Origin of the sequence: Faecalibacterium prausnitzii (assembly GCF_019967995.1) — a bacterium.
Taxonomy (GTDB): domain Bacteria; phylum Bacillota; class Clostridia; order Oscillospirales; family Ruminococcaceae; genus Faecalibacterium; species Faecalibacterium prausnitzii_E.
Window position 1 is genome coordinate 1,313,464 of sequence record NZ_CP065377.1, and the last position, 455,176, is coordinate 1,768,639.

The 455,176-nt window shown below is 58.4% G+C and carries 451 protein-coding genes, 12 tRNA genes, 2 other RNA genes, 2 pseudogenes and 2 other annotated features (2 of these 469 running past the window's edge); of the genes and pseudogenes, 273 read left to right on the plus strand and 194 right to left on the minus strand.

Annotated elements, in window-relative coordinates:
* From I5P96_RS06530 to I5P96_RS06540, 3 genes are all read right to left on the minus strand, one after another.
* Window positions 1-696, minus strand: partial view of an ATP-dependent DNA helicase gene (locus I5P96_RS06530; protein ID WP_223383615.1) — the start only. Its footprint begins 1,812 nt before the window's first position; 696 of the gene's 2,508 nt are visible here — the first part of the coding sequence; the start codon lies at window positions 694-696; its stop codon lies off the left edge, out of view.
* A 16-nt stretch (window positions 697-712) separates the two neighbouring features.
* Complete coding sequence (locus I5P96_RS06535; RefSeq protein WP_223383616.1) at window positions 713-1,798, minus strand: hypothetical protein; 1,086 nt, start codon at window positions 1,796-1,798, stop codon at window positions 713-715.
* A 65-nt stretch (window positions 1,799-1,863) separates the two neighbouring features.
* Window positions 1,864-2,430 carry a uracil-DNA glycosylase family protein gene (locus I5P96_RS06540; RefSeq protein ID WP_223383617.1) on the minus strand — a complete coding sequence of 189 codons (567 nt, stop codon included), beginning with the start codon at window positions 2,428-2,430 and terminating at the stop codon, window positions 1,864-1,866.
* A gap of 188 nt (window positions 2,431-2,618) precedes the next feature.
* Between I5P96_RS06540 and pta the strand changes: the two genes are divergently transcribed.
* The 8 genes from pta (at window position 2,619) to I5P96_RS06580 (ending at window position 9,384) form a co-directional block, all read left to right on the plus strand.
* Window positions 2,619-3,644, plus strand: coding sequence for a phosphate acetyltransferase (gene pta, locus I5P96_RS06545; RefSeq protein ID WP_223383618.1), 1,026 nt, complete (start codon window positions 2,619-2,621; stop codon window positions 3,642-3,644).
* Between the two features lie 189 nt (window positions 3,645-3,833).
* Window positions 3,834-3,933: signal recognition particle sRNA small type (ffs, locus tag I5P96_RS06550), an RNA gene on the plus strand.
* 76 nt (window positions 3,934-4,009) lie between these two features.
* Complete coding sequence (dnaX, locus tag I5P96_RS06555; RefSeq protein ID WP_223383619.1) at window positions 4,010-5,881, plus strand: DNA polymerase III subunit gamma/tau; 1,872 nt, start codon at window positions 4,010-4,012, stop codon at window positions 5,879-5,881.
* A 149-nt stretch (window positions 5,882-6,030) separates the two neighbouring features.
* The gene (locus I5P96_RS06560; RefSeq protein ID WP_055191133.1) at window positions 6,031-6,369 is read left to right on the plus strand and encodes a YbaB/EbfC family nucleoid-associated protein; all 339 of its coding nucleotides are present in this window, start codon (window positions 6,031-6,033) and stop codon (window positions 6,367-6,369) included.
* A gap of 19 nt (window positions 6,370-6,388) precedes the next feature.
* Entirely contained in the window at window positions 6,389-6,988 is a 600-nt protein-coding gene (recR, locus tag I5P96_RS06565; RefSeq protein WP_097792404.1) for a recombination mediator RecR, read from the plus strand.
* Between the two features lie 102 nt (window positions 6,989-7,090).
* Complete coding sequence (gene smpB, locus I5P96_RS06570) at window positions 7,091-7,573, plus strand: SsrA-binding protein SmpB (RefSeq protein WP_118552805.1); 483 nt, start codon at window positions 7,091-7,093, stop codon at window positions 7,571-7,573.
* Window positions 7,574-7,641: 68 nt separating this feature from the next.
* Window positions 7,642-7,990: a transfer-messenger RNA gene (gene ssrA / locus I5P96_RS06575) on the plus strand.
* Between the two features lie 212 nt (window positions 7,991-8,202).
* Window positions 8,203-9,384: an FprA family A-type flavoprotein gene (locus I5P96_RS06580; protein WP_223383620.1), complete on the plus strand. Its 1,182-nt coding sequence runs from the start codon at window positions 8,203-8,205 to the stop codon at window positions 9,382-9,384.
* 67 nt (window positions 9,385-9,451) lie between these two features.
* On the opposite strand, the gene I5P96_RS06585 is transcribed toward I5P96_RS06580, so the two are convergent.
* Window positions 9,452-10,663: an MFS transporter gene (locus tag I5P96_RS06585; protein ID WP_223383621.1), complete on the minus strand. Its 1,212-nt coding sequence runs from the start codon at window positions 10,661-10,663 to the stop codon at window positions 9,452-9,454.
* A gap of 415 nt (window positions 10,664-11,078) precedes the next feature.
* Window positions 11,079-11,323 (plus strand) — a binding site (T-box leader).
* 75 nt (window positions 11,324-11,398) lie between these two features.
* Here I5P96_RS06585 and pheS point away from each other — a divergent pair.
* Window positions 11,399-12,421 carry a phenylalanine--tRNA ligase subunit alpha gene (pheS, locus tag I5P96_RS06590; RefSeq protein ID WP_097792400.1) on the plus strand — a complete coding sequence of 341 codons (1,023 nt, stop codon included), beginning with the start codon at window positions 11,399-11,401 and terminating at the stop codon, window positions 12,419-12,421.
* A gap of 18 nt (window positions 12,422-12,439) precedes the next feature.
* Window positions 12,440-14,851, plus strand: a complete 2,412-nt coding sequence (gene pheT, locus I5P96_RS06595; RefSeq protein WP_223383622.1) for a phenylalanine--tRNA ligase subunit beta — start codon at window positions 12,440-12,442, stop codon at window positions 14,849-14,851.
* Between the two features lie 68 nt (window positions 14,852-14,919).
* Here the strand turns inward: pheT and I5P96_RS06600 are convergent, their stop codons facing one another.
* The 3 genes from I5P96_RS06600 to I5P96_RS06610 all read right to left on the minus strand — a co-directional run bounded on the left by I5P96_RS06600 (window position 14,920) and on the right by I5P96_RS06610 (window position 18,211).
* Window positions 14,920-15,480 (minus strand): transporter, encoded by a 561-nt coding sequence (locus I5P96_RS06600; protein WP_223383623.1) that lies wholly within the window; start codon window positions 15,478-15,480, stop codon window positions 14,920-14,922.
* 119 nt (window positions 15,481-15,599) lie between these two features.
* Window positions 15,600-16,577: a substrate-binding domain-containing protein gene (locus tag I5P96_RS06605; protein WP_223383624.1), complete on the minus strand. Its 978-nt coding sequence runs from the start codon at window positions 16,575-16,577 to the stop codon at window positions 15,600-15,602.
* A 14-nt stretch (window positions 16,578-16,591) separates the two neighbouring features.
* Window positions 16,592-18,211 carry a DUF5046 domain-containing protein gene (locus tag I5P96_RS06610; protein ID WP_223383625.1) on the minus strand — a complete coding sequence of 540 codons (1,620 nt, stop codon included), beginning with the start codon at window positions 18,209-18,211 and terminating at the stop codon, window positions 16,592-16,594.
* 290 nt (window positions 18,212-18,501) lie between these two features.
* On the opposite strand from I5P96_RS06610, the gene I5P96_RS06615 reads away from it, so the two are divergent.
* Window positions 18,502-19,305, plus strand: coding sequence for an RICIN domain-containing protein (locus I5P96_RS06615; protein ID WP_223383626.1), 804 nt, complete (start codon window positions 18,502-18,504; stop codon window positions 19,303-19,305).
* 303 nt (window positions 19,306-19,608) lie between these two features.
* Here the strand turns inward: I5P96_RS06615 and I5P96_RS06620 are convergent, their stop codons facing one another.
* The 5 genes from I5P96_RS06620 to I5P96_RS06640 form a co-directional block, all read right to left on the minus strand.
* A complete protein-coding gene (locus tag I5P96_RS06620; RefSeq protein ID WP_118552813.1) occupies window positions 19,609-21,240 on the minus strand; it encodes a CTP synthase in 1,632 nt (543 codons plus the stop codon).
* 149 nt (window positions 21,241-21,389) lie between these two features.
* On the minus strand, window positions 21,390-21,959 hold the full coding sequence (locus I5P96_RS06625; protein WP_118552814.1) for an ANTAR domain-containing response regulator: 570 nt from the start codon (window positions 21,957-21,959) through the stop codon (window positions 21,390-21,392).
* A gap of 49 nt (window positions 21,960-22,008) precedes the next feature.
* Window positions 22,009-23,328 carry a glutamine synthetase family protein gene (locus I5P96_RS06630; RefSeq protein ID WP_223383627.1) on the minus strand — a complete coding sequence of 440 codons (1,320 nt, stop codon included), beginning with the start codon at window positions 23,326-23,328 and terminating at the stop codon, window positions 22,009-22,011.
* 143 nt (window positions 23,329-23,471) lie between these two features.
* On the minus strand, window positions 23,472-25,559 hold the full coding sequence (locus I5P96_RS06635; protein ID WP_223383628.1) for a glutamine synthetase III: 2,088 nt from the start codon (window positions 25,557-25,559) through the stop codon (window positions 23,472-23,474).
* A 246-nt stretch (window positions 25,560-25,805) separates the two neighbouring features.
* The gene (locus I5P96_RS06640; protein ID WP_223383629.1) at window positions 25,806-27,035 is read right to left on the minus strand and encodes a class I SAM-dependent rRNA methyltransferase; all 1,230 of its coding nucleotides are present in this window, start codon (window positions 27,033-27,035) and stop codon (window positions 25,806-25,808) included.
* Window positions 27,036-27,234: 199 nt separating this feature from the next.
* On the opposite strand from I5P96_RS06640, the gene I5P96_RS06645 reads away from it, so the two are divergent.
* Complete coding sequence (locus I5P96_RS06645; RefSeq protein ID WP_223383630.1) at window positions 27,235-27,738, plus strand: CYTH domain-containing protein; 504 nt, start codon at window positions 27,235-27,237, stop codon at window positions 27,736-27,738.
* Window positions 27,739-27,782: 44 nt separating this feature from the next.
* On the opposite strand, the gene I5P96_RS06650 is transcribed toward I5P96_RS06645, so the two are convergent.
* The gene (locus I5P96_RS06650; protein ID WP_223383631.1) at window positions 27,783-29,273 is read right to left on the minus strand and encodes a DUF1846 domain-containing protein; all 1,491 of its coding nucleotides are present in this window, start codon (window positions 29,271-29,273) and stop codon (window positions 27,783-27,785) included.
* Window positions 29,274-29,496: 223 nt separating this feature from the next.
* Complete coding sequence (locus I5P96_RS06655; protein ID WP_223383738.1) at window positions 29,497-30,183, minus strand: YoaK family protein; 687 nt, start codon at window positions 30,181-30,183, stop codon at window positions 29,497-29,499.
* A gap of 219 nt (window positions 30,184-30,402) precedes the next feature.
* On the opposite strand from I5P96_RS06655, the gene I5P96_RS06660 reads away from it, so the two are divergent.
* On the plus strand, window positions 30,403-31,227 hold the full coding sequence (locus tag I5P96_RS06660; protein ID WP_223383632.1) for a TrmH family RNA methyltransferase: 825 nt from the start codon (window positions 30,403-30,405) through the stop codon (window positions 31,225-31,227).
* Between the two features lie 39 nt (window positions 31,228-31,266).
* Here the strand turns inward: I5P96_RS06660 and I5P96_RS06665 are convergent, their stop codons facing one another.
* The 3 genes from I5P96_RS06665 to I5P96_RS06675 all read right to left on the minus strand — a co-directional run bounded on the left by I5P96_RS06665 (window position 31,267) and on the right by I5P96_RS06675 (window position 36,177).
* Window positions 31,267-34,290 carry a bifunctional diguanylate cyclase/phosphodiesterase gene (locus I5P96_RS06665; RefSeq protein ID WP_223383633.1) on the minus strand — a complete coding sequence of 1,008 codons (3,024 nt, stop codon included), beginning with the start codon at window positions 34,288-34,290 and terminating at the stop codon, window positions 31,267-31,269.
* Window positions 34,291-34,331: 41 nt separating this feature from the next.
* Entirely contained in the window at window positions 34,332-35,759 is a 1,428-nt protein-coding gene (locus tag I5P96_RS06670; RefSeq protein ID WP_223383634.1) for an extracellular solute-binding protein, read from the minus strand.
* A 70-nt stretch (window positions 35,760-35,829) separates the two neighbouring features.
* Window positions 35,830-36,177, minus strand: coding sequence for an Hpt domain-containing protein (locus tag I5P96_RS06675; RefSeq protein WP_223383635.1), 348 nt, complete (start codon window positions 36,175-36,177; stop codon window positions 35,830-35,832).
* A 252-nt stretch (window positions 36,178-36,429) separates the two neighbouring features.
* Between I5P96_RS06675 and I5P96_RS06680 the strand changes: the two genes are divergently transcribed.
* The 4 genes from I5P96_RS06680 to bilS all read left to right on the plus strand — a co-directional run bounded on the left by I5P96_RS06680 (window position 36,430) and on the right by bilS (window position 40,533).
* Window positions 36,430-38,367: a diguanylate cyclase gene (locus I5P96_RS06680; RefSeq protein ID WP_223383636.1), complete on the plus strand. Its 1,938-nt coding sequence runs from the start codon at window positions 36,430-36,432 to the stop codon at window positions 38,365-38,367.
* Between the two features lie 117 nt (window positions 38,368-38,484).
* Complete coding sequence (gene bilQ / locus I5P96_RS06685) at window positions 38,485-38,895, plus strand: bilirubin utilization transcriptional regulator BilQ (protein ID WP_223383637.1); 411 nt, start codon at window positions 38,485-38,487, stop codon at window positions 38,893-38,895.
* A gap of 2 nt (window positions 38,896-38,897) precedes the next feature.
* Window positions 38,898-40,013: a bilirubin reductase gene (gene bilR, locus I5P96_RS06690; RefSeq protein ID WP_223383638.1), complete on the plus strand. Its 1,116-nt coding sequence runs from the start codon at window positions 38,898-38,900 to the stop codon at window positions 40,011-40,013.
* A gap of 28 nt (window positions 40,014-40,041) precedes the next feature.
* Entirely contained in the window at window positions 40,042-40,533 is a 492-nt protein-coding gene (gene bilS / locus I5P96_RS06695) for a flavodoxin family protein BilS (RefSeq protein ID WP_223383639.1), read from the plus strand.
* Window positions 40,534-40,610: 77 nt separating this feature from the next.
* Here bilS and I5P96_RS06700 read toward each other — a convergent pair whose 3' ends face one another.
* Genes I5P96_RS06700 through I5P96_RS06710 form a run of 3 tightly spaced genes read right to left on the minus strand, consistent with a single transcriptional unit; the run spans window position 40,611 to window position 44,222 of the window.
* Complete coding sequence (locus tag I5P96_RS06700) at window positions 40,611-42,527, minus strand: fructose-specific PTS transporter subunit EIIC (protein WP_223383640.1); 1,917 nt, start codon at window positions 42,525-42,527, stop codon at window positions 40,611-40,613.
* Window positions 42,528-42,564: 37 nt separating this feature from the next.
* On the minus strand, window positions 42,565-43,470 hold the full coding sequence (gene pfkB, locus I5P96_RS06705) for a 1-phosphofructokinase (RefSeq protein ID WP_223383641.1): 906 nt from the start codon (window positions 43,468-43,470) through the stop codon (window positions 42,565-42,567).
* Window positions 43,467-44,222, minus strand: coding sequence for a DeoR/GlpR family DNA-binding transcription regulator (locus tag I5P96_RS06710; protein WP_223383642.1), 756 nt, complete (start codon window positions 44,220-44,222; stop codon window positions 43,467-43,469). Before I5P96_RS06710 ends, pfkB begins: the two co-directional genes overlap by 4 nt.
* A gap of 365 nt (window positions 44,223-44,587) precedes the next feature.
* Between I5P96_RS06710 and I5P96_RS06715 the strand changes: the two genes are divergently transcribed.
* Window positions 44,588-45,358 (plus strand): Cof-type HAD-IIB family hydrolase, encoded by a 771-nt coding sequence (locus tag I5P96_RS06715; RefSeq protein ID WP_223383643.1) that lies wholly within the window; start codon window positions 44,588-44,590, stop codon window positions 45,356-45,358.
* Window positions 45,359-45,478: 120 nt separating this feature from the next.
* On the opposite strand, the gene gltA is transcribed toward I5P96_RS06715, so the two are convergent.
* Entirely contained in the window at window positions 45,479-46,873 is a 1,395-nt protein-coding gene (gene gltA, locus I5P96_RS06720) for an NADPH-dependent glutamate synthase (protein WP_118552830.1), read from the minus strand.
* A gap of 1 nt (window position 46,874) precedes the next feature.
* The gene (locus I5P96_RS06725) at window positions 46,875-47,720 is read right to left on the minus strand and encodes a sulfide/dihydroorotate dehydrogenase-like FAD/NAD-binding protein (protein ID WP_097792369.1); all 846 of its coding nucleotides are present in this window, start codon (window positions 47,718-47,720) and stop codon (window positions 46,875-46,877) included.
* A gap of 338 nt (window positions 47,721-48,058) precedes the next feature.
* Here I5P96_RS06725 and I5P96_RS06730 point away from each other — a divergent pair.
* The 7 genes from I5P96_RS06730 (at window position 48,059) to I5P96_RS06760 (ending at window position 52,237) form a co-directional block, all read left to right on the plus strand.
* Window positions 48,059-48,134 (plus strand) — tRNA-Gly (locus I5P96_RS06730).
* Between the two features lie 7 nt (window positions 48,135-48,141).
* A tRNA-Val gene (locus tag I5P96_RS06735) sits at window positions 48,142-48,217 on the plus strand.
* Between the two features lie 3 nt (window positions 48,218-48,220).
* Window positions 48,221-48,294: transfer RNA gene (locus I5P96_RS06740), tRNA-Asp, on the plus strand.
* A gap of 7 nt (window positions 48,295-48,301) precedes the next feature.
* Window positions 48,302-48,377, plus strand: a tRNA-Phe gene (locus I5P96_RS06745).
* Between the two features lie 30 nt (window positions 48,378-48,407).
* Window positions 48,408-48,483: transfer RNA gene (locus I5P96_RS06750), tRNA-Gly, on the plus strand.
* A gap of 95 nt (window positions 48,484-48,578) precedes the next feature.
* Window positions 48,579-50,360 (plus strand): ABC transporter ATP-binding protein, encoded by a 1,782-nt coding sequence (locus I5P96_RS06755; protein WP_223383644.1) that lies wholly within the window; start codon window positions 48,579-48,581, stop codon window positions 50,358-50,360.
* Window positions 50,357-52,237: an ABC transporter ATP-binding protein gene (locus tag I5P96_RS06760; protein ID WP_223383645.1), complete on the plus strand. Its 1,881-nt coding sequence runs from the start codon at window positions 50,357-50,359 to the stop codon at window positions 52,235-52,237. The genes I5P96_RS06755 and I5P96_RS06760 overlap by 4 nt, the downstream gene beginning before the upstream one ends.
* An 80-nt stretch (window positions 52,238-52,317) precedes the next feature.
* On the opposite strand, the gene I5P96_RS06765 is transcribed toward I5P96_RS06760, so the two are convergent.
* Genes I5P96_RS06765 through I5P96_RS06775 form a run of 3 tightly spaced genes read right to left on the minus strand, consistent with a single transcriptional unit; the run spans window position 52,318 to window position 56,630 of the window.
* Entirely contained in the window at window positions 52,318-53,451 is a 1,134-nt protein-coding gene (locus I5P96_RS06765; RefSeq protein ID WP_223383646.1) for an HD-GYP domain-containing protein, read from the minus strand.
* An 18-nt stretch (window positions 53,452-53,469) separates the two neighbouring features.
* A complete protein-coding gene (locus I5P96_RS06770) occupies window positions 53,470-54,654 on the minus strand; it encodes an HD-GYP domain-containing protein (protein WP_223383647.1) in 1,185 nt (394 codons plus the stop codon).
* Between the two features lie 23 nt (window positions 54,655-54,677).
* Complete coding sequence (locus I5P96_RS06775; protein ID WP_223383648.1) at window positions 54,678-56,630, minus strand: glycerophosphoryl diester phosphodiesterase membrane domain-containing protein; 1,953 nt, start codon at window positions 56,628-56,630, stop codon at window positions 54,678-54,680.
* 195 nt (window positions 56,631-56,825) lie between these two features.
* On the opposite strand from I5P96_RS06775, the gene I5P96_RS06780 reads away from it, so the two are divergent.
* From I5P96_RS06780 to I5P96_RS06850, 15 genes are all read left to right on the plus strand, one after another.
* The gene (locus I5P96_RS06780) at window positions 56,826-57,050 is read left to right on the plus strand and encodes a DUF1653 domain-containing protein (protein WP_097792363.1); all 225 of its coding nucleotides are present in this window, start codon (window positions 56,826-56,828) and stop codon (window positions 57,048-57,050) included.
* Between the two features lie 4 nt (window positions 57,051-57,054).
* Window positions 57,055-57,813, plus strand: a complete 759-nt coding sequence (locus I5P96_RS06785) for a formate dehydrogenase accessory sulfurtransferase FdhD (protein ID WP_223383649.1) — start codon at window positions 57,055-57,057, stop codon at window positions 57,811-57,813.
* A 170-nt stretch (window positions 57,814-57,983) separates the two neighbouring features.
* Window positions 57,984-58,892, plus strand: a complete 909-nt coding sequence (locus I5P96_RS06790) for an FMN-binding protein (protein ID WP_223383650.1) — start codon at window positions 57,984-57,986, stop codon at window positions 58,890-58,892.
* Between the two features lie 21 nt (window positions 58,893-58,913).
* Window positions 58,914-59,558 (plus strand): ferredoxin-like protein, encoded by a 645-nt coding sequence (locus I5P96_RS06795; RefSeq protein ID WP_223383651.1) that lies wholly within the window; start codon window positions 58,914-58,916, stop codon window positions 59,556-59,558.
* Window positions 59,559-59,570: 12 nt separating this feature from the next.
* Window positions 59,571-61,727, plus strand: coding sequence for an aldehyde ferredoxin oxidoreductase N-terminal domain-containing protein (locus I5P96_RS06800; RefSeq protein ID WP_223383652.1), 2,157 nt, complete (start codon window positions 59,571-59,573; stop codon window positions 61,725-61,727).
* A gap of 27 nt (window positions 61,728-61,754) precedes the next feature.
* On the plus strand, window positions 61,755-62,693 hold the full coding sequence (locus I5P96_RS06805; protein WP_223383653.1) for a hypothetical protein: 939 nt from the start codon (window positions 61,755-61,757) through the stop codon (window positions 62,691-62,693).
* Between the two features lie 448 nt (window positions 62,694-63,141).
* Window positions 63,142-64,380, plus strand: coding sequence for a gephyrin-like molybdotransferase Glp (gene glp / locus I5P96_RS06810; protein ID WP_223383654.1), 1,239 nt, complete (start codon window positions 63,142-63,144; stop codon window positions 64,378-64,380).
* Entirely contained in the window at window positions 64,370-64,888 is a 519-nt protein-coding gene (gene mobB / locus I5P96_RS06815; protein WP_097792356.1) for a molybdopterin-guanine dinucleotide biosynthesis protein B, read from the plus strand. Before glp ends, mobB begins: the two co-directional genes overlap by 11 nt.
* Window positions 64,889-64,907: 19 nt before the next feature.
* Entirely contained in the window at window positions 64,908-65,927 is a 1,020-nt protein-coding gene (locus I5P96_RS06820; RefSeq protein WP_223383655.1) for a molybdopterin-binding protein, read from the plus strand.
* A 45-nt stretch (window positions 65,928-65,972) separates the two neighbouring features.
* A complete protein-coding gene (gene moaC, locus I5P96_RS06825; RefSeq protein ID WP_097792354.1) occupies window positions 65,973-66,476 on the plus strand; it encodes a cyclic pyranopterin monophosphate synthase MoaC in 504 nt (167 codons plus the stop codon).
* A complete protein-coding gene (moaA, locus tag I5P96_RS06830; RefSeq protein WP_223383656.1) occupies window positions 66,469-67,449 on the plus strand; it encodes a GTP 3',8-cyclase MoaA in 981 nt (326 codons plus the stop codon). Before moaC ends, moaA begins: the two co-directional genes overlap by 8 nt.
* Before the next feature lies 1 nt (window position 67,450).
* Entirely contained in the window at window positions 67,451-68,383 is a 933-nt protein-coding gene (locus I5P96_RS06835) for an MOSC domain-containing protein (protein WP_223383657.1), read from the plus strand.
* A gap of 77 nt (window positions 68,384-68,460) precedes the next feature.
* Window positions 68,461-69,345, plus strand: coding sequence for a molybdate ABC transporter substrate-binding protein (gene modA, locus I5P96_RS06840; RefSeq protein WP_223383658.1), 885 nt, complete (start codon window positions 68,461-68,463; stop codon window positions 69,343-69,345).
* A 144-nt stretch (window positions 69,346-69,489) separates the two neighbouring features.
* Window positions 69,490-70,164 (plus strand): molybdate ABC transporter permease subunit, encoded by a 675-nt coding sequence (gene modB, locus I5P96_RS06845; protein WP_223383659.1) that lies wholly within the window; start codon window positions 69,490-69,492, stop codon window positions 70,162-70,164.
* Window positions 70,161-71,207, plus strand: coding sequence for a sulfate/molybdate ABC transporter ATP-binding protein (locus tag I5P96_RS06850; RefSeq protein WP_223383660.1), 1,047 nt, complete (start codon window positions 70,161-70,163; stop codon window positions 71,205-71,207). Before modB ends, I5P96_RS06850 begins: the two co-directional genes overlap by 4 nt.
* 62 nt (window positions 71,208-71,269) lie before the next feature.
* On the opposite strand, the gene I5P96_RS06855 is transcribed toward I5P96_RS06850, so the two are convergent.
* Complete coding sequence (locus tag I5P96_RS06855; RefSeq protein ID WP_223383661.1) at window positions 71,270-72,202, minus strand: AEC family transporter; 933 nt, start codon at window positions 72,200-72,202, stop codon at window positions 71,270-71,272.
* 170 nt (window positions 72,203-72,372) lie between these two features.
* Window positions 72,373-73,362: a nucleoid-associated protein gene (locus tag I5P96_RS06860; protein WP_223383662.1), complete on the minus strand. Its 990-nt coding sequence runs from the start codon at window positions 73,360-73,362 to the stop codon at window positions 72,373-72,375.
* Between the two features lie 149 nt (window positions 73,363-73,511).
* Here I5P96_RS06860 and I5P96_RS06865 point away from each other — a divergent pair.
* Window positions 73,512-73,616, plus strand: a pseudogene (locus tag I5P96_RS06865) (low molecular weight phosphotyrosine protein phosphatase); the annotation flags it as partial.
* 9 nt (window positions 73,617-73,625) lie between these two features.
* Window positions 73,626-74,213: a pentapeptide repeat-containing protein gene (locus tag I5P96_RS06870; RefSeq protein ID WP_223383663.1), complete on the plus strand. Its 588-nt coding sequence runs from the start codon at window positions 73,626-73,628 to the stop codon at window positions 74,211-74,213.
* Window positions 74,214-74,355: 142 nt separating this feature from the next.
* On the opposite strand, the gene I5P96_RS06875 is transcribed toward I5P96_RS06870, so the two are convergent.
* A tRNA-Gln gene (locus I5P96_RS06875) sits at window positions 74,356-74,429 on the minus strand.
* Between the two features lie 276 nt (window positions 74,430-74,705).
* On the opposite strand from I5P96_RS06875, the gene I5P96_RS06880 reads away from it, so the two are divergent.
* A complete protein-coding gene (locus tag I5P96_RS06880) occupies window positions 74,706-74,990 on the plus strand; it encodes a DUF2508 family protein (protein WP_118552849.1) in 285 nt (94 codons plus the stop codon).
* 118 nt (window positions 74,991-75,108) lie between these two features.
* Here I5P96_RS06880 and I5P96_RS06885 read toward each other — a convergent pair whose 3' ends face one another.
* The 10 genes from I5P96_RS06885 to I5P96_RS06930 form a co-directional block, all read right to left on the minus strand.
* Window positions 75,109-75,957, minus strand: a complete 849-nt coding sequence (locus I5P96_RS06885; protein ID WP_223383664.1) for an SDR family oxidoreductase — start codon at window positions 75,955-75,957, stop codon at window positions 75,109-75,111.
* Between the two features lie 5 nt (window positions 75,958-75,962).
* Window positions 75,963-76,274: an AzlD domain-containing protein gene (locus tag I5P96_RS06890; RefSeq protein ID WP_118552850.1), complete on the minus strand. Its 312-nt coding sequence runs from the start codon at window positions 76,272-76,274 to the stop codon at window positions 75,963-75,965.
* A complete protein-coding gene (locus tag I5P96_RS06895) occupies window positions 76,271-77,014 on the minus strand; it encodes an AzlC family ABC transporter permease (RefSeq protein WP_223383665.1) in 744 nt (247 codons plus the stop codon). Before I5P96_RS06895 ends, I5P96_RS06890 begins: the two co-directional genes overlap by 4 nt.
* 132 nt (window positions 77,015-77,146) lie before the next feature.
* On the minus strand, window positions 77,147-78,958 hold the full coding sequence (locus tag I5P96_RS06900) for an ABC transporter ATP-binding protein (protein ID WP_223383666.1): 1,812 nt from the start codon (window positions 78,956-78,958) through the stop codon (window positions 77,147-77,149).
* A gap of 1 nt (window position 78,959) precedes the next feature.
* Window positions 78,960-81,293 carry an ABC transporter ATP-binding protein gene (locus tag I5P96_RS06905; RefSeq protein ID WP_223383667.1) on the minus strand — a complete coding sequence of 778 codons (2,334 nt, stop codon included), beginning with the start codon at window positions 81,291-81,293 and terminating at the stop codon, window positions 78,960-78,962.
* Entirely contained in the window at window positions 81,286-81,783 is a 498-nt protein-coding gene (locus tag I5P96_RS06910; protein ID WP_223383668.1) for a MarR family winged helix-turn-helix transcriptional regulator, read from the minus strand. Before I5P96_RS06910 ends, I5P96_RS06905 begins: the two co-directional genes overlap by 8 nt.
* Window positions 81,784-81,934: 151 nt before the next feature.
* On the minus strand, window positions 81,935-82,441 hold the full coding sequence (locus I5P96_RS06915; protein ID WP_223383669.1) for a DUF2812 domain-containing protein: 507 nt from the start codon (window positions 82,439-82,441) through the stop codon (window positions 81,935-81,937).
* Window positions 82,442-82,443: 2 nt separating this feature from the next.
* Window positions 82,444-82,755, minus strand: coding sequence for a PadR family transcriptional regulator (locus tag I5P96_RS06920; protein WP_223383670.1), 312 nt, complete (start codon window positions 82,753-82,755; stop codon window positions 82,444-82,446).
* Between the two features lie 128 nt (window positions 82,756-82,883).
* Entirely contained in the window at window positions 82,884-83,213 is a 330-nt protein-coding gene (locus I5P96_RS06925) for a GlsB/YeaQ/YmgE family stress response membrane protein (protein ID WP_097792338.1), read from the minus strand.
* A gap of 11 nt (window positions 83,214-83,224) precedes the next feature.
* On the minus strand, window positions 83,225-83,908 hold the full coding sequence (locus I5P96_RS06930) for an endonuclease III domain-containing protein (RefSeq protein ID WP_223383671.1): 684 nt from the start codon (window positions 83,906-83,908) through the stop codon (window positions 83,225-83,227).
* A 180-nt stretch (window positions 83,909-84,088) separates the two neighbouring features.
* Here I5P96_RS06930 and I5P96_RS06935 point away from each other — a divergent pair, with 180 nt between their 5' ends.
* The 34 genes and pseudogenes from I5P96_RS06935 (at window position 84,089) to nrdR (ending at window position 122,388) form a co-directional block, all read left to right on the plus strand.
* Complete coding sequence (locus I5P96_RS06935; RefSeq protein ID WP_223383672.1) at window positions 84,089-85,363, plus strand: replication-associated recombination protein A; 1,275 nt, start codon at window positions 84,089-84,091, stop codon at window positions 85,361-85,363.
* Between the two features lie 21 nt (window positions 85,364-85,384).
* A complete protein-coding gene (locus I5P96_RS06940; RefSeq protein ID WP_223383673.1) occupies window positions 85,385-85,774 on the plus strand; it encodes a transcriptional repressor in 390 nt (129 codons plus the stop codon).
* A gap of 97 nt (window positions 85,775-85,871) precedes the next feature.
* Window positions 85,872-87,254 carry a tRNA (N6-isopentenyl adenosine(37)-C2)-methylthiotransferase MiaB gene (gene miaB, locus I5P96_RS06945; RefSeq protein WP_223383674.1) on the plus strand — a complete coding sequence of 461 codons (1,383 nt, stop codon included), beginning with the start codon at window positions 85,872-85,874 and terminating at the stop codon, window positions 87,252-87,254.
* A gap of 63 nt (window positions 87,255-87,317) precedes the next feature.
* Window positions 87,318-87,725 (plus strand): YlbF family regulator, encoded by a 408-nt coding sequence (locus I5P96_RS06950; RefSeq protein ID WP_097792333.1) that lies wholly within the window; start codon window positions 87,318-87,320, stop codon window positions 87,723-87,725.
* Window positions 87,726-87,898: 173 nt separating this feature from the next.
* Window positions 87,899-90,514, plus strand: coding sequence for a DNA mismatch repair protein MutS (gene mutS / locus I5P96_RS06955; RefSeq protein WP_223383675.1), 2,616 nt, complete (start codon window positions 87,899-87,901; stop codon window positions 90,512-90,514).
* Between the two features lie 36 nt (window positions 90,515-90,550).
* Window positions 90,551-92,740, plus strand: coding sequence for a DNA mismatch repair endonuclease MutL (gene mutL / locus I5P96_RS06960; protein ID WP_223383676.1), 2,190 nt, complete (start codon window positions 90,551-90,553; stop codon window positions 92,738-92,740).
* A complete protein-coding gene (gene miaA, locus I5P96_RS06965; RefSeq protein WP_223383677.1) occupies window positions 92,724-93,674 on the plus strand; it encodes a tRNA (adenosine(37)-N6)-dimethylallyltransferase MiaA in 951 nt (316 codons plus the stop codon). Before mutL ends, miaA begins: the two co-directional genes overlap by 17 nt.
* Window positions 93,675-93,679: 5 nt before the next feature.
* A complete protein-coding gene (locus I5P96_RS06970; RefSeq protein WP_223383678.1) occupies window positions 93,680-94,990 on the plus strand; it encodes an HlyD family efflux transporter periplasmic adaptor subunit in 1,311 nt (436 codons plus the stop codon).
* 106 nt (window positions 94,991-95,096) lie between these two features.
* The gene (locus tag I5P96_RS06975) at window positions 95,097-95,561 is read left to right on the plus strand and encodes a cell division protein SepF (RefSeq protein ID WP_097792329.1); all 465 of its coding nucleotides are present in this window, start codon (window positions 95,097-95,099) and stop codon (window positions 95,559-95,561) included.
* On the plus strand, window positions 95,545-96,366 hold the full coding sequence (locus I5P96_RS06980) for an RNA-binding protein (protein WP_223383679.1): 822 nt from the start codon (window positions 95,545-95,547) through the stop codon (window positions 96,364-96,366). Before I5P96_RS06975 ends, I5P96_RS06980 begins: the two co-directional genes overlap by 17 nt.
* A gap of 22 nt (window positions 96,367-96,388) precedes the next feature.
* Window positions 96,389-97,195 carry a DivIVA domain-containing protein gene (locus I5P96_RS06985; protein WP_118552864.1) on the plus strand — a complete coding sequence of 269 codons (807 nt, stop codon included), beginning with the start codon at window positions 96,389-96,391 and terminating at the stop codon, window positions 97,193-97,195.
* 37 nt (window positions 97,196-97,232) lie between these two features.
* On the plus strand, window positions 97,233-100,028 hold the full coding sequence (gene ileS, locus I5P96_RS06990) for an isoleucine--tRNA ligase (RefSeq protein ID WP_118552865.1): 2,796 nt from the start codon (window positions 97,233-97,235) through the stop codon (window positions 100,026-100,028).
* Window positions 100,029-100,133: 105 nt separating this feature from the next.
* Entirely contained in the window at window positions 100,134-100,610 is a 477-nt protein-coding gene (gene lspA, locus I5P96_RS06995; RefSeq protein ID WP_207685724.1) for a signal peptidase II, read from the plus strand.
* 3 nt (window positions 100,611-100,613) lie between these two features.
* The gene (locus tag I5P96_RS07000; protein ID WP_097792324.1) at window positions 100,614-101,558 is read left to right on the plus strand and encodes an RluA family pseudouridine synthase; all 945 of its coding nucleotides are present in this window, start codon (window positions 100,614-100,616) and stop codon (window positions 101,556-101,558) included.
* Window positions 101,555-102,388 carry an HAD hydrolase family protein gene (locus I5P96_RS07005; RefSeq protein WP_223383680.1) on the plus strand — a complete coding sequence of 278 codons (834 nt, stop codon included), beginning with the start codon at window positions 101,555-101,557 and terminating at the stop codon, window positions 102,386-102,388. Before I5P96_RS07000 ends, I5P96_RS07005 begins: the two co-directional genes overlap by 4 nt.
* A gap of 66 nt (window positions 102,389-102,454) precedes the next feature.
* Window positions 102,455-102,808, plus strand: a complete 354-nt coding sequence (locus I5P96_RS07010; protein ID WP_223383681.1) for a ComEA family DNA-binding protein — start codon at window positions 102,455-102,457, stop codon at window positions 102,806-102,808.
* 19 nt (window positions 102,809-102,827) lie between these two features.
* Window positions 102,828-105,197: pseudogene (gene ppk1, locus I5P96_RS07015) on the plus strand (polyphosphate kinase 1); the annotation flags it as partial.
* 95 nt (window positions 105,198-105,292) lie between these two features.
* On the plus strand, window positions 105,293-105,868 hold the full coding sequence (locus tag I5P96_RS07020; protein ID WP_223383683.1) for a M23 family metallopeptidase: 576 nt from the start codon (window positions 105,293-105,295) through the stop codon (window positions 105,866-105,868).
* Window positions 105,865-106,392, plus strand: coding sequence for a metalloprotease (locus tag I5P96_RS07025; RefSeq protein WP_223383684.1), 528 nt, complete (start codon window positions 105,865-105,867; stop codon window positions 106,390-106,392). Before I5P96_RS07020 ends, I5P96_RS07025 begins: the two co-directional genes overlap by 4 nt.
* The gene (locus I5P96_RS07030; protein WP_097792320.1) at window positions 106,392-108,257 is read left to right on the plus strand and encodes a TIGR03960 family B12-binding radical SAM protein; all 1,866 of its coding nucleotides are present in this window, start codon (window positions 106,392-106,394) and stop codon (window positions 108,255-108,257) included. Before I5P96_RS07025 ends, I5P96_RS07030 begins: the two co-directional genes overlap by 1 nt.
* Window positions 108,232-108,876, plus strand: coding sequence for a TIGR03936 family radical SAM-associated protein (locus tag I5P96_RS07035; protein WP_097792319.1), 645 nt, complete (start codon window positions 108,232-108,234; stop codon window positions 108,874-108,876). Before I5P96_RS07030 ends, I5P96_RS07035 begins: the two co-directional genes overlap by 26 nt.
* A gap of 207 nt (window positions 108,877-109,083) precedes the next feature.
* Window positions 109,084-109,425 (plus strand): 50S ribosomal protein L19, encoded by a 342-nt coding sequence (gene rplS / locus I5P96_RS07040; protein WP_055188169.1) that lies wholly within the window; start codon window positions 109,084-109,086, stop codon window positions 109,423-109,425.
* A gap of 102 nt (window positions 109,426-109,527) precedes the next feature.
* The gene (lepB, locus tag I5P96_RS07045; RefSeq protein WP_223383685.1) at window positions 109,528-110,082 is read left to right on the plus strand and encodes a signal peptidase I; all 555 of its coding nucleotides are present in this window, start codon (window positions 109,528-109,530) and stop codon (window positions 110,080-110,082) included.
* On the plus strand, window positions 110,079-111,002 hold the full coding sequence (gene ylqF / locus I5P96_RS07050; protein WP_223383686.1) for a ribosome biogenesis GTPase YlqF: 924 nt from the start codon (window positions 110,079-110,081) through the stop codon (window positions 111,000-111,002). The genes lepB and ylqF overlap by 4 nt, the downstream gene beginning before the upstream one ends.
* Window positions 110,999-111,643 (plus strand): ribonuclease HII, encoded by a 645-nt coding sequence (locus I5P96_RS07055; RefSeq protein ID WP_223383687.1) that lies wholly within the window; start codon window positions 110,999-111,001, stop codon window positions 111,641-111,643. Before ylqF ends, I5P96_RS07055 begins: the two co-directional genes overlap by 4 nt.
* Window positions 111,643-112,005 (plus strand): YraN family protein, encoded by a 363-nt coding sequence (locus I5P96_RS07060; protein WP_223383688.1) that lies wholly within the window; start codon window positions 111,643-111,645, stop codon window positions 112,003-112,005. Before I5P96_RS07055 ends, I5P96_RS07060 begins: the two co-directional genes overlap by 1 nt.
* Before the next feature lie 97 nt (window positions 112,006-112,102).
* Window positions 112,103-113,563, plus strand: a complete 1,461-nt coding sequence (gene thrC, locus I5P96_RS07065) for a threonine synthase (RefSeq protein ID WP_223383689.1) — start codon at window positions 112,103-112,105, stop codon at window positions 113,561-113,563.
* A gap of 25 nt (window positions 113,564-113,588) precedes the next feature.
* On the plus strand, window positions 113,589-114,272 hold the full coding sequence (locus I5P96_RS07070; protein ID WP_097792313.1) for a metallophosphoesterase: 684 nt from the start codon (window positions 113,589-113,591) through the stop codon (window positions 114,270-114,272).
* A 215-nt stretch (window positions 114,273-114,487) separates the two neighbouring features.
* The gene (gene tig, locus I5P96_RS07075; RefSeq protein ID WP_118552877.1) at window positions 114,488-115,804 is read left to right on the plus strand and encodes a trigger factor; all 1,317 of its coding nucleotides are present in this window, start codon (window positions 114,488-114,490) and stop codon (window positions 115,802-115,804) included.
* Window positions 115,805-115,954: 150 nt separating this feature from the next.
* Entirely contained in the window at window positions 115,955-116,554 is a 600-nt protein-coding gene (locus tag I5P96_RS07080) for an ATP-dependent Clp protease proteolytic subunit (RefSeq protein ID WP_097792311.1), read from the plus strand.
* Between the two features lie 76 nt (window positions 116,555-116,630).
* Window positions 116,631-117,956, plus strand: a complete 1,326-nt coding sequence (clpX, locus tag I5P96_RS07085; RefSeq protein ID WP_097792310.1) for an ATP-dependent Clp protease ATP-binding subunit ClpX — start codon at window positions 116,631-116,633, stop codon at window positions 117,954-117,956.
* Window positions 117,957-118,174: 218 nt separating this feature from the next.
* Window positions 118,175-119,458, plus strand: coding sequence for a PLP-dependent aminotransferase family protein (locus tag I5P96_RS07090; RefSeq protein WP_223383690.1), 1,284 nt, complete (start codon window positions 118,175-118,177; stop codon window positions 119,456-119,458).
* Window positions 119,459-119,545: 87 nt separating this feature from the next.
* Window positions 119,546-121,882: a protein translocase subunit SecF gene (gene secF / locus I5P96_RS07095; protein ID WP_118552880.1), complete on the plus strand. Its 2,337-nt coding sequence runs from the start codon at window positions 119,546-119,548 to the stop codon at window positions 121,880-121,882.
* A gap of 44 nt (window positions 121,883-121,926) precedes the next feature.
* Window positions 121,927-122,388, plus strand: a complete 462-nt coding sequence (nrdR, locus tag I5P96_RS07100) for a transcriptional regulator NrdR (RefSeq protein WP_097792307.1) — start codon at window positions 121,927-121,929, stop codon at window positions 122,386-122,388.
* Between the two features lie 116 nt (window positions 122,389-122,504).
* Here the strand turns inward: nrdR and I5P96_RS07105 are convergent, their stop codons facing one another.
* Both I5P96_RS07105 and I5P96_RS07110 read right to left on the minus strand, forming a co-directional pair.
* Window positions 122,505-122,873: a DUF4363 family protein gene (locus tag I5P96_RS07105; protein WP_223383691.1), complete on the minus strand. Its 369-nt coding sequence runs from the start codon at window positions 122,871-122,873 to the stop codon at window positions 122,505-122,507.
* Window positions 122,870-123,577 (minus strand): DUF421 domain-containing protein, encoded by a 708-nt coding sequence (locus tag I5P96_RS07110; protein WP_223383692.1) that lies wholly within the window; start codon window positions 123,575-123,577, stop codon window positions 122,870-122,872. The genes I5P96_RS07105 and I5P96_RS07110 overlap by 4 nt, the downstream gene beginning before the upstream one ends.
* 69 nt (window positions 123,578-123,646) lie before the next feature.
* Between I5P96_RS07110 and I5P96_RS07115 the strand changes: the two genes are divergently transcribed.
* The 3 genes from I5P96_RS07115 to I5P96_RS07125 are packed head-to-tail and all read left to right on the plus strand — an operon-like array spanning window position 123,647 to window position 126,940.
* Complete coding sequence (locus I5P96_RS07115) at window positions 123,647-125,098, plus strand: spore germination protein (protein WP_223383693.1); 1,452 nt, start codon at window positions 123,647-123,649, stop codon at window positions 125,096-125,098.
* 4 nt (window positions 125,099-125,102) lie between these two features.
* Entirely contained in the window at window positions 125,103-125,927 is an 825-nt protein-coding gene (locus I5P96_RS07120; RefSeq protein ID WP_223383694.1) for a hypothetical protein, read from the plus strand.
* A complete protein-coding gene (locus I5P96_RS07125) occupies window positions 125,924-126,940 on the plus strand; it encodes a hypothetical protein (protein WP_223383695.1) in 1,017 nt (338 codons plus the stop codon). Before I5P96_RS07120 ends, I5P96_RS07125 begins: the two co-directional genes overlap by 4 nt.
* Here I5P96_RS07125 and I5P96_RS07130 read toward each other — a convergent pair.
* From I5P96_RS07130 to I5P96_RS07145, 4 genes are all read right to left on the minus strand, one after another.
* Window positions 126,937-128,286 (minus strand): sensor histidine kinase, encoded by a 1,350-nt coding sequence (locus tag I5P96_RS07130; RefSeq protein ID WP_223383696.1) that lies wholly within the window; start codon window positions 128,284-128,286, stop codon window positions 126,937-126,939. The genes I5P96_RS07125 and I5P96_RS07130 overlap by 4 nt on opposite strands.
* On the minus strand, window positions 128,283-128,972 hold the full coding sequence (locus I5P96_RS07135; RefSeq protein ID WP_223383697.1) for a response regulator: 690 nt from the start codon (window positions 128,970-128,972) through the stop codon (window positions 128,283-128,285). Before I5P96_RS07135 ends, I5P96_RS07130 begins: the two co-directional genes overlap by 4 nt.
* Window positions 128,969-130,771 (minus strand): Na/Pi cotransporter family protein, encoded by a 1,803-nt coding sequence (locus tag I5P96_RS07140; protein ID WP_223383698.1) that lies wholly within the window; start codon window positions 130,769-130,771, stop codon window positions 128,969-128,971. The genes I5P96_RS07135 and I5P96_RS07140 overlap by 4 nt, the downstream gene beginning before the upstream one ends.
* A gap of 231 nt (window positions 130,772-131,002) precedes the next feature.
* Complete coding sequence (locus I5P96_RS07145) at window positions 131,003-131,224, minus strand: helix-turn-helix domain-containing protein (RefSeq protein WP_223383699.1); 222 nt, start codon at window positions 131,222-131,224, stop codon at window positions 131,003-131,005.
* Between the two features lie 481 nt (window positions 131,225-131,705).
* On the opposite strand from I5P96_RS07145, the gene hprK reads away from it, so the two are divergent.
* From hprK to pfkA, 6 genes are all read left to right on the plus strand, one after another.
* On the plus strand, window positions 131,706-132,641 hold the full coding sequence (gene hprK / locus I5P96_RS07150; protein WP_223383700.1) for an HPr(Ser) kinase/phosphatase: 936 nt from the start codon (window positions 131,706-131,708) through the stop codon (window positions 132,639-132,641).
* 30 nt (window positions 132,642-132,671) lie between these two features.
* Window positions 132,672-133,610, plus strand: coding sequence for a UDP-N-acetylmuramate dehydrogenase (gene murB, locus I5P96_RS07155; RefSeq protein WP_223383701.1), 939 nt, complete (start codon window positions 132,672-132,674; stop codon window positions 133,608-133,610).
* Window positions 133,611-133,622: 12 nt separating this feature from the next.
* On the plus strand, window positions 133,623-134,486 hold the full coding sequence (rapZ, locus tag I5P96_RS07160) for an RNase adapter RapZ (RefSeq protein ID WP_223383702.1): 864 nt from the start codon (window positions 133,623-133,625) through the stop codon (window positions 134,484-134,486).
* A 28-nt stretch (window positions 134,487-134,514) separates the two neighbouring features.
* Window positions 134,515-135,447: a DNA-binding protein WhiA gene (gene whiA, locus I5P96_RS07165; RefSeq protein ID WP_223383703.1), complete on the plus strand. Its 933-nt coding sequence runs from the start codon at window positions 134,515-134,517 to the stop codon at window positions 135,445-135,447.
* The gene (locus tag I5P96_RS07170) at window positions 135,444-138,959 is read left to right on the plus strand and encodes a DNA polymerase III subunit alpha (protein ID WP_223383704.1); all 3,516 of its coding nucleotides are present in this window, start codon (window positions 135,444-135,446) and stop codon (window positions 138,957-138,959) included. Before whiA ends, I5P96_RS07170 begins: the two co-directional genes overlap by 4 nt.
* 239 nt (window positions 138,960-139,198) lie before the next feature.
* Window positions 139,199-140,173, plus strand: a complete 975-nt coding sequence (gene pfkA / locus I5P96_RS07175; RefSeq protein WP_118552891.1) for a 6-phosphofructokinase — start codon at window positions 139,199-139,201, stop codon at window positions 140,171-140,173.
* A 175-nt stretch (window positions 140,174-140,348) separates the two neighbouring features.
* Here the strand turns inward: pfkA and I5P96_RS07180 are convergent, their stop codons facing one another.
* Both I5P96_RS07180 and I5P96_RS07185 read right to left on the minus strand, forming a co-directional pair.
* The gene (locus I5P96_RS07180; protein ID WP_223383705.1) at window positions 140,349-141,218 is read right to left on the minus strand and encodes a tRNA 2-thiocytidine biosynthesis TtcA family protein; all 870 of its coding nucleotides are present in this window, start codon (window positions 141,216-141,218) and stop codon (window positions 140,349-140,351) included.
* 9 nt (window positions 141,219-141,227) lie between these two features.
* Window positions 141,228-142,364 carry a cysteine desulfurase family protein gene (locus I5P96_RS07185; protein ID WP_223383706.1) on the minus strand — a complete coding sequence of 379 codons (1,137 nt, stop codon included), beginning with the start codon at window positions 142,362-142,364 and terminating at the stop codon, window positions 141,228-141,230.
* Between the two features lie 352 nt (window positions 142,365-142,716).
* On the opposite strand from I5P96_RS07185, the gene I5P96_RS07190 reads away from it, so the two are divergent.
* From I5P96_RS07190 to I5P96_RS07215, 6 genes are all read left to right on the plus strand, one after another.
* The gene (locus tag I5P96_RS07190; protein ID WP_207685748.1) at window positions 142,717-144,078 is read left to right on the plus strand and encodes a uracil-xanthine permease family protein; all 1,362 of its coding nucleotides are present in this window, start codon (window positions 142,717-142,719) and stop codon (window positions 144,076-144,078) included.
* A gap of 140 nt (window positions 144,079-144,218) precedes the next feature.
* Window positions 144,219-144,770 (plus strand): ferritin family protein, encoded by a 552-nt coding sequence (locus tag I5P96_RS07195; protein ID WP_097792290.1) that lies wholly within the window; start codon window positions 144,219-144,221, stop codon window positions 144,768-144,770.
* A gap of 113 nt (window positions 144,771-144,883) precedes the next feature.
* Complete coding sequence (locus I5P96_RS07200; protein WP_223383707.1) at window positions 144,884-145,636, plus strand: heparan-alpha-glucosaminide N-acetyltransferase; 753 nt, start codon at window positions 144,884-144,886, stop codon at window positions 145,634-145,636.
* 174 nt (window positions 145,637-145,810) lie between these two features.
* On the plus strand, window positions 145,811-146,233 hold the full coding sequence (locus tag I5P96_RS07205; protein WP_097792288.1) for a flavodoxin: 423 nt from the start codon (window positions 145,811-145,813) through the stop codon (window positions 146,231-146,233).
* 102 nt (window positions 146,234-146,335) lie between these two features.
* The gene (locus I5P96_RS07210) at window positions 146,336-146,695 is read left to right on the plus strand and encodes a nitrous oxide-stimulated promoter family protein (protein WP_223383708.1); all 360 of its coding nucleotides are present in this window, start codon (window positions 146,336-146,338) and stop codon (window positions 146,693-146,695) included.
* A 67-nt stretch (window positions 146,696-146,762) separates the two neighbouring features.
* Window positions 146,763-146,921: a DUF1540 domain-containing protein gene (locus tag I5P96_RS07215; RefSeq protein WP_097792286.1), complete on the plus strand. Its 159-nt coding sequence runs from the start codon at window positions 146,763-146,765 to the stop codon at window positions 146,919-146,921.
* An 83-nt stretch (window positions 146,922-147,004) separates the two neighbouring features.
* On the opposite strand, the gene I5P96_RS07220 is transcribed toward I5P96_RS07215, so the two are convergent.
* Window positions 147,005-147,619, minus strand: coding sequence for an HAD family hydrolase (locus I5P96_RS07220; RefSeq protein ID WP_097792285.1), 615 nt, complete (start codon window positions 147,617-147,619; stop codon window positions 147,005-147,007).
* Window positions 147,620-147,754: 135 nt separating this feature from the next.
* Between I5P96_RS07220 and I5P96_RS07225 the strand changes: the two genes are divergently transcribed.
* From I5P96_RS07225 to I5P96_RS07250, 6 genes are all read left to right on the plus strand, one after another.
* Entirely contained in the window at window positions 147,755-148,048 is a 294-nt protein-coding gene (locus tag I5P96_RS07225) for a PRC-barrel domain-containing protein (protein ID WP_097792284.1), read from the plus strand.
* Window positions 148,049-148,196: 148 nt separating this feature from the next.
* The gene (locus I5P96_RS07230) at window positions 148,197-150,149 is read left to right on the plus strand and encodes an LTA synthase family protein (protein WP_223383709.1); all 1,953 of its coding nucleotides are present in this window, start codon (window positions 148,197-148,199) and stop codon (window positions 150,147-150,149) included.
* Window positions 150,150-150,349: 200 nt separating this feature from the next.
* Complete coding sequence (gene rpsB / locus I5P96_RS07235; RefSeq protein WP_097792282.1) at window positions 150,350-151,066, plus strand: 30S ribosomal protein S2; 717 nt, start codon at window positions 150,350-150,352, stop codon at window positions 151,064-151,066.
* A 51-nt stretch (window positions 151,067-151,117) separates the two neighbouring features.
* On the plus strand, window positions 151,118-152,041 hold the full coding sequence (gene tsf / locus I5P96_RS07240; protein ID WP_223383710.1) for a translation elongation factor Ts: 924 nt from the start codon (window positions 151,118-151,120) through the stop codon (window positions 152,039-152,041).
* Window positions 152,042-152,178: 137 nt separating this feature from the next.
* Window positions 152,179-152,724, plus strand: coding sequence for a GNAT family N-acetyltransferase (locus I5P96_RS07245; protein ID WP_223383711.1), 546 nt, complete (start codon window positions 152,179-152,181; stop codon window positions 152,722-152,724).
* The gene (locus tag I5P96_RS07250; protein ID WP_223383712.1) at window positions 152,721-153,413 is read left to right on the plus strand and encodes an alpha/beta hydrolase; all 693 of its coding nucleotides are present in this window, start codon (window positions 152,721-152,723) and stop codon (window positions 153,411-153,413) included. Before I5P96_RS07245 ends, I5P96_RS07250 begins: the two co-directional genes overlap by 4 nt.
* Before the next feature lie 96 nt (window positions 153,414-153,509).
* On the opposite strand, the gene I5P96_RS07255 is transcribed toward I5P96_RS07250, so the two are convergent.
* On the minus strand, window positions 153,510-155,237 hold the full coding sequence (locus I5P96_RS07255) for a carbon starvation protein A (protein ID WP_223383713.1): 1,728 nt from the start codon (window positions 155,235-155,237) through the stop codon (window positions 153,510-153,512).
* Window positions 155,238-155,927: 690 nt separating this feature from the next.
* Here I5P96_RS07255 and I5P96_RS07260 point away from each other — a divergent pair.
* From I5P96_RS07260 to hslO, 12 genes are all read left to right on the plus strand, one after another.
* Window positions 155,928-156,245 (plus strand): YerC/YecD family TrpR-related protein, encoded by a 318-nt coding sequence (locus I5P96_RS07260; protein WP_097792279.1) that lies wholly within the window; start codon window positions 155,928-155,930, stop codon window positions 156,243-156,245.
* Between the two features lie 62 nt (window positions 156,246-156,307).
* Window positions 156,308-156,634: a hypothetical protein gene (locus tag I5P96_RS07265; protein WP_097792278.1), complete on the plus strand. Its 327-nt coding sequence runs from the start codon at window positions 156,308-156,310 to the stop codon at window positions 156,632-156,634.
* A gap of 171 nt (window positions 156,635-156,805) precedes the next feature.
* Window positions 156,806-157,465 (plus strand): HAD-IA family hydrolase, encoded by a 660-nt coding sequence (locus I5P96_RS07270; protein ID WP_223381320.1) that lies wholly within the window; start codon window positions 156,806-156,808, stop codon window positions 157,463-157,465.
* Between the two features lie 58 nt (window positions 157,466-157,523).
* A complete protein-coding gene (locus I5P96_RS07275) occupies window positions 157,524-159,392 on the plus strand; it encodes an SGNH/GDSL hydrolase family protein (protein ID WP_223381322.1) in 1,869 nt (622 codons plus the stop codon).
* A 48-nt stretch (window positions 159,393-159,440) separates the two neighbouring features.
* Window positions 159,441-159,662 (plus strand): hypothetical protein, encoded by a 222-nt coding sequence (locus I5P96_RS07280; protein ID WP_223381323.1) that lies wholly within the window; start codon window positions 159,441-159,443, stop codon window positions 159,660-159,662.
* Window positions 159,663-159,802: 140 nt separating this feature from the next.
* Window positions 159,803-160,543, plus strand: a complete 741-nt coding sequence (locus I5P96_RS07285; protein WP_223381325.1) for a YjjG family noncanonical pyrimidine nucleotidase — start codon at window positions 159,803-159,805, stop codon at window positions 160,541-160,543.
* Window positions 160,544-160,592: 49 nt separating this feature from the next.
* Window positions 160,593-162,488, plus strand: a complete 1,896-nt coding sequence (locus I5P96_RS07290) for an ABC-F family ATP-binding cassette domain-containing protein (protein ID WP_223381327.1) — start codon at window positions 160,593-160,595, stop codon at window positions 162,486-162,488.
* A 21-nt stretch (window positions 162,489-162,509) separates the two neighbouring features.
* A complete protein-coding gene (locus I5P96_RS07295) occupies window positions 162,510-163,046 on the plus strand; it encodes a Gx transporter family protein (protein WP_097792272.1) in 537 nt (178 codons plus the stop codon).
* Between the two features lie 12 nt (window positions 163,047-163,058).
* The gene (gene lon / locus I5P96_RS07300; protein WP_097792271.1) at window positions 163,059-165,515 is read left to right on the plus strand and encodes an endopeptidase La; all 2,457 of its coding nucleotides are present in this window, start codon (window positions 163,059-163,061) and stop codon (window positions 165,513-165,515) included.
* A 15-nt stretch (window positions 165,516-165,530) separates the two neighbouring features.
* A complete protein-coding gene (gene yihA / locus I5P96_RS07305) occupies window positions 165,531-166,127 on the plus strand; it encodes a ribosome biogenesis GTP-binding protein YihA/YsxC (RefSeq protein WP_097792270.1) in 597 nt (198 codons plus the stop codon).
* A 4-nt stretch (window positions 166,128-166,131) separates the two neighbouring features.
* Window positions 166,132-166,884, plus strand: a complete 753-nt coding sequence (locus tag I5P96_RS07310) for a class I SAM-dependent DNA methyltransferase (protein ID WP_207685764.1) — start codon at window positions 166,132-166,134, stop codon at window positions 166,882-166,884.
* Between the two features lie 2 nt (window positions 166,885-166,886).
* A complete protein-coding gene (hslO, locus tag I5P96_RS07315) occupies window positions 166,887-167,789 on the plus strand; it encodes an Hsp33 family molecular chaperone HslO (protein ID WP_223381328.1) in 903 nt (300 codons plus the stop codon).
* Between the two features lie 46 nt (window positions 167,790-167,835).
* On the opposite strand, the gene I5P96_RS07320 is transcribed toward hslO, so the two are convergent.
* Window positions 167,836-168,984 (minus strand): sporulation protein YqfD, encoded by a 1,149-nt coding sequence (locus I5P96_RS07320; protein WP_223381331.1) that lies wholly within the window; start codon window positions 168,982-168,984, stop codon window positions 167,836-167,838.
* Window positions 168,985-168,996: 12 nt separating this feature from the next.
* A complete protein-coding gene (locus I5P96_RS07325; protein ID WP_223381333.1) occupies window positions 168,997-169,293 on the minus strand; it encodes a YabP/YqfC family sporulation protein in 297 nt (98 codons plus the stop codon).
* Between the two features lie 75 nt (window positions 169,294-169,368).
* Between I5P96_RS07325 and I5P96_RS07330 the strand changes: the two genes are divergently transcribed.
* The 14 genes from I5P96_RS07330 (at window position 169,369) to tyrS (ending at window position 182,495) form a co-directional block, all read left to right on the plus strand.
* Window positions 169,369-170,442, plus strand: coding sequence for a hypothetical protein (locus tag I5P96_RS07330; protein ID WP_223381334.1), 1,074 nt, complete (start codon window positions 169,369-169,371; stop codon window positions 170,440-170,442).
* Window positions 170,443-170,539: 97 nt separating this feature from the next.
* Window positions 170,540-170,905, plus strand: a complete 366-nt coding sequence (locus I5P96_RS07335; RefSeq protein ID WP_411703114.1) for an Asp23/Gls24 family envelope stress response protein — start codon at window positions 170,540-170,542, stop codon at window positions 170,903-170,905.
* Between the two features lie 15 nt (window positions 170,906-170,920).
* A complete protein-coding gene (nusB, locus tag I5P96_RS07340) occupies window positions 170,921-171,364 on the plus strand; it encodes a transcription antitermination factor NusB (protein WP_223381336.1) in 444 nt (147 codons plus the stop codon).
* Window positions 171,361-172,302, plus strand: a complete 942-nt coding sequence (locus tag I5P96_RS07345; RefSeq protein WP_223381337.1) for a glycoprotease — start codon at window positions 171,361-171,363, stop codon at window positions 172,300-172,302. Before nusB ends, I5P96_RS07345 begins: the two co-directional genes overlap by 4 nt.
* A complete protein-coding gene (gene xseA, locus I5P96_RS07350; protein ID WP_223381339.1) occupies window positions 172,290-173,513 on the plus strand; it encodes an exodeoxyribonuclease VII large subunit in 1,224 nt (407 codons plus the stop codon). Before I5P96_RS07345 ends, xseA begins: the two co-directional genes overlap by 13 nt.
* Window positions 173,491-173,712, plus strand: a complete 222-nt coding sequence (xseB, locus tag I5P96_RS07355) for an exodeoxyribonuclease VII small subunit (protein WP_223381341.1) — start codon at window positions 173,491-173,493, stop codon at window positions 173,710-173,712. Before xseA ends, xseB begins: the two co-directional genes overlap by 23 nt.
* Window positions 173,713-173,725: 13 nt before the next feature.
* Window positions 173,726-174,607: a polyprenyl synthetase family protein gene (locus I5P96_RS07360; protein WP_223381343.1), complete on the plus strand. Its 882-nt coding sequence runs from the start codon at window positions 173,726-173,728 to the stop codon at window positions 174,605-174,607.
* 26 nt (window positions 174,608-174,633) lie between these two features.
* Window positions 174,634-175,104 carry a divergent PAP2 family protein gene (locus tag I5P96_RS07365; RefSeq protein WP_118552913.1) on the plus strand — a complete coding sequence of 157 codons (471 nt, stop codon included), beginning with the start codon at window positions 174,634-174,636 and terminating at the stop codon, window positions 175,102-175,104.
* A gap of 56 nt (window positions 175,105-175,160) precedes the next feature.
* Window positions 175,161-177,044: a 1-deoxy-D-xylulose-5-phosphate synthase gene (gene dxs, locus I5P96_RS07370; protein WP_223381345.1), complete on the plus strand. Its 1,884-nt coding sequence runs from the start codon at window positions 175,161-175,163 to the stop codon at window positions 177,042-177,044.
* Complete coding sequence (locus I5P96_RS07375) at window positions 177,041-177,844, plus strand: TlyA family RNA methyltransferase (RefSeq protein ID WP_097792259.1); 804 nt, start codon at window positions 177,041-177,043, stop codon at window positions 177,842-177,844. The genes dxs and I5P96_RS07375 overlap by 4 nt, the downstream gene beginning before the upstream one ends.
* Before the next feature lie 22 nt (window positions 177,845-177,866).
* Window positions 177,867-178,718: an NAD(+)/NADH kinase gene (locus tag I5P96_RS07380; protein WP_223381347.1), complete on the plus strand. Its 852-nt coding sequence runs from the start codon at window positions 177,867-177,869 to the stop codon at window positions 178,716-178,718.
* A gap of 24 nt (window positions 178,719-178,742) precedes the next feature.
* A complete protein-coding gene (locus I5P96_RS07385) occupies window positions 178,743-179,228 on the plus strand; it encodes an arginine repressor (protein ID WP_223381349.1) in 486 nt (161 codons plus the stop codon).
* Between the two features lie 16 nt (window positions 179,229-179,244).
* Window positions 179,245-180,921 carry a DNA repair protein RecN gene (recN, locus tag I5P96_RS07390; protein WP_223381350.1) on the plus strand — a complete coding sequence of 559 codons (1,677 nt, stop codon included), beginning with the start codon at window positions 179,245-179,247 and terminating at the stop codon, window positions 180,919-180,921.
* 34 nt (window positions 180,922-180,955) lie between these two features.
* Window positions 180,956-181,214, plus strand: a binding site (T-box leader).
* 63 nt (window positions 181,215-181,277) lie between these two features.
* Window positions 181,278-182,495, plus strand: coding sequence for a tyrosine--tRNA ligase (gene tyrS, locus I5P96_RS07395; RefSeq protein WP_118552919.1), 1,218 nt, complete (start codon window positions 181,278-181,280; stop codon window positions 182,493-182,495).
* Window positions 182,496-182,612: 117 nt separating this feature from the next.
* Here the strand turns inward: tyrS and I5P96_RS07400 are convergent, their stop codons facing one another.
* From I5P96_RS07400 to asd, 4 genes are all read right to left on the minus strand, one after another.
* Window positions 182,613-183,080 (minus strand): ACT domain-containing protein, encoded by a 468-nt coding sequence (locus tag I5P96_RS07400; protein ID WP_223381352.1) that lies wholly within the window; start codon window positions 183,078-183,080, stop codon window positions 182,613-182,615.
* 46 nt (window positions 183,081-183,126) lie between these two features.
* Window positions 183,127-183,885, minus strand: a complete 759-nt coding sequence (gene dapB, locus I5P96_RS07405; protein WP_223381354.1) for a 4-hydroxy-tetrahydrodipicolinate reductase — start codon at window positions 183,883-183,885, stop codon at window positions 183,127-183,129.
* A gap of 85 nt (window positions 183,886-183,970) precedes the next feature.
* On the minus strand, window positions 183,971-184,861 hold the full coding sequence (gene dapA, locus I5P96_RS07410; protein ID WP_223381355.1) for a 4-hydroxy-tetrahydrodipicolinate synthase: 891 nt from the start codon (window positions 184,859-184,861) through the stop codon (window positions 183,971-183,973).
* Between the two features lie 38 nt (window positions 184,862-184,899).
* Window positions 184,900-185,982, minus strand: a complete 1,083-nt coding sequence (asd, locus tag I5P96_RS07415; RefSeq protein WP_223381356.1) for an aspartate-semialdehyde dehydrogenase — start codon at window positions 185,980-185,982, stop codon at window positions 184,900-184,902.
* Between the two features lie 154 nt (window positions 185,983-186,136).
* Between asd and queA the strand changes: the two genes are divergently transcribed.
* The 10 genes from queA (at window position 186,137) to recO (ending at window position 193,998) form a co-directional block, all read left to right on the plus strand.
* Window positions 186,137-187,165, plus strand: coding sequence for a tRNA preQ1(34) S-adenosylmethionine ribosyltransferase-isomerase QueA (gene queA, locus I5P96_RS07420; protein ID WP_223381357.1), 1,029 nt, complete (start codon window positions 186,137-186,139; stop codon window positions 187,163-187,165).
* Between the two features lie 185 nt (window positions 187,166-187,350).
* Window positions 187,351-188,496: a tRNA guanosine(34) transglycosylase Tgt gene (gene tgt / locus I5P96_RS07425; protein ID WP_223381358.1), complete on the plus strand. Its 1,146-nt coding sequence runs from the start codon at window positions 187,351-187,353 to the stop codon at window positions 188,494-188,496.
* Between the two features lie 81 nt (window positions 188,497-188,577).
* Window positions 188,578-188,892 (plus strand): preprotein translocase subunit YajC, encoded by a 315-nt coding sequence (gene yajC, locus I5P96_RS07430; protein WP_097792249.1) that lies wholly within the window; start codon window positions 188,578-188,580, stop codon window positions 188,890-188,892.
* Between the two features lie 64 nt (window positions 188,893-188,956).
* Window positions 188,957-189,343, plus strand: coding sequence for a TIGR04086 family membrane protein (locus I5P96_RS07435; RefSeq protein WP_097792248.1), 387 nt, complete (start codon window positions 188,957-188,959; stop codon window positions 189,341-189,343).
* A gap of 36 nt (window positions 189,344-189,379) precedes the next feature.
* Window positions 189,380-190,150: a hypothetical protein gene (locus I5P96_RS07440; protein WP_223381359.1), complete on the plus strand. Its 771-nt coding sequence runs from the start codon at window positions 189,380-189,382 to the stop codon at window positions 190,148-190,150.
* An 83-nt stretch (window positions 190,151-190,233) separates the two neighbouring features.
* A tRNA-Thr gene (locus I5P96_RS07445) sits at window positions 190,234-190,309 on the plus strand.
* Between the two features lie 251 nt (window positions 190,310-190,560).
* A complete protein-coding gene (locus tag I5P96_RS07450; protein ID WP_223381360.1) occupies window positions 190,561-191,523 on the plus strand; it encodes a PhoH family protein in 963 nt (320 codons plus the stop codon).
* A gap of 51 nt (window positions 191,524-191,574) precedes the next feature.
* Entirely contained in the window at window positions 191,575-192,066 is a 492-nt protein-coding gene (gene ybeY / locus I5P96_RS07455; protein WP_097792245.1) for an rRNA maturation RNase YbeY, read from the plus strand.
* 51 nt (window positions 192,067-192,117) lie between these two features.
* Window positions 192,118-193,038, plus strand: coding sequence for a GTPase Era (era, locus tag I5P96_RS07460; protein ID WP_097792244.1), 921 nt, complete (start codon window positions 192,118-192,120; stop codon window positions 193,036-193,038).
* Between the two features lie 213 nt (window positions 193,039-193,251).
* Window positions 193,252-193,998, plus strand: a complete 747-nt coding sequence (gene recO / locus I5P96_RS07465; protein WP_097792243.1) for a DNA repair protein RecO — start codon at window positions 193,252-193,254, stop codon at window positions 193,996-193,998.
* A gap of 182 nt (window positions 193,999-194,180) precedes the next feature.
* Here recO and I5P96_RS07470 read toward each other — a convergent pair whose 3' ends face one another.
* Complete coding sequence (locus tag I5P96_RS07470; RefSeq protein ID WP_118552928.1) at window positions 194,181-195,398, minus strand: tyrosine-type recombinase/integrase; 1,218 nt, start codon at window positions 195,396-195,398, stop codon at window positions 194,181-194,183.
* Between the two features lie 482 nt (window positions 195,399-195,880).
* Between I5P96_RS07470 and I5P96_RS07480 the strand changes: the two genes are divergently transcribed.
* From I5P96_RS07480 to I5P96_RS07745, 54 genes are all read left to right on the plus strand, one after another.
* The gene (locus I5P96_RS07480) at window positions 195,881-196,294 is read left to right on the plus strand and encodes a hypothetical protein (protein WP_118552930.1); all 414 of its coding nucleotides are present in this window, start codon (window positions 195,881-195,883) and stop codon (window positions 196,292-196,294) included.
* 68 nt (window positions 196,295-196,362) lie between these two features.
* Complete coding sequence (locus I5P96_RS07485) at window positions 196,363-196,659, plus strand: hypothetical protein (RefSeq protein WP_223381361.1); 297 nt, start codon at window positions 196,363-196,365, stop codon at window positions 196,657-196,659.
* A 306-nt stretch (window positions 196,660-196,965) separates the two neighbouring features.
* The gene (locus tag I5P96_RS07490) at window positions 196,966-197,235 is read left to right on the plus strand and encodes a hypothetical protein (RefSeq protein WP_223381362.1); all 270 of its coding nucleotides are present in this window, start codon (window positions 196,966-196,968) and stop codon (window positions 197,233-197,235) included.
* Window positions 197,236-197,331: 96 nt separating this feature from the next.
* Entirely contained in the window at window positions 197,332-197,478 is a 147-nt protein-coding gene (locus I5P96_RS07495) for a hypothetical protein (RefSeq protein WP_158577531.1), read from the plus strand.
* 156 nt (window positions 197,479-197,634) lie between these two features.
* Complete coding sequence (locus tag I5P96_RS07500; protein WP_223381364.1) at window positions 197,635-197,865, plus strand: hypothetical protein; 231 nt, start codon at window positions 197,635-197,637, stop codon at window positions 197,863-197,865.
* A gap of 96 nt (window positions 197,866-197,961) precedes the next feature.
* Window positions 197,962-198,213 (plus strand): hypothetical protein, encoded by a 252-nt coding sequence (locus tag I5P96_RS07505; RefSeq protein ID WP_223381366.1) that lies wholly within the window; start codon window positions 197,962-197,964, stop codon window positions 198,211-198,213.
* 41 nt (window positions 198,214-198,254) lie between these two features.
* Window positions 198,255-198,659, plus strand: a complete 405-nt coding sequence (locus I5P96_RS07510; protein WP_118552934.1) for a hypothetical protein — start codon at window positions 198,255-198,257, stop codon at window positions 198,657-198,659.
* Between the two features lie 173 nt (window positions 198,660-198,832).
* Window positions 198,833-199,075, plus strand: a complete 243-nt coding sequence (locus I5P96_RS07515) for a hypothetical protein (protein WP_317850500.1) — start codon at window positions 198,833-198,835, stop codon at window positions 199,073-199,075.
* The gene (locus tag I5P96_RS07520; protein ID WP_223381370.1) at window positions 199,072-199,374 is read left to right on the plus strand and encodes a helix-turn-helix domain-containing protein; all 303 of its coding nucleotides are present in this window, start codon (window positions 199,072-199,074) and stop codon (window positions 199,372-199,374) included. The genes I5P96_RS07515 and I5P96_RS07520 overlap by 4 nt, the downstream gene beginning before the upstream one ends.
* Before the next feature lie 55 nt (window positions 199,375-199,429).
* Window positions 199,430-199,567 carry a hypothetical protein gene (locus tag I5P96_RS07525; protein ID WP_223381372.1) on the plus strand — a complete coding sequence of 46 codons (138 nt, stop codon included), beginning with the start codon at window positions 199,430-199,432 and terminating at the stop codon, window positions 199,565-199,567.
* Window positions 199,568-199,719: 152 nt separating this feature from the next.
* Window positions 199,720-199,905 carry a hypothetical protein gene (locus I5P96_RS07530; RefSeq protein ID WP_223381374.1) on the plus strand — a complete coding sequence of 62 codons (186 nt, stop codon included), beginning with the start codon at window positions 199,720-199,722 and terminating at the stop codon, window positions 199,903-199,905.
* Between the two features lie 53 nt (window positions 199,906-199,958).
* Window positions 199,959-200,028: transfer RNA gene (locus tag I5P96_RS07535), tRNA-OTHER, on the plus strand.
* Between the two features lie 34 nt (window positions 200,029-200,062).
* Window positions 200,063-200,290 carry a CTP synthase gene (locus I5P96_RS07540; protein ID WP_223381376.1) on the plus strand — a complete coding sequence of 76 codons (228 nt, stop codon included), beginning with the start codon at window positions 200,063-200,065 and terminating at the stop codon, window positions 200,288-200,290.
* Between the two features lie 66 nt (window positions 200,291-200,356).
* A complete protein-coding gene (locus I5P96_RS07545; protein ID WP_223381377.1) occupies window positions 200,357-200,584 on the plus strand; it encodes a hypothetical protein in 228 nt (75 codons plus the stop codon).
* Window positions 200,585-200,653: 69 nt separating this feature from the next.
* Window positions 200,654-201,472: a DUF6353 family protein gene (locus tag I5P96_RS07550; protein WP_223381379.1), complete on the plus strand. Its 819-nt coding sequence runs from the start codon at window positions 200,654-200,656 to the stop codon at window positions 201,470-201,472.
* 2 nt (window positions 201,473-201,474) lie between these two features.
* Window positions 201,475-201,639 carry a hypothetical protein gene (locus I5P96_RS07555; RefSeq protein WP_223381381.1) on the plus strand — a complete coding sequence of 55 codons (165 nt, stop codon included), beginning with the start codon at window positions 201,475-201,477 and terminating at the stop codon, window positions 201,637-201,639.
* Window positions 201,640-201,705: 66 nt separating this feature from the next.
* Window positions 201,706-201,930 carry a hypothetical protein gene (locus I5P96_RS07560; protein ID WP_223381383.1) on the plus strand — a complete coding sequence of 75 codons (225 nt, stop codon included), beginning with the start codon at window positions 201,706-201,708 and terminating at the stop codon, window positions 201,928-201,930.
* Window positions 201,931-201,992: 62 nt separating this feature from the next.
* Window positions 201,993-202,775 (plus strand): DUF6353 family protein, encoded by a 783-nt coding sequence (locus I5P96_RS07565; RefSeq protein WP_223381385.1) that lies wholly within the window; start codon window positions 201,993-201,995, stop codon window positions 202,773-202,775.
* Window positions 202,776-202,873: 98 nt separating this feature from the next.
* On the plus strand, window positions 202,874-203,206 hold the full coding sequence (locus I5P96_RS07570) for a hypothetical protein (protein WP_223381387.1): 333 nt from the start codon (window positions 202,874-202,876) through the stop codon (window positions 203,204-203,206).
* A 70-nt stretch (window positions 203,207-203,276) separates the two neighbouring features.
* Window positions 203,277-203,891, plus strand: a complete 615-nt coding sequence (locus I5P96_RS07575) for a hypothetical protein (protein WP_223381389.1) — start codon at window positions 203,277-203,279, stop codon at window positions 203,889-203,891.
* A gap of 18 nt (window positions 203,892-203,909) precedes the next feature.
* The gene (locus I5P96_RS07580) at window positions 203,910-204,896 is read left to right on the plus strand and encodes a DUF6353 family protein (RefSeq protein WP_223381391.1); all 987 of its coding nucleotides are present in this window, start codon (window positions 203,910-203,912) and stop codon (window positions 204,894-204,896) included.
* A gap of 122 nt (window positions 204,897-205,018) precedes the next feature.
* Entirely contained in the window at window positions 205,019-205,186 is a 168-nt protein-coding gene (locus I5P96_RS07585; protein ID WP_118552946.1) for a histidine kinase, read from the plus strand.
* A complete protein-coding gene (locus tag I5P96_RS07590) occupies window positions 205,167-205,700 on the plus strand; it encodes a hypothetical protein (RefSeq protein WP_223381393.1) in 534 nt (177 codons plus the stop codon). The genes I5P96_RS07585 and I5P96_RS07590 overlap by 20 nt, the downstream gene beginning before the upstream one ends.
* A complete protein-coding gene (locus I5P96_RS07595; RefSeq protein WP_118552948.1) occupies window positions 205,697-206,248 on the plus strand; it encodes a hypothetical protein in 552 nt (183 codons plus the stop codon). The genes I5P96_RS07590 and I5P96_RS07595 overlap by 4 nt, the downstream gene beginning before the upstream one ends.
* A gap of 156 nt (window positions 206,249-206,404) precedes the next feature.
* Entirely contained in the window at window positions 206,405-206,692 is a 288-nt protein-coding gene (locus I5P96_RS07600) for a hypothetical protein (protein WP_223381395.1), read from the plus strand.
* A 35-nt stretch (window positions 206,693-206,727) separates the two neighbouring features.
* Window positions 206,728-210,711, plus strand: coding sequence for a DUF5906 domain-containing protein (locus tag I5P96_RS07605; protein ID WP_223383741.1), 3,984 nt, complete (start codon window positions 206,728-206,730; stop codon window positions 210,709-210,711).
* A gap of 6 nt (window positions 210,712-210,717) precedes the next feature.
* Complete coding sequence (locus I5P96_RS07610) at window positions 210,718-211,386, plus strand: hypothetical protein (protein WP_223381397.1); 669 nt, start codon at window positions 210,718-210,720, stop codon at window positions 211,384-211,386.
* A 19-nt stretch (window positions 211,387-211,405) separates the two neighbouring features.
* Window positions 211,406-211,945 carry a hypothetical protein gene (locus I5P96_RS07615; protein ID WP_223381399.1) on the plus strand — a complete coding sequence of 180 codons (540 nt, stop codon included), beginning with the start codon at window positions 211,406-211,408 and terminating at the stop codon, window positions 211,943-211,945.
* 10 nt (window positions 211,946-211,955) lie between these two features.
* Window positions 211,956-212,339, plus strand: coding sequence for a hypothetical protein (locus tag I5P96_RS14200; protein WP_263286841.1), 384 nt, complete (start codon window positions 211,956-211,958; stop codon window positions 212,337-212,339).
* A gap of 124 nt (window positions 212,340-212,463) precedes the next feature.
* Entirely contained in the window at window positions 212,464-212,838 is a 375-nt protein-coding gene (locus I5P96_RS07625) for a DUF3846 domain-containing protein (protein WP_223381400.1), read from the plus strand.
* Between the two features lie 311 nt (window positions 212,839-213,149).
* Window positions 213,150-213,341 carry a hypothetical protein gene (locus I5P96_RS07630; RefSeq protein WP_223381402.1) on the plus strand — a complete coding sequence of 64 codons (192 nt, stop codon included), beginning with the start codon at window positions 213,150-213,152 and terminating at the stop codon, window positions 213,339-213,341.
* Window positions 213,342-213,349: 8 nt separating this feature from the next.
* Window positions 213,350-214,573 (plus strand): hypothetical protein, encoded by a 1,224-nt coding sequence (locus I5P96_RS07635; RefSeq protein ID WP_223381403.1) that lies wholly within the window; start codon window positions 213,350-213,352, stop codon window positions 214,571-214,573.
* On the plus strand, window positions 214,570-214,797 hold the full coding sequence (locus I5P96_RS07640; RefSeq protein WP_223381405.1) for a hypothetical protein: 228 nt from the start codon (window positions 214,570-214,572) through the stop codon (window positions 214,795-214,797). The genes I5P96_RS07635 and I5P96_RS07640 overlap by 4 nt, the downstream gene beginning before the upstream one ends.
* Entirely contained in the window at window positions 214,797-215,084 is a 288-nt protein-coding gene (locus I5P96_RS07645) for a hypothetical protein (RefSeq protein WP_223381408.1), read from the plus strand. Before I5P96_RS07640 ends, I5P96_RS07645 begins: the two co-directional genes overlap by 1 nt.
* Complete coding sequence (locus I5P96_RS07650; protein ID WP_223381410.1) at window positions 215,084-215,440, plus strand: hypothetical protein; 357 nt, start codon at window positions 215,084-215,086, stop codon at window positions 215,438-215,440. The genes I5P96_RS07645 and I5P96_RS07650 overlap by 1 nt, the downstream gene beginning before the upstream one ends.
* Window positions 215,437-215,982, plus strand: coding sequence for a dATP/dGTP diphosphohydrolase domain-containing protein (locus I5P96_RS07655; protein ID WP_223381412.1), 546 nt, complete (start codon window positions 215,437-215,439; stop codon window positions 215,980-215,982). Before I5P96_RS07650 ends, I5P96_RS07655 begins: the two co-directional genes overlap by 4 nt.
* Window positions 215,975-216,136 (plus strand): hypothetical protein, encoded by a 162-nt coding sequence (locus I5P96_RS07660; RefSeq protein WP_223381414.1) that lies wholly within the window; start codon window positions 215,975-215,977, stop codon window positions 216,134-216,136. Before I5P96_RS07655 ends, I5P96_RS07660 begins: the two co-directional genes overlap by 8 nt.
* 54 nt (window positions 216,137-216,190) lie before the next feature.
* Window positions 216,191-216,457, plus strand: coding sequence for a hypothetical protein (locus tag I5P96_RS07665; protein WP_223381416.1), 267 nt, complete (start codon window positions 216,191-216,193; stop codon window positions 216,455-216,457).
* A gap of 66 nt (window positions 216,458-216,523) precedes the next feature.
* Window positions 216,524-216,751 carry a hypothetical protein gene (locus I5P96_RS07670; RefSeq protein ID WP_223381418.1) on the plus strand — a complete coding sequence of 76 codons (228 nt, stop codon included), beginning with the start codon at window positions 216,524-216,526 and terminating at the stop codon, window positions 216,749-216,751.
* Between the two features lie 155 nt (window positions 216,752-216,906).
* Window positions 216,907-217,284 carry a hypothetical protein gene (locus tag I5P96_RS07675; protein ID WP_223381420.1) on the plus strand — a complete coding sequence of 126 codons (378 nt, stop codon included), beginning with the start codon at window positions 216,907-216,909 and terminating at the stop codon, window positions 217,282-217,284.
* Window positions 217,265-217,474 carry a hypothetical protein gene (locus I5P96_RS07680; protein ID WP_223381422.1) on the plus strand — a complete coding sequence of 70 codons (210 nt, stop codon included), beginning with the start codon at window positions 217,265-217,267 and terminating at the stop codon, window positions 217,472-217,474. Before I5P96_RS07675 ends, I5P96_RS07680 begins: the two co-directional genes overlap by 20 nt.
* Window positions 217,471-217,671 carry a hypothetical protein gene (locus I5P96_RS07685; RefSeq protein ID WP_223381424.1) on the plus strand — a complete coding sequence of 67 codons (201 nt, stop codon included), beginning with the start codon at window positions 217,471-217,473 and terminating at the stop codon, window positions 217,669-217,671. The genes I5P96_RS07680 and I5P96_RS07685 overlap by 4 nt, the downstream gene beginning before the upstream one ends.
* A gap of 138 nt (window positions 217,672-217,809) precedes the next feature.
* The gene (locus tag I5P96_RS07690) at window positions 217,810-218,250 is read left to right on the plus strand and encodes a hypothetical protein (protein ID WP_223381426.1); all 441 of its coding nucleotides are present in this window, start codon (window positions 217,810-217,812) and stop codon (window positions 218,248-218,250) included.
* A complete protein-coding gene (locus I5P96_RS07695) occupies window positions 218,247-218,429 on the plus strand; it encodes a hypothetical protein (protein ID WP_223381428.1) in 183 nt (60 codons plus the stop codon). Before I5P96_RS07690 ends, I5P96_RS07695 begins: the two co-directional genes overlap by 4 nt.
* Window positions 218,426-218,620, plus strand: a complete 195-nt coding sequence (locus I5P96_RS07700; RefSeq protein ID WP_223381430.1) for a hypothetical protein — start codon at window positions 218,426-218,428, stop codon at window positions 218,618-218,620. The genes I5P96_RS07695 and I5P96_RS07700 overlap by 4 nt, the downstream gene beginning before the upstream one ends.
* Entirely contained in the window at window positions 218,607-219,314 is a 708-nt protein-coding gene (gene thyX, locus I5P96_RS07705) for an FAD-dependent thymidylate synthase (protein ID WP_223381432.1), read from the plus strand. The genes I5P96_RS07700 and thyX overlap by 14 nt, the downstream gene beginning before the upstream one ends.
* 2 nt (window positions 219,315-219,316) lie before the next feature.
* Window positions 219,317-219,571 (plus strand): hypothetical protein, encoded by a 255-nt coding sequence (locus tag I5P96_RS07710; protein ID WP_223381434.1) that lies wholly within the window; start codon window positions 219,317-219,319, stop codon window positions 219,569-219,571.
* A gap of 25 nt (window positions 219,572-219,596) precedes the next feature.
* On the plus strand, window positions 219,597-219,938 hold the full coding sequence (locus I5P96_RS07715) for a hypothetical protein (RefSeq protein ID WP_223381436.1): 342 nt from the start codon (window positions 219,597-219,599) through the stop codon (window positions 219,936-219,938).
* Window positions 219,939-220,320: 382 nt separating this feature from the next.
* Window positions 220,321-220,620 carry a TFIIB-type zinc ribbon-containing protein gene (locus tag I5P96_RS07720; protein ID WP_223381438.1) on the plus strand — a complete coding sequence of 100 codons (300 nt, stop codon included), beginning with the start codon at window positions 220,321-220,323 and terminating at the stop codon, window positions 220,618-220,620.
* A gap of 353 nt (window positions 220,621-220,973) precedes the next feature.
* Window positions 220,974-221,288, plus strand: coding sequence for a hypothetical protein (locus I5P96_RS07725; protein WP_223381440.1), 315 nt, complete (start codon window positions 220,974-220,976; stop codon window positions 221,286-221,288).
* 171 nt (window positions 221,289-221,459) lie between these two features.
* On the plus strand, window positions 221,460-221,780 hold the full coding sequence (locus I5P96_RS07730) for a hypothetical protein (RefSeq protein WP_223381442.1): 321 nt from the start codon (window positions 221,460-221,462) through the stop codon (window positions 221,778-221,780).
* A complete protein-coding gene (locus I5P96_RS07735) occupies window positions 221,722-222,282 on the plus strand; it encodes a DUF2800 domain-containing protein (protein ID WP_223381444.1) in 561 nt (186 codons plus the stop codon). Before I5P96_RS07730 ends, I5P96_RS07735 begins: the two co-directional genes overlap by 59 nt.
* Window positions 222,279-225,044: a helix-turn-helix domain-containing protein gene (locus I5P96_RS07740; protein ID WP_223381445.1), complete on the plus strand. Its 2,766-nt coding sequence runs from the start codon at window positions 222,279-222,281 to the stop codon at window positions 225,042-225,044. The genes I5P96_RS07735 and I5P96_RS07740 overlap by 4 nt, the downstream gene beginning before the upstream one ends.
* Window positions 225,045-225,083: 39 nt before the next feature.
* Complete coding sequence (locus I5P96_RS07745) at window positions 225,084-225,338, plus strand: hypothetical protein (protein WP_223381446.1); 255 nt, start codon at window positions 225,084-225,086, stop codon at window positions 225,336-225,338.
* A gap of 154 nt (window positions 225,339-225,492) precedes the next feature.
* On the opposite strand, the gene I5P96_RS07750 is transcribed toward I5P96_RS07745, so the two are convergent.
* Window positions 225,493-225,645, minus strand: coding sequence for a hypothetical protein (locus tag I5P96_RS07750; protein WP_158577536.1), 153 nt, complete (start codon window positions 225,643-225,645; stop codon window positions 225,493-225,495).
* A gap of 384 nt (window positions 225,646-226,029) precedes the next feature.
* On the opposite strand from I5P96_RS07750, the gene I5P96_RS07755 reads away from it, so the two are divergent.
* Genes I5P96_RS07755 through I5P96_RS07810 form a run of 12 tightly spaced genes read left to right on the plus strand, consistent with a single transcriptional unit; the run spans window position 226,030 to window position 233,248 of the window.
* Entirely contained in the window at window positions 226,030-226,377 is a 348-nt protein-coding gene (locus I5P96_RS07755) for a hypothetical protein (protein WP_223381447.1), read from the plus strand.
* Window positions 226,364-226,546, plus strand: coding sequence for a hypothetical protein (locus I5P96_RS07760; RefSeq protein ID WP_223381448.1), 183 nt, complete (start codon window positions 226,364-226,366; stop codon window positions 226,544-226,546). The genes I5P96_RS07755 and I5P96_RS07760 overlap by 14 nt, the downstream gene beginning before the upstream one ends.
* 26 nt (window positions 226,547-226,572) lie before the next feature.
* On the plus strand, window positions 226,573-226,740 hold the full coding sequence (locus I5P96_RS07765) for a hypothetical protein (RefSeq protein WP_223381449.1): 168 nt from the start codon (window positions 226,573-226,575) through the stop codon (window positions 226,738-226,740).
* Window positions 226,737-227,204, plus strand: a complete 468-nt coding sequence (locus I5P96_RS07770; protein WP_223381450.1) for a hypothetical protein — start codon at window positions 226,737-226,739, stop codon at window positions 227,202-227,204. Before I5P96_RS07765 ends, I5P96_RS07770 begins: the two co-directional genes overlap by 4 nt.
* On the plus strand, window positions 227,182-227,382 hold the full coding sequence (locus I5P96_RS07775) for a hypothetical protein (RefSeq protein ID WP_223381451.1): 201 nt from the start codon (window positions 227,182-227,184) through the stop codon (window positions 227,380-227,382). Before I5P96_RS07770 ends, I5P96_RS07775 begins: the two co-directional genes overlap by 23 nt.
* A gap of 13 nt (window positions 227,383-227,395) precedes the next feature.
* Window positions 227,396-227,659 carry a DUF6275 family protein gene (locus I5P96_RS07780; protein WP_223381452.1) on the plus strand — a complete coding sequence of 88 codons (264 nt, stop codon included), beginning with the start codon at window positions 227,396-227,398 and terminating at the stop codon, window positions 227,657-227,659.
* Window positions 227,660-227,686: 27 nt separating this feature from the next.
* Window positions 227,687-228,031, plus strand: coding sequence for a hypothetical protein (locus I5P96_RS07785; RefSeq protein ID WP_118552978.1), 345 nt, complete (start codon window positions 227,687-227,689; stop codon window positions 228,029-228,031).
* Window positions 228,028-228,333 (plus strand): hypothetical protein, encoded by a 306-nt coding sequence (locus I5P96_RS07790; protein ID WP_118552979.1) that lies wholly within the window; start codon window positions 228,028-228,030, stop codon window positions 228,331-228,333. The genes I5P96_RS07785 and I5P96_RS07790 overlap by 4 nt, the downstream gene beginning before the upstream one ends.
* Window positions 228,330-228,845 carry a hypothetical protein gene (locus I5P96_RS07795; RefSeq protein WP_223381454.1) on the plus strand — a complete coding sequence of 172 codons (516 nt, stop codon included), beginning with the start codon at window positions 228,330-228,332 and terminating at the stop codon, window positions 228,843-228,845. The genes I5P96_RS07790 and I5P96_RS07795 overlap by 4 nt, the downstream gene beginning before the upstream one ends.
* Window positions 228,846-228,866: 21 nt before the next feature.
* Window positions 228,867-230,429 carry a LamG domain-containing protein gene (locus I5P96_RS07800; RefSeq protein ID WP_223381456.1) on the plus strand — a complete coding sequence of 521 codons (1,563 nt, stop codon included), beginning with the start codon at window positions 228,867-228,869 and terminating at the stop codon, window positions 230,427-230,429.
* Between the two features lies 1 nt (window position 230,430).
* Window positions 230,431-231,486, plus strand: a complete 1,056-nt coding sequence (locus I5P96_RS07805) for a glycoside hydrolase family 55 protein (RefSeq protein ID WP_223381458.1) — start codon at window positions 230,431-230,433, stop codon at window positions 231,484-231,486.
* Between the two features lie 16 nt (window positions 231,487-231,502).
* Entirely contained in the window at window positions 231,503-233,248 is a 1,746-nt protein-coding gene (locus I5P96_RS07810) for a terminase TerL endonuclease subunit (RefSeq protein ID WP_223381459.1), read from the plus strand.
* Here I5P96_RS07810 and I5P96_RS07815 read toward each other — a convergent pair whose 3' ends face one another.
* Window positions 233,249-233,767 (minus strand): hypothetical protein, encoded by a 519-nt coding sequence (locus I5P96_RS07815; RefSeq protein WP_223381460.1) that lies wholly within the window; start codon window positions 233,765-233,767, stop codon window positions 233,249-233,251.
* Between the two features lie 91 nt (window positions 233,768-233,858).
* Between I5P96_RS07815 and I5P96_RS07820 the strand changes: the two genes are divergently transcribed.
* From I5P96_RS07820 to I5P96_RS07930, 23 genes are all read left to right on the plus strand, one after another.
* On the plus strand, window positions 233,859-234,470 hold the full coding sequence (locus I5P96_RS07820) for a hypothetical protein (protein ID WP_223381461.1): 612 nt from the start codon (window positions 233,859-233,861) through the stop codon (window positions 234,468-234,470).
* A gap of 15 nt (window positions 234,471-234,485) precedes the next feature.
* On the plus strand, window positions 234,486-235,061 hold the full coding sequence (locus I5P96_RS07825; RefSeq protein WP_223381462.1) for a hypothetical protein: 576 nt from the start codon (window positions 234,486-234,488) through the stop codon (window positions 235,059-235,061).
* Between the two features lie 17 nt (window positions 235,062-235,078).
* Window positions 235,079-236,323, plus strand: coding sequence for a phage portal protein (locus I5P96_RS07830; RefSeq protein WP_223381463.1), 1,245 nt, complete (start codon window positions 235,079-235,081; stop codon window positions 236,321-236,323).
* Between the two features lie 21 nt (window positions 236,324-236,344).
* Complete coding sequence (locus I5P96_RS07835) at window positions 236,345-238,099, plus strand: phage major capsid protein (RefSeq protein ID WP_223381464.1); 1,755 nt, start codon at window positions 236,345-236,347, stop codon at window positions 238,097-238,099.
* 69 nt (window positions 238,100-238,168) lie between these two features.
* Window positions 238,169-238,438, plus strand: a complete 270-nt coding sequence (locus I5P96_RS07840; RefSeq protein WP_223381465.1) for a hypothetical protein — start codon at window positions 238,169-238,171, stop codon at window positions 238,436-238,438.
* A 76-nt stretch (window positions 238,439-238,514) separates the two neighbouring features.
* Window positions 238,515-238,829 (plus strand): hypothetical protein, encoded by a 315-nt coding sequence (locus I5P96_RS07845; RefSeq protein WP_223381466.1) that lies wholly within the window; start codon window positions 238,515-238,517, stop codon window positions 238,827-238,829.
* Window positions 238,822-239,154, plus strand: coding sequence for a hypothetical protein (locus I5P96_RS07850; protein WP_223381467.1), 333 nt, complete (start codon window positions 238,822-238,824; stop codon window positions 239,152-239,154). The genes I5P96_RS07845 and I5P96_RS07850 overlap by 8 nt, the downstream gene beginning before the upstream one ends.
* 13 nt (window positions 239,155-239,167) lie before the next feature.
* A complete protein-coding gene (locus tag I5P96_RS07855; protein WP_118552993.1) occupies window positions 239,168-239,830 on the plus strand; it encodes a hypothetical protein in 663 nt (220 codons plus the stop codon).
* 149 nt (window positions 239,831-239,979) lie between these two features.
* Window positions 239,980-240,420 (plus strand): hypothetical protein, encoded by a 441-nt coding sequence (locus I5P96_RS07860; protein ID WP_187116969.1) that lies wholly within the window; start codon window positions 239,980-239,982, stop codon window positions 240,418-240,420.
* A gap of 32 nt (window positions 240,421-240,452) precedes the next feature.
* The gene (locus I5P96_RS07865) at window positions 240,453-241,049 is read left to right on the plus strand and encodes a hypothetical protein (RefSeq protein ID WP_118552994.1); all 597 of its coding nucleotides are present in this window, start codon (window positions 240,453-240,455) and stop codon (window positions 241,047-241,049) included.
* A 3-nt stretch (window positions 241,050-241,052) separates the two neighbouring features.
* Entirely contained in the window at window positions 241,053-241,439 is a 387-nt protein-coding gene (locus I5P96_RS07870; RefSeq protein ID WP_263291094.1) for an HK97 gp10 family phage protein, read from the plus strand.
* The gene (locus tag I5P96_RS07875) at window positions 241,436-248,740 is read left to right on the plus strand and encodes a hypothetical protein (RefSeq protein ID WP_223381468.1); all 7,305 of its coding nucleotides are present in this window, start codon (window positions 241,436-241,438) and stop codon (window positions 248,738-248,740) included. Before I5P96_RS07870 ends, I5P96_RS07875 begins: the two co-directional genes overlap by 4 nt.
* Complete coding sequence (locus tag I5P96_RS07880) at window positions 248,737-249,366, plus strand: hypothetical protein (protein ID WP_118552996.1); 630 nt, start codon at window positions 248,737-248,739, stop codon at window positions 249,364-249,366. The genes I5P96_RS07875 and I5P96_RS07880 overlap by 4 nt, the downstream gene beginning before the upstream one ends.
* A gap of 27 nt (window positions 249,367-249,393) precedes the next feature.
* Entirely contained in the window at window positions 249,394-250,221 is an 828-nt protein-coding gene (locus I5P96_RS07885; protein ID WP_118552997.1) for a hypothetical protein, read from the plus strand.
* A gap of 13 nt (window positions 250,222-250,234) precedes the next feature.
* The gene (locus tag I5P96_RS07890) at window positions 250,235-251,539 is read left to right on the plus strand and encodes a hypothetical protein (protein ID WP_223381469.1); all 1,305 of its coding nucleotides are present in this window, start codon (window positions 250,235-250,237) and stop codon (window positions 251,537-251,539) included.
* Window positions 251,540-251,558: 19 nt separating this feature from the next.
* Complete coding sequence (locus tag I5P96_RS07895; RefSeq protein WP_223381470.1) at window positions 251,559-252,689, plus strand: hypothetical protein; 1,131 nt, start codon at window positions 251,559-251,561, stop codon at window positions 252,687-252,689.
* The gene (locus I5P96_RS07900; RefSeq protein WP_223381471.1) at window positions 252,677-253,969 is read left to right on the plus strand and encodes a hypothetical protein; all 1,293 of its coding nucleotides are present in this window, start codon (window positions 252,677-252,679) and stop codon (window positions 253,967-253,969) included. Before I5P96_RS07895 ends, I5P96_RS07900 begins: the two co-directional genes overlap by 13 nt.
* Window positions 253,970-253,984: 15 nt before the next feature.
* The gene (locus I5P96_RS07905) at window positions 253,985-254,740 is read left to right on the plus strand and encodes a hypothetical protein (protein ID WP_223381472.1); all 756 of its coding nucleotides are present in this window, start codon (window positions 253,985-253,987) and stop codon (window positions 254,738-254,740) included.
* Window positions 254,741-254,757: 17 nt separating this feature from the next.
* Window positions 254,758-255,387, plus strand: a complete 630-nt coding sequence (locus I5P96_RS07910) for a GH25 family lysozyme (protein ID WP_223381474.1) — start codon at window positions 254,758-254,760, stop codon at window positions 255,385-255,387.
* Window positions 255,388-255,392: 5 nt separating this feature from the next.
* Window positions 255,393-255,680 (plus strand): hypothetical protein, encoded by a 288-nt coding sequence (locus I5P96_RS07915; protein ID WP_223381475.1) that lies wholly within the window; start codon window positions 255,393-255,395, stop codon window positions 255,678-255,680.
* Window positions 255,681-255,694: 14 nt separating this feature from the next.
* Entirely contained in the window at window positions 255,695-255,946 is a 252-nt protein-coding gene (locus tag I5P96_RS07920; RefSeq protein WP_223381476.1) for a phage holin, read from the plus strand.
* A gap of 260 nt (window positions 255,947-256,206) precedes the next feature.
* A complete protein-coding gene (locus I5P96_RS07925) occupies window positions 256,207-258,618 on the plus strand; it encodes an endonuclease MutS2 (protein WP_118553005.1) in 2,412 nt (803 codons plus the stop codon).
* A gap of 84 nt (window positions 258,619-258,702) precedes the next feature.
* Window positions 258,703-259,530, plus strand: a complete 828-nt coding sequence (locus I5P96_RS07930) for an N-acetylmuramoyl-L-alanine amidase (RefSeq protein WP_223381477.1) — start codon at window positions 258,703-258,705, stop codon at window positions 259,528-259,530.
* Between the two features lie 300 nt (window positions 259,531-259,830).
* On the opposite strand, the gene I5P96_RS07935 is transcribed toward I5P96_RS07930, so the two are convergent.
* The 34 genes from I5P96_RS07935 to I5P96_RS08100 all read right to left on the minus strand — a co-directional run bounded on the left by I5P96_RS07935 (window position 259,831) and on the right by I5P96_RS08100 (window position 292,688).
* Window positions 259,831-260,349 (minus strand): GNAT family N-acetyltransferase, encoded by a 519-nt coding sequence (locus tag I5P96_RS07935; protein ID WP_223381478.1) that lies wholly within the window; start codon window positions 260,347-260,349, stop codon window positions 259,831-259,833.
* A 1-nt stretch (window position 260,350) separates the two neighbouring features.
* Window positions 260,351-261,580 (minus strand): tyrosine-type recombinase/integrase, encoded by a 1,230-nt coding sequence (locus tag I5P96_RS07940; protein WP_223381479.1) that lies wholly within the window; start codon window positions 261,578-261,580, stop codon window positions 260,351-260,353.
* 21 nt (window positions 261,581-261,601) lie between these two features.
* Window positions 261,602-263,014: a DNA repair protein RadA gene (radA, locus tag I5P96_RS07945; RefSeq protein WP_223381480.1), complete on the minus strand. Its 1,413-nt coding sequence runs from the start codon at window positions 263,012-263,014 to the stop codon at window positions 261,602-261,604.
* A gap of 91 nt (window positions 263,015-263,105) precedes the next feature.
* Window positions 263,106-263,726, minus strand: a complete 621-nt coding sequence (locus I5P96_RS07950) for a SpoIIIAH-like family protein (RefSeq protein WP_118553009.1) — start codon at window positions 263,724-263,726, stop codon at window positions 263,106-263,108.
* A 49-nt stretch (window positions 263,727-263,775) separates the two neighbouring features.
* The gene (locus I5P96_RS07955) at window positions 263,776-264,288 is read right to left on the minus strand and encodes a stage III sporulation protein AG (protein ID WP_223381482.1); all 513 of its coding nucleotides are present in this window, start codon (window positions 264,286-264,288) and stop codon (window positions 263,776-263,778) included.
* Entirely contained in the window at window positions 264,285-264,758 is a 474-nt protein-coding gene (locus I5P96_RS07960) for a hypothetical protein (RefSeq protein WP_223381484.1), read from the minus strand. Before I5P96_RS07960 ends, I5P96_RS07955 begins: the two co-directional genes overlap by 4 nt.
* A gap of 1 nt (window position 264,759) precedes the next feature.
* Window positions 264,760-265,764 carry a stage III sporulation protein AE gene (locus I5P96_RS07965; RefSeq protein ID WP_223381485.1) on the minus strand — a complete coding sequence of 335 codons (1,005 nt, stop codon included), beginning with the start codon at window positions 265,762-265,764 and terminating at the stop codon, window positions 264,760-264,762.
* On the minus strand, window positions 265,761-266,108 hold the full coding sequence (locus tag I5P96_RS07970; protein ID WP_223381487.1) for a SpoIIIAC/SpoIIIAD family protein: 348 nt from the start codon (window positions 266,106-266,108) through the stop codon (window positions 265,761-265,763). Before I5P96_RS07970 ends, I5P96_RS07965 begins: the two co-directional genes overlap by 4 nt.
* 32 nt (window positions 266,109-266,140) lie before the next feature.
* The gene (spoIIIAC, locus tag I5P96_RS07975) at window positions 266,141-266,335 is read right to left on the minus strand and encodes a stage III sporulation protein AC (RefSeq protein WP_022257164.1); all 195 of its coding nucleotides are present in this window, start codon (window positions 266,333-266,335) and stop codon (window positions 266,141-266,143) included.
* 18 nt (window positions 266,336-266,353) lie between these two features.
* The gene (locus I5P96_RS07980; protein ID WP_223381489.1) at window positions 266,354-266,818 is read right to left on the minus strand and encodes a hypothetical protein; all 465 of its coding nucleotides are present in this window, start codon (window positions 266,816-266,818) and stop codon (window positions 266,354-266,356) included.
* Window positions 266,815-267,717, minus strand: coding sequence for an ATPase, T2SS/T4P/T4SS family (locus tag I5P96_RS07985; RefSeq protein ID WP_223381491.1), 903 nt, complete (start codon window positions 267,715-267,717; stop codon window positions 266,815-266,817). Before I5P96_RS07985 ends, I5P96_RS07980 begins: the two co-directional genes overlap by 4 nt.
* Window positions 267,718-267,861: 144 nt before the next feature.
* Window positions 267,862-269,871 (minus strand): NAD-dependent DNA ligase LigA, encoded by a 2,010-nt coding sequence (gene ligA, locus I5P96_RS07990; protein WP_223381493.1) that lies wholly within the window; start codon window positions 269,869-269,871, stop codon window positions 267,862-267,864.
* A 231-nt stretch (window positions 269,872-270,102) separates the two neighbouring features.
* Window positions 270,103-270,636 carry a TIGR00730 family Rossman fold protein gene (locus I5P96_RS07995; RefSeq protein WP_223381495.1) on the minus strand — a complete coding sequence of 178 codons (534 nt, stop codon included), beginning with the start codon at window positions 270,634-270,636 and terminating at the stop codon, window positions 270,103-270,105.
* A 24-nt stretch (window positions 270,637-270,660) separates the two neighbouring features.
* Window positions 270,661-271,518 (minus strand): YitT family protein, encoded by an 858-nt coding sequence (locus I5P96_RS08000; protein ID WP_223381497.1) that lies wholly within the window; start codon window positions 271,516-271,518, stop codon window positions 270,661-270,663.
* Between the two features lie 16 nt (window positions 271,519-271,534).
* Window positions 271,535-271,810, minus strand: a complete 276-nt coding sequence (locus I5P96_RS14240) for a hypothetical protein (RefSeq protein ID WP_317850501.1) — start codon at window positions 271,808-271,810, stop codon at window positions 271,535-271,537.
* Between the two features lie 799 nt (window positions 271,811-272,609).
* Complete coding sequence (locus I5P96_RS08010) at window positions 272,610-272,984, minus strand: DUF5945 family protein (protein WP_411703153.1); 375 nt, start codon at window positions 272,982-272,984, stop codon at window positions 272,610-272,612.
* Window positions 272,985-273,007: 23 nt separating this feature from the next.
* Complete coding sequence (locus I5P96_RS08015; RefSeq protein WP_223381500.1) at window positions 273,008-273,757, minus strand: phospholipase D-like domain-containing protein; 750 nt, start codon at window positions 273,755-273,757, stop codon at window positions 273,008-273,010.
* A 71-nt stretch (window positions 273,758-273,828) separates the two neighbouring features.
* Window positions 273,829-275,235, minus strand: coding sequence for an RES family NAD+ phosphorylase (locus I5P96_RS08020; protein ID WP_223381502.1), 1,407 nt, complete (start codon window positions 275,233-275,235; stop codon window positions 273,829-273,831).
* 157 nt (window positions 275,236-275,392) lie between these two features.
* Window positions 275,393-276,295 carry a sugar phosphate nucleotidyltransferase gene (locus I5P96_RS08025; protein ID WP_223381504.1) on the minus strand — a complete coding sequence of 301 codons (903 nt, stop codon included), beginning with the start codon at window positions 276,293-276,295 and terminating at the stop codon, window positions 275,393-275,395.
* A gap of 42 nt (window positions 276,296-276,337) precedes the next feature.
* Entirely contained in the window at window positions 276,338-277,870 is a 1,533-nt protein-coding gene (locus I5P96_RS08030; RefSeq protein WP_223381506.1) for a BCCT family transporter, read from the minus strand.
* Window positions 277,871-278,590 (minus strand): NTP transferase domain-containing protein, encoded by a 720-nt coding sequence (locus I5P96_RS08035; protein ID WP_223381507.1) that lies wholly within the window; start codon window positions 278,588-278,590, stop codon window positions 277,871-277,873.
* Window positions 278,591-280,360 carry an NTP transferase domain-containing protein gene (locus I5P96_RS08040; RefSeq protein ID WP_223381509.1) on the minus strand — a complete coding sequence of 590 codons (1,770 nt, stop codon included), beginning with the start codon at window positions 280,358-280,360 and terminating at the stop codon, window positions 278,591-278,593.
* 73 nt (window positions 280,361-280,433) lie between these two features.
* On the minus strand, window positions 280,434-281,270 hold the full coding sequence (locus I5P96_RS08045; protein WP_223381511.1) for a phosphorylcholine transferase LicD: 837 nt from the start codon (window positions 281,268-281,270) through the stop codon (window positions 280,434-280,436).
* Window positions 281,271-281,272: 2 nt separating this feature from the next.
* On the minus strand, window positions 281,273-282,727 hold the full coding sequence (locus I5P96_RS08050; RefSeq protein WP_223381513.1) for a flippase: 1,455 nt from the start codon (window positions 282,725-282,727) through the stop codon (window positions 281,273-281,275).
* Window positions 282,728-282,734: 7 nt separating this feature from the next.
* On the minus strand, window positions 282,735-283,670 hold the full coding sequence (locus I5P96_RS08055; protein WP_223381515.1) for a capsular polysaccharide synthesis protein: 936 nt from the start codon (window positions 283,668-283,670) through the stop codon (window positions 282,735-282,737).
* A gap of 3 nt (window positions 283,671-283,673) precedes the next feature.
* A complete protein-coding gene (locus I5P96_RS08060; protein WP_223381517.1) occupies window positions 283,674-284,939 on the minus strand; it encodes a hypothetical protein in 1,266 nt (421 codons plus the stop codon).
* Window positions 284,940-284,970: 31 nt separating this feature from the next.
* Window positions 284,971-285,876 (minus strand): glycosyltransferase family 2 protein, encoded by a 906-nt coding sequence (locus I5P96_RS08065; RefSeq protein WP_223381519.1) that lies wholly within the window; start codon window positions 285,874-285,876, stop codon window positions 284,971-284,973.
* Window positions 285,877-285,912: 36 nt separating this feature from the next.
* Complete coding sequence (locus tag I5P96_RS08070) at window positions 285,913-286,884, minus strand: hypothetical protein (protein ID WP_223381521.1); 972 nt, start codon at window positions 286,882-286,884, stop codon at window positions 285,913-285,915.
* A 40-nt stretch (window positions 286,885-286,924) separates the two neighbouring features.
* Complete coding sequence (locus I5P96_RS08075) at window positions 286,925-288,046, minus strand: glycosyltransferase (RefSeq protein ID WP_223381523.1); 1,122 nt, start codon at window positions 288,044-288,046, stop codon at window positions 286,925-286,927.
* A complete protein-coding gene (locus I5P96_RS08080; protein WP_223381525.1) occupies window positions 288,043-288,552 on the minus strand; it encodes a glycosyltransferase in 510 nt (169 codons plus the stop codon). The genes I5P96_RS08075 and I5P96_RS08080 overlap by 4 nt, the downstream gene beginning before the upstream one ends.
* 16 nt (window positions 288,553-288,568) lie before the next feature.
* Window positions 288,569-289,048 carry a PssD/Cps14F family polysaccharide biosynthesis glycosyltransferase gene (pssD, locus tag I5P96_RS08085; RefSeq protein ID WP_347475394.1) on the minus strand — a complete coding sequence of 160 codons (480 nt, stop codon included), beginning with the start codon at window positions 289,046-289,048 and terminating at the stop codon, window positions 288,569-288,571.
* 230 nt (window positions 289,049-289,278) lie between these two features.
* Window positions 289,279-289,704, minus strand: coding sequence for a hypothetical protein (locus tag I5P96_RS08090; protein WP_223381527.1), 426 nt, complete (start codon window positions 289,702-289,704; stop codon window positions 289,279-289,281).
* Window positions 289,705-289,813: 109 nt separating this feature from the next.
* Window positions 289,814-290,488: a sugar transferase gene (locus I5P96_RS08095; RefSeq protein WP_223381529.1), complete on the minus strand. Its 675-nt coding sequence runs from the start codon at window positions 290,486-290,488 to the stop codon at window positions 289,814-289,816.
* 43 nt (window positions 290,489-290,531) lie between these two features.
* On the minus strand, window positions 290,532-292,688 hold the full coding sequence (locus I5P96_RS08100; RefSeq protein WP_223381531.1) for a Helicase associated domain protein: 2,157 nt from the start codon (window positions 292,686-292,688) through the stop codon (window positions 290,532-290,534).
* A gap of 492 nt (window positions 292,689-293,180) precedes the next feature.
* Here I5P96_RS08100 and I5P96_RS08105 point away from each other — a divergent pair, with 492 nt between their 5' ends.
* Genes I5P96_RS08105 through I5P96_RS14210 form a run of 4 tightly spaced genes read left to right on the plus strand, consistent with a single transcriptional unit; the run spans window position 293,181 to window position 294,056 of the window.
* Entirely contained in the window at window positions 293,181-293,270 is a 90-nt protein-coding gene (locus I5P96_RS08105) for a hypothetical protein (RefSeq protein WP_263286934.1), read from the plus strand.
* Window positions 293,271-293,317: 47 nt separating this feature from the next.
* On the plus strand, window positions 293,318-293,572 hold the full coding sequence (locus I5P96_RS08110; protein ID WP_223381534.1) for a hypothetical protein: 255 nt from the start codon (window positions 293,318-293,320) through the stop codon (window positions 293,570-293,572).
* Window positions 293,557-293,769 (plus strand): hypothetical protein, encoded by a 213-nt coding sequence (locus I5P96_RS14205; protein ID WP_263286935.1) that lies wholly within the window; start codon window positions 293,557-293,559, stop codon window positions 293,767-293,769. Before I5P96_RS08110 ends, I5P96_RS14205 begins: the two co-directional genes overlap by 16 nt.
* Window positions 293,769-294,056 carry a tyrosine-type recombinase/integrase gene (locus tag I5P96_RS14210; RefSeq protein ID WP_263286936.1) on the plus strand — a complete coding sequence of 96 codons (288 nt, stop codon included), beginning with the start codon at window positions 293,769-293,771 and terminating at the stop codon, window positions 294,054-294,056. Before I5P96_RS14205 ends, I5P96_RS14210 begins: the two co-directional genes overlap by 1 nt.
* Before the next feature lie 228 nt (window positions 294,057-294,284).
* Here the strand turns inward: I5P96_RS14210 and I5P96_RS08120 are convergent, their stop codons facing one another.
* Window positions 294,285-294,590, minus strand: coding sequence for a hypothetical protein (locus I5P96_RS08120; protein WP_223381535.1), 306 nt, complete (start codon window positions 294,588-294,590; stop codon window positions 294,285-294,287).
* A gap of 162 nt (window positions 294,591-294,752) precedes the next feature.
* On the opposite strand from I5P96_RS08120, the gene I5P96_RS08125 reads away from it, so the two are divergent.
* The 6 genes from I5P96_RS08125 (at window position 294,753) to I5P96_RS08150 (ending at window position 297,849) form a co-directional block, all read left to right on the plus strand.
* On the plus strand, window positions 294,753-295,028 hold the full coding sequence (locus I5P96_RS08125; protein ID WP_223381536.1) for a hypothetical protein: 276 nt from the start codon (window positions 294,753-294,755) through the stop codon (window positions 295,026-295,028).
* Window positions 295,029-295,160: 132 nt separating this feature from the next.
* Window positions 295,161-295,823, plus strand: a complete 663-nt coding sequence (locus tag I5P96_RS08130; RefSeq protein WP_223381537.1) for a SprT-like domain-containing protein — start codon at window positions 295,161-295,163, stop codon at window positions 295,821-295,823.
* Window positions 295,824-295,944: 121 nt separating this feature from the next.
* Window positions 295,945-296,145, plus strand: a complete 201-nt coding sequence (locus tag I5P96_RS08135; protein ID WP_223381538.1) for a helix-turn-helix domain-containing protein — start codon at window positions 295,945-295,947, stop codon at window positions 296,143-296,145.
* A 213-nt stretch (window positions 296,146-296,358) separates the two neighbouring features.
* Window positions 296,359-296,526: a hypothetical protein gene (locus tag I5P96_RS08140; RefSeq protein WP_223381539.1), complete on the plus strand. Its 168-nt coding sequence runs from the start codon at window positions 296,359-296,361 to the stop codon at window positions 296,524-296,526.
* 14 nt (window positions 296,527-296,540) lie between these two features.
* On the plus strand, window positions 296,541-296,726 hold the full coding sequence (locus tag I5P96_RS08145) for a hypothetical protein (RefSeq protein ID WP_223381540.1): 186 nt from the start codon (window positions 296,541-296,543) through the stop codon (window positions 296,724-296,726).
* Window positions 296,727-297,489: 763 nt separating this feature from the next.
* Window positions 297,490-297,849, plus strand: coding sequence for a sporulation initiation factor Spo0A C-terminal domain-containing protein (locus I5P96_RS08150; RefSeq protein WP_223381542.1), 360 nt, complete (start codon window positions 297,490-297,492; stop codon window positions 297,847-297,849).
* Window positions 297,850-298,972: 1,123 nt separating this feature from the next.
* Here the strand turns inward: I5P96_RS08150 and I5P96_RS08155 are convergent.
* From I5P96_RS08155 to spoIVB, 20 genes are all read right to left on the minus strand, one after another.
* A complete protein-coding gene (locus I5P96_RS08155) occupies window positions 298,973-300,772 on the minus strand; it encodes a DEAD/DEAH box helicase family protein (protein WP_223381543.1) in 1,800 nt (599 codons plus the stop codon).
* A 206-nt stretch (window positions 300,773-300,978) separates the two neighbouring features.
* Entirely contained in the window at window positions 300,979-301,332 is a 354-nt protein-coding gene (locus I5P96_RS08160; protein ID WP_223381544.1) for a hypothetical protein, read from the minus strand.
* 1 nt (window position 301,333) lies between these two features.
* A complete protein-coding gene (locus I5P96_RS08165; RefSeq protein ID WP_223381546.1) occupies window positions 301,334-301,576 on the minus strand; it encodes a helix-turn-helix domain-containing protein in 243 nt (80 codons plus the stop codon).
* Window positions 301,577-302,106: 530 nt separating this feature from the next.
* Entirely contained in the window at window positions 302,107-303,249 is a 1,143-nt protein-coding gene (locus tag I5P96_RS08170; protein WP_317850502.1) for an AAA family ATPase, read from the minus strand.
* 562 nt (window positions 303,250-303,811) lie between these two features.
* Window positions 303,812-304,864, minus strand: coding sequence for a tyrosine-type recombinase/integrase (locus I5P96_RS08175; protein ID WP_223383743.1), 1,053 nt, complete (start codon window positions 304,862-304,864; stop codon window positions 303,812-303,814).
* A 31-nt stretch (window positions 304,865-304,895) separates the two neighbouring features.
* Window positions 304,896-304,979: transfer RNA gene (locus tag I5P96_RS08180), tRNA-Leu, on the minus strand.
* 74 nt (window positions 304,980-305,053) lie between these two features.
* Complete coding sequence (locus I5P96_RS08185) at window positions 305,054-306,571, minus strand: nicotinate phosphoribosyltransferase (protein ID WP_223381549.1); 1,518 nt, start codon at window positions 306,569-306,571, stop codon at window positions 305,054-305,056.
* A 262-nt stretch (window positions 306,572-306,833) separates the two neighbouring features.
* Window positions 306,834-308,348 (minus strand): IMP dehydrogenase, encoded by a 1,515-nt coding sequence (locus tag I5P96_RS08190; protein ID WP_097792164.1) that lies wholly within the window; start codon window positions 308,346-308,348, stop codon window positions 306,834-306,836.
* 509 nt (window positions 308,349-308,857) lie between these two features.
* A complete protein-coding gene (locus I5P96_RS08195; protein WP_223381550.1) occupies window positions 308,858-309,601 on the minus strand; it encodes an acyl-[acyl-carrier-protein] thioesterase in 744 nt (247 codons plus the stop codon).
* A gap of 60 nt (window positions 309,602-309,661) precedes the next feature.
* On the minus strand, window positions 309,662-310,894 hold the full coding sequence (locus tag I5P96_RS08200; RefSeq protein ID WP_411703516.1) for an ABC transporter substrate-binding protein: 1,233 nt from the start codon (window positions 310,892-310,894) through the stop codon (window positions 309,662-309,664).
* 5 nt (window positions 310,895-310,899) lie between these two features.
* Window positions 310,900-311,748 (minus strand): ABC transporter permease, encoded by an 849-nt coding sequence (locus I5P96_RS08205; protein WP_118554173.1) that lies wholly within the window; start codon window positions 311,746-311,748, stop codon window positions 310,900-310,902.
* Window positions 311,748-312,563, minus strand: coding sequence for an ABC transporter permease (locus tag I5P96_RS08210; RefSeq protein ID WP_223383744.1), 816 nt, complete (start codon window positions 312,561-312,563; stop codon window positions 311,748-311,750). Before I5P96_RS08210 ends, I5P96_RS08205 begins: the two co-directional genes overlap by 1 nt.
* Window positions 312,564-312,579: 16 nt before the next feature.
* Window positions 312,580-313,620 carry a spermidine/putrescine ABC transporter ATP-binding protein gene (gene potA, locus I5P96_RS08215; protein ID WP_118554174.1) on the minus strand — a complete coding sequence of 347 codons (1,041 nt, stop codon included), beginning with the start codon at window positions 313,618-313,620 and terminating at the stop codon, window positions 312,580-312,582.
* 293 nt (window positions 313,621-313,913) lie between these two features.
* A complete protein-coding gene (locus I5P96_RS08220) occupies window positions 313,914-314,894 on the minus strand; it encodes a DUF4340 domain-containing protein (protein WP_223381553.1) in 981 nt (326 codons plus the stop codon).
* 7 nt (window positions 314,895-314,901) lie between these two features.
* Window positions 314,902-316,347: a Gldg family protein gene (locus I5P96_RS08225; protein WP_223381554.1), complete on the minus strand. Its 1,446-nt coding sequence runs from the start codon at window positions 316,345-316,347 to the stop codon at window positions 314,902-314,904.
* Window positions 316,348-316,362: 15 nt separating this feature from the next.
* On the minus strand, window positions 316,363-317,235 hold the full coding sequence (locus I5P96_RS08230; protein WP_223381555.1) for an ABC transporter permease: 873 nt from the start codon (window positions 317,233-317,235) through the stop codon (window positions 316,363-316,365).
* Window positions 317,232-317,972: an ABC transporter ATP-binding protein gene (locus tag I5P96_RS08235; protein ID WP_411703165.1), complete on the minus strand. Its 741-nt coding sequence runs from the start codon at window positions 317,970-317,972 to the stop codon at window positions 317,232-317,234. The genes I5P96_RS08230 and I5P96_RS08235 overlap by 4 nt, the downstream gene beginning before the upstream one ends.
* A 196-nt stretch (window positions 317,973-318,168) precedes the next feature.
* On the minus strand, window positions 318,169-318,369 hold the full coding sequence (gene rpmE, locus I5P96_RS08240; protein ID WP_223381556.1) for a 50S ribosomal protein L31: 201 nt from the start codon (window positions 318,367-318,369) through the stop codon (window positions 318,169-318,171).
* A 370-nt stretch (window positions 318,370-318,739) separates the two neighbouring features.
* Window positions 318,740-319,498 carry a sporulation transcription factor Spo0A gene (gene spo0A, locus I5P96_RS08245; RefSeq protein WP_097792156.1) on the minus strand — a complete coding sequence of 253 codons (759 nt, stop codon included), beginning with the start codon at window positions 319,496-319,498 and terminating at the stop codon, window positions 318,740-318,742.
* Window positions 319,499-319,615: 117 nt separating this feature from the next.
* Window positions 319,616-320,869 (minus strand): SpoIVB peptidase, encoded by a 1,254-nt coding sequence (spoIVB, locus tag I5P96_RS08250; protein ID WP_223381557.1) that lies wholly within the window; start codon window positions 320,867-320,869, stop codon window positions 319,616-319,618.
* Between the two features lie 116 nt (window positions 320,870-320,985).
* On the opposite strand from spoIVB, the gene I5P96_RS08255 reads away from it, so the two are divergent.
* Window positions 320,986-321,065 (plus strand) — tRNA-Leu (locus I5P96_RS08255).
* A gap of 216 nt (window positions 321,066-321,281) precedes the next feature.
* On the opposite strand, the gene I5P96_RS08260 is transcribed toward I5P96_RS08255, so the two are convergent.
* Window positions 321,282-321,365 (minus strand) — tRNA-Leu (locus tag I5P96_RS08260).
* Between the two features lie 174 nt (window positions 321,366-321,539).
* Here I5P96_RS08260 and I5P96_RS08265 point away from each other — a divergent pair.
* The gene (locus tag I5P96_RS08265; RefSeq protein ID WP_223381558.1) at window positions 321,540-322,379 is read left to right on the plus strand and encodes a polysaccharide deacetylase family protein; all 840 of its coding nucleotides are present in this window, start codon (window positions 321,540-321,542) and stop codon (window positions 322,377-322,379) included.
* Here the strand turns inward: I5P96_RS08265 and I5P96_RS08270 are convergent.
* The 7 genes from I5P96_RS08270 to I5P96_RS08300 form a co-directional block, all read right to left on the minus strand.
* Window positions 322,339-323,109: a MerR family transcriptional regulator gene (locus I5P96_RS08270; protein ID WP_223381560.1), complete on the minus strand. Its 771-nt coding sequence runs from the start codon at window positions 323,107-323,109 to the stop codon at window positions 322,339-322,341. The two genes, I5P96_RS08265 and I5P96_RS08270, sit on opposite strands and share 41 nt — an antisense overlap.
* Window positions 323,110-323,234: 125 nt before the next feature.
* Window positions 323,235-324,635, minus strand: coding sequence for an aminopeptidase (locus I5P96_RS08275; protein WP_223381562.1), 1,401 nt, complete (start codon window positions 324,633-324,635; stop codon window positions 323,235-323,237).
* 69 nt (window positions 324,636-324,704) lie between these two features.
* Complete coding sequence (locus I5P96_RS08280) at window positions 324,705-325,256, minus strand: lytic transglycosylase domain-containing protein (protein WP_223381564.1); 552 nt, start codon at window positions 325,254-325,256, stop codon at window positions 324,705-324,707.
* Window positions 325,257-325,270: 14 nt separating this feature from the next.
* Window positions 325,271-325,900, minus strand: coding sequence for a dephospho-CoA kinase (gene coaE, locus I5P96_RS08285; RefSeq protein WP_118553066.1), 630 nt, complete (start codon window positions 325,898-325,900; stop codon window positions 325,271-325,273).
* Window positions 325,897-326,922, minus strand: coding sequence for an L-threonylcarbamoyladenylate synthase (locus I5P96_RS08290; protein ID WP_223381566.1), 1,026 nt, complete (start codon window positions 326,920-326,922; stop codon window positions 325,897-325,899). Before I5P96_RS08290 ends, coaE begins: the two co-directional genes overlap by 4 nt.
* A gap of 58 nt (window positions 326,923-326,980) precedes the next feature.
* Window positions 326,981-328,075, minus strand: coding sequence for a peptide chain release factor 1 (gene prfA / locus I5P96_RS08295; RefSeq protein ID WP_223381568.1), 1,095 nt, complete (start codon window positions 328,073-328,075; stop codon window positions 326,981-326,983).
* Between the two features lie 45 nt (window positions 328,076-328,120).
* Window positions 328,121-328,312, minus strand: coding sequence for a DUF951 domain-containing protein (locus I5P96_RS08300; protein WP_223381570.1), 192 nt, complete (start codon window positions 328,310-328,312; stop codon window positions 328,121-328,123).
* A gap of 199 nt (window positions 328,313-328,511) precedes the next feature.
* On the opposite strand from I5P96_RS08300, the gene I5P96_RS08305 reads away from it, so the two are divergent.
* Complete coding sequence (locus I5P96_RS08305) at window positions 328,512-329,447, plus strand: S1 RNA-binding domain-containing protein (protein WP_223381571.1); 936 nt, start codon at window positions 328,512-328,514, stop codon at window positions 329,445-329,447.
* A 67-nt stretch (window positions 329,448-329,514) separates the two neighbouring features.
* Window positions 329,515-330,066: a DUF4364 family protein gene (locus tag I5P96_RS08310; RefSeq protein WP_207685287.1), complete on the plus strand. Its 552-nt coding sequence runs from the start codon at window positions 329,515-329,517 to the stop codon at window positions 330,064-330,066.
* Between the two features lie 73 nt (window positions 330,067-330,139).
* Here I5P96_RS08310 and yqeB read toward each other — a convergent pair whose 3' ends face one another.
* From yqeB to I5P96_RS08360, 10 genes are read right to left on the minus strand one after another with little or no spacing between them, the layout of a single operon-like run.
* Window positions 330,140-330,955, minus strand: coding sequence for a selenium-dependent molybdenum cofactor biosynthesis protein YqeB (gene yqeB, locus I5P96_RS08315; protein ID WP_223381573.1), 816 nt, complete (start codon window positions 330,953-330,955; stop codon window positions 330,140-330,142).
* 3 nt (window positions 330,956-330,958) lie between these two features.
* Entirely contained in the window at window positions 330,959-331,990 is a 1,032-nt protein-coding gene (locus I5P96_RS08320; RefSeq protein WP_223381574.1) for an XdhC/CoxI family protein, read from the minus strand.
* Between the two features lie 22 nt (window positions 331,991-332,012).
* On the minus strand, window positions 332,013-332,243 hold the full coding sequence (locus tag I5P96_RS08325) for a DUF3343 domain-containing protein (RefSeq protein WP_207685290.1): 231 nt from the start codon (window positions 332,241-332,243) through the stop codon (window positions 332,013-332,015).
* Window position 332,244: 1 nt separating this feature from the next.
* The gene (locus tag I5P96_RS08330) at window positions 332,245-333,381 is read right to left on the minus strand and encodes an aminotransferase class V-fold PLP-dependent enzyme (protein WP_223381575.1); all 1,137 of its coding nucleotides are present in this window, start codon (window positions 333,379-333,381) and stop codon (window positions 332,245-332,247) included.
* Entirely contained in the window at window positions 333,378-333,980 is a 603-nt protein-coding gene (gene yedF, locus I5P96_RS08335) for a sulfurtransferase-like selenium metabolism protein YedF (protein ID WP_223383745.1), read from the minus strand. The genes I5P96_RS08330 and yedF overlap by 4 nt, the downstream gene beginning before the upstream one ends.
* A gap of 15 nt (window positions 333,981-333,995) precedes the next feature.
* Window positions 333,996-335,027, minus strand: coding sequence for a selenide, water dikinase SelD (selD, locus tag I5P96_RS08340; RefSeq protein ID WP_223381576.1), 1,032 nt, complete (start codon window positions 335,025-335,027; stop codon window positions 333,996-333,998).
* A complete protein-coding gene (gene yqeC, locus I5P96_RS08345) occupies window positions 335,024-335,731 on the minus strand; it encodes a selenium cofactor biosynthesis protein YqeC (RefSeq protein ID WP_223381577.1) in 708 nt (235 codons plus the stop codon). Before yqeC ends, selD begins: the two co-directional genes overlap by 4 nt.
* A complete protein-coding gene (locus I5P96_RS08350) occupies window positions 335,732-338,020 on the minus strand; it encodes a xanthine dehydrogenase family protein molybdopterin-binding subunit (RefSeq protein ID WP_223381578.1) in 2,289 nt (762 codons plus the stop codon). It lies immediately after the preceding gene.
* Window positions 338,017-338,487: a (2Fe-2S)-binding protein gene (locus I5P96_RS08355; protein WP_097792138.1), complete on the minus strand. Its 471-nt coding sequence runs from the start codon at window positions 338,485-338,487 to the stop codon at window positions 338,017-338,019. The genes I5P96_RS08350 and I5P96_RS08355 overlap by 4 nt, the downstream gene beginning before the upstream one ends.
* A gap of 16 nt (window positions 338,488-338,503) precedes the next feature.
* On the minus strand, window positions 338,504-339,283 hold the full coding sequence (locus tag I5P96_RS08360) for an FAD binding domain-containing protein (protein ID WP_223381580.1): 780 nt from the start codon (window positions 339,281-339,283) through the stop codon (window positions 338,504-338,506).
* A 144-nt stretch (window positions 339,284-339,427) separates the two neighbouring features.
* Between I5P96_RS08360 and I5P96_RS08365 the strand changes: the two genes are divergently transcribed.
* The gene (locus I5P96_RS08365; RefSeq protein ID WP_223381582.1) at window positions 339,428-340,069 is read left to right on the plus strand and encodes an NTP transferase domain-containing protein; all 642 of its coding nucleotides are present in this window, start codon (window positions 339,428-339,430) and stop codon (window positions 340,067-340,069) included.
* A 9-nt stretch (window positions 340,070-340,078) separates the two neighbouring features.
* On the opposite strand, the gene I5P96_RS08370 is transcribed toward I5P96_RS08365, so the two are convergent.
* From I5P96_RS08370 to coaD, 9 genes are all read right to left on the minus strand, one after another.
* Window positions 340,079-341,479, minus strand: a complete 1,401-nt coding sequence (locus tag I5P96_RS08370; protein WP_223381584.1) for a uracil-xanthine permease family protein — start codon at window positions 341,477-341,479, stop codon at window positions 340,079-340,081.
* A gap of 169 nt (window positions 341,480-341,648) precedes the next feature.
* Entirely contained in the window at window positions 341,649-343,169 is a 1,521-nt protein-coding gene (locus I5P96_RS08375; RefSeq protein WP_223381585.1) for an SPOCS domain-containing protein, read from the minus strand.
* 144 nt (window positions 343,170-343,313) lie between these two features.
* Window positions 343,314-344,408, minus strand: coding sequence for an acryloyl-CoA reductase electron transfer subunit beta (gene acrA, locus I5P96_RS08380; RefSeq protein ID WP_097792134.1), 1,095 nt, complete (start codon window positions 344,406-344,408; stop codon window positions 343,314-343,316).
* Between the two features lie 21 nt (window positions 344,409-344,429).
* On the minus strand, window positions 344,430-345,224 hold the full coding sequence (gene acrB, locus I5P96_RS08385) for an acryloyl-CoA reductase electron transfer subunit gamma (protein WP_097792133.1): 795 nt from the start codon (window positions 345,222-345,224) through the stop codon (window positions 344,430-344,432).
* A 17-nt stretch (window positions 345,225-345,241) separates the two neighbouring features.
* Window positions 345,242-346,411, minus strand: a complete 1,170-nt coding sequence (locus I5P96_RS08390; RefSeq protein WP_097792132.1) for an acyl-CoA dehydrogenase — start codon at window positions 346,409-346,411, stop codon at window positions 345,242-345,244.
* A 121-nt stretch (window positions 346,412-346,532) separates the two neighbouring features.
* Complete coding sequence (locus I5P96_RS08395) at window positions 346,533-347,405, minus strand: 3-hydroxyacyl-CoA dehydrogenase family protein (protein WP_118553082.1); 873 nt, start codon at window positions 347,403-347,405, stop codon at window positions 346,533-346,535.
* A 100-nt stretch (window positions 347,406-347,505) separates the two neighbouring features.
* Entirely contained in the window at window positions 347,506-348,291 is a 786-nt protein-coding gene (locus I5P96_RS08400) for an enoyl-CoA hydratase-related protein (protein WP_223381587.1), read from the minus strand.
* Window positions 348,292-348,395: 104 nt separating this feature from the next.
* Window positions 348,396-349,613, minus strand: coding sequence for an acetyl-CoA C-acetyltransferase (locus I5P96_RS08405; RefSeq protein ID WP_223381589.1), 1,218 nt, complete (start codon window positions 349,611-349,613; stop codon window positions 348,396-348,398).
* A 91-nt stretch (window positions 349,614-349,704) separates the two neighbouring features.
* Complete coding sequence (coaD, locus tag I5P96_RS08410; RefSeq protein ID WP_223381591.1) at window positions 349,705-350,208, minus strand: pantetheine-phosphate adenylyltransferase; 504 nt, start codon at window positions 350,206-350,208, stop codon at window positions 349,705-349,707.
* A 396-nt stretch (window positions 350,209-350,604) separates the two neighbouring features.
* Here coaD and I5P96_RS08415 point away from each other — a divergent pair, with 396 nt between their 5' ends.
* Together I5P96_RS08415 and I5P96_RS08420 are read left to right on the plus strand one after the other, a co-directional pair.
* The gene (locus tag I5P96_RS08415; RefSeq protein ID WP_223381593.1) at window positions 350,605-351,951 is read left to right on the plus strand and encodes a butyryl-CoA:acetate CoA-transferase; all 1,347 of its coding nucleotides are present in this window, start codon (window positions 350,605-350,607) and stop codon (window positions 351,949-351,951) included.
* Between the two features lie 53 nt (window positions 351,952-352,004).
* Entirely contained in the window at window positions 352,005-353,216 is a 1,212-nt protein-coding gene (locus I5P96_RS08420; RefSeq protein WP_223381595.1) for an AI-2E family transporter, read from the plus strand.
* A gap of 167 nt (window positions 353,217-353,383) precedes the next feature.
* On the opposite strand, the gene I5P96_RS08425 is transcribed toward I5P96_RS08420, so the two are convergent.
* The 3 genes from I5P96_RS08425 to I5P96_RS08435 form a co-directional block, all read right to left on the minus strand.
* Window positions 353,384-354,808 (minus strand): radical SAM protein, encoded by a 1,425-nt coding sequence (locus I5P96_RS08425; protein WP_223381597.1) that lies wholly within the window; start codon window positions 354,806-354,808, stop codon window positions 353,384-353,386.
* A gap of 68 nt (window positions 354,809-354,876) precedes the next feature.
* Window positions 354,877-356,652: an oleate hydratase gene (locus tag I5P96_RS08430; RefSeq protein WP_223381599.1), complete on the minus strand. Its 1,776-nt coding sequence runs from the start codon at window positions 356,650-356,652 to the stop codon at window positions 354,877-354,879.
* 144 nt (window positions 356,653-356,796) lie between these two features.
* Window positions 356,797-357,378 (minus strand): TetR/AcrR family transcriptional regulator, encoded by a 582-nt coding sequence (locus I5P96_RS08435; RefSeq protein WP_223381601.1) that lies wholly within the window; start codon window positions 357,376-357,378, stop codon window positions 356,797-356,799.
* A gap of 355 nt (window positions 357,379-357,733) precedes the next feature.
* Between I5P96_RS08435 and proC the strand changes: the two genes are divergently transcribed.
* The 4 genes from proC to I5P96_RS08455 all read left to right on the plus strand — a co-directional run bounded on the left by proC (window position 357,734) and on the right by I5P96_RS08455 (window position 361,394).
* Window positions 357,734-358,540 carry a pyrroline-5-carboxylate reductase gene (gene proC, locus I5P96_RS08440; RefSeq protein WP_223381603.1) on the plus strand — a complete coding sequence of 269 codons (807 nt, stop codon included), beginning with the start codon at window positions 357,734-357,736 and terminating at the stop codon, window positions 358,538-358,540.
* 4 nt (window positions 358,541-358,544) lie between these two features.
* Entirely contained in the window at window positions 358,545-359,321 is a 777-nt protein-coding gene (proB, locus tag I5P96_RS08445; protein ID WP_223381605.1) for a glutamate 5-kinase, read from the plus strand.
* A 3-nt stretch (window positions 359,322-359,324) separates the two neighbouring features.
* Complete coding sequence (locus tag I5P96_RS08450) at window positions 359,325-360,587, plus strand: glutamate-5-semialdehyde dehydrogenase (protein WP_223381607.1); 1,263 nt, start codon at window positions 359,325-359,327, stop codon at window positions 360,585-360,587.
* Window positions 360,588-360,953: 366 nt separating this feature from the next.
* Window positions 360,954-361,394 (plus strand): methylglyoxal synthase, encoded by a 441-nt coding sequence (locus I5P96_RS08455; protein WP_097792120.1) that lies wholly within the window; start codon window positions 360,954-360,956, stop codon window positions 361,392-361,394.
* 109 nt (window positions 361,395-361,503) lie between these two features.
* Here the strand turns inward: I5P96_RS08455 and I5P96_RS08460 are convergent, their stop codons facing one another.
* Together I5P96_RS08460 and I5P96_RS08465 are read right to left on the minus strand one after the other, a co-directional pair.
* Entirely contained in the window at window positions 361,504-363,534 is a 2,031-nt protein-coding gene (locus I5P96_RS08460) for an FAD-binding protein (protein ID WP_097792119.1), read from the minus strand.
* Window positions 363,535-363,829: 295 nt separating this feature from the next.
* A complete protein-coding gene (locus I5P96_RS08465; protein ID WP_097792118.1) occupies window positions 363,830-364,531 on the minus strand; it encodes a response regulator transcription factor in 702 nt (233 codons plus the stop codon).
* 117 nt (window positions 364,532-364,648) lie between these two features.
* Here I5P96_RS08465 and I5P96_RS08470 point away from each other — a divergent pair, with 117 nt between their 5' ends.
* Complete coding sequence (locus I5P96_RS08470) at window positions 364,649-366,190, plus strand: sensor histidine kinase (RefSeq protein WP_223381609.1); 1,542 nt, start codon at window positions 364,649-364,651, stop codon at window positions 366,188-366,190.
* A 54-nt stretch (window positions 366,191-366,244) separates the two neighbouring features.
* Here the strand turns inward: I5P96_RS08470 and I5P96_RS08475 are convergent, their stop codons facing one another.
* From I5P96_RS08475 to murD, 4 genes are all read right to left on the minus strand, one after another.
* Window positions 366,245-367,561, minus strand: a complete 1,317-nt coding sequence (locus I5P96_RS08475) for an aminopeptidase C (RefSeq protein WP_223381611.1) — start codon at window positions 367,559-367,561, stop codon at window positions 366,245-366,247.
* Between the two features lie 72 nt (window positions 367,562-367,633).
* Complete coding sequence (locus tag I5P96_RS08480; protein WP_223381613.1) at window positions 367,634-368,899, minus strand: aminotransferase class I/II-fold pyridoxal phosphate-dependent enzyme; 1,266 nt, start codon at window positions 368,897-368,899, stop codon at window positions 367,634-367,636.
* 60 nt (window positions 368,900-368,959) lie between these two features.
* Entirely contained in the window at window positions 368,960-369,724 is a 765-nt protein-coding gene (locus I5P96_RS08485; RefSeq protein ID WP_223381615.1) for a GNAT family N-acetyltransferase, read from the minus strand.
* The gene (gene murD, locus I5P96_RS08490) at window positions 369,721-371,118 is read right to left on the minus strand and encodes a UDP-N-acetylmuramoyl-L-alanine--D-glutamate ligase (RefSeq protein ID WP_223381617.1); all 1,398 of its coding nucleotides are present in this window, start codon (window positions 371,116-371,118) and stop codon (window positions 369,721-369,723) included. The genes I5P96_RS08485 and murD overlap by 4 nt, the downstream gene beginning before the upstream one ends.
* Window positions 371,119-371,328: 210 nt before the next feature.
* On the opposite strand from murD, the gene I5P96_RS08495 reads away from it, so the two are divergent.
* Complete coding sequence (locus I5P96_RS08495; RefSeq protein WP_223381619.1) at window positions 371,329-372,888, plus strand: peptide ABC transporter substrate-binding protein; 1,560 nt, start codon at window positions 371,329-371,331, stop codon at window positions 372,886-372,888.
* A 188-nt stretch (window positions 372,889-373,076) separates the two neighbouring features.
* On the opposite strand, the gene I5P96_RS08500 is transcribed toward I5P96_RS08495, so the two are convergent.
* From I5P96_RS08500 to I5P96_RS08600, 21 genes are all read right to left on the minus strand, one after another.
* A complete protein-coding gene (locus I5P96_RS08500) occupies window positions 373,077-373,724 on the minus strand; it encodes a thiamine diphosphokinase (RefSeq protein WP_223381621.1) in 648 nt (215 codons plus the stop codon).
* A gap of 70 nt (window positions 373,725-373,794) precedes the next feature.
* Window positions 373,795-374,673: a ribosome small subunit-dependent GTPase A gene (gene rsgA / locus I5P96_RS08505; RefSeq protein WP_223381624.1), complete on the minus strand. Its 879-nt coding sequence runs from the start codon at window positions 374,671-374,673 to the stop codon at window positions 373,795-373,797.
* A gap of 10 nt (window positions 374,674-374,683) precedes the next feature.
* Entirely contained in the window at window positions 374,684-376,570 is a 1,887-nt protein-coding gene (gene pknB, locus I5P96_RS08510) for a Stk1 family PASTA domain-containing Ser/Thr kinase (RefSeq protein ID WP_223381626.1), read from the minus strand.
* On the minus strand, window positions 376,563-377,312 hold the full coding sequence (locus I5P96_RS08515; protein ID WP_223381627.1) for a Stp1/IreP family PP2C-type Ser/Thr phosphatase: 750 nt from the start codon (window positions 377,310-377,312) through the stop codon (window positions 376,563-376,565). Before I5P96_RS08515 ends, pknB begins: the two co-directional genes overlap by 8 nt.
* 15 nt (window positions 377,313-377,327) lie before the next feature.
* On the minus strand, window positions 377,328-378,368 hold the full coding sequence (rlmN, locus tag I5P96_RS08520; protein WP_118553102.1) for a 23S rRNA (adenine(2503)-C(2))-methyltransferase RlmN: 1,041 nt from the start codon (window positions 378,366-378,368) through the stop codon (window positions 377,328-377,330).
* A 35-nt stretch (window positions 378,369-378,403) separates the two neighbouring features.
* Window positions 378,404-379,726 (minus strand): 16S rRNA (cytosine(967)-C(5))-methyltransferase RsmB, encoded by a 1,323-nt coding sequence (rsmB, locus tag I5P96_RS08525; protein WP_207685314.1) that lies wholly within the window; start codon window positions 379,724-379,726, stop codon window positions 378,404-378,406.
* Window positions 379,723-380,643 carry a methionyl-tRNA formyltransferase gene (fmt, locus tag I5P96_RS08530; protein WP_223381629.1) on the minus strand — a complete coding sequence of 307 codons (921 nt, stop codon included), beginning with the start codon at window positions 380,641-380,643 and terminating at the stop codon, window positions 379,723-379,725. Before fmt ends, rsmB begins: the two co-directional genes overlap by 4 nt.
* A complete protein-coding gene (gene def / locus I5P96_RS08535; RefSeq protein WP_097792104.1) occupies window positions 380,643-381,179 on the minus strand; it encodes a peptide deformylase in 537 nt (178 codons plus the stop codon). Before def ends, fmt begins: the two co-directional genes overlap by 1 nt.
* A gap of 29 nt (window positions 381,180-381,208) precedes the next feature.
* Window positions 381,209-383,470, minus strand: a complete 2,262-nt coding sequence (priA, locus tag I5P96_RS08540) for a primosomal protein N' (RefSeq protein WP_118553105.1) — start codon at window positions 383,468-383,470, stop codon at window positions 381,209-381,211.
* Between the two features lie 22 nt (window positions 383,471-383,492).
* Window positions 383,493-384,065 carry a guanylate kinase gene (gene gmk, locus I5P96_RS08545; RefSeq protein ID WP_097792102.1) on the minus strand — a complete coding sequence of 191 codons (573 nt, stop codon included), beginning with the start codon at window positions 384,063-384,065 and terminating at the stop codon, window positions 383,493-383,495.
* 2 nt (window positions 384,066-384,067) lie between these two features.
* Window positions 384,068-384,337 (minus strand): DUF370 domain-containing protein, encoded by a 270-nt coding sequence (locus tag I5P96_RS08550; protein WP_223381631.1) that lies wholly within the window; start codon window positions 384,335-384,337, stop codon window positions 384,068-384,070.
* A 30-nt stretch (window positions 384,338-384,367) separates the two neighbouring features.
* The gene (locus tag I5P96_RS08555; RefSeq protein WP_097792101.1) at window positions 384,368-385,246 is read right to left on the minus strand and encodes a YicC/YloC family endoribonuclease; all 879 of its coding nucleotides are present in this window, start codon (window positions 385,244-385,246) and stop codon (window positions 384,368-384,370) included.
* Window positions 385,247-385,487: 241 nt separating this feature from the next.
* Entirely contained in the window at window positions 385,488-386,891 is a 1,404-nt protein-coding gene (locus tag I5P96_RS08560; RefSeq protein WP_223381633.1) for an oxaloacetate decarboxylase subunit alpha, read from the minus strand.
* Window positions 386,892-386,914: 23 nt separating this feature from the next.
* A complete protein-coding gene (locus tag I5P96_RS08565) occupies window positions 386,915-387,292 on the minus strand; it encodes a biotin/lipoyl-containing protein (RefSeq protein ID WP_118553108.1) in 378 nt (125 codons plus the stop codon).
* Window positions 387,293-387,348: 56 nt separating this feature from the next.
* Window positions 387,349-388,668 carry a carboxyl transferase domain-containing protein gene (locus tag I5P96_RS08570; protein ID WP_223381635.1) on the minus strand — a complete coding sequence of 440 codons (1,320 nt, stop codon included), beginning with the start codon at window positions 388,666-388,668 and terminating at the stop codon, window positions 387,349-387,351.
* A gap of 172 nt (window positions 388,669-388,840) precedes the next feature.
* Window positions 388,841-389,692 carry a pseudouridine synthase gene (locus tag I5P96_RS08575; RefSeq protein ID WP_097792097.1) on the minus strand — a complete coding sequence of 284 codons (852 nt, stop codon included), beginning with the start codon at window positions 389,690-389,692 and terminating at the stop codon, window positions 388,841-388,843.
* Window positions 389,693-389,869: 177 nt separating this feature from the next.
* Window positions 389,870-390,289, minus strand: coding sequence for a GerW family sporulation protein (gene ytfJ / locus I5P96_RS08580; protein ID WP_207685319.1), 420 nt, complete (start codon window positions 390,287-390,289; stop codon window positions 389,870-389,872).
* A gap of 112 nt (window positions 390,290-390,401) precedes the next feature.
* Complete coding sequence (locus tag I5P96_RS08585; RefSeq protein WP_223381636.1) at window positions 390,402-391,061, minus strand: DUF2953 domain-containing protein; 660 nt, start codon at window positions 391,059-391,061, stop codon at window positions 390,402-390,404.
* Complete coding sequence (gene scpB, locus I5P96_RS08590; protein ID WP_118553283.1) at window positions 391,058-391,591, minus strand: SMC-Scp complex subunit ScpB; 534 nt, start codon at window positions 391,589-391,591, stop codon at window positions 391,058-391,060. Before scpB ends, I5P96_RS08585 begins: the two co-directional genes overlap by 4 nt.
* Window positions 391,588-392,316, minus strand: a complete 729-nt coding sequence (locus tag I5P96_RS08595) for a segregation and condensation protein A (RefSeq protein WP_223381637.1) — start codon at window positions 392,314-392,316, stop codon at window positions 391,588-391,590. The genes scpB and I5P96_RS08595 overlap by 4 nt, the downstream gene beginning before the upstream one ends.
* Complete coding sequence (locus tag I5P96_RS08600; protein WP_118553285.1) at window positions 392,317-392,991, minus strand: site-2 protease family protein; 675 nt, start codon at window positions 392,989-392,991, stop codon at window positions 392,317-392,319.
* A 192-nt stretch (window positions 392,992-393,183) separates the two neighbouring features.
* Between I5P96_RS08600 and rpmB the strand changes: the two genes are divergently transcribed.
* The 6 genes from rpmB to I5P96_RS08630 all read left to right on the plus strand — a co-directional run bounded on the left by rpmB (window position 393,184) and on the right by I5P96_RS08630 (window position 398,547).
* Window positions 393,184-393,372, plus strand: coding sequence for a 50S ribosomal protein L28 (rpmB, locus tag I5P96_RS08605; RefSeq protein ID WP_005932647.1), 189 nt, complete (start codon window positions 393,184-393,186; stop codon window positions 393,370-393,372).
* A 68-nt stretch (window positions 393,373-393,440) separates the two neighbouring features.
* Window positions 393,441-393,617 (plus strand): DUF4250 domain-containing protein, encoded by a 177-nt coding sequence (locus I5P96_RS08610; protein WP_097792091.1) that lies wholly within the window; start codon window positions 393,441-393,443, stop codon window positions 393,615-393,617.
* An 18-nt stretch (window positions 393,618-393,635) separates the two neighbouring features.
* On the plus strand, window positions 393,636-394,406 hold the full coding sequence (locus tag I5P96_RS08615) for an esterase family protein (protein ID WP_223381638.1): 771 nt from the start codon (window positions 393,636-393,638) through the stop codon (window positions 394,404-394,406).
* Window positions 394,399-395,235, plus strand: a complete 837-nt coding sequence (locus tag I5P96_RS08620) for a sugar phosphate isomerase/epimerase family protein (RefSeq protein ID WP_118553287.1) — start codon at window positions 394,399-394,401, stop codon at window positions 395,233-395,235. Before I5P96_RS08615 ends, I5P96_RS08620 begins: the two co-directional genes overlap by 8 nt.
* Window positions 395,236-395,529: 294 nt before the next feature.
* Window positions 395,530-395,931, plus strand: coding sequence for a metal-sensing transcriptional repressor (locus I5P96_RS08625; protein ID WP_097792088.1), 402 nt, complete (start codon window positions 395,530-395,532; stop codon window positions 395,929-395,931).
* A gap of 42 nt (window positions 395,932-395,973) precedes the next feature.
* The gene (locus I5P96_RS08630) at window positions 395,974-398,547 is read left to right on the plus strand and encodes a heavy metal translocating P-type ATPase (RefSeq protein ID WP_223381639.1); all 2,574 of its coding nucleotides are present in this window, start codon (window positions 395,974-395,976) and stop codon (window positions 398,545-398,547) included.
* A 70-nt stretch (window positions 398,548-398,617) separates the two neighbouring features.
* Here the strand turns inward: I5P96_RS08630 and I5P96_RS08635 are convergent, their stop codons facing one another.
* From I5P96_RS08635 to I5P96_RS08665, 7 genes are all read right to left on the minus strand, one after another.
* A complete protein-coding gene (locus I5P96_RS08635) occupies window positions 398,618-400,222 on the minus strand; it encodes a hypothetical protein (RefSeq protein ID WP_223381640.1) in 1,605 nt (534 codons plus the stop codon).
* Window positions 400,212-400,931 carry an ABC transporter ATP-binding protein gene (locus I5P96_RS08640; protein ID WP_223381641.1) on the minus strand — a complete coding sequence of 240 codons (720 nt, stop codon included), beginning with the start codon at window positions 400,929-400,931 and terminating at the stop codon, window positions 400,212-400,214. The genes I5P96_RS08635 and I5P96_RS08640 overlap by 11 nt, the downstream gene beginning before the upstream one ends.
* Before the next feature lie 156 nt (window positions 400,932-401,087).
* Complete coding sequence (locus I5P96_RS08645) at window positions 401,088-402,506, minus strand: amino acid decarboxylase (RefSeq protein ID WP_223381642.1); 1,419 nt, start codon at window positions 402,504-402,506, stop codon at window positions 401,088-401,090.
* On the minus strand, window positions 402,503-403,954 hold the full coding sequence (gene scfB / locus I5P96_RS08650; RefSeq protein WP_097792083.1) for a thioether cross-link-forming SCIFF peptide maturase: 1,452 nt from the start codon (window positions 403,952-403,954) through the stop codon (window positions 402,503-402,505). The genes I5P96_RS08645 and scfB overlap by 4 nt, the downstream gene beginning before the upstream one ends.
* Before the next feature lie 68 nt (window positions 403,955-404,022).
* Window positions 404,023-404,169 (minus strand): six-cysteine ranthipeptide SCIFF, encoded by a 147-nt coding sequence (scfA, locus tag I5P96_RS08655; RefSeq protein WP_015563834.1) that lies wholly within the window; start codon window positions 404,167-404,169, stop codon window positions 404,023-404,025.
* A 132-nt stretch (window positions 404,170-404,301) separates the two neighbouring features.
* A complete protein-coding gene (gene spoIVA / locus I5P96_RS08660) occupies window positions 404,302-405,798 on the minus strand; it encodes a stage IV sporulation protein A (protein ID WP_097792082.1) in 1,497 nt (498 codons plus the stop codon).
* A gap of 112 nt (window positions 405,799-405,910) precedes the next feature.
* Window positions 405,911-406,756: a MurR/RpiR family transcriptional regulator gene (locus I5P96_RS08665; protein ID WP_223381643.1), complete on the minus strand. Its 846-nt coding sequence runs from the start codon at window positions 406,754-406,756 to the stop codon at window positions 405,911-405,913.
* Between the two features lie 497 nt (window positions 406,757-407,253).
* On the opposite strand from I5P96_RS08665, the gene I5P96_RS08670 reads away from it, so the two are divergent.
* The 8 genes from I5P96_RS08670 (at window position 407,254) to I5P96_RS08705 (ending at window position 414,650) form a co-directional block, all read left to right on the plus strand.
* Window positions 407,254-408,612 (plus strand): ABC transporter substrate-binding protein, encoded by a 1,359-nt coding sequence (locus I5P96_RS08670; protein WP_223381644.1) that lies wholly within the window; start codon window positions 407,254-407,256, stop codon window positions 408,610-408,612.
* A gap of 126 nt (window positions 408,613-408,738) precedes the next feature.
* Entirely contained in the window at window positions 408,739-409,665 is a 927-nt protein-coding gene (locus I5P96_RS08675) for a carbohydrate ABC transporter permease (protein ID WP_179859492.1), read from the plus strand.
* A gap of 15 nt (window positions 409,666-409,680) precedes the next feature.
* On the plus strand, window positions 409,681-410,649 hold the full coding sequence (locus I5P96_RS08680) for a carbohydrate ABC transporter permease (RefSeq protein WP_223381646.1): 969 nt from the start codon (window positions 409,681-409,683) through the stop codon (window positions 410,647-410,649).
* Window positions 410,650-410,867: 218 nt separating this feature from the next.
* Window positions 410,868-411,797 (plus strand): dihydrodipicolinate synthase family protein, encoded by a 930-nt coding sequence (locus tag I5P96_RS08685; RefSeq protein WP_223381648.1) that lies wholly within the window; start codon window positions 410,868-410,870, stop codon window positions 411,795-411,797.
* 82 nt (window positions 411,798-411,879) lie between these two features.
* Window positions 411,880-412,341: a YhcH/YjgK/YiaL family protein gene (locus I5P96_RS08690; RefSeq protein WP_223381650.1), complete on the plus strand. Its 462-nt coding sequence runs from the start codon at window positions 411,880-411,882 to the stop codon at window positions 412,339-412,341.
* Window positions 412,334-413,038, plus strand: coding sequence for an N-acetylmannosamine-6-phosphate 2-epimerase (locus tag I5P96_RS08695; protein ID WP_223381652.1), 705 nt, complete (start codon window positions 412,334-412,336; stop codon window positions 413,036-413,038). Before I5P96_RS08690 ends, I5P96_RS08695 begins: the two co-directional genes overlap by 8 nt.
* Before the next feature lie 15 nt (window positions 413,039-413,053).
* A complete protein-coding gene (locus I5P96_RS08700; RefSeq protein ID WP_223381654.1) occupies window positions 413,054-413,989 on the plus strand; it encodes an ROK family protein in 936 nt (311 codons plus the stop codon).
* A gap of 22 nt (window positions 413,990-414,011) precedes the next feature.
* Window positions 414,012-414,650: a GDSL-type esterase/lipase family protein gene (locus tag I5P96_RS08705; protein WP_223381656.1), complete on the plus strand. Its 639-nt coding sequence runs from the start codon at window positions 414,012-414,014 to the stop codon at window positions 414,648-414,650.
* 147 nt (window positions 414,651-414,797) lie between these two features.
* Here the strand turns inward: I5P96_RS08705 and eis are convergent, their stop codons facing one another.
* The 3 genes from eis to I5P96_RS08720 all read right to left on the minus strand — a co-directional run bounded on the left by eis (window position 414,798) and on the right by I5P96_RS08720 (window position 418,103).
* The gene (eis, locus tag I5P96_RS08710) at window positions 414,798-416,006 is read right to left on the minus strand and encodes an enhanced intracellular survival protein Eis (protein ID WP_097792073.1); all 1,209 of its coding nucleotides are present in this window, start codon (window positions 416,004-416,006) and stop codon (window positions 414,798-414,800) included.
* A 15-nt stretch (window positions 416,007-416,021) separates the two neighbouring features.
* A complete protein-coding gene (gene aspS, locus I5P96_RS08715) occupies window positions 416,022-417,356 on the minus strand; it encodes an aspartate--tRNA(Asn) ligase (RefSeq protein WP_097792072.1) in 1,335 nt (444 codons plus the stop codon).
* A 132-nt stretch (window positions 417,357-417,488) separates the two neighbouring features.
* Window positions 417,489-418,103 carry a sugar transferase gene (locus I5P96_RS08720; protein ID WP_118553301.1) on the minus strand — a complete coding sequence of 205 codons (615 nt, stop codon included), beginning with the start codon at window positions 418,101-418,103 and terminating at the stop codon, window positions 417,489-417,491.
* Between the two features lie 252 nt (window positions 418,104-418,355).
* On the opposite strand from I5P96_RS08720, the gene I5P96_RS08725 reads away from it, so the two are divergent.
* Complete coding sequence (locus I5P96_RS08725; RefSeq protein ID WP_223381658.1) at window positions 418,356-420,362, plus strand: TIM-barrel domain-containing protein; 2,007 nt, start codon at window positions 418,356-418,358, stop codon at window positions 420,360-420,362.
* Window positions 420,363-420,538: 176 nt separating this feature from the next.
* Window positions 420,539-421,909 carry an MATE family efflux transporter gene (locus I5P96_RS08730; protein ID WP_223381659.1) on the plus strand — a complete coding sequence of 457 codons (1,371 nt, stop codon included), beginning with the start codon at window positions 420,539-420,541 and terminating at the stop codon, window positions 421,907-421,909.
* 151 nt (window positions 421,910-422,060) lie between these two features.
* Here I5P96_RS08730 and I5P96_RS08735 read toward each other — a convergent pair whose 3' ends face one another.
* On the minus strand, window positions 422,061-422,603 hold the full coding sequence (locus I5P96_RS08735) for a GNAT family N-acetyltransferase (RefSeq protein WP_223381661.1): 543 nt from the start codon (window positions 422,601-422,603) through the stop codon (window positions 422,061-422,063).
* 187 nt (window positions 422,604-422,790) lie between these two features.
* Here I5P96_RS08735 and I5P96_RS08740 point away from each other — a divergent pair, with 187 nt between their 5' ends.
* Genes I5P96_RS08740 through I5P96_RS08750 form a run of 3 tightly spaced genes read left to right on the plus strand, consistent with a single transcriptional unit; the run spans window position 422,791 to window position 424,936 of the window.
* Window positions 422,791-423,543: a GntR family transcriptional regulator gene (locus I5P96_RS08740; protein ID WP_223381663.1), complete on the plus strand. Its 753-nt coding sequence runs from the start codon at window positions 422,791-422,793 to the stop codon at window positions 423,541-423,543.
* A gap of 15 nt (window positions 423,544-423,558) precedes the next feature.
* Window positions 423,559-424,497: an aspartate carbamoyltransferase gene (gene pyrB / locus I5P96_RS08745; RefSeq protein ID WP_118553306.1), complete on the plus strand. Its 939-nt coding sequence runs from the start codon at window positions 423,559-423,561 to the stop codon at window positions 424,495-424,497.
* A 1-nt stretch (window position 424,498) separates the two neighbouring features.
* Window positions 424,499-424,936, plus strand: coding sequence for an aspartate carbamoyltransferase regulatory subunit (locus tag I5P96_RS08750; RefSeq protein ID WP_097792065.1), 438 nt, complete (start codon window positions 424,499-424,501; stop codon window positions 424,934-424,936).
* Between the two features lie 205 nt (window positions 424,937-425,141).
* On the opposite strand, the gene I5P96_RS08755 is transcribed toward I5P96_RS08750, so the two are convergent.
* The 8 genes from I5P96_RS08755 to pyrH form a co-directional block, all read right to left on the minus strand.
* Window positions 425,142-429,431, minus strand: coding sequence for a PolC-type DNA polymerase III (locus I5P96_RS08755; RefSeq protein ID WP_223381665.1), 4,290 nt, complete (start codon window positions 429,429-429,431; stop codon window positions 425,142-425,144).
* Between the two features lie 89 nt (window positions 429,432-429,520).
* On the minus strand, window positions 429,521-430,618 hold the full coding sequence (ispG, locus tag I5P96_RS08760; RefSeq protein WP_118553307.1) for a flavodoxin-dependent (E)-4-hydroxy-3-methylbut-2-enyl-diphosphate synthase: 1,098 nt from the start codon (window positions 430,616-430,618) through the stop codon (window positions 429,521-429,523).
* Complete coding sequence (locus I5P96_RS08765; protein ID WP_223381667.1) at window positions 430,584-431,744, minus strand: M50 family metallopeptidase; 1,161 nt, start codon at window positions 431,742-431,744, stop codon at window positions 430,584-430,586. Before I5P96_RS08765 ends, ispG begins: the two co-directional genes overlap by 35 nt.
* A gap of 36 nt (window positions 431,745-431,780) precedes the next feature.
* On the minus strand, window positions 431,781-432,932 hold the full coding sequence (gene dxr / locus I5P96_RS08770; RefSeq protein ID WP_097792062.1) for a 1-deoxy-D-xylulose-5-phosphate reductoisomerase: 1,152 nt from the start codon (window positions 432,930-432,932) through the stop codon (window positions 431,781-431,783).
* Window positions 432,933-432,957: 25 nt separating this feature from the next.
* Entirely contained in the window at window positions 432,958-433,818 is an 861-nt protein-coding gene (locus tag I5P96_RS08775; RefSeq protein ID WP_223381669.1) for a phosphatidate cytidylyltransferase, read from the minus strand.
* Window positions 433,819-433,855: 37 nt separating this feature from the next.
* Window positions 433,856-434,569, minus strand: coding sequence for a polyprenyl diphosphate synthase (gene uppS, locus I5P96_RS08780; RefSeq protein WP_118553310.1), 714 nt, complete (start codon window positions 434,567-434,569; stop codon window positions 433,856-433,858).
* 110 nt (window positions 434,570-434,679) lie between these two features.
* A complete protein-coding gene (gene frr, locus I5P96_RS08785; RefSeq protein WP_118553311.1) occupies window positions 434,680-435,234 on the minus strand; it encodes a ribosome recycling factor in 555 nt (184 codons plus the stop codon).
* A gap of 84 nt (window positions 435,235-435,318) precedes the next feature.
* The gene (gene pyrH, locus I5P96_RS08790; RefSeq protein WP_223381670.1) at window positions 435,319-436,029 is read right to left on the minus strand and encodes a UMP kinase; all 711 of its coding nucleotides are present in this window, start codon (window positions 436,027-436,029) and stop codon (window positions 435,319-435,321) included.
* 181 nt (window positions 436,030-436,210) lie between these two features.
* Between pyrH and I5P96_RS08795 the strand changes: the two genes are divergently transcribed.
* The 3 genes from I5P96_RS08795 (at window position 436,211) to I5P96_RS08805 (ending at window position 437,048) form a co-directional block, all read left to right on the plus strand.
* Window positions 436,211-436,285 (plus strand) — tRNA-Gly (locus I5P96_RS08795).
* Between the two features lie 194 nt (window positions 436,286-436,479).
* The gene (locus I5P96_RS08800; protein WP_118553313.1) at window positions 436,480-436,656 is read left to right on the plus strand and encodes a type II toxin-antitoxin system HicA family toxin; all 177 of its coding nucleotides are present in this window, start codon (window positions 436,480-436,482) and stop codon (window positions 436,654-436,656) included.
* Between the two features lie 14 nt (window positions 436,657-436,670).
* Complete coding sequence (locus tag I5P96_RS08805; RefSeq protein ID WP_223381672.1) at window positions 436,671-437,048, plus strand: type II toxin-antitoxin system HicB family antitoxin; 378 nt, start codon at window positions 436,671-436,673, stop codon at window positions 437,046-437,048.
* A 136-nt stretch (window positions 437,049-437,184) separates the two neighbouring features.
* Here the strand turns inward: I5P96_RS08805 and I5P96_RS08810 are convergent, their stop codons facing one another.
* The 5 genes from I5P96_RS08810 to I5P96_RS08830 all read right to left on the minus strand — a co-directional run bounded on the left by I5P96_RS08810 (window position 437,185) and on the right by I5P96_RS08830 (window position 443,168).
* Window positions 437,185-437,610 carry a hypothetical protein gene (locus tag I5P96_RS08810; RefSeq protein ID WP_223381674.1) on the minus strand — a complete coding sequence of 142 codons (426 nt, stop codon included), beginning with the start codon at window positions 437,608-437,610 and terminating at the stop codon, window positions 437,185-437,187.
* Between the two features lie 179 nt (window positions 437,611-437,789).
* A complete protein-coding gene (locus I5P96_RS08815) occupies window positions 437,790-438,185 on the minus strand; it encodes a hypothetical protein (protein WP_223381676.1) in 396 nt (131 codons plus the stop codon).
* Window positions 438,186-438,203: 18 nt separating this feature from the next.
* A complete protein-coding gene (locus tag I5P96_RS08820; protein WP_097792055.1) occupies window positions 438,204-439,499 on the minus strand; it encodes a diaminopimelate decarboxylase in 1,296 nt (431 codons plus the stop codon).
* Window positions 439,500-439,548: 49 nt separating this feature from the next.
* Window positions 439,549-441,447, minus strand: a complete 1,899-nt coding sequence (locus I5P96_RS08825) for a polysaccharide biosynthesis protein (protein ID WP_223381678.1) — start codon at window positions 441,445-441,447, stop codon at window positions 439,549-439,551.
* 146 nt (window positions 441,448-441,593) lie between these two features.
* Window positions 441,594-443,168, minus strand: coding sequence for an oligosaccharide flippase family protein (locus I5P96_RS08830; RefSeq protein WP_223381680.1), 1,575 nt, complete (start codon window positions 443,166-443,168; stop codon window positions 441,594-441,596).
* A gap of 176 nt (window positions 443,169-443,344) precedes the next feature.
* On the opposite strand from I5P96_RS08830, the gene I5P96_RS08835 reads away from it, so the two are divergent.
* The 5 genes from I5P96_RS08835 to I5P96_RS08855 all read left to right on the plus strand — a co-directional run bounded on the left by I5P96_RS08835 (window position 443,345) and on the right by I5P96_RS08855 (window position 453,881).
* The gene (locus I5P96_RS08835; RefSeq protein ID WP_179859487.1) at window positions 443,345-444,178 is read left to right on the plus strand and encodes an Mrp/NBP35 family ATP-binding protein; all 834 of its coding nucleotides are present in this window, start codon (window positions 443,345-443,347) and stop codon (window positions 444,176-444,178) included.
* Window positions 444,179-444,453: 275 nt separating this feature from the next.
* On the plus strand, window positions 444,454-445,806 hold the full coding sequence (gene gdhA / locus I5P96_RS08840; RefSeq protein WP_223381682.1) for an NADP-specific glutamate dehydrogenase: 1,353 nt from the start codon (window positions 444,454-444,456) through the stop codon (window positions 445,804-445,806).
* A 233-nt stretch (window positions 445,807-446,039) separates the two neighbouring features.
* Window positions 446,040-447,611 (plus strand): hydroxylamine reductase, encoded by a 1,572-nt coding sequence (gene hcp / locus I5P96_RS08845; RefSeq protein ID WP_223381683.1) that lies wholly within the window; start codon window positions 446,040-446,042, stop codon window positions 447,609-447,611.
* Window positions 447,612-447,851: 240 nt separating this feature from the next.
* Complete coding sequence (gltB, locus tag I5P96_RS08850; protein WP_223381685.1) at window positions 447,852-452,387, plus strand: glutamate synthase large subunit; 4,536 nt, start codon at window positions 447,852-447,854, stop codon at window positions 452,385-452,387.
* A 15-nt stretch (window positions 452,388-452,402) separates the two neighbouring features.
* Window positions 452,403-453,881: a glutamate synthase subunit beta gene (locus I5P96_RS08855; protein WP_223381687.1), complete on the plus strand. Its 1,479-nt coding sequence runs from the start codon at window positions 452,403-452,405 to the stop codon at window positions 453,879-453,881.
* A gap of 98 nt (window positions 453,882-453,979) precedes the next feature.
* On the opposite strand, the gene I5P96_RS08860 is transcribed toward I5P96_RS08855, so the two are convergent.
* Window positions 453,980-455,176, minus strand: partial view of a PASTA domain-containing protein gene (locus I5P96_RS08860; protein WP_223381689.1) — the 3' portion only. Its footprint extends 501 nt past the window's final position; 1,197 of the gene's 1,698 nt are visible here — the last part of the coding sequence; the start codon falls outside the window, past its right edge; its stop codon occupies window positions 453,980-453,982.

Below are 455,176 nucleotides of genomic sequence, written 5' to 3' on the forward strand. Positions count from 1 at the left end.
CTTGCCGATGCCGGTGGGGGCCTGACAGAACAGCCGGGTGCCGTTTTTCTGCCCGCTCCGGCCCGCGATGCAGGCGCGGTAGATCTCGCCCGCCAGTGCCCGCTGGCCGGGGCGGTAGGACGGGAAGGGGAATGTCAGAGCCGTCAGACTGGCGGTGCGGGCCTCGGCCCAGGTCATCTGCCGCCGTGCCCAGGGGGCGTACTGCCGCAGCAGGCCGGTGAGGAAGGCGTCCAGCTCCCCGGCGGTGAAGTGCCGGGTGTAGCGGGTGATCTCGTCGGTGTCGATCTGGTAATAGGTCAGCCGGACGCTGAGCCGCTCCAGCTGGTTCTGCGCAGCGTAGATGGCTCCATACACCATGCCCTGCGCCCAGTGGCAGGGGTTCCGGTCTTCGGTCAGCTCCTCGGTGGGGAGGGCCGTGGTCTTGATCTCGTCGATGACGACGGTGCCGTCTTCGTTCTGGAAAATGCCGTCGGCGCGGCCTTCCAGCACAAACAAAAGGCCCTCCACCTCGCGCTGCGTCGTCAGATAGACCTCGGCAGCGTAGCCGTCGCCTGCCGCTTTTTGCAGCCTGCGGTGGATGCGTGCACCCTCGTTGGCGCGGTCGAAGCCGGTGAAGCGGCTGTCGATGCTGCCGGTGCGGAGCAGAAATTCCACCAGCTGCCGGATGGGCAGACGGATCGGTTGAGGGGAGGGCATGAACATTACCTCGCTTTTACAACATTGCTTTGATCGTTTCCTCCGTCACCTTCTCGACTTCGGCGAAATCGACGGCGGCGCGGTAGTAGGTCTCCAGCTCGTCGTGGCAGCTCTTGGCCTGCGCCATGAGGGCGACGGCCTGGTCCAGCAGCTCGGTGGCGGCCCGCTCGTTGAAGCGCAGGCGGGCGCGGAACCCGGCCATGTGCTCGCGGTCAAGGAAGCGGGTGCAGCGCACGGCCTGCACACCGGAGATGTGCACCGGGTGCCAGGGGTTATCCGTTAAAAAGGCCAGCCGCAGCGATGGGATGAAGAGATGGTCGATCTGGTCTTCGGGGTGCATGGCGCAAGGGCAGGTGATGATCTGGTAGCCACGCGCCAGCGCCTCGGCACGGATGAGCTCCAGCAGCAGGCGGGAGATGGCTCCGTAGTCGTCGCGGAAGACGATATACCGGTCGGCCAGTGCCTGCACGGTGCCGTGATAGAAGACCGGCCCCTTGGGCGTGATGGCCGACAGCAGCCGCAGCTCCTCGCCGGGGCGGGCCGTGTCGGGCAGGCGGGGGAGCATCCGGGTGCAGAGGCGTTTGGCATAGCGGCGCACCTTTTCAAAGTTGGCGCAGCAGGCTTCGGCGCGGCGGCTGTCCAGCAGGAGGCTCCCGGCTGAGGCGATATACCGCGCCGCCCGGCTGCGCAGGGAAGCGTTCCGGGCAAAGAGCGCCTTGACTTCCTCACGGTGGAGGGAGAGCTTCCCAGCGTCGATGGTGTGGTACAGGCTCACCACGACCTCGTCGGCACCGGGGGCGTCCGGCTCCATCGTGTGGGGCGCGGTGGCGTCCAGAATGGCCTGCCGCTTTTCCGGGAAGATGACGCCGTCGAGGCTGTCGGGGTCACTGGCGCAGTGGATCTTCTCGATGCGTTCACCCTTCTGTTCGGCAGCCTGTGCGATGTGCTTCATCAAGGTGGATTTGCCGCAGCCCGGCCCGCTTTTGATGAGATAGAGCTGCATCCCCGGTTCGTGCCGCAGCGGCTCAAAATAGCCCTTGAACCCGGCGGGCGTGGTGGCTCCGAGGAAAAAATCAACCGAATCGGTCCGGATGTTTGTCATAAGGAACACCTCACTTTTGTTCTAGAATATGCAAAACAAAAGGAAAGTGTCACGGAGAGGGCCGCTCAGTAGGTGTGCTCGCAGACCTCCTGGATCTTCTCCCGCAGGGCCAGAAAGTCGGCGAAGGCGTCCGGCTTGCTGCGGGGCTGGCGGAGAAGAGCGGCGGGGTGGTAGGTGGCCATGAAGAGGATGCCGTTCTTATTGTAGAACTCGCCGTGCTCCCGGACCACCGAAAAGTCCTCCCGGATCATCCGCTGGGCCGCCACACGCCCAAGACAGACCACGATCTTCGGCTTGAGCAGACGGAACTGCTCCCGCAGCCAGGGCATACAGGCTTCGCTCTCGGCGGGCAGGGGGTCGCGGTTCTGCGGCGGGCGGCACTTGACGATGTTGGCAATATAGCAGTTCTTTTTGCGGTCCAGGTCGATGGCGAAGAGGTATTTGTCCAGCAGCTGGCCGCTGCGGCCCACAAAGGGCAGGCCCTGCTCATCCTCGCTCTGGCCGGGGCCTTCGCCCACAAACAGCACCTCGGCGTCCTCGGCACCCTGACCGAACACCACGTTCGTCCGCGTTTCGCACAGCCCACAGCTGCGGCAGGCAAGGCACTGAGCCTTGAGTGTTTCCCATTCCATATTTCGTTAAACCTCTCACAAACTAAATGACATTTTCTTAACGATTGAGCGTCTTATCTTCTGCTACAAAATATACCACAAAATTGCGGTTTTGTCTTGAAGTTTCCAGAGGTTGTGCTAAAATAAAAAAGAAGGGCAGGTCTGTGCTGCCCATGAATAATTGCAAAGTAATTTCGGAGGTAATCACAATGGCTGATATGTTTGCACCGCTGGTGGCCCAGCTGAAGGCAAACCCCAAGACGATCGTTTTTACCGAGGGCAATGACCCCCGCATCCTGGAGGCCGCAAGCAAGCTGCTGGCTGAGGGCGTGCTGAAGGTCGTGATGGTCGGCAACGAGGCTGAGTGCAAGGCTGCTGCCGCTGCCGGTGGTTTCGATATTTCTGCTGCTGAGATCATTGACCCGGAGAACTACGCCGGTTTTGATGAGATGGTCCATACCATGGTCGAGCTGCGCAAGGGCAAGCAGACCGCTGAGGAGTGCACCGCACTGCTGAAGAAGTCCAACTACTTCGGCACCATGCTGGTCAAGATGGGCAAGGCCGACTGCCTGCTGGGCGGTGCCACCTACTCCACCGCCGATACCATCCGCCCCGCTCTGCAGCTGGTCAAGACCAAGAAGGGTGCCCATCTGGTGAGCTCCTGCTTCATTCTGGACCGCGACTGCGGCGAAGAAGGCCTGAAGCGCATCGCCATGGGCGACTGTGCTGTCAATATCGACTACACCGATACCATCGACAAGGCAACCGGCGAGGTCAAGGTCTCTGCTGCTTCCAAGCTGGCTGAGGTCGCTGTCGAGACTGCCAAGACCGCAAAGCTGTTCGGCATCGACCCGAAGGTCGCTGTCCTGAGCTTCTCCACCAAGGGCTCCGGCAAGGGCGGCACCGTCGCTCTGAGCCACGACGCCGTCATCAAGGCCCAGGAGATGGACCCCGAACTGGCTGTCGATGGCGAGCTGCAGTTTGACGCAGCCGTTGCTCCGGAAGTCGCACAGGTCAAGTGCAAGGGCAGCAAGGTCGCTGGCCAGGCCAACACCTTCGTCTTCCCCTGCATCGAGGCCGGCAACATCGGCTATAAGATCGCACAGCGTCTGGGCGGCTATGCTGCTTACGGCCCCATCCTGCAGGGCCTGAACGCTCCCATCAACGACCTGTCCCGCGGCTGCAACGCCGACGAGGTCTACAAGATGAGCCTCATCACTGCCTGCCAGTCCTGAGCTTCTCTGAAGTAAGCATCCCAAGCCTCCGCCGGCCCGCCCGGCGGGGGCTTTTGCGTTTGGCAGCGGCATACCAACCCCAGCGTTCACAACAGAGAAGGGCTTGCAATCTCCCTCCCGATATGTTATAATAATCAAGCACAAATTGTGCCTTGTCGGACAGCGCCTGCTGCGCGGTTCGACATACGGATGCGGGCCCTGTACGATGGGGCCGCTGTGAACCAGGTCAGGTGGGGAACCAAGCAGCCTTAAGCGGTGTGCCCTGTGCGTTTCAGTCAGCCTGCATTCGTATGTCGAGCTACGCAAGGCGGGGGTCAAACCCCGTCAGCGCTGTCCGTTTTTTATTGCAGAAAGGGGAGAAGCGGATGTATCGCGCGTTATACCGCAAGTGGAGGCCCCAGCGCTTTGAGGACGTGGTGGCGCAGCGCGGCATCGTGACGGCACTGCGCAACCAGATCGCCGCCGGCCGCGTTGGCCACGCCTACCTGTTCACGGGGGTGCGCGGTACGGGCAAGACCACCTGCGCCAAGATCTTCGCCAAGGCGGTCAACTGCCTGCACCCAAACAACGGTGACCCCTGCGGTACGTGCGAGATCTGCCGCGGCATCGACAACGGCAGCATTCTGGACGTGGTGGAGATGGACGCGGCCTCCAACAACGGCGTGGACGATATCCGCGACCTGCGCGACGAGACCGCCTACACCCCCAGCGCCTGCCATTATAAGGTCTATATCATCGACGAGGTGCACATGCTCTCAACAGCGGCGTTCAACGCGCTGCTGAAAACGCTGGAAGAGCCGCCCGCCCATGTCATCTTCATCCTGGCGACGACCGAGATCCAGAAAGTCCCGGCCACCATCCTGTCCCGCTGCCAGCGGTACGACTTTACCCGCATCGGGCCGGAGGATATCGCCCAGAGGGTGGAATATATCGCCGGGCAGGAGGGACTGGAGCTGACCACCGAGGGCGCGGAGCTGATCGCCCGGTTGGCCGATGGTGCCATGCGCGATGCGCTGTCCATTCTGGACACCTGTGCAGGCGTGACCGCTAAAGTGGACGCCGACGTGGTCCGCCGGATGGCGGGCGTCACCGACCGGAGCTACCTGTTCCGCATCTCGGACGCCATCGCGGCGCAGGACGCTCCCACCGCGCTGGCTCAGCTGGCCCAATTGCGGCAGCAGTCGGTGGATGTGAAGCGCCTGACCGAAGAACTCATCGCCCATTACCGCGCCCTCATGCTGGCGGCACTGCCCGGCGGGCAGACACTGCTCTCCGGTGTGTCGCCGGAGGAAGAGACCTGCTACCTCGAAAAAGGGCCGCAGCTGGGCCAGAAGGAGGCCATCCGGGCCATCCGCACCTTGGGCAACGCCCTCGAACACATGACCCGCGGCAGCGACCAGCGCATTGAGCTGGAGCTTGCCCTCTTCAGCCTGTCCGAGCCGCCCCAGATGATGCAGCGGGCAGCGGTGGAAGCCGCACCCCGCCCGGCGGCCCCGCAGGAAACGTCCCGCCCCTTTGCAGCAGCGGCCCCGCCGCAGCCCTTTGTGAGCGTTCCGGTGGCCCCGGCGGCACCCGCTGTGGAGCCTTCCGCACCGGTAACACAGACCGCGCCGGAGACGGCCGCGCCTGCCTCCATGGCAGACCCGGAACCGCAGCCGGAACCTCTGGTCAAAGCGGCTCCCACCGAGGACGACCTGCCGCCGCTTCCGGAGGAACCACCGGTGCAGGACGCTGCCCCGCTGCCCTGGGATGAACCGGCCCGGCCTGCACCTCCGGCCCAGCCCGAAGCAGCCTCGTCCATGTCGGCAGAAAAACCGGCTCCGGCCCCGGTGCAGCCCAGCGCCGAGAATCCGGCAGACCCCGCCCTCAACAAGCCCCGCAGGGTGGCGGCAGAGGGGATCAACCCCTTCCCCCAGTGGGATGAGGTGGTCCGGCTGCTGCAGGAAAAAGACCCCATGCTCTACACCTACCTCAAAAAGTCGAAGGGCTACTTCGACGGGACCCGCGTCCTCATCGACGGCGGAAAGACCTTCCGGGACTTCATCCGCGCCAATAAGGACAGCCAGCGCCTCATCAAGAAGCTCATCGCGCAGGTGTCCGGCGTAGCCGTGCCCATCGGCCCCTACGAGCCGAAAGCTGTCCACCGCTCTGCCACCAACGCCGAGGAATCCCTCCGCCGTCTGGAACAGCTGGGCGTGGACGTGAGCATTGAGGAGAGTGCGAAAAAGAAAAGGTAAGATGACCCTCTCCGTCAGCGCTGGCGCGAAGCGCCTGAGAGGTTGTACTGAGGGAAAGCGTATTCTTTCAGAACAGGCTGTTATAGTAAGCCCAACTAAGAGATTCCAATATCCAAAAAATTCTAGATAATAAAGGAGAACCACGAACGATGAAAGCAAGAATGCCCGCAGGTTTTGGCCGCCCCGATATGAACGCCCTGATGCGTCAGGCACAGAAGATGCAGGATGACATGAAGGCCAAGCAGGCCGAGCTGGAAGCCGCCGAGTACACCGGCAGCGCCTCCGGCGAGATGGTCACCGTGAAGATGAACGGCAAGCACGAGGTGCTCAGCATTTCCATCAAGCCCGAAGCCGTGGACCCCGACGACATCGAGATGCTGGAAGATCTGGTGGCTGCGGCCATCAACGCCACCGTCAAGCAGGTGGATGAGACCGCCGAGGCCGAGATGGGCAAGCTGACCGGCGGCCTGAATATCCCCGGCCTCTGAGCCGAGGGGAGGCGTCGCCATGAGTTATAATGCAGCCCCGCTGGACAAGCTGATCGAGGAGTTCAGCAAGTTTCCGGGCATTGGCACCAAAGGCGCGACCCGGATGGCCTATCAGGTGCTGAGCATGTCGGATGACGAGGCCGCCGCGCTGGCGGGTGCCATCCAGGCGGCCCACACCCGGCTCCACCGCTGCCGCGTCTGCCAGAACTATACCGAAGCCGAGCTGTGCCCCATCTGCGCCAGCGCCAAGCGGGACCGCTCGGTCATCTGCGTGGTGGAAAAGCCCCGCGACGTGCAGGCGTTTGAGCGCACCCGCGAATACCGGGGCCTGTACCATGTGCTCCACGGCCTGATGAACCCGCTGGACGGCATCACGGCCGAGCAGCTCACTGTCAAGGAACTACTGGCCCGCCTGAGCACCGACGAGGTGAAAGAGGTCATCATGGCCATGAACCCCACCGTGGAGGGCGAGGCCACCGCGATGTATCTGGCCAAGCTCATCAAGCCGCTGGGCATCAAAGTCACCCGCCTGGCCTACGGCCTGCCCGTGGGCGGCAATCTGGAGTACACCGACGAGAACACCCTGTACAAGGCACTGGAAGGCCGCGGGGAACTGTAAACCCGGCAAAAGTTTACAATTCCTTCAAAAACGGGCCTTGCAAAACCGCAAAAATGTGATATACTAACAAAACGAGACCAGAACAGAAAGGAGGCGTGCCCCATGGCACCTGCAAAAGAGCGTCCGGCCACAAAGACCATCGCCACCAACCGGGAAGCACGCCACGAATACTTCGTTCTGGAAGCGCTGGAAACAGGTCTGGAGCTGAAAGGCACCGAGGTGAAGAGCCTGCGGGCCGGCGGCGTCAACCTGAAAGACAGCTGGGTCGATATCGAGGACGGCGAACTTCTGGTCAAGGGGATGCACATCACCCCCTACGACCACGGCAACATCTTCAACCAGGACCCCATGCGGGTGCGGCGTCTGCTGGCCCACAAGAACGAGATCCGGCGGCTGCACCAGCAGTGCAAACTGCAAGGGTATACGCTGGTTCCGCTCTCACTCTATTTCAAGCATGGCCGCGTGAAGATGGAGCTGGGCCTGTGCAAGGGCAAAAAGCTCTACGACAAGCGCGCCGATGCCGCCAAGCGCGACGCAAAGCGCTCCATCGACCGGGCCGTCAAGTCCAACGGCACGTATTACTAAGATCTCCGGGCTGTTCCAGCCGGACGAAACTCTGCTTCACCGCACACCCTCACCGGTGTGCGTTTCATGGGGGCGTAAAGGTTTCGACGGGGGGAGCGAGGCCTGGGCAGCGGGTAGCAGTGGGGGACCTGCTTTAAACTCCTCCAAAAAATTAACTGACAACAATAATTATCAGTTGCTCGCAGCCTGAGTGCTGCGCGTTCCGCCCACTCTTGTGTCGTGTGGGGCCGGGGCGTCCTTTAGACACAGCACCTGAACGGACCTAAGCTTTGCGGACCGGCAGGAACTCATGAAGCTACCAATGCGTTAGCCTGGCGACCGGCGTGACGCGGAGGGAATGTTGTTGATCGCCTGCACCCGGAGACACCTACGCTGAACTCTTTTCGGACATGGGTTCGACTCCCATCGCCTCCACCACTAAAAGCACCTGGATTCGTTAAAATCCAGGTGCTTTTTCTTTGCTTATACCACACTGTTTCACGCGCTTTGCAATGACAGAGCCTCCCGCGCTGACGGAGAGAGATAAGCGGCTTGCAAAATGAGAACCCTTGTGCTACAATAGGAAAGGTTCCTAGTAGATATTTCCGGTTCGCCGGAACAGCGATACAACAGAAAAGAGGATGTCTGTTATGAGCGTGAAAAAGATCAGCGAGGCCATTCTGGGCGTAGGTGTGGATGATACTACCATCGACCTGTTCGAGAGCCAGTACCCGGTGCCCACCGGTGTGAGCTACAATTCCTATGTCATCCGGGATGAGAAGACCGCCATTCTGGATACGGTGGACGCCCGCGCCACCGACCCGTGGCTGGAAAATCTGGCCGAGGCCCTGAACGGCACCCAGCCCGACTACCTCATCGTCTCCCACATGGAGCCGGACCACGGTGCCAACATCGCAAAGCTGGCCGCACGTTACCCGGCCATGCAGGTGGTGGGCAACGCCAAGACCTTCCAGTATATGGAGCAGTTCTTCGGTGCGGACGCCGTCGCAAAGGAACGCCGCGTGGTGGTCAAGGACGGCGAGAGCCTGAGCCTGGGCAGCCACACGCTGACCTTCGTTTTTGCGCCCATGGTGCACTGGCCGGAAGTCATGGTGAGCTATGAGTCCACCGAGAAGGTGCTCTTCTCCGCCGACGGCTTTGGCCGTTTTGGCGCAGTGGCAAAGTTTGACGAACATGCCGACTGGGCCAGCGAAGCCCGCCGCTACTTCCTGAACATCGTGGGCAAGTATGGCCCGCAGGTGCAGGCTCTGCTGAAGAAGGCGGCTGCACTGGACATCCAGACCATCTGCCCGCTGCACGGCCCCGTGCTGACCGGCGACCTGAGCAAGTACCTGGCCTACTATGACACCTGGTCCAGCTACAAGCCCGAAGAGCCGGAGAAGATCCTGGTCGCCAGTGCGTCCATCCACGGCCATACCCGCGCAGCAGCACACCAGATGGCCGAAAAGCTCCGCGCCAGAGGAGCCAAAGTCGTGGAGATGGACCTGACCCGCACCGATGTCTCCTACGCCGTGACCGAAGCCTTCCGCTGCGGAAAGATCGTGCTGGCCTGCGCCACTTACGACGGCTTCCTCTTCCCGCCGATGGAAAACCTGCTGGCCCATCTGAAGACCAAGAACTTTCAGAGCCGCACCATCGGCCTGATGGAGAACGGCACCTGGGCCCCCATGGCCGCCAAGCTCATGCGCACCGAACTGGAGGGCATGAAGAACATCACCGTCTGTGAGAACGTTGTCACCATTCGTTCGGCAGTCAGTGCCGCATCGGAGGCACAGATGGAGCAGCTGGCGGAAGAGCTGATCGCAAAATAAGAACTACACAGCAAAAACAAGGGCCCGGCACCGGAAGTGTCGGGTCCTTGTTCTTTCTCTCATTCTCTTATTGCTTCTTCGGCCCCAGAAGCACCAGTCCGCTCACGGCGACAAGGCCGCCGAGAAGGGCGAGACCGGCACCGGCCTGACCGAAGGCGTCGCCGACCGCACCGACGAGGGGGCTGGCGGGGATCATGAGCAGACTGTAGGCCATGCTGTCCACGCTGATGAGGGTGGCGCGCTGGTCGCTGGGGATGGCGTCGTTGAGCTGTTGGATCTCATGCAGGAGGTAGACCTGCAAAACGCCTTGCACCAGCATCATGCCGAAGATGCCGCCCCAGGCAGGCGCGGTGCCCACCAGAAGGGTGCCCGCACCGCAGAGCAGAGCACAGACGGCGTAGAACCGCCGCATGGAGCGGAACCGGACCCGGCGTCCGGCCTCGGTGCCGAGGACACAGGCGATGCCGCCCAGCAGCAGGGGAAGGAACAGCGCTTCGGTGGGCCAGCCCAGCTCAATGAGACGCTGCTGCAAAAACATCTTGGTCAGGTAGCAGGGCACCGAGATGATCGCACTGGATACGATGAGCTTCGCGGCCAGCGGGCAGGTGCGCAGAACATGCAGACTGTCCTGCACGAGCTGGATGAATTGACCGGGCAGGTCGTGCAGGGACTGCCGGGCCCGGTTGGCCTGCGCTGCCGTGACGATGGGTTCGTTCATCCATCGGCAGGCGAGGGTGGAGACGCCCTCGAACAGGGCGCTGAGCAGATAAAAGCCTGCAAAGCCGAGGAACCGCTGGACCGTGCTGGCCAGCGAACCCAGCGCACTGGCCAGCATGGAGATCTGGGAACTGTTGGCGGAGATCTGAAGGTATTCGTTCTCGCGGTCTTCCGTCTTGAGGCTGTCGTAGACAAGGGCCGTGAAGGTGCCGGAGAATAGGGTACTGTACAGCGCGTTCAGCGCCATTGCGAAGCAGATGGCAAACAGATTCGGTGCAAACGCCATCAGCAGGTTGGAGGTGACGGCCAGCACACCGCCGGACACAAGGGCTTTTTTGCGGCCCAGAAGATCTGCCACCATGCCGCTGGGCACTTCGCACAGCAGGTTGACGATATGGAAAACACTTTCGGCCAAGCCGATCTCCCACAGGGAGAACCCCCGTGCGGCCAGCAGCGCGACCCACACGGCGTCGGTGATCCGCAGGCCGGAGAAGAAGTCGGCCGTATAAACACAGCCAAGCTGCCGCTTGATGTTGAGCGTTGATTGTTTATTTGATTTCATGGAAAGCACCTTTTCATTTTTACAAGATGAAACAGTGCCCATCCTTAGAGTCTCTTTGTACAACCTCTCCGTCACCTTCGGTGACACCTCTCCTGGTAGGAGAGGCCTTGGCATTGCGCAAACTCCATCTTTTCCCCCTTCGGGGGAGCTAGCTGCGCAGCAGACTGAGAGGGCGATTCCTAAAAATGGGCGCACTTCGAGCCGGAAATGCTTAAGGGTTTCCTTTTTTGAAGAAAACGCAGCCGTTCCAACCCATGTGGGTGCACCCTCCTTCCAGTAAAACGTTGTGCTCAGCATACCATATCCCGGCGGAAAACACAAGCGAAAACGGAAAATTGCCACAAAATCCGCTTCTGCGCTTGCAAACCGCGCCGAAATGTGGTAATATGATTTATGGTTATGAAAACCTGATATGCAAAACGCAGCGACGGAGAAAGTACGTGCAGTGTGTCCGGCAAAGAGAGAAGCTTCACCGGCTGAAAGGGCTTCCGAGAGAGACGTGCACCGAAGTTCGCTCCTGAGCGGCCCGCGTGAACGGCTGAAGACAGCCTGCTAGTGCGGGACGGTGCGCCCCGTTACGGCGTTTGAGCGCCGCTCCTTATAAAAAAGAGCGGAAACCGGGTGGTACCGCGGAGTAAAGTTTACAGCTTCGTCCCCTTTGCCGAAAGGCAGAGCGGGGCGGAGCTTTTTTGTTACCCGCTGAACAAGAAGAAAACCGAGAAGGAGAGAATTTCCATGCAAGCAATGATCGACGAGCTGGCCAAACAGGCCGAAGAAAGCCTCGGTCAGGTCTCTTCCAAGGAGACGCTGGCCACGTTCTGGCAGGAATATCTGAGCAAAAACGGCAAGATCCCCGCGCTGATGAAGAATCTGCGCTCCGTCGCGCCGGAAGAGCGCCCCGCTATGGGCAAGATCATCAACGAACTGAAGACCAAGGTGCAGGCAGACTACGATGCTGCCGCCGCCAAGGTGAAGGAAGCTGAGCTGGCCGCCCGCAACGCCGCCGAGACCGTGGACATCACCCTGCCCGCCAAGACCCGCGCGGTCGGCGGCCTGCATCCGCTGACGCTGGTCACCAACCAGATCATCGACGTCTTCTCTGGCATGGGCTTTGCTGTGGCGGACGCCCCGGAGATCGAGGACGACGACCACAACTTCACCCGCCTGAACGTCCCGAAGGACCACCCCGCCCGCGATATGCAGGATACCTTCTACCTGTCCGATGAGTTCCTGCTCCGCACCCAGACTTCCGGCGGCCAGATCCGCACCATGGATTCCCAGAAGCCGCCCATCAAGGTGCTCATCCCCGGCCGCGTCTTCCGTTCCGACTCCGACGCGACCCATAGCCCCATGTTCCACCAGATGGAAGGTCTGGTCGTGGATAAGGGCATCACCCTGGGCGATTTGCAGGGTGCCCTGAACACCTTCGTGCAGAAGCTGTTCGGTGCCGACACCCGCACCCGCCTGCGCCCGTCCTACTTCCCGTTCACCGAGCCCAGCGTCGAGGTCGATGTCAGCTGCTTCGAGTGCCATGGCAAGGGCTGCCCCCTGTGCAAGCACACCGGCTGGATCGAAGTTCTGGGTGGCGGCGTCGTCAACCGCAAGGTTTTGGAGAACTGCAACATCGACCCGGATGAGTACTCCGGCTTCGCCTTTGGCATCGGCATCGAGCGCATCGCCATGCTGAAATACGGCATCAACAACATCGGCCTGATGTTCGAGAACAACCTGGAGTTCCTCAAGCAGTTCCATGAATAAGAGGGGAGAGAGCAAACAATGAAAGTACCTTTCAGTTGGTTAAAAGAACTTGTCGATATCGACGTCACGGCTCAGGAATTGGAGGAGAAACTCTTCTCCTGCGGGTTTGAGGTCGAAGAGCTGATCCCGCTGGATGCAGGCATCAGCAAGGTGGTCGTCGGTAAGATCGTGGAGATGGAAAAGCAGGAGGGCACCCACCTGACCAAGTGTGTGGTGGACTGCGGCGACTACGGCCACGACATCCGCATCAGCACCGGTGCCTCCAACATGAAGCTGGGCGACTGTGTGCCCGCCGCTCTGGATGGCTCCACCCTGCCCGGCGGTATCAAGATCAAGGCCCGCAAGATGCAGGGCGTCGAGTCCAACGGTATGCTCTGCTCCGGCGAGGAGCTGGGCCTGAACGATGATCTGTTCCCCGGTTCGGAAGTCTACGGCCTGCTCATCCTGCCCGAAGACAGCGTCCCCGGCACCGACATCGCACCGGTGGTCGGTCTGGATGACTACATCTTCGATATCTCTATCACCGCCAACCGCCCGGACTGCCAGTCTGTTCTGGGCATCGCGCGGGAGGTCTCTGCCATCCTCGGCAAGCCCCTGCACATGCCCGCCATGGATTACCAGACCGTCTGCGACGCCGATGCCCCCATCACCGTGCAGGTGGAGGCCCCCGACCTGTGCCCCCGCTACATGGCACACTACGTCCGCAACATCCGGATGGGCGAGTCTCCCCGCTGGATGAAGCGCCATCTGGCCCTGTGCGGCCTGCGCTCCATCAGCAACGTGGTCGATATCACCAACCACACCCTGCTGGAGATGGGCCAGCCCATGCACGCCTTTGACCTGAACAAGGTCGCGGGCCGCACCATCGACGTCCGCCGCGCCCACGAGGGCGAGAAGATCGTGACCCTCGATGAGAAGGAGTTCACCCTGAACCCCAACAACCTCGTCATCTGCGATGCCGAAAAGCCGGTGGCACTGGCCGGCATCATGGGCGGTGCCAACTCCGGCATGGATGAGAACACCACCAGCCTGCTCTTTGAGTGCGCCACCTTCGCCCGCGACTCCGTCCGCAAGACCAGCCGCGCGCTGGGCCAGAACAGCGACTCCTCCGCCCGCTACGAGAAGGGCGTGGACCGCCACTCGCCCGAACTGGGCCTCGCCCGTGCCCTGCACCTGATCCAGGAGCTGGACTGCGGCGACATCACCACGCTGGAATACGACCTGACCGATGGCCGCCCGCTGGAGCGCAGGCACATCGTGACCACCCCCGCCAAGATCTGCGGTGTGCTGGGCATCACGGTGCCTGACCAGACCATGATCGACATCCTGCAGCGTCTGGAGTTCACCGTGGACGTGCAGGCCGACGGCAGCTGGGATGTTTCCGCCCCGCTGTACCGCGAGGACGTGGAGAGCTTCCCCGACCTGGCCGAGGAGGTCATCCGTGAGTACGGCTACGACCACATCGTGCCCACCTTCCTGAACACCGCTGCCGTCACCAACGGCGGTCTGAACTACGACCAGAAGCAGCAGCTCAAGACCAAGCGTCTGCTGGCGGCGCAGGGCTTCTATGAGGCATCCACGCTGGCCTTCTACTCCAACGCCGAGCTGGACATGCTACACATCCCCGCCGATGATGCTGCCCGCAAGGCCATCCGCATCCTGAACCCCATCAGCGAGAACCTCTCCATCATGCGCACCCTGCTCACCCCGTCCATGCTGAACGTCATCGTGGACAACCTGAAGAAGGGCAACGCCGAGGGCCGTCTGTTCGAGATGGCACCGGTCTATCTGGCCAAGGAACTGCCCATCTGCGAGCATCCGCACGAGCGCCAGACCCTCTGCATCGGTGCTTTCGGCCCGGAAGAGGACTTCTTCACCGTCAAGGGCGCCATGGAGGCACTGGCAGCCGGTTTCGGCCTGCACTTCACCTACGAGCGCGAGACTGCGCCCTGGCTGCACCCCGGCATCAGCGCCGCTGTCTACTGCGGCGGCAAGCGTCTGGGCGTCTTCGGCAAGCTCTCCAATGAGATCAACGGCGAGCTGGAGATCGCAAAGGAACAGAAGGACAGCCAGAACATCTACCTCGGTGAGCTGGACTACGAGGCCCTGATGAGCTGCGTGGACGGCGAGCTGCGCTATCAGCCGCTCAGCCCCTATGCTGCCGTCAAGCGCGACCTGGCCCTCGTCTGCGAGGAACAGGTCACCTGCGGCGAGATCGAGGAGACCATCAAAAAGGCAAGCCCGCTCATCACCGACGTGAAGCTGTTCGATATCTATCGCGGCGCAAACCTCGGCGCGGGCAAGAAGAGCATGGCGTTCTCCCTGACGCTGTCCGACCCCAGCGCAGAAGTCTCTGCCGAACAGGTCGAGCGCACCGTCAAAAAAGTGCTGGGCAACCTGAAGTTCAAGCTCGGCATCGAGATCCGCTGATTCAAAACAAGAAAAACAACAGCCCCCGTGCCAAAGCACGGGGGCTGTGTGCGTTCCGGGGAGAGGAATCACTTGGCATCCTCATATTCCGGGGCGTTCTCTTCTTCGTCGAGGTCCTCGGCATGGATGCGGTCATGCAGACGCTGGCGGAACTCCTGGGCAGGGATGCCGCTCTGGTTCGGGGTCAGGTCGGGGGCAGGGTTGCCGTCCGGTAGGTGGGCACCGAACGCGGGCACGAAGAAGAACTTGCGCACAACGAAGATGAGCGCGATGGCACCCACGCTGAGCAGGTTCTCAACGGCGGATTCGTGGCCGACCACCATGTGGCGGGCGATGGCGTAGAGCAGCACTTCCAGGCTGCTGCCGGGGCTGTGCTTGGCCAGCATCTTGATGAACTCGATGCCGATGACGATGTCCAGCGCACGTTCCAGAAATGTGCGGATCTCTGCATCGTTGCCGTCGAACAGCAGGCCGGGCATCCATTTCAGCAGCGGCACGATGCTGAACAGCAGGCCGATGAGGACCAGCCCGGAGAGAGTGATCTCCAGCAGGGTGGATGCCTGGATGATGTAGTTGCGCAGCGCGGTGCGGCTGTGGCTTTCCACAGGGTGGTTGTGGGGTTTGAGCATGGTTCGTTCTCCTTCGCATCTTCACGTCTTGCGGCAGATCTGGCCGAGACCGCCAGACTTTTCTTCATTGTAGCAAAGAATGGAAACGAAGTCAAACGAATGGAACACGCGAGTAAAAATTATTGGGCGGCCACATAGCCGGACTTCTGGATGCAGGCGCGGCCTGCATCGGTGGAGAGCCAGTCGTAGACCTTGCGCTCCGGGGTGTCGGGGCCGGAATCCTGCCGGACTGCGGCATAAAACTCGTTGCACAGGGGGTAGCTCTCGTCCGCGATGGTGTCGGCCGAGGGGGTCACGCCGTCCACGGCCAGCAGCCGCAGGCCGGGCTTGGAATACATCTCCGAGATGTAGTAGTAGACCGAGAAGCCGATGGCGTTGGCCGCGTTATTGTACTCGGCGATGTCGTCTACCAGTTCGCCCATCAAGGCAGGAGCCAGCTCGGTGGGGGCGTCCATCAGCTCGCCGCCCTGAATGAGCAGCTTCTGGAACAGGGTCTGGCTGCCGGAGTCCTCCCGGCGCTGAAAGGCCACGATGTCGGCATCCTCGCCGCCCACGTCCTTCCAGTTGGTGATCTTCCCGGCGTAGATGTCCCGGAGCTGCTGCCGGGTCAGGCTCTGGACGGGGTTGTCCTCGTTCACGATGAAGACCAGCGCGTCCCGGCCAATGGCTTTCTGGTCCAGCGGGGCACCATCGGCCTTCAGCTCTTCCTTGACGGACTCCGGGGCCTCGTAGGCGATGATGAGCCGGGTGCCGTTCTCGGTGTCACCGTAAAGGCCCAGGTTCCGCCAGGCCCAGGCGGTGGTGTTGGTGGTCACGGCGCTCTGGGCGGCTTCCAGCTCCATGCCGGTGGTGTCGGCCATGATCTGCGCAATGAGCGGGATGCAGGCCGTGGAGCCGTCGGTGACGGGAAACTCGTCCTCGGTGAGGATGGGCACTGTGGGCACTTCGCTGGCGGAAGAGGCGGGTGCTTCGGACGAAGCGGCACTCGATGCCGGTGCGCTGGAAGCAGCCTCTCCGCAGGCGGCCAGCAGCGCCGCCGTGGAGACGGCCCCCAGCCCCAGCAGGAAGGAACGGCGGGAAATTTTAGACTGTTTCATGGTGAAACCCTCCCTCAATAGAAGTAGTTGTCGGTCTCGTCGCTGGTGGAAGTGAAGATGCTCTGGCAGTAGATCCAGTTGCCCTCCACGTCCATCCAGCCGTAATCGAAGCCCTTGCGCGCCACGAAGACGCCCGCAGGCAGGGGCGCACTGCGGTTGTAGCGGGAATACTCGCCGCAGCTGCCCAGCCCGGCCAGGACGACCGCGCCGTCGCTGTCCAGCAGGTCGTACAGCCAGGTGCTGCCGGGGCCGCGGTAGCTGATGGAGAAATAGAAGTCGTCCTCCGTGGCAGCCACGGGCCAGAGATAGCCGTCAAAGTCGTCGCCGTAGCGGGCGGTGAGGTCAGCCATCGAAAGGGTCTTGCTCAGCGTCGGCCCGGCGAGGGTCAGGGTGGTCACATCGTAGTTGTCGTTGTCGTACTGGCGCAGGTTGACCCAGCCGCTGCCCTGGTCGTAGAGGCGGGTGCGGTGCAGCGCTTCCAGCGGCGCAACCGTCGTGTCGGTCCGGATGGCACCGGTGTCCATGTCGTAGACGCGGAGAGTGCCGTCCCTGGCGTAGATGTCCAGCGTGTTGGTGCCCAGGGCCATGTTGTAGAGGTCGAGGGTGTCGCCGGTGGTCAGGTCGTAGAGGAGGTAGCCGTCCTCCCGGTAGAGCACGGTCACGCCGGGCGCGTACCCGCTGATGGAGTCGTTAAACTCGCACAGCACGGTGCTGGTCATGTCGCTGACCAGATCCACGAGCTGATACTTGCCCTCGTCGGTCCGGAAGCTGGCAATGCCCGCGTGGAGATAGGTGACAAAGCCGCTCCGCTCCTCGCCGGTGGCCGCGTTCAGCAGGGAAGTGGACTCCAGGCTCGTGCCGTCCGCGTTGTAGGTGTCGATCTCCACCCAGTCGGCGGGGGCCAGCGGGTCGTCGATCCCGGCGGAAAGGCTGTACAGCAGGCTGTGGAAGTTCTGGTAGACCACGGTGCCGTCCTTTTCCTGGATCTGAACGGCAGCATACTGGTAGAGGTCGTCGTTCTCTTCATCGGGCGCAGCATCGCCGGGGGCATAGAGGCCAAAGGCCAGCCGGTCGCCCGCCACAAGGCAGGTGTAGGCGTTTTCGGGCACGGGGTACTCGGTGCCCGAAGCAAAGTCCAGCACCCGCACGTCGCCCGCTGCATGGTCGTGCAGGGGTGAATAGGCGAAGCTGTTGGGGGTGGTCAGAACGAGCACGCCGCCGGAAAGGCGGATATCGTATTCGCGGTCAAAGGTGTAGAGCGCCTCACCCGTCCGGTCGAAGATGCCGCTGCGCCGCCCGGCGGCGGTGTCCGGGTCAGACCAGGTGCAGACGAACCAGTTCGTCTCGCCGGTCTGGCTGTCGGTCAGCAGATAGGACGTCTCGCTGGCAGGGGACTGGTGCACCACCTTGTCGCCGCAGAGGATGGTGTTCCCGCCGAGGGAGTCATAGCTGGAGAAGAGCCGCAGCCTGCCGTCCCGCAGGGAGGAGGCGTCGTATTTAGGCGGTTCCTCCTCCTGCTGGGGGTGGGACACGGGCCGGGACGGCGTGGGCAGCAGCGAACAGGAGGTGAACACCCCCGCCGCCAGTGCCAGGCCCGCTGCCGCGCAGCCGATGCGGAGTAGATTCTGTTTCATAATGCAGTACCTCACAGGTCACAGGGACGAAATGCGGATGGGCTTTCCCATTTGATTATAATACGAAACACCCGGACATTCCATTGCATTGGAACATTTTGGTGTGGTTACAATTTGGTTACGACCGAAAGTTCAGTCGAAGTTTGCAAAAGCAGATGAAAAGCGGACGCTTTTTGGTCAAAGTGCTAAAGGAATGTCGAAATCCTTGTAAAAAATTACGACAAGTGGTATAATTTAACAAGACAAAAAGATCGATTTGTTTGTGAGAAAAACGTTTGGAGGGAATTATCATGAAAACTGTTGCACAGACTGTGATCGAAGCAGATCGTTTTTACACCATCGCTGCCCGCACCGGCAGCGTCATCGAGGCGGCTGCTTCCACGAAGAACGAGGAGACCGTTCGTCTGGGCAAATACGACCACAAGCCCGAACAGGAGTGGGCGTTCATCCGCGTGGGGGACGGTGTCTACCGCATCCGCAACCGCGCTTCCGGCAAGCTCCTCGACCTGATGATGACCGGCACCGCCAACGGCACCTGGCTGCATCTGTGGGAGGATGTGGGCGGCACGTCCCAGATGTGGACCGTGGAGCCTACCCCCGCTGGCACCGTCCGCCTGCGCTCTTCCTGGGCCAGCGGCAAGTGCATCGACACCGTGGGCATGGGCGTCTCCGATGGCGCACAGCTGCAGATCTGGCAGGAGACCGCCGGGGAAGATCAGCTCTGGACCATCTCCGAGGTGAAGGACCGCGCCAGCGCAAAGCGCGCTGCCAAGAAGGACGAGCCCGCTGCTGCTCCCGTTGAGGAGAAGGCCGAAGTCAAGGCAGAGGAGAAGCCCGTAGAAGCCGCTCCTGTTGTCGAGGCCCCCAAGGCGGAAGAAGTCAAGGCAGAGCCGGTCAAGGCGGAAGAGAAGCCCGCAGAGGCTGCTCCTGCTGTTGAGGCACCCAAGGCCGAGGAAGTCAAGGCCGAACCGGCGAAGGTAGAGGCAAAGCCCGCAGAAAAGGCTGCCCCCGCAGCAGTCAAGGCTCCGGTCAAGAAGCCTGCTGGCCGGAAGACCAGCCGCGCCGCCCGCAAGAAGGCTGCTGCAAAGAAGTGACCCTCTCAGGCATCGCGCAGCGATGCCAGCTCCCCCAAAGGGGGAGCCACTGGCGCGCCGGTTTTGGCTGTGCCGGGATGAACAAAGCGTAATAAAACCATAAACGAAAGTGCTCCGCTGTTTTGATCCACAGCATCGCTCCCATCGCTCTTTGTCAGAGCATGGGACAGATGCCGCTGGTCTTGACAGCGGAGCACTTTTGTTTACGATATCAGAATACCTTCAGCAGTCAGCAGGGGTTGCCCGACCTGCCAAAGGCTCCCCCCTTTAGGGGAGCTGTCTGCGCAGCAGACTGAGAGGGTATCACACATTCAACATGCTGCGCTGCGCGGCGGCACGGAACTGGAGAGCCGCTGCGATGAAGCCCTTGAACAGGGGATGCGCACGGTTGGGGCGGCTCTTGAACTCCGGGTGGAACTGGGCACCCAGATGGAAGGCGCGGCCCGGCAGCTCCACGGTCTCGACCAGACGGCCGTCGGGGCTGGTGCCGGAAATGACCAGACCCTTTTCCTCCATCTCGCTGCGGAAGTCGTTGTTGAACTCGTAGCGGTGGCGGTGGCGCTCCCAGATCTCCGGTTCGCCGTAGCACTCGGCCATCTTGGTGCCGGGCTTGACGGTGCAGGGGTATTTGCCCAGGCGCATGGTGCCGCCCTTGGGGATGTTGCCCTGCTGGTCGGCCATCAGCGCGATGACATTGTGCTGGCCGTCCGGGGTGAACTCGCTGGAGTTCGCATCGGCGTAGCCCAGCACATTGCGGGCAAACTCCATGACCATGATCTGCATGCCCAGGCAGATGCCGAAGTAGGGCACATGGTTCTCGCGAGCGTACTGTGCGGCCTGGATCATTCCCTCGATGCCGCGGTCACCGAAGCCGCCGGGCACGATGATGCCGTCCACATCGGTAAAGGCTTCCTTGCAGGCGGCCTGGTCGGTCAGGTCTTCGCTTTCGACCCAGCGGATCTCCACCTGGCTGTCGTTCTCAAAACCGGCGTGGTAGAGGCTCTCCATGACGGAGAGGTAGGCATCGTGCAGCTTGACATACTTGCCCACCAGTGCGATGGTGCAGGTCTTGCTGCGGGTGGCGATGCGGGAGACCACCTGCTTCCACTCGGTCAGGTCGGCAGGGGGGACGTCCAGCTTCAGCTTTTTGACCACCACATCGTCCAGACCGTTGGTGTGGAGCATCAGCGGGCACTGGTAGAGGCTGGGCATGGTCAGGTTCTCGATGACGCACTCCGGCTGCACGTTGCAGAAGGTGCTGATCTTGCGGCGGATGTCGCCGCCCACGCTGCCGTCGGCACGCAGGATGATGATGTCGGGGTTGATGCCCATGCCCTGCAGCTCCTTGACGGAGTGCTGTGCAGGCTTCGATTTGTACTCGTCCGAGCCGGAAATGTAGGGCACCAGCACGACGTGGATGTAGCAGCAGTTGTCGCGGCCCTGCTCCAGGCCCACCTGACGGATGGCCTCCAGGAAGGGCTGGCTCTCGATGTCGCCGGTGGTGCCGCCGATCTCGGTGATGACCACATCGGCCTCGGTGGAGGAGGCCAGGTTGTAGATGTAGCTCTTGATCTCGTTGGTGATGTGGGGGATGATCTGGACGGTCTGGCCCAGGTATGCGCCCTGGCGCTCCTTGTTCAGCACGTTCCAGTAGACCTTGCCGGTGGTCAGATTGGAGTATTTGTTCAGGTTCTCGTCGATGAAGCGCTCGTAGTGGCCCAAGTCGAGGTCCGTCTCGGTGCCGTCGTCGGTCACGAAGACCTCGCCGTGCTGCAGCGGGCTCATGGTGCCGGGGTCCACGTTCACATAGGGGTCGAGCTTCTGGCTGGCGACCTTCAGGCCGCGGCACTTGAGCAGACGGCCCAGCGAAGCGGCCGTGATGCCTTTGCCCAGACCGGAGACGACGCCGCCGGTGACGAAGATGAATTTTGCCATAAAAATGGTCCTCCTCTATCTCGTTTGATTCTGATACTTTTCCCAGAAGCTCCCTTCGGCACCGCGCAGGCGATGCCACCGCCCTCCCAGAGAGGGCTGTCTGCGAAGCAGACTGTGGGGAGCTCGTTTTCCGACATAAAATTATAATCCTAATCCTCGTAAGAATCAAGGATTTCTTGTGCGATCTCGGCACGGTCGCGCCGGGTGTCCATGGCCCGCTTTTCGATCAGGCGGTGGGCGTCGGCCTCGGTCATGCCTTCCCGCTCGATGAGGCAGCATTTGGCGCGGCTGACCAGACGCACCTGCGCGATCTTTTCCTGCATCCTGGCGTTTTCCTGCCGCAGGCGCAGCAGGCGGTGGTTGCTGGCTGCTGCCATGTGGATGGCCTGCAAAAACAGCGTGTTCGAGAACGGCTTGCTCAAAAGCAGCACGCCCTCGTCGCTCATGGAACCCAGCAGCTGCTCGGCCGCAGCGGCCTTGGCCAGAAGCACCACGCCCGCGTCGGTCTTTTCCACGGCGGCAGCGCACAGCTCATGGCCAAACTCATCGGGCAGCGGCGCGTTGACCACGATGAGCTCAAAATCCGATTCTAACATCCTGCGCCGGGCCTCGGCTCCGCTTGGCACGATCAGAGGCCGGGGGTATCCCAGCTCCGCCAGCCGTGCCGAGATATACTCGTTTGAGCTGGCTCCGGCGCTGACGATCAGAGCACGTCCCATTCGGAATCGCTCCTTTCCTTTTCCCTCTCTTTTTCCGGTAGCTTACCGCTCAGATGGCGTTGAAGTAGTGGATGCGCTCGTACTCTGCCGGGTCGGCGGCATTCTTCAGGGCAGCGCAGCGCTTCAGTTCCTCCTCGTAGTAGCGGTGAGAGAGCTCCTCCGGCAGCACGGCGCGCAGGAATTCGCTCTCCTGCGCGGCCTGCACGGCCTCTTCCAGCGTGGAAGGCAGCTTTTCCAGCCCAAGGCCGGCGGCCACGGCGGGGTCGAACAGATTCTTGTTGATGGGGGCCTGCAGCTCCAACCGGCGTTCGATGCCGTCCAGACCGGCGGCCAGGATGAGGCCGATGGCCAGATACGGGTTGCAGGCGGGGTCCGGGCTGCGCAGCTCCATGCGGCAGTTGTCGCCCTGCACCTGCGGGATGCGCACGAGCTGGCTGCGGTTCTGGCGGCTCCAGCTCACGTATTTGGGGGCCTCGTCGCTGCCAAAGCGGAGGTAGCTGTTGGGCAGGGGATTGGTGAAGACGGTCAGCGCGCGGCTGTGTGCCAGCACACCCGCCATAAAGCTGCCCGCGATGCTGTCGGGCGCGATGTCGCCCTCAAACAGGTTCCGTCCGTCCATGTAGAGCGAAAGGTTGATGTGCAGCCCGCTGCCGGCCTGGTCGGCCAGAGGTTTGGGAAGGAAGCTGGCATGGATGCCGCTGCGCATGGCCACGGCCCGCACGATCTGCTTGAACATCATCACGTTGTCGGCGGTCTTGAGTGGGCCTGCATAGTGGCAGTCGATCTCGTTCTGGCCGTTGCCGCTCTCGTGGTGGCTGTGCTGGGGGCTCATGCCCATCTGCTCCATGGTCAGGCAGATGTCGCGGCGCAGGTTCTCGCCTGCGTCCAGCGGGGCCACGTCGAAGTAACCGCCGAAGTCGATGGGGACGCGGGTGGGGCGGCCATGGTCATCGTTCTCGAACAGATAGAACTCGCACTCGGCCCCCACGTTGCAGGTCAGCCCCAGCTTGCGGAAGCGGCGGCTCATCTGGCGCAGGAACCCCCGGCAGTTGCCGCCAAAGGGGTCGCCGTCCGGCCGTTCCACGTCGCAGAAGAACTGCATCACCCGGCCTTCGGTGGGGCGCCAGGGCAGGATGGTCACGGTGGAGAGGTCGGGCCGGAGCACCAGGTCGCTCTCTTCCACCTTCATGAACCCGGCAATGGAGCTGCCGTCGAAGCAGACGCCGTCCTCCAGCGCCTTGGGCAGGTCCCCGGCCAGCACGGCGATGTTCTTCTGTGTGCCGAAGATGTCGCAGAAGGCGAACCGCACGAATTTGACGTTGTTGTCCTCCACAAAATCCAGGATATCCTGTTGGGTCGTATAGCTCATAGGGATGATCTCCTCTCAAGAAAAACGCCTAAAGGCCTGCCCTCGCAAAAGAGCAGGTCTTTAGGTTGGTGTAAGAAATAGGAAAAGGAGAATGGCGAATGAAGTTCGACAGCCTAAGATGCTTTATGAAATGCGCTGGTAGATCAGACGTAGTAGAGCATCTTGCTGTAGCTGGGCAGCGGCCAGTAGTCCTCGCCGCAGATGGTCTCGGCATCGTCAGCTGCGGCACGCAGAGCGTCCATTGCCGGGATCACGTTGTCGTGGAAGGCCACAGCCTTCTCGCTCTCGCTGGTCAGAGCCTCGGCAGCGTCCACCACATCCTGCAGCACGTCGATGGCGTCGCTCATAGCGTCGGCATCGGCGCTCAGCTTGGTCAGGGTCTTGGTCTCGCTGCGGACGCTGAGCGCCTCGCTGACGGCCAGCTTGGTGGCAGCGGTGTTGGCGACCTCGCTCATGTAGGAGTTGACGGCCGGCAGCAGCTGCTTGCGGGCCATTTCGAGCATGGTCAGCGCCTCGATGTTGATGATCTTGGCGTAGTGCTCCATCTCGACTTCGTAACGGCTCTCCATCTCCACCTTGGTCAGGACGCCGAAGTCCTCCATCAGCTGGATGTTCTTCGGGTCAACGAGGGCGGGCAGAGCAGCCGGGGTGTTCTTCTTGTTGGGCAGGCCGCGGCGGGCAGCTTCTTCTTCCCACTCGGCGGTGTAGCCGTTGCCGTTGAAGATGACGCGGCGGTGGTCGCGGATGGTCCGCTTGACCAGAGCGATGGCGGCAGAGGTGAAGTCCTCAGCACCCTCCAGTTCGTCAGCGTAGCCCTTCAGCTCCTTGGCGACGGCGGTGTTCAGGATGGTGTTGCAGTCGCTCAGGTTCTCGGCAGAACCGGGCATACGGAACTCGAACTTGTTGCCGGTGAAGGCGAAGGGAGAAGTGCGGTTGCGGTCGGTGGTGTCCTTGCTGAACTTGGGCAGGACATCCACACCCAGATCCATCTTCATCTTGGTGGGGCCGGCGTAGGGAGAATCGGATGCGATGGCGTCGATGACGGCTTCCAGCTCCTCGCCCACGAAGATGGAGATGATGGCCGGAGGTGCCTCGTTGGCACCCAGACGGTGATCGTTGCCGGGGGTGGCGACGGAGGTGCGCAGCAGGTCTGCGTACTCATCGACTGCCTTGATGACAGCTGCCAGGAAGACCAGGAACTGCAGGTTCTCCATGGGAGTGTCGCCGGGGTCCAGCAGGTTCTCGTGGGTGGTGCTCATAGACCAGTTGTTGTGCTTGCCGCTGCCGTTCACGCCCTCAAAAGGCTTCTCGTGCTGCAGGCAGACCAGACCGTACTTGGGTGCGATCTTCTTCATCAGCTCCATGGTCAGCAGGTTGTGGTCGATGGCAACGTTGGTGGTGTCGAAGATGGGGGCCAGCTCATGCTGGCAGGGGGCCACTTCGTTGTGCTTGGTCTTGGCGGGGACGCCCAGCTTCCACAGCTCGACGTCCAGTTCCTTCATGAAAGCGGAGACTTCGGGGCGGATGACGCCGAAGTAATGCTCTTCGAGCTCCTGGCCCTTGGCAGAGGGAGCACCGAACAGGGTGCGGCCGGTCAGGATCAGGTCCTGACGTGCCTCGTAGTCTTCCTTCTTGACGAGGAAGTACTCCTGCTCCGGGCCGACCGTGGTGGACACGTAGTCCACATCCTTGCCGAACAGCTTCAGGATACGGACGGCCTGATTGGACAGCGCGTTCATGGAACGCAGCAGAGGAGTCTTTTTATCCAGCGCCTCGCCGGTGTAGCTGACGAAGGCAGTGGGGATGCAGAGCACATCATCCTTGACGAAGGCGTAGCTGGTGGGGTCCCATGCGGTGTAGCCGCGGGCCTCGCAGGTAGCGCGCAGGCCGCCGGAGGGGAAGGAGGAAGCATCGGGTTCGCCGCGCACCAGCTCCTTGCCGGAGAACTCCATGATGGCGGTGCCGTCGCCCACGGGGGAGACGAAGCCATCGTGCTTCTCGCTGGTGATGCCGGTCAGCGGCTGGAACCAGTGGGTGTAGTGGGTAGCGCCCAGCTCCATGGCCCAGCGCTTCATCACGCTGGCCACAACGTTGGCCACCTCGATGTCCAGCGGAGCACCCTTGTGCAGGGTGCGTTCCAGGCTCTTGTAAGTCGCGCTCGGCAGGCGCTCCTTCATCACATGTTCGTTGAAGACCTTGCTGCCGTAGATTTCCATAACATTTGCTGCCATAAATCCTACTCCTTACTTGATCTTGTTTCTTTCCACACATCGCAAAAACCCATCCACGCCGATGCGTTTTCACGCGAAAGCTTGCTTAAACAAAACGACGCTGCGAGTCAGGAGGTGACCCACAGCGCCGTTGCTGTCTATGGCATGATTATAGCTTACAGGGCAAAAAAAGGCAATAGACAAAACTGACGATTCTGCACAAACACGCTCTCGTTTTTTTGGAGATTTGCGCGCTTGGTATGACTTTTAGATGACCTGGAACAGGAAAAACTTCAGGTAGTTCGTTTCCGGGACGCCCCAGAGGATGGGGTGGTCGGGGGCCTGCTGGCGGACTTCGATCTGCCGCAGCTGGCGGTGGGCGTCTTTTGCTGCCGCCTTGAGCATTTTGATGAACAGCTCCTCGGTGGCAAAATGTGAGCAGCTGGCCGTGGCCAGATAGCCGCCGCGGGGCAGCAGCTTCATGGCGCGGTAGTTGATCTCCTTGTAGCCGCGCATGGCGTTCTCGACGGTGCGGCGCGCCTTGGTGAAGGCGGGCGGGTCGAGAATGATGAAGTCGTAGGGGTGGCCCTCCTTTTCCAGCCGGGGCAGCAGCGCGAAGGTGTCCTCGCAGAGGAAGTCCATGTTGTCGAGGCCGTTGCGTTCGGCGTTCCGCTGGGCCATGGCGATGGCATCGGCGCTGATGTCGGCGGCGGTGACGCGGGCGGCCCCGCCCCTGGCCGCGTTCAGCGCAAAGCTGCCGGTGTGGGTGAAGCAGTCCAGCACCGTGTGCCCGGCGGCGATGCGGGCCACGGCACGGCGGTTGTATTTCTGGTCGAGGAAGAAGCCGGTCTTCTGGCCGTTCTCGAAATCAACGTGGTAAAAAACGCCGTTTTCGCAGATCTCGGTCTGGGTGGAAGCGGGGTGGGTCTCGCCGGGCAGCTCGAACCAGCCCTTGTTCTGCGCCAGCCCTTCCTTGGCGCGCAGAGCCTCATCGTTCCGCTCGTAGATGCCGTCGATGGTCTGGCCGTTGGCCCGAAGCACTTCTGCCAGAAGGGGGAAGAGGAGGGGTTTGAGCTTTTCCATGCCGACGCTGAGGGTCTGGGTGACGAGGATATTCTGGAACCGGTCCACCGTCAGGCCGGGGAACTGGTCGGCCTCGCCGAAGATGACCCGGCAGGCCGAGAGGTCGTCCGGTTCCAGAACGGTCTTGCGGTAGTTCCAGGCATACTCCACCCGGCGGCGCCAGAAGTCAGCGTCGAAGGTATCGTTGGCGTTGCGGGAGATGAGCCGCACCCGGATCTTGCTCTGGAGCGAGAGAAAGCCGGTGCCGAGGTAGGCCCCCTTGGGGCTTACCACATCGGCCAGCGTGCCGTTCTCCGGCGTGGTCTCCGGTGCTTCGAGGATGTCGTTCTCGTATACCCACGGGTGGCCGCCCACCAGCAGCCCCTCAGCGTGTTTGTTGACTTTGTAGATGGGATAGTTGCGGGTCGATTTCATAGAAACTCCTTGTGTTTGAGATACGACAGGCTGAGCGGGGCGGCTGTATTGCAGAGGTGCGCTCTCCGCCGCACGAGGAAAATGCTCCCGGCGATGCGGCCCGCTTTCAGCGCTGTATTTTTTGATTCAGATCCTCTTTATAATATCATAAAACCGTGTTAGAATAAATACAAAATCCAACAGAAATGAGGGCAAGGCAATGGAGATCGAACGCAAATGGATGGTGAACGGCTGGCCGGAGGGAGCGGGTTTCCCGGAGATGCCGCTGCAGGAGGAATTCGCGATGCGGCAGGGGTATATCAGCGTCCGTCCAACGGTCCGCATCCGGGAGGAGGCCCGGACGGGCGGCAGCACCGCCTATATTCTCTGTTTCAAATCCGGCGGCGGGCTGGCGCGGGAGGAAATCGAACGCCCCATCGACAAAGCGTTGTTTGACGATTTAGAGACGAAGATCATCGGCAGGCCGCTCATCCCGAAACTTCGCCGCAGCTATCTGCTGCCGGACGGGCTGGTGCTGGAAGTGAACCATGTGGACGAAGGCCAGCCCACCGAGTTCTGGTACGCCGAGGTGGAGTACGATTCGGTCGAACAGGCGCGCGGATGGGACCCGGCGTCCTGCGGTCTGGCGGACTACCTGAACGACGATGTCACCGACCAGCCCGGCCAGAGCATGGGCGAATACTGGGTGCAGACCCGCCTGTGAATGCAAAAAGAGAACCGCCGCGGCGATTCTCTTTTTTGCTGCGCTTATTTCTTGTGGTACTTGCGGCCCTCTTCCTCGTAGGCGGGTTCGCAGGTCAGGTAGATGCCCAGCTTCTTCACGGTGTCGTCGTCCACGCTGGACAGGATGACCGTGGAGTGCATGTCGCAGCCCTTCAGCTTGGAGAGCTGGTGCAGGGCCATTGCAGCGGTGGGGTTGGTGGCAGCGGAGCTTGACAGCGCGATGAGGATCTCATCGGTGTGCAGGCGGGGGTTCTTGCTGCCCAGATAATTGGTCTTGAGGGTCTGGATCGGCTCGATGGCAGCCGCAGAGACAAGATCCATTTCCTGGTCGATGCCGGCCAGCTTCTTCAGCGCGTTGAGCAGCGCCGAAGAAGCTGCACCCAGCAGCGGGCCGGTCTTGCCGGTGATGACGGTGCCGTCCGGCAGCTCGATGGCGGCGGCTGGTGCCCCGCCGGTCTTCTCCGAGACGGCGTGAGCGGCCTGCTCCACGGGGCGGCTGCCCAGCGTAAGGCCTGCCTGGTTCATCAGAAGTTCCAGCTTGTAGACCTCGCTCTGGACCTGTGCACCGTTTTTGAGCGCACACAGAGACTTGAAGTACCGGCGGACGATCTCGTTGCAGGAGGCCTCGCAGCAGGCGGCATCGTCCACGATGCAGTTGCCCGCCATGTTCACGCCCATGTCGGTGGGGGAGTGGTAGGGGCTCTGGCCTGCGATCAGCTCGAACATCGCGTTGACCACCGGGAAGATCTCAATGTCGCGGTTGTAGTTGACGGCAGTCTTGCCGTAGGCTTCCAGATGGAACGGGTCGATCATGTTCACATCGTTCAGGTCGGCGGTAGCGGCCTCGTAGGCCAGGTTCACCGGGTGCTTGAGCGGGATGTTCCAGATGGGGAAGGTCTCAAACTTGGCATAACCGGCCTTGACGCCCCGCTTGTGCTCGTGGTACAGCTGGGACAGGCAGGTGGCCATCTTGCCGCTGCCGGGGCCGGGGGCCGTGATGACCACCAGCGGGCGCTCGGTCTCGATGTACTCGTTGCGGCCATAGCCCTCGTCGCTCACGATGCGGGCCACGTCGTTGGGGTAGCCGGGGATCTTATAATGACGGAAGGTCCGGATGCCCAGATCGTTCAGCCGCTTTTCAAAGGCTTCCACTTCGGGTGCGGCCGTGTACATGGTCACGCAGACGCTGCCCACGAACAGCCCCCGCTCCTGGAAGGCGTCGATGAGGCGCAGCACGTCCAGGTCGTAGGTGATGCCGTAGTCGCCGCGCACCTTGCTGCTCACGATATCTTCGGCGCTGATGACGATGACGATCTCGGCCTGGTCCTTCAGCTGCAGCAGCATCTGCAGCTTGGAGTCCGGCTGGAAACCGGGCAGCACACGGGAGGCGTGGTAGTCATCGAACAGCTTGCCGCCGAATTCCAGATACAGCTTGTTGTCGAACTGTGCGATCCGCTCGCGGATGTGCTCGGACTGCATCTGCAGGTATTTGTCGTTGTCAAATCCTTTTTTCATTCGTTGCTCCTATTCCTCAAAGAAAACCCGCAGCGGCAGCCAACACCGTTCCGGCCGCCGGGGCGTTTTTAACACATGGAATCAGTATACCATATCAAGCCCGGCAGCGCAATGAAAAAATCCCTGTCAAACCGCGTTTCGCTGCAAAAATTCCCGCACTGCCTGCCCGGAGGGAAGGGCAGCAGTGTGGGAATGTGCTGCATGATCGCGTTGCCGGGCCGGTTCAGTGCTTAGCCTCGCGCTTTTCAATGTCCTCTTCCAGCTCCTCGATGTCTTCCTTGAGGAACATCAGGCAGAAGCTCACGGCCAGCAGCAGGCAGGAGAACCAGATCGCCTTTGCGCCGCAGAACCCCAGCGCCACGCTGCCCAGGCCTGCGCCCAGCGCGAACAGGAGGATGATGGCGAAATAGTGGAAGGCTTTGCTCCGGGCGGCGCGGTTGCCCGCCACGAGCCAGCTGCACAGCGAATCCATGCCGCTGCGCAGGTTGCCGATGCACATGGTGCTGGCAAAGGCGTAGCCGTTCACCTTGCGGAAGGCCTGCACCTGCATCGCGCAGGCAAACGAGACCAGCGCGTTGGCCACCAGATTCCACTCCTGCGGGAAGAAGCCGACCACGAACAGCATCACGATCTCACACAGCACCACCAGCTGCCGCCAGTGGAGCCGCTGCATCTGCTGGAATTTCTGGCGCAGCAGTTCCGCCGTGAACACGCCCAGCGCAAAGAAGCACAGCGGCACCAGATAGTGCAGCACCGCACTCCAGTCGCCCTCGACCAGCTTCACGCTGCACAGCACGATGTTGCCGGTCTGTGCATTGGCAAACACCTTGCCGCGATACAAATAGGTATAAACATCCTGCAGGCCGCCGGAGACCGACAGGAACATGGCGGTGCAGAATGCTTCGGACATCTGCCCATTGCGGGACAGTTTTCGACTGATGGACACGGAATGGTTCCCCCTCTTCACAAGTTCCCGTCTATGATAGCGCATTTTGGAGGATTTGTCAAAATTTTGGCGGCATTTTTGGCGGATTCGACCATGTAAAACGAACATGGCCACCATGTTTTGCAAAGGGACGCCGGTTGTGCTACAATAAGACTGATTCTGGAACCAAAAGGAGAAATTCTCATGCCGAACATCGTCGAGATCACCGATTTCCATGCGCCGGAGCTGGACCCCTACGCCCGCCTGACGCAGAACCAGCTGCGCTGCCGGCTGGAACCCGAAAAAGGCATCTTTATCGCCGAGAGCCCCAAGGTGATCTCCCGTGCGCTGGACGCCGGGTATGAGCCGGTCTCGCTGCTGATGGAGCGCAGACAGATCACCGGCCCGGCGGCGGAGATCCTGACCCGCTGCGGCGATGCCCCGGTCTACACGGCGGACCGGGAGCTGCTGGCCGGGCTCACCGGGTTTGAGCTGACGCGGGGCGTGCTCTGCGCCTTCCGCCGCCCGGCCCCCCGCAGCGCCGAGGAGCTGTGCAAAGCGGCCCGCCGCGTCGCGGTGCTGGAAGGCATCGTGGACTCCACCAACGTGGGCGCCATCTTCCGCAGTGCGGCAGCGCTGAACATGGACGCCGTCCTTATCAACCCCTCCTGCTGCGACCCGCTGTGCCGCCGCGCGGTGCGGGTGAGCATGGGCACGGTGTTTCAGGTGCCCTGGGCCCAGCTGGGCGAGACGACCGCCGACTGGCCCGGACAGGGGCTGGCCCGCCTCCGAGCCATGGGCTTCAAAACGGCAGCCATGGCTCTGAGCGACCGCTCGGTCCCCATCGACGACGAAGCGCTGGCCGCAGAGCCGAAACTTGCCATCGTGCTGGGCACCGAGGGCGACGGTCTGGCCCATGCCACCATCGCCGCCTGCGATTACACGGTCAAGATCCCCATGTCCCACGGCGTCGATTCGCTCAATGTCGCCGCCGCCAGCGCCGTCGCATTCTGGCAGCTGGGTCGATAACAAAAAAGAAACGGCCGAAAGGCCGTTCCTTTTTTGCGCTTAGCCGGCATCCGAATGCGCGGCGCTGGCAGCGCGGATGACATCCAGCGCTTCGGATGCGATGGGGGAGGGCACGGCTGCCGGGCGGCTGAGGTAGTAGCCCTGCAGCAGGTCCACGCCCAGGTCGATGACCTTGCGCAGCTGGATCTCATCCTCGATGCCCTCGGCGAGGATCTGCATACTGCGGGCGTGGGCGTAGGCCACGATGTTCGAGACGATCTGCTGCTTGTCGAGATCCTTCTCGATGCCGCGGATGATGGAGAGGTCGATCTTGATGTACTGGGGCGACAGTTCCAGCAGATTGAGCTCGTTGCTGTAGCCGGTGCCGTAGTCATCCAGCGCGAAGGTACCGGAGAAGCCCGGCATGTTCCGCTTCCGCTCCAGACATGCGCGGTCCAGGTCTTCCTGTTCGGTAATCTCCACGACGAGCTGTTTGAGCAGGTCGGGGTAGCGGCGGTGATATTCCTGGCGGTCTTCATCGTTCAGGTCCACATTGGCGATGGAGTTGACGAAGAGCAGGGCGTCCTTCCGGATGAGGCCCCGGTTCTGCAGCTTCTCGAATGCCTCGCTGGAATGGAACATGGTGATCCGCTCGATGTCGTACAGGCGGTCCAGTTCGTGGGCCAGCGTCATCACCTGCGAAGGCGAGGTGAGGGTGGGCGTGTTCACCCGCATCAGCGCCTCGTAGGCCACCACCCGCCCGGTCTGTGCGCTGAAGATGGGCTGGAAGTAGTAGTGCACCTGCTCTTCCCGCAGCAATTGCAGGAACTCGCGCTGGGTCTGGGCGGCATACTCCTCGCGGTGGTAGACGCCGATGTCAAAATCGCCCACCTGCCCCTTGCGGGACTGCTTGACCTGATACATGGCGAAGTCGGCGTATTTTTTCAGGGTCTTCAGGTCTTTGCCGTCCTCCGGGTACCAGGCCACGCCGCCGGAGATGCTGATGTTCAGTGTTTTGCCGTTGGGCAGGGTGGAGCAGCTGGCCCGCAGGGCGGCGCTCAGCTTATCCAGCTCGGCGCGGATGGCGTCCTGTGTGTCGTACCCGTAGAACAGCAGCAGGAACTCGTCGCCGGACAGGCGGGAGCAGACGGTGTTCTTTGGGATGTTGGCGGCGAAGCACTGGCCGGTTTGGCGGATGTACTGGTCGCCCCAGTCGTGGCCGTAGGTGTCGTTGATCTGCTTGAGGTTGTCCAGATCCATCATCAGCAGAGCCGAGCAGTGCAGCTGGGCCGGGTGGGCAAAGAGGTCGGCGCAGACCCGGTCGAACGCCTGACGGTTGTACAGCCCGGTGAGGATATCGTAGTCGCGCTCCCGCTCGATGCGCTGCTGCTCCAGTATGGGGCTGGTCACATCTTCGAGCAGGCCCACCTCCGAGGCGGTCTCGCCGCAGATGCGGGTCACACGGAGGATCACATACCGCACCTCGTCCTCTTTCCGGACGAGGAAGACGGAGTTGCCTGCATCCGTGGTGCGGTAGAGGCTGGAATGCGCGATCCGGGAGAGGGCGTTGCGGAAGCTGCGGGGCGTGAGAGGCTCCGGGGTGGCCAGCCCCAGCATCTGGAAGAAGTTGTCGGTGGCAAAGACACTGTCGCTGCGCAGCTCGTAGCCGCCCAGCTCCACCGTGGCCATCTCCATGATCCGCAGAAAGCGGGTGGAAGAGGCCAGCACATCCTCCGAAAGGTGGGTGATGGCCGAGGCAAACTGGTCTACTTCCAGGATGCCGGTAGTGGGCAGCTGCGGCATGGCCACGGCGTTTTCCTGCGCTTTGGCCACGGCAGCGGAGAGCTGATGGACGGGCTTGGACATCCGCTCACTGACCAGAAAGCTCGCCAGAAAGCCTGCGATGAGGGTGAGCAGCACGGTGAGGAAGAGCATCTGCTGCACCCGGTTGGAGAAGGCCGAGAGGTTGGCCGTGGGCACCATGCCCACCAGATACCAGCGATCCCCGGAGAAGGGGGCGTTCCGGTTGTAGAGATTCAGCGACATCACGGAGGCTGTGTAGGGCACATGGTCCTGCACCAGACGGAAGCAGCCGGTGCCGCGCCGGGATGCCGCAGCGGTGGTGCCGCTGGCAAACGCCGAACTGCCGCTGCACAGGACCGGTGCAAGATCCAGCGAGAGGGTGTCCAGGTTCAACATCATATTGGAGCAGGCCAGCAGATAGAGGCCGGAGCCGTCGCCCTGCAGTTCGGCGCAGGGCAGCTTCTCGGCAAGGTAGCTGGTCAGAAGCTCCACGCCGATGACGCCGTAGATGGTGCCGTCCGGCAGGATGAGGGGCTGGCTGTAATAGATGGCCTGCCGGTCGTCATCTTTCAGAGCATAGGGGGCGATGGTCCAGTGGCCGTAATCCGCCGGGCTCAGCTGGGCACCATCGTCATAGGCCGCCTGGAACGGCGCATAGAGAAAGCCTCTGGCTTTTGCCTGATAGGCAAGAGCGGGGGACCAGCTCTTGTCAGTGGCGATGCTCTGCTCCTGCACCAGCCGGGCCGGTGCCCGCTCGAACAGCAGGTCGGAATTGTTTTCGGAGGGCGAGGCGTCGGGGTCCAGATCCCGCAGATAGATGGAGGGCAGGTGATTGCCAGCGGAGCGACTGTTCAGGTCGTGGGTGTTCAGCACCAGAAAGATGCCGGTCACCGGCCTGCTGCGCAGAGCGGCGATGAGCTTTGGGGTGGCGGCTTCCAGCAGGGGGTAGGCGGTGATGCTGCTGCTGTCCAGCGTGGCAAGGTCGATGCTGCCGCTGGCCAGCAGCTCCTGCGTCAGGGTGTTGATCTCACTTTCCAGAGTGGAAAGCTCCTGCGCATCGTTCAGGGTGGTCCGGATGTATCGGCTGCGGTTCTCCACCTGCATGGCGAGGATGTCCTCCGCGTTCTGGTCCAGCTGGGGGCCGACCCGCATCGCATAGATGGACGCGACGAGCAGCGCGACCTCCACCAGCAGCACACCGACCATCGCTTTGAAGATGGTGCCGAAAATGGAGCGCTCTGCGCGGGCCCCGGACAGTTTGTGTCGGGTGAAGTGTTTCATGGGCCGGTGCTCCTTTCAAAAAGGGTTGGGGCGGCAGGTGGTCAGCCGGCGTAGGCTTCCAGCGCGGCCTTCGTGGATTCGTACCACTGGTCAAAGTATTCGTCGGTCAAAAACTCGGCTTCGGCTTCTTCGGCCGTCTGCCCGGCGGCGAGCCGCTCTTTCACGATGGCCCGGTCGGCCTCCGCCGCATCGGTCATGGCATTTTGCAGGGTGGTGCGGGCCGTGGAACCCTCCAGGAAGGCGTGGGTCGTGTACAGGGCGTCATGCTCCACGGCATCCAGCGAGAGGTCCAGCACCTGGGTGACGATGTCGGTCAGCTCCAAACCACTGGCCTGAATGGCGTTCAGGTTTGCGGCGGCGCGGGTCACGGGCAGATAGCCGGAGTTCACGGAGAACGCGATGTTGTTTTCCGGCTGGGTAAACCACTTCAGAAATTCAACGCAGGCCCGGATCTGGGCGTCGGTGCCTTTGGTCACGATCATACCGGCACCCTGCTGGGCGGCGACCGGGCTGCAGCCCGCAAAGGATGGGCAGGGCAGGATGGCCGGTTCGATGGCGTGGCTCTCGGCGTCGTTGGTCATCACCTGGGCGGGGAAGAAGGGGCTGCTGGCCGACGAGCCGACGTAGGCCAGCAGATTGCCGGTCTTCACGTCGTCGCTGCGGAACCTGCCGCTGGCACCGAACCAGCCCTTGATGTAGGGCACATAGAAGTTATCCCACAGTTTGCGGATGACGTCTTTGTCAAAATGCAGGGTCATGACGCCGTTCTTGGTATCAAAGATGGTCAGGCCCATCTCCTGAGCACCGCACAGCAGGTAGTTGGCCAGCGCATCACGGCCGAAGAAGGCCTTGCCGTCGTTGGGGGTGCTGGTCATGGCATCCGTCCAGTCGTAGTATTGGCGGGCCACCTCCACGACGCCTTCCAAAGTGGCCAGGTCGTCGTAGGTCACACCGGTGGCCGCAGCAAAGGGGGCCCAGTCGGTGGCGTTCAGGTAGAGCAGCTCGGTGGATTTTGCCACCGGGAAGATCTTCAGTTCCCCGTTGTTCATCAGGTCGCCCTCGGCCAGAAAACCGTCCACATAGGCGGCCTTCTCCTTTGCGGTCAGATAGGGGGCCAGGTCTACGACCTTGCCCATCAGGTCGAGGTCATAGGCCATGTCGGCATAGCCGGAGTAGAGGTTGGGCAGGGCCGCAGCGCCCACCTTGCCCTGCGCAGCGGCCAGAACGTTCGCTTCCAGGTCGGTCACGTTGCCCTGATTGAAGCTCTCGACCACGATGTTCTTCTCTTTGCCGACGGTGGCGTTGAACTGGTCCACCAGAGCGTTGAAGCTGCTCAGAAGGTCGCCGCTGTAATAGTTCCACACCGTGATGGTGGTGGGTGCCTTGGCACTGCCGCCGCAGCCCACACAGCCCAGCAGCAGCGCAGCGCTCAGCACCAGACTGACGAGCGGACGAAAACGAGATCGCATGATGTCTCCTTCCCCAAAACGAGCCGGTCCGAAAAATGGAGCCCCGGCTCTCCGCGGCTCCATCCGGAACTCAATCGAGGGCGTTGATGGCCTCGATGGTCTTGTGATATTCCTTCTCTACAAGGGCATACTGCTCGGCGGCACCGTCAAAGCTCCCCGCGCGGAGGATCTCCGTCAGGGCCACTGCAGAGGGCGTGAGGTTGCTGAAGCCGAGGTTGAGGCAGACCCCTTTCAGGGTGTGCGCCGCAAGAAACGCATCCTTGACGTCCTGCCGGGCCATGGCATCGGTCAGCTGCTGAAAACTGGTGTCCTGCAAGAACATCCGGGCAAAGCGCCGGATCATATCGGGTTTATAAAAGCGCCGGAGCACGTCCTGATAATTCGCGCCCATGGCCGTGTAGCATTCTTCGATCGTCATGTGGGGGACCCCTTCCTGTCAAATGGCTTGTGATAGATAAAATTATTATAACACCTTTTGTTTCACAGGGCTACCATTTATGCCGAAAAAGTTCAGATTTTGGCAAAACGGCGGGGCAGCATTCTGTTTTGCAGAAAAGTTTTGGAAAATCCCTTCCCTTTGGGCTGAATACCGTCTATAATAGAAAAGAAAAGCGCCTTTTTTGTTCCAATATTCTGAGAGGCGCGCAGAAAGGCGTAGGAAACGGCGAAGATGAAAACAATGCAGGAAGTTCAGACGCTCATCAGCGATCTGCAGCAGTTCTATACGGATGTGCGTCTGCTGGATGCAGCCACCATTGAGCGGATCGAAGAGGGTGTGCGCTCCAACCCCAACGCGGAAGAGCTGTGCTATGCCTGCCGCCACAGGAACCGCCGCTGCCACCACTGCGCGGTGAAGAATGCGTTCGAGAACCATGACCAGCGCACCAAGCTGGAATATTTCTCGCCGGACATCGTGCAGGTGTCGGCCAAATATATGGAGGTGGACGGAGCTCCCTATGTGCTGGAACTGCTGCAGCGGATGCACAGTGATACCATCGTCGAACCCGATGACACCGAGGCACTGTTCAGCGCGCTCTCCGGCTACAACACCAAGCTGTACCACGACCCTCTGACCGACATGTACAACCGCCGCTATTACGAGGAGATCGTCCGCGGCATGAAAGGCCCCATCGGCGTGGCGCTGATGGACCTGGACGATTTTAAGGTCTACAACGATACCTACGGCCACCACGCGGGCGATATGGCCCTGAAGACCGCCGCCACCATCGTGCGCGGCTGCATCCGCCAGACCGATGCGCTGGTGCGCTTCGGCGGCGACGAGTTTCTGCTCATCCTGCCCGGCATCCCGGAGGACTACTTCAAAATCAAACTGGAGCAGATCCGGGAAAAGCTCCATGACGCCATCGTGCCCGGCTACAGCCACATGCGGCTTTCGACCAGCATCGGCGGGCTGATCCAGATGCCAAGCGACAGCATGGATGCCGTGGTCCGGCAGGCCGACCGGCTGATGTATCAGGCCAAGGTCCGGAAGAACTGCGTCGTCGTCTCCGGCGAGGTGCTCCAGGAGGATGCGCCGGGCCGCCGGGAGGAAAAGCCGCAGATCCTCATCGTGGACGATTCCGCGATGAACCGCGCCATCCTGTCGGAGATCCTGTGCGGGGATTACCGCATCCTCGAAGCGGCGGACGGCGAGGAGTGCCTGAAAAAGATGCAGCAGCACATGGGCGATATCGCGCTGGTGCTGCTGGACCTTATGATGCCCAAGATGAACGGGTTTGAGGTGCTGGACTTCATGAACCGCAACCACGCCATCGAGGATCTGCCGGTCATCATGATCTCCGGTGAGGACAGCGAGGAATCCGTCCGCCGCGCCTATGAGATGGGCGTTTCGGATTACGTAGCCCGCCCGTTCGACGCCCGCGTCGTCTACCGCCGGGTGTTCAATACCATCAAGCTCTATGCCAAGCAGCGGCGGCTGGTCAGCCTGCTGTCCGAACAGATCCGCGCGCGGGAGAGGAACACCTCCATGCTGGTGGGGGTGCTGAGCCAGCTGGTGGAGTTCCGCAACGGCGAGAGCGGGCTGCACGTTCAGCACATCCACCGCCTCACCGAGCGGGTGCTCGAAAAACTGCTCGAACGCCCCAACATCTACCACATCACCTCCGAGATGCAGGAGAATATCCCGCTGGCCTCGGCCCTGCACGACATCGGCAAGATCGCCATCGACGAAAAGATCCTGAACAAGCCCGGCCGGCTGACCCCGGAGGAGATCGAGGTCATCAAGACCCATACCACCATCGGCGCGGACATGCTGAGCAAGCTGGACAACTTCTGCGAGGAGCCGCTGCTCCAGACGGCCTACAGCATCGCCCGCTGGCACCACGAGCGGTGGGACGGCCGCGGCTACCCGGACGGCCTGAAAGGGAACGAGATCCCCATCGAGGCGCAGGTGGTGGCGCTGGCCGACGTCTACGATGCTCTGACCAGTGACCGCTGCTACAAAAAAGCCTGCCCGCACGAACAGGCAGTGAAGATGATCCTGAACGGCGAATGCGGCGCGTTCAACCCCATGCTTCTGGAATGCTTCGTCGAGATCGAAGACGACCTCAAGCGGGATCTGGAAGAAGAGCACCGTAACAAAGCCTGACAATCGCCCGAAAAAAACTTCGCGTACAGATGCGGAGTTTTTTCTTTGCGAAAATACTTGACTTTGTCAAGTGAACGTGCTATACTCAGGCCGTTGAGAACGAAAGGAGCGGATCATATGGAACCGGCTACGGTATCCTCCTGCATTCTGACACTGCACAGGAGATTTGCCGCCTACACCACCCAGCGGCTGCAGGAGCTGGGCCTGAGCTTCGGGATGATGTACTTTGTCATCTATGTGGGCAAGCATCCCGGCTGCACCCCCTCGGAGCTGACGCAGAGACTGCATCTGGACTGGGGCCACTCCCAGCGCAGCCTCACCAAGCTGGCCGAGGATGGATTTCTCACCAAAGAAAAGAGCGGCCGCAGCTACCATCTGGAACTGACCGAAAAGGGCCGGACGGCCTTTGCGGTCTGCCACCGGATGTTTTATGACTGGGACGCCCGGAACCTGACCGGCCTGACCGCCGACGAGCAGCGCCAGCTGCTGGAACTGCTGCACAAAGCAGCACAGAAAGGAAGCATGTGATCATGTATGAGACCATCCTGAGCCCTGTGAACTATGGGGGCCTGCAGCTGAAGAACCGCATCATTTTTGCGCCTACCACCTTCGGCCTGCCGGACGAAGAGTACCTTGCCGAGATCCGGCGGCTGGCCGAGGGCGGCTGCGCGATGCTCATCATCGGGGATGTGCCGGTGGGGAAGAGCAGGTTCGAAAAATCCCTCTTCGATGCAAAGGGGTTCGCGTTTTATCAGCAGATCGTGGAGATCGCCCACAAGGCGGATTGCAAGGTCTGCGCCCAGCTGCACCAGAGCGATTCCAACATGCTGGCGATGCTCAAATACATCCCCGCCGTGCTGGCCAAAAAGCTCACCCCGGACCAGCTGCGCGAAAAGCTGAACGCCGAAGTGGAGCCTTACATCACCAAAATGCCGAAGCGGAAGATCGAGGCCATCCTCGCAGGCTTCGGCAAGGCGGCGGTGCTGGCAAAACAGGCCGGGTTCGACATGGTGCAGGTGCACGGCGACCGGATGTGCGGCAGCTTCAGCTCGTCCATCTTCAATCACCGCACCGATGAATACGGCGGCAGCGCCGAGAACCGCGCCCGCTTTGCTGTGGAAGCGGTCAGGGCCGTCCATACCGCCGTGCCGGAATTTCCCATTGACTACAAGCTGGCCGTCCGGCAGGAAGATCCCCATTACGGCAACGCAGGCGTTCTGGTGGAAGAACTGCCCGTCTTTGTGCCGCTGCTGGAACAGGCAGGCGTGACCAGCTTCCATGTCACGCTGGCCAACCACTCGGCACTGGAAAACACCATCCCGCCCGCCAGCCACCCTGCCTTCGGCCAGCCGGGCTGCTTCCTCAAGTTCTGCGATGCCGTGCGGCAGTACACCCGCCTGCCCCTCTGCGGCGTGGGCGGCCTGAACGACCCCGATTTCGTGGAGCAGCAGCTTGCCTCTGGGCGCATCCAGTGCGCCGCCATGAGCCGCCAGCTTCTGGCCGACCCGGAGTGGGTGAACAAACTGCAAAAGGGGCAGGCAAAAACGATCCATCGCTGCGTCCGCTGCAACAAAAAGTGCCTCGGCGGCCTGATGGCGCACCAGGGCACCCGCTGCATCTACGACGCACGGCGAGAAGAAAAATAAACACACACCGATGAAAAAGGAGAATCGTATGAGCTACTCGATCGTATACAGCAGCCAGACCGGCAACACAAAGCAGCTGGCAGAGACCCTTCGGGAAACGCTGCCGCAGGAAGGCTGCCGCTACTTCGGCACACCGGCACAAGCCGCAGCGGAGGCCGACACCCTGTATGTGGGCTTCTGGACCGACCGGGGCCATGCAGATGCAGACTGCAACGCCTTCTTGAAAACGCTGCGCGGCAAAAAGGTCTTTCTGTTCGGCACCGCAGGCTTCGGCGGCAGCGCGGAGTATTTTGCAAAGATCCTGAGCGCCGTGCAGGCGGAGCTGGACCCCAGCAATACCGTTGTGGGGACCTATATGTGTCAGGGCCGGATGCCCCAGTCGGTGCGGCAGCGGTACGAAGCGATGAAGCAGCAGCCGAACCCGGCCTCCAATCTGGACATGCTGATCGAAAACTTTGACCGTGCATTGGCCCATCCGGATGCCGGAGACCTCGAACGCCTGAAACAGGCAGTGCAATAAAACGCAAAAACGGCTGGCCCTCCTGGAGTACGGAGGGCCAGCCGTTTTGCTGTGGATTCAATAAAACCGGAAGGGAGTTACTCGGTGCGGGTCTTCTTGAGCAGGCTCAGGATGACGGCACCCACGATGCTGCCAGCGGCCAGTGCCACCACATACATCAGGGCGTGGTCCACGACGGGGAAGACGAAGATGCCGCCATGGGGTGCGCGCAGGGCACAGCCAAAGGTCATGGAGAGCGCACCGGCCAGCGCTGCGCCGGCGACGCAGCTGGGCAGGATGCGGAGCGGGTCGGCGGCAGCGTAGGGGATGGCACCCTCGGTGACGAAGCACAGGCCCATGACGTAGTTCACGATGCCGTTGCGGCGCTCGTCGGGGGTCCACTTTTTGGGGCAGAAGGTGGTGGAGAGGGCGATGGCGAGGGGAGGCACCATGCCGCCCACCATGACGGCGGCCATGACCTCATAGTTGCCGGAGGCCAGCGCGGCCGTGCCGAAGACATAGGCTGCCTTGTTGCAGGGGCCGCCCATGTCCACGCTCATCATACCGGCCACGATGGCACCCAGCAGGACCTTGGAGGTGCCGCCCAAGGCGTTGAGCCAGTCGGTCATGGCGGTGTTGATCATGCCCATCACCGGGTTGATGCCGCACATCACAGCGCCCACGATGAGGATGCCGCCCAGCGGGTAGATGAGCATGGGGCGGATGCCGTTCAGGCTGGCGGGGAGCTTTTCGGTGATCTTCTTCAGGAACTCGACCACATAACCGGCCACGAAACCGGCCAGCAGAGCCGCCAGGAAGCCGCCGGAGATGCCGGTGGTCTCACCGGAGGCAAGGCCCGCGAAGTTGGTGCCGTTCATGGCCAGAACGCCGCCTGCAAAGCCGACGGCCAGACCCGGACGGTCTGCGATGGACATGGCAATGAAACCGGCCAGGATGGGGAGCATGTAGCTGAAGGCGGCGCTGCCCACCGTCTTGAAGAAGGCTGCGATGGGGGTGTTCATGCCGAAGTTGGAGGGGTCGATGGTGTAATCGTCCAGCAGGAAGGCCAGCGCAATCATGATGCCGCCGCCCACGACGAAGGGCAGCATGTGGGAAACACCGTTCATCAGGTGCTTGTACACGGTGTGGGCCGCGCTGTCGGAGGCACCGGGCGCATCGCCCGCGGCCTTGTCTTTGCTGTGGTAGATGGGCACCTCGCCCCGCACGATCTTCAGGATCAGCTCTTCGGGCTTGTGGATGCCGTCGTCCACGCGGGTGAAGAGCACAGGCTTGCCGTCAAAGCGGGCAGTCTCCACGTTCTTGTCCGCCGCCACGATGATGCCGTCGCAGGCTGCGATCTCCTCGCGGGTCAGGATGTTCTTGGCACCGTCGGAACCGTTGGTCTCGACCTTCACAGGCAGCTCCAGTTTGGTGCCTGCCTTGGTCAGTGCCTCGGCGGCCATGTAGGTGTGGGCGATGCCGTTGGGGCAGGCCGTCACAGCCAGCACCCGGAAGCCGTCCTGCGGGATGGACTGGTCGGTGAAGCTCTCGCTGCCGAACTGTGCTTCCTCCTGCTTGTCGATGGCGTCCAAAAATGCCTGCGGCGTTTTGGCAGTGCGCAGCTGCTCCACGAACTCCTCGTTCATCAGCATCTGCATCATCCGGGCCAGCATATCCACATGCAGGCTGCCATTCTGCGGGGCCGCGATGGCGAAGAGCAGGTCGGTCTTGCCGTCGTCGTCGGGGTTGTACTGCACCGGGCTGCTCAGCCGCAGTGCGGCCAGACTGGGCCGGGTGACGACGTCGCTCTTGGCATGGGGCACCGTGATGCCGTTGTCCACGTAGGTGGAGCCTTCTTCTTCGCGGGCGTAGAGTGCCTTTTTATAGGCCTCTTTATCCAGAATGTTGTTGTGGGTGGATTGCAGCTCCACGACCTTGTCGATGATCTCTTCCTGATTGGATGCTGCAACATCCAGCGCAATGGCATTCAGGGAGAAAAGCGAGGTGATACGCATAGGGGATTCTCCTTTCCTTCGTTCAAAGCGTCACAGCTCAGAGCGCTGCGAGCAGTGCGTCGATCTCCGATTTTTTGGCCAGCCCCAGGCTGAACGCCGTGGCGCTGCCGCAGGCGGTGCCCAGGCGGAGGGCGTCGTCATAGCGGCCGGTCTGCAAATATCCGGCCACGAAGCCGGCTACCATGCTGTCGCCTGCGCCCACGCTGTTGATGACCCTGCCCTTGGGGCAGCCGATGCGGTGCACGGCACCGGTCTCGTCCACCAGCAAAGCACCATCGCCCGCCATACTCACCAGAACGTTCCGGGCACCCTGCGTTTGCAGGGCGCGGGCAGCGGCGGTGATCTCCTCGTCGCCGGTCAGGACTCTGCCCACTAGCTCGCCCAGCTCGTGGTTGTTCGGCTTGATGAGGAAGGGGTGGTAGGGCAGAACGTTTGCCAGCAGGGCGCGGGTGGCGTCCACGACACAGCGCACACCCTTGCCGTCCAGCCGGGCCAGCAGCCGCTCGTAGGTGTCCTGCGGCATACTGGACGGGATGCTGCCTGCGAGGATGAGCACATCGCTTTCGGTCAGCGCATCGAGCTTTTCTTCCAGCGCGTGCAGGGCCGAAGCCGGGATGGCGGGGCCTGCGCCGTTCAGCTCGGTCTCCTCCCCGGCTTTGATCTTCACGTTGATGCGGGTCATGCCGTGGTCCAGATGAATGAAGTCGGTGCGCAGGCCCTGCGCGGCCAGACCGCGTTCCAGCCAGGCACCGGTCTCACCGGCCACGAAGCCCAGAGCCACGCTCTCGCAGCCCAGCTCGTGCAGCACACCGGACACATTGATGCCCTTGCCGCCCAGCACACAGTCCTCCCCGGCGGCGCGGTTCACCTCGCCGACTTCCAGAGCCTTGTCCAGGCGGACGACGTAGTCGATAGCAGGATTGAACGTAACGGTATAGATCATGATTCCGTCTCCTTTATCAAAGTGAATTGCCGGTATTTGGGGTTGGGGCAGCGGTTGGTCAGGATGGCACCGCTGTGCAGGTCGGTGATGACGGCGGGGTAGACTTTGGCGAACTTCGAGTCATCCACGAGGAACCAGGTCTCCCGCGCCCGGTGGACGGCAGCCGCCTTCACAGCGGCTTCCTCCGGGTCCGGTGTGGTGAACCCGGCCTCCAGCGCCACGCCGTTGGCCCCCATGAACGCTTTGGTGAAGTTGTACTGCTGGATGGCGCTGAGCGCCGTCGCCCCGATGATGGCTTCGGTCTGGGGTCGCAGCATTCCGCCGGGCAGGAACACCCGGCAGCCCTTCTGGGCCAGCAGCCGGGCATGGGCTACGCCGTTGGTCACATAGCAGGCATGCAGGGCCGGGCCGGTCAGCGCCCGCGCCACCGCCAGTGTGGTGGAACCGGCGTCCAGAAAGATGAAATCCTCCGGCTCGATCAGGGCCGCTGCGGCCCGCGCGATGCTGTGTTTCTGGTCCACAGCCAGCTCTTCTTTGGCGGCCATGGTGGGTTCGTCGGTGCGGAAAGGGCTGTCCGGCAGGGTGGCACCGCCGTGGACTTTGTTCAGCTTGCCCAGTTTGTCCAGCTCGTTCAGGTCGCGCCGGATGGTGGATTCGCTTGCGCTCAGGGCCTCGCACAACTCCTGTACCGTAGCCGTCCGCTGGCGGGCCAGCAGATCCAGGATGAGGGCGAAGCGTTCTTCTGCCAACATGAAAATCTTCACTCCTTTTGGTGGATTGTGATTTTATTTGGAGCTTTCTGCGTCTCTCTGCCCCTATTATAGCAAAGAATACGTCAAAATCAATCACGAAATGCCAAAAAGAATCAACAAAAATAAACTGCAAAATTTGAGCATCTCGCACAAGAAGTGGGATACATGAAACGATTTTGCAGAAAAATGGAGCCGATTCTCACGCAAAACGCGGAAAATAGCTGCTTTGTCTGCTTCTTTGTGGCGGATTTTGACGGAATTGCGATTTCTGAATCTGAAGGAAAAAGAATCTTTGGCAGCTGGGTTGCGTGTGCTATAATAAAGGTGTTCTATCTCTACATCTGCGCAAAAAGAGGAGCGATACGATGAAGCCAAGGATCATCTTTTTTGACATTGACGGCACACTGGTGCCCCTGAAAGAGGGCATCCGCCCCAGAACGGTGGAAGCTCTGCAAAAACTGCGGCAGAACGGCATCAGGCTCTGCATTGCCACAGGCCGTACCCCCATGGAGATGCCGAAGTTCGAGGGGGTGACGTTTGATGCGCTCCTGACCTACAACGGCTCGTACTGTTTTACGCCGGAGCGCGATATTTTCAAGAACCTCATCCCAAAAGAGGACATTGTGACCCTCCGCCGGAATGCGGCTGCACTGGGGCGGCCCCTTGCACTGGCCACGGACAGCCGTCTGGTGGCCAACGGCACCGAACCAGACCTCGAAGAATATTTTGCCATCGGCGGGGTGAAGCTGGTCGTGGCCGACGACTTTGACGAGGTGGCGCAGGGCGAAGTCTTTCAGGTGCTGATGGGCGGCCGGGAGGAAGAGTATCCCGCCATCCTGAACGATGTCACCCATGCCAAGATCGCCGCCTGGTGGGACCGCGCAGTGGACATCATCCCGGCCAACGGCGGCAAGGGGGTCGCGGTGGAAAAGGTGCTGGAGTTTTACGGCATCGACAAGGCCGACAGCATGGCGTTTGGCGACGGCAACAACGACATCGAGATGTTCGGGGCCGTCGGCACCGGCGTTGCCATGGCCAATGCCTCTGACCGGCTGAAAGCCGTTGCCGCAGATACCTGCCGTGACGTAAAAGAGGACGGCGTTTACTGGTACTGTCTGGAACATGAACTGCTCTGAAAAGGCTTGCAAGATCGTTTGTTTATGGTACGATGAAAAAGAGGGGAGGACCATAAGGAACGTGGAATAAAAAAGCGGAGGTGCTGCATCGCAGCACCTCCGCTTTTTTATAGGACCGGTTTACTTATTCTGAATGTATTCATCGATGGCCTTGGCGGCAGCTTTGCCGGCACCCATGGCCTTGATGACGGTGGCGGCACCGGTCACGGCGTCGCCGCCGGCATACACGCCCTCACGGCTGGTCTTGCCCTCATCGCCTTCGGTGACGATGCAGCCGTGCTTGTTGGTCTCCAGACCGGGGGTGGTGGAGCGGATGAGCGGGTTGGGGCTGGTGCCCAGGCTCATGATGACGGTGTCCACATCCATGGTGAACTCGCTGCCCTTCTTCTCGATGGGGCGGCGGCGGCCGGACGCATCGGGCTCGCCCAGCTCCATCTCCACGCAGGTGATGGCCTTGACGAAGCCCTCGTCGTCGGAGAGGATTTCCACGGGGTTGCACAGGGTCTTGAAGATGATGCCCTCTTCCTCGGCGTGTTCGACCTCCTCCTTCCGGGCAGGCAGCTCAGCCATGCCGCGGCGGTAGACGATGTAGACGGTGTCGGCACCCAGGCGCAGGGCGCTGCGGGCGGCGTCCATGGCAACGTTGCCGCCGCCGACGACGGCGACCTTCTTGCCGGCGCGGATGGGGGTCTTGCTGGTGGGCAGATATGCCTTCATCAGGTTGGAGCGGGTCAGGAACTCGTTGGCGGAGTACACACCCTTCAGGCTCTCGCCGGGGATGCCCATGAAGCGGGGCAGACCGGCACCGGAACCCACGAAGACAGCCTCATAGCCGTACTCGCCCATCAGCTCGTCGATGGTCAGGACTTTGCCGATGACCATGTTGCACTCGAAGTCCACGCCCATCTTCTTCAGGCCGTCGATCTCCTGCTGGACGATGGCCTTGGGCAGACGGAACTCAGGGATGCCGTACATCAGCACACCGCCTGCCACATGCAGGGCCTCGTACACAGTGACCTTATAGCCCAGCTTTGCCAGGTCGCCTGCGGCGGTCAGACCGGCAGGGCCTGCGCCGATGATGGCGACCTTGTGACCGTTGGATTCGGGCACGATGGGAGCAGTGTGGACGTTCTCACGGTGCCAGTCGGCCACGAAGCGCTCCAGGCGGCCGATGCCCACCGGCTCGTTCTTGATGCCGCGGGTGCACTTGCCCTCACACTGGCTCTCCTGCGGGCAGACACGGCCGCAGACGGCGGGCAGGGAAGAAGAGCGGTTGATGACCTGATACGCGGCCTCAAAGTCGCCCTCGGCCACATGGCCGATGAATTCCGGAATGTCGATGCCGACCGGGCAGCCGGTCTGGCAGGGCTTGTTCTTGCAGTGCACACAGCGCTTTGCCTCGTTCACAGCCATCTCGGCGGTGTAGCCCAGCGCAACTTCCTCAAAGTTCTTGTTGCGGACGTTGGGGTCCTGGGTGGGCATGGGGCACTTTTTCGGGTCCATATTGAAAGCCATCTTACTTTGCCTCCTCAGTCTTGAACAGATTGCAGGCCTTTTCGCGGGCCTTGGCCTCAAAGGGGCGGTACATGGTGCCGCGGGCCATGGCCTCGTCGAAATCCACCAGGTCGCCGTCAAAGTCGGGGCCGTCCACGCAGGCAAACTTGGTCTCGCCGCCCACGGTCAGGCGGCAGCCGCCGCACATGCCGGTGCCGTCGATCATGATGGGGTTCATGGAAACGATGCTCTTCAGGCCGTGCTTCTGGCAGGTCTTGACCACGAATTTCATCATAATGAGCGGGCCGATGGTGATGACCAGGTCGTACTGGTTCCCGGCGGCCACCAGCTCGTCCAGCGCAGCGGTCACGACACCCTTGGTGCCGTAGCTGCCGTCGTCGGTCATGATGCGCAGCTCATCGCTGCAGGCCCGGAACTCGTCTTCGAGGATGAGCAGGTCCTTGCTGCGGAAGCCAACGACGCTGTGGACCACACAGCCCTGCTCGTGCAGCTCGCGGGCAATGGGCAGAGCGATGGCGCAGCCGACGCCGCCGCCCACGACACAGACCTTCTTCAGGCCCTCGGTCTCGGTGGCGCGGCCCAGCGGGCCGACGAAGTCGTGGACGCTGTCGCCTGCGTTCAGGCTGTTCAACTCCATGGTGGTGCCGCCGACGATCTGGAAGATGATGTCCACGGTGCCCTTTTCGCGGTCGTAACCGGCCACGGTCAGGGGGATGCGCTCGCTGTCCTCGAACGGGCGCACAATGATGAACTGGCCCGGCTTTGCCTTTTTGGCAATGAGCGGGGCTTCAATGACCATCTTCGTCACGGTGGGGTTCAGCGCGACTTTTTCTGTGATCTTGTACATTGCGTTAGCTCCTTTTTCTGGCAGAATCTCGGCATGAAAATACGCCTGCCCACCCGCACGGCGGTGCAGACGCAGAAACATGCAGCATTTGACAACTCTATTATAACCTCATTGATAAGGGAATGCAATTGAATTTTGCTTGTGTCTGCCCCGGCACAGGTGAAGAATGGGCAAAGCCCCGGCCCCCGCGCAGCCATTGTGAAAAAACTTTTCGCGCTGATGGGCTGTTTTTGCAAAAATTGAGCTTTTTTGAAAATTTATGGTTGACAAAGCCCCCGCCGTGCGGTATAATAACCAACGTCGCCGGGAACAAAACCCCGGCACGACACATGAAATGTGCGGCCGTAGCTCATCTGGTAGAGCGCCACCTTGCCAAGGTGGAGGTAGCGAGTTCGAGCCTCGTCGGCCGCTCCATTTATGTGGAAGTTTAGCTCAGCTGGGAGAGCATCTGCCTTACAAGCAGAGGGTCAGCGGTTCGAGCCCGTTAACTTCCACCATGTGGCCCGGTAGCTCAGTTGGTTAGAGCACCAGCCTGTCACGCTGGGGGTCGTCGGTTCGAGCCCGATCCGGGTCGCTTTTATGCCTCTGTAGCTCAGTCGGTAGAGCAGGGGACTGAAAATCCCCGTGTCATTGGTTCGATTCCGATCGGAGGCACCAAAAACCGGCACACGCGAGTGTGCCGCATCTGCGGCCGTAGCTCATCTGGTAGAGCGCCACCTTGCCAAGGTGGAGGTAGCGAGTTCGAGCCTCGTCGGCCGCTCCAGACGAAAAGCCACTGCATCAAATGTGATGCGGTGGCTTTTTTCGCACAGTCGTCCAAATTGGTTCGGAATCGGAAAAGGAGGGGAAACTGCACCTATGATCTTTGGCAAGTATATCAACCGCTACTATCTCAGGCACGCCCCGGCGCTGCTGCTGGGGCTTGCAGCGCTGCTGACGGTGGACTACATCCAGCTGCTCATCCCGCAGCTGTACCGCCTGGTCATCAACGGCATGAACCTGGGGCAGGTGGTGGTGGGTGGCGAGACGCTGGCCTTCACCAAAGAGGTGCTGCTGCAGCACATCTGCCGGCCCATGATCTGGATCGTGGTCCTGATGGTCATCGGGCGCTTTTTGTGGCGCGTCTGCTTCTTCGGCTCGGCCGTGCGGGTCACGGCAGACCTGCGCGAGCGGATGTTCGACCACAGCCGCAAGCTCTCGCAGCAGTATTATCAGGTGAACAAGGTCGGCAACCTGATGAGCCTTTATACCAACGACCTCGACACCATCCAGGAGTGCTTCGGCGACGGTGTGCTGATGTTCTTTGACGCGCTGACGCTGGGCCTGCTGGCTCTGTATAAGATGTGGCGGATGGACGTCCGGCTGACGATGCTCGCCCTCATCCCGGCCCTTATCATGTTCGTCATCGGTACGCTGATGAGCCAGGTGATGACCCGGCGCTGGGAGGAACGCCAGCAGGCCTTCTCGGATCTCTCCGACTTTGCACAGGAGAACTTCTCCGGCATCGCAGTCATCAAGGCTTTCGTCAAGGAGCTGAAAGAGCTGCTGGCCTTCCGGAAGCTAAACAAGGAGAACGAGGAGATCAACGTCACTTACACCAAGATCGCCACCCTGCTGGAAGTCCTCGTGACCCTCTTCGTCGAGTCGGTCATCTGCATCATCCTGGGCTACGGCGGCTATCTGGTCTACTGCGGCCGGTTCAATGCAGGCCAGCTCGTGGAGTACATCGGCTACTTCGAAGCCATCGTCTGGCCCATCATGGCCGTGTCCATGCTCATCGAGAAGACCTCCCGCGGTAAGGCGTCCCTCAACCGGATCACCGAGCTGCTGGATGCTCCCATCGACGTGGCCGACCGCCCCGGTGTGTCCGACCTGAAGGACCCGAAGGGCGCCATCGAGTTCCGGGACCTGACCTTCCGCTACCCAGACGGCGAGTTCGACGTGCTCAAGAACATTTCCTTCAAAATTGAACCCGGCGAGAGCGTGGGCATCGTGGGCAAGACCGGTGCGGGCAAGACCGCGCTGGTGGACTTGCTGCTCCGCACCTACAATGTGCCGGACGGCACCCTCTTCGTGGATGGGCAGGATGTGAACCGCGTGTCTATCCACTCGATGCGCAATGCCTGCGCCTATGTGCCGCAGGAGAACTTCCTCTTCTCAGACACCATCGCCCACAACATCGCATTCGGCGTGGATGACGCCACCCAGGAGGACATCGAGCGGGCCGCCAGCCTGGCCGATGTGCGGGACAACATCGTGGACTTCAAGGACGGCTACGAGACCGTCCTCGGCGAACGCGGCGTCACCGTTTCCGGCGGGCAGAAGCAGCGCATCTCCATTGCGCGCGCCCTGCTGAAGGATGCGCCCATCCTCATTCTGGACGACTCCGTCTCGGCGGTGGATACCCGGACGGAGAAGATCATTCTGGACAACCTGAAGGCCAGCCGGGCAGGGAAGACCACCCTGCTCATTGCCCACCGCATTTCCACGGTGGAGCGGCTGGATAAGATCATCTTCCTCGAAGACGGCTGCGTCGAGGCCGTTGGCCCCCACGACGCACTCTATGCCTCCTGCGGGGAATACCGCCGCATGGTCGATCTGCAGCGGCTGGAAGACGAAACGGGAGGTGACGAGGCATGAGCTGGAATCCGCTTTTGCTGGTGGGCGCGGTCATCGGCGTCATCACCGCGCTGCTCATCGCTGCCTATGTCGGCGTGAAGGATAAGAAGACCTCCATGGGCTTCGAGCGCAACATGGACGACGGTGAGATCCTGCGCCGCCTGGCCGGGTATGCCCGGCCCTATCTGGGCCGGTTCGTCCTCGTGGGCTTTCTGATGCTCTTCTCCATCGCCTACGACATCGTTTCGCCCCTTATCGTCGGCTCCATCGAAGAACTGGTCGTCGGCGAGTTTGAGCTGAACGCCCTCTTTGCGGGAGTGGCCGTGTATGCGGGCGTGCTGGTCTTTTCCATGGCCAGCACCTATTTGCAGGCCGTGATCTTGCAGCGGGTGGGCCAGCGCATCATTTCCGACCTGCGCGAGGACCTCTTCACCCACATCGAGTCCCTCTCCCATGAGCAGCTGAACGAGATCCCCGTGGGCAAGCTGGTCACTCGTGTGACCAACGACACCAACGCCATCTCCATGATGTTCACCAACCTGCTGGTGCAGCTGACCAAGAACTGCTTCGTCATCCTGGGCATCCTCACCGCGATGATCTGCCTGAACTACGAGCTGACCCTGATGGTACTCTGCTTTGTGCCTTTCATCGTCATCTTCACGGTCATCTTCCGCAAATTCTCCCGCCGGGCCAACCGCAAGCTCAAGGACGCCACCACCGACATCAACACCTATCTGTCCGAGAACCTGTCCGGCATCAAGGTGACGCAGATCTTTGGCCGGGAGGACGAGAAGATGGAGACCTTCCGGAAAAAGAGCGAGACTCTTGCCAGAGCCAATCAGGAGCAGATCTTTGTCTTCAGCGTGTTCCGCCCGCTGGTCTACATGCTCTACATCGGCTCCATCCTCTGCCTGTTCTATCTGGGCGGCATGGGCCACCTGAACAATGTCAGCTTTCTGGGGCAGACCCTTTCCGGCGGAACGGTCGTTGCCTTTTATATGTACATCTCCAAGTTCTTCACCCCCATCCAGAATCTGGCCGAGCAGTTCAACTGGCTGCAGTCGGCGCTGGCCTCGTCGGAGAAGGTCTTCTCCATCATGGACTTGCAGCCGAAGATGGTGGATGCCCCCGATGCCATCGAGCTGGACGAGGTGAAGGGCGAGATCGAGTTCCGCGACGTCTGGTTCAGATATGTCCCCGGCGAGTGGGTGCTGCAGGGCGTCTCCTTTCACGTTGACCCCCGCGAGACGGTGGCTTTTGTTGGCTCTACCGGCTCCGGAAAAAGCACGATCCTGTCCCTCATCTGCCGCAACTACGAGTTCCAGAAGGGTGAGATCTTGATCGACGGCATCGACATCCGCAAGATCAAAATTTCCTCGCTGCGCCGCCACTTCGGCCAGATGCTGCAAGATGTGTTCCTCTTCTCCGGCACCATCCGCAGCAACATCGTCCTGCGGGAAGAGGGCATTTCGGACGACGAGATCCTGGAGGTCTGCCGCTACGTCAACGCCGACAAGTTCATCGCAAAGCTCGACCACGGCCTGGACGAGGAAGTCCGCGAGCGCGGCAACAACTTCTCGGCCGGTCAGCGCCAGCTGCTCAGCTTTGCCCGCACCATCATCCACAAGCCCAGCGTGATGATCCTGGACGAGGCCACCGCCAACATCGACACCGAGACCGAGCTGCTCATCCAGGACTCGCTGGAAAAGATGCGCACCGTCGGCACCATGCTCATCGTGGCGCACCGCCTGTCCACCATCCAGCATGCGGACAACATCATCGTCCTCTCCCACGGCAAGATTCTGGAGCAGGGCACCCATCAGCAGCTTCTGGCCAACCACGGTCGGTACTATCAGCTCTATACGCTGCAGTACCACAAAGAGCAGCTGAGCCAGTGACCACCGCCCCTGCCCGGCAGAGGCTCTGAACAAAACAGGAACCCCCTCTTCTGCGTTTTCGGCAGAAGAGGGGGTTCGTTTCATTGCAGCAGAGTTTTCATTGCTTCGACACACACCGGGTCGAACTCCGTCCCGGCGCGGGCGGTGAGTGTCGCGGCGATCTCGGCGTCCGTCTCGTCCCAGCGGCGGTGGCGGTCGGTGAAGTCCGCCACGGCAAGGATGCGGGCCAGCAGGGGAATCTCCTCGCCCCGCAGGCCGGTGCAGTAGCCGGTGCCGTCGTACCACTCCCGGTGGAAGCGTACCGTCTCGGCCACCCGGTCTACGATCTGAAGCTGCAAAATGATGGCATAGCCCCGCTCTACATAGGTCTGGTAAAGCTGGAACTGCTCCTCGGTCAGCTGCCGGTTCTGCAGCACAGCGTCCGGCAGGCCGACGGCCCCCACCTCATGCAGCAGGCCCGCATAGTAGCCGTCCCGGCAGGCCGTTTCGTCCAGACCCATCCGACGGGCAAGCTCCTGCGTCAGCGCGGCCACCTGTTCGCAGTGCAGGTCCACTTCCGGCACTTTGGAGCTGAGGGCGCTGTACATGGCCGTGATGACCTTGAGCGACATCTCCGAGAGCCTGGCCCGCTCGGCATCCATGCGCGCCTGCAGAATGACATGCTGCTGCAGCTTTTCCACCCAGTAGCGCTGGATGAAGAAGGTGATGATGTAGGCGATGCCCAGAATGCAGAGGAACAGGAAGGGCAGGCGGGGCACAAAATCCGCCCCATAGCGGGCGGCGGGGTCTGCCACAAGGACACCCCGCAGGCAGAGCATGACGCCCGTCAGCCCCAGCAGACTGAAGGGAGCACTGCCCGCGATGCCCAGGATGAACACGTTGCAGAACAGGTAGATGAGCAGGAAAAAGACGCTGAAATACCCGATGGAAGCCTTCCAGAATAGCACAAAACAGCAGACGAGCATCACGGCAGAGGTGACGTAATCGTCCGCGCGGCTGTGTTGGCGGGGGAAAGGGACCAGATCGACGCCGATGGCCAACAGCATGGCTCCAAGCAGGGCGTAGACCTGGGCCGGAGCTCCATACCACAGCGCCACCGGCAGCTGCACCAGCCAGAGCAGCCCCAAGACCCCTTTGGTATAGAGTGCCAGCTCCGGGTCCTGGTAGTGGATGCGGATGGTCTGGAGAAAAAAGGGAAAAAACGAGCGTTTCATAGGCAGTTCCTCCGGGGGTCAGGCCAGCGGGATGCCGCCGGTCTTCAGCAGGTCGATGACCGCATCGGCCACTTCGGGCGAAAACTGGGTGCCGCGGCCCCGTTCAAATTCAGAGAGGATGTAGTCGAGGTCGCAGCGCTTGCGGTAGCAGCGATTGGAGCTCATGGCGTCCAGTGCGTCGGCTGCGGCGATGACCCACACCATGCGGGGCAGATCTTCGCCCATCAGCCCGGCGGGGTAGCCGGTGCCGTCGTACCGCTCGTGGTGGTAGCTGGCCCCCAGGTCGGCCTGGGGCAGAAATTCCAGCCCGGCCAGTATTTTTTTGCCCCACAGGGTATGCTGCCGCATCACATCGGCCTCCGCATCCGTCAGGCGGCTGGATTTGTTGAGGATGGCATCCGGCACGGCGATCTTGCCGATGTCGTGGAGCAGGGCGCTCCGGTAAAGCCGCTCCAACTCCTCTTCGGAGAGAGTGGGGTCCAGATGCTTTGCAATGATGCGGGAATACTGCGCCACCCGGCGGGAGTGTTCGGAGGTGTAGTGGTCCTTTTCGTCGATCATCTGGTTGATGGCGGCCACCGAGCTGAGGATCAGCTTTTGTGCCTTGCCCATGGTGGCCTGCACTTCGGCCTCCATCTCCTGCTCGGTCTGCTCCCGGCGGATGCGGTAGGATTTATAAAACAGGTCGGCCACCACCATGGCCAGCAGGAACTCCCAGTAGAAGACCGGGTAGTAGATGCGGTAATCCTTGGGGTAGGCGTTGGCCAGCCGCTCCGGGGAGCCCCAGAGCAGTACCATGGCGCACAGCCCATAGGCCGAGCAGATCGGCACCGCCTGCTTCAGGCCCAGCTGGATGAGCAGGATGGCGGGCAGCAGGAAGAGCCACAGGGTCTGGAAGCCGTTGTTTTCGTTCGAGACAAGGCAGCCCAGACCCATCAGAACGATGAGAACGGCCCCCGCAAGGACGGTGCGCTTCGGGTGCCGCACATGGGAGAGCAGCAGCGATACCCCGCACAGCGTCAGGCAGATAAACACGGTGGAGACAAAGACGATGGGGCGGTCAAAGCTGTTGCAGCTCAGGTTCAGCATCACCAGCACCACCGCAGACCAGAGCAGGATGCAGCGCATACAGACACTGTTGATGGGGGCCGTTTCTTCGTAGCGGCAGACATCGGCGACCAGATCGCGGATTCGTTGGAACATGGCGGGCCTCCTTTTGGCGGGGATCATGCGGCATCCAGGAACTCTTCCGGGTCCTCGATGACATCTTCGATGACATCCTCCGCCTCGTCCGAAACTTCTTCGTCCGGGGCGGGGAAGAACCAGCCCTGGATCGCATCGCGGAGCGAGAGCAGGGTGGTATCCATCTCGGCATTCTGGCGCAGCAGCTCATGCACCAGGTCGGGCTTGTCGGTGATGAGGTCGTCTGCGCCCAGCTCCATCATGTGGCGGGCATCGTCCTCCTGGGCGATGGTCCAGGCCGAGATGGTCTTGCCGCGCAGGTGGATCTGATTGACCATGCCGGAGGTGATGAACGTATGCTCCACGCTGAAAAAGTCGGCATCCGGCAGGTCGTAGTAGTTGCCGACGCCCAGCGCCAGAATGTAGCCGGTGGGGATATCCGGGGCCAGCTCCTTGACTTTGTGCAGCGTCTCATAGCTCTGCGAGGTGATGACGCAGTGCCCCTCGAAACCGTACGCCCGAAGCAGGCGGACGGTCTCGGCTTCCAGCGTCGGGGTGGCGGCGCTGGGCTTGATCTCCACGTTCAGGTCGATGCGGCCCTGACAGAGCTGCAGCACTTCCTCAAACGAGGGGATGCGCGTCCCGGCAAAGCGGGCGCTGAACCAGCGGCCCGCGTCCAGCGCTTCGATCTCCGCAAAGGTCAGATCGTACACCTTGGCGTTTTTGCCGGTGCAGCGCTTCAGGCTGGTGTCGTGGGTCACGACCACCACGCCGTCCCGGCTCATCTGGACATCCAGCTCGATGCGGTCGCCGCCCTTCCGGATGGCAGACCGGAAAGCGGGGATGGTGTTTTCCGGGGCAATGGAGCAGTCGCCGCGGTGGTAGGTGACAAGGGGCGTCACACCGCCCACCGCCGAGAGCAGCGCGTCGTCCTGGGGCAGGCTGAGCAGATAGACCGTGGCGGCGCAGCTCGCGAGGGTGACGCCTGCCACAAGAGCCGTCAGCAGCAGACGGCCGCTGCGGCGGGCGGGCTTATTATCCGGCGGCACGTCCGGCTGGGGCGAGTCCTGTATCCGGAAGTAAAGCAGACCAAGGATGGTGCACTGGGCCACAGTGACCCGGCAGTCCAGCAGAAAGCCGAAGAAGGGCAGCTCCACCAGCTGCAGTGCGCGGGAGAGCAGCAGCATGGCGCGGGTGCTTTCCAGCCCCACCAGCGCCGCGATGCCGTACAGCAGGGCAGCGGCCAGCGCAAAGAGCAGGCCGGTGCGCAGCAGCACGCCGATGTTCCACCGGGCCAGCGCAGTCAGGACTTCGCAGAACCGCTGCTTCACACAGCGGCAGCTCTCTTTTACGGCGGAGCCAAACGATTTGCGTTCCAGCATGAACAGGGGCAGCACCAGAGCAAAGAAGACGGTCAGCAGCACAACGGCCAGAATGCCTGCCCCATACAGCGCCAGAATGCCCGGCTTTGCCCGGATGACGCCCAGGATATATTCGGGCACGGCCAGCTGGGTGATGTAGCTGGCGGTGACGTACATGTCCGTGAATGGGATGAGGAGCACACAGTAGAGCAGGATGGGCCAGTTTTTCGGGTGCAGCACGTGGCGGATGTCCGCGAGGGAGACCCGGAACAGGGCGGGCAGACCGGAAGGCTCCCCCCGGCGGGCCCGGTCCAGCCCGTGCAGCACGATGGAAAATTCATACAGGTTCCAGAGCGCCACCAGAATGGCGATGAGCGCGATGCCGCCCAGGATGCTGGGGGCCGTAAAGATCTGGTGCGCGTTGGTGTTCGTCAGGTAGTTCACCGGCGAAACGCGGAGCGTCAGGCTCCAGATGCCCCGCATGGCGGGGAGGAACACAAGCTCGGTGAGGAGCTTATACAGTATGATGGCGGTGATGAGGGCAGTTTCGGCCCGCCGGACGAGGGCCTGTGTTTCCTGCCGAAGCGCCCGGTAAGCGGCATTTGCCTGCCGCAGGGTGCGGTTGGAACGGCTCAATAAGATCTCACCTCGGTTGAAAGATCCGTTTTTTCAGAACGTTATATATTTATAAGTAGTATACCACAAAAAACGGCAAAAGAAAACGACTCTTCCCGACCGTTTCGCCCAAAATCTGAGGCGATTTTTCTGGCATCTTTTCAGCGGAGCGGAATCATGATACAATAAGAAAAACATCAGCAGGAGGAAAATGGGATGGAATTCCATTATGAGATCAGGCCCGGCCGCTACCGGCATTTCAAGGGCCGGGAATACGAAGTGCTGGGCATGGCACACCACAGCGAGACCGAAGAAGAACTGGTGGTCTACCGCACTCTCTATGGAGACCACGACCTCTGGGTGCGCCCGGCGGCCATGTGGTGCGAGACCGTGGAGCGGGACGGCAGAGTCCAACCCCGCTTTGCCTACATCGGGGAGTGAGCGGATGAAGATCGTAGACCGTTTTGGGAGCCGGCCGGGGGCCGAGCTGGTCCGCCTGCCGCAGGGCGGGGAACGGCAGCTGGCCGTTGAACACGCCGCAGCCCTCCTCGTCAACGAGCAGACGGCGTTCCGGGTGGTGTGCACCCCGGAGCTTCTGCCGCAGCTGGCGCTGGGCCGCCTGCTGACCGAAGGGTGGATCGCCGCCGCCGACGAGGTCGAGCAGGTGGCCGTCTGCGCCGAGGGGCTCAAGGTCAGCGTCCACCTGACCCACCCGCTGGCCGCGGTCTCCGCCGCCGGGCAGGAGGTGCCGAGCTGCTGCACCGACAACCTGACCGTGGCCTCTCCGGTGGTACTCCGCCCGCTGGCCCCGGTGCCGCAGCTGGAAGTGCCGGAGGCCTGGGTCGGGACGCTGGCCGCAGCCATGGGCGGGGAACTGCCGCTTTACCGCGCCACCCGCGCCGTGCACAGCTGTTTTCTGCTGCGGGCGGGCCGCATCCTGTACCAGTGCGAGGATCTGGGCCGCCATAATGCGCTCGACAAAGCCGTCGGCTGCGCACTGGCGGACGGAGTGCCGCTGGGGGAGTGCGTCCTTTACACCAGCGGCCGGGTGCCGGTGGATATGGTGCGCAAGGCCATCCGCGCCGGTGTTCCCGCCCTCGTCAGCAAGACGATGCCCACCGTTCAGTCGGTGGAGCTGGCGGAAGAATACGGATTGAGGCTGCTCATCCAAAAGAAGAACGAATTTCACGCAAGAATTTCGTGAAGGTTCCATAAAAATCTGGAAAATCAAGCGGGTATACGTTGACTAACCTATGCGGATGATGTTATTCTTATAACGAAGATACCGTTCGGCACTGTTGCAGCAGGCTGAGCGGCTGTTTTTCGTGCATGGAAGCTCTCCGTGCATGACGATAAGAATAGGCAGGTGAAACAATGAAGCAGGCAAATCATGCGCCGCAGCCGTTGTGGCGCAGACGGCTGCCGGGCTATGCCGCCATGGGCGCGGCCACACTGGCAATGGCGCTGGGTCTGCATGGGTTGATGAGTGCCCGCACCACGGTGGCAGGCACCCTTCTGCCCCTGGCAGATGCCGACGCCGCTACCTATGGCATCCGCGCGGTGTACCAGCTGGACGAGAACACCTATTATGTGGTGGGCGCCCAGAAGGGCTTCCAGAGCGACGTAGAGGCAGGCGTGACCCTTGACAGCACGGGCAATGTGCAGAGCGTTGCCATCCTGGCGCAGGGCGAGACCGACAACCTCGGTGGCCAGTGCGTAGACCCGGAGTTCACGTCCCAGTACCAGGGCGCAGCTCCTTTCGCGCTGGCAGGCAAGGCTTACACGGTGACCGACCCGGCCACCGGCACGAGCTATGCCGCCGCAGGCAGCAGCGAAACAGAAGCCCCCGCAGAGGATTTTGACCCGGCCAACTGGCGGGTCAGCGATGCTTCTCCGGAGGCCGAGGCCACCCGTAAGATGTACGAGGCGGGCCTCACGCTCTCGGCTCTGAACGGCCAGCCGCTGGACGACGAGCTGGCACCTCCGCTGGATTCCAGCGCTGAGGCTGTGGCACGCCGCAAGCTCTATGCGGCAGGCCTGAGCAAGAGCGCACAGGACGGCGAGGACCAGGCATCGCCCTTTGCAGACTGGTCGGCAGAAAAACAGGCGGCCTACCGTCTGGAACAGGCCGAACTGACGACTTCCGGTGAGGACGCCGGTGCCGCCAGCGCCGACCTGACCGAGGTGGATGCACTGACGGGTGCAACGATCACCTCGACCGCCGTGACGAACATCGTCAACAACAGTTATTTCTATGTGACCGAAGTGCTCAGCGCAGAGTAACTTCACGGAGGAATGGAACCTATGGCAAAAACCGATTTCCTGACAGCGGATATGACCCGCCGTCAATTCATGAAAATTTCGGGCAAAAGCCTTGCAGGGCTGAGCCTTTCCGCATCCATGCTGTCGCTGTTCGGCTGCTCGCAGCAGCAGGTCGATGCCGGCGCAGTGGCGACCTGGGCGCTGCCCCAGGGCCTGCTGGTCGTCAACGCAGACCTGTGCACCGGCTGCCAGCGCTGCGAGATCAACTGCACCCTGACCAACGATGGCGTCTGCTCTTCCTACATCAGCCGCGTCAAGATCCAGCGCCGCCTCAATCTGGATGGCGCCGGCAATGGCCTGCTCTCCGGCACGGACAACTGCTGGGTCTACTTCCCGGACACCTGCCGCCAGTGTGAGGACCCTGCCTGCGGCAACGCCTGCCCGCAGAAGGCCATCACCACCAACGAGCAGGGCATCCGCGTCGTGGATACCGACAAGTGCATCGGCTGCGGTGCCTGCCACGAGGCCTGCCCCTGGCACATGCCCACCGTCAACCCGGAGACCGGCAAGTCGTCCAAGTGCATCGCCTGCGGTGCCTGCGTCGCAGGCTGCCCGTCCGGCGCTCTGTCCATCGTGGATTGGGACGCCGTCACCAGCGCAGCACAGGCTGCCTACATGGACCTGTAAGGAGGAAAAACAATGGCTGAATCTTATGGCTGGGCAGGCAAGCTCCTGCGTGTCAATCTGACCACCGGCGAGATCACGACGGAGGATGACACCCAATACCATAAATACATCGGCGGTATGGGCATGGCCTACCGCATCATGTACGACGAGGCTCCCATGGACCTCGACCCCTATGACGAAAAGGCACTGGTCATCTTCGGTGTCGGCCCCCTGACCGGCTCCGGTGTGCCCTGCTCCGGCCGCATGAACGTGACCTTCCGTTCCACCTGGTCCAAGGGCAAGTCCATCATTGACGGCCACATGGGCGGCCACATCGGCCCCATGCTGAAGTATGCCGGCTACGATGGCATCATCATCAGCGGCATCTCCGAAAAGCCCGTCTACCTGCGCATCGAGGACGGCGACGTCTCTCTGGAGGATGCCAGCGCGATCTGGGGCAAGGGCACCTTTGCCTCCAACAAGTGGCTGATCGAGCAGAACGGCCGCGAGTTCGAGTCCGCCTCCATCGGCCCTGCCGGTGAGAACCTGGTGGACTACTCCACCCTGAACACCAGCTTCGGCAACTCTGCCGGTGCGGGTCTGGGCGCTGCGCTGGGCAACAAGAAGCTCAAGGGCCTGGTCATCCGCGGCACCGGCAGCGTCAAGGTCGCAGACCCCAAGAAGGTGCTGGAACTGTCCAACTATATGATGGGCAACCTGATCGGCGGCAACAACAACCACAACGTGCCCGCACAGCCCCAGAGCTGGGCGGAGTACAGCGCCACCTCCGGCAAGAACCGCTGGTCCGGCGCACCCGGCCGCATGTGGAAAAAGGCCCCCGGCGGCCCCGTGGACACCGGCGAGCAGCCCTACAACGACATCAACAAGGTGGCGCTGCGCTGCTTCAAGGGCTACTTTGACTTCGGCGCACCGGCTGCGGAGTACACCGTGAAGAACGGCGGCTGCTCTTCCTGCCCCATCCGCTGCTACACCGAGTACGATGTGGACCCGCTGGCCGATTACGACCTGCCCACCCACAACTCCAACACCTGCATGCCCGTGCTGTACGGCACCCGCGTGTACCCGGACGGCGTCCATGACTTCAAGTACGAGGGCGACGGCACCATGGTCATCAATCTGGCATGGGCTCACGCTGTGGACGATATGGGCCTGTGGGACAACTACGGCAACCTGAACCGCGATCTGCTGTGGATCCTGCGGATGCCCCGCGAGGAGGCCACCCAGTACATCAGCGAGGAAGAGTACGATTCGCTGCCCTGGTCCTGGGAAAAGGCTGGTGACCCCCGCTGGGAGGTCGAGCTCATCCGCCGCATGGCCTACGGCGAGGGCGATCTGTCGGTCATCGCTAAGGGTACGCTGGCTATGATGGAAAAGTTCGGCCTGCCCAAGAGCTGGCTGGACCGCGACGATGGTGCAACCAACTCCAACCTGATCTACAACGGCTTCCCCAACCACCACGGCCCTGCTGAGGCATGGCAGGTTGGTATGCTGTACAACCTCGTTTACAACCGTGACTGCATGATCCACGAGATCGTCTGCGAGACCGGTTCCGGCGCTCCGTATGAAGTGACCAAGAAGGTCATGGAAGACTTCTTCGGCGAGGGCTGCTACGACAAGGCCAAGAGCTACACCCCCATCAACGAGAACAAGGCAAAGCTGGCGGCTTACTGCGTCAACGATAAGAACTTCCACGACTCTGCTACTCTCTGCAACTGGATGTGGCCCATGACCCAGTCTCCCTCCAAGGAGCGTGAGTACCACGGCGACCTGGATCTGCAGGCAGACTTTATGACTGCTGTTACCGGCGAGACCTACACCCAGGCAGGCCTGCAGGAGGCTGGCGAGCGCATCACCCAGATGCTCCGCGCCATGACCGCCATCAGCTTCCAGAACAACTGCGGCAGTGCAAACCTGCGCCAGGAGCATGATGCGATCTGCGACTGGGTCTTCGACAAGGAGCCGGATTTCAAGGCATTCGAGGCCGGCACCACCAAGCTGGATCGCGCGGATATGGAAAAGGCCAAGGATCTGTTCTACAATGTCTTTGGCTGGGATCTGACCACCGGTGTGCCCACCCGCGAGACGCTGGAGAAGTTCGACCTGGCCGATATGGCCGACGACCTCGAAAAGCGCGGCATTTATGCCCAGACCACCGAGGCCGCTGAGTAAAATCCCACAGAAACGAGGAAATTTGCCATGTTGTTTGGCAGACGCAAACCCGGCTATACCACCACTGTGGATGGTGCAGCCGACCCCGAACAGGTCGTGCTGGATCTGCAGAAGGCGGAGATGGCCGCAAAGAAAAAGCCCAAGGCGGAGGTGTTCAGCATCGACGCCGCCAGCGAGACCGCCCGCCGCCTGAAAGAGACGGGCAGCACCTTCGATGGCAGCGCCGCCAAGGCGGGCGAGGACGTGATGGCTGTGGTGGAGCGCGAGACCAGCGAGCTGGCTGCAAAGCAGCAGGCCGCCGGAGCCGCGCCCGAAGCTGCTGAGGCCCCCGCTGTGCCGGAAGGCACCGACGCGGCCGACGCCAAGCCGGAGCTGCTGGACTTTCTGGCTGCTGCCCCCGATGCGGAGAACGACCCCTACGCAGACCAGCCCACCAAAACGGCTCCGGAACTGCCGGAGCTGACCCCGGCGCAGCAGCTGGCAGGGTTCATCCGCTCCCGCTCGGCGGCCGCTCTGGTCACGGCACATGCCCAGCTGGTCTCGGAGGTGGAAAACGCCGACGAGCTGCTGGCTCAAATGCCGCAGGACCCCCAGTGTGAGGATATCGTCTCCCGCACTGGTGCCAAGGACACCTACTACTATTCCAGCGCCAACATGAGCGACAATTACGCGATGATCGCGCAGCTCATCGAGGACCGGGACCTGTGTGTGATGTTCGCGGAGATGGTGCGGTTCAATGCCCGCATCTACCCCAGCGCCACCCCGCTGCGCTACTTCCAGCGCTCCCCCTACGGCCTTGCGCCGGACGAGATCGAGCAGACCTGGAAGACCATGCAGGGCAGGCCGGAGTTTGCGGACATTGAGGAGCTGACCAACAACCAGAACGAGCGGTTCCTCTTTTCCACCCAGTATCTCACCCGCCGCTACGCCAAAGCCATCAGCGACGTGGATGAGTTCTGCGATTAAACATTCCAGAGCAAAACTGAATAGGGTATAAGAGCTTCTTTGAGCAAAGGCGTCTAAACCCGCAGGGCACTGACGCCGCGCCGCAATGCTAAGGGCCTGCACCGCAGACCGGCATTCAAGGGTGGCAGGGGAAACCCGGCCGCCTTCCCGCAGAAGAAACGCTGCAATTTGAAAAAAAGAACTCCTCCCATCGACCCGACACCGGGGCCTGCCCTGTGCATGGCTGCTGCAACAGCCCGCGCGGAGCGAGTCCCGCCCGGCACAGCTGTCTGCAAACAGCCGCGCGGGGTGTGCGTCGTGTTTTCTGCGGGGGCGTTTTGATTTTCGGTCAAGACGTCCCCGCATTTTTTACCTGCCGTTTGAAAACGATGGAACCCACAAGGGGGCATGCTGTCCGGGCCATAGCGGACGGCGGCTCTCTGCGGGATAAAATGGAGGATATTTTTCGATGAAACAGCCTTTTTGTGCGCCTGCCGAGGCGCTGCGCCGTGTGCTGGATGCCGCGGCGGCACTGCCCCGGCCTGCGGTCGAGAATGTCGGGCTGGACGAGGCCTGCGGACGGATCGCCGCTGCGCCGCTCTGCGCCCGGATGGACCAGCCTCCCTTTGACCGGAGCCCGCTGGACGGCTATGCGCTGCACAGCGCCGACACCGCCGGGGCCGGGGAGATGACCCCCAAAGCCCTGCCGGTGGTGATGAAGCTCTATGCCGGGGATGCCCCCACGGCAGAGCTGCCTGTCGGCTGCGCGGCCCGCATCATGACCGGTGCGCCGCTGCCCGCCGGGGCCGACTGCGTCCTGATGCAGGAGCAGACCGACGGCGGGGAAGAGACCGTGCGCATCTACGCCGAACTTTCCCACAACGCGAACGTGGTCTTCCGGGGCGAGGACATCGCCGCCGGAGCGCTGGTCGCCGAAGCGGGCACGGTGCTCACGCCTGCCCACCTCGGTGTGCTGGCCGGGCAGGGTTATGCTGAAGTGCCGGTGTACAAGCCGCTCACCATCGGTGTGCTGGCCACCGGCAGCGAGCTTCTGGCCCCCGGAGAGTCTTGGGCGCCCGGCAAGATCTACGACGCCAACGGCATCCAGAATGCGGCCCGCCTGCGCCAGCTGGGATTCGCCGTCCGCCGCCGCCACTGCTCGGACGACCCGGCCCGCATCGCCGCCGAGCTGGAAGAATTGCTCACCGGGTGCGATGCCGTCATCACCAGCGGCGGCGTGTCGGTCGGGCAGAAGGATTATCTGCCCATAGTGCTGGAAATGCTGGGTGCCCGGAGCATTTTTGCGGGGGTCGCCCAGAAGCCCGGCAGCCCGATGCTGGCCGCAGAGGTCGAGGGAAAACTCGTGTTCTGCCTGTCGGGCAACCCCTTTGCCGCCGCAGCCACTCTGGAACAATACGCCGTCCCGGCCCTGCTGCGGGCCGCCGGGCGGCAGGAGGAAGCCTGCATCCTGCCCCGCACCCGCCGCACCCTGACCACCGGCTTTTCCAAGCCCAGCAAGGGGAACCGCTACCTGCGGGCCAGAGCATCGGGCGGCACCGTTGCCATCCCCGGCGAGGGCAACACCGAGGCCCATTCGTCCGGCAGCCTGTCGGCCATGATCGGCTGCAATTCTTTGGTGGAGCTGCCTGCTGGCAGCGGCCCGGTGGAGCCGGGCGAGGAAGTGGAGGTGCTTTCCTTTGTATACTGAACGCAAAGAGGCTCTGGCCGCAGAGCTGAGCCTGAAACACCCGGCGGTGCTTGCCGTCAGCGGGGTGCACAACAGCGGCAAGACCACCCTTTTGGAAAAGCTCATCCCGCTGCTGCGGGCGCGGGGGCTGAAGGTGGGCGTCATCAAGCACGACGGCCACGATTTCACCCCCGATGTCCCCGGCACCGACAGCTTCCGCCTGCGCGAAGCCGGAGCCGAGGGCGTGGCCGTCTTTTCCGGGCAGCGCTATCTGCTCACGGAAGCGTTCCGCCTCACCGAGCAGGATCTGCTGGCCCTGTTCGAGCGCCATGGCTATGATCTGGTGCTGATGGAGGGCTTCAAGGAGAGCGGCTGGCCCAAGATCGAAGTCGTGCGCAGCGCCATCTCCAATGAGCCGGCCTCCTTTGAGCCGCTGGCCGTCGTGGGCGATGTGCCGGGCGCGGATTTTGCACTGGATGAGCCGGAGGCACTGGCCGACTGGATCGCAGCCCAGATGCCCGCGCTGTGAGGAAGAGAGGAAAGCGATTATGAAACTGATCCGTACCGAAGACGCCGCAGGGCAGGTGCTCTGCCACGATATCACCCAGATCCTTCCGGGCGAGTTCAAAGGCCCCCGCTTCCGCAAGGGCCACATCGTCCAGCCGGAGGATATCCCGGTGCTGCTGAGCATCGGCAAGGAGAACCTGTACGTCTGGGAAAAGACGCCCGGCATCCTCCACGAGGACGAAGCCGCCGCGCTGCTCTATCGGGCCGCTGCGGGCAGGAACATCCACGGCACCGAGCCGAAGGAGGGCAAGATCGAGCTGATCGCCGACTGCGACGGCCTGCTCAAGATCGACCGCGCCGCTTTGCTGGCCGTCAACCGCACCCCGCAGATGATGATCGCCACCATCCACGGCGACATGCCGGTGAAAAAAGGAGCCAAACTGGCCGGTACCCGCATCATCCCGCTGGTCATCGAGCAGGAAAAGATGGACGCCATGCAGAAAGCAGCGGGGGACAAGCCCATCCTGAACGTCCTGCCCTTCCACCAGAAGAAGTTTGCGGTCATCACCACGGGCAGCGAGGTCTTCAAGGGCCGCATCGAGGATAAATTCACCCCCATCCTGGAACGCAAGCTGGCGGAATACGGCTGCGAGATGGTCTTCCACAAGGTCTGCGACGACGACCCGGCGGGCATCACAGCGGCCATTCTGGAAGCAAAGGTGGCGGGCTGCGAGCTGATCTTCACCACCGGCGGCATGAGCGTGGACCCCGACGACCGCACCCCGCTGGCCATCCGAAACACCGGGGCTGACATCATCAGCTACGGTGCGCCGGTGCTGCCCGGTGCCATGTTCCTGGTCAGCTATCTGGACGGTGTGCCTGTCTGCGGCCTGCCGGGCTGCGTGATGTACGCCAAGCGGACCATTTTCGATCTGCTGCTGCCCCGTCTGCTGGCCGATGACCCCATCACCGCCGAGGATATCGCCCGCCTGGGGGAGGGCGGCCTCTGCCTGGGCTGCGGCACCTGCACCTGGCCCAACTGCGGGTTCGGGCACTGCTGAACGAGCTCCGTTGTGAAAGGCTACACGAAGGATAACGTGAATTTTATGAATACAACAGAAAATAAACTGACCCATTTCGATGCCGAGGGCAATGCGGTGATGGTGGACGTGAGCGGCAAGCCTGTCACCTCCCGCGAGGCCACGGCCCACGGCATCATTACCATGAACGAAGACGCCTTTGCCGCCGTGCAGAACGGCACGGTGAAGAAAGGCGATGTGCTGGGCGTAGCCCGCGTGGCCGGCATCATGGCCACCAAGCGCACCAGCGAGCTGATCCCGCTGTGCCATCCGCTGCCGCTGACCAAGGTGCAGATCGAGTTCGAACTGCTGCCGGAGCGCCGGGCGGTGGAGGCCCGCTGCACCGTCAAGACCAGCGGCGTCACCGGCGTGGAGATGGAGGCCCTGACCGGTGTTTCCACCGCGCTGCTGACCATCTACGATATGTGCAAGGCCGTGGATAAGGGGATGGAACTGGGCGAGATCCATCTGGAAAAGAAGAGCGGCGGCAAGAGCGGCCTGTACATCCGGGCGGAGGGCGGCTATGTTTGATGCAAAAGGCCGCACGATCCACTATCTGCGCCTCTCGGTCACCGACCTGTGCAACCTGCGCTGCCGCTACTGTATGCCGGACGGTGTGGAGAAACTGGAACGGGAAGATATCCTGACGTACGAAGAATTTCTCCGCCTTGCCGCACAGTTTGCGCAGTGCGGGGTGGATACGGTCCGCGTCACCGGCGGCGAGCCGCTGGTGCGCAAAGGCGTGGATCATCTGGTGGCGCAGCTGAAAGCCATCCCCGGCATCCGCCGTGTCACCATGACCACCAATGGGGTGCTGCTGGCGCAGCAGCTGCCCGCCCTGCTTGCCGCCGGGCTGGACAGCGTGAACATCAGCCTGGACACCCTTTCACCGGAAGTGTTCGCCCGCATCACCGCGCGGGACGCCTTTGCGGACGTGATGGCGGGCATCCGGGCCGCGCTGGAAAGCGGCCTGCCCGTCAAGCTGAACTGCGTGCCGCAGGTGGGCGTCAACGAGGGAGAGCTGGAAGCGCTGGCCGCTCTGGCGGAGACAAAGCCTTTGCAGGTGCGCTTCATCGAGATGATGCCCATCGGCTATGGGGCTGCAATGCCCTGCATCTCAGGGCCGGACCTGCTGGCCCGCTTCCGGAAGCGCTGGCCGGAGCTGGCCCCGCTTTCCCGTCAGGAAACGGCAGACATCGGCGACGGCCCGGCAGTCTACTACACCGCGCCGGGCTGGCAGGGGAGCGTGGGCTTCATTGCGGCCGTGCACGGCAAGTTCTGCGCTTCCTGCAACCGGGTCCGGCTCACGAGTCAGGGTTTTCTGCGGCCCTGCCTTGCCAGCGAGGCGGGCTGCGACCTGAAAATGCTCCTGCGCAGCGGCGCGTCGGACGAAGCGCTGCTCAGCGCCATCCGCACCACCATCTGGGAAAAGCCCCAGGAGCACCACTTTGAATTGAAACAGGATGTCCCGGCTACGCGCGGGATGTATCGGATCGGAGGATAATATGGGAAAGATCCTGGCCATTTGCACCAGCCCGAAGCGCGGCACCGTCAAGACCGAGGTGCCCGAAGCCACCCTGACCCCGGAATGGGGCATTGAGACCGACGCCCACGGCGGAAACTGGCACCGTCAGGTCAGCCTGCTCAGCGCCGAGAAGATCGAGAACTTCCGCAAGAAGATCTGGGTCGATTACGGTGCCTTTGGCGAAAACCTCGTTGTGGAGGGGTTCGATTTCCGCAATCTGCCCGTCACCAGCCGCTTTCAGGTCGGTGAGGTCGTGCTGGAGATGACCCAGATCGGCAAGGAATGCCACAACGACTGCGTCATCAAACAGCAGACCGGCGAGTGCATCATGCCCCACGAGGGCGTGTTCGCCCGTGTGCTCCACGGCGGCACGCTCCATGTGGGCGATGAAATGATCCTGCTGCCCCCGGAAGAAGACCCGCCGCTGCGCGCAGCCGTCATCACCCTGTCGGACAAAGGCGCCCGCGGCGAGCGGGAGGACAAGAGCGGCCCGCTCATCGTGGAGATGCTGACCGCCGCCGGGTACAAAGTGGAAGAGACCATGATCCTACCCGATGAGGCCAAGGCGCTGAAGGCCCAGCTCATCCGGCTGGCCGACGGCCGACAGGTGAACCTGATCTTGACCACCGGCGGCACCGGCTTCTCCCCGCGCGATATCACCCCAGAGGTCACCTATGCCGTGGCCACCCGCAGCGCCCCCGGCATCGCCGAGGCCATGCGGTACCACAGCCTGAGCATCACCCCGCGTGGGATGCTCAGCCGCGCAGCCAGCGTCCTGCGCGGCAAGACCCTCATCGTCAATCTGCCGGGCAGCCCCAAGGCCGTGCAGGAGAATCTGGAGTACATCCTGCCCAGCCTCGAACACGGCATCCGCATCGCTGCCGGGCTGGACGGCGAGTGTGCCCGGAAGTAATGCGGCCTTTACAGCCCCGCCCTGCGGGAGACGCTGTAAACGATAACTCTATGGGAACAACAGAAGGAGAAATGACCATGAATGCCCAGATCTCCCGCCGCGGCTTCCTGTGCGCTGCCGGCATCGCGTCCGCATCTGCTGCCCTGACCGCCTGCGGCGGCTCCAGCAGCTCCGTTTCCTCCGTGGCAGGCTCTGCCGCCGCCTCTTCGGAGGCTGCTTCGGGCGAGTCCGTCGAGCTGATCGTCTTCGCTGCAGCGTCCCTGACCGAGACGCTGAACGCCATCGCCGAGACCTATTCGGCGGAGAACTCCGGCGTGACCTTCCGCTTCAACTTCGACTCTTCCGGCACCCTGAAGACCCAGATCCAGGAGGGCGCAGACTGCGACCTGTTCCTTTCGGCAGGTCAGAAGCAGATGAACCAGCTGGACAGCACCGCTTCCGCTGAGGTGAACACCGAGGGTCTGGATTTCGTGGACAGCGATTCCCGCGTGGATCTGCTGGAAAATAAGGTCGTCCTGTGCGTCCCCGAAAATGCCGACAAGGGCATCGACAGCTTCGATTCTCTGGCCGAGCACCTGAAGGCTGAGGACATTCTGTTCTGCATGGGCAACAGCGATGTGCCGGTGGGGCAGTACACCCAGAAGATCCTGGCCTACTACGAGCTGGACGAAGCCGCTCTGGCTGCGGCCGGTGTCATCACCTACGGCTCCAACGTCAAGGAAGTCACCACTCAGGTCAGCGAGGCCAGCGTGGATGCCGGTGTCGTCTACTGCACCGATGCCTTCAGCGCCGGTCTGAAGGTCGTGGATGAGGCCACGAAGGAGATGTGCGGTCAGGTCATCTACCCGGCTGCCGTCCTGAAGGCTTCCCCCAACGCCGTTGCTGCCCGGAAATTCCTGGAGTATCTGCAGACCTCTGCGGCAGGCGAAGTGTTCGAGAGCGTCGGCTTCACCGCACTGTAAACCGCTCAATCTCGCATTGGCTCGCCAGCTCCCCTGATAGGGGAGCCCTTGGCAGGCCGGGCAGGCTGTGACTGGCCGAAGGAGGTCCCGGACGCCGGAAACAGCAGGGCCCTGCTGTGAGACGAAATAGGGAGGTGAAAGCAAGTGGACTGGTATCCTTTATGGAACAGCCTGCGCATTGCGCTCATCAGCTGCGCAGCGGTGTTCTTCCTCGGCATTTTTGCCGCCTATTATATCGCAAAGCTGCCCCGTGTGCTCAAAGGTGTGCTGGACGTGGTGCTCACCCTGCCCATGGTCCTGCCGCCCACGGTCGTGGGTTATTTCCTGCTGCTGCTGTTCGGTGCCAAGCGGCCGCTGGGCCTCTTCTTTCTGGAGCATTTCGGCGTCAAGCTGGTCATGAACTGGTACAGCGCCATCTTTGCCTCCATCGTGGTGGCCTTCCCGCTGATGTACCGCACGGCCCGCGGCGCGTTCGAGAGCTTCGACGAGACGCTGGCCTGGTCTGCGCAGACGCTGGGACTTTCCAACACCTGGATCTTCTGGCGGGTGCGGATGCCCTATTGCCGTCAGGGCATCCTGGCCGGAACGGTGCTGGCCTTTGCCCGCGCGCTGGGCGAGTACGGCGCGACCAGCATGATCGCAGGCTACACTCCCGGCAAAACGGCCACCATCGCCACCACGGTGTATCAGCTCTGGCGCACCAACGATGAGAGGGGGGCGATGCAGTGGGTGCTGGTGGACATCGTCATCTCGGCAGTGGTGCTGTTGGCGGTCAACCTGCTGGAACGCAAACAGAAGCAGGGAGGGAAGCGCACATGAGTTTGGACGTCAAGATCACCAAACGGTTCGACGGCTTCACCCTTCGCACGGAGTTCACAGCGGGCAATACCACCGCCGCCATCCTCGGCGCATCCGGCTGCGGCAAAAGCATGACCCTGCGCTGCATTGCGGGCATCGTCAGACCCGACAGCGGCCGCATCGTGCTGGACGGCCGTGTCCTGTTCGACAGCGAACAGGGCATCGACCTGCCCCCGCAGCAGAGGAACGTGGGCCTGCTGTTCCAGAACTACGCGCTGTTCCCGAATATGACGGTGGAGCAGAACATCCTCTGCGCGCTGAAAAAGGAGAAGGACCCCGCCGCCCGCAAGGCGGCCTGTGCGGAGGCCCTGCGCGCCATGCGGCTGGAGAAACTGGCCCACCGCCTGCCCAGTGAGCTTTCGGGCGGGCAGCAGCAGCGCGCTGCGCTGGCCCGCATCCTGGCAGGCAAGCCCCGTATCCTGATGCTGGACGAGCCGTTCAGCGCACTGGACAGCTACCTCCGCGAGGAAGTGGAGGGCGAAGTGGGCAGCCTGCTGGCCGGGTTTGACGGCACGGCCCTGCTCGTGACCCACAACCGCGACGAGGCCTACCGTCTCTGCCGCGAGATGATCGTCATGGACGGCGGCGAGGTGCTGCGGGCCGGCACGACCAGAGAGGTCTTTGCAGACCCCCGCCGCCTGACCGCCGCCCGCCTGACCGGCTGCAAGAACATCCTGCCCTGCGTCCGGGTGGACGCGCACCGGGTGCATCTCACCGGCTGGGAGCAGGAGCTTGCCGTGGCGCTCCCGGTGCCGGAAAACTGCACCGCCGTGGGCATCCGTGCCCATGACCTCGTGCCCGCCGCAGCGGACAGCGACAACCGGCTGCCGGTGCGTGTGGGCGCTTCGAGCGAGAATCCGTTCGACTGGAATGTCATCTGCACCTCGGTGGATGGCAGCGCAAAGTTGTGGTGGAAGGTCTCCAAAACGACGCTTTCTTCACCCCTGCCGGAGACCCCGGCCTTCCTCCGGGCGGCGCCGGAAAACATCATGCCGCTGGTATAATGGAAAACAAAAAAGGAACCGCTGTGCGTTCGAAACACAGCGGTTCCTTTTTGTATCGCGTGTTACATCAGCGCCGTCAGCACCAGTGCGCACAGGGGCAGGGTGACGATGCTGAGCAGGGTGGTGAGGACCACGCATCCGGCAGCGAACTGCTCATCGTGGCCGAACTGAACGGCGAACACCGAGGTGATCGCGGCGGCAGGGCAGCACTCCAACAGCAGCACCACCTGTGCGCTCATGCCGAAGCGCAGCAGACCCAGCGCCGCAAAGGCCGCCAGACACACTGCCGGGATGACCAGCATCCGCAGTCCGGCCAGTTTCCAGATGTGTCGGTCGCAGACAATCTGCTTCAGGTCGCCTGTGGCGATGAGGATGCCGGTGATGAGCATGGAAAGCGGGGTGTTCATGTTGCTCAGCAGTTCCAGCGGCTGGGCGATGAGGGCGGGCACCGGGATCTGCAGCAGGTAGACGGCGAGGCCCACCACCATCGCATACAGCACCGGGGTGCGCAGCAGGCTGCGGGCCACTTCCTTCGGGCTGGAACTGCCGCTGACCATGCCGTAGCCCATGGTCCAGAGCAGGATATTGAACACGGTCACGTAGGCGCTGGCGTAGAGCAGCCCCTCCGACCCAAACAGCGCCGAAATGAGCGGGAAGCCCATATAGGCTGCGTTGGAGAAGACCGATGCGAACCGGAAGATGGGGGCCCGGCGGTCTTTCTGCCGGGCGGTCAGGGCCAGCGTCAGCACAGTGCCGATGAGGATGGCCAGAACGCTCAGCCCGAACGCGGCCAGCAGGTTGTGCAGGATCTCCTCGCTGAAGTCCATCATATAGGAGTGGACGATCATGGCCGGAACGACCAGGTAGACCAGCAGGTTCGAGAGAGTCTGCCGCCCTTCCGGCTTCAGCACACCGGTCTTGATGGCGGCCGCGCCTGCCCCGATGAGCAAAAACAACACGATGACCTGCTGTGCGCAGATAAGTGCCAGTTCCATTTTCAAATTCCTCCCAGCTTCATAAATACAAGCATGAATACAAGAAAGATATAGCACAAAACAGGGGATTTGGCAAGAGAAAAAATGAAACCCTCGCCGGTTCGCTTTTGCTCGCGACCTCGCCCCTTGGGAGAGGTGGCATTGCAAAGCAATGACGGAGAGGGTCTCTTTCACAAAATCACATTCTTGATGAGCAGCGAGACGCTGCCGTCGGGGTCATGGAGGAACTCCACTTCCGACTCGGAGGACAGGATCTCGGTGGGGATCTTCACCTCGATGCCGCTGGCGGTGTGGATGCTGCGGCTCTCCATCCGGCGGATGCGGGCGGGCGTCACGGTGACAGGCTGCTCGAACTGCTCGATGACATCGCTCTTCTCCACGTAGTCGTCAAAGGGGACAGCGGCCAGCGGGTATTCCTCGGCCAGCTGGCGGCGCACCTGCTCCACCGAGACCTGGTTGTCGTTGTCGGCGGCCTGGTTCGCAATGAGCATGGCGACCTGTGCCTCGGCGTGGGGTTCGTCCTGGTAGGCGTCCATCACGGCCTGCGCAGCGGCTTCCTGGATGGCTTTCAGCTTTTTCTTTTCCGGTTCGGCCTGAGTGTACTGGAACACGACCGTAGAAAGGTAAAATTCCTTGTGGCCGTCGATGTCGTACTTCTTTTCCAGCAGGCGCATGGAGTAGTCCTGCAGGTTGACGAGCGCACCCTCTTCCACCTTGCCGCTCTGGGTCGGCAGGCAGGCCCGCTGCTGGATGATGGAGTTGACCGGGGCACCCTCCACAGTCTCGGTGTAGTGGGTGTAGCCGTTCTTGTAGTTCAGCTTGAGGATGCCCAGCCACGGGGTACCGTCGCGGGTGAAATCCACCACGGCCAGGTCGGCACCGGGGATGGTGGTGTGGGCGTGCATGTAATCGAACAGCACCCCCGCGATGCGGCAGGACAGGTCCACGAAGTCCTGGTTGTGCTCCAGCTCGTTTTTGAAGGCCGAGTCCGGCAGGGGGCGGCACTGACGGATGTCGTCACTGGCCAGCAGCTTTTCGATGTGGTTCTGCAAATAGGCCGTTTTTTCGGCGGTAGGCTCCATGCAGCTGCCGCTGAGCACCGGGGCGTCGAGGGTGGTGTCCAGCACATGCAGGATGGCCTGATGAATGATGATCTCCATGGGGATACCTCGTTTCAAAGGATGATTTCCGGATTCTGCTCCAGTATACCACAACCCACCCCGGATTGCGAGAGGAAAACCTGCTTGTCTCATGGAAACCAATTTTACAAAAAGAGCCGTAAGTGGTATTATAAATAAATCACACCCGCCGCTACGGCGATGGGGCAGCCCCATGGTACACCGGGAATCTTGAAGCCACCTGGCGGGATGTGCTGGAGGGCTGTACATCCTTGCTGGAAGAACTGCGCGGATAGGAGAATTTCATGAAAGAACGTTATTGTGAGGGGGAGCGGTTTGCCGACCTGTCGTTTGTCGAGGAGACTTTTGAGGACTGCGATTTTACCGACTGCGTATTTGTGGACTGCGTGTTTACAAAGTGCGAACTGGACCACACCACACTGAACGAGTGCAAATTTGTGCGGTGTGAGATCACGGGGCTGCGCAGCACCCATTCCTCAGTGCAGTCGCTGGATTTTGAGGACTGCCGCCTGAATGAGATCGAGTGGGCACCCCTGATGTCCAATGGCGCGTTCCCGGACCCCATCCACACGCTGAAGGGATGCAGCCTGAAATATAACACCTTTACGGAGATGAATTTCAACCGCTTCAACTTTTCGGACGGGAACGAGATCGTCGGCTCGATGTTTGCCAAATGTGAGATGCAGCTGGTCAAGTTCAAGGGCACAGAGCTTCACGAAACGGAGTTTTACCAGTGCGACCTGCGCAAGGCGGATTTCCGGGATGCCATCGGATATAAGGTGGATATTCTGGGCAGCCGCCTGAAAGATGCAAGATTTTCACTGCCGGAAGCCGTGAATCTGCTGGCTGACCTGAAGATCAAGCTGTCCTGAACAGGGGCGGGCAAGGGGCAATTACCGCTGTCTCGATTTGCGGCTTCTGTACAGATGCTGTAAATCTTGAAAGCGGAGCGCTTCTGTTCATAGGGGAAACAAAGAAAAAAAGAACCAGCCGAACATGTTCGGCTGGTTCTTTTGGTTGGGGATGAGAGAATCGAACTCCCACAAGTAGAGTCAGAGTCTACCGCACTACCACTATGCAAATCCCCAAGATTTGCTTTGTTGTTTGGCTCGTGAGCCGCTCAACGTGTGCTATTATACGGGAAAAACCCGGAGTTGTCAAGCACTTTTTCAAACTTTTTTGCAAAATCTTGAAAAAAGACGGTCTTTCGCGGAACATTTTGAAACGTCAGAGCAATGGGGCAGAGTCGTCGGGGAGGTAGACGATTTTTTATGGCGGGACTCCATCAACCGTCATCCTTCTCACTTTCTTTGCATATACTGGAAATCAGTAGAAGCAAAGATGCACAAAGAGGAGGAACCACGATGGCACAGTCTGCGCAAAAAGAAAAAACCTTGTTGTCCGACCGCATCCCGCGGGATACGGAACATGAACGCTACCACCCGGAACTGGAAGAGGAACTGAAAGAGTGCCTGTTCTGCCTGCGCCAGAACGAGATGATGTTTGACCTGGAGGTGGACACCGACCTCATCGAACAGCACATCTACGAGCGGCAGGCTCTGCTGTGCCGCTACCGCTATCTGCTGGCTCAGGCGCGGGAGCTTGGCCTGCATACTATTTTGCAGAAATATCAGCCGATGGGAGGATGAACCCTCTCCCGAAGAGGCGAAGTCTGTGGAATGCCAAAGCCTCTCCTACAAGGAGAGGTGTCACCGAAGATGACGGACAGGTTGTACGAAGAACAGCCTATCCTCCAAGAATAGGCTGTCATCGTGGCCCGCCTGAGAGGTTATACTCCCTCAGGCACCGCGCAAACCCCTCCTGCGTGGAGCAGAAGGTGATGCCCTGCGCGGCGGCTTTGCAGCCATCCATCCGCAGGTTGCGGTGCCAGTCGGTGATCTCGATGGCAACGGAAATGCCCAGCAATTCCGCGAACTGCCGTGCGGTCTCGACCATGTTGCGGTCGTTGCTGCTGCCAAAGTTGTACACACCGCCGGGCAGGGAGAACGCCGGGTACAGGTTCTCGATAACCTCCCGCACAAAGCTGATGCCCCGCCAGTCGTGGGCAGAAAACTGCACCGGCGTCCCACGCAGAGCGGCCCGCAGCAGGTTCAGCGGCAGATTGCCCCGGATGGGCAGCTGATAGCCGGGCAGGTCGTACATCCAGGGTGCCCGCAGAAACACGGCGTCCGGCAGGACTTCCAGCACCCGCTGCTCGGCTTCCAGCTTGTGCTGCCCGTAAATGTTGGAAGGGGAAAGGGAAAGCGTTTCGGGCAGGGGGCCTTCCTGCGCTGCCCCGGAATAAACCTGGTCGGAGCTGAACACCACGAGTTTCGCGCCGGTCTCGGCCGCGGCCCGCGCCATCCAGAGCGGCACGTCCACATTGGCGCGGCGGGAGTCCTCCGGGTGCTGCTGGCAGTAGCCGGTGTCAGAGAGCGCGGCCAGATGCAGTACAACGTCCGGCTGCACCTGTGCAGCAAAACGGCAGAGGTCTTCCTGCGTGGCCGCCGCCAGAAACCCGCGCGGAAACGCAAGAAGCTCTGCTTTTTCACGCCATTGCTGCATCACACGGGCCCCGACAAAGCCGCCCGCACCGGAAACAAGGATCTTCTGCATCTTCATCACCGTACCAAAAACAATTCCAGAACAAACACCACGGCGCAGCAGGCGACCGACACCTGGAACAGGCTGGCCCCGAACCAGGCAGCGGCGATGCCCACCACCAGCGCCGCCGCACCGGCCAGAGGGCTCTGGGTGGCGTTGACGATGGCCGGAAAGGTCATCACAGCCAGCGTCACATAGGGCACATAGAACAGGAACGACTGGATGAACCGGTTCTGGATGGGCTTGCGGATGAGTGTCAGCGGCAGAACGCGGATGGCGTAGGAGACCGCCGCCATCACGGCGATGTAGACCCAATTGTTGTATGTCATTGTTCGGCCTCCTCAGCTTGCGTTGGAACCGGGAACAGCACCGCCGCCCCGCAGGAGATGAGCACCGTGAGCAGGATGGTGCGGGTGCCGTCGGAGAGCGATGCGATGCCCGGCAGGTAATTGCAGACAAAGCTGAGGGCGAAGCTCAGCGCCACCAGAACCGCCACGACCTTGTTCTTGCGGGCCGGGGGGATGATGATGGCAAGGAACATGCCGTAGAGCGCGACGCTCAGAGCGCTGACGGCCCGCAGGGGCAGCAGGTTGCCCGCCACGATGCCCAGCGCGGTGCCCATGGCCCAGGCCGGTGCCGCCAGTGCGATGGCACCGTAGGTGTAAAACGGGTTCAGGTAGCCGGGCCGTGCGATGGTGATGCCGAACAACTCATCGGTGACATCGTAGCCGATGATGAGCCGGTGGAAGAAGGGTGTGCCGGGGGCAAACCGCTGGGCCAGCGCGCAGCTCATCAGCAGATACCGCGCGTTGGCAATGAGGGTGATGATGGCCACTTCCACATAGGTAGCCCCGGCGGCAATGAGCGAGAACGCCGCATATTCTCCGGCGGAAGCATTGTTGAACAGGCTGGCAACAAACCCCTGGATGGGGGTCAGGCCCGCGTTTCGGGCCGCAATGCCCAGCGAAAAAGAGACGGCAAAATACCCCAGTGCGATGGGCACACCGTCCCGCATCCCTTCGCAGAACACCTTCCGGCTGAATGCGTAGGGCTTGACTGCAGTTTCCATTGAGTTCCAGACTCCTTTCCTACTTCAAGACACGAAAATAATTATAGCACATCCGCCCGGCAAAGACAAAAGAAAATGCCTCAGCTTTTGGAAGGAAAGCTGAGGCATTTTCACAGAGAAGGGAGCTGTGGCTTATTCCACAACGTCTTCGAACTGGCTGTTGTACAGGTCTGCGTAGAAGCCGCCCTTTTCGATGAGCTGGTCATGGGTGCCCTGCTCGACGATGTCGCCGTCCCGCATCACAAGGATGAGGTCTGCGTCCCGGATGGTGGACAGGCGGTGGGCGATGACGAAGCTGGTGCGGCCGCGCATCAGGTTGTCCATTGCGGTCTGGATGCGCTGTTCGGTGCGGGTATCCACGCTGCTGGTGGCCTCATCCAGGATCAGGATGCGGTTGTCGGCCAGGATGGCGCGGGCAATGGTCAGCAGCTGCTTCTGGCCCTGGCTGACGTTGGAGGCGTCCTCGTTCAGCTCCATCTGGTAGCCGCCGGGCAGGGTGCGGATGAAGTGGTCTGCGTTGGCAGCCTTGGCTGCGGCGATGACTTCTTCGTCGGTGGCGTCGAGGCGGCCGTACCGGATGTTCTCCATGATGGTGCCCTTGAACAGCCAGGTGTCCTGCAGCACCATGCCGAAGCCCTCGCGCAGAGCGCTGCGGTCAAAGTCGCGCACATCGTGGCCGTTCAGGGTGATGGAACCGGAATCCACATCGTAGAACCGCATCAGCAGCTTGACCATGGTGGTCTTGCCCGCGCCGGTGGGGCCTACGATGGCGACCTTCTCGCCGGGGTTCACGGTGCAGCTGAAATCGTGGATGATGGTCTTTTCGGGCACATAGCCGAACCGGACGTGGTCAAAGGTGACCTGACCGTCGATGCAGGCGGGGTCTGCCCGGCGGGCCGGGTCGGCGAGCTGCGCTTCTTCCGGCTCGTTCAGGAACTCGAAGACGCGCTCCGCCGCAGCGGCCATGCTCTGCAGCATGTTCGACACCTGCGCGAGCTGCTGGATGGGCTGGGTGAAGTTCTTGACATACTGGATGAAGGCCTGAATGTCGCCGATGGTGATGACGCCGTTGGCGGCAAACACGCTGCCGACGATGGCCACGGCCACATAGCCCAGATTGCCCACAAAGTTCATGATGGGCTGCATCAGGCCGGAGAGAAACTGACTCTTCCAGGCGGATTCGAACAGCTTGTCGTTTGCGGTGTTGAAGTCGGCCAGCACAGCGGCTTCGCGGTTGAATGCCTTGATGACGCTGTGGCCGGAGTAGACTTCCTCCACCTGGCCGTTCACGACGCCCAGAGTGGCCTGCTGGGCCTTGAAGTATTTCTGGCTGAATTTGACCACCAGCAGCACAAGCGCCAGCGAAACGGGCAGGATGAGCAGGGCGATGAGGGTCATTCTGGGGCTGATGGAGAGCATCATGAGGAGCACACCGATCATGGTGGTCACACTGGTGATGAGCTGGGTGACGCTCTGGTTCAGGCTCTGGCCCAGAGTATCGACGTCGTTGGTGATGCGGGAGAGCACCTCACCGACGGTGCGCTTCTCAAAGTAGGCGAGGGGCAGGCGGTCGATCTTCTCGCTGATCTGGCGGCGGAAGTCGTAGCACACCTTCTGCGAAAGGCCGGTCATCAGCCAGCCCTGAACGAAGCTGAATGCAGCCGAGCAGAGGTACATGGCCAGCAGGATGAGCAGAATTTTGCCGATGTAGCCAAAGTCGATGCTGCCAACGCCGCGCAGTCTGGCGATCCAGCCGGTGGCAAGGGCCGTGGTGGCCTTGGCCAGGATCTTCGGGCCTGCGATGTTGAAGATGGTGGAGAGGATGGCGAAAACGATGACGACGATGAGGGAGATCTTATATGCGCCCATGGTCTTGAGCAGCTGCAGCAGCGTGCCCTTGAAATCCTTGGCGCGTTCCGTCGTCTGGCGTCCGGGTCTCGGCATGTTACTTCTCCTCCTTTCCGGTGTTCAGGTCTTTCAGGTCCAGCTCTTTCTGGCTCAGCTGGCTCCGCGCGATCTCCTGATATTCGGGGCAGGAGGCCATCAGCTGGGCGTGGGTGCCCCGGCCCACCAGACGGCCCTCATCAAGGACCAGGATCTGGTTGGCGTGGAGCACCGTGGAGATGCGCTGTGCCACGATGATGACGGTGGCGTCGCCGGTCTCCGCCTTCAGGGCACGGCGCAGGGTCACGTCGGTCTTGTAGTCCAGGGCGGAGAAGCTGTCGTCAAACAGATAGATGCGCGGCGCTTTTGCAATGGCGCGCGCAATGGAAAGGCGCTGCTTCTGCCCGCCGGAGACATTGGAGCCGCCCTGCGCGATGGGGCTGTCGTAGCCTTCGGGCTTGGCGTCGATGAACTCTGTGGCCTGTGCGATGGCAGCTGCTTTCTTCATGTCGGCGTCGGTGATCTGTTCGCCGCCGAACTTCAGGTTGCTCGCAATGCTGCCGCTGAACAGGATACCCTTCTGGGGCACATAGCCCAGCAGGCTGTGCAGCGTCTCCTGCGGCATGTCGCGGACGTCGATCCCGTCCACGGTCACTTTGCCGCTGGTCACATCGTAAAAGCGGGGGATGAGGTTCAGCAGGGTGGATTTGCCGCAGCCGGTGGAACCGATGATGGCGGTCGTCTGGCCCGGCTCAGCGGTAAAGCTGATGTGCTCCAGCGCGTCGCTGTCGGCACCGGGGAAGCGGAAGCTCACATCCTCGAACCGCACCACACCGTTCCAGTGGCTGCGCTCCCGCGCAGGCTGGGCGGCGGCTTCGTCGGGGTCGTGGATGGAAGCGGTGGTGCGGCACACTTCGTCGATGCGGTCTGCGGCCACACCGGCGCGGGGCAGCATCACGGCCACCATCGCCAGCATCAGGAAGGACATGACGATCTGCATCGTGTAGGTGATGAAGGCGATCATCTCGCCCACCTGCATGTTGCCGGCATCCATGGCCTTGCCGCCGAACCAGACGATGAGCAGGCTGGTGCCGTTCATGATAAGGGTCATAAAGGGCATCATGGCGACCATGGCGCGGTTGGTGAACAGCTGGGTGCCCATCAACTCCTTGCTGGCCTTGTCAAAGCGCTCTTCCTCGAAGGTCTCACGGCTGAACGCGCGCACCGGCATCACGCCGGTCAAAATTTCGCGGCTGACGAGGTTCAGCTTGTCCACAAGGGTCTGCATGATCTTGAATTTCGGCATCGCGATGTTCATCAGGAACACGATGAGGCAGAGCAGCAGGACCACGTCCAGCACGATGATCCAGGCAAGGCCGGTGTTGCCCTGCACGACATGGAGCACACCGCCGATGCCCAGGATGGGCGCATAGGCCACCATGCGCAGCAGGATGACGCAGACGAACTGCACCTGCTGGATGTCGTTGGTGGTGCGGGTGATGAGGGAAGCAGTGGAGAAATTCTCGATCTCTGCATTGGAGAAATGGATGACAGAGGAGAAGGTCTGCCGACGCAGGTCACGGCCGATGGCAGCCGACACGCGGGAAGCGATGAGGCCCACCAGAATGGCGACCGCCACCATCAGCAGCGTCAGGCCCAGCATCTGCCCGCCCACTCGGAAGAGATACTGCATCTGGACGTCGTGCGCGACGCCCTGCGCCTCGTATTCCAGGCTGACCAGCAGGGTGGCCTGGCTGGCCATGCTGGAAAGGGTCGTTTCGTCGATCTGTGCCATTGCGCTGGCAAGCTGCTGCTGGATCATCTCGCGGGAGAAGCCCGGCATCTGCGCCATGGCCGCAAACTGGGCGCACACGGCGTCCAGATCGGCAGCAGTGGGGGCGATGGTCTCCGCTGCGGTATCCTCGGCACTTTCCGAGGGGGCTGTGCTCTCAGCGGCCCCGCTGGAAGCAGCCGGATATTCCGAAAGGGGAGCCATGCCCTGCGCGGGCATCCCGGTGCCATTGGCAGCCTGCGAAGCAGCCATATACAGCACGATGTCCGGCATGGTGACGATCTCTTCCAGAGAAGCACGCTCCTCGGCGGTCAGGTCAGCGCGGAGCTTCAGAACGCCGTCGTCCTGAATGTAATATCCGTAGGCGTTCCGGAAGGTCTCTGCGTCCTCTTCGCTCATCAAAAGCGACAGCGCATCCCGCGTGGAGGAGCGCAGGGTCTGGGGCAGGGGGCTTTCGATGCCGCCCTGCTGGATGCCGGTATCCACGATCTTGCTCGTGTAGTCCGGCAGGGAAAGGTCGCAGTACGCCTGCACGAACAGCAGGCCGATCACGACCAGGCAGGCGGCCCAGTGGCGGGCCAGCTGCTTGAAGATCTTACCCATTTTGATTGTCTCCCTTCAATTTTTGGTTCTGTTCCGCATTTTCTGCTTCAATGGCCGCCAGCAGAATGTCCTTCAACTCAAAAAACTGCTGCCGCTGTTCCGGGGTCAGGCGGTGGGCAATGCCGGAAAAATACCGCACCAGCGCTTCTTCCCCGGCGGCGCTGGCGGCGCGGCCCTGCGGGGTGATGCGCACCAGCGTTTTCCGACGGTCGTTGGGGTCGGTGATGCGCTCAATGAGGCCCTCCTGCTCCAATGTCCGCAGCCCCCGCGAAATGACCGGCATGGCCTGCCGGGAAGCTTCGGCCAGCTGGGAAACATAGATGGTGCCCTCGTGGCCGTGCTTGGCAATGAGGGTGGACAGGGTCTCCAACATGGCAAAATGGCACTTGGGGCAGCTGGACAACGCCGCGCTCATGCCCCGCTTGGTCTCGTCATGAAGCCGGAAAATGTAGTGGAACAATCCCGCAAGGTCTGTGATCACAGGCTGCATAGCTTCCTCCTCGTTTGTTGATGAATGCAAATAATTAACACTTGATAACTATTCACGATTGAAATAATATACCCGCCTGCACTGGAATGCAAGCGGGTAAAGATGAACTTTTTGAAAACTCTGAAAAAATGATGTTCCAAAGGGAAAATGGTCACTCGTGGAGCGCGCGCTCTTCTTCCAAGGTGTCCTGCTTGCCACGGATGCGCCCCAGCCCGTAGGCAAGGAGTGTGGCGCAGAGAAGGTTCATCCACGAAAAGGAAGCCCCATTGAAGGTGTTGCAGATGCCGATGACAAGGTTTGCAAGGCAGAGAAGTTTCACGTCGTTCCCGATTTTATTCAAATGAGCGATGCGGGAATCCATATCCGAAAACATATCGAACGGGCCCTGTTCAGCGGAGCGGCGGTAGTACCCCCAGCAGAAGCAGCGGCCAACGGACTCGGCCCCAAGCTCCCCCATGAAATTTTCAAAATCAGAAGAGTTGTCCAGTGTTTCTACCCGGATGATGTATTCGCCCGGTTCGGTCTTTTCGAAAACAAAGGTGCAGAAGCTGGCTTTCTTCAAAGCCCAGCCTTCCTGCGCCATCTCGTTGAGCCATCGTTCTTCTTTTTCGTATTCCCAGACCCAGAATACCTTGTGGAGTTTCTTTGTCTCGCTCATGCTCATTTCTCCTGTAAAATATTGCGGCCATTGGTCAGCAGTTCTTCCAGCCGGGCCAGCTCTCGCTTGAGTACCTCAAACCCGGAAGGGGTCAATTGATATTCTTTTTTCCGGCTCCCGCTTTCCATGGGCAGGGGAGCGATCCACCCTTTTTCGCACAGTGCGTTCAAAGCACCGTACAAGGTCCCGGCGGCCAGCCGCACTCGTCCTCCGGAAAGCTGTTCGGTCTGCTGCATGATGCCGTAACCGTGTTGTGGGTGGTAGAGAGAAAGCAGGATGTAGTAAGTGGATTCCGTTAACGCCAGATTTTCCATTGTATCGCCTCACTTTGTATCGACACACGATATATCGTAATTGCATTATATCGCGCGGCGATACATCTGTCAAGAGCTTTTTGGCAGGAAACCCTCTCAGTCACGCTTTGCGCGCCTGAGAGGGTATCTTACTTTCTCAAAAACTTATTGTCCACCCAGATGCAGACGCAGGCACCGAGGATGGAGATGACAAAGGAACTGAAGCTCCCGGTCGCGTGGATGCCGACCAGGCCGAACAGAAACTCGCCGACAAAGCTGCCCAGTACACCCAGAACGGCATTGCGGGCGAACGATGTCTCGGTGCCCATAAAGCGGCCTGCGATGTACCCGGCCAGGGCACCCACCAGTACGCCGATGACCAGCGAGGCCAGCAGCCCCACAAGGGAGAACAGGCCCATCAGGCAGCCGACCAAAGCGCAGATGAGCGCGATGACGATCAGAATCGAGAGTGTGATCATAATGAGACCTCCTATTTGGTTTGTGCAGCTGCCTGCTCTGCTGCATACCGGCAGACATCCTTCAGGCAGCACCGTTCACATTCGGGTTTGCGGGCATTGCAGACGGCCCGGCCGTGCATGACGAACCGATGGCACAGGTCGCTGCCCTCTTCGGGCGGGATGATCTTCCACAGCGCCATTTCCACCTTCTGCGGTTCTTTGATGCCGTCCACCAGACCGATCTTATTGCACAGCCGGATGCAGTGGGTGTCCGTCACGATGGCAGGCTTGCCGAACACATCGCCCATGATAAGATTCGCGCTCTTCCGGCCCACGCCGGGCAGCGCCAGCAGCTCTTCAAAGGTGGTGGGCACCTTGCAGTCGTACCGGTCACGCAGCATCCGCATACAGGCCGAGATATCCCGCGCCTTGCTGCGGCCCAGCCCGCACGGCTTGACGATGGCTTCGATGTCCTCCGGTTCGGCAGCGGCCAGCGACGCCACATCGGGGTACTTTGCAAACAGGTCCTGCACGACGATGTTCACCCGTGCATCGGTGCACTGTGCGGCCAGCCGCACACTGACCAGCAGCTGCCAGGCGTGGTCGTAGTCCAGTGTGCAGCCTGCATCCGGGTATTCCTGTTTCAACCGGTCAATGACCGTGCACGCCAGCGCCTTTTTGGCGGAAAGGTCTTCCGCCGGGGAAGCTTTGCGCATGAGATCGCCTCGTTTCACATAAGGATAGCCTGATGATACCATGTTTCGACGAGTTTGTAAATGAATTTTGCGATATCGGGGCAGGCCCCTGCCAAAGAAGCGCTTGTCCTCAGCGGGGAAATGCGGTATACTAAGATAAACAGGAAATTGTCTCAGATGAGCAAAGAGGAGGAACGACCGATGAACGAACCGCTGGCGCAGCGTCTGCGCCCCAAAACACTGGCCGAGGTCTGTGGGCAGCAGCATCTGCTGGCACCGGGGCGGGTGTTCCGCCGCACCATCGAGAGCGGAAAGATCCCCAACATGATCTTCTACGGCCCCTCCGGCACCGGCAAGACCACCGTGGCCCGCATCATTGCCGAAAACAGCGGGATGACCCTCCACAAGCTCAACGGCACCTCCTGCGGCACCGGCGACATCAAGGCGGTCCTCAAGGACATCGGCACACTGGCCGGGGCAGGGGGCATCCTGCTCTACCTCGACGAGATCCAGTACCTGAACAAAAAGCAGCAGCAGAGCCTGTTGGAGTGCATTGAGGACGGCAGCGTCACCCTCATCGCCTCCACCACCGAAAACCCCTACTTCTACATCTATAATGCGCTGCTGTCCCGCTGCACGGTGTTCGAGTTCCGGTCACTGGCGGCGGCGGATGTGGAGCAGGGCCTGCACAACGCGCTGGAAAAGCTCTCGGAATCGGAGGGCGTCCCGGTTACAATGGACCCGGACGCCTGCACGTACCTTGCCGAGAGTGCCGGCGGCGACCTGCGCAAGGCGCTGGGCTGCCTCGATTTTGCCGTTACCGCCGCACCGCAGGACGAGCAAGGCAAGCATATTTCCCTGGAAATGATCCGGCAGGTCACCCGCCGCACCGCCATGCGGTACGACCGGGACGGCGATGACCATTACGACATCGTCTCTGCCTACCAGAAATCCATGCGCGGCTCCGACCCGGACGCAGCGCTCCACTATCTGGCCCGCCTGCTGGAAGCAGGGGACCTGCCCTCGGCCTGCCGCCGCCTGATGGTCTGTGCCTGCGAGGATGTGGGCCTTGCCTACCCGCAGATCATCCCCATCGTCAAGGCGGCCATCGACGCGGCCAACATGGTGGGCCTGCCGGAAGCCCGGCTCCCACTGGCGGATGCGGTCATTCTGGTGGCCACCAGCCCCAAATCCAACAGCGCCCACGATGCGATCAATGCCGCCATCGCGGATGTGCAGGCCGGGCGCACCGGGCCGATCCCGCGCCAGCTGCAGAACAAGCACTTTGACGGCGAGGATGCCCTCGTCAAGGGGCAGAACTACAAATACGCCCACGACTACCCGAACCACTGGGTCGAGCAGCAATACCTGCCCGATGTGCTCAGGGATGTCCGGTACTACACCTTTGGAGAAAACAAAAACGAACAGGCGACCCGCGCCTACTGGGTCCGCATCAAGGGCGAAGACAAAGTATAAAAACCACAACAGGAGGAACTTATGCGTTATTCCAAGCAGCGTGAGCTGGTTTTGCGGAAGGTGGAAGAACTCTGCGACCACCCCACCGCGGAAGAGATTTTTGACAAAGCTGCACCGGAGTGCCCCGGCCTGAGCCTCGGCACGGTCTACCGCAACCTGAACAGTCTGGTGGAGGCGGGCCGGGTGCGCCGCGTCTCCATCCCCGGCAAGGCCGACCGATTCGACCACACCCTGTGCTGGCACAGCCATCTCTACTGCAACGCCTGCGGCCGCGTCGTGGACGCCGATGTGGACGAAAAGCAGGTGATGAAGCTGGTCCGCAGCCAGAAGGGCGTCGTGCAGGACTGCGCGGTGGTCCTGTTCGGCCTGTGCGAGGCCTGCGCCCAAAAGCAGGCCGAAGCCTCCGTCTGAACCGAAAAATTCGCACTTCCTACTTGCCCTGCGGCGCAAAACAGGGTATACTAAAAAGAGCTTTCTGAAAATATCGAACCGAAGGATGGTTTCATCATTGGAGTACATTGCATTTGAACACAACGCCACCGCCGCCGAGCTGGTGCGCAAGACATACGACACCCCGCCGCTGGCCTTCGTCCACAGCTACGGCTGCCAGCAGAACGTCAACGACGGCGAGCGCATCAAGGGTGTGCTGGTGGATATCGGCTACGGCCTGTGCGACAAGCCCGAAGACGCCGACCTCATCCTCTTTAACACCTGCGCCGTCCGCGAGCACGCCGAGCAGCGCGTTTTCGGCAATGTGGGCGCGCTCAAGGGCCTGAAGGAGAAAAAGCCCGGCCTGATGATCGGCCTGTGCGGCTGCATGGCCAACCAGAAGCATGTGGTGGAAAAGCTGCGCCAGAGCTATCCGTATGTGGACCTCGTCTTCGGCGTGGACGGCATCGACACCCTGCCGCAGCTCATTGCGCAGAAGCTGCAAAAGCACAAGCGGGTCCTTCTGGAGCCTGCCCAGCGCCCCGTCATTGTGGAGAACATCCCCATCCGGCGCGAGAGCGAGTTCCGCGCCTGGCTGCCCATCATGTACGGCTGCGACAACTTCTGCACCTACTGCATCGTGCCCTATGTCCGCGGCCGCGAAAAGAGCCGCAAGCCCGGCGATATCCTGGCCGAATTCCGGGGCCTTGTGGAAGCGGGCTACAAGGAAATCACCCTGCTGGGCCAAAATGTCAACAGCTACGGCAAGGGCCTGGAAGAGAAGGTGGATTTTTCCGACCTGCTCAACCTGCTCTGCTCGGTGCCCGGCGATTATCAGATCCGCTTCATGACCAGCCACCCGAAGGACGCCAGCCATAAGCTCATTGACACCATTGCCGCGCAGCCGCACCTGTGCAAGCACCTGCATCTGCCGGTGCAGTGCGGCTCGGACCGAATGCTGGCCCAGATGAACCGCCATTACACCGTTGCGCAGTACCTCGAACTCATCGAGTACGCCCGCAGGACTGTGCCCGGCATCACCTTCTCCAGCGACATCATCATCGGCTTCCCCGGTGAGACGGAGGAGGATTTCCAGGGCACCCTCGACCTGATCCGGAAGGTCGGTTACATGCAGCTGTTCACCTTCATCTACTCCAAGCGCACCGGGACCAAGGCGGCAGAAATGCCTGACCCCACCCCCCGCAAGGAAAAGACCGACCGGATGAGCCGCCTGCTGAAGATCCAGGACGAGATCGCCATGGGCCTCGTCAAAGCACAGGTGGGCCAGACCGTCCGCGTCCTCGTGGAGAGCTTTGGCCGCAGCGAGGGTACCCTCTCCGGCCGGTTGGACAACAACCTGACCGTCGAGTTCGCCGCCGACCCCGGCTGGATGGGCCGGTATGCCAATGTGCACCTCACCGGTGCCCGCGCCACCGTCCTGTTGGGCGAGCTGGCAGATTGACCAGGATTTCCCGGAGCGGAACGGCTCCATCAAATGAAAAGAACATTAAAGGAGACTATTCTTATGGATTGCATCGACCTCTTTAAGCGTGCCGCCATGGCACTGCAGACCGACCCCCGCTATCTGGCCCTCGACCAGGCCCGCAAGCTCAACGACAACGATGAGGAGCTGCAGAACATGATCGGCGAGTTCAACCTTGCCCGCATGGACCTGAACAACGAGATCGGCAAGAGCGAGCGCAGCGATGCGCGCATCTCCGAGCTGAACGAGAAGGTCAACGACCTGTACGGCAAGATCATGGCCGATGAGGGCATGGTGGCCTACAACGAGGCCAAGAAGGACTGCGAGAACCTCGTTAACTACATCGACGCCATCATCAACACCGCGATGAACGGCGGCGACCCCATGACCGTGCAGGAACCCAGCGCGTCCTGCACCGGCAGCTGCTCCACCTGCGGCGGCTGCCACTGAGCACATGTGAAACGGAAAACGCGGCTGCGCTTTGCAGGCCGCGTTTTCCTTGCAAAAGCGGTTACTCCCTGCAAACCAGAGCAGAAGGCCTCTCGCACACAGGCCGGTCTGCCCGGCATGATGTTTCAAAACTGCGCTCAAACAGGGATTCAATGCAAGAAAGGTGGACTACCATGGCGGAACTGTCGCCCATGATGCAGCAATATCTGGAGATCAAAAAAAAACACAAGGACGAGATTCTGTTCTACCGCATCGGCGACTTTTACGAGATGTTCTTCGACGATGCCCGGACGGCCTCGCGGGAGCTGGACCTGACGCTGACCGGAAAGCAGTGCGGTCAGGAGGAGCGCGCCCCCATGTGCGGAGTGCCCTTCCACAGCTACGAAGGCTATGTGGCCCGGCTCATCGCCAAAGGCTACAAGGTCGCCATCTGTGAGCAGGTGGAAGACCCCGCCAAGGCCAAAGGCCTCGTCAAGCGGGATATCATCCGTGTGGTCACGCCCGGCACCATCATCGAGAGCAGTATGCTCCAAGATGATAAAAACAACTACATCGCGAGCATTTTCATCAAGGGGAACACGGCGGGCCTCTGCTTTGCCGACGTTTCCACCGGCACGGCCCACATCACGGAACTCCGGCAGGAAAAGGTCGTCCCGGCTGTCATCACCGAGCTGTGCCGCTACCACCCCAGTGAGGTGCTGATGAACCCCAACACCCTCGACTGCCGGGAGCTGACCACCTACCTGAAGAAAAATATGCAGTGCTCCGTTGAACTTGTCGAAGAGGAGCGCTATGCGCCGGGCCTTGTGGCCATCGCGCTGGAAAATCAGTTCGGCCGCGACTGGCCCGCGAAGACCGGCATCGACGAAAAGGGCAACGTCCGCTTTGCCATGGCGGCGTTGCTGGAATATCTGCACGATACCCAGATCAAGGGCGTCGAACGCCTGAAGACCGTCGTCAGCTACAACAAGGCGCAGTTCATGCGGCTGTCGCCGGTCACGCGGGCCAATCTGGAACTGACCGAGACGCTGCGCGGCCGCGAGAAGCGGGGCACCCTGCTCTGGGTGCTGGACAAGACCAGCACCGCCATGGGCAAGCGGATGCTCCGCAGCTGGATCGAACAGCCGCTCGTTTCCAGCGGCATCATCAACCGCCGCCTGAACGAGGTGGAAAGTCTGGTCAATCAGACCGTCCAGCGCGGCGACCTCATGGAAGAGCTGCACTACATCTCCGATCTGGAGCGGATGATGACCCGCACCGTCTACGGCTCGGCCACGCCGAAGGAGATCTACGCTATGGCCCAGACCTGCGACCGCCTGCCGGGGCTGCGTCGGCAGGCCGAAAGCTGCAATTGCCCGGAGCTGGCCGAACTGGCGGCGCAGATCGACCCGCTGACCGACATCAAGGAAAAGATCTACGCGGCGGTCAGCCCGGACGCACCGTCCACCTTAAAGGACGGCGGTGTCATCGCCAAGGGCTACCACACCGAGGTGGACGAGCTGCGTTCCATCCGCGATAACACCAAGGGCATCCTGGCCCAGCTGGAGACCCGCCTGCGGCAGGAGACCGGCATCCCCAAGCTGAAGATCGGCTACAACCACGTCTTTGGCTACTTTATCGAGGTCAGCAACAGCTACAAAAATCTGGTGCCGGAGACCTACATCCGCAAGCAGACGCTCACCAGCGGCGAGCGCTACATCACCCAGGAACTCAAAGAGCTGGAGAGCAAGATCCTCGGTGCCCACGAGCGCCTCATCGCGCTGGAACACCGCCTTTTTGCGGAGCTGCTGGAGACCATCAGCGCCCAGCTGGACCGCATCCAGCGGACGGCCAATGCCGTCGCCGAGCTGGATGTGCTGGCGGCGCTGGCTCAGGTGGCGGCCGAGAACAACTACTGCCGCCCCGTTGTGGACGACGGCGACGAGCTGACCATTGTGGAGGGCCGTCATCCGGTGGTCGAGCAGATGCTCAAGGGCAGCCTGTTCGTGCCCAATGATACCACCCTCAACTGCTCCACCGACCGCTGCCTCATCATCACCGGCCCCAACATGGCCGGTAAATCGACCTACATGCGTCAAAATGCCCTCATCGCGCTGATGGCGCAGATCGGCTCCTTCGTCCCGGCCAAAGAATGCCATGTGGGCGTTGTGGACGCCATCTTCACCCGCATCGGTGCATCGGACGATCTGTCGGCCGGGCAGTCCACCTTCATGGTGGAAATGACCGAGGTGGCCGAGATCCTGAAGAACGCCACCACAAAGAGTCTGGTCATTCTGGATGAGATCGGCCGCGGCACGTCCACATTTGACGGCATGAGCATTGCCCGCGCTGTGGTCGAGCACATCTCCGACCCGGCCAAAGGGCTTGGCTGCAAGACGCTGTTCGCCACCCACTACCACGAGCTGACCGACCTCGAAGGCATTCTGGAGGGCGTGAAGAACTACAACATCGCGGTCAAAAAGCGCGGCGAAGATATCACGTTCCTTCGCCGGATCGTCCGCGGCCCGGCCGATGACAGCTACGGCATCGAGGTGGCAAAGCTGGCCGGTCTGCCCGGCACCGTGACCCGCCGTGCCCACGAGGTGCTGCGGGCACTGGAAGCCAGCGCCCCCAAGAACAACGTCGAACAGATGGATTTCGATGCCCTGCAGGAGTACAATTCTCCGGCCGTGCCCAGCGAAGTGCTGGAAAAGCTGGAAGCCCTCGATGTGGAGACGCTGACCCCCATTGAAGCGCTGAACTTCCTGTACGAGCTCAAAAAGACCCTGAAGGGCAGCCTGAACGGCTGAAACTGACGCAATGCCAACGAAAAGGGGAGGGAACTTATGGCAGTCATCCATGTTTTGGACAAACACACCGCAGAGCTGATCGCCGCCGGTGAGGTCGTCGAGCGGCCGGCTTCGGTGGTCAAAGAACTGCTCGAAAACGCCATCGACGCCGGTGCCGCCCAGATCACGGTGAGCATCGAGTCCGGCGGCGTCAAGTTGATCGAGATCAGCGACAACGGCACCGGCATCGAAGCCGCCTACATCCCCACGGCGTTCATCCGCCATGCCACCAGCAAGATCCAGACCGAGGAGGACCTGAACCATATCCACACCCTCGGCTTCCGGGGCGAAGCACTGGCCTCCATTGCCAGTGTGGCGCGGGTGGAGGTGCTGACCCGGACCGAAGCGGACGAATGCGCCTCGGTCTACCGCATCGAGGGCGGGGAAGCCTATCCCATCGAACCCGGTGCCCGCAGCGTGGGAACCACCATCCGGGTGAAGGACCTGTTCTACAACACGCCCGCCCGAATGAAGTTCCTGAAAAAGGATTCCAGCGAGGGCACCTTTGTGGCGGACACCGTCGCCCATGTGGCCCTGAGCCACCCGGAGGTCAGCTTCAAGTTCATCCGTGAGGGAAAATTGCAGTACGTCACCCCCGGCGACGGTCAGCTGCGCAGTGCAGCATATGCCGTGCTGGGCCGGGAGTTCAGCCGGGACCTCATCGAGCTGGACAACCGCGAGGGTGTCTACCGGGTGTGGGGCCTCATCACCCAGCCCAGAAGCTGCCGTGCCAGCCGGAGTATGCAGTATTTCTATATCAATGGGCGCTATGTCCGCAACCGCACCATGATGGCGGGCATGGAAATGGCGTTCAAGGGCACCACGATGCAGGGCAAGTTCCCTGGAGGAATCTTGCTTCTGGAAATGCCGTCAGACCTGGTGGACGTCAACGTGCACCCGGCCAAAACGGAAGTCCGCTTCGCCCGCGAGAATGATATTTTCGACCTCGTGTACCACGCCACCAAGCTGGCGCTGGCTCAACCGGGCACCGGCGAGCGGCTGTTCGCTTTCGAGGAACCCAAAAACGAGAAGAATAACGAAAAATCCAACAGTTCAGAAAAAGACGAAATTCCGAGTCAAAATACTGTAAAGAAAAATAACTTTACAGCACTTTCTGCCGTTATTCCGGGGCAGGCAGAGCCGGGCACGTTGGAACAGCACCCCACAACTGCCCCTTCCGTGGCACCCGCTGCACCGGCGGTCCTGGCTCCGGCTATGCCCACCCGGCCAGTCCGCCCGGCAGCGGCGGAAGCGGACATCCTGCCGGGGCCGTCTACGGCATCCCCCAATGAGCACAGCTGGACAACGGTTGCACCTTCGGCTCCCCTGAATCCGGATGTCAGCCTGCACAGCCCGAAGCGGCCGGAAGAGGAGGCAGACCTTGCCGAACCGGTTGCGCCGCGTTTCCGTGCAGCGTCCAGCGAGGCCCAGCTCGACATCGAGCCAGATGCAGACGACCTGCCCGGAGCACAGGACCGCATGGCGGCATGGGACCCGGCCCCGCAGCCCAAAACGACAGGACCGGAACCCGCTGCGGCCGGACCCGCCGAAACGGAAGGAGCGTCGGCCCCCGCCGGGACGCCCGAACAGATGGGCTTTGATCTTCAGGAGGGGCCGGAGCCGCTCCGCTATGTGGGCGAACTTTTCCGCACCTACATCCTCGCGGAGCGGGGGGACGAGGTGTGCATCATTGATAAACACGCGGCCCACGAGCGCCAGCTCTTTGAAAAGCTGGCCGCGTCCTACGGCGATGTGCCCAGCCAGCTGCTGCTGGAACCGGTGGTGGTGGAGCTTTCGGCCGAGGAGAAGACGGCACTGCTGGCCAACATCGACCTGCTGGAACGTGCCGGGCTGGAGATCGACGACTTTGGCGGCAATTCGGTCTTTCTGCGCGCGGTCCCTGCCGATGTGGAGCAGAGCAGCGCCGAAGACCTTCTCGTGGAGCTGGCGGCGAAGCTGGCCCACGGCAGCCGCGACGCCTTGAGCGAAAAGACCGAGTGGGTGCTCCACTCCATCTCCTGCCGTGCAGCCATCAAGGCAGGGGACCACACCTCCCCGCAGGAGCTTATGGCGCTGGCCGAGAAGATCCTGTCCGGCGAAGTGCCGCCCTTCTGCCCGCATGGCCGCCCCTGCGTCCTCAAATTGACCCGAAAGGAGCTGGAAAAGCAGTTTGGCCGAATCGTTTGAGAAAAAACACCCGGTCCTCGCTGTGGTCGGCCCGACCGCGACCGGCAAGACCGCGCTGGGCGTTGCGCTGGCCGAGCAGTTCGGCGGCGAGATCATCAGTGCGGATTCGATGCAGATCTATAAAGGCCTCGATATCGGCACCGCCAAGGTGACGCCGGAAGAGACCCACGGCATCCCACACCATGCTGTCGATCTTCTGGAGCCGGACCAGACCTTCAGCGTGGCGGATTTCACTACGCTGGCCGGAACACTGGAAGCCGACCTCTCCGCCTGCGGAAAGCTGCCCATCCTGGTGGGCGGCACTGGGCTGTACGTTCAGAGCTTCCTCTACGGCGTCCGCTTCACGGCCGAAAAAGCCCCGGACGGCCTGCGGGAGAAGCTGGCGGCAGAGCTGGTCGAAAAAGGCCCGGCTGCCCTGTACGAAGAGCTGAAACAGGTGGACCCCGAAGCCGCTGCCGCCATCCACCCGAACAATCAGGTGCGGGTGCTGCGGGCGCTGGAGCACTACCGCGCCACCGGCCGACGCCTCAGTGAACAGAAGGCGGCTTCGCTCCCGCCGGAGCGGCCCTACCGCGCACTGGTGCTGGGGCTGGACTTCCCGGAGCGCGCCCAGCTCTACCGCCGCATCGACCTGCGGGTGGACCGGATGATGGACGCGGGCCTTCTGGCCGAAGCCGAAACCGTGTTTGCAAACCGGACCCGCTTCAAAACGGCAGCGCAGGCCATTGGCTATAAGGAATTCTTTCCCTACTTTATGGGGGAGTCGGAACTGACGCCCTGCGTGGAGAAGCTCAAGCAGGCTTCCCGCAACTACGCCAAGCGTCAGCTGACCTGGTTCCGCCACATGGACGGTGTGGTCTGGCTGGACGCAGCGGCACCAGACCTCCAGGCCCGCGCCGCCGCACTGACGCAGGAATTTATCACGAAAGGATGAGCAGAATGCAGGAAGAGAAGGAAAAACGTGAGCTGCCCGGCGCACTGAAGACGCTGGCAGGCGTTGCCATCGTCTTTTTGCTGCTGGCGGCCGTGTATGTCTTCTATCAGGCCATGCAGGTGCTGTTCCCGCCCAACACCTACGAAACGGCCCTTCTGGCTACGGTGGAAGACACGGTGGATGCCGAGGGCGTACTGCTGTTCAACGAAAGCTACGTGGCCGGGGACGGCACGCTGGGCTACCTTGTGGCCGATGGCGAGCGCGTCTCGGCGGGCACTGCGGTGGCGGAAGTCTACAGCGATGCTTCCCAGGCCGGTCTGCGCCAGCAGCTGACCCAGATCAACGACCAGATCGACCTGCTGCAAAAATCACAGAACACCACCTCGGCGCAGATGGAATCCCTGCGCAAAGACCGCTCGGCGGCGCTGTATGATCTGATGGATGCGCTGGATGCCTCCGACTACGAGGATACCGACGCCCAGACGGAGGACTATCTGCTGGCCCAGAACAAGCTCTGGATCATCACCGGTGAGGTCTCCACCTTCTCGGACCAGATCGCCGCGCTGGTGCAGCAGGCGTCCAATGTGCAGGCCCAGCTGGGCAGTCCCACCCAGATCACCGCCCCGCAGACGGGCTATTTCATCCGTTCGGCCAGTTCCGGGCGGCTCAATGCCGGCATGGAGGACATCCTTGCGCTGGGTGCTGCGGACCTGAAAGCCTACATCGAGTCCTCCCCGGAGATCAAACTGGACGGCTGCGCGGGCAAGATCGTCTCCGGCTTCACCTGGTACTACGCGGGCATCTGCTCGGCCAAACAGGGCGAAAAGCTGCTGGGCTCGGACGGAAAACCGCGGAAGACCTCGGTGGAGATCCGTTTCCCCGGCCAGGCGGAAACGCCCCTCAAGGCCACCGTGCAGGAAGTGAACATCGACACTGAGAACGACATGACCCGCTTCGTCCTCTCGTGCGAGGTCATCAACGGCGACGTGCTGCGGCTGAACCGGGCCAATGCGCAGGTCATCGTGGGGCAGAGCACCGGTCTGCGGGTGCCGCAGGCGGCGGTCCATTACCTCAAGGAGGACGGCTCCGAGGCCGAGGGTCAGGGCGAGAACTACATCCCCGGCGTCTATGTCAAGTACGGCAACCTGGCCCGTTTCTGCAAGATCGACCCCGTGGACGACCAGCACCCCCAGGTGCTGGATGGCGATTATCTCATCGTTTTGCCCAGCGGAACGGCCGGTTCGGTCAGTCAGGTTCGCCTTTATGACGAGATTATCGTCTCCGGACAAAATTTGTATGACGGAAAACTTTTGTAGTTATTGACATCTGCGGCAAAAAATCCGATAATAGTAGAAGCTATTTGCATCTCTTTGCAAAATCAGCCAGGCAGCGCAAGCCGCCCGAATGAAAGGAGCAGTTTCTATGTCTTTTGTGGATAGTCTGAAGAAGGGGCTTTTCGGCAGCGAGGACGAGTACGACGATCAGTACATCGACGACGGCCCCCAGATGGTGAACAACAACAACGGTCTGGGCGTCGGGGCAGACGAAGAGGATGAGGAGCCCGCAGAGGGCACCCCCAGAAAGAACAAGGTGGTCAACATCCATGCGACCACCCAGCTCAAGGTCGTTCTGGTCAAGCCGGAGCGCTTTGAGGATGCCAGCACCATCGCCGACCACCTGAACAACAAGCGCACCGTGGTCCTGAACCTGGAGTCTACCAACAAGGAAGTTTCCCGCCGCCTGGTCGATTTCCTCTCCGGCGTCGCCTACGCCAACAACGGCCAGATCAAGCGCGTGGCAAACAGCACCTTCATCATCACCCCCTACAACGTGGATATCATGGGTGATCTGCTGGACGAGCTGGAGAACAATGGCGCGTTCTATTAATCCTGCCCCCAAAGCCGTGCGGGGCTTCGTCCCCGCCCGCAGCGATGAAGAGCGCTATCTGATGCGGCACATCGAGGATCTGGCCCGCACGGCGGAGAGCCGCGGCATCCCGCGCTATTCCGCCTTTCTGAGTGACCGGGAGCAGGATCTTGCCAGAGCAGCGCTCAACCGCGCCGCCGTCCCGGAAAATGTGTATCACTTCGAGGGCGGCTGGCCCGGTGCAGAGCGTCGGCTCCTCTGCCTGGAACCGGAGGGCAGCTGGCCGGACAGCCCGCTGTGCTGTGTCCGGCTCACCTGCCGGGTGCAGGCCGGGGCTGCTCTTCCGGCGCACAAGGATTACCTCGGCAGCCTGATGGGGCTGGAATTGCGGCGGGAGGCGCTGGGCGACATCGTCCTGCCCTCCGATGCGCCGGGCACGGCCTATGTCTTTGCGCTGGAACCGGCGGCGCAGCTCATCTGTCAGGAACTGCTGCAGGCGGGCCGGGTGGAGGTCACGACCCGGCTTCTGCCGCTGGAGGAGCTTCCGGAGTTCCCGCAGGCGGAGCGGACGCTGCAAACGGCGACCGTTTCTTCCCTGCGGTTGGATGCGGTGCTGGCAGCCATGCTCCACTGCAGCCGCAGCATGGCAGCGGAGCTCATCACGGCAGGCCGGGTGGAGATCAACCACCTTCCTGTGGAGAGCGTCCACGCCCCGGTGTATGAGGGCGATGTCTTCACCGTGCGGGGCAAGGGCCGCTTTGGTCTGACGGCACTGCCCGGAAAAAGCAGAAAAGACCGGGCGATCATCGAGTTTTTTCAATATTAAATGAATTTGGGAGGAAACTACTATGCTGACCTCGCAGGACGTGCGCAGCGTTCAATTTGAAAAAAACCTCCGCGGCTATCGCACCGAAGAGGTGGACCGTTTCCTGGATAAGGTCGAAGAGCAGCTCCGGCAGGACGATGCCCTGGCCGAGGAGCTGCGCAAGCAGATCGCAGACCTGACAGCGGAAAACCAGCGTCTCCACGAAGAGATGAAGAACTACGAGGCGGACGGCGACATGCTCAAGAGTGCGCTCATCAATGCACAGCGCATGGGCGAGAACGTCATCCGCGAAGCAAACCAGAAGTCGGAAGAGATCCTGCACCGTGCAAATCTGCGCGGGGATGATATTATCCGCGATGCCAATGAGCTGCTCCAGAAGGCCAGTGACCGCGCGGATGAGATCATCAACGAAGCAAACGATAAAAAGCTGGCAGAGGAGCGCGAGTATGACCGCGTCCGTCTGGAAGTCACCCGTTTCAAGTCCGATGTGCTCAACCTGTACCGCAGCCATGTCGAGTCTCTGAGCCGCCTGCCGGAGTTCCAGAAGGAGGAGCCGGAGGCTGCCGAGCCCGCTGTGGAGGAAAAAGCAGAGGAGACCACTGCTGCAGCTCTGACCGAGGAGATCGAGCAGGCACAGCCGGAGACCGATGCAGCCCCTGCGGACGAGGAAACCGCAGAGGACGACAAGAGCGAGGATTTCTGGTCCAAGGATGAGAGCCAGCTCAAGATCAAGCTGGACCCGTCTCAGGCACCCGTTGGCGCAGAGGAAGAGGAAGAACCGGCAGAGCCGGATTATGCCGCTTTCAAGGGCGTCAAATTCAGCGAGTGACCGGAGCGTTTCAATAAATTAGAGGAGTGTGTAACCATTGGCTAAGAATAAGTCTCAGTACGACAGTACGTTGAATCTGCCCAAGACGCTGTTCGAGATGCGCGCAGGCCTGCCCAAAAAGGAGCCTGTCATGCTCAAGGACTGGGAAGACAACGACCTGTACAATCAGCTCATCAAGCACAACGACGGCAAGCCCAAGTTCGTTCTGCACGACGGCCCTCCGTATGCAAACGGCAACATCCACATGGGCACCGCGCTGAACAAGATCATCAAGGATATCATCATCCGCGACAAGAACATGGAGGGCTTCCAGGCTCCCTATGTGCCCGGCTTTGATACCCACGGCCTGCCCATTGAGCTGAAGGCGCTGTCCTCCGTCGGCGAGAAGAAGAAGGACATCTCCAAGCTGGAGCTGCGCCAGATCTGCGAAAAGTTCGCCACCGAGCACATCGACATCATGAGCGACCAGTTCAAGCGTCTGGGCGTCATCGGCGACTTTGAGCACCCCTACCTGACCCTGAAGCCGGAGTTTGAGGCCCGCCAGATCGAGATCTTCGGTGAGATGGCCAAGAAGGGCTATATCTACAAGGGCCTGAAGCCCGTTTACTGGTGCCCTGACTGCCGCACCGCTCTGGCTGAGGCCGAGATCGAGTACGGCGAGGATGACTGCGATTCCATCTTCGTCCGCTTCCATGTCACCCAGGACCCCAACGGTGTGCTGGCAAAGCATGGCATCCCGATGGACAAGACCTACTTCGTGATCTGGACCACCACCACCTGGACTCTGCCCGCCAACGAGGCCATCTGCCTGAACGGCCAGTTCGAGTATTCCTTCGTCAAGATCGGCGAGGAGTACCACATCATGGCCACCGAGCTGGTCAAGAGCGTCATGGATGCCTGCCACATCACCGACTATGAGGTCGTGGGCGAGCCGGTCAGCGGCGCAGAGTTCGAGCTCATGCGCTACCAGCACGTCTACCTGCCCAAGGAGGGCTGGGTCATCCTGGGCGACCACGTCACGCTGGAGAGCGGCTCCGGCTGCGTCCACACCGCAGGCGGCCACGGCGTCGATGACTTCAACGTCTGCCAGAAGTATCCGCAGGTGCCCATCACCGTCCCCGTGGACGACGGCGGCTATCTGACCGACCTGGCTGGCAAGTACGCAGGCCAGCGCGTCTGGGCAGCCAATAAGACCATTCTGGCCGACCTCACCGCGTCCGGTGCCGTCATGGGTCAGGTGCACATCAAGCATCAGTACCCGCACTGCTGGCGTTGCCATCACCCCATCATCTTCCGCGCCACCGAGCAGTGGTTCTGCTCGGTCGCAAAGTTCCGTGAGGATGTCTACAAGGCCATCGACACTGTGCAGTGGATGCCTGACTGGGGCCACGACCGCATGAAGGGCATGGTCCGCGACCGCAACGACTGGTGCATCAGCCGTCAGCGCACCTGGGGCGTGCCCATCCCGGCCTTCTACTGCAAGAAGTGCGGTGCTTACCACATCACCGATGCCACCATCAAGGCCGTCAGCGAGCTGTTCCGCAAGGAAGGCTCCGATGCCTGGTACAAGTACGAAGCCGAGCAGATCATCCCCGCAGGCGAAGTCTGCGAGAAGTGCGGCGCTTCCGAGTGGACCAAGGACACCGACATCATGGACGTCTGGTTCGATTCCGGCTCCACCCATGCAGCCGTTCTGGAAGAGCGCCCGGAGCTGCACTTCCCGGCTGACATGTATATGGAGGGCGGCGACCAGTTCCGCGGCTGGTTCCAGTCCAGCCTGCTGACCAGCGTTGCAAGCAAGGGCTGCGCCCCCTACAAGTCCGTTCTGTGCCACGGCTGGGTCGTGGACGAGCAGGGCAAGCAGATGCACAAGAGCGCAGGCAACGGCGTGGAGCCCAGCGAGATCATCAAGGACTACGGTGCCGATATCATCCGCCTGTGGGTCGCTTCTTCCGACTACACCGTCGATGTACGCGCCGGTAAGAACATCTTCAAGCAGCTGAGCGAGGCTTACCGCAAGATCCGCAACACCGCCCGCTTCATCCTGGGCAACTTGGACGGCTTCGATCCCAACACCGACTGCGTCACCGACGACCAGCTGCAGGAGATCGACCGCTGGGCACTGGCTGCGCTGGATGACCTGATCGTCAACGCACACGCCGGTTATGCGGTCTACGACTTCAACAAGGTCTACCACGCAGTCTACAACTTCTGCGTCGTGGCCATGTCCAACTTCTATCTGGATGTCACCAAGGATCGTCTCTACTGCACCAACGGCGCAGCCCGCCGCGCAGCACAGACCACCATGTACAAGATCCTGGTCGCACTGGATAAGATCATCGCCCCCATCCTCTGCTTCACCAGCCAGGAGATCTGGGACTTCATGCCCAAGACCGAGGGCATGAACAAGTACGTCGTCTTCGAGGATATGCCCAAAGCGGGCCAGTATGCCGCCGACGATGCCTTCAAGGCCAAGTGGGCACAGCTCATCGCTGTCCGCGACGAGGTCAAGAAGGTGCTGGAGCAGGCCCGTGCCGAGAAGACCATCGGTGCTTCGCTGGAAGCTGCCGTCACCCTGTACTGCAACGATGCCGTCTATGACCTGCTGAACAGCATCCCCATGGACGAGCTGGCTGACCTGATGATCGTCTCCCAGGTGGAGCTGGTCAAGGGCGAGGGCGGCGCTGCCTCTGCGGTCGAGGGTCTGGGCGTGGCTGCGGCTCACGCCACCGGCGACAAGTGCGAGCGCTGCTGGAAGTATTCCGCAGACATCGGCACCCATCCGGCTCACCCCACCCTCTGCGCCCGCTGCGCAAGCGTGGTGGAAGGCTAAGGCTTTTTCCGTTTGAACGCTGCGGCGCTCCTTTCGAGCAGGGGAGCGCCGCTTTTTGATATCAGAAGACCGGCGGGTCCGGCCCGCTGTTGGGAGTATTTCGTTATGGCTTATGTGATCTTTAACCTGCTGTGTGTGGCAGTGCTCATCGGCATCGACCAGGGCATCAAGTTCTGGGCGGTGCATGTGCTGATGCCCGTGGGCACTCTGCCGCTCATCCCCCATGTGGTGGAGCTACGGTTCGTGCTCAACCAGGGCATGGCATTCAGCCTGCTCAGCGGCAGGCAGCTGTTTTTGATCGTGGCCACCAGCGCTGCGCTGATCCTTGTCGCATACTGGCTGTTTTTTCGCAGCCGGAACGATCGCCTGCAGCAGGCGGCGCTGATCCTTGTGCTGGGCGGCGGCATCGGCAACCTCATCGACCGTGTGCTAAACGGCGAGGTCGTGGACTACATCAACCTGCTGTTCATGCGGTTCGCCGTCTTCAACTTTGCGGACATCTGCGTCTGTGTGGGGGTGGCGCTCTGGGTGCTGGTCATCTTTTTGGAGGAGCTGCACTCCGGTGACGCAAAGGAGCCGTGACCCATGGAACAGCGTGAATTTATCGTGGAAGCGGAGGGCGCAGGCCAGCGCATCGACCGCTTTTTGAGCGGGGAGGATACCGGCCTTTCCCGCAGTGCGCTGCAGGCGCTGGTGGCAGATGGCCATGTGCTGTGCAACGGCAAGGCCCCGGTTAAAAGCCTGAAGCTCAAGGCCGGCGACATCATCCTGCTGGAGATCCCGGACGCCCGGCCCATTGAGGCCGTGCCGCAGGAGATCCCGCTGGACATCGTGTTTGAGGATGCGCACCTGCTGGTGGTCAACAAGCCCAAGGGCATGGTGGTACACCCGGCCCCCGGCAACCCGGACGGCACATTGGTCAATGCGCTGCTGTGGCACTGCAAGGGCAGCCTTTCCGGCATCGGCGGCGAGATCCGCCCCGGCATCGTCCACCGCATTGATAAGGACACCAGCGGCCTTCTCGTCGTCGCCAAGGACGACGCCACCCACATCGGCCTGTCCCAGCAGATGGCGGTCCACAGCGTGGAGCGGGCTTACCATACCATCGTCTACGGCGGCTTTGCACAGGACGAGGGCTTTGTGGAGTCCCATCTGGGCCGCTCGAAGACCGACCGCAAGAAGATGGCCGTCTACCCGTCCACCGAACCCCACACCAAGTATGCCTACACCGGCTACCGGGTGCTGGAACGCCTGGGCGAGTTCACGATGCTGGAATGCCGCCTGAAAACAGGCCGCACCCACCAGATCCGCGTTCACATGGCGTCCATCCATCACCCGGTGGCAGGGGACCCGGTCTATGGCCCGCACAACTGCATCACCAGCCTCCACGGCCAGTGTCTTCATGCCAAAACACTGGGCTTCGTCCACCCCATCACGGGCGAGCATCTGCGGTTCGACTCCGAACTGCCGGATTACTTCACCCGCTTTCTGACCACGCTCCGTCAGCGCACAGGAGGAAACAACGAATGAGCAATTCCATCGAAAATACGCTGGTCCTCTGCGATCTCGACAACCTTCTTCTGAACGCAGAGGGCAGCCTGCCCCAGCTCCACCGCGATGTGCTGCAGCTGTTTGCCAGCCGCGGCGGCAAGCTGACCATCTACTCCCAGCGGTCGCCCAAGGTGGTGCGTTCTCTGCTGGGCGGGGTACGGCTCAGCGCACCCGCGCTGGTCTGCGGCGGTGTGCTGGCCTACAACTTTGCCGAGGGCACGGGCACGGCCCTGTGCAGCTTTGCCGGGATGGAGGAATCCGTCCTCCGGGTGCTGCCCGGTGTGCCGGGCGTCGGCATCGCCTTGCAGATGAAGAACGGCTCCACCCGTGTGCTGCGGATGAGCGAGTCTCTGGAAGCCCACCTGCGGCAGGAGTGGACCACCTTTGTGCTGAGCAATGCGGCGGACGTCCGGGGAGAGGATGTGCTGCGCATCCTGTTCTATCAGGACAACAAGCAGGTCCCCCTGACGGCGCTGCTGGAAAAGGCGCTGGGCGAGGCCACCGTGACCCTCCGCGCCGAGCGGATGGGTCCGGATGTGCTGGCGCTTCTGCCGGGCAGTGTGTCCGGCAGTGCGATGGTCCAGGCCATCTGCTCCCCGGCAGGCTATTCTGCCGAGCAGCTGACCGTTCTGGCCGACTGCACCCAGATGGCAGAGCTGGTCCATCTGGCGGGGAACAGCGTCGTCCCCGCCGATGCCCCGGCTGAGCTGCGCCTTGCCGCCAGGCAGACCACCCTCACCGATCACGATGCCGGTGCTGCGGCGGAGCTGCTCTATGGCATGGTGCGCTCTGCGGAAACGTCTGCGTAAACGTTGTGTAAAGTCTCCTGTATTTTTCGTGCAGGGGGCTTTCTTTTTGGAGGAAAGTCGGGTACAATGAAGGAAACCGGTTCTCAGGCATCTGCCCGGCGGCACGAGCGGCTGTTTTTGCTGTGTGCGGCAGCGGCGGCTGCGGTCTGCATCCTACTGGCGGCTGCCCTTGCGCCGCCCAGGCTGACGCCAAAGGCAGCATCCGAAACGCCCATGGTCCAGCTCATCCGGGTGGACCTCAACACAGCAGACCTCGAAACGCTCTGCGTCCTGCCAAACGTCGGCGAAAAGCGGGCGCAGGCAATCCTGGAATACCGCGGCACACACGGTCCGTTCCGGCATGTTGCGGATGCGGCCGAGGTGCCCGGCCTCAGCGAGAGCATTGTGGCTTCCTGGGACGGACTGGCCTATGTGAGCTGAACAAACCCAGAAAAGGGGAGTAATTATGAAAGAGGATACCATTTTCATCAACCGCGAACTGAGCTGGCTGGATTTCAACCGCCGGGTGCTCGTGCTGGGCAAGGATAAAAATGTCCCGCTGGCCGAGCAGGTCAAGTTCCTGGCCATTTACGGCTCCAACCTCGATGAGTTCTTCATGGTGCGCGTGGGTTCGCTGCAGGAGCGGGCCAGCCTGATGCACGCCAAAAAGGAGCGGGACAAGCGCGAGAACAAGACGAACATGACCGCCGAAGAGCAGCTGACCGCCATCATGCCCAAGGTGGCGCATTTGCAGGAAGACTGTGATAAATATTACGAGAAGGCGCTGGAAAGTCTGGCAGGATGCGGTTATAAGAAGGTGGACTTCAACGCGCTTTCCAAAGAGGAGGAGCACTTCTGGAAAAAATACTTCCAAAGCGAGCTGTTCCCCATCCTCAGCCCGCAGATCGTGGACAGCCGCCATCCGTTCCCCTTCCTGCGGAACAAGGAGATCTATCTCGGCGTCCTGCTCAAGGAAAAAGGGGAGCAGAGCCTCGGCATGGTCCCCATTTCCAGCCAGATGGAGCGGATGCAGGTCATCCGCCGGGACGGCCGCACCGAGTTTGCCCTGACCGAGGAGCTGGTGCTCCATTATGCGTCCCTCATCTTCGGCAAGGATGCCGTGCAGGAGACCTGCCTCTTCCGCGTCACCCGCAACGCCGACATCGACGTCAAAGAGGGGATGATGGACCACGATATCGACTACCGCGAGATCATGGCCGACCTGCTCAAGCGCCGCCGCAAGCTGGCGGCAGTCCGCCTGCAGGTCACGCCCACGGCCCCGCAGGAGATCGTCCGCATCCTCTGCGAGAAGCTGGAACTGACCCACAAGCGGGTGTTTGCGCAGAAAAGCCCGCTGGACCTGAGCTTCTTCTACAAACTCACTTCCAGGATGGAAGCCGACGGCCACCCGGAGCTGTTCTACCCTGCAGCCCGGCCCATGCTGCCGCCGCCGGACTATGACCTCGCGGCCGAGGTGGAAAAGCACGACGTCCTCCTCAGCTATCCGTACCAGTCCATCCGGCCCTTCATCGCCATGCTGAAAAAGGCCGCGCAGGACCCGGCAGTCATCTCCATCAAGATGACCCTCTACCGGATGGCGCGGGAGTCCCAGATCGTGCAGGCACTGATGGAGGCCGCCGAAAACGGCAAGGAAGTCGTAGCGCTGGTGGAGCTGCGCGCCCGTTTTGACGAGCAGAACAACATCGACTGGTCCAAGCAGCTGGAAGAGGCCGGGTGCACCGTCCTCTACGGCTTTGAAGATTACAAGGTCCACTCCAAGCTGACCCTCATCACCAAGAAAGGCCCGCAGGGCTACAGCTATATCACCCAGATCGGCACCGGCAACTACAACGAGAAGACCAGCGAGCTTTACACCGATTATTCCTTCATCACGGCAGACCTCGGCATCGGCGAGGAGGCTTCCAACGTCTTCCAGAATCTCGCCGTCCAGAAGCTGACGGAGACCAGTGAAAAGATGCTGGTGGCTCCGCTGCGCTTCAAGAGCGTTCTGCTGGATGAGATGGACCGCGTCATCAATGCCGCCCGCCTGGGCCGCCCGGCGTCGATGATCCTGAAAAACAACTCCATCTCGGACCGCGACATCATCCTCAAGCTGGAAGAAGCCAGCTGCGCCGGGGTCCGCATTGATATGATCGTCCGCGGCATCTGCTGCGTCCGCGCCGAGGTGCCGGGCAAGACCGAGAACCTGCACATCCGCAGCCTGGTGGGCCGCTATCTGGAGCATGGCCGCATCTACAGCTTCTACGATGGCACCACCACCCGCATCTACATTGCCTCCGGCGACTTCCTCACCCGCAACACCGAGTGCCGCGTGGAGGTGGGCGTCCGGGTGGAAGACCCCGTTCTCATCCGGAAGCTCAGCGAGATCCTGCAGCTTCAGCTGCGGGATAACGTCAATGCCCGCGAGATGAAGGCGGACGGCAGCTACCAGAAGGTCAAAGCCGCCCCGGACGAAGCACTCGTCAACGGCCAGATGGGGATGTACGACCTGCTGAAAAATGACTGGACGGCCCGCGATGACGTTCCGGAGGAAACACCCGCCCGACCGGAACCGGTTCGTGCCGCTGCCCCGGTGGAAACGCCTGCACCGGCTGCGGAAGCACCCAAAGCCCCTTCGGAGCCGACGCCGCTGCCGGCGGCAGAGCCACCGAAGCCAGTCGTGGTGCCCGAAACCGCCCCGCAGGCGGAACAGACGGTGCACCATCCGGTCGCGGTCGCACATCCCGCCCCGCACACCCCGGCCAAGCCTCGCGGCGGTCTGATGGACCTTTTTGAACAGTTCCACCGCTGGCTCCGCCCCAAGCGCTGAGACCACGCCCTCACAGAGAACGATGCTCTGTGGGGGCGTTTTTGTTCTCCGAACGGGATGACCGGCATAAAATACCCCCAAGGGAGGAATGTGGGATGCGGGCAGAAATGGGACGAGCAGGTAGAAAGAAGATCCTCAGGCGGGCAACGGCGACCGGGGTGCTGGCGGCGCTGTTGCTGGGACTGGTGGCAGGCGTCGTGCTCCCGGCACGGGCTAAAAGTGCAGAACGGGCGGCCCCGGTGGGTGCGTTGCTGGAACCGGCAAAGCCGAGCAAAGCGCTCTGCTTTCCGCTGGGGACCACGGCATTCCGCGTTTCGGACGCCTATGGCTGGCGGGCAGACCCCTTCACCGGGGCAGAAGCCTTTCACCGTGGAGTAGACCTTGCCTGCGCAGAGGGGACGCCTGTTCTGGCGGCGCTGGGCGGCACCGTGACCGCCGCCCGCCGCAGCGGGACCTACGGCAACTACCTGCGCATCTCGCACCCCGGCGGGCAGGAGACGGTCTATGCCCACATGCAGTATCTTTATGTCCGGGCAGGGGAGGTGGTGTCTGCGGGCCAGTGCCTGGGGACCGCCGGGCAGACGGGCCGGTCTACCGGTGCCCACCTGCACTTTGAATTTCTGACACAGGGCATCCGGTACGACCCGGCCAAGGCGCTGGGCCTGCCATGAAGCGGGCGCTGCACATCGGGCCGCTCGTCTTCCGGGACCCGGTCCTGCTCTGCGGAGCTCTCTATGTGCTGCTCTGGTTCGACGCCAGCGGCTTTCTGCGGCTGGGGCTGTGCGCGGCCTTCCTCCACGAGTGGGGGCATATTCTGGTCTACTGGGCGATGTTCCGCACATTCCCGACCATCGAAGTGACCCTGACCGGCTTCTGTATGCGCACACGGGGCCGCAGCATGACGCCGCAGCAGACGTTTTGGCTGGCCGCAGCCGGGCCGCTGACGAACGTTCTGCTGGCGGCTCTCTGGGCCGTCCGGCTCGAACAGGAGGCCACCATCCGGGGCAGCGCGTTCTGGGCGGCCAATCTCCTGACCGGGGCGTTCAACCTCCTGCCCATCCCGCCGCTGGATGGGGCGCAGATGGGCCTTGCCCTCTGGGAGGCGCTGCGGCAGCGAAATCAAGGATTGCAATTCCCCCGGAAATCGGGTAAAATAAAACGAATGAAGAAACGTTCTGTCAATGGAGGAACTTGATGTTTGACCCGAAACTGAAAGAAGCGCTGGGCCGGGTGCAGAAGCCGGGCCGCTATACCGGCGGCGAGCCGGGCAGCGTGTACAAAGACAAAGAGAAGATGGATGTCCGGTTTGCGTTCTGCTTCCCGGATACGTATGAGGTGGGCATGTCCTTCCTCGGTGAGAAGATTTTGTACGAGCTGCTCAACAGCCACGCGAACTGGTGGTGCGAGCGCGCGTTCATGCCCTGGCTGGATATGAAGGCGGAGATGGAGCGGCTGGGCCTGCCCCTTTACACCATGGAGAGCAAGGACCCGCTGACCGCCTTCGATGCCGTGGGCTTTACCCTGCAATATGAGCTTTCCTATACCAACATCCTGGCCATGCTGGATCTGGCGCACATCCCGTTCTATGCCAAAGACCGCGACGAGAGCTGGCCGCTCATCGTGGCGGGCGGCCCCTGCGCCTGCAACTCCGAGCCCATCGCGGATTTCTTTGATGTCATCCAGCTGGGCGAGGGCGAGAACCAGCTGCCCGGCATCTGCGCCGAGATCGAAAAGGCCAAAAAAGAAGGCGGCGTCTCCAAAAAGGAACTGCTCCGCCGCATTGCCAAGATCCCCGGCATCTACATTCCGGCTTTCTACGATGTGGCGTATCAGGAAGACGGCCGTGTGAAGTCCATTACGCCCAACGAGCCGGACATCCCGGCCGTCATCACCAAGGCCATCATCAAGGACCTGAACGAGTTTGCACCCCCGACGAACTTCGTGGTGCCCATGGTGGGTGCCATCCAGGACCGCGCCAGCATTGAGGTGCTGCGCGGCTGTGTGCGCGGCTGCCGCTTCTGTCAGGCGGGCTTTTTGTACCGCCCCATGCGTCAGCGCGACGCGGGTCTGCTGAACCGGGCAGCAAAGGACCTCTGCGCCAACACCGGCTACGAGGAACTGAGCCTGTCCAGCCTGTCCACCTCCGACCACAGCCAGCTCGAAGAGCTGCTGGACGACCTGAACGAGTGGGCACCGCAGGAGCACGTCAGCCTGTCGCTGCCGTCTCTGCGCATGGACAACTTCTCCCAGAGCCTCATCGAAAAGACCACCAAGGTGCGCAAGAGCGGCCTGACCTTTGCGGCCGAGGCCGGAACCCAGCGCCTGCGCGATGTCATCAATAAGAACGTCACATGGGACGAGATCGAAAAGACCTGCTCCATCGCGTTTGCCAACGGCTATTCCTCGGTCAAGCTCTACTTCATGATGGGCCTGCCCACCGAGACGATGGAGGACATCGAGGGCATCGCCGAGACGGCCCAGAAGGTCGTGGACCTCTACTATAATACACCCCATGCCAAGGGCCGCGGGGTGCAGGTGACCATCAGCTGTTCCTGCTTTGTCCCCAAGCCCCACACGCCCTTCCAGTTCGTCCCCATGGATACGGAGGAGATGCTGCGCGAGAAGCAGAAGCATCTGGTGGAGTGTGCTCGTGCCCGCAGCCGGAAGATCCGGGTCAACTACCACGACAGCAAGACCAGCTTCCTGGAAGGCGTATTCGCCAAGGGCGACCGCCGTCTGGCCCCGGTCATCCTGGAAGCCTACAAGCGCGGCTGCTTCTTTGACGGCTGGGACGAGTGCTTCCGGTACGACACCTGGATGCAGACCTTCGCCGACCTCGGCGTGGACCCGTTCTTCTACTGCCAGCGCCCCATCGGCCTGGACGAGGTGACCCCGTGGAGCCACATGGATTACGGCGTCACCCACGAATATCTGGTGCGGGAGTACCAGAAGGCCCTTGCGGCCCAGACCACCCAGCCCTGCAACCGTGCCTGCCACGGCTGCGGTGCCAACCATCTGTTAGGAGGACCCTGCTTTGATTACAGTCAGAATCTCGTTTGAAAAGAAAAATGAGGCCTCCTACATCTCGCTGCTGGACATGCAGCGGGTGATGCAGCGGGTGCTCAAGCGCAGCAGCCTGCCGGTGTGGCATACGCTGGGCTTCAACCCCCATATCTACATGACCTTTGCCTGCCCGTTGTCGCTGGGGCAGGAGAGCGCGTGTGAGTGCGTGGACGTCAAGACCGAGGCCGAAGCCCCGGATTTTGAGCAGTGGAAGACGGCCCTGAATGCCATCATGCCCGCCGGTATCGTGGTCACGAAGGTGGCCCCCGTCGAGATGAAGGCCGACCTCATCGCCTATGCCTGCTACGAGGTCCGTTATCCGGCTGCGCGAAAGGCTGCACTGGAAGCGTACAATGCGCTGGAAAGCGTCCCGGTGGAGAAAAAGAGCAAGCGCAAGGTCAAGACGGTGGAGATGAAGGAGTTTGTGCCTTCGCTGGACCTGACGGAAGAAGGGGAGCAGGTGCGTTTTTCCATCTGCCTGCCCGCTTCGCAGGAGCTCACCCTGAACCCTGCCCTGCTCACGGCGGCGCTGGAAGAGACCTTCGGCGTCCCGGCGGCGGAGGCCAGCATCCTGCGCACCCATTTCCTGACGGCAGAAAAGACGCTGTTCGCCTGAGAAGAATGTCTTTTGGGCAGAACAGAAAATTTTTGGGATTATTTTGGACGAATCGCTTGCATTTGCGGGCGATTTGTGCTATCCTATTAAGGCGTTAGTGTCCGCTGAAACCACAGCGGGGTTAATGACACGATATCATTAAACGGGCGGTCCTCTGGCGGCGGCGAGCCGTGCATGAACGTCTAAAAACAAATGGAGGATTCAAAAATGGACGCACTGAAGATTATTTCTGAAGGCAGCATCAAGGCTGAAAAGCCTCAGTTCAACGTTGGCGACACTGTCCGCGTTGATGTTCGTATCAAGGACGGCGATCGTGAGCGTATCCAGGCTTTCGAGGGCACTGTCATCGCAAAGAAGCACGGTGGTGTTGCTGAGACCTTCACCGTTCGCCGCGTTTCTTACGGCGTTGGTGTCGAGCGTGTCTTCCCCATCAACAGCCCCTTCGTTGAGAAGGTCACGGTTGTCCGCAAGGGCAAGGTCCGCCGCGCAAAGCTGTTCTACCTGCGTGGCCGTACTGGCAAGGCTGCCAAGGTCAAGAGCGATATTTGATGATCCCCGCGTAAAACGGGAAAAAAGGGACAACTTGTTGTCCCTTTTTTCTTTATTTGTCGGGTATTGCCCGGCAAACTGGATTGAGAGGTGCATCGGGAAATGGAAAAACAGACGGCACAGCAGCCAAAAACTGCAAAAGGCCAGGGCGCATTTGAATGGTACGAGGCGCTGATCTCGGCGGCTCTGGTGCTGGTGCTCATCTTTTCGTTCTTTTTCCGGATCATTCAGGTGGATGGCGAGTCCATGGTGCCCACCCTGCAAAACGGTGAAAAGCTCATCGTCTGGGGTGCCGGGTACGAGCCTCAGCGCGGAGATGTGGTCATCGTGGACAGCTACACGCCCTATGGCAAACCGCTGGTCAAGCGGGTCATCGCCAAAGGCGGCGACACGATCTGCATCGACTACGAGACCGGCACCGTCGCTGTGAACGGCGAAGTGCTGCAGGAGGATTACATTGCTGAGCCGACCTATCTCGGCTATGATGTGGAGTTCCCGTACACCGTGCCGGAAGGCACCGTTTTCGTCATGGGCGACAACCGCAACAATTCGCTGGACAGCCGCTCGTCCTACGTGGGCTGCATTGATGAACGTGATATTCTGGGCAAGGTGCTGCTCTGCTTTTTGCCCGTTTCGGATTTTGGAGTGGTAAAATGAACAATCAGGATACCCGGTTCGCAAACCAATATAACATCCAGTGGTTCCCCGGCCATATGACCAAGACGCTGCGGATGATGGAGCAGGAGATCCAGCATGTGGACGCAAGCCTCGTGCTGCTGGATGCCCGCATCCCGCTCTCCAGCCTGAACCCGGAAGTCGAGCGGATCACGGCCCGGAAGCCCAAGCTCTATGTGCTGAACAAGGCCGACCTGGCTGACCCCGTTGTGACAGAGGCGTGGATCCGATACTTCCGTGCCGCCGATGCCGGCTGTGTGGCCATCAGCGCCAAGCAGAAGGGCGGGGCCAAGGCGGTCCAGGCAGCCATCGAAAAAGAACTGGCCGGTCTGCTGGCGCGCCGTCAGGTGCGCGGCATGGGCGGTGCCAAGACGCAGGTGATGCTCTGCGGCATCCCCAATGTGGGCAAATCGACCTTTATCAACACGTTTGCAGGTTCGGCCCGCGCCAAAGCTGCCGACCGCCCCGGCGTGACCAAGGGCAAGCAGTGGGTCAGCACCGAGAAGTTCGACCTGCTGGACATGCCCGGTGTGCTCTGGAAAAAGTTTGATTCCAAGACCATCGCCTCCAATCTGGCCTTCATCGGCTCCATCAAGGACGACATCCTGGATGTGGAGGAGCTGGCGATGAACCTGCTGGACGAGGTGCGCCGCAATTACCCCAACCTCGTGGCCCAGCGCTACAAGCTGGACGCTGAGACGATGGCGCTGCCGCCCTATGAGCTGATGGAAGCCATCGGCCGCAAGCGCGGCCTGCTGGTGCGCGGCGGCGAGGTCAACACCGAGCGCTGTGCCATCATGCTGGTGGACGAGTTCCGCGCCTGCAAGTGGGGCCGGATCTCGCTGGAGTGCCCGCCCCAGCGGGACGACCTTGCGGATTTTGCACAGGAGGACGACGAATGAAACGGCGTTCCGACGAAGAGATCTCCGCACCGCTTTATGCGTATGACACGGCCATCCGGGCAGAATACGGCTGCTTTGCCGGGGTGGACGAAGCCGGGCGCGGCCCGCTCTGCGGCCCCGTCTGCGTGGCTGCCTGCATCCTGGACCCGGAACACCCGGTCTACGGCATCAACGACTCTAAAAAGCTGACCGAGAAAAAGCGGGAAGCCCTGTTTGACGAGATCATCGAAAAAGCGCTGGCTTACAAGATCGTTTTCGTGGGGCCGGAGATCATCGACCGCGACAACATCCTCAACGCCACCATGGGCGGGATGCGGCAGGCCGTGGAAGAATTGGACATCGTGCCGAACCTTGTCCTCATCGACGGCAACCGCACCCCGGCCGGGCTGACCATGCCCGCACAGCCGGTGGTCAAGGGCGACGCGACCAGCGCCAGCATCGGCGCGGCCTCTGTGCTGGCCAAAGTCAGCCGGGACCGCTACATGCTGGAACTGGACCGCCAGTACCCGCAGTACCAGCTGGCCAAACACAAGGGCTACCCGACAAAGCTCCACTATGAGCTGATCGCACAATACGGCATCCAGCCGTTCTACCGCCGCAGCTTCCTCAAAAAACAGGGCTATTGGCCGGAGGGCAAGTGATGGATGCCGCCGAGACCGGCCGGAAAGGCGAGGCCGTCGCCGCGCGCTATTACCAGCAGCGGGGCTGCCTGCTGCTGGCCCACGATTACCGCACCCGGATGGGGGAGATCGACCTCATCCTGCGGGAGCCGGACGGGACCATCGTGCTGTGTGAGGTCAAGACCCGCAGCCCGGACCCGCTGGCAAGCCCCGCTTCCGCCGTTACACCAGCCAAGCAGTGCAGACTCATCCGCGCCGCAAAGCAGTATCTTCAGCAGACCGGGCAGAGCGATGCACCCGCCCGATTTGACGTTGCCGAGGTGACCCCTCTTGACAGCGGGCGCTGGATGGTACATATTATAAAGGGTGCATTTACCGCGTGAGCGGGGTGCACTGGTGGGAAAAAGGCAGAAACCGGCGTTTGCCGCTGCCGACAAAAAAGGGTCATTGTGGACCCGCGGACGAAAAGGAGCGACGACAATGCAGTTTTTCAGTACGAGAGACCGAAACCGTGTGGTAAATGCTTCGCAGGCCATTGCACAGGGCCTGTCGGACGAGGGCGGTCTGTTTGTTCCGCAGAGCTTTCCGAAAGTGGACGTTGCATCGATCTGTGCACTCGATTACCCCGAAATGGCTGCGGTCATCGTGGGCCAGTACCTGACCGATTATTCTCAGCAGTTCCTCGCAGAGGCGGCAAAGACCACCTATGGCGAAGCATTTGACGGCAAGGCGGGCTATCTGGCCCACGTGTCGGACGAGGTCTATTCGCTGGAACTGTGGCACGGCCCGACCTGTGCATTCAAGGACTATGCCCTTCAGCTGATGCCGAAGCTCCTGGTGGAGGCCAAGAAGAATCTGGGCCGCACCGAGAAGACGCTGATCCTGGTGGCGACCAGCGGCGATACCGGCAAGGCCGCGCTGGATGGCTACCACGACATCCCCGGTGTCGAGATCGCCGTGTTCTTCCCTACGGGCGGCACCAGCGAGATCCAGCGCCTGCAGATGGCCACGCAGGAGGGCGATAATGTCGCCGTCTATGCAGTGCACGGCAACTTTGACGACGCCCAGACCGGCGTGAAGCGGGTCTTCGGCGACACGGCCATTGCTGCCGAGCTGGCAAAGCGAAACATCCGCCTGTCCAGCGCCAACTCCATCAACTGGGGCCGTCTGGTCCCGCAGATCGTCTATTATTTTGCCGCCTACGCTCAGCTTCTCAAGGCGGGGCAGATCGCGCTGGGCGACGCAGTGGATTTCTGCGTCCCCACCGGCAACTTCGGCGACATTCTGGCGGGCTATTACGCCAAGCAAATGGGCCTGCCCGTGGGCAAGCTGGTCTGCGCTTCCAACGAAAACAATGTTCTCACCGACTTCCTCACCACCGGCACTTACACGGCCCGGCGCGCGTTTTACAAGACCACTTCGCCCAGCATGGACATCTTGGTCTCGTCGAACCTGGAACGCCTGCTGTACCATGTCACCGGCAGCGACACCGAAGTGGCTTCTCTGATGAAGCAGCTGAACGAGACGGGCAGCTACACCGTCCGCCCCGAAACGCTGGCCGCTATCCAGGAGAGCTTCGCCTGCGGCTGGAGCAGCGAAGCGCAGGTGGCAGAGGAGATCCGCGCCCGCTACGAGCGGGACCATTACCTCTGCGATACCCACACCGCCGTGGCGTTCCATGTGGCGTCTCAGCACAAGCGGGATGGGGTGCCGATGGTGGTGCTCTCTACCGCATCGCCCTTCAAGTTCCCGCGCAGCGTGCTGGAAGCACTGGGCCATGCCGCCCCGGCCAACGATTTCGAGGCCATGCAGCAGCTGGAAGAGGCCACCGGCTGCACCGCTCCGGCCAGCCTGTCGGCACTGCGTCAGAAAGCGGAGCGCTTCCACACCGTCATCGACCCGGAGCAGATCGCACAGGTGGCGCTGCGCTATCAGGCGTGATCCGACCTAGAACAGGAGTAACAGAATGGCACTTTATGTGCTTGGCGATACCCATCTTTCCCTCGGCGCATCCAAGCCCATGGATATTTTTCCGGGGTGGGACAATTACGTAGAGCGGCTGGAGCGCAGCTGGCGCAAGCTCATCACCCCGCAGGACACCATCGTGCTGGCGGGGGATATCAGCTGGGCCATGCGCCTGACCGATACCCGCAGAGATTTCGCGTTTTTGCAGCAGCTTCCAGGCCAGAAGCTCATCATGAAGGGCAACCACGATTACTGGTGGAGCACGGCCAACAAAATGAACGCCTACCTGAAAGCGGAGGGCTTCGATACCCTGCACATCCTGCACAACAACTCCTACACGGTGGAGGGCTACGCCCTCTGCGGCACACGGGGCTGGCTGTTCGATGTGGGGGAGCCGCATGACGAAAAGGTCATGAACCGCGAGATCGGGCGGCTGAAAATGAGCCTGGACGCTGCGGAACCGGGGCTGGAAAAGCTCGTGTTCCTGCATTATCCGCCGGTCTACACCGGCACCAGCGCCCCGGAGATCGTGGCGACGCTGAAGGACTACGGCATCCGGCGCTGCTTCTATGGCCATCTGCACGGAAATGCCATCCGCTATGCCGTGCAGGGCGATGTGGACGGCATCCGCTACAAGCTCGTCAGTGCCGACGGCCTGCGTTTCTGCCCGTACCGCATCAATTAAAGGCGGACAGAGTGGGCAAAAAGAACAAAAAGTCAAAATTTGGTCTGGCAATTGTGTCTGGAACGTGCTATAATAAGTTTTGACGCGATTGTTGCACCCAATTGAGCGCGCGCGTCCCCGCATTTCGCAAACAGCAAGGACGCGGTGCGCGGTTGCAGGGGAGGGGGAACACCCCGCTCCCAACGCAATAGAATTTTTGAGTGGAGGATACACAAATGAATTTCATCAAGTGCGAAAAGCTCGAAAAGAGCATGGCAGAGCTGCAGTTCTCCATCGACGCTGAGGCCTTCAAGGCCGCAGTTGCCGATGTCTTCAAGAAGGAGGGCAAGAAGTACGCAGTTCCCGGCTTCCGCAAGGGCAAGGCTCCCCGCGCTCTGATCGAGAAGATGTACGGCGCTGATGTCTTTACCTACGATGCCATCAACGAGCTGTTCCCCGACGCATACGAGGCAGCTGTCAAGGAAGCTGGCATCGAGCCCGTTGGCCGCCCGGAGGTCAGCGTGGATTCTGCAAACGAGACCGAGGGCGTGACCCTGACTGTCAAGGTCGCCGTCAAGCCCGAAGTCAAGGTCGGCAACTACAACGGTCTGACCGTTGAGAAGACGGTCCATACTGTTACCGACGAGACTGTCGATGCCGAGCTGAAGCGTGTGCAGGAGCGCAACGCCCGTGAGCTGACCCGTGAGGGCGCTGCTGAGAACGGCGACATCGTTGATATCGACTTCGAGGGCTTCGTCGATGGCGTTGCATTCGAGGGCGGCAAGGCAGAGCACTACAGCCTGACCCTGGGCAGCGGCTCCTTCATCCCCGGCTTCGAGGATCAGATCGTCGGCCACTCTGCTGGCGAAGAGTTCGACGTCAACGTCACCTTCCCCACCGAGTATCAGGCTGCTGAGCTGGCTGGCAAGGAAGCTGTCTTCAAGATCAAGCTGCACGAGGTCAAGTACAAGGAGCTGCCCGCTCTGGACGACGAGCTGGCAAAGGACTGCTCTGAGTATGACACGCTGGAGGCCTTCAAGGAGTCCATCCGCAAGAACAACCAGGAGCAGCTGGACAAGCAGGATGACCTGGCTGTCGAGAACGCTCTGGTCGATCAGGTCATCGAGAGCATGGAGGCTGAGATCCCCCAGGCCATGTATGACACCCGTATGGACGAGATGGTCAACGACTTTGCCTTCCGTGTGGAGCAGCAGGGTCTGCGCCTGGAAGACTACCTGAAGTATATGGGCCAGACCGTGGAGCAGTTCCGCGCTTCCTTCATGCCCCAGGCTGAGAAGCAGGTCAAGATCCGTCTGGCTCTGGAGGCTGTTGCTGCCGCTGAGAACATCGAGGCTTCTGAGGAAGAGGTCTCTGCTGAGATCAAGCGCATCGCAGACCAGTACAAGATGGAAGAGGACAAGGTCCGTGAGCTGGTCAACGTCGATGACCTGAAGAAGGATCTGGCCATCAATAAGGCCATCGACTTCATCAAGAGCCACGCCAACGTCGTGGAGAAGGCTGCGGAAGCCGAGAAGACCGAGGACGCTGAGTAAGCTCAGCCTCCAAGGCCGCCATCGCAAAAACGGTACTTCACCGCTTTTGTGAGCAAAGGTTGTTAAAATTGACCGATACGGCCCTGTTTCTTTTGCCGTATCGGTCAATTTTGCAAATACCAAACATTTTCAATCCAGGAGGCGAACTTTATGAGTTTTGTTCCTTATGTTGTGGAACAGTCGGCACACGGCGAGCGTTCCTACGATATCTTCTCCCGTCTGCTGAATGACCGCATCATCGTGCTGAGCGAGGATGTCAACGATACCACGGCCAGCCTTGTTGTGGCACAGCTGCTGTATCTGGAAGGGCAGGACCCGGATAAGGATATCAGCCTGTATATCAACAGCCCCGGCGGCTCCATCAGTGCGGGCATGGCCATCCACGATACCATGCGGTATATCAAGTGCGATGTCTCCACCATCTGCATGGGCATGGCAGCCTCCATGGGCGCGTTCCTGCTGGCCAGCGGCACCAAGGGCAAGCGCTTTGCGCTGCCCAACGCCGAGATCATGATCCACCAGCCCCTCATCGCAGGCGGTCAGGGCGGCGGCCTTTCCGGCCAGACCACGGATATCAAGATCCATGCCGAGCACATGGTCTATATCCGCGATAAGATGAACCGGATGCTGAGCGAGTACACCGGCCAGCCGCTGGAAAAGCTCCAGCTGGATACCGAGCGCGACAACTATATGTCTGCGCAGCAAGCAAAGGAATACGGCCTGATCGATGAGGTCATCACCCACCGCTGAGGGATCGCTGAAATCAATCGGCGCAGCAGGGGAGAACCCCGCTGCGTCTGACGACCCAGAATAAGGAAAAACGGCTATGGCAAACAACAATTCCGGCAGAGACAAAAACGAAAAAGATCTGGTTTGCAGCTTCTGCGGTAAGCATCAGGACGAAGTGGAGCGGATGATCATCGGCCCCGGCGTCAACATCTGCAGCGAGTGCATCGGCCTGTGTTACGACCTGCTCGCGGACAAGCCGGAGCATCCTGGCTCGAACCGCCCCAGCCGCGGCAATGCAAGCCGCGCCCATGTGCAGGCTGCGGACGACCTCTCGGTCAACATCCTGACCCCGGAGGAGATCAAAGACGGCCTGGACCAGTATGTCATCGGGCAGGACGAGGCCAAGCGTGTGCTGGCGGTCTCTGTCTACAACCACTACAAGCGCATCCTGAGCGGCAAGGGTTCGGACGTGGAGCTGCAGAAGTCCAACGTCCTGCTCCTCGGCCCCTCCGGTGTCGGCAAGACCCTGCTGGCCCAGACGTTGGCCAAGATGCTGGGGGTGCCCTTCGCCATCGCGGATGCCACCACCCTCACCGAGGCAGGCTATGTCGGCGAGGACGTCGAGAACATCCTGCTCAAGCTCATCCAGGCGGCCGATTTTGATGTGCAGAAGGCACAGATCGGCATCATCTACATTGATGAGATCGACAAGATCACCCGCAAGAGCGAGAACCCCTCCATCACCCGCGATGTGGGCGGCGAGGGTGTGCAGCAGGCCCTGCTGAAGATCCTGGAAGGCACGGTCAGCAATGTCCCGCCCCAGGGCGGCCGCAAGCACCCCCAGCAGGAGTTCATCCAGATCGACACCACCAACATCCTCTTCATCTGCGGCGGTGCCTTTGACGGCCTGGACAAGTACATCCAGCGCCGCACCGATAAGTCCGCACTGGGCTTCGGCAGCTCCCTGAAGGACAACTCCGACGATGCCCAGAAGGCGCTGCTGCGCAAGGTGGAGCCGCACGATCTGGTCAAGTTCGGCCTCATCCCGGAGCTGATCGGCCGTCTGCCGGTCATCACCGTGCTGGATGATCTGGACGAGGACGCTCTGGTCCGTGTGCTCAAGGAGCCCCGCAACAGCCTGGTCAAGCAGTACAAAGAGCTGCTCAACATGGACAGTGTGGAGCTGGAGATCACCGATGAGGCCCTCCATGCGATCGCCCGCAAGACCATCGAGCGCAAGACCGGTGCGCGCGGCCTGCGCAGCGTGATGGAAAGCATCCTGATGCCCATCATGTACAAGGTGCCCAGCGATGCCACCATCATCCGCGTGACCATTGATGCGGACACCGTCGAGGGCGGCGAACCGAAGCTGGAATACGGCGCGGTCCGCAAGCGCTATAAGAATCAGACGTCCCTGAGCTGATCTGCCCACCCGGCAGGCTGCTCCGGGCCGCTGCCCCGCTGAAAGCTATGACTTTTGGCGGGGCTTTTTTTGAGATATGCTTGTTTTAAGAGCAGATATGAGCTATAATATTAAAGTCTGGACGGCTGGGCTGCGGCTCTCTCTGGCAGGAAGCTTCTTTTCAAAGCCCGGCGCGGACACTGTGGGAACAGGAAGTACGATAAAGGAGTGTGTTTTCAATGGCGAATTATTTTGAGATGAACCGCGACGAACTCGTAGCCGAAAAGGCAAAACTGGAAGAGCAGTACAAAAACTTTCAGGCAATGGGCCTGAAGCTGAATATGGCCCGCGGTAAGCCCGGCCCTCACCAGATGGATCTGGCCATGGGCCTGCTGCAGATGACCGATTATACCACCGATGCCGGCACCGACGCCCGCAACTACGGCGACCTGGAGGGTCTGCATGAGGCCCGCGTCCTGTTTGCGGATGTCTTCGGCGTCAAGCCTGCAGAAGTCTTCGTGGGCGGCAACTCCAGCCTGCAGCTGATGTACAACCTCATCAACATCGGCTATGTGTTCGGCTTCCCGGAGTCTCCCTGCCCCTGGTCTCAGGTGGAAAAGCGCAAGTTCCTCTGCCCGGTGCCCGGCTATGACCGCCACTTTGCCATCACCGAGGAGTTCGGCTTTGAGCTCATCAGCGTGCCCATGACCCCGAACGGCCCCGATATGGATGTGGTCGAGAAGCTGGTGGCCGAGGATGACACCATCAAGGGCATCTGGTGTGTGCCGCAGTATTCCAACCCCGACGGCTACACCTACAGTGACGAAACGATCGAGCGTTTTGCTAAGATGAAGACGGCCGCTCCCGATTTCAAGATCTTCTGGGATGAGGCCTACATCGTCCACCATCTGACCGATGAGATCATCGAGACCCCCGTTCTGCTGAACGAGTGCAAGAAGTACGGTACGCAGGACCGTGTCTTCATGTTCACCTCCACCAGTAAGATCACCTTCCCCGGTGCAGGCGTCTCCGCGATCGCCTGCAGCGAGAACTCCATGAAGTACATCTGCAAGCGCTTCTCGGTCATGATCATCAGCTACGATAAGATGAACCAGCTGCGCCACGTCCGTTTCCTGAAGAACAAGGAAGGCGTCCTGGCCCACATGGCCAAGCACCGCCGCCGCCTGATCCCCTGCTTCGATGCAGTGAAGACGGCCTTCTCCGAGGAGCTGACGCCCTGCGGCGATATCGCCCACTGGACCAACCCCAAGGGCGGCTACTTCATCAGCCTGTACGTGATGCCCGGCTGTGCCAAGCGTGTGGCAGCTCTGTGCAAGGAGTGCGGCCTGACCCTGACGGGTGCCGGTTCCGCTTACCCCTACCACAAAGACCCGGAAGATTCCCATCTGCGCATTGCGCCCACCTATCCCAGCCTGGACGAGGTGGAGACCGCTTCGGACCTGCTGTGCGTCTGCGTAAAGCTGGCCACGGTGGAAAAGCTGCTTGCGGATCAGAAAGCGTAAGCGTCCCCGTTGTTGAAGATCTCCCCGCGCGGCGGAACTCTGCCGCACGGCGGAGGTTTATTATATTTTGGAGGTTTCCCGATTTTTATGAAGACGAAAGGCAAAGCATGGCAGCTTGTTGTCACAGTGCTTCTGATCGCGGCGTTTGTCTACACGGCATTCTTCGGCGTTGCGGTCAAATATGGCGATGTGACCCGGACCTATATCAAGGGCGCGCAGGATATACGCTTCGGCGTGGATATCAAGGGCGGCGTCAACGTGACGTTTGCACCCTCGGACGGCTACGATGCCACCGATGAGCAGCTGGACGCCGCGCAGCTCGTCATTGAGAACCGTCTGGTCGGTTTGAACGTGACCGACTACGAGCTGTATGTGGACTATGATTCCGACCGTCTGATCCTCGAATTTCCGTGGCAGTCCGGCGAGACGGATTTCGACCCCGAAGCTGCCATCGAAGAGATCGGCACCACCGCCTACCTGACCTTCCGGGAGGGGAGCAGCGCGGACGGTGAGCTGATCCTGGACGGCTCCATGGTCGAGAGCGCAGCAGCGCAGTACGGCCCGGTGAGCGGCAGCTCTTCGGAGTATTATGTGGCCCTCAAGTTCACCGATGCGGGTGCCAAAGCCTTTGGCGATGCCACCACCCGGCTCTACCAGAGCAGCGGCACCATCAGCATCTGGCTGGATGACGAGAATGTCAGCACGGCCACGGTCCATGCGGCCATTACCGACGGTGCTGCCATCATCACAAGCTCGGCATCCAACCCCTTCACGCAGGACGATGTCGTCAAGATGGCCCGCCAGATCAACTCCGGCTCGCTGCCTTTTGCGCTGACCGTGGACAGCTACTCCACCATCAGCCCCAGCCTGGGCGAGAACAGCCTGAGCGCTATGGTGCTGGCCGGTCTCATCGCTTTTGCCCTCATCGTGGTCCTGATGACAGCGCTGTACCGTCTGCCCGGTTTCCTGGCCTGCATCGCACTGGCCGGTCAGGTGGCGGCTACGCTGGCCTTCGTCTCCGGTTATTTCCCGGTGTTTGAGAGCTTCACCCTGACGCTGCCCGGCATTGCCGGTATCATCCTGGCCATCGGCATGGGTGTGGACGCCAACGTCATCACCGCCGAGCGCATCAAGGAAGAGCTGCGCAGCGGCAAGTCTCTGGATGGTGCCCTCAAGAGCGGCTTTGCCCGCGGCCTGACGCCCATCATCGACGGCAACGTGACCATCGTCATCGTGGCGGTCGTGCTGATGGGTGCCTTCGGCCCCTCGGACGGCTTCTTTGCAAAGATGCTCCACTTCGTCTTCTTTGCCTTTGGCCCGTCCACTGCGGGCACCATCTATGCCTTCGGCTACACGCTGCTCACCGGTGTGCTGCTCAACTTCGTGTTCGGCGTCTTCGCCACCCGCGTGATGATCCGCGGGGCAGCGGCCATCAAGGCCCTGCGCGACCCCTGGCTCTACGGTGCAGACCGCCCCGGCAAGGAGCCTGCGGAGAAGAAGCCCATCGACTTTGTGGGCCTGCGCAAGCGCTTCCTGACCATTTCCTCCTGCCTGATGGCAGTCATCCTGCTCTGCGCGGTGGTGTTTGGCGTCCGGCTGGATACCGAGTTCACCGGCGGTGCGATGATCACCCTGAGCTATGAGGGCGAGTTCACCACGGCCGATGTGCAGAAGACTGCTTCTGCCGCACTGGGCAGCAAGGACCTGACCCTCCAGACCGGCGAGAACGTCGCCACCGGGGAGCAGACCCTGAAGATCTCCATGCCCGGCAACGAGACCGTGACCACCGATCAGGTGGAGAACCTGCTGGATTCCCTGAACGAGACCTACCCGGACAACGGCTTCGTTCAGTTGTCGCTGAGCAACGTCAGCGCGGCCATGGGTACCAAGTTCCTGCAGAAGAGTCTGGTCGCCGTTCTCTTTGCGCTGGTGCTCATCCTGCTGTATATCGGCTTCCGTTTCCAGAAGATCGGCGGCCTGACCGGCGGCATGATGGCCGTTCTGGCCCTGCTGAACGACCTGATGGTCGTGTTTGGCACCTTCGTGCTGCTGCGCACCCCGCTGGACGGCAACTTTATCGCCGCCATGCTGACCATTCTGGGCTACTCCATCAACGATACCGTCGTCGTGTACGACCGCATCCGCGAGAACCGCACCCTGATGGAGAAGAAGATCTCCTTCGAAGAATTGGTCAACCACTCGGTCAACCAGTCGGCCCGCCGCACCATCATCACCACCGTCACCACCGTGATGGCGCTGGGCGTGATGTGCATCATCTCTAAACTCTACGGCCTGGACAGCATCTTCACCTTTGCGTTCCCGCTGATGATGGGCATGATCAGTGGTGTTTACACCTCGCTGTGCGTGTCCACTTCCGCGTGGGTGCTGTGGAGCGAGCGCAAGACCGGCAAAAAGAAAGCGTGAGCTTCGCCCGAACGTGAACATGACCAAATCAGGAGGAACAAACCATGAAATGTCCCTATTGCGGCGATGAAGAATCCAAGGTCATCGATTCCCGCCCGACCGAAGATGGCGAGCGCATCCGCCGCCGCCGGGAGTGCCTGCGCTGCCACATGCGGTTCACGACCTATGAGGTGGTGGAGACGGTCCCGCTGATCGTCATCAAAAAGGATAATTCCCGCGAACCCTTTGATCGGCAGAAGGTGCTCAACGCCATGCTGCGCGCCTGCGCCAAGCGCCCGGTCAGCTACGAGTCGCTGGAACGTGCCGTCAGCAGCATTGAGCAGACGCTGATGAGCTCCTACGACCGGGAAGTGACCAGCGTCCGCATCGGCGAGCTGACCATGCAGGAGCTGAAAAAGATCGACGAAGTGGCCTATGTCCGCTTTGCGTCGGTCTACCAGCAGTTTGCCGACGTCGAGAGCTTTTTCACCGAGCTGCAAAAGCTGATGGGCGACCGGAAAAAGTAAAAGGATCCTTCCAAAAAGCGCACAGCCTCCGCCTGGATTTGGGCGGCAGGGCTGTGCGCTTTTTCGTTGCAGCAGATCGTTCGCATAAGTTTGATTATGCGAAATGTTGAATTGCCTCAGAGGATGCGACGGGAGAGCCAGGCCAGCGTTTCGACCTGGACCTGAGCGCGGCGCAGCTCCCCGAACGCTTCTTCGGGGGCGTTCCATTCCAGATGGCCGTCGGCGGCGCGGAGGGCCGCTTCCAGTTCGGTGAAGTCTTCCGTTTTGAGCAGGTGGTTCATCCCTTCGCGCATCCGGTCGCAGAGGTCGGCTCCTTCGGCAAGGGCCTGCCGGGCCCCGGTCAGGTCATCCTCCCGGATGGCTTCCATCGCATGGTCGATGTCGCCGGAGATGTCTTCGGCGAACATCTGCACCCGGAAGCTGCTGTAAAAGGCCACCGCGAGCAGGGCGGCCACGATGCCGAGGCAGGCGTAGATGCGTTTCATGCGTCCTCCTTTCTGAGCGGGCGGGCCGTGCGGCGCGGCTCTTTCTTCAGCAGAAAGTAATCTTCGGTGTCGTTGCCGATCAGAAGCAGAATCTCCTCCACCAGCAGGGTATTGGCCTGTGCCGTCCGTTCCAGCCAGGCGTGGTCCTTGCCGCACCAGTGGAGGTTGTCGTCCAGCACCTGCCCATCCAGCACAAAGGGGATGGTCGCCTGACCGTGCTGGACCTTGAGTGCCAGGTCGGAGAGGGTGGCAGGCTCTCTTTCGGGGCGCAGCGCCACCGAAAGGCTGCCGTTCGTCTCCACAACGGCGTAGGAGACATCCCGTGGGTCAAAGACGTCCTTGCCGCGCAGGGCCTCCATCAGGTCGGCCGTCGTCAGCCGCAGAGTGCGCAGGGCATTCTGATCGATCTGTCCATCCAGAATGACCGTCTTGGGCCGGCCGGACATCAGGTTGAAAAATTTCTGGCTCTGGAAGCTGAGAATGGACCCCAGAAGCTCCAGCGCCGCAATGAGAAAGAGCGGGATGAGGCTGGCGGTCACGGGGACTTCCTCCGATTCGATGGAGATGGACGCCAGATTGGAGATGAGGATGGTCGAGACCAGCTCTTCCGGCTGCAGCTCACCCAGCTGGCGCTTGCCCATCAGCCGCATGGCAAACAGGACACAGAGATAGATCAAAACGGTGCGAACAATCAAGAGCTTCAAGTCGGAACACCTCCTGCGGGAATAACCGGCGCGGCGGCGGGTATCCTACTGCAAAAGGGGGATGGGACCATGCAGCTTTCCGAACATTTGGAAACAAACCTCGCGGCGCTCAACGCTAGGTTGGGCAGCTCCGCAGATTTTTATGCGAAGCGCATCGAGCTTTACCACATTCGGGGTGCCATTCTGCTCTTTGACGGGATGGCCAGCCTCGAATCTCTGTGGGCACTTCTGCTGGACGCCGCCAGCCGTCAGACACCGCCGCTGCGGCTGGGCGCGCTGCCGAGCGGGGAACAGGTCTATGAGCTGCTCAGCCGCCACTCGGCATTGCCCGCCGAGAGCAGCCCTGTGGAGAACTGGGATGATCTGATGCAGCGCCTGACCGCCGGAATGGCGGTCTTACTGCTGGACGGCAGTGCGAAAGGACTGGCATTTTCGGTGCAGAGCCTGAAATTCCGCTCGGTGGGGGAGCCATCCGGTGAAGGAGATCTGCGCGGCTCCCGCGAGGGATTTTCCGACCTGCTGCGGGTCAATCTGAGCCTGCTGCGACGGCTCATCCGAACCGAAGCGCTGGTGATGGAAGTGCAGCAGGCAGACTGCGCGATGAAAACGGAATATGCCGTCTGCTACTGCAAAGATAAGGCCTCGCCCGCCGCCGTGGAGCAGGTAAAAGAGACGCTGCGCCGCGCAAAGCCGCAGCTGCTGTTGGATTCGAGCTACTTTCTGCCCTGGCTGTTTCCCTGCCGGGTGCGCACAGCGTCTCCGGTGAGCTATACCGAGCGTCCCGCCGTGGCCTCCGCGAAGCTCTGTGAGGGGAAGATCGTCGTTCTCGTCAACGGGAGCCCATCCGCGATGGTCCTGCCGACCCTCTTCGGCGAAAACTTCGAGTGTCTGGACGACTACGCCCAGCCTGCGTTTTTTGCGTCCTTTCTGCGCCTTCTGAAATATGGTTCCTTCTACCTGAGCATCTTTCTGCCGGGGGTGTTCGTCTGCCTGGCGGTCTACCTGCCGGAACTGCTCCCGCCGCAGCTGCTCTTCAAGATCGAAGCTGCTGAGCGGGCCACTCCGTTCCCGCTGTTTGGGGAGATGGTGCTGGTCATCCTGCTGCTGGAGATCATCCGGGAGGCAGGGCTTCGGATGCCGCAGACGCTGGGGCACTCGGTCAGTCTGGTTGCGGCGCTCATCATCGGGGACGCGGCCATCGCCACCGGTCTGCTGAGCACACCCGTCATTCTCATTGCAGCGGTTGCATCCATCGCTGTCTTCGTGGTGCCGTCCCTCTACGAAATGGCCACGGCTTTCCGCTTTCTGGTCCTGCTGGCGGCGGGAGTGGCAGGCCCTGTGGGGCTTGTGTGCGCGGCGTTGGTCGTTCTGCTCGCTCTGGCGCAGGTGTCAGCGCTGGGGGTGCCCTATTGTGCACCGGTGCGTTTCCCGCAAACCGCACTTTCTCCGGACGGTGTGACCCGCCGGACCTACCGCACCCTGTCCGCACATCCTTTTTCCATCTGGCAGAAACGGAGGTGAGCCAATGGAGCAAACCGGATCGTTCCGTGCCGCCGTGCCGCTCAGCGTTCTGACCGCGGTGCTGGGGCAGTGCATCACTTCCGGCAGCGCTATGCCAGCTCGGCTGTTGCTGCTGCAGGGGTTCCCCATGGCGCTGGGCATCGGCCTGCTTTCGGCCTGCTTGGTGCCTGCCGAAGGGGAAGAGGAGCTTCGTTCCGAAACCGGCATCCGCCCCCGGCTGCTCTGCCTGCTTTTATCCGTGTGGTTTGCCGCAGAGCTGTGGGAGACGCTTTGGCAGGCACAGCAGGTGTGCCGGGAGCAGTTTTCGTCCATGGCAGTCCTCGGCGTTCTGCCGCTGTTGCTGTGGGCGGGCTGGCAGCTGAAGCCGGACGTCTTTTCCCGCAGTGCGGGGGTCTTGTGGTGGGCACTGGCGCTGGCGGGTCTTGCCTGCGTTGGAAGCCTGCATGGCCAGCTCCACTGGGAAAATCTTTTCCCCGCAGCGGAACCTACAGGGAATCTCCGTTTCCCGCTTTATGCGGAATCCATCGCGTGGCCCCTTCTGTTTGGAAAACGCGGATGCACCGGGAGGCGCTGCTTCCTGCTGCCGTTTCTGACGCTGGCGGGGCTGTTCAGCTTTGCGCTGGGGCGGGAACTTCTGTTTGGGTCCGGCCGTCCGCTTCCGGGAAATGAGCTGCTGCGCGCCAGGACGCTGGGACGTGTCTCCCGGCTGGATGCAGCCTTTCTGCTCGTCTGGCTGGCAGCGGCATTGTTCCGGGGCTGCTTTCTGGTGCGGGTCCTGCGGGAACTGCTCTGCCGCCCGGAGGAGCAGGAAAAGGGGGTACCGGAATGAGAGCTTCCCATGCACTGCGCTGGCTGGCAGGGGGTATTCTGGTGCTCTGGTGCGGCGTCTTTCTGCGGATGGAGACCACCGAGAAAAGCATGGTGCGGGCACTCATCGTCCAGCCGAACCGCAGCGGCTGGGCGGTGCAGCTGCTCTATCAGTTCCCGGAAGCAGCTGCGGATGCCTCCGACGCCGTGGCAGAAATCCGAAGCTGTTCGGCCGAGGATGCCACGCTGCCGCTCGCGCTGCACAAGGCCGAACGGGAACTGCCCAAAACTGCAAATTACCGGCTGTGTGAATATCTTCTCTTTGACGAAACAGCGTCACAAACCGATGTCCTGGAGCTGGAGGAGTTTCTGCAAACGGAACCCGTCAGCCGCCTGTCGGCGCGGGTGCTCTTTGTCGCTGGTAGCGGGGCGCTGGCGGAAGAAACTCCGCCGGACGGTCTGCCGGGCGGCGGGGCGGAACTGGAAGAGACCGATGCGGCCCCGGAAACGCTTCCGGGAGCGCTTTTACAGGCCGCCGAAGATACCGCTGCGTGGGCACCGCATCTGTACGAGTGCGCAGCGGGGGCCGTGATCCCCATCTTAAAAATTGGGGAGAACGGGGTGACATGGCAGAAGGAGAGCTGCCTTTTGACGGCGCAGGGAAGCACCCGACTTTCCCCGAACGAGACGGCCATGGCGCAGCTCTTGCAGGAACGGACGATGCCGGTGGAGTTCGCACTGGAAGGGGAGACTGTCACCCTCCGGCGCTGTGTCGTTTCGGTGGAAGCGGATGGAAACGGGTTTGCGGTCACGCTGACCGGCCAACGCAGGGCGGGCACACCGCCGGTTGCAGAAGGCGTGTGCCGCCAGCTGGAGTCGCTCTGCGAAGAGACCATCGTCCGGGCCTGGCAGTCGGGCGCAGACCTTCTCCGGCTGGGCGCAGTCCGTGCGCTGAAGGAAGGGCTGGGTGCCTTTTTTACAACAAAAAACGCCTGCCCGGAAGTGCGGGCAAGCGTGAAAATGCTGGATCTTTAATGGGCGGTCTCAAAGATGACGGTGATGGTCGTGCCGACATTGATCTCGCTTTCCAGCCGAATGCGGGCGTTGTGGATGCGGGCAATGTGCTTGACGATGGCCAGCCCCAGCCCGGTGCCGCCAGTGGCCTTGCTCCGGCTCTTATCGACCCGGTAGAACCGCTCGAACACGCTGGACTGGGCTTCTTTCGGGATGCCGATGCCATTGTCCTTGACGGTCAGGGTGCAGTGCCCATCCCGTGCGCAGGCGGTGATGAGCTGGACCTTTCCGCCGGGGCGGTTGTACCGGATGGCGTTGTCGCAAAGGTTCTGGCACAGCTCATCCAGCAGGCTCCGGCTGCCCAGCACAGGGGCGCTCTCGCCGAGGTAGGTCAGGGAGATGAACGACTTCTGCGCGTTCACCTTCTGGCGCTCGACGCACTCTTTGGCCACATCCAGCAGATCGACCGTCTCCATCTGGGGAGTGTCGTTGGTCTCCGAAACGTTGTCCAGATGGGACAGCTGCAAGATATCGTTGACCAGCTGGATCATCCGGCTGGCTTCTACATGGATCTTCCGGCCGAACTCCGGCACATCCGCAGACTTGGCGATGCCGGTCTCAATGAGTTCGGCATAACCGGAAATGCTGGTCAGGGGTGTTTTCAGCTCGTGGCTGACATTGGCCGTAAACTCCTGCCGCATCTTTTCGTTGTTCTCGCGGAGCAGGCGGTCCGAGTGGATGCTCTCGGCAAAGGGGATCAGCTCCTTGTACGGCACATTTTCCTGGATGTGTTCCAGATCGTCCGTCATCTTCAGAATGGGCTGGATGAGGCTCCGGGTCAGCAGACCGGCCATCATGGCAGCTGCGCCCATCATTACGATGCAGCTCAGCACGATGGCCGGCAGGGCCGCATCGTAGATGGACCAGATGGTCTCGGAATCCTGCGCCACACGGAGGATGTCGCCATCCGGCAGGAGCATGGCGTAGTAATACGTCTCAAACCCCAGCGTCTGGGAGTCGCGGCGGTTGCGGCCGATGCCCTCCTGCTTGGCCTGTTGGATCTCCGGGCGGCTCAGGTGGTTCTCCATCTGCTGGCTGGTCGCGGATTCGAACAGGACACTGCCGTCCGAGGCAATGAGCGTGATGCGCAGATCGCCGTTGACATAGGCGGAGAGCTGGGCCGGATCGTCGATCTGTTCACACCCGGCAGCAACGAGGCTGGCCTCGTTTTCCAGCGCCGCCCATGCCTGCTCCCGGAAGGCTCTGTGAAATACGGAGATGCAGAGCACGGCGGTGCAGATCAGCCCGACAAAGCCCATCCAGAACAGCCGATAACTGATTTTTTCTTCCATGCTCCGTGGTTTCATTCTTCGTTTTCCTCCTCGTTGTCGGCCAGCTTGTAGCCGACTTTCCGCACGGTGCAGATGTACTTTCCGGCATCGCCCAGCTTTTTGCGCAGGGTGCGGATGTGCATATCCACGGTGCGGCTTTCCACTGAGATGTCGGTGCCCCACACCACCTGCAAAATGGTCTCGCGGGTCACAACCAGGTTGGTGTTTTCCAGCAGCAGGCGGAGCAGGCTGTATTCCTTGTAGGTCAGGTCGATGTGGGCGTCGTTCACCGTCACGATGTGGCGGGCGTTGTCCAGCAGGATCTCATGGAAGGCGTAGACGTTCGTCTTTTCCTCCGGGGCCGAGCGGCGCAGCGCAGCCCGCACCCGGCTCAAAAACTCCATGATGCCAAACGGCTTGGTGATGTAATCGTCTGCACCGCAGTCCAGCCCGCGCACGGTGTCCAGCTCGCTGGATTTGGCCGTGACCATGATGATGGGCAGGCGCCGCAGGGAAGGGGTGTTGCGCAGCTTTTTCAGGATGGAGAAGCCATCCTCACCGGGAAGCATGACGTCCAGGATGACAAGCTCCGGCACGGCAACATTCATGGCCTGCCAGAAACTCTCGGACGATTCAAAGCTCTGCACGTCGTACCCGCTGGACTGGAGCGCATACTGCTCCAGCTCCCGAATGGCGGCGTCGTCTTCTACGATATAGATCATGCCTTGGGGTCCTCCTTTTCGCTTGCCACGGCGGGTTCACCGTCCGGGAAGAGATACCGCTCGCGGTAACGGTCCAGGCGGCGGCGGAACTGTTCGCTCTCCTTGGTGTCGTTGCCGTAGCGGAGATCGTTCAGATAGGCGTGGGTATCAAAGCTGTCCTGTGCGACTTCGATCTGGGCAACGGCAACGTTGCTGCAGTGGTCGCAGACACGCTCATAGTTGGTCAGCAGGTCTTCCAGCACGAAGCCGTATTCGATGGAGCAACTGCCAGCCTGCAGGCGGGCCACATGCCGTGCCTTGATGGCGCGGACCAGTTCGTCCACAACGGTCTCCATGGGTTCGACCTTGCTGGCCAGATGCAGGTCGGCCTTGCGGAACGCATCGGTCGTGCGGCTCAGCACATCCTGCACCGCGCCTTCCAGAACCTGCAGCTCCTCGTGCGCATCCTGGGAGAACACGATGTTCTTGGCGTGAATCTCTTCGGCAGAGCTGAGCAGATTCACGGAATGGTCGCTGATTCGCTCGAAATCGCTGATGGTGTGGAGCAGGGTGTTCACGCTCTGGCTGTCGGCGTGGCTCAGCTCCCGGCTGGACAGCTTGACCAGATAGGTGCCGAGGGCATCTTCGTACTGGTCTACCTTGGCCTCTTCGTCCCGGACTTTCTGGGCCAGGGTGTCGTCCCACTGGTGGGTCAGGCTCATGGCCTGCACCACACCCACGCGGGCCAGCTCGGCCATATCCGCCGTGGCGGCGCGGGCGCGCTCCACAGCAACGGCGGGCGTCTTGAGCAGACGCTCATCCAGCAGGGCGAAGCTCTCTTTCTCGGCATCGTCCGGGATGGTGAGGATGGCCAGCTTTTCCAGAACGTTGGCGAACGGCAGCAGGACCGCCGTGGCCGCAATGTTGAACACAGAGTGGATGACAGCGATGCCCCACGCCGTGACGGTATCGTTGACAAAGGTGAAGTGCAGGACCAGATTCAGGCCATAGTACATTGCCAGAAAGAGGGTCACACCGATGATGTTGAAGTACAGATGCACCATAGCGGCGCGGCGGGCATTTTTGTTGGCGCCCACAGAGGAGATCAGCGCGGTGACGCAGGTGCCGATGTTCTGGCCCATGATGATGGGGATGGCGCTGCCGTAGGTGATGACGCCGGTGGAGCTGAGTGCCTGCAGGATGCCGACGCTGGCGCTGGAGCTCTGGATGATGCCGGTGACGAGTGCGCCGACCAGAACACCCAGCAGCGGGTTGGAGAAGCGGATGAAGAGGTTGGTGAACCAGACTTCATCCTGCAGCGGGGTGACTGCATTGGACATGGCGGTCATGCCGGTCATCAGAACGGCAAAGCCGATGAGGATGGTGCCGATGCCCTTCCGCTTTTCGCTCTTGCCCATGTAGAGCAGGATGCCGATGAAGGCCAGCAGGGGGCTGAACGAGGTGGGCTTGAGCAGCTGGATGAAGAAGCTGTCGCCCTGCAGGCCGGAAAGGCTCAGGATCCAGCTGGTGACGGTGGTGCCCACGTTGCTGCCCATGATGATGCCGATGGCCTGGTGCAGCTCCATGATGCCGCTGTTGACGAAACCGACCACCATGACGGTGGTGGCGCTGGAAGACTGGATCACGGCGGTGACGCCGAGGCCCAGGAAAAAGCCCTTGAGCGGGTTATCGGTCAGCTTGCTCAGGATCTTTTGCAGCTGGCCGCCCGCCTGCTTTTCCAGAGCCTTGCCCATGATGTCCATGCCGAACAGGAACAGGGCCAGGCCGCCCAGGAGCGAAAAAACGTTGAAGATTGTCATATGTGCGTTCCTCACTTTTCATTGACGTGAAATTCTCCTGATTCTGAGTATAGACACGCAATGTAAAATTGGAAATCGGCAGAGTGTAAAATTCATGTAAAGTGACAGACTTTTTCCGCTCTTCGGGGCTTACCTCCTATTATAAAGGAAAATCGGGTGGATGCAAGGTACGCATCCGGAAAAGCAGTAAAAACAAAACCAGTCCGGTGGAATCTCCGCCAGGCTGGTTGGTTAGGGTGTTTTCGGATATGGTTTCGGTTCATCGGTCAAGCCGAGAATATAATCTACGCTGGTATCGTAATATATGGCGAGTGCTTTGAGAACGTCTGTTGGAATATCGCGCTTCCCCATCTCATAATTGGAGTAACAGACCTGTGTGCATTTCAAATAGGCCGCAAGGTCTTTCTGCATCAAATCCCGGTCTTCTCGCAAATCGCGGATGCGTTGGTACATAAGCATACACCTCTACTCATGGATGCCGTTAACAAAAGTATAGGGAAAACATTTTGTTATATTGACATATAAAACAAAATGTTATATAATGGCGGCATGAAAAGATGATTGGAGCTCGAAATCATTAAAAAGTAAAATTGCTTGGAGGAGTAATCTTATGACTTTGAACGAACTGTTTGTGTCTGCGCTCTTTTTGCTTCCGCCGATTCTCATCGTGGTAGCGTTGGTGAAGTTTATTTTCAAAAAGTAAATAAACCAACGAACTCGGAAGTGCGAAACACCCTGTTCACTGCACAGTAGAAACTGTGCAGCGAGCAGGGTGTTTTGCTGTTTTGGATCATATCAGGAAGATGTCAACATTTGATAGGAACTTTTCCCAAAAGAATCATTGTAATCCGAAACCATCTCGTTTATAATAAGAGAAGGAATGCCTGCGGGAGGGTCTGCCCGCAGTTGAGGAATACACGCAGGAGGAAGAACGATGGCGAATTTTACCGTTTCGCTCAAGAAGCTGACCGAAAAGGTCAGCATGGATGTGGTCTACGCTCCGCAGGACCTCGAAAACATCAGCGTCGAGATCGCGGAAGTCAACCGTCCGGGTCTGTTCCTGGCGGGCTATTACGATTACTTTGATAAACTGCGGCTGCAGATCATGGGTCTGGCCGAGATGAACTTCCTGTCCGGCCTTTCGCCGGAAAAGCGCTACGAAGCGCTGGACCAGCTGTTCCGTCAGCAGCCGCCGGCTGTCATCGTGAGCCGCAGCGAGGAGCTGAAACCGTTCCCGGAGATGCAGGAGCTGGCCAGAAAGCACGGCGTGGCGCTGCTGCGCTCCAACGAAACGACCTGCACCCTGATGGGCAGCATCATCAGTGTGCTGAACCTGGAGCTGGCCCCCCGCATCACCCGCCACGGTGTGCTGGTTGAGGTGTACGGCGAGGGCATCCTCATTCTGGGCGACAGCGGCATCGGCAAGAGCGAGCTGGCGATCGAGCTGGTCAAGCGCGGCCACCGCCTTGTGGCCGACGATGCTGTGGAGCTGCGCAAGGTCTCGAACCGCCAGATCATGGGCACGGCCCCGGAGAACATCCGCCACTTCATTGAGCTGCGCGGCATCGGCATCGTCAATGTGGCCCGCGTGTTCGGTGTGGGCGCGGTCAAGGTGAGCGAGAGTCTGGATCTCGTGGTCCAGCTGGAAGCCTGGGACCCCACCAAAAACTATCAGCGCACCGGTCTCGAAAGCGAGTATTACGAGATCCTGGGCGTCAACATCCCCAGCACCAGCATCCCGGTCTCGCCGGGACGCAACCTCGCCGTTGTGCTGGAAACGGCGGCCATCAACAACCGCCAGAAGAAGATGGGCTACAACGCCGCCAAGGAGCTGCTCATCCGTCTGGGCCTCGAAGGCACCATCGAATAAGATTCTCATACGAAAAGGAACGAAGCGTTTATGGAACGATTGAAACAACAGCTGCAGGCCGAAGGCATTGCCTACCGGGCAGACGAGCCGCTGGCAGCCCACTGCACCTTTAAGATCGGCGGCCCGGCGGATGTGTTCGCCCTGCCGGAGACCGAAGAGCAGCTCTGCCGCGCGATCGCACTCTGCAAAGAGCAGGGCGTGAAGTACTACCTGCTGGGCAACGGCAGCAACATTCTGTTTGAGGATGCCGGTTACCGGGGCGTGGTCATTGATACCATGGCCCTGAAAATGGGCATCGGCTTTCTGGAACAGGTCGCGCATCCGGGGGCAGCGCCGGGCGAGGTCTATGATGCTGTGGTTGCCGGTGCGGGCCTGAAGCTTTCGAGCCTGTGCACCGCCGCACTGGAAAACAGCCTGACCGGGCTGGAATTTGCCTACGGCATCCCCGGCACGGTGGGCGGTGCGGTCTATATGAACGCCGGAGCCTACGGCGGCGAGATGAAGGATGTGCTGCAATCGGTGCGGTATCTGACGCAGGACGGCGATGTCGTGGAGGCAGAGGCTGCCGTGCTCGACCTTTCCTACCGGCACAGCATCTTTGAGGAAAACGGCGGCTGCATCCTGAGCGCACAGTTCCATCTGAAGCGGGGCGACCCGGACGCCATCAAAGCCCGGATGAACGAGCTGATGGCAAAGCGGGTAGAAAAGCAGCCGCTTGACAAGCCCAGCGCCGGCAGCACCTTCAAGCGCCCGGCGGGCGCGTTTGCGGCGGCCCTCATCGACCAGTGCGGCTTGCGTGGTTTCCGCCACGGCGGCGCGGCTGTCAGCGAGAAGCACTGCGGCTTCGTGGTGAACCTGGGCGGCGCGACCTGTGCTGATGTGCTGGCCCTGTGCGACGAGGTGCGGGCCATCGTAAAGGAAAAGACCGGGTTCGACCTGGAAAAAGAGATTCGTGTCGTGAAAGCATAAGAGGGAAGAGAAATGGATCTGCTGATCGTAAGCGGGCTTTCCGGCGCAGGAAAGTCTGTGGCTATGAATGCGCTGGAAGATATCGGCTTTTTCTGCATCGACAATGTCCCGGCGGAACTGCTGCCGAGCATCACCGCATTCTCCAAAGCCGGTGACAACAAGCTGAAGCGGGTGGCGCTGTCCATGGACGTGCGCGGCTGCCGTTCCAGCGAGGAGATCGAAAAGGCGCTCGACCTGCTGGACCAGCAGGGGATCGCCTACGAGATCCTCTTCCTCGACGCACCGGACGATGTGCTGATGCGCCGTTACAGCGAGACCCGCCGCCGCCACCCGATCAGCATTGCGGAGGGCATCTCCACGCGGGAAGCCTTTCAGAAGGAGCACCAGATCCTCCGCCCTTTTAAGGAGCGTGCGAATTATATCGTGGATACGGCGCTGCTCTCCACCGCGCAGAACAAGGAGCGCATCTGCGAACTCTTTGTGCAGAACGGCGGGGCGCGGAGTGCGATGCGGCTGACGGTGATGTCGTTCGGCTTCAAGTTCGGCGTCCCGGCGGACGCAGACCTGGTGCTGGATGTGCGCTGCCTGCCCAATCCGTTCTATGTCCCGGATCTGAAGTTCAAGACCGGCCTGGATCAGGAGGTCGTGGATTTCGTCATGGGCAAACCGGAGGCGCAGGAACTGCTGCGCCGGTACGAAGCATTTCTGGAATATGCCCTGCCGCTCTACGTCAAGGAGGGCAAGAGCCAGCTGACCATTGCCGTGGGGTGCACGGGCGGCAAACACCGCTCCATCACCTTTGCGCGGAAGATCGCGGAATACTGCGAGGGCCTGGGCTACCAGCCCGGCGTCCAGCACCGCGATGCCTCCCGCTGAACGGCCAGATCAAAGAAGGAACGACAAGATGAGTTTTGCATCCCAGGCACGGGAAGAGATCGCGCAGCACAGCCTGCAATTGCAGAAAGACTGCTGCGTCCGCGCGGCGGCCTACGGCATCGCCTGCTTTGCCAAATATTTCGACGCCAAGGGCCTTGTGCTCCAGACGGAGCAGGAGCTGACCGCCCGCATGGCCGAGCAGCTGTTTGCCCGCTGCGGCGTCCGGGGCACCATTCTGGAAAAGAGCCGCCCCAGCGGGGTGGTGTACGAGTTTGGCATCCGGGAGCCTGAACAGGTGGCGCGGCTGCATGAACTGTTCGGCACCACCGGCAGTGAGACGAGCTTGCAGATCGACCCCCGGATGATCCGCTGTCAGACCTGCGTCAGCGCCTACATCGGCATGGCGTTTCTCTGCGGCGGAACCGTCACAGACCCAAAAAAAGAATACAACATCGAATTTTTAACGAGCCGCACCAATCTCGCCAGAGACTTTGAAGCGTTGCTGGCCGAGCACGAGTTTGCGCCCCACCGCACCCGCCGCAACGGCGTGAACCTGGTTTACGTCAAGAGCTGCGCCAACGTGGAGCGCATTCTGGCGTTTATGGGGGCGGCCCAGGCGGCAGCGCAGATCAATGCGCAGAAAGCCGTGAAGCAGATGCGGAACCAGATCAACCGCCACACCAACTGCGATACCGCCAACCTCGGCAAAACAGCCCGCGCCAACGCGCAGACGCTGAAAGCCATCCGCTTTTTGCAGGAGCAGAATGCGCTGGAGACCCTGCCGGAGGTGCTGCAGCAGGCAGCAGCAAAGCGGCTGGAAAATCCGGATCTCTCGTTGACGGCGCTCTGTGCCTGCTTTGACCCGCCGGTCAGCAAATCGGGGCTGTCGCATCGGATGAAAAAGCTGGAACTGCTGGCGCAGACCATGCGGGAACGGTTGGAACAGGAGGCAACGAAGTGAGCGAGATCAGCGAAAACAATCACCTGGGGCGGGATTTCGTCCACCTCCATATCCACACGGAGTACAGCCTGTTGGACGGTGCCTGTCGCATCGACCAGCTGATGGACCGCGTGAAGGAGTGCGGGCAGACGGCCATCGCCTGCACCGACCACGGTGTCATGTACGGCTGTGTGCAGTTTTACAAAGCGGCCCAAAAAGCGGGCATCAAGCCCATCATCGGCTGCGAAGTCTACGTTGCCACCCGCACCCGGTTCGATAAGGTCAACAAGATCGACGGCAACAACCATCTGATCCTGCTGTGCAAAAATGAGACCGGCTACAAGAACCTCATCAAGATGGTCTCCGCAGCCTTCACCGAGGGGTTTTACTCCAAGCCCCGCGTTGATAAGCAGCTGCTCGAACAATACCACGAAGGGCTTATCTGCCTTTCGGCCTGTCTGGCGGGCGAGATCCCGCAGGCCATTCTGGCGGGGGACTACGAGCGGGCAAAAAACGCGGCGCTGTGGTACCGGGACCTGTTTGGCGAAGGCAATTACTACATTGAGCTGCAGGACCACGGCCTGGAAGAGGACACCATCGTTCTGCCCCAGCTCATCAAGCTGGCGCGGGAGACGGGCATCCCCATGGCCGCCACCAACGACTCCCACTATCTGCGCAGGGAAGACGCCAAGATGCAGAGCATCCTTCTCTGCATCCAGACCGGCAAGACGATGCAGGACGCCGATAAGATGGAGTTCCAGACCGATGAGTTTTACGTCAAGACGACGGATGAAATGTACGATCTGTTCGCCATGGTGCCAGAGGCCTGCGAAAACACCCAGAAGATCGCGGACCAGTGTAACTTTGATTTTGACTTCGGCCACACCAAGATCCCCTACTACAAAGCACCCAACGGGATGGACAATCAGGCCTTTTTTGAAAAGCTCTGCTGGGAGGGTCTGGAGCGCCGCTACGGCCCCGATGTCCCGCAGGCCAACAAAGACCGCCTGACCTACGAGATCGGCGTGGTCAAGACGATGGGCTACACGAACTACTATCTGATCGTCTGGGATTATATCAACTACGCCAAGAGCCAGGGCATCCCGGTGGGGCCGGGCCGTGGTTCCGGTGCGGGCAGCATTGCGGCCTACAGCGTCGGCATCACCGACATCGACCCCATCCGCTACAACCTCATCTTCGAGCGTTTCCTGAACCCCGAACGTGTCAGTATGCCCGACTTCGATGTGGACTTCTGCTATGAACGCCGTCAGGAAGTCATCGACTACGTCAACCGGAAATACGGTGCTGACCATGTGGCGCAGATCGTCACCTTTGGCACCATGGCCGCCCGCAACGCCATCCGTGACGTGGGCCGTGTGATGGGGATGCCCTATCAGGACGTGGATGTGGTCGCAAAGCAGGTCCCGATGGAACTGAAGATGACGCTGAAGCGCGCATTGGAAGTCTCGGCTGAGCTGAAGCGGATGTACGACACCGACCCGAAGGTCCAGGAACTGATCGACACGGCCCTCAAGGTGGAGGGAATGCCGCGCCATGCGTCCACCCACGCGGCGGGCGTCGTCATCACCCCGGAACCGACCGACTACTATCTGCCCCTCGCCACCAACGACGGTCTGCCTGTGACCCAGTTCAACATGACCGAGATCGAGGAGCTTGGCCTGCTGAAGATGGACTTCCTCGGTCTGCGCACACTGACGGTCATTCGGGATGCGGAAACGGCCATCCAGAAAAAAGAGCCGGATTTCTCCGTTGCAGCGCTCGATTACGATGACCCGGAGACCTACAAAATGCTGGGTCAGGGCGAGACGGAGGGCGTGTTCCAGCTCGAATCTTCGGGCATGAAGCAGGTCCTCGTAGGGCTGCAGCCGCAGAACCTGGAAGATGTCATCGCACTCATCAGTCTGTACCGCCCCGGCCCGATGGATTCCATCCCGACCTATCTGCGCAACCGCCACGAGCCGGAAAAGATCAGCTACAAGACCCCGCAGCTGGCCCACATTCTGGATGTGACCAACGGCTGCATCGTCTATCAGGAGCAGGTCATGCAGATCTTCCGTGAGCTGGCAGGCTTTTCGTTCGGGCAGGCAGACAATGTCCGCCGCGCCATGAGCAAGAAGAAACATGCGGTCATGGAAGCGGAGCGGGAACACTTTGTTCACGGCTGCACCGAGCCCGGCCACGAATGCCCCGGCTGCGTGGCCAACGGCATCTCGGAAAAGGTCGCCAACGAGATCTATGACGAAATGTCGAGCTTTGCGTCCTATGCGTTCAACAAGAGCCATGCGGCCTGCTATGCGTATGTCGCATTCCAGACGGCCTATCTCAAGTGCCATTATCCCAGCGAGTTCATGGCGGCCTTGCTGACCAGTGTGCTCGATAATACCGATAAGGTCATCGAGTATTCGGGCGAGTGTGCCCGTCTGGGCATCCGGGTGCTCCCGCCGGATATCAACATCTCGAACGGCGGCTTTACGGCGGATGCCAGGGGGCAGATCCGATTCGGCCTGAACGCGGTCAAGAGCGTGGGCCGCAATCTTGTGGAACGCATCGTGGAAGAGCGTGGGGAAAAGCCCTATGCCAGCCTGTATGATTTCTGCAAGCGGCTGTACGGCAACGAAATGAACCGCCGGGCCGTGGAAAGCCTCGTCAAGGCGGGCGCATTCGACAGCATGGGCGAGAACCGCCACAGCCTCGTGGAGGCCGTGGATGGAATCATCAAGAGCGTGGAGAGTGACTCCCGGCGGAATCTGGACGGGCAGCTCGACCTGTTTTCGCTGATGAGCGGGGGAACACAGAGCACGTCGAAGGATGTATATGAGATCCGGCACCTCGAAGAATATTCCCATACCGAACTGCTGCAGCAGGAAAAAGAGGTCAGCGGCCTGTACCTGTCCGGCCACCCGCTGGATGCGTACCGGGAGCAGTCGGCAAAGTTTGCGACCCATTCCATCAAGGCCCTGACCGGCGAGGAAGCGCATGGGCTGGACAACGCCCATGTCCGCATCGTCTGCACCATTGTCAAGAGCCGGATGATGACCACCAAGTCGAACAGCCTGATGGCCTTTACCAGCGTGGAAGACCTGACCGGCACGATGGAGGTCATCGTCTTCCCGAAGGTGCTGGAGGTCTTCCGGGATGCCATCCGGGAAAATGCCGTTGTGGTCATCGAGGGGCGTCTGTCGGTCCGCGAGGACGAGCCGTCCAAGCTGATGGCCGAAAGCATCTCGCCCATTGAAGGCTACGACCCCAAGCACCCGCAGGCGAACCGTCCGGACCGGATGCGGGATGCGGCCCAGCGGCTCTATATCCGTCTGCCGTCGCGCAGCTGCCCGCAGTATGCAAAAGTCGTCAACCTGCTGGAGATTTTTGACGGTGATATGCCGGTCATCTTTTATCTGGAGGACACCAAACAGAAGCTTGCGGCCCCCCGCAGGCTGTATACCTCCGGCCATCCGCTCTTCTTCCAGGAGCTGCGGCGTCTGGTCGGCGAAAAGAATGTTGCAACAAAATAACATGCCATGGAACGAATCGTGCAGATGCAACTTTCATAAAAATCATCGCATCTTCGCAGCAAAGCATACTTTAACAAAATTTTAACAGAGTTTCAAAAAGGTATTGGATTCACAGGAAAACTGTGCTATAATAATTCAAGGCAAGTCGTATCAGAAATGAGCAAAGCAATGGAGCAGTGTCAGGAAGAAGGGGCACTGCTCCGAGGTGAATGAAGAAACAATTGGAGGGAATCTCTCTTATGGAAAAGCAAATCAAAACGATTGGTGTCTTGACCAGCGGCGGCGACGCTCCCGGCATGAATGCTGCAGTGCGCGCTGTGGTTCGTACCGGCCTGCACAAGGGATTTCGGATGATCGGCATTCAGCGCGGCTACAACGGCCTGCTGAACGGCGAGTGCTTTGAAATGAACCTGCGCAGTGTTTCCAACATCATCCAGGCCGGCGGCACCATCCTGTACACCGCCCGCTGCCTGGAGTTCAAGACCAAAGAGGGCCAGGACAAGGGTGCTGCCAAGTGCCGCGAGCTCGGCATTGATGCGCTGGTCGTCATCGGCGGCGACGGCTCCTACCGTGGTGCCCGTGAGCTGGCACACCGCGGCATCCCGATGATCGGCCTGCCCGGCACCATCGACAATGATATTGCCTGCACCGATTACACCATCGGCTACGATACTGCGATGAACACCGCTCTGGAAATGATCGACAAACTGCGCGACACCACCCAGAGCCACGACCGCTGCAGCGTTGTCGAGGTCATGGGCCGCAATGCGGGTTACATCGCTCTGAACGTCGCCATCGCCTCTGGTGCAATGGCGGTCCTGCTGCCGGAGAAGGAATTCGACATGCAGCACGACATCCTCGATAAGATCACCGAGACGCAGCGCACCGGCAAGCGCCACTTCATCGTCATCGTTGCCGAGGGCATCGGCCACTCGCAGGAGATCGCCAACGAGATCCAGGCCCGCACCGGCATTGATACCCGCGCCACCATCCTGGGCCACGTCCAGCGCGGCGGCTCGCCCACTCTGCGCGACCGCGTAAACGCTTCCGCCATGGGCTACCACGCTGTCTGCCTGCTGGAAGAGGGAAAGTACAACCGCATCGTCGGCATGAAGGGAGAGCACCTCGTGGATTACCCCGTCGATGAGGCTCTTGAAATGACCAAGACCCTCGACCCGGTGCTGATCGACGTTTGCAACACGATCTCTATCTAAATAAAAGAGAAAGCCCCTGTTGAGTGTACGTGAATTTGCGGTAAGCGTTTGACCCCAACTGGTTTTACAAAGCTGAAAAGCGGGAATGGATCGGAATCGTCCGGTCCATTCCCGCTTTTTTAGTGAAACAGCTTGTTTATGATACCACCGGTGCTGCATGATTTTTCGCAGAAGCTCACAGCTCAACGTCAGCTGCTGCTTCCATCGCATGAAACCGTTCCAGAAAGCTGTGCTCCACGCCCTCGGATTTATAGCCCGGCATGGTGTCCAGCGCGACGGCATGGATGCTGCGGAAAATGCTGTTTTCGATGTTGGGGTTGTCGCGCTTGAGGCGGCGGAGCAGGAGCTTGGTCTCCTGCCGCTTGGAACCGCCGCCGCCATTGTCGCACATGGTGCAGTTCTCGGTGAAGCGGCAGGCGCACTGGATGAATTCTAGGTCGTTGTACCGCTTCCAGGCCAGAATGTCCTCCTCGCGGATGCAGTACATCGGGCGGATGAGGGTCATGCCAGGGAAGCTGGTGCTGTGGAGCTTGGGCGGCATGGCCTGCAGCTGGGAGCCGTAGAACATGCTCATGACGGTCGTCTCAATGACATCGTTGAAGTGGTGGCCCAGCGCGATCTTGTTGCAGCCGAACTCCTTGGCCTTGCTGTACAGGTGGCCGCGGCGCATCCGGGCGCAGAGGTAGCAGGGATTCTTGTCGGTGTTGTTGGCCACCGAGAAGATGTTGCTCTCAAAGATGGTCACCGGGATGTGCAGCAGTGCCGCGTTGGATTCGATCTTCTGGCGATTGAGCTCATTGTAGCCGGGGTCCATCACGAGGAAGACCAGCTCAAAGGGGACATCGCTGTGCTTTTGCAGTTCCTGCATGAGCTTTGCCATCAGCATGGAGTCTTTGCCGCCGGAGATGCAGACGGCGATCCTGTCGCCTGCCTGGATGAGCTCATACCGTTTGACGGCTACGATGAAGGGGGTCCAAAGCTCTTTTCGGTATTTTTTGATGATGCTGCGTTCGATCATCTGATAGGGTTCGAGTTCGCGTTTCATGATTTCTCCTTATCGATCTCCGTGTGCGGCGGTCAGCTGCTGGCAGCAGACGTCGAACACCCGTAAAAATTCCTGGATCTCTGCCTCGGTGGTCAGATGGCTCAGACTGATGCGCCAGGACGAGAGGGCATTGCGGCGGTCCCGGCTGACGGCAAACACTGCGCGGGAGGGCAGGCCGTCCGACGAGCAGGCCGATTTGACCGAGACGCAGACGCCGTGGGCGTCCAGTTCCCGCTGAAAGACCGTGCCCTTCACGTTCTGGACGCTGAGGTTCAGGATGTGCGGGATGGCATTTTCGGGGCTGTTGATGCGCACCTCCGGGTGCTGGCACAGGGCCGCGCGGAGTTCCGCGTTCCGCTTTTGGACAGAGGCAGAGCGTTCCGGCAGGTTTTCCACGGCAAGTTCCAATGCACAGGCCAGGGAAGACGCCAGCGCCACCGTAGGGGTGCCGCTGCGGTAGATGGTGGTGCTCTCGCCGCCGTGGATGAGCGGCTCCAGTGCCAGATTCCGCCGCTTGAGCAGCAGACCAATGCCGTTCAGACCATAGAATTTGTGGGCCGTCAGGCTCATGGTGTCCACCCCTTCAAACGAGACGGGGATCTTTCCAACGGCCTGGGTGGCATCGACATGCAGGTGGCAGTTGGGGTAGTCCTTCAGGATGGCGGCGATCTCCTCCACCGGCTGCACGACGCCAAGTTCGCTGTCTACCAGCGTGACCGCCACGGCGATGGTGTCCGGCCGCAGCAGCTCTTTCAGATGGTCGAGGTCTACGGTTCCGTCCCGCCGGATGTCCAGCAGGTCGATCTCATAGCCCTGCTCCTGCAGCGCGGTCAGAGTGCCGCTGACGGACGAATGCTCCAGCGGGGTGGAGATGATGTGCCTGCCCGCATGGCGGGAGAGCCGGGCCAGCCCCTTGAGCGCGAAGTTGTTGGATTCGCTGGCACCGGAGGTATAGATGATCTCGGCAGGCTGTACGCCCAGCAAAGCGGCGATCTTCAGCGTGGCAGCGTCGATCTCGGCTCTGGCGGCGGTGCCTGCCTGATGATGGGAGTTGGCGTTGCCGATGCAGCGCCGCTCTACGGAGCAGAACCGGTCGAGTACCTGCGGGTCGGCCGGGGTATTGGCGGAATAATCCAGATAGATCATAGGGTCTCCTTAAATCTCAATCCATTTAATCGGTATTATTATAGTGCGCAGGGGGCCGGATTGCAAGATGCAGGTGCAAAATGCTGCCGCAGGGGAATAAGACCTGAAAAAGAAAGCAATCGCAGAAAGAATGCCAAAAAAACCGGAAATCCATTGCAGAACGGGGTGGTTTCTGATATACTTTACAACGTACGAAGGGAAGGGGAGAGCAGAATGCACGGTTTTACTTTGCGGAGCACGGAGGCTGCTCTTCCGTCCCGAATGTTTTTTCTTCCCGAAAGCTGAGGCACTGTCGCTTTTTTGCGGCAATGCCTCTTTTTTTGGAAGTAAAACGCGAAAGGAGAACTCTTTTATGAGTGAAAAAATCGACTACTCCAAAGGCATTTACGACGCGCGCCAGCTGGGCACGGGTCGGATGCTGATCCTCGGCGTACAGCACATGTTCGCCATGTTCGGTGCCACGGTGCTGGTGCCGCTGCTGACGGGCCTGAGCGTCTCCACCACGCTGCTCTGCGCAGGTCTTGGTACGCTGCTGTTCCATCTGGTCACCAGAGGCAAGGTTCCGGCTTTTCTTGGCTCGTCGTTTGCCTATCTGGGCGGCTTTTCCATCGTGGCCCCTATGCTGGCAGATGCCAACGGCAACCTGACCGTTGCCAACACGAAGATGCTGCCCTATGCCTGCGCAGGCGTTGCCTTTTCCGGCATCCTGTATCTGGTGGTCAGCCTGCTCATCTCCACCTTCGGCATCCGCCGCATCATGAAGTTCTTCCCGCCGGTGGTCACGGGCCCCATCATCATCTCCATCGGTCTGATCCTGGCGCCCTCTGCCATCACCAACTGTGAGTCGAACTGGCTGCTGGCCTTTGTGGCACTGGGCACAGTCATCGTCTGCAACATCTGGGGCAAGGGCATGGTCAAGATCCTGCCCATCCTCATCGGTGTTCTGGTCTCCTATGCGGTCGCTCTCGTGACCGGTGCCGTGGATTTCCAGGCCATCGCTGCCGCCGACTGGTTCGGCATCCCGCTGCACCAGAACGCCATGGGCTTGTTCGCCATCGACGGCAGCCCGGAGTTCATCAGCGCCCTCTTCACCATCCTGCCCATCGCACTGGCGACCATGATGGAGCACGTCGGCGATATCGCCGCCATCAGCGCCACCGTCGGCCACAACTATATCAACGACCCCGGCCTGAACCGCACCCTGATGGGCGACGGTCTTGCGACCGCCATGGCCGGCCTGTTGGGCGGCCCGGCCAACACCACCTACGGCGAGAACACCGGCGTTCTCGCGCTGAGCCGTATCTACGACCCGCTGGTCATCCGCATCGCTGCGGTACTGGCCATCATCCTGAGCTTCAGCCCCAAGTTTGAGGCAGTTATCAACACCATCCCCACCGGCATCATCGGCGGCATCAGCTTCGTGCTGTACGGAATGATCTCTGCCATCGGTGTCCGCAACGTGGTCGAGAACCGGGTGGACTTCACCAACAGCCGCAACCTGATCGTTGCTGCCGTCATTCTGGTGTCCGCGCTGGGCTTCAACTCGGTGGGCGGCCTGACCTTCATGGTGGGCAGCGTTTCCATCAATCTGTCCGGTCTGGCCATCGCCGCCATCGTCGGCATCCTGCTCAACGCTATCCTGCCCGGCAACGATTATGAGTTCGACGCAGCCGACGGTTCTGACGCTGCAACCAGCGGCAACCTCCAGGTGTAAATAAACCGTTAAATAGGAATGATTCTTAAAAATTATCCTTGACTAACCTAGGAATCGTTGCTATAATAGGCTCAGAAACCAAGGCCGACCGTACCAGGGGCGGCCAAAAGAATAACTGAGAAATTATGGAGGTCTATCGTATGAAAAAGTATGTCTGCACCGTTTGTGGTTATATCGCTGAAGGCTCCATCCCGGAGCAGTGCCCCGTCTGCAAGGCTCCCGCTTCTGCATTCGTGGAGAAGACCGGCAACACCTATGTGACCGAACATGTCGTCGGCATCGGCAAGGCTGAGGGCGTCCCCCAGGAGATCGTAGACGGTCTGCGCGCAAACTTCGAGGGTGAGTGCAGCGAGGTCGGCATGTATCTGGCCATGGCCCGCGTCGCAGAGCGCGAGGGCTACCCGGAGATCGCTGAGGCTTACAAGCGCTACGCTTACGAGGAAGCCGACCACGCATCCCGCTTCGCCGAGCTGCTGGGTGAGGTCGTCACCGACAGCACCAAGAAGAACCTGATGATGCGCGCTGAGGCCGAGTGCGGTGCCTGCGCTGGCAAGATGGATCTGGCCAAGAAGGCAAAGGCTCTGAATCTGGATGCCATCCACGACACCGTCCATGAGATGGCGAAGGACGAAGCACGGCATGGCCGTGGCTTCGAGGGCCTGCTGAAGCGCTACTTCAACACCGAGGTCTGATCCCGTTTTTTCAAAGGCTGCTGTGTGGCTCAGGCTGCACAGCAGCTTTTTTGCTTGACGCACCCGGCGGCAAAGCGTACAATGAGACAAAAAATGAAAAAGGAAGTTTCCTTATGAAATCGTCTTCATCCCGTTACGCGCTGCTGGACGAGCTGCGCGGGCTTGACCTCATCAGCATGATGCTCTACCATGGCATGTGGGATGCCGTGTATCTGTTCGGGGTCGTGGTGCCGTGGTATTCCGCCGGGCAGGGGCGGCTGTGGCAGCAATCCATCTGCTGGGTGTTCATCCTGCTGTCCGGCTTCTGTCTGCCGCTGGGGCATCATCCGCTCAAACGCGGCGCGGCGGTCTTTGGTGCCGGAGCGCTGGTCACAGCGGTGACGCTGCTGTTCATGCCGGAAAATGTGGTCTGGTTTGGAGTGCTGACTCTGCTGGGCTCGGCCATGCTCCTGACGGGCCTTGTGCAGAAGTGGCTGCAAAAGATCCCGCCGGCGGTGGGGCTGGCGGTCAGTTTGATCCTGTTCGCGCTGACCGATCACACGATGGACGGCTATTGGGGGCTTGGCGCGCTGCGCTGGGCGCTGCCGCAGGGGCTTTATGCCAACTACCTCACGGCATACCTCGGCTTTTATCCGGTCTCCTTTTACTCCTCCGATTACTTCCCGCTGCTGCCGTGGCTGTTTTTGTTCTGGGCGGGGTACTATCTGCATCCTCTTGTCGGCCGCAAACGGATGGAGCCGCTGCGCCGGTCGGTCTGCCCGCCGCTGGGCTGGCTGGGGCGGCACTCGCTGGTGCTGTATCTGCTCCATCAGCCGGTCATTTTCGGTGTGCTGACGCTGGTGTTCACCGTTCCGCAGCTGCTTTGAGCAGGGGAGTGGAAAAATCTGCAAAAGAACCTTGACAACCCTGCCGCATTGTGGTATCCTGTCTATGGTTAGAGAAACCTAACCGTGAAAATGCGCATCCGTTTTGGATGACGCATTTTCCTGATGATAAAAGTTAGAAAATACTAACTATAATTGAAAGAGAGGTTCTTCTTTATGAGCAAAGTAGCAATCGTATTCTGGAGCGCGACCGGCAACACCGAGACCATGGCAAACTGCATCGCTGAAGGGGCAGGTGCTGCCGCCACCATCGTTCCCTGTGGCGAGATGAATGCTGCCAAGCTGGGCGAATATGACGTCGTGGCATTCGGCTGCCCCGCAATGGGCGCTGAGCAGCTGGAGGAGAGCGAGTTCGAGCCGATGTTCGCTTCTCTGGAAGGTTCCCTGAACGGCAAGAAGGTCGCCCTGTTCGGCTCCTACGGCTGGGGCGACGGCCAGTGGATGCGCGATTGGTGCGAGCGTGTCAAGGAGGACGGCGCGGTCCTGTTCAGCGAAGAGGGCCTCATCTGCAACGAGACGCCCGACGACGATGTCCAGGCTGCCTGCCGCAAGCTGGGCGCTGACCTGGCTGCATGGTAAGCCTTTTCTCTTGACAAAATGAGTTTGTCTTGATAAACTAACCGACAGAGAACCGAACGACACCGGCTTTCTGCCGGTTTTTTGTTGTATCTGGAGGAACGCATGAAACAGACTACCCCGAAAGACCTTGCGAAAAAGCGCGCGGAGGAACAACTTCTGGTGAGCGAGATGATCGCGCTCTACTGCCGCAGGCAGCACAGCACACCCAAAGGCTCGCTCTGCCCGGAATGTCAGGAGCTTCGCGATTATGCGCTGGCCCGCATCGACCATTGCCCGTTCATGGAGACGAAGACCTTCTGTTCGGCCTGCAAAGTCCACTGCTACAAGCCTGCCATGCGGGAGCAGATCCGCACTGTCATGCGCTGGGCCGGGCCGCGGATGCTGCCGGTGCACCCCGTTCTCTCCATCCGGCATGTGATCGTGACCATCCGGGCCAAACGCAAGGCCGGGGCAGAGAAGTGACCGGTGTATAAATCTCACGGAATGGGGGCATCCTAGAAGCATCCCAGATTCAAAGAGGTGAGAACGAATGGAAAATACCGGTGTTGTCTGCGATGTCTGCAAGTGCCGCCACAATGTGGAGAGCTGCAAGTGTGACCTGCCGCAGATCAAGGTGACGGAGCACTGCTCCTGCACCACCCAGCAGATCGAGACCCCGCACTTCTGCCAGAATTACGAAGCCAAGTAACTTCGTAACTTCTACGCGCAGAAAACCGCCCGGTTCCGTGCCGAAAACAGCATGGAACCGGGCGGTTTGTGTTTTGGTGTGGCTCAGCGCAGGGCCACGCCGCAGGTGGCAAGGCTGCGCACCAGTGTGCCGACGCTCTCCTTCATCTGGATGCCGGCGAAACCCAGCCGGAAGGCCGCCTGCACATTGTCCAGCCGGTCGTCGATGAAGACGCTCTCCTGCGCCTTGAGGTGGTATTTTTCCAGCAGCGCCTTGTAGATGCGGGGGTCCGGCTTGTTGATGTGGACCTCGCAGGAGGCCACGCCGCCGTCGAACAGGCCCTTCATGTCCCGGTTCATCAGCAGGTCGAGCACATCTTCCGGAATATTGCTCAGGTAATAAACGCAGTAGCCGTGGGCTTTCAGCTTCTGCACCAGCTCCTGCATCCGGCGGCGGGGGCGCAGGATGTGCATCCAGTCATCCAGAACGCCCTGCACCTCAAAGGCGCAGCCCTGTTCTCTGGCTTTGGCCAGCATCCGCTGGTTGGCCTCGAACCGGGTGATGAGCCCGGCGTCCAGCAGCTTCCACTCTTCGCTGTCAAAGGTCAGTGCACTGACCTGCTCCTCCACATCGGCGTTGCAGAAACGGTCCACCAGATACTCCTTGGGGTCAAAATCGACCATGACGCCGCCGAAATCAAACACGATATTTTTATACATCGACACATACCTCGATCTGAATGGGTGAGTTTTCCAATTGGTCGCTGCACTCAGTATAACACAAGGGACCGGTCTGCATCAAGCGCCGCTCTGCCGCATACAGTAAAAGAGAACATACAGCGGGGAGGGGAGCCGATGACATTCCGGGAGCTTTGCGCCAAAGAGGTCGTGCAGCTGTCCAATGGGGCCTGCCTGGGCAGGGCCGATGATCTGGAACTTGACCCGCAGACCGCGCAGGTCCGGAGCCTGCTTTTGCTGGGCAGGCCGCATCTGTTCGGGCTGCTGGGGCGGGACGAGACGCTGACCATCCCCTGGGAGGAGATCGACAAGATCGGGCTGGATGCCGTTCTGGTGCGCACAGAACTGCCTTTGCCGGAGCAAAAAAGTGCTTCGTTCTGGCAAAAGCTGCGCCGCTGGCTGGATGGATGAAAGTTTTTCATCTGTTTTTCCGGAATTAGGGTTTGATTTTACAGAAAACAGGATTATAATAGGGAACCGTGGGCCATGATTTGTGCTCGCAAACTCAAAGATCATCGCCCCATTGGGGCGCTCAGGAAGTGAAAGGAACGGTTCTTGTATGAATAAACGCGCATCCCGCACTCCGGCCAGGCTCCATGCGCTGCGGCTGGCTTTCCCGCCGGTCGTCACGCTGGTGCTTGTGGTGCTCACGGAGTGGATCGCCCGCGGCAGTCTGACCGTGGACACTCTGACCCAATACATTTTTCCCCACGCTGAAGCCTATCTTCTGGCATGGGCGCTGCTTTTCCTCATCTGGCTGATGGTGGACTGGCTGACTCGGTTCGCGCCGCTGGCCACCCTGATCGCGGCCATTCTCGGCTGTGTCCCGGCGGCGGTGGATTTCTACACGCTGCAGCTGCGCGGTGAGCCGTTTCTCCCGTGGGATCTGGCGCAGGTCTCGGAAGCGGCGGGCGTTGCTTCCGCTGCCGGGATCCATATCCAGACCAGCATGGTGGTCTCCACCGTTATCATTCTGCTGCTGCTCGTGGCCAGCTTCTTCCTCTACCGCGGACGGAAAAAGCTGAACTGGAAGCCCCGCGTGTTGGGTTTTGCGGCCAGCGCTGCGGCCGTCTGCGGTCTGCTTTTCGGTGTCTTCCTGCAGCCCGCAGTCACCCAGGCCATCGGCATCCTGCCTGACGCCTGGATGCAGGATCGCTATTATCGCTACTACGGCGTCACCACCAGTTTTCTGACCAACCTCACCAATCTGGAGATCTCGAAACCGGACAACTACTCGGAAGATGCCGTGAACGAGATTTTGGACGACACCGCCGCAGCCGGGAACTACCAGACGGCACCGCTTTACCCGGCGTCCTATGGGGCGGTCACGCCTGCCGGGGAGACCGAACAGAACCCCACTATCATCTACGTGATGGACGAGTCCTACTGGGATGTCTCGGAGCTGGAGCAGTATGGCTTTGCATTTGATACAGATGTCTCCGCCAACCTCCATCGCCTGCAGGAGACCAGCGCTTCCGGCCGGGCTTACAGCCCCAGCTTCGGCGGCGGCACCTGCGATGTGGAGTTTGAGGCGCTGACCGGCTATTCCGTCTCCTATCTGCCCAACGGCAGCAAGCCCTATCAGCAGCATGTGACCCGGCCCATGTTCTCTCTGCCGAATTACCTCAAGACGCAGGGCTATCAGACCGCCGCCGTCCACTGCTTCTGGGCCAAATACTGGAGCCGCGACACGGCCTATCCGAATCTGGGTCTGGACACCTTCCTCAGTCTGGAAAAGATGACCCACGTCAACAAGGTGCGCAGGCACTACTGGACTTCCGGCCTTGTCACGGACGACTCCATGGCCGACCAGATCATCCAGCAGTACGAGAGCATGAAGGCCTCCTCCGATGCGCCGGTCTTCCTCCATGCCGTCACGATGCAGAATCACACCAATTATAATAAGGACAACTACCCCGACGACCAGCGCGTCAAGGTGCTGAACGCTCCGTCTGGCATCAGCCGGAGCACGCTGGGGGCGCTCGAAGACTTTGCTACCGGTATCCGGGATGCCGACGCCATGCTGGGCCGCCTGACCGACTACTTCTCTCAGGTGGACGAGCCGGTCGTCCTCGTGTTCTGGGGCGACCATTACAACCCCATTGATTCCAACTACGACGTCTTCACGAAGAGCGGCTATGCCAGTGATTCCAGCGCCGACCCCCGCCTCCACCAGACGACCCTGCTCATGTGGTCGAACTATTCGCAGCAGCCTGTGGACCTTGGCACCATCGCTGCCTACGACATTTCGCCGGTCATGATGAACATCTACGGCCTGAAGCAGCCGCTCTATTTCCAGTATCTGAACCGCCAGCTGCAGGTGGCGTACCGCACGAACACCCGCGGCACCGTCATGAACCGGAATGGCACCACCACCCAGGAGCCTACTGCATTGCAGCAGCAGTGGAGCGCCAACCACTGGCTGCTCCAATACGACCTGATGTTCGGCAAGGGCTATGCCCTCAGCCGGATGGGGATGGAGGGCCTGGAAGCGGCACCGACCGGCAAATAAGAGAAGATCGCAAAATCTTTTTGTAAAAAACACCGAAAAGCTCTTGAATCCGCGTCCTTTTTGTGCTATTATAATTCAGCATTACACACGCATCACTATGCCCTTTTGTGCCCATCCGGGTGGAGGGCAGTCAGGCCCGTCCGATACGGTGCCCTGATCACGGTGTGCGGAGGCAAAACAATATCTGGAGGTATTTTACTATGGCAGTCGTTTCTATGAAGCAGCTTCTCGAAGCAGGTGTGCACTTCGGTCACCAGACCCGTCGCTGGAACCCCAAGATGGCGAAGTATATCTTCACCGAGCGCAACGGCATCTATATCATCGATCTGCAGAAGACCGTGAAGAAGCTGGACGAGGCTTACAACTACGTGAAGGAAGTTGCAGCTGAGGGCGGCGACATCCTGTTCGTCGGCACCAAGAAGCAGGCTCAGGAGTCCATCCGTGATGAGGCTCTGCGCTGCGGCATGCACTATGTCAACGCTCGCTGGCTGGGCGGTATGCTGACCAACTTCCGTACCATCCGCAAGCGTATCGACCGCATGGATCAGCTGGCTAAGATGCAGGAGAACGGCACCTTCGAGCTGCTGCCCAAGAAGGAAGTGGCAAAACTGGAGCTGGAGATGGAGAAGCTGGACAAGTACCTGGGCGGCGTCAAGAACATGAAGACCCTGCCGAAAGCCATGTTCATCGTCGATCCTCACAAGGAGCGCATCGCTGTTGCTGAGGCCCGCAAGCTGAACATCCCCATCGTTGCAATCGTCGATACCAACTGCAACCCCGATGAGATCGATTACGTGATCCCCGGCAACGACGACGCAATCCGCGCTGTCAAGCTGATCGCCGGTGCAATGGCCGACGCTGTTCTGGAAGGCAAGCAGGGCAACCAGGAAGCTCCCGCTGAGGAAGCAAACGCCTGATTTTCCGTATTCCGAACAAACCCGTTTAGTAACGTGTAAGGGAGAATAAAAATGGCTATTACTGCAAAAGACGTTATGGAGCTGCGCAAGCAGACCGACTGCGGCATGATGGAGTGCAAGAAGGCTCTGACTGAGGCTGACGGCAACTTCGAGAAGGCAATCGAGATCCTGCGTGAGCGTGGTCTGGCTACCGCTGCAAAGAAGGCAAGCCGTACCGCTGCTGAGGGCATGGTCTACGCGGATTACTGCCCGCAGTGCAAGGTCGGCGTTGTCATCGAAGTCAACGCTGAGACCGACTTCGTTGCCAAGAACGACAAGTTCGTTGCTTTCGTCAAGGAGGCAACTCAGGTCATCATGAAGCAGAACCCTGCTGACGTTGAGGCTCTGATGGCTTGCAAGACCGAGTCCGGCGAGACCGTGGACGAGGCTCTGAAGAACCTGATCCTGGTCATCAAGGAGAACATCAAGGTCCGTCGTTTCGTCCGTTACGAGGGCGTCTGCTCTGCTTACGTCCACGGCGGCGGCACCCACGGCATCCTGGTCAACTTCGAGACCACCAACGGCATCGACGCAAAGGACGAGTTCGTTGCTTACGGCAAGGACATCGCCATGCAGGTCGCTGCTGCAAACCCCAGCTATGTGGACGAGGCTTCTGTCCCTGCTGAGGTCGTGGCCAAGGAGAAGGAGATCATGCTCGCTCAGATGGCTGGAGATCCGAAGACCGCCAACAAGCCGGATGCAGTCAAGCAGAAGATGATCGAGGGCAAGATCAAGAAGTTCTTCAAGGAGAACTGCCTGGTCGATCAGGAGTTCGTCAAGGACGGCGACCTGTCTGTTGCTCAGTACACCGCTAAGGTCGCTAAGGACCTGGGCGGCGACATCAAGATCGTCAAGTTCACCCGCTTCCAGAAGGGCGAGGGCCTGGAGAAGCGCGCTGACGACTTCGCTGCTGAAGTCGCAAGCATGGTGAAGTAATTCAAGCTTCCAGGCTGAAAATGGGAGCCGCAGTGCCTGTCACAGGGCGCTACGGCTCCTTTTTTGCGTTCCGGGGTTGTAAAACCTGACCGAAGATGTTATGATAGACCCATTCCAAACAGAAAGAAGTGCTGATTATGAAAATCGTCCCGTGTGCGTTCCAACTGCCCAACGGAGAAATGCTGACGGTGCGCAGTCTGTGCGCAGACGACGCCGAAGCGCTCAACGCATTCCGCCTTGCAACCTACCGCGAAACCCATTTTATGGCGCGTTATCCAGAGGATGGAGCGAGTCTGGAAGAGATGCAAAAGGGGCTGGCAGGCTCTGAAGCCAGCGCGCTGAATTTTGAGGTCGGTGCTTTTGCCGGAGAAAAGCTGGTGGGGGAGTTTGGTGTGACACAGGTGCGGCCGCACATCAAGTATCGCCATCGTGCAGTCATGGGGATCTCTGTGTTGAAAGAAGCCTGGGGCTGCGGTCTGGGCAGTTATCTGATGCAGCTGGCCATTGACCAGACCCGCACCAACGGTTTCGAACAACTGGAACTGGGGGTGTACAGCGATAACACCCGTGCCATCCACCTCTATGAAAAGTTTGGCTTTGAACGCTGCGGCACCATGCCCCATGCCTTCAAACTCAAGGATGGAACCTACCGCGACGAGATCATGATGGTGAAGATGCTATGAAAACAGAACGCATTACCCTGAAGGGCATCCCCGCGCTCCTCATCGGCGAGCCTTCCCACAAGGTGTATCTCTACGTCCACGGAAAAATGGGCAGCAAGGAGGAAGCTCTTGCATTTGCAGAGCAGGCCTGCCCGGCAGGTTATCAGGTGCTGGCCATCGACCTGCCCGAACATGGCGAGCGGAAGAACGGCCCGGAACGGCTCCTGCCATGGGTGGTCGTTCCGGAGCTACAATTTATGGATCAGTATGCAAGAGTGCACTGGCGGCAGGTCTCGCTGCGGGCCACGAGCATCGGTGCGTGGTTTTCCATGCTGGCGTTACAGGAGAAGGCACTGCGCCGTGCGCTCTTCGTTTCGCCCATCGTGGATATGGAAGACCTCATCGGCAGGATGATGCAGCAGGCCAACGTGACCGAAGAGCAGCTGAAGGCGGCAGGGGAGATCCCCACAACTTTCGGGGAGACGCTTTCGTGGCCGTATCTCTGCTGGGTGCGGGAGCATCCGCTCCGCTGGCGCACCCCCACGCAGGTGCTCTATGGCGAAGCCGACGAGCTGACTTCCTATGCTGTACTCGACCGCTTCAAGCGCGCGACCGGGGCACAGTTGACCCTTCTGGCCGACGGGGAGCACTGGTTCCACACCGAGACGCAGCTGGCCGTGCTGCAGGCTTGGGAAGGTGCGCATCTATAAGCGCAGAAAAACAGAGATCCCCGCTGACGGGTTCGATGACGTCAGCGGGGATCTCTTTCTGTTTTTACGAACGAATCGTGAAAACCGCAGTTGTTTTTAGACTTTTGCTTCGCTGTTGTGCTCCGCGTTGGAGTAAGCCTTGAAGGAGTGGAAGACGATGTTCAGGCCCAGAACGATCAACAGGACAGCTAGGATCAGCTGCAGGCCGTTGGCGATGAACACAGCGCCCCAGGTGGTCTCACCAGCAGGGATGCCCACCGAAGCGGCAGCGCTGATGGCCTTGACCATCGCGATCAGACGCTGGACCAGCGCGGTGAAGGTGACGCACAGCATGATGACCAGCGGGGGGAAGAGCATCTTGTTGTTGCGGCCGGTGACCTTCAGGAAGACGCACAGGGTGGCCAGAACCAGAGCGCTCAGCAGCTGGTTGGCGGAACCGAACAGCGGCCAGATGTTGGCGTAGCCGATCTTGGTCAGGATGAAGCCGAACACCAGCGTGATGAAGGTGGAGAAGTAGACGTTGCAGAACAGCTTGCGCCAGCCCTCTGCATGCTCCATGTCATCGACGCTGAACAGCTCCTGGAAGCTCATGCGGCCGATACGCGCAACGGCATCCAGGCTGGTCAGAGCCAGAGCAGAAACGCACATGGTCATGAAGACGGTAGCAGCGTAGGCGGGGATGCCGAACATCTCAAAGAAACCGGCAACGCCGCAGCTGAAGATCTGGAACGGGGTGCCTGCGGCGGGGGTGCCATCCGCAGCGGCAGCAGCGCCTGCAACGCACAGGGCCAGAACAGCCAGCAGGCTTTCGAGGATCATAGCACCATAGCCGACTTTCAGCATATCCTTTTCGTTCTCCACGGTCTTGGAAGAAGTGCCGGAAGAGACCAGGCTGTGGAAACCGGAAACGGCACCGCAGGCCACGGTAACGAACAGGATGGGGAACATGGTACCCAGCTTCTCATTGGTGAAACCGGTGAAAACGGGCAGGTTCATGGTGGGGTGTGCGACCAGCAGGCCGACCACAGCACCTGCAATCATGGCCACGAACATGAAGGTGGTCATGTGGTCACGGGGCTGCTTCAGCAGCCACATGGGCAGGACGGCTGCAAAGAAGATGTAGATGAAGGTGATGTAGCTCCATGCAGCCTTGCCCAGGATGATGGGGAAGTTTGCACCGATCACGAAAGACAGAACGATGAAGACGATGCTGATGACGCTCTCCTTCCAGCCGGAGAAGTTGAACTTCTTCTGGATCAGGCCGAAGACGACGGCGAACACCATGAACATGATGGAGACCATACCGGCAGCACCGTTGGTCTGTGCGGCCTCGACCAGAGCACCATCGGTGCCAAAGGCATTGAAGGTGCCGGCGACCATGTCAGCAAACGCTGCGATGACGATGCCGCAGAACAGCCAGCAGAACAGCAGGAACAGCTTGCGGCCGGTCTTGCCGATGTACTTCTCGATCAGCATACCCATGGACTTGCCGTCGTTCTTGACGGAAGCATACAGCGCGCCGAAGTCGGTCACAGCACCAAAGAAGATGCCGCCGATCAGGACCCACAGCAGAACGGGCAGCCAGCCGAATGCGGCAGCCTGGATGGCACCGGTGACAGGGCCGGCACCTGCGATGGAACTGAACTGATGGGCAAAAACGGTCCAGCCGTTGGTGGGGACGTAGTCGCGGCCGTCCTCGTGGACGACTGCGGGGGTCTTAGCCTTGGGGTCGATGCCCCACTTGTTTGCCAGCCAGCGTCCATAGAAGGTGTAAGCTCCTAACAGACACACGGCTGCAATCAAAACGATGACCAGCGTGTTCATTTCTTTTACCTCTTTCCTTTCTTTCCAAACGGCAAAGCGGCCAGGGTCCATCTGGCGGCTGCACTCAAAAACCACAAGCGGCCGGGCGGCAGGGGATGAAAAAAGCCTCCATCTTCGTTCTGGATGCAGACCGCATCCACCCGAAGACGAAGGCCTGACAACCGGTCTCCCGGCTGCAATTCTCCGCGGTACCACTTCGCTTGCTGCTTTTGAGGGCAGCCACTTTCTGCCCGCTCCGGGAGAACCTCACCGGAGCGGGACGCCCTGTAACGGGGGCGGATCGGCCAGGTACTACTGTTCGGTTCGCACCGGCTGCTCGCAGGGGATAACCTTTCTCTCTTTGCTGCCGTCTTACACCAAAACCGACAGCTCTCTGGGAGCAGGTGTGGGAAAAGGTCGTGTCCTGTTCACTGCATTTGCCGAATGATTGTGTATACTTTAGTCCCGATTTCATAATTTGTCAATATATTTTGGGCAAGTTAGGAGGATGTGCCAATTCGGGAAAAATGCTGGTAAAAATTTTTAGATGATTTTTGTTCATGTGTGAAGAGAAGAAAACTATGCACGTTAAAATATGAAAATCACTCACGTTGTAAAAAGACTTGACTTTCACGCTTTCGTGTGCTAAAGTGATAATACAAACTCATAAAATCTTCCAAATACCCGGCGCTTGCCGCAAAGGAGGCCGCTATGGCTGAGAAAAACCCCAGAAAGAACCCGACCACGGACGCACTGTTCGATGCGATCCTGAGCCTTGAAACACGGGAAGAATGCTACAATTTCTTTGAGGACCTGTGCACCGTAAAGGAAATCTCCGATATGGCGCAGCGCCTGGAAGCGGCCAAGCTGCTTTTGGGTGGCAGCACCTATGACCAGATCGTCAAAGCGGTGGAGATCAGCACGGCCACCATCAGCCGGATCAACCGCTGCATCCAGTACGGCAGCGGCGGCTACCGCGACGTCATCGAAAAAGTCTCTGCGAAGGAAGCAGCCGATTCCGCCGAGTGACACAGGCGGCGGCCCGGACATACAATGGGGCATACCTTATATAAGAAAGGATGACCCGATTTATGATCACGGAAACCAACTGCACGCCTACGCTGGAATGCCCCGCACTGCCCCGCGTCACCCTCGACCAGGCCGTCATCGACCTGCTGGAGAGCATTGCGCTGCAGGAGTCTGCCCTCAGCCACATCCTCTGCGCGGAGAGCCAGAAGATGAAGACCGCGATGGCCATGAAGGAAGTGGACCTGTGCAAGCTGCTGGAGATCAACGACTCGGCCACCAACATGGTCCATGCCGTAGCCAATCTGGAACTGGCACTCAAAGATAAGCTGGAATTTATCTCCAACAATCTCTATTACCCCTCGACGGAAAACACCACCACCGCGCAATAACCGGCGGTTGCCCCTGCCTGCCCGCACTTTGCCGGGCAGGCTTTTTGTGTTTGTGGCTATTCTATGAACAATCTAGCCAAAAGATGAAAAAACGTTTTGTGCGGAATTGCTGAATACAGAAAACTGTGCTATACTATACACTGTATATGTGTGAAAGAGAGGAAATGAACCTTGCAGCACTATGACGTGATCTTATTCGACGTGGACGGAACGCTCATTGATTCCGCACCCGGCATCCTGAATACACTGGAAGAGGTCTTCCGCAAGATGAACGTAGATATCACCGGTGTGGACCTGCACCGCTACCTCGGCCCGCCGCTGCGCAAGACGTTCGCAGAGCACTTCACCGACCCGGCCAAGGTCGAGGAAGCCGCCGGGCTTTACCGTGCCAGCTATGCCGTCAAGGGCAGCCACGAGTGCCGCGTGTTCCCCGGTGCGGCAGAGATGCTCCGCCGCCTGAAGGAAGCGGGCTTTGTACTCTGCACGGCGACCTCCAAGCCCACTCAGGTGGTGACGCCCATTCTCAAGGAGCAGGGCCTTGCCCCATACTTCGATTTCATCGGCGGTGCCTCCATGGACGAGAGCCGTGATACCAAGACCGAGGTCGTCCGCTACGTGCTGGAGCAGCCCTGCGTCAAGGGCAAACGGGTCCTGATGGTCGGGGACCGCAACGACGATATGCGCGGTGCGGCAGACTGCGGTCTGGATGCTGCCGGTGCGCTGTACGGCTATGGCAGCCGGGAAGAGCTGGAACCGTTCCACCCAGTCTTTCTGGCCGAGAGCTGCGCTGCCCTCGCGGACGCCCTTGTGAACGCCTGGCCGGACCGCTGATTGAGAATGAAAATGGTGAATCATTATGAATCGTAGGACACAATCGGACAAGCAATCTATGACTCCTTTGCAGCGGCAGGCTGTTCTGGTCTGCGTTGTGTGTGCGCTGGCGGCGCTGCTGACCATCGGCATCACCCTGACCCTGCTCAGGCGGGGCAAAGTGGACGCCCCGAATGTACCCGATGCAGACTCCGTCTCCTCGGAAACGCCCGCGGGTGGCGAAGATCTGGCAGAGCACTATCAAATCGACAATTCATCGGCTTCTCTGTTGGCAGAAACGGCCGATGCGGGGCAGTCCTACCAGGACGAGACCCTCTTCATCGGCGACTCCAACACGGTGCGCCTGTACAACAACGGCCTGATCTCCCTGCAGCAGTTCTGCGCCAAGGAGGGCATCGGCACACAGGTGGCCCTGAATGAGGGCATCGTCACTTTTAAGAAGGACAGCAATGCCTATCCCATTGCCCAGGCTGTCGCCATGATGAAACCCCGCCGCGTGGTCATCACCCTCGGCACCAACGACAACGGCATGGAAGTGGCCGACTTTATCGCGAATTATACCGCTCTGGTCCAGGCCATCCAGGCCAGCTATCCCTATACCGATATCATCGTCAACACCATCCCGCCCATCCCGGCGGATCATTCGACCTACCCTCACATGGATCAGGCCAGGATCGACGATATGAACATGGCACTGCTCAATCTGTGCGAGCAGCTGGGCCTCAAGTTTCTGAACACCGCCGAGATCCTCAAGGGGGAGGATGGCTACGGCAAGCCGGACTACTACACAAACGGCGACATCCACCTGAAGAGTGCGGGCCTCAAGGCAGCGCTGAGCTATCTGCGCACCCACGCCTACACCACCGATGACCGCCGCCCGGATACCGCCAACATCCCGACCCGCACACTGGAGTATGTTTCCAACCCCAGTTCTGCGGTCCAGGCTCCCAGCTCGGAGTCTGCCAGCGAGAGCGCCAGCAGTTCCACCGCTGAGCCTGTTCACTATGAAGCGCACTATCGGGTCGAAAAGAAGGGCGGCGGTACGCTGACCTCCGGCGGTGAGTCCGACAAGACCTCCCTGAGCTACACCGTGACCGATGCGTCTCAGACCATCAGTGTGACGGCAGTTCCCGCCGAGGGCTATGTCTTCGTCAAGTGGAGCGACGGTGTCACCACCCGCACCCGCACCGACGACAAGTTCCAGCAGAACATTGACGTCACGGCCGTGTTTGCCGCAGTGTCCGTCGAGATCTCCAACGAGGGCAAGGGCCTGTTCGGCAGCTCCTATATCTTCAAGGCAAAGCTCGGCGGCAAGTATGCCAGCAGCGACAACCTCCGCTGGTACGCCAACGGGGAAGAGGTCAAGGCCGCTGCAGGCCAGACGACCGTGACCGTTCCGGTCTCCTCCATGGCCGTCGGCAGCTATAAGATCTACGCCGTCGTCACCTACAACGACTGCACCGTGAAGAGCAACACGCTGACCTTGACCGTCCACAGCGAATCGTCCAGTTCGAGCACATCGAGCAGCAGTTCGTCTTCCAGCTCTTCGAGTTCGGGCAGCTCGTCTTCGTCCGGAGCTTCCTCCGGCAGTACATCCGGTTCCTCCGCTTCGTCCAAAGAAGAAGCCGCCTCTTCCGGCAGCTCCAGCTCGTCCCACAGCACCTCCGGCAGCAGCTCGGAGCACTCCTCCAGCTCTGCTTCCAGCGCATCGGCGTCTACGAGCGAGTCGAAAGCCGAGTCCAAGGCAGAATCGGCCAGCGCTTCGCAGAGTGAGTCCAAAGAGGAAAGCGCTTCTTCCCACAGCGAGTCGAAGGCGGAATCAAAAACCGAATCGAAGACCGAAGCCTCGGAAAGCAAGGCTGAGAACGATCTGCCCGCTTCCAGCGAGACGAGCGCAGAGAACACCGAGGCCGCAGCAAGCCGCTGACACTTTTCCACTTCGCTGCATAGGCTGTTCCGAAGGGAGCGTGAGTGGATGTTCTATGAGAAGATCCGTGTTCCGGGGCTTCCCGGTGAGGAAGATGTGACCGACGGCAGTGTGGACTGGTATGAGATGGACTGGGAGAATGTGGACAATGGCGTTTTGGAATCCGAGATGCCCAAATGCCCGGAAACGCCCTGTTCCGCCGCTTCCCGCTGCGAGGACAACACCCCGGAACAAACCGACGATGAAACGTATGAAGTAGTCGAGGAATAAGGCGAAGCCAGCTCTGCCGGGGCGGGGCTGGCTTCTCGCTGTTCTTACGATCCGGCAAATCCGGCGATCCGGAAGCGACCGGCTCCGGCCGGGGAGGACAAGCTCCCCGGAACATGCAACAAGAGAGGGGAAACTGAACCATGGCAAAATACTATTGCATCCTGTTCGATGCAGACAATACGCTGCTGGATTTTGATGCAGCCGAAAGCAAGGCGCTGGCCGATACGCTCCGCAACTACGGCATCGAGCCGGATGCTGAGACGGTGCAGACCTACCGCACCATCAATGGGGAGCTGTGGCGTCAGCTGGAAAAAGGCCAGATCCGCCGCGACAAGCTGATGGCGGAGCGCTTCACCCGCTTCCTGAAGGCTGTGAATGCCGCAGGCAGCGGTGCCGAGATGAATCAATATTATCTCGACCAGCTCGCCACCCACCCGGACCTCGCCGCGCCCAATGTGCTGGACGTGATGAAAGAGCTGGCCGAGGTGGCAACGCTGGCCGTTGTGACAAACGGCTTCGACCGGGTGCAGTCCCGCCGTGTGGCCGAGTCCGGCCTGAAGGAGTTCGTCGAAGAGGTCTTTGTCTCCGAGAAACTCGACAGTGAAAAGCCGAACCGCAAGATCTTTGACACTGCGCTCCGTTCGCTGGGGGTGGAGAACCGCGAGCGTGTCCTGATGGTGGGCGACAGCCTCACCAGCGACATCCAGGGCGGCATCAACGCCGGGCTGGATACCTGCTGGTACAACCCGAACCACGCCGAAAATCCGGGCAAGGTCTGCCCGACTTACGAGATCTCGAACCTCGAAGAGCTGTATCAGCTGGTCATGGAGCCGGAAGAACTGGCCAATGTCGGGCTGAAGAACCGCCGCCATCAGCTCTGAGCTCCTGCGCTGTGCGGCAAGTGGGAACAAAAAGATTGGATGAACAACAATGCTGATACATTTGGAAAAACTGGGCAAGACCTTCGGCGAGAAGATCGTCCTGCATGATGTCACGGCCAGCGTCGAGCGGGAGGACCGCATCGGCATCGTGGGCCAGAACGGTGCAGGCAAGACCACCCTTCTGAAGATCCTGACCGGGGAATATACCGACTATGAGGGCGAGTTCAGTGTGACCCATGGCGTCACCCTTGGGTATCTGGAACAGAACGCGAAGCTGGACCCCACGCTGGATATCTACGGCGAGATGCGCTCCTGCTTCGCCCATGTGCTGGATGCCATGGCACAGATGCAGATCCTGGAGCGCCGGATGGCGGCTTCGCCGGAGGATGCCTCTCTGCTGGAGCAGCACGATGCACTGCAGAACATCATCGACGCAGCCGATGGATACAATATGGACGTCAACATCAAAAAGGTGTTGTCCGGCATGGGCTTCGCACAGGATACCTGGACCAAGAACATCGCAGTCCTGTCCGGCGGCGAGCTGACCCGCCTGCGGCTGGCAAAGCTGCTGCTGCAAAAGCCGGACGTCCTCATTCTGGACGAGCCCACCAACCACCTCGATTTTGCGACGATGGAATGGCTGGAAACCTACCTCAAGGGCTATTCCGGCGCGGTCCTCGTCGTCAGCCATGATCGCTACTTCCTCGATAACGTCTGTACGAAGATCTGGGAAGTTTCGTTCCAGACCATGACGACCTACAAGGGCAATTTCTCGGCCTATCTGCCCCAGAAGGAAGCCGCCGATGCCCTGCGCCAGAAGCAGCACGACGCCGATGTGGCACTGGCCGAAAAATTGCAGGATTACGTGGACCGCAATCTGGTCCGCGCTTCCACGACCAAAATGGCCCAGAGCCGCCGCAGGCAGCTGGAAAAGCTGGAGATCACCGAGGCCCCCAGAGATGAGACGAACCAGCTCAAATTCCGCTTCGAATACGACGTGGAACCGTGGAACGAGCTGGTGCTGATGAAGAATCTGACCATCCGCATCGGGGAGCGCACCCTGCTGGAGCCGTTCACCTACACAGTCTGCCGCGGGCAGCGGCTCGTCATCGCAGGCCCCAACGGCGCCGGCAAATCGACCCTGATGCAGGTGCTGGACGGCAAGCGCCGCCCCTCCGGCGGCATGGTCCGGCTGGGCACCGGTGCCCGGCCCAGCATCTTTGCCCAGCAGCAGAACCGCCTGGGGCAGGGCCGGGTCATCGACGTCATCTGGAACAAATACCCCCGGATGACGGAGCTGGAAGTCCGCAGCCATCTGGCCAAGCTGGGCTTCCGGGGCGAGACGGTCTTCAAACCCTGCGAGGCGCTGTCCGGCGGCGAGCTGGCCCGCCTGCGCTTTGCCGAGATCGTGCTGGAACGCCCGAACCTGCTCTTCCTGGACGAGCCGACGAACCATCTGGACATCTACACCCGCGAGAACCTGACCGAGGCGCTGATGGCCTATACCGGGACGCTGCTCATGGTCACCCACGACCGGCACCTGATGAACAGCCTCGGATGCCCCATCCTCTATCTGGAGGACGGCAAGGCGACGCTCTACCCCAGCTACGATGCCCTGATGGGCCGCAGCGCGCCCGCCGTCGCGCAGCCGGCCAAAGCCGCCGAGCCTGCCAGGGCCGGTTACGGCAAGGAGCAGCGCCGCCGCCGCGCCGAGCTGCGGGCGAAGATCAAGGCCTGCGAGGACGAGATGGAAGCCTGCGGTGCCCGCGAGGTCGAGCTTGACAACGAGATCAACTCGCCGGAAGTCTACAACGACCCGCAGCTGCTGCGGGAAAAAAGCGATGAGCTTGCCGATCTGCGCTTCCATCAGGAAGAACTGTTCGCCGCCTGGGAAAAGGCCATGGAGGAACAGGAGCAGTACGAGCAGAGCAGCACCGAAGAATGACCACCCGAAGGAGGCCCTTTCATGCCGAACCACCGCCGCAACGATTCCAAGACCCACAGCATCGCCCTTTCGGGGCTGCTGTTTGCGCTGGCCATGGCGCTCTCATTCGTTGAGGGCACACTGGTGCTTCCTGGCCTTTTGCCGGGCATGAAGCTGGGGCTGGCGAATATTGTGGTGATGTACGCATTGTTCTTTATGGGGCCGAAGCAGGCGCTCGTGCTGGATCTCCTGAAAGCGCTGTTCGTCTTTCTGGTCTCCGGCTGGACGGCGGGGTTCCTCTCGCTGTGCGGCGGTCTGCTCTCGCTGCTGGTGATGTGGCTGCTGTATTACCACGCACCGGTGCGCCCCACCTGGTACATCCTCTCGGTATGCGGTGCGCTGTTCCACAACATCGGCCAGCTTCTGGGTGCCAGTGTGATCTTATCCTCGGCGGTCTCCCTCTATTATGCGCCGGTGATGCTGGTGCTCGGCCTCGTGATGGGCGCACTGACGTCCATCACGCTCCGGGCGCTGCTGCCGGCTCTGGGCCGCCTGGGCTACAATATAAAAGAAAAATAAGAGGTTTTGTATATGTCTGAAAAAGTCACGGTCCGGGTGGAGCGGAACATCCTCCATCTGCCCGCCATCGCTCTGCGGGGGCTTGTCGTCTTTCCCAACAACCTGCTTCATTTTGAGGTAGGCCGCGAAAAGAGCATCGCCGCTGTGGAGTGGGCGGTCAGCAATCACTCCAACGTTTTCCTGATCGCACAAAAGGATATGAAGGCCGACGACCCCGGTGCCGACGGCCTGTACAATTACGGCGTCGTGGCCGAGATCAAGCAGGTCATGCGGGTGTCGGACGACCTCGTCCGCATCCTGGTGGAGGGCAAATACCGCGCCCGGCTCACCGAGATGGACACCGACGGCAGCTTCCTGCTGGCTTCGGTCCGCCCCACGCCGGTGCGCCCTGTCAAGCCTGATGAGGAGGCCGAGGCCGACGCGCTGCTCCGCAATGTGAAGAAGAGCTTTGATGAGCTGCTGAGCCTGAACCCCCGCATCGGCAAGGATGTGGTGTTCGCGGTCAACTCCAACAACGACCCGGCGTTTCTCTGCGAGTATATCCCGGCCAACCTCCTCTTCCGCTTTGAGGATAAGCAGGCCGTGCTGGAAGAGGGAACGCTTCTGGGCCGTCTGCGCCTGCTCGTAGAGCGGATGCACCGCGAGCGCCGGATGCTGGAGATCGACAAGGAGATCGCGCAGAAGGTCGATGAAGCCATGGACAAGAACCAGCGCGACTACTACCTGCACGAGCAGATGCACATGATCAGTGAGGAACTGGGCGAGGACGATGACACCACCGCCGAGGCCGAGGAATACCGCCGCAAGATCACGGCCCTGCACCTCGACGCCGAGCGAGAGAAGAAGCTCCTCAAGGAAGTGGACCGTCTGGCCAAAATGCAGAGCAGCAACCAGGAGGGGACGGTCATCCGCACCTATCTGGATACCTGCCTGGAACTGCCCTGGAACACCTTCACCGAGGACGATCTCGACATCGCCAAGGCACAGCACATCCTGGACCGCGACCACTACGGCCTGAAAAAGGTCAAAGACCGCATCCTCGAAGTGCTGGCGGTCCGCAAGCTGGCCCCGGACGTCAAGGGCCAGATCATCTGCCTGGTCGGCCCTCCGGGTGTCGGCAAGACCAGCATCGCGCGTTCCATCGCCGAGAGCCTGGGCCGCAAGTATGTCCGCCTGAGCCTGGGCGGTGTGCGGGATGAGGCCGAGATCCGCGGCCACCGCCGCACCTATATCGGTGCCATGCCCGGCAAGATCATCAGCGCGATGATCACCGCAAAAAGCTCCAACCCCCTCATGCTCCTCGACGAGATCGACAAGCTGGCGGGCGATTTCCGGGGCGACCCGGCGGCCGCTCTGCTCGAAGCTCTGGACCCGGAGCAGAACGCCACCTTCAACGATCACTTCATCGATATGCCGTTCGATCTGAGCCATGTGCTCTTTATCACCACGGCCAACGACCTGAGCGCCATCCCCGGCCCGCTGCGCGACCGGATGGACGTCATCGAGCTGCCCAGCTATACCCGCGTGGAAAAGTACAACATCGCCCGCAAGCATCTGGTGCCCAAGCAGCTCAAGGCCTGCGGTCTGGCCGGCAAAGTCACCTTCTCTCAGAGCGCTCTGTACGGCATCATCGACGGCTATGTCCGCGAGGCCGGCGTCCGCAATCTGGAGCGCACCATCACCAGTGTGCTGCGCAAATGCGCCCGCAAGATCGCATCCGGTGAGGTGGAGAGCTTCTCCGTGACCGGCTCCAATCTGGAAGAGCTGCTGGGCCCAAAAATGGTCAAGCCCGATTTCCTCAACCGCACCAACGCCATCGGCATCGCCAACGGTCTGGCCTGGACCAGCATCGGCGGCGAGACCCTGCCCATCGAGGTGCAGGTCATGGACAACGGCAGCGGCAAGATCACCGTCACCGGTTCGCTCGGCGACGTGATGAAGGAGAGCGCGCAGCTGGCCGTGACCTACGTCCGCGTCCACGCCAATGAATACGGCATCGACCCGGAGCGGCTGAAGAAGTGTGACCTGCACATCCACGCCCCCGAAGGGGCCGTGCCCAAGGACGGCCCCTCTGCCGGTGTCACCCTGACCACGGCGCTGGTGTCCTGCCTGTCCGGCATTCCGGTGCGCGGCGATGTCGCCATGACCGGCGAGATCACCCTGCACGGCAATGTGCTGCCCATCGGCGGCCTGCGCGAGAAGAGCATGGCCGCATACCGCGAGGGGATGAAGACCGTCCTCATCCCGAAGGACAATGTCTCCGACCTGTACGAGGTGGACGACGAGGTCAAGAAGAACATCCAGTTCCTGCCCATGTCCAACCTGGCGCAGGTGCTCAACGCCGCGCTGCTCAAACCCAAGACCGTTTCCGCCCGCCACTCGCACCCCGGCAAAAAAGCCAAGAAGCCTGCGGACGCTGCGGCCATCCCGCAGACGACCGAGCAGCCCAAGCCGGGTGCCGTCTGCTGAAAAAGGAGTGCAGCTATGAACTACAACAAAGCGGATTTTATCGCCAGCTATGGCATTTCCAGCCAGCTGCCGGACAGTGACCGCCCGGAGCTGAGCTTCTCCGGCCGCTCCAACGTGGGCAAGTCCAGCCTCATCAACAAGCTGTGCAACCGCAAAAACTTGGCTCGTGTGTCCAGCACACCGGGCAAAACGGCCACCATCAATTTCTATTCGGTGGACGACTGCTATTTTGTGGACCTGCCCGGCTATGGCTACGCTAAGGTCAGCAACGCCGACCGCGAGCGCTGGGACGACCTCATCAACAGCTACTTCGAGGCACCCCGCCACCACACCCTGCTGGTGCAGCTCATCGACTGCCGCCACGCCCCCAGCGCGGACGATCTGCAGATGCTGAAATATCTGCACTACCATGAGATCCCGTTCATCGTGGCGCTGACCAAGGCAGACAAGCTCAAAAAGAGCCAGCTGGCCAAGACGCAGGCGGAGTTCGAAACGCTCTGCCTGCCCTACGGCTGCCGGAAGGTCGTTCTGACCAGCGGCGAAAATGGCTACGGCATCCCGGAGCTGCAGGCCGTTCTGAACGAGGCCGTCGCCGAAGAGGATGCGGAGTAACGCCATGGCTTACAATGAATTTGCCTATTTCTACGATGAATTCAACGGGGAAGCCGACTACGATGCCCTCTATGCCCATATCCACAAGGAACTGACCGCCCACGGCATTGCGGACGGCATCCTGGCAGACCTGGGCTGCGGCACGGGCGAGTTGACCCTGATGCTGACCCAGGCGGGCTATGATATGATCGGCATCGACCAGTCGGAAGAGATGCTCTGCGTCGTGCGGGACAAAGCCGAACAGCTGGGCCTTTCGGGCAGGCTGCTGCTGTTGCAGCAGGACCTGCTCAAGCTCGACCTCTACGGCACCATCCGGGGTGCTGTGTCCACCTTCGATACCTTTAACCATATCCCGGACCTCGACACGGCCATTGCCAACGCCGGGTTCTTTATGGAAGAGGGCGGCGTCTTCCTTTTTGATATGAACACCCCGTACAAGCACCAGCAGGTGCTGGGGGAGAATGCCTTCACCTTTGAGGAAGAGGACGCAAGCTGTGTCTGGCGCAACCATTACAGCGCCGAGGACCGCCGGGTGGAGATCACTGTGGACATCGACTACCGGGAGACCGGGGAGCATTTCCACGAGCAGTTCTACGAATACACCTACGACCTCGCTGCCATCCGTGCGGCGCTGGAGCGGCACGGTTTTGTGCTGGAAAGCGTCTGTGACGGCGAGACGTTCGGCCCGCTGACCGAGGAAAGCGAGCGCTATTTCTTCTGCGCTGTCAAGCAGTATACCCAATTGGAGGAACAATAATTATGTCGAATCTGATCCGCGGCCTGTCGGAAAACGGCGGTGTCGTCTTCTGCGGTGTGGACTCTACCGCGATCGTCCGCAAGGCCGAACAGCTCCACAAGACCAGTGCGACCTGCAGCGCCGCCCTTGGCCGTCTACTGACGGGAGCCGCCCTGATGGGCTCCATGCTCAAGGATGACCGGGACACCATCACCCTGCGCGTTTCGGGCAGCGGCCCGGCGGGCGTCCTCATCGCCTGCACCGATGGCACCGGCAACGTGAAGGGCTGCATCGACAACCCGCTGGTGGAGCTTCCGCTCAAAGAAAACGGCCATCTGGATGTCGGCGGTGCCGTCGGCAGGGACGGTGTGCTGACCGTCATCCGGGATAACCGCCTGCAAAAAGAACCGACCGTCGGCCAGGTGCCTCTTGTCTCCGGTGAGATCGCCGAAGACCTGACCAGCTACTATGCTTACAGTGAGCAGGTGCCCACCGTCTGTGCACTGGGCGTTCTGGTCGATAAAGACCTGACCATCGCCTGCGCAGGCGGCTATCTCATCCAGCTGCTGCCCGGTGCCACCGATGCTGAGATCACCCAGCTGGAACAAAACATTGCCGCCATGCCCTCCGTCACCGAAATGCTCCGCGCGGGCAAGACGCCGGAGGATATGATGCAGCTGGCTTTGAAGGGCTTTGAGCCCAACGTCCTCGACGAGCGGGATGTCGCATACCAGTGCGATTGCAGCCAGGAGCGCACCGAAGAGATGCTGCTCAGCCTCGGCAAAAAGGAGCTGGAAAAGCTCCGTGACGAGGACCCCAACTGCGAGGTCGTCTGCCATTTCTGCCACACCAAGTATCAGTTCGACCTGAACGAGCTGGTCCAAAAGGCTGTGGACAAGCAGAGCGCCCCGGCAGAAGAACACTGAAACAAGCATAAGCGGCGGCAGAGAGCGAGAAACTCTCTGCCGCTGTTTACTCTGCGCAGATATTGGCAACGATGGTATAAACGACCCGGTAATAGAGAATGTTGTTTTCGACGGAAATGTCCTCTTTCTGTGCCACAAACGCGGCGTCCGGATAGGCGTTGAAAAGTGCCTGCAAACTGTGCAGTTTCGCAAGCGCGAGCGCCTGCTCTTCGGTGTAAGGAATTTCCTGCTCTGTTTGTTCGGAATACGTTGTCTCTTCCACCGAAAAGGGAAGGCCAAACCCAAGAATATCCGGTTGGATATGCCGTGTCGTCACAAGTGCAGTTTCTTCTGAAAAAGGCTTCCATGATGGAAGTGAAATGCGCTGCCCATTTGTTGAGATCACCCGTTTTGAAACGTGCTTTCCTGTCAGCCGCTTTGCAGTAATTTTCAGCGGTTCCTCCTGCGTATGTTCCCACTCCAATTGGGCAAAAACGCTCCCGGCGGCAGGCTCATAGATCAACGTTCCGTCCCGCTCGGTGCGGGAGGTGCCAATGAGCAATTGCCCGGCCTCCACAGCCTGTCCCGGTGCAGCAAGCATCGTCCCGCTGACAAGATTGGTGCGGACCACCGTTCCGGCCGCTTTGGCAAAGACGCCGTCTGCCTTCCCGGCGGCGATGTCGGGCACCGGTTTTGCGGCGGCTGCTTCCACCACGAGCCGCCCGTCCAGAAAGTTCAGGCTTGCCCAGGAAAACTCGCCGCTCTGCAAAAGAGCGTATTCGCCTGCGGTCAGTTTTTCCTGCGTGACTGCGCTTCCGGGCATCAGCTGCACCTGCTCCCGCAGGATCGCCTCAGCCCGCGCTCGCTGCCCGGTGGTCAGGCTGCCTGCATCAACGGCCCAGACAAGATCCTGCGACCAGACCAGCAGGGGAACGAACAGTAAAACACCCACCCACAGCCCGCGCCGCCGCAGAAAGGGCCGCAGCTGGAAGTACAGCCCGGTGCGGGTCTGAATGCGCAGCCGTACCCGCCGCTTTCGGGCCAGTGCCGCAAGGCTCCGGTACTGCCAGGCCGCGCACTGGCCCGAAAAGCCGCCGGGTGCAGGGGAGACCGCTGAGAGATGCAGGCCCGTCCGCGCTGCTTCGGAGAGCAGGCTTTCGGCATCGCCGTTTTGCGCTGTGAACCATACCCCCGCCCAGAGCAGCCGTACATCCATCGTCTCTTCCTCCTAATGCCCGCCGTCGCCGTCAAATTCGGTGCGCAGAACGCACCCCCGCAAAGTGATGCGGTGCGCGGCCAGCGTTTCGATGTGCAGTTCGTCTCCGTAGACCGTGAACCGCCCCCGCCGGAATTCCAGACAGAGCTTTTCTTCATCGTAGGTCAGGATGCGCCGGAACTGCTCGATCTCCATCCGGTCGCCGCTGCGGTAGACCGACGGCTGACCGTAAAACCCGCGCGGCGGCTGGCGGAACATCCGCCAGAGCCATTCGCGCAGGGAAAGCCGCCCGCTCCGCTGTTTTTTCACGCCCGCTCCCTCCCCATACCTGCTGTGCAAGGCAACGCCCCTTGTTCCATATATATGGAAGCGGAGGGGTTGCGTATGTATCAGATCGGTCTGTTTTTGCTGGCGGTTCTGGCGGGCGCACTGCCGTTTGCGGTGCCGCAGGCCTGCGGGCAGGCGCTTCGGGAGGGTCTGGCCCTCTGCGCCGGGCCGCTGCTGCTCTCGCTTTTTCCGTTTCTGGTGGTGTCGTCGCTGCTGGTCCAGTGCCCGGCGGGCGACCTGTTGGCCATCCCGCTCCGGCCCGCGGCGTGGTGCATCGGGGTGCAGGCTCCCTGTGCGGCGCGGGTCCTGCTCATCGGTCTGTTCGGCGGCTTTGCCCCGGCAGCAAACGCGGCGGCACAGGCCGTCCGCACCGGGCAGCTCACCCCGCGCCAGGCAGATGCGCTCCTGCCCGCCTGCGTCTGTTCCGGGCCGTCGTTCGTGGTCCTGACGGTCGGGCAGACGCTGCTCCACAGCACGGAGCTTGGCATCCTGCTGTTTCTGGCGCAGGGGAGTGCCGGGTATCTTACGGCCGCGCTGCTGAACCGGCTTTCGAGGGCAGAGCAGCCGGCTACGTGCACAGCCCCGCCGCCCGAAGCCCCGCCGCCACGGCTGACCGACCTTCTCACGAATGCGACCATGGCGTATCTGAAGCTCTGCGGCTTCGTGCTCTTCTTCCGGATGCTGGCGGCGGGGGTGGGCGCTGTGTTCCCGCCTGCCGTGGGCACCGTGTGCGCCATGCTGCTGGAAGTCTGCTCCGGCTGCGACCTTGCCGCCCGCACCGGGCCGTGGGGCAGTCTGCTCTGCTGCGCCGCCCTCAGTGTGCAGGGGCTTTCGGTCCTGCTGCAGGTCCGTGCGCTCTGCCCGCCCGAAATGACTCTGCGGCCCCTGCTTGCGGGGCGGCTGCTCCACCTGCCGTTTTCGGTGGGGCTGTTCTGGCTGCTTTTGCCGCAGGGGGAGCAGAGCGTCTTCAGCACCCTGCCGCCGCAGGTGGTCCCGATGCGCCGTCTGCCGCCGGACTGCCTGCTGCTGGTGTTCTTTGTGTGCTGCCTTGCCGTCTGCCAGCTGACCCGCCTTTTGCAAAAGCCAGACCCGGAACCAAAAGAAACAGTTGTGAATCGGGCCGAAAGATGATATAATAAGCATAAGCATTCAATGGCAGGGAACGCTCCCTGCAAAGATGGAAATAAAAAGAATGAGCGAACGCTCATTTCAGATGGAGGACCATAGAATGGATTTACAGAATATGGATCTTAACGGCGGGACCCTGCAGATTTCCACCGAGGTCATTGGCAAGATCGCGCGCTGCGCTGCACTGGAAGTGGACGGTGTGTCCGAGGTCTCCTGCGGCAAGCAGAACAAAAAAGTGAAGGACTTGCTGGAAGCCGCCAGCATCCAGTCGGCCGTTACCGTGGAAATGCGGGACGGCACCGCAGAGCTGACCCTGAATCTGGTGGTCGCTTTTGGTGCGCGCATCCCGGCCGTGGCCGAAAAAGTACAGGAAAACGTGAAGACTGCTGTTCAGAACATGACCAACGTGACCGTGAGCCGCGTCAATCTGGTCATTGCGGGTGTTGCCGCCGAAGAACAGGAATAAGGTGAGAGGAATACTATGGAAAATATTTTGCCCCGTCGTGAAGCCCGCGAGAATGCGTTTCTGCTGGCTTTTTCGCAGACGTTTGGTGACGTGCCCCTGCGGGAGGCTCTGCTCAACAACACCGAGAATGAAGAGCATCCCGTGGATGTGTTCGGCAAGCGGTTGCTGAACGCTTACTATGACCATTCTGCTGAGGTGGACGACCTCATCAGCAGCCATCTGCGCAACTGGACCATGTCCCGTCTGCCCCGCGTGAGCCTGACGGTGCTGCGCCTGGCTCTGGCAGAGATGCTGTACGGCGACGAGAAAAAGGTCGGCGTCGTCATCAACGAGGCGGTCGAACTGACCAAGAAATACGGAGCAGATGAGGATTACCAGTTCGTCAACGGCCTGCTGGGCACCGTCGCGCGGGAGCAGGGTCTGGACACTGCCGAAGATGCAGCGTCCGAAGAGCCGTGAGCCGCTATACACTGGGCATCGACACAAGCAATTATGCAACCTCTCTGGCAGTTTTTGACACAGCCGGAGAGGTTGTTTGTGCAAAGAAAAGGTTTCTTCCGGTCAAGGAGGGCCAGCTGGGCCTCCGCCAGAGCGATGCGCTGTTCCACCACACCACCGCTCTGCCCGAAATGCTGGAGGAACTGAGCCGGGAGTTCGACCTGACGCGGATCGCGGCGGTGGGCGTTTCGCAGAAACCCCGCCCCGTGGAGGGAAGCTACATGCCCTGCTTCCTGGCGGGCGTCAGTGCAGCCACGGCTTTTGCCAGAGCGCGGGGCATCCCGCTCGTCCACACGACCCATCAGCAGGGGCATGCCGCCGCTGCTCTGTTCGCCGCCAAAGGGGAGGAGCTGTTCTGCCAGAAGGTGCTGCTCTTCCACATTTCCGGCGGCACCACTGACCTGCTGCTCTGCGACGGGGTCCGGCAGATCACGACGCTGGGCACCAGCAGCGATCTCTACGCCGGGCAGGCCGTGGACCGCGTGGGCGTCAAACTGGGCTTTCCGTTCCCGGCAGGTGCCGAGGTCTCCCGCCTGGCAGCGCTGTGCGAAGAGCCCATCCGGCCAAAGTCCAGCGTCAAAGGGATGACATGCAGCCTTTCCGGCCTGGAAAATCAGTGCAATGCGCTGCTGCAAACTGGAAAAAGCCCGGAGTATGTCTGCAAATACTGCCTGCTCTGCGTGGCTGATACCGTCGTCCGGATGACGAAGGCGGCGCAGAAGGAATACCCCGGCCTGCCGGTGGTCTGCGCAGGCGGCGTCATGAGCAGCGACATCATCCGCGTGTGGGTGCAGCAGCGTCTGCCGCAGGTGTATTTCGTGCCGGGCCGGTATTCCAGCGACAACGCCATCGGTGTGTCCATCCTTGCCGCACGGGAGGCCGGATTATGGCTGAAGTGATCTCCGTCTCGGCGCTGAACCAATATGTCAAGACCCTGCTGGATGCCAACGATCTCCTGTTCGACCTTGCTCTCCGGGGCGAGATCGCGAACTTTGTTCAGAACGCCCGCAGCGGCCACTGTTATTTTTCGCTGCGGGACGAGACGAGCAGCGTCAAAGCGGTGATGTTCCGGTCAGACGCGCGGCGGCTCGGTTTCCGCCCCGAAGAGGGGATGAAGGTCATCGTCCGCTGCCGCGCCACCCTGTACGAGCGAGACGGTGCGTTCCAGGTCTACGTCAACGACATGTTCCCGGACGGCATCGGCTCGGCGCAGCTCGCCTTTGAGCAACTGAAAGCGAAACTCGACCGGGAGGGCCTGTTTGCCGCCGAACGCAAAAAGCCGCTGCCCCGGTTCCCGAAGTGCATCGGCCTTGTCACCAGCAAGACGGGGGCTGCGCTGCAGGATATCCGGAACGTCATCGGGCGGCGGTGGCCAGCCGTGCGGCTGCTGCTCTGCCCGGTCAGTGTGCAGGGATTTGAAGCGGCTGACGAGATTGCCGCAGCCATCGACCGGCTGGACAAGTCCGGTCAGGTGGACGAGATCATCGTGGCGCGCGGCGGCGGAAGCCGGGAAGACCTCTGGGTCTTCAATGCCGAGCGCATCGCGCGGGCCGCATCCCGCTGCAAAACACCGCTCATCAGCGCCATCGGTCACGAGATCGACTTTACGATCCTGGACTTTGTGGCAGACCAGCGCGCCCCGACCCCCTCGGCGGCGGCAGAGCTTGCCGTGCCCGACCGGGCCGAATTTTCACGAAAAATATGCAATTTGGAAGAAAATATTCACATTTCTATCCAAAACAGGCTGAGTTTATGCTATAATAGGCTGGACGAAACGGTGCAGCCGCTTTCCCGGCAGAACATGCAGGCGCAGCTTGCAGGCCGACAGCAGCAGTTGGAGGCAGTTTCCGGGCAGCTGCAAACGGCCGCGCGGGAAAAGCAGCAGGACGCCGGGCTGCGTCTGCGCCATGCGTCTGCGCTGGCTGCAACGCTGAACCCGTATGGCGTCCTCGCGCGGGGCTATGCGCTCGTGCAGGACGAAAAAGGCCGCATCTGTGCGCCGGATGCCCTTCGCGAAGGGCAGAAGATGACGCTCTGCGGCGCAGTGAACCGCATCCATTGTACCGTGGATGCCGTGGAGGGACCCAATGAGAGCACCCAAGAGCTTTGAAGAAGGAATGGACCGGCTGGAAGGCATCCTTGACCAGATGCAGCAGCCGGAAACGACGCTGGCGGAATCGGTCAAGCTCTATGCGGAGGCCGCATCCCTGACCGATTACTGCCGCGCAACGTTGGAAAAGGCTTCGCTGCAGCTGGACGAGATCGACGCCAAGCGCACCGCCGCCCCGCAGCCGGAAGCAGACAACTAAGGAGGATCTATCAATGGATTACGCAAAGCAGTATCAGGAGTATCTGGTGCGGGTCAATGCTGCGCTGGAGACTGCCTGCAACACCTATCTGCCCGAAGAGTCGGACGTCTGCCGTGCGGCCCGCTACAGCCTGCTGGGCGGCGGAAAGCGCATCCGTGCTGTACTGGTGCTGGCCGTCTGCGATATGCTGAACGGCGATGCCGCCGCTGCCGACCAGTTTGCCGCCGCTGTGGAGATGCTGCACTGCTATTCGCTGATCCACGACGATCTGCCCTGCATGGACAACGACGACCTGCGCCGGGGCAAGCCCTCCTGCCACAAGGCATTTGGCGAGGCCACGGCTATGCTGGCCGGTGATGTCCTGCTGACCGAGGCGTTTGATGTCATCGCCAACGTCGAAGCCCCTGCCATCGTCAATGTACGGGCGGCCAGGGCGCTGGGAGCCGGTGCGGGCAGCCGCGGCATGGTCTACGGCCAGGAGCTGGATCTGAAATATGAGGCTCTGGCTGCGACCGAAGAGCAGTTGCGCCTCATCCACCGCAACAAGACCGGCGCGCTCATCAACGCAGCCGTCCAGATGGGCGCTGCCGCTGCGCAGGCCAACGAGACCCAGTGCCGGGAGCTGGAGGGCTACGCCTATGGCATCGGTCTGGTGTTCCAGATCGTGGACGATGTGCTGGATGTCATCGGCTCGCAGGAGCAGCTGGGCAAGCCCATCGGCAGCGACAGCGAGAACGGCAAGAGCACCTTCGTCACCCTCTACGGTACCGAGGGTGCGATGGAGCTGGCCCGCAGGCTGAACGAGCAGACCTGCGCGTCTCTGCGCGCAGAATTTGGCGAAAAGAGCGCCTTCCTGGAGCAGCTTGCCAGGGAACTGCTGGTCCGCCGCAGCTGAACAAACAAAAAGAAAGAGAGCATAACATGCAACTGATCCGCGATGTTTTGAACCTGAATCCGATCCTGACGGTGGCGCTTCTGGCGTGGTTCGTCGCGCAGGTATTGAAGACCCTCATCAATTTTATCCTGCTGGGCAAGTTCCAGCTGGAGCGGATGTGGGGAGACGGCGGTATGCCCAGCGCCCACAGCGCGACCGTCTGCGCCATGGTCATCGCCACGGCCCGGAGCGAGGGCTTCGGCTCGGCGATCTTTGCGGTGGCCGCAGTCGTCGCCATCATCACGATGCACGACGCCATGGGTGTCCGCCGCGAGACCGGCGAACAGGCCAAGGTGCTGAACAAGATGATCGAGCAGTGGATCGACGTAACGGAAAAGAACGCCCCCTTCCTCCAGAACATGCACCTGAAGGAAATGGTCGGCCACACTCCGCTGCAGGTCCTGGCCGGTTTTGTGGTCGGCTGCGTGGTCGGGGCGTTGTACCCGATGGCGCTCTGAGTCGATTTCTGGCGGGCAGTCCCGCCGATTCCAAATTGTGAGAAGGACGTGAATCTATGAATTCGCCTTTGCTGGAAAAAATCTCGCAGCCCAGCGATCTCAAAAAGCTCTCCGGCCAGCAGGTCGAGCAGCTTTGTGCGGACATCCGCGAATTTTTATTGGAAAACGTATCCAAGACCGGTGGCCATCTGGCCTCCAACCTGGGGGCTGTGGAGCTGACGGTAGCGCTGCACCGCGTCTTTGCGACCCCGCAGGACGAGATCGTGTTCGATGTGGGCCACCAGTGTTATACGCACAAGCTGCTGACCGGCCGCCGCGAGGGCTTTGCAAAGCTCCGCCAGCTCGACGGCCTGTCCGGTTTCCCGAACCCCAACGAGAGTGAACATGACGCCTTCATTTCCGGCCACGGCAACACCGCGCTGTCGGTCGGCATCGGCATTGCGTGGGCCAAAAAGCTGCGGGGGGAGCCGGGGCAGGTGATCGTGCTCATCGGCGACGGTGCCTTTACTGGCGGCATGGTCTACGAGGGGATGAACAACATCGGCAGCCTGGACAATCTGCTCGTCGTTCTGAACGACAACAAGATGTCCATCTCCAAAAATGTAGGCGCGCTGTCCCGCTATCTCAAGCGTCTGCGCACCACCAATCGCTACTTCGATGCCAAGGAGAACGTGCGCAGCTTTCTGGACCACGTGCCTGTGGTCGGCACACCGCTCAAGGTGGCCATCCAGAACAGCAAGGCCATGGTGCGCCGCGCTATGTACCACTCCACCATGTTTGAGGATATGGGCTTCCATTACTACGGCCCCTTTGACGGCAACAATGAGCAGGAAGTCGAACGGATCCTGCGCAGCATCCATAAGCAGCCCGGCCCGCACTTCCTGCATGTCGTCACGAAAAAGGGCAAGGGTTACGCGCCCGCCGAGAGCAACCCCGGCAACTTCCATGGGGTCTCGAAGTTCGACCTCATCGACAGCATCCCGGACCCGGAGGTCGCCCCGAAGGAATCGTTCTCGACCGTATTCGGCAACCTGCTGAATCAGGAGGGAGCAGCGGACAAAACCATCTGCGCCATCACGGCAGCGATGAAGTACGGCACCGGTCTGCAATTCTTTGCACACACGCACCCGGAGCGGTTCTTTGATGTAGGCATGGCCGAGCAGCACGCAGTGACCTTTGCCGCCGGTCTTGCCAGCCAAGGGATGCTGCCGGTGGTCTGCATTTATTCCACTTTTTTACAGCGCTCCTATGACCAGATCATCCACGACGTCAATCTGCTCAATGAGAACGTCGTCTTCGCCATCGACCGTGCCGGTTTTGTCCCGGCCGATGGTGAGACCCATCAGGGCATCTTTGACCCGGCTTTCCTGAGCCAGGTCGGCATCCCCATCTATTCGCCGTCGAACTATGCGGAGCTGCGGCACTGGCTGCCGGTCCTGCTGGGCAAGGACCAGAAAGGCCCCCGCGCCATCCGCTATCCGCGCGGTGGCGAAAGCGCGGTGCTGGCGGCTTACGGCTGTTCGGGCAAAGCGTACGACCGGATGCACACGGCACCCGGCGCGCAGGTCGCACTGGTCAGCTACGCCGACGAAGTGGAGGATGTGCTCCAGGCAGCTCAGATTCTGGGGGAGGAAAACCTGCCCTGCGATGTTTATAAGCTTGTAAAGGTGTTCCCCTTTACAGATGATTTCATTGACGAAATCCGTCGTTATCCGGTCGTTTTGTTTGCCGAAGAGTGTGTCGCCTGCGGCGGCATCGGCGAGCACCTCGAAGCCGCACTGTATCAGGCAGGCTGGAAGGGAACTTACATCCACCGGGCTGTTGAAAACGTTCGTCTGCCCCACGCGACCGTCCCGCAGATCAAGGAGGCGACCGGTCTGGACGCCGCCCATCTGGCGCAGGCAGTCCGTGAGCACAGGAAAGGAGAAACTGCATCTTGAAAATCCGATTGGATCAATATCTGGTTCAGCATGGCCTGATCCAGAGCCGTGAACGTGCCAAAGCCATGATCATGTCCGGCGTCGTCTTCGTCAACGAGCAGAAGGTGGACAAGGCCGGTGAGATGATCAAGGAAGACGCCAAAGTCGAGGTGCGCGGCCACGACATCGGTTATGTCAGCCGCGGTGGTCTGAAGCTGGAAAAAGCAATGCAGTGCTTTCCACTGACCCCCAACGGCAAGGTCTGCATGGACATCGGTGCGTCCACCGGCGGCTTCACCGACTGCATGCTGCAAAATGGTGCGGTCAAGGTCTATGCCGTCGATGTCGGCTACGGCCAGCTGGCCTGGAAACTGCGCACCGACGAGCGGGTCGTGAACATGGAACGCACCAACATCCGCAGCGTCACCCCCGACCAGCTGGGCGAACCCATTGAATTTTTCAGTGTAGATGTCTCGTTCATCTCGCTGCATCATATCTTCCCGGTGGCGCAGGCGATCACCACACCGGACGCCATGGGCGTCTGTCTGGTCAAGCCGCAGTTCGAGGCCGGCCGCGAAAAGGTCGGCAAGAATGGCGTCGTGCGCGACCCGGCCACCCATTGCGAGGTGCTGCACAATGCGATGGGCTACGCAGCGGCCAACGGCTTCGCCGTGCGCGGGCTGGATTTCAGCCCCGTCAAAGGCCCGGAAGGCAACATTGAGTACCTGATGTTCGTGCAGAAGAGCGCAGAGCCCGCCGTGCTGGACGACAGCGTGGCAAAACAGGTCGTGGAAGCCAGCCATTCGACGCTGGACCACTGAGAGCAGAAAGAAGGTGCTGGGTGTGACTGTTTATATTTCACCCAACCCCGGCAAAGCGATGGCCTACGGCATCTCGCAGCGGGCCGCACAGATCCTGCTGACCCACGGTGCCAGGGTGCTGATGCAGACCGACCTCAAGGCTGTGTGCGACACGATGGGCGTGGAGTATCTGCCGCAGGAGGAATGCCTCGAAAAAACGGATGTCATCCTGACCATCGGCGGGGATGGCACCATCCTGCACGAGGCCAACCTCTCGCTGGAATACCGGAAGCCCATCCTCGGCATCAACCTGGGGCGCTGCGGCTTTCTGGCCACCTGTGAGATCAACGAGATGGAACAGAAGCTCTCTGCCGTTGCGCGGGGAGATTATCTGCTGGACAACCGGATGCTGCTTTATGTCCGCGTTCTGGGCGACGACAGCTGGGAGGGCCACGCCCTCAACGATGTCGTCATCACCAAAGGCCGTTTGCAGCAGGCCATTGATTTCAGCATCTACTGCGATGACATTCTGGTCGAGCATTACCGCGGAGATGGTGTGATCGTGGCTACGCCAACCGGCTCCACGGCCTATTCACTGGCGGCCGGCGGGCCCATCCTGGACTCGCAGACCAAGGGCGTGGTCGTCACGCCCATCTGCCCGCACAGTCTGGCCAGTCCGGCCATGGTGTTTGCACAGGAACGCAAGATCAACATCTGCGTCGGTCAGGTCGCGGACGAGGAAGTCTTCGTCAGCTGCGATGGTGCGGCAGGCTATTCTCTGCATGCTGGTGCCACCGCCGAAGTGCGGCTGAGTGACCAGATCGTGCAGCTCATCACCTTCAGCAAAGCCGACCAGTTTCAGGCCATCGACCAGAAACTGCGCGGCAGACGGTAAGTTTTGACAGAAAGGGGAACCGATATGGCCAGCAGCCGAGGCGATGCCAAAACCAAGCGGGAGCGTCAGCAGACGATCCTGCGGCTGATCCAGGAGCATCCGATCAGCCGTCAGGAGTCCCTGCTCGACCACCTGCGAAATGAGGGATTCGATGCCACACAGGCCACGATCTCCCGCGATATCCGGGAGCTCAGCCTGGTCAAAGCGGCCACGAGCACCGGCTACCGGTATGTTTCCAGCCATAACGAGGCGCTGAACCCGAAGATCCAGAGCCGTTTTGAGACGATCTTCCACGAGTCTGTTCTGGGGGTGGATTTTGCCGGACACGTCGTTCTGGTCAAATGCTACTCCGGCATGGCGAACGCCGCCTGTGAGGTGTTTGACGCCCTGAAATGGAAAAATGTTGTCGGAACTTTGTCCGGCGACGATACCTTCCTGATCGTGGCCCGCTCGGAGCGCGATGCAAAGACCATCTGCTCGGAGCTGACCCACCACATCGGACAGAAATAATGCGGGAGAAATTACCATGCTGAGCAGCCTGCAAATTGAAAATGTTGCAGTCATCCAGAAAGCCGACGTGCATTTTGAAAAGGGCCTGAACGTCCTCACCGGCGAGACGGGCGCGGGCAAGTCGATTTTGATTGACTCCATCAATGCCATTCTCGGCAACCGGACGTCCAAAGACCTTGTGCGCACCGGGGCGGCCAAAGCGGTCATCCGTGCCGCCTTTGATGACGTGCCGGGTGCTGTGCTGGACAGCCTGGAAAAGGCCGGATATGAGCGCTCCGATGCTCTGACCCTGAGCCGCGAGATCACAGCCGAAGGCAAAAGCACCTGCCGCATCAATGGGATGCCTGCCACAGCCGCCATCCTGCGGGAGCTGTGCGGCGGGCTGATCAACATCAACGGCCAGCACGACTCCGTCGGCCTGCTGAACCCGGCCCATCACGAGGGGATTTTGGACGCTTATGCGCAGAATGATGCCGCATTTCAGGCGTATTATACCGTTTACCGGGAGCTGATCAAGGTCAAAAAAGAGCTGGATGCCATCATCACCGATGAGACCGAAAAGCAGCGGAAGATCGACCTGCTGAGCTATCAGGTGCAGGAGATCGAGGATGCCGCCCTGACCGAAGGCGAGGAGGAGACGCTGGACGCCCGCCGCAAGGTGCTGGCGAACGCCTCCACCATCCGGGAGCGGATCTCTCAGTGCTATGCGCTTCTTTCCGGCGATGATGAGACGCCCGGCGCAGTGGACCTGCTGGGCGAAGCCTCCAACGCGATCGACGCAGCGGCGCAGGTGGACAACACGCTTTCGGATGCCGCCGGGCAGCTGCTCGACCTCTACTATACGGCCAAAGACGTCTCGGCTGACCTCATCGGGCGGCTGGACGGATATGATACAAATGATGCAGAGCTGGACGAGATCGAGCAGCGCATCGACCTCATCTACAAGCTCAAGCGCAAGTATGGCGACACGGTGGAAGACATCATCGCCTTTGGAAAGGCCGCGCGGGAGGAGCTGGACCGCATCCAGTTTTCGCAGGAGCGGGCCGAACATCTGCAAGCGGAAAAACACCGTCTGTATGTTCTGGCGCGGGACAAGGCCGAGGTCCTGACCCAGACCCGCCTGCGGGCCTTTGAGGAGCTGAACAGGCGCATCTCCGGTACGCTGGATTTCCTCAACATGCCCGGTGTCCGGATGACGCTCCGCCATGCGCGCGGCCCGCTGGCCAGCCATGGACAGGACAGCGTGGAATTTTATATTTCCACCAACCCCGGTGAGGCCCCGAAGCCTCTGGCAAAGATCGCGTCTGGCGGCGAGCTGAGCCGCATTACACTGGCCATCAAGAACGCGATGGCCGATAAAGATGCCGTGCCCACCGTCATCTACGATGAGATTGACAGCGGCGTTTCGGGCAAGGCGGCCAGCCGCATCGGCGAGGTGCTCAAGCAGAGCGCGCAGGATCATCAGATTCTCTGCATCACGCACACGGCACAGATCGCCGCTCTGGCCGACTGCCATCTGCTTATCCAGAAAAATGTTGCAAACGAGCGCACCTATACCGAGATCCATCCGCTGGATCAGGAGGGCCGGGTGGATGCTCTGGCGCACATCATCTCCGGCGACCATGTCACCGAACTTTCCCGTGCCAACGCACGGGAAATGCTGGGCCTTGCCGAGAGCGAAACTCGTGATTGACAAGTTTCTGGAATTGTGCTACACTGGCTTATGTTGAAAGGCGATGAAGGGAACAAGTACCCTGAAGCGCTCTGCCCAGAGAGGCCCCGGTCGGTGCAAGGGGCGTGCAGAGCAGCGGGGGAAATACCTCCCGGAGCTGTAAGCTGAATGAGAGAACTCTCTAGTAGGCTGTGCCGCGTGCGAGCGTTACAAACGCAGGAGTGTCGTCCTACTCTGGGGCATGCACTCGTGAGGCCGCTTCCGTGAGGGAACGGCAAACAGAGGTGGTACCGCGAACATTTCTCGCCCTCTGCCAAATTTATTTTGGCAGGGGGCGTTTTTTATCCCTCTGCCCACAAAACAGGAGGAAAAAACTCATGACTCTGTACGAAGAACTCAAGGCCCGCGGTCTGGTGGCGCAGATCACCGACGAGGAGATCATCGACCTCATCAACAACGGCAAGGCGACCTTCTACATCGGCTTCGACTGCACTGCCGACAGCCTGACCGCAGGCCATTTCATGGCGCTGACCCTGATGAAGCGCCTGCAGATGGCTGGCAACAAGCCCATCGCCCTGATCGGCGGCGGCACCACCATGATCGGCGATCCCTCCGGCCGCACCGACATGCGCAAGATGCTGACCAAAGAGGACATCGCTCACAATGCCGCCTGCTTCAAAAAGCAGATGGAAAAGTTCATCGACTTCTCCGAGGGCAAGGCCCTGATGCTGAACAACGCCGACTGGCTGCTGAACCTGAACTACGTCGAGCTGCTGCGTGACGTGGGTGCCTGCTTCTCGGTCAACAACATGCTGCGCGCCAAGTGCTACGAGCAGCGGATGGAGAAGGGCCTGTCCTTCCTCGAATTCAACTACATGATCATGCAGAGCTACGACTTCTACTACATGTTCCAGCACTACGGCTGCAACATGCAGTTCGGCGGCGACGACCAGTGGAGCAACATGCTGGGCGGCACTGAGCTCATCCGCCGCAAGCTGGGCAAGGACGCCTACGCCATGACCATCACCCTGCTGACCGACTCCCAGGGCAAGAAGATGGGCAAGACCGCTGGCAATGCCGTCTGGCTCGACCCCAACAAGACCAGCCCCTTCGAGTTCTACCAGTACTGGCGCAATGTCGGCGATGCCGATGTCATGAAGTGCATCCGGATGCTGACCTTCCTGCCGCTGGAGCAGATCGACGAGATGGCCACCTGGAAGGATCAGCGCCTGAACGAGGCAAAGGAGATCCTGGCCTATGAGCTGACCAGCATGGTCCACGGCAAGGAAGAGGCCGACAAAGCCCAGAACGCTGCCCGCGCCCTGTTCAGCGGTGCAGCCGATACCGAGCACATGCCCACCACCCAGCTGACCGAGGCAGACCTGACGGACGGCTCCATTGGCATCCTGACCGTGATGGTCAAGGCCGGTCTGGCCGCCTCCAACGGCGAGGCCCGCCGTCTGGTCACCCAGGGAGGCGTCCTCGTCGATGGTGAGAAGGTCGCCGCTCCTACCGTCAGCTTCACGGCTGAGCAGCTGGCCAATGGCATCGTCATCAAGAAGGGCAAGAAGATCTACCATAAGGTCACGCTGTAAAGCGCTTTTGCAAAACACAGCAAACCACCCATAACATCAAGAGCCGCCCGCTTCTCAAAACCGAGAAGCAGGCGGCTCTTTTGCACGTTGAAATATTCCGGGATCGATCGGGCTTTTTTACAGCTCGAATGCCTTCTTCAGCACATCGTAGGCAGCATCTTCATTTTCTGCGCGAACCAGAAGGGAAATATCCAGATCGCTGGTGGTGATGAGCAGCACTTCGATGTCTGCCATGGCCAGAGCGTTCAGGGCACGGGCTGCCACACCGCAGCTGGTGACCATCTCTTCACCGAAGAGGTTCAGCTTGGAGTATCCCACACTGATGAGCGGGGAAGCCTTGGCATCCTTGTCGAGGTTGGCGGCCGAGATGGCTTTCATCACGAGGGGCAGGTCGCTGGCCGAGGCCGTAAAGCTGAAATCCATGGTGGTGCCATGGGGTGCGCTCTGGCTGATCATATCCACCACGACGCCGGTATCCGCAAAAATCTGCAAATATCGTGCCAGACTGTTGCCCTTGAACTCGACATCCTGGACGCTGATCATCATCAGACTGGGTTCAATGCTGATCTTCGAAACACCGTACATAGTAAACACTCCATTCTGCCCATACGGGCTGCAAGATCCGGCAGGATCACATTTCTGCAATCATGTTACCCATATTGTACAGTCCCGGCTCCTTTTTTGCAAGATAAACAGCGGCATTGATGGCACCGTTTGCAAAAATGCTGCGGGAATAGGCGGTATGCTTGAGGGTGATGACCTCGTCCGGGCCGCAGAACAGCACCTCGTGGTCGCCCACGATGCTGCCGCCGCGCACCGAGCTGATGCCGATCTCCTTGGGGTCGCGCTTCTGGCGGACGGAGGAGCGGTCGTAAACGTAGTGATATGCGCCGTCGTTCTCTTCGTTGATGGCGTCGGCCAGCATCAGAGCCGTGCCGCTGGGGGCATCCAGCTTGTTGTGGTGGTGCTGCTCCACGATCTCCACATCATACGCGGCACCCAGAATGGCCGACGCGCGCTTGCACAGCTCGGACAGCACATTGATGCCGATGGACATATTGGCGCTCTTGAACACGGGCACTGTGCGGGACAGCTGAACGACCTTGAGCTGCAGCTCTTCGGACAGGCCGGTGGTGCAGACCACGATGGGCAGCTTGTGGGCCTCGCAGTAGGGCAGGGTCTTTTCCACGGCAGCGGGGGAGCTGAAGTCGATGACTACATCGCCCTTGCCGTCCAGCTTTTCCAGGCTGTCGTAAACAGGGATGCCGTTCTGCTCGCCGTCCTTCACATCAATACCGGCAATGACACGGCAGTCCTCCCGCTGGGCAATCATCTCGCACAGCACATGTCCCATCCGGCCGCCGATGCCCTGAATGATAATATCCGTCATTTGATCTTACCTCGTTCTTTGATTTTCCGAAAAGGCCAAATGCCCGGAAGAACGTTCCACCGGGCATTTGTGCGTTGTTCTGTTGTTATTTCAGGAGGCCTTCTGCGGCAAGCGCCTGTTCGATCTTCTCCTTGTGCGCGTCGCTGGGCTCCACCAGAGGCAGGCGGCAGGCACCGGCGTTCCAGCCCAGCACGTTCATGGCGTACTTAACCGGGATGGGGTTGACCTCGCAGAAGAGGGCGTCCGCCAGCGGCAGGATCTCCAGCTGCAGCTGGCAGGCCTTCCGGGTGTCGCCGTCGAACCAGGCCTTGCAGCAGTTGTGCATCAGCTCCGGCTTGACGTTGGAGACGACACTGATGACGCCCTTGCCGCCGAGGGACAGCAGGGGAACCACCTGGTCGTCGTTGCCGGAGTAGATGTTCAGTTCATCGCCGCACAGCTGTGCAATCTTCGCCACCTGTGAAATGTTGCCGGACGCTTCCTTGATGCCATTGATGAGCGGGTGCTTGCTCAGCTCCAGAGCCGTCTCCGGGGCAATGTTCAGGCCGGTACGGGAGGGCACGTTGTAGAGGATGACCGGGATCCCAGCCGCATCGGCCATGGCGGTGAAGTGCGCGATCAGGCCCGCCTGAGTGGTCTTGTTGTAGTACGGGGTGACCAGCAGCAGGGCATCGGCGCCGCACTCGGCAGACTTTGCAGCCAGTGCGCAGCCGTGGTCGGTGTCGTTGGAACCGGCACCCGCGATGACGGGCACCCGGTGGTTGACGGTATCAACGGTGAACTTGATGGCAGCCAGCTGCTCTTCATCGGTCATGGTGGAGCATTCACCGGTGGTTCCGCAGATGACGATGGCATCGGTGCCGCGCGCGATCTGGTCCTCGATGATGCGGCCCAGCTCGTCAAAATTGACGCTGCCATCCTCGTACATCGGGGTGATGATCGCTACGCCCGCGCCGGTAAAGACAGGATTTTTCATAGTGTAAGATCTCCTTTTGCTGTGTTTGGGAACGCAGATCAGTCAAAATAGCCCTTGGCGGCCAGCAGCTCTGCCAGCAGGACCGCACCGCCTGCCGCACCGCGCAGGGTGTTGTGGCTCATGCAGGCGAACTTGTAATCGAACAGGGTGTCCTCCCGCAGACGGCCCAGGCAGACGGCCATGCCGTGCTCGGTGTTGCGGTCCAGCTTGGGCTGGGGACGGTCGTTCTCAGTGAAGTAGTGCAGGAACTGCTTGGGTGCGCTGGGCAGCTCCAGCTCCTGCGCAGGGCCGCGGAAGTTGGCCCATGCTGCAAGGATCTGCTCCTTGGTGGGCTTCTTGTCAAAGCTCACGAAGACCGCAGCGGTGTGGCCGTCGGAGACGGGAACACGGAAGCACTGTGCGGTGATGACGGGCTTCTCGGCATTGACGATCCGGTCGCCCTCGATGTGGCCCCACAGCTTCAGCGGCTCCTGCTCGCTCTTCTCTTCCTCGCCGCCGATGTAGGGGATGACGTTGTCCACGATCTCCGGCATCCGGTCAAAGGTCTTGCCCGCACCGGAGATGGCCTGGTAGGTGCAGACCAGCGCCTTGCTGACGCCGAAATCCTTCATCAGGGGATGCAGGGCCGGCACATAGCTCTGCAGGCTGCAATTGGACTTGACGGCGATGAAGCCGCGCTTGGTGCCCAGACGCTTGCGCTGTGCCGGGATGATCTCAATGTGGTCGGCGTTGATCTCCGGCACCACCATCGGGACATCCGGGGTGCCGCGGTTGGCGCTGTTGTTGGAGACGACCGGGCACTCTGCCTTGGCATAAGCCTCCTCAAGCGCCTTGATCTCGGCCTTGGGCATATTGACGGCGCAGAAGATGAAGTCCACCTGCGAAGCGACCTCTTCCACCTTGGAAGCGTCCAGCACGACCATCTTCTTCACGCTTTCGGGCATCGGGGTGGTCATGGCCCAGCGGGAACCGACAGCCTCCTCATAGGTCTTGCCTGCACTGCAGCCGGATGCGGCCAGGGTGGTCAGTTTGAACCAGGGGTGATTCTCCAGCAGTGTGATGAAGCGCTGACCGACCATGCCAGTCGCACCGACAACGCCAACTTTATACTGTTTTTCCATTTCCAGCACCTTTCCTTTCAAAAAAACGAAATTCACACAGAACGCAGGCTTGCAAACCGGACGCCCATGCAATATAATAGATACCGCTTATACAGATTTTATGATAACATTGATACGACCTTCGTGTCAATCATCGGAAAGGCAAATGCGAAGCATGTTAAAAAAAGATTTTTGGTATGATTTACCCAAAGAGCTCATTGCACAGGAGCCTGCGGACCCTCGTGATGCCGCGCGCCTCATGGTCCTGAGCCAGAAAGACGACAGCATCCAGCATCGGATCTTCCGCGACCTGCCGGAATATCTGGAGCCCGGCGACCTGCTGGTCGTAAACAATTCCAAGGTCCTGCCCGCCCGCATCGTGGGCGTCAAGCAGCCCACCGGCGCAGTCTGTGAGCTGCTGCTGCTCCGCCAGGTCAAGGGCGACCAGTGGGAATGCCTGGCCAAGCCCGGCAAGCGGATGCAGCCGGGCACAAAGGTCAGCTTCGGCGACGGCACCCTGACCGCCGTGGTGGACGAGACGCTGGAAGACGGCAACAAGTTCGTTACATTCTATTATGACACCGAGACCCTTTATGAAAAGCTGGATGAATTTGGCAAAATGCCTCTGCCGCCCTACATCACCAAGCAGCTGGATGACCAGAGCCAGTACCAGACCGTCTATGCCAAGGAGCTGGGCAGCGCCGCCGCCCCCACGGCAGGCCTCCACTTTACCCCGGAGCTGATGGACACCATCCGCGCCAAGGGGGTCGGCATCGCTGAAGTGACGCTGCATGTGGGCCTCGGCACCTTCCGCCCCGTGATGGAGGATGAGATCACCGACCACAAGATGCACAGCGAGTGGTACTCCATCAGCGAGGAGACCGCCCAGCGCATCCGGGAGACCAAGGCCGCCGGGCACCGCGTCATCGCCGTCGGCACCACCAGCTGCCGCACCCTGGAAGCTGTCGCCGCCAAGTATGGTGAGATCAAAGCCTGCAGCGGCAACACGTCCATCTTCCTGTATCCCGGTGTCCAGTTCCACTGCATCGACGGCCTCATCACCAACTTCCACCTGCCCGAAAGCACCCTCATCATGCTGGTATCGGCGCTCTACGGCTACGAAAAGACCATGGCTGCATACAAGGTTGCTGTGGAACAGAAGTACCGCTTTTTCAGCTTTGGCGATGCAATGCTGATCGTCTGATACAAAATTCGCGCTTTTTGCGATATTTGTATGTAGAGAAAAGCAATGGCTCAATGTTGATTGTGGCAAGAATCCCATCAAGAAAGATAACGATCCGTCGTTCTCTGGTACACTATTTCTGATGACGCCGCAGGTGTGCGGCACAGGATGCACGGCTGTTTTCCGTGCACAGAAAGGAAACGTTTATGCCTTCTTTGACCACGTACAAGCTCCTCAAGCAGGAGCACGACGCCCGGCGGGGCGAGTTCAAGACCGTGCACGGCACCGTGCAGACCCCGGCGTTCCAGAACGTCGCAACGGCAGGTGCCATCAAAGGCGGCCTGTCGGCACAGGACCTGAAGGATATCGGTGCGCAGGTCATGCTCTGCAACACCTACCACCTTCATCTGCGCCCCGGCGACAAGCTGGTGGCCGACATGGGCGGCCTGCACAAGTTCACCCGCTGGAACGGCCCCATCCTGACCGACAGCGGCGGATTTCAGGTGTTCAGCCTGTCCAAGCTGCGCAAGATCACCGAAGAGGGCGTGACCTTTGCGTCCCATCTGGACGGACACCGGATCTTCATGGGCCCGGAAGAGAGTATGCAGATCCAGGCGAACCTGGGCTCGACCATCGCCATGGCCTTTGATGAGTGTGTGGAGAACCCCGCGCAGCACGATTATTCCAAGGCAAGCTGCGACCGCACCGTCCGCTGGCTGGCCCGCTGCAAAACGGAGATGGCCCGCCTGAAGCACGAGGGCAGAGCCGTCAACCCGGACCAGCTTCTGTTTGGCATCAACCAGGGCTGCACCTTTGCCGACCTGCGGGTCGAGCACATGAAGCAGATCGCCGAGATGGACCTCGATGGCTATGCCATCGGCGGCCTGGCAGTGGGCGAGCCTACCGATGTGATGTATGAGATGATCAGCCAGGTGGAGCCTCACATGCCCAAGGATAAGATCCGCTACCTGATGGGCGTCGGCACACCCGGCAACATCATCGAAGCCGTTTCCCGCGGCGTGGACCTGTTCGACTGCGTCATGCCCAGCCGCAACGCCCGCCACGGCCACCTGAACACCTGGGGCGGCATCATCAACATCAAGAATGCCAAGTACGAGCGCGATGAGCGCCCCATCGACCCCACCTGCGGTTGCCCGGCCTGCCGGAACTACTCCCGCGCCTATATCCGCCATCTGTTTAAGGCGGAAGAGCTGCTGGGGATGCGGCTGGCCGTCATGCACAACCTGTGGTTCTACAACCATCTGATGGAGCGCATCCGCGACGAGCTGGACGCAGGCACCTTCACCGCCTTCCATGACCGCTATGTGAAGCTCCTGGATACAAGAATCTGAGTTTTTCGCACTTTGGCCTTGCAACCGCCCGAAGAAGGGTTTATAATAAGATTATCTGAATTTTGAGAGGAGATTTTGCCCATGCAATTTCTGACGACTACGACCGAAAGCTACATCAGCCTGTTCTTCACCCTGGCTCTGATGCTGGTTCTGCTCTATTTCATGATCTATCGTCCCCAGAAGAAGCAGGAGAAGAAGGACGCTGCCATGCGTGCTGCTCTGGAGATCGGCGATCAGGTCACTACCATCGGCGGTGTGATCGGTCGTGTGGTTGCCATCAAGGACGACACCTTCGTTCTGGAGACCGGCGCTGACCGCGTGAAGATCCGCTTCACCAAGAATGCCATCAGCTCTGTTGAGAAGCTGAACATGGACAACGCTCCCGCTAAAAAGTAATTTCAAGACCCGGTACTTTTTCACGCGCCTTCCTGCATACAGTAGTGCAGGGAGGCGCGTTTTTATGTCTGAACAAAAGAAGATCTCCGTAGGGGCGGCGCTGCTGGCGTTCGGCATCGGCGGCGCGTTTGCCGGTGCCTGCATGGCAGGGCTGGCGTATCTTATGGTCCGGCATGGGCTTTCGCAGGCTGCGGCCTGGCCGATGGCAAGCGCTGCAGTCTGCGCAGGCAGCCTGCTCAGCGGGTGGCTGGCTGCATTTTTTCAGCGCAGCCGCGGGCTGGTCTGTGGAGCCATCCAGGGGGCAATGTTCGTACTGCTCCTGACCGGGTTTGGTCTCTATGCCGGGTTTGCACCCGCAGAAATGCAGCTTGTGCGGTTTGCTCTGGTGTTTTTATTTGGCTGTCTGGGCGGCATCTTCGGGATGCTGCGCACCGAACGGCGGCATCACTGAAACGATTCGAGAGCGCAAAACAGGAGGAGTCCAAAGATGTGGGTCTATCAGAAGCCGGAATCGTCCGAACCCTTGGAACCGCTGTCTGCACCGTCTGTGCCGGACAGCGCACTGCTCAAAACCAACGTTACACTTCCAGAACCAAATGAGCCGCTCCCGGCGGATGCACCATCACAAGCGATCCCGGCCGTTCCGGAGCCGATGGAAACGCCCCGGAAACGCTCTCTGCGGGCCGATCACAGCTGCATCCTGCTGGCGGGTGCGTATTTGTTCGGGACCTTTCTTGCGGGTGTTCTATCTGCTCTGTGTAGCGCCGGCGAGCTGGAAATGCTCGACTATTATCTCAGCTGCTGGCGGACTTCCTTTGCAGCGGAAACGGCGGCTCAGGCAATGGGCCTTTTTCGGACAGAACTTCTGACCGCTTCCGGGGCGCTGACCGTTTTGCTTCTGCTGGGTCTGTCCGCAATTGGTTCTCTGCCCATTTTCTGTTTCCTGATCCTCTATGGGGCCGGGGCAGGGATGCTGTCCTTTCAGCTGTTGACCAACCTGAACTGGAAGGCACTGTTGGTCTATTCCGCCGCATCCGGGCTTCCGACCGCGCTTGCCGCCGGCTGTCTGTGTCTGTTCGGCGCGCTGGCGCTGCAGGTCAGTGGAAAGATCCAGCGCTGCTCCTTCGGAACGTCGCTTTACTCCGCCGGAGCCTGGAGCCTGGTCGGCCAGTTCGTCCGCACATTGTTTCTCCTGCTTCCCATCTGCGGTGCCGCAACGGGGATGCTGTATCTGTGCGGGCAGATGAAGGGATTTTAAGAAGTTCGCGCAAAAAACAAATTCCTATCTTGACACTCACCGGCTTTTATGATAGAATACATCACGTTGCAGAACATTGGTCTGCTACTGTGGCTCAGCCGGTAGAGCAGCTCACTCGTAATGAGCAGGTCGTCCGTTCGAATCGGATCAGTAGCTCCAAAAGTCCTACGAATTATCGCTAGATTTCGCGGAATTCGTAGGACTTTTTCTTGTTTATAAAGTACTGCCCCAAATTTTTTGTAACACTTTTTGCAACATGGTCTTGTCGGCAACATTTTCTAATGGTCTGCATCAAGTTTTTGCCCGATAGATTCCTTCACTAAAATTTTGTGCAATTTTCACAGTTTTCTTCTTGCACTTTTGGTGGTACAATAAATATGGAATTCTATTGAGATTTCGGGAGGGGCCGTATGGCTGAAAAGAGCATCGAACTGGATAGTGTGGAGATCGCGGCGGCGGTTTTTGGAAACTGTGACCGCAACATCCGCCTGTTGGAGAAAGAGTTTTCCGTCACGGCTGTCTGCCGCGGCACAATGCTTCGCCTGTCGGGTGAAAGCGCCAATGTTGCCGCTGCGGCACGTGCCATTGAGGGGATGCTCCTTCTGATCGAGAATCATACCCCGCTGGAAGAGCAGACCGTGCGTTATTGCTTGAGCCTTGCACATGACGGCGAGGAAAAGCGCGTCAAAGAGCTGACGGAGGATTTCGTGACCGTCACCGTAAAGGGGCGGCCGATCCGCCCCAAAACGCTGGGGCAGAAGGAATACCTCAACGCCATCCGTAAGAATGCAGTGACCTTTGGCGTCGGCCCGGCGGGTACGGGTAAAACATATCTGGCCGTTGCAATGGCCGTCAAAGCCTTTAAGGCAAAAGACGTCTCGCGCATCGTCCTGACCCGCCCGGCGGTGGAAGCAGGGGAGAAGCTTGGTTTTCTGCCCGGCGACCTGCAGCAGAAGGTAGACCCTTATCTGCGCCCGCTCTACGACGGTCTGTTCGATATGCTGGGGGCCGAAACGTATGAGCGTCTGGTGGAGAAGCAGATCATCGAGGTCGCGCCGCTCGCATACATGCGCGGACGCACTCTGGACGACTCGTTCATCATTCTGGACGAAGCGCAGAATACCACCCCCGAACAGATGAAGATGTTTCTGACCCGTATGGGTGTAGGTTCCAAAGTGGTCGTGACTGGCGATGTGACACAGATCGACCTGCCCGACCGTACCCGCAGCGGTCTTGTGGACGCGCTGCAGATCCTGAAAAGTGTGGACGGCATCGCACAATGCTACTTTACCGAAAAGGATGTTGTGCGTCATCGTCTGGTCCAGGAGATCATCAAAGCATACGAAGCCGCCGCGCACCCCGCCAAGCGCTGAAAGCCATAACGCTTTCAAAAAGGCAGCATAAAAAGAAAGGAGCGGACTGTTATGTCCAATAAAGTTTTGATCACCAATTCCCAGAAGGCTGTGAAGGTCCCGTCGGGCCTCCGCATCCTGATCCGCCGTGCCTGCAACGCCGTGCTGGAATATGAACATTTCGATGACCCTGCTGAGATCAGCGTGACCTTCGTTGACAATGCCTCCATTGCGGAGCTGAACAACCAGTATCGCAACAAACCCATGCCCACGGACGTTCTGAGCTTTCCTCTGGGCGAAAACGGCGTGTACGATGTCGATGAGAACAACGGCTGCAAGATGCTGGGCGATATCGTCATCAGCATGGAGCGCGCACAGGAACAGGCCACGCTCTACGGTCATCCGCTGCAGCGCGAAGTCGCCTTCCTGACGGTGCACTCGATGCTGCATCTGCTGGGCTATGACCACGAGAACGGCGGTCTGGAAGCCATGCGGATGCGCGAGAAGGAAGAGGCCGTGCTGACCCAGCTCGGTCTGCCCCGCACGGTCAGCTACACGGAATAACACAGAAGCCTTGGAAGGGATAGGAGTTCTATTTTGAAAAACGCAGCCCCAATGCAGCAGCATTATGAGACCTCTTCGGTCTTTGTGGCCGTCATCGGCCGGCCGAACGTCGGCAAATCCAGCCTGACAAATCGTCTGGTCGGTGAGAAGGTAGCCATCGTCACCTCCAAGCCCCAGACGACCCGTACCCGCATCACCGGTGTGGTGACGCGCGGGCCGTTGCAGTATGTCCTGCTCGATACGCCGGGCGTACACAAGGCACACAACAAACTGGGCAAACGGATGGACAAGACGGCCAGTGATTCCATCGCGGACGTCGATGTCTCCATGATGCTGTTTGAGCCGTACGGTGCACTCAATGAGCCGGAAATGGTCCTGGTGGACGCTCTGCGCAGCAGCGGCGGCCCGGCCATTGCCGTCATCAACAAGACCGACCTCGTCAAAGACCCGGCGGACCTCGAAGCCCGCAAGGCAGAGCTGAAGGCGCTCGGTGTCTTTGATGCCATCTATACCGTCAGCGTCCGCGCCGACGACCGCTGCGAGGAGCTGTTCGACGCGCTGAGCCAGTATGCGGTAGAGGGCCCTCACTATTTTGACGATGACGCCTACACGGACATGCCCGAAAAAGAGCTGGTGGCTGAGGTCATCCGCGAAAAGGCGCTGCTGTTCATGCGGGACGAGATCCCGCACGGCATCGCTGTCGTGGTGGAGCGCTTCAAAGAGCGGCCCGGCACTGACCTTGTGGACATCGACGTCAACATTTACTGCGAACGTGAAAGCCACAAGGGCATGGTCATCGGCAAGGGCGGCGCGATGCTGAAGAAGATCGCCAGTGCGGCCCGTGCAGACTGCGAGGAGTTCCTCGGCTGCCGTGTTAACCTGCAGTGCTGGGTCAAAGTCAAAGCCGACTGGCGTGACAATGAGTTTTTGCTGAACAACTTTGGCTTCAAGCAGAACCCGAACAATCGCTGAGCCTGCGCCGCGATTCGGACAGATTTTCCACGGGTGGTGCGCTAGGATAAAGGCAATACTATCATGGGCGGCATCTGCCGCGCAGAAAGGGGAGGCCTATGGACGCTGACGCACACTGGCAGGCATTTGCCTGCACCGGAAACATCCTCCGCTACCTGGATTACAGGCAGCAGAACGCGGAACAGCCTGCTGTTCCGGCAGGAGAAGATACTGATGGATACGATCGTAACGATGGGGCTCGTCCTGCGGGAGACCCGGTACAAAGAGGCTGACCGGATCCTGACCATCCTGACACCGGAGCTTGGTGTGATCTCGGCTTCGGCGCCGAACAGCCTGCGGCTGAAGAGCAAATTATTCAGCGCCTGCGGGCTTTTTTGTTACTCGGAATTTGTCCTTGTTCCGGGGCGGAATATGTACACGGTCCGGGAGGCTTCGGTCAACACCATTTTCCACGGAGTTTCTTCCTCCATCGAGGGGATGGGGCTTGCCATGTATCTGGATGAGATGGCGGTCTCGCTCTCGCCGACCGGCACCGAAGCGGGCAAGGAGCTTCGGCTTCTGCTCAACTGCCTGTACATGATCAGCCGCCAGAAAGCGGATCTGCGCGTCATCAAGGCGGTGTTCGAGCTGCGCACCATGAGTGAGTGCGGCTTTTTGCCGCAGCTTGCCTGCTGCAATGTGTGCGGAAAGTATGACGATGCGTCGTTTTATCTCGACCCGCAGGAGGGCTATCTGCTCTGCCCGGATTGTGCGCAGAAGGCAGGGAAGCCGTGCAACCTGGACGCCGGTGCGCTGTATGCGTTGCGGCACATCTGCCTCGTAGAGGACAAAAAAATATTTGCATTCAAGATCTCGGTCGGCAGTCTGGCCAAGCTATCGGCGGTGGCAGAGCAATACGCGCTGACCCACCTCGACAAGCCGCTGAAGAGCTATTCATTTCTGAAATCCGTTCTGCCCTGACCGAACAAATTCTAAAGGGATCATTACTATGGAAACTGCTCGGAGTTGATGTGAGTCAAAAACATTTTAACTACGTTTTATTTTTCGAAAAAAGGTTCAATAAAAGGCCATGAAAATGAAGTAATTCGTACAGTAATTCTATTTCTGGAGTCGTGTCGCTAGAATAAACCCAATATGGATTTTTAATTGATTTTTTCGATTTCGTCGCGCATCCAATCAAGGTCACGTTTTGTATATGTCTTTTCGGTGATATCCTGAATATGGTGCCCAACGAGGATCTTGATTGCGTATTCATCTACTTTAGCTTTCTTGGCAGCGGTGACAAATCTTACACGTGCATCGTGAGGACGATGTTCCGGATTCAAGCCAAGTTCTTTCACAATCGCTTGCAGCCCGGTCAGGTAGGTATCGTAGTTCATCTGGATTACCCTTGTTGTGCTGCGAAAGTGCTGCGTGATGAGATATTCACTGTTGTCGTTTACCGATTCAAGATAGTGTTTTTCAACAAGCGGATAAATCCGAGAGTGAATCGGAACAATGCGGTTTTTGCCATCCTTTGTTTTCATCCCACCTTGAAAACTCTTCTTTTCGAGATCAACATTACATGTTTTCAGATTCAGAAGTTCTTGTGGCCGCCATCCCGAATAGCATTGAATCAACACAATGTCGACAAATGGAAGATCAATATTTTTCCACAGAAGGTCTATTTCTTCATCTGTATAGGTAAGGTGTTCTTTGTGGACGACTGGTGCCTCGATATTGAGCGAAAACGTCCGCGCACAGTTTTTATCTACCAGCTCGTTTGCCATTGCATAATCAAACAGCTGGTCGAATGTTGATTTCATTTTGCTTCGCGTATTGTTAGATGCTGCACGTTCTTTTCCATGAATTGTTCGATGGGCTGTCATGATGACCTTCTTGAGATCGCAGGCACGGACACTTCGAATTGGCATGGCGTGAAGTTCTTCGGCGTATGCCCAAACGGAATTATATTGCCGGAGGGCCTGTGGAGAAGCGTTTCTTGTTCGTTCCTCATACCAATGCGCGTATAGTTCATCCATCGTGACAAGATTGGAAAGATCGAACGGATTTCTGTGATATTCGACAAGTGCTTGATACGCTTCATTATAAGTCGCAAAATAGGCTACTGGCTGAAGTGGCTTGACAATTGGACGGCCTTCTGGCGATTTTCCGACGGTGACCATTACACGAAATGGACGCCTAAGACGCGCATTTTGAATCTCTGTGATCTGGCCAAATCCATTTGGAAGCCGCATATGCTTTTGCGATGTTTTTGCATACACCGGTTTTTGTCGTGCTTTTAGCGGGTATCCACAGTGAGGGCATGCAACGGCCTGGTCGCTCACCTTCTTGTGGCATTCGGGGCATGGTTTTAACATAGGTACCTCCTTACAATTTTATAGAATACCGCAAATCAAAATGGAAAGCTCGAAAAAATCGGGCTTTTTATTTTTGAAAAGCTATTCTAGGTTAAACGATGAATATTTCATTGTCAATCCTTTGAGGGCAAAAAGAAAAAAATACATCACGCAGACGACCGCTTTGTCAGGTAATATCCTTTTGAACCTAAGATGCAGAAAAATGCTCTTAGAATAAGTAAAAAGGAGTAATGTAAAATGGACAAAGCGAAATTAAAATTGGGGTCTGTGCCGGTGCGTGTGGCTGCGAGGGTCTATGGACGAGACCCTGCATGGGTGCGAGCTGGAATCATTGCAGGCTGGCTGCCAATCGGCCAGGCAACACGGAACGGGCACACTGTGACAGACGTCCGGCAGATGGACTCGAAGTATGGTCGGATCAGCTATTATATTTCGCCGAAGCTCCTCTACGAACAGACTGGCTACGAATGGAGGGGCGAGAAATGAAAGGAGAACGGGCCAAACTTTCGAAGAAAAACCCCTATTATATTCCGGCAGAACGGTACTACGAGCTCAAGCACTTCTGTCGCCAGTACGATGACTGGAAAAAAGCACTCAACTACATCGACGGATGGCAACTTTCACCCAGCGATATTTCGGGAATCCTCAAAGGTGACCCTCCGGAAAGCCAGACGGAGCGCCAGGCGCTTGCACGCGTCTATTACTCCAGCCATATTGATATTCTGGAAGGGTGCATGCGGCAATTTGATTCAGCGGTCGGGCCGTACTTATTAAGAGGTGTTACAGAAGGTCTCGGCTATGATGCACTGCGGGCAAACGGGTGCCCCTGCTGTAGGGAACTGTACTACGAATATTACCGTTATTTTTTCTGGCTTCTCAGCAAAGAACGCGGATGACGCGAAAAATACAGGCTCCTTTATGGACGAAAGTTCACGAAAATTGATTATGTAAAGGAGATTTTATTATGTTTGAGGCAAAAAAGACCGTTATGTACATTGACGTGAAGGGTGTTGACGATATGACTGATCGTCGCGATCTTATGAAAGAGATCATCCGCAGGAACTGCGTGATTGACTATCGAATCGCTGATTCGCTGGTGAACAAGCTGGGAAGCTGTGGTGATAAGGATCATAAGAAATGCGAGTATCAGCTCAGGCTCGAAAACTATGACCTGCGCGGCATTGCACGGGACTTTGAGCTGCTGAAGAAAGCAGGAATCATCGAGTATGTAACCAAACCGACGAACTACATCGTTTGCTAAAGGCGAGAGCTGTGGAGAAATCTGCGGCTCTTTCTTTTTATCTGGACGCGAAAAATACAGCCGCCTTTATGAGAAAGGTGGTATGAAAAATGTTTAACTTGATTATCTGGATTTTGATCGTTGTGATTCTGGTCAGACTGGCAAAGCTGATCGGAGCAAAGACAAACGAGGTGAAAAGCAGAACAAAGAAGAAACACTGATCAAAATGGAGCTTGTGAAAACACAGGCTCTTATTTTTTTATGCAGACGCGAAAAATGCAACCTCTATTATGGAAGAAAACAACATTTCAAAATGGAGGATTTATTATGTTTGAAATTATGATGAATTGCATCGAAATGGCAAAGGAAGAAGTTGTATGGATTCTGGTACTTATGCAGACCGGAATGGGTCACAACTATGTTTTCGAGAATACAAGCGAAATGGCTGCGTTTGGCAGAGCATGGCTTGATACTCAGAGCATGGTGGACACATTCTGCAATGCTGCACCGGCATTCATCGGCTGCATGATCCTGATTGCTATGACTGCAATGGCAACAATCAAGCTGACCAGGAAATACGTTTTCAAGGAGGATTGAGCGCAAGCTCTTTCCTTTTTCTTTTTATTACGCGCAGACGCGAAAAATTCAGCTCCTATTATGGAAGAAATAAACCAATTATAGGAGGAAACTACTATGCTGAAGAATATTGTGAATGGTTTTGAGGAAATGATGAATTCGATCCTGAAGGCATTTAACGAGTCGATGAGCGACCCGTATGCTGGCTGGAACGAAGGAGAAGAACTCCTCATGCTGAATGATGTTCGGTGTGGTATCCGCTGATGGATTCTACTGGAAAACGGGCGTATGGAAACATACGCTCTTTTCTTTTTACATATAATTTTTCTAACCTAGCATAGAATGTTACGAAATAACGCGAAAAAATCGGCTTCTTTTATGGAAGAGATGTCTTCCGGAATTTGAAAGGAGATTGATATTATGAACAAGATGAATAAGAGAAAGTACGACAGAGGATACGTTGACGCGACGGACAAACTGCGCGTGTTTATAGAAAGCCGGAGCAAAGTGATGTTTGTGGAACATGACTACGCTACGAGTGAGACAGCACGAGCAGCTTACAACGTTGCAATCGACCGTATCCGCTGCCGTGGAATGGTTCGAGTAATTGTATCGAATGGCGAACTCTTTATGATTCGCAAAGACATCTAAGGCGTGAGAGCTTACGAGAAATCGTAGGCTCTTTTATTTTTTTCATCACGCAGACGACCGTAAACACAGGTATAGTAGTACAAAGGAGATTTCAAAATGAACGCTGAACTTGGTATGATCTTTGCTGTTCTGATCTTTGGGATGGGGCTTCTGATCGGCGTGGCCATCGGTTTCCAGCTAAGCGAGAGCCAGAACGATGTCGGAGACCTTGTAATCGCGCCGGGAGACGAGGACGCACCGAATTACATGTTCCTGGACCTGGACACGACGCCGGATGACATCCGGGGACGGGACCATGTGCTGTTGAACGTCCGGAGCATCTCGGCGCGAGAAAAACATTCTGCTTAATGGAGGAAACTCTAATTTACTTTGTAAAGGAGAAAATCAAAATGGAATCTTACGAAAACAAAGAATTGCTGATGGAAGCGGCGAAGCAATCGCTGGCGAAACTCAAAGACCTGGAACCGGGTACGGACGAGTACAATTCGGCGGCAAACACGGCACTGAAGCTGTACGACATGCAGCTCAAGGGCGAGGCGCAGGAGAGCGACCAAAACCTGAAAACGGATGACGAGAGGCGAAAAGAGCAGGAAGTCATCAATGATCAGGAGAAGGCTGCGAAGGCGCGTCACCTTGAGATCGCAAAGTTGGGGATGCAGGCATTGACGTTTGTCGGCACGATTGGGATGACCGTATACTGGTCGATCTGCGAGGCTGGGGGTGTGACGCAGCTTTCCGGAGCAATGCGTGAAGGTTTACATGAGATCAAGAGAGGCTTTACAGACAGAAGGTAAAGGAGGAACCGAGGAGGGTCTGTGACGAAAGTCGCAGGCTCTCTTTATTTTTTATGCGATATCATGAAGTGCCGCCCAATGAATGGACGAGTTATTACGGAAGCGTCTACCGCTGCAATCATCCGGTGTATCGTGTGTGTACCCTTTACAAGGAAGGTGTGAGGGGGCTATGTGTGATCCAGCAGCGATTCAACGAGAAGACAAAATCGACCTACTGGAGTGCCATCGACCCATGGCTGACCGACAAGATCTATCTGCGGCGGGGATTCAGGGAATATTTCGACAGCCATGCCGGGCGCAGAAATCAAAATGGAGAATATCCGACCGTGACCGTACGCCAGATCATGTGGGCATTGCGAATGAAGCCCATCAAGCGAGAACGGTGGGAGACTGTATTTGACAGGAGTATCATATGACAGAGAAAAACAACCACGAAGTGCGAGCCTCTTACCCCAGACGCTACCGGGCACAGTTCGGCGAGAACCTGAAGAAGAAACTGAAGGAGCGACGGATCAGCCAGGCAATCCTTGCAAAGGAGATGGGCGTATCCCGGACGTGTGTGGGATTCTGGTGCAACGGATACACGATCCCCTGCAATGAACGGCTGGAACAGCTGGCATGTTTTCTGGAAACGAGTCCGAGGCGCCTGCTGGGATGTGCACTGGACAGCAGGGAACTGGATGATGTTTGGGTAAATCTGATCACCGGAGTGTAACGCGAAAAATTCTCCGTGCTTTATGGGACAAAGGCCCAAGAAAAGGAGAAGTAATATGAACGAATCTATTTTTAAGAAAATTTGGAATTATTCGATTACGGTTGGGCAGATGATCATGACAGCAATTGCAATGGCAATTGTAACGCTTATTGTATGGCTGTTGTGTCGGGCATTCCGGCCGTCGAAAGACTGATATTTGACGATAGACCGGTTAAACACAACTTGAGTTGGGCCGTCCCGGAGAAGAGCTGATGTGAAAGCATGGGCTCTTTCTTTTTTTTTAGACGCGAAAATTTCAGCTTCTATTATGGAGGTAAGAGGGCTTACATTGAAAGGAGAAAAACTATGATGAAAGCTATTAAGAACTTTATGAACAAACCTTGGACTTGGGGTACTTATTTTAAGTGCTGCGGAGTTGGCATGGGATTGTCGTTGGCAATCCTGGGCACATTTGCAGCATGGGCAAAGTGGAACGAGAAGAAGGCATTGAAAGAGATGCAAGAGAGCAATCAGGAAGAGGACAATATCTGAAAAATCACGCCCTCTTATCTTTTTCAGACGCGAAAATTTCAGATGCCTTTATGGAGGAGATAGCTCAATTGGTAGAGCGCCACTTTCGGGTGGAGGTTATGGGTTCGAGGCCCATTCTCTTTTTCATTTTTATATTTTTTTTTGGAGGTACTACATCATGGAGGACATTATGCACATCCAGTCTGCATTTCTGCGTGGGCTTATTTCGGACGCGGTTCGGAATGCGATCCGTAAGCAGGGATATGATGGCGTGAACGTCGATCTCAATGATATTTCTGCCGGATACAGCGAGAACGAGAAAAAAGTTCACGTGCATCTGGATATCGACGCCGAGATGAGCAAGAAGGATCTGGTGGATATTCTGAGGAGTATCGACATACTGTGACGCGAAAATTTCTCGATGCTTTATGAGATGATTAGTCTCAGAATTATATTTTTGGAGGTTGAACTTATGAAAAAAGCAATGAAACTTATATGCGCAATTGGTGGAGCTGCTGTGATTTGGAACATTATGGAATTAGCATGGCTGGGAGGCATTGGATTTGCACATGGCATGGCAATTGGCAATCCTATCACTCATGATGATATTCAAAAGAGTTTTCAGAATGATGGTTTTAGCTTTAAGAAAACGGCGTACTTTGCTGGAGTGCTTACGGGGCAAGATCACAAGGATATTTGAGAAATAGTCAAACTTGAGCTTACGAGAAATCGTAGGCTCTTTATTTTTTCAAAATGGAGGTTGAACATCATGAAACTGACGAAAACATGCGCGAGATTCTTGCGCAAGCATGGCGGGACTATTCTGGCAGTGGCGGCGTCCGTGGGCGTCGTGGCGACGGCCATCGAAACCGGGCGGGCAACCACGAAGGCAAAGCATCTGCTCGAAGTGGATGAAGCGCTGCGAACATACAACGAAGATGAGCAGGGCATTGTGGAGGAACCACCGACAAAGAAACAAATCGCTCTGATATGCTGGAAAGCCTACGTACCGGCAGTGATTCTGGGCGGTGGCACCATTGCGTGCATTCTGGGTTCCAACGCGCTGAACAAAAAGCAGATCGCAAGCCTGACTGCGGCCTATATGGCGCTGGGAAGGACGTATCAGACCTACCGGCAGAAGGTGATTGAGAACATCGGGCTGGAAAAAGAAGCAGAAATTCAGGAGCAGATCAGCGAAGAAAAGCTGCCTGAAGTTCGTGACAAGATGGCAGAGGAAAAACTGCTCTGCTACGAGCCTATCTCAAAAAGATATTTCCATGCCACAGAGGTGGAATTGACAGATGCGTTCTACCATATGAACCGCGACTTTGCATTGGATGGCGAGGCATCCATGAACAGCCTTTATAATTACCTCGGACTGGATTATCTGCCGGAAGGGGACACAACTGGTTGGTCGGTGGATTATCTGGCAAATGAATGGGAATATTACTGGATCGACTTCCGGTATTACAAGCAGACAACAGACGACGGCCTTGAAGTCTACTACGTGGATGCATTCCAGCCGCCCATCGAGAATTATATCAACTATGATCCCTATGCGAATTACTGCGAGAAAAAAGGAGAATGAATATGAATAAGATCAACTGGTGGAAGGTGGCATCCATTGCCATGATGGCCGCAAGTGCTATTCTGAGCTTCGGGCATGACTTGATCGAGGACCAGCGCAGCGAAGAGGAACTGCAAGACATGGTGCAGGAAGAAGTGCGCCGTCAGCTTGCAGAAAAGAACTTGTAAACGCGAAAAATTCGGGCTCCTTTATGGAAGAAAATCCAAACTGACAAATAAAGGAGATTGATATTTATGTACAACCATGATTATTATGCAACTCTGGATCAGGCAATGGTGAAGCTGCTGAAGCACACTGCACTGAACGGACTGCGGACGCTGAACGCGATCGCAATGTACCTGTTCATGCAGCCGATTCGGCTGTGCGAATACATTGAAGACTGCATCCGGATGGAGCGTGACAGTCAGAAGGAAACAGAGATCCGCTTCGAGAATTTGAAGCAGCACGGACATATCTGAAAGGCGAGAGCTTACGAGAAATCGTAGGCTCTTTCTTTTTATATTTTTACGGAGGTACGAACATGAACCTGAAAACATTTGCAAGGGCAGCGCGGAGAAGCGTGAGTCGGAACGCTTCCAAGATTCTGGGCGGTCTGGCCATTACCGGCGGCATCACGGCCGTTTATTTTGCAGTGACGGCCACCCCGAAGGCCATGATCCTGCTGGATGAGAAAAAGAAGGAACTGGGTGTCGAAAAGCTCGATGCAAAGACCATCATCAAGACAGCAGGCCCGGTTTATATTCCGACGGCGGTGAGCATGGGCCTGAGCGCTGTATGCACCATTGGGGCCATCCATGTGGATGAACGCCGGAATGCAGCACTGGCAGCGGCTTGCACACTGTCGGAATCTGCGCTGAAGACCTACCAGGACAAGGTCGTGGAGACCATTGGCAAGGAAAAAGAGCAGGAGATCCGCGAGGCAGTTACCCTGGACAAGATGGCAAAATGCCCGGAACCGAAGAACATCCCGGTGGCAAAGGGCGTCAAATCGGATGATATTTCCTATGACCAGCGCGTGAAATGCTGGGAAAGTCTGTCCGGGAATTATATCTGGACGAGCAAGAACGCACTGGAACGCGCCCTGAACGGTGCAAACAAGCAGCTGCTCAGTGATTTCCGGGTGACCGAAAACGACCTGTTCGACTATCTGGGCATGGAGCACAACCGGAACGGAGATCTGCTCGGCTGGGATACCGAAACGACGCTGGAGATCGAGACGTTCTATGCTTCGAAGCTGGATGAGGACGGGATGCCCTGTCTGGTGCTCGATTATGCGACGCCGCCGAAGTGGCTGGGGTATTGATATTTTCGACATCCCGCGGCCAGACGCGAAAAATTCATCTTCCTTTATGGAGGTAATACTCCGACATTATGAACTTTAATAAAAGAGAGGTAACAAAAATGGACGAAATGAAGAACATGAACGAGACTACTATGGAGAACGAGACTTCTGTTGAGGTCGTTCCGGAGGAGAGCGTTGAGATGATCAACACGGAGCAGTCTTCGAATTCTGGTTCGAACTTTGGACTCATTGTTGGCGCTGTGGGCGTTGGCGCAGCCGTATTGTACGGTCTGCACAAGAAGCACAAGGCCAAGAAGGAGGCAAAGGATGAGCAGAAGCCGAAGAAGGCAAAGAAGAAGATCCATCTGCGCAATCCGCTGGTGATCACGGAAGAAGTTCCTGAAGAGGAAACCGTTGATGAGGACATCGAGGAAACTTCTGAGGAAAAGTAATGTTTGATGAAGCGAGAGCTTACGAGAAATCGTAGGCTCTTACTTTTTTGTTTTTTGAAAGGATGACAGTATGGCACAAGTAGAAATGCCGAAGTCCAGCATTGGCCAGAAGCCAGCAGAACCGAAGAAAAAGTTCCAGAAGGTTGTCAAGGGTAAGGTGACCGTCAAGGAACAGAACGACATTCAGAAGATCGCAAATGATTTTCTGGCGGAAGACCTCAAAACGGTGAAAGACCGCATCGTGATGGAGTATCTGGTCCCAATGGTCAAAAACGGCCTGTGGAGCATCTTCAACTCGGCAATCAGCATTGCACTCTGGGGCGAAGACCGCTCCCGCGGGAGTTCGGGTGGATATTCCGGCTCTGCATCCCAGCGGAACAGTTATGACCGCTATTATTCGGGCAGTCAGAACGGACGGCCGGGGAATCCGAACCCGCCGATGCGCCGGAGTTTGCAGAACATCGACTTCGAATGCCGTGGCGATGCGGATGATATTTTGAACCAGATGTACAACGCCCTCCGCGACTACAAGCAGGTGACCGTGGGCGACCTGTGGGACCTGATGGGCGTTTCCAATGAGGCGACGGACTATAACTATGGCTGGTATATGCTGGATCAGGCATATATCAAGGGGATTCCGGGTGGCTACCGTCTGGTTCTGCCGAAGCCCGTACCGCTGCACTGATAGAAAGGATTGATATTTATGAAGTTCCTGAAAAGCATCAAAAAAGACGAGATCATGGCCACTGTGACCCGCACGGCATCCAAGTACGGCTATAAGCTGAAGAAGGCAAGCCCGACCATCATGATTGCGGGCGCTGCCATCGGCGGCGTAACTGCGACGGTTCTGGCCTGCAAGGCGACCATCAAGGCGCAGGATATTCTCGCTGAACACAATGCAGCGGTAGAGAGCATTCACGCTGCGAAAGACCAGATCAAAAACGGTGAGCTCCAGCTGGACGAAGGCGAGAGCTACACCGAGAAGGAGTTCAAGAAGGACATCACCACGGCATACATCCAGACCGGCCTGAAGTTGGCCAAGGTCTACGCGCCTGCGGTCGGCCTTGGTGCAGCTTCGCTGGGCTGCATGTTCGGCTCGCACCACATTATGAGCAAGCGAAATGCAAGCCTGACGGCGGCTTATATCGCGCTGGATCAGGCATTCAGCGAATACAAGACCCGCGTGGGAGACCGCTTTGGCAGCCGTGTGCAGGAGGAACTGGAGCACAACATCAAAGCCGTGGAGATCGAGAGCAAGAACACCAACGAGCAGGGCGTTGAGGAGGCCATCAAGGAGTACAAGGACGTCGCCATGGCACACACCAGCCCCTACACCTGCATCTTTGACGAGACGGTGGACACCTGGCAGCCGGACAACATGCTGAACCGGAATTATCTGTTCCTGATGGAGCAGGCTGCGAACAAGCGTCTGCGCACGCAGGGGCATCTGTTCTTGAACGACGTTCTGAGCAGCATCGGCACCCACGGCGGTGTGACCATGAAGACGCCCGAAGGCCAGATCGTGGGCTGGATCTATGACCCGAACGATCCGACCCGGCAGAACCATGTGGATTTTGGCGTCACCAGCTACGTGGAGGGCAACGACGCTCTGAACAGCTTCATCAGCGGCGGTGAGCGCTCGGTGATGCTGCGGTTCAACTGCGACGGCCCGATCATCGACAAGATCTGAGACTGATATTTTGGAGGAATACGCTATGACCAGATTCGTGAAAAGACTTTCTTACGTTTTTGCTGCCATGGCCGGAGTCTGTTTCGTATCCGGTCTGGCGGTTCTTTCGGAGTGAGGGTGTTATGGACAGTTTGGAAAATATGTTTCTGTTTCTGGACTATCTGACCGATACCAAACGCAAGCGCCATGTCGTGGGAGGCATTCTGATGAGTGTCTCCCTTTTCTTTGGCGGTTTGGCTTTTACCATGATGAGCATCAAAGGAGAAGACGATGAACAAGACCATTCGTGACGTGTTGATATTTGCAGCGGGCTTTGTGGGCGGCGCCTACTTTATGCACAGGATGCTCCTGAAAAAGTATCAGGAGTACGCTGACCATCAGATCGAGGATGTCCGCGAGCACTACCAGCAGAAAGAGGCTGAGATGGACCAGACGATCGAAGAAAAGGCGACGCAGAAGAGCTTTGAGCAGCTGGCCGGGAAGTACCGCACCGAGTCGGACCCGGAAGCCATTGCCACCTGTGAGCCAATCGAGATCATCGAGCCGGACCACTTTGGCGAAAACGATGATTACGAGACGAGTTTCCTGACCTATTACGCGGACGGCGCACTGGTTTTCGATGGCGGATCGAAACCGGTGGACGAGGATGATATTCCGACGCTCATCGGTACGGAGGCGCTGAAGCACATTGGTGAGTTTGCGCCGAGCATGATCCATGTGCGGAACAACAACTATCACAAGGACTATGAGATCCTTCAGGCTCAGCAGTGCTGGGCAAACGTCTTATCGGAGGAAGATGAATGACTTTTTCGAAGCTGACAGAGCAGTATTATGACTGGCTCTATAAGATTGTCTGCGGGGAATGGGAACCGCGAAACCTGTCGTTTCACCGGCTGCTGATGTTCCTCTACAACCGCAGATTCATCCCGGCATGCGAGATGGACGTCTGCCGGGCAACGGATGGGAGCAACCTGCGTTACCGATTTGCAACGGAGAATGATATTCCGTATGCGAAGATCGATGCGGCATTCGGCGGTGAGCCATGCAGTATGTTGGAAATGATGGTGGGCCTCGCACTCCGTGTGGAGGAACACATCATGGAAGATGTGACGGCTGGCAACCGCGTGGGCCAGTGGTTCTGGAACATGGTGGTCAGCCTGGGCCTCGCTGCGATGGACGACAGCCGCTTCAGCGAGGATCGGGCTGAATTTATTCTGGACCGATTCGACAGTAGAGACTACCAGCCGAACGGTGCGGGCGGCCTCTTTACACTTTCCCATCCGACCGAAGACATGCGCCAGATTGATATTTGGTATCAGCTGATGGCGTATCTGAATGAGAACGAGTTTTGATGACATATGAATCAAAAATCTGCATCCCTATGGAAGGATTCGTTGAGAAAATACTCGACGATTCCCATGTGATGCTGCGAATCACGGCGTGTCGAAACGAGAATAACATTGGTCGGCTGATTCTGGCTGACCCGAATTACTGGAGGAAAATTGACAATGGAACTGACTGATATTTTGATCGACCTGAGCAACAGCAAGGCTGCGCTGGAGGTGGCCAACCACACCATCCGCCGCCTGAACGGCAAGTGCATGCGCAAGAATCTGGTCATCATCGGGCTGGCATGGCTCAGCATGAAGGCCTGCACGATGCTGGGGGAGAGCGAAAAGAAGCGAAAAGAAGCAGAGGAGCGCGCACGGAACGCTGAGGCGCGTCTCTTTGAAGAGCAGCGGCCGCAGGACGTGTGCTGCGACGGTAAGGCCCGCGTCGACAAAAAAGAAGTCTGACACAGACCTCGTAGAAAGGAGGAAGTCAGTTGCCAATGATTGATTTCCTGATGATCGCAACGCGGATGGGAAAACGCAATACGATCGAAATTTACCCGAAATTCATCATCAAGAAATCCAAAGATCTGATGATCCGGGGTTCTGATTTCTATGCGATCTGGTTGGAAGAGCGCGGTTTATGGAGCACGGAGGAGCAGGATGCGTTGCAGCTGATCGACCGGGAGCTTGATATTTATGTGCAGGAACACAAGCAGCTGCTCAACGACAGCTATCGGGTGCTCCATATGTGGGATGCGGAGTCCGGCATGATCGACAACTGGCACCGATACTGCCAGCGGCAGATGCGGGACAACTATCATACCCTCGACGACACATTGATATTTGCAAACACCCCGGTCAAGAAGGACAGCTATGCGTCCAAGCGTCTGCCGTATCCGTTGGAAAAGGGGAGCATCAGCGCCTACGACGAGCTCGTGGGCACGTTATATTCTCCGGAAGAGCGCAAAAAAATCGAATGGGCCATTGGTGCCATCGTCAATGGCGACTCGAAAAAGATCCAGAAGTTCCTTGTGCTGTACGGTCCGCCCGGAAGCGGCAAATCTACGGTGTTGAACATCGTAGAGAAGCTGTTCGAGGGGTACTGCGGCACCTTCGACTCGAAGGCGCTGGGATCATCTTCAAATGCGTTTGCACTGGAAGCGTTCAAATCGAACCCGCTGATCGCGATCCAGCACGACGGTGACCTGTCACATATCGAGGACAATACCCGGCTGAACTCGCTCGTTTCCCACGAGACGATGATGGTGAATGAGAAATTCCGGAGCGCTTATGCAAACCAGTTTAAGTGCTTCCTGTTTCTCGGCACCAACAAGCCGGTCAAAATCACCGATGCGAAATCGGGCCTGATCCGACGGCTCATTGACGTGAATCCGAGCGGGGAAAAGATACCAGCAAAGAAATACCTCGACCTGGTGGGCAAGGTGGACTTTGAACTTGGCGGGATCGCCTGCCACTGCAAGGAAGTGTACGAGAAGAACAAACGTTTGTACGACGATTATATTCCGACTCGTATGATGGGTGCTTCCAATGATTTCTACAACTTCATGCTGGACTCCTATTATATTTTCAAGAAGGAAAACGGTGTCTCCCTGAAACGGGCATGGGCAATGTACAACGAATACAATACGGCTGCAAACGTGCCATATCCGTATTCGCGCCGTGCCTTCCGGGAAGAACTGATGAACTACTTCGAGGATTACAAGGAGCGGGAAACCGATGTAAACGGTGAGCGGGTGCGCAGCTATTACAGCGGTTTCAAGGCAGACAAGTTCAAGGAATTTGCGGATACCCCCCAGGGGGAGTCTGCGAAAAATGACCCCCCGCCTTCGTCCTGGATTGACTTCAAAGAGCAGCATTCTCTCTTCAATGATATTTGCAAGGATTGTCTGGCACAGTATGCGAACGAAAATGGCACGCCCCTGCAAAAGTGGGAGAATGTCAGGACCAGACTGGGCGTACTGGACACATCGAGACTGCACTATGTGAAAGTCCCGGAGAACCACATTGTGATCGACTTTGATATTCCGGGGCCAGACGGGAAAAAGAGCTTTGAGCGAAACCTCGAAGCTGCATCCAAATGGCCCAGAACCTACGCAGAGCTGAGCAAATCGGGTGCGGGAATCCACCTACATTATATTTACACAGGCGATGCGGCCAAACTGAGCCGGATCTATGACGAGAATATCGAGGTGAAGGTGTTCACGGGAAAGGCCTCGCTCCGGAGAAAACTGTCGAAATGCAATGATATTTCCATCGCAAACATCAGCAGCGGCTTACCATTGAAGGGAGAAAAAATGGTTGACACAAAGCAGATTCAGGATGAGCGGCATCTGCGTGTTCTCATCAAGAAAGCACTCGCCAAGGAAATCAGCCCCTACACCAAGCCCAGCGTGGACTTTATTGCGCACATCGTGGAGGAAGCGTATGAAGGAAACGTGCCGTATGACATCGATGATATGCGGAATGTGATCCTTGCCTTCGCGGCCAACAGCACCAACCAGGCAGACGCATGCCTCAAGATCGTATCGAAAATGCACTTCAAGTCAAAAGATGACATCGAGCGCAACGCTCCGACCGGGGAAGAAAAGCCCATGATATTTTTCGACTGCGAGGTGTTTCCGAACCTACTGCTTGTAAACTGGAAGTTTGCCAAGCAGGATAAAGTCTACCGGATGATCAACCCTAGCCCGGCGGAGATCGAAGGGCTGACAAAGTATCGGCTGGTCGGTTTCAACAACCGCAAGTACGACAACCATATTCTCTGGGCACGAATGCTGGGAATGTCCAATGAGCAGATCTACGCCCTGTCGAACCAGATCATCAACCAGCATACGGGCTTCTTTGGTGAGGCCTATAACTTATCCTATACGGATATTTATGACTTCTCATCGAAGAAACAGAGCCTGAAGAAGTTCGAGATCGAGCTGGGCATCCACCATCAGGAGCTTGGCTTGCCCTGGGACCAGCCGGTGCCGAAGAGCCTTTGGGACAAAGTTGCGGAGTATTGCGACAACGACGTTCTGGCAACGGAAGCGCTGTTCTATTCGAAAGACCGGCAGGCGGACTTCATTGCGCGTGAGATTCTGGCAGACCTTGCCGGAATGACAGTCAACGACACGACCAACAGCCTAACCGCCCGAATTATATTTGGGCGGGAGAAGCATCCGAAGCTGGTCTACACCGACCTGGCAACAGGTAAATCGGATTCGGTGGTGGAAGTTGAGCCTGATATTTTGACGGATCAGAACATCATCAATGCGTTTCCCGGTTACGAATGGGTACGCGGTGATGACGGAAAGATGCACAACATGTTCCGCGGCACCGACCTCGGCATGGGCGGCTATGTGTATGCCGAGCCGGGGATGTACCACAACATCGCTCTGCTGGACGTAGCATCCATGCATCCGCATTCGGCAGTGGCCATGAATTACTTTGGCGAGTACACCAAGCAGTTCAGCGACTTGATGGACGTGCGTATTCATGTAAAGCATGGTGAGTACGACAAGGCCAAGAAGCTGTTCGGAGGAAAACTTGCGAAGTATCTGGATGACCCTGGCCAGGCAAAAGCCTTGACACAGGCGCTGAAGATCGCCATCAACATGGTGTACGGGATGACCAGCGCGACCTTTGACAACCCGTTCCGCAACCCCAAGAACGTCAACAACATTGTGGCGCTTCGAGGGGCTTTATTCATGCGCACGTTGCAGGACGAGGTGCAGCAGCGTGGTTTCACCGTGGCACACATCAAGACGGATTCCATCAAAATCCCGGATGCCACGCCTGAAATCATCGACTTCTGCATGAACTTTGCGAAAAAGTACGGGTACACGTTTGAACACGAGGCTACCTATGAAAAGATGTGCCTGGTGAACAACGCCGTTTATATTGCAAAGTATCTCGATGCGGATACGGCAAAAGCGCAGTACGGTTATATTCCCGAAAAGAACGAGAAGAAAGGCGGAAAATGGACTGCCACCGGTACACAGTTCCAGGTGCCGTATGTCTTCAAGACGCTCTTCTCGAAGGAACCCATCGAGTTTCCTGACCTCTGCGAGACCAAAACTGTGTCGAAGGGTGCCATCTATCTGGATAAAAATGAGGACCTGCCCGAAGGCGAACACAATTATATTTTTGTGGGACGTGTCGGTCAGTTCTGCCCCATTATTCCGGGAAAGGGTGGTGCTCTGCTGCTGCGGGAAGCGGGCCTGAGTGATACCGGTGAACGGAAATATGCTTCTGTGACCGGAGCAAAGGATTACCGTTGGCTGGAAAGCGAGGCGGTCTATTCACTCCACATGGAGGACGATATCGACAAGGCATACTTCGACAAGGAAGTCAATGAAGCTGTCGATGAGATCTCCAAATACGGCGACTTCGAATGGTTCGCCGCCGATGATTCTGGGACTCCTCCCTGGAATGATATTCAGGATGAAGCTGCAAGAAATTTTGAAGTGAGGTGATATTTTATGTGTCATGGAAGTTTGTATGACCCCTATGGCCATCATATCGGGTTTGTCAATAACTTTTACACTAAACTGGGTTCTGTTCAAATGAATATTGAGCTGGAAGACGGAAGAACGTTCCAGTTCAATCCGGGTGATCTTCTGCGTGACCGTCAGGGTGACTGGCGTATTCGGAAGCGGGAAGGGTCGGTGCTCGATTCTATGCGTTACATGCACTGGGCTGACTGTGTGATGGAAGAGGCAGCCAAAAAGAAGGAGGAAACCAATATGACTGCACCAAGTATCAAGAATGTGATCTTCAATCCCCCCGCAACCATTGTGTTCTGGACGGATGGTAGCAAAACCGTTGTGAAGTGCAATGTAAAGGATGGGTTTGACCCTGAGAAGGGACTGACCATGGCTATTGCGAAGCGCTGCGCCAGCAACAGCGATGATTTCTACAAGGAAATCAAGACATGGATTGAGAAGAGCGAGTATAAGTGCCCAAGCACTGTTGTTTCGCCGGATCGATCCGCAAATCAGGATGTACTGAAAGAGTATGTTTTCAAGGCCAATAAGGCTTTGAAAGACTTTATCGCTGCCTCAGCAAACGGTAACAGCGTGACCATGCTTCTTAAAATGGCAGCGCTTACTGCCAATCTTGAAATTCTCGAAGAGAAAGTCAATAAGTAAAAATAGGAGACTGATATTTATGTACACTAAGCGTCAGAAAGTCAATATTGACGATACACGTTTCATCTATGCCACCAATTTCTCTGGTGACCCCAGCCGCGACCGCTTTGGTTCGGACAAGCGTCGGGTCAACGTGGTCATCCCCACGCAGGAGCAGGCGGATTATCTGGTATCTCTGGGCGTAAAGGTCAAGCAGACCAAGCCGAATCCTGAGCGCACCTACGACGAGCCGTTTGTGCCGACCTACTTTGCTCCGGTCACTATCAACATGGAATCCAAGTGGCCGCCGCACGTGTACTGGATCACTACCACCGGCAAGCGCCTGCTCTGTGACATTGATACGATCGGTCAACTCGATTTTATTCGGGTCAAGAATGTCTGCGTTCAGGCCAATCTCGTGGAGAAGCGCAACACTCCGGGCGAGTACAGCCTGTATGCGGATGTCATGTATGTCGAGCAGGATGCAGATGCCGATCCGTATGCGGAACGGTATGCGCGCTATGCCGCACCGGAAGCAGACATGGCCGAGCCTAACGATCCGAACGATATGCCGTTCTAAGGAGGAGCACATGAAGAAACTGTTTATCAGTGTTCCTATGCGCAACCGCACGGAATGCGCCATCAAAGCATCCATGGAGCAGATGCACAAGATTGCAGAAGCTGTCTTTGGTGAAGAACTGGAAGTTATCCCGACTTATTTCGAGGATGATCCTCCTGAAAACACCAACATGGCTCTTTGGTATCTTGGTGAGAGCATCAAGAAACTGTCGGAAGCAGACCGCTTTATCGGCATTTACGATGAGGATAAGGGCTACCGTGGCTGCATCATCGAGAACCTCGCTGCAAAGAACTACGGCATCCCGTCCTATCTGGTGAATGTCAGCTATGTTGCTCCCGACATCATCGAGCAGAAGCGTCGTGATGCACGCCTCGCAAACCTCGAAATTTATTAAATGATATTTCTGAGTGCAGGAGTTAGTCTTCCGTTGAATGGACCAGCCGGTGAGTGCCCACGTCGCAAATGGCGTTCTCAGAGGCAGCAGCTCAGACTTATATTTTTAATAAAGGAGAAGAACTATGAAAGTATTGCGTATCAAACCGATGTGCCGACCGGAGGTCATCGACATTGATGGCTCGTTGGAATCTCTGCAGAAAGAGGTTGGCGGCTTGATTCAAGCAACCTACCCGTGGGACGACAAAGTTGCTCTTATTTGTAATGATGAGGGCAAACTCATGGGCTTGGAGTTCAACCGGCCGCTTTATAATGCTGACGCTCAGATGTACGACTATGTAGTTGGTACATTTCTGATTGTAGGCTTGACCGAAGATGACTTTGGCTCTCTTTCGGTTGAGATGATCGAGAAATACACCAGGATGTTTCGCCGCTGCTATGGTCTGCTTGAGGACGAGGACGGTAAAAGATATATTGTGTGCATGAAGCCGAAGCAGTAATCGCAATAATTTCGTGAGCCGTGGAGAAATCTGCGGCTCTTTTATTTGAGTCATTAGCATGGGCTGTACGGTGGGTTCGATTCCCGCATGACTCGCAAATGCTCAAAAAAGGAGACTGATATTCATGGCAAAAGTTTGGAAGATTGACAAGCCGTGTATGGATTGTGGGGTGATGATGTACGCCGTTTATCCGGGCCAAAGGTACTGCGAGAAATGCAGAAAGGCGCGGTTCCTGAAAAAAGACGAACCGAAGCCGAAGAAACTCACGCTTCAGGATATCATGCGCGAAGCTGATAAGGAGGGCTTGCAATATGCGTCCTACTGCAAAAAGCACGGACTCTACTAAGAAAGAGTGGAAGGTCTTTACGAAAAACGGCAAGGAGATTTTTGCTTACACAGTCTATGGTGAAGGCGAAGACGAACAGGAGGCGACTATCGCACTGCTGGCCTACGAAAATCACTGTAGAAAAACTTCGATCCATGTGCACACGGAATGGAGGTAATTACACTGATGGCAGGCGTAACGCTCTACGACTACCAGCTGGATGCACTCAAACGGATGAAAATTGGCTGCATCTTATGTGGAGGCGTAGGAAGCGGAAAATCGAGAACCAGTTTGGCGTTCTATTATACGCTATTTGATGGGATAGTGAACACGGAAAATTACGTTAAGATGACAGAACCACCGGATTTGTACATCATCACGACCGCTCGGAAACGAGATACTGGCGAATGGGATGAAGAACTGGCCCATTTCTACATGTCTACGGATAAAGAGCATGATGTTTACGAGCATACCGTCGTTGTAGATTCCTGGAATAACATTGGAAAATACGTTGGTGTAAAGAATTCGTTCTTTATATTCGACGAGCAGCGAGTCGTCGGGAAGGGCACATGGGTAAAGGCTTTCCTGAAAATCACGCAGAGCAATGAATGGATATTGCTCAGCGCGACCCCCGGCGATTGCTGGACGGATTATATTCCGGTGTTCATTGCAAATGGATTTTACCGTAACCGGTCAGACTTCAATAACCAGCATGTGGTTTATAGCCAATTCTGCACAAAGTATCCGAAGATCGACCGATATTTGAATACCCAGCGTCTGGTAAGGCTGCGGGAACGGGTCCTGGTCGATATGGATTTTGAACGTTCGACGGTGTCTCACCATGAAAATATTTTCGTAGATTATGACAAGATGAAATACATGTCAATCTGCAAGAACCGGTGGAATCTTTGGGAGAACAAGCCAATCGAGACAGCCAGCGAGTTCTGCTATCTGCTGCGGAAGCTCGTCAATTCGGATGAGAGCCGCCAGCGGGAAGTGCTGGATATTTGCATGACCCGGCCCAGAGTCATCATCTTCTACAACTTTGACTATGAGCTGGATATTCTGCTGAATCTGGCCTATGACGAAGGCGTGGAAGTAGCACAATGGAACGGGCATAAGCATCAACCGATTCCGGATGGAGAGCGATGGGTCTATCTCGTACAATATAACGCCGGGGCAGAAGGTTGGAACTGTATCAAGACAGATACAATTATATTTTACAGTCAGAACTACTCCTACAAGATCATGGAACAGGCGTCTGGGCGTATCGACCGGCTAAACACGCCGTACAAGGATCTCTGGTATTACCACCTGAAGAGTAGGAGCGGTATTGATCTTGCGATTTCGAGAGCCCTGAACTCGAAGAAGGCGTTTAACGAAAGGAAATTTTATGGAGGTACGACATGATCGAAAGTATACACGACCTTGGCATCTGCACAGATGTTGAGAAATTAAAGAAACAAAAAGAAAAATACCATACGGAAATTGTAGAATATTGCAAAGTGAATCCTTTATGCGCTGCTATCATCGTAAAAATGCGTACTGATAAAGATTTCTTGCATTTTATCTCGCTCATATCTGTGCGAGCAGCATTTTCAAATCGCATAAGAGAACTTGGAGGAAAAGACTGATGATTAGAGACTCTGGCGACCGTACCGAATTTGAAACCGGTGCCAAGCGCGATATTTATGATTCTTTAAGGCTTACTGCTGAGAAAATAGCAGATGCCTTAAATGCGATTGCAGAATACTTCGAGAAAGTAACGGCTTGTCTCATGGACTTGATTGAAGAAATCAAGGGGCAGCCATTGAAGACGATTCTACAGAAGTTGCGTCCTGACTACAAGGACAAATGCAAAATCCGGTGGCTGGATATTCCCAACAAGGTTATGCAGGGGAGAATCAGGAGGTTCTGCTAATGGGAAATATTTCAAAGAAAATCAGAAAGAAGCTTGTCAAAGTTATCAATGCTAATTGCCATCGTGTAACGCACTTTGGAGAGCACAATGCGACATTTGTTCCTTACGACAGCAGCCCACTGTCTGCTATTTGGAAATATCTCTGCATCAGAGATGACGTTGTTTTTACAGGTCGTTTCTTGGTTGATCGAAGCGAAAAACATATTCCTTTCAGTGAGCGCTACTGTTGCATCAATGCTCCAGAACAATTATTTGCTCCAAGAGCGCATATCGAAATCGGCAAACAAATTGTCAATAGACTAAAAGAACACAACCAGCTTTACGCTGTTTATTACACATGGAGGAAAAGGAAATGATTAAAGATTCTGGAGATCGCACCGAATTTGAAACTGGTGCAAAACGTGACATGCACGCAGGGAAGGGGCGGATGGATCTTCTGCCTTGGTATGGCATCATGGAAGTCAGCAAGCACTGCGAGGAAGGTGCGCTGAAGTACGGGGAACACAATGTGGATAAGGGCATCCCGCTGCATTCGCTTCTGGACAGTGCTTCTCGGCATCTGGCAAAGTACATGGTCGGTATGGACGATGAGGACCACCTGCGTGCTGCCTGCTGGAACCTGCTCTGGGCATTGAACCAGCGGGAGACCCATCCGGAGTTGGATGATAGGTTTAGCACAAAGTGTAACCTAGAGCTTCTGGAGAAGCATCTCGTAGTAAAACCGCTAGATATAGTGCGCATTAAATGCCTGCAATGTGGCGATACGCACAGAGTACCTAAAGAAGTATGGAATAATGCACCACATTTGCATGATTCCTATATGAAACTTTCATACTGCCCTATTTGTAAAAAGACAGTGGCTCATGGTATTGTGGAGGAGATGAAGTCTGATGAATGACTGGATGCGTGAAGTGGACTATGCTACTTACTGCCCGAAGTGCAAGAACTTTAGGGTGCTGGAGACGGATGAGCCTTGCAATGAGTGCCTGACGGAGTGCGCGCGGGAGGGTACGGTGAAGCCCGCGAAGTTTGAGGAGAAGACGCGAAAATAACGGGCTCCTTTATGAGATGATTAGTCTCGAAATTATATTTTGGAGGTACGAATTATGAACATGAACAAATTCATGACGACTATGGCAAAGGCGGGAGTGCTTTACATTGGTGCATTTGCAATTTGGAAGTTAGGCATTTGGCACGGTGAAGGAGCAGGCGTGGCACTTGGGTATGCGACCGAGCACATCATGTGCGCTGAAGGTGGTGCTCTTGGCTATTTGGAATATGTCGAGAAAAATGAAAGGAACTTGTTTGGCAAGATGTTTACGATGGGAGCCAAAGAAATCGAAAAGCAGTTGAAAAACATTGAGAACAATTAACTCAAAGGCGAGAGCCATGGAGAAATCTGCGGCTCTTTATTTTTATCATTGAAGGAAGATGCTTGTATGCAACACATGAACATTAAATGCTGCCATTGTGGGGACTATACCCCATTTATCGCAGAGGAGAACGTTGAAGTTATTCCTCAAGTTAATCTCACAAGAACCGATATGGATAATTTGGGCGATATCGCCGAGGCATTGGCGGAATGCGGTTGCTTCGGTGCGTTTGATTTCTTATGCCGGGTTCAGAGCGAAGTGACAAAAATTGTAGAGTATCAGGAGGAACGGTGAACGCTAAATGATATTTGCTGAAGAGGATTTGAACTCTTTGAATGCTATTGCTGGACTATTGGCTTCATTCGGGTGTGATAGTCAGGCTGGCTGTGTGCTTTATATTCAGCATAAAATCGCAAAGACCATGGAGGCTGACGAAAGGAAATGCAGAAATGAGAAACATGTCTAAGAAAACCTGGAAACTCCGGGTTTGGAATTACATGACCGAGATGCAGAAGCTAGATATTCTGCTGAAGCACGCTAAGGTTCCGCATACTTATGGACGTCGTTGGCCAGAGATGGACAGACCAGACTGTCAGGAGTATCTTCCGGGCGGACGGCATGATGGTGGTGAGCAAATTATTGCATATGATGCTGCTGGAAATCGTATCTGGGATGGCATTTGGGGTTGGGGTTCCTATGGCTTTGAGCAGGGGCTTATCGAGGTGATGGGCAGACAGGCGCTTGGCCATGATGATGTTGATGGCTGGCTCACGGCTCGTCAGGTCACAAAGATGTGGAGGTGTAGAAATGCTGCGCAAAATCGTTGATTTCGTCAAAAAGATATTCTGGACAGAGCCGATGATTTCGACAGTCAACACGCTGAAAGATGCCATGCGGGATCTTGAGGTGGCCCGGAACCACTTTGAGAATTGTGATCCGGAGTTTATCACGGCTGCTATCTTCGAGCTGAACGCTGCGGAGTGCCGGGTGGATGCTGCGAGGAGGTGTGTGGGGTGAAGACATTTTATTATCCGACTTACAAGTGCCGATTTTGCGAGAAGGAATTTAACGATGGGCATCCCTACTGTAATCCCGAAGATGCAAAGAACAATCTGGCCGGTCTGATGGCGTTCCGCCCAATTCATCATTGCGATGGTGGTCATATTGGCATTGGATATTTTACAGGTCTCGAAAGGGTTGATAAGGATGAATGATATTTGGGATAAGATTGGTACATTCCTTGGGCATTTGCTGGCGGCGACAGCGGCCATCTGCGCGTGGCTGATCATTATTGCGTTCACGCTGAAGATAATTTGGTTAATTTTGTTCCGGATTATGCTGTGAGGTACGATATGATTGACTATGAAGAAGTTGCCGAGGCCATATGGAGGTACGATTGTCCTCGAATTGACATTGATGAGGATATTACGACTCTTTATGCGGATGGCAAAGCTTATGCACAAGTTATTCGCAGGTCTGACGGGTCACGCGAGGACTTGTATTTTGAGGATTACGAGCTTCAAAAAGTTATCCTGATCAAGCCGAACGCTAAGTTGCGTGATGCGGTCGAGCTTTGCATGAATGGTGACATTAGCTACGCAGATGCTCGTGAATGGTGCATGGAGAATGATATTTCACTTGGGCAGTTCGACAGGTGGCTCTATGGTGCGCTGAGAAAGTCTGATAACCCTGTCCGGGCGGAACCGAAAGAACCGTGGCCATATCGAGTGGTGGCGGGCATAAACCGGGTGCTGGAGATTCTGCTTGACTCGATTTTGGAGGATTTTATATGAAGATGTACACATTTTGGTTTGAGTGCACGGACAATGGTGGCGGGCATCAGGGTTTCGTGGTCAAAGCAGAAAATAAGCAGGAGGCTATCCGTAAAGGCATGAATATTGCAAAGAAGTTTGCTTGCGGAGATATCTGCGGCGACTGGGAGTGTAAGTTGAAGCGGGAGGATAGTTTATGAACGAAGACTTTGGAGCGATTACCATTCTTGCTCCAAAATGCCAGAAGTGCCCCAAAGTGAAATCCTGTGACCATAAACAAATGGCTCATCTCGGATACATAGTTCCACAAAGGGGCAACGGAAAGAGCTTCAGTCAGCTCGAAATGGTGGATTCACTGATGAAAAGGAGATTTAATTATGAAAATCATTGAACCTAAGTACGAAATCCTCACTGATATTTCTGAGGGCGGCATCAAGGAACTGCAGCAGATCGAGCGGGTGGCCCGTGTCTGCTACAAGAGCGAGGATAAGATCACGCCGGACGGTGAGTCGGCAAAGAAGCTGGTGGGCTTTCTGGTGAAGCAGGGGCATGAGGCTATGCTGGAGCATTCTCAGCTGTCCGTGCTGTTTACCTGTGACCGGGCCATTGCCAATGAGCTGGTGCGGCACCGCATTGCGAGCTTTGCGCAGGAGAGCACTCGGTACTGCAACTACTCGAAGGAGAAGTTTGGCAATGAGCTTACGTTCATCTGGCCGTCCTATGTCCGTGGTGAGCAGTATTGCGAACTGAACGATAGCGAGGTTACGATCAAAAGCTCGTTCTTGGAAGCTATGACTTATGCCGAAAAGGACTACAAGCTGATGATAGCTAACGGTATGCGTCCCGAACAGGCTCGCTGCGTGCTGCCGCTGTGCCTGAAGACCGAAATCGTGGTGACTGCCAATTACCGTGAGTGGCGCAACATCTTCAAGCTGCGTACTCCTGTGGCAGCTCATCCTCAGATGCGTGAGCTGATGTGCCCGCTGCTGAAGGAACTGCAGAGCAAGATCCCGGTGGTGTTCGATGATATTTACACATACTGGCCGGAGGATGACCAGACGGGAAAGGAAAGCGTGGAGAAGTAACTATGAAAAATCGTATTATTTGCGTTGTCGCATGCCTGATGATGCTCGTGGGCTGTGTGGTTCTGTGCAGCTGTGGCAACTATAAGATGTTCGATACGACCTTTACCTACTCCTGGGCACAGATTAAGCTGCCCGATGGAACTATCATCGAAGGTAAGGTAGATAACTGGACTGACTACGAAGGTGATCAGCTGCAAATCACGATTGACGGTACCACATATCTGGTTCATGCCGCAAATGCTATTATGAAAACCTGAGTGGGAAAGGATGTGGTGGCAAGAAATGCAGCAGAAAACGTATGATTTTCTCATACAGATGAGGGCTCCTGTGCTTACCTTTGGCGGAGACTTGCTGGGCGAGGCAATTGAACTGGTGATTCACGACCTGGAGGTTCATCAATTCATCTCGCTGGCAGATATTGAGTGCAATCTGGCAGATAAGTTCAGCTGTAGTCCAGGTTCTGCGGATCGGAGACTTCGTAGGGCAATGGATATGATGGAGTTCAGGGCAGGAGAGTATCCGAATCCGGAATTGGAGAAACTGCGCGTTGAGTATCGTGTGAATACATGGTCGGTTAAGAAATTCCTCTACGCAGCGGCAAGGAGGCTGATGAGTTATGAGTAATAAGGATCGAGCGATATGCCTGATTTGGTGTACGCTGATGCTGTGTCTGAGTATCTGGTTGTGCGGATGCTCAAAACGGGCTGATAGCAGGAGTATCACGAGCGACGAGCAGGAGTATCACATTACAATTTACTATCCGAACACTAGGGATGTGTACGTAGAAGGCAATGGTGATGTGTTCTGGATGAGCTCAACCGATCATAGGATTAAAGTCCAAATCAATGACAAACGATACAGTGCGAGTTGGAACAATGTTATTATTGAGTGGGATGTGAAATAATGAAAAGGTTTAATACGATTATTTGGGAATTGCCACCGTAAATCTTGACGATGGTGAGTCTCCATGATATTCTTATACCAAGTTCAATGAGGAGGTGCTTTTATGGCACGGACGGTAAAATGCCCTAGCTGCGGTGCTGAACTGACAGTGAAAGACGACAACAGGGACTTTATGTTTTGCGAGTTCTGTGGGACGAAGGTTCGGTTGGATGACTATCAGGAGACGCACCGGTATGTAAATGAAGCGGAAGTCCAGCGAGTGAAGGCTGAGAAAGAGCTGGAGCTTAAAAGGATGGAAGCTTATACAAAAAGAGAAGAGCAAGCTGGTAAGCAATTCATAACGTTAATGTCTATCTGTTTGGGTGTTGCACTATTCTGTGTGCTAATTAGTAGATTTATGTAAAGATATGTTTAGTTTTTGTCTACTGCCCATTTTCATTTGCCGCTTTTTGTGAATTTTTGTGATAAAACGTCGGAATTTGTCATTTTCGTGGCCAAAAACCCAGTTCGTGGCCAAAAATTTTAGAAAAAATGGCCACAAAAAATAACGATAATTCGTTAAAATTATGCAATTTGGCCAAAAACCCACTTTTTTCTTTTAGTTAATGAAAAAAATGAAAAATTATATATAGTAATTGACGCTGAAAAACGGGTTTTTGGCCAGTGCTATTTTGGGCTTGAAAAAACTTGCCCATGGATGTATCATAGAACCACAGTGTACGAACGTAACGCTTCTGATTCTACGAGGTATTTTGTATGGCCTTTGAAGAATGGTGGACAACTGATCGGGATGGTAATCGTGTGGATTGCCGCGCTAATCAATTTGTAGAGCTTCATGCTAAAGCTCCCGTATGCGAATGCGGTCAGCACCTTACGCATGTCGGACCAGAAACATGGAAATGCGACCACTGTGAGATGTGCTATTCATATGACGATTTGTATAGATCCCATGGCCCTGAAGCATATGATTATAACTGCGATGCGGGTTCTATACAAGACGATTATGGCGAGCGAAAATATGAAAGCCTTCCGATGCACTGCGGTCCCGAAGAACTGTTTGACAGATATTAACATTCATGAGCATTGCCTCTGCGTGAAAAACGCAGGGGCTTTTTCTTTGTCCAAAATTCACAGAAATTCACATTTTTTCACAAAAACCACCGCGATAAAAACATCCTCTTTTATGAGGAGAATAGAGTGTGTCTCAAATGCACCATTCTCTTTATTTTTGGAGGTTGAACAATGCTCGAAAACAAATTCAAAACAAGATTGGTGAAAGAGCTGAAAGAACGCTTTCCCGGTTGCAAGGTCGTTCATTTAGACCCGAACGAGGTACAGGGATATCCTGACCTCTTGGTTCTTTATAAGCATACCTGGGCAGCTTTGGAAGGCAAACGTTCGGCAACTGCATCTCATCGACCAAACCAGGATTACTATGTCCAGCAGTTCGGCGAGATGAGCTTTGCAGCTTTCATCTATCCCGAAAACAAGGAGGAAGTTCTGAATGCAATGGAACGATCATTCGAGGCTCACGGGGCAGCATGCTTTCCTCGGAGCCAGTAAGTATCATTGGCTCAACTACGACGCACAGCGTTTGGCCGATGCGTACTTGAGCTTTCAAGCAAAAGAAAAAGGCACGAGGCTTCACGCATTTGCAGCAGAGTGCATTACACTCCGGCAGAAGTTGCCCAAAAGCAAAAAGACGCTCAATGCCTATGTCAATGACGCAATTGGCTTTCGCATGATTCCTGAGATGGTTCTCTACTACAGTGAGAACTGCTTTGGAACTGCAGATGCGATTTCGTTCAACGACGATCTTCTCCGCATCCATGATCTTAAAACCGGAGCTGTTCCTGCACATATGGAACAGCTCTTTATTTATGCTGCTCTGTTCTGCATGGAATACGGGATTCGACCGAAAGATATTCAGTTTGAGGCTCGTATCTACCAGAATGACGATGTTTGGATCGAAAATCCTACTTATGAGGATATTGACCCCATCATCGAGAAGATTCGCGAGTTTGATAAGGTAATTGCAGAATTGAAGTTAGGAGCAGTAGCATGAACCAGATCGAGAAAGATGTCCGCACCTATTTTGGCATTCCTTCCAACGAAAGCGTTTTGGAGCACTATGGCACCAAACGTCATTCCGGTCGCTATCCGTGGGGCTCTGGCAAGACTCCATACCAGCATTCTGGCGACTTTCTCTCGCGTGTGAACGAATTGAAGAAAAACGGTCTGTCTGAGAAAAATATTCTTGAAACCATCAATAACGGCATGCCGGACGAGTATAAAATGGGGCTTACGGAGTTCCGCATTGCTTTACAGAAGGCGGGCCACGACCGCAAGGCTCTGGAGTACGATCAGATTCGTGCATTAAAGGATGACGGCCTGGGCTGGAAAGCCATCGGAGATAAGCTCGGCATGAGTGAGTCGAGCGTCCGATCCAAATACAATAACGGAATTGGCGAAAAAGCAAGTCAAGCTGAAAAAATTGCCGAAACTTTGAGAAAAGAAGTAGACAAGAAAGGCATGATCGATATTTCGGAAGGTGCCAACCAGGTTCTGGGCGTGTCCGAAAGCAAGCTGGATGAAGCGGCATATATTCTGGAAGCAGAATATGGCTATAAGCGTTACGGCGTTGGTATTCGGCAGCCGACAAATGTTCGTCAGCAGACCAATATCACGGTGCTTGCAAAGCCTGAATATGACCAGAAGTATGCTTATCAGCACCAGGATCAAATTGATTCGCTGGGTGATTATCATAGCGATGATGGTGGTGACACCTTTACGAAGCTTCAGCGTCCGGCAAGCCTAGATTCCAACCGCGTTGCAATTCGATACGGCGATGAAGGCGGCCTGGATAAGGACGGCGTCATGGAAATTCGCCGTGGTGTACCCGATCTCGACCTTGGCAAGAGCCATTATGCGCAGGTTCGCATCCTTGTAGATGGCGATCATTACCTGAAGGGCATGGCTGTTTATTCAGACGACCTTCCGGATGGTGTGGACATCATGTTCAATACCAATAAGCCTTCGGGAACTCCCAAAATGAAGGTTTTGAAGGAGGCAAAAGCTGACCCCGACAACCCGTTTGGTGCAGCTATCAAAGCGAATGGCCAAAGTACGTACATCGGTGCGGATGGTAAAGAACATTTGTCACCTATCAACAAACTGAAAGAAGAAGGTGATTGGGATACGATGTCCCGCAACGTTTCTTCTCAGTTTCTATCCAAGCAACCGAAGAAGCTGATTGAGAACCAGCTGAAACTTACCGTTGCAGATTATCAGGCGCAGTATGATGAGATCATGCAGTACGATAATCCGACGGTCAAGAAGAAGTTGCTCAATGATTTTGCAGATACCTGCGAAGGCACCTCGATGACCTTGAAAGCATCGGCATTCCCTGGACAGTCTACCAAGGTCATTCTTCCCATCAATAAGATCAAGGAAACGGAGGCATACTGCCCGACTTACGAGAATGGTACGCAGCTCGCGCTGATTCGTTACCCTCATGCAGGCACTTTTGAGATTCCTATTGTTACTGTAAACAATAAGAACCTGCACGGCAAGCGCAATCTCGGCCAGATCCAGGATGCCATTGGCATCAATGCGAAGGTTGCAGAGCGTCTGTCTGGTGCTGACTTTGATGGCGATACCGTTATGGCTATTCCCATGTCCGACAAAGTCAAGATCAAGTCTACTCGTCCGCTCGATGACCTGAAAGACTTTGATCCTAAGACTGCTTATGCGGTTCCCGAAGGCAATCCCAATCATGTGCGCCTTATGAAAAAGGAAGAAAAGCAGAAAGAGATGGGCATCATCTCGAACCTGATTACGGACATGACGCTTCGGGGTGCCGATGAGAAAGAACTGGCCCGTGCGGTGAAGCACTCGATGGTAGTCATCGATGCTGAGAAGCATAAGTTGGACTATAAGCGCTCCGAGAGAGAGAACGGCATCCAAGAGCTGAAGCAGAAGTGGCAGATCCGTGTAGACGAAGAAGGCAACGAGAAGTATGGCGGTGCATCTACACTGCTGTCTCGCCGTAAGCAGACAGTCCGCGTTCCCGAACGCCGCGGAAGTGTGCGCGTGGATAAGGAATCCGGCGAGTACATCTACAAGGAGAGTGGGCGTACATTTACAGACCCCAAGACAGGGAGGGAGCGTCTGGCCGAGGACACAGTCAGCCTGATCTCCGAGACGAAGGATGCACGCACGCTGTCTTCTGGTACAATCCAGGAGAACTTGTATGCAGACTTCTCCAATAAGCTGAAGGCGATGGCTAATCAGGCCCGCAAAGAGGCAGTGAACATGAAGGGCATTCAGCGTGACCCGCAAGCAGCCAAGACCTATGCTACGGAAGTAGCTTCGCTGAAAGAAAAGTACAACAATATGATCGCTAACAAGCCAAAAGAGCGCAAGGCGATGCTTATCGCAAATGCCAACATCAAGGCTAAAATTCAGGAACAGGGTCTGAACCCTGCGATTGATAAGAAAGAGATCAAGAAGATCTCATCCGTCGAGATGCAGCGTGCCCGTGACTCTGTTGGTGCAAGTGGCCGCAAATCCAAGGTCACGTTCACTGATAAAGAATGGGAAGCTGTTCAAGCTGGCGCAATTTCGGACAACATGTTGACGAAATTCTTGAATTCTTCGGATTCTGACGAAATCGTAAAGCGCGCAATGCCGAAAACGACATCTGTTATGTCTTCTGCTAAGATGAGCAAAGCAAAAGCGATGCTCCGCAGCGGATACACGTACAAAGAAATCGCGCAGGCTTGCGGCGTACCAGAATCTACGGTTTATAGTGCGCTCAATAAATAAAACATTTCAGAAAGGCTTTGAATTATGGTTCGATGCTTTTTGACTACGATCGACAACCCATACAATCCGTATGACCAGTTCGATCAGTGGTATCGGTACGATACAGATCATGGCTATAACTCTTCTGGTCTGCTTATGCGGCTGGCAGAGACGTCCTCTCAATTCACAGACAATGAAAATGCCTATGAAATTGAGCGCGCAATTGACAAAATCGTTGCGAATGATCCGATAAACATCTATAAAAAGCTCAAGCTCACCCTCGAAGACGAGGACGCCATCAAAGAAAGCGCATAAAGGCATAGGGAGGGGGTCTCAAAAATGACACCCCCTCTCAAATCGCGCCGGTCTTTGATATTTCCCCGGAGGGAAAATTGATATTTGGGCTTTAAGAACAAGAAAAAACACCAGAATCCTCGCCGTGCATTGAGAATACTGGTGTTTTTATATTTTACTGCTTTTGTTCCGTGTCCATAGAAGCAGTCACAAGCTGCTCTAAAGACATTGTAATGTTTCGGAGACAATCTTCACGAGTTACTGAAACATTTTTGACGACTGTATAATCGCTTTTCAAGGTTATAACTTTTTCTAAAGTATCGTTCATTCTGTATCACCACCTTTCAAACAGAATAAACGAGTCTGTTAAGATGTTAAACCTCCAGAACAAGTATACAGATAAGTATATTCCAAGTCAAGCGGGAACAAAAGAAAGACAATCGCCGAGGCTGTGGGGAGTAGACTACGGCTTCGGCGGTTTTTGCAAGGGCTCATGGGAGGAAGATCGTTCCTCCTTTTGGGTTTCATGATGTTAAGCCTCCAAAATTAACATTGTTCATGATCGAGTTTGTCCATTTTACCTTTGCGACGGAAGGCATTTGTTTTCATTTTCTCCTTTCAAATGATGAGCCTCGCTGCTACTCCTGACACCTCCCATGAACCCTTGCAAAAGCGTAAACCTTATTATATATGTGCGAAAAGAGGATTGCGGATGAAACCGAAGAAAAACGCGCCCGGAGAAACGGCTGCGGCTTCGGCCCGGCCAGCATCATCTCCGGAAGCACAGGAAAATTACATGATCAACCTTGCGATGAAGCTGGTGGAGAAGCGGCTGCGCGAGGGTACGGCATCCAGCGCCGAGACGACTCATTTTCTGAAGCTGGCGACGACGAAAGCGGACCTTGAAAAGAAGAAGCTCGAAGAGGAAAACAAGCTGCTGCGGGCGAAAACAGAGACGTTGCAGAATGCAAAGAACTCGGAAGAGCTGTACGCAAATGCCATTCAGGCGATGCGGAAGTACAACGGCCTTGGCGAGGATGACGAGTATGTGGACAACTGAGTTTCTTACGCAGGCCGGAGCTTTTGCGGTGGTTGGGGTACTCGTTATTCTGGCCATGCTGGTCAGTGACAGGGATAACAGCACCCGTTTTTTCTGGCAGGTGATCTTTCCGGTTTGTATTGGGTGCTGCATCGTGGCGAGCATCTGGCTGGCTGAGGTGACGAGATGAATGTAATCACGATACGAGTAAACGATTTGATCATTGTGATGGAGTTTTTGTGCTGTATTCTAACGGCGGTGAACGCATTTACCGATGATACAAGCCCAGCGGACAACATCGGGCATTGGATCGCCAAACTCTGTGAGATGGTCATGCTTATCGTGCTGATCCTTATGACGGCAGGTTTGGGGGAGCTGAGATGAAGAGTTACACGGAACTATGCCAGCTGGCGACATTTGAAGAGCGGCTGAAGTATCTGGAGCTGCACGGGGAAGTCGGGAAAGACACGTTCGGGTTTGACCGGTGGTTGAATCAGGCGTTTTATCAATCGAAGGAGTGGCGGCAGTTCCGGGACCGGATCATCGTGAGGGACAACGGCTGTGACCTGGGATGCGAAGGCCGCCCGATCACGGACTGGGTGCTCCAGGGCGGAAAAGCGATCCGGCCGAAGATCTCGATTCATCATCTGAACCCCATTACAAAAGAAGATGTCCTCCAGCACAGCAAAAAACTGCTGGACCCGGAGAACGCCATTTGTGTTTCGGCGGCGACGCATAAAGCCATCCATTACGGGACGGGTCAAAATGCAAAACTGCCAGACGGAGAACGAAGATCAGGCGACACCTGCCCATGGAGGAAAGAACATGTACCAGAGACGAGCGTTTGAACCGAAGGAAACGAAAACCAGCAATGATATCCGCGCGAAGCTGGAGGAAGCAGAGCAGATGCTTTGCAAGATCGGCCCTTGCAGGGAACGAAGTCTGGCACTGACGAAACTGGATGAAGCGATGCTATGGGCGAACGTGGCAATTGCTCAGGCCGGTGTGGAAGATTACATGCAATAAGGGAGAAAACAAAATGAACAACGAAGCAATGATGAACCGCGCAAAGCAGCTGGTAGCAGACTACTTCAATGCCCATGCGGACGTGACCGACGGCAAGAAACTGACGCTGGAGGATGTGTATATCGTGTGGTTCTGCAAGACGTTACAGAACTGGAAGGCACTGGCGAGCACCACCGTATCGGACGGGATGTATTACGAGATCACCCACAACGGCGACAAGTGTGAGACCTATGTGGACGTCTACAAGAAGTGGGATAACAAGTGCGTCCCGGACTAAAAGCATAAAGCGCAAAAAGGAGAACAGATGGAAAGTATACTGACCTCGGTGAAGAAGCTCCTTGGGATGACCGAGGAGTATGCTGTGTTCGACACCGACCTGATCATGCACATCAACAGTGTGTTCATGATCCTGAACCAGATGGGCGTCGGGCCGAAGGATGCGTTCTGCATTACGGACGCGACGGCGACGTGGAGCGATTTTGCGGGGGAACGGGCCGACCTTGCAGCAGTCAAGAGTTATGTAGCGCTGAAGGTGCGGCTGCTGTTTGACCCGCCGCAGAGCTCGGTAACAATGGACGCCATCAAGAACCAGATCAGCGAGCTGGAATGGCGACTTTATGTTGCATGCGACAAGGAGGCAGAGGAATGAGACGGCTTTTATTCTCGGTGAGCGGGCAGAGCCTGCGCAAAGAAGGAAGCTTTGCCGGTGTGATCGCCGGAACGAAGGGATATTTGCTCTGCCACTTTGGCATGGCGGAACAGGACTGGCTGGGCGCCAAGAAGATCGCGCTGTTCAACGACCAGTACCCGGCGGCAGTGAACGATGCCGGTGAGTGCATGGTGCCGGACGAAGTGACGGACGGCAAGAGCATCAAGGTGGCGCTGATCGGCCAGAACGGAGTGACCCGCATCAAGACAAACCCGGTATTGATCGAGCAGGTGAGAGCATGACGACGGTAGACGAACTTTTTGCAGCAATGGAAGCCCCAAAGGTTGACCGGGTGATCCTGACCATTGATGAGAATCTGCGCATCATCGACATCCCGAACCTTGCTGTCGTGATCGGTGCAGAGGGCGACAAGGATGTGAACCGGCTCTACTTCAAAATGGATCGGCTTTACCGCGGGACGGACCTGGCGGCGTTTACGCCCCGCATCAACTACATCAATGCCGCGGGTAAGAACTATTACTACGATGTCACCGACCTGACCATTGAGGGCGACAGCCTGACGTTTTCCTGGCTGATCCGCGCGCAGGCGGCCGAGGTGAGCGGCACGGTGGAGTTCAGCGTGTGTATGCGGCAGTATGCTGAGAAGGAGCTGGTGGCGGAATTTAACACCACGACGTCTTCGATGAAGTGCCTGAAGAGCATCCACAAGGAAGATGCGAAAAACGATTCGGTCTATTCCGGAACATTTGCGGTGCTGGACGAGGCAATCTTCGACGAGGCGCTGCTTGGATAAAGACGATGAGAGGTGCAAAACATGGACTATCAGAAACACAATTTCAGGTCAGGGCAGCGCCTTTATGCTTCCCAGCTCAATGGCATGGACGACGCCATCCTTGAGCTTGCAGAAGAGATGAAGAATGCCGGTGGTCTTTCGATTGGCACGGTGACCACCGGTGCACAGGCCGCAGCAAGTATTCAGGATGGTAAACTGAACCTTGTGTTTCCCGTGACGAACATGGGCGGCGGAAGCGGCATCTCGGATGCAGCAAAGCGTTACATTCTGGCCCTGTTTGAGAATGCCGCCTACAAAAACGGCACGATGCAGGCGACCTACAATGCTCTGAAAGCAGAATGGGGGATGGGGTCCGGAACTACCGTCACGCCCAGCCAGCCGGGAACACCGGATACCCCCAGCGATACGCTGCCGACTCCGCTCTATAAGCTGGCCGCGCAGAAGACCTTTGTACAATCCAAGAAAGAGTTCATTGACACTGGGCTGAAGCTGTTCGAAACCGTGAACGATGCCATGGAGCTGACATTGCTTGCGACGTTCTCGGTCGCGGCGGGTACATACACCGGCAGCTCTCCGGCTGTGCTGTTCGACTGCTTCAATGGTGGTGGCAACGATCAGCGCGGTGTCCTGGGTTGCACCTGGGACAAAGGCAATTTCGGTGTCAACGTCTATCATTCTTCCGGCGTATCGAATACTCTGGTGGACAACACCAAGCTGCAGCTGGCCATTCAGATCAAGGGCGGCACATACCGCATGACCCAGAACGGAACATTTGGGGCCTGGAACAGCATCTCGAATTACGGGACCGGCAAGACAGTCTCCAAGAGCCTGCTCATCGGCGCTTCGTGGACCGACGCCAACGACGTCGAAGTCGCTGGCAAGTCCCGTTTCTTTGTCGGTACGGTGTACGACTTCCAGGTATATAACAAGGTGCTGACGGATACGCAGGTCAAGACCCTGCTGGCGGAAGGACTTGGTGGCAGCACTGTCACGCCCAGTCAGCCGGATACCCCCAGCAACGGCCTGCCGACGCCGCGCTATAAACTGGCCGCGCAGAAGACTTTTGTACCGGCCAACAAAGAATTTATCGACACTGGGATCAAGCCGTTCGCAGCCATCGACACCGGCATGAATCTGACGGTGTACTCAACCTTTACGGTGGCTGACAGTGCAGTTAATACGGTGACAGTTTTACTTGATTGCTTCAGCGATCTCACCAACGATCAGAGAGGCATCATGGCTGCAACATGGACCAACGGAACCGTGGGCATGAACATGTTCACCTATGGCAGTCACTTTGTCAAGATCGAATCCGGGAAGAAACTGAAGTTTCTGCTCCAGATCAAGGGAACGCAGTTCCGGTTCCTGTCGTACGGTTCCATGACCGAATGGAAGAACATCCCGAACTATGCCGCGAACAAGACCGTAGATCGTTCGCTGATCCTTGGTGCTTCGTGGACCGCCAGCTCAGGCGAAACTACGGACGGCAAGGCACGTTTCTTCAATGGCACGGTGTACGACTTCCAGGTATTCGACACGGCGCTGACCGATGCACAGATCACGACCCTGATGGAGGCAAACTGATATGGTATACGACCTGAATGGCACCACCCTGAGCACAGGCGGCGGCAGCGGGATGCTGAACGTGCTGGACTATGGCTTCAAGGGAGACGGCACCACCGACAACCTGGCCGCATTCAACGATCTGGTGGCCGCGCGCCCCGGCGAAACGCTGTATTTCCCGAAGGGTGTGTATGCGTTTTCCGGCAAGCTGGTGCTCGACCTCTGCTACATGGTGCTCGACAACGCTGAGTTGAAGTGCACGGCGGCCACCAAAGTGAACCGCTTTATCGAGATCCGCGGCAAGATGACCCCGCCTGAAACGCCCCAACAGGACATGTTCATCCGGGGCAACGGTAAAGTCAACGCGAACTTCAAGGCAGACGACTGCATCGCCGTGGCACGGCAGAAATGCACCCTGATCGACCACATCTCCATCCAAAACTTCCAGCGGTACGGCATCTGCGGCAAATTCAACGACGCTTCGATGACCAACAGCGACGGCCAGACGGAAGGCAACCTCTCGTATGAGCTGATGGTGCGCAACTGTCTGATCGAGACGTCGCTGATCTATCCGGATGCAGTGGGCATTTACGACACCGGCGACTCCATGTACACCGATATCGTCATCATGAACGTGAAGACGGCGCTCTCGTGCAGCGGCAGCAGCATCTTTCACAACGTTCACGCCTGGTGCTTCGATTTCAATTACAGCGACAACGACACCAAGAAGGCCCTGCTGGAGAACACGGTCTTTGCGTACATTCGCGTGAATGGTCCCCGCTTCTCGGACTGCTACTGCGACACCTACCAGAGAGGATTCAAATTCTACGACGGGCGGACCCTTGCCTATATCACGAACTTCAGATGGTATATTGCTGCTGAAACCTGGCCCACCGGCCTGACGGCCTATGTCTTCCCGGCCAACCCGACCGGGCAGGCAATGTACAAGGTCTTTGGCGCGGACATCAACGGTTCGGGCGTGACCAAGTTCAGCGATGTGGACCTGAGCAAGCAGACGAACTGCCGCTGGTACGGCATCGTGCACAACCTGAGCGACGCGCCAAGCACGCTGCAATAACGAAGGAGCATAAATCATGGCACTCTCGAACACGGCCACGCCGATCTACTACGGCCGCTTTCGGGAGGCCGTGATGCGTGGCGAGATCCCGGTCTGCCGGGAAATCTCCATGGAGATGAACCGGATCGACGACCTGATCGCAAACCCTGGCATCTGGTACGATGACAAGGCAGTGAACGGCTTTATCGCATTCTGCGAGGACGAGCTGACCCTGACCGACGGCACCGATGTGAAGATGCTGGAGAGCTTCAAGCTGTGGGCGGAGGAGATCTTCGGCTGGTATTACTTCGTGGAGCGGAGCGTCTTTGTGCCAAACGAGCATGGCGCGGGCGGGCACTACGAGACCCGGCGCATCAAGAAACGGCTGGTGACGAAGCAGTATCTCATCATCACCCGTTCGGCGGCAAAGACAATGTATCTGGAGTTTTTGCAGGCCTATTTCCTGACGGCATACACCACGACGACCCAGCAGCTGACGACCGCCCCGACCATGAAACAGGCCGAAGAGGTGCTGGCCCCGATGCGCACCGCGCTGGCGCGGGCAAAGGGCCCGGTGCTGAAGTTCATGACCGAAGGCAGTTTGCAGAACACGACAGGCTCGAAGGCCGACCGCGTCAAGATGGCCAGCACAAAGAAGGGCATCGAGAACTTCCTGACGAACAGCCTGCTGGAAGTGCGCCCGATGACCATTGAGAAATTGCAGGGACGGCGCGACACAGTGGCGACCGTGGACGAGTGGCTCTCGTGTGACATCCGGGAAGACCCCATCGGCGCCATCGAGCAGGGCGCGGCCAAGAACGAGAACTATCTCATCGTGGCGGCAAGCTCGGAAGGCACCGTGCGTAACGGCTGCGGCGATGACATCAAAATGGAGTTGATGCAGATCCTGAAAGGGGAGTACATCAACCCGCATGTGAGCATCTGGTACTACAAGCTGGACTCCCTCGACGAGGTGGGGCAGCCGGAGATGTGGCTGAAGGCAAACCCGAATCTGGGCAAGACTGTGAGCTACGAGACCTACCAGCTGGATGTGGAGCGCGCCGAGAAATCGCCCAGCGCCCGGAACGACATTCTGGCGAAGCGGTTCAACCTGCCGATGGAAGGGTACACCTATTTCTTCCCTTACGAGGAGACGCTGTGCCACCGCCACCGGAATTACTGGCAGATGCCCTGCGCGATGGGAGCAGACCTTTCGATGGGTGATGACTTCTGTTCGTTCACCTTCCTGTTCCCGCTGTCGAACGGATATTTCGGCGTGAAAACGCGGGACTATATCACGAGCTACACCCTGAGCCAACTGCCGATGAGCCGCCGGAACCAATACGAGGAGTTCATGAACGAAGGGACACTGTTCGTATTTGACGGTACGGTGCTGGACATGATGCAGGTCTACGACGATCTGGACCGGTTCATCCAGGAGAACGAGTACGACGTGCGGGCCTTTGGTTACGACCCCTATAACGCGAAGGAATTCGTGGAGCGGTGGGCGCTGGAGAACGGCAGCTTTGGCATCACCAAGGTGATCCAGGGCGCAAAGACAGAAAGCGTGCCGCTTGGGGAACTGAAGAAGCTGAGCGAACAGCGGAAACTGGTCTTTGACGAAAAACTGATGCAGTTTGCCATGGGAAATTGCATCACACTGGTGGACACGAACGGAAACCGGAAACTGTACAAGCAGCGGCAGGACCAGAAGATCGACGCCGTAGCGGCCATGATGGACGCCTATGTGGCTTGGAAACTGAACCGGGATGCGTTTGAGTGATCAATCATCGCCGCTATCCCAATCGTAATTCTTTGCGTGACATCTGCGGCAAGTCCAGTAACCATATTCATTATCGTCGTCTTCCCATGGCATGGTATAGAAAGCGTCATCGAGAGATGCACCGCAAGTTCGACAGCAGCCATTGAGGGAATAATCGTCTTCCTCATCATAGTCAGAGTCATCATAGCTATCTCCTGATTGGATAGGAACGCTAGACTCCTCTGGATCAGATGAAGCGGCAGAGTCGATAGCGGTTGTGTTTTCGTCGGGCCGATGGAGTAGATAAGCTACTCCGGCGACAGCCACAATAGTACCTACAGCTTTCACTGTTTTTAGGATTTTAGGATGTTTTACCGAAAAATCGTTGTATTTGATTTTGGCTTTGCCCCAAATTCCGAATTCGGAAGGATCGTATTCAACGCCAAATGATTCACCACATTTTTTACAGGTGATGGTGAATGGCATGCTTTTAGGGATATCAATGGGCGAACCACAATTAGGACAAACAACAATTTCCATAAGAACTCCTCTTCGTCGAAAAAATAATCGTCAAGAAGAGTATAGCACAGCAGTCAGACATTGTAAAACGTAAAAGAGGTGAAACGAAAAGTTGGATTACTACGGAAATAATGACTGGTGGGATTATATTGAGCATGGGTGGTTCGGCAGCAGCCAGAAGGGCAGTGCGAAGGGAAACCATAAATATTACATGCGTGTATCAGCTGGAACGAAGAATGGAAAGAACATATATCGTTATTTCTATTCCAAGGCGGACTACGAAGCTTATATCCGCAGTGGAAAGAAAAAACTGACTGGAGCATACCGGCTGGAACATCACCCCAACGGCAGGACAGCGCATGTCGCAACGGAGCAGTATGTCGATATGGACGGGCAGACAAAGCTCCGGAAAAAGTATATCTCTGCTGAAGAAGCGGATAAATTGCTGGATGACAAATACCGCAGAGAACGCGCTTTGAAAGAGACGCCGAAGGAAAAGAAAAAGCGCATGAAGCAAGCCAAGAAACGCTACAACAAGAAGATGTCCGCAACGCGGCGCAAGATCGCTGTGCAGAAAGGTATGCAGACGGTTGCCCGATTCATGGGTAAGCAGATGGACTTTAAGAAAAAGCCGAGCGACAAAACCGAGAAAAAAGCATACCGGGAGGCCGGGTGGCACAAGAGCTTGTTTGTTCCGGGGGCTTATACGCGGAAGGCAAAGTGAGGTGAAAAGCGGGAAATGTGGAGATATGACGATGGCGCGCTATACCACTGGGGTATCAAAGGCATGAAGTGGGGCGTGCGGCGGTACCAGAACAAGGACGGCACCCTGACGGCCGCAGGCAAAAAGCACTACGCCGGAGATGGGAACGCCGGTTCAGAAGATGAACCGAAGGTGGAATATGCACCGAAACGTTCCGGCCGGAATGCAGAGGATTACTCCGACGAGGAGCTGCGAAGCCGCATCAACCGGCTCCAGATGGAGAAGCAGTACCGCGATCTGCAAGGTCAGACAAACATCCGCGCCGATGACCCGAACAAGGAATTGAAAGCCGAGAAAGAGCGGCTCCAGCTCCAGAAGGACGTGAAGCAGCTGCGGAATGACGTGTACGGCGGGCAGAGCTTTGTGAAAAGCGTAATGAAAGATGCCTCGAAACAGTTTCTGACCAAGGCAGTTTCTGGTGCGATGAGCTACAGTGCCAAGCAGTTCATCACGAAAGAGCTGAAGAACCCGGAACTGGCGAACGCGATCGTGAGCGGAGGCGCCAGCGGCGGACAGCAGCAGAAGAAAGACGACGAGAAGAAAGATAACTGACCGGGAGGAAAATCAAAATGGCGCAGACATTTGGCTCCAGGCTGAAGCGGGCCTGGAATGCCTTTACGAACCGGGACCCTCCCGGAAAGAGTTCCTACGGCGGAGGATACAGTTACCGGCCTGACCGGGTGCGGCTGAACCGCGGGAACGACCGGACCATCCTGACTGCGATCTACACCCGCATTGCAATGGATGCGGCCAGCATCACCATCAACCATGTAAGGCTCGATGAAAACGGACGCTATGACGAGACCGTTGATTCGGGCCTTAATTCATGCCTGAATCTATCCGGCAACAAAGACCAGACAGGACGTGCTTTGCGGTATGACCTGTTTCTTTCGGTGCTGGACGAAGGCGCGGTGGCGCTGGTGCCGGTGGACGTTGACACCGACCCGAAGACCGGAGACGTGACGATCGAATCCATGCGGGTGGGCAAGATCAAGGAATGGTACCCCGACGACGTGCGGCTGGAAGTGTACAACGACCGGACCGGACAGCGGGAGGAATTGACCCTGCCGAAAGCGCAGGTGGCCATCATCGAGAACCCGTTCTATGCTGTGATGAACGAGCCGAACGGCACCGTTCAGCGGCTCATCCGGAAACTGAACCTGATGGACGTGGTGGATGACCAGCTGGGCAGCGGCAAGCTCGACCTCATCATCCAGCTGCCTTACATCGTCAGGAGCGAAGCCCGGAAGAAACAGGCCGAAGACCGCCGCGCCGAGATCGAACGGCAGCTGGCGGGAAGCAAATACGGCATCGCGTACACCGACGGCACGGAACACATCACACAGTTGAACCGCAGTCTCGAAAACAACCTTCTGAAGACCGTGGAATACCTGACGAACATGGCATACAGTCAGTTGGGCATTACACCGGAGATCATGAATGGTACGGCGAACGACACTGTGATGACCAACTACGAGAACCGGACCATTGAACCGTTGGTGGCGGCTGCCGTAGACGAGCTGAAGCGGAAGTTTCTGACCGAGGAAGCGCGGGCGAACGGCGAATCCGTGCTCTATTTCCGCGACCCGTTCAAGCTGGCCCCGGTGAGCATGGTGGCCGAGATGGCGGACAAGTTCACCCGCAACGAGATCATGACGAGCAACGAGTTCCGGCAGATCATCGGCATGAAGCCCTCGAAAGACCCGAATGCGGACAGACTGCGGAATGCGAACATCTCGCAGCCGAACGACGGCGGGGCGCCGGACCCGGTGGCAGCCGGGCGGGACACCGTGGAGCGGCTGGTGAATGGGTAGAAAGGAGAAACATTTTTCAAAATGGTGAAGTTTGACTATGATTGCAGCGGCTGGGCGACGAAAGCGAACACCCGCTGTTACGACGGGCTGACCATTGCGCAGGATGCGTTCAAGGAATGCGACGGTAAGGTGGTGCCGATGGTCTACAACCACGACCACAGCGACATCGGCAATGTGATCGGCAAATGCCTGCTGGAGAACCGGCCGGGCGGCGTGTATGCCTACGCGAAGTTCAACGACACCGAGGCAGGCAAGACCGCCCGTGCCTGCGTGGAAAGCGGCGACATGAACGCCTTTTCCATCTTCGCAAACGGTGTGCAGAAGGTGGGCAAGACCGTGAAGCATGGCTTCATCCGGGAAGTGAGCCTCGTGCTGGCAGGCTGCAACCCCGGCGCACTCATCGACGAGGTGATCAAGCACAGCGCCGACGAGGACTACGAGGGCGGAGAGGCCTTCATCTACAACGACGAAGGTCTGAGCCTGACCCACGGCATGGACCCGGATGGCAACCCGCTGGAGGAACTGGCCCACGGCGGAGACAACGCAAAACAGGAGGAAGCCAAAATGTCGGACGAAAAGAAAGACGGTAAGACGCTCGAACAAGTCTATAACAGCATGACCGACGAGCAGAAGGAATGCTGCCACGCCCTCGTGGGACTGGCCCTGGAGGAGAACGGCGGCGAAGACGACGGTGAGGAGGATGAAACCGTGAAGCAGAATGTTTTTGACAAGGACACCCGCGCAACTGTGCTCCAGCACAACATGGAAGAGATCAACGGCATCATCAAGGGCGCCAAGAGCCACGGTACGCTGAAGCAGGCCTTTGAGGACGCTGGCATTGACACCGATGAACTGGCCCACAGCATCGACAACATCGACTGGCTGTTCCCGGATGACCACCTGCTCGACAACACGCCCCGCATCATCGAGAAGCCGGATGACTGGGTGAGCAAGGTGATGGGCGGTGTGCATCACATCCCCTTCAGCCGCTTTAAGAGCCAGTTTGCTGACCTGACCGAGGATGAGGCTCGTGCCAAGGGCTACATCAAGGGCAACTTCAAGAAGGAAGAGGTCTTCGGCCTGCTGCGCCGCTCCACCAGCCCCACCACCGTCTACAAGAAGCAGAAGCTGGACCGCGACGACGTGATCGACATCACCGGCTTTGACGTGGTCTCCTGGCTGAAGAGCGAGATGCGCTACAAGCTGAACCGGGAACTGGCCCTGAGCTACCTTCTGGGCGACGGCCGCCCCGCAGGCAGCGAGGACAAGATCGACGAGAACTGCATCCGCCCCGTCGTGAACGATGCGGACCTGTTCACCATCAAGATTCAGGTCTCCACTGCCGGTCTGACCAAGATCGAGGATAAGATGCAGGCTACCATCAAGCAGATCCTGCGCAGCCGCAAGAACTACCGTGGCTCCGGCACCCCGACCTTCTTCACCACCGAGGACATCCTGACTGAGATGCTGCTGCTGGAAGATGGCATCGGCCACCCGCTGTATGCAGACACTGCTGCTCTGGCCCGCAAGCTGCGCGTGAAGGAGATCGTAACCATCCCTGAGATGGAGGGCCGCACCGGCGCCAAGGGTGGCGAGCTGATCGGCGTGATCGTGAACCTGGCCGACTACACCGTGGGTGCCGACAAGGGCGGTGCGGTTGCGATGTTCGACGACTTCGACATCGATTACAACGCCCAGAAGTACCTGATCGAGACCCGCTGCTCCGGCGCACTGGCGGTGCCCTTTAGCGCGATGGCCATCGAGTTTGCTGCGTAAAACCGCAGCGAGACGGAGAGGGTTTACGCCGGGCCCTGCGACAGAGGGCAGGCAGAAAGGAATTGAGTTATGCTGAAAACCATTTATGAGACCGGTTATGACCTGCATGTGGCAAACTACGTTGCCTACCTGCACACCGACAAGAAGCTGTATGAGGATGAGGCGCACAAGACCCAGGCAAAGAAGGCCGACGTGGAGAAGGCGTTCAAGCTGGGCCGCCTGCTCGTCATGGGTGCGGACAAGACCTACCTGCCGGTGGCACTGCTGGCGGCCGGTGTGGTCGTGACCGACGGCACCACCGCTGTGACCTGCACCGCCGCAGATGCCGACCCGGCCTGAAGGCCCGCCGTTCTGGACGAGGCAGTGCTCGACCGGACGGTGCTGTGCTGAACGATTCAAAATGGAGTGAAATGCAATGAGCAAGTGGTTTGGAAAGATCGGATACGCTGAGACACTGGAGACAGAACCGAGCGTATACGAAGAGACCATGAAGGAACGGGACTACTATGGGGACCTTGTGCGGAACACCCGCCGTTTTGATCTGGGTGACCAGGTGAACGGTGAAACGACGGTGTCGAACCAGCTGAGCATCCTGGCAGACCCCTTTGCGCAGGAGCATTTCTACGCCATGCGGTATGCGACGCTCTATGGCGCAAAGTGGATCATCGACAACGTGGACGTGCAGTTCCCGCGGCTGATCCTGACACTGGGAGGGCAATACCATGGCTGATATCCTGCTGGACCGGCGCCTGGCGCTGGACAAGCTGCTGCGCGCCATCGTAAAAGAGCGGTGCGGGAGCGAGAACGTCTATTACCAGCCGAAGAACGGACTGGCGATGAACTACCCCTGCATCTGCTATGAGCGGAGCAAGATCAGAAATGTCGCTGCGGATGACAACGTTTATCTGCAGCGCTTTTTTTATACCCTGACGGTGATCGACCCGAAACCGGACAGCCCGATGGTGCTGGCGGCTTCGCGCCTGCCGAGGTGCGGGCATGACCGGCACTTCGTTTCGGACGGGCTGCATCACGACACATTTACCATCTACTACTAAGGAGGATGAACCTATGGCAAGACTGGAATGGGATAAGACTGGTGAGCGCTTTTACCACACTGGTACCAAGCACGGCGTGCTGTACCCGATGGATAACAAGGGTGCTTACCCCAAGGGTGTGGTCTGGAACGGCCTGACTGCCGTGACCGAGAGCCCCGACGGTGCAGACCTGACCAAGCTGCACGCAGACGATATGGTGTATGCCGGTCTCCGCGCAGCGGAAGAGTTCAAGTACACCATTGAGTCCTACATGTATCCGCCGGAGTTCGAGGCCTGCGACGGCAGCGCGGAGATCGTGCCCGGCGTGACCATCGGCCAGCAGCGCCGTCTGCCCTTTGGCTTCAGCTGGGTGACCAGCATCGGCAATGACACCGTGATGGACGATGATGACGGCTACATCATCCACATCGCATGGAACTCGACCGCTTCTCCCAGCGAGAAGAGCTACGAGACCGTGAACGACAGCCCGGATGCCATCACCTTCAGCTGGGAGTGTGACACCACCCCGGTGAACGTGGCAGGCTACAAGCCCACCGCGCACATGGAGATCAACAGCCTGAAGACCGACCCGGCCAAGCTGAAGGCCCTGGAGGACAAGCTGTATGGCACCGAGAACACCACCGCATCTCTGCCGACCCCGGACGAGGTCATTGAGCTGCTGAAGGCCGCTGCGTAACCTCTCAGTCTCGCTTCGCTCGCCAGCTCCCCTGATAGGGGAGCCATTGGCAGGGCGGTGTTGCGAGTGCTGGACGAAAAAAAGCCCGACCGGGCGTAAAATGCCGGGCTCCGCGGCAGCGGACAGGCAGCTATTGAAAGGAGAAAACCATGATCTGTGAACCCATTACCTACACCGACTTTGACGGTGTGGAGCGCACCGAAAACTTCTACTTCAACCTGACTGAGGCGGAGATCACCGAATGGAGCCTCTCTGTGGAGGGCGGCTTGCAGGAGTACATCGACCGCATCGTGAAGGCGAAGAGCCAGAAGGAGCTGGTGGAACTGTTCAAGACCGTGATCGAGAAGGCCTACGGCGAGAAGAGCGCCGACGGCCGCCGGTTCATGAAGAGCCCGGAGATCTTCGCAAACTTTGCGGCGACCCAGGCATTTTCTGACTTCTACATGTCGCTGGCGACCGACACCGAAAAGGCCACCAAGTTCATCAACGCACTTGCCCCGAATGGCAAGTTCAGCGCAAAGCCCGGTGCAAACCCGGCAGCGCAGGCCGTGCCCGTGACGCTGGCAGTGACCAGCTCTGCACAGGGCTGACCCACATTTGAAACCACAGGGAGATAAGACGAATGTTTGAGATCACAATTCCCGGCGAGGAGCTCTGGGATGCGAGGCGGGCGGAATTTACCAGCACGAAGGCGGTGACGCTGCGGCTGGAGTATTCGCTTGTCTCCCTGTCCAAATGGGAAAGCAAGTGGCATATCCCGTTTTTCGACGACAGCATCGAAAAGACACCGGAACAGATGCAGGACTTTGTGCGCTGCATGACGGTGACTCAGGGCGTGGACCCGACGGTGTACGCCCGGCTGACGGTGGAAAACCTGAATGCTATTTACCGATATATGGAAGACCCGATGACCGCGACCTGGTTTGCAGGCGAAGGGAGACCGGGCGAAAAAAATCAAAATGGAACCGCAAAGCGCCGCGCAAGAAGGCGGCCGCCCGGCACGGGGAAGGTGCTGACGAGCGAGGTGTTATATTCCCGGATGTTCCAGGCCGGGGTTCCCATTGAATGCGAGCGGTGGCATCTGAACCGCCTGATGACCCTGATCCGGGTCTGTCAGGAAGAGCAGGCTCCGCCCCGGAAGATGAGCCGGAAAGACGCACTGCGCCAGCGCAGAGAGCTGAATGCAGCGCGGATGAAGAAATATGGCGCGAGAGGGTAATGAATGCCAAAAATCATTGTATTTCGTCAGAAGGGAAAGTTTAAGAAGACGAGCGGATTTTTGAAGCGGGTGAGCCGGATGGACCTGGATGCGGTGCTGGACGAGTACGGCAAAAGGGGCGTGGCAGCGCTGGCTGAGGCGACCCCGAAAGACACCGGAAAGACCGCCGCGAGCTGGAATTACCGGGTGACAAAAGGGGCCGACAGCATCGTGATCACCTGGTCGAACACGAACGTCGTGGACGACGTACCGATCGCGGTCATTTTACAGTACGGGCACAGCACACGGAACGGCGGCTATGTGGAAGGCGTTGATTATATCAACCCGGCCATGAAGCCGATCTTTGAGGAAATCGCCCGCAAAGCATGGAGGGAGGTGCAGAGAGGATGAGCAGAGAAGTAGACCAGCGCGTGGTCGAAATGCGGTTTGACAACGCACAGTTTGAGAAGAACACGCGCGAGAGCATGAAGACTCTGGACCGGCTCCAGGAAAAGTTGCAGTTCAAGGACGTGGACAAGGGCTTCGAAAACATCGAAAAAGCCCAGCGGAACGTGAACTTCGACGAGATGGAAGGCGCACTGGACACCCTGAAGGTGAAGTTCAACGCGCTGGACGTGATGGCTGTGGCCGCACTGACCAACATCACGAACAAGATCGTGGACACCGGCGAACGTCTGGTGAAGAGCCTTTCGGTGGACCAGGTGGCCAGCGGATGGAATAAGTACACCGAGAAGACCTCGAATGTGCAGACCATCATGAACGCGACGGGCGAAAGCATCGACAACGTCAACGGCTACCTGAACAAGCTGATGTGGTACTCGGATGAGACGAGTTACAGCTTCAGCGAGATGACGAGTGCCCTTTCGCAGATGACTGCGGCAGGCGGCGACATCAAGAAGATGATCCCCATGATTATGGGCATCGCCAACGCCACCGCCGACGCCGGTAAAACGGGCTTTGCATTCCAGAGCACCATCCGAAACCTGACCCAGAGTTACAGCGCCGGTCACCTGCAATTGCAGGACTGGAAGAGCCTCAACCTGATGGGCACGGCCACCAAGGCTCTGAAACAGGAACTCATCGACACGGCTGTGGAGATGGGCAAACTGAAAGAGGGCGAGGTGACCATTGCCACCTTCGAAAGTACCCTTTCGAACAAGTGGGCTGACACGAAGGTCATGGAAAAGACCTTCGAAAAGTACGCCTCCATGATGGAAGCTGCGTACGATATGGTGCAGCAGAACCCTGGCATGACCAGCTCCGAGGCGCTGGAGAAACTGAGCGGGCAATATGGCGAGCTGGCAGAGCGCGCGGCGTTGGCGGCCCAGCAGGCAACGAGCTTCGAGCAGGCCATCGACTCCACGAAGGACGCAGTCAGTTCCTCCTGGATGAAAGTCTTCGAGACCTTCTTCGGCAACAAGGAGGAAGCGACCGAGACCTGGACGGAACTGGCGAACCGGCTGTACGATATTTTCGTACCGTCCATCGACGCGCTGAACGAACGGCTGAAAGAGGGTCTCGACACCGGCTGGAAACAGCTGAACGACAAGCTGGGCGACCAGGCGGAGACCTACGACACCGTGCTGCAAAAAGTGGCACTGGCCAGCGGGGCGGTGACCGAAGAATCCATTGAAGAAGCGGGCAGCTTTGCGAACGCATTGCGGGAAGGCGGCGTCAACGCCGAGCTGCTTCAAAATGGATTGGACGTGACCCTCGTCAGCCTGGAAAAGTACCTCGCCATGAGTGACGAGGCGCTGGATGCCCGCAATCTGGACAAGGAAGCCATTGAGCGGGACTATGAAGCGCTGAGCCGGTTGAACGAGGAGTTCCGGACCGGAGAAGCCAGCCTGGCAGACTATGCCGCCGGTATGAGCGAGCTTTCGGGCCGCGAACACCTGATGCAGAGTCTGTGGAACATCATGGATGCACTGAGTGCTCTGGTGCAGCCCATCCACGATGCGTTCCAGGAGATCTTCCCGCCGACGAGCGGCAAGCAGATCAAGAGCTTTGCGGAAGGGCTGGATTACGCCACGAGCAAGCTCATTATCGGCGAGGAGACCGCCACAAAGATCAGGGGCGCCTTTACGGGACTGTTCCGGGTCATCCGGGTCGGCACCGACACCATCGCAAAGGTCGTGAAGACGGCGGTGAAGCTGCTGGGTGGACTGGCGGACGTGCTGAAGCCAGTGAAGGACGGCATCCTTGACGTGGCGGGAGGCTTCGGAGATTTTGTGACCGAAGTGGGCGAAGCGCTGACTGGCACGAAGACCCTGGGGGAGCGGTTCGACGCCATCCGGGCCAGCCTGAAAAAGCTGCTGAGCCCGCTGGGGGACCTGAAAAACCTCACGAAGAACTTCTCGCTGGCCGGGCTGAAAGAGCAGCTGGACGCCCTCGTGCAGAGCGGTGGGAACCTGAGCTGGATCAGCGGGCTTTCTGAGAATGCGCAGAACGTGCTGAAACCTCTGATCGTGCTGGCAGGACAGGCGGCAGGCGGCGGACTGACCCTGCTGGGTGTCCTTGGCGCGGTGGCCGGAGGGATGATCGCGAAACTGGGCGAGACAGCGGACTTCCTCAAACAATGGGTGAAGGGCCAGCTGGAGGGTGCAGACAGTCTGGAGACAACCCTGACGAATCTGCCGGTGAAGATCGGAGAGGCCGTGACGACCTTTGCGACGACCTTCAAGAAGAACGTTTCGAGCATCGAAGCGACGGCGGACACCGTGGCAGACCCGGTGAAGAAGTTCTTCGAGGCGCTGAAGGCGGGCTTCGACTCCATCAGCGGAACGGATGTTTACCGCCTGCTGAGCTTGATCGACGTGGGGCTGCTGGCGTTCAGCATCGGGCAGTTCGCGAAGGCGTCCAAGAGCTTTTCGAGTCTGGTGGGAGACCTGTTCAAAGGGCCTGTGACGAGGGCCTTTGATGCCATGGCGGGGAGTTTCAAGCAGCTGACGAGCGCGCTGAAGACCTGGCAGAAAAACCAGTCCAGCGAAGCGATGCGGAACATTGCAGTATCCATCCTCGTTCTGGCCGGAGCCATGTGGGTGATGGCACAGGTGCCGGAAGACCGGTTCCATGACATCATCACCACCATTCTGGCGTTCGGTGCAGGACTGGTGATCGCAGGAAAACTGCTGACCCCCTCGACCAAAAAGTTCAGCAAGGCCATGGAGAGCCTGAAGGCAACGGCCCTGAACGCCGCTACGCTGTGGGGCACTGCGGCCGCACTGGTGGGGCTGGGGCTTGCCGTGAAGAACATCCTGAACGGTGTCAGTAACCTGCTAGCGGTGTTCCAGAACGGAAACATCACCGACTCGGTGGCTGGAGTGACCATGGCGATTGCCACGCTGGTGGCGGCATTCTGGGTCTTTGGGCAGGCGATGCGCTCCATCATCACACTGGAAGGAAAGGTCATCAGCCCGAAGACCCTGGTCTCGATGGCGGCCGCACTGCTGGCCTTTGGCGTGGCGGTGCGCACTCTGGCCGGTGCCGTGAAGATGCTGGCCGAGATGGACGACTGGGAGAACATCACAGTCGGAACGACGGCGATCCTGTTCCTGATGGCAGGACTTTCCGGAATTGCGATTGCGATGAAGAAATGGGGCTCGTTCAATTTTCAAAATGGAGCTGGTTTTGCGGCGCTGAGTGTTGGCGTCCTGGCGCTGGCCGGGGCCTGTAAGATCATTGAGGGCATCAACACGGACGCATTGTCCAATGCGTTCGGCGTGATCGCAGTCTTTCTTGCGGAGCTTGCCCTTATTGGGGCAAAGAGTAAGATCGGTCTGCGGGCCGGAGCGGCCTTCGTGACCATTGCAGCAAGCGTGGCTCTGCTGGCCGGGGCTATGGCGGCAATCTCACTGGTGCCGACCGAGAATCTGGCGAAGGGATTTGTCGCAATCGAAGCATGTCTCTTGTCGCTGTTTGCTGTGGTTGGTCTGCTGAGCGGTAGAAATGCGGCAAGCATGGCAGCCGGTGCAACGGCGATGCTGACCATTTCCGGGGCAATGCTCGTGCTGGCGGGTGCTGTGGCGGTGTACGCACGCCTTGGCGATAGCGCAGTGGATGCCCTATTCAAATGCGGAGTATCCGTTGCCGGAATGGCTGTTGCTATTTGGGGACTCTCGAAATTGAAGGGCGATGCGCTGAATGCGGCGTGGGTCATCAACACACTGTCGGGCGGACTTATCAAGCTGGCGGCTGCCTGCGTCATCTTCAATCTGGTGAACTGGCAGTCGCTTGCAACGGCGGCGGTCACTATCAGCGGATTGATCGCCATCCTGATGATCGCGGGAAAGATTGAGAGCCTTTGCCCGCTGCTGGGAGCAGGACTGAGAACATTGGGCGAGGCCTTCGACACCTTTGCTACCGGTGCGCTGAAGCTGGCGGGAGCGACTGCCATCCTGAGCATCCTCTCGATGTTTGCCGGGCCGATCTGTCAGGCCATCATCAATGCAGCTCCCGACATCGAGCAGGCGCTCGTTGCCGTGATAAACATGCTGTGCAACGTGATCGTGCAGTGTGCAGGGCCGATTGCCCAAGCGTTCGATGCCCTTGTGCGCGCTGTAGTTCCTGTGCTTTGGCAGGAACTGAAAGATGCGCTGGGCTTTCTGGGTGTTCCGGAGACATGGGGTGAATTGTTTGCAGGCATCTGGTCGGCCATTAAAACTGCTGCTAGCGGCATCGGGGATTGGTTCATGCAGATCTTCGACGATGACCGGCCCCTTGGCGCATTGGTCAATGTGGTCAAAAACATCGGAATGGCCGTCATCGACAAATTCAAAGAGGTGTTCGGCATCAACTCCCCCTCGACGGTCATGGCGGAGAATGGGCGATACATTCTGGAAGGCTTACAGAACGGCTTGCAGGATGAAGGTGCACTGGCCAAGGTCAAGAACGCCATGCACAGTGTGGCAACCGCTGTGGCAAATGTGTTTACCGGATTCTGGAAGATCCATTCACCGAGTGAACTTTCCTATGGATACGGTGAGAACATCAACCAAGGCACTGCGAACGGCCTCAACGACACCAAGCAGACCGTCGTGGACGCCATGGGCAATGTGGTAGACGCTGCCGCTGGCAAGCTGAACAGCCTGACTGGAAAGGCAAAGACCGCAGGCGAGAATGCACTGACCGCATTTGCGAACGGATTCAAAGGGACCGGAAGCGGGACCGGGAAGTTCGACATGGGTTCAAAATGGTTGACCACGGACGCGGGAAAGAACCTGCTCGCGGTGAAAGACACGGGCCTTGGCGGCGACATGTCGTGGTTTGAGGACCTGTACAAGAACCCCACCGAAACACCGACGACCCCGACCCCGGCTACCGGCAAGAAACCCAAGGGCGGCGGCACCACAAAGACGACCAAGACCGAGGCGGACAAACTGGTGGACGAGTACACCAAGAAGCTGAAAGCGAACAAGGCCAAGATGGACGCCGCCGACAAGGAATATGCACTGTGGGAGCTGACCGAAGGCGACACGTCGAGCGTGGAAGCCCTGGTGGAAAAGAAGACCGACAGCCTGACGCAGGCTATCGCGGACCAGACCGACCGGGTGGCCATCGCGAAGGAACAGTACGACAAGATCCTTGCGGAGAAGAGCTCCACCGACACCCAGAAGAGCGATGCGTATGCGACCTACCTCAACGAGGAGAAGACACTGGCTGAGCTGAAGGGAAAGAAGCAGGCGACGCTGTTCCAGGTGATCAAAGACCGGTACGACGACGAAGCCAGCACTGCGACGGACGAGTACGAACTGTGGGCGAGCCTGTACGAAGACACGGCCACGGTGGAGGAAAAGTCAAACAAGAAGATCGAGAACCTGAACAAGAAGATCGGCATCCAGGCGAAGGTCGTGACGGCCACCGAAGAGGAGTACACCAAGCTGAAAGCCGAGTTCGGCGAGGAGAGCCTGAAGACCCAGGAAGCCTACCGGCGGTGGCTGGAAGAGCAGAAGGAACAGCAGGACCTCATCAACGAGATGAACCAGGCCCAGCTGGACGCCTTTGACGATGCGCTGGCCATGCTGGAAAAGCAGGAAAAGATCATCACGAACCGGCAGAACGTGCTGAAAAAGATCTACAACGACGGCGACCTCTCGCAGCGGGAGGAAGCCTACAAGGCGGCGGTCAAGCAGTACGGTGCAGACAGCAAGGAGGCGCGCCTCGCCTCCACCCAGGGCACGATGACCGCCATTCTGGGCGTTGGTACGGCTCTGGACAGCATGGCCTATTCGGTCAAGAAGCTGACGAACAAACAGAACAAGTACAACGAAGCCGTCAAACAGAGCGGCAAGGACAGCGAAGCGGCGCTGGATGCACTGGCCGAGTGGCAGGGTGAACAGTACAACTTCGTGGGCTTTGCCGAAGATCTGGCCACGGCGTTCGATCTGGACGACAGCGGCAAGCGGATGACCATGCAGCTGGGCTATGCCATCGCCCGGAACTGGAAGCCGATCCAAAAGGGATTCCAGGACGTCTGGCAGAAGGTACAGACCAAATTCCCGCAAGCCGCACAGAACATGGCCAACGCCTTCGGGCTGGTTGTGCGGGAAGGCGCGACCGAAGTCATCACCGACGTGTACAGCATGATCACCGCAGCGGTGGGCGGAGACTGGGGACAGGCTCTGACGAGCGGCATTGCGGCCGTGCTGGACTTTATGGGCAGCGACTTCGGAAAGACTGTGCTGGACACCGTCGGTCCGATGCTGGCGACCGCTGGCAAGAAGCTGAGCGGCACACTGGCCACGACACTGGGCGGTGTGGTGAGCGAAGGCGGGCTTCTGACCACGATCGGCACCAAACTGGCCGGACTGGCAGCGACCATCGGCGGAGAAGGCGGGCTTGTGGCTACGATCGGCGCAAAGCTGGCCGCGCTGGCGGCATCGATCGGCCCGCATGGTCTGCTTATAGCGGCGGTCGTTGCGGCCGGTGCAGTGGTCATCACCTTGCTGGTGAAGAACTGGGACAAGGTGAAGAACTTCTTCGGCAGGGCGCTGGACTGGCTGCGGAACCTGTTCTCGAAGTTCGTGGAGGTCGGCAAGAACCTCGTCAAGGGACTGTGGAAAGGCATCACCGGGGCAGCGAAGGCTGTGGGTGACGGCATCAAGAACCTGTGCACAGGCCTTGTGAACGGGGTGAAGAGCTTCTTCGGCATCCACTCGCCCTCGACCGTGATGGCCCAGCTGGGCGAATACATGAGTCTTGGCTTTGCCAATGGCATCGCGGACAGCGGGAACGCTGTGGACCGGAGCATGAACGACGTGATGCGCTCGGCGCTGAGTGCTGCGCAGATGAGCGCCAACATGATCCTGAGCTGCTTTGATGAGGACGCGGACTTCAGCCCGACCATCACGCCCGTGGTGGATCTGGAAGGGGTGCGCAACAGCGCCAACTGGATGCAGAGCGCCTTCGCAGACCCGGACGGGACCCTGAACGCCCGCTTCGAACAGCCCACCCAGCTGATGCGCAGCTTTGCCAAGCGCCGGGAAATTCAAAATGGAGAACCGACAGCAGCTGCCGCAAGCGGCAACGATGACGTCGTGGCAGCCATTGAGAGCCTGGGCAGCCGGGTGGACGCGGTGAGCGAGGCGGTGCGAAACATGAAGCTTTCCATTGACCGGAGAAAGCTGGTCGGAGAGATCATCGAGGATGTGGATACGAAGCTCATGGAACGGGCAGAACGGAGACGGCGATGAATAGCGTAGATCTGTTGCGCCTGTACATCGGCGGAAACCCGCTGGCGGAGTATGCGTCGGTTACGTTCCTGGTAAAGAACGGTGCAGGGCAGTACGAAAGTTGTTCGACAAAAGACCTGAATCTGGTGCCGTTGAGCCCGCTGCATGTAAACGCATTTGAAGAAAACTGCAAGACCGTCAGCATCCCCGCGATGCACGGAGCACCGGAGTATCCGGCTGCCCTGAGACGGGTGTATAAGAACGCGACGGGAACCTGGGAGTTTTATTACGTCCAGGACGGAACCCTGCATGCGAGCTGGGATGACTATGGCGCAAACAGCCTGAAAGACTGGGTGAAGGTGCGGATGCGATGCGGCATTCCCGGACCGAACGAAATGAGCCTGAAGCTATATCACGGATGGCATACCCGAACCGGCGAGTGGAGCAGCACCTACTACCGACTGATGCGGTTTATTCAGGGAAAAGACTGCAAAGTGCGGATGCACGTGGATGCCACGGCTGTAAGCGGGCCGAGAGATGCCGAATACGAGGGGCGGTGCTGGGTGAGCAGTGTGAAACCCAACGAAGGAAAGATGGTATTTGCCATCAGTTACAACTTCGCGCCCCAGAACGAAGAACGACAATAACCGAAATTTCAAAATGGAGGGAGCAGCATGTATCATTCCATCACCATTGGCGACAAGAACACCTGGGATGACTGGCACATGATCCCGGTCACTCCCCCGGTGATCGCTCCCCCGGTTGAAAAGACCATCTCCCTGGACGTCGAAGGACGGAACGGGGCGGTGTATCTTTCCAAAAGTGTCACGGGCGAGGCGGTATTCAAGGCCCGTGAAGGAAGCTGGGAGTTTTATCTGGATACCGAATCCTGGAGAGGGCAGTATGGTTCCTCGCCAGTTGGAAAACAGGCGCTGGATCATCTTGCAAAAGCACTGAACGAAGACATCGCAAAGCCGATGAAGCAGTCTGTGCGGCTGGAGGATGACCCGGCGTTCTTTTATTTTGGAAGAGTCTGGGTGAGCGGAGGTATCAAGCAGCAGAACGACCACACAGTCATTACGCTGAAATACAGCCTTTACCCGTTCAAATATTTATACAACAACATTCAGGACGACTGGCTCTGGGACCCATTCAATTTTACGACCGACCTGGCGCTGCCGTATGCAAAGAATCTGGTGCTGAGAGGACAGGAGCAGGTAAATTTGTATCTGCCGCCGTCCGAAAAACCAAGCGTCGTGCGGGCCAGAGGAGGGGGCGGAGTGGTCGCAGGGCTCTACAAAAGCCGTACCCTGCCGTACCGGTATGCAGGGCTTGCAGGACTCTACACGGACCGCGCAGAGCGCCGACTGGTAAACAACATAGAGATCGCGCTGGGTGTCATCGACGACGACCTGCGATATGACGTGTATGAACTGAAGCTGAAGAACATGACCCTGATCCGACAGGTGGTCAATGTGACCTACCTGCCAGCATACTTATAAGGAGCTTTTCAAAATGGGATATCGGGTATATGCCGGAAGGATCGAGCGGGCGGAAGGAGCCTTTCGCGAGGGGAGCTGGGTCGGGTTCCGATGGGTAGACCGGGTGACACTTTACGACGCAGCGGGCGACCACATCGAAGGAGATGTCCCCGGACAGGTCGTGCTGGACCCGGTACTGACGCAGGAGAAAAACCAGCTGAACAGCTTTGAGTGCAGCATCCCATATGAGATCGAGACGCCGTTTGCTACGATCCGGAACCCCGTGTACGACGCGCTGAAGCTGCGCAAGAGCTGGGTATGCGTGGAAGAAGACGACAAGCCCATCTTCGTTGGGCGGGTGACAGAACTGGAAAAGCAGTTTGACCGGAGCTGGCGTGTATACGCCGAGGGAGCTCTTGGCGTGATGCAGGACGAGAGCTGGAAACTGGACCCGGCGACTTACACCCTGACGAAGGCTCGGAGCGAAACTTCAAAATGGTTCGATACGTATTATGCAGACACTCTGTTCAACCAGCTGTTCGCTCTGGGAAGGGCTGACTGCGGGTTGATCTGCATCGGGAAAGTGACGGTGCAAAACGGGAAGACCGTTGATACGACCGACAAAGGCACCCAGATCGACACCCACTGGAACCTGTTGAACACGCTTTTTCTGGACGAATACGACGGATATCTGCGAACGCGCATCGAAACATCCGGTGATGTGTGGCGCATTTGTGTGGATTACCTGCTGGACATCGAAGAGACGACCCAGCAGGCGATTTATTACGGCTCGAACCTGCTGGACCTGACTTATACCGAGAAGATCCCCAACGACTTTGCGACCCGGATCACGGCGTATGGCTCAAAGACGGAATCGCACGGGTGGTGGATCTGGAAGAAATACTCCACATCGGCCATAGTGGCGGTGGCGAAGAACGACGAAGCGGAAAGCAAATACGGCGTAGTGGAGAAGATCGTGACCGTGGATGGGGATACGACCGAAGCCAGCTTGCAGGAAACGGCGGACAAGCAGCTGAAGGAATACAAGCAGGACGTAGAACCGAGTTTGATGATCGAAGCGTTCGACTACAAAGACACGGGGCGGGACCTGGACCGGCTGCAATTTCTGAAAAAGACCCATGTGGTCTCCGAACCGCATGGGATAGACGGGTGGTATGTCTGCACCAAGACGGCCCTGACACTGGATGCACCGGACAACAAGCGGTATGAATATGGCCTGCCGCCCAGAAAACTGACCGACCAGCAGAACGCGAACACTACAAACCAGAAGACGATCAAGAACCAATTGCGGGGCGTGCTGAGTTGGCTGAACAAATAAAGCGGGGTGATTTTTCAAAATGATGAGTTTCGATGAGATCATTGAGGGTATCCGGAAAGCGCTGTACGGGCGCGAGGTACGCGAATACTTTGCCTATGCGATCCAGTGGGTGAAAGAATGGGTGACCGAACAGGTCGAGCAGATGAAGAACTGGCTCGAATGGGCCAAGCACTACGCCCAGGATGCACAGCGAAGCGCTACGGCCTCGGCTAAGAGCGCAGCGGAATCAAAGGAGAGCGCCAGCCAGAGTGCAGCCAGTGCGGCAAGCTCAAAAGCAAGCGCAGATGCCAGTGCGGCGAGCGCAGCAGAATCGAAGGCAAGCGCCGCGGCCTCGGCCAAGAGTGCCAAAAACTCGAAGCTGAGCGAGGAAAGCTCGAAGCTCTACTCGGAACGGTCGCGGGACATCGTCAACGATTTTCAAAATGACTACAAAGGCGGGTACTACAAGACCTTCAACCTGGTGGCCTACCGGAACAAGTGGGGCACTTTGCCGCAGGCGCAGGGCATCTTCACCTATTACTGCGACATCCCGGTCGAAGACCTGACCGAACGGTTCACGCCGTTTGCCGCCATGACGCTGGAAAGCTACGCCTCGGCCACGGCGGCCGGTGTGGCATGCAGTGTGGAGAGCCGGAAGGGCTGTCTTCGGCTGTTTTCCCGCCGCATCCCGGACGCAGACCTGGACATCATCCTGACCCTGTTCGGTGTGGGCACCCTGAATTATTTTCTGGCAGTGCCGACGGCCGACTGGACGCCGCTGCGGCCTACCATTGGCCCGAACCAGTATTACTGTGATGTGGCCGTGAAGAACTGCACCTCCGACATGATCCCGCTGGGCATGACTGACCTTGTGAACTGGGAGGAAGCGGAAAACGCAGGCATGGCAAGCGTTCTGAGCACCGGCGACGGCTATGTGCGGTTCTATGCCGTGCGCAGACCGGAGGCGAACATCCATGTGAATGTCATTCTGCTCAAGCGGGAAGAGCCCGTGAACCGCCCGGCCACCAAGACGGAGCTGGGCCTTGTGATGATCGGTGACGGCATGGACGTGACAGCGGCTGGACGCATTTCGACACGCGGGGCAACGAATGAAGAGTTCCGGACTGCAATGCAGGACGCTTTCGGGGAGGTAGACGGATGGCGGATGTGATCTACGCAAAATTAGAACAGCTGCATCAGATGGCTTGTTCGATCGGCATGGTGCTGAAGGCATTGCAGGCACAGGTGAAGACCATCGACGAACGGGGCGGCGAAGACAATGTTCTGGAAAAGATCCTTGTAAACGGGACGCAACTGTTCCCTGACCGCGAAAAAGCCGTTCGGATGACGATCCCTACCAAGATCTCAGACCTGGACAACGACAAAAAGTTTCAGGAGAACGTCATCGAGCAGGTGCTGCTGAACGGCACAAAAATGCCGGTGGACAGTCAGAAACGAGTGGCCATTACAATTCCGACCGGCACAAACAATCTGGTGAACGATGCGGGATACCAGACGAACGCGGATGTACTCGCGGCCATCAGGGCGAATGCATACGTCCACCCCAGCCACACGGCATATGGGTCGGGGCTGTATAAGATCGTAGTGGACAATCTGGGCCACGTGACGAGCGCAGCAAAGGCTGTGAAGAGCGATATCACGTCACTGGGCATCCCCGGACAGGATACCGTCTACACCCACCCGAAGTACACGGCGCGCGGAACGGGGCTCTACAAGATCGCCGTTGACGCACTTGGCCATGTTTCCAGTGTGGCAGGTGCCACGAAGGGCGATATCACGTCGCTGGGCATTCCGGGACAGGATACCGTCTACACCCATCCGGGCTACACCGGGCACGGACTGGGGCTTTACAAGTTGGCCGTGGACGGACAGGGGCATGTTTCCAGCGTGGCGGGCATCACGAAGGGTGATATCACAGCGCTGGGCATTCCGGGACAGGACACGAACAGCTGGCGCGGCATCCAGAACAACCTGAGCAGCGACTCCACGAGCGACTCGCTGAGCGCCGCGATGGGGAAGGCCCTGAACACCAGCCTGAACGATGCGATCACCCGTATCGCGACCTGCGAACAGAAGATCAAGGCCATTGGCGGGGTGACGGAAGTTCTTCTCGGAACGGTCGTAAGCCCGGCCATCAAGGGTGACACCCTGTATAAAGGTGCGACCCACACGATGGCGACCTTTGGCAGCGAGGTGGCATTTGTTAAAATTGATACGGTAGGTAAGCTTCTTCGTGGCTCTTCCTCGGTGAAGCAGTTATGGAGTGTATACGATGATCCTGGTAGCTACTACCATTGCCTGTATGTACGCTGGGACTTTACGACAGATGGTAGAGTGACTGCAACCTGTGACAGAGAACTCACTGACAACTATGCTTGGTATGCCAATACCCTGAAGGTGAACATCGATTATTACAAGTATGCAGCGTAAGGAGGAAAATTCAAAATGGCATTTGGACCCATGAGTGTCGGCAACCAGGCGACGCTGTCGCTGCTGACCGACCCGACCCTGACCCAGGAGAACATGCCCGCCGACGCCAAAGCGACCGGCACCCGGATGAGCGCGGCGGAACAGGGCATCAAGAGCCTGAACGACCGCATCGTGAAGTACCTGCTGCTGAGCGGCGGCACCATGACCGGCGAATTGAAAGCGGCAGGCGGCATCAAAGGCAACCTGACCGGCAGCGCCACCCAGTGGAACAACCACACCCTGCGGAAAAACCATGCTACTGTGCACGGGACGACCTGGGTGCCTGTGTTCACGGACAACAACATAGACTATGCCACGTTGGACGATCTGCTGCGGGAAGCCACCACCCGCATCTCCACACTGGAACAGAAGTATCAAGCTATTGCCAAGACGACGGAAGTTCTTCTCGGAACGGTCGTAAGCCCGGCCATCAAGGGTGACACCCTGTATAAAGGTGCGACCCACACGATGGCGACCTTTGGCAGCGAGGTGGCATTTGTTAAAATTGATACGGTAGGTAAGCTTCTTCGTGGCTCTTCCTCGGTGAAGCAGTTATGGAGTGTATACGATGATCCTGGTAGCTACTACCATTGCCTGTATGTACGCTGGGACTTTACGACAGATGGTAGAGTGACTGCAACCTGTGACAGAGAACTCACTGACAACTATGCTTGGTATGCCAATACCCTGAAGGTGAACATCAACTATTACAGCTACGCAGTTGCGACCTAAGGAGGCGAAATTTCAAAATGGAGATTTTAGACGTTTCCCGCTGGCAGGGGAATGTGGACTGGAAGAAAGTCAAGGCCAGCGGAAAAGTGGACGGCGTGATGCTGCGGACGGTCTCGACCAGCCCGGTATACGGCGGCATTTACATCGACCCGACCTTTGAGAAAAATTACTGGGGCTGCGTGGAAGCCGGGCTGCCGGTAGGGGCGTACTATTACACCAAAGCTACCACGGCCCTCTATGCCGCACAGGAGCTGGCAAAGCTGAAAGTTGCATTGGAGGGCAAGGACTTTACGATGCCCATTGCCGTGGACGTGGAAGACCCCAGCCTGAAAGCCCTGCGGCCGGAGGAGCTGGCGAAGCTCGTTAAAATGGAGGCGAAGCAGATCGAAGCGTGGGGACTGTATGCCATGGTGTACACCTACACGAACTTCGCCGATACGGCGCTGGCGATGCACGAGCTGACCGACTTCGACCTGTGGATCGCGGACTACCGCGGCAAGCGCCCCACCCGCAAGCATGGGATGTGGCAGTATACGAGCAAGGGGAGTGTGCCCGGCGTGAAAAACGGCGTAGACCTCAGTCATGCCTACAAGGACTACCCCGGCATCCTCAAGCGGGCCGGGCTGACCCGGATGAAGGAGGCGTGACACCGATGTGGCAGTTTCTCATGGAATACTGGGCCCAATGGGTCTGTACGCTGATCGGTGCGGGCATTCTGGCTGCGCTGCCGAAGATCAAGGCCCTCTGGAACGCAGTATTGGCACTGCTGCACGACCGCATCTACACCGAATGCTACCGGTTCATGGAGCTGGGGTACATCACGCAGGACGGTCTGCGAAACCTGGGATACCTATATAAGACTTACCACATGATGGGCGGGAACGGCACCGGTACGGAGCTTTACAACCGAGCCAAGGCCCTGCCCATCCACGCCGTATAACGGAGGATTTCAAAATGGACAAAAAAGTATCGACCGCGACCATCGTCCGGACCGTCTGCCTCGCTCTGGCTCTGGTCAACCAGCTGCTCAGCGCGGGCGGACACAGCGTGATCCCCATCGACAACGAGACCGTGAACCAGCTCGTGACCGCTGGGGTGACCATCGTGACGGCCATCGTGAACTGGTGGTACAATAATTCGTTCACGGAAGCCGCCATCGAGGCGGACAAGACCTTAGAACGGGTCAGAGAGAAGAACCGGAGTTGACGAAATAACAAAACACCCTGCCAGACTGAGAGGCTCCGACGATCGGGTCGGGGAATGCAGTTTTGACAGGGTGTTTTCTTTTTTGAGGGAGTATGGTATACTATTTTATGATATGGATGAATCGTGCCTTTGACACGTAATGGATGCGCAGTGTAGGAATTGCGACTCCTACAGCAGCAGTTAGACGTCATTTTTATTCCTACATTGCACAGTCAGATATTACGATATAGCGTCAATTATATAGGGTTAGAAGGTGTACTATGGAAACAAGCTACTTAAAAACACTTGAGCTTGATAAGATCATTGCCCGCGCAGCCGAGGGTTGCGTCTGCCGGGAGGCCAAAGCGCAGATGCTGGCGCTGGAGCCCCAGTGCGACCCGGACGAGGTCCGCTATTCGCTGGAACAGACGGATGCCATCAACAGCCTGCTCATCAAAAACGGTTCGCCCCGGTTCGGCGGTGTGGAGGGTGTCAGCCAGCTGGTGACCCGCGCTGTCAAGGGCGGTGTCCTCTCGATGGGAGAACTGCTGATGGTGGCGGGCGCACTCCGCAACTTCCAGAATCTGAGCAGCTGGTACGGTTCCTCGGATCACGAAGCGCTGCCGACAGACGACCTGTTCTACGCGCTGGCCCCGCAGCCCGGCCTGGAGCAGCAGATCTCCAGCGCCATTCTGGCACCGGATGCCATGGCTGACACGGCTTCCCGCACGTTGAATGAGCTGCGCAAGAAGATTCACGCCACTGAAAATAGCATCCGCGACCGTCTGGAAACTATGGTCCGCAACATGGACACCTCCAAATATCTGCAAGAGAGCGTCGTTTCCATGCGAAACGGCCGGTATGTCGTCCCGGTCAAAAGTGAATACCGCGGCGAAGTGAGCGGCATCATCCACGATGTCTCCTCCACGGGCGCAACGGTCTTTGTGGAGCCGCAGGCCGTCGTTGAGGCAAATGCCCGCATCCTGCAATACCGCGCACAGGAAGCGCAGGAGATCGAGCGCATTCTGGTTGCCTTCACGGCACAGGTCGCCGCCATTGAGCCGCAATTCCAATACAGCTATAAGGCCATGCTGGAGATCGACGTCCTGCTGGCCAAGGCACGGCTGGCGCTGGACATGAAGGCCTTTAAGCCTGCCGTGCGGACCGATTCGTCCTTCTCACTCATCCGGGCACGGCATCCGCTCATCGACCCCAAAAAGTGCGTCCCGGTGGATATCGCGCTGGGCAGAGACTACGATTCGCTTATCATCACCGGCCCGAACACCGGCGGCAAGACAGTCACCCTGAAAACGGCCGGTCTGCTGTGTGCCATGGCACAATGCGGCTTCCTTATTCCTGCCGACGAGCGCAGCGAGATCTGCGTATTTGACGAGTTCCTCGTGGACATCGGCGACGAGCAGAGCATCGAACAGAGCCTGTCCACCTTCTCCGGCCACATGAAGAAGATCACAGGCATCCTGGAACTGGCCATGCCCCGCACACTGGTCCTGCTGGACGAATTGGGAGCAGGCACAGACCCCGCCGAGGGTGCTGCGCTAGCAGTCGCCATCATCGAAGAGCTGCGCCGCCGTGGTGTGCTGCTGATGGCGACCACCCACTATGCAGAGCTGAAGGTCTTCGCTCTGGAAACGAAAGGCGTCGTCAATGCCAGCTGTGAATTTGACCTTGAGACGCTGCGCCCCACATACAAGCTGAGCGTCGGCGTTCCCGGCAAATCCAACGCCTTCCTCATCAGCGAGAAGCTCGGCATCCCAGAGCGCGTCATCGAAGCGGCACAGCAGCATCTTTCGGCAGAGGACAAGCGTCTAGATGCCGTTCTGGGCCAGCTGGACGACCTGAAACTGCAGCTCAAGGAAAGCCAGGACGAGGTGGAAGAGCTTCGCAATGAGGCTGCCCATCAGCTGGATGCCGCCCGCAAAAAGCGGGACGAACTCATCCAGCAGGGCGAAAATGAGCTGGAAGCAGCCCGCGCCAAGGCCCGTGCACTGGCGCAGCAGGTGGAAAGCAAAGCATACGCTTTGACGGATGAGCTGCGTCAGCTCCAGAAGGATGAGCGGATGAGCACTCAGCAGAAGGCTCAGCGCGCGCGGGAGATCGCCAAAAAAGAATCGGAAAAGCTCTTCATCGGCACCGAGATTGTGCACAATCCGGTCAAGGAATTCGTTCCGCTGAAGGAGGTCAAGGTGGGGCAGGAGGTCTGCATCGCCGAGCTGAATCAGCTGGCAACGGTGCTGGCTCTGCCGGATAAAAACGGCGATGTCCTCGTTCGCGCCGGAATCATCAAGACCAAAGTTCCGCTCCTGGGCCTGAAGCAGCCCGAAAAGCTGGTCAAGGAACCGCAGGCCAAGACAAAGGCGCAGCAGCGGTATTCCCGCCTGACCGGTGACGCCAACCGCCCGAACGGCAGGGTAGAGCGGGTGCAGCGCAGCGCCAAAATGGAGTGCAATCTGCTGGGCCTGACGGTCGATGAGGCACTGCCGGAGGTGGATTCCTTCATCGACCGCGCCATCCTGAACGGCCAGACCGTGGTCTATCTGATCCATGGCAATGGCACCGGTGCACTGCGCACGGCCATCCACAAGCATCTGCGCGGAAACCGCATGGTCAAGAGCTTCCGCCTTGGCCGCTACGGCGAGGGTGAGAGCGGCGTGACCGTGGTCGAACTGAAGTAAAATTTCTCCGGGCATTTCCCGGAAACCTGCCCCTGAAACGATCTCGCGGGCAGGTTTTGTTTTATTCAAAGCAGGGAAGTCTATATGGCAAAACATGCAGTCCATCGCAAAAAGAAACAGAAAAATCAGGCCTTTTCATTTCGTCACGCGGTCGTTCTCTGCCTCTGTTTCATCGGGATCTGTTTCGGCCTTTATTTGTGGTATGCAGCCTTTACGATCGGGCAGGGAACACCCGCTGTAGACGATGATGATTTCCGCCCCACCTTCGGCCCGCCGCCCTATCGTATTGCAATCGATGCCGGGCACGGCGGCTCGGACCCCGGCGCGCAGGGGATCGTAACGGAAAAGGAGATGACGGCAGCTACCGCCGAAGCACTGCGCGGGTGGCTGGAGGCCGACCCTAATTTTATCCAGCTCCAGACCCGCGAAAGCTATGACGCCACGGCAAAGCCAGCAGAACGCGCCGCTGCGGCCAACGCGCTCTCGCCGGACCTGCTGCTTTCCATCCACGGGAACTCTGCACCGGAAGGCTCCACAGCCTCCGGGTTCGAGTGCTATCCCAGTGTGCCGGGCCGCACCTGGCATCAGGAAAGCTATTATTTCGCAAAACGCCTGGCCAGCGCCATGCGTTCTGCCGGGGCCAGTCTGCGGGGGCGCGGGGGAGTCCGTTACATTTATTACATCGGAGAAGCAAAGCAGCTGGTCGAGACCAGCCACGCCGAAGTGCGGGCAGAGCGCAGTTTTACCATTCTGGAAGATGTAAATTGTCCGGCCGTTCTGGCAGAGCAGTGCTTTGTGACCAGTGCCGCCGATGTTGCACAGTTTGGCAGTGAAGAGGGTTGCAGGCGAACCGCCCGCGCTTACTATGAAGCCATCTGTACATATTTTGAGATTACGCCGCTGCCGGAATAAACAAGACCCGGCGCAACACACATAGCCTGAACCTGCAACGGTGTGCGTCCTGAAACTGAAACGAAAAATGAGCCTCCCGGCAAAGCTGTGCGCGTAGAACACAGCAGAAGAGGGGGCCTGTTTTTCAACGACATGAGTTTCGTATAATGCGCGTTATGTGAAATACAGGGGAGTGAAAAAGTCCTCTTTTCTCCAATTTTTTCCAATTAAGGCCGCTGGGCTCGATTTTGAGCTCCAGCGGCCTTTTTACGGTATATATGCAATTGGTGTATTCTTGGTCTGTTTTTTCTGCTTTTTGATCTACACTTTTGTCAAAAAACGATTCATCACAACGACGGTGTAATCGTTTGTATGATCTCTCAAGCCAGTGTCTGTGAATTGATTCTTCAGCCAGAACGATCTGCTTTGTTCGTTTCCATCCACATAACCCAAACGAATGTATTGATAATCCCATTGCGCCAGACAGGCACACAGCTCAGTGATGATCGAGCTTCCGACGCCGGTTCCTTGCAGGTCTTTCTCCATCATAAAGAATCCGATGAACCCGCTTTGCGCATCCGGATAATGGTCGATGAAATCCATCACCGCCACAAGCCGCTGGTGGACGTCAAAATAGCCCAGATAATACTTATCCTGTTCTTGACCGGTCTTGCGCTGCGGCATGGCCTTCATATCGGCTTCGATCTTTTCCGGCGTCACAAACGGCGGACAATGCTCATAATACTGCGGATTTTTCTCACAGAGCGCAAAAACAGACGGAATATCGTCACGGAGCAGTCGTCGCACCGTATAAGTGCCTGAAAATTTCGTATAATCCATTTTACCGCTCCATTTTCTCACTTGCATCCGGCTCACGCAGCGCCGAAACATCTACGCGGAAACCGTCTTTGGCAGCCCCATCAAAGGCTTCCATCGGCCCAGTCGGCGTTTCGGCTGCATCATCCGGAGCATCCTTCGCTCCTGCGTCCATTTCTGCACTGTTCGGCGAAATTCCCCCGTGGGTCTCCCCCGCTTCTTGTTTTGTTGTATCCAAGTCTGTCTTCCGGACTTCCCCCAGCGGGTTCTGCTCAATGGCTGCGCGAACCTGAAATTCTTGCAGATGCGTATAGATCTGGGTCGTTCCCACACTGCTGTGGCCGAGCAGCTGCTTGAGCGTCAGAATATCCACATTGCCGGTCTGGTACATCAGCGTAGCTGCTGTATGCCGCAGCTTGTGGGTTGAAAAGCCCTTCAATCCTGCCGCCTTCATGGCACCTGTCACCAGCTGTTCCACGCGGCGGTTCGAGATGCGGTCTTTCATGCGGCGGGTCACAAAAACGGCCTTTTCCTTGGGGTCCAGACCTTCCATCGTGTTCCGCTTTTTGAGATACAATTGCAGCGCTTCGATGCAGGCATCATTCAGGTAGACCATACGCTCCTTGTGGCCTTTGCCGAACAGCCGGATCTGCCGCTGTTCCAGGTCAATGTCGCCGAGGTCCATCCCGACCAGTTCTGCCAGACGCATCCCGCAGTTCAGAAACAGCACGACCATGCAGTAATCCCGCTCCGGGAAATCGCTCTGATGCTGGGTGCTTTCCAGCAGCTGCATGGATTGCTCCGCCGTCAGATATTTGGGCAGAACTTTATCCTGCTTGGGCGGTTTGATGGAGGCCGTCGGGTCCTGCGAAAGGCGGTTGACCTGATTGACCAGATAGTCATAAAACCCATGCAGGCTGGCCAGTCGCCGGGCGGTAGAGGACTTTTTGTTTCCGCATTCACGGTTCAGAAAATACAGATATTCGTAGACGTCCTCTTTTGTCACGCTGCCCCAGAATGCGGTGTCGAGCCCTTTGGGGTCGATCTCTTTCAGTTCCGCATCCTCTGCCACAAGGCCCCTGCGGCGCTTCATAAAGCGGCTGAAGCCGCGCAGATCGCAGTAATAGCTGAACGCTGTGTTCGCGCTTTTGCCTGCGATCACTTCCAGATAACGCACATACTCCACAATGTCCGCTGAAGCATCATCGAACGGTTTGTGCTTGCTGGGATTCTTTTCATCAAGATAGATGGACATATCGTTTCCTTATCATTTCCATTAAAGGCGGTCGTTTTTCAAAGCATGGATCGCATCCGAGATATAAGCCGCCCCTACGAGCTTCATGCCCGGATAATCCGCCGGGTTCAGATGCGCGAGGCTGTGCTTCGGCACGACGGCACGTTCAAAACCGATGCGTTCCGCCTCCCGCAGACGTTGTTCCAGGTTGGGCACACTGCGCACCTCGCCGCCCAGACCGACTTCACCGATGGCGATCAATTTGTCGCTGACCGGGCAGTCCAGCAGCGATGAGACCATGCTGAGGCAGACCGCCAGGTCGCAGGCGGTATCCCGCAGCGTGATGCCGCTGACGATGTTGATATACACATCCAGATTGCCGAAGAAATACCCGGCGCGCTTTTCAAGGACCGCAATGAGAAGGTTCATGCGGTTGTAATCGTAGCCGCTGCAAGCGCGGCGCGGGGCCGGGAAATTCGTTTTCGTCGCAAGCGCCTGAATTTCGCTCAAAATGGGGCGGCTGCCCTCCATCGTGCAGGCGACGCAGTTGCCGGAAACGCCGAGCGGACGGCCTTCCAGAAGCATCTGCGAGGGGTTTTCGATCTCTTCCAGCCCCTGCCCCGTCATATCGAACATACCCAGCTCATTCGTAGAGCCATAGCGATTTTTGGCTGCCCGCAGGATGCGGTAAGGCAACATTTTATCGCCCTCAAAGTATAGCACCGTATCCACGATGTGCTCCATGACCTTGGGGCCAGCAATGGCACCATCCTTGTTGACATGGCCCACGATGAACATCGGGATCTCCTGCTTTTTAGCCACCGCCAACAGCCGGGCCGCGCTTTCCTTCACCTGGCTGACCGTGCCGGACGAAGAGGAGATGTCCATGCAGCGCATGGTCTGGATGGAGTCGATGACCACAAGGTCCGGTTTTTCCTTTTCGATCAGGCCGCAGATCTCGTCCACGTCATTTTCAGCTACCAGATAGATGTTCTCCTGCGGGATCTTGAGCCGCGCGGCACGCAGCTTGACCTGCCGCACTGACTCTTCCCCCGTAATATACAAAACCGTGTGCTGGTTGGAGATGGCACCACAAAGCTGCAGCAGCATGGTGGATTTGCCCACGCCCGGCTCACCGCTGAGCAGGACCACACCGCCCAGCACGATGCCGCCGCCCAGCACACGGTCCAGTTCGGAGATGCCGGTCAGAATGCGGCTTTTCTCCTCGGTCGTGCTGATCTCCGACAGGCGCCTGGCCGTCAGCGAGGTCACTCCCTCCTGCCGGGCAGGGGCAGCGGCTTTTCCGCCGGTAAGCCCCGCCTTGGGGGCCTCTGCGACCACATCTTCGTTCATGGTGTTCCAGCTGCCGCAGCTGGGGCAGCGGCCCATCCAGCGCGGGCTGGTCTCCCCGCAGTTGGAACAGACGTAAACGGTCTTCAGTTTTGGTTCTTTCATAGACGCTCCTGTGGGGCCCGCCGGGCGGCAGGCCCGCTTTGTTTGTTCCTCTTTATATTACCACATCCGGTTGGCCCCTGCAACCGCTCTCTTATTTTACCTCTACGATGGTGATGTTCTGCGCCGTCACGCTGCTTTTACTCAGAACGATATCCCGGATCTGCGCCACCTGCGCTGCTGTCAGTGCGTCGCCGGAGGTCATCACCGTCAGGTCTGCCCGGCCGGACTGCAAAAAGCAGAGGCAGTCTGCAAAGCCTTTGGCCTTGACCATCGTTTCGATCTCATTTTCCGCATGGAGGTCTTCCAGATTGCCGGTCAACTGCTGGGTGTAGCTCTTTTTCTCTTCTGCGGAGAGCGACGACGATTTCAATGCCTTCTGCACGGCGTCCATTGCTTCGTCGTGTGCCTTGGTCCGCTTGAGCCGGGCCTCCTCAAAGAACTTGGAGCCGCTGTGATTCGCTACGCTGACGAGCTGTGCTTCTCCATAATTCTTGTTGGCGCTGGAAACGGCTTCCGCCTCGGTCATCAGGCCGTCCAGAATGGGCGCGGAGGCTTCGTCCGCCGTGTCTGCTCCTGCCGCGACCTGGACGGCATTTTCCTCCAGTGTGACGCCCGCCCGCGCATACTGCCAGTTCAGATAAACTGCAACGACCAGAGCCGCCGCCAGGGTAAGCGCCGTCACTTTTCGGGTGTTCTTGGAAATAGCTCTCATGGAAATGTTCCTCCTTGTCTCTGTGACTGAATGGTTCGGAAACAGCCGGTCAGGGCCGGCGCTGTTCTACACAGATCCGGGTAGACGAAATATCCAGCAATGCCCGCACAAGCTCGGTGATCCGTGCAGCGATCCGGACATCTCCCCCGCCGTCACAGACGACCGCGACCCCGCACACCTGCGGATAATAGACCGTCTGCGCCAGAGCCGTGCCGTCATCCAACAGCACATGCGTTTCCTGGCTTTGGGTCTGTCCCGACTGCGTGTCCGTAGCATAGACGGTCTCCTCCCCGGTTTCCAGTGTCACCATCACGGTCGTGGCCCCGGCCCCGTCGATCTGCCCGATCAGGTCCTGGAGCTGTGCTTCCAGCTGCTCCCGGTAGGCTGACGCCTGGGAAGCCGACGCCGCGGATGGTTCCGCAGGCGGCGTTGCGGGCAGCAGTTCGGAGAGCAGCAACAACAGCATCGCCGCGCCGCCCAGCACCACGGCCAGTCGGGTGCGGTTCTGCTTTTCCAGCAGTGCCCGGAAATCAAATGTCGTTCCTTCTCCCCGCTGTTTCATGGCGCATTCTCCCCGCCGGGCACGTCCCACACAGGCGATACGCCCAGCGTATGTTGAAGAAGTTCCTCTACCGCGTCCCGCGTTTCTTCCGCCTCTCCCGTCTGCGTTACCGTCAGGGAATGGACCTGTACGCCCTCCGCTGTCTCTTCCAGCTCGATGCGGATGGTGACCTCCGCGCCCAGCTCCTCACGGCAGCGGGCTTCCAAAGTATCTTCCAGCTGAGACGCCGCCGTACGAAGCACGGTCTCCTTCTGTGTTCCCAGCTCCACCGAAGACGCCGCCGGGTGAGTGAACGCCTGCCACTCCCCTTTTGCCTGTGGAAGCACACAGAGGACCACTGCTAAAATATATAACCCAGCCACCGCTTTTATGCTGCGCCGGGCCCACCCCTGCCCCGTGAGCTGTGCGGTCAGCTCCGCGCAGATACACGCCGTGCAGAAAACTGCAACCGCCGCTTTGATGTTCTGCACCTCATCCACCCCCTACCACAAAGAGCAGTGCCGTGCCTGCAATGGCAAGCCCCGCAAACAGCGCCGTCACCGCCATCATGCAGCGGAGCGCCTCAGCAAAGCATTCCAGAAGGCCCTGGCCGCGCTCACTGCCCATCAGTCCGCATAGAAGCCCGCACCCGGAAAGCAGGCCCAGCTGGATAAGCATTCCCAGATAGACCGGCACGAATTCTGCTGCAATGGTCAACAGCGCAGCCAGCCCCAGCCCGCTTTTCAAAAGCTGAAGGCTCGACAGCACCGTCTCCGAGGCATCGCGCAGCGTCTCCCCGATGATCGGCACTGTCCCGGTCAGAAGCTGCCCGGTGCGAAGGGCCGCACGGTCCAGCTGCAGCGTTGAGATGCGCTCCAGACCCAAAAGAGCAACCAGAAGTTTGCCCGCCCACCCCAGCAGCTTTTCCAGTGCACTGCCAACTGCTTTGCAAAATCTCCCCAACCCAGTCTCCGCACAGATGCAGCAGGCCATGCTCAAGGCCAGATAGCATTGGAGCAGCGGCGGCACCAGCACCGTGAGCCCCTGCGCCAGAGCACACAGCAGCGTCAGAAGAAAACCGCCTGCCGAAGCGCCTGCCACGCTCTCGCCGCCCAGGGTCAGGACCCCTGCATACACCGGCAGAAATCCCAGAAGAAACCGGTTCCAGCTTTCGATCTGGGTGCAGAGCGTTTCGGAAAGGGCCACGAGCTTCTCCCATAGCAGGACCCCGCAGCCCCCTGCGCAGACGAGGTCCAGCAGCGTTCCATCCGCATGGCCGCCCAACAGCAGTGCGATGACGGCGCCCAGCACCAGAAAGGTCAGAACCGCCGCATACCCGCTTGCAGCGGTATGCAGAGCCGTGGGCAGGGACTCCGGCAGAAAACTGCGCAGCGCCTCCCAGGGGTTTTCTGCGAACGCCGCAGGCGGTACCGGGCTTTGTTCCAGATAAGGCCCCCACATCTCCGCGCCCGGAAGGCGCATATCCCAGTTGTTCATCCCGTCATACTCCCGATTCGCTGTAAAATCTCTTCCAGCAGCGGCCACGCCGCCGCAAGCACCAGACAGCGGCCGGCCAGCCCGACACACCACGCCAGCGATTCCGCTCCGGCTTCTTCGCAGAGGGTGTGGGTATAGTCCGTCAGAAGCAGGACGACCGCGCTCTTCATCAGGCACGAAAAGGCTGCGCCGTTCGTCTGCTCCCCCAGGCGGACGATACCGAGGAGCGCCGCCCGGAACGCAGACCCGACCCGCACCAGAAGCACCAGTGCCGCCCCCAGCGAAAGCAGCAGCGCGTAGGATGGGACACTGCGCCTGAGCACTGTATAAAGCAATGCTGCCACAAGCGCCAGACCAAAGGCCGCTGCCGCCGCACTCATAGTGCGAACAGGGATTTGATGGTCACGAACAGGGCGCTGATCTGTTTCACCAGAATGGACAGGACCACGACCAGCCCTGCCAGTGTCGTCATCATCGCCTGATCCTCCCGCCCGGAGCGGATCAGCAATTGGTTCAGCACCGCTACGATGATGCCAATGGCCGCGATCTTAAAGATCAGGTCGATCTCCATCTTTTTCATCCTCTCCGCTCAAATCAGCAAAATTGCAGCCGCCAGCCCCAACGCAAGGCCAAGCTTATGCGAAAGCTCGTTCGTTTGCCGCAGCTGCGGTGCAAGCTCTGTCTGAAACGCCTCGAACTGCTGAATGTAAAATGCGAGCTGCCGGCATTCCTGCGCTGCTTCTGCATGGCCCAGCCCTGCCATGCACGCCCGGAACACGTTCTGCTCCCGCCGGGTCAGCGCCGGGTCGGGAGCCAGCGTTTGCAGCGAATGCTCTGTCTGCCCCACAAGGCCTTCCCGCTGCATAGCACAAAGCAAAGCTCTCAGATCCGTGCGCCGGAATTCGATCTCCCGGCGGATGCGTTCCAGTAGGGCAATGGTCTTTTGCAGTGCCTGCCGATGTGCCTCTGCACGGATGCAGACCCCATCGCCAACGCACCAGCCGCAGAATACCAGGCAGACCGCCCCGATGCCATGCAAAAAGAGACTGCTCATAAAAACCGCACCTCCCGCACCTGCCCCGGCTCCGCCCGCCCTTTGAGCCAGACCAGTACATGGAGTGCACCCCGCGCCTGCAGCGCCTGCACCTGGGGGCGTCCGACCGCTTCTTCCGGGGACGCTGCATGGAGCGTTGCGATAAAGTCCACGCCGCTGAAAAGCCCCTGTTCGAGCGCTGTCACCTCATCCAGACCGCCCAGCTCGTCCAACAAAAGGATCTGCGGTGAGAGTGTCCGCAACGCCATCTGCACAGCCTGTCCCTTCGGGATACCGGCGATCACATCCAGCGCTTCACCGGGGGACTTCCGCCGGGAGCTGCCCGAAAACAACTCCCGCCGCTCGTCGATGACCGAGACCAGCTTTTTCTGGCAGACAAGCTCCCGCGCCATGCTGCGCAGAAGCGTCGTTTTGCCGCTGCCCGGCTCGCCTACGAGAAGCATCCCGATGAAATGCGTCTGCAAGGCTGCACACAGTTCCTGTGGGAGCGGGATGGTTTTCTCCCGCGCAATGCGTAGGTTGACAGAGGTCAGTTCCTGCAAAACGACGCCCTGTTCCGGGTTTTGCAGAAAGCGCCCACCAAGGCCCGCCCGGCACCCGGAGGGACCCGTCACATACCCCTGCGCGATCTCCGTCTGATGCGTGTGGACCGACCCGCCGCACAGCGTGAACAAGATCTCCTCCATCTGCTGCGGCGTCAGAAGCATCCGCTGCAAGGAGGCAAGCTCCCGCGCTGTTTCCTGCGGTGTGCAGACTGCCCCGCGCATCGTGAACGCTGGTGCACAGCCCACCCGCAGCCGAAGCTCCTGCACATCGGGCGCAAGGGCCGACGGCATGTCCAGAAGCGGCCGAGCCAGCCAGCTCGGCAGCGATTGAACCATCTGATAATACTCGTCCATCCTGCATTCTCCTTCCGCGTCTCTTGTCATCACTGTATGCAGCCGGGCGGAAGATAGAACCGGGCAGCACAAACGCCCGCACAGCGTGTTCCACTGTACGGGCGTTTGATGGGGTTCTTCTTTTATTCAGGACTCCGGAAAGATTCAGGCTTCCGGCTTTGGTTCCTCGTTCAACAGGGCGAGGAACTCTGCTTCGGTCAGCACCGGCACACCAAGGGCCTGTGCCTTGGTCAGCTTCGAGCCTGCCGCCGTTCCGGCCACCACATAGGCCGTCTTTTTCGAGACGGAACCGCTGGCCTTGCCGCCGTTCTTTACAATCAGCGCTTCCGCCTCATTGCGGGAAAGTGTCTCCAGTGTGCCGGTCACGACCAGCGTTTTTCCGGCGAGTTTGTCGCCCTTTGGCTCTCCCTTCCACTGCATATTCAATCCGGCATCCGCCAGACGATGGACAAGGTCGGTCGTGCCGTCTTTTGCAAAGAACTCGGTCACGCTCTGAGCCATCACACCGCCAAAGCCGTCGATCTCGCTGATCTGCTCCTCGGTCGCCTCCCGGATGGCTTCCAGCGAACCGAAATGTTCCGCCAGCAGAGCCGCAGCCTTATCGCCGATGTTCCGGATGCCAAAGCCAAACAGCAGCTTGTCCAGATTGTTTTCCCTGGAGTGCGCGATGGCTTGCAGCAGATTGGTCGCACTCTTTTCCTTGAACTTTTCCAGCGTCAGCAGCTGCTCCAGCGTGAGGGTGTAAAGGTCAGCCGCCGAGTGCACCAGCCCCTTATCCACCAGCTGCGTTGCAACCGCCGTACCAAGGCCGTCGATGTCCATGGCATCGCGGGAAGCAAAGTGGATGATGTTGCGGAGTGCCTGTGCCGGGCACTCCGGGTTGACACAGCGCAGTGCCGCCTCATCTTCCAGATGCACAACCGGTGCGCCGCAGGACGGGCAGACTGTGGGCATCTCATAGGGCTGTGCGCCTTCCTCATGGCGGGTCACACCGATGACCTCCGGAATGATATCACCCGCCTTGCGCACCTGAATGGTATCCCCGATGCAGAGGCCGAACTGACGGATGAAGTCCTCGTTGTGGAGCGTCGCACGCGCTACGGTAGTCCCCGCCAGAAAGACCGGGTCAAAGCAGGCCGTCGGGGTCAGAACGCCTGTGCGGCCAACGGCTACTTCGATGCTGCGCAGCGTCGTCTCCTTGACCTCCGGCGGATACTTGAACGCAATGGCCCAGCGCGGGAATTTGTTGGTCGAACCCATCAAATCGCGCTGTGCAAAAGCATTTACTTTGATGACGGCACCGTCCATATCAAAATCGAGCTTCGAACGGTTCTGGCCGATCTGCTCGATCTCAGCAATGGCGTCTTCGATGTTGTGCACCACGTGATAGCGCGGCGAGACCGGCAGGCCCAGGCTCTTGAGGTAGTCCAGACTCTCTGCATGGGTAGTCAGTTCCTTGCCGCGGATCTGCTGCACATTGAAGATAAAGATCGACAGCCCACGGCTCCCGGTGATTTTTGAATCCTTCTGGCGCAGCGAACCGGCGGCTGCGTTGCGCGGATTCTTAAAGGGGGCCGCTCCCTGCAATTCCTGCTCGGCGCAAAGGTGCTGGAACGCTTCATGCGGCATATACACCTCACCGCGCACCTCCAGAAACTCCGGTGCATCCTTCAGCTGTTTGGGGATCTTCCGGATGGCTTTGACATTGGCCGTCACGTCTTCGCCGACCACACCGTCGCCGCGGGTGGAAGCCCGCACCAGCGTACCGTTTTCGTATTCCAGGCTGCACGAAAGGCCATCGATCTTGATCTCCACCACGTATTCCGGTTCGACGCCTGCTTCACGCACCCGGCGGTCAAAGTCGCGCAGTTCGTCAAACGAAAACGCATCCAACAGACTTTCCATTTTGACCGCATGTGTGACCTTGGCAAACCGTCCGCTGGGGGTCCCGCCGACATGCTGCGTCGGTGAGTTGGGTGTGACCAGCTGCGGGAACTGTGCTTCCAATTCTTTCAGCTCCCGTGTCAGGGCATCGTATTCAAAATCCTCCAGTTCAGGGGCATCCTGATCGTAATAAAGGCGGTTGTTCTTTTCGATCACCGCGCGCAGTTCTTTCACGCGCTTTTGCGCTTGCTCCAGTTCCAAATACACCACGCTCCTTTTCTATGGGCTATTATAGCATAAAACGGCGCTGCATTCGAGTCAATTTTTCGCTGTAGAAATGTGCCGCTCAAACAGGCTATACGATTTGTATTCTTTTCATTCTATGCGTTTTTGATGCAGATGAAATTTTGTTGCGGGCAGCTTTCTTGTGATTTACTCTTTGTTTTATTTTTTCTGTTTCAATCGTATCTGCGTCATTTTGATTCGGCTCGTTTTGCAAAATCAACGGTTCAAAATCGCCTTGATCTCCGCGAGATCCTTTGCAAAATAGATTCCTTCCTGCCGTTCTTCAGACGACAGGCCCGTTTCGATCATGTGGCTCAGCAGCATCCGCAGGCCGGTATAATAGCCATCCAGATCGTACAGAATACAGGGCGCATCCAGATGCTTCAGCGAGACTTTGGACATCACCTCTGCGATCTCTTCCAGCGTACCTGTCCCGCCGGGAAACGCAATGAACGCATCGCCCAGCTCGATCATCTTCGTCTTCCGTTCGGTCATATCCTTTGTGACGATCAGCTCCGTGAGGCCATCGTGTTGAAGTTCCCCTTTGACAAAGAACTCCGGCTCTACGCCGGTCACCTCTCCGCCCGCAGCCAATACACTGTCCGCCAGTGCACCCATCAGGCCGCTTCGGGACCCGCCGTAGATCAGCGCATTCCCGCTCTCCCCGATCCAGCGGCCAAGCTCCTGCACAGCCGCTTTCAGTGCCGGGGTGTTTCCTTCGTTTGCTCCAAGATAAACTGTAATGTTCATAGGGTCTCCTTTCACATCCGGTGCTCAGGTCTTGGGCTGATACTGCATACTGGACACATTGTAAATAGTGACAAACGCCTTGGGGTCCTCCCGGTTGATAAAGTTCATCAGCTTTTGATACTCGCTCTTGTCCACGATGGTAATGATCTCGTTGTGTTTTTCCAGATTGTATGCGCCGATGGCCTCGTACATGGTCGCACCACTGTGCAGATCGTTGATGATAAACTGCCGCAGCGCCTCCTCTTTTTCGGTGATGATGCAGACGCGGCGCTTGATGCTGTTGTCGAAGATGAAATGGTCCAGCACGATGCCGTTGAAATAGGTGCCCAGAATGCTCAGGACCACCGTTTTCTTATCATAGACCAGCGCTGCGGAAAGCGCTATGCACATCCCCGACAGAGACATGGCTTTTCCCAATTCCATGTGCAGGTACTTGTTCATGATTTTCGCCACGATATCCAGCCCGCCGGAGGACGCGTTGCGGTTAAACAAAATGCTCAACCCGATGCTGACCACCAGGATATAGCACACCACGTCCAGCTCCTGACTGCCAGTCATCGAGCCAGCCTCCGGGAACAGCTTTTCAAACAGCCCCAGAAACACCGGCAGCAGTACGCTGGTGTAAACGGTCTTTGCGCCAAACTCTCTGCCGCAGGTAAAGAACCCGACAATGAGAAGCGCAACGTTCAGGATCATCGTAATGACCGACAAGGGCAGCGGCACAAAATTGGACAGCACGATGCCAAGGCCGGAAATGCTGCTGATGGATGTATGGCTCGGCACCAGAAAAAAGTAGACGCCAGCCGCAACGATCGCGACCGCCCCGGTCAGGACGGCCATCTCTTCCAGAAGTGCGCCGGTCTTTTCCTTCATATCATTCATCTTTGTTCCTCCAGATTCAAATTCTCTTCAACACAGTATACCATGGTTTTCCCTTTTCGGAAAGGACCTGCACAAAAAAGACCCCTGCGGTGCATCCAGAACCGCAGAGGTATCGTTGCATTCTTATCAGTTTGCAAAATTCAGCGCCAGCAATGCAAACATCCAAAACCGTGTCCGCGCCGCCTTCGACAACACCGATGGCTTTCATGGAGGAGTGGATGAGAATCGTCTCGGTGCCGGTCAGCCCCATGGCAGCAAGATTCTGCTGGAGGGTCTGTTTTGTGTATGTCATTGGGTGTTTTCAGATACACCCTAATGAAAAAGGCGTATCGTCTCTTGAATGTCATGCCACTGGTTCCTGTTTGCCGTTTTTACTTGCTTCAGCCAAACATTTGACAAAGAACCGAGAAAGCTAAGAATCATTCGAATCAACGAACAATTCTGAGCTTTCTCATGCCACCGGCTGGGCTTGAACCCGCACTCTGTCGCCAGAAAGGGATTTTAAGTCCCTCGTGTCTGCCAGCCTTCGGCAAAGTCATTTTTTGTTCGTTGTATCGCTTGATTTCTCATTGCGAGAGAGATTTTCCCTCTGCGAGCGAGAGGGATTCGCATTTTTTGACAGGATAATATTACCACCTTTTTCGTTCCATGTCAATCATGTAAAATTGTTTCATCTTGTCGTGCTTGACCTTCGGAACGTCCGGGGCCCGGAGCACCGCCGGGGGCGTTTGCTCTGCCCAGATGCGCTCCTCAGGGTGGATGATGATGGGTGGATGGCGGCTTGATTGGTACATTGATAGACTGGCTTGGACGATGGGGTATTTCTGACTTTTTGAAGGATGTTTTGAGAGCGATTTTGATGTGCGAACAGCCCGGATAGCTTCTTATCTATATCGCTCATTTGATTGTTTATTTGGCTTGTCCATGGTCTTCCCTGCTGTGAGTTTGGGCTGAAATTTCCCCGGAAGTGATTTTGAGGCCTAGAGTTAGAAATGGATGTACTTTGTTTGATATGAAGCAATTGTTTCATTAGAAAACCGTATGGATGGGATTTATTATGCACACCCACACGGTTTTGGATTTTGAAACGATTATTTCAGCTTCTCGATAATATCATCAGCACTGACACCCTCGGCCAGCAGCTTCTTCAGCACAGCCTCTACTTCGGTCTTCTTTGCTTCTTCAGCAGCCTTAGCATCTGCCTTTGCCTTCTTCGCTTCCAAGGACGCTACTTCTTTTTCGGCTTTCTTCAGAGCAGTCTTCTTCTCTTTCAATATGTTCTTCTGCTCTTCAATCGCTTTCTGGATGGATGCGATCTCGGTATTCAGACATGCTATAGTCTCCTGCTTCTCCGTAATCTGGGATGCGTAGTCTTTGGTAATATTGGTTTTGGGGCGGTTTTTGCTGCCTTTCGTTCTGGGCATGGTGATAACCTCTTTCCTTTTATAGTGTTTTAAGTATAGCACTGTAGAGATACTGAACTAATATCTCATTTATTTTCATTATATATTTTCAAAAATTCATCTGCGAATTTTTTTACCAAATTACGGTCAACCGTTGTTACCAATGTTTCTCCATTATAATTAGCGGCCTTCGTCCAATTATAAGATCCATGCATGATATAATCTAAGTCCACAATACAGAACTTATCATGCATACGATTTGTTCCCCACACACCAGAATGTGGAACAACAACACATTCAAAGTTTTCTTTTAATCCTTGCAATAGGTTTTGATTTGAATCTTCATCTGAAATAATGATCCGTATGTGTATACCGTTTTGCTTCTTCTTTAATAATTCCTGATACAAAACCTCATTAGAGAACCATGCAACAGCAACCCAAATCAAATACTTCGCATCTCTAATTCCTTGTATTAAAACATCCTGAATTCTATCGAACTCAACATCATTTGATACTTCCGGCTCAATATCAGAATATATTATCTGTGGTCTGAGTTCCACATCTTGAATGGCGTATTCATCATCTTCTTCGTAAACATAATATACCAGTCTATCGATTTTATCTTTTAGCTCTGTTGCTTTAGTCATCAAAGGAATTGGCACTCGAATTTCAACATTTTCCCAGTGTTGATTTGATCTTGTTGCAAATTTCCATTGTGGAACACAGTTAATTGTACTTCTGCTAATTATCGGAAACAATTTTTCTTTACAATCCGAAAACTTAGGGTCATATTGTAAATCTGCAACTAATGTTCGTTTCAGTGCACCTGAATTCATACCTTATCCTCCAATCCTTCAGATTTTTTAATATCAAGGTTCCTTTCTATATTCGCTTATATATATTCTTCTTACTCTGGTATTACTTCTCTGCTGCCTTCTGCATATTCAAAATAGTCATCCTTCCAAAGAACACAGCAGTTATATCCAGTGCTTCTATATCTGATTCCATCAATTCCTATTTCCTTGCAACATGATGCAACATAATTAGGAAGTAGATATTCATGTACTGTTTTACCCGTTTCATTTTCTACGGTAAATCTCATATGCTCAATGAAACGATTTGTTTTCTTTGCTTCTCCTGACAAATCCAATAATTTAACAGGTTTTACAGCTTTGAGCCCGATTACTTGCACACGAGGTTTTGTTCCTCCACTGTGCTTATAGATTTCCTTTAATGCACCTTCCTTATCTTCGGCGATATAATAGCAACTTCTTCCTACCTCATTATAGCGACCGTGTGCTGAAACATTTGTAGGTGCTTTCATCATCTCAGAATCATGATATGGACGCTGATGTTCGCCTAATATCCTTGCATGGTAATATGTAATGTCCTCAAAACTGATGAAATGATTCCAGTTCTTAAGTATTTCAAATATCCTGGCACCTACCGGATGTTGTAACGCAAATGCATAATTTTGTTCCAGTTTACTTTCAAAAGATACTAAGCTATCAAGCGAAAATTCTTCAAACAGTTCCAGTGAGCTTTCTACCACAGTAATCTGATCTGCTGATAACTTAACGTCTGGAGAGTCTTTATGGTAAAAGTCCTTTTCTTTCGGATCAAACCAAATTTTATCAGACTGCAACAGCTTTTTGGCAGTCGTTTTGGTCAAAGATTTTAATACTTTTTTACTGCCTAGCGGCAATTCCAAGTCAGCATAATTTGGCAGCATCCTTACTACAGCAAAATTCTGTGCTGCAATACTACGCTCTAGCACATCATTTAAAGCATGCGCATTATCCCACTGTGATGTCAATCCACCTATATAATCAGAAATGGCAGACAATCCGCTGCCCATTGCTTGAACATTACCTTCAAACTGTGTCCGAAACTCTCGCAATTCAGGTGTTATTGTTGCCGCCTCCAATGCAGCAAGAACATCTGAGTTAAATGGATTTATATCTCGATAGGGCTGCATAGCCGTAGCTACAGCATTCAATGTTCCTGTCATAGAACTCATGGCATCATCTGGAACTAATGTTTGCGCCACAGAAGATAAAGATGCGGTTGCAGCGGCAAGCCCCAAACTATTTTGCTCCATCAAATTATGATATGGTTGTATGGCATCCTGCAATGGTTGCAATGCTTGAATAAGCGGTGCCTGTTGTACTCTTATTTGTTCTGCAACACTGGCCGTCACCTGCATTGTTGGCGTGTTCAGAATGCATGCTTCCCGTTCTTCCATTCTTTTTATGGCTTTATCATAGGCTGTTTCTGAAGGATGAATGGAATCCTCATCTGATTTTTTTGTCATTCATATCCCTCTATTTATTTTCAAAGGTTTTTCCTATATTTTTCTCACATCTCAGCCAATCATCGAATTCCTGATTCGTAGATTGTTGCCTGCTGCTCACCACGGAGAGGTGTGTGATATTATTCGAGCAGCGTAGGGAGCTACCGCTCCCATTATATCACAAGTCTGTAAATAAATCAGCCTTGTACACGCCTTTTTCCAACATGTTTTTAAAGCTGTCCTTTACGGCTGCGGCATCCTCATGATAGGTCATGCCATACCAGGTATCGTTGGTTTTCAGGACCTTCACAGACATCTTGCCTTCATTCAGCAGTTCACCGATGAAGATGGGGATCAGATACTCGGCTTTCAATGGATTACCCGGTACTTCTTTCTCGAAGAACTCCTTGAAGCCCTCCTCCAGCACATCCAAGAACTCTGGTGTTAATCCCCACATATTCATGGATACCAGAGAATCCACATCAACAACCACGCCATCTGCTTCCGCTCCATCCGCAGTCTTTATAATATTCTTGGTTTCCACAACCTCGGTCAGGTTGTTCTGCTCATCCATTTTGCAGATACCACGGGTCACGCCGCCGTTATCAGACAGTGTGTTCTTCAGCACAAAGCCTGCCATACAGGATTTGCCTCCGTTCACCAGATACTCATGGACAGCCTTGAAGCCTTCCTTGCCATAATAATCGTCTGCATTAATGACGATGAACGGAGTTTTAATTACGTCCTTCGCTGCAAGCACAGCCTGACCGGTTCCCCACGGCTTTGTACGGCCTTCTGGAAGAGTTCCCGGAATATCCTTGATATCCTGAAATGCGTAGTCCACAGTTACATTATGAGAAGAGCAAATGGAGGCAATGCGATCACCGATAACCTCTTTGAACTCTTTCTCGATATCCTTACGGATGATAAATACTACATGATTGAAACCAGCTTCAATCGCATCATGGATTGAGTAGTCCATGATGATGTGGTTGGCATCATCGACCGGCTCCAACTGTTTTATTCCTGTTCCAAATCGGCTGCCGATACCAGCAGCCATGATAAGTAATGTTGTTTTCATAACCTCTTTTCTCTCTTTCGTTTAAAATTACAAAACCATAAATTATTTTTTGTTGCCGAGTTCTTCCATGTATTTTTTAGCATCCTTCATAAAGCTGACCGCAATCATCACGATTACCGCACCAATCGGAAATGCCGCCACAATACTCACCGACTGAAGATTATTCATAGAGCTTTCTGCAAACAGCAAAGCAATCGGAAGCAAAATCAGCAGAATACACCACATCAACTGAATGCCTTTATTCGGCTGCTCGCCATCCTCCAATGTGTGATAGCTATAGCAGGATGCTGTCAAAGCAATCGAATCAAAAGAGGTCGCATAGAAGGCAATCATCGTCAACAACACAACTACCATGATAACAGGTGCACCGGGCATTGTCTTGATGATAGACACAATCATGCCATATAGATCTCCGCTTTCCAGATACTGTGCAATAAAGTCAGCCTTTCCAGTGACCTGCATTCCCATAGAGTAGTTACCAAGTACGATAAAACTTGTCAACGTAGAGCCAACACCAAATACATAGCCACCAAGGATTGTCTGACGTACTGTTCTGCCACGAGAAATGCTGCCGATAAAGAACGGAGCTGCCACGCACCATACCATCCAGTAAGCCCAATAGTAGATTGTCCAGTTCTGCGGGAAGTTCGATGTACGGAGCGGGTCAGTGAACGTAGACAGATCAACAAAGTTCTGGATCATTCGTCCAAGGGAAGAAAAACCGGTTTCAATAATATACCGTGTTTCTCCACCAAACAGCAGAACAAACGCAATCAGGCCAAAGAACATATAAATGCAAATGTTTGCCAACTTGCTGATTCCCTTAAATCCATGCAGCAAGGAATATGTATATACAGCGCAGGTAATCAGAAGAATAATAATGTTGATTACAGTACGACTAACGGCAACATGGAACAGTTCACTGATAATGGTTGCCATAAGCGGTGTTGCTACACTAAAAGTGGTAGCAGTACCAGCAAGGAGGGCAAACACAGCTAACAGATCAATAATGCGACCTGCCCAGCCATCGGTATACTTTCCAAGAATCGGACGGCAAGCCTCTGAATACTTCTGACGGTTTCTTTTTCTTACATGAAGCATAAAACCAAAGGCAACGGCCAGTACCAGATAAAATCCCCAAGGAATAAAGCTCCAATGGAACAGAGGATATACGCCTGCCCAATCCTGAATGCTTCCCATTTCTGCCAGATGAGGATCCGTCGCATACAGCACCCATTCCGAGAACGAATAGAACAAAATATCTGCTGCAAGGCCACAGGTAAACATCATTGAGCCCCACGCAAAGAAAGGATACTTTGGCTTTTCATTCGGCTCGCCAAGAACAATATTTCCATACCTCGACCCTGCAATATACAAAGACAAAATAAAAATTCCAAGTCCAATAACCAAATAGTATGTACCAAATGTATCACCAAAGAAGAAACGGATCTGACTCAGTACGGCATTCGATTGTTCCGGCGCAAAAAAGAATAGAATACATAATGCAATTACAATTGCCAAAGGAACCAGTGTTATCATCCAGTCTATTTTCCCATGTTTTTTTTTCGTATTCATTTACTTCTCCTCCACATATTTTTTATAGCTGGCATCCAAAGCAATTAGCTCGCTCAGATTATCCACCTCTATAATATCGTCCCTATTCATAGGACGGATACCCAATTGATACTCCTCCGGGTAACAGAACATCGCCACATCATCCCAGTAGATTTGCCGATTCTTCTTTTGTTCAAACTCGATTTCCAGATGATGTTTCAGTCTCTTTCCATCCTCTGCGGTCCAGCGGGAAATACTGTACAGCTGCCATCCGCCTTTTCCACCTGTCCGACTGCATGCTGTAACAATGCCATTCTCAACAGTCTGAAGCCACTCATCCGTTTCACCATCTGTCCAAACACTGTTATAACCAGAGCGTTCAAATTCCGGTGCAAGAATTTCAGGATTATAAATAATCTGATCGCCATCCAGAATAATCGCATTTTCAATGTAATCTCTTGCCACGTAAAGCGATGCAATGTTATTACAGGTATCATAGTAAGAATTTTCAATCAGCTTAACACCAGGATACTCCTTTTCAAGTGTCACAAACTGCTCTTTCAGATATCCTACAACAACATAAATCTCATTGATTCCGTTTTTATGTAGTCCATCAATCACAGTATCAATCATCCGCGTCCCATTCACTTTGACCAGCGGTTTCGGTGTTGTCAGCGTTACTGGGTGCATTCGATTTCCCAATCCCGCCGCCATAATAATAGCTCTTTCTACTTTTGGCATTTACTTTTCCTCCCCTTGTTTTTTCAGTTCCTCTTGAACAATTCGGTAGTAATCCTTTGCATATCGGTACTGTCGAAGAGAATACTCGCCAAACTCCACACCAAGATTGCGCTTGTATTCACACCAGTTGCTCCACAGCAAACCACAGGCTGCAATGTAGCAATAAATTTTGATTCTGGTTGCATCATTACACCCCTCTGTAAAATAAGCAGCAATCAGTCGATCCACCTGCCGCTTATTGTAAAGTGAGTAAATACAGAACATTGCTACATCCACATGAGGATCTTGCATTCCTGCATACTCCCAGTCAATCAGACGAATTTCTTCTTTTCCATCTTTCTCCACAAACAGGAAATTATCCGGAACTGCATCAATATGTGTCAGGACTTTTTCCTCGATGTGAGTATCAATATAAGGTTTCAGTGACAGAACGTTTGCTTTCGTTTTTTCGTAATCCTTATATATAGAAGGTGTTCCCTCCCACAGTGTTTCATAAAATTCCATCTGACCGAAAATATCAAATTCATGATTCACTTTTAGCTTCATTTCATGGAAGTATCGCAGCCGTTTCATGCACCTTTTGACATCTTCGTAGTTCGATGGATCACATACTCTGGCTCCTTCCAGAAATTCCGTAATCTTATAGCCATTTTCCGGGTTGATATATGCAATATCATCACAGATATGCTTTCCATCAATCGTTTGGTAAACTGCAGCTTCTTCTCGGCGGTTAATCAACTGATCGGTTCCTTCTCCCGGAATACGCATGATATATTTCTTTCCTTTGCAAGTAAATAGGAAAGATCGATTCGTCATACCCTTTTTAAGAACTGTAATATCTTTAACTTCTTCTGGCTTTGCTCCCAAGGCTGTACAAATCACCTGAATTGCATCTGTTTTCAGCTGGTTGGAATCGCTGTCAATTTCTCGTAATTGCTCATAGGTGTTAATTTCCACAACGTCTGCAGAATGAACCACCCGAGCTGCTACGATCATCCGGTCTTTATTATAAAGTGCTTCCTCCCAGAACGCTCCGTCATATCGCTGATTTTTGCAAAGTTCATCAATGCGTTCTGCAACGGTGTCTGCATCCTCTTTCACCAAATAGCAGATACCAATCATTGCATTGCCGCCAGAACTTTCTGGCACAGCCACAAGTTCCATTTTACGGTTAACTCGGACGTTACTTTCGTTGTCCACAAGATCGCTGACCATATACCACGAATACAACTCATGTTGATGGAAGGGATTTCGGTCGCACCAAATATCGCATGGGATAATGTACGCATTCTCCAGATGCTCTTTTACAAGTTTAACTGAATGCAGATTATTCTTTGCCGCGTAATCTGCATTTACTACTAGCTCTATGCCATACTCATCCATCAAATACTCGTATTTTTCTTTCATGAAGCCAACAACTACATAGATTTCTTTAATTCCAACTTCATGAAGTTGCTTAATGATACGCTCAATGAGCGGTTCTCCGTTGACTTCCAAGAGACCTTTTGGCATCTCCGTATTGATTGGAACCATGCGCATTCCAAAGCCTGCTGCCAAGATAATAGCCCGCTGCGGGGTTTTCTGCTTAAACTCAGTGATGGCTTTCATGGTAGGGCGAATCGAATCGTCCAGGTAATCAGCTTTAATAAGCTCCTTGAGTGAACGATTAACTACTCCTAATGAATGTCCTGACACTTCTGCTAAAATCCGTTGGTTGATGAAAGGTTCCAACAAAAGTGCGTTCAAAATGTCACTCTCCTGTTTGTTCATGTATGAATCTCCTCTTATTTTCGTGAACATCATGCCAATCCAATCCCAAAGTCACTTGAGATTGGCGTATATCTTAGCGTCGATAGACTTTATATTCGTGATGAGGAACTCGTTCCTCTGCCGGTGGAAGTTTCATATAATCGCCGTAATGACATTTTAAGAATTCATCATAACCAACCGGAACTTTTACCTTAAGATTTTCAAAATCCATATAGATATAATCTTCAAACCATTTCTTTTCATATAGGGTAAGCCCAGAATCCCAAGTCATTTCCGCAATATATCGACTTTTCTTTATGTCATATAAGTTTTTAAAGTTTTCCATTTTATCCAAGAAATACTTGGATCCTCGAATTTTTGCATAACTTCTAACAACATACTTTGCCACTGAGCGATACCATTTATGATATGTCGATTTTGTATAATGATCATCAGCACTCCACAATGTGACTCGGAACAAATCACTCTTTTTCTTTTTCACTCGTCGAATTACTTGCTCTGCATCTGACCCTGCACCATCAAGAGGATAAATATCAATAAAAACTCCTGAATCATAGCCTTGAACGTTTTCATATACAGCACGATAGTCCATATTATTAAGTCGCGCTATATTATATGGATAGTTTTTTTCATTTTCTCGTGTGAGAAGTTTATATGGTTTCATTTCATCTTGGTGGTGTATACAATAGTCACAAAACTTCTCATAATCATCCCGTAGCATAACGACATCAAAATCGTCATCCCATGGAATAAACCCCTTATGACGAACAGCCCCAATCAGCGATCCGTATGCAACGTAGTAATTCACTCCAACTGCATCACAAATCTGTATTAACTTCTCAACTAATTTTAAAGTAACACTATGAACATCTTCTATTGTAAGTTCGTTTTCGTTGCAATAATCTCCCATTTTCACTTTCTCCTTGCTATACTCAAAACTTGATTTCTAATTTCTTTTGCGAGCTCATTTTTCGCCAGGGATAAATACAGCCACGTTAAGCAACAGTATATTACTCCACCAATTAAGACAAGCACAATCAAACTTAAAACTGTACCATCGAGTCTCTTTTTTGCTGTATATACTACTCCATACATCACCATGCCAATAAAAATAAACATCCAGCAATTTTGAAAATACTTTTTTAGAGGAAGTTCCTTACGAACATAAAAAAGTTGAATACTCATTAAGACAACTTCTGAACACAGCGTTCCAACAACTGCACCAAATGCACCAAATTTTGGAATTGTAATTAAATTAATAAAAAAATTTACAATAGCACCAGCGATAAGCGAAACGGTATACTCTTTATCCCTCGCATTCGGAATCAAAAACTGAGATCGAATAACGCTTCCAATAACAGAAAACAAAACTGCTGGAGCAAGGCCTTGAATCAGTAATCCACAAGTTCGAAATTCTTCTCCCCAAAACACAACCGAAAAGACATCTGCTACTGCTGCCATTCCAAATGCAAGAGCTGAACCAATTATTACAGTATATGTCATCGACAGCTCAATATAACGCCTGCTTTCATTTATACGATTAGAAGATAACAAATGTGCTGTTCTTGGGAGCATGACTGTGCCAATAGTTGTTATAAACGCTTTCGGAACGCTAATAATTTTATCCGCATTTTCGTAATAACCATTTTGTACCACATTACTTAATCGACCAATCATATACTTATCCATATAAGTAAATACACTAATTGCGAGCACTGGAATAAAAAGGATCCACAACGGTTTAATATTCTTTATCACTTCATCCTTTTTAGGCAGGTAAAAGTCAATATGCTTTTTTACATTTGGCCATAAGGTCATTTGACCAATAAGGGCACCAGCAGAATTTATTAAAACATATTTCCATAAGTCATTTGCATTGCGTACAAATAAAAAAATAGATACAAGTGTTATGATTTTAACCACACTATTACGAACAACTGTAATCTTAAATTCTTCCATACCGCTGAAGAACCATGCGATATCCAGGCCTTTCGTCAAGAGCGACATTGTCAAAATCGCAAATATTACTTTATATTCTTTTGCTATTGCATTGACATAGAAGAAATAGAGCATGAGAACTATAATGAAATTTATCAGCTGACAAGCATAAATGCTCCAAAACTTTTTACTGCACTCTACTCTTGAAGCTCTTACATATGCAATTTCTCTGTTGCCGTAATTTTCAACTCCCAAAACAATAAACATTCCAAAATAGAACACTATTGAATTAGTCCAAGAGGCTATTCCAATATTTTCTGCACCAAGTGTTCTTGCCAAATATGGGGATGTTATAAGTGGAACAATAATAGCCAATAATTGGTATAAAAAATTATATGCAAAATTCTTTTTTAGGCTTTTTTCTTTCATCGTTCTTTTATACCTTTTCTTCGAGATAGAGCTGCTTTAGGTGCTGATATACCGTATCTTTTTTTTCAAACTTCTCTTCTGCAAACTTATAACTCAATTTATGAATACTTGACATTTCCATAAGTTGATTGAAACGTCTTTTGTCGTATATGTCGAATAACTCATTCTGCAAAATATGGGGTGGTTGACAACTGTATGCAGGAATTTTTTTCCACTCTTCAGGTTTAATTTCCGCAACAATCATAAAGAACATATGGAAAATATAATAGTTGCATACACTATTGCACTTATTCCAGTAGTCCATTAACATATTTCTTACTGTACTCAAATATGGATTGTTTTTATTTGCTACTATGCACCAATTTGAAATTCCAACATACGAATCAATTGCTTTAAAGTCTTGATAGACAAATAGTCTTTCTTCTCCTTCTAAAATGTGTTCAATTAGATTCTTTGAATTCACAAAAACAGTCGAATCCAGCCAAATTCCTCCATACTTTATTAGCAATTCAAGTCTAATTAAATCGGAAAAATGTGCCGGCTTTATAATTCCCTTTTTCCTTTTGTCTTTTATGAATTTTGGAATTTCAATATACTCATCAATGTTTTTATCGGTAATTACTATTACACTATAATCACTAAATGTTTTTCTTACCGAAGCAATACACATTTTTACAATATCTGGTGCATTCTCCTCACCTTGAAACCAGCATATCCATATTTTTTTAGGAATTGAACTTGTTGACTTAGCAGTCCAGTCTGTTTGATTTACAAGATAGCCGTACTTTTTCTTTAACATCTCATAGTCTGCAATGTCCTTTTTTAACACGCGGCATCTCCAATTAAAATCCACTTTATTGATTGTCATTGTATTGAAAGTATCGCGCACAAAATTTTTAGCACCAATCTGTTTAATTTTCGTTTTCAATTTTGAAACAATCATTTCTTATCTCCAACTCAACATAGTATTATCCAACTTGAAAATATTGACTTTCGATTTTTCAAGCAAGAAAACAGATATGATCAGAAAAAACACCCAGTTAAATGTAATATTATAAAGTAGTCCTTCAAACAAAAATGCGGTAAATAGTACAACATACTTTTTATCAAGTTTTATCGTTTTTACGATGTTTTTCAAATACCAACAATAATATACTACAAAACCAACATATCCATAGGACCACAGCTGATTTACATAATCACATTCAATCGACCATTTGTCACTGTCCGCATAAAAGTTCATCAATTCAGACTGTGCATAGCCAGAACACCCTGGTCCATATCCAAACAGATTGGAAAGAAGGTCATTTTTCATCGTGATTGCAGGAATAGACGTCAAATAATAAAGATGTGTGTTGGCACTTCCCTCTGTTCTGACACGGTTCTTTATATCCAGAAGATCCGTAATCTCCACGACTTTCTTCAAAATACTGTCTATATTTGTCACAAATGCAATTACAATCACCGTAACTGCAACAGCCAAGAATACAACCTTTTTCTTAGATACGGTAGTTTTAAATTTTCCCGTTACCACCAATTCAATAGCAGCACTTACTAATAACCCCATCATCAAAGTTCGGCTTCCTGAGAGAAATCCCAGCACGAAGAAGGCCACCTTGAGATAACTATTTTTCGTGTAAATATACCCAAATGTAATAAGTGGGGCAAAATTTCCTGCATTCCAACATAAACCACTTACTTTTAATCGGCCAAACTGGTATTGAGTAGCATATTCTCCCATCATATGAAATACATCTCTAAATACGATTGTATTTAAATCTTGGCCAATGGCATCAAACACTATCTGTGTATAGCCCCATACCATTTGAACGATTGATGATATGTATACTCCCTTTACATAATATGCCAAATATTGCACTTTTTCTTTTTGTGAAAAAAAGATGTATACTATGATAAGAAAACACAGCTGTACAAAACTTGCTACGATACCACTTGTCCATTTTGCAGGCATCCTTATTGCGCAGATCAAATATGAAATCAGCCAAGTTGCAATAACCGTAGCGAAAGCTCGATCATACCGCTTATCTAACTTCACTCTGCCTTGATTTACCCATCCCACCAAAGCAATCATGCCGAGTATCATAATACACCACACATACATTGTGATGGAGAAAAGGCTGATAATGGGCATAGGCGCTAGTATGCCAAACAGCAATAAAGCCATACTATAGAACTTTTTCTTCTTAAGCATATTGTTTGTCCTCTGAAACCGCGCCCACCATTTACATTAAATTTAGTAATATTTTGAACCGAATAGAAATACTGGTGCGGCCAAATTCTTCTTTTGTATACGGTCTTGTTAAAACTTTCAACCTACTTATTAGACTTTCATTCATATTTGAAATGAGTTTATATTCTTTTTTTTCGTTCTCATTCATTTGACTTTCGAATACATTTAATACCGTTTTTGCGTATTCAGCAGTTGAATAATCTTCTTTATTCCTAATCAGTTTCAACTTTTCTTTAATCCACTTTCCAATTTGAATCTTCTTATGACTATACCCGAGAACGTTATTTCCATGTTGTCGATATAGCACATATGGCGTTTTATCAAAAATCACTTTTCCTGTTATCAGTGCTACATTGATTGCCATGATATCATGCATTCTGATGTTAGAAATATTTACTTTTCGCAGTTCCTGCATTAAAGCCCAATTGAATACCATTGTACACCCTGGAACATTGTTATAGAAAACCGCTCTTACACTATCCTGAACAGGTTGTTCAAGGACAGACGGAATCATAACGTGCAAGTCGGAATCAGTCACTTGATAATCTGAGCACCACAAAACAGGTTGATTTGTTGCGCCAATTTGTTCCGATGCAACGGATAATTTTCCATTAATCCAAACATCATCCTGATCGCAAAAAGCATAGTAATCCGCTTTTGGGCACTCTCTAAGTGCAGTTAAAAAACTTTCTGCTGATCCAACATTTTTCCCTTCATTTACTTCTATTGATACAGCATGTTTTATTCTATAATCTTTTAGAATTTCAATCGTTCTATCCTTTGAGCCATCATCTCGCACATATAAAAAGATGTTTTGGGGAGAGGTGAAGATGCTGTCAAGCTGTTGTTCAATATATTTTTCACCGTTATATGTTGACATTATTACACATATTTTCATTTTTATTTTTCCTAACCTCTATCTGCGCATTCAGTTTTATGGATACAATCCCAAATCGAAAATATACTCATCCGAATAATTCCCATTATTTAGAATATAGCTGAATTTTGATCCCTGTGTCATTGAGCCTACAAAGTATTTACATTTAGCAAGCAGTATCATCTTTGCTAGATACTTTTGTCCTCTCAATTTCTTGTCTTTTTCTAACACATCCGATTTGCTCAGCACATCTTTTCCCTCATAATTTCTTATAAAGGTATCAAAAGAAACGATTCTGATAATATCGCCAAATTCTTTTTTCAAATTGTCGAATATATCGCCATCTTCTGTCACGAGAAAAATCGGTGCATTATATTTGTTTTCAAATTCGTGAATTTTACACTTCATTTGATCAACTGATGGCTGAACATATTCTCCAGACGGTTTCAGCTTTACATAATCTGTTCCACGAATATAAACACCGATGCATTCTGATATATTCAGACTTGTTGCTTCTTTATCGACAATTGATAGCACCTCATCGCTGAAATGAATATGCTCACAAAGCATTTTGCTGCTTTTTTCTCTTATTCTTTTATCAGCGAACACTTTTGCTTCAAATAATCCTTCAGGATCAATCGTTTTAAATGTCCACCCAGACAAATAAACATTTTTACTCTTATAAACTTCATTTTCGGTTAGATTTGATGGCTGTTTAAAAAAGAATTCCCAAACATTATTTTTTCCATCATAATATTGAGTCTTATAATTTTTCCAATCCACATATGGGATATATCCGTTCTTTTGAGCCATGGCAATGTAAAGTAACTGCCTATAAACTAATGAAAGTAGGCCCTCTACTCCATTTTGAAAATCCGGTTTTATTAAATAAATAATATCATTCGGATTCATGCCCCCATATGATATTCTTTTCTGCAGCACATCTCTTCTTGCGAAAAAATAGTATAAATATTTTATATGATACCCTAGTTGTCTATGTTCTCTTTGAAATTTCAGCCCTATTGGCATTTTACTATTCTCCCAATTTCTAAAAGCTCATTAGTCCATTTTAAATTGTTTCCAATTTTAAAAGTTCTTTTGAAAAGTCAATCGGATGTTCTTTCAAATACGCAACAGTCTTTTGTCTCTGCAAAGGATTGTGATACAAGTATTCAATTTTATCCGCCAAAGCTTCTGCACTTAGTTCTGCAACATATCCATTAATACCATCTTGTATCTGCTCTCTCGCTGAGGGAATATCTGAAGACACAATTGGTAAACATAGCGCACGTGCTTCTACTAGCGTAATTACATAGCCCTCATGACGAGATGGTTGAACGTATAAATCACAGTGCTTCATATATGGATATGGATTATCCTTACGCCCAAGAAATACAAATTGATTTTCCAAGTGGTATTCTTCCACTAATTTCTTCAACTTTTCCTCATCTCTGCCACCACCAATAGCATACCATGCAAAATCAATTTTCTTTTTCTTCAAAATATTTGCTGCTTTTACAGCAATGTCATAACCTTTTTGCTCCGTCAGCCGACCAACGGTTACGATATTGAAAACATCCCTAAATGGTACAACCTCATCTTGTTCGGCCTTTCGTTTGATTTCTTCAATATCAATAACATTATAAAATACAGCGGCCTTGTCCTTATAATGCGGATACTCCCTGCAAAACGCATCAACAACCGCTTGGGACACACCGTAAACCTTGTCATACTTGCACAAGTATTTCTGAACACTTTTCAGCCAGTAGAGTTTTTCATCATGGAGCCATGTTGCCTTTTTCTTGGCTTGTATTTTTGTCGCCAAGAACGCAGTCACAAATGAACCATATCCATAAAAATCAATAGCAATATCGTAAGTCTTTTCAAATACATTTGTTACTCTACTCGCGATAAAATCGTAGTATGGAATGTAATAATTAACTGACAGCTTCTTCAATACCTTTGCTGGAAAAGCATACATTGACACAAGTGATTTTGCAAAAGAACTATTAAAAGTCAGCTGAACAATATTAACTCTCTTTTTTAGACGATAAGCATATTCACTATCCAAATCAAGCAATACAAGTGTTACATTATAATGTTCTTCGGGAAGTGCATTAATTAATTCTATCAAAGCCACTTCAGATCCACCGCCGCCCAGCGACTTTGCCATTATCAATAACTCTTTCATCGATTCTCCTCGCAATATAATTCGTCTACCAGCTTCTCTAGTTCTTCATTAAATTTCGCATTATTGCTGCTCATGCCATGTCCCATACCTGCAACGATCTGGTCATAGTTCGTGATAATATCTCCCAGCGTATTGATGTCTTCCACTGGAATAATCGTTCCCATCCTCTGCGCCACATTTCTTGCAAACTCAACCTGATGGTCGTTCACATGCTCATTGAACTGATGTTGACGCGGCACAACGATGGGCGTTTTTCCAATCTGTAGCGGCATGATAAAACTTGCTGGGCCACCATGTGTAATTACAATCCGGGCATCGGCTACATTCTTGACCATCTGTTGATATGGAATCAGCTTGCTCCACTGGCAGTATTTCGGCTCATATGTACTAAAGCCCGTTTGGATAATCACATCATCTTTGATAATGCCATCGCGTTTCAGCTCATCTACTTTTTGAATCAGTCGATTAAATGGCTGTTCGTGTGTTCCTACCGTCACAAAAATCATTACTTCCTACCCCTACTTAGAAAATGCTGCCAAGGTTAACCGCTTTCGGATAAACCTTTTTCTGCTCTTCCCACTGCACAACAAACTTGTCCACAATGGGATAAACCATCTTTCCCGTCATAGTCGGCTTATCAATTCGGTCAAAGACTTCGATATAAACCAGCTTTGCGCCCATCATCTTTCCAATGTAGAAAAATGGAACCGCAACTGCTGCACCACAAGAAATGATTAAATCTGGCTTTTCCTTATGCAGTACATCCCACGCAATTTTGGTATTCTTAATGAGTGCTTTAATACTGCGGTTTGTCGGGAAATAGCAAGGATAAACCTTTTCTCCTTCTAAAAGGCTTCTCGCATCTTCCTTATCGAATGTCACCCAAAAGCGATTTTTATCCTTCCAAAAAGGCTTCAACATATAAAGGTGGGTCAAATGTCCGCCAGATGAGCCAACAAGACAAACCTTCATATTTTTCTCTGTCACATTTTTTGTTTTCATTTTATTTCTCCCCGGTATGTTGTTCTTCCTTGTACGACAACAAGCCTGTATATAGATTGCCGCAGCAATCTATACGCAGGCTCGCCTTCGTACCTCCTTATTCTGTTTTCTGCTCTATCAGCTTTCGCTGTGGTGGGTTAAGTATAGAGCGCAACCAGAAGCCATTAGCATCTGAAATCACGCTGGCCGTAACGCACCATGACAGGCAGAAACAGGTTGAGGTGAAAAGGTCAAGCCGCATAAACCCGCATGAAATCAGGCTTTTCTCTGGTTGTCCATATTATTTCACACTCCCCACCGAGAATCGGAGGCTGGGAAATGGAGAACACATAATCCATCTTTCCGACCTTGAAGGTCGCACCCATTGCTCCAAAGAAATAGGAGACAATGTTCTTCACACGGCTCTTCTTATTGGTCTTGCTGAACTCCGGCACGCGGATTCTCAGCACCTTTACGCCGTTGATTTCTTCTTCGTAATATTTCTGTGTCTTGTATTTATCTTCAATGGTTCCTAAATAGCTGGGAACCACACAAATGACTGTGATGTTGAACTTATCCAGCATGCCCTCCGCCAGTTCACGGAGGATCTGCCCCGTTGACGCAGTATCTGGAATATAGTAATGAGCATAAATCAGGAGGTTCTTCTTATTTGGCATTCCGCTATATTCATCTTACAAATTGTTGTTCATGTATATTTTCGACTGGCGCTTAATCTATTAGTACTCTACACCCGCCATTTCACGGTTTTGTATGTTACCGTGTTTCTTACTCCCCATGCCCCAGCAGGCACACCTTGAATGTCTTAAAAATAATCTTCCAATCCACCCAGAAGCTGCGCTCCTTGACATACTTCACGTCCAGGTCCATCCATTCCTCAAAAGAGAGGTCATTGCGGTGCGGAGCGATTTGCCAATAGCAGCTCAGGCCGGGAGTCACATATAGACGCTGCTTTTCGTAGTCGCCGTACTGCTCCACCTCGCGAGGAAGTGCCGGGCGGGGGCCAACTATGCTCATATCGCCCTTCAGGATGTTCCACAACTGGGGCAGCTCATCGAGGCTGGTCTTGCGGATAAACTTGCCCACACGGGTAATGCGCGGGTCGTCCTTGATCTTGAACACAGGGCCATCCATCTCGTTCTTGTCCAGAAGGTCGTCCAGTTTTGCCTCTGCGTTGGGGCACATAGAGCGGAACTTATAGAACTTGAAGGGTTTTCCGTCGCGTCCAATGCGTTCCTGCGAAAAAATCGGGCCTGCGGACGGATCATCTATCACAATGGCAATCGCCGTGCCCAGCATCAATGGTGACAGCACTACCAAAGCAGCAGCGGACAAAATCACATCCTGCGCACGGCGGACGAACCAATACAGCCGATGGTCGCGCAGATTTTCTTTCCGGTCAATTTCAACTTTCTTCTCAATTCCAGTCGTATTCGTAGCCATTTTTTCCTCACATAAGTTCGTGTTTATTTATAAATTTTTTGTTTCAACCAGCTTTTGCCGCAACTATTTCAACTCGTACCGCTTGCTGAGATAGGTGCTTCAGATTGCTTTTCTCCCACCGCATCCCGATGGCATCCAGCTTTCCAATCCGCTCCTCTGTCAGAACCGCGCAGCTTTTTTCAGGATTCTGGCGGGTATACCGCTGCCGCTTGACCCAATTTCCGAGGTTGTAACCGCCCGGTGACACATATTCTGCTGGAACGTTCAGGTCGCCGTGGGCATCAAAATAGCGCTTTGCCTCCTGATACCCCTCGTTCCACTTGCGGTCATTGCGATTGCCCCAGTACATCCCGATCCGGCTGAGCCGCTCGACCTGCTCGTCTGTCAGTTTTCCTTTCGGGTACGCCCATTGCTGGCTTGCTACCCATTGCCCCAGCCGTTCACCAGCCGCTGTCACATAGGAACGTGGGATATTCAGGTTGCCGTTTTCCTCATAATAAGCCGCAGCCAGCGCATAAGCCTTTTCCCACTTGGCATCGAAAATGTTCCACACCATGCCGATCTCATCAAGCTGTGCGATGCGTTCTTCCTTCAGTCGGCCGTTCAGCTTTTGCTGCCGGGTCTTGATGATCCACTGTCCTAAGGGATAGCCGTCCGGATCCACATACTTTCCGGGCACCATCAGGTTTCCGTAGGTGTCGTGGTATTTCTTTGCGACCTCAAATCCGTGCTGCCACGCAATTTCCTTCCGGTTGCCCCAGACCATGCCGATGCTGTCCAGCCGTTGAATCTGTTGTTCGGTCAGGATGCCTTGAATTTGTCCCTCGCGCACACGACGCTGAGTGACCAGCCACACGCCAAGGCTCAGACCGCCGGGCGTGGTATACAGTTTCGGGACATTCAGGTTGCCGTGTTCCGCATAGTAGATGCTTGCCTCGGAGAAGTAGTGCTCCCAACCGGACGAAAGGCTCGCTTGCAGCTGCTCGAACAGCACCCGGCAATCGTGCACTTGCTCGATGACCTCAAACCGTTCGGTCACAATCTTGTCGCCCTCGCCGTTGGCATAGAGCCGGTGGACCGCCTCCTGCATCTCGCCTTGCAAACCGGAAATACTGGTCAAGCCCTCGAAATTGTTGACAACATCTAGGATAAGTGGTGTCGTATTATCACCAGCGGTCAGGGCACGTCCGATCTGCTGCTTGTAGATAATGGGCGAAATCGTTGGTCGGAACAGGATGACCCCGGAAATTCCCTCCACATGGACGCCCTCGTTAAGCATATCGATGCAGAACAGCAGCTTGAGCCGGTCACTGGTATCAGTTTTGAAGTCGGCAAACGCCTTGTCCGTGTTAGGGTCATCCGAGTAAGCCTGATACACCACCACATTTGAGTTGACCCCGGCGAACCACTCCGGCACATGGGACACCATTTCGTCCATATGCTCTTTGTTGGCGCAGAAGACGATGTACTTGCCAGACTTATTTGTGATATGATGGGCAAAGACCCTGTCCAAGCCGTCCGCCTGCTCCAGTGCCCGGCGCAAGGCATCCAGATATTTCTGATTCACATCCTGAATGCCCGGTGTCCGCAGGTTATCCACCCGCGCCTGATACTTTGCAAGGGCTTTCTGGTACTGATAAACCGTGGTCACATATTTCGGGGCAGGCAAAATGCCCCTGACGACTGCTTCGCCAAGGGTCATGTCGCTCGCCGTATGCCCATCAAAGAGCTCTTCGGCCATGTCACGGTTATTATCCAGATACCGGATGTTTGTTGCCGTCAGCCCCAGAAGCTTTGCCTCCGGGCACAACTTTAATAAAGCCACCGTGCTTTCGCCCCAGCATTCCGCACCGGCACGGTGGAATTCATCGAGTATAATATAGGCAGGCTTCTGCGCTGCTATTTCGTCCAGCTGTGCCTGCGCACAGCACATCAGTTTGGCGTAGGTATAAAAGTGAACGTTTGCCCGCGGAAAATCCGGGTCGTTCCTTTTCAGGCTTTCCAGCTGGGTCTTGAAGATATATTCACTGGGAGAAAGCCAGAGCACGACCTTCTCCGGGTTGTCCTCGATCAGCTTGAACGCAATGTAGCTCTTTCCGGTACCGGTGGGATGAACAATGGCAGCTTTGCCATACTGGTCCATCATCCGGACTGCCGCATGATATGCTTTTTCATTGTGCTCAAACAGACGCAATGCCACTCTGCTCACCCCTTCCCGCGATAAAGGGGTATCCTCTACAGTGAAAATGGAGGATACCGATCTTTTGACGTTGTTGTCTGAATTCTCTTCTTATTTTATCATGGTTATATCTGGGATTCAATAGGTATCTCAACAAATATATCCAATTTGACCTTAGAAAAACACCTCATAAGCCAAAACTTTATTGCACCTTGCCCAGTTCTGCATGAAAAATCCAGCTAAAAAGAGAGTGGACAAAATAAGTGGTCAGATGGGTGTCTAAGCTATAAGGAGGAGACAGCAATGGCACGACGGGGAGAAAATATTCGCAAACGCAAGGATAGTCGGTGGGAAGGCCGGTACATAAAAGCGCGTACATCGGAAGGCAAATTCAGTGGGCTATGTCTACGGAATGGTCTATGCAGAGGTCAAACGAGTGCTGATCCAGAAAAAAGCGGAGGCGGGCATCTATAACCTAAAAGGACCGACCTGACCTTTGAAGCATTGGCCGAGGTGTGGCTGCACTCCCTGCGGAACAGTATAAAAGAATCCACCTATGCGCATTATTCGTACACACTGCATAAATATCTTCTCCCGGTTTGAGCAAAGTGCCCGTTGTATCCCTTGAGGAGAGCTTTTTGGAGCAGGCCATGCAGCAGATCATTGCTCCTGCAGATGCCGCGCACAAACCGCTGGGAAACTCTTCTGCACGGGAATGTCTCTCGATGCTACGCCGTATCTGCAAGTATGCCACGCATTTACGCTTAATCCGTCCAATGGAGCTGGAAGTAGCGCTGCCAAAAGCCACCGATAAAATTTCTTCGCTTCTCTCCCGGCGGAGCAACAGCGGCTTTATCAGTATGTACAGGCGAACCCCACGCCTCGAAAAATCGGCTTACTATTAGGGCTGGAATTGGGACTCCGCATTGGTGAGATCTGCGGCCTGCAATGGGGCGATTTCGACCTGAAACTTGGAACGCTGAAGATCAGCCGGACAGTCTGCCGAATTTCCTGCGGAAACGGGCATACAAAGGTGGTCATCCAAACGCCTAAAACCCGCACCTCCCGCCGGAAATTCCAATCCCGAAACAGCTGCTTATGATGCTGAAAAAGCTGCACGGAAATGCCAGCTATTCTACATGGTTTCTATCTGGCAACGAGTCCAAACCCACAGAGCCACGATGCTATCGGAAAAGTATCAAGGCATATCTGAAACAGGCGGCTGTCCGGCAAGTACGCCCGCACGCACTGCGTCATACTTTTGCTACCACCTGTCTGCAAGCGGGGTGCGATGTAAAGACCCTCAGCGAATTGTTGGGACACGCTAATGCAAACATTACCTTGCAGCGCTATGTGCACTCTGACCTGACCGAAAGCGCCGGGAGATGAACCGGATATTCTCCATCAGGTGTCTATAAATGGTAGAAGGGCGCTGAATCTGATGGAATAACGCATGATTTGGGCCGCTGTCTTTCATTTTCACTGTGGAGGATACTTTTTTATTTTTCGGTCATCATTTTCTTAACGCAAAAAGACCCCCGCCGATCACATTTCTGTGAAAGACAGAGGCCTTCTGCTGCTAGATTCAATTCGGTCTGGGGAGATGGAACAACTATCTCATTCTACCGAATCAGTGTCCCCTTCCAGATTTTTAACCACCCCCGGTGTGTCTAACATGGCGTTTTCCTGCTCCATTCGAAGGCGTACTGCCTCCATGATGTATTCAGTCAAACTTTGCCCCGCTTTTTGGGCCGCCATCTGAACAGCCTCCTTGTTGGGGAAGACATCCATCCGAACGTCAAGAACAATCCGCTGGTATGTCTTATCGTTAAATTTCCGTTTGCTGGCTGTGCTTGTTTTTCCGCTCATCCTCGCACCAACTTTCTTTTGACTTTTATAGGTATTATAACACATATCTGTCATTTGTCTATCTCGTACGAGTATGTATTTTGCACAGATATTTGTACTTTTCTTTGGTGAATATTCCGTCTTGCATACTCGTACGAGACGCTGTATACTCATGCCATCGGGAACACCCGTTCTCACATCCGACCATTCACCAACGATTTGAAGAGAGGTACACACATGAGCATCAACGTTTTACTGACCCTTGTCGAGCAGTACAAGGAGGCCGCCCAACTGATCGAGGCCGCACAGGCTGAACAGGAACAGCTGAAGATCCAGATCCGCGAGGCCCTTGCAGAGCGCTCCACCAACTATCTGGAAGTAGGCTGCCACAAAGTCCGCCTGTCCGATTTCTCCAGCACCCGACTGGACAGCAAAGCCATCAAGGCCGTGGCTCCCGACCTGTATGACCAGTATAGCAAAACGGTCTCCGGCACCCGCTTGAGCATCACCTGAAAAGAAAAGCCCCATACAGCGCCGACCGACCAAAGCTGACGTTGTATAGAGCCCACAACACCCGCCGGGGCGGGCTACACCAATATTATACCTGTCCCGGCCTTTTTTATCAATAGAAAGGTTCGAAAAATCATGAAACAGACTGTCAAAACCTCCCGCGCTGCTGGTCAGCTGGAAAAAATGTTCCGGGAGCTCAACAAGCACTACTTTGCAGGCAAGCTGCCTGAGCCCATCATCAGCCTGAAAAAGACCCCGTCCGCATACGGTCATATCACTTGCTCCAAGGTCTGGCAGGCAGGCGGCGAGAACAAGTACGAGATCAATATTTCGTCGGCTACCCTTGACCGTCCCATCGAGGAGACCGCTTCCACCCTTTTGCATGAGATGGTGCACGAGTACTGCATGGAGACCGGCATCAAGGACACCAGCAACAACGGGGTCTACCACAACCGGCGCTTTAAGGAGCAGGCAGAGACACACGGGCTGACCGTCGACCACCACGAAAAGTATGGCTGGACCATTACGAGCCCGTCCGAAGAGCTACTGGACTTCATCATCTTCCAAGGCTGGCAGGACATCCAGATGGGTGAACGGCTGGCATGGTCGGATATGGCAGGCACCGGAGCAGGCAGCAAGGCACCCGGTAGCAGGCAGACCGGAGCGCCGAAACCTCCCAAAGCAAAGAGCAGTACCCGGCGGTGGGTATGTCCCAAGTGCGGCACCATCATCCGGAGTACCAAGGAAGTGCGGGTCATCTGTGCGGACTGCATGGAGCTGTTCGTGAAGGCCGACTAAATCATAGCAGGACAGAGAGCGAGGGCACGAGTGAGAGTAGTGCCGGATTTAAAAGTGCACTCGTAAAGACAGAGATTCGCCGGGCTGTGAGAGGACGCCCATTATTTAAAGGAGAGCAGCTATGACCATTATATCAGAACGTTTGCAGCATCTGCGCCTGACGCACGGCTATACTCAGACCGACCTTGCACGAACCATGGGAGTGAGCCGCCGGGCAGTCTACGCATGGGAGCACGATAAATGTCCCGAAATTCCCCATCTGATCCAGCTCGCTCAATTCTATCAAGTGCCGACCGATTATCTGTTGGGGCTGACTGAGTGAGAGGTGTGCCCCGCTACCGGATGCCTTACCGGAGACTTTTTGCCCGCGACAGTGCGGTCATCCATCAGTTCGCGCGCCCAGCAGCAAAAAAGCTCCACATTTTAAAAGTGTACTTGTAAATCCACTTTATTGGACACATTGTTTGGTAGACTTCAGGTACAGCAAACCTAAAATGCAAAAGTAAACACACTTCAAAACGCAGGAGGAGCTATTATGAGCCGCAAATGTGACCATGATTGGTTTGACCATTATATGATGTACAGCATGATGAGCAATAAAAGCGGCGGAGGCAATATTGGTTGTGGCCCCATACTTACACTCATCGGTTTGGGGTTGATGGTATTCAGCATCCTGAACTATATCGCAGAAATTGCAGCCTGATGGGAGGAAAAGGTATGGCGGAGAATAATAAGTTCATCGTCAAAATTATCGACCACGATAATAATAACTCTATTCTACAAGAACTCAGTTACCAGACGAGAGAACGAGCTGAAGAGTTCAAACGAATTTCTGACCGTGCTTATGGTAAACTTTTAGGTGAAAACCAGACCAGAATCACGACTGAGATTTTTGAGCTCTAACACAGCACGTCCTGGGGCATAGCATAAAACCGCCGTAATTTAATAACCAACCCCAACACAAATGCTCTGCCGCTCAGACACGAGTAGCAGGGCTCCTTCTATTTTATACAGTATTCAGTCAGAAAGTGAACTTAAAGAGCCGCGTTTAATATCAGCCAGCACACATCCCGGCGGATTTTCGATTTGATTATGAGGCTCCACGAAATTGTGGGGGAACAGTTTCATTCGACCACTTTTGGTCACGGATAACATGTTTGAGCACCGTCTGCATTTGTCCAAAATTGGACACACCTTTCTTAATGGAGTCAGTCTAAGCGACCTCATCTGAACTTATGTCGTGACAGGTGCGTACTGTTTGGTACAGGGTCGTGTATGGCGATTCTATCAGCGCAACAAAGCGCGTCTTGACCCATTGAGCTCGACTTTCACTTTGAAAGTTGAAGTCAAAAACCCAACGCAGATTCGTCAGATTTATGTTTACAGTTTGCGTGGCGTCATGGAGATCTGCCGATTCAGCACCCAGCCCAAGGCAAACGCCTTTATAGACTGTATATACCATGTTATCATCCAACCAAGCACTCCGCTGACGCGTTCCTATCCCCTGCTATACCCCTGCCGGTTCACGCCGCCGTGCCGTTGCGACGCATTTCAGCACTTAACGACGTATTTAGACGCTTTTCGCCAGGTTTGGCATGTTTTGCGTTACATTTATTTCGAACAGGATGGAACTGATCCAAATATATGTAATAGGAATGATGTCAAAATGGTTACTTCCGATTTGTCCGCCCGTATCAATGATGTACTGCGCTACGTCGGGATCACCCGCAACATGAACGCCTACATGATTCTATCACAAGCCCTGACGCTAATTGCCGAGGATGAAGACCGCCTGCGAGCCGTAGAGAAAGAGATCTACACGCCCATTGCCGATAAAACTCTGCGCGGGCCCAGAGCAGTCCAAAGCACGGTCCGCCGGGCATCCAAGGTCGCATGGGATTTCTTCCCCGATCGCGTACAGGAGCTGGCTGGCTATCCTTTGAACGGTCGCCCATCTGCTGTGACCATGCTTGAGCTGCTCTATAATGGTGTCGCTCGCTATGACGATCTTTCTATTCTGAAATAAGCGCCCTTCAACAGCAACACCCCGCTACTCTATGCCGAGCAGTGGGGTGTTTTTGTATCTTGATTCGATTTCAACCGTTACCAGGTTGGTAAGAGTTAATCGCAAAAAAGCGAAATACCGTAAAATTATTTGTCAAAATCTGCACAGTGTCATAGAAAGCCGTCATGTACTATGCGGAGTTTTGTACAGCCCTCAAATCGAGGGCTACTGCGAAATACCGACTCCTCCTCTGAGCTCTATTGAAGTGTCCCCATTTTGACGACAGTTGAACCTTTACCAGTTTGACTAATGTTTATTGATCGTATCATCGACAGAATATGCTTCTCATCAGTCACTTTGACTACTGAGCCTTTGAACCTGCATCAAGTTGAGCCATGTTGCAGGGGTGTCGCTCTGACCCACTCCCTTTTGGACGGCGTAAAAATCCGCCCACGAAAATAGTTACGGAAATATCCGTATGTAAATTTGGCGGCCGAAAATTGAGCTACGAAACAGTATCCACGACGTATACAGCCTTATATTGAATCAGCGATAATACGTCATATTCAATTCGAAGTGCACTTTTCACTCGTGTTAATCCAGATAGAGTAACGATTTGTGACGTCATCCGCCGGGCAGACGCTTTCTTGTTTCTCAATATTCGACGCATCATCGTATTTTCTTAACAAACTGAGAATCAACATTATTTTGATTATTTCGAAGAAGCACCATATATTTTGACGATAAATCGAATCATTATGACACATTCGCTGTCGCTCATCAACTCCAATCTTGAAAAAGCTTACAGGTTCGCTTCGTCAAGATTTCCGTTAACGTGTTCATGATAACTGAGCGTTTCCGCCCATCCTCATTCTTCGGACGTTCGAAAGCACTCAGCTATCATTCCACGCAGAATAGAATTTGTCAATAAAAGACGCTTCCATTCTTAATCATCCACAATAAAAGCCCGGCCACTCAAATCAGTAGCCGAGCTTCCATAATCGATATGCGTACATTTTTCGCTTTATTGTATAGTGTAGTGAATTTTATGCGCATCTTACTTCTTTGTTGCTCTGTGACATTGTGCAATTTTTCGTGTAGTTTCTATAGTATCGGCACGCGTTTTTGCACATTTTGTCGATCATTATTTCAGTTCCACAAGCATCCAGACTGTCTTAAACCGCCACTTCCCTGCTGTTTCTCTTGTTGTTATAATCTCTACCCCGTATTTTTGAAGCTCTCGATTTAAAAGCAATTTGCCGATCGTCTCTTGGCTAGAGCGTCCTTTAGCCGGAACAATATTCAGGACGCGAATCAGTGCTGCCTTTAGCTCATCCTTTAGCATAGGCTCATTGAGATGTTCCGCAATGTAGGCTGACACATTATCCGACTTATGCTCTGGAACAGGACCACCCAAATCGCCCCGAATCATACTAAGAATTGCGTCATGATATCCATCCTGTAACATTTTCAGTGCGACACTTTTCTGATACTGGAAGAACATCTCTTTCATCTCGTTGATATGGTACTCTTTTGTTCGATGATCGTAGTACAAAGTGGACTCCTCACCGATTCGCTCGTTTACATCCGGCGCTGCCAAAAACTTCTCCCAAGTCTCCCCGCCTGCACGATAACACAGCGCTGGTTCAAGATTATAGGTAGCCTCTTTAGGGCACGTCTCCAGCTCCCGTTTTCCCTTGCCGCGCAGATAGAGTTTAAAGATATCCTGCTCACTCACTGGCCGCTTTCTGCCGATCTCCTGAATCACCTCCATGGGCAACCACTGCTCAATGAAAATATGTTTGACCGTCTCGTCTTTGATGTCAACACCGTTATAGAAGACAGTCGTAGTAAAAAGGATCCGCTTCAAAAGCTTTCCGTGCCGGACACAATCATACAGCGTATCCATCGCGCCGGACTTGTTGTGGTCAGAGCAGTAGTAGGAAGCCGCATCACCGTATATCAGCTTCATTTTTTCAAGCGTTGCACGACTCGATACAAAAACAATCACTTTTTCATCTGGTGGAATGGAATCCAAGAGAGCCTTACGCTCAGCATCCCGATAGTAGAATCGAATTTCTGAGACACTCGATTTTCTTCTTGGGATTCGGTAATAGTTTTCTGGGGGAAGTGTCCCCTCCTCCTTCCACTTCTGAATCAAGAAGTCCATCGTGGCGCTCATGTAGATCACTGTTTTACACGAAACCAACTGCTCGACGCACTGGTACGCCATGTTCGTCTTATGGTTAAATTTGGCATCATTCACAAAATAATGAGCCTCATCACAGACAATATAGGTATAGCTGTTCTTGATGTGCTCCAGCGTCTTCTCTGGGTTTTCCTGATAGTCCTTCTGGAGCTTTTGATAGGTTTGCACCTCTACAAACTCAAAACTCAGGCACTCGATCATCGCCAATCTAATCAGGTCTGTATCTCGGAAATCCCTTTCGACTCCATCCGCTAAAATGGCTTGGACGATTTGCTCCCACAGCGTTTTCCGGTTGCAAAGATATAGAATTCGCTTTCGATCTCCCACATTGAATCTTGGGCAGCTAGTCATATTTTTCTTCAATAAGTCAATGATTGCAGTTGTTTTACCCGCGCCTGTACCCGCATCGATCACATAGCGACCAACTCCCCAGCTTTGTATAATGTCGCCGATGGCCTGTGAGACGTAGCGTGTGTCCTCTGGCAAAGCCGGTAAAGCCCGTTCAAATAGCATTTCTTCCCGGCGGATATCATCCAGTGACCAAATCATTTCCTGTTCGGCTGCTTGCGGTTTCGTCATCGGAGCAGGTACGCGCGGCAACTCTTCACAGGGGTCCAAGCCAATGTCGGTAAGATCCCCAAATAGCGCCAAGATAGACAATGCATCGTTGGGTTTGTTTTTGGGCAGAGATACAGGCTGCATGGGTGTAGTGGTAACATTTGTTTCTTCAGTCATAAAATAATATTGCTCCTATAAAAATATAAGGCGCACAGCCCAGCTATCTTGCCAGACCATGCGCCGGTTTGTTAGCATCTACCCAAAAAAGCTCTGGTCAAACGCTTCGTTCTGTGCTATTATAGGGGCGAGAACATTAGCATTACATATATATTCCCGTCTCTATCACCGCTTTACCTGTTGGCGCAGGTAAGGCGGTTTTTGTTTTACTGTTGCGCATGGGACTTTGCCTCGACTGCTGCCGCCGCTTCTGCAAACGTCTGCATGGCGCTATTGTAGCCAATTTGGAACGAGTGCTCGGCAACGGACGCAATCAGCCCTTCCAGAATTTCAGATAGGATCTCGTTCTGCGCTTCGCTCAAATACGGTCGAATAAGCGCCTCTACCTGACGACTGCTTACGTCTACGGCATTCTTAAACTTCTCCTGACTCTGCTTGATCTCGTCAGCGGTCTGAAATACATCTTTTAAAAAGCTCATTTTGATCTCCTTTTTCATATTTATAATCGTATTTTTCAGCTCTTCCCCGGCGGGGTACGGAGCAACTTCCAGGTCCCACATATTATGCAGCACCTCCCGGTGTGTTATCGACCTTCTGCGCATCGAGCCATTCCATCAGCCCTTCGCGGAAGATCCGGTAGCTATTGCCCACCTTTACCGCCGGGAAGCCCGGTTTACTCACCAGCCGATAGACAAAATTCTGCCCGAACTCCAGCAGCTCTGCCACCTCGGCAACGGTCATCATGGGCGAGAGCTGTGTCGCAGTCGTCGGCTTTCCAGTGGTGTTCTTTTTGCTTCGTGTCATAATTTGTATGCTCCTATATAATTGGATTGTATTTTTGGCAGTCAACTGGGCGTTGCCAAATTACGCCTTATTGTTTTTTCGCTACGCACTATCAAACCTCCTTGTTTTGTTTGTACAAGCAGTATATCGCTACTTGTATTAAAGTTCAATAGTTATCTGTAATTTTTTCTTCTGTTTTTTAAACAAAGCCCAATAATACCTTTTTTTGAAAGGTGCTATTGCCTTTTTGTTGATTTTTAACAAGCACATGCCATTTTCACATCAGATATAAAACAATCTGTATAAAGCGTCGTATCAAGCATCGTTTCCAGCACTGAGAGGATTTGGTTTTCCACTTCTGCCGCTCTCCGACGTCCGTTCAGGCAATCATGCCATCCATAGTGCACCACCTCCTGTGCTTCCATTGGCGAAATTGCGCCGTTTTTCGCTTATTAGCGATACTATGTCTCTTTTAGTTTTTCCACATTCCACTCAACATCGCCAACATCGCCACACTGGCGAAGTTTATTTTTGTCGCTTATTCGTCATTTTTATGCAACTTCGCCACACACTCGCCTCACTGCCCGGACAGCGCACAAGGAGGTGATGAACTTGAACTTTCCGTCAGCCTGCCGCACCCGCTTGGTCTGGATCTTTTTCTCTTTTACAAGGCATGTATGTGCCCGCTCAACGGTGCGTCTGCTGCATCCTGTTTCGTCCATTACCAGCTTTTTCAGATCCATGCCAGCCATCGGTCCCTGCTCTTTCAGAAGGGCCATGATGGACTCCTTGGCATCCCGCTGCGACGGCTCCAATGGCATCGGCTTGTCGGCCATCAACTCCTTATAATGCTTCTCCGTGGTCGCCGCCAGCACTGCCCGGACGGTTTCCACCTCTGCGCCTGCCTTATTTTTCACACCTACCGTCTGGGTATGGAAGAGGATACTACGTGCCTTAGTGCCAATGTTCAGCTTTTCCTGCGTTACATAGGTGACGCTCTCGTCCATCGGCAGTCTCCCCAGAATGGTCACGCTGCGAGCGGCATTCCACAGCTCACCCGAACCGGCCAGCAACATCCGTGCATCATCGCCTGCCTTCTTTACCATGTGAGATACAATGACCACGCTGAACTGGTCTGCCAAAGCTTTTTCCTGCAGCATATCAAGCGCCCCGCGCATCACATCACCATTTGCCGCTGCATTCCACTCCAGAAAGCTCCTGAGCGGGTCGATGATAACCAGTGCCGGATGCAGCTCATCAATAAGCTCAAACAAGCTTGCCCCAATAACAAGCTTTTTCTTTTTCTGCTGCCAGTACCAGCCGGGAGTCGCGTAAAACACCCTGCGCATATCCGCCTCTGCCGCGATCATGCGCGGAGCCAGAGACATGCCGGGGTCATCCTCGCTCGTAAGTACTAAAACATTCCCCTGTGCAACTGCAGCATCAGGGAAGAGCATCGTGGGACGTCCGGTCGTTACGGCAGCCACCACACCCGCCATGAATACGCCCTTGCCCACGCCGCCGGGGCCTGCCACGACCGACACTGCTCCCATCGGGAAGTATCCTTTAACAAGCCATCGGGTATTTACCGGCTCCACATCTCCCAGACACGGAATCATGCCTCCATGGTAGACCGGCGCAGCTGAAGCAGTGGTCACAGCAGGGATTAACGGAAAGAAACTTAGAAAACTCATATTTTACTCCTTATATTCGTTTACGTTTTTGGCATATTTTTTACGCTACATCGTGCATCTTCTAAAAAATGGCAATAAAAAAGACGCACAAAAAGATAGAACTCCCAAGCCGCACTCATACCGTATACCGGCAGAATACAGCTTCTGGGAAACTACTCTATCTAATCATGCGTCTCGCCTTAGGCTGAGACCTCCATTCGTCTAGGTGAGGCTCAGTATCCTGAACCTCGACGAACAGATAAAATATGTTACGCAGTCCATCACTGTGAGTCCGCGTAATGGCCCTCGGAGACATCATCTTCACTTCTGGGCTTCATACGAAACATTCCGGGGGTAAGGTCATTATAGCACCGTCGGCAGTAATTGTCACGCTCCATTTTATAAACATTTCGTGATCTTCTCTTTCTGCACAATTGGTCCTCCTCACTTCAACCTTGCAATGACCGCTCAACTTTGCATTTCCGAAATTATCAATTTATATCGCATTTTCGTTCAATTTCATCAACATTGCAAAGTCGCAAATTCATATACACGATCACTGCAAAGAAGCCGCCACACTCCTTCACCTTTCCCGTTTCATCCCTATTTTTTCACCCCGTTGCTTTTCATGGCTCATCTGTTCCAGCGGGTTCAGGGCGTCATAGTTGGCTCTCAGGTCGTCCGCATACAGTGCCACATACCGCCGGGTCATGGTGAGGTCTGCGTGTCCCAGCAGCTTTTGCAGACGGAACGGGTCGCCACCAGCTTGGATATACAGTTTGGCGTAGGTGTGCCGGAACAGGTGCATAGAGGTCTTATCCACGCCTCTGCTATGATTATAATTCCAAATCGCATTACCGAGCGAATTCAGGGTCATCTGGTTGCCATACTCTGAGACAAACAACGGGGCCGTGAAATCGCTGGTACGATGCTCCAGATACTCCTCCATGATCTTGACCAGTGCCTTAGAGAGCGGCACGATTTGCTGGTTACGCGCCTTCATGTGGCGGAAAAACACTGTCCCGGCGGAAAGGTCCAAGTCTCCGATCTGCAGGTTGAGTAGCGTGGACGCACGGCAGCCGGTACCAAGCAGGAAGTTGACAATGACCCAATTGCGGTATTCGGCAAAGGAGCACGTCTTGCAGTCCGGTTCCTTCAGCAGCTTCTGCAGCTCATCGGTGGTGTAGGGTTCTTTGATTGGATCATCTGCACGCACTAGTCTGATCGGATACTTTTCCAGATAGCTTTTTTCCATACACCAGTACAAAAACGCACGCACCATGCGCAGATTCGTATTGATGGTCGTATCGTGAAGCTTCTGGTCCTTCATATAGAAGATATAGTCCTCCACCGTTTCCTCTGTGATGGTATGGATGGGCTGTTCTGTGTCCCCCAGAAACCGAAAGAAGCTTCTGCCCTTAGCGGCGTAGAAGTCGAGTGAGCCTTGGGAGAGGTTCTTGAGCCGGTTGTACTTTTGGAACCTTTCAAATGCCTGTTGGATGGTGGGATTTGCCTTGGCAGCGGGTCTTAAATCACGGTTACGCACGAGAGAGACTCCTCCTTTTTTCGCGAAAAATCCCTCTCGCCCGCTCAACACTTCCAGAAAATGGAACAAAAAGAGAAAGCCCAGAATCATTCGATTCAACGAATAATTCTGAGCTTTCTCATGCCACCGGCGGGGCTTGAACCCGCACTCTGTCGCCAGAAAGGGATTTTAAGTCCCTCGTGTCTGCCAATTTCACCACAGTGGCTTCTAAATGAACTGCCGCTGCAAGAACTGCAAACGGCAATTCATATCATACAATAGAAATCCCGATTTGTCAAGTTATACCTTGCCGCCATGCAGCTCGGCATACATGCGGGAGCGGCACTCGGCGACGGCGGGGGTCATGTTGACATAGTGCTTGTGGGGGCACTCCAGGCGCAGCTCGCTCTCCCAGGTCTCATCGGTCAGCTGGCGGGCGATGTAGGCCTTTTTCTCTGCGATGGAGGGCAGCTCCATGGCCAGCTCGCCGTGGAGGATGTGCGGCACCAACAGCTTTTTCACCTTGGTGGGGGTGATGGTCACGGTGCGCTCAATGGCGTCAGAATCCAGATTGACCATCGTGACAGGCTTGCCTGCCTCGATCTCCTCGCCGTCCATGGCGATCAGGTCGCACTGTGCCTGGCCGTTTTCATCGTAGAGACGCCACGGCATCTTTTTGCCAGGGATGATGGCCTTGCTGGCAGAATCCGAACACTTCATCTTGGGCTGATAGGTTCCATCCGAGCGCTTGACGGCCACCAGTTTGTACACGCCGCCAAAGACGGGATCGGAAGCCGAGGTGATGAGGTTCTCGCCGACACCGTAGGAATCGAAATGGGCATGCTCATACAGCTCCATGTTGGCGATCTTCTTTTCGTCCAGACCGTTGGACGCCACCAGCTTGATATAAGGCTTCCCTGCTGCGTCCAGCGCCTTGCGCAGGCGCTTGGAGCCGCGGGCCAGGTCACCGGAGTCGATGCGGGCACTCTTGACGCGGCGGCTGGGGTCGTTGGGATACTTTTCGATGAGGTAGTCGTCCAGCTTGATGAGGTTGGGCAGACCGCTCTCCATGATATTATAGGTATCCAGCAGGAGGCTGACAGAGTCCGGATAGGTATCGGCAAAGGCCTTGAAAGCATCGAACTCGGTCGGGAAGAACTCGATGAAACTGTGGGCCACCGTGCCGACGGCCTTGACCTCCGGGCCATACTTCATCTCGGCCAGGCAGTTGGCGGTGCCGATGCAGCCGCCCAGAACGGCTGCATACGCGCCGTCGTTGCCTGCGCTCTCGCCCTGGGCGCGGCGGGTGCCGAACTCCATGACGCTGCGGGGGGTGTGGGTGTTCAGACCGGTGACGCGGGTCGCCTTGGTGGCGATCAGGCTGTGGAAGTTCATGGTCTGCAGCAGATAGGTCTCGATGAGGATAGCGCCCACAAGGTCGCACTCGATGCGGACCATCTGCACATGGGGATAGCAGACCGTGCCTTCGGGCAGGGCGTACATGTCGCCCTGCCAGCGGTAGGTGCGCAGATACTCGCAGAACTCCTCGCTCATGCCCTTGGTGCGCAGCCAGCAGATATCCTGCTCGTTGAAGTGATAGTTCAGCAAAAAGCGGGTCAGCTTGCGCTGGCCTGCGCTGATGGAATAGCCCTGGTTGTCGGGGTTCTTGCGGAAGAACATATCGAATACCAGCGTCGTATCCTTGAAGCCGTGCAGAAACAGGCAGTTGGCCATCGTGAACTCGTAGAAATCCACGACCATGGCAGGGTTATCGTAATCTTCATCCGGAATATACGGAACAACTTTGATCTCGTCCATGAAAGTTTCCTCTCTTCATATCCATACAGCGGCCGATACCGGGCGGCTGCTGAAAAAACGCCCCGGCCCGGTCTGCATCTCAGGTGCGGCGCGGGGCTCTTCCACCCTGTCATGACAGGGTGTTTGTATCATGATAGCATCTTTCCCGGATGGGTGCAAGAGGTTTTGTAAAATTCCGGCGGATGCAGACAAAATCTTTTTTCCAAACCAGAAAAACGGCTGCCTCCAGAAGCCAGGAAGCAGCCGTTCGATTCAATTGTGATCAGCCATTCATGATGTTGGGGGTCGCGTTCTTCAGCATGACGTCATGGCTGCCGCCCTCCACGATGGAAGTGGAGGAAACGACCGTCAGCTTGGCCTTCTGCTGCAGCTCCGGGATGGAGAGCGCACCGCAGTTGCACATGGTGCTCTTGACCTTGTACAGCGTGGTCTGGACGCCATCGGACAGGGGGCCTGCATACGGGACATAGCTGTCCACGCCTTCCTCAAAGCTCAGCTTGGTGGAGCCGCCGAGGTCATAGCGCTGCCAGTTGCGGGCACGGTTGGAGCCTTCGCCCCAGTACTCCTTCATATACTGGCCATTGATGCGGACCTTGTTCGTGGGGCTCTCGTCAAAGCGGGCAAAGTAGCGGCCCAGCATGACGAAGTCTGCGCCCATGGCCAGCGCCAGGGTGATGTGGTAATCGTGGACGATGCCGCCATCGGAGCAGATGGGCACATAGATGCCGGTCTCTTTATAATACTCATCGCGGGCCTTGGCGACCTCGATGACAGCGGTAGCCTGGCCGCGGCCAATGCCCTTGGTCTCGCGGGTGATGCAGATGGAACCGCCGCCGATGCCGATCTTCACGAAGTCGGCGCCTGCCTCTGCCAGGAAGCGGAAGCCTTCTGCATCGACCACATTGCCTGCGCCGACCTTGACGGTGTCGCCGTAGTGCTCACGGATCCAGCCGATGGTGCGGCTCTGCCACTCGGAATAGCCCTCGGAAGAGTCGATGCAGAGGACATCCACACCGGCCTCCACCAGAGCGGGAACACGCTCGGCGTAGTCACGGGTGTTGATGCCGGCACCCACGACATAGCTCTTGTTGGCGTCCAGCAGCTCGTTGGCGTTCTTCTTGTGGGAGTCGTAGTCCTTGCGGAAGACGAAATACTTCAGGTTGCCCTCGGCGTCCACCAGAGGCAGCGTGTTGATCTTGTTGTCCCAGATGATGTTGTTGCAGTCATGCAGGGAGGTGTTTTCCGGGGCCGTGACCAGCTTTTCGATGGGGGTCATGAAGGTGGTGACAGAGGCGTCATCGGGGGTGTGGTTGACGCGGTAATCGCGGGAGGCCACGATGCCCAGCAGCTTGCCGTTGGGGGTGCCGTCGGCGGTGACAGCAATGGTGGAGTGGCCGGTGCGGGCCTTCAGCTCCAGCACATCGTGCAGGGTGGCCGTCGGGGCCAGATTGGAGTCGGAGACGACATAACCGGCCTTATAGCTCTTGACGCGGCGGACCATCGCTGCCTCGTTCTCAATGCTCTGAGAGCCATAGATAAAGGAAACGCCGCCCTCGCGTGCCAGCGCGATCGCCAGCTTGTCGCCGGAGACTGCCTGCATGATGGCACTGATCATGGGGATGTTCATTTCCAGCGGGCATTCTTCCTCGCCCTTGCGGTACTTGACCAGCGGGGTCTTCAGGCTGACCGCCGTGGGGACATTCTCCGAAGAAGAATAGCCGGGGATCAGCAAGTACTCACCAAAGGTGCGGGAAGGTTCTTCATAGAAATATGCCATACTCAAACTCCTTTTCTCTCGTGCAGCCCGTAGAAACGGCGGCAAATTCATTTCACTTATCGTGCCTGGAAGATGCTAAAAATGCTTGCACCTATTGTAACACAAACCGGCACAAACGCAAGCATTTCGCAAAACAAACTTTCCAAAACTGTCCTTGCGAAAACCAGACACTTTGTCTAAGAAAACGGCGGAAAGTAACACTTTATTCCCGAAAATGCGGGCCGTTCTCCCCTGCTGCAAGCCTGAGGGCGCAAAAAAGCCCGCCCCCGAACGGGAGCGAGCTTTTTTGCACACGAAGCGACGATACCGCCTGTGCGGTGCACACCAACAGCTGCGAAGGAGAACAGCCGGAGGAGGAGCGGTGCGCACCCGATATCCACGGATAACAAGAAGAAAAAGATTTCACGCAGAAGAGCTTTCGCTCTTCTTGTAACCATATTGTAACTCTTTTGAAATCATTTTGCAAGGGGTTTTGCGAAAGTTTTTGTAATTTTTTTGTAATTCTTTTCTCAGGCATTCTCAGCCGCTTCGCTGGAAAATTCCAGATAACACTCAAAGGCTATGTGCTCGTCCCGGCGGCCCACCACATACCAGCCACCGGCCGACGGCGCATAGGCCACCGCCACCTGCGCCCCCATCGGGATCTCGCGGTGGTACTTGATGGAGGCGAAGCGCAGCGGACCCTTCCGGAGTGCATCCAGCGGCAGGGCGTCGCAGGCGATGTCCAGATAGAACGAGTTGTTCACATGGCCGTTCAGGTCGCACAGCGAGTAGCTGGCCGTCCAGCTGCCCGCCGGGGTCAGCTCCTTGCATTTGTGCACCAGCTGGGGCAGCTCGTCTTCCACATTCTCGTTTTCGTAGTTGGGGGTGCACCAGCTGGGCTGCCGCATGATGTGCCCCATTTCGGTGTTCACCACGATCCAGCGGCAGTCCACGAGGGCCAGCTCCTTCCCGACCTCATCGAGGATGTGAGTGATCCGCTTCATCGAGCCTTTTTTGCAAGGCTCACAGGCGGTATCCAGCGTGATCTTCTCGCCGCGGGTGGGCATCCGGTAGACCTCCACGGCCTGCTTGCCCACCAGAAACGTCGTGTGGCGGGCGGCAAAGAAATCGTCGTCCATGCCGTAGGCGCGGGCGTGATCCGCCGCAGCCTGCTCCACATAACGGAACAGGGCGCTGGGTTTGAGCTTCCGGTGAAAATCACAGTCGGCGTTCAGAACGGTCGCAGTTTCAGTAAAGTGGTTCAGTACCATAGTAAAAATATCCTCTCTATCAAAAACAGGCCGCACCGTTTGCGGCGCAGCCTGCATGGATCAATACATGTTCCGCGATTTTTTGCGCAGCTTGCGCCAGATGTTGAAGCAGGCCAGCGCGACCATGGCCAGAAGCAGCATCAGGAAGACGATGCCGCTGCCGCTCTCGTCGTAGCTCTTCATCTCGCTCCACTTGACGTCCAGCTCACTGTTGACCTCATCGCTCAGGGCAGTGAAGACCTTTTCCTTCGCTTCGATCTCCTCCGAGGGGAAGGCGATCTCGCTGTACTTCAGGTCCTCGTCCAGCACCTCCCACACGGCCTGCATGGGGGTGGTGTAGCCGATGTATTCGGCGTTGGCTTTGCCGATGTCCACTTCGCACATGAAGTTGATGAACATCTCAGCGGCTTCCTGCTTCTCGCTGGTGGCGGGGATGCACATGCTGTCCACCGAAAGGACGCTGCCCTCCTCCGGGAAGACCCAGGCCAGGTCGGGGTTGTCGTCGATCATGGTGATGGCGTCGCCGGAATAATAGACGCCGATGGCCGCCTCGCCGCCGATCATCTTATCGAAGATCTCGTCCATGACATAGGCCTGGACCAGCGGTTTCTGCGCCTTGAGGTGCTCGACCACCTCGTCCACTTCCTCGGTGGACTGGGGGTTGATGCTGTGGCCGGTGGCAAATGCCGCGATGGCGTACGCATCCCGGCTGTTGTTGAACATCAGAATGTTTCCGGCGTACTGTTCATCCCACAGGTCGGCCCAGCTGGCGGGCGCTTTGTCCACCATGGTGGTGTTGTAGATGATGCCGGTGGTGCAGAGCATATACGGCACCGTGTATTCATTGGCGGGGTCGTAGTCGGCGTTGCGGTAGACTTCGTCGATGTTCTGGAAGTTGGGGATGTTGTCAAAGTTCAGCTTTGCGAGCATCCCCTCCGAGATCATCTTGGCGACCATATAGTCCGACGGGATGATGACATCGTAATCCGCCGCGCCGGATTTCAGCTTGGCGTAGAGCGACTCATTGGAATCAAAGGTGGTGTAGTTGACGTGGATGCCGGTCAGCTTTTGGAAGGCGTCCACCACGTCCACGCTGTCGTCCGAGCCGTTGGAGATATACTCACCCCAGTTGTAGACGTTCAGGGTGACGTTCTGGCCCTTGAAGCGGGTCCAGTCGTAATCATCCGAAACGGAAACATCTTCCGTGACCTCGATGGTCCCGGCGGCAAACGCCGAAAGCGGCAGACTGACGGCAAACACCAACGTCAGCAGTAAAAGCACCATGCGCTTCATCTGTTTCATGCGGCATCCTCCCCTCTCAGTGCCTTCTGGTCCCGGCGGTAGCCGCGGCTCTCCATAGCGTTGGAGATCAGGATGATGGTCAGAATGACCACAAACATGATGGTAGACAGAGCGTAGATCTCCGGGCTGACCTTTTTGCGGGTCATGGAGTAGATGGCGATGGGCAGGGTCTCCACCGTGCCGCAGTTGAAGTAGGAGATCATGAAGTCATCAATGGAGTAGGTCAGGCAGATGAGGAAGGCCGACAGGATGGCGGGGCTGATCTCCGGCAGGATGACTTTGAAGAACGCCTGCCTGGGGTCACAGCCGAGGTCCAGAGCCGCCTCATACAGTTTGACGTCCAGCTGCTTGAGCTTGGGCGTGACGTTGAAGATGACATACGGCACGTTGAACGCGATGTGCGCGATGAGCAGCGTGGGCAGGCCCATGATGGTATCGGGCAGGAACTCCACCCGGCCCGCAAAACGCTGGTAGGCCACGAAGAGCAGCATCAGCGAGATGCCGGTGATGATCTCCGGGTTGACGACCGGGATATAGGTGATGTTCGTCACCACAAGGCGGCTCTTGCGGCCCATGGAGGCAATGCCCAGCGAAGCCGCCGTGCCCAGGATCGTGGCGATGACGGCCGAGATGAGGGCCACTTCCACCGAGACGGCCAGCGCCCGCAGAATGGAGGCGTTGTGGAACAGGCTGGTGTACCACTTGAGCGTAAACCCGGTGAACAGCGCATAGCCCTTGCTCTGGTTGAAGCTGAACACGATCATATACGCGATGGGCAGATACATGAAGCAGAAAAACAGGATGATATAGACCCGCTGCATCAGGCGGAGATGTTTCGTTTTCATCAGGACACCCCCTCCATTTCATCCTCGTCGAAGCTCGAAGTAAAGCTCATGCACAGCAGAACGATGATCATCAGCACCAGGCTCATGGCCGAGCCGACGTTCAGGTTGTAGCTGTTGCCGAGGAACTGCATCTCGATCAGGTCGCCGATCAGCAGGTTGGAACCGCCGCCCAGCATCCGGCTGATGACGAAGGTGGACACCGCCGGGACGAAGACCATCGTAATGCCGGTGCTGATGCCGGGTACGCTCATGGGGATGAGCACCCGCAGCAGGGTCTGGGTGGTGGAAGCGCCCAGGTCCTGCGCCGCTTCCACGATGCTCTGGTCGATCTTGGTCATGCTGGTGTAGAGCGGCAGGATCATATAGGGCACGTAGTTGTACACCATGCCCAGCACCACCGCACCGGAGGTGTTCAGCATGGTGTAGGGGCCAAGGCCGAAGGCACCCAGCACCGCGTTGACCGGGCCGTTGACACTGAGCAGGCCCATCCACGCATAGGTGCGGAGCAGAAAGTTCATCCACATGGGCAGCATGACCAGCATCAGCATGATATGCTGCTTGTTCACCCGCAGGCGGGAGAGAAAATAGCCGACGGGGAACGCGGTGATCAGGCAGATGACCGTAGCGATGAGGGCCAGCAGCAGGCTGCGCGCGAACACCGAGCCATAGCCGCTGATGGAGAGCAGGTTGTTCAGGGTGAAATTGCCGTCGCTGTCCGTCAGGGCATAATACACCACGATGATGAGGGGCACCACTGTGAAGAGCGTCATCCACACGAAGTAGGGATACGCGAGCTTTCGATCGTAAATCTTCATCATTTCGGCTCACCCCTCACGAACGCGCCATGATGTGGATCTCGTTGGGGCCGATGCGCATCCCGATGGTCTCGCCGGGGGTGCAGGCACGGGTGGAATGGATGAGCCACTCGCGGCCCTCCACATCGACGTGCATCTCGAAGTGGACGCCCTTGAAGATGACGTCATTGACGACGCCCACCAGCTGGCCTTCCATCGGCGAAACGACCTCGATGTCCTCCGGGCGGACGACGACCTGCACGCTCTGCTCACGGGCAAAGCCGCGGTCCACGCACGGGAACTGGACACCGGAGAAGGAAACGAGGAAATCTTTGTGCATCACGCCATCCACGATGTTGGAGTCGCCGATGAAGTCCGCCACGAAGGCATTCTTCGGCTCGTTGTAGATATCCTCCGGGGTGCCGATCTGCTGCACCTTGCCGCCGTTCATGACAACGACGGTGTCGGACATGGTCAGGGCCTCTTCCTGGTCGTGCGTGACATAAATGAACGTGATGTTCATCTCGCGCTGCAGGCGCTTGAGTTCCAGCTGCATCTCCTTGCGCAGCTTGAGGTCCAGTGCACCCAGAGGCTCGTCCAGCAGCAGGATCTCCGGCTCGTTGACCAGGCTGCGGGCGATGGCCACGCGCTGCTGCTGACCGCCGGACATCTGGCCGATGCTGCGGCGCTCAAAGCCTTTCAGGCCCACGACCTCCAGCATATCGCGCACCTTGCGGCGGATGGTCTCTTCGTCCATCTTTTTCAGCCGCAGGCCGAAGGCCACGTTCTCGAACACGTTCAGGTGCGGGAACAGCGCATACTTCTGGAACACCGTGTTCACCGGGCGCTTGTAGGGCGGCACACCGGTGATATCCTCGCCTTTGAGCAGAACTTTGCCGGAATTCGGCTCCAAAAAGCCTGCGATCAGCCGCAGGGTCGTGGTCTTGCCGCAGCCGGAAGAACCCAGCAGCGTAACGAACTCTTTGTCATGGATATCGAGATTCAATCCGTCCAGAATGCGCTGGCCGTCAAACTCCACTACGATGTCCCGCAGTGAAACGATCACCGAGTTGTCCATATGATACCAAATCCTCCTTAAACTCAGATACGAAAAAAGACAGGGCTCGTGTCCCCATCCCTCGTACCAGGGCGATCGGTCCCCACGCGCCGTGCCTTAGGTGACAAATTGCGCAGTCTCTCCCCCTGTTCGTGTCTATCTTATACAATTTCCGTACAAATGTCAATCGCTCTGACACAGTTTGCCCAAACTTTACGTACCGGGCGAAAACCGGGCCGGAACATCAAAAAGCCCGGAGGCTCCCCTGCGGGAAACTTCCGGGCTCAAAAAGAACTTCCAGATGAACTTTTGTTTCACGAAGCCGCTTTGTAACGGTCCTTTGCGGTGCAAACTGTTTGCACGGTGGCGGCATCCACCGTGTAGAGGGAAGCGTCCCCCGACACGGTCAGATAATAGCCGTCCGTGCCCTCGTAATAGGTCAGCGTCCGTTCGCCGTCCGCTGTGCGGACCGTGGCTGCAGCCAGCTGCTTCATGCCGGACGCATCGCCGTGGGGATCCTGCGCCGTGACGTAGCTGCTGAGGGCCGAAAGCAGGCTGCTGACCTGCGTTTCGTCCAGCTCCGCATCCGGTGCATCCGCCAGCCGCCAAACGGTGGTGTACGCCTTGCTGTCGCTGTCGCTTTCGGAGTCGGCCGAACGGGCGGACTCTGCGGCTTCCGAAACCGCCGTCAGGGTGAACGGCTCATCTCCGCAGGCAAGGGTGACGGATTCGATGGCCGAACGGGTCAGCCCTGCCGGGTTGAAGGCACCGAACAGCTCAGCGCGGCTCAGAGCAAAACAGGCCGCCTTGGACGCCGCCACCATATACAGGGCATCGTCCCCGGCCTTTTTCAGGTAGATATCCCCGGTGGCGGCATTCTCTGCCCCAAAGGTGAAGGTGTTCGTCTCCCCTGCCGCTGTGACCGTGACAGTCAGGCTCTCGTCCGTGAAGCCGTAGTCCTCGCCGGGTTCTTCGGTCAGCTGGCGTTTGGCGTTCAGCGCCGACAGGGCGGTGACCATCGTGTTGCAGGCGGTGGCGTCCAGATGATAGGCCGGGTCTTCGGCCAGCGTCCAGCTGCCGTCTGCAACCGTCAGGGTGTTCGTCTCGCCGTTGTACGTGACCGCAAGTTCGGTCAGGTCGCCCGCCGCAAAGGAGGACAGCGGGATGCTGCCCTCCGCCGCAGCGCTTTCGGCCTGTACGGCCTGCGCGTTCTTCGCCGTCAGGGCTGCGAAGGCCCCGCCCGCCAGAAAGACCAGAACCAGCAGAACGATGAGGGTGCGCTGTTTCGTTTTCATGCGGGCCTCACTTTCTGCGCCGCAGGATGACCACGACAGCGCCCGCCGCCAGCAGCGCTGCCGGAAGGATCAGGATGAACACCAGACCCAGCACAGCCGCCTGTGCACTGGAGACGCTGATGGGGGCAGCTTCCAGCGCCTTGGAGTCGATCAGCACACTGCCGACCTGCCCCGCCAGCGAGGATGCACAGCCCTGCAGGAAAGTGCAATTGCCGGGCACGACCTGATAAGCGCTCTCGTTGTCCATGTTGCCGCAGTTGATCCAGATGACCTCCGCCTCGGTGGCTGTATTGCGGGCGTAGGCTGCCAGCGTGAAGGGGCCATCCGTGTCGCCGTCCTCTTTCTCCACCGTGGTCATCTCGTACCCGGCCGCCTTGCTGTAAGCCGCATCGGAGGTGGTGAGCAGCGCTTCTGCGGTCACATTCTCCGTCTCGGTCAGGGTGATGCCCTGCGCCATCTGGAGCAGAACATGGCGGCTGGCATCCACGCCCTCCAGCGCCGTGGTCTCGGTGGGGCTGGTGTAGTCCGGCAGCAGATAGTAGGGGTAGCCGTTCATGAAGTGGCCGGAATCGCCCTCGACCACCAGCCCCTCGGCGCGGGTCAGGCCGAATTCGGCCATCACAGCGTCCAGATTGGGCGTATTATAATAAGTATCGGTCGTGAGCAGAACGTTGCCGCCTGCACTCAGGTAGCTGCGCAGAAGGCTCATCTCATCCACCAGAGCGCCCGCCGAGGCAAAGTCCTGTGCAGGGACATTGATGATGAGCAGGTCGCAGTCCTCCGGGACGCTGCCGCTGGAAAGCAGGTCCAGCGCCGTGAGGGAGAGGTTCTGATTTTCCAGTGCATCGGTTAGCGTGTCGGTCAGGGTCTGCTCCCCGTGGTTGGTGGTGTAGTAGGCGTGTTTCTGTTCCCCACTGGTCAGGCGGTAGATGGCCGAGGTGATCTTACTCTCGCCGGAGAACGTCACACGATAGCTGCCGGTAGTGTAGTAGTCGGAATAGTCATAATCGTAGAGGTCGGAGGCATCCAGCACCACGCTCTGCTCCCCGGAGACCAGGATCAGACTTCCAGACGCAGCATCCTGTGCGCCGTACTGGGCTGCAAAGGTCGGGTAGATGGCCGGGTCCTTGATTTCCCAGGCAATATGGCTGCTCTCGGATGCGTATTTGTCCAGGAGCTTGGAGATGATCTGGTCCTCATTGCCGGTCTCGCAGAGGTAGTAGATGGTCACATCCTGCGTCAGGCCCTGCGCCACCTGCGCGGAACTGTCGCTGAGGGTATACAGCCCGGCCTCCGAGAGGTCGAACGTGGTGTATTTGGTCGGGAGGGTCCGCACCAGCAGGTTCACCAGCACGGCCAGAACCAGGACGGCCGCCGTGATGGCAGCGGAATAGAGGCCGCTGCGGAACACCCGCCCATTCAGGGCCGCCTTATCTTTGGGGAAGAACTTCATCGCTGCGCACCTCCTTTAATTCCAGCGGCGCTTTTCAATGCCCTGCGCCGTGAGGAACAGGAACACCGCCGTCACGGTCAGGTAATAGACCAGCGTCGGGATGGAAAAGCTGTTGTTGACAAAATCTTCAAAGGGCGTGAAGAGGCACAGGGCGCTCAGCACCGCACTGAACGCCTCGGTCAGCCAGGCGCTCTTCACGAGGAAAAGGCCCGTCAGCCCCAGGCAGCACACTGCAAAGGCCAGACACCCCAGAACAAAGCTCCGGGTGCGCAGCCCGGCAAGGAGCGATGCTGCGCCTGCAATGCCCACAAAGACGACCAGCGCCACCGCGCTGCCCGCATTGAACAGGCTGCGCAGGCTGGGCATCATATAGGCCAGCAGCAGCACCGAGAAGCCCGCCACCGCTGCAATGATGGGGTTTTCGGTCAGGCCGGAGAGAAACTCGCCGATGGCAATGGCCGCACAGCCCAGCAGAAAATAACACAGCAGACCCGCGAAGTTTGCGGCCAGTGCAGTGACTGTGCCGCCCAGTGCCCAGAGGATGAGGATCATCACGGCATCCGCAAGGCACGGCAGCGCAAACACAGCGCACATCGCGAAAAACTTGCCCAGCACCACGCCCCAGACGGAGACCGGGCTGGTCAGAAGCAGCTGGTCGGTGCGGCTGCGGCGCTCTTCGGCCAGCGACCGCATGGTCAGGACCGGAATGTAGAGCAGCAGCATGAAGATCGTGCGGTAAAGCGTATAGTAGCTGAAATCCGTCAGGCCGTAGCCGAGGTTCAGCGCCAGGAAATAGATGCCCGACGACGCCAGCAGAAAGGCGGTGAGCAGATAGCCGAGCATCCCGTGGAAATAGCTGCGGAGTTCCCGCTTGAAAATGGCGTTCATTCGTCTTTCCTCCCTGTGTTCTCCTCGGTCTCGCCGCCGGTCAATTCCAGGAAGACTTCTTCCAGACTCCTGCCGTCCGCCGTCAGCTCCTGCAGACTGCCCGATGCCGCCAGCCTGCCTTTGGACAGGATCAGCACCTGCTGGCAGACCGCCTGCACCTCGCTTAGAATATGGCTGGATAGGATGACCGTGTGGGCCTGCCCCAGCTCCCGGATGAGTTTGCGGATCTCGATGACCTGCGCCGGGTCCAGGCCGACGGTAGGCTCATCGAGGATGATGAGCTTCGGGCTGCCCAGCAGCGCCTGCGCGATGCCCACCCGCTGCCGGTAGCCCTTGGAGAGGCTGCGGATGAGCCGGGGCAGGACCTTTTCCAGCCCGGTGCGGCGGGCTGCGCTGCGCACCTGCTCTTTTCGTTCGGCCTTCTTGACGCCCTTGAGCTCGGCCGCAAAGTCCAGATATTCCTGCACTGTCATCTCCGGGTAAAGGGGCGGCTGCTCCGGCAGATAGCCGACGCACTTCTTTGCCGCATCGGCCTCCTCCGGCAGCGGGTGCCCCGCCACCGTGACCTGCCCGCTGGTAGCGGACAGATACCCGGTCAGGATGTTCATAATGGTGGACTTGCCCGCACCGTTCGGCCCCAGCAGGCCGCAGATGCCGCCGTCTGCCACTGCAAAGGAAACATTTTCTACCGCCAGACGTTGCCCGTATTTTTTGGTAAGATGAGAAACTTCGATCACAAATAACGCTCCTCTCAAAGGCCGCGCAGAACGCGATGGATTTCGTTGCTGGTTTATTTTAGTCTGCAAATGTGATGAAAATAAGATAAAGTCGTGTAAGTTCCGAAAGGTTCCGCCGTTCGCGCTTTTCTGCCCCAACACGCAAAAAAGCGCCGCCTCCGCAAGGGAGACGGCGCTTTGGAAAAGACCAGTAAAATTACTTACGGCCGAAGCGCTTGTTGAAGCGCTCAACACGTCCGCCGGTGTCGACCAGCTTCTGCTTACCAGTGTAGAAAGGATGGCACTTGGAGCAAACTTCGACGTGGATCTCAGGCTTGGTGGAATGGGTCTTGATGACGTTGCCGCATGCGCAGGTGATGGTGCAGTCAACGTAATTCGGATGGATACCCTGCTTCATTCTTTTTCACCTCATTTCTGGTTCTGACGTATTGGGGCCATATTATCAATGTATGTGCCCATCACAACCTTCAATATCGGCTACCCCCACGAGCGGCCTTGGAAACGATTGCTTAAATATTATAGCACAATTTTTGAAAAATGCAAGGGGGAATTTTTGATTTTTGGTCGTTCAACAACAAAAATCTCCTGTACGCATCGGGAACTGCACCCCAAATAAATACAGGAGATTTATTGCCTTTTGTTCAACCCATTTATCGCCATGGAGCCATCATCCCACATTTTTTATAGCGATAAACAGAAGTCAAATTTCCAGCAATTCCAATTTGTTCCTTTCTATACTTTCATATACTTCGATACCGCGAAATATTTCACCCCACCCGCTGCCGCTTATCCAGCCGCATTTTATCAGCGATCATCGCAATGAACTCGCTGTTCGTAGGTTTTCCCCGCAGGTTGTGGATGGTATAGCCGAAGTAGCTGTTGAGGGTGTCTACGTCTCCCCTGTCCCATGCAACCTCGATGGCGTGGCGGATGGCGCGCTCCACGCGGCTGGCGGTGGTGCCGTTCTTTTTGGCAATTTCCGGGTAGAGCCGCTTGGTCACAGCGTTGATGTACTCCGGCTCGTTCATGGTGAGCAGGATGGCATCCCGCAGGAACTGGTAGCCCTTGATGTGGGCAGGGACGCCGATCTGGTGCAGGATCTCCGTCACGGTCAGCTCATCGCTGTCCACGCTGGTAGGCAGGTGATGCTTTTCCTTGCCCATTGCCACCTTCACGACCCGGCTGGCGAGGACATTTTCGTCAAACGGTTTGACGAAATAGTACGCAAATCCCTCATCCAGCAATTCCTGGACCATTTCCTCGCTCTGGAACGCACCCGTCACAAAAAACGAGGTGTGCCGCTCGCCTGCGGCGTTGTACTTTTGTTTGACGGCCAGTGCATCCAGCCCCGGCATAAAAGCGTCCAGCAGCACCACCTGCGGTCGCACCGAGAGCATTTTCTGAAGCACCTTCTGTCCGTCCTTTTCGACGACCGTAACTTCCACGCCTTTTTGTTCCAACGCTTCGCGGCAGGCTTCCGTGATCTCTGCGCTGGTATCCGACATCAAAAACCGAATTTTATCCATCGTTCATTCCTCCAAAGTGTGCAGTTCCCTTAACGCTTTTGATTTTACCATATTTTTCCATTAATTTCAACGGTTATTTTTGCCATATTATGGCATCCATTGTCGAATGATGCTTATTCATTTTGACGATTCTGTATCCTGCGCCCTCTGCGCCGCAATTTCGGCCTGTTCCAACATGGTCTGGGCAAAAATTCCGTAGCCGCGTGTCGGGTCGTTGACCAGAACATGGGTCACTGCTCCCACCAGCCGCCCGTTCTGCACGATGGGGCTCCCGCTCATCCCCTGCACGATGCCGCCCGTCTGCGCCAGAAGCGCCGGGTCTGTCACCCGCAGGACCATGTTCCGTTTGGGGTCTGCATCGCTGATCCGTTCGATCCGGACCTGATAAGGGCGCGGCGTCTCACCGGACACCGTAGACCAGATCTCTGCACTGCCCGTTGTGACCTCCTGCGCAAAGGCAACCTCCATGCGCTGCCCGGCGAACTGTGTGCGGGTGGTGCCGTATACGCCGTTCTCTCCATTGATGCGGATGCTCCCGATGGCCCGGCTGCCAAGAAAGTGTCCTTTCAGTTCGCCGGGGCTTCCTGCTGTTCCTTTGCTGCAGCCGGTGATCTCGCAGGGGACGATCTCCCCTGTGCGCAGTGCAATGCTCTCGCCGGTGTCGCTGTCGCTGATGGGGTGGCCAAGCCCCGCAAAAATGCCCCGTGCATCGTCTGCGAAGGTCAGCGTCCCGACACCGGCCGAGGAGTCGCGCACCCACATCCCGGCCCGCCACTGCCCTGCCGCCGCATCCCAGACCGGCACAAGCGTCGTGCGGAGCTGCTCTCCGTTCCGGATATACACGACCTCCACCGCCTGCCCCTGCGCTGCTTCCAGCGCCGCTTTGACGGCGTCGTTGTCCTCCGTCACGGTCGTGCCGATGCGGATGACCCGGTCGCCCAGGCGCAGCCCGGCTTCCTTTGCCGGATTGGCCGTGCCGCCGCTGGGGCGTTCCACGTCCGAAAAGCCGACCACCAGCGCCCCCTCCGAGAACATCTTCACCCCGAACGGCGTTCCGCAGACCGTCACCTGCATCCGCTCGGTAACGATGGTCCGGATGGTCTTGATCGGCAGCCAGCCGCCCAGCGAGAGGGTGGTCTGGTAGCTGCCCACCGCGCGGGTGCTGGCAACATTCTGGCTTCCGTGCACCCCCAGCGGCTCCACATAGGAAAAGCGGGGCAGCGCCAGAACCTCGCCCGGCGTCAGATAGACGCGGTCCGGCAGGCGGCTGTACAGCCACCCCAGCGCAGCGACCGGCAGCAGTGCCAGCCATGCTGCCGCCTGCTTTGCCCGCTTCCAGCCCTTTCGGTGCGCTCGGTCCTGCTGTTTCACGTTCGCCATCTCCCCGGAATCTTTTTGCTAGTATGCGCCGCGCGGGATGTGATTATAAAATTGTGCCGCAGGAATTGACTTTTGGGTGCAAACTTGATACACTTAATAAGCTCCGTGCGGAAGTGGCGGAACGGCAGACGCGCTGGTTTTAGGCACCAGTTCCATCGGAGTGAGGGTTCAAGTCCCTTCTTCCGCATAAGAAAAGGCTCCATCGAACGGTTTCCCGTTTGGTGGAGCCTTTTTACGTTTGCCTCTGTTCTTGTTTTTTACCACTTTTCTACCACTTTTTGACGACTTTGGGAGCGTCAGAAGCCGTTAAAATCGCTGGCATTCGTTCGTATCTGCACATTCCAAAACAAGCAAAAACCCGCGTGAGCGCTTGATTTTCAAGCATTCATGCGGGTTTCTCATCTGGTGCGAAGGAGGGGACTCGAACCCCCAAGGATAAACCACACGCACCTCAAACGTGCGCGTCTGCCAGTTCCGCCACCTTCGCATACTGTTTTAGTGCAATCTCCGATTCCTGAGGTCTGAAACCGTGGTGCGGACTGCTCAAGTATAGTACCATAATCTCCTGGGAAAGTCAAGCGTTTTTCATAGAATTTTTCGGCTCACATATCTTGTACGGAGACGCTTTTTCATAAATTCACAGCATGAGGAGGTTTTTGGTGTGAAGGTACAGAAAAAGTTTTTATTACAGGGCGTGATCCTTCTATTTCTGGGGCTGGGCTTAGGTTTTGGGCTTGGGAGTTTCTATGCTTCTGCGCCGGTCATCGGGTGCCGGGAAAATGACCTGACGCCCATCCCGGACGAAGGTTTCGTCTCCCCTGCCGCAAGCGAAGTGCCGGCCGGATCGGTACCGGAAACGCCGCCCACACCACCGGACAAATGGGTCTGTCTGACCTTCGACGACGGCCCCAGCAAGACGACGCCGGACGTTCTGGCCGCGCTGAACGCCGCCGGAGTCCGGGCCACCTTTTTTGTGGTGGCGACCGGGTACAACGAGAAGTATCTGCCGCTTCTCGCTGAGGCAGAAGCCGCCGGGCACCAGATCGCATTCCACTCTGCCTCGCACGAGTACAGCGACATCTACCGGAGCCCGGACGCCTACTGGCAGGACCTTGCCCTGCTGAAGGAGCGCATCGCGCCCTATGTCCATACGGAGGGCATCCGCTATCTGCGCTTTCCGGGCGGGAGCACCAACACCGTCAGCCGACGCTATGGCGGCAAAGGCCTCATGAGCGAGTTGAAAGCGCAGGCCGCTGAAAAAGGCTTTACCTCTGTGGACTGGAACGTCTGCGCCGAGGATGCTGTGGGCGGCAAACCCAGCGCATCCACCATCTACCGCAATGTGGTGCGGGAGACCGGTGAACAGACCCAGTGCATCGTTCTGATGCACGATTCCGCCACCACCCACACCACCGCCGAAGCCCTGCCGGACATCATCCAGTGGTATCGGGATCAGGGGTTCACATTCTGCCGCGTAGAGCAAGTGCTGCCAACACCATAGCGGCCACCGCCGCAGGGAGCAGCCGCCAAAGCCATCGAAGCAGGCGCTCCCGTCTGGGCGGCAGCCCCGTTTGAAGCGATTCCGGGAAGACCGCTTCGCAGCAGATGGAATCGCAATAGCGGCCCTGCCCCCGCCATGCTTTGTAGCGGATGCCGTTCCACTCAAACTCCGGATACATCCCGCCTTTTGTGATGCGCAGGGGGCTTCCCTGCGCTTCGGCATAGCGCTGCAGCGCTTCTGCAAAGTCCTCTGGGGTATTGATGGACTGTTCCGATACAATGTAAAAGCGCTTTTTCTGTTCGTTTTCTGCCACCGTGCGGTAATCCTTGAGCCAGCCGGTGAAGAATCCGCCCGGCTCCTGCGGGTCCTGCATCCGTTTCAGGCAGTCGTCCACATCCAGCTGCTCCATCCGGGGTGCCTGCCGGGTCAGCTCCGCGCAAAAGCGGATCGCACCCGCCAGCCGGAAGGCCTGTTGTTCCAGCACTGCCTGCTGTGCCTGGATTGCTTCGGCCAGCGGCTGTTCTCCACGGAGAACGCTTTGAATGGTGGGCAGCGGCAGATTCAGCATCCGAAGCATCCGGATCAGTTTCAGAGTCCGGACATCTTCGGCGGTATAATCCCGGTAGGCATTGCTCCGGTTGCGGGCAGGCGTCAGCAGCCCTTCTTTTTCGTAAAAGCGGATGTTGGGGCTGGAGACCCCGCTCTGTTCCGAAGCCTGTTTGATGTTCATTTGCTTCACCTCCGTCCTTACACTACACCATAAAGTCGGTGGAAGGTCAAGTATTTTCCCAAAAATAGCGCAAAAATGCCCCGGCGGGCACAAAACCTGCCGGGGCACTGTTTTTTTAATGGCGCTTACTGTGCGTTGTTGAAGAGGCTGAAGGCGCGATATGCCATGTACAGGTCACTCTTGTGGATGACCTCGAAGGGAGAGTGCATGGACAGCACAGGCACACCGATGTCCAGCACAGGGATGCCGCGGTTGGCCACATACTTGGCAATGGTGCCGCCGCCGCCCAGGTCCAGACGGCCCAGCTCACCGATCTGCCATGCCACGTTGCCCTTGTCGAGCATCCGGGTGATATCGCTGACCAGCTCTGCGCAGGCATCGCTTGCGGAGCCCTTGCTGCCGCCGCCGGTGTACTTGAAGATTGCCACACCACGGCCTGCATAGGTGCCGTTCATCGGCTCGAAGGCGCTGGCCCAGGACGGGTCGTAGGCAGCGGTGACGTCTGCGGACAGGCAGACGCTGTTGCGGAAGGCCAGGATGTCGTCCTGACCGGCAGTGCGGCACAGCTCCTGCATGAAGTGGAAGGCATACATGCTCTGCATACCGGTCACACCATCGGAACCGATCTCTTCCTTATCGGTGAGGACGCAGACAGTGGTGTAGGTCGGGGCCTTGGTCTCGATCTCAGCCATCAGTGCGGGGTAAGCGTCCACACGGTCATCGTGGCCGTAGCCGCCCACCATGGAGCGGTCAAAACCGACGTCACGGCACTTGTAAGCCGGGGTGATCTCGATCTCGGCCCGCATGAACTCCTTCTCGGTGATGCCGTACTTCTCGTGGAGGAGGATCATGGTGTTCAGCTTGACGGCTTCCTTGACCTCCTCATCCTCCACAGCATCGGAACCGATGAGGATGTTCAGCTCCTCAGCCTTGATGCCGTCCTTCAGGGTGCGGGTGTTCTGCTCGGCGCTCAGATGGGGCAGCAGGTCGGTGATGCAGAAGACGGGGTCGCCCTCGTCCTCGCCGACGCGGACGGTGACGGTGGTGCCGTCGTCGCGGGTGAAGACGCCGTGGATAGACAGCGGCATGGTGCCCCACTGATACTTGCGGATGCCGCCGTAGTAGTGAGTCTTGAAGTAGCTCAGGTGGTCGGACTCATACAGCGGGGTCGGGCGCAGGTCCAGACGGGGGCTGTCGGTATGTGCGATGACCAGACGGAAGCCGTCCTCAAAGCTGCGGGTGCCGATGGTGGACGCCACGACGGCCTTCTTGAACTGGACGAAGTAGACCTTATCGCCGGGCTGGTAGGTCTTTTTGGGGTCGAACTCCACGTAGCCGGCATCCTTGAGCATCTGCTCGCTCTCGGCGGCGACTTCGCGCTCGGTCTTGCCGTCGTCGAGGAACTTCTTGTAGCCCTCGGCAAAAGCGTGTGCCTTCTGCTTGACGTCTGCATCCTTGTCGGCGACGTAAGCAGGCTTATAGAGCAGCTTTTCGGCCAGCTGCTGGGTCGGAGTTTTTTCTGCCATAGAATTTCTCCTGCCTTTCTGTTTCCATATTCCTAAATATTTCAAACCGGGAGGCCCGGTTCAAGCGGATCAAGTGCCATACAAGTTCTGATACACTGCATAGCAGGCGGTGATCTTTTCCACGTAGTGGTGCATCTGGTTGTAGGGAAACCCCTGCAGCGTGATGCCGTCGGCGGAGTGTTCTTCCTTTTGCAGCAACGCATCCACCGTGCCCCAGCCGCTGTGGTAGGCCGCAGCCGCTGTGGCGACATCGCCGCCGTAGCGCTCCATGCAGAGATGGAGGTAGTAGCAGCCGAACCGCAGGCTGACGGCGGGGTCATACAGATCCCCGAAGGTGACGTTTTCCCCTTCCGCGATCTTGCTGCGCAGCCAGAGGAAGGTTTCCTCGGTCATCTGCATCAGGCCGCGGGCCTCGACGCTGGATGTAGCATCCGGGTCAAAGCCGCTCTCCGTCCGGACGAAGGAGTAGACCAGCAGCGGGTCGAGGTCGTACTCGGCGGCATACTGCTCCACAAGGGCGGAATATTTGCAGGGATAGAGCGTTTTTTCCACCCGCGTCCGCACCGGCGGCAGGCAGAGGATGCCCAGCGTCACCAGAAACACCAGAACGAAGCCGTTCAAAAATCTCTTCGCATTCAAACCGAGGGTCGCGCACCACCTTTCGTGCCGCCTTCCGCCAGCAGCTGCTCGCAAAGCGCGTTCGCAGCTGCTTCCAGTGCGGCAAGGTCTGCGTCGTTGCGCAGAACGTAATCGGCGCGGGCCAGCAGGGCTTCTTCGGGCGTCTGGGCGTTCAGGCGGCGCGCTGCCATTTCGGGCGCGATGCCGTCCCGCTTTGCGATGCGGGCCACGCTCGTTTCAAATGGAGCCGTCACCACAGCCAGACGGTCGCACTCGGCTTCGGCCTCTGTCCCGACGATGACCGCACCATCCAGCACAAAGAGCGAAGCCCCTGCCTCCTCGGCGGCGTGTTTTGCCAGCCGGATGCGGCGGACGATCTCCGGGTGGGTGATGGCATCCAGCGCCGCTTTGCCATCCGGCGATGCAAAGGCACGGTCTGCCAGCAGGCGGCGGTCCAGCGAGCCGTCCGCCCGGAGGATGTCTGCCCCGAATCGCCGGGCCAGCACCGGCAGCAGCGGCGAAGACGGCAGCAGCATCTCCCGCGAGATCTGGTCTGCGTCGGCCAGCGGGACCCCATGGGCCGAAAACACCGCGGTCACGGTGGATTTTCCGCAGCCGCTGCGGCCCGTGATGCCAAGCGTGATCATAGCGTGATCACCCGGAAAGCCGCCGCCCGGATGAGGCGGTTGTACACCGCCATGGACAGGCCGTCTTTCTGCGGGCAGCGGGCATAGACGACGCCGTCGCCCTGCTCATCCAGTGCGCGGAGGCTGCGGAAGATGTGCTTTGCCTGGTCGGCACCATCGCCCTCGCGGCCATACTCCACACAGGGCACACCGAGTTTTTCGGCCTCGCCCGTGAAGCAGAGGCAGCTGGGATTCTGGTCCATGTGGGCCTCCACGTAAGCCTTGAACTGCTCAAAGGTGCCGTCCAGCAGGGTGACATCCGCCTTGGGGGCGTAGTGCTTATACTTCATGCCGGGGCTGCGGACGACCGCGCCCTCCGGGAGCTTTTCGAGGATGGCCTTGGAGACTTCGACCTCTTCGCCGAGGGCGCGTTCCAGGTCTTCCAATGTAATGTGGCCGGGGCGGAAGAGGGTGGGCCTATCGCCCACGACCGACACGACCGTAGACTCCACGCCCCAGTCGCACTCGCCGCCGTCCAGAATCAGGGGCAAACGGCCGTTCATATCGGTGAAGACGTCCTGTGCGTTGGTGGGGCTGGGTTTGCCGGACAGGTTGGCCGAAGGGGCCGCAAAGGCGCAGCCGCTGGCCTCGATGACCGCACGGGCCACGGGGTGGCTGGGCATCCGGATGCCGACGGTGTCCAGACCGGCGCAGCACTCCGCCGCCACCTCCGGGCCGCGCGGCATGATGATGGTCAGCGGGCCGGGGCAGAACGCCGCCATGAGCAGCTGTGCCCGCTCCGGCACCTCGCTGACGAGGCCGGGCAGCATCTCCGGGCCGGTGATGTGGACGATCAGGGGGTTATCCTGCGGGCGGCCCTTGGCCACAAAGATTTTTGCCACAGCTTCCCCATTGCGGGCATCGGCTGCGATGCCGTAGACCGTCTCCGTGGGCAGGGCCACCAGCTCGCCGCGCCGCAGCAACGCAGCCGCTTTCGCGATGCCCTCGCCCTTGGCGGGTAGTATCTCAGTTTTCATTTCCATGCGAATCATCGTTCTTTCTATCTGTAAAGTATATATTCTTTACACCATTTCGGGTGCATTATTTGTCGCTTTGTGTGTTGAGCTGGCGGAGCTTTTCGGCCTGCTCATGGGTCGCCAGCGCATCAATGATCTCGTCCAGATTGCCGTCTAAAATCTTATCCAGATTGTGCACGGTCAGGCCGATGCGGTGGTCGGTGCAGCGGTCCTGCGGGAAGTTGTAGGTGCGGATCTTCTCGCTGCGGTCTCCGGTGCCCACCTGGCCCTGACGATTGGCATTGATGGCATCCTGCTGTTCCTTCTGTTTCTGGGCCAGCAGACGGCTGCGGAGGATCTCCAGCGCCTTATCCTTGTTCTGGAACTGGCTGCGCTCGTTCTGGCATTCGACCACCATGCCGGTGGGCAGGTGCGTCACCCGGATGGCGCTGGACGTCTTGTTGATGTGCTGACCGCCCGCGCCGGAGGAGCGGAAGGTGTCGATGCGGAGGTCTTTCGGGTCCAACGCAAAGTCCACCTCTTCCGCCTGCGGCATCACGGCCACCGTGGCCGTGGAGGTATGGATGCGGCCCTGCGTCTCCGTTTCCGGCACCCGCTGCACCCGGTGGACGCCGCTCTCATACTTGAGGCGGTTGTATGCCCCTGCACCGTTCACCGCGAAGATGGCTTCCTTCACGCCGCCAAGCTCCGTCTCGTTGAGGTTGAGCACTTCCAGCTCCCACCCACGGCTCTGCACATACATCGTGTACATCCGCATCAGGCTGTGGGCAAACAGGGCAGCTTCCTCGCCGCCTGCCCCGCCGCGGATCTCCACGATGACGCTTTTGCCATCGTTCACATCCCTGGGCAGGAGCAGGATTTTGAGAGAATTTTCCAGTTTTTCCACATCCTGACTTTTTTCGCTGATCTCCTGTTGTACCATTTCCTTAAAGTCCGGGTCGAGGGTCTCCCCTTCGAGCAGGGCTTTTGCCTGAGCAAGATGATCCTGCGCCGTTGTCAGGGCCTGATAGGCCTGCACCACTGGCTCGGCCTCATGGTATTCCTGCATCAGGCGGCGAAACAGTGCCGGGTCCGCCGCTGTTTCGGGCTGGTTCAGGCGGACCGAAAGCTCCTCGAACCGGTGGCAGACCGCATCCATCTGAGAAAACAGTTTTGACATACTTGTGCAGTTCTCCTTATCGTTCTCATGGGATGTAACGGTTCGTCACTCGGCGGCACCGGGCTTCTGGACCTTTTTGATGTTTTTTTCGATCCTTGCGCGGGGCAGCATGACCTCGCGGCCGCAGCCCGTGCAGCGGATCTTGAAATCCATGCCCACCCGCAGCACCTCGAAGCTGGACGCTCCGCAGGGGTGCTTTTTGCGGGTGAGGATGGTATCTCCAACTGCGATATCCATGAACAGCTCTCCCTCCTGCCTGTGCCCTCCGGCACAGGCCCGTATCGCGGCCCGCACCGATTTTGCACCGGCCGCCGCATACAGATATAGTATAATCCAAACTCGTATAAAATGCAATTGTCAGCGCATATGGTTTTACTGCCGCCGGGCAAAACGGCGGGTGCGCAAGGCAAAAACAGCACAGAAAGAGGAATGAAGAATGATGCAGACTTATCGTACCGAAGGAAATTACCGCAGTGCAGACCAGCTTTCGGCTGCGGAGCTGCGGGCGGCCATGGCCAGCCGCGAAATTTTGCAGAGCACTGCACTGGCGTTCGACACGGCCCGCCAGCTGCGGTTCGAACTGGGCGGGGTGCGGGCCGTGATGCCCTTTGAGCAGTGTGCCGACGGAGCCGAGACGGGCAGTGTGCGGGACATTGCCGTGCTCACGCGGGTGGGGCGGCCCACCTGTTTCGTCATCGAAGAGCTGGGCACCGATGAGGCCTGCCAGCCCTGCTACCGGCTCTCCCGCGCCGAGGCGCAGCGGATGTGCAAGGCAGATTACCTCGACACCCTCCGCCCCGGCGACATCCTGCCCTGCACCGTGACCCACATCGAACCGTTCGGAGCTTTCTGCGACGTAGGATGCGGCATCAGCGCTCTGCTCCCCATCGACTGCATGTCGGTCAGCCGCATCTCCTCCCCCGCCGACCGGGTCAGCGTGGGGCAGCAGATCCTGTGCGTCATCAAGAGCCGGGATGTGCAGGGGCGGTTCGTCCTGACCATCCGGGAGCTGCTGGGCACCTGGGCCGAGAACGCCGCCGGTTTTACCGTGGGCGAAACGGTGGTGGGCATCGTGCGCAGCGTGGAAGAATACGGAACCTTCATCGAGATCGCGCCGAATCTGGCCGGGCTGGCCGAGAGCTGCCAGGATCTTCACCCCGGCCAGGCTGTGAGTGTTTACATCAAGAACATCCTGCCGGAGAAAATGAAGATCAAACTCGTCATCGTAAACCACAGCCTCGGCCAGAGCCACCGGTTCGAGCTGCATTATTTCATCACCGAAGGCCACCTGGACCACTGGCTCTACTCCACGCCCGACAGCCCCAAGCGGATCGAGACCGATTTTTCGGTTGCGGCTTGCAATCCGGCGTAAAACCCTTTATACTATAAAGAGAAGATGATTTTTCGCAATCTGAAACTTGAGGGGGATGTGCAGAACGATGGCCGCTAACGATGCTTTTACCGCCGGTGTCCGCCCCGGCGGGCTGACCGACAGCACCGAGATCCGGTTGCTGCTGTGTTATCTCGTGAAGAATGCCGGGCCGATCACCCGCACGGAGATTGAAAACGCCCTGATGGAGGAAGCGCTGGTCAATTATTTTGAGATCGGCTCCTGCCTGGATGACATCACCCAGCAAAAGCTGGTCACGCTGACCGATGGGCGCTACACCATCACCGAAAAAGGGCGCAAGGTCGCGCAGGAGCTGGCCTATGACCTGCCCCGCAGTGTGCGGGAGCGCGCCGTAGCCGCCGTGCTGCGCAGCCAGACCTGGGCCCGCAAGGAGGCACAGTATGCGGCCCGCATCACCGAAAAGCCGGACGGTCACTGCACCATCCGCTGCACCATCAAAGCGTTGGATCAGGAGCTGTTCTGCCTGAACATCGGCACCCCCGACCGGCTCAGCGCCGACCTCGTGAAAAAGCAGTTCATCCTCAAGGGCAACGAGATCTACCAGATGCTCATCACCAAGCTCACCGAAGAGACGAACTGACCCCTGCAAACAAAAATCGCCGCCGTTCCGGGAAGACCGGAAGGCGGCGATTTTTCTTTTGCTCGTTCTTTCGTTATTTCCAAAGCTCAGCAGCCACCAGCTCCAGCACACTGCCCGCGATGCAGCGGGCCTTGTCGGAGATGAGGAAACAGTTTTCCAGCTCCTCGCGGCGGGGATCTACATCGGCCACCTTGAAGCCCTTCGGCACCGGGTAGCCATCCCGCAGAAGACCCCGCAGGATGCCGGAGATCTGCGTCGTGACGGGGACGGTCTCCCCTTCCGGCGTTTCAAGCAGGGCGATGGTCTCGCCAGCCTCCACAAAATCTGCGATGGCGCGGCGATTCCGGAACACACCGGCGGCGGGCGAATGGATGACCCGCTCGGCCCCATAGCCGCCGATGACGCCCGGCACACCAGAGTTCGGCGCAGCAGAGCCTGCCCGGATGATGCGGCCCAGTTTGTGGCCGCGCTTGGTCTCCACCACCACGTCCACATCCTGCCCGGCCACAAAGCCGGGGCCGAGGGCAATGGTCAGCGGAGCCATATCCCGCGTGGTTCCGAGATTTTTCTTGGCAATGATGGCATCCACCAGCACGGCAGGCTTTGCCGCAGCCAGGCAGCTGCCCTTCGGGTCCACCAAAACCGGGACGGCGTTCTGCGCCCAGACGGCGTCGACTTCGGCCAGCGAAGCCACCCGCACGGCCCGCAGGCCCTCCACCGTGGTCTCGCCCTCATAGACCGCCTCACACAGGGACACCTGACGGCGGATGGCGGCGGGGTGCTCTGCTTCCAGCACCAGCACCCGCAGCCCGGCAGACCAGAGCCGGTGGATGGTGCCGGTGGCAAGGTCTCCGCCGCCCCGCACCACGATCCGTTTTTCCTGTTTCATCGTTCATTCCTCCGGTTCGATCCGCTGTAAAAAGACCTGCATGGAGCCGCCGCAGGCCGCAATGGCCGCATCATCGCCTGTGCCGTCGGTGGTGAGATCGGCCAATTGGGCGGGCACTGCCGCCCCGGCCAGCATCTTCCCGGCCAGCTGCTGGATGCGGTATTCCATGATGCCGCCGCCCACGCTGCCCACGGCCCTGCCCTCCGGCAGGACCAGCATTTTGGAGCCGACTTCCCGCGGCGTGGAGCCGTGGCGGGACACGATGGTCGCCAGCACCGCAGGCGTTTGCAGCGCCCGGAATGCTTCCAGAATGGCGGGCGGGAAGCCCTCGGTCAGCGAGCGGGTGCTCTTGACCTGCACGATCTGTGCAAGGATGGAAAGCGCGATTTCCTCCGCCGTCTTGGCCCCGATGGCAAGGCCGATGGGCGCACGGAGCTGCTCCACCCGCGCCGGGTCCAGCCCGGCTTCGGTCAGCTGACGGCGCACCAGAGCCGCGCGGCCTCGGCTGCCCATCATACCGACATAGGCGGCGGGCTTTTGCAGAATGGCCGTCAGACACTGGACATCGCAGCTGTGGGCGCGGGTAACGACCACAAAATAGCATTCTGCCCCACCGGAAACTGCTGCAAGGCCCTCTTCAAAGGGCAGGCAGAGCACCGGGTCAGCCCCGGCCTGCCGCAGCTGCCCGGCAAATTCCGGGCGGTCCTCTAAGGCACAGACAGGCAGACCCAGCAGCTTTGCCAGCCGCACCACCGATGCCCCCACATGACCGCCGCCGCAGACCACCAGACGCGGGGCTGCACCGAACCGCTCGGCAAAAACACGAAGCGCCCCCAATGTCTGCACTCCGCTGGCAGTCACCTGCTGCAGCGCAGGCAGCTGTGCTTCCAGACACGCCGCCGGATGTTCCGGCCAGACGGGCACACCGCCGCACAACAGCAGCTGCGCCCCTTGCGCCGCGCCCTCCAGCACCGTAGCCAATAGGTAATCGCCCGCCTCACGGTTCAAAGCATCACAAAAAGTTCGGGGTTCCATGCAAGGGTCTCCTTTTTTCAAATCATTGTTCCACCTGCGCAACGGCATCGTAGGCGGCAGGGTCAAAGCGCTCCCGCCAGCACTGCCAGTCCTCCGGCAGCATCCGCCACGCCAGACCACACCCGGCGGAAAGCTCCCGCGGCAGCGGAATGAGCCGGCCGGGGATGTGCTCGGCAAGGCAGCGCTTTTCCCACGCCATGGCATCCACCGTAGCGCGGAACGAAAGCACGATATACGGTCGTTTTGCTCGCATTTTATTCCTCCAATGCCAGCGCACGGACCGCCTTTACGGCGCACTGCACCTCGGCTTCGGTGTTCTGGTGCGAAAAGCTGAACCGCACCACGCCCTGCTCCACGGTGCCCAGCGCCCGGTGCATCTGCGGGGCACAGTGAGCACCGGCCCGCACACAGATGCCGTATTCCTCCCAGAGCGCATCCGCCACACGGGCGGAGTCCTCTCCGGCAAGGTTCAGCGAGACGATCGGCGCACGGGGGGCTGCCAGCGTTCCGTACAGAACGACGCCGGGGATCTCCCGGACGCCCTCCCAGAACGACCGGGTCAGTGCCATTTCTCTGGCGTGCAGCGCCTCGACCCCCTGTTCCAGCAGCCAGCGCACCCCGGCCCCCAGCCCGGCAAGGCCGGGGACATTCAGCGTACCGGCTTCCAGCGCCGTGGGCATCTCCGCAGGGTGGGCTTCGGCAAAGCTGTGCACCCCGCTGCCGCCCACAACGAGCGGCGCGACCCGCAGCCCCGGCCGGACATACAGCCCGCCGGTGCCCTGCGGGCCCATCAGCCCCTTGTGCCCGGTAAAGCACAGCACATCAATGCCGAGGGCCTGCACGTCGATGGGCAGACTTCCCGCCGTCTGGGCAGCGTCCACGAGCAGCAGAAGGCCGTGCTTTTTTGCCACCTGTGCCACAAAGGGCAGGTCGGTGGCATGGCCGGTCACATTCGACGCCCCGGTGACGACGATCGCTCTGGTGTTGGGCCGGACCAGCTGCTCGAACTGCTCGTACCGCAGAACAGCGCGGTCGTCCACGCCCACAAAGCTGAGCTGCACCCCCTGTTCCCGCAGGCGGTAGAGAGGCCGCAGCACCGAATTGTGCTCGCAGACCGTTGCAATGACATGGTCGCCGGGCGAAAGCAGCCCGCCGATGACGGTGTTGAGCGCCTGGGTGGCGTTGGCCGCAAAGGCGATGCAGGCCGGGTCCTCTGCGTGGAAGAGCTCTGCCAGCGCCGTGCGCGTGTCGTAAACGATGCGGGCCGCGTGAAGGGTCGGTTCATGCGCCCCGCGTCCGGGGTTGCCCGCCGTTTGCAAAGCCGCGAGCATCGCCTGCCCCACCACCGGCGGCTTTTGCAGTGTGGTGGCAGCATGATCGAGGTAGATCACGGCTTGACCACGTTCCCGGCATTCAGCATTTTTTCCGCAATGACGTACATATTCGTCACGGTGCCGATGCGCAGTTTCTCCGTCAGACCGTAGAAATTCAGGCAGGTGCCGCAGGTCAGGATCTCCACGCCCTCAGCTTCCAGCACCTTGAGGTCTTCCAGCATCGGGGAGCCTTCGCAGGTCAGGTGCGCGCCGCCGTTATAAAACAAAATGGTCCTTGGCAGCTTCTCCTGCTGGGTCAGCGAGAAGACGAACGCCTTGAGCAGGGTCTTGCCCAGCTCCTCGGCCCCCTCGCCCATCGTTTCCGCTGCGATGGCCACCACGGTATCGGTGCGGGCATCGGGTGTGCAGACGGCAGGCTCTTCGGCCGCAGCGGAGGCATCGCCCACCGTGAACCGGACACGGTACTCCCGCTCGGCCAGCTTCTCCGCGCTGGAGCCATAGCCCTTCTGCTGCGCCATCTTGGTCAGGTTCTGGACGGCGATCTCATTGTCCACCAAAACCTCCACCTCGCCTGCACCGTTCAGCGCAGCGATGGCCTTTTTTGCCTTGACAACGGGAAGCGGGCAGGCATCCCCGCGTGCATCTACGTTCAACATCATCGTTCTATCCTTTCAATACTTCACTGTGATCTCCGTGGACTGTGCATCCCGGATCTCGCCCACGATGGCGGCAGGCAGGCCCGCCGCACACAGTTCCTGCGCCAGCGCCTCCGCCTTCTGCGGGGCCGCCGCCAGCAGCAGCCCGCCGGACGTCTGCGGGTCGAACAGGATCTCTTCCATCGGGAAAGGCACGTTCTCAAACCGAACGAACGGGCCGGTATGGTTGCGGTTGCGCTGCCCGGCAGCGGTGTACAGGCAGGCGTCCGCCGCCTCCCATGCGCCGGGCAGCACCGGCACAGCTCTGGCATCCACGACGCAGGAGAGCCGCCCGCCCATCATCTCGTGCAGGTGGCCGAGGAAGCTGAAGCCCGTCACATCCGTTGCAGCGTGGACCTCATACTTCCGCGCGATCTCTGCCGCTGTCTTGTTCAGCGTCGTCATGGAGCGGATGGCGGCTTCCATCTGCTCCGGCGCGGCTTCGCCCACACGGTTGGCCGTGCAGATGAGCCCGACGCCCAGCGCCTTGGTCAGAATGAGCTGGTCGCCGGGGCGGCCGGTGTCGTTGGCGGTCAGGCGGTGCGGGTCCACAAGGCCCGTCACCGAGAGGCCGTATTTGACGCCGGTGTCCGCGATGGAGTGCCCGCCCGCGAGGATGCCCCCCGCTTCGGCCACCTTTTCGGCACCGCCGCGCAGGATCTCGCCCAGGACGTTCAGGTCCATGCTCTCCGGGAAGCAGACCAGATTCAGGGCCGTCTTCACCTCGCCGCCCATCGCATAGACATCGCTGAGGGCGTTGGCTGCGGCGATCTGCCCAAAGGTATAGGGATCATCGACCATGGGCGGGAAAAAATCCACCGTCTGCACCAGCGCAAGGTCATCGGTGATGCGGTAGACCGCCGCGTCGTCCTTGCTGTCATAGCCGACCAGCAGGTTTGGGTCCTGCTCGCCGCGCGGCAGCTTTTCCAGAATGCGGCTCAGCACCCCCGCGCCGAGTTTGGCGGTGCAGCCGCCGCCTGTACAGAACACGATCTTTTCTTCGTTCATTCGGCTCGTTCTCCTTTTGCAAAATGCGTCAGAACGCTTTGCACATGGTATCGTTCCCACAGGATGGTCCGGGTCGTCTCGCCCAGCGCCCGCCGGGCGGGGTCGTCCGCCTGGTTGAGCACCGCATAAAACGCCCGCTCTCCCACCAGCTTCCGCCCACCGGCTTCGCTGGCCAGCAGTGCAGCCAGAAGCTCCGGCGTCAGGGGGGCGTCCGGTGCGGTATGCAGCAGTGCACAGGCTTCGTCCAGCCGGAAGCAGACCTCCCGCAAAGGGCGGCCCAGAGCTGAAAGCCCGGCCACGGCCAGCACGGTGTCGCATTCCGGCAGCAGCACCGGTTCCTGCGATGCCGGAGCCTTACAGGGCATCCGTTTCGCGCCGTCGGCTTCCAGAAAAACGGCGTCGGCCTGCGGCATCCAGCGGTGCAGCACGTCCGGCGGCGGGGCGGTCAGCTTGCCGCAGCCGTCCGGTGTGCCCAGAACGGCATACTCCCCCGCAGCCCAGAGAGCGCTGCATTCGGCTTCTGTATGGGCCATGTTGTGGTCCGGCTGCCGGATGTGGGTCGTGGTCGCGGCCAGCACCCGCCAGCCCTTGCGGGCGCAGTGGGCCGACAGCTGATAGAGCAGCGTCGTTTTTCCGCCGCCGCCCACCAGCGAGACGACATGGCCCTTTTCAGCCAGAAATGGGAACTGTGCTTCGGACAGCATTCAGCGGGTTTCCTCCACGGCCATGGCAATCTGTTCCGGGGTAATGGGCAGCTCATAGAAGCGGGTGCCGATGGCGTTGTACACTGCATCTGCAATGGCGGGCAGCGGCGTGTTGATGACCACCTCACCGATGGACTTGGCACCAAACGGGCCGTTTGGCTCGTAGCTACTCTCAAACTCCACCCGGATGTGGCCAATGTCCACACGGGCGGGGATCTTATACTGCATGAACGAGTTTTCCATCGGCCAGCCTCTGCTGTCGTAGGTGATGTTCTCGGTCAGCGCCATGCCGATGCCCTGCAACAGGCCGCCTTCGGCCTGCACACGGGTCAGATTGGGGTTGATGGGGGTGCCGCAGTCCACGCAGGCGGCATAATCCACGACCTTGACTTCGCCGGTCTCTTTGTCCAGCTCGATCTCGGCAGCACCCACCATGTACGGCGGAGGCGACAGGGGCGACGTGTGGGTCTCGGTGACCTCCAGCGGCACCATGTGGCCGAACTGAGAGGCGAATGCCACCTCGCTCAGAGAGACCTTTTTCGTCGGGTCGGCGTCCACAGAGAGGGTCTTGCCGTCAAAAATCACTTCGCTCTCCTCGCAGTGGAGCAGCTCCGCGCCCAGCTTGCAGATCTGCGCCCGCAGCTTCAGCGCACACTTTTCGACGGCCTTGCCGGTGACGTAGGTAGTGCTGGACGCATAGGAGCCGGAGTCGTAGGGCGAGACGTCGGTGTCGGCACCGAACACCATGATGTCGTCCAGCTCACAGTCCAGCACTTCGGCGGCGATCTGCGCCAGGGTGGTGTCGCAGCCGGTGCCCATATCCGCCGCACCGATGATCAGTGAATAGAAGCCGTCATCGTTGACCTTGAGGGTCGCGCTGCCGACGTCCATGCCCGAAATGCCGGACCCCTGCATCGCCATGCCCATGCCGACGGCGCGGACCTTGCCGTTGCCGAGGTCGCGGACAGGATACTTGTTGTCCCAGTCGACCATGTCGTGGACTTTTTTCAGGCAGCGGTCCAGCGCACAGCTGGTGTTCACTGCGCCGTAGTAGGCGGGCATGACATCGCCTTCCCGGACGATGTTCATCTCGCGGATCTTGAACGGGTCCATGTGGAGTTTTGCCGCCAGCTCGTTGACAGCAGACTCCACGGCAAACAAGCCCTGCGTTGCGCCGTAGCCGCGGTAGGCACCGGCGGACATGTGGTTGGTGTACACCACATCGCTGACGAAACGGAAGGCCTCGGCCTTGCCGTACAGCGGGATAGATTTATGGCCCGACAGGCCCACCGTCGTGGGGCCGTGCTCGCCGTAAGCGCCTGTGTTCGAGAGGGTGTACAGGTCGATGCCGCGCACAAGGCCCTCTTTGGTGGCACCGAGGCGGACGTGCATCTCCATCTCGTGGCGGGGCGAGGAAGCGGTCTGGCTCTCCTCGCGGGTGAAGATGAGCTTACTGGGCTTTTTGGTCTTCCAGGTGACGAAGGCCGGGTAGATGGCTGAGACCGCCGTCTGTTTGGCACCAAAGCCGCCGCCGATGCGGGGCTTGATGACGCGGATCATGGATTTGGGGATGTGGAGCGCGTTGGCCACGTTGCGGCGGGTATGGAAGACGATCTGGGTCGAGCTGAGGATGTTCAGACGGCCGTAGAGGTCCATATAGCAGCAGGTGCGGAAGGTCTCCATCATCGCCTGCTGGCAGGCCTTGGTGTGATACACATGGTCGATGACCACGTCGCAGTCGGCCAGCACGGCGTCGATGTCGCCGCTGCCGCATTCATCGTGGGCGCAGAGATTGCGCTTGTTGTCCGCACCCACGGGGCACAGGCTTTCCCAGTTGTCCTCCGGATGGACGAGGATGGGGTTGTCCTTGGCGGTGTGGAAATCCAGCACCGGCTCCAGCACCTCATACTCCACCTTGATGAGCTTCATCGCCTTCTCGACGCATTTGTCATCCGCACCAGCCACGATGGCCACGACATCGCCCACAAAGCGGACGTGCCGGTCGATGACCAGACGGTCGTAGGGGCTGGCCTCCGGGTAGGTCTGGCCGGCCTGGGTATAGCGGCGGGCGTTCTGGTCCACATCCTCCCAGGTAAAGATGGCCTCGATGCCAGGCACCTTTTTGGCCACCGTGGTGTTGATGGTCTTGACGATGGCGTTGGGGTGGGGCGAGCGCAGCAGCTTGACGATGAGGCAGTCGGCAGGAGCGAGATCGTCCATGTACACCGGCTTACCGGTCACGAGCTGCATCGCGTCCTTTTTCCGGAACGGTTTGTTGACGTTTTTCATTCGGCGGCCTCCTTCGATCGTTTCCATGCGAGAAATGCCTGGATGCCCCGCAGCTGGCCTTCGTAGCCGGAACAGCGGCAGAGGTTGCCCGCAAGGTATTCTTTGATCTCGTCCTCGGTAGGGTACTCCTTCTCGCGGAAGAGGGCCAGAGCGTTCATGATGAAGCCGGGGTTGCAGAAGCCGCACTGCTCCGCTCCCTGATCCGCGATGAACGCGCCGAACTCTGCGGCTTCATCCTGCAGGCCCTCCAGTGTGGTGACGCGGTGGCCGTCGGCACGGGCTGCCAGCACCGAGCAGGACAGCACCGGCTTGTCGTCCAGAAAGACGGTGCACAGGCCGCAGTTGGCGGTCTCGCAGCCGCGCTTGACGCTGTAGCAGCCGTGGCTGCGGACAAAGTCGATGAGCAGAGTATCCGGGGCGGCCTCGGCGGAAACTCTGGTTCCGTTCAGAATGATGGTGATTTGCATCGTGGTCTCCTTTCCGTTACCCTTCCAGCTGGCGGACCGCACGCTTGACCAGAACTCCGGCCAGATGGTTGCGGTATTCGGCGCTGCCGCGCAGATTGCTCTCGGTCTTGATCGCTGCCCGCACTTCTGCGGCAAAGCGGTCTGCCAGCAGCTCCGGCGTCTCGGCCGCGTTGGGCGTCAGGTCAAACCGCACTGCCTTGCCCGGCCGGGCACCGATGGCGAAGCGATAGCCCTCGGCCGTTTTGGCGGCGGCGCAGGTCAGCACCGGGAAATCGGTCTGGCTGTTCCGCACCGACTGGTAGCAGAACGCAGCCGGTTCTTTCGGCACGATCACCCGCACGAGGAGATCCCGGTCGTAGGGGCGGGCGGCGTACTCGGCCAGCGGCACGATGCCGCCCTTGTACAGCTCCACCGAGGCGTTCAGTGCCAGGAACAGAGTCAGCACATCCGAGAACCCGAAGCGGCTGTAAATGCTGCCGCCCACGGTGGCAAGGTTGCGCAACTGCACACCCACGATATGCCGCACGGACTCCCGCACTGCTCCGTTCGTGTATGCGGCCAGCCCGGCGTCCAGCTCCAGCTGCCGCAGGGTGACCATGGCCCCGATGGAGAACTGCTCCTCCGTCTCCTCGATGGTATCCAGCCCCAGACCGGACAGATCAATGGCGGTGCCGACGTTGATCTTTTCCATCTTGAGCCAGATCATGCCGCCGATGACCCGATTGTTCTTTTTCTGGTTGAGCTGCCAGGCTTCTTCAAGACTTTCCGCTCGTTTGTATTCCCGGATCGTCATCATACGCAGTACCTCTCTTTTTTGCTGTTTACTTTTATTTTAACACATTTTTCGCTATAATACCACTAGAATTATCGGTTCCGTCCGCCCTGCGCTGCCGCCGTGCTCCCAGGGGAGAAGCGGAACCGTCAACGCGGAGGGATCCACATGTCTGAAACTTCTCGCCCGATCGGGTGTGTCATCATGGCGTCCGGGCTGGCCCGGCGGTTTGGCTCCAACAAGCTGCTGGCCGATTTCGGCGGGCGGCCGCTGCTCTGCCGGGCACTGGACGCCACAGATACCCCGCAGCTGGCCTGCCGCATCGTCGTGACGCGGTCGGCAGAGGTGGAAACGCTCTGCCAAACGCTGGGGGTGGCCTGCCTGCGCCACGCACTGCCGGGCCGGAACGATACCGTCCGGCTGGGGCTGGAAGCACTGCTCACTCTTCAGCCCGGCCTTGCGGGCTGCATCTTCCTGCCCGGCGACCAGCCCCTGCTGCGGCGGGAGACGGTCGAGGCTCTGGTGTGCGCCTTTGCGGCCGACACCCGGACACAAAAAGAAACAGAGCGGGCGATCTTCCGGCTGGCGTTCCAGGCCGAAAACGACCCGGAACCGCTTGTCGGAAGCCCCGTTCTGTTTGGATGCGGTTATTTTTCCGCCCTGCGCACCCTGCCCGAAGGCAAAGGCGGCAGTGTGCTGCTCCGGCGTTACCCGGAGCGGGTCTGCAATGTGTTCACCGCAGACCGTGCAGAGCTTCTGGACGCGGACACACCGGAGGCCCTGCGGGAACTAAAACAGTTTTTGATCTGAAGAGGAAGCTCAGGCGTTCTCTTCGTCCTTGGGCAGCAGAACGTTGAGCACGATGGCCACGAAGGCTGCGGGGACGATGCCGGACTCGCCGCAGATCAGCTGGAACAGCTGCGGCGTATGGGCCAGAATGCTGGCATTGGCACCCATGCCGTAGCCCACGCCCAGCGCCACCGAAACGATGGTCAGGGTGCGCGGGGTCATCTTTTCCTTCGTGATGAGCTGGATGCCCGACACCACGATGGAAGAGAACATCATGACGGCTGCACCGCCCAGAACGGCCTGGGGCATGATGGAGACCAGTGCGCCCAGCTTGGGGATGAGGCCGCAGAGGATCAGGAAGATGGCACCGGTCGCCAGTGCACCGCGGTTGACGACCTTGGTCATGGCCACCAGACCAACGTTCTGGCTGAAGGAAGTGTTGGGCAGGACGCCGAAGCAGGCGGCAAAGGAGGAACCCAGACCGTCGCAGATGACGCCGCCGGACAGCTCCTTATCGGTCGCCTCGCGGCCCATGCCGCCCTCCATCACGCCGGAGATGTCGCCGACGGTCTCAACGGCCGTGACGATGAACATGATGAGCACCGGCAGGATGGCGCGCATATCGAAGACGATTTTGACCGGGACGAGCTTGGGGATGGCGAACCAGCTGGCCTGCGCGACCTTATTCCAGTTCAGGACCCATGCCTTGGTGAACTCCACACCGTCGGCGGTGACACCGGTGGTGGGCAGGACAAAGCCCATGATGAAAGCGGCAATGTAACCGGCCACAATGCCGATGAGGATGGAGGAAGAGCTCAAAAAGCCATTGGTCCAGTGCTTGAAGAACAGGATGACCACCAGCACGAAGACGGCCAGCAGCAGGTTCTCCATGGAGCCGAAGTCCTTGGCTGCGTTACCGCCGCCGAAGGAGTTGACACCGACCGAGATCAGCGACAGACCGATGGACAGCACGACCGTGCCCGTGACCACCGAGGGGAAGAACTTGCGCAGAGGCTTGAGGAAGAAGCCCAGCACCGTTTCGAACAGGCCGCCCAGGATGGACGCACCCATGATGGCACCATAGGCCAGCACACCGCCGCCCATGGAAGCCGCGACGCTGTTGAACACGCCCAGGAAGCCGGAGCTGGTGCCCATGATGATGGGGACCTGACCGCCGACCGGGCCGATGGAAAACAGCTGCACCAGCGTGACGATGCCGGCCACGAACATGGCGTTCTGCAGCAGGCTGATCTGCAGGTCGGCGAACTCGCCGCCCGCCAGACCGCAGGCGCTCGTGATGATGAGCAGCGGGGTCAGGTTGCCGACGAACATGGCGAACACATGCTGCAGGCCCAGCGGGATCGCCTGGCGAAGGGGCATCTTGGCTTTGAAGTCGTAAGCCGCCTTCTCCAACTCAATATTTTTGATCATAAACTTCTCCTTTGAACAAACCGGTTTTCAAACGACAGAAATCATTATAACAAAGCCTGTGTCGAATTGGGAGAGGGCTTGTTGTCTTTTTGTTCACTTTTTGTTCATAAGTCATACTTTACCAGCAAAAATGTCCGCACATGAGATACAAGTGCGGACATTTTTATGGTCATGCACCGGGAATCAAAAGCCGCTGTGCTTTTTCGATGGCCGTTGTGCCCTCAGCGAGGTCGTTTGCGGCAAGCATCTGCCCCGGCGAAACATGGTAGCGTTTTGCAATGGCAAACAGTGCTTCCCCGGCCTGTGCGTAATAGATGCGGAGGGAGATCTCCGGGTCGGCAGGGGCCAGCTTCTCCCCCAGCGCAATGCTGCCCACGCAGGAAGCCTGCCTGCGGCTGAGGATGGCACCCTCCACCCGCACCGTCACCGAGACATCCAGCGCACCGCCCGTGCAGCTGCATTGCAGATCCTCGACGCTGAGCCAGCATTCCGGATAGAGCGCTGCGGTCTCGGCGGCTTCGGCCGGGATGGGCAGGGCCAGCTCCAGCGGCTTTTCGTAGCTTTCCAGCTCGGCAAGGCTGTTCTCGCCAAACGCCGTCACAAGGACCCGCGCCGCCACCACCCAGCCGGTTTCCTGCCAGACCAGCTGCGCCGGGCCGATGGCCGCAAAGCAGGCCAGGATCTTTGCCCCGGCATCCGGCAGCGGGCCGGACCCGGTCAGGGTGGCCGTCTCGTTCAGGGCACAGAGCAGCGCTTCGGTGCGGAGATTCTGCATCACAGGCTCCGTCTCAAACTGCGTCGAGAAGGCATCGGCCACACATTGCAGCTGGTAGGGCCGCCACGCCCGCAGACGCAGCACCACGGTGGCGCTGAGGGAGCCGGGGGCTTCCCCCTCCCCCTGTGTGGCCGTGAACCCGACCGGCTCGGCCACGCAGAGGCAGCGGCAGTCTTCACTGAGGCCCTCCACATCCAACACCTGATTGAAGGGAAGGTCCAGGCTCTGGCTCTGCAGGGCGCTTTCCCCTTCTGCCCGCCAGGCGCAGAGAACGTGCAGCGTCCCCTTTGCCACAGCTTTGGCATTCAAGACCTTGAGGTCGTGGAGGGAGGCTGTCCCGGCAATGTCCAGGATGGCGGCAGGCGGCGACGGAAAGGCCAGCTCACCTTCCACTGTGATGAGCTTGTCGAGCACGGCCGCGCGGCGGACGCCTTCCAGTGTGGTCAGCTGCTGCTCGATGCCGCCGTCGGCCAGCGCCGTGAGCACCTCGGTCTTCTGCTGGGTGTAGACCGACGCCACCAGACCAAAGGCTCCCCGCACCTCGATGCGGCGGGGCGTGACCGAGCGGCAGTTCAGGTATTCGGTCTGACCCTCCACCTGAGCCGTCCATGCAGTAAAGGCAAACTCCGGCAGTTCCAGCACCTTGTTGAAGGGCAGCTTCTGCTCCGTCTGGCAGAGGCCCGCGTCATCCTCGCCCTGATAATACACGATGCAGCGCAAATAGCCTTCCAGCGTCAGTTTGCCGGGCTGCAGCTGCTTTTGCAGCACCACCGGTTTCGCAAAGCATTTGACCAGCTTGAACACCGGCGGAAGATAATCGGAGATCAGGATCTCCGTTTCCAGCGGGAGCTCCGCCTTGACGGTGCAGTTCGCACCCGCAGCGGGCAGCGCATCCCGAAAGACCTTCAGTTCCATCCTGTGCGCTCCTTTCCTGTCCGTTTGGCATGGCACATACCAGACTGTATGCGCTGCGGCGGGCAGATATGCGCAAAAAACACCGCCGCACAGCGTTTCCACTGTGCGGCGGTGTTCCACAAATCAGGATTTCAGAAGATCAAATTATTCAGCGGCCTTGGCTGCCTCGACCTGCTTGATGAGCTCCGGCACGACCTTGAACAGATCGCCGACGATGCCGTAATCTGCCACACCGAAGATGGGTGCAGACTCGTTCTTGTTGACGGCGATGATGCACTCAGAATCCTGCATACCAGCGGTGTGCTGGATGGCACCGGAAATACCCAGAGCAACGTAGATCTTGGGGTGGACGGTCTTGCCGGTCTGACCGACCTGATGGTCAGCGGTCATCCAGCCTGCATCGGTGACGGCACGGGATGCGCCGACCACGCCGCCGCCCAGAGCAGCTGCCAACTGCTCAGCCAGCTCGATGCCCTTGTTGACATCCTTGCTGATGCCACGGCCGACCGAGACGATGACGTCGGCACCGATCAGGTCGACCAGCTTCTCAGCAGCCTTCTCGACGCTCAGGACCTCGGTCTTGATGTCGGAAGCAGCCAGCTCAAAGGCGGGCTTCACGATCTGGCAGGCATCGGCCTTGGCCTGATCGAAGGGAGCCTTCTTCATGACGCCGGGACGAACGGTGGACATCTGCGGACGGAAACGGGGGCAGATGATGGTAGCCATCAGATGGCCGCCGAATGCGGGACGGGTCATCTTCAGGTTGCGGTCTTCCATATCGAACTTCTGCTTGGACAGGTCGATGGTGGAGCTCTCCTTCAGGAAATCGATGTACTTGGCAGTGTCGATGTCCAGATGGGTCGCATCAGCGGTCAGGCCGGTGTGCAGGCGGGCTGCGCAGCGGGGGCCCAGGTCGCGGCCAATGTTGGTCGCGCCGATCAGCAGGACCTCAGGCTTGTACGCATTGACCATATCGCAGACGACCTTGGCGTATGCGTCGGTGGTGTAGTCCTTCAGCAGCGGGCTGTCGCAGACCATGACCTGATCGGCACCATAGCCGCCCAGCTCTTTGGCGATGCCTTCCACGTTGTCGCCCAGCAGCAGGCCGGTGACCTCGCAGCCCAGCTCGTCAGCCAGCTTGCGAGCCTCGCTGACCAGCTCGAAATCGGTGGACATCAGTTTGCCCTGGCGCTGCTCACAGAAGACCCAAACGCCCTTGTAATCGTTAAAATCAGCCATTGTAATCCTATGCTCCTTTCATCAGATCAGGTGCTTCTTGGCCAGGATACCAGCCAGCTGTGCGGCGGTGTCGTCGCCCGTCAGCATGGTGCCTGCGCCCTTCTGCGGAGGAGTGAAGGACTTAAAGACGTTCGTCGGAGAACCCTTCAGGCCGATGGTATCGACCTCGATCAGCGGATCATCCTTCAGAGCGTTGTAATCAAACACTTCCATGGGCTTGTCGTAGCAGGTGAAGATGCCGTTGACGCTCATGTAACGGGGCTCGTTCAGCTCCTTGATGCAGGTCAGCAGGCAGGGAGTCTGGACCTTGACCATCATGTAGCCGTCTTCCAGCATACGCTTCACGGTCAGGGTGTTGCCATCCTTCTGGATGTCGGCAACGTAGGTGACCTGGGGCAGATGCAGCTTTTCAGCGATCTGGGGGCCGACCTGTGCGGTATCGCCATCAATTGCCTGACGGCCGCAGAAGACGACATCCTCCGGGCCAACGCCGATCTTGTTGACGGCAGCGGCCAGGATCTGGCTGGTCGCGAAGGTATCGGAACCGCCGAACTCACGGCCGGAGACCAGAACGGCCTTGTCGGCACCGCGGGCCAGCAGCTCACGCAGCATCCCTTCGGCCGGCGGCGGGCCCATGGTGACGACAACGACTTCGCAGCCGGTGGCGTCCTTGAGCTTCAGAGCAGCCTCCAGAGCGTTCAGGTCATCGGGGTTGGTAATGGTTGCCATAGAGGCACGGTCCAGGGTGCCATCCGGCTTGACGGACACCTTACCGGAGGTATCAGGAACCTGCTTTACACAAACGATTGCTTTCATTGTAAATCTTACCTCCCTTACTTCAGCAGCGCGCCGGAAATGACCATCATCTGCACTTCGCTGGTGCCCTCGTAGATCTCGGTGATCTTGGCATCACGCATCATGCGCTCAATGGGATAGTCACGGGTGTAGCCGTAACCACCGAACAGCTGCAGGCAGCGGCGGGTCACGTCGCTTGCGGTGCGGGCGGCGATCAGCTTGGCCTGAGCAGCTTCCACGCTGTAACGGACCTTTGCGCCGTCCATAGCCTGCTGCTTCTTCAGAGCAGCGGCATAGACCAGATACTTGGCAGCCTCGACGCGGGCCTTCATCTCAGCCAGCTCGAACTGGGTGTTCTGGAATGCAGCGATGGGGCGGCCGAACTGCTTGCGCTCCTTGACGTAAGCAACGGTCTCATCCAGAGCGCCCTCGGCGATGCCCAGAGCCTGGGAAGCGATGCCGATACGGCCGCCGTCCAGAGTGGCCATTGCCAGCTGGAAGCCCTTGCCGCGCACACCCAGCATACGGTCCTTCGGGATGCGGCAGTCCTCGAAGATCAGCTCGCAGGTAGAGGAACCGCGGATGCCCATCTTGTCCTCAGCCTTGCCGACCGAGAAGCCCGGATCGGTGCGCTCGACGATGAAGGCGGAGCACAGCTTGGTGGGGCGGCCCTTCTTGTCCAGCACATGGTCGGTGACTGCGATGACGATGAAGACATCGGCGAACCCTGCATTGGTGATGAAGATCTTGGAGCCGTTCAGCACCCAGCAGTCATCCTCTTCCTTTGCAATGGTCTGCTGGCCCTGTGCATCGGTGCCAGCACCCGGCTCGGTCAGGCCGAATGCACCCAACCACTCGCCGCTGCACAGCTTGGGCAGATACTTTGCCTTCTGCTCCGGGGTACCGTTCTCATAAATGGGAGCAGCACACAGGCTGGTGTGAGCAGAGACGATGACACCGGTGGTGCCGCAGACCTTGCTCAGCTCTTCCACTGCCATGACGTAGGACAGCACGTCGCCGCCTGCACCGCCGACAGAGGTGGGGAAGTAAATACCCATCATGCCCAGCTTGCCCATCTTTTCGACGGTCTCTTTGGGGAAGTACTCTTCTGCATCAACTTTCTTAGCCAGAGGCTTGACTTCGTTTTCAGCAAACTCGCGGTACATTTTCTGCACCATCTGCTGCTGCTTGGACAGAGTAAAATCCATCGCTATATCCTCCTAACGGGTCTAGTTTTTCATAGGCCGGGCGCTTGTCGTGGCGAACCCGGTTTGCAAACAAATTCCTCCCGGCCGCTTTCCCCGCAGCCGGGAGAAATGTTTTCAGAAATTACAGCTGGTCGACCGGGGTCTTGGTGCGGTCTGCGTTGTAAACGTAGAAGCCCTTGCCGGTCTTGCAGCCCAGGTTGCCGCCGCGAACCATCTTACGGATCAGCGGGCAGGCACGATACTTGCTGTCGCCGGTCTCGTGGTACAGGACGTCCATGATGGCCAGGCAGATGTCCAAGCCGATGAAGTCGCCCAGCTCCAGGGGTCCCATGGGGTGGTTTGCACCCAGCTTCATAGCAGTGTCGATGCCAGCGATGTCGGAAACGCCCTCCATCTTGATGAAGGCTGCTTCGTTGATCATGGGGATCAGGATGCGGTTGACGACGAAGCCTGCTGCCTCGTTGACCTGAACGGGGTTCTTGCCGATGGCGACCGAGATCTCCTTGATCTTCTCAACGGTCTCAGCAGGAGTGTTGCAGCCTGCGATGACCTCGATCAGCTTCATGCGGTCGGCGGGGTTGAAGAAGTGCATGCCGACCAGCGGGCGGCTCAGGCCCTTGCCGATCTCGGTGATGGACAGAGAAGAAGTGTTGGAAGCAAAGATGCACTCCGGCTTGCAGATCTTGTCCAGCTCACCAAAGGTGGTCTGCTTGACCTTCATGTCCTCGAATGCAGCCTCGACGACCAGGTCGCAGTCTGCACACAGGTCTTCCTTCAGGCCCGGCGTGATAGCGGCGACGATCGCGTCCGCCTTCTCCTGGGGGATCTTGCCCTTTGCGACCAGCTTGTCATAGCCAGCCTTGATCTTTGCCAGGCCCTTCTCGGCCCACTCCTGCTTGATGTCGCACAGAGCAACGCTGTTGCCCTCGACCTGAGCGAATGCCTTTGCAATGCCCTGGCCCATCGTGCCAGCGCCAATAACACCGATCTTCATAGGATATCTCTCCTTTATTCATATCCCCCTGCTCCCCGGTTCCCTCTCCGGTAGGAACCAGGATGCAGAAGGGTTCAGATTACAAATTCAAATGTACTTCTCAGTTGTTAGTGAAAACAGCCTTGGGCTTCGGTTTCTCACGGGACAGGAAGCAAGCCATGCCTTCCTTCTGGTCGTGGGTCTCGAAGCAGTCGCCGAACAGCTTTTCCTCGACCTCGACCGCCTTCTCAATGGGCAGGCTGATGCCGTCGTCGATGGCCTTCTTGCAGTTGCGCACTGCAATGGGGGCGTTCTTTGCGATCTTGTTGGCCAGCTTCAGGACGTTCTCCATCAGCTCAGCCTGGGGATACACGGCATTGACCAGACCGATGCGGTAAGCCTCATCGGCCTTGATGTTCAGGGCCGAATAGACCAGCTGCTTTGCCATGCCCATGCCGACGAGACGTGCCAGACGCTGGGTGCCGCCGAAGCCCGGCGTGATGCCCAGACCGACTTCCGGCTGGCCGAAGACGGCGTTGTCCGAACAGATGCGGATGTCGCAGCTCATGGCCAGCTCATTGCCGCCGCCCAGTGCGAAGCCGTTGACGGCTGCAATCACAGGGATGGGGAAATGCTCGATCATCAGGAAAACATCATTGCCCAGCTTGCCGAAGGCCTCGCCCTCTGCCTTGGTCATGGTGCTCATGGAACCGATGTCTGCACCGGCCACGAAGCTCTTGTCGCCTTCGCCGGTCAGAACGATGCAGCGGATGGCGTCCTGATCGACAGCCTCAAACGCTGCCTTCAGGTCTGCCAGAACTTCAGGGTTCAGTGCGTTCAGTGCCTTGGGGCGGTCGATGGTGATGATCTCGACAGCACCCTGCACTTCGGTTTTAACAAATGCCATTGTGAAGACCTCCATTCAAAGTCTTATTCTTCGTTTCAGAACAGCCCCGCGCAGGAGAAGTCCGCCTGCGCGGGCGATCCTGATATCTGGAGTGCCTCCAGCGTTTAGTCCATTTCGACGATGGTAGCGCAGCCCATGCCGCCGCCGATGCACAGGGTAGCCAGACCCTTGTGGGCACCACGGTGCTTCATTGCATACAGCAGGGTGACCAGGATACGAGCGCCGGAAGCGCCGACCGGGTGGCCCAGAGCGATTGCGCCGCCGTTGACGTTGACCTTGTTCATATCAAAGTTCAGAGCCTGGCTGACGGCCACAGACTGTGCTGCGAAGGCCTCGTTTGCCTCGATCAGGTCCATATCGGCAACGGACAGGCCGGTCTTTGTCATGACCTTCTTGGTTGCAGCGATGGGGCCCAGACCCATGACTTCGGGCTCAACACCAGCCAGAGCACCAGCGACCCAGGTTGCCAGCGGGGTGACGCCCAGCTCCTTGGCCTTCTCCTCGCTCATCACGACCAGAGCAGCAGCGCCGTCGTTGATGGCGGAAGAGTTGCCGGCGGTCACGATGCCGTCCTTGGTGAAGGCGGGCTTCAGGGTGCCCAGCTTCTCGATCGGGGTCAGACGGGGGCCTTCATCGGTATCGAACACGGTGTCGCCCTTCTTGCCCTTGATGACAACGGGAACGATCTCGTCCTTGAAGGCGCCGTCCTTGATGGCCTTGTCTGCCTTGACCTGGCTGTTGTAAGAGAACTCATCCAGCTGCTCGCGGGTGATGGGGTTGTAGCCGTACTTCTTCTGATAGGTCTCGTTGGTGCAGACGTTCTCAGCGGTCATGCCCATGTGCTTGTTGAAGCCGGTGGCATCCCACAGAGCATCGTTGACCATGGTATCGACCAGCTCGCTCTTGCCCATGGGAGCGCCCATGCGGTAGCCGTAGCGGCCCTTCATCATAGCGAAGGGAGCCATGTCCATGTTCTCCATGCCGCCTGCAACGACGATGTCGGCATCGCCAGCCTCGATCATCTGCGCAGCCATGTTGACGCAGTTCAGACCGGAGCCGCAGACCACGTTGACGGTGACAGCGGGGGTCTCGATGGGCAGGCCTGCCTTCAGGGAAGCCTGACGCGCGACGTTCTGGCCCAGACCAGCCTGAATGACGCAGCCCATGTAAACATGATCGACCTGCTCCGGTGCGACGTGTGCGCGCTCCAGTGCCTCCTTGATGACGATGGAGCCCAGCTCAGCAGCGGGGACGTTGGCAAGAGTGCCGCCGAACTTACCGATGGCGGTACGGCATGCAGATGCGATAACAACTTTCTTCATGTTAATAGCCTCCTGATTTGTGTGTATATTGGTGGGTTTTAGGAACCAATTTTATAGAAACGCCAGCGGCGTTTGCACATAAGAAACGGATTCAGGGCTGCTCCCCTTTCGCCCGGAGCGCGGCCATCTTCTGTTCGACGGCGGCTTCCACATTGGGCGTGACGAACTTGGAGATATTGCTGCCGTAGCGGGCAGCCTCTTTCACGATCGTCGAGGAAAGGTAGCTCCATTTGATGCTGGTCGCCAGGAACATCGTCTCAATGCCGGGCATCAGTGCATGGTTCGTCTGCGCCAGCTGGATCTCGTTTTCGAAATCCGTGACCGCCCGCAGACCCCGCACCATGACCGAAGCGCGGCGCTTTTTGGCAAACTCCACGGTCAGGCCGTCAAAGCTCTCCACCGTGACGTTCGGGATGTCCTTGCAGCACTCCTGCAGCAGGGCCACCCGCTCTTCTACGGTGAACAGAGGGTGCTTGGCGCTGTTGATGAGCACGGCGACGATCAGGTGATCGTTGATCTTTGCGGCACGCTTGATGATGTCCAGGTGCCCTTTGGTGACCGGATCGAACGATCCGGGATAAACTGCTGTTGCCATCGTGTCCTCCTTGATGCGCGCTGGTATGAAAAGCGCGCTCGGTCCTGCCATGATAGCACTTTCCAGTTCGGGTTGCAAGACGTTGTTTGCGGCGCCGCGTCTCATCGCTATTTTTTTAACGATTCATGACGCACTGCTCCACACCGCCCTGCTACGCTATAAGTAAACCACATCGTCAAAATTTTATCAAGTCTTTTTTCAAAAAATTTTGTTTCTATCAGACCAAAGAATCCAGTTGAATCGCTAAGAATTTTAGTCATATTGCCATCCAGCCACTTTTTTGCCCCGATTTGCTCCGAAAGTATTGATTCCTTCCTTTGTTAATGTTATAACTAAGTTATCGGGTTGTAAGAATTTACAATTCCTTTATGTTATTATAGGAGAGGATGGTTTATAATGGATTATACGGAACTGTATGCGCAGAAAAAGATGACTGCCGATCAGGCCGCTGCTTTGGTCAAGAGCGGCGATTGGGTGGACTACGGCTGGGCTGTGAACACCCCGGTGGCAGTCGATGCTGCCATTGCAAAGCGTCTGCCGGAGCTGGAGAACGTCAATTTCCGCGGCGGCATCCTGATGTGGGTGCCGGAGATCTTCCAGATCGACGACCCGGCTGCCCACATGACCTGGAACAGCTGGCACATGGGCGGCATTGAGCGCAAGGCCATTGCGCAGGGCTTCTCCTTCTACTCCCCCATCCGTTATTCGGAGCTGCCCCGTTACTACCGCGACAGCAAGGACCCCGTGGATGTGGCAGTGTTCCAGGTCACGCCCATGGACGAGCATGGCTACTTCAATTTCGGCCCCTGTGCTTCTCATCTGGGTGCCGTCTGCGAAAAGGCCAAAAAGATCATCGTCGAGGTCAACACCAACATGCCCCGCTGCCTGGGTGGCACCGAGAACTGGGTGCACATCTCCCAGGTGGCCGGTGTCGTGGAGGGCACCAACCCGCCGATGGGTCAGATGGCTGCCCCCGGTGCGGCCACTGAGGTGGACCTCGCCGTGGCGAACCTCATCGTCCCGCAGATCCCGAACGGTGCCTGCCTGCAGCTGGGCATCGGCGGAATGCCCAACGCCATCGGCAACCTGATCGCGCAGAGCGACCTGAAGGATCTGGGCGTCCATACTGAAATGTACGTCGATGCCTTTGTGGACATCGCCAAAGCCGGCAAGATCACCGGCCGCCACAAGAATCTGGACAAGGGCCGTCAGGTCTACGCCTTCGGTGCCGGCACCCAGAAGATGTACGATTACCTCGACAACAACCCGGAGTGCATGGCAGCCCCCGTGGAGTACACCAACGACATCCGCAGCATTTCGGCCATCGACAACTTCATCTCCATCAACAATGCTGTCGATATCGACCTGTTCGGTCAGGTCAACGCCGAGAGTGCCGGTGTCAAGCACATCTCCGGTGCAGGCGGTCAGCTGGACTTCGTTCTGGGCGCATACCTTTCCAACGGCGGCAAGAGCTTCATCTGCCTGTCCTCTACCTTTATGAATAAGAAGACCGGCAAAGTCGAGAGCCGCATCCGCCCCACGCTGGAGACCGGCAGCATCATCACCGATACCCGTGCCAATATCCACTATCTGTGCACCGAGTACGGCTGTGTGAACCTGAAGGGCCTGACCAGCTGGGAAAAGGCCGAAGCCTTGATCAGTGTTGCACACCCCGATTTCCGGGATGAACTGATCGCCGAAGCTGAAAAACTGCACATCTGGCGCAGGAGCAACAAGCGCTAAACAATGCTGCGGGCGTTCCTGCTGCCCGCGGCAGGAATGGAGTCTACGGAAACATGATGGACAAAAAGCCACACATCAAACCTTACCTGTATGGGATGCTCGCGGGATTCGGTGCCATATCATTGAGCATCCTGTTCTTCTTCCTGATCTACCGCTTTCAGGGCTTCGGGGATGCGATCTCGAAGCTGACGGGAATCCTGATGCCGTTCATCTACGGCGCGGTCATCGCCTATCTGCTCAAGCCGGTGTGCAACTGCGTGGAGAATTTTCTCCGCCGCCTTTTGCCCGAAAAGATGGGAACTGCGGCCAACATGCTGGCGGTCACCATCTCGCTGCTGTTCGGCATCCTGGTGGTGTATGCGCTGATCATGATGATCGTGCCGCAGCTCATCACCAGCGTGACGACGCTGTACTACACGGCGCGGAACAACCTGAACGACTTCGTGGACTGGGCTTCCCATCAGGAGATCATCGCCAGCAACCAGAAGCTGCTGGATTTCATCGAGACGTCCTATGACAACCTGCAGGACACGCTGGACAACCTCGTCCGGACGAAGCTGGTCCCCTCCATGCAGAGCCTCCTGAGCGGTGCAGCGCTGGGCGTGATGAGCTTCGTGACCTTCCTGAAGAACATCGTCATCGGCCTCATCGTTTCGGTGTATCTGCTGGCCAGCCGGAAGAAATTCGGGCAGCAGGGCAAGCTCATCCTTTATAGTCTGGTCAAGCCCCGTTGGGCCAACCTCATCATGGAGGAGATCCGTTACGCTGACCGGATGTTCGGCGGCTTCATCAACGGTAAGATTTTGGATTCCGCCATCATCGGGGTGCTGTGCTACATCGCCTGCCTCATCTTCAAGTTTCCCAGTGCGCTGCTGGTCTCGGTCATCATCGGTGTGACCAACGTCATCCCCTTCTTCGGGCCTTTCATCGGTGCCATCCCGGCCACCTTGCTCATCCTCATCCAGAACCCCATCAAGGCGCTCTGGTTCGTCCTGTTCGTTCTGGTTTTGCAGCAGGTGGACGGCAACATCATCGGGCCGAAGATCCTGGGCAACACCACCGGCCTTTCCAGCTTCTGGGTGCTGTTCGCCATCCTGCTGTTCGGCGGCCTGTGGGGTTTTGTGGGCATGATCATCGGTGTGCCGCTCTTCGCGGTCATCTACGATGTGCTCAAGAAATTCGTCTTCCACGGCCTGCGCCGCAATGAGGAGATGGAACTGGTCACGACCTACCACGACAACTTCGGCGACCCCGACGACGAATAAGTTCCGTCATCTATATCGAATGTCCCGGCCCTGTCTCCTGCGGGAGATGGGGCCATTTTATCGCGCAAAAAACCTCCCGCTTCCCGGCGCTGTTGCAGCGCTCCGGAAAGCGGGAGGTTTTGGTTCAGGACGGCTGCACTCGATGCAGACCCAGCGCTTCTGTGTGCTTACTGCTGGCCGGGCTTCCAGTCCTTATAATTCTCATAGCGGCTCTCGCGGATCTTGGTGTGAGACCAGATCTCGTCGGCCATGGGCTGCCAGTTGTCAGCGTAGGCCTTGCACTTATCGCACAGGTGGTCCACCGTCTCCGGGCTCTGGAGGTCGGTGCTGTGGGCACCGGTCTCGTGGACCATCTTCCGCAGCAGTTCGGGGTTCTCCAGCATGGGGCAGGGACGCAGATGGTTCTTGTTGAAGGGCTGGCCGTTGTGGTATGCCATGAACAGCGGGCTCTGAAGAATCTCCAGAATGCTGCTGTCGTGGATGTTGGCATTGGAATAGTGGATGAAGACGCAGGGTTCCGCATCACCGGCCGAGTTGATGTGGAAGTAGTTGCGGCCGCCCGCAATGCAGCCTCCGACGAACTCGCCGTCATTCTGGAAGTCCATCGGGTAGAACGGGATGTCGCAAGCCTCGCTGCGCAGATAGCGGATGCGGTCGATCATGTACTTGCGCTGCTCCGGGGTGGGCATCAGTTCGGGGGCTGCCTCGTTGCCGACGGGCATGTAGTGGAAATAGAAGCCGAAGTGCGCACCCTTGTCGCACAGGAAGCGCATGAAGTCATCGCTGGTGACGGCCTCGATGTTGGCGCTGGTGTAGCAGATGGAGGTACCGAACAGGATGCCGTACTGCTTGAGCAGGTTCATGGCGTGCATGACGGCAGCGTAGTGGCCGCTGCCGCGGCGGGCATCGTTGGTCTCCGGGGTGCCCTCGATGGACAGCATGAAGGCGATGTTGCCCAGGCGGACGACCTCCTTGCAGAAGGCGTCGTCGATCAGGGTGGAGTTGGTGTAGATGGCAAACTGCACATCGTTGTGCTTTTCGGCCAGCTTCAGGATGTCGGCCTTGCGGACCAGCGGCTCGCCCCCGGTGAGCATGTAGAGGTACACGCCCAGCTCCTTGCCCTGAGAGACGATCTTGTCCATATCGTCAAAGCTCAGGTTGTTCTTGTGGCCGTACTCGCCGGCCCAGCAGCCCACGCAGTGCATGTTGCAGGCGGAGGTGGGGTCGAACAGGATCAGCCAGGGGATGTTGCACTGGTACTTGACGCGGTTCTCGCGGATGGTCTTGGTGCCACGGAAGAAGGCCTCATAGCCCAGGTTCAGAGCTGTGGTGCGGGCCACATTGGGGTCCAGCTGGTCCAGCATACAGTTGATGAGCCTGGACCACTTGCTGTCCGGGTTCGAGAGAGTCTGGCGGGCATGAGCATACGTTTCCTCGCTGAAGGAATCGCCATAGAAGGTCTTGGCGACATCCACCAGCTGGGTCACGGCCTTTTCGCGGTCCTTGTTGACGTGGGACAGCACGACATCCGCCGTCTTGCCCAGTGCGGCGCGCTGCATCTTATGAGTCAGAGAATCAAATGTGGTATTCATTCCAATTTCCTCCCATGCGTTGTCTGATGTGGGGAGCATCCTCCCCCGCCGGGATCAGGACCCGGCGTTCAGATGATCTTATATTCTTGCAGCAGGCGGCCGAGGTCGGTCTCCTGCACCCTGTCGATGACTTTGCCGAGCGCGAACCTCTCGATCCATCGCATCTTGAGGTCGCTCAGCGGGCGTCCATCCCGCAGCTGCACGGCTGCGTTCAGCAGGTCGCGGACGTCGTAGGTGCTGCCCCAGACCTCCGGTACGCCCCGGTCGATGTCCAGCAGGGTATACACCGCCTCCATGCCGGTGCGCATGGAGTATTCGGTGGTGAAGATGGTGTCACGCGGGGTCTCTGCGAACTGCCCCAGAAACGCGAAGTTCACCGCGCCCTCCGGCACCACAGCGGGCCGGTCGCCTGCTGCGCGGGGCATGAAGAAGGCCGTGATGTACGGCATCATGACGGGCACCGTGTTGGCGCTGTGCTCGGCCAGATCTTCGATCTCCGGTTCCGGCACACCGAGGTGATACAGCCACTCCATGCAGATCTCCTTGCCGGTGCAGTCCCGCATGGGCTTCTTCACGTAGTTGCCGGGCGTGTCGCTGAACAGGCCGTAGAGCCAGCCCACGAGCTGGCCTTTGGGCTGATTCCGGAACTGCGGCTGGCGGTTGAAGGTCCAGCTCAGCAGCCAGCTGGAGTCCCGGACGGTCACGATGCCGCCGGTGACGACCCCGCCGCTGAAGGGATCCCGCTTGCAGATGTTCTGGATGTAGGGCACGATCCGCTCGTCCAGCGTGGTCACGGTGGCGCTCATCCAGTTGGTCTGCTCCGGGTCAGAGCAGAATTTCTCCGGGTGGCCGAAGGCGGGGTCCTGCGCGGCGATCTTCTTCCACAGATCCCAGCCATTGCCGGGGTGGAGCACCGTATCCAGCGCAGCGGGCTGGTCCTGCGCACCGATGGAGCTGTTCTCGACGCAGCCGCCGTTGGTGATGAAGACCAGATCGTTTTCGGTCAGGTCCACCCTCTCCTCGTGGTCGTCCACCAGAAGGCAGATGGTGCGGGCCTGCTTTTTGCCGTCCGCACAGTCGAACTCGATATTCGTCACCTTCGTGTTGTAGTGGAACCGGACCCCGTAACTCTCCAGATAGCGGATCATGGGCAGGATCATCGACTCATACTGGTTGTACTTCGTGAACCGGAGCGCCCGGAGATCCGGCAGTCCACCCACATGGTGGACGTAGCGCTTGAGGTAGAGCTTCATCTCCAATGCGCTGTGCCAGTTCTCAAAGGCGAACATCGTCCGCCAATAGAGCCAGAAATTCGAACCGAGGACTTCTGCGTCGAACACGTCGGTGATCCGCTTGTCGTACAGCTGCTCGTCCGGGGTGAAGAAGAGCTTCAGGATCTCCATGCAGCCCTTGTCCGACAGGCCGAACCGGCCGTCGGTGTGGGCATCCCGGCCCTGTTGTTCGGTCGCACGGCAGAGTGAGACGTTCGGGTCTTTTTTGTTCAGCCAGTAGTACTCATCCAGCACACTGACGCCCTCGGTCTCGATCGACGGAATGGAGCGGAACAGGTCCCACATGACCTCGAAATGATCATCCATCTCGCGCCCGCCCCGCATCACGCAGCCGATGCCGGGGTATTGATAACCATCGCATGCGCCGCCGGGGATGGCCCCTTTTTCAAAGAGGTGGACATGTTCGCCCTTCATCTGGCCATCCCGCACCAGATAGCAGGCCGCTGTGAGGGCAGCCAGCCCGGTGCCGACGAGGTAGGCCGACTTGCGGTCTACGTCCTTTGGTTTCCGCGGCCGCGCAAATGCTTCATAGTTACCACTGGAATAATACATGTTATTCCCTCCGTTTGTTGTGGTTTCTTTCGTCTTATAGTTTGCGCTGATGGTACTGTACCATGTTGTCAAAAAAGGTTCCATAAACAGAAAAAGCACCGTGATGGAAAACCCATCACAATGCTTCTTCTGTCTAAATTTTCATCAGTCATCCAGTTCCGAGGGGCTGCGGTCGGTGCGGAACCGGTTCAGCGCACGCTGGAAATCGCCACGGATCAGGATATTCAGCCGTTCCGTCATCCGGACGGGGTCCTCCTTCATATCCTTGCGGATCCATTCCAGCGCCATGCCCACCAGCGCATACTTGTAGAAATCCACGATGAACTGTACATCGTCATCCTGCACGGTGATTCCCTGCATCCCGCGTTCCATGAATTCCCGCAGCATGGGGTCCAGCAGCTTATATAAGTACTGTTCCACCTGCTCCCGGCTGATCGAGCGGTAGACGTTCATCACCAGCACCTTGTTCTCCTGCACCTGGTGCAGGAGGTCCAGAAACGCCTCCGTCCAGGTATCGAACGTGGGCTTGTTTTCCAGCGCCTTTGCGGCGTCTTCGACCATGATCCAGTCCACCAGGTCGTAGATATCCTTGAAGTGGTAGTAGAACGTCATGCGGTTGACCCCGCAATCCTCCGTGATATCGTTGATCGTGATCTTATGCAGGGGTTTCTGGAGCAGCAGCTTTTTCAGCGATGCTTCCAGAGCCCTCTTTGTCGTCTGTGACACAAGCTCCATCCTTTCCCAGCAACGCCGCGCGCACTGCTGTTTGTGGTGGCCGGCCTCCCAGCCGGAGAAGTAAGAACACTTCCTTTTATAATATACCTCTTTCCGAGGACGATTTGCAAGCAAAAATTCCAAATTCAGGTTAAACTTTCTGTTGCCGCGGCTCCGTATTGCGAAATTCTGCACCGTTTGTGCGTCCCTTACGCCCCATTTTCTGAAACATTCTTTTTTCAGCAGGCCCTTCCCCTCTTGATTTTCAGCCCCCGTCTGCTTACAATGGAGGCGGAGATGAAACAGCATCTCCCCTGCCCCACTGCGGGGGCAGGCCGGGTGGAATTTAAGAAGGAAGGTTTTTGTTATGCTCAAGACCATTGGATTTTTAGGCTGCGGCAACATGGGCGGGGCCATTGCCCGCGCGGTGTGCAAAGCAGCAGACCCACAGAACGTGTATCTGGCCAACCGCACCGCTGCCAAGGCGGAGAAGCTGGCCGCCGAACTGGGCTGCAATACCACGATCAACGACGAGGTGGCAGGCCGGTGCGACCTCATCTTCCTCGCGGTCAAGCCGCAGATGATGGAGGCTCTGCTGACCCCGCTGAAGTTCACGCTGGCCGAGCGGCCGGGCCGGTTCGTCCTGTGCAGCATGGCGGCGGGCCTGCCCATTTCCCGCATTCAGGAACTGGCCGGTGAGGACTACCCCGTCATCCGCATCATGCCCAACACCCCGGCTTCCGTGGGCGAAGGGATGATCCAGTATTGTTCCAGCCATGTCACCGCCGAAGAAGAGGCCGAATTCTGCAAGCTGATGGCCCCCGCCGGGCGGCTCGACCCGGTGCCGGAAACCCTGATCGACGCGGCCAGCTGCATTTCCGGCTGCGGCCCGGCCTGGGTGTACCAGTTCATCGAAGCACTGGCCGACGGCGGCGTGGCCTGCGGCCTGCCCCGCGCCAAGGCGCAGGAATATGCCGCCCAGATGGTGCTGGGCAGTGCCAAGCTCGTTCTGGAGAGCGGCAAGCACCCCGGCGCGCTGAAGGATGCTGTGTGCAGCCCCGGCGGCAGCACCATTCAGGGCGTCCGTGTATTGGAAGAGCAGGGGTTCCGTGGTGCCGTGATGGACGCCGTCCTCGCCGCTTACGATCGGACAAAAGAGATGGGAAAGGGTTAAGGATATGCGAATCGTCGTCAAAGTCGGCACTTCCACGCTGGCGCACTCCACCGGGCGGCTGAACATCCGCCACACCGAAGATCTGGTCAAGGTACTCAGCGACCTGAAGAACGCCGGGCACGAGGTCATCCTCGTCTCCTCCGGTGCCATCGGCATGGGCGTGGGCAAGCTCTCGCTCCCCCAGCGCCCCAAAGATATGGCCACCAAGCAGGCCTGCGCCGCCGTGGGCCAGTGCGAGCTGATGTACACCTACGATCGGCTGTTCACAGCTTACAACCACAACGTGGCCCAGGTGCTGCTGACCGGTGTGGACGTTGAGGATACCGGTCGGCGGCAGAACGTGGAAAACACCCTGAACCGCCTGCTGGAGCTGGGTGCACTGCCCATCATCAACGAAAACGACACCGTAGCCACCGATGAGATCACCTCCATCGGCGACAACGACACTCTGGCCGCCATCGTCTGCCGCTGCATCCACGCCGACCTGCTGGTGCTGCTGAGCGACATCGACGGCCTGTACACCGCCAACCCCCACACCCACCCGGAGGCAAGGCTGCTCCCGCTGGTGGAGCGCATCACGCCGGAGATCCTGGCGCTGGCCGACGGAGTCGGTTCGTCGCTGGGGACCGGCGGCATGTCCACCAAGCTCCGCGCCGCCCAGCTGGTGACAGAACTTGGCGCAGACATGGTCATCGCCAACGGCTCCCACCCGGAGCTGCTGTACGACATTGCCGAGGGCAGACCGGTGGGCACCCGCTTTGCAGGCCGGAAGGAGGGCTGAACCATGACGACACAGGAAATTCTGGAAGCTGCACGCGCCGCGAAGTCTGCACTGGCGCTGGCGGACGAACAGACCCGCAAACAGGCGCTCTGGGCCATGGCAGACTGGCTGTGCCACCCCGACCAGATGCAGGCCATTCTGGCCGCCAACGCCGAGGACATGGCCGCCGCCAGAGGGCACATCTCCGACGTGATGCTCGACCGTCTGGCCCTGACGCCGGAGCGCATCGGTGCCATGGCGCGGGGCATTCTGGAAGTGGCCAGCCTGCCCGACCCGGTGGGCGCTGTGCTCAAGCGCATCGAGCGGCCCAACGGTCTGGTCATCGAAAAAACCGCCGTGCCCATGGGCGTCATCGCCATCATCTACGAGAGCCGCCCCAATGTGACCAGCGACGCCGCCGCCCTCGCCATCAAGAGCGGCAACGTCTGCGTCCTGCGCTGCGGCCGGGAGGCCTGGCGTTCGGCCCACGCCATCGTGGAGGCCCTGCGCCGCGGCCTGATGGAAAATGGTCTGCCGGAAGCCGCCGTCTCCCTCATCGAGGACACCACCCACGCCTCCGCCAACGCACTGATGACGGCCGTTGGTTTTGTGGACCTGCTCATTCCGCGCGGCGGGGCCGGGCTCATCCGGGCCTGTGTGGAGAATGCCAAGGTTCCCTGCATCCAGACCGGCACCGGCATCTGCCACGTCTTCGTCGATGACTCCGCCGACCAGGCTCAGGCGCTGGACATCATCGAAAACGCCAAGGCCAGCCGCCCCAGTGTCTGCAACGCCGAGGAAGTCTGCCTTGTGCATTCCGCCATTGCGGCGGAGTTTCTGCCCAAGCTGGCCCGACGTCTTGGCCCGGCCCGCGTGGCACGGGGCCTGCACCCGGTCGAACTGCGGCTGGACGAGCGGGCGGCAGCTGTCATTGACGGCACCCCCGCCGGGCCGAAGGATTTCGACACCGAATTTCTCGACTACATTCTAGCCGTCAAGGTCGTGGACAGCGTGGAAGAAGCCATCGGCCACATTGCCGAGCACTCCACCGGCCACAGCGAGGCCATCCTGACCCGGAACGAGGCCCATGCCACCCTCTTCACAGCAGCCGTGGACAGTGCAGCGGTCTATGTCAACTGCTCCACCCGCTTCACCGACGGCGGCGAGTTCGGCCTGGGCTGTGAGATGGGCATCTCCACCCAGAAGCTCCACGCCCGCGGCCCGATGGGGCTGCAGGAGCTGTGCAGCTATAAGTACATCATCCATGGAGATGGGCAGGTGCGGTGAGGGAAATAAACCTCTCAGTCATCGCTTCGCGATGCCATTTGTACATTTGTTTTCTCCCATGGACTGTTTTTTTATCAAAAACAGTTTCGTTCGATGGTTCGAATGTGTCTTTCGTCTTTGTCGATGGTTGCATCCAAGTTTTTGCCGTTCTCCACAAAACAAAAGTCGTACTTTCGGGTAGAAAATCGTAGAAAAGACGATTTTTCTCTTGACAAAGCCCATTTTGGCGCGGTACAACTAGAATGGAAAGTTTGGAACAAATGCTGTGGGTTGAATGTTTCAAATTTGAAATTGTACGCTCGGTGAATCCAATCCAAAAAAGTGTTCGTCCGCAACCAGACATTGAGACAAAGGAGAGTGTGAATTATGACCATCGCGATCCTCGCACATGATTCCCGCAAAGAACTCGCGCTTCAGTTCTGCACCGCGTACAGCGGCATTCTTTCCCGCAACACGGTCATCGCCACCGGCACCACCGGTCGTATGCTGAACCAGGCCACCGGCCTGCCAGTCCATTGCTACCTCTCCGGGCGGCTGGGCGGCATCCAGCAGATCACGGCGCGCGTCGCCTGCGACGAAGTCGATCTGGTGCTGTTCTTCCGCGACCCGCTCAAGACGGACAGCGGTAACTTCATCGAGCAGAACCTGCTCCGCCTGTGTGACATGCACAGTGTACCCATCGCCACCAACATTGCAACCGCCGAAGTATTGCTGCGCGGTCTGGATCAGGGCGACCTGGACTACCGCGAGGGGATGCACCCCGCTCTTGTGGAGCCGGTCGTTCCGGTTTCCCGCGCCGTGTGCTGAGGCAGACCGGCTTTTTGATTTGTGTATAGAGGGAAAAAACAGCGCCGCAGAGGGCTTCGAACCTTCTGCGGCGCTGCTTTTTTGAATTTGATTTCCGGGGAAATCCGCCTTACTCCAGACCGGCCATCTGCTTGACGGCCTTCATGGCGAAGGTCAGGGTGCGGCCCATGGCCACGCCTGCCATCAGGCAGGGGTAGTTGTTGGCAAAGAAGCTGCCGGACATATCGCCGGTGATGTACAGGCCGGGCATGGGCTTATTGTCGTTGTCCAGAGCCTGCCCCTTCTCGTTGATGGCAATGCCCTGCTCGGTGGTCAGCAGAGAGGCACCCAGCCAGCAGCCATAGAACGGAGCCTTGCGGATCGCGCTCAGGCGGTATGCGGGCTTGCCGAAATCGGTATCCTCCTGGGCATCGTACAGCGCATTGTAGCGCTCGACGGTAGCGAGGAAGGTCTCCTTGGCGTCGCCGGTGAAGCCCAGCTTGTCGGCCAGCTCCTCGATGGTGTCGGCCTTGAAGAAGCAGCCTTCCGTTTCTGCATTCTCCATCTGCTTCTTGATATAGTCCTCGCCTGCGTTGCGGGTCTGTGCGGAGCAGCCGATGGTGTGGAAGCGCTTGACGTCTTCCAGAATGTTGGCGTCGCAGATCTGGGCATACACACGGCCCGGCTGGTGGGCAGCGGCATAGACGATGTCGTTGTAGGGGCAGCTTTCGTTGGCGAAGCGCTCACCGTTGCGGTTGACCTTCAGGAACGGCTGCGTGCCGGGGTTGTACTGCTTGATCTTGCCGGGGAACGCCTTGCCGCCAAACGCATTCTCACTGTCAACGTAGCCTCCATCCACGCCGGGAGCCACGATGCCGCGGTCGAACAGCATGGGGGCAGCTTCCTTGTCCAGATTTGCACCGGCCCAGACGGCGGCACGGATGCCGTAGCCCTTATCGGACGGAGAGTAGGAGCAGGCGGTGGTGACGGAGGTGCCCAGCGGGTCGAGCTGCTCCATCATGTAGGGGTTGCCGGGGAAGCCGCCGCAGGCCAGCAGAACGCCCTGATTGGCGTTGTAGCGGATGAAATGGTCGTCCTCGGTGCTCTGGGCGATGATGCCGGTGATGCGGCCGGAGGAATCCTTTTCAATTTTGGCGAGGCTGGTCTTGAAGTCGATGCCGTAGCCCAGCTCCTCGATGTACTGCTGCAGGGCCTCGTTGCGCTGCAGGCCGGAAGCGGACTCGCTGGCACGGTAGTTGTGCTCCTGCACCGGGTAGAGGTAATCGGTGTTGTGCTCGGCGTTCTCGGCAGGCCATTCCGCCTCATCGCCGGAGGTGAACTCGCATTCCCAGCCGAACTTGTCTTCCAGAATGCTGCGCATAAAATCGTGCATTGCAGCAGACTCATTGATCCAGGTCCTGACGACCCGCTGGTCGCACTTGCCGGAAGCATAGCGGGAGATCTCGCTCAGCAGCTTGGCCTTGTCGGTCGCAGGGGCACCGGCAGCCTTGGCGGCAGCGGAATCAATGGCACCGTACCAGTGGCGGGTATCCTGCACGGCCGCATTCTGCTCGATGATGCGGAAGTTCAGGCCGTTGGCGGCTGCATAAGCAGCAGCAAACATGCCGCCGTTGCCGGCACCGACGATGAGGATGTCGGTGTCCACGGTCTCGGTGATGGCAGCCTCGTCGATGTCCGGCTCCTTGCCCAGCCAGTCGGTCTCGTCGCCGGTAGGCAGCTGAACGCTGGACACGGTGGCTTCGCCCTTGGCCTGTGCAAAGCAGCTCTTGGCTGCCTTCATGACGGCATCGGAGGTCACGGTAGAACCGGACACGCCGTCGATCTCGGCAGAACCGGCAGCAAGCAGCTGCTCCTTGAGCTGGTCGGCTGCGGCGGCACCATAGGAAGCGGTCTCGCCGGAGGTATCGACGACCACGTTGGTGACAGCGCTGTCGGAGAAGGTCATGGTGACCTTGACGGTCGAGGAGATGCCCTCTGCCGTGCCCTCATAGGTGCCGGGGATGTAGGTGCCGGATGCGGCAGAAGCGGCGGTGGAGGAGGAGCTTGCAGAGTTGCAGGCAGCCAGAGCACCGGCCGTGACGCCGGACATGGCAGCAGCGGCAGCGATCTTCAAAAAGCCTTTGCGCGAGATCTTGTTCATTGCAGGGTTCCTTTCTTCTTTTCTTCGTGTGTTCTTCATTTGCCTTCCAATGCTTCTTCGGTCTGTGCAGTGTGTGCCTGCGCAGACTTCGTTCGATAATAATTTAACACAAAGTTTCGCCCCTGTCTTTTAAGATTTGTTAAGCATCTCCGCCGTTTCTCTGCTTTGGAACGTCGATTTTGCACTTCGTTTGTCAAATAACGGTCAAATTCAGGCAAAAAAATGCGCCCTCCGCTTAAGTTTCCTTAAACAATGGGCGCATTCCGCTTAACGATCCTTCAGGTTTGGGCGCGAGTCAAAGCTCCGGCTGGCCATCCGGCCGGAACACATACCCCTTCCCCCAGACATTTTTCAGGTAGATGGGCTTTGCCGGGTCCGGCTCGATCTTGCTGCGCAGATTGTGGATGTGCACCTGCACCGTGCGCACGTCGCCAAGGCTTTCCTTGCCCCAGATCTTCTGATACAGCTCGTTGGCCGTGAAGAACGTGTTGGGGTAGCGGACGAAAAGGGAGAGGATACGGAACTCCATGTCGGCCAGATGGATGCTCCGACCGTCCTTCTCGACGCAGTGGCTGTTGGAGTCCAGCGTAAAGGCCGCGCAGTGGTAGCCGTTGACGCTGGGCTCGGCGGCGTCCATCTGCACCCGGCGGATGTTCGCCATGATGCGGGCCAACAGCACCTTGTGGTTGTAAGGCTTGGCCAGAAAGTCGTCGCCGCCCAGCTCCAGCGCCCGGACCACCGTGTCGGTATCGTCCAGACAGGACGTAAAGATGATGGGGCAGTGATGCCAGCTCCGCAGCCGCTGGCACAGGTCCATGCCGTTGGTGTCCGGCAGAAGGATATCCATCAGGATGACATCGAAGTTCTCGCGGGCATGGCTCAGCGCCTCGCCGCCGGTCTCCGCACAGACCACTTCATAATTCTGCTGGCTGTTCAAAAAGTAACGGGTCGTGTCCCGGATCACAGGATCGTCCTCCACCAGAAGCACACGGATCATCCCTGTTTGCTCTCCCCTTTTTCGCAAAACTTTGCTATACTAGAGCTAGTATACCTTATTTTACGGGCTTTCTCAACTGTTTTTCCGGAAGTTCCGTTCGTTCGGGGGAGGTCAACTATGAAAACCAAACATCTTCTCACTGCACTGAGCGCGGTGGTGCTGGCGCTGGGCATCGCGCTGGCCGGTATCTGGTACAACGCCCAGCTTCCGCCGCTGGAACCAGGCACCGCCGCCAGCGGACAGGATTTCGAAGTCCTGTTTCAGGAATGGGCCGGGGCATTCCCGGACGAAGGCTCCGATGCGCGCATCATCCGCACGACCTTGCAGTGGATGGCCATCACGGTCTTCTGCACACTGGCGGCGACCGTGCTGGCACTGCACCACTACAAGCCGCAGCGGGAGCTTGGATATTTCCTGCTCTATCTCGTCATCCTCATCGCCTGGGCGGCTACGGTCATCCGCTTGCCGGAGCGGGGCAGCGGTATGGTGCTGTTTCTGCGGCGGGGGTATTTTTCCCTCACGGTGCTGGCCCCCATCTGGCTCAGTGCGGCGCTGACCGGCATGGCCCCCAGGACCAGACAGCAGAAGTCCCTCTCGCTGGCACTGACGGCCGGGTATGTTCTGCTCTCCCTCAGCACCTGCCCGCCGGTGCGGGCCATCGGGCTGCTGGGCGGCATGGCCTACTGCATCGGGCTGCTCATCGCGGCCTACTGCCGGGGAGACCGCGCGGTGCTGCTCCTTCTCTTCCCCTGTGCGGCAACGGTCGGCCTGCGGGTGCTGGTCATTCTGCCGGGGCTGGAGCTCCCCTTTTTCTCGGAGAGCATCCGCTTCTATGTGATGCGGTGTGCCCGCATCTACGATATCCCCTTCACCTTGGGCTGCATGACCTTCGTCTGCCGCCGGTTCGCGCTGCAATTCGACCGCACCGAGCAGCTGGCGCGGGAGCTGGACCAGCGCGTGGCCGACCGCACCCGCGCCCTGACCGAGGAGACCGAGGCCCGCAAGAGCATGATGCTGAACATCTTCCACGACCTGCGCAGTCCGCTGTTCGCGGTGTCCAGCGGGCTGGACACGCTGGAAGCGGCCCCGGAGGCCCTGCCTGCCCTCCTGCCCGCTTTGCAGCAGCGGATGCGCTTTCTGCGGCGGCTGACCGAAGATCTCTTCCTTGCGGCCAAGCTGGAACAGAAACAGGTCCTGCTGAACGAAGACTGCGTTTCCCTGAGCGAGGCCGCGCAGGCGGTCTGCGAGAACTGCCGGAGCGAAGCAGAGAACAAGGGCGTTGCCCTTTGCGCACAATTCGACGCCGAACTGCCCGTCTGGGGCGATGCGGTGCGGCTGCAGCAGATCTTGCAGAATCTGGTGACCAATGCCATCCACTACACTCCTTCGGGCGGCACCATCACCGTCCACAGCTGGGAGGCGGAGGGCTCTGCTCTCGTCTGTGTGCAGGACACCGGCTGCGGCATTGCCCCGGAAGACCAGGCCGCCGTATTTGACCGCTACTTCCACACCACGGCCAACACCAAGCACGACTCCACCGGCCTCGGCCTGACCATTGCGCAGGAGCTGGCCCGCTTACATCATGGCGAGATCCTGCTGGAAAGCGAAGTGGGCAAAGGCAGCTGCTTCACGTTAAAGCTGCCCCTGCTCGCAGATTGAACAAAAAATGCTCTGCCGGAAAAGGCAGAGCATTTTTTGCGGTTAAAGATCAGTTTATGCCAGCGGGTCCCACAGCTTCATGGGCAGAGGTTCCTGCGCCAGCAGGGCGCGCTGAGCATCGCTCAGCAGGCTCTTGCGGACGGTGACCTGATAGACGTTGGCCTGGAACCACTTCTCGCTGCCGATGTAGTAGCCCTTCTGGCCGGCCTCCTCGCCCCAGCTGTTCTCGATCTTCCAGCGGTTGGCGGTGCCGTTCTCGTCCAGATTGACGCCGCAGAACATCATGCAGTGGTTCATAGTGCTGTCGCGGGTGAGCAGACGCTCCGACTTGGTCATGCCAAAGGTCAGCCCGCCCAGCACCTCGCCGTACTGGAAGCAGTCGGGGTCCCAGTAGCCGTTGGCGCGGTCGCCGTCCGGGTGGCAGTCGCAGCTGAACATGACGCCCTCTCCGGCCTGCAGCTGGCGGATGGTCAGGTCTTCCAGCTCCTCCTGCGAGAGGTTGAGCCAGAACATGCCGTCCTCGACCACATCCCCCATAAACGGCTGGCAGTAGGTGCGGTTGACTGCGTGGATGGGCGACGCGATGATGACGGCATAGTCGTCGAAGTCGCTGCCGACGTACTTGTCGAGGAACTGCTTCGGGGTCAGGCCGCGGTCGCAGTGGTAGACCTTGTCGGTATCGGTGTACTCGAAATCGAAGGTCTTGGGCGGCTGGCCGTAGAGGATGCGCAGGGCATTGTAGACCTCTGCCAGCATCTCCTCGCGGCGGGCCGAGGGGTCCTTGCCTTCGCGGACAAGGGCGCGAAGCTCCAGCGCATCCTCGCGCAGCTTGCGGTTCAGGATGGGCAGGTACTTGGCCGTGCCGGTGGAGTGCACTGTCTCCGGCATCACCCAGGAGGGCACGACACCGTACTTTTTGATGAGGCTGACCGCCATATCCCACTGGCCGCCATCGGGCAGCGGGTTTCCCAGCAGGGTGAAGGTCTCGCGGTCGTCCAGTTCCTGCGCGGCAAAGTGAAGGATGTTCTCAAAGAAGAGGTTTGCCTTTTCCAGCTTGTCGTAGAAGGCCAGATAGGTGGGCGAGATGGAGAAATCCTCCAGTTTGCACTGCCGGATGACCCGCTCGCGCAGGACGTTCAGGGTGGAGAACATCCAGCAGCGGCCGCTCTGCTTCTGGTTGGTGATGTTGCTGGTCTGGACCAGAACGGAGAAATCCATCTGCAATTTGGCTGCGGCAGCGGGCACAAAGGCGGCATCCGGCAGAGCCGTGCGGGAGATGGCATTGGACATCACCTGCAGCTCCGGGCGGGCCGCATAGCCCTGCTCAAAACGTGCCAGCATTTCAGAGTCAATGGGAGTTACCTTGTTCATTGGTTTCACACTTTCTTCTTTTACCGCCCGGCCCGCTGCGCCCATGGAACGAAGCAGGCCGGAATCGTTACGTCAACGTTCTCCAAAGTAAGCGTTCTGCACGGCCAGCAGCACCCCGGCGCGGCTGGCTGCAAAGTTCAGGCCGCCCTGCAGATAGCAGGTGTAGGGCTCCCGCAGCGGGCCGTCGCAGGAAAGCTCGATGGTGCTGCCCTGCGTAAAGCTGCCGCTGGCCATGATGACCTCATCGGTATAGCCCGGTTCCGGCGAAGGTTCCGGGGCCGCATAGCTGTCCACCGGGCTGGCCGCCTGCACACCGCGGCAGAAGCCGATGAGGGCATCCGCCGTACCGGCGTCGAAGCAGGTCACGATGTCGTTGTGGTCCTCGCAGTAGCGCGGGATGGGCGTCTTGCCCGCCAGTTCCAGCAGGCACTGCGCATAAATGGCCGTCTTTATGGCCTCACACACGACGCCGGGCGCATAGTAGAAGCCCAGATACAGATCGCGGGGGGTATCCAGTGTGCAGCCCAGCTCCTTGCCGAGACCGGGTGCGTTCAGGCGGTAGGCGCAGAGTTCCACAAGATCTTTGCGGCCTGCGATGTAGCCGCCGGTTGGGGCGATGCCGCCGCCGGGGTTCTTGATGAGGCTGCCCACCACGAGGTCGGCACCGGCCTGGCAGGGTTCTTCCGTCTGGGTGAACTCGCCGTAGCAGTTGTCCACAAAGACGATGATCTCCGGGTTGGCGGCGCGGGCGGTGTCGGCGATCTTCCGGATGGTGGCCAGATCGAACGCATTCCGCTGCAGATAGCCCCGGCTGCGCTGGATGTGGCAGACCTTGGCCCCCGGTGCCTTTTGGGCGATGAGGTCATAATCCGGGGTGAAATCCGCTTTCAGCGGGGCTTCGTCGTACTTCACGCCGTAGTCCATCAGAGTGCCGGTGCCCTTGCCCTTGCCGTCCAGACCGATGACGCCTTCCAGCGTATCGTAGGGGCGGCCGGTGGCAGCCAGCAGGGTGTCCCCTGCCCGCAGCAGGCCGAACAGGGCCACAGCCAGCGTATGGGTGCCGCTCTGGAACTGGCTGCGGACGAGGGCATCCTCGGCCCCCATCACTTCCGCAAAGATCTGCTCCAGCTTGGCGCGGCCGGTATCCCACAGGCCGTAACCGGTGGTGCCCAGCATATCGGTGGAGGACATCTGGGTGTCCGCAAAGGCTTTCAGCATCTTGAGCTGGTTGAAATCGCGGATCTCCTCCATGTGCCGGAAATAGGGCTGGCAGAGTTCCATGGCCTGTTCATCCAGAGCCAGGGCTTCGGGTTTGAAATCAAAAAAATGGCTTAACATTGACATATTCGATCCTTTGGGTTTCTTATTATTTTTTACGTGGAGATATCCCCGACGATTTTACTTTGCGGGCGCTTCATAGCGCGCATACTCGCCCAGTTTTTCGAAGCCGAGGCGGGTATAGAAGTGCACCCGTTCGGGGGCGCAGAGGAAAACAGGCTGGAAGCCTTCTGCCGAGAGTTCGTTCGCCAGCCGGACGATGAGCCGCCCGCCGATGCCCCGGCCCCGCAGAGGTTCGGCCGTTTCCCCGCAGGCCATGTAGGCCTGGCCGTTGGCAAGGGCATAGGCCCCGACGGTGCAGGCAAGCGTCTCCCCCTGCCACAGCGCCCAGACGCGGGCCCTGCCCCGGCTGCGCTTGGTGCACAGCTCGGAGTAAAAGTCATCCTGCCGGGCAGGCCGGGCCGGGAAAAGCGCCTCTGCCACCGGGCGGGCCGGAGGGTCCCGGTCAAAGGTCAGCGAGGCCCAGAGCGCGTTGTCGGCCTCTGGCTCCGGAAGCTGCCGTCCCGGCGTCAGGCCGAAGATGGTGTGGGGTCTTGCACGGGTCCACCCGGCGGGCGGGGCCGCCTCGGCTTCGTCCAGCACAACGGCGCCGCACCCGCAGAAGGTCAGGAACCCGGCCAGCTCTTCGGGGTTGGCGTGGCCTGCCATCCAGGCCGTGCTGCCGCCGATGTCCAGCGCCAGCGTAGGTCCGGCAAAAAAGCGGCCCGGCTGGCTCTTGCCCAGCAGCTCCAGCGCCAGCGGCATCGTGGCACCCAGGCAGAGTTTGCCCCGGCAGGCGTTGTAAAAGCGCAGTTTTGCGCGGGGTGTCGTGGCCTGTCGGATCATTTCAGTTCGTTGACGATCTTCTTGAACTCGCGGCCGCGCACCTCGAAGTTGGGGTACAGGTCGAAGGATGCGCTGGCCGGAGACAGAATGATGATATCGCCGGGCTGTGCGGCGGCGCGGGCCAGCTCGACGGCATGCTGCATGGTGTCGGCATGCTGGATGGTCAGGCCGGACGCTGCAAAGTCCGGATGCTCGCAGACGGCCTTCTCGATGCGGGGGCCGGTGGCACCCATCAGCACAAGGTTCTTGACGTGCGCAATGACCTCCGGGGCCAGCGGCTCATAGGGGATGTGCTTGTCGTAGCCGCCTGCAATGAGGATGACCTTCTGGTCAAAGCTGCGCAGGCCCGCGATGGTGCGGGTGGGGCTGGTGCCGATGGAGTCGTTGTAGTAGGTCACGCCGTCCAGCACACGGACCGGCTCGATGCGGTGCTCCACGCCGGTGAAGGTGCTGCCCACCTTCTGGATGGCCTCAACGGGCACTTCGCCCCAGACGGCGGCGGCAGCGGCCAGCAGATTCTCGATGTTGTGCAGGCCGCGCAATTTGATGTCCTTCTGGGCCAGGAACGGGGTCACGACGCCGTCCTCGGCCATGCAGAGCATCCCATCCCCGCGCAGGAACGCGCCGTTGTCGGTGTCGTGCAGGCGGGTGAACCAGACCTGTTTGCCCTTGCAGTCGGGCACCATGCTGCGGGTGATGTCGTTCTCATAGCCCAGCACTTCGCGGCAGGGCGGCACCTGATGGAGCAGGATGTTCCGCTTGGCGTCGATGTACTCCTGCATATCCTTGTGGTGGTCCAGATGGTTCGGGGTCACGTTGGTGACGACCGCGATCTTCGGGCTCTTGCGCATACTGATGAGCTGGAAGCTGGACAGCTCCACGACCGCCACATCCTCCGGGGCAACGTCCGGCAGCATGGGCAGCAGGGCTGCGCCGATGTTGCCGCCCAGATGCACCTTGCGGCCCGCAGCCTCGTAGAACTTGGAGATGAGGGTGGTGGTGGTGGTCTTGCCGTCAGAGCCGGTCACGCCCACGATCTCACAGGGGCAGTAGTCAAAGAAAAGCTCGACCTCGCTCGTGACCAGCGTACCTGCGGCGATGGCGTCCTGCAGCGGCTTCTGGTAATATTCAAAGCCGGGGGTGCGCAGGATGATGTCCTGGCCCTGGAAGCCGTCCATATAGTGCTCGCCCAGGCTCAGGTCGATGCCCAGACGGCGGATGGTCTCGGCGTAGCTGCCAAAGTCGTCCACGCTGTTCTTTTTATCGCAGAGGGTGACATGCGCACCCAGGCCCACGAACTCCTCGATCAGGGTCTTGTGGCTGACGCCCGCACCGATGAATGCGACCTTTTTGCCCTTGACCAGCTCTGCGAGCTGCTGCTGTTCTTTCTGCATAAAAACAGAACCTCCTCTATAAAGTGTTTCTGTAACAAGCTCTTGCTGCTCTTCATTCTACACCTTTTCCGCACAATACGCAACGCCCAACCCGCACAGACCGCAAAAATGCACCGAAAGGTCATCGAAATTCACAAAAAGATAATTGTCTTTTTCGACGCTTTCCGTTATACTGGACGTATCCATCATCATCTGCAAGGAGCGCTTTTTTTGAAACACCGTTTCCGCCTGGCCGCCGCGGTTCTGACGGCCCTTCTATTCCTGACCCTGACCGGCTGCGGTTCAGGCTCCAACAGCTTTACCTGGTTCGTGGACACCATCCCCGCGAACCTTGACCCGCAGGTGGCTTCGGCTGCGTCGGACGTCATCGCCTGCGAGAACCTTTACAGCGGCCTTGTCCGCAAAGACCCGGACGGCCAGCTGGAACCTGCCCTGTGCGAACGGTGGGAGGTCTCCGCCGACCGGAAGACCTATACCTTTTATCTGAAGGACGGCCTGACCTACACGGCTGCCAAGGGCACGGCTGCAGACTGCGCCATCACGGCGGAGGATTTCGTCTTCGCCTTCCGGCGGATGTTCCGCGCTGCCACGAACTCCCCCTACGCCGTGGAGTTTTCGGCCCTTGAGAACAGCGCCGAAGTATTGGCCGGGCAATTGCCGGAAAGCGCCCTCGGTGTTTCGGCCAGCGGGCCGCTGACGCTGGTGTTCCGCCTGAGCAGCCCGGACGAGAATTTTCTCTCCAAGCTGACGCTGCCCGGCGCGATGCCCTGCGACGAGGCGTTTTTCAACTCCACCCGCGGCACCTACGGCCTCACCGCCAAGACCACCCTTTCCAGCGGGCCGTTCTACCTCTACAACTGGACGTCCGGCGGCTTGTTCCTGCGGCGGGAGCCTTCCGGCACCTGCATCGACAGCCTGCGCCTGGTCCAGAACACCAACAACGCCGACCAGTCGGCCATTGAGCTCATCAACAGCGAAAAGTGCTCGGCTGCGGTGGACGACACCGGCAGCACCACCTCGCTGTCCTCCATCTCCTACTCCGACACCACCTGGAGCCTGCTGTTCAACTGCAATACGATCTTTTCCTCCACCGAGCTGCGGCAGGCGCTGGCCGGGGTGGCGCGGGACGCCGCCGAGGTGCCCTCCACCGAGCTGTTTGCCACAGCGGACAGCCTCATCCCCGCCGGGCTGAATGTAGACGGCATGAACTACCGCGACACCGTGGGAGACGTCTCCCCCGCCGCCGTGGATGTCAAGGCGCTCTACCTTGCCGCGCGGCAGGGCATGGCAAACTCCGACTTCAATAAAATCACCCTGATGCTCCCCGCCGGGTGCGGCCTGAACGAGGCCGCCGAGACCATCAACGGGGCCTGGCAGAAGGAGCTTTCCCTCTTCTTCTCCATCGAGGAGGTGGACGAGGAGACCTTCCGCAAGCGCCTGGCCGAGGGAGATTATACCATCGCGCTGGCCCCCGTCAGCGCTGAGAGCGGCAGCGTATACAACACGCTGGCCCAGTTCACCCCCGCAGGCGGCGGGCTGACCGGCTATTCCAACGCCTTGTACGCCACCCAGCTGGAAGCCAGCACCCATGCCAACGGTTCCACCCGCTGCCGCCTGCTGGGCGAATGCGAACGCCAGCTGCTCAGCGACTGCGTCGTGGTCCCCCTCTTCTCCCAGCAGAAGCGTCTGCTGATCGCTTCGGGCGTCAAAAACCTCATCTTTGACCCCTTTGGCCCGGTGCTCGACCTGACGTATGCCACAAAGGAATAAAAACGCAAGGCCCCCTGTGCGAACGGCACAGAGGGTCTTGTTGTTTCTTCAGGTTTTGATGCCGAACAACCGGCGCAGGATCCCGCGCAGACACTTCGGGCTTTTGATGACGACGACCTGCATCCAACTCCCGCCTTTCGTTGTGTGATACCACAGTATAAGCGGCAGCGGCGCAAAACGTGCATGGATCAGCGCAGGATGGGCGTATCCGGCAGGGTCTCAACCACGACCAGCGCCCCCTTGCGGGTGGAGATGGTGATGCAATCCGAGCCTTCGGCGTACTCGTTGCTGACGCCCAGCGGATACCCTGCCGTGAGGACGGCATCCGTCAGCTCATAGTAGGAGCCGCGCTCACAGACGCCCTCGGCCCGGCCCTCCAGCGGGAAGACGGATACATAGAAGAACTCCGCCTTCGGGTAGGTGCGCTCCTCGCCGGGGCGGACGAAGGTGATGCGGCTGCGCTCATCTTGCAGCGTGGCGCGCACGCCCCGCTGCTCCAGCCCCAGACCAGTGCAGAGGTTCGCAAGGGTGTGTTCCAGCCGTCTGCCGCCCAGCGCGCCCAGCAGCAGCACCTCGGAGCAGCCTTTTTCGGAGGCAAGTTTCGCCGCATATTCGGTGTCGGTGTCGTCCTTGACATGGGGCAGGACGATGACGTCATCCTGCTGCTCCGGGCAGGGCGCGGTGTCAAAGTCGCCGACGATGATGTCCGGTTTGCAGCCCAGCGGCGCACAGTTGCGGTAGCCCGCGTCGCAGGCGATGATGAGATCATCGGGCCGCAGCAGGCGCTTCAGTTCCGGCGAGACCGGGCAGGCAGATATGATCACACAGCGTGACATAAGTTTCCTCTCTTTACTCGAAGAAAGCTCCCCCGGCCGGAGGAGCTTTCTCTGGTTTGCAATGCAGCGGTCAGAACTTCGGCCGCTGCCAGTCCTTGACGTCCTTGACTTCGTCGTACATGGCGCAATAGCTGTCGTACCGGGTCTGGGAGAGCCGGCCCTCGGCCAGTGCCGCGCGGACGGCGCAGCCCTTTTCCGTGCGGTGGGAGCAGCCCGTGAACTGGCATGCACCAAGATACGGCCCGAACTCCGGGAACGCATGTTCCAGGTTCTCCTTCGGGATGAACCCGGCGCGGTTGGCTTCCAGGCTGGCGAAGCCGGGCGTGTCGGCGATGCGGCCGCCGAACGCCTCAAAGATGGTCACCTCGCGGGTAGTATGGCGGCCGCGGCCCAGTTTCTGGCTGATGGCGCTGGTCTCCCGCTCAGCCTCCGGCAGCAGGGCGTTCAGCAGCGTGGACTTGCCCACGCCGGAGTTGCCGCAGAAGGCGCAGAGCCGCCCGGCGATCCACTGCTTCACTTCGTCCAGACCCTCGCCGGTGTCGTAGTGGATGGCGATGAAGGGCAGGGTCGAACGCTCGTATGCCTTGCGGAGGAACTCCGCCTCGCCGAGGTCTGCCTTGGTGCAGACGATGACCGGCTGGACGCCCTTGTCCACCGCGATGGCCGACAGCTTATCCAGCACGAGGGTGCTGGGGGTGGGCTGGGTAGTGCTGGCCACGAGGAACAGCACATCCAGATTGGCCACCGGCGGGCGGACGAAGACGTTTTTGCGAGGCGCGATCTCCGCGATGACGGAAGCGCCGTTCTCGGTCTCCACCGTCACCTCGTCGCCCGCCACGGGGGTGATCTTCTGTTTGCGGAAGATGCCGCGCGGCTTGCACTCGATGATGCCCGCTTCGGTCCGGACGTAGTAGAAGCCGCCGATGCCTTTTACAATATAACCGTTCATGGCTCCTCCGTTACGACAGCAGCGCGCTCCACCAGTCGCTCAGGCTGGTGCCGGAGCTGGAACCGGAAGAGTCGCTGGAGGAGGAAGAGCTGCCGCCGCCCACAAGGCCGCTCCACCAGTCGCCGCCGGAGCTGCTGGCGCTGGAGCTGCCGCTCTCCGAGGTGCTGCCGGGCTCCTCGGCCGGGGTCTCCGGCACAGGTTCGGGCCCTGCGCTGACGGTCACGCTGACGCGGCTGTTCACCTTGACGGTGGAACCGGCGGCAGGGTTCTGCCCGATGATGGTACCGGCAGGCTTGTCGCTGTACTGCTCGGTGGTGCTGCCCAGGCCCAGCTTGTTCTGCACCAGCAGGGTGCGGGCATCGTTCACATTGGACAGGCCCACCAGAGACGGCACCTTGGCCGTGGTGCTGACCTGCGGGCGGCTCACATAGACCACAACGGTGGAGCCCACCGCCACCTGGCTGCCGGCGGCAGGGTCGGTGCGGATGATGGAGCCTGCCGCCACGGTGTCGTCCACGGCCTGGGTGATCAGCACCGAGACGCCGAGGCTCTTGAGCTGCTGTTCTCCATCGGCCTGCAGATAGTTGGTCACATCCGGCACGGTGACGTACTGGATGCCGAGGCTGATGGTCAGGGTCACGCTCTGCCCCTCGCGGACAGTGCGGCCCGCCACCGGCGACTGTCGGTAAACGTATCCGGCGGCATAGTCGTTGCTGTACGACTGCTCCCAATTGACGGTGATCTGGCCGGAGGAGACCTGCGGCTGGGCGTTCGCCTCATCCTGGGTCATGCCGCTGTAATCGGCCAGCACGATGTCGGCCTTTTCGCTCATCAGGGTGCTGGAATCGTTGAGGATGGTCCAGCACAGCGCCATGCAGGCCAGCGCGAACGCAACGGTGATGCCGAACAGCACCGGCAGGAAGATGGGCTTTTTCTTTTTGCTTTTGCGGGTCTTTTTCGGTTCCGGGGCTTCTTTTTTGGTTTTCACGGGGTGCTCCACCACCTTTTCAGGAATTTCATCGGGGAGATAGGTGTAATTGAACACGATGGACGGGTCTTCCACGTAGGCGTTCAGTGCCCCCAGCATCTCGGCGGCGCTGGCGTAGCGGTTTTCGGGCCGCTTTGCCATGGCGCGTTCGGTGATCTCCACCAGGCCGTGGGGCACGGTGGGGGCCAGCTCCTGCAGGCTCTTGGGCTTGTCGGTGATCTGCTTGATGGCCACCTCCACCACATCGTCGGCGTCAAACGGCAGATGCCCCGAAAGCATCTCGTACATCATGACGCCCACCGAATAGATGTCGCTGGTGAAATCGGTCTCGTCGCCCTTGGCCTGTTCCGGGCTGATATAATGGACGCTGCCCATCGCCTTGCCGCCGGAAAGCTGGTTCTCGGCGCGGGAGATGCGGGCAATGCCGAAGTCCATCATCCGCAGCTGGCCGTTGTCCAGCAGCATGATGTTCTGGGGCTTGATGTCCCGGTGCACCACGCCGTTGCGGTGGGCATGATCCAGTGCCTTGAGGATCTGGGAGATGAAATGCACCGTCTCCCGGCTGGTCAGCCTGCCGCCGCGCTCGTTGAGGTACTCCCGCAGCGTCATGCCGTCCACGTATTCCATCACGATATATTGCAGCTTCTCGCTGACCGAGACATCGTACACCTTGACGATGTTGGGGTGGTTGAGCAGCGAGATGGCCTTGGATTCGTTCTTGAAGCGGCGGACGAGGTCGGGATCGTGCATGAGTTCCTGCCGCAGCACCTTGACGGCTACGACCGTGCCCTCCGGCACCGGCCCGCCCGGCCCCACGACCGCCTTGTAGACGTTGGCCATGCCGCCGGTGCCGATCAGCTCCCGGACGGTGTACAGGCCATCAAGGGTCTTGCCGATCAGATTATCCATGCTCCACCTCCGTCGGCTCCACGGCCAGCAGCAGCGCCGTGATGTTATCCGAGCCGCCGTGGGCGTTGGCTGCCTCGATAAGGCGGTCGGGCAGGTCGTAGAACGTCCCCTGCGCCAGCAGCTCTTCCATCTCCTCCACCGGCACCATGTTGGTCAGGCCGTCGGTGCAGAGCAGCAACCGGTCTTCCCGCTTGAGCTTCGCGGCGGTGAACTCCGGCTCCAGCCGGTAATCCACGCCCAGAGCCCTTGTAATGATGTTCTTCTGGGGGTGATGCTCGGCTTCCTCCTCGGTGATGGTGCCGCAGTCCACGAGTTCCTGCACGTAGGAGTGGTCGTGGGTGAGCTGGGTCAGCTTCCTGTCCCGGATGAGGTAGGCGCGGGAGTCGCCTGCATGGCAGAGGTAGACATTGCCGCTACGCACCAGTGCGCAGACTGCCGTGGTGCCCATACCGGCCAGCGCTTCTTCATGCGCGGCCTTCTGGAACACGAAGCGGTTGGCGTAGAGGAGTGCTTTTTTCAGAAACGGCTCCTCCTGCCCTGCCCCGCACTGGGCGTATTGCTCCTGAAAGAAATTCTCGATGACATTGCACGCCCCCTGCGAGGCTTCGCGGCCGCCCTTTGCGCCGCCCATGCCGTCGCAGACCAGCGCCCACACCGCGCCGCCGGGCAGCTCCCCGGCCCGATAATCGTCCTGGTTCTCCTGACGGACACGGCCGACATCTGTTTTTCCTGCAAGTTTCATAGGATTCTCCTTTTGTCAGGCTTTGCCGTTCATCTCGTCGCGGCGCAGCTGGCCGCAGGCGGCGCTGATCTCGCTGCCCAGACGGCGGCGGACCGTGGCGTTGACGCCGAGGCTCTCCAGCTTCTGCTGGAACCGGCGGACGTTGGCGGCATCGGTGGCGGAGTAGGGGCTGCCGTCCACCGGGTTGATGGGGATGAGGTTGACATGTGCGCCCATGCCCCGGATGAGGTTTGCCAGCTGCTTTGCGCAGGCATCGGAATCGTTGACGCCGCGCACCATCGAATACTCGAAGCTGACTCGTCGGCCCGTGGTGTCCTGATAGCGGCGGACCGCCTGCATCAGCTGCTCCACGGGGTAGGCATCGTTCACGGGCATCATGCCGCTGCGGATCTCATTGTTGGGCGCATGGAGCGAGACGGAAAGGGTGAGCTGCAGCTTTTTCTCGGCCAGCTGGTCGATCTTCGGCACCAGACCGCAGGTGGAAAGGCTGATGTTCCGCATCCCGATGTTGACGCCTTCGGGCGAGGTGATATTCTCAAGGAATCGCATCACTTCGTCGAAATTGTCCAGCGGCTCGCCAATGCCCATGAGCACGATGTGGGAGATGCGCTCCCCGATGTCCTTCTGCGCGGTGTAGATCTCGGAGCAGATCTCACCGGCTTCCAGGTTGCGGACGCGGCCCGCCTGAGTGGACGCGCAAAAGCGGCAGCCCATCCGGCAGCCCACCTGCGTGGAGACGCAGACCGTGTTGCCGTAGTGGTAGCGCATGACGACCGTTTCGATGCAGTTGCCGTCGGCCATCCGCAGCAGGTACTTGACCGTGCCGTCCTTGGCCTCCTGGCGGCGCTCGATCTGCGGGGCCGCGATGTAGAAATGTTCCTCCAGCGTCGCCAGCAGGGTCTTGGGCTGGTCGGTCATGGCGGAAAACTCCGTGACCAGCTTCTGGTGGACCCAGTGGAAAATCTGCTTGGCCCGGAAACCGGGCTGGCCCAGCGCCTTGAGCTCTGCGGCCAGTTGTTCCAGCGTCAGGGAGGAAATGCAGCGTTTTTGTTCCATGGTGTTCTCCTATTGATACGATTCAGGCGGCCGCCTCATTGCGCTTTTTGCATCGCACAGAGGAAAAAGCCGTCCATCCCGGTGCGGGTAGGCACCGAAAGGGCTCCGTGCTCCCCCACCGTCATCCCGGCCGGGAACGGCACTTCTGGCGTCACGACGGAAAATTCCGGGTGGCGGGCCAGGAAGGCCGCCACCTGCTCTTCGTTTTCGGCCGGGTCGATGGTGCAGGTGGAGTAGACCAGCCGCCCGCCCGCCTTGAGCAGAGAGGCCGCTGTGTCCAGAATGGCCGACTGGGTGGCCAATAATTCATCGTGGCGGGCCTTGTCCAGCGTTTTGTAGCGGATATCCGGCTTTTTGGCCAGGATGCCCAGGCCGCTGCAGGGGGCGTCCACAAGGATGCGGTCGGCCTGGGGCAGGCTGGGGTTCTGCCGGGTGGCATCGTTGCAGAGGGTTTCGACATTGGCAAAGCCCATCCGCTCCACTGCCGTGCGGATGAGGCGGACGCGGTTCTCGGCTGCATCGCAGCTGACGAGACGGCCGGTCCCCTGCATTTCCTCGGCCAGCAGGAGCGTCTTGCCGCCGGGGGCCGCGCAGAGGTCCAGCACCGTTTCGCCGGGCTTTGCCTCCACGCAGAGCGCCGCCAACTGGCTGGCCTGCCCTTCGACGTGGTAGTATCCCTGCCGGAACCACGCATTCTCGGCAGGGCTTCCCTCAAATGCGGCCAGCACACTGCCCGGCACAAGGCCCGGCTCAGCCGCTGCACCCAGCGCCGCCAGCTTTTCGCAGAGGGTGGCGGCATCGGCCTTGAGCGGGTTGACCCGCAGGCTGGTCCTGCCGCCGTCAGCCGCATAGGTCAGGATGCCCAGCGCCTCGTCCGGGTAATGGATGCGGAGGAAATCCGCCACATCCTTCCCGGCAGAACCAAGCACCATCAGCCGCTCGGTCTCATTCCGGAACCGGGCGGTGCTCAGGTCGTAGGTGCAGGCGCGGCGCAGCACGGCATTGACCAGCCCCGCTGCGCTGGATTTTCGGAACGCACGGGTCAGCTTGACCGCCTCATTGACGGCCGCCGATGCGGGCACCTGCATATACCGGGCCTGGGCCAGAGCGGAGCGTAAAATCTCCCGGACGGGAGCGTCCAGCCTGGCAAGGCCCTTGGGCAGGAACTGGCCGAGCATATAGTCCAGTGTGCCCCGGTGTTCCAGCACCGTGTAAAAAATGGCGCTGGCAAACGCTTTGTCGCGGCCTTCGAGCTGCTGACGCTTCAGTTCGGCATCCAGGACGAGGTTGGAAAAGCCGTCCTGCTCCTGCTTCACCAGCGCCGAGACCGCCGCCGCGCGGGGATTCGGCCCGCTCACAGGCAGTCCCCCGCTTTGAGCCGCAGACCTGCTGCAAACGAGGTGCCGTCCATGGGCTTCTTGCCCTCCGGCACCACATGCAGCAGCTGGATGGCACCCTCAGCGCAGGCCACGGTCAGGGGCCGGGTCGCCAGTACCGTGCCGGGCGCTTCGCCGTGGGAAGACACCGCGCGGCACTCGGTCACCTTGACCTTTTTGCCACCGGAGGTGGTGAACCAGGCCATGGGCCAGGGGTTCATGCCGCGCACCCAGTCGTGGATGTGGGCGGCGGAGTCGGTGAGCCGGAACTCGGCCAGCTCCTTGTCGAGCATGGGCGCGAGGGTCGCATGGGCGTGATCCTGCGGCTGGGGCCGGAGGGTGCCTGCCGCGATCTGCGGGATGGTCTCGCAGAGGACGCGGGCACCGACTGCCGTCACCCGGTCGAACAGTTCGCCGCTGGTCTCTTCGGGGCCGATGGCCATCTTCTCACAGACCAGAACATCGCCGGTGTCCAGCCCTTCGTCCATCTGCATGATGGAAACTCCCGTCTCGGTGTCGCCGTTCAGGACGGCCCACTGCACCGGGGCACTGCCGCGGTACTTCGGCAGCAGCGAAACATGCAGGTTGATGCAGCCATACCTGGGGGCCTGGAGCACACTGGCGGGCAGGATGCACCCATAGGCCACCACCACGATCAGTTCCGGGGCCAGCGCCTGGATGTTGGCATCCTCGCCGCCGTCCCGCAGGGTGCGGGGCTGGAAGACCGGTGTGCCGTGCTCCAGCGCCACTTCCTTGACCGGGGGTGCGGTGAGCACCTGCTTGCGGCCCACCGGCTTGTCGCGGCGGGTGTATACGCCGCAGATGTCATGCCCGGCGGCATACAGAGCCTTCAGGCACTCGGCGGCAATGTCCGGTGTGCCCATGAACAGAATGCGCATTACTTGTTTCCTTTCGCTTCGCGGGCAGCCTTTTTGCCCTCTTCGGTGTCCTCATAGAAATACTCGCTGGACTGCATGATGGTGATGCCGTCCAGATGGTCGTTCTCGTGCTGGATGCAGCGGGCCAGCAGACCCTCGGCCTCCAGCTCGAACCAGTTGCCGTTGCGGTCCTGTGCGCGGACTTTGACAGCGGCCGGGCGGGTCACTGCGCCGTTGTGGCCGGGGAAGGACAGGCAGCCCTCGTAGGCGGTCTCCTCATCCTCGGACACCGCGAGGATCTCCGGGTTCACGAAGTCGATGAACTTGTACTCGTAATCTGCGGGGATTTCCTCCGGGGCGTCGGTGGTATCCCACACGACGAACAGGCGGCGCAGCATCCCCACCTGCGGGCCGGCCAGACCCACGCCGTCGGCGTCGATCATGGTCTCGCGCATGTCGTCCAGCAGAGTCGCCAGACGGTCATCAAAATTGGTCACCGGGCGGCAGACCTTGTTCAGGATGGGGTCGCCCTCTTTCACGATGTTGCGGATAGCCATAGTTGGTACCTCCAAATCAGTTGTTTGTATCAGATATCTCCGTCCGAGTGCAGGTCTACGACGACGGTGGCTTTGGCGGGCAGCTTTTCCTGCTCGTAAAGGCCCAGCGTTTCGCGCATCAGGTCGCGGAAGCGGCGGTCGTTGCGGCACTTGACGGTGAGTTTGTAGCGATAGTTTCCGTTGATCTTTTCGATATTGCCGGGGGTGGGGCCGAGCACCCGGAGGGGCAGCTCCGGCTGTTTTGCCGCCTGCCGGCCCAGCAGGGCCGCGAACCGGGCGGCGGCGCGGGCCACCTCGCTCTCTTTCAGGCCTGAAAAGCCCACGACGCACAGCCCGCAGAACGGCGGGTACAGCCCCAGCTTCCGGTAAGCGATCTCCTGCTCGAAGAAAGCGTCGTAGTCCTGCGCGGCAGCGAGGTTGAGCACCGGGTTGTCGGGGTCGGTGGTCTGGATGATGGCAAAACCGGGGTCTTTGGCCCGGCCGCTCCGGCCCACCACCTGCGTGATGAGGCTGAACACGGTCTCATACGCCCGGAAGCCCTGGGCGAACAGGAGCGAGTCGATGCCGAGGACGCCCACCAGGGTCACATCCTCGAAATCCAGCCCCTTGGCCACCATCTGGGTGCCCACCATGATGTCGTACTCGCGGCGGGCGAACCGGGCCAGCAGCTTTTCGTGGGCGTCCTTGGCGGCGGTGGAGTCCTGGTCCATCCGCAGGATGCGCGCCTCCGGGAAGAGCTTTGCCAGCTCCTCCTCGGCCTTCTGGGTGCCGAAGCCGCGGTACTGCAATGTTCCGCCGCAGGCGGGGCATTTTTGCGGGGGTGGGTCCAGCTGGCTGCCGCAGTAGTGGCAGAGCAGCTTGTGCGCCGATTTGTGGTAGACCATCGGGACACTGCACTTTGCGCATTTGAGCACCTCGCGGCAGTCCTCACACTGGGCGATGGTCTGGTAGCCCCGGCGGTTGAGCAGCAGGATGGTCTGCTTTTCCGCTTCCAGATTGCGGCGGATGGCATCTTCGAGCGCCAGGCTGATCTCGCGCGGGTTGCCGGAGGCCAGCTCGGCCCGCATATCGACGATCTCGACATGGGGCAGCGGGTTGCCGCCGTACCGCTGGGTCAGCCGCACCAGCTGGGTGCGCCCATGCTGGGCTGCAAAATAGCTCTCGGTGCTGGGAGTCGCGCTGGCCAGCAGGAGCAGCGCCCCATTCTCGGCCGCGCGCTGCCGGGCCACCTCGTGGGCGGCATAGCGGGGCGCGGATTCGGAACGGTAGGTGTGCTCCTGCTCTTCGTCGATGATGACGAGGCCGATGTTTTCCAGCGGTGAAAAGATGGCGCTGCGGGTACCCACCACGATGTCGGCTCCGCCGTCCTGGATCATCTGCCACTGGAGCAGCCGTTCCGTGTGGTTGAGGGCCGAGTGCTGCACGGCCACCCGCCTGCCGAACTGGCTCTTCAGCCGCAGGATCATCTGGGGGGTCAGGCTGATCTCCGGCACGAGCACCAGCGCTCGCCGCCCCAGCTGCAAACACCGCTCGATGAGCTTGAGGAAGACCAGCGTTTTTCCGCTGCCGGTCACGCCGTAGAGCAGCGCCGAATGGGGTTCGGCATCTTCGAGGTGCGGCAGCAGGGCATCGTATGCGGCCTGCTGTTCGCTCGTCAGAAGGATGGGTTCGTTTTTCAGCGGGATGCTCGCATACAGGTCGATGGATTTGTTCACCTTGCTGCATTCCAGCACACCCTTGGTGCAGAGATTGTCCAGCACAGCCCGGCTGATGCCCTTTTCTTCGAGTTCGGTCTGGGTGCGCTCTCCCCCGCCCAGCAGGGCCACCGCCGCCAGCTGCTTGGCCGTCGGCTTCGGCTTGGGCGGCAGGGTGCCCACCAGCTTGTAAGCGTTCTCGGTATGGCGGACCAGCTGCTTTTGCAGCACCGGCGTCACACCGTCCGCTGCCACGGCGGGCTTGTACTGCGCCCCATACGGGATGACGGCCTTGACGGCCTCATAGTAGGTGCAGAAGGTGCGTTCTTTCAAAAAATGCACCAGCCGCAGCAGTTCCGGCGTCAGGCAGGCGGAAGCGGGGGCCACATCGAAGAGGAATTTCAGCTTCGAGTTCTCCGGTTCGGCGTCGCAGGCCAGCACCACGCCCATCCGGGCACGGCTCCCCCGCCCGAACGGCACCAGCACCATGCTGCCCAGCCGGACGGCGTCCTGCTGGTCGGGCATGACTGCGTAGGTATACAGTTTATCGAAGTGGAACGTCGCGTTGCTCACGGCGACTCCGACCGTTTTTGGCATTCAGCTTCCTCCGGGTTTGGTTTCAGTGTGCGAGGCCCGCCCGCTGGCAGATAACCTGATAGAGCGCATCGGCGCAGGCGGCGACCTCATTGTTGACCAGCTTCAGGGTGAAGTCGTCCTGCTGGGCCAGCTCGTTCCGGGCCGTAGCCAGACGCTCACGGATGCTTTCCTCGGTCTCGGTGCCGCGGCCGCGCAGACGGCGCTCCAGCTCCTCCACCGACGGCGGCAGCAGGAAGATGGTGGTGGCACCGGGGAACATCCGGCGGATGTTGGCCGCGCCGTGGACATCAATGACCAGCACGACCAGCTTGCCGGCTTCCAGCCGCTTGTGGATCTCCTCTTTCAGGGTGCCGTAGTAATTGCCGTTGTAGAAATTGTATTCCACGACCTCGTCGTTTGCGATGAGCTGCTGGAACTGCTCCTGGCTGCGGTAGTAGTAATCCACGCCCTCCTGCTCGCCGGGGCGGGGCGAACGGGTGGTGGCGGAGACAGTCTTCTCGATCTCCGGGTGCGCAGCGCGCAGTGCATTGACCACGCTGTCCTTGCCGGTACCCGCTGCACCGGATACCACAAACAGATACTTTTCGTTTTCCATCTTTATTTCTGTTCCTCCTCTGAGCCTTTGCCCTCAACCTGCCCGGCGGCGCGGCTGGCCACCGTTTCCGGCTGAAGGGCCGACAGAACGACATGGTCGGAGTCCATGATGAGCACCGCACGGGTGCTGCGCCCATAGGACGCATCGATCAGCATCCCGCGTTCCCGCGCTTCCTTGACCAGACGCTTGACCGGCGCAGAGTCCGGGCTGACGACGGCCACCACGCGCCCGGCGCTGACCAGATTGCCAAAACCGATGTTGATGAGCTTCATCTTCTCCTCCGATCCGAATGTATCAATGCGTTACTCCAGATTCTGGATCTGTTCGCGGATCTTTTCGATCTCCGCCTTCATATCCACCACCACGCGGGTGATGTCCAGATCCTGGCACTTGGAGCCGATGGTGTTGGTCTCGCGGTTGAGTTCCTGGGTCAGGAAATCCAGCTTGCGGCCCACCGGCTCGTCCAGCTCCAGAATGGAGCGGTACTGGGCAATGTGGCTGCGCAGGCGGACGGTCTCCTCGTCCACTGCGGTCTTGTCACCGAAGATGGCGGCCTCGGTCAGGACGCGGGCATCGTCGATGTTTCGGTCTTCCAGGATGACCTTGAGCTTCTCATACAGGCGGTTGGTGTAGGCTTCCACCCGGCCTGCGCTCAGCGTCTCCACTCTGCCGACGCACTCTTCCAGAAAGCACAGGCGGCTCTCGACGTCGGCCTTCATCTTGGCACCCTCGGCGGCGCGCATCTGCACGAACGTTTCCAGCGCCTGCGCCGTGACGGCGGAGACGTCCTCCCACAGCTGCTCCTCGTCCACATCCGCGTGGCGGGTGGCGAGGACGTCCGGGAAGCGGGCAATGAGGCTGGCGGAGGTATCATTCTTGATGCAGAGCTCCTCGGACAGGTCCCGCAGAGCCTGCTGGTAGCTTCTGGCCAGCTCCCGGTTCACGGTGACGACGGTGTCGGCGGCGTCCACGTTCTGCACCGTCAGGCTCAGTTCCACCTTGCCGCGGGTGATCTGCTCGTTCAGCTGCTTTTTCAGGCGGCTGTCCATATAGCTGCAGGTCCGGGGCATCCGGGACGAATACTCAAAGTACCGGGAGTTGACGCTGCGCAGCTCCACCGTGATCTCACGGCCATTGCGCACCGCTGTGCCCCGGCCAAAACCGGTCATACTTAAAATCATGGTCAAATTTCCTCTTCTGACATAGGTTTTTTGCGGACAAATTCCAGTATATGTATCCGCTTTTGGGCACATCCGCCCATGTTACGATACATATGCTATCATTTTACTCTGCTGGCCCCGTTTTTGCAAGCAATGCGGCGAAAAAATCAGCTTTTGCCACGAAAAAGTCACACAAACGGCACCGCTGCTCCGCAGACACAAAAAGCCCCCCGCAAAACTGCGAGGGGCCAGAGGGATTCAATTAGACAGGATGCGACTGGTTGGTGTAGTCTGCGTGGTCAGCGTCCACGCCCTGCTTCTTGGCATTGCGCTTCTCGAAGAACTTGGGTGCGACCTGCGGGAACATGGCGTAGGTCAGAACGTCCTCTTCCTGCGTTGCCCACTTGGCGGCTTCGGTCTTCAGCTTGTCCATCTCAGGAGCAAGGGTGTCGGCGAAGCGGCAGGTGATGGGCTTCTCGTCGCCCAGGATCTTCTTGGTGAACTCGGCGCTGATGGGAGCGGGAGTCTTGCCGTAGTCGCCGTGGACCAGGCCCTTGAACTCCTTGGTGACCATCTTGTAGCGCTCGCCCAGGATGACGTTGAAGACGGCCTGGGTGCCAACGATCTGGCTGGTGGGGGTGACCAGCGGAGGATAACCGGCGTCCTCACGAACGCGGGGGATCTCAGCCAGCACTTCGTCCAGCTTGTCTTCCTTGCCGGCATCCTTCAGCTGCTTGAGCATGTTGGAGAACATGCCGCCCGGCACCTGATACAGCAGGGTGTTGGCATCGACGCCCAGAGACTTCGGGCTGATCTGGCCGTTGGCGATGTACTTCTCGCGCAGCTTTGCGAAGTATGCGCGGACGACGTTCAGCTGCTTCAGGTCCAGACCGGTATCGTAATCGGTGCCCTGCAGAGCTGCGACCAGGCTCTCGGTCGCCATGTGGCTGGTGCCGCCGCTCAGGGGGCTCATGGCGGTATCGACGATGTCGGCACCGGCCTCGATGCCCTTCAGCAGGGACATGGAAGCCAGACCGGCGGTGTAGTGGCTGTGGATATCGACCGGGATGGACAGGGTGCTCTTCAGCTCCTTGACCAGGTCGTAGCAGGTGTACGGAGTCAGCAGGCCAGCCATATCCTTGATGCAGATGGAGTCTGCGCCCATCTCTTCCAGGGTCTTGGCATACTTGACGTAGTACTCGTTGTTGTGCACGGGGCTCAGGGTGTAGCTGATGCAGCCCTGCACATGTGCCTTTTCCTTGTTGGCTGCCTTGATGGCGGTCTGCAGGTTGCGGGCATCGTTCAGTGCATCGAAGATGCGGATGACGTCGATGCCGTTGGCAACAGACTTCTGCACAAAGTACTCGACGGCGTCATCTGCATAGGGGCGGTAGCCCAGCATGTTCTGGCCGCGGAACAGCATCTGCAGCTTCTGGTGGGGCAGCTCCTTGCGCAGGATGCGCAGACGGTCCCAGGGGTCCTCGTCGAGGAAGCGGATGCAGCTATCGAAGGTAGCGCCGCCCCAGCACTCGACAGAGAAATACGGGATCTTATCCATTTCGGGCAGGATGGGACGCATGTCGTCCATCGTCATACGGGTGGCCAGCAGAGACTGGTGCGCATCGCGCAGGACGACTTCCGTGATCTTGATCGGCTTTTTGGCCATGGTTGTCACCTCTCCCTTCGTTCTCAGTTCATGGAGACGAGAACGTCACCGGAGTTGACGGTGTCGCCCTTGTTGACATTGACGGAAGCAACGGTGCCGTCCTGCGGAGCGACGATCTCATTCTCCATCTTCATGGCCTCCAGGATGACCAGCACGTCGCCAGCCTTGACGGATGCACCGGCTGCGACCTTGACATCCAGGATGTTGCCGGGCATGGGAGCCTTGACGGTGACGGCACCGGCAGCACCGGCGGGAGCAGCAGCCTTGGGAGCGGCAGCAGGAGCAGCCGGAGCCTTGGGAGCAGCGGGAGCGGCAGCAGCAACGGGAGCTGCGCCAGCGGCGGTCTCCTCAACGGAGACGCTGTAAGCAACACCATTGACGGTAATATTGTAATACTTCATGGAAGGACCCTCCTGAATCAATCATTTATCCTATGTACGTTTTACGATCGGAACGCTTACAGAGCCATGTTGCCGTGCTTCTTGGGCAGGCGGGCAGCACGCTTGGTGCTCAGCAGCTCAAATGCAGCCACAACGCTTGCGCGTGCGTTGGCAGCGTCGCAGGTCATATCGGCAGCGCCGCAGGCCACAGCGTTGGCGGCACTGCACACCTCAGCGGTGTAGGCAGCAGCCTTGGCGTTGGTCGCAGCGATGATGTTGTCGGAAGCGTCGATCTCGCTCTTGTACAGAACGGAGACGGCAGCGTTGGGCTCCAGAGCGCTGACCACGCAGCCGTTGACGGCGATCTTCAGGTCGGCATTGGCCAGAGCGGTGTAGACCGGGCCCACAGCCTTGCCAGCCAGCAGAGCGACCTTCGCGGTGGTGGCGTCTGCATAGGTGGCAGCCAGACGGGCAGCCTCACGGATGCCGCCGGCGATGTCATCGGTCGCGCTGGGAACGAAGCCCTTGGTGTCCACGATGGTCAGCACGGGGACGCTGAAGGCGTCGCACAGGCGGACGAAGCGGGAAGCCTTGGACACGCAGTTGTGGCACAGCTGCTCACCGGTCGCCACCACGCCGACCGCGTTGCCGCCGATGGTAGCAAATGCGGTGTAGACGCTCTTGCCGAAGCCTGCAAACAGCTCCACGGCGCTGTCCTTATCAATGAGGGCAGCAGCAGCCTTCTCCGGAGCGGCACCAGCGGCCAGGACCGCGGTGGGCTGCTCGAACTCGAAGATGGCGGGGCCGGTCAGGTTGTTGGCGGGCAGCAGACCCACGATGTGGGCAGCCTTCTCCGCAGCCTCGGCAGCGCTCTCGGCCACGATGGCAGCAACACCGGCCTTGGCAGCAGCCTCAGCGGAGCCTGCATCTGCGACCTTGTCGCCCTTGGCGGCAGAGGTGAAGGGAGCGGTGAAGAACAGCTCGGCGTCCTTTGCCATCACGCAGACATCTGCGCTGGCAGCGTTCAGGGCGCTGGTGCCGCCGCACACGCCGGTGACGACTGCCACCTGGGGCACGACGCCGGACACCTTGGCGATGGCAGCGTTCAGCTTGGCGGTCGCGGTCAGAACGTCCAGACCCTCTGCCAGCTTTGCGCCGATCGAGTTGTAGAACGTGACCACGGGGCAGCCCGTCTGAGCAGCCATTTCGAGGACCTTGATATTCTTCTCAACGTCCTTCACGGTGACTGCCTCGCCGTTCTGGTAGACGGCGTAGGCCTGCTGGCCAGCCGCATAGCCGCAGGCAGCGCTCACCGCGCCGTCCGCAAACAGTGCGGTATATTCCCCGTCATCGAAAAACTTGGCGAGGATTTCTCCTTTGTTGATCTTTGAAGCCATGGTAAGACCTCCTGCTTTGTCTATTTTGAGCTTTCAAAATTAGGTTTATTATACTATATTCTGTCAGGATTCTCAAGTGCCGAACGCCCCATTTTTGAGGGAAAATCTCACAATCTTTTCCATCTCAGGCCCGGCCGCCTTGGTCTGCCCGACAAAGATGCTGTGGGGACCATCATTTTCTCCGTTTTGCGGGTGCATTGCGCTCGCCGCGCTTCGCGCCCTGCCCCACCGGGCCGCGGGGGCGGCGCTCGGCCGCTTTGGATTGCAGCGCTGCGCTGCGGGTCTGGGCGCGGCCCTTGGCGGCTGCGGCGCGCAAGCCGTTGATCTCTGCCTTGGTCAGCTCACGGTAGGTGCCCGGCTTGAGCATCCCCAGCTTGACGACGCCCTCAGCGTTCCGCTTCAGGCGGACGACTTCCAGCCCGACGGCCTCGCACATCCGGCGGATCTCGCGGTTCTTGCCCTCTTTCAGGGTCATCTCCATCACGGTGCGGCCCGGCTCGTCGGTCACGACATTGATGGCACAGGGCATGGTCTTGGTGCCATCGTCCAGCACGACGCCGGAACTCATCTTCAGGATCTGGCTCTCGTCGGCACGGGGCTGCACGGTAACGCGGTACAGCTTGGAAATGCCGCCGGACGGATGGGTGACGGCCTGCGCAAAGGCGCCGTCGTTGGTCATCAGCAGCAGGCCCTCGCTGTCCTTATCCAGGCGGCCCACCGGATAGAGGCGGGCGGGGATGTCGCTGACCAGCTCCATGACGGTCTTGCGGCCCAGCTCATCGCTGGCGGTGGTCACGTAGCCGCGGGGCTTGTACAGCGCCAGATAGTAGAGCTGCTGGTTTTTCTGGATGTAGATGCGCTCATCATCCACATGCAGCACATCGCGGTTGGGGTCCATCTTGTCGCCCACCTTGACCGGGTGGCCGTTGACCTTGACGCGGCCCTCAGCAATGATCTGCTCGGCCGCGCGGCGGGAGCACAGGCCCTGCTCGCTCATGATCTTCTGAATACGTTCTTCTGCCATTGTTCGTTTACTCCTTGTGCGCCTCCCGGCGCTCAAAATGCACCGCGCTGAAGAGCCCTGCCCTTGCGGGAAAGGTGGTACGCAGTGCCGGATGAGGGTGCGCATTTTCGCGCGTTTGCCTCATCCATCTTGCTTCATTCGGCTGCTCCCCTCAAGGGGAAGCTCATGCGCCTTTTCTTACGCGTTGGGCGCTTCGGGGCCGGTCTCCGCGGGGGCCGCCTTGCCGCCCTTCCTGTCGATGAGGGCGCTGACCTTCTCCACCAGTTCGGGGATCATGGTCAGGGCGCGGTCCACGGTGTTGGCCCCGTCGGACAGCTGGATGGTGCGGACACAGCCGTCCTTGATGACAAGGAAGGCCACCGGCTGGATGTTGACGCCCGCGCCGGAACCGCCGCCGAACAGGTCCTTGTTGGCAGCATTCTTGCCGTCAAAGTCCGTGCCTGCGGATGCAAAGCCAAAGCTGACTTTGGACACCGGAAGGATGGTGGTGCCGTCCTCGGTGGTGATGGGCTTGCCCACGATGGTGTTGGAATCCACCATCTGACGGACCTTGTCCATCGTGACATTCATTAAACCCTGGATCGGATGCTCAGCCATAAAATCGGCCTCCTTATTTCAATGAGTGGGAAAAAGCGGGAACGCTTTCTCCGGAACTGCCCCCGCCGCAGCGGACAGGCAGAACACACCATACAGTTATATTATAACCAAATTATAGGAAGACGTCCAGCACTTTTTCGCGCCAGAACTCGCAAAGCACACGCACTGCCGTAAAGACGATGGCATACGCCTGTGCCGATACCCGGAAGGACACCCGGTCCTGCACCGTCGGCTGGGCCGAACCGAAATCCGGAAGCAGCCGCAGCTGCTCAAAATCGAGATAGACGAACCGGTCGAGGAAGCCCAGTGCCGGATAGAGCCAGGCGTTCAGCCTGCCATAGCTGCGGGCAGCTTCGGCGGGGTCCTCGCCCCGGACGCCCAGCACGACGTTGATCTTCGTGATGCGCAGCGACCCGATGATGGCTCTGGTCAGCCGGCCCGCCCCCCGCAGGATGGTGCAGAGGATGTTCAGGGTCAGCCGGGCCTTTTTGCGGGGCGGGGTCTCCGGCCTGGGCTTCTGGTCCGCTTTCTGTTCGGCCGGTTTTTTCTTCTTTTTCTTTTTCGGCTTTTCCGGTGCAGGATACTGGAACACCGGCAGGGTCAGCCCCAGCGCACCGACCCGGATGGTCAGCACATCGTTCTCCCACTGCACATCCGCGCAGAAGGGGCAGAACAGCAGCACTACCGCCAGGGTCAGGACCACCAGCAGCAGGATGCCGATCCCTTTCAAGAGAACGAGCAGCACCGTTCCCAAAACGCTCAGAACGCTCATACCTCTCCCCCGCTTTCTTCCCTGCTGTGGATGGGCGGCAGGTCGTCCAGGCTGGACAGGCCAAAGCACCGCAGAAACACATCCGTCGTCCGGAACGCCACCGGCCGTCCGGGCAGGTCCAGCCGCCCGGCCTCTTCGATGAGGCCTTTTTCCAGCAGGCCGGATACGCTGGACGAGGAGTCCACGCCGCGCACCTGTTCAATGAATGCGCGGGAGACCGGCTGGTTGTAGGCGATGACGGTCAGCGTCTCCATCGCCGCCGGGCCCAGCGGCACCGAGCGCCGGGTATCCAGCACCCGGCGGACCGGTTCGGCAAAGTCGGCCTTGGTGGCCAGCTGCCAGTGGGTGTTCAGGTGGAGCAGGCACAGGCCGCTGTCCTCGCGGGCATAGCGGGTGCGCAGCTCTTCCAGCACCGGCTCCACGCTGGAGACCGGCATCTGAAGCGCCTGGGCCAGTTTGTCGGCTCCGATGGGTTCCGCATAGGCAAAGAGCATCGCCTCCACGGCGGCTCGCAGTTTTTTCTGGTTCATTCGTTCTCCTTTGTGCGTTCCAGCCGCCCGCGGCGCATGGTCATCGCACCGTCCGGGCCGAGGGTGACACGCCCGCCGCGCACCAGTTCCAGCAGGGCCAGAAAGGTGGCCACATGGGTGCTCCGGCTCTGGCGGCGGGAAAACAGCTGCCCCAGCTTCCGGGCACTGCCCCCGATGAGCTGGCGCAGGATATAGACCACCCGGCTGTTCACCGACACCACCGGCGCGGACACCAGCGGCTCGAACTGCTGCTGGGTGGGCTGCCGGACGACGGCCGCTTTCCGGCCCGCCAGCGCCTGCCAGCAGTCCGCCAGCACCTGCGGCGAGTGGAAGAGGTCGTAGGTGTTGTCCTGCTCCACTTCCAGCGGTCTCCGGACGAAGACCGGGGCCTGCTCCCCTTTTGCGCGCAATGCCTCGGCCATCCGGCGGCACTGGTCGTACTCGATGAGCTGGCCGGTCAGTTCCTGTTTCATCCGCTCGCCCTCTTCGCTGCGGGGCAGCAGCAGATAGCTCTTCATCTCCACCAGATGCGCCGCCATCTCGATGAAGGCGCTGGCCGTCTCCGGGTCGGCTCCGGCGTCCGCCGCCACGGTGCGGGTGTACTGGTCGATGAGTTCCAGAATGGGGATGTTGTGCAGGTCCATCTTGTGCTTCTGCACCAGCGTCAGCAGCAGTTCCAGCGGACCTTCGAAGTCCGCCAGATGGAACGTCAGCTCTTCTGCCACTCAGATCACCGTCCCGATGGATGCGTAATACATGGAATAGGCGATCTGGTCGATGTAGCCGGTGCCCAGATCCAGCAGGTCCCACACGGCATCGTTCAGCAGGGTGAGCGGGCCGTCCAGAAAGCCGCTCCAGACCACCGCCAGCATGACGATGAGGATCACCCGCTCATATTTCATGATGCCGAAGTAGATGCGCTGGGGCAGCACCGCCAGCAGCACCCGGCTGCCGTCCAGCGGCGGCACCGGGATGAGGTTAAACACCGCCAGACTGACGTCCATCATGACCAGATATTGCAGGAAGCGGGCTGCAAACACGGTTCCGACCGTGACCGGGGCCCAGTAATACAGCAGCTTCCAGACCACCATCGCGAGGTAGGCCAGGAGCAGGTTTGCCACCGGGCCTGCCAGCGCCGTGAGCGCCATGCCCGCCTTGGGGTTCTTGAAATTGCGCGGGTCGGTGGAGACCGGCTTTGCCCAGCCCACGCCCGCCAGCACCATGCACAGGGTGCCCATCAGGTCAAAGTGGCGGAACGGGTTCAGCGACAGCCGGCCCTCCCGCTTGGCCGTAGGGTCGCCCAGCAGCCAGGCGGCGAGGGCGTGGCCCGCTTCGTGGAACGGGATGGCGACCAGCGTCACCAGCGCCCGGATAAGATAGTACAGTCCGCGTGAGGTCATCGTATTCTCCTAACAGTGGATTATTTTGTCTTATTGTACTATGTTTTTCGATTTCAGACAAGGGCTTGGCCCACAGATAAAAAAGGTTACAGAAATTTCAAAAAAATGCTTGCAATTTCTGCCCGACTCTGGTACAATAGTCAAGCTGATTATTTTGAATTCCTTACTTCACTGCTAGGAGGTGCAAGTATCATGGCTAAGTGTGAATGCTGCGGCAAGGGCGTTACCTTTGGTATTAAGGTCTCCCACTCCCATCGCCGTTCCAACCGTACCTGGAAGCCGAATGTCCGTCGTGTCAAGGCGGTCGTGGAGGGTTCTCCCAAGTATATCTACGCATGCTCCCGTTGCCTGCGCGCTGGCAAAGTTACCCGCGCTGTCTAAGTAGCTGCATCTGCCGGTCACTTTGTCGAGTGACCGGCTTTTTTGTTTTCCAGGAGGAGGTTTTTCAGATGGCTCTGCCCCATGACCCCATCATGCTTTTGAGCATGGTGAACCTGAAGCTGCGCGACTTCTACCCCAGCCTCGACGCACTGTGCGACGACCTGGACGAAGACAAGGCCGCGCTGTGCGCAACGCTCGCTGCCGCCGGGTACGGATACGACCCGGTGCGGAATCAATTCGTATAAATTCAGGAGGATGCTTTCATGATGCAAGGTACCTATTATAAAGAGTGGAGCCGGATGCTCGGCCGCGAAATGGAGTTCAAGGTCTATGGCACGGCCGGTGTGCCGGTGCTGGCCCTGCCCGCCCGCGGGGGCCGTTTCTACGATTGGGAGAACAACGGGATGCCCGAAGCGGTGGCTTCCCTGCTGAGCAGCGGCAAGCTCCAGCTCTTTACCGCCGACGGCATCGACGCCGAGAGCCTGCTGGCCGGGGATGCTGCGCCCCGCCGCCGGGCTGAGATGCAGGAAAAGTATTTCAACTACCTGTCCACCGAGCTGGCCGCCCGCATCCGGGAACTGAACCAGACCGAGAAAGGCCAGCTCATCTGGTGCGTCGGCGTGGACACCGGTGCCTGTCAGGCCGTCAACTGCCGCCTGCGCCGCCCGGAGGTGTTCGGCGGTGCCATCGGTCTGTCCGGCCTGTACGACATGAGCCGCTTTCTGGGCAGCGCCGAGGACGACCTCGTGCTCCGCAATGCCCCCCTCGCCTACCTGACCGAGACCGGCCTCGTGGACAAAAAGGCCTTTGCCAAGGCGGAGGAGAACGACCTCATCCTCTGCGCCGGGCAGGGCAGCTACGAGGAGGAGGCACAGGCCGACACCCGCGCCCTCTCCGAGGCCCTGATCACCGCCGGTCTGCCCGTCCACTGCGAGTTCTGGGGCAGTGATGTCTCCCACGACTGGTACTGGTGGGGCAAGGAGCTGCATCTGTTCGCAGAACGCATCTTTGGAGAAGGAGGAAGCCATGCCTGAATTTGTGATCGGTGCCCGCGGGCACGATTTTGGCCGTCACACCCCGGATGAGCTGTTCGCTTCCATCGGCAAGGCGGGCTTTGCCTGCACCCAGCTGGCCTACACCAAGGCCATTGAGGGTGTGAAGAGCTATGCCGATGTCACCCCGGAACTGGTCGAGGCCACCCGCGCCGCAGCCACCGCTGCCGGTGTTTCCATCGCGGTGAACGGCACCTACGTCGAGCTGAGCTATGCCGACGAGGACAAGCGCCGCGCCGAGGTCGCCAAGGTGCTGAGCCAGATCCCGGTCGCCAAAGTGCTGCACGCCGGCTGCATGGGCAGCGAGACCACCAACATGGCCAAGCAGCCCGGTGTCACCCGCAAGGAAGCGCAGGAAGCCCTTCTCCGCAGCCTGGGCGAGATCCTGCCCGTCTGTGAGGAGCAGGGGGTGCTGTTCGCCGTGGAGTGCGTCTACTACCACGCTATGAACACCCCGGAGGCCGTCAAGATGGTGCTGGACACCATCGCCAGCCCCAATCTGCGCGTCCTCTGCGATTTCGCCAACTACGTCGGCCCGGAGGATGCTTCGCTGGACGCGCAGCGCCGCATCTGGGACAAGGTGGGCAGCTGGTACGGCGACAAGATCGCCGCCGTCCACTTCAAGGGTCAGAACTTCCGGCCGGACGGCACCCTGTACTCCACCAGCCTGGAGGATTCCTGTGTGGACTATGCAGGCGGCTTCGCCATGCTGAAGCAGATGCCGCAGGCCGCCTTCCCGGTCCTGCGTGAGGAAGCCGTCCCCGCCCGCGCCGCCAGCGACATCGCCTTTATGCGGAAATTCTGCGAATAAGCGCTTGCCTTTCAGGAGTTGTTGACACTCCCCCCGTCACCTACGGTGACAGCCCCCTCTGAGAGGGGGCCTTTTACAGCTGACCCTTGCGCCAGGGCTCCCTCCATGAGGGAGCTGGCACAGCGACGCTGTGACTGAGGGAGTTTGCAGCAACTCCTTCTTTTTTTGTCTTCTGTGTTCACGAAAAATTCACAATTGAATTCTCATTTCCTACTTGTTCTGTAGGACAAACTGTGCTACAATGCCTTTGTACGAAAGATACCCCCAAGGGGTAATTCGAAAGGAGTGGTTCCCATGAGCAGCGAGATGGAACCCTGCCCCCGCTGTGCCCTGCACGAAGCGTCCCCTGCCCCCTGCTGCGAAGATGCAGCCGCCGAAACGGCGCAGGCCGAAGCAGAGACCCTGCACGCCTGCTGCTGCCGCCACAAAAAGCGGAGCGAGGAGGAGTACAAGAGCCTCATCCACCGGCTGAACCGCATCGAGGGCCAGATCCGGGGCATCCGCGGCATGGTCGAAAAAGACGTCTACTGTGCCGACATCCTCGTGCAGGTGGCGGCGGCAAACTCTGCGCTGAACGCCTTTTCCAGAGAGCTGCTCAGCCAGCATGTGCGCACCTGCGTTGCGGACGACCTGCGCGCGGGCAGCGACGAAAAGTTGGATGAGCTGCTGAAATTGCTGCCCAAACTCATGAAATGACCCTTTTTCGGACAATCTGACCCATCGCAAGGAGTGAAGACTATGGAACAATACAACGTTACCGGCATGAGCTGTGCGGCCTGCTCTGCACGGGTGGAAAAGGCCGTAAACGCCGTGCCCGGCGTCACGAGCTGCTCGGTGAGCCTGCTCACCAACTCCATGGGCGTGGAGGGCACCGCGAGTGCTGCCGCCATCGTCAAGGCGGTGCAGGATGCAGGCTATGGCGCCAGCCCCAAGGCGGGCGGGCCCACCGCCGCCACGGACCCCAGCGCCGACCTCGATGCCCTGGCCGACCACGAGACCCCCAAACTGAAAAAGCGGCTCATCGCCTCCCTTCTCTTTCTGGCGGTGCTGATGTACTTTTCCATGGGGCACATGATGTGGGGCTGGCCGCTCCCCCACTGGTTCGACGGCAACCACGTCGCGATGGGCCTCGTTCAGCTGCTGCTGGCGGGCATCGTGATGGTCATCAACCAGAAGTTCTTCATCAACGGCTTCAAAGGCCTCCTCCACCGCGCTCCCAACATGGATACACTGGTGGCGCTGGGCTCCTCGGCCAGCTTTCTCTGGAGCACCTACGCCCTCTTCGCCATGACCCGTGCGCAGGTGGATGGCAACGACGCCCTCGTCATGCACTACATGATGGAGTTCTACTTTGAGTCGGCCGCCATGATCCTGACCCTCATCACGGTGGGCAAGATGCTGGAAGCCCGCTCCAAAGGCAAGACCACCGACGCACTCAAGAGCCTGATGAAGCTGGCTCCCAAAACGGCCACCCTCCTGCGGGGCGGCACCGAAGTCAGCGTCCCCATCGCGGAAGTGCGCAAAGGCGATGTTTTTGTCGTCCGCCCCGGTGAGAACATCCCGGTGGACGGCATCGTGCTGGAAGGCAGCAGCGCCGTGAACGAGAGCGCACTGACCGGCGAGAGCATCCCGGTGGACAAGGCCGAGGGCGACAAGGTCTCAGCCGCCACCACCAACCAGTCGGGCTTCCTGCGGTGCGAGGCCACCCGCGTGGGCGAAGATACCACTCTGGCGCAGATCATCCGGATGGTCAGCGACGCCGCCGCCACCAAGGCCCCCATCGCCAAGATCGCCGACACCGTGTCGGGCTTCTTCGTCCCGGCGGTCATCTCCATCGCCGTGGTCACCACCATCGTCTGGCTGCTGCTGGGCCGGGAGTTCGGCTATGCGCTGGCCCGCGGCATCTCGGTGCTGGTCATCAGCTGCCCCTGTGCGCTGGGTCTGGCCACACCGGTGGCCATCATGGTCGGCAACGGTCTGGGGGCCAAGAACGGCATCCTGTTCAAGACGGCCGCTTCGCTGGAAGCCGCAGGCCGCACCCAGATCGTGGCGCTGGATAAGACCGGCACCATCACCAGCGGCGAACCCAAAGTCACCGACATCCTGCCCGCCGAGGGCGTGAGCGAGACGGAGCTGCTGACCCTTGCCGCCGCGCTGGAACGCAGGAGCGAGCATCCGCTGGCCAAGGCCATCCTCGCTTACACCGAAGCCAACGCCATCGAAGCCCCGGAAGTCTCCGACTTTGCAGCCCTGCCCGGCAACGGCCTGACTGCAACGCTGGACGGCAAAGAAATTTACGCAGGCCATGCGTCCTTCCTTGCAACAAAGGCCGCTGTGCCCGCCAGCTTGAAGGCAAAAGCCGCCGCGCTGGCAAGCGAGGGCAAAACGCCGCTGTACTTCGGCGGCGCCGGCCGTCTGCTGGGCGTAGTGGCCGTGGCCGATACCATCAAGGAGGACAGCCCCCGCGCCATCCGTGAATTGCAGAACATGGGCATCCGGGTCGTGATGCTCACCGGCGACAACCAGCGCACCGCCGACGCCATCGGCCGTCAGGCAGGCGTGGATGAGGTCATCGCTGGCGTCCTGCCCGACGGCAAGGAAGCCGTCATCCGCAAGCTGCAAGCCTCCGGCAAGGTCGCCATGGTCGGCGACGGCATCAACGATGCCCCGGCCCTGACCCGCGCCGACACCGGCATCGCCATCGGTGCTGGAACGGACGTCGCCATTGATGCGGCGGACGTGGTGCTGATGAACTCCCGGCTCTCCGATGTGCCCGCCGCCATCCGCCTGAGCCGCGCCACCCTGCGCAACATCCACGAGAATCTGTTCTGGGCCTTCATCTACAACATCATCGGCATCCCGCTGGCCGCCGGTGTGTTCATCCCCTTCGGCCTGACGCTGAACCCCATGTTCGGTGCCGCCGCGATGAGCCTGTCCAGCTTCTGCGTCGTCAGCAACGCGCTGCGCCTGAATCTGTTCGACCTGCACAGCACCAAACACGACCACAAGATCAAGACTTCCGCCCTGCCCGCTGCCGCGCAGCCGCAGGCTGAAGATACGACCGAACCCGTTTCGGAATCCACTGTCAAGGAGGAATGTTCCATGAAAAAGACCCTGCACGTTGAAGGCATGATGTGCTGCCACTGCGAGGCCCGCGTGAAGAAGGCACTGGAAGCTCTGCCCGAAGTCCACGAGGCCGTGGTCAGCCACGAGACCGGCACCGCCGTCGTCACCCTGAGCGCCGATGTCGCCAACGAGACCCTGAAGAAGGCCGTTGAAGACCAGGACTACAAAGTGACCGGCATCGAATAAGCCGCACCTGCCAAAAAGACCCTCTCCGTCCTTGCTCTGCTGCAATGCCCGGAGAGGGTCTTTTCATCTTTTATAATCTCTGCAATCGTTCTGCGCCCTTCGTCTTCAGCCAGCGGAGCGCAGCCCCATCGGCCAGGGCAAGGATACCCAATGCTGCCATCCATGCGGCCTCGGCCGGCACGAACTGCGCCAGCACCAGCACCCCCACGCCCAGCACAAAGCCAGCGGCCCAGTTGACAAGCAGTGCCAGCAGAACGCTGGGGTTCTGCTTGATGACGGCCATCTCGCTCGTCCAGTGGAACCGTGGCATCATCACGCCGAGCATCAGCCCGGCGGCAGCTGTGAAAACAACATCCAATGCCACCAGCAGACCCGCCAGCAGGGCCGAAGTCCACGGCGCGCGCAGAAGCACGAGTCCGTAAGCCAGGCAGAGCAGCGCGGGCGGCAGGGTGACCAGCAGATGCAGGTCCAGCTTCGCCCGCAGCACCTGCCATGGTGTCACCGGCAGGCTTTGCAGCTGCCACAGCTGTTCCCCTTCCAGTGAGACGGACGGCACGGTGAGGAGGTTCATCCCGGCCACCAGCACCACCGTGAAGGTCAGCAGCACCACGCCCAGCTCCCGCGCGGGCAGCCGCGCCGCCAACGCCCGCAGTGCGTCCGCCTTGTATCCCATTGCGCCGCTGAGAAGCAGCAGCGCCAGCGACCCCATGGCGCAATTGAGCAGATAGGACGCGCTGCTGCCCAGATGGAGCAGTTCCCGGCGCAGCAGCGTCCGCCGCAGCGAGGAACGGCGGGCCAGCCGCGCCCGCGTCCGTTTCACGGCCCCGCGCCGGGTCGTCATCAGGGTCAGATACGGCCCGGAAAGCGCCCTGCCCAGCGCCGCGCAGAGCAGCACGATGCCAACGGCCAGCACCAGCAGCAAAAGCGGTTTCCCGCAGGCGGCACCTCCCAAAAAGCGCCCCGCGCCCGTTAGGGCCGTGTCACTTCCGCCCAGCGCCCCCTGCCCCAACACCTGTTCAAGGAGAGCCATTCCCCGCTGGTAGGCGAGACCATACACCACCGCAAGCCCCAGGGTTGCCGCAATCGTGACCAGCGTTTTGTGTGCGGCCCGCGCAGTGCAGAGAGCGACCACCCACCCCAGCAGCGCCGCCAGAAGGGACGCTGCCCCGGCCAGCACCAGCGCCATGGGAGCCGCACTCAGCAGCCCGCCCAGCGGAGAAGCCGCATACAGCCCATACACTACTTCTGCCGGGACCCAGAGCAGCAGCAGATAGAACAGGCACATCGCGTACAGCCCGCTCATCCGGACGGCAAAGATCATCCACGGCGGGATGGGCATCGCCAGCAGCAGGTCGTTGTCCCTGGCCTGAAACAGGCTCCCATAGCTGGAAAACGCCCCTGCAAACACGCCGACAGCCAGCGCCAACAGCTCCATCGTCAGAAAGTACAGTGCCTCCTGCCCGACGGGCAGCAGCAGCTCTCCCAGCGGCCACGCCAGCGAGAAGAAACTGCCCATCACCAGCAGCACGATGCCCCCATACAGCGCTCCGAACGCAAACCGGCCCGCTCTGGTGCGGTGTTTCCCGGTGCTGGCGCTCCGGACAAGGAAGGCCCCCTGCTCCCGCAGCTGTTTCCGAAACAGGGCGCGGAACAGACGTCTGGTCTCAGTGTCCATCCTGCACCCCTTCCAGCTCCAGAAAGACCGCTTCCAGCGATGCATCGCCCCGCACCTCGGCCATGGAGCCAGCCCGCACGAGCCGCCCCTGCCGGAGGATGGCCACCTGGTCGCAGAGCTTTTCGGCCACTTCCAGCACATGGGTGGAAAAGAAGATGGCCCCGCCTGCATCGCAGAAGGCCCGCATGGTCTGCTTGAGCTGGTGGGAGGCCAGCGGGTCCAGCCCCACGAACGGCTCATCCATCAGGATGAGTTTGGGCGCGTGGAGCAGTGCCGCCAGAATGGCCAGCTTCTGCTTCATGCCGTGGGAGTAGGAGCTGATGGGCTGGCCCAGCGCTTCGGTCAGCGCAAAGCGCTCGCCGTACACCCGCACCCGCTCGGCGCGGGCAGCCTCGCGGACGCCGAACACGTCCGCAATGAAATCCAGATATTGGATACCGGTCATGTAGCCATAAAGGGCCGGATCATCCGGCAGATAGGCCAGCTGACGCTTGGCCGCAAGCGGGTCGTCCCGCATGGAACAGCCGTTCACCCGCACCTCGCCGCGGTCCGGCTGCAAGATGCCGCAGCAGCATTTCAGGGTGGTGGTCTTGCCCGCCCCGTTCGGCCCGATGAAGCCGAAGATCTCTCCCGGCCGGATGGTCAGCGTGAGGTCATCCACCGCCGTTTTCTCGCCGTACTGTTTGGTCAGATGCCGGATCTCCAGCATTCGGATCTCTCCTTTCGGTCTTGATGCGCTCCTGTTTGATAGCCAAATCGTATCATCCGCGGAAGTGCCTGTCAAGCATTTCGGCGCACGTCGGGATGCAAAAGCGGCACCAGCCCGCAAAGCCGTTTTGCTTTACAGACCGGTGCCGCTTTCTGTTCATTTCAGGACTGCGACATTTTTGATGCCGTATCGTGCAAAAAGTTTCAGTGCTGCCGGGCCGATGCGTTCCCCGCTCACCACGATGGGGATCGCCGGCGGGCAGGAGACGGTGGGCATCGCGCAGATGCGGCCCAGCGCCGTTTCAGCGGGGATCAGCTCCTGCGGGGCGAACACCGCCTGCCGCACGGTGCAGACCGGCGCAGCCTCCGCCGCCAGTTCCGTGAAGACATCCGCCTCCGGTTCCGGCAGAACCGGGGCCGACGGCAGAGCCGCGCAGAGCCGTGCCACTGCCGCTGCCAGCCGCTCATAATCCTGCGCCGGGTTTTCGGGGGTGAACATCAGCACCACATACCGGGGGTCGGCATATTCGCACTCGATGCGGTCCTGCCGCAGAGCCTCGGCCAGCGCGGTGCCGGTCATGCCCAGTGCCGCCGCATCCAGCGTGAGTTTGAGCGGCTCACGGGCGGGGGCGTCCACCGCCAGCGGGAGCGGACAGCCTGCCGCAGCGGCCTGCTCGTTCAGCACCCGGCGCATTCTGGTCAGCTGCCCGCAGCAGGAGTAGAGCCGCAGCGGATACCCCTCCGAAAGATACCGGTTGCACCGGTCGAGGGATTGCAGGATCAGATAAGACGGGCTTGTGGAGCCGAACAGCGCCAGCGCATTGCGGACTGCCGTTTCCTCCTGCACGGGCGCTTTCGGCCCCAGATGCAGGTAGGCGCCGCCGGTGAGGACCGGCAGGGTCTTGTGCCCGGAATCGCAGCACATCGCCGCCCCCAATGCAATGGGGTGGCGGCTGCCGCCCACCAGAAAATTCAGGTAGGCACCGTGGGCATTGTCTACCAGCAGCGGCACACCGTGCGCATCGCAGACCTTTGCAAGGGCCGCGATGTCCTGCATCCCGCCGAGGTAGTCCGGGCTGGTGAGGTAGACGCCGAAGGGGGTTCTCCCCTGCCCGGCCAGCCGGTCCAGCGCGGCGGCAAGCTGAGCTTCGGTCACGGGGCAGCTGCACAGCGCCCCGGCCGCGTCCGGCGCAGGCCAGAGCCACTGGATGTCAAGATCCAGCAGCGCGGCGGCATAGAGCAGCGCTTTGTGGGCGTTGCGGGCCGCCAGAAGCACCGGGCGCTGGCCGGCGGGGGCCGCCTGCATCGCCAGGCAGAGCATGGCCCGGATGCACTGGGACGAGCCCTCGGTGCTGTAATAGGTATGGGCCGTGCCGAAGAGCCGAGTCGCGTTGGCCTCGCTCTGGGCGATGATGCCATCGGCCTCGTACAACTCATCCGCGCCCCGGATCTCGGTGATGTCCAGCCCTTCAAACCCCAGCAGGGCCTGCCCTTTATGGCCGGGCATGTGAAGGCGGGACGTCCCGGACTTTGCGTAGTTCTGCACAAAGTCCACGATGGGCGTGGTCATGCTCATTCGCAGGCTTCGCCGTCCGCGCAGGCATTGCAGGTGCTGCCCAGTTCGATGGGCACCTCGATGCCCTGTGCGGCCAGCTCCTGATTCTTGGCCACCTGGATCATGATGGCGCACTCCATCCGCTTGCGGAACAGCTCACAGCCGTACTCGTACACGCCGGTGATGCTGCCGGTGGCGTGGTATGCGTTGGCCGCACAGCCGCCGGAGCAGTAGAGCTTGGCCCAGCAATCCTTGCACTCCGGGCGGGCATAGGCGTTGCAGTGCTTGAACTCATCCCGCACGGCGGTGTTGGTGACGCCCTTCCAGATGTCGCCCATCCGGTACTTGGGGTCGCCGACGAACTGGTGGCAGGGGTACAAATCGCCCCAAGGGGTCACGGCCATGTACTCGGTGCCGGAGCCGCAGCCCGAAATGCGCTTGTAGATGCAGGGGCCGCCGGTCAGGTCGATCATGTAATGGTAGAAGGTAAAGCCGCGGCCCTCGCGGTCGCGCTTGAGCATCTCCTTGGCCAGGATCTCATACTGCTCCTTCAGGATGGGCAGGTCGGCCTCGGTCAGGGCGCTGGGGTCGTCCGGCTTGCAGACCACTGGCTCCATGCTCAGCTCGGTGAAGCCGAGGTCTGCCATGTGGAAGATGTCGTTGGTAAAGTCGGTGTTGAAGTGGGTGTAGGTGCCGCGCATATAGTAGCCCTTGTCGCCGCGCTTCCGGACGAACTCCTGGAACTTGGGCACGATAGCGTCATAGCTGCCGTGGCCCGCGTAGTCCTTGCGGAAGCGGTCGTGGACCTCCTTGCGGCCATCGAGGCTCAGGACGACGTTGTGGCACTCCTTGTTGCAGAAGTCGATCACATCCTCGTCGATCAGCATCCCGTTGGTGGTCATGGTGAAGCGGAAGTTCTTGTTGTGGATCTTCTCCTGTTCGCGGCAGTAGGCCACCAGCTTCTTCACCATCTCAAAGTTCATCAGCGGCTCACCGCCGAAGAAATCGACTTCGAGGTTGCGGCGGGTGCCGGAGTTCTCGATGAGGAAATCCATGGCGCGCTTGCCCACCTCAAAGCTCATCAGCGCACGGTCGCCCTGATAGCGGCCCTGCGAGGCGAAGCAGTAGGAGCAGTTCAGGTTGCAGGTGTGAGCCACATGCAGGCAGAGCGCCTTGACCACGGTGTTGCGGTTCTTGAAGTCGAAGGCCATGTCGGCGTAGGTATCGGGGCTCCACAGCTTGCCCGCCTGTTCCAGCGCGGCCACATCCTCCAGGCACTGGCGCAGGTCGGCCTCGGTCACGTCGGGGCGGTCGCCGTACTTTTCGAGCATGGCCGCTACGATCGCATCGGCGGAACGCTCCTTGTACAGGGCGATAACGTCATACGCCACATCGTCCACCACATGCACCGAGCCGCTGCAGGTGTCCAGCACGATGTTATAGCCGTTCAATTGATACTGATGTACCATTTTAGTCTCCATTCCATTGTTACATAAAAAAATGCCGCCCGGCAAAGGCGGCATCCGATTTGCAGAAATTACTTGTTGCTGTTCTCGCACTTCTGGTTTGCCACGCCGCAGGAAGTCTTGCAAGCGGACTGGCAGGAAGTCTGGCACTCGCCGCAGCCACCGGTCACAACGCTCTTGGTCAGGTCACGAGTAGCGATCGTCTTGATACGTTCCATAATATATAACCTCTCTAGCTCAAAAGATTTGATGCGCAGAACCACCCGCGCACGATATTATCTTTGTGTATAATACCACGGGCCGGGCTGGATGTCAAGATTTTTGTCACAGTTTGGCGGGAAGCGAAATGTTCACAGCAAAATACAGATGAGGCCGCTGCATCCATCGTTGATGACTTTTTCCAGCGTATCCTGCAGGCGACCGCGGGCTTCCTGCGGCATGTGCAGCAGCTTGTTCTGCAAGCCCTCGTTGACCAGTTCATGCAGGCTCTTGCCGAAGATGTTGGATTCCCACAGCCGTTCCGGGTCGGACTCAAAGTCGCCCAGAAGGCTCTGCACCAGATCCTCGCTCTGCTTTTCGGTGCCCACGATGGGGTTGATCTCGGTGTGGATCACGGCCTTGAGCATGTGGATGGAGGGGGCACTGGCTTCCAGACGGACACCGTACCGCCCGCCCTGCCGGATGATCTCCGGTTCTTCGAGCGAAAGCTCGTCGATGGTGGGCATCACAATGCCGTATCCGGTGGCCTCCACCTGTTCCAGCGCACTGCGGATCTTTTCATATTCGCGCCTGGCTCTGGAAAGCTCAATGATGCAGGGCATCAGGCCCGCTTCATCGCCGATGGCAAGGCCGGTCTGCTCGCTGAGCACCCGGTAGAACACATCCGGCTTGAGCAGAACCGTCACCCGCACGATGCCCTCCGAGAGATCCATGCCGCTGAGGGTGGAGCGCTCCACCGAATCGCTGGCAAGGGCTCCGGCGCTGTTCTGGGCCGGGACATCTTTCATGCGGGAGATTTTCTCCGAAAAATCCAGCGCGGCTGTGTAGATCTCCGTTTGGAGCCAGTGGCCCCGGTCCAGCATGGTGACCCAGCGCGGGATGGCAAAATCCAGCTCCCGCACCGGGAACTCGTAGAGCACCCGCCGCAGGATCTCGTGCAGGGCGGCGCGGTCCAGGTCGATGCAGCTCACAGGCAGCACACTGCGCCCATACGCCTGCTCCATCTGCGCCGCAAGGGCCTGCGTTTCCGGGGCGTCCGGGTGGGTGCTGTTGAGCAGGATGACAAAGGGCTTGCCCAGCGCTTCCAGCTCCTCCACGACCCGCTGTTCCGCGGGAAGATAGTTTTCCCGCGGGATCTCGCTGATGGTGCCGTCGGTGGTGACGACGATGCCGATGGTGGAGTGATCCCGGATGACCTTGCGGGTGCCGGTCTCGGCGGCAAGGTCAAAGGGGATCTCTTCCTCAAACCAGGGGCTTTTGACCATGCGGGGCTTTTCGTTCTCCTCGTGGCCCATGGCCCCCTCCACCATATAGCCCACGCAGTCGATGAGGCGGATGCGGCACTCGCCGCCGCCTTCCAGCTGGAGCGGGACGGCGTGTTCCGGGATGAACTTCGGCTCGGTCGTCATGATGGTGCGCCCCGCCGCCGACTGGGGCAGTTCGTCCCGTGCACGGAGGCGGGCGTCGTCCTCCTCGATGGCAGGCAGCACCAGCTGCTCCATGAATTGCTTGATGAGGGTGCTCTTGCCGGTGCGCACCGGGCCCACCACTCCGATCAGGATCTCGCCGCCGGTGCGTGCACCGATCTCGCGGCAGACCGTGGCTTCCAAACGTTCCTGCTTTTCCAAAATGGTCTCCTCCTGTCCGCATCTGGCGTTCTCAGAGACACTATATTCTCAAAACGCAAAAATAGAACCCTCTCCCAGCGCACAAGGCTGACGGAGAGGGTTTCCTTTTTTATTAGAGCAGCTTGATGGCCACGGCCTCGCTCGTGCGGTCCTGGGCATCATTGGCCTGCTTGGGGTCATCCAGCATGTAGCGGAGCAACAGCACCTCGGCCACGTAGAGCACCGACACCTTGATGGGGATGCTGCCGGAATCCAGCGGGCTTTCCTGTGCGCCGCAGAGCAGCACCACGTCCGCCAGCGCAGCGCCCGGCGAGTCCTCGTAGTGGGTCAGAAGGACGATCTTTGCGCCGGATGCCTTTGCGGTGCGCAGGGTCTCCATCATGTCGCGGGTCGCGCCCGAATAGGAGACGAAGAGCACGACGTCCTCCGGCGTCATCAAGCTGGCGGAGAGAAGCTGCAAGTGGCTGTCTCCTGCCGTGCGGAACTTGTTGGACAGGCTGGAAAAGCGGGCACAGATATCATTGGCCAGCAGCATGCTGCCGCCCTGCCCCAGGCAGAACACCTGCCTTGCTGCCCGCAGCAGATCCACGGCCTTGTCCACCGCATCCGGTGAAAGGGTGCTCTGGGTGCCATTGATGGCCGTGATGAACAACGCGCTCGCATGCTCACAGAGCTTGTCGGTGGTCGTGCCCGGTTCCGGCTCCTGCTGATTGATGAGCGAAGCGGTCGCATTGGCCTGGGCCAGCGCGATGCGCATCTCATGATATCCTTCGAACCCCAGCGCCCGGCAGAACCGGAAAACGGTCGCCTCGGCCACCTTGCACTCCCGCGCCAGCGACGAGATCGAAAGATACTGCGCCTCGTCGGCATGGTGGATGAGGTAATCCGCCACCATCCGCCCGGATTTGGTCAGCTCGTCCTGCCGCTGGTGCAGCAGCTCCCAGAAATTAGTAGACATGTCAGCTTTCTCTCCTACTTTTTCCCCGGCATCCGCGTCTGCTCCGCCGCACATACCGCTGTGACGCCTTTGCCGGGACTCTTTCTTAATGAAAGTATAAAAGAATCTTTCCTCCTTGGCAAGAGCGGCTTTCACCACAAATCACCGCCGTTTTCTGTGCAGAGCGTCCAATTTCAGCCGGAAAGTACGACTTATTTCCGAAATTTTTTTTCAAAATCAGACAAAAACGTCTCTTTTGTCTTCGAAAACTTTTTTCAGGCCATGTAAAAACCGCGTTTTCGCAATGGTTACAAAATGGCTACAATCACCAAAAAATCCGCCATTTTTGAAAAAGAGCCATTCTCTTCGCTTGATTTGGTAGTTGTTCACAAGAAAGTTTTTTCAAAATTGTGCATTGCATAGATAGACAAAATGAAAATATTTTTCTATAATAAAGGCAACAACAGCGGCTCGACACGATAAGCCGCAAACATATGATATGCAAGGAGAATTTCGTTATGAAAAACTGTATCTCTCGTCGCTCCTTCCTGAAGGCTGCCGGCATCCTGAGCGCAGCAGGCGCACTGGCCGCATGCGGCGGTTCCTCTTCTTCCAGCACCGCAGCGTCTTCGACCGCCTCTTCCGCAGCTGCTTCCAGCACCGCTGCTGCCGGTGCAAGCATCAAGCTGTGGACATACCCCATTGGCGGCTGGGGCAAGGATGAGACTGTGCAGGAGCTGATCTCCAGCTTCAACGCAAAGTATCCGGATATCAAGGTCACTGTCGAGTATCTGGACTACACCAACGGCGACGACCAGGTCAACACCGCCATCGAGGGCGGCAGCGCACCCGACCTGATCATGGAAGGCCCGGAGCGTCTGGTCGCAAACTGGGGCAAGAAGGGCGTCATGGCTCCCCTGAACGATCTGTGGACCGACGATGCCAAGAAGGACATCTACGCATCGGTCGAATCCGCCTGCAAAAACGAGGCCGGTGACTACTACGAGTATCCCCTGTGCATGACCGCACACTGCATGGCCGTCAACATGACCAAGGTCAAGGAAGTGGGCGCAGACCAGTACATTGATACCGACAAGCACACCTGGAGCACCGACGGCTTCCTGAAGACCGTTGACGCACTGTACAATGGCGGTTACGAGAACGTCGCAGCCATTTATTGCAGCGGCCAGGGCGGCGACCAGGGCACCCGCGCCATCATCAACAACATGTACGGCGGCACCTTCACCGATGCAGCCCACACCAAGTACACTGCTGACTCCCCCGAAAACATCAAGGCCATCCAGGCTCTGTACGATGCAAAGGGCGTCAATTTTGATGCTTCCATCAACGGCGGCGAGGAGATCACCCTGTTCCGCAACGGCACGTTGCAGATGGCATTCTGCTGGAACATCGCACAGCAGTTGAACTCCGACAACAACGACGCCGGTCTGACCAACAGCGGCGACGAGATCTTCCCCATGGCCTTCCCCACCGAGAGCGGTGACCCGAAGCTGTGCGGCGGTATCTGGGGCTTCGGCATCTTTGACAACGGCGACGAGGCCAAGATCGAAGCAGCCAAGACCTTCATCGACTTCATCGCAGCAGACCCCGACCAGGTCGGTGCAAGCGTTCTGGCTTCCACCTACTTCCCCGTCCGTGAGAGCGTTGGCGACATCTACGCCGGCAACGACATCATGAGCGAGTACACCAAGTTCATGTCCTACCTGGGCGACTACTACCAGATCACTCCGGGCTGGGCAACGGCTCGTACCGAGTGGTGGAACATGCTGCAGCGCGTCGGCACCGGCGAGCCTGTCGAGCAGGCCGTTGCGACCTTCGTTCAGAATGCAAACGCTGCCGCTACTGCTGAGGCATAAGCTGCACACCCCATCCTGACCGTCATCTCTTGATAAAACCCTTGCCCCTTCCTCGAAAATCCCGGCGAGGGAGGGGCAATTCTTTTGCAAAAAATCCGTCGGGAGCCGATCAAAACGAAAGGTTTGGTGATTTTCTTGGCTGCAAAGACTGCATCGATCAAAGAGCCGAAGCGCAGCCGCGCACTGGTCCGGCAGGAGACCATCGCATCCTACCTCTTCCTTCTGCCCAGCCTGATCTTCTTCTTGGGATTCGTCATCTACCCCATGGTCCTGTGCGTGGTCACGAGCTTCTTCGATTCCACCATGAACCGCGCCGACATCTTCGTCGGCCTGGCGAACTACAAAGAGCTGTTCGCAGACCCCATCTTCATCGGCGCACTGAAAAATACCATCATCATCGTCGTGGTCTCCGTGCCGGTTACCTGTGCATTCTCGCTGTGGGTCAGCTCGGCCATCGTCGATCTGCCGGAGTGGACCACCAGCCTCTTCCGCTGCGTGTTCTATCTCCCCGTCGTCACCGGTTCGGTCGCCGTTACCGTCGTGTGGAAGTGGATGTACAACAACTACTACGGCATCTTCAACTATCTGGGCAAAACGCTCGGCCTCATCGACAAGAACATCAACTGGCTGGGCGATGAGCGGTTCGCTCTGGGCTGCATCATCCTCATCCTGCTGACTACCTCCGTGGGCCAGCCCATCGTTCTGTACGTCTCCGCACTGGGCAATGTGGACCAGTCCATCGTCGAGGCAGCTGAAGTGGACGGTGCCAACGATTTCCAGGCGTTCTGGAAGATCAAGTGGCCCGCCATCATGCCCACCACCCTGTACATCCTGGTCATCACCACCATCAACTCCTTCCAGTGCTTCGCACTGATCCAGCTGCTGACGTCCGGCGGCCCCAACCACAGCACCGACACCATCATGTACTACATCTACTACACCGCATTCAAGCTGTACCGCTACGGCTACGGCAATGCAATGGGCGTTGTGCTGGCGGTCATCATCGCCATCCTGTCGGCGGTCCAGTTCAAACTGGGCAATCAGGACAATTAAGGGAGGTGCCAAACAATGAGTGCAACTGAAAAGAAACAAAAGCCGTTGAAGCGGCACCCCAGCAAGCTCAAGAAAGCCAGCGCCTACACCATCCTGACGCTGATCCTCATCAGCATCGTTGCGGTGACGTTCGCTTTCCCGCTGTATTGGATCATCACCGGTTCGTTCAAGACCGGCGCTGCCATCAACTCCACCACCCCGGAGTGGTGGCCCCATGAGTGGGTGCTGACCAACTACCAGAAGCTGTTCGCGGGCAAGAGCGCTCCGCTGTGGCAGTTGGCCATCCCCTTCAGCGCACGGTTCAGCAGCGACGGCGAGCCCATCTATTTCTCCGTCGGCCCCACGGCTCCGGCTGCGCTGCGCTGGATGATCAACACCGTGTTCATGGCCGTTACCTCCATGATCCTGACCTGCATCACCGCCGCCATGGCGGGCTATGCGCTGGCCAAGAAGCGCTTCGTCGGCCGCAAGGTGCTGTTCACCCTCATCGTCTGCGCCATGGCACTGCCCAAGCAGGTCATCCTGATCCCCCTGCTGCGTGAGATGAGCTCCCTGAACCTGTATAACACCATCTGGGCCGTCATCTTCCCCATCGTCGGCTGGCCATTCGGTGTCTTTTTGATGAAACAGTTCAGTGAGGGCATCCCCACCGAAATGCTGGAAGCGGCCCGCATCGACGGTGCGAGCGAAGCAAAGACCTTTATCAGCATCGTTCTGCCGATGGTCAAACCGGGCGTTGGTGCGCTGGCCATCTTCACCTTCATCAACAGCTGGAACGACTACTTCATGCAGTTGATCATGCTGTCCAGCACCAGCAACCTGACCATTTCGCTGGGCATTGCAAAATTGCAGGCAGAGAACAGCACCGACTTCGGCCTGATCATGGCCGGTGCCGCACTGGCTGCTGTGCCCATCATCATCATCTTCCTCATCTTCCAGAAGTACTTCACCAAGGGCATCGCAATGGGTGCGGTTAAGGGCTAAAATCCCGACCGCCGCCTGCGGCGGAAACAGGGAGGGATTTTTGGCGCAGCGGTCTGCAAGACGCGAGGCCCGCTCAAGGGCCGAAGCGGATGCAGGGCACCGCAAGAGGGCACTGCTTCCGCTTCCCGAACAGAGAGCGCACGAGCTTGCTGTTTTGGTTTTCCTCCCCCAACAAACAACGTCTGAACCATGATTCGATAGAGAAGGAGACAAGTATCATGAAAGACATTTCCAAGTATCAGGGTGTCATCCCTGCGTTCTATGCCTGCTATGACAAGGACGGCCACATTTCCGTGGAGGGCGTCAAGGCCCTCACCCGCCACCTGATCGCCAAGGGCGTCAAGGGCGTGTATGTCGGCGGTTCGTCCGGTGAGTGCATCTACCAGCACCCCGATGAGCGCAAGCAGGTCCTGGAGGCCGTGATGAGCGAAGCCAAGGGCAAGATCACCGTGATTGCCCATGTCGGCTGCAACAACACCGCCGACAGCGTCGAGCTGGCAAAGCACGCTGAGAGCGTGGGCGTGGACGCCATTGCTTCCATCCCCCCGATCTACTTCCACCTGCCGGAGTATGCCATCGCCAAGTATTGGAACGCCATGTCCGCTGCTGCTCCCCACACCGATTTCGTCATCTACAACATTCCCCAGCTGGCGGGCACGGCACTGACCATGAGCCTGCTGAAGGAAATGCTGAAGAACCCCAACGTGGTGGCCGTCAAGAACAGCTCCATGCCCACCCAGGACATCCAGATGTTCAAGGATGCCGGCATCGCTGCCCGCGGCGAGGGCAATTTCGTGGTCTTCAACGGCCCGGATGAGCAGTTCGTTTCCGGCCGCGTCATCGGCGCCGACGGCGGCATCGGCGGCACCTATGCTGTCATGCCCGAACTGTATCTGGCCATGAATGAGCACATCAACAAGGGCGAGATCCAGGAAGCTCAGGCTCTCCAGTACGAGGCCGACCGCATCATTTACAAGATGTGCGAGGCACACGGCAACCTGTACGCCGTGCAGAAAGAGATCCTGCGCCGGATGTACGGTCTGGAGCTGGGCGGCGTCCGTGAGCCGATGCCCAGCCTCATCCCCGAAGACGAGCCCATCGTGGCCGAGGCACAGGCCATGATCGAAGCTGCCATTGCGAAACTGTAAATCTGTAAACTGAAAAAGCGCCCCCTCTTCCGTCTCGTTTCTGAGGGGAGAGGGTCGGCGCTCTTTTTGATGGAGGGACCTTATGATCTGCGATACTCTGGAGCACCTGACCCTGTATCAGGGCTTCCACAAGAACCTCGACACGGCCATCACCTTTCTGATGGCCTGCGACCTGAATACCCTGCCGCTGGGCCGCACCGAAGTGGACGGCGACAACGTGTTCATCAACGTGATGGATGCCGAACTCCACCCCAACGAAGGCTCGCATCCGGAATACCACCGCATCTACGCCGATCTGCAGATCGACCTGACCGGCAGCGAGGGCTGGGGCTACGAGACCGCACCCGGCACCGAAGTGAAGCCCTATGCCCCGGACATCGGCTTTCAGGACAGCCCGGACGCCGTGTTCGGTACCCTGGGCGGCGGGCGGTTCGTGCTCTTCTTCCCCGGCGAGCTGCACAAGCCCGGCGTTGCACAGCCCGATTGCCGGAATGTGCGCAAAGCAGTCGTAAAGATCAGAATGGAGGATAAATACCATGGATAAGGAAAAACTGTTTGCTCAGATCAAGGGCGGCCTAATCGTCTCCTGCCAGGCGCTGGAGCACGAGCCGCTGTACACCAAGGAGGGCGGCGTGATGCCCCTGATGGCCAAAGCCGCCGCCATGAGCGGGGCCGTCGGCATCCGCGCCAACACGGTGCGCGACATCACCCAGATCAAGGCCGTCGTGGACCTGCCCGTCATCGGCATCATCAAAAAGGACTACCCCGGCACCCCGATGTACATCACCGTGACCATGAAGGAAGTGGACGAGCTGGTGGCCTGCGGTGTGGACATCCTCGCCGTGCAGGGCACCGGTGCGCTCCGCCCGGACGGCTCCACCTCTGCGGAATTCATCCGCGCCATCAAGGCGAAGTATCCCGACCAGCTGCTGATGGCCGACTGCGACAATTTTGAAAATGCCATGGCCTGCGCCGAAGCCGGTGCTGACTTTGTGGGCACCACGATGCGCGGCTACACCCCGGAGACTCAGGGCATCAACGACATCGACTTCGCGTTCGTCCACAAGCTGGCCGCCGAGTGCCCGGCCAAGATCATCGCCGAGGGGCACATCCACTATCCCGAACAGGCCGTCAAGGCACTGGAAGCCGGTGCGTTCGCCCTCGTGGTCGGCGGTGCCATCACCCGCCCCGCTGAGATCACGGCCCGTTTCACCGGTGCCATCAACGCCATGAACCACTGACGCGGAGACGTTTTTATGAAGACAAAACAGTATCTTGCCATTGATATCGGCGGCACCTCCGTCAAGCTAGGCATCGTGGATGAGACCGGTGCCGTGCTGGCCAAAGCCGAGGAGAGCGTCAGCTTTGACGGCTACGAAACGCCCATCCTGACCACGGTGTGCAAGGCAGCCAAAGCCTTTGTAGAAGCGCAGGGCCTCTCCCCTGCCGCCCTTGTCGGCGTGGGCGTTTCGGCCACCGGCCAGATCGACAGCCGCGCCGGAACGGTCGTCGGCACCTGCGGCAATCTGCCCCACTACATCGGCTCCCCCATCAAAGCGGAACTCGAATCGCTGTTCGGCCTGCCCGTGACCGTAGCGAACGACGCCAACTGCATGTGCCTGGGCGAAGTCTGGGTCGGCGGCGCAAAGGGCTATACCGACGTCATCGGGGTGACGCTGGGCACCGGCGTCGGCGGCGGCATCCTGACCGGGGGCCGCCTGCTGGAAGGTGCCCGTGGTCTGGGCGGCGAGCTGGGCCACTACCGGCTCCACGCGCTCGATGGTGTGCCGTGCACCTGCGGAGCTGCGGGCTGCTGGGAGCGCTACGCCGCCACCACCGCACTCGTCCGTGCTGCGCAGGAGAAAGACCCCGCCTGGACGAATGGCCGCGCGATCTTCGCCGCTGCGCAGGCATGCAACGAGACCGTCCTTGCCCTGCTGGACCACTGGACGGATGAGATCGCCCAGGGCCTTGCCGGCATGGTGCACATCTTCAACCCCCAGCTGATCCTGATCGGCGGCGGCGTGAGCGCCCAGCAGAAGCTGCTCATCGACCCCATTGCGGCCAAGGTGAGAGCATCCGTGATGCCCGCCTTTGCTGAAGGGCTGGAGATCCGCGCCGCCCAGCTGCACAACGACGCCGGAATGGTCGGTGCCATCTACTATTTCCGCCAGAGTCATCCGGAACGATAACTCAAAAAGGAGTGTATTTGCGATGAAAACTCACATTCTCTGCCTGGGCGACTCCAACACCCACGGCTATTGTGCCGACCCGAAGGACAACGCCGACGGCGGCATCCGCTTCAACGAGGACGAGCGCTGGACCTGCCGTTTGCAGACCGCACTGGGCAGCCAGTACCTCGTCACCGAAGAGGGCCTGTCCGGCCGGACGACCGTTTTCGTGGACCCCATCCACGAATCCATGGACGCTCTGAGCGTCGCGTATGCCCTGCTGAAGAGCCATGAGGTCATCGACCTGCTCATCATCATGCTGGGCACGAACGACGTCAAGGAGCGCTTTGGTGCCAACGCCGCCTGCATCGGCGTCGGCATGGAGCGGCTGATCCAGAAGTGCAAGAGCGTGGACTGCTGGGGCGGCAAGGAGCCCAACATCCTCATCGTGGCACCGCCCCGCATCAAGGAGGGCTTCCACGACGAAGTCATGGGCGACGGCTGCGTGGAGAAGTCCCGCGGGGTGGCCGCGCAGTTCCAGATGATCGCCGCGCGCAACCATGTGCATTTCCTCGATGCAGAGGGGTGCGAGTTCAACCAGATCGACTTCATGCACCTGACCCGCCACGGCCACGCACAGCTGGCTGAAAAGCTGGCCGAACTGGTGCCGACGCTCCTTTGAGCGAATAAAACCCTCTCCGCCACGCTGACGCATGCCTGCTCCCCCGAAAGGGGGAGCTTTTTGATGCCGTAACATACAGCACCAAACCCCGCCCTTTGGGCGGGGCGGCATTGCGAAGCAATGACGGAGAGGGGTTTTATGGTTTGTTCAGATGTAATCCGAGATGTACGGGATCTTGTGGAAGAGCACATCGTCCAGACGCTCAACGGCCTCTTCCCTGCCCTCAATGCGCTCCAGCTCATACAGACGTTCTGCCGTCTTATAGCCCAGCAGCAGGGTGGAAAGGGTGCCGATGCCCATTTTGAGATGATGCTCCGGCGGTTCCTGGGTCTGGGTGCATTCGCCGTTTTCGAACTTCACCGTGAAGGTGCGGTCGTTCCATGGGAGGAGCTTGTCCTCGATCTCCAGCGCGATGGTCAGGGTGCCACCGTCCGGGTCGCAGGGATAATCGGCGAGGAAGTCTTCCACGTCGATGATGCGGCCCATGGCATAGGGGCGGATGCTCTCTTTGATGTCGCCATCGTCCATCTCAAAGGCGATGGGTTCGCTGAAATAGGTGCTGCCGTGCACCTCGTCGATCATGGAATCGTGAGCGTGGATGTACTCCCACAGGCCTTTCTGCGCCTCGCGGTTCAGATAGACCATTTCCTTGATGTGCATGATGTCGTTCTTGATGAGGTAGACCATGTAGCCGCAGGGCTTGTCCTTGACGTTGTAATAGACGGCCACATTGGTGTCGTCCTCGTCCCAGCGCCAGTATTCCTCCCACGCGAGGCTGTTGCGGAACAGGCACCCATGGGTGATGGACGCAAAGTGGGAGTGCAGCTCATGGAACTCGGTGTTGTCCCAGGAGACGCGGCGGACGTAGCCGGGCGCTTTGACCTTGGTGGGGATCTGCCGGTCCTTGATGTTGAACGAGATCTTGTTGGAGACGATCTCCCACCCCAGATGATGGTACAGCGGGATGGAATACGGGTAGAGCAGCGCGAAGGATTTGCCCTCCTCGTGCATCTGGGTCAGGCCCTGGATCATCAGCTTTTTCATGATGCCCTGCCCGGTGTACTCCGGGTAGGTGCAGACGCTGGTGACAAAGCCGACATGGTACACCGTATCGTAGATGTTCATCTTCAGCGGGTAGACCGCGAACTGCGAGATGAGGTCTTCGCCATCGAAGCAGCCCAGCACATCGGCGCGCTCCAGCACCGGGAACTTGGACTGCTTGATCTCATCGTCCTTCCAGCCGGTGGCGGTCAGTTCCTCTTCCGTGACCTGAAAGGTATACCGCAGCAGCGCGTTGTACTGGTCCAGATCCTTCGGTTCGAGATAGCGGGTGGTATAATGTTCTGCGGCGTTCATGATAACGCCCCATCATCACGGAGTCAGACGGTTGGGGCCGCGGAACAGGAACTCGGCTTCCTTGATGGGCAGACCGCAGAGCAGCATGGTCAGGCGGTCGATGCCCAGACCGAAGCCGCCGTGCGGCGGGCAGCCATACTGGAAGAACTCCAGATAGAACTTGACATCCTCGGCCAGACCCTTTTCCTCGGCCTGCTTCTTCAGCACCTCATAGCGATGCTCGCGCTGTGCGCCGGTGGTGATCTCGACACCGCGCCAGATCAGGTCGTAGCCCTGAGGCACACCGTTCTCGTCGCGCATGTGGTAGAACGCGCGCTTCTCGGCAGAGTAATCGGTGATGAACAGGAACTCATGGCCATAGTGCTTCTTGACCCACTCGTAGCTCAGGCGCTCGGCCTCGGTGGTCAGGTCGCCCTTCTCGGAATCATCGACGGTGTAGCCGAACTCCTCTTCCAGACCCTTGTACAGGTCGGCCAGCTTGACCACGGGGAACGGCGTCTCCGGGACGATGACCTCCTGACCGAAGGCTTCCTGGATCTGCTCGCCGTATGCTTCCTTGACGGCGGCAAGGCCAGCCTTCAGCAGTTCTTCCTCCATCTTCATGACATCGCGGAAGGAGGTGATGTAGCTGAACTCCAGATCGAAGCCGGAGAACTCGGTGGCGTGCTTGTTGGTGTAGCTCTTCTCGGCACGGAAGACGGGGCCGGTCTCAAAGATGCGCTCGAAGCCGGCCGCCATGGCCATCTGCTTGTAGAACTGGGGGCTCTGTGCCAGGTAGGCGTTGCGGTCAAAGTAATCGACCTTGAACACCTCGGAGCCGCTCTCGCTGGCCGCAGCGATCAGCTTGGGGGTATGGATCTCGATGAAGTTCTGGTCCAGCAGGAACTTGCGCATGGCGTTGACCATGCAGCTCTGGGCCTTGAACATCAGCTGGTTCTCATCGGTGCGCAGATCGACCCAGCGGTAATCAATGCGCTGGTCGATGCTGGAGCGCTCGACGGCCTTCTTCTTCTTGGTCGCGGCGATCTCCTTGCGGACGATGGGCAGTGCGTCCGAAATGCTCTCGATCTCGATGGCGGTGGGGATCATCTCGATGCCGCCCATCTTGACGTAATCGTTCTCCACCACCTTGCCGGTGACGGTGATGACGGAATCCGGGGTCAGCTGGTCGATGGTGTCCACCAGTTCGGGGTGGTCGGCCTTCTCAACAGTGATCTGGAGCTTGCCGGTAATATCTTTCAGCACGATAAAGGCCATGGCTTTGCTGTTGCGCAGGTTCTCGATAAAGCCCTGGACTTTGACCGTATTGCCAATTTCCTTTTGTACCTCGTTGATGTAGGTGCGGTTCATGGAAATCCTCCTTCGTATTCTTGTGTACTTTTTTATTATAGCCTTTTTGTGGGAGAAATCAACCCAAAACCCCCATCTTCGTCCGCAACTTCTCCCCGCTGCGGCCTCTTCGTTCATGCTTTGCGCTGTCCCTTACCCTTTTTTCTTTTCGTGCAGGGTGCCGGTGCCGCCCTCGACGACGCCGTCGTGGTCCAGCACGGCGACGATGGTGCCAAAGAAGCACTTCACATCCATGCCGAAGCTCAGATGCTCCACATAGTAGCCGTCGAGCTTGGCCTTCTCGTCGATCTCCAGCTCATCGCGGCCGTGGATCTGCGCCCAGCCGGTCAGGCCGGGGCGGACATCGTTGGCTCCGTATTTGTCGCGCTCGGCCAGCAGGTCATACTGGTTCCACAGCGCCGGGCGCGGGCCGATGACCGCCATGTCGCCCACGAAGATGTTCCACAGCTGGGGCAGCTCATCGAGGCTCGTTTTGCGCAGAAAATGCCCCACCCGCGTGATATACTGGTCCGGGTCCTTGAGCATGTGGGTGGGCATATCATGCGGGGTATCCATGCGCATGGTGCGGAATTTGAGGATGTTGAAATGCTGTTTGTGGATGCCCACCCGCTTCTGTTTGAACAGGATGGGGCCCGGCGAATCCACCTTGATGGCGATGCAGAGGATGAGCAGCAGCGGCGATAACACGATCATGCCGCAAAGCGACAGGATGACCGCCAGCAGCCGCTTGATGCCGTTACGATACATAGAACTTTCTCTCCCTTATTCGTTGGTGTAGATGGAACGATTCTAGTATACCAAGCTCTCCGACATTTTTCAATTCATCGCGCAAGGTTTTCCGGAACACCCGCATCCGGAGTATGGGCAGCCCGCCGCCGGGCAAACGCCGGTTTTGTTGCATTTTTCAGCCGGTTTTCCCCCTTGTTTCGGGCGGCGTTCTGCCGTATCATACCACTGGAATGACGTCGTGCGTTTTTTATCATAAAGGAGGGTTCCATCATGATCCAGAGATTTTCTTTCGGGCATCCCATCCCCACCGGGAGCGTCGAGCAGGTGCTCCCCCTCTGCGCAGGCAGCGTCCCCTTTCTGACCCCGGCCGCCGAAGGCTGGACGTATCGGATGCGGGAAGACTGCGTCGTCTATGGCCTGGGCGAGATGCCCCGCGGGCTGAACAAGCGCGGCTGGCATTACATCGCCAACAACACCGATGAATCGCACCACACCGAGGACAAGCTTTCGTACTATGGTGCGCACAATTTTCTGCTCATCCGGAACGGGGAGGACTGCTTCGGTCTCTTTGTGGATTTCCCCGGAAAAGTCCATTATGACATCGGCTACACCCGGCACGACACGCTGTGCTTCCACACCGAGGAGCCGGACTACGAGCTGTACGTCCTCTCCGGCGGGGACGAGAACGCGCTCTGCAAAGAGTTCCGTGCCCTCATCGGGCGCAGCTACATCCCGCCGAAGTGGGCGTTCGGTCTGGCGCAGAGCCGCTGGGGCTACAAGACCGAAGAAGATGTGCGGGAGGTCGCCCGCCAATACAAGGCAAACGGCCTGCCGCTGGATATGATCTGCATGGACATCGACTACATGCAGGGCTACGCCGATTTCACCGTCAACCGGGAGCGTTTCCCCGACCTGAAAAAGCTCTCCGATGAGCTGAAGGCGGAGGGCATCCGGCTGGTGCCCATCATCGACGCGGGAATCCGCATCGACGATGCCGACGCGACCTGCAAAGAGGGGCTGGAAAAAGGCTACTTCTGCAAAAAGGCCGACGGCACCCCCTTCGCGGCGGCAGTCTGGCCCGGCAAGGCCTACTTTGCCGATTTCCTGCGGCCAGAGGTGCGGGAATGGTTCGGCGGGCGGTACAAGGTTCTGACCGACCTTGGCATCGAGGGCTTCTGGAACGACATGAACGAACCGTCCCTCTTCTACTCGCCGGACCGGCTCCGGGCCTTTCTGGACTCCATGGCCGCTCTGCGCGAAAAGGACAACATCGAGCAGGAGGATTTTTTCAGCCAGGTCGTGGGCGGCGCGATGGGCCTGATGAACAGCCCCGAAGACTATGCCAGCTTCTACCACGAAGTGAACGGCCAGAAGATCCGTCACGACAGGGTGCACAACCTCTACGGCGGCAGCATGACCCGCGCAGCGGGCGAAGCCTTCGCAAAACAGCACCCGGAAAAGCGGATGCTGCTGTACAGCCGTTCCAGCGTGATCGGTTCGCACCGGTACGGCGGCATCTGGCTGGGCGACAACAACGCCTCCTGGGGGCAGCTGCTGGCCAACATTCAGATGATGCCCAGTGTGCAGATGTGCGGCTTTTTGTATGCCGGTGCCGACCTGTGCGGCTTCAGCTCTGACACCACGCCGGACCTTGCCCTGCGCTGGCTGGAATTCGGCCTCCTGACGCCGCTGATGCGCAACCACTCCGCCATCGGGACCCGGATGCAGGAATACTACTGCTTCCCGGAGATGCTGCCCGCCATCCGCCGGATGCTGCACCTGCGCTACGCCCTGCTGCCCTACCTGTACAGCGAATTCATGAAGGCAGCGCTTGAAAATGGTTCCTACTTCCGCCCGCTGGCCTTTGATTACCCCGCCGACCCCGACGCCCGCGAGGTGCAGGACCAGCTCCTGCTCGGCGAAGGGCTGATGGCCGCGCCCATCTACACCCAAAACACCCATGGCCGGATGGTCTATCTGCCGGAGCCCATGAAGATGCTCCGCCTGCGCAGCGTGGACGACTACGACGAGGAAGTCCTCCCCGCCGGGCACCACTACCTGCGCTGTGCGCTGGATGAGGTGCTGCTCTTCCTCCGGCCCGGCTGCATCGTGCCGGTGGCAGCACCGGCCGACAACACCGCCCAGCTGGACGACACGCAGCTGACCCTGTGGAGTTATCTCCCGGACGGAGGCTCTGCCGCCTACCGGATGTACACCGACGACGGCTTCACCACCGACTATGACGCGCCGGAGCACTGGCGGCTCATCCGGAGCTGAGCCGTCCGCACCGGAAACGCAGCCTTTCGGCTCGATTTTATCCAATTTTTGCTTGTAATTTACGTTTTCAGGGACTATAATAATAAGAAATTGCGCCGCCCTCTCCGGAAGGCGGCGCTTTCTGATGAAAAACAACGATTTTTTGATCTCAGCCTGATGCAAGGAGGAAGCGATTCATGGCACAACTGACCCGGACGGGCGATTTGACCAGCGGCCCGCTGCTGAAAAAGATCATCCTGTTTTCCCTGCCGCTGGCAGCATCCAGCATTTTGCAGCTCCTGTTCAATGCTGCAGACGTGGTGGTCGTCGGACGGTTCGCGGGCAGCACCGCGCTGGCCGCTGTCGGCTCGAACGGTGCGCTCATCAACCTGCTGGTCAACCTGTTCGTAGGGCTTTCGCTGGGCGCGAACGTCGTCGCAGCCCGCTGCTTTGGTGCCAAAGACGAGCGCGGGGTGCAGAACACCGTCCAGACTTCTGTCACGCTGGGGCTCGTCAGCGGTGTGCTGCTGGCCTTTGTCGGCTTTTTCGCGGCACGCGGCCTGCTGGAATTGATGTCCTGCCCGGAAGACGTCATTGACCTTTCGACGCTGTATCTGAAGATCTACTTCATCGGGATGCCAATGACCATGCTGTACAACTTCAACGCCTCGCTGCTGCGCGCCGTGGGCGATACCCGCCGCCCGCTGTACTGTCTGGCCGTGTCCGGCGTCATCAATGTGGTGCTGAACCTCGTTTTCGTCATCCTGTTCCAGATGAGTGTGGCGGGCGTGGCGCTGGCCACCATCATCAGCCAGACGGTCTCTGCCCTCATGGTCACCGTCCTGCTCATGAAAGAAGAAGGCCCCCTTCACCTCGACCTGCGGCATCTGGGCTTCCACAAGGGGGCGCTGGTGCAGATCCTGAAGATCGGCCTGCCTGCCGGTCTGCAGAGCACCGTGTTCAGCCTCTCCAATGTCGTCATCCAGTCGGCAGTCAATTCCTTCGGCTCCACGATCGTGGCGGGCAACTCGGCTGCTGCCAACATTGAGGGCTTCATCTATACCGGCATGAACGCCTTTGCTCAGGCCGCAGTCACCTTCACCAGCCAGAACGTGGGCGCCCGCCGGTATGACAACCTCGACCGCGTCATGCGGAACTGCCTGCTCTGCGCCGTGGTGGTCGGCATCGTGCTGGGCGGCGGTGCCTACCTTGCCGGTGAGGGGCTGCTCCACTTCTATTCCACCGATGAAACGGTCGTTGCCGCCGGTCTGGCCCGGATGAAGGTCATCTGCACCAGCTACTTCCTCTGCGGCATCATGGACACGCTGGCCAGCTGCCTGCGCGGTCGGGGCTACTCCGTCCTGCCCATGATCGTCAGTCTGGTGGGCAGCTGCCTGCTCCGTCTGGTGTGGATCGCCACCATCTTCCAGCTGTTCCGCTCCACGACCACGCTGTACATCAGCTACCCCATCAGCTGGCTCCTGACCGCTTCCGTCCACCTCGCCTGCCTGCTGGTGGTGCGGCACAAAATGAACAACGCAGGGCAGCCGGCAAAGATCGCGGCTTAAACTCAAAAAAGAACAGGGCTGTTGCGTACTCCTTCCGACATCGCTCACGCGATGCCACCTCCCTCTAAGAGGGAGGCTTTTAGGCCCCCTCCCAGAGGGGGCTGGCACGGCGAATGCCGTGACTGGAGGAGTACGCAACAGCCCTGCTTTTTCATATCCTTTTTTCGAGCAGATACCGGTCATAGCCGCCGTACATCTCCCGGCGGGTCGCAATGGTGAAGCCGCAGGCGAGCGCGTTGTTTAGGCTGTACTGATTTTCCGGGCTGACGGTCGCCCCGATGCCCACGATGCCGGGCCGCAGAAGCGGCAGGGCGGCTTCCAGCAGCTTCCGCTGCAAGCCGTTGCCCCGCCAGTCCGGGTGGACGACGGCGCTGTCGGCATTGGCCCAGTGGTCCCACTCGGCCTGCGGGATGCCCAGAAAGGCCGCATAGTTGTGTTCGCTCTGCCCACAGTACCGCAGGATGAAATAGGCCCCCAGCCGCTCTCCATCGAACACGCCCAGGCACAGATCGTGTGCAAGATAGGCTGTGATGTTTTCCTGTGTGTCGGGCACAAACTGCTCTGGGTGCGGCATGGCGGCCCGCACCTCATTTTGCAGCGCGTAAAACGCGGCGGCGTCCGCCGGGCCGCACCGACGCACCGCAACGGGAAGTGCGGCGGGCTGACCGCACACTTTGTTCAGCAGAAGTTCCATTTCCAAGACCCTCCAAAATAAAATCATACTTTCTTCCGGATTCCAGTAGAATTGCCGTTTGAAATCATCTCATCTTATGTTATAATGAATACAAGAAAATTTGTCCAGTAAAACTTTGGGGTTGCCGGGCAGTTTTTCGGAAAGTCCAGGCGGGAGCTTCCCGCCCGTGAACCGGAGGATACAACCTATGAAAGATTCCAGCTCTTCGTCTATCCGCCTGGGCGGGGCAGTCATCAGCGACCGCATTGTGTCGGCCCTGCTGGAGGAACTGCGCACCGGGCGCTACGCCGACGCAGACCGTCTGCCCGCAGAGGTCGATCTGGCTGCACAGCTCAGCGTCAGCCGCACGGTCATCCGCGATGCTCTGAGCGAGATGGAGCGCGCCGGTTACATCGAGCGGGTGCGCGGCATCGGCACCGTGGTCAACCGCACGGTGCTCAACCTGCGCAGCCGGTTGGACCAGAAGCTGGAATACTACCCGCTGATCCGCAGCTTTGGCAGCTACCCCCACGCCGATGGCATCCAGATCTATCCCATCCGCGCCGGGGCCGAGCTGGCCCACGACCTGGCCATTGAACCGGGGGATGAGGTGATCTGCATCAAAAAGCGCATCCTCGCCGACACCACCCCGGTCATCTACTCCATCGATTATCTGCCCCGCGCCCTGTTTGGCAACCGGGACTATACCCGCATCGACCTGAGCGGCGGCGTGTTCGATATCCTGGAGCAGGAGTGCAGCCAGCAGATCTCGTCCAACGTGGCGCACCTGAAGGCCAGCTGCGGCGATGAGTCCATCCGCGCTGCCATGCGGCTGGCACCGGGCGAGGCCATGCTGCTGCTCGACGAGATCTGTTTCAACCGGCTGTGTCATCCGGTCATGCGCTCGCTCAGTTATTACACCAACTTCTTCGATTTTTCCATTCTGCGAAAATTACTTTGACGGAGGTAAAAATCCATGCGCCATCTGATCGACCCCTTGGATCTCAGCCCGGAAGAGATCACTTCCCTGCTGGACCTGGCTGACCGCATCCGCAGCGACCCGGCTGCTTACCAGGACGTCGCGGCCCACAAAAAGCTCGCCACCCTGTTCTACGAGCCGTCCACCCGCACCCGCCTCTCCTTTGAGGCGGCCATGCTGAACCTGGGCGGCCATGTGCTGGGTTTTCCGAGTGAGAACGTTTCCAGTGCCTCCAAGGGCGAAAGCGTTGCCGACACCATCCGTGTGGTCTCCTGCTACGCCGACATCGTGGCCATGCGCCACCCGAAAGAAGGTGCGCCCCTGCGCGCCAGCCGCTACTCCCGCATCCCGGTCATCAACGCGGGCGACGGCGGCCACCAGCACCCCACCCAGACCATGACCGACCTGATGACCATCCGCACCCGGATGGGCCGTCTGGACGATCTGACCATTGGCCTGTGCGGCGATCTGAAGTTCGGCCGCACCGTCCACTCCCTCATCAAGACCATGGCCCGCTGCAAAAACATCCGCTTCGTGCTCATCAGCCCGGAAGAGCTGCGTGTGCCCGACTATATCATCAAGGATGTGCTGGAAGCCAACGGCATCGCCTACCGCGAGACCCGCAGCCTGGAGGACTCCATGCCGGAGCTTGACATCCTCTATATGACCCGTGTGCAGAAGGAACGCTTCTTCAACGAGGAAGACTACGTCCGCCTGAAAAACAGCTACATCCTGACCAGCGACAAGATGGCGCTGGCCAAGGAACACATGGCCGTGCTGCATCCCCTGCCCCGCGTGAATGAGATCGCACTGGACGTGGACGACGACCCCCGCGCCGCTTACTTTGAGCAGGTGCAGAATGGCGTCTACGTCCGCATGGCGCTCATCATGACGCTGCTGGGTCTGGCCGACCCCAAAACCAAGGAGGAACATTGAAATGCTGAATATTGATGAGATTCAGAATGGCATCGTGATCGACCACATCAAGGCAGGCACCGCTATGGGCCTGATGGATCTGCTGGGCATCAAGGGCAACCGCACCGCCAATGTGGCTCTGATCCAGAACGCCCGCTCCCACAAGGCCGAATGCGGCCGCAAAGACATCATCAAGGTGGAGGGCGATGCTTCCTGGCTGAATCTGGACGTCCTGGCTTACCTGGACCCCAACATCAGCGTGACCATCATCCAGGATGGCAAGGCGGTCAAGAAGGAGAAGCCCCAGCCCCCCAAGCGTCTGGTCAACATCGTGCGGTGCAAAAATCCGCGCTGCATCTCCTCCATTGAGGAAGAGTGCGACCAGATCTTTGAGCTGAGCTCCAACGGCAAGTATCGCTGCATCTACTGCGAGCAGGAGCTGCAGGTCAAACCGGAATAATCGGTACAAATCATAACCCCGCGTGGAAACGCGGGGTATGCAGAACGGCCCCATAGGGGCCACAATACCAGCCGCGCCGAAAGGCGCACAAAGAGCGACGTCAACCGCATACTGACGTCGCTCTTAATATTTTTCTGTCTGCTTGATATGGTGCACTTCAAGTGCTTCTCTTCAACGAAGTAGACTACAGATGTTTTTTATTAGTTCAGAAGAAGCTCACCTGGCTGCTCTCCGGCAGGTCGCCGAGGGCCCCCACCTGGCGCAGGCGGTCCAGAATGGCGTTGCTGACGCCGGACGCCTGCTGCAATTCCTCGATGGACAGATACTCCTGCCCCTGGATGGTCGCTTTTTCCAGTGCGTCGGCAGCGGAACCGCCCAGACCCTTCAGCGACGAGAACGGCAGACGGACTTTGCCGTCCTCCACGATGTAGCTGGAACCGCGGCTCTTGCCCAGTTCGATGGGCAGGAACTCATAGCCGCGCACCAGCATCTCGTTGACGAGCTGCAGCGAAACGAGGACGTCTTCGTCCTTGGCGTTTTTCTCTTCCTTCAGGCGGCGCTTGACCTCGTTCATGTGGGCGCGGGCCACTGCGGCACCGCCCACAGCGGCTTCGTAGTCGATGTCGTCACCGCGCACCGTGAAGTAGACCGCATAAAACGCCTGGGGACGATAGATCTTGAACCACATCAGCCGGATGGCCGACATCAGGTAGGCCACCGCATGGGCTTTCGGGAACATATACTTGATCTTCCGGCAGGACTCGATGTACCAGTCCGGGACTTCGTGTTCCCGCATGGCTTCTTCCCAGCCGGGCTTGAAGCCGCCCTTGGCCACCTTGCCCTTACGGACGGCCTCCATGATATCGAAGGCCATCTTCGGTTCCAGCCCCTTGCGGAGCAGGTAGAGCATGATGCTGTCACGGCAGCCGATGACCTCGGCGATGGTGCAGGTGCCGCTGCGAATCAGCTCATCGGCGTTGTTGGTCCAGACGTCCGTGCCATGGGACAGGCCGGAGATCTGGATCAGCTCGGAGAAGTTTTTGGGCCGGGCCTCCACCAGCATTCCGCGCACGAAGTTCGTGCCCATTTCCGGGATGCCAAAGGTGCCGGTCTGGCTGTCGATCTGCTCCGGCGTCACGCCCAGCGCTTCCGGGCTGGTCAGCAGGCTGTACACCTTGGGGTCGTTCATGGGGATGGAGTCGATCGGGATGCCGGTGTACTCCTCAAAATACTTGTAAAAAGTGGGCATATCGTGACCCAGTTCGTCCAGCTTGAGCAGAGTGTCGTGGAGGTATTTGAACTCGAAGTGGGTGGTCAGCAGGCCGCCCGCCACGTCATCGGCCGGGTGCTGGATGGGGCAGAAGTCGTAGATCTCGTAGGTGTCGGGCACGACGACCATGCCGCCGGGGTGCTGGCCGGTGGTGCGCTTGACGCCGGTGCAGCCCAGCGTCAGGCGGTTCTCCTCGGCGTGGTTGACCGTTTTCCCCCGCTCTTCCAGATATTTTTTGACGTAGCCATACGCCGTTTTGTCCTGGATGCCGGACACGGTGCCGGCCTTGAAGACGTTGGCCTTGCCGAACAGCTCCTCGGTGTAGCGGTGGACGTTGGACTGATACTCGCCGGAGAAGTTCAGGTCGATATCCGGCTCCTTGTCGCCGTAAAAGCCCAGGAAGGTCTCGAACGGGATGTCGTGGCCGTCCACGAGCATCCGGGTGCCGCAGTGGGGGCAGTTTTTGTCCGGCAGGTCGAAGCCGTCGTCCACGCTGCCGTCGGTGATGAACTCGCTGTGTCTGCACTTGGGGCAGCGGTAGTGGGGCGGCAGGCTGTTGACCTCCGAGATGCCGGAGAAGTGGGCCACAGCCGACGAGCCGACCGAGCCACGGCTGCCCACCTGATAGCCGCCCGCATTGGAGTAGGCCACCAGCTTGACCGCGATGACGTACAGGACCGCGTAGCCATGGCCGCAGATGGAGTCCAGCTCCTTTTGCAGCCGCTTCTCGACGATCTCCGGCAGCGGGTCGCCGTAATCCCGCTTGGCGTGTTCCCACGTTGCATCGCGCAATTGCTGCTCTGCACCCTCAATGCTGGGCGGGTAGGTGCCGCGCGGGATGGCGCGGACATTGCCGTCAATGGAAGCCGCGATCTTGCGCGGGTTGGTCACGACGATCTCATACGCCTTTTCTTTGGGCAGATAACTGAACTGTTTCAGCATGTCCTCGGTGGTGCGGTAGAACAGCGGCGGCTGGTTGTCGGCATCCTTGAAACCGTTGCCCGCTTGAAGGACCGAGCGGTAGATGGCGTCTTCCGGCTCGGTGAAATGGACGTCGCCGGTGGCGATGACCGGCTTGTGCAGGTCTTCGCCCAGCTGGATGACAGTGCGGTTGAAATCCTTGATGACCTCCTCGCTGTCCACCTTGCCCTCGCGGACCATATAGGCGTTGTTGCCCAGCGGCTGGATCTCCAGCACATCGTAATAGGCCGCGATCTTCTTCAATTCCTCGTAGGAGCGTCCCTCCACGATGGCGCGGTAAAGCTCGCCTGCTTCACAGGCGGAGGTCAGGATGAGGCCGTCGCGGTACTTGTTCAGCAGACTGCGGGGCACACGGGGCTTTTTGAAGAAGTAGTTGACATGGGCCTCGCTGACGATCTTGTACAGATTTTTCAGGCCCATCTGGTTCTTGACCAGAATGATGAGGTGGTAGTATTTCTTCTTCAGCACCTCGCGGTTGCCGCCCAGGCCGGTGTTGATGTCGCTGACGGCTGTGACCTGCTTTTCTTCCAGGTCCTTCAGCATCACGCAGAAAATGCGGCCCAGCGCCCCGGCGTCCTCGCAGGCGCGGTGGGCCTCGTAGGCGGGCAGTTCCAGATGCTTGTTGATGGTGCCCTGTTTGTAGTTGTGCAAGCCGGGGTACATGGCCTGCGCCATGGTCAGGGTGTCGATATAGGTCGGTTCAAACGAGATGCCGCTCCGTTTGGCCGCGATGCGGAGGAAGCGGATGTCGAACGAGTGGGCGTTGTGGGCCACCAGAATGCGCCCGCCTGCAAAATCCAGGAACGCCTGCAATGCCTCGGCCTCACTGGGGGCATCGGCGACCATCTCATTGGTGATGCCGGTCAACTCGGTGATCTTAGGTGTGATGGGCTTGCCGGGTTTGACGAAGGTGTCAAATTCCTCCACGACTTCGCCGTTTTTCACGATGACGCCGCCGATCTCGGTCAGGTACTCCACGTTGGGGTCCAGCCCGGTGGTCTCGGTGTCGAACACGCAGAACTCCCCCGTCAGGGGCGCATCCTGCACACCGTAGACGCAGGGGATCATGTCGTCCACGAAATAGGCCTCGCAGCCGTAGATGAGCTTGAAGTTCGGGTCGCTTTTGTGGATGTCGTCCGCTGCCAACATGGCTTCCGGGTAGCCCTGACAGACGCCGTGGTCGGTGATGGCGATCGCCGGGTGCCCCATCCGATGGGCCAGCCGGACGATGCCGCCGGGGTCGCAGAACGCATCCATGCTGGACAGCTTGGTATGCAGATGCAGCTCCACCCGCTTGACCGGGGCGTGGTCCTCCCGCTTTTTCCGCTCAACGAACAGCACATCGTAGGGATACACGATGTAGTCATGTTCATATTTGTCATACGAGCAGTCGCCGCGGACGATGATGGTGGTGCCCTTGGCGATGGACTCCCACTTCGAGCAGTCCTCCCCTTCCTGCGCGCGGATCTTCAGGTTGATGGAACCGGTGTAGTCGGTGATGGAAACGGTGTAGATCTTGCGGTAATTGCCCTTGACCTCCGTGAAGAAGACGTCGCCCCAGATGATGCACTTGCCGCCCTCGCCGCCCAGCTCCTTGAGGGGCGTGAGGTTCTTGGGGGCAAACATCTTTCCGTGGAAGATGGTGACGGGTTTGTCGGTGAGGTCGAGGCCGTCCACCTTGATGGACGGAGCGGTGTTCTTTTTCTCGAACTTGACCACCGGCGGCGCGATCTTGCGCTCCAGTTTTTCCTCCATCTGGCGCAGTTCGGCTTCACCCACCGCACTGGTCAGGGTGACTTTGGGCTTGACGCCGGTGTGCGCAGCCACCCGCTCGGCCAGCAGGCGCTCAAACTCCATCTCCTGCAAGAATTTGGTGCCGTGGCAGACGCCGATGGCGATGTTCTGCCCGGTGATGCGGATGGTGCACCGGTCCAGAAAGCCGTTGATTGGCACACCATCCCGCTTCATCTCCTCCATCAGCTCCCGCAGGGCCGTTTCGTTCAGTGAGGGATAACCGAAGAGGTTGTGGATGCGCAGTTCGAAGCCCTCATAATCGGGCTGCAGCGAGGCCGTCAGCCGCGCACACAGCCCCTTGTCCAGCGGAGCGGAGCTGCGCAGGGTGAAGATGACCTGCCGCTCCTGCCGCAGCATCTGGGCATGCTCTACGGCAACGCGCCCGAAGCAGGACGCGAAATCCGGGTCCGCCATGAACTGCGGCCACAGCTGGGATACGAGTGGTGTCACAATGGTACTCCTTTGGTCGATGCGTTGACAGCACAAACTGCTGCGCTCTTCTTCAAAAGAGCGCAGCAGCGTATGGTTCAGATTCTCCGTCAGATCTTATAGATTTCATCCATGAACTGGTCGAGGATATTATCCCCGGTCAGCTTCTTGATGGGCTGGCCGTGGATGAACAGAACGGCCTCGCCCTTGCCGCCGGCAATGCCGATATCGGCTTCGCGGGCCTCACCGGGGCCGTTGACCACGCAGCCCATGACGGCCACTTTGATGGATTTCTTGTAACCTTGCAGCCGCTTTTCGACCTCGTTGGCGATCTCGGTGCAGGGGTACTGGGTGCGGCCGCAGGTCGGGCAGGTGATGACCTCCGGGCCGGCCACCGGGAAGCCGACCGCGCGCAGGATGTTGTAGCCCGCTTCCACTTCCTTTTCCGGCTCCGCAGCCAGCGAGACGCGGATGGTGTCGCCGATGCCTTCCAGCAGCATCCCGCCGATGCCCATGCCGGACTTCAGCAGGCCCATCTGGTAGGTGCCCGCCTCGGTGACGCCCACATGGAGCGGGTAATCGGTGACGGCACTCAGCTGGCGGTAGGCCTCCATCATGCGGGGGACGTTGGAGTTCTTGATGGAGATGACGATGTTGTTGAAATCAAACTTTTCCAGCAGGCGGACGTGATACAGCGCACTTTCCACCATGGCTTCGGGCACGGGTGCGCCATACCGGGCCAGGATGTGCTTTTCCAGACTGCCGCCGTTGACGCCGATGCGGATGGGGATATTCTTCTGCTGGCAGGCCTGCACCACGGCCTTGACGCGGTCGTCGTCGCCAATGTTGCCGGGGTTGATGCGGATCTTATCCACGCCCACGTCCGCGCAGGCCAGTGCGGCCTTGTAATCAAAGTGGATATCCGCCACGATGGGGATATTCACCGCATTCTTGACGGCCTCGATGCACTTGGCGTCTGCTGCGCTGGGGCAGGTCACGCGCAGGATCTGACAGCCCGCTGCCTCGCAGCGTTTCGCCTGCGCCACATTGCCCTCGATGTCCTCCACCGGGACGTTCAGCATGGTCTGCACCGCGATGGGATTGTTTCCGCCGATGGTCACATTGCCGATCTTTACTTCTCGTTTCAGCTGCCGCATTGTCGTTTTCCTTTCTTTAGACCGCCCCGGTGATGAGCCGGAGGATATCATTGTATGTTGCGAAGAGCATCAGGCCAAAGAGCAGCGCGAACGCCGCCAGCGTCAGCCCGCTCTGGATCTTTTCCGGCACTGCATGGCCTGTAACGCCCTCGATGAGCAGGAACACCACCTTGCCGCCGTCCAATGCCGGGAAGGGCAGCAGATTGAAGATGCCTAGGTTCACGGTGATGAGCACCAGCAGCTGGAGCAGGTCCTGCCAGCCATAGCTGGCCGCCTGCCCGATGGCCGTCACGATGCCCACCGGGCCGGAGAGGTCGTTGATGCTCTCCCGGCCCCGCAGCAGGTCCATCAGGGAGGTGAAGATGATGCGCCCATAATAGAGCACACTGTTCCATGCTTCTTTTACCACGTTGGCCGGTGTTTTCCGGATGCCGTAGACCGTAAAGCCAAGGCTCATGTGGGTCTCGCCGCTGTCATCCTGCCAGGTGTCGAACCGGACGCAGGGCAGTTCTACCTTTTCGCCGCCGCGCAGAACAGTGAAGCGGGCGGCGTAGTCCTCGGTACGCATCAGCTCATAGAGCATGTCGTTCGCCACAAAGCACCGGCGGCCATTGACGGCCAGCACCTGATCCCCTGCTTCCAGACCCGTCTGGCCGCAGAGGGCACCATCGTCGATGGCGTAGATGACCCGGCTGGTGATGGGTTCGCTCTGTGCCGCAATGAGGATGACCATGACCACGAATCCCAGCAGGAAGTTCATGAACGCACCCGCCGCCATGATGAGGGCCCGCTGCCAGACCGCCGCCTCGTTCAGCGGCTTGCCGACAGGCTGCGCCGGTGCTTCCTCGTTCCCGGCTCCTCCATCTGGGGAGCCGTCTGCGTCAGAACACGAAGGGGGCGTCTGGGGTTCCGCATCGGGACGCTCCCCTTTCTCTGCCTGCTGGCTCTCTGGGCTCTCCTCCCCTTCCAGCGCCACGAATCCGCCCACCGGCAGCGCTCGCAGGCTGTACTGGGTGCCATTCTGCGTCTTTTTGAGCAGAACAGGCCCCATGCCGATGGAAAATTCGTTGACCTGCACCCCGCAGAGCTTGGCGACTGCAAAATGGCCGAACTCATGGATGGCGATCACTGCGCTGAACACGAACACCGCAGCCAAAAGGGTAATGATAAAAGACATAGTTTCTCCAAAAATGATTTCATAAGCCGTTCGCGCTTACAGGTGGCTGCGCACGAAGGCGCGGGCCATTCTGTCGCACTCATACACGTCGGCCAGCGTGTAGTCGCCGCCGAAGCGGTCGCTGTCCACCACAGCCTCCACCAGACGGCCGATGTCCAAAAATCCGATCTTGTCTTCGAGGAAGAGCTTGACGGCTTCTTCGTTGGCACCGTTGGCGGCGCAGGGGCCGAGGCCGCCCTTCTTGATGGCCTTTTTGCAGGCAGCAAGGCAGCGGAAGGTCTCCTCGTCGGCCACATCGAAGGTCAGCAGCTTGAGGGTGGTGAAATCCAGCTCCGGCACCACGCCCGGCACACGGGCCGGGTAGGTCAGTGCGTACTGGATGGGGATGCGCATATCGGGCACACCCAGCTGCGCGATGATGGAGTTGTCGCTGTACTGGACGGCGGAGTGGACGACGCTCTGGCGCTGGACCACGATCTGGATCTTCTCCGGGGGCAGACCGAACAGCCAGACGGCCTCGATCAGCTCCAGACCCTTGTTCATCAGGGTGGCGGAGTCGATGGTGATCTTGGCCCCCATGTTCCAGTTGGGGTGCTTCAGGGCATCGGCCTTGGTCTTGCCGCGCAGCTCCTCGGTCTTCATCCCAAAGAATGGCCCGCCGGAAGCCGTCAGCAGGATCTTGGTCAGGCTCTTGGCGCTCTCCTTATCCTGCAAACACTGGAAGATGGCGGAGTGCTCACTGTCCACAGGCAGCAGCTTGACGCCGTGCTTCGCCACCGCCTGCGTGACCAGATGGCCGCCGGTGACAAGGCTTTCCTTGTTGGCCAGTGCCAGGTCATGGCCGCTCTCGATGGCGGTCAGGCTGGCGCCCAGACCGGCAATGCCGACCACGCTGTTCAGCACCACATCGGGGCCGTCCATCGCGGCCAGCTCCTTGAGGCCCTCCGGGCCGGTCAGCAGCCGGGGCGCCTGGGCGCGGCCTGCCAGTGCAGCGTCCAGCCGGGCCGCTGCGCCGGGGTCCGTCATGCAGACGTACCGGGGGTGGAACTCTTCGATCTGTTCCAGGATCTTCTCCACGTGGCTGTGGGCCGACAGGCCGAACACCTCATAGCCCTGTGCGCGGATAACGTCCAGACTCTGGGTGCCGATGGAGCCGGTAGAGCCCAGCAGAGTGATTTTTTTAGACATCGTGTTTCCTCCTAAATTGAGCAAATCAGCGATAGAACACAGCGATGATGACCATCGTGACGAAGGGTGCGATGAACATAACGCTGTCGAAGCGGTCCAGGATGCCGCCGTGGCCGGGGAAGATGGTGCCGTAGTCCTTGATGCCGCACTGGCGCTTGACCACGCTGGCGAACAGGTCGCCGTAGATGCCCAGCACCGCCGCCACACAGGCCAGCAGCGCAATGACGACATACATCGAGACGCCGATGTTCGAGCGGGTGAAAGCCTCCAGTCGGTCGGCTGCGATGGAGTAGATCACCGTGACGACCACGCCGCAGACCATCGTGCCCAGCACACCGCCGATGGCACCTTCGACCGTCTTCTTGGGGCTGACCACGGGGCAGAGCTTGTGCTTGCCGAAGGCGCGGCCTGCAAAGTAGGCGCAGGTGTCGCCGCCCCAGGCAAAGCAGAGGATCAGCAGGATGAAAAAGATCGCATCATAGCCGTATTCCGCCACAGGCAGCAGTTCCTTCAGCCGGATGAACGAATAGAAGCAGAACATCACGATGCCCGAAAACATCACAAGGCCGCTGGTCTTCGCAAAGCTGATGGTGCCGTTGCGCACCACGAGATAGATGGCGTAGAACAGCACGAGCAGGAACGAAGCCGGCATGACCAGCGCCCGCCAGACGGAATAGCTGGACAGCATGATCAGCAGCGTATACGGCACGTTGACGGCGTACAGCAGCCAGTCCTTCTTTTCGAAGCCGAGGGCCATATAGATCTCGTGGATGGCAATGAGGGTGATGGCAGCGATCACAAGGTTGAAGATCATCGTGTCAAAGGTAAAGAGCACACCGATCAGAACGAGGATGCCCACCACGGCGGTTATGATTCGTGTTTTCATAGAGTGTTTCTCCTTGGTTGTGTTTGCCGGGGACGATTCAGATGCCGCCGAACCGGCGGGAGCGCTTGTTGAACTCCGTGATGGCGGCGTCGAGGTCATCGCGGGTGAAGTCCGGCCACAGAACGTCCATCTCCACCAGCTCCGAATAGGCCGCCTGCCACAGCATAAAGTTGGACAGGCGCTTTTCTCCGCTCGGACGCAGGATGAAATCCGGGTCCTTCTGGCCGGTGGTGTACATGGCATCGGACATCATCTCTTCGGTGATCTCTTCGGGCTTGAGCTCCCCTGCTGCTACTCTGGCCGCCAGCTGCTGCGCAGCGCGGACGATCTCCGGGCGGCCGCCGTAGTTGACGGCAATGTTCAGGGTCATACCGGTCTTGGAGGCAGAGTCGCCTTCCAGCTCATTCATCAGCTTCTGGAGCTTGGGGTCCAGCGCAGCGCGGTCGCCGAGGAACTTGATGCGGATGTTGCGGTCCTTGTAGTTGAAACCCTTGAGCAGGTACTCGCCGAACAGCTTCATGATGGCGCTGACCTCTTCGAGGGGGCGCTTCCAGTTCTCGGTCGAGAAGGCGTAAAAATACACCGACGAAACGCCCAGTTCCTCGCAGTAGTTGGCGATGTCCTGGAAGACGGCTGCGCCCTTTTTGTGGCCTGCGGTGCGGGGCAGGCCGCGCTGCTTGGCCCAGCGGCCATTGCCGTCCATGATGATGCCGATGGAAAGGCCCTCGGCGAATTCTTTGGGATGCTCCATTGTACTTCTCCTATCTGCGGCAAAGATCTCTTGCCTCTGCCGGTCGGCAAAAAGTGCCGCGCACTACGACCAGCACACGGCACTTGGAAAGGTCTCGTTCGCCGCGGCGATCAGACGGACATGATCTCCTTCTGCTTTTCCTCAACGGCTGCGTCGATGATCTTGATATACTTGTCGGTCAGCTTCTGGACATCCTCTTCCATGGTCTTCTGGGTATCTTCGGTCAGCTCGCCAGCCTTCTTCATGGCCTTGGCCTTATCCATGGCCTCGCGGCGGATGTTGCGGGTCGCGACCTTGGCATCCTCGCCCAGCTTGGAGACTTCCTTGGCCAGCTGCTTGCGGCGCTCCTCGGTGGGGGCCGGGAAGTTCAGGCGGATGGTCTGGCCGTCATCAATGGGGGTGATGCCCACATCGCTGGCCAGGATGGCCTTGCTGATGGCGCGCAGCAGGGTGCGGTCCCACGGGGTGATGGTCAGGGTGCGGGCCTCGCTGACGGCCACAGATGCCACCTGCTGGATGGGGGTGGGAGCGCCGTAGTAATCCACGCTCACCTTGTCCAGAACGGCGGGGTTTGCACGGCCTGCGCGAACCGAAGCCAGCTCACGGTTCAGGTGCTCGACGGTGCTCTTCATCTTTTCTTCGAATGCCTTAGTGTTGCTGCTCATTGTCGTTGTCTCCTGTTTGTACTTATTCTGCACAGGCAGCGGGGCCGCCTGTCTCATTCTATTGCTGCGGGGTGCGGGCTATGCTCAGCCCTCGTAGACCAGAGTGCCGACGTTCTCGCCCTGCACGGCCTTTGCAATGTTGTCCGGGTCTGCCAGATCGAACACCAGGATGGGGAGCTTGTTGTCCCGGCAGAGGGTGGCTGCGGTGCCATCCATGACGGCCAGCTGATCTTCCAGCACCTTGGTAAAGGTCAGGGTGTCGTATTTCTTTGCGTCGGGGTACTTGTGGGGGTCCTTATCGTAGACGCCATCCACCATGGTCGCCTTGAACATCACATCGGCGGACACCTCCACGGCGCGCAGTGCGGTGGCCGTATCGGTGGAGAAGAACGGGTTGCCCGTGCCGCCGCCAAAGACGGCGATCTTGCCCTCCTCCATAGCGCGCAGCGCGTCCTTGCGGGTAAAGGCCGGTGCCACCTGCGGCATGGTGATGGAGGTGAACACCTCGGTCGGGACGCCCAGCTGCTCCAGCTTGTCGAAGACGGCCAGCGCGTTCATCACCGTGGCCAGCATCCCGATCTTATCGGCCAGGGTGCGCTCCATCTTGCCACTGGAACGGCCGCGCCAGAAATTGCCGCCGCCCACGACGATGCCGATCTGTACGCCCAGATCGTGCGCCTTTTTCACGCCGCCGCAGATGGCGTCCATGGTCGGCTCATCAAAGCCGGTGCCCTTTTCGCCGCCCAGAGCTTCGCCGCTGATCTTCAGAAGGATACGCTGATATTTCAATGCCATAATCAATACACCACCTATGATATTTGAGCCGCCGGGAAGGACGGCCTTGTTTCTTCTGTCTATTTTACAATAAAATGCCTGCAAAGTAAACAGAAAAAGCAATTTGTCCCGCCAAACGACGCAAAACTAAAATTTATGCTGGACATTTCGGCCAAACCATGCTATACTATCTCTTGCATTCGCGGGCATCGTACATCGGCTAGTATATCAGCCTTCCAAGCTGAGGAGGTGGGTTCGATTCCCATTGCCCGCTCCATCCTTTTCAGACGCTGGTTCGTTCAGAATCGGCGTCTTTCTTTATGCCCTCATACGTCACAAGGCCTGCAGCCAAAAATATCAGTCATTCTTTGGCAACGATGCTGCCCTTCTCAAAAATTTATCGCTTGTTCATCAAATGTCTTTACAAATACGTAGATACGTAGTATACTATTGATGAGGAGGAATTGAGCGATGCGAGATAAAGACCTACTGAAACTCATGCAGAAAAACGGCTGGAAGGTCGTCCGCGTGAACGGCAGCCACCATATTCTCGAAAAAGACGGCAAAATCGAAACGATTCCAATTCACGGCAAAGACGTCCCGAACGGATTGCTGAACGCGATTCTGAAGCGGCACGGCCTGAAATGAAAGGGGACTTTTGTATGACGCTTGTATATCCTGCTATCTTCCACGAAGAGGACGGCTCTTTCTGGGTAGAATTTCCCGACTTGGAGGGCTGCCAATCTTTCGGTGACACCATCGCGGAAACCATGGAGGGCGCGAAAGAGGCTCTCGCCGGATACGCTGCGGTTCTGTTGGAAGAGGGCAAGCCACTGCCCACTCCCACCCCCATCCAGAACATCAAGCCCGAAGAGCATTGCTTCGTTTCGTTAATCGACACGAAGCCTGCCAGCACCAAACGCGCCGTCAAAAAGACATTGAGCATTCCCGCATGGCTGAATGATGCAGCCGAAGCCGCTCACGCTCCTTACTCCGCCATCTTGCAGGAGGGCCTTGAAAAGTATCTGCATCTCGCATAACCTCAGATAAAAAGAAATCATGCAAACACAGAAACCCGGAACCCTTTCTGAGCTATTTCTGCTCTGAAAAGGTTCCGGGTTTTTTGCAATGTTTTTCAGGGCGCTATTTTGCAGCGGCCCCCTGATTTTTATGCACTCAGACAAAGGAGAAATACAGAGCGCCTGCTGCTGCGCCCACGTTGGCGACGCCGAGCAGTGCACCGCCCAGCGAGCTGAAGTAGATCTTGGCCGAGTCGATCATGAGGTTGCCGTTGATGGTGCCCTCTTCTTCGGGGTACTGCTCCGGATACTGCTTCTGCACCTGCGCTGCAACAGCGCCGATGTTCGCAATGTTCACATAGGCCAGCAGACCTGCACCGGTGCCAAGAACCGACGCCAGCACGCTGCTGATCTGGCCTTTCTTGATGGCATTCACAACGTTCACGATGGCAAGCACGCCCATGGTCACGTTCATTGCCGTCGAGATCCAGTTGCCGACCGTTTCTGCGTCGAGTGCGCCGCCGGTCGTATATTCCAATTCCTCTTCGCTGAGGAGTGCGTAGCTGTTGGGATAAGTCATCATTTTTTCTTTACCTCCAAATGATCGTTCGAGAGGGGTCCATTTGTTCCCATTATAGAGGCTGCGGAAAAATCTGTCAAGAGACGAAACTTTTGTCCGAACACACGAAACCGCCGCACTGCGAAGTTTTTACGCTTCGCGTACAGCGGTTTCACGAGGATTTCACGTTTTATCCCCGGTGTTCACTTTTTTTCCGTCTCCGACTTTTGTTGCTCCTGCTCGGCGCGGAGTTTCCGGATGCGCTTTTTCTCGCTTTCGACGCGGGGCCAAGGCCAGGAGAAGCCCTCGTTCTCGCGGCACCATTTGACCAGCGGATAGAACGAGAACGCCAGACCGAACAGATACAGCAGCACGTACAGCACTGCATCCAGCGTGAACAGGGCGTCCAGCGCAGCGATGACCGACATGATGCAGCCCGCCTTCAGGAAGAACAGGCCGTTCTGCCGGCAGTATTCGTCGAAATGTTCCGCTTTAACGGCCCGGCGGCCCTGTTCGCCCCAGACGCGAGGGTTCTTCATGACCGTATAGCCGTAAAAGACCATCATCAGACCGCAGGTCAGTTGAAATCCGAAAAACATAGTGCACCTCGTTCCAGTTTAGTCGTCGTAGCCCTCGAACAACGGCTTCATGAAGGGCAGGAAGTCCAGCGTTGCAAAGTAGTCGCGCGGGGTCTCGGCACGGCGGATGAGACGGTGGGAGCCGTCCTCACAGAGCAGCACTTCGGCGCACCACAGTTTGCCGTTGTAGTTGTAGCCCATGGCCGAACCGTGGGCACCGGTGTCGTGGATATAGACCAGGTCGCCGATGTCGATCTTGGGCAGCATCCGGTCGATGGCGAACTTGTCGTTGTTCTCGCACAGGCCGCCGACCACGTCGTACTTGTGGTCGCAGGGCGCATGTTCCTTGCCCAGCACGGTGATGTGGTGGTAAGCGCCGTACATGGCCGGGCGCATCAGGTTGGCCGCGCAGGCATCCAGACCGATGTACTCCTTGTAGATGTGCTTTTCGTGGATGGCCGTGGCCACCAGCGCGCCGTAGGGGCCGGTGGTGAAGCGGCCCATCTCGGTGAAGATGGCGACATCGCCCATGCCGGCGGGAACCAGGATCTCCTCAAACTTCTTGCGGACGCCCTCGCCGATGGCCATGATGTCGTTCTCGGTCTGGTCGGGGCGGTACGGGATGCCCACGCCGCCGGACAGGTTGATGTAAGCGATGTGCGCACCGGTAGCCTTCTGGACGCGGACCGCCAGCTGGAACAAGATGCCGGCCAGCTCCGGATAGTAGGCGTCGGAGATGGTGTTGGAGGCCAGGAAGGCGTGGATGCCGAAGTTCTTTGCGCCCTTCTGCATCAGCTTCTTGTAGCTCTCGATCATCTGCTCCTCGGTCATGCCGTACTTGGCATCACCGGGCTTGTCCATGACCTGGAAGCCTTCTTCGCTCTCGCCCAGCTGGAACGTTCCGCCCGGATTGTAGCGGCAGAAGATGTTCTCCGGCACACCGGCCACACGGTCGAGGAAGTCCACCATGGTGGCGTCGTCGAGGTTGATGTAGGCACCCAGCTCGTAGGCTTTCTTCATATCCTCCACCGGGGTCTGGTTGGAGGAGAACATGATGTCGCTGCCGGTAAATCCGCAGACTTCGCTGAGCATCAGCTCGGTCAGGGAGGAGCAGTCCACACCGCAGCCTTCTTCCTTCAAAATCTGCAGAATGACCGGGTTGGGCAGCGCCTTGACGGCGAAATACTCGCGGAAGCCCTTGTTCCAGCTGAACGCCTTGTTGATGCGGCGGGCATTCTCGCGGATGCCCTTTTCATCGTAGACATGGAACGGGGTGGGCACGTCCTGGAGGATTTCCTGGGCCTGCGCTTCAGTCAGAAACGGTTTCTTTTCCATAATATACTTCCCTCACATTTTATAGTGTCACCGACACGTCGGTGCGGTATCAGGTCTTGAGGTTGCCGCGGGTGGGCGTGAACGTCGGGATCATCTCGGCCAGCTGCTTCACGACGCCCTCGTCGTTGTGGGCCGCTGCCGCGCTCAGATCCTGCAGCTGCGTGTAGAACCGGGCCAGGTCGATGTCCTTCGGCGGCGCAACGAAGATCTTGTTGTGCTCGGTGCGGCGCATCTTATCCTGCTCCTCGTCCATCATCAGCTCCTCATAGAGCTTCTCGCCGGGGCGCAGGCCCACGACCTTGATTTCCATATTCACGCCCGGCTCGTAGCCGTAGAAGCGGATGAGCTGTTTGGCCAGGTCGATGATCTTGACCGGCTCGCCCATATCCAGAACATAGATGCTGCCGCTCTCGGCCAGGGCACCGGCCTGCAGCACCAGCTGGGCTGCCTCCGGGATGGTCATGAAATAGCGCTCGATGTTGGGGTCCGTCAGGGTGACGGGGCCGCCCTTTTTGATCTGCGCCTCGAACAGCGGGATGACACTGCCGTGGCTGCCCAGCACATTGCCGAAGCGGACTGCCACGCACTTCATGTCGGTGTTGCCCGCAAAGGTCTGGATGAGCATCTCGCAGATGCGCTTGGTGCAGCCCATGACGCTGGTGGGGTTGACGGCCTTGTCCGTGGAGAGCTGGACGAACCGCTCCACGCCGTGCTCGCTGGCGCTGGTGAGCAGATTCTTCGTGCCCAGCACATTGTTCTTGACGGCCTCCGCCGGGCTGACCTCCATCAGCGGCACATGCTTGTGCGCCGCCGCGTGGAAGACCACCGTGGGATGATACGTCTCGAATACCTCGTCCAGACGTTTTTTGTCGCGGATGGAGCCGATGAGCACCGTGACCGGGATGTCCCGGCCATACTTCTGCTGCAGCTCCATCAGCAGCTCGTAGGCGCAGTTCTCGTAGATATCAAAGATGAGCAGTTTGCCGGGCTGAAAGCGCATCACCTGACGGCAGAGCTCGCTGCCGATGGAACCGCCGCCGCCCGTGACGAGGACGGTCTTGCCGGTCAGGTAGCCGGAGATCTGCTCCATGTCCAGCGTGACTTCCTCGCGGGAGAGGAAATCGGCGGTGTTCAGCTCGCGGAACGCATTCTGCTGCGGCGCACCGGTGCCCACCAGCTGCGGGTCGCTCAGGATCTGGACCGCACAGTGGGTGGAGACGCAGAGGTCGATGACATGGTTCAGTCGGCTGCCCTGCAGCGTCGGGATGGCGATGATGATGCTGTGGATGTTGTATCTCTCGCAGACCTGCGGGATCTGCTCCAGTGTGCCCCGCACCGGGACACCGTGGATGGTCTGGCCGAACTTGGCCGGGTCATCGTCCACAGCGGCGACCGGGTGGCCGTAGCTCTCGTTGGATTTGCAGACGTTGATCGCCCACGCACCGGCCTCGCCTGCGCCCACGATCAGCACCGGGCGGTTCGGGTCCTTGGACGGAACGCCGCGCACCCGCTCGCCAATGGGGTGGTTCAGGAACAGCCGCCAGGCAAGGCGGCTCCCGCCCACCAGCAGGAAGATGAGCACCGCCGCCATCGCGTTGGCCGAGTCGAACAACACGCCATGGATGAGGCCATGGTTCACGAAGTAGACCACTGCCGTGGGCACTGCGATCATGCCCGCCAGACGGATGAGGTCGCGCTCGCCCGCGTACTTCCACAAGATGGAGTACAGCCCGCCCACCAGAAAGCTCATCAGATAGAGCGCCGTGATCCAGGGCAGGTTCTCATACAGCAGGGCCCGGTTATGGGGCCACCAGGCTGCTTCCACCGCACCGTCTGCGCGGAGCAACAGCGCAAAATAAAAGCTGAACAGGATCAGCGCCGCATCCAGCACCACCAGAAACGTCCGGCGCAGCCCGACCTGCGGCGTAATTTTTTTGATATTCTTCACAGAAAATCCTCTTTATCTTCGGCGCTCGTTCTGCGCCGGTTCATTTTCCAGGCCAGCGGGAAGAGAGCCTGCTGCACCATGGTATCCATTGTATTATACTCGTTTCGTGCCCCGGTGTCCAGAAGATTTCATCGTCCGGGTCGATTTCATGCCTTTTTCGCCTTCTGCCGGGCCCGGTCCGGGTGGAGCGCGGCCCGCACCTCGGCACCCAGACCCAGCGGCCAGGCGGCGGCCAGCCCCGCCAGCCCCATGCCGCAGCAGCCGATGCACAGCGCCGCCAGCTGCTCCGGCGTCTCCCCGGCCTGCCAGCCGGACAGCATTTCTCGGAAAAATACCCCCGCCCCGGCCGACACGCCCGCCGCCAGCAGCGGTGCCCCCAGCCAGCGCATCAGCGCCGGACGCATCCCGCTGACCCGCAGCAGACGGGCCGTGTTGGCCAGGCAGGTATATACGCTGGACAGCAGGATGACGAACAGGAAACCTTTCATCCCGAACCGGGGCAGCAGCACCATCACCCCCGCGATGCGCAGCACGGCATCCCACAGGCTGTACCGGAACACGGCCTTCTGCTCCCCTACCCCCTTCATCGCACCGTCCACCATGCTTTCCAGATACATCAGCGGCATCGCCGGGCCGAGCACGGTCAGATAGAAGCCAGCCTCGGCCCCGTCCGGCCCGTAGAACAGCCGGGCAGCCGACGCTCCCCACACCCAGAACACCGCCCCTGCCAGCGCGGAGAAGTAGCCCGTGAGCCGGAGCATCCGATCCAGCAGCGCCGAAAGCCGCCCCGTCTCGCCCCGGATATGCGCCTGCGTGATCTCCGGCATCAGCAGGACCGACAGGCTCCCCAGCAGCCCGAACGGAAAGGTCAGCAGGGGCAGGGCCATTCCCTTCAGGTTTCCATACTGGGCCACGGCGGCACTGCGGCCCCCGGCATCCAGCAGATAGACCGTCAGGCAGGCGGGCACCAGCATGTTCTCCGCCGTGTGGAGCGCACTGGCAAGGCAGCGCCCGCCCTCCACGGGCCAGAGGATCTCCCACAGGCGCTTTGCCGGGTCCATGGGGCGTCGGGCCGGGCCCGCACCGAATGCGGACACCGCCTCCCGCCGGTAAAACAGAAGCATCAGGCAGGCCGATACCGTCTCGCTGAGGGCCGTTGCCGCCAGAACAGCCGTGCACTTGCCGCCCACGTCCAGCGCACGGCCCCGCTCCAGCGCGAACCAGATGGCCGAGATGCGGACCGTCTGCTCCACGAGCTGGCTCACCACGTTGGGGCCGACCTGCCGCCGGGCAATGAAAAAGCCGCGCAGCACCGCTGAGACCGCCATCCAGGGCAGGCCGAATGCCGCCGCCCGCAGCGCACCGGCCGCGCGGACATCCCCCAGCCACCACGCAGCGGCCAGCTCCGCCAGACCGAACTGCCCCGCCCACGCAGCGCTGCCCAGCAGCAGCGCCGCCCCCAGCAGGCGGAGCAGCATCCCGCGGGCCTCGGCCCGGCTGCGGCTCAGCTCCTCGGCCATCAGGCGGGTGGCCGCCACCGAGACGCCGGATGTCGCCAGCGTGACGAAGAGCGAATATACCGCCAGCACCAGCTGGTACAGGCCCATCCCCTCGCCGCCCAGCGCATTGGCCAGCCAGATGCGCAGCCCCATCCCGGCCAGCCGGAGCACCACATCCGCCCCTGTGAGCAGGGCCGCGTTCTTCAGGTAGCTCGGACGCATCGCCGCACCTCCCCTTCTTCCTTTTATTATATGGGCACCGCTTTGCAAAATATGAGCCGCCGTGTGGGTTGTTTCTCTTCTGATTTTATGGTATGATAGGAGCCGGTCAAGAGATTTTTCAAAACATCAACGAAGGAGGAAAGGCCGCATCCCACCCGGACCGGCCTTATGAGAGTATGAGCGAAGAATGCACCCATGACTGCTCTACCTGCAGCGCAGCATGTTCTTCCCGCGAGGCTGCCCCGCAGCATGATGCCCCCAACCCCAACAGCAGCGTCAAAAAAGTCATCGGCGTCGTATCCGGCAAGGGCGGCGTCGGCAAGAGCATGACCAGCGCTCTGCTGGCCTGCGCCATGGCCCGCCGCGGCTACCACTGCGGCATCCTGGACGCCGACATCACCGGCCCGTCCATTCCCAAGCTGTTCGGCATCCATGGCCGTGCCATGGCCGACGAGAAGGGCTGCTGGCCCATCCAGAGCCGGATGGGCATCGACGTGATGAGCATCAACCTGCTGGTGGAGAACGAAGAGGACCCCGTCGTCTGGCGCGGCCCCGTCATCGCCGGTGCGGTGAAGCAGTTCTGGACCGATGTGGTCTGGAAGGACGTCGATTTCCTGTTCGTGGACATGCCTCCGGGAACCGGTGATGTGCCCCTGACCGTCTTCCAGAGCCTGCCGGTGGACGGCATCGTCGTCGTGGCAAGCCCGCAGGAGCTGGTCAGCATGATCGTGGCCAAGGCCGTCAACATGGCTGAGATGATGAAGGTGCCCATGCTCGGCATCGTCGAGAACATGAGCTACATCGTCTGCCCCGACTGCGGCAAGCACATCAGTGTGTTCGGCAACAGCCATGTGGACGAGGTCGCGGCAAAGCACCACCTGCCCGTCCTGGCCAAGTGCCCCATCGACCCGCAGCTGGCCGCCCTCTCCGATGCCGGCATGATCGAGACCTACGGCGGCGAGTACCTGGAAGGTGCCGCCGATGCCTGTGAGAAATTGCTGAAGAAGTAAACACGTTGGTTTCTCTGCCTTTTGCGCCGGGCCTTTTCCCCCGCAAAAGGCATTCTTTTTGGGTGCCGGTCTGCCGCAAAACAGAAGCTGCTGCGCCGTTTTCGCAGCGGCCGGATGTTTTTGTGAAGCGGGCTCATCTTTTCTTCTGTTTTTTTGAAAGATTTTCTGCTCCGCCTCTCTTGTAAATCTTTACAGAATGCTTTATAATGACAAAGTGTTCTGCAAGTTGTTTGGCAGAACCGGTGAAAGTATACTGGGAAAAGGAGTATTCGATTATGTTGACGAATGAATACCTGAAGCGTGTTTACGATGGTCTGGCTCAGCGCAATGCCAATGAGCCCGAATTTTTGCAGGCTGTCCGCGAGGTGCTGGAGAGCATCCAGCCCGTCGTGGAGAAGCACCCCGAATATGAGAAGGCAGGTCTGATCGAGCGTCTGGTCGAGCCGGAACGCATCATCAGCTTCCGTGTGCCCTGGGTCGATGACGAAGGCAAGGTCCAGGTCAACCGCGGCTACCGTGTGCAGTTCAACAGCGCCATCGGCCCCTACAAGGGTGGTCTGCGCTTCCATCCCTCTGTCAACCAGGGCATCCTGAAGTTCCTGGGCTTTGAGCAGATCTTCAAGAACAGCCTGACCACCCTGCCCATGGGCGGCGGCAAGGGCGGCTCGGACTTCAACCCCAAGGGCAAGAGCGACATGGAAGTCATGCGCTTCTGCCAGAGCTTCATGACCGAGCTGTACCGCCACATCGGCCAGTTCGTGGACTGCCCCGCCGGTGACATCGGCGTCGGCGGCCGCGAGGTCGGCTACCTGTTCGGCCAGTACAAGCGCCTGACCAACAGCTTCCAGGGCGGCATGATCACCGGCAAGGGTCTGACCTTCGGTGGTTCTCTGGCCCGCACTGAGGCGACCGGCTACGGCCTGTGCTACTTCACCGCCGAGGCCCTGAAGTGCATGCGCAACGACAGCTTTGCCGGTAAGACCGTGGTCATCTCCGGTTCCGGCAATGTCGCCATCTATGCCTGCCAGAAGGCCACCCAGCTGGGCGGCAAGGTCGTCACCATGTCCGACTCCAATGGCTATGTCTACGACCCCAACGGCATCGACCTGGCTTACGTCAAGGACCTGAAGGAAGTCCGCCGCGGCCGCATCAAGGAGTATGCTGAGACTCACGAGGGTGCAACCTACGTGGCTGATTGCAGCAAGGTCTGGACTGTCCCCTGCGACATCGCCCTGCCCTGCGCGACCCAGAACGAGATCAACAAGGAGTCCGCTGAGGCTCTGGTCAAGAACGGCTGCACCGTCGTCTGCGAAGGCGCCAACATGCCCAGCACCCCGGAGGCCATCGAGGTCTATCTGGCAAACGGCGTTCTGTACGGACCCGCAAAGGCTGCCAACGCCGGCGGTGTGGCCACCTCCGGCCTGGAGATGAGCCAGAACTCCGAGCGCCTGAGCTGGACCTTCGAAGAGGTCGATGCAAAGCTGAAGGGCATCATGGAGGGCATCTTCCACGCTTCCTATGACGCTTCCGTTGCCGCTGGTTCCGAGGGCAACCTGATGGTCGGTGCAAACTGCGCCGGTTTCCTGAAGGTCGCTACCGCCATGATGGCACAGGGCATCACCTACTAATTGTTCCAAAGCATTTTCAAGAGCTGCGTTCGCAAGAGCGCGGCTCTTTTTGTATGGATTCGCTGGCCGCATCTCCGGGAGCTTTTCCCGGCGAGTCAACGGGCGTTCCCTGCCCGCCCCGCAAGCGGGGCCCCACCTCGGATACTCGCCGAGAAAACTCCCCTCGTGCGGCCTGTATAAAGCCCCGCCAACCCGTCCATACTGACCACATCAAGCGAAGAGAGGGTTCTGAAATGGACGAACAGATGTTTTGTTTTCAATGCGAGCAGGCGGCGCACTGCACTGCCTGTACCGGTAAGGCCGGTGTCTGCGGCAAAAGCGCGGACACGGCAGCGGCGCAGGACCGCCTGACCGGCGCACTCATCTCCTACGCCAGCCAACTCATCGGCGAGGGGCGGGCCCCCGCCCCGGAACAGGCACTGCTGCTGATGGAAGGGCTGTTCACCACCATCACCAACGTGAACTTCGACCCGCAGACCGTGGACCAGCTGACCGAGAGCGTCCACGCGGCCTGCCCCGGCATCGGGTTCGACTACGACATGGCAAACCTCTGGCACGAGCCGGACGAGGACATCCGCAGTCTGAAATCGTTCGTCCTGTTCAGCCTGCGCGGCATGGCAGCGTACAATTACCATGCGCGGGTGCTGGGCCGCATCGACCCGGAGCTGGACCGCTTCTTCTGCGAAGCATTGCAGGCCGTTGGCAGCGAATGCTCCATCGACACCCTCTGGGCACTGGTGCAGAAGACCGGCAAGGCCAGCTACCGCTGCATGGAGCTGCTGGACGCCGCTAACACCGGGGCCTTCGGCCAGCCGGAGCCGGTGGAGGTGCCGCTCGTCATCGAGAAAGGGCCGTTCATCGTCATTTCCGGCCACGACCTCTACGACATGAAGTGCCTGCTGGAGCAGACAGCGGGCAAAGGCATCCACGTCTACACCCACTCGGAAATGCTTCCCGCCCACGGCTACCCGGAGCTGAAGCAGAAGTACCCGCATCTGAAGGGCAACTTCGGCACAGCCTGGCAGAACCAGCAGCGAGAGTTTGAGGACATCCCGGCCCCGATCCTCTTCACCACCAACTGCATCATGCCCCTGCGGGAGAGCTACGCCGACCGGGTGTTCACCACCTCGGTGGTGTCCTATCCCGGCGTCCCGCACATCGGGCCAGAGCGGGATTTCTCCCCCGTCATTGCCAAAGCACTGGAACTGGGGGGCTACCCGGAAGACACCGCCATGCCCGGCATCAACGGCGGGCGCAGCGTCGTGACCGGCTTTGCGCGGAGCGCTGTGCTCTCCCACGCCAATGAGATCGTTGCGGCCGTGAAAAGCGGGCAGATCCGCCATTTCTTCCTGGTGGGCGGCTGTGACGGCACCCGGCCTTCCCGCCGCTACTACACCGAGTTCGCCAAGCTCACCCCGCCCGACACCGTGATCCTGACGCTGGCCTGCGGCAAATTCCGCCTGAACGACCTGGATCTCGGCACCGTGGCGGGCCTGCCCCGCATCCTCGATGTGGGCCAGTGCAACGACGCATACAGCGCCATTCAGATCGCGCTGGCGCTGGCCGATGCGTTCCAGTGCGGCGTCAACGACCTGCCGCTCTCGCTGGTGCTCTGCTGGTTCGAGCAGAAGGCCGTCTGCATCCTCATCGCACTGCTGGCGCTGGGCATCCAGAACATCCGGCTCGGCCCTACCCTGCCCGCCTTCCTCTCGCCGGGCGTGGTGCGCGTTTTGCAGGAAAAGTACAATCTGATGGCCGTCACGACACCGGAGCAAGACCTGAAAGCGATTTTGGGCGAAGGATGAATCTGTTTCATCTCATCATCAAACCGCACAAGATGCGCTGCGTTTGTGCTTTCACGTTTGGTGCAACTGTCGCTTGAAAAATTTTCAGCGTTCAGTATAATTATAAGTACCGGAACAAAGGCGTTCCAAAGGGGTAGAGTCTGCCCCTTTGGGGCGTCTTTTTTGTTTTTCCGTGTCAGACGCTGCGGAATGTGCCGCAGTGGTGAGGATTTTGATTTTACGACAAGGATGGGAAAGGCAATGGAACATTATACGGAAAACTCCACGCCCCTCGGCCTGTATGACCCCCAGTTTGAGCACGACGCCTGCGGCATCGGCGCAGTGGTGGACATCAAGGGCCGCAAGAGCCACCAGACCGTCAGCGATGCACTGTCCATCGTCGAGCGGCTGGAGCACCGCGCCGGCAAGGACGCTGAGGGCAAGACCGGCGACGGCGTGGGCATCATGCTGCAGATCAGCCACAAGTTCTTCTCCAAAGTCGCGGAAGAGATGAACGTCAGCCTCGGCAACGAGCGTGAATATGGCGTTGGCATGTTCTTCTTCCCGCAGAACGAGCACCTGCGTGCTCAGGCCATGAAGCTGTTCGAGCTCGTCACCCGCAAGGAGGGGCTGGAGTTCCTCGCCTGGCGCGAGGTTCCCGTGAACCCCGACGCCGTGGGCCAGAAAGCCCGCGACTGTATGCCCGCCATCTGGCAGTGCTTCATCAAAAAGCCCGCCAAGGTGAGCAAGGGCATCGACTTTGACCGCAAGCTCTACATCGTCCGCCGCGTGTTCGAGCAGGCTAGCAACGGCACCTATGTGCCCAGCCTGTCCAGCCGCACCATCGTGTACAAAGGCATGTTCCTGGTCCACGATCTGCGCCTGTTCTACCTCGATTTGCAGGACGAGGACTATGAATCCGCCATCGGCATGGTGCACAGCCGTTTCTCCACCAACACGAACCCCAGCTGGATGCGCGCCCACCCGAACCGCTTTATCCTGCACAACGGCGAGATCAACACCATCAAGGGCAACACCGACGCGATGCTGGCCCGTGAGGAGTCCATCGCCAGCCCCATCATGCAGGAGGATATGAACAAGATCCTGCCGATCATCAACACCTCCGGCTCCGACTCCGCCATGCTGGACAACGCGCTGGAGTTCATGGTGATGAACGGCATGGACCTGCCCCTGGCCGTGATGATCACCATCCCGGAGCCGTGGGAGAACAACAAGCACATCAGCCAGAAAAAGCGCGATTTCTACCAGTATTACGCCACCATGCTGGAGCCGTGGGACGGCCCCGCTGCCATCCTCTTCTCGGATGGCGATGTCGTGGGTGCCGTGCTGGACCGCAACGGCCTGCGCCCCAGCCGCTACTACATCACCAAGGACGGCCGGATGATCCTTTCTTCTGAGGTGGGCGTTCTCCCCTGCGACCCCGCCGACATCGAGAAGAAAGACCGCCTGCGCCCCGGCAAGATGCTGCTAGTGGATACCGTCAAAGGCGAGGTCGTCGATGACGAGAAGCTGAAGGAATACTACGCCAGCCGCGAGCCCTACGGCGAGTGGATCGACCGCAATCTGGTCCAGCTCAAGAGCCTGAAGATTCCCAACGTCAAGGTGCCCAGCTACACCGGCGAGGAGCTGACCCGCCTGCAAAAGGTGTTCGGTTACAAGTACGAAGAGGTCAAGGACCTCATCCTCCCCATGGCCCGGCTGGGCGCAGAGCCTTCCGGCGCAATGGGCACCGACACCCCGCTGGCCGTGCTGAGCGACCAGCACCCGCCGCTGTTCAACTACTTCAAGCAGCGGTTCGCACAGGTGACCAACCCGCCCATCGACGCCATCCGCGAGAAAGTCGTCACCTCCACCAGCGTCTACGTGGGTGCCCATGGCAACCTGCTGGAAGACAAGCCCGAAAACTGCAAGGTGCTCAAGGTCCACAACCCCATTCTGACCTCCACCGACCTGCTCAAGATCAAATACATGAACGTGCCGGGCTTCAAGGTCGCGACCGTTTCCATCAACTACTACAAGAACACCAGCCTGGAAAAAGCCATCGACCGTGTCTTCCTGGAAGTGGACCGCGCATATAAGGACGGTGCCAACATTATCATCCTGTCCGACCGGGACATCGACGAATACCATGTCTCCATCCCCAGCCTGCTGGCCGTGTCGGCCGTCTCGCAGTACCTCATCCGCACCAAGAAGAGCACCGCGCTGGCCCTCATTCTGGAAAGCGCCGAGCCGCACGAGGTGCACCACTTTGCCACCCTGCTGGGCTACGGTGCCTGCGCCGTCAACCCGTATCTGGCCCACGAGACCATCGGCCAGCTCATCGACCAGGGCCTGCTCGACAAGGACTACTACGCCGCCGTGGATGACTACAATAAGGCCATCCTGAGCGGCATCGTGAAGATTGCCTCCAAGATGGGCATCTCCACCATCCAGAGCTACCAGAGCAGCCAGATCTTTGAGGCGGTCGGCATCTCGAAGGACGTCATCGACAAATACTTCACCGGTACGGTCAGCCGTGTGGGCGGCATCGGTCTGGAAGACATTCAGGCCGACGTCGAGGCCCAGCACAACGCGGCCTTCGACCCGCTGGGACTGGACATCAACATGGAGCTTTCCGACGGCGGTGCCCACAAGTTCCGCAGCGGCAAGGAAGAGCATCTGTTCAACCCGCAGACCATCCACCTGTTCCAGAAAGCCTGCTGGACCAACGACTATAAGGCCTTCAAGGACTTCACCCGCACAGTGGACAACATGGGCGAGGAGGGTATGCATCTGCGCAGCCTGCTCGATTTCAACTACGACCCCAACGGCGGCGTGCCCATCGAGGAGGTCGAGCCGGTATCGTCCATCGTCAAGCGGTTCAAGGCCGCGGCCATGAGCTACGGCGCTCTGAGCAGCGAGGCCCACGAGACCATTGCCATCGCGCTGAACCGCCTGGGCGGCCGCAGCAACACCGGCGAGGGCGGCGAGCCCGAAGACCGCTACCACAGCGAGAGCAATTCCAAGATCAAGCAGGTGGCCTCTGCCCGCTTCGGCGTCACGAGCAAATACCTCGTCTCTGCCGAAGAGATCCAGATCAAGCTGGCGCAGGGTGCAAAGCCCGGCGAAGGCGGCAACCTGCCCGGTGCCAAGGTCTATCCCTGGATCGCCAAGACCCGCCACAGCACCACCGGTGTGGGCCTCATCTCTCCCCCGCCCCACCACGACATCTACTCCATCGAGGATCTGGCTGAGCTGATCTATGACCTGAAGAACGCCAACCGTCACGCCAACATCAACGTGAAGCTGGTCAGCGAGGCCGGTGTCGGTACCATTGCCGCCGGTGTTGCCAAAGGCGGCGCACAGGTCATCCTGGTCTCCGGCTACGACGGCGGCACCGGTGCTGCCCCCCGCACCTCCATCAAGAACGCCGGTCTGCCCTGGGAGCTGGGCATCGCCGAGACCCACCAGACCCTGATCCTGAACGGCCTGCGCAGCCGTGTCCGCATCGAGAGCGACTCCAAGCTGCTCTCCGGCCGCGATGTCGCCATCAGCTGTATGCTGGGCGCAGAGGAGTTCGGCTTCGGCACCACCCTGCTGATGTGTGAGGGCTGCGTCATGATGCGCGTCTGCAATCTGGACACCTGCCCCATGGGCATCTGCACCCAGAACCCCGAACTGCGCAAGCACTTCCGGGGCAAACCCGAATACATCATCCACTATCTGACCTTCGTGGCGCAAGAGCTGCGGGAGTACATGGCCAAGCTCGGCGTCCGCACCATCGACGAACTGGTGGGCCGCACCGACCTGCTCCACGTCAAGCCCAGCGCCCCCGGCAGCCGCACGGCCAAGATGAACCTGGACTGCATCCTGCACAACCCGGCCATCGCCAACAGCAACGTGCACTTCGTCCCGGCGGACACCTACGACTTCCATCTCGAAAACACCCTCGACATGAAGGTGCTGATGAAGAAGTTCAAGCTCAGCAGCAAAACGCCCCAGAGCGTCACGCTGGATGTTTCCAACACCGACCGTGCGTTCGGTGCCATCTTCGGCAGCGAGATCACTCGCAAGTACGGCGATTCCCTGCCCGATGACGTCTACACCGCCAACTGCACCGGCGCGGGCGGCCAGAGCTTCGGTGCGTTCATCCCCAGGGGCCTGACCCTGAAGCTGACCGGCGACTGCAACGACTACATGGGCAAGGGCCTGTCCGGCGGCAAGATCATCGTGCGCCCGCCGGAGGGCATCACCTACAAGCCGGAGGAGAACATCATCACCGGCAACGTCGCCCTGTATGGTGCTACCAGCGGCAAGGCCTTCGTCTCCGGCGTGGCCGGTGAGCGCTTCTGCGTCCGCAACTCCGGCGCAACGGCCGTTGTGGAGGGCGTCGGCGACCACGGCTGCGAGTACATGACCGGCGGCACCGTCGTCGTGTTGGGCCAGACCGGCAAGAACTTTGCAGCCGGCATGACCGGTGGCATCGCCTATGTGCTGGATGAGAACTGGGACTTCTACCAGCGGGTGAACAAAGAGACGGTCAGCCTCGAACCCGTGGAACACAAGTACGATGTTGCCACCCTGAAGGAGCTGATCCGCGAGCATGTGGAAGCCACCGGCTCCCCGCGCGGCAAAGAGATCCTGGACAACTTCAGTGAGTATCTGCCCAAGTTCAAGAAAGTCCTCCCCTACGATTACGACCGGATGCTGCGGGTCATTGCTTCCATGGAGGAGCGCGGCCTCGACGGCGAACAGGCACAGATCGAAGCATTCTACGCTGTGCAGAAGAAGAAGTAAGGAGGGGGAACTGTTATGGGCAAGACCACTGGATTTATGGATTATAAGCGCAAGACCAGCTCGGACGTTCCGCCGCTGGAGCGCATCGAAAACTTCAACGAATTTCACATCTGGCTCTCCCGCGAGGAGCAGCAGACCCAGGCGGCACGCTGCATGGACTGCGGCGTCCCCTTCTGTCAGGCCGGCATGATGATCGGCGGCATGGCCTCCGGCTGCCCGCTGAACAACCTCATCCCGGAGTGGAACGACCTGGTGTATCAGGGCAAATGGGAGCTGGCGCTCCATCGTCTGCGCGCCACCAACCGCTTCCCGGAGTTCACGAGCCGGGTCTGCCCCGCCCTGTGCGAGGCCGCCTGCACCTGCGGCGACGTGACCGGCAGCAGCGTCACCGTCCGCGAGAACGAACACGCCATCGTGGAGACCGGCTACGCCAAGGGCTGGCTCCATGCCGCCCCGCCCCCGGCCCGCACCGGCAAGAGCGTGGCCGTCATCGGCAGCGGCCCGTCCGGCCTGTCGGTAGCCGAGTATCTGAACATCCGGGGCCACGCCGTCACCGTATTTGAGCGCGCCGACCGGGTGGGCGGCCTGCTGATGTACGGCATCCCCAACATGAAGCTGGACAAATCTGTCATCGAGCGCCGCATCAGGATCATGCAGGCCGAGGGCGTCGAGTTCCGCACCAACATGGACATCGGCGGGGCGGTGGCCGCAGAAGACGTCCTGAACCGCTACGACGCCGTCGTGCTCTGCTGCGGTGCCAAAAAGGCCCGCGACCTGAACGTCCCCGGCCGGGACGCCAACGGCGTCTATTTCGCGGTCGATTACCTCACCAGCGTGACCAAGAGCCTGCTGGACAGCCAGTTTGCCGACGGCCGGGCCATCCATGCGGCGGGCAAGAATGTGCTGGTCATCGGCGGCGGCGACACCGGCAACGACTGCCAGGGCACGGCCCTGCGGCAGGGCTGCACCGACCTGGTGGCCCTGGAGATGATGCCGCAGCCCCCAAAAGAGCGGGCCGCCTCCAACCCCTGGCCGGAGTGGCCGAAGGTGCTCAAGGTAGACTATGGCCAGACCGAGTGCCTCGCCAAGTTCGGCAAGGACCCCCGCGTCTACCAGACCACCGTGAAGGAGTTTTTGACCGACGATGCCGGCAACCTGACCGGCGCGGTCATCTCCTATCTGAAGCCGGAGCGTGACCCGGAGACTGGCCGCACCACCATGGTGCCCACCGGCGAGGAGTTCACCTACGACTGCCAGCTGGCGTTCATCGCCGCCGGTTTCGTGGGCTGCGAGAACTACGTAGCCGATGCCTTCGGCGTCAGCCTGACGGGCCGCGGCTGTGTGGACACCGACCACTTCCGCACCAATGTGGAAAAGGTCTTCGCCTGCGGCGATATGCGCCGGGGCCAGAGCCTTGTGGTCTGGGGTCTGCGCGAGGGCCGCGACTGCGCCGCCGAGGTAGACCGCTACCTCATGGGTTACACCAACCTGTGACTCCCTGAACCAAGCCATCCTCTTTTCCTATCCTAAACAAGCAGAAGCGGGAGCCTCCCACGAGGCTCCCGCTTCTGCTGTTTGTTTCAGTCCGTATCCTATTGGGTGTCGTCTGCCGGTGTTTCCCCCGAAGAAGCGCTGCTCCCGCTGTCGGAATCCGACGCAGCGGGCGGCTCAGCGGTGATCTCCACACTGGGGTCTGCCGCGATATACACGGTGATGACGCTGCCCACCTCGACCGGGGTGCCTGCGTCCACACTGCACGAGACGACGCAGCCCGCCGCATAGGAGCCATCGTTGACCACCATGAAGCAGCTGGGCGTCAGGCCCCGGCTCTCCAGCTCGCTGACGGCCCCTTCCTGCGTGAACCCGATCACATCGGGCATCTGCACCAGCTGCGGCCCCTTGCTGACCACCAGGCTCACGGTGCCGCCCTTCTCGATGACGTCACCCGCCTCCGGCTCCTGCCGGATGATCTTCCCCTTCTCCACCGTGTCGCTGTATTCCAGCGTCACATAGAAGAGATAGTCGCCCACATAATTGTGATTGTTCCGCACCTGCGCGTCGTAATCCATCCCGACAAAGTTCGGTGCCAGCGTGACAGGTTCTTCCAGCACCGTGCTTTCCGGTGCCGACACCGACGAGGACGCCGCAGGCGGTGTGGCCGTGTGCAGCCCCTGCGAGACCATCCCCCACAGCATCAGCAGGATGAGGATGGCCAGCAGAACGAGGATGGCCGCCAGCAGGTTCCGCAGGCTGAGCATGTGCTGCTTTTGTTCCTCGTCCGGCAGGGTCAGCTGCCGGGGTGCAGGGCGCGGCAGGCTGCGGGTCAGCTCCTCGGTATACTCCCGCGAGGTCAGCGCCTTGAACAGCTGGGGCACGGTCTGGATGCGCTCCACCGGCTTCAACTTCAGGCCCAGCCAGAGCACCTCGGAGAGGTACTCCGGCACCGACGGCTCCAGTGTGCGGGCGCGCGGGTTCGAATCCGACACCAGCCGCTGCGCTGCCGGGACCGGGCTTTGCCCGCAGACCATCCGGTAGACCACCGCAGCCAAACTGTATTCGTCGGTGTAGCGGCCCTCAAACTCGGTGGTCGAATACTGTTCCGGGGCCGAGTAGCCCTCGTACAGCTGCTCGTGCAGGCCGCTGCCCGCTGTGCGCAGGCCAACCGTAGCGTAGCCCGTCAGCCGGGCGCGGCCATTTTCCAGCACCCGGATGTTCTCCGGGCAGACGCCCCGGTGCACCAGACCCACCTGGTGCATCGCCGCCACGCCGTCGAACACCGGCTGCAGCAT

Excerpts from the sequence above, each read along its gene's own strand:
- I5P96_RS06535 (WP_223383616.1), bottom strand. The coding sequence starts at position 1,798 with ATGACAAACATCCGGACCGATTCGGTTGATTTTTTCCTCGGAGCCACC.
- I5P96_RS06540 (WP_223383617.1), bottom strand. The coding sequence starts at position 2,430 with ATGGAATGGGAAACACTCAAGGCTCAGTGCCTTGCCTGCCGCAGCTGT.
- pta (WP_223383618.1), top strand. The coding sequence starts at position 2,619 with ATGGCTGATATGTTTGCACCGCTGGTGGCCCAGCTGAAGGCAAACCCC.
- dnaX (WP_223383619.1), top strand. The coding sequence starts at position 4,010 with ATGTATCGCGCGTTATACCGCAAGTGGAGGCCCCAGCGCTTTGAGGAC.
- I5P96_RS06560 (WP_055191133.1), top strand. The coding sequence starts at position 6,031 with ATGAAAGCAAGAATGCCCGCAGGTTTTGGCCGCCCCGATATGAACGCC.
- recR (WP_097792404.1), top strand. The coding sequence starts at position 6,389 with ATGAGTTATAATGCAGCCCCGCTGGACAAGCTGATCGAGGAGTTCAGC.
- smpB (WP_118552805.1), top strand. The coding sequence starts at position 7,091 with ATGGCACCTGCAAAAGAGCGTCCGGCCACAAAGACCATCGCCACCAAC.
- I5P96_RS06580 (WP_223383620.1), top strand. The coding sequence starts at position 8,203 with ATGAGCGTGAAAAAGATCAGCGAGGCCATTCTGGGCGTAGGTGTGGAT.
- I5P96_RS06585 (WP_223383621.1), bottom strand. The coding sequence starts at position 10,663 with ATGAAATCAAATAAACAATCAACGCTCAACATCAAGCGGCAGCTTGGC.
- pheS (WP_097792400.1), top strand. The coding sequence starts at position 11,399 with ATGCAAGCAATGATCGACGAGCTGGCCAAACAGGCCGAAGAAAGCCTC.
- pheT (WP_223383622.1), top strand. The coding sequence starts at position 12,440 with ATGAAAGTACCTTTCAGTTGGTTAAAAGAACTTGTCGATATCGACGTC.
- I5P96_RS06600 (WP_223383623.1), bottom strand. The coding sequence starts at position 15,480 with ATGCTCAAACCCCACAACCACCCTGTGGAAAGCCACAGCCGCACCGCG.
- I5P96_RS06605 (WP_223383624.1), bottom strand. The coding sequence starts at position 16,577 with ATGAAACAGTCTAAAATTTCCCGCCGTTCCTTCCTGCTGGGGCTGGGG.
- I5P96_RS06610 (WP_223383625.1), bottom strand. The coding sequence starts at position 18,211 with ATGAAACAGAATCTACTCCGCATCGGCTGCGCGGCAGCGGGCCTGGCA.
- I5P96_RS06615 (WP_223383626.1), top strand. The coding sequence starts at position 18,502 with ATGAAAACTGTTGCACAGACTGTGATCGAAGCAGATCGTTTTTACACC.
- I5P96_RS06620 (WP_118552813.1), bottom strand. The coding sequence starts at position 21,240 with ATGGCAAAATTCATCTTCGTCACCGGCGGCGTCGTCTCCGGTCTGGGC.
- I5P96_RS06625 (WP_118552814.1), bottom strand. The coding sequence starts at position 21,959 with ATGGGACGTGCTCTGATCGTCAGCGCCGGAGCCAGCTCAAACGAGTAT.
- I5P96_RS06630 (WP_223383627.1), bottom strand. The coding sequence starts at position 23,328 with ATGAGCTATACGACCCAACAGGATATCCTGGATTTTGTGGAGGACAAC.
- I5P96_RS06635 (WP_223383628.1), bottom strand. The coding sequence starts at position 25,559 with ATGGCAGCAAATGTTATGGAAATCTACGGCAGCAAGGTCTTCAACGAA.
- I5P96_RS06640 (WP_223383629.1), bottom strand. The coding sequence starts at position 27,035 with ATGAAATCGACCCGCAACTATCCCATCTACAAAGTCAACAAACACGCT.
- I5P96_RS06645 (WP_223383630.1), top strand. The coding sequence starts at position 27,235 with ATGGAGATCGAACGCAAATGGATGGTGAACGGCTGGCCGGAGGGAGCG.
- I5P96_RS06650 (WP_223383631.1), bottom strand. The coding sequence starts at position 29,273 with ATGAAAAAAGGATTTGACAACGACAAATACCTGCAGATGCAGTCCGAG.
- I5P96_RS06655 (WP_223383738.1), bottom strand. The coding sequence starts at position 30,183 with ATGTCCGAAGCATTCTGCACCGCCATGTTCCTGTCGGTCTCCGGCGGC.
- I5P96_RS06660 (WP_223383632.1), top strand. The coding sequence starts at position 30,403 with ATGCCGAACATCGTCGAGATCACCGATTTCCATGCGCCGGAGCTGGAC.
- I5P96_RS06665 (WP_223383633.1), bottom strand. The coding sequence starts at position 34,290 with ATGAAACACTTCACCCGACACAAACTGTCCGGGGCCCGCGCAGAGCGC.
- I5P96_RS06670 (WP_223383634.1), bottom strand. The coding sequence starts at position 35,759 with ATGCGATCTCGTTTTCGTCCGCTCGTCAGTCTGGTGCTGAGCGCTGCG.
- I5P96_RS06675 (WP_223383635.1), bottom strand. The coding sequence starts at position 36,177 with ATGACGATCGAAGAATGCTACACGGCCATGGGCGCGAATTATCAGGAC.
- I5P96_RS06680 (WP_223383636.1), top strand. The coding sequence starts at position 36,430 with ATGAAAACAATGCAGGAAGTTCAGACGCTCATCAGCGATCTGCAGCAG.
- bilQ (WP_223383637.1), top strand. The coding sequence starts at position 38,485 with ATGGAACCGGCTACGGTATCCTCCTGCATTCTGACACTGCACAGGAGA.
- bilR (WP_223383638.1), top strand. The coding sequence starts at position 38,898 with ATGTATGAGACCATCCTGAGCCCTGTGAACTATGGGGGCCTGCAGCTG.
- bilS (WP_223383639.1), top strand. The coding sequence starts at position 40,042 with ATGAGCTACTCGATCGTATACAGCAGCCAGACCGGCAACACAAAGCAG.
- I5P96_RS06700 (WP_223383640.1), bottom strand. The coding sequence starts at position 42,527 with ATGCGTATCACCTCGCTTTTCTCCCTGAATGCCATTGCGCTGGATGTT.
- pfkB (WP_223383641.1), bottom strand. The coding sequence starts at position 43,470 with ATGATCTATACCGTTACGTTCAATCCTGCTATCGACTACGTCGTCCGC.
- I5P96_RS06710 (WP_223383642.1), bottom strand. The coding sequence starts at position 44,222 with ATGTTGGCAGAAGAACGCTTCGCCCTCATCCTGGATCTGCTGGCCCGC.
- I5P96_RS06715 (WP_223383643.1), top strand. The coding sequence starts at position 44,588 with ATGAAGCCAAGGATCATCTTTTTTGACATTGACGGCACACTGGTGCCC.
- gltA (WP_118552830.1), bottom strand. The coding sequence starts at position 46,873 with ATGGCTTTCAATATGGACCCGAAAAAGTGCCCCATGCCCACCCAGGAC.
- I5P96_RS06725 (WP_097792369.1), bottom strand. The coding sequence starts at position 47,720 with ATGTACAAGATCACAGAAAAAGTCGCGCTGAACCCCACCGTGACGAAG.
- I5P96_RS06755 (WP_223383644.1), top strand. The coding sequence starts at position 48,579 with ATGATCTTTGGCAAGTATATCAACCGCTACTATCTCAGGCACGCCCCG.
- I5P96_RS06760 (WP_223383645.1), top strand. The coding sequence starts at position 50,357 with ATGAGCTGGAATCCGCTTTTGCTGGTGGGCGCGGTCATCGGCGTCATC.
- I5P96_RS06765 (WP_223383646.1), bottom strand. The coding sequence starts at position 53,451 with ATGAAACGCTCGTTTTTTCCCTTTTTTCTCCAGACCATCCGCATCCAC.
- I5P96_RS06770 (WP_223383647.1), bottom strand. The coding sequence starts at position 54,654 with ATGTTCCAACGAATCCGCGATCTGGTCGCCGATGTCTGCCGCTACGAA.
- I5P96_RS06780 (WP_097792363.1), top strand. The coding sequence starts at position 56,826 with ATGGAATTCCATTATGAGATCAGGCCCGGCCGCTACCGGCATTTCAAG.
- I5P96_RS06785 (WP_223383649.1), top strand. The coding sequence starts at position 57,055 with ATGAAGATCGTAGACCGTTTTGGGAGCCGGCCGGGGGCCGAGCTGGTC.
- I5P96_RS06790 (WP_223383650.1), top strand. The coding sequence starts at position 57,984 with ATGAAGCAGGCAAATCATGCGCCGCAGCCGTTGTGGCGCAGACGGCTG.
- I5P96_RS06795 (WP_223383651.1), top strand. The coding sequence starts at position 58,914 with ATGGCAAAAACCGATTTCCTGACAGCGGATATGACCCGCCGTCAATTC.
- I5P96_RS06800 (WP_223383652.1), top strand. The coding sequence starts at position 59,571 with ATGGCTGAATCTTATGGCTGGGCAGGCAAGCTCCTGCGTGTCAATCTG.
- I5P96_RS06805 (WP_223383653.1), top strand. The coding sequence starts at position 61,755 with ATGTTGTTTGGCAGACGCAAACCCGGCTATACCACCACTGTGGATGGT.
- glp (WP_223383654.1), top strand. The coding sequence starts at position 63,142 with ATGAAACAGCCTTTTTGTGCGCCTGCCGAGGCGCTGCGCCGTGTGCTG.
- I5P96_RS06820 (WP_223383655.1), top strand. The coding sequence starts at position 64,908 with ATGAAACTGATCCGTACCGAAGACGCCGCAGGGCAGGTGCTCTGCCAC.
- moaC (WP_097792354.1), top strand. The coding sequence starts at position 65,973 with ATGAATACAACAGAAAATAAACTGACCCATTTCGATGCCGAGGGCAAT.
- moaA (WP_223383656.1), top strand. The coding sequence starts at position 66,469 with ATGTTTGATGCAAAAGGCCGCACGATCCACTATCTGCGCCTCTCGGTC.
- I5P96_RS06835 (WP_223383657.1), top strand. The coding sequence starts at position 67,451 with ATGGGAAAGATCCTGGCCATTTGCACCAGCCCGAAGCGCGGCACCGTC.
- modA (WP_223383658.1), top strand. The coding sequence starts at position 68,461 with ATGAATGCCCAGATCTCCCGCCGCGGCTTCCTGTGCGCTGCCGGCATC.
- I5P96_RS06850 (WP_223383660.1), top strand. The coding sequence starts at position 70,161 with ATGAGTTTGGACGTCAAGATCACCAAACGGTTCGACGGCTTCACCCTT.
- I5P96_RS06855 (WP_223383661.1), bottom strand. The coding sequence starts at position 72,202 with ATGGAACTGGCACTTATCTGCGCACAGCAGGTCATCGTGTTGTTTTTG.
- I5P96_RS06860 (WP_223383662.1), bottom strand. The coding sequence starts at position 73,362 with ATGGAGATCATCATTCATCAGGCCATCCTGCATGTGCTGGACACCACC.
- I5P96_RS06870 (WP_223383663.1), top strand. The coding sequence starts at position 73,626 with ATGAAAGAACGTTATTGTGAGGGGGAGCGGTTTGCCGACCTGTCGTTT.
- I5P96_RS06880 (WP_118552849.1), top strand. The coding sequence starts at position 74,706 with ATGGCACAGTCTGCGCAAAAAGAAAAAACCTTGTTGTCCGACCGCATC.
- I5P96_RS06885 (WP_223383664.1), bottom strand. The coding sequence starts at position 75,957 with ATGCAGAAGATCCTTGTTTCCGGTGCGGGCGGCTTTGTCGGGGCCCGT.
- I5P96_RS06890 (WP_118552850.1), bottom strand. The coding sequence starts at position 76,274 with ATGACATACAACAATTGGGTCTACATCGCCGTGATGGCGGCGGTCTCC.
- I5P96_RS06895 (WP_223383665.1), bottom strand. The coding sequence starts at position 77,014 with ATGGAAACTGCAGTCAAGCCCTACGCATTCAGCCGGAAGGTGTTCTGC.
- I5P96_RS06900 (WP_223383666.1), bottom strand. The coding sequence starts at position 78,958 with ATGCCGAGACCCGGACGCCAGACGACGGAACGCGCCAAGGATTTCAAG.
- I5P96_RS06905 (WP_223383667.1), bottom strand. The coding sequence starts at position 81,293 with ATGGGTAAGATCTTCAAGCAGCTGGCCCGCCACTGGGCCGCCTGCCTG.
- I5P96_RS06910 (WP_223383668.1), bottom strand. The coding sequence starts at position 81,783 with ATGCAGCCTGTGATCACAGACCTTGCGGGATTGTTCCACTACATTTTC.
- I5P96_RS06915 (WP_223383669.1), bottom strand. The coding sequence starts at position 82,441 with ATGAGCGAGACAAAGAAACTCCACAAGGTATTCTGGGTCTGGGAATAC.
- I5P96_RS06920 (WP_223383670.1), bottom strand. The coding sequence starts at position 82,755 with ATGGAAAATCTGGCGTTAACGGAATCCACTTACTACATCCTGCTTTCT.
- I5P96_RS06925 (WP_097792338.1), bottom strand. The coding sequence starts at position 83,213 with ATGATCACACTCTCGATTCTGATCGTCATCGCGCTCATCTGCGCTTTG.
- I5P96_RS06930 (WP_223383671.1), bottom strand. The coding sequence starts at position 83,908 with ATGCGCAAAGCTTCCCCGGCGGAAGACCTTTCCGCCAAAAAGGCGCTG.
- I5P96_RS06935 (WP_223383672.1), top strand. The coding sequence starts at position 84,089 with ATGAACGAACCGCTGGCGCAGCGTCTGCGCCCCAAAACACTGGCCGAG.
- I5P96_RS06940 (WP_223383673.1), top strand. The coding sequence starts at position 85,385 with ATGCGTTATTCCAAGCAGCGTGAGCTGGTTTTGCGGAAGGTGGAAGAA.
- I5P96_RS06950 (WP_097792333.1), top strand. The coding sequence starts at position 87,318 with ATGGATTGCATCGACCTCTTTAAGCGTGCCGCCATGGCACTGCAGACC.
- mutS (WP_223383675.1), top strand. The coding sequence starts at position 87,899 with ATGGCGGAACTGTCGCCCATGATGCAGCAATATCTGGAGATCAAAAAA.
- mutL (WP_223383676.1), top strand. The coding sequence starts at position 90,551 with ATGGCAGTCATCCATGTTTTGGACAAACACACCGCAGAGCTGATCGCC.
- I5P96_RS06970 (WP_223383678.1), top strand. The coding sequence starts at position 93,680 with ATGCAGGAAGAGAAGGAAAAACGTGAGCTGCCCGGCGCACTGAAGACG.
- I5P96_RS06975 (WP_097792329.1), top strand. The coding sequence starts at position 95,097 with ATGTCTTTTGTGGATAGTCTGAAGAAGGGGCTTTTCGGCAGCGAGGAC.
- I5P96_RS06980 (WP_223383679.1), top strand. The coding sequence starts at position 95,545 with ATGGCGCGTTCTATTAATCCTGCCCCCAAAGCCGTGCGGGGCTTCGTC.
- I5P96_RS06985 (WP_118552864.1), top strand. The coding sequence starts at position 96,389 with ATGCTGACCTCGCAGGACGTGCGCAGCGTTCAATTTGAAAAAAACCTC.
- lspA (WP_207685724.1), top strand. The coding sequence starts at position 100,134 with ATGGCTTATGTGATCTTTAACCTGCTGTGTGTGGCAGTGCTCATCGGC.
- I5P96_RS07000 (WP_097792324.1), top strand. The coding sequence starts at position 100,614 with ATGGAACAGCGTGAATTTATCGTGGAAGCGGAGGGCGCAGGCCAGCGC.
- I5P96_RS07005 (WP_223383680.1), top strand. The coding sequence starts at position 101,555 with ATGAGCAATTCCATCGAAAATACGCTGGTCCTCTGCGATCTCGACAAC.
- I5P96_RS07010 (WP_223383681.1), top strand. The coding sequence starts at position 102,455 with ATGAAGGAAACCGGTTCTCAGGCATCTGCCCGGCGGCACGAGCGGCTG.
- I5P96_RS07020 (WP_223383683.1), top strand. The coding sequence starts at position 105,293 with ATGCGGGCAGAAATGGGACGAGCAGGTAGAAAGAAGATCCTCAGGCGG.
- I5P96_RS07025 (WP_223383684.1), top strand. The coding sequence starts at position 105,865 with ATGAAGCGGGCGCTGCACATCGGGCCGCTCGTCTTCCGGGACCCGGTC.
- I5P96_RS07030 (WP_097792320.1), top strand. The coding sequence starts at position 106,392 with ATGTTTGACCCGAAACTGAAAGAAGCGCTGGGCCGGGTGCAGAAGCCG.
- rplS (WP_055188169.1), top strand. The coding sequence starts at position 109,084 with ATGGACGCACTGAAGATTATTTCTGAAGGCAGCATCAAGGCTGAAAAG.
- lepB (WP_223383685.1), top strand. The coding sequence starts at position 109,528 with ATGGAAAAACAGACGGCACAGCAGCCAAAAACTGCAAAAGGCCAGGGC.
- ylqF (WP_223383686.1), top strand. The coding sequence starts at position 110,079 with ATGAACAATCAGGATACCCGGTTCGCAAACCAATATAACATCCAGTGG.
- I5P96_RS07055 (WP_223383687.1), top strand. The coding sequence starts at position 110,999 with ATGAAACGGCGTTCCGACGAAGAGATCTCCGCACCGCTTTATGCGTAT.
- I5P96_RS07060 (WP_223383688.1), top strand. The coding sequence starts at position 111,643 with ATGGATGCCGCCGAGACCGGCCGGAAAGGCGAGGCCGTCGCCGCGCGC.
- thrC (WP_223383689.1), top strand. The coding sequence starts at position 112,103 with ATGCAGTTTTTCAGTACGAGAGACCGAAACCGTGTGGTAAATGCTTCG.
- I5P96_RS07070 (WP_097792313.1), top strand. The coding sequence starts at position 113,589 with ATGGCACTTTATGTGCTTGGCGATACCCATCTTTCCCTCGGCGCATCC.
- tig (WP_118552877.1), top strand. The coding sequence starts at position 114,488 with ATGAATTTCATCAAGTGCGAAAAGCTCGAAAAGAGCATGGCAGAGCTG.
- I5P96_RS07080 (WP_097792311.1), top strand. The coding sequence starts at position 115,955 with ATGAGTTTTGTTCCTTATGTTGTGGAACAGTCGGCACACGGCGAGCGT.
- clpX (WP_097792310.1), top strand. The coding sequence starts at position 116,631 with ATGGCAAACAACAATTCCGGCAGAGACAAAAACGAAAAAGATCTGGTT.
- I5P96_RS07090 (WP_223383690.1), top strand. The coding sequence starts at position 118,175 with ATGGCGAATTATTTTGAGATGAACCGCGACGAACTCGTAGCCGAAAAG.
- secF (WP_118552880.1), top strand. The coding sequence starts at position 119,546 with ATGAAGACGAAAGGCAAAGCATGGCAGCTTGTTGTCACAGTGCTTCTG.
- nrdR (WP_097792307.1), top strand. The coding sequence starts at position 121,927 with ATGAAATGTCCCTATTGCGGCGATGAAGAATCCAAGGTCATCGATTCC.
- I5P96_RS07105 (WP_223383691.1), bottom strand. The coding sequence starts at position 122,873 with ATGAAACGCATCTACGCCTGCCTCGGCATCGTGGCCGCCCTGCTCGCG.
- I5P96_RS07115 (WP_223383693.1), top strand. The coding sequence starts at position 123,647 with ATGCAGCTTTCCGAACATTTGGAAACAAACCTCGCGGCGCTCAACGCT.
- I5P96_RS07120 (WP_223383694.1), top strand. The coding sequence starts at position 125,103 with ATGGAGCAAACCGGATCGTTCCGTGCCGCCGTGCCGCTCAGCGTTCTG.
- I5P96_RS07125 (WP_223383695.1), top strand. The coding sequence starts at position 125,924 with ATGAGAGCTTCCCATGCACTGCGCTGGCTGGCAGGGGGTATTCTGGTG.
- I5P96_RS07130 (WP_223383696.1), bottom strand. The coding sequence starts at position 128,286 with ATGAAACCACGGAGCATGGAAGAAAAAATCAGTTATCGGCTGTTCTGG.
- I5P96_RS07135 (WP_223383697.1), bottom strand. The coding sequence starts at position 128,972 with ATGATCTATATCGTAGAAGACGACGCCGCCATTCGGGAGCTGGAGCAG.
- I5P96_RS07140 (WP_223383698.1), bottom strand. The coding sequence starts at position 130,771 with ATGACAATCTTCAACGTTTTTTCGCTCCTGGGCGGCCTGGCCCTGTTC.
- I5P96_RS07145 (WP_223383699.1), bottom strand. The coding sequence starts at position 131,224 with ATGTACCAACGCATCCGCGATTTGCGAGAAGACCGGGATTTGATGCAG.
- hprK (WP_223383700.1), top strand. The coding sequence starts at position 131,706 with ATGGCGAATTTTACCGTTTCGCTCAAGAAGCTGACCGAAAAGGTCAGC.
- murB (WP_223383701.1), top strand. The coding sequence starts at position 132,672 with ATGGAACGATTGAAACAACAGCTGCAGGCCGAAGGCATTGCCTACCGG.
- rapZ (WP_223383702.1), top strand. The coding sequence starts at position 133,623 with ATGGATCTGCTGATCGTAAGCGGGCTTTCCGGCGCAGGAAAGTCTGTG.
- whiA (WP_223383703.1), top strand. The coding sequence starts at position 134,515 with ATGAGTTTTGCATCCCAGGCACGGGAAGAGATCGCGCAGCACAGCCTG.
- pfkA (WP_118552891.1), top strand. The coding sequence starts at position 139,199 with ATGGAAAAGCAAATCAAAACGATTGGTGTCTTGACCAGCGGCGGCGAC.
- I5P96_RS07180 (WP_223383705.1), bottom strand. The coding sequence starts at position 141,218 with ATGAAACGCGAACTCGAACCCTATCAGATGATCGAACGCAGCATCATC.
- I5P96_RS07185 (WP_223383706.1), bottom strand. The coding sequence starts at position 142,364 with ATGATCTATCTGGATTATTCCGCCAATACCCCGGCCGACCCGCAGGTA.
- I5P96_RS07190 (WP_207685748.1), top strand. The coding sequence starts at position 142,717 with ATGAGTGAAAAAATCGACTACTCCAAAGGCATTTACGACGCGCGCCAG.
- I5P96_RS07195 (WP_097792290.1), top strand. The coding sequence starts at position 144,219 with ATGAAAAAGTATGTCTGCACCGTTTGTGGTTATATCGCTGAAGGCTCC.
- I5P96_RS07200 (WP_223383707.1), top strand. The coding sequence starts at position 144,884 with ATGAAATCGTCTTCATCCCGTTACGCGCTGCTGGACGAGCTGCGCGGG.
- I5P96_RS07205 (WP_097792288.1), top strand. The coding sequence starts at position 145,811 with ATGAGCAAAGTAGCAATCGTATTCTGGAGCGCGACCGGCAACACCGAG.
- I5P96_RS07210 (WP_223383708.1), top strand. The coding sequence starts at position 146,336 with ATGAAACAGACTACCCCGAAAGACCTTGCGAAAAAGCGCGCGGAGGAA.
- I5P96_RS07215 (WP_097792286.1), top strand. The coding sequence starts at position 146,763 with ATGGAAAATACCGGTGTTGTCTGCGATGTCTGCAAGTGCCGCCACAAT.
- I5P96_RS07220 (WP_097792285.1), bottom strand. The coding sequence starts at position 147,619 with ATGTATAAAAATATCGTGTTTGATTTCGGCGGCGTCATGGTCGATTTT.
- I5P96_RS07225 (WP_097792284.1), top strand. The coding sequence starts at position 147,755 with ATGACATTCCGGGAGCTTTGCGCCAAAGAGGTCGTGCAGCTGTCCAAT.
- I5P96_RS07230 (WP_223383709.1), top strand. The coding sequence starts at position 148,197 with ATGAATAAACGCGCATCCCGCACTCCGGCCAGGCTCCATGCGCTGCGG.
- rpsB (WP_097792282.1), top strand. The coding sequence starts at position 150,350 with ATGGCAGTCGTTTCTATGAAGCAGCTTCTCGAAGCAGGTGTGCACTTC.
- tsf (WP_223383710.1), top strand. The coding sequence starts at position 151,118 with ATGGCTATTACTGCAAAAGACGTTATGGAGCTGCGCAAGCAGACCGAC.
- I5P96_RS07245 (WP_223383711.1), top strand. The coding sequence starts at position 152,179 with ATGAAAATCGTCCCGTGTGCGTTCCAACTGCCCAACGGAGAAATGCTG.
- I5P96_RS07250 (WP_223383712.1), top strand. The coding sequence starts at position 152,721 with ATGAAAACAGAACGCATTACCCTGAAGGGCATCCCCGCGCTCCTCATC.
- I5P96_RS07255 (WP_223383713.1), bottom strand. The coding sequence starts at position 155,237 with ATGAACACGCTGGTCATCGTTTTGATTGCAGCCGTGTGTCTGTTAGGA.
- I5P96_RS07260 (WP_097792279.1), top strand. The coding sequence starts at position 155,928 with ATGGCTGAGAAAAACCCCAGAAAGAACCCGACCACGGACGCACTGTTC.
- I5P96_RS07265 (WP_097792278.1), top strand. The coding sequence starts at position 156,308 with ATGATCACGGAAACCAACTGCACGCCTACGCTGGAATGCCCCGCACTG.
- I5P96_RS07275 (WP_223381322.1), top strand. The coding sequence starts at position 157,524 with ATGACTCCTTTGCAGCGGCAGGCTGTTCTGGTCTGCGTTGTGTGTGCG.
- I5P96_RS07280 (WP_223381323.1), top strand. The coding sequence starts at position 159,441 with ATGTTCTATGAGAAGATCCGTGTTCCGGGGCTTCCCGGTGAGGAAGAT.
- I5P96_RS07285 (WP_223381325.1), top strand. The coding sequence starts at position 159,803 with ATGGCAAAATACTATTGCATCCTGTTCGATGCAGACAATACGCTGCTG.
- I5P96_RS07290 (WP_223381327.1), top strand. The coding sequence starts at position 160,593 with ATGCTGATACATTTGGAAAAACTGGGCAAGACCTTCGGCGAGAAGATC.
- I5P96_RS07295 (WP_097792272.1), top strand. The coding sequence starts at position 162,510 with ATGCCGAACCACCGCCGCAACGATTCCAAGACCCACAGCATCGCCCTT.
- lon (WP_097792271.1), top strand. The coding sequence starts at position 163,059 with ATGTCTGAAAAAGTCACGGTCCGGGTGGAGCGGAACATCCTCCATCTG.
- yihA (WP_097792270.1), top strand. The coding sequence starts at position 165,531 with ATGAACTACAACAAAGCGGATTTTATCGCCAGCTATGGCATTTCCAGC.
- I5P96_RS07310 (WP_207685764.1), top strand. The coding sequence starts at position 166,132 with ATGGCTTACAATGAATTTGCCTATTTCTACGATGAATTCAACGGGGAA.
- hslO (WP_223381328.1), top strand. The coding sequence starts at position 166,887 with ATGTCGAATCTGATCCGCGGCCTGTCGGAAAACGGCGGTGTCGTCTTC.
- I5P96_RS07320 (WP_223381331.1), bottom strand. The coding sequence starts at position 168,984 with ATGGATGTACGGCTGCTCTGGGCGGGGGTATGGTTCACAGCGCAAAAC.
- I5P96_RS07330 (WP_223381334.1), top strand. The coding sequence starts at position 169,369 with ATGTATCAGATCGGTCTGTTTTTGCTGGCGGTTCTGGCGGGCGCACTG.
- I5P96_RS07335 (WP_411703114.1), top strand. The coding sequence starts at position 170,540 with ATGGATTTACAGAATATGGATCTTAACGGCGGGACCCTGCAGATTTCC.
- nusB (WP_223381336.1), top strand. The coding sequence starts at position 170,921 with ATGGAAAATATTTTGCCCCGTCGTGAAGCCCGCGAGAATGCGTTTCTG.
- xseA (WP_223381339.1), top strand. The coding sequence starts at position 172,290 with ATGGCTGAAGTGATCTCCGTCTCGGCGCTGAACCAATATGTCAAGACC.
- xseB (WP_223381341.1), top strand. The coding sequence starts at position 173,491 with ATGAGAGCACCCAAGAGCTTTGAAGAAGGAATGGACCGGCTGGAAGGC.
- I5P96_RS07360 (WP_223381343.1), top strand. The coding sequence starts at position 173,726 with ATGGATTACGCAAAGCAGTATCAGGAGTATCTGGTGCGGGTCAATGCT.
- I5P96_RS07365 (WP_118552913.1), top strand. The coding sequence starts at position 174,634 with ATGCAACTGATCCGCGATGTTTTGAACCTGAATCCGATCCTGACGGTG.
- dxs (WP_223381345.1), top strand. The coding sequence starts at position 175,161 with ATGAATTCGCCTTTGCTGGAAAAAATCTCGCAGCCCAGCGATCTCAAA.
- I5P96_RS07385 (WP_223381349.1), top strand. The coding sequence starts at position 178,743 with ATGGCCAGCAGCCGAGGCGATGCCAAAACCAAGCGGGAGCGTCAGCAG.
- recN (WP_223381350.1), top strand. The coding sequence starts at position 179,245 with ATGCTGAGCAGCCTGCAAATTGAAAATGTTGCAGTCATCCAGAAAGCC.
- tyrS (WP_118552919.1), top strand. The coding sequence starts at position 181,278 with ATGACTCTGTACGAAGAACTCAAGGCCCGCGGTCTGGTGGCGCAGATC.
- I5P96_RS07400 (WP_223381352.1), bottom strand. The coding sequence starts at position 183,080 with ATGTACGGTGTTTCGAAGATCAGCATTGAACCCAGTCTGATGATGATC.
- dapB (WP_223381354.1), bottom strand. The coding sequence starts at position 183,885 with ATGACGGATATTATCATTCAGGGCATCGGCGGCCGGATGGGACATGTG.
- dapA (WP_223381355.1), bottom strand. The coding sequence starts at position 184,861 with ATGAAAAATCCTGTCTTTACCGGCGCGGGCGTAGCGATCATCACCCCG.
- asd (WP_223381356.1), bottom strand. The coding sequence starts at position 185,982 with ATGGAAAAACAGTATAAAGTTGGCGTTGTCGGTGCGACTGGCATGGTC.
- queA (WP_223381357.1), top strand. The coding sequence starts at position 186,137 with ATGTTAAAAAAAGATTTTTGGTATGATTTACCCAAAGAGCTCATTGCA.
- tgt (WP_223381358.1), top strand. The coding sequence starts at position 187,351 with ATGCCTTCTTTGACCACGTACAAGCTCCTCAAGCAGGAGCACGACGCC.
- yajC (WP_097792249.1), top strand. The coding sequence starts at position 188,578 with ATGCAATTTCTGACGACTACGACCGAAAGCTACATCAGCCTGTTCTTC.
- I5P96_RS07435 (WP_097792248.1), top strand. The coding sequence starts at position 188,957 with ATGTCTGAACAAAAGAAGATCTCCGTAGGGGCGGCGCTGCTGGCGTTC.
- I5P96_RS07440 (WP_223381359.1), top strand. The coding sequence starts at position 189,380 with ATGTGGGTCTATCAGAAGCCGGAATCGTCCGAACCCTTGGAACCGCTG.
- I5P96_RS07450 (WP_223381360.1), top strand. The coding sequence starts at position 190,561 with ATGGCTGAAAAGAGCATCGAACTGGATAGTGTGGAGATCGCGGCGGCG.
- ybeY (WP_097792245.1), top strand. The coding sequence starts at position 191,575 with ATGTCCAATAAAGTTTTGATCACCAATTCCCAGAAGGCTGTGAAGGTC.
- era (WP_097792244.1), top strand. The coding sequence starts at position 192,118 with ATGCAGCAGCATTATGAGACCTCTTCGGTCTTTGTGGCCGTCATCGGC.
- recO (WP_097792243.1), top strand. The coding sequence starts at position 193,252 with ATGGATACGATCGTAACGATGGGGCTCGTCCTGCGGGAGACCCGGTAC.
- I5P96_RS07470 (WP_118552928.1), bottom strand. The coding sequence starts at position 195,398 with ATGTTAAAACCATGCCCCGAATGCCACAAGAAGGTGAGCGACCAGGCC.
- I5P96_RS07480 (WP_118552930.1), top strand. The coding sequence starts at position 195,881 with ATGAAAGGAGAACGGGCCAAACTTTCGAAGAAAAACCCCTATTATATT.
- I5P96_RS07485 (WP_223381361.1), top strand. The coding sequence starts at position 196,363 with ATGTTTGAGGCAAAAAAGACCGTTATGTACATTGACGTGAAGGGTGTT.
- I5P96_RS07490 (WP_223381362.1), top strand. The coding sequence starts at position 196,966 with ATGTTTGAAATTATGATGAATTGCATCGAAATGGCAAAGGAAGAAGTT.
- I5P96_RS07495 (WP_158577531.1), top strand. The coding sequence starts at position 197,332 with ATGCTGAAGAATATTGTGAATGGTTTTGAGGAAATGATGAATTCGATC.
- I5P96_RS07500 (WP_223381364.1), top strand. The coding sequence starts at position 197,635 with ATGAACAAGATGAATAAGAGAAAGTACGACAGAGGATACGTTGACGCG.
- I5P96_RS07505 (WP_223381366.1), top strand. The coding sequence starts at position 197,962 with ATGAACGCTGAACTTGGTATGATCTTTGCTGTTCTGATCTTTGGGATG.
- I5P96_RS07510 (WP_118552934.1), top strand. The coding sequence starts at position 198,255 with ATGGAATCTTACGAAAACAAAGAATTGCTGATGGAAGCGGCGAAGCAA.
- I5P96_RS07520 (WP_223381370.1), top strand. The coding sequence starts at position 199,072 with ATGACAGAGAAAAACAACCACGAAGTGCGAGCCTCTTACCCCAGACGC.
- I5P96_RS07525 (WP_223381372.1), top strand. The coding sequence starts at position 199,430 with ATGAACGAATCTATTTTTAAGAAAATTTGGAATTATTCGATTACGGTT.
- I5P96_RS07530 (WP_223381374.1), top strand. The coding sequence starts at position 199,720 with ATGATGAAAGCTATTAAGAACTTTATGAACAAACCTTGGACTTGGGGT.
- I5P96_RS07540 (WP_223381376.1), top strand. The coding sequence starts at position 200,063 with ATGGAGGACATTATGCACATCCAGTCTGCATTTCTGCGTGGGCTTATT.
- I5P96_RS07545 (WP_223381377.1), top strand. The coding sequence starts at position 200,357 with ATGAAAAAAGCAATGAAACTTATATGCGCAATTGGTGGAGCTGCTGTG.
- I5P96_RS07550 (WP_223381379.1), top strand. The coding sequence starts at position 200,654 with ATGAAACTGACGAAAACATGCGCGAGATTCTTGCGCAAGCATGGCGGG.
- I5P96_RS07555 (WP_223381381.1), top strand. The coding sequence starts at position 201,475 with ATGAATAAGATCAACTGGTGGAAGGTGGCATCCATTGCCATGATGGCC.
- I5P96_RS07560 (WP_223381383.1), top strand. The coding sequence starts at position 201,706 with ATGTACAACCATGATTATTATGCAACTCTGGATCAGGCAATGGTGAAG.
- I5P96_RS07565 (WP_223381385.1), top strand. The coding sequence starts at position 201,993 with ATGAACCTGAAAACATTTGCAAGGGCAGCGCGGAGAAGCGTGAGTCGG.
- I5P96_RS07570 (WP_223381387.1), top strand. The coding sequence starts at position 202,874 with ATGGACGAAATGAAGAACATGAACGAGACTACTATGGAGAACGAGACT.
- I5P96_RS07575 (WP_223381389.1), top strand. The coding sequence starts at position 203,277 with ATGGCACAAGTAGAAATGCCGAAGTCCAGCATTGGCCAGAAGCCAGCA.
- I5P96_RS07580 (WP_223381391.1), top strand. The coding sequence starts at position 203,910 with ATGAAGTTCCTGAAAAGCATCAAAAAAGACGAGATCATGGCCACTGTG.
- I5P96_RS07585 (WP_118552946.1), top strand. The coding sequence starts at position 205,019 with ATGGACAGTTTGGAAAATATGTTTCTGTTTCTGGACTATCTGACCGAT.
- I5P96_RS07590 (WP_223381393.1), top strand. The coding sequence starts at position 205,167 with ATGAACAAGACCATTCGTGACGTGTTGATATTTGCAGCGGGCTTTGTG.
- I5P96_RS07595 (WP_118552948.1), top strand. The coding sequence starts at position 205,697 with ATGACTTTTTCGAAGCTGACAGAGCAGTATTATGACTGGCTCTATAAG.
- I5P96_RS07600 (WP_223381395.1), top strand. The coding sequence starts at position 206,405 with ATGGAACTGACTGATATTTTGATCGACCTGAGCAACAGCAAGGCTGCG.
- I5P96_RS07605 (WP_223383741.1), top strand. The coding sequence starts at position 206,728 with ATGATTGATTTCCTGATGATCGCAACGCGGATGGGAAAACGCAATACG.
- I5P96_RS07610 (WP_223381397.1), top strand. The coding sequence starts at position 210,718 with ATGTGTCATGGAAGTTTGTATGACCCCTATGGCCATCATATCGGGTTT.
- I5P96_RS07615 (WP_223381399.1), top strand. The coding sequence starts at position 211,406 with ATGTACACTAAGCGTCAGAAAGTCAATATTGACGATACACGTTTCATC.
- I5P96_RS14200 (WP_263286841.1), top strand. The coding sequence starts at position 211,956 with ATGAAGAAACTGTTTATCAGTGTTCCTATGCGCAACCGCACGGAATGC.
- I5P96_RS07625 (WP_223381400.1), top strand. The coding sequence starts at position 212,464 with ATGAAAGTATTGCGTATCAAACCGATGTGCCGACCGGAGGTCATCGAC.
- I5P96_RS07630 (WP_223381402.1), top strand. The coding sequence starts at position 213,150 with ATGCGTCCTACTGCAAAAAGCACGGACTCTACTAAGAAAGAGTGGAAG.
- I5P96_RS07635 (WP_223381403.1), top strand. The coding sequence starts at position 213,350 with ATGGCAGGCGTAACGCTCTACGACTACCAGCTGGATGCACTCAAACGG.
- I5P96_RS07640 (WP_223381405.1), top strand. The coding sequence starts at position 214,570 with ATGATCGAAAGTATACACGACCTTGGCATCTGCACAGATGTTGAGAAA.
- I5P96_RS07645 (WP_223381408.1), top strand. The coding sequence starts at position 214,797 with ATGATTAGAGACTCTGGCGACCGTACCGAATTTGAAACCGGTGCCAAG.
- I5P96_RS07650 (WP_223381410.1), top strand. The coding sequence starts at position 215,084 with ATGGGAAATATTTCAAAGAAAATCAGAAAGAAGCTTGTCAAAGTTATC.
- I5P96_RS07655 (WP_223381412.1), top strand. The coding sequence starts at position 215,437 with ATGATTAAAGATTCTGGAGATCGCACCGAATTTGAAACTGGTGCAAAA.
- I5P96_RS07660 (WP_223381414.1), top strand. The coding sequence starts at position 215,975 with ATGAATGACTGGATGCGTGAAGTGGACTATGCTACTTACTGCCCGAAG.
- I5P96_RS07665 (WP_223381416.1), top strand. The coding sequence starts at position 216,191 with ATGAACATGAACAAATTCATGACGACTATGGCAAAGGCGGGAGTGCTT.
- I5P96_RS07670 (WP_223381418.1), top strand. The coding sequence starts at position 216,524 with ATGCAACACATGAACATTAAATGCTGCCATTGTGGGGACTATACCCCA.
- I5P96_RS07675 (WP_223381420.1), top strand. The coding sequence starts at position 216,907 with ATGAGAAACATGTCTAAGAAAACCTGGAAACTCCGGGTTTGGAATTAC.
- I5P96_RS07680 (WP_223381422.1), top strand. The coding sequence starts at position 217,265 with ATGCTGCGCAAAATCGTTGATTTCGTCAAAAAGATATTCTGGACAGAG.
- I5P96_RS07690 (WP_223381426.1), top strand. The coding sequence starts at position 217,810 with ATGATTGACTATGAAGAAGTTGCCGAGGCCATATGGAGGTACGATTGT.
- I5P96_RS07695 (WP_223381428.1), top strand. The coding sequence starts at position 218,247 with ATGAAGATGTACACATTTTGGTTTGAGTGCACGGACAATGGTGGCGGG.
- I5P96_RS07700 (WP_223381430.1), top strand. The coding sequence starts at position 218,426 with ATGAACGAAGACTTTGGAGCGATTACCATTCTTGCTCCAAAATGCCAG.
- thyX (WP_223381432.1), top strand. The coding sequence starts at position 218,607 with ATGAAAATCATTGAACCTAAGTACGAAATCCTCACTGATATTTCTGAG.
- I5P96_RS07710 (WP_223381434.1), top strand. The coding sequence starts at position 219,317 with ATGAAAAATCGTATTATTTGCGTTGTCGCATGCCTGATGATGCTCGTG.
- I5P96_RS07715 (WP_223381436.1), top strand. The coding sequence starts at position 219,597 with ATGCAGCAGAAAACGTATGATTTTCTCATACAGATGAGGGCTCCTGTG.
- I5P96_RS07720 (WP_223381438.1), top strand. The coding sequence starts at position 220,321 with ATGGCACGGACGGTAAAATGCCCTAGCTGCGGTGCTGAACTGACAGTG.
- I5P96_RS07725 (WP_223381440.1), top strand. The coding sequence starts at position 220,974 with ATGGCCTTTGAAGAATGGTGGACAACTGATCGGGATGGTAATCGTGTG.
- I5P96_RS07730 (WP_223381442.1), top strand. The coding sequence starts at position 221,460 with ATGCTCGAAAACAAATTCAAAACAAGATTGGTGAAAGAGCTGAAAGAA.
- I5P96_RS07735 (WP_223381444.1), top strand. The coding sequence starts at position 221,722 with ATGCAATGGAACGATCATTCGAGGCTCACGGGGCAGCATGCTTTCCTC.
- I5P96_RS07740 (WP_223381445.1), top strand. The coding sequence starts at position 222,279 with ATGAACCAGATCGAGAAAGATGTCCGCACCTATTTTGGCATTCCTTCC.
- I5P96_RS07750 (WP_158577536.1), bottom strand. The coding sequence starts at position 225,645 with ATGAACGATACTTTAGAAAAAGTTATAACCTTGAAAAGCGATTATACA.
- I5P96_RS07755 (WP_223381447.1), top strand. The coding sequence starts at position 226,030 with ATGAAACCGAAGAAAAACGCGCCCGGAGAAACGGCTGCGGCTTCGGCC.
- I5P96_RS07760 (WP_223381448.1), top strand. The coding sequence starts at position 226,364 with ATGTGGACAACTGAGTTTCTTACGCAGGCCGGAGCTTTTGCGGTGGTT.
- I5P96_RS07770 (WP_223381450.1), top strand. The coding sequence starts at position 226,737 with ATGAAGAGTTACACGGAACTATGCCAGCTGGCGACATTTGAAGAGCGG.
- I5P96_RS07775 (WP_223381451.1), top strand. The coding sequence starts at position 227,182 with ATGTACCAGAGACGAGCGTTTGAACCGAAGGAAACGAAAACCAGCAAT.
- I5P96_RS07780 (WP_223381452.1), top strand. The coding sequence starts at position 227,396 with ATGAACAACGAAGCAATGATGAACCGCGCAAAGCAGCTGGTAGCAGAC.
- I5P96_RS07785 (WP_118552978.1), top strand. The coding sequence starts at position 227,687 with ATGGAAAGTATACTGACCTCGGTGAAGAAGCTCCTTGGGATGACCGAG.
- I5P96_RS07790 (WP_118552979.1), top strand. The coding sequence starts at position 228,028 with ATGAGACGGCTTTTATTCTCGGTGAGCGGGCAGAGCCTGCGCAAAGAA.
- I5P96_RS07795 (WP_223381454.1), top strand. The coding sequence starts at position 228,330 with ATGACGACGGTAGACGAACTTTTTGCAGCAATGGAAGCCCCAAAGGTT.
- I5P96_RS07800 (WP_223381456.1), top strand. The coding sequence starts at position 228,867 with ATGGACTATCAGAAACACAATTTCAGGTCAGGGCAGCGCCTTTATGCT.
- I5P96_RS07805 (WP_223381458.1), top strand. The coding sequence starts at position 230,431 with ATGGTATACGACCTGAATGGCACCACCCTGAGCACAGGCGGCGGCAGC.
- I5P96_RS07810 (WP_223381459.1), top strand. The coding sequence starts at position 231,503 with ATGGCACTCTCGAACACGGCCACGCCGATCTACTACGGCCGCTTTCGG.
- I5P96_RS07815 (WP_223381460.1), bottom strand. The coding sequence starts at position 233,767 with ATGGAAATTGTTGTTTGTCCTAATTGTGGTTCGCCCATTGATATCCCT.
- I5P96_RS07825 (WP_223381462.1), top strand. The coding sequence starts at position 234,486 with ATGTGGAGATATGACGATGGCGCGCTATACCACTGGGGTATCAAAGGC.
- I5P96_RS07830 (WP_223381463.1), top strand. The coding sequence starts at position 235,079 with ATGGCGCAGACATTTGGCTCCAGGCTGAAGCGGGCCTGGAATGCCTTT.
- I5P96_RS07835 (WP_223381464.1), top strand. The coding sequence starts at position 236,345 with ATGGTGAAGTTTGACTATGATTGCAGCGGCTGGGCGACGAAAGCGAAC.
- I5P96_RS07840 (WP_223381465.1), top strand. The coding sequence starts at position 238,169 with ATGCTGAAAACCATTTATGAGACCGGTTATGACCTGCATGTGGCAAAC.
- I5P96_RS07845 (WP_223381466.1), top strand. The coding sequence starts at position 238,515 with ATGAGCAAGTGGTTTGGAAAGATCGGATACGCTGAGACACTGGAGACA.
- I5P96_RS07850 (WP_223381467.1), top strand. The coding sequence starts at position 238,822 with ATGGCTGATATCCTGCTGGACCGGCGCCTGGCGCTGGACAAGCTGCTG.
- I5P96_RS07855 (WP_118552993.1), top strand. The coding sequence starts at position 239,168 with ATGGCAAGACTGGAATGGGATAAGACTGGTGAGCGCTTTTACCACACT.
- I5P96_RS07860 (WP_187116969.1), top strand. The coding sequence starts at position 239,980 with ATGATCTGTGAACCCATTACCTACACCGACTTTGACGGTGTGGAGCGC.
- I5P96_RS07865 (WP_118552994.1), top strand. The coding sequence starts at position 240,453 with ATGTTTGAGATCACAATTCCCGGCGAGGAGCTCTGGGATGCGAGGCGG.
- I5P96_RS07870 (WP_263291094.1), top strand. The coding sequence starts at position 241,053 with ATGCCAAAAATCATTGTATTTCGTCAGAAGGGAAAGTTTAAGAAGACG.
- I5P96_RS07875 (WP_223381468.1), top strand. The coding sequence starts at position 241,436 with ATGAGCAGAGAAGTAGACCAGCGCGTGGTCGAAATGCGGTTTGACAAC.
- I5P96_RS07880 (WP_118552996.1), top strand. The coding sequence starts at position 248,737 with ATGAATAGCGTAGATCTGTTGCGCCTGTACATCGGCGGAAACCCGCTG.
- I5P96_RS07885 (WP_118552997.1), top strand. The coding sequence starts at position 249,394 with ATGTATCATTCCATCACCATTGGCGACAAGAACACCTGGGATGACTGG.
- I5P96_RS07890 (WP_223381469.1), top strand. The coding sequence starts at position 250,235 with ATGGGATATCGGGTATATGCCGGAAGGATCGAGCGGGCGGAAGGAGCC.
- I5P96_RS07895 (WP_223381470.1), top strand. The coding sequence starts at position 251,559 with ATGATGAGTTTCGATGAGATCATTGAGGGTATCCGGAAAGCGCTGTAC.
- I5P96_RS07900 (WP_223381471.1), top strand. The coding sequence starts at position 252,677 with ATGGCGGATGTGATCTACGCAAAATTAGAACAGCTGCATCAGATGGCT.
- I5P96_RS07905 (WP_223381472.1), top strand. The coding sequence starts at position 253,985 with ATGGCATTTGGACCCATGAGTGTCGGCAACCAGGCGACGCTGTCGCTG.
- I5P96_RS07910 (WP_223381474.1), top strand. The coding sequence starts at position 254,758 with ATGGAGATTTTAGACGTTTCCCGCTGGCAGGGGAATGTGGACTGGAAG.
- I5P96_RS07915 (WP_223381475.1), top strand. The coding sequence starts at position 255,393 with ATGTGGCAGTTTCTCATGGAATACTGGGCCCAATGGGTCTGTACGCTG.
- I5P96_RS07920 (WP_223381476.1), top strand. The coding sequence starts at position 255,695 with ATGGACAAAAAAGTATCGACCGCGACCATCGTCCGGACCGTCTGCCTC.
- I5P96_RS07925 (WP_118553005.1), top strand. The coding sequence starts at position 256,207 with ATGGAAACAAGCTACTTAAAAACACTTGAGCTTGATAAGATCATTGCC.
- I5P96_RS07930 (WP_223381477.1), top strand. The coding sequence starts at position 258,703 with ATGGCAAAACATGCAGTCCATCGCAAAAAGAAACAGAAAAATCAGGCC.
- I5P96_RS07935 (WP_223381478.1), bottom strand. The coding sequence starts at position 260,349 with ATGGATTATACGAAATTTTCAGGCACTTATACGGTGCGACGACTGCTC.
- I5P96_RS07940 (WP_223381479.1), bottom strand. The coding sequence starts at position 261,580 with ATGTCCATCTATCTTGATGAAAAGAATCCCAGCAAGCACAAACCGTTC.
- radA (WP_223381480.1), bottom strand. The coding sequence starts at position 263,014 with ATGAAAGAACCAAAACTGAAGACCGTTTACGTCTGTTCCAACTGCGGG.
- I5P96_RS07950 (WP_118553009.1), bottom strand. The coding sequence starts at position 263,726 with ATGAGAGCTATTTCCAAGAACACCCGAAAAGTGACGGCGCTTACCCTG.
- I5P96_RS07955 (WP_223381482.1), bottom strand. The coding sequence starts at position 264,288 with ATGAAACAGCGGGGAGAAGGAACGACATTTGATTTCCGGGCACTGCTG.
- I5P96_RS07965 (WP_223381485.1), bottom strand. The coding sequence starts at position 265,764 with ATGAACAACTGGGATATGCGCCTTCCGGGCGCGGAGATGTGGGGGCCT.
- spoIIIAC (WP_022257164.1), bottom strand. The coding sequence starts at position 266,335 with ATGGAGATCGACCTGATCTTTAAGATCGCGGCCATTGGCATCATCGTA.
- I5P96_RS07980 (WP_223381489.1), bottom strand. The coding sequence starts at position 266,818 with ATGAGCAGTCTCTTTTTGCATGGCATCGGGGCGGTCTGCCTGGTATTC.
- I5P96_RS07985 (WP_223381491.1), bottom strand. The coding sequence starts at position 267,717 with ATGGACGAGTATTATCAGATGGTTCAATCGCTGCCGAGCTGGCTGGCT.
- I5P96_RS07995 (WP_223381495.1), bottom strand. The coding sequence starts at position 270,636 with ATGAACATTACAGTTTATCTTGGAGCAAACGAAGGAAACACCCCGGCA.
- I5P96_RS08000 (WP_223381497.1), bottom strand. The coding sequence starts at position 271,518 with ATGAATGATATGAAGGAAAAGACCGGCGCACTTCTGGAAGAGATGGCC.
- I5P96_RS14240 (WP_317850501.1), bottom strand. The coding sequence starts at position 271,810 with ATGACATACACAAAACAGACCCTCCAGCAGAATCTTGCTGCCATGGGG.
- I5P96_RS08015 (WP_223381500.1), bottom strand. The coding sequence starts at position 273,757 with ATGAATTCAGGTGCACTGAAACGAACATTAGTTGCAGATTTACAATAT.
- I5P96_RS08020 (WP_223381502.1), bottom strand. The coding sequence starts at position 275,235 with ATGACAAAAAAATCAGATGAGGATTCCATTCATCCTTCAGAAACAGCC.
- I5P96_RS08025 (WP_223381504.1), bottom strand. The coding sequence starts at position 276,295 with ATGAAAACAACATTACTTATCATGGCTGCTGGTATCGGCAGCCGATTT.
- I5P96_RS08030 (WP_223381506.1), bottom strand. The coding sequence starts at position 277,870 with ATGAATACGAAAAAAAAACATGGGAAAATAGACTGGATGATAACACTG.
- I5P96_RS08035 (WP_223381507.1), bottom strand. The coding sequence starts at position 278,590 with ATGCCAAAAGTAGAAAGAGCTATTATTATGGCGGCGGGATTGGGAAAT.
- I5P96_RS08040 (WP_223381509.1), bottom strand. The coding sequence starts at position 280,360 with ATGAACAAACAGGAGAGTGACATTTTGAACGCACTTTTGTTGGAACCT.
- I5P96_RS08045 (WP_223381511.1), bottom strand. The coding sequence starts at position 281,270 with ATGGGAGATTATTGCAACGAAAACGAACTTACAATAGAAGATGTTCAT.
- I5P96_RS08050 (WP_223381513.1), bottom strand. The coding sequence starts at position 282,727 with ATGAAAGAAAAAAGCCTAAAAAAGAATTTTGCATATAATTTTTTATAC.
- I5P96_RS08055 (WP_223381515.1), bottom strand. The coding sequence starts at position 283,670 with ATGATTGTTTCAAAATTGAAAACGAAAATTAAACAGATTGGTGCTAAA.
- I5P96_RS08060 (WP_223381517.1), bottom strand. The coding sequence starts at position 284,939 with ATGCTTAAGAAGAAAAAGTTCTATAGTATGGCTTTATTGCTGTTTGGC.
- I5P96_RS08065 (WP_223381519.1), bottom strand. The coding sequence starts at position 285,876 with ATGAAAATATGTGTAATAATGTCAACATATAACGGTGAAAAATATATT.
- I5P96_RS08070 (WP_223381521.1), bottom strand. The coding sequence starts at position 286,884 with ATGCCAATAGGGCTGAAATTTCAAAGAGAACATAGACAACTAGGGTAT.
- I5P96_RS08075 (WP_223381523.1), bottom strand. The coding sequence starts at position 288,046 with ATGAAAGAGTTATTGATAATGGCAAAGTCGCTGGGCGGCGGTGGATCT.
- I5P96_RS08080 (WP_223381525.1), bottom strand. The coding sequence starts at position 288,552 with ATGATTTTTGTGACGGTAGGAACACACGAACAGCCATTTAATCGACTG.
- pssD (WP_347475394.1), bottom strand. The coding sequence starts at position 289,048 with ATGAAAACAAAAAATGTGACAGAGAAAAATATGAAGGTTTGTCTTGTT.
- I5P96_RS08090 (WP_223381527.1), bottom strand. The coding sequence starts at position 289,704 with ATGCCAAATAAGAAGAACCTCCTGATTTATGCTCATTACTATATTCCA.
- I5P96_RS08095 (WP_223381529.1), bottom strand. The coding sequence starts at position 290,488 with ATGGCTACGAATACGACTGGAATTGAGAAGAAAGTTGAAATTGACCGG.
- I5P96_RS08110 (WP_223381534.1), top strand. The coding sequence starts at position 293,318 with ATGCAGCAGATCATTGCTCCTGCAGATGCCGCGCACAAACCGCTGGGA.
- I5P96_RS14210 (WP_263286936.1), top strand. The coding sequence starts at position 293,769 with ATGCTGAAAAAGCTGCACGGAAATGCCAGCTATTCTACATGGTTTCTA.
- I5P96_RS08120 (WP_223381535.1), bottom strand. The coding sequence starts at position 294,590 with ATGACAGATATGTGTTATAATACCTATAAAAGTCAAAAGAAAGTTGGT.
- I5P96_RS08125 (WP_223381536.1), top strand. The coding sequence starts at position 294,753 with ATGAGCATCAACGTTTTACTGACCCTTGTCGAGCAGTACAAGGAGGCC.
- I5P96_RS08130 (WP_223381537.1), top strand. The coding sequence starts at position 295,161 with ATGAAACAGACTGTCAAAACCTCCCGCGCTGCTGGTCAGCTGGAAAAA.
- I5P96_RS08135 (WP_223381538.1), top strand. The coding sequence starts at position 295,945 with ATGACCATTATATCAGAACGTTTGCAGCATCTGCGCCTGACGCACGGC.
- I5P96_RS08140 (WP_223381539.1), top strand. The coding sequence starts at position 296,359 with ATGAGCCGCAAATGTGACCATGATTGGTTTGACCATTATATGATGTAC.
- I5P96_RS08145 (WP_223381540.1), top strand. The coding sequence starts at position 296,541 with ATGGCGGAGAATAATAAGTTCATCGTCAAAATTATCGACCACGATAAT.
- I5P96_RS08150 (WP_223381542.1), top strand. The coding sequence starts at position 297,490 with ATGGTTACTTCCGATTTGTCCGCCCGTATCAATGATGTACTGCGCTAC.
- I5P96_RS08155 (WP_223381543.1), bottom strand. The coding sequence starts at position 300,772 with ATGACTGAAGAAACAAATGTTACCACTACACCCATGCAGCCTGTATCT.
- I5P96_RS08160 (WP_223381544.1), bottom strand. The coding sequence starts at position 301,332 with ATGTGGGACCTGGAAGTTGCTCCGTACCCCGCCGGGGAAGAGCTGAAA.
- I5P96_RS08165 (WP_223381546.1), bottom strand. The coding sequence starts at position 301,576 with ATGACACGAAGCAAAAAGAACACCACTGGAAAGCCGACGACTGCGACA.
- I5P96_RS08170 (WP_317850502.1), bottom strand. The coding sequence starts at position 303,249 with ATGAGTTTTCTAAGTTTCTTTCCGTTAATCCCTGCTGTGACCACTGCT.
- I5P96_RS08175 (WP_223383743.1), bottom strand. The coding sequence starts at position 304,864 with ATGATTCTGGGCTTTCTCTTTTTGTTCCATTTTCTGGAAGTGTTGAGC.
- I5P96_RS08185 (WP_223381549.1), bottom strand. The coding sequence starts at position 306,571 with ATGGACGAGATCAAAGTTGTTCCGTATATTCCGGATGAAGATTACGAT.
- I5P96_RS08190 (WP_097792164.1), bottom strand. The coding sequence starts at position 308,348 with ATGGCATATTTCTATGAAGAACCTTCCCGCACCTTTGGTGAGTACTTG.
- I5P96_RS08195 (WP_223381550.1), bottom strand. The coding sequence starts at position 309,601 with ATGGTACTGAACCACTTTACTGAAACTGCGACCGTTCTGAACGCCGAC.
- I5P96_RS08200 (WP_411703516.1), bottom strand. The coding sequence starts at position 310,894 with ATGAAGCGCATGGTGCTTTTACTGCTGACGTTGGTGTTTGCCGTCAGT.
- I5P96_RS08205 (WP_118554173.1), bottom strand. The coding sequence starts at position 311,748 with ATGAAAACGAAACATCTCCGCCTGATGCAGCGGGTCTATATCATCCTG.
- I5P96_RS08210 (WP_223383744.1), bottom strand. The coding sequence starts at position 312,563 with ATGAAGATTTACGATCGAAAGCTCGCGTATCCCTACTTCGTGTGGATG.
- potA (WP_118554174.1), bottom strand. The coding sequence starts at position 313,620 with ATGGACAACTCGGTGATCGTTTCACTGCGGGACATCGTAGTGGAGTTT.
- I5P96_RS08220 (WP_223381553.1), bottom strand. The coding sequence starts at position 314,894 with ATGAAAACGAAACAGCGCACCCTCATCGTTCTGCTGGTTCTGGTCTTT.
- I5P96_RS08225 (WP_223381554.1), bottom strand. The coding sequence starts at position 316,347 with ATGAAGTTCTTCCCCAAAGATAAGGCGGCCCTGAATGGGCGGGTGTTC.
- I5P96_RS08230 (WP_223381555.1), bottom strand. The coding sequence starts at position 317,235 with ATGAACGCCATTTTCAAGCGGGAACTCCGCAGCTATTTCCACGGGATG.
- rpmE (WP_223381556.1), bottom strand. The coding sequence starts at position 318,369 with ATGAAGCAGGGTATCCATCCGAATTACGTTGACTGCACCATCACCTGC.
- spo0A (WP_097792156.1), bottom strand. The coding sequence starts at position 319,498 with ATGGATAAAATTCGGTTTTTGATGTCGGATACCAGCGCAGAGATCACG.
- I5P96_RS08270 (WP_223381560.1), bottom strand. The coding sequence starts at position 323,109 with ATGAACATCAAACAGGCTTCGGAACAGAGCGGGGTCTCCAGCCCCAAC.
- I5P96_RS08275 (WP_223381562.1), bottom strand. The coding sequence starts at position 324,635 with ATGGCAGAAAAAACTCCGACCCAGCAGCTGGCCGAAAAGCTGCTCTAT.
- coaE (WP_118553066.1), bottom strand. The coding sequence starts at position 325,900 with ATGATCACGCTTGGCATCACGGGCCGCAGCGGCTGCGGAAAATCCACC.
- I5P96_RS08290 (WP_223381566.1), bottom strand. The coding sequence starts at position 326,922 with ATGGAAATGAAAACTGAGATACTACCCGCCAAGGGCGAGGGCATCGCG.
- prfA (WP_223381568.1), bottom strand. The coding sequence starts at position 328,075 with ATGTCAAAACTGTTTTCTCAGATGGATGCGGTCTGCCACCGGTTCGAG.
- I5P96_RS08300 (WP_223381570.1), bottom strand. The coding sequence starts at position 328,312 with ATGGATATCGCAGTTGGAGATACCATCCTCACCCGCAAAAAGCACCCC.
- I5P96_RS08305 (WP_223381571.1), top strand. The coding sequence starts at position 328,512 with ATGATGCAGACTTATCGTACCGAAGGAAATTACCGCAGTGCAGACCAG.
- I5P96_RS08310 (WP_207685287.1), top strand. The coding sequence starts at position 329,515 with ATGGCCGCTAACGATGCTTTTACCGCCGGTGTCCGCCCCGGCGGGCTG.
- yqeB (WP_223381573.1), bottom strand. The coding sequence starts at position 330,955 with ATGAAACAGGAAAAACGGATCGTGGTGCGGGGCGGCGGAGACCTTGCC.
- I5P96_RS08320 (WP_223381574.1), bottom strand. The coding sequence starts at position 331,990 with ATGGAACCCCGAACTTTTTGTGATGCTTTGAACCGTGAGGCGGGCGAT.
- I5P96_RS08325 (WP_207685290.1), bottom strand. The coding sequence starts at position 332,243 with ATGCGAGCAAAACGACCGTATATCGTGCTTTCGTTCCGCGCTACGGTG.
- yedF (WP_223383745.1), bottom strand. The coding sequence starts at position 333,980 with ATGTTGAACGTAGATGCACGCGGGGATGCCTGCCCGCTTCCCGTTGTC.
- selD (WP_223381576.1), bottom strand. The coding sequence starts at position 335,027 with ATGAACGAAGAAAAGATCGTGTTCTGTACAGGCGGCGGCTGCACCGCC.
- yqeC (WP_223381577.1), bottom strand. The coding sequence starts at position 335,731 with ATGCTGTCCGAAGCACAGTTCCCATTTCTGGCTGAAAAGGGCCATGTC.
- I5P96_RS08350 (WP_223381578.1), bottom strand. The coding sequence starts at position 338,020 with ATGAAAAACGTCAACAAACCGTTCCGGAAAAAGGACGCGATGCAGCTC.
- I5P96_RS08355 (WP_097792138.1), bottom strand. The coding sequence starts at position 338,487 with ATGCAAATCACCATCATTCTGAACGGAACCAGAGTTTCCGCCGAGGCC.
- I5P96_RS08360 (WP_223381580.1), bottom strand. The coding sequence starts at position 339,283 with ATGATGACGATCCGGGAATACAAACGAGCGGAAAGTCTTGAAGAAGCC.
- I5P96_RS08365 (WP_223381582.1), top strand. The coding sequence starts at position 339,428 with ATGTCTGAAACTTCTCGCCCGATCGGGTGTGTCATCATGGCGTCCGGG.
- I5P96_RS08370 (WP_223381584.1), bottom strand. The coding sequence starts at position 341,479 with ATGATCAAAAATATTGAGTTGGAGAAGGCGGCTTACGACTTCAAAGCC.
- I5P96_RS08375 (WP_223381585.1), bottom strand. The coding sequence starts at position 343,169 with ATGGAACTGAAGGTCTTTCGGGATGCGCTGCCCGCTGCGGGTGCGAAC.
- acrA (WP_097792134.1), bottom strand. The coding sequence starts at position 344,408 with ATGGCTGATTTTAACGATTACAAGGGCGTTTGGGTCTTCTGTGAGCAG.
- acrB (WP_097792133.1), bottom strand. The coding sequence starts at position 345,224 with ATGAAAGCAATCGTTTGTGTAAAGCAGGTTCCTGATACCTCCGGTAAG.
- I5P96_RS08390 (WP_097792132.1), bottom strand. The coding sequence starts at position 346,411 with ATGGATTTTACTCTGTCCAAGCAGCAGCAGATGGTGCAGAAAATGTAC.
- I5P96_RS08395 (WP_118553082.1), bottom strand. The coding sequence starts at position 347,405 with ATGAAGATCGGTGTTATTGGCGCTGGCACGATGGGCCAGGGCATTGCA.
- I5P96_RS08400 (WP_223381587.1), bottom strand. The coding sequence starts at position 348,291 with ATGGCATTTGTTAAAACCGAAGTGCAGGGTGCTGTCGAGATCATCACC.
- I5P96_RS08405 (WP_223381589.1), bottom strand. The coding sequence starts at position 349,613 with ATGAAGAAAGTTGTTATCGCATCTGCATGCCGTACCGCCATCGGTAAG.
- coaD (WP_223381591.1), bottom strand. The coding sequence starts at position 350,208 with ATGGCAACAGCAGTTTATCCCGGATCGTTCGATCCGGTCACCAAAGGG.
- I5P96_RS08415 (WP_223381593.1), top strand. The coding sequence starts at position 350,605 with ATGGATTATACGGAACTGTATGCGCAGAAAAAGATGACTGCCGATCAG.
- I5P96_RS08420 (WP_223381595.1), top strand. The coding sequence starts at position 352,005 with ATGATGGACAAAAAGCCACACATCAAACCTTACCTGTATGGGATGCTC.
- I5P96_RS08425 (WP_223381597.1), bottom strand. The coding sequence starts at position 354,808 with ATGAATACCACATTTGATTCTCTGACTCATAAGATGCAGCGCGCCGCA.
- I5P96_RS08430 (WP_223381599.1), bottom strand. The coding sequence starts at position 356,652 with ATGTATTATTCCAGTGGTAACTATGAAGCATTTGCGCGGCCGCGGAAA.
- proC (WP_223381603.1), top strand. The coding sequence starts at position 357,734 with ATGCTCAAGACCATTGGATTTTTAGGCTGCGGCAACATGGGCGGGGCC.
- proB (WP_223381605.1), top strand. The coding sequence starts at position 358,545 with ATGCGAATCGTCGTCAAAGTCGGCACTTCCACGCTGGCGCACTCCACC.
- I5P96_RS08450 (WP_223381607.1), top strand. The coding sequence starts at position 359,325 with ATGACGACACAGGAAATTCTGGAAGCTGCACGCGCCGCGAAGTCTGCA.
- I5P96_RS08455 (WP_097792120.1), top strand. The coding sequence starts at position 360,954 with ATGACCATCGCGATCCTCGCACATGATTCCCGCAAAGAACTCGCGCTT.
- I5P96_RS08460 (WP_097792119.1), bottom strand. The coding sequence starts at position 363,534 with ATGAACAAGATCTCGCGCAAAGGCTTTTTGAAGATCGCTGCCGCTGCT.
- I5P96_RS08465 (WP_097792118.1), bottom strand. The coding sequence starts at position 364,531 with ATGATCCGTGTGCTTCTGGTGGAGGACGATCCTGTGATCCGGGACACG.
- I5P96_RS08470 (WP_223381609.1), top strand. The coding sequence starts at position 364,649 with ATGAAAACCAAACATCTTCTCACTGCACTGAGCGCGGTGGTGCTGGCG.
- I5P96_RS08475 (WP_223381611.1), bottom strand. The coding sequence starts at position 367,561 with ATGAACAAGGTAACTCCCATTGACTCTGAAATGCTGGCACGTTTTGAG.
- I5P96_RS08480 (WP_223381613.1), bottom strand. The coding sequence starts at position 368,899 with ATGTTAAGCCATTTTTTTGATTTCAAACCCGAAGCCCTGGCTCTGGAT.
- I5P96_RS08485 (WP_223381615.1), bottom strand. The coding sequence starts at position 369,724 with ATGATCCGACAGGCCACGACACCCCGCGCAAAACTGCGCTTTTACAAC.
- murD (WP_223381617.1), bottom strand. The coding sequence starts at position 371,118 with ATGCAGAAAGAACAGCAGCAGCTCGCAGAGCTGGTCAAGGGCAAAAAG.
- I5P96_RS08500 (WP_223381621.1), bottom strand. The coding sequence starts at position 373,724 with ATGTCACGCTGTGTGATCATATCTGCCTGCCCGGTCTCGCCGGAACTG.
- rsgA (WP_223381624.1), bottom strand. The coding sequence starts at position 374,673 with ATGAACGGTTATATTGTAAAAGGCATCGGCGGCTTCTACTACGTCCGG.
- pknB (WP_223381626.1), bottom strand. The coding sequence starts at position 376,570 with ATGGATAATCTGATCGGCAAGACCCTTGATGGCCTGTACACCGTCCGG.
- I5P96_RS08515 (WP_223381627.1), bottom strand. The coding sequence starts at position 377,312 with ATGAAACTTGCAGGAAAAACAGATGTCGGCCGTGTCCGTCAGGAGAAC.
- rlmN (WP_118553102.1), bottom strand. The coding sequence starts at position 378,368 with ATGGAACAAAAACGCTGCATTTCCTCCCTGACGCTGGAACAACTGGCC.
- fmt (WP_223381629.1), bottom strand. The coding sequence starts at position 380,643 with ATGCGCATTCTGTTCATGGGCACACCGGACATTGCCGCCGAGTGCCTG.
- def (WP_097792104.1), bottom strand. The coding sequence starts at position 381,179 with ATGGCTATCCGCAACATCGTGAAAGAGGGCGACCCCATCCTGAACAAG.
- priA (WP_118553105.1), bottom strand. The coding sequence starts at position 383,470 with ATGCCAAAAACGGTCGGAGTCGCCGTGAGCAACGCGACGTTCCACTTC.
- gmk (WP_097792102.1), bottom strand. The coding sequence starts at position 384,065 with ATGGAAAACGAAAAGTATCTGTTTGTGGTATCCGGTGCAGCGGGTACC.
- I5P96_RS08550 (WP_223381631.1), bottom strand. The coding sequence starts at position 384,337 with ATGAAGCTCATCAACATCGGTTTTGGCAATCTGGTCAGCGCCGGGCGC.
- I5P96_RS08555 (WP_097792101.1), bottom strand. The coding sequence starts at position 385,246 with ATGATTTTAAGTATGACCGGTTTTGGCCGGGGCACAGCGGTGCGCAAT.
- I5P96_RS08560 (WP_223381633.1), bottom strand. The coding sequence starts at position 386,891 with ATGGCCAAAAAGCCGATCAAGATCACGGAAGTCGTCCTGCGCGATGCG.
- I5P96_RS08565 (WP_118553108.1), bottom strand. The coding sequence starts at position 387,292 with ATGAAGTATTACAATATTACCGTCAATGGTGTTGCTTACAGCGTCTCC.
- I5P96_RS08570 (WP_223381635.1), bottom strand. The coding sequence starts at position 388,668 with ATGGCTTCAAAGATCAACAAAGGAGAAATCCTCGCCAAGTTTTTCGAT.
- I5P96_RS08575 (WP_097792097.1), bottom strand. The coding sequence starts at position 389,692 with ATGGCAGAAGAACGTATTCAGAAGATCATGAGCGAGCAGGGCCTGTGC.
- ytfJ (WP_207685319.1), bottom strand. The coding sequence starts at position 390,289 with ATGGCTGAGCATCCGATCCAGGGTTTAATGAATGTCACGATGGACAAG.
- I5P96_RS08585 (WP_223381636.1), bottom strand. The coding sequence starts at position 391,061 with ATGAGCGTTCTGAGCGTTTTGGGAACGGTGCTGCTCGTTCTCTTGAAA.
- scpB (WP_118553283.1), bottom strand. The coding sequence starts at position 391,591 with ATGAACCAGAAAAAACTGCGAGCCGCCGTGGAGGCGATGCTCTTTGCC.
- I5P96_RS08600 (WP_118553285.1), bottom strand. The coding sequence starts at position 392,991 with ATGACCTCACGCGGACTGTACTATCTTATCCGGGCGCTGGTGACGCTG.
- rpmB (WP_005932647.1), top strand. The coding sequence starts at position 393,184 with ATGGCTAAGTGTGAATGCTGCGGCAAGGGCGTTACCTTTGGTATTAAG.
- I5P96_RS08610 (WP_097792091.1), top strand. The coding sequence starts at position 393,441 with ATGGCTCTGCCCCATGACCCCATCATGCTTTTGAGCATGGTGAACCTG.
- I5P96_RS08615 (WP_223381638.1), top strand. The coding sequence starts at position 393,636 with ATGATGCAAGGTACCTATTATAAAGAGTGGAGCCGGATGCTCGGCCGC.
- I5P96_RS08620 (WP_118553287.1), top strand. The coding sequence starts at position 394,399 with ATGCCTGAATTTGTGATCGGTGCCCGCGGGCACGATTTTGGCCGTCAC.
- I5P96_RS08625 (WP_097792088.1), top strand. The coding sequence starts at position 395,530 with ATGAGCAGCGAGATGGAACCCTGCCCCCGCTGTGCCCTGCACGAAGCG.
- I5P96_RS08630 (WP_223381639.1), top strand. The coding sequence starts at position 395,974 with ATGGAACAATACAACGTTACCGGCATGAGCTGTGCGGCCTGCTCTGCA.
- I5P96_RS08635 (WP_223381640.1), bottom strand. The coding sequence starts at position 400,222 with ATGGACACTGAGACCAGACGTCTGTTCCGCGCCCTGTTTCGGAAACAG.
- I5P96_RS08640 (WP_223381641.1), bottom strand. The coding sequence starts at position 400,931 with ATGCTGGAGATCCGGCATCTGACCAAACAGTACGGCGAGAAAACGGCG.
- I5P96_RS08645 (WP_223381642.1), bottom strand. The coding sequence starts at position 402,506 with ATGAGCATGACCACGCCCATCGTGGACTTTGTGCAGAACTACGCAAAG.
- scfB (WP_097792083.1), bottom strand. The coding sequence starts at position 403,954 with ATGGTACATCAGTATCAATTGAACGGCTATAACATCGTGCTGGACACC.
- scfA (WP_015563834.1), bottom strand. The coding sequence starts at position 404,169 with ATGGAACGTATCAAGACGATCGCTACTCGTGACCTGACCAAGAGCGTT.
- I5P96_RS08665 (WP_223381643.1), bottom strand. The coding sequence starts at position 406,756 with ATGTCTACTAATTTCTGGGAGCTGCTGCACCAGCGGCAGGACGAGCTG.
- I5P96_RS08670 (WP_223381644.1), top strand. The coding sequence starts at position 407,254 with ATGAAAAACTGTATCTCTCGTCGCTCCTTCCTGAAGGCTGCCGGCATC.
- I5P96_RS08680 (WP_223381646.1), top strand. The coding sequence starts at position 409,681 with ATGAGTGCAACTGAAAAGAAACAAAAGCCGTTGAAGCGGCACCCCAGC.
- I5P96_RS08685 (WP_223381648.1), top strand. The coding sequence starts at position 410,868 with ATGAAAGACATTTCCAAGTATCAGGGTGTCATCCCTGCGTTCTATGCC.
- I5P96_RS08690 (WP_223381650.1), top strand. The coding sequence starts at position 411,880 with ATGATCTGCGATACTCTGGAGCACCTGACCCTGTATCAGGGCTTCCAC.
- I5P96_RS08695 (WP_223381652.1), top strand. The coding sequence starts at position 412,334 with ATGGATAAGGAAAAACTGTTTGCTCAGATCAAGGGCGGCCTAATCGTC.
- I5P96_RS08700 (WP_223381654.1), top strand. The coding sequence starts at position 413,054 with ATGAAGACAAAACAGTATCTTGCCATTGATATCGGCGGCACCTCCGTC.
- I5P96_RS08705 (WP_223381656.1), top strand. The coding sequence starts at position 414,012 with ATGAAAACTCACATTCTCTGCCTGGGCGACTCCAACACCCACGGCTAT.
- eis (WP_097792073.1), bottom strand. The coding sequence starts at position 416,006 with ATGAACGCCGCAGAACATTATACCACCCGCTATCTCGAACCGAAGGAT.
- aspS (WP_097792072.1), bottom strand. The coding sequence starts at position 417,356 with ATGAACCGCACCTACATCAACGAGGTACAAAAGGAAATTGGCAATACG.
- I5P96_RS08720 (WP_118553301.1), bottom strand. The coding sequence starts at position 418,103 with ATGTATCGTAACGGCATCAAGCGGCTGCTGGCGGTCATCCTGTCGCTT.
- I5P96_RS08725 (WP_223381658.1), top strand. The coding sequence starts at position 418,356 with ATGATCCAGAGATTTTCTTTCGGGCATCCCATCCCCACCGGGAGCGTC.
- I5P96_RS08730 (WP_223381659.1), top strand. The coding sequence starts at position 420,539 with ATGGCACAACTGACCCGGACGGGCGATTTGACCAGCGGCCCGCTGCTG.
- I5P96_RS08735 (WP_223381661.1), bottom strand. The coding sequence starts at position 422,603 with ATGGAACTTCTGCTGAACAAAGTGTGCGGTCAGCCCGCCGCACTTCCC.
- I5P96_RS08740 (WP_223381663.1), top strand. The coding sequence starts at position 422,791 with ATGAAAGATTCCAGCTCTTCGTCTATCCGCCTGGGCGGGGCAGTCATC.
- pyrB (WP_118553306.1), top strand. The coding sequence starts at position 423,559 with ATGCGCCATCTGATCGACCCCTTGGATCTCAGCCCGGAAGAGATCACT.
- I5P96_RS08750 (WP_097792065.1), top strand. The coding sequence starts at position 424,499 with ATGCTGAATATTGATGAGATTCAGAATGGCATCGTGATCGACCACATC.
- ispG (WP_118553307.1), bottom strand. The coding sequence starts at position 430,618 with ATGATATCCTCCGGCTCATCACCGGGGCGGTCTAAAGAAAGGAAAACG.
- I5P96_RS08765 (WP_223381667.1), bottom strand. The coding sequence starts at position 431,744 with ATGTCTTTTATCATTACCCTTTTGGCTGCGGTGTTCGTGTTCAGCGCA.
- dxr (WP_097792062.1), bottom strand. The coding sequence starts at position 432,932 with ATGTCTAAAAAAATCACTCTGCTGGGCTCTACCGGCTCCATCGGCACC.
- I5P96_RS08775 (WP_223381669.1), bottom strand. The coding sequence starts at position 433,818 with ATGAAAACACGAATCATAACCGCCGTGGTGGGCATCCTCGTTCTGATC.
- uppS (WP_118553310.1), bottom strand. The coding sequence starts at position 434,569 with ATGGAGCATCCCAAAGAATTCGCCGAGGGCCTTTCCATCGGCATCATC.
- frr (WP_118553311.1), bottom strand. The coding sequence starts at position 435,234 with ATGAGCAGCAACACTAAGGCATTCGAAGAAAAGATGAAGAGCACCGTC.
- pyrH (WP_223381670.1), bottom strand. The coding sequence starts at position 436,029 with ATGGCATTGAAATATCAGCGTATCCTTCTGAAGATCAGCGGCGAAGCT.
- I5P96_RS08800 (WP_118553313.1), top strand. The coding sequence starts at position 436,480 with ATGCGAGATAAAGACCTACTGAAACTCATGCAGAAAAACGGCTGGAAG.
- I5P96_RS08805 (WP_223381672.1), top strand. The coding sequence starts at position 436,671 with ATGACGCTTGTATATCCTGCTATCTTCCACGAAGAGGACGGCTCTTTC.
- I5P96_RS08810 (WP_223381674.1), bottom strand. The coding sequence starts at position 437,610 with ATGATGACTTATCCCAACAGCTACGCACTCCTCAGCGAAGAGGAATTG.
- I5P96_RS08815 (WP_223381676.1), bottom strand. The coding sequence starts at position 438,185 with ATGTTTTTCGGATTTCAACTGACCTGCGGTCTGATGATGGTCTTTTAC.
- I5P96_RS08820 (WP_097792055.1), bottom strand. The coding sequence starts at position 439,499 with ATGGAAAAGAAACCGTTTCTGACTGAAGCGCAGGCCCAGGAAATCCTC.
- I5P96_RS08830 (WP_223381680.1), bottom strand. The coding sequence starts at position 443,168 with ATGCGTCCGAGCTACCTGAAGAACGCGGCCCTGCTCACAGGGGCGGAT.
- I5P96_RS08835 (WP_179859487.1), top strand. The coding sequence starts at position 443,345 with ATGAGCGAAGAATGCACCCATGACTGCTCTACCTGCAGCGCAGCATGT.
- gdhA (WP_223381682.1), top strand. The coding sequence starts at position 444,454 with ATGTTGACGAATGAATACCTGAAGCGTGTTTACGATGGTCTGGCTCAG.
- hcp (WP_223381683.1), top strand. The coding sequence starts at position 446,040 with ATGGACGAACAGATGTTTTGTTTTCAATGCGAGCAGGCGGCGCACTGC.
- gltB (WP_223381685.1), top strand. The coding sequence starts at position 447,852 with ATGGAACATTATACGGAAAACTCCACGCCCCTCGGCCTGTATGACCCC.
- I5P96_RS08855 (WP_223381687.1), top strand. The coding sequence starts at position 452,403 with ATGGGCAAGACCACTGGATTTATGGATTATAAGCGCAAGACCAGCTCG.